Source organism: Mucilaginibacter gotjawali (assembly GCF_002355435.1).
Lineage (GTDB): Bacteria > Bacteroidota > Bacteroidia > Sphingobacteriales > Sphingobacteriaceae > Mucilaginibacter > Mucilaginibacter gotjawali.
Window position 1 is genome coordinate 2,877,537 of record NZ_AP017313.1, and the last position, 461,373, is coordinate 3,338,909.

Annotated in this window: 392 protein-coding genes, 3 tRNA genes, 1 other RNA gene, 5 pseudogenes and 2 riboswitches (1 of these 403 cut by a window edge); of the genes and pseudogenes, 210 read left to right on the forward strand and 191 right to left on the reverse strand. The window is 42.6% G+C overall.

Features of this window, described 5'->3' with window-relative positions:
• Window positions 1-657: the 5' portion of an amidohydrolase gene (locus MgSA37_RS12815; RefSeq protein WP_096352414.1), read on the reverse strand. Its footprint begins 123 nt before the window's first position; 657 of the gene's 780 nt are visible here — the first part of the coding sequence; it begins with the start codon at window positions 655-657; its stop codon lies off the left edge, out of view.
• Window positions 658-784: 127 nt separating this feature from the next.
• A complete protein-coding gene (locus MgSA37_RS12820) occupies window positions 785-1,930 on the reverse strand; it encodes a methionine aminotransferase (RefSeq protein WP_096352415.1) in 1,146 nt (381 codons plus the stop codon).
• Window positions 1,931-2,041: 111 nt separating this feature from the next.
• On the opposite strand from MgSA37_RS12820, the gene MgSA37_RS12825 reads away from it, so the two are divergent.
• The 4 genes from MgSA37_RS12825 to MgSA37_RS12840 all read left to right on the forward strand — a co-directional run bounded on the left by MgSA37_RS12825 (window position 2,042) and on the right by MgSA37_RS12840 (window position 6,190).
• Window positions 2,042-3,013 carry an ABC transporter substrate-binding protein gene (locus tag MgSA37_RS12825; protein ID WP_232010853.1) on the forward strand — a complete coding sequence of 324 codons (972 nt, stop codon included), beginning with the start codon at window positions 2,042-2,044 and terminating at the stop codon, window positions 3,011-3,013.
• Complete coding sequence (locus MgSA37_RS12830; protein WP_096352417.1) at window positions 3,013-3,882, forward strand: ABC transporter permease; 870 nt, start codon at window positions 3,013-3,015, stop codon at window positions 3,880-3,882. Before MgSA37_RS12825 ends, MgSA37_RS12830 begins: the two co-directional genes overlap by 1 nt.
• Before the next feature lie 36 nt (window positions 3,883-3,918).
• Window positions 3,919-4,668 (forward strand): ABC transporter ATP-binding protein, encoded by a 750-nt coding sequence (locus MgSA37_RS12835; RefSeq protein WP_096352418.1) that lies wholly within the window; start codon window positions 3,919-3,921, stop codon window positions 4,666-4,668.
• Window positions 4,669-5,002: 334 nt separating this feature from the next.
• Complete coding sequence (locus MgSA37_RS12840) at window positions 5,003-6,190, forward strand: L-lactate MFS transporter (protein WP_096352420.1); 1,188 nt, start codon at window positions 5,003-5,005, stop codon at window positions 6,188-6,190.
• A gap of 37 nt (window positions 6,191-6,227) precedes the next feature.
• Here the strand turns inward: MgSA37_RS12840 and MgSA37_RS12845 are convergent, their stop codons facing one another.
• The 3 genes from MgSA37_RS12845 to MgSA37_RS12855 all read right to left on the reverse strand — a co-directional run bounded on the left by MgSA37_RS12845 (window position 6,228) and on the right by MgSA37_RS12855 (window position 10,952).
• A complete protein-coding gene (locus MgSA37_RS12845) occupies window positions 6,228-7,451 on the reverse strand; it encodes a DUF4249 domain-containing protein (protein ID WP_096352421.1) in 1,224 nt (407 codons plus the stop codon).
• Between the two features lie 1,025 nt (window positions 7,452-8,476).
• On the reverse strand, window positions 8,477-9,313 hold the full coding sequence (locus tag MgSA37_RS12850) for a DNA/RNA non-specific endonuclease (protein ID WP_096352423.1): 837 nt from the start codon (window positions 9,311-9,313) through the stop codon (window positions 8,477-8,479).
• A 682-nt stretch (window positions 9,314-9,995) separates the two neighbouring features.
• Window positions 9,996-10,952: a protein-glutamine glutaminase family protein gene (locus MgSA37_RS12855; protein ID WP_096352425.1), complete on the reverse strand. Its 957-nt coding sequence runs from the start codon at window positions 10,950-10,952 to the stop codon at window positions 9,996-9,998.
• 250 nt (window positions 10,953-11,202) lie between these two features.
• On the opposite strand from MgSA37_RS12855, the gene MgSA37_RS12860 reads away from it, so the two are divergent.
• Window positions 11,203-12,948 (forward strand): hypothetical protein, encoded by a 1,746-nt coding sequence (locus MgSA37_RS12860; RefSeq protein WP_096352426.1) that lies wholly within the window; start codon window positions 11,203-11,205, stop codon window positions 12,946-12,948.
• A gap of 183 nt (window positions 12,949-13,131) precedes the next feature.
• Window positions 13,132-14,064 (forward strand): sugar phosphate isomerase/epimerase family protein, encoded by a 933-nt coding sequence (locus tag MgSA37_RS12865; RefSeq protein ID WP_197706131.1) that lies wholly within the window; start codon window positions 13,132-13,134, stop codon window positions 14,062-14,064.
• Window positions 14,065-14,181: 117 nt separating this feature from the next.
• On the opposite strand, the gene MgSA37_RS12870 is transcribed toward MgSA37_RS12865, so the two are convergent.
• Both MgSA37_RS12870 and MgSA37_RS12875 read right to left on the reverse strand, forming a co-directional pair.
• Entirely contained in the window at window positions 14,182-14,541 is a 360-nt protein-coding gene (locus MgSA37_RS12870) for a hypothetical protein (protein ID WP_096352429.1), read from the reverse strand.
• A gap of 20 nt (window positions 14,542-14,561) precedes the next feature.
• Window positions 14,562-14,843, reverse strand: a complete 282-nt coding sequence (locus MgSA37_RS12875) for an RNA-binding protein (RefSeq protein WP_096352430.1) — start codon at window positions 14,841-14,843, stop codon at window positions 14,562-14,564.
• 351 nt (window positions 14,844-15,194) lie between these two features.
• Here MgSA37_RS12875 and eat point away from each other — a divergent pair, with 351 nt between their 5' ends.
• Genes eat through eutC form a run of 3 tightly spaced genes read left to right on the forward strand, consistent with a single transcriptional unit; the run spans window position 15,195 to window position 18,684 of the window.
• Window positions 15,195-16,550 carry an ethanolamine permease gene (eat, locus tag MgSA37_RS12885; RefSeq protein ID WP_096352433.1) on the forward strand — a complete coding sequence of 452 codons (1,356 nt, stop codon included), beginning with the start codon at window positions 15,195-15,197 and terminating at the stop codon, window positions 16,548-16,550.
• Window positions 16,547-17,923, forward strand: coding sequence for an ethanolamine ammonia-lyase subunit EutB (locus tag MgSA37_RS12890; protein WP_096352435.1), 1,377 nt, complete (start codon window positions 16,547-16,549; stop codon window positions 17,921-17,923). The genes eat and MgSA37_RS12890 overlap by 4 nt, the downstream gene beginning before the upstream one ends.
• Before the next feature lie 2 nt (window positions 17,924-17,925).
• Complete coding sequence (gene eutC / locus MgSA37_RS12895; protein WP_232010854.1) at window positions 17,926-18,684, forward strand: ethanolamine ammonia-lyase subunit EutC; 759 nt, start codon at window positions 17,926-17,928, stop codon at window positions 18,682-18,684.
• A gap of 43 nt (window positions 18,685-18,727) precedes the next feature.
• Here eutC and MgSA37_RS12900 read toward each other — a convergent pair whose 3' ends face one another.
• Window positions 18,728-19,234 carry a DUF4251 domain-containing protein gene (locus tag MgSA37_RS12900; protein WP_096352438.1) on the reverse strand — a complete coding sequence of 169 codons (507 nt, stop codon included), beginning with the start codon at window positions 19,232-19,234 and terminating at the stop codon, window positions 18,728-18,730.
• A gap of 320 nt (window positions 19,235-19,554) precedes the next feature.
• On the opposite strand from MgSA37_RS12900, the gene MgSA37_RS12905 reads away from it, so the two are divergent.
• Entirely contained in the window at window positions 19,555-20,700 is a 1,146-nt protein-coding gene (locus MgSA37_RS12905; protein ID WP_096352439.1) for an IS481 family transposase, read from the forward strand.
• Between the two features lie 97 nt (window positions 20,701-20,797).
• Here the strand turns inward: MgSA37_RS12905 and htpG are convergent, their stop codons facing one another.
• The 4 genes from htpG to MgSA37_RS12925 all read right to left on the reverse strand — a co-directional run bounded on the left by htpG (window position 20,798) and on the right by MgSA37_RS12925 (window position 26,708).
• A complete protein-coding gene (htpG, locus tag MgSA37_RS12910; protein WP_096352441.1) occupies window positions 20,798-22,684 on the reverse strand; it encodes a molecular chaperone HtpG in 1,887 nt (628 codons plus the stop codon).
• A 137-nt stretch (window positions 22,685-22,821) separates the two neighbouring features.
• Window positions 22,822-23,352 (reverse strand): NADPH-dependent FMN reductase, encoded by a 531-nt coding sequence (locus MgSA37_RS12915; RefSeq protein ID WP_096352442.1) that lies wholly within the window; start codon window positions 23,350-23,352, stop codon window positions 22,822-22,824.
• 649 nt (window positions 23,353-24,001) lie between these two features.
• On the reverse strand, window positions 24,002-25,366 hold the full coding sequence (locus MgSA37_RS12920; RefSeq protein WP_096352444.1) for a sensor histidine kinase: 1,365 nt from the start codon (window positions 25,364-25,366) through the stop codon (window positions 24,002-24,004).
• Window positions 25,356-26,708 (reverse strand): sigma-54-dependent transcriptional regulator, encoded by a 1,353-nt coding sequence (locus MgSA37_RS12925; RefSeq protein ID WP_096352445.1) that lies wholly within the window; start codon window positions 26,706-26,708, stop codon window positions 25,356-25,358. The genes MgSA37_RS12920 and MgSA37_RS12925 overlap by 11 nt, the downstream gene beginning before the upstream one ends.
• A 458-nt stretch (window positions 26,709-27,166) precedes the next feature.
• Between MgSA37_RS12925 and MgSA37_RS12930 the strand changes: the two genes are divergently transcribed.
• The 9 genes from MgSA37_RS12930 to MgSA37_RS12970 all read left to right on the forward strand — a co-directional run bounded on the left by MgSA37_RS12930 (window position 27,167) and on the right by MgSA37_RS12970 (window position 46,862).
• Window positions 27,167-28,426 carry an efflux RND transporter periplasmic adaptor subunit gene (locus tag MgSA37_RS12930; RefSeq protein ID WP_096352447.1) on the forward strand — a complete coding sequence of 420 codons (1,260 nt, stop codon included), beginning with the start codon at window positions 27,167-27,169 and terminating at the stop codon, window positions 28,424-28,426.
• A gap of 126 nt (window positions 28,427-28,552) precedes the next feature.
• Window positions 28,553-29,230 carry an ABC transporter ATP-binding protein gene (locus tag MgSA37_RS12935; RefSeq protein ID WP_096357463.1) on the forward strand — a complete coding sequence of 226 codons (678 nt, stop codon included), beginning with the start codon at window positions 28,553-28,555 and terminating at the stop codon, window positions 29,228-29,230.
• A 287-nt stretch (window positions 29,231-29,517) separates the two neighbouring features.
• A complete protein-coding gene (locus tag MgSA37_RS12940) occupies window positions 29,518-31,911 on the forward strand; it encodes an ABC transporter permease (protein ID WP_096357465.1) in 2,394 nt (797 codons plus the stop codon).
• Window positions 31,912-32,022: 111 nt separating this feature from the next.
• On the forward strand, window positions 32,023-34,401 hold the full coding sequence (locus MgSA37_RS12945; protein WP_096352448.1) for an ABC transporter permease: 2,379 nt from the start codon (window positions 32,023-32,025) through the stop codon (window positions 34,399-34,401).
• 92 nt (window positions 34,402-34,493) lie between these two features.
• The gene (locus tag MgSA37_RS12950) at window positions 34,494-36,893 is read left to right on the forward strand and encodes an ABC transporter permease (RefSeq protein ID WP_096352450.1); all 2,400 of its coding nucleotides are present in this window, start codon (window positions 34,494-34,496) and stop codon (window positions 36,891-36,893) included.
• A gap of 157 nt (window positions 36,894-37,050) precedes the next feature.
• Entirely contained in the window at window positions 37,051-39,417 is a 2,367-nt protein-coding gene (locus tag MgSA37_RS12955; RefSeq protein ID WP_096352451.1) for an ABC transporter permease, read from the forward strand.
• Window positions 39,418-39,522: 105 nt separating this feature from the next.
• The gene (locus MgSA37_RS12960; protein WP_096352453.1) at window positions 39,523-41,907 is read left to right on the forward strand and encodes an ABC transporter permease; all 2,385 of its coding nucleotides are present in this window, start codon (window positions 39,523-39,525) and stop codon (window positions 41,905-41,907) included.
• A 127-nt stretch (window positions 41,908-42,034) separates the two neighbouring features.
• On the forward strand, window positions 42,035-44,404 hold the full coding sequence (locus MgSA37_RS12965; protein ID WP_096352454.1) for an ABC transporter permease: 2,370 nt from the start codon (window positions 42,035-42,037) through the stop codon (window positions 44,402-44,404).
• 82 nt (window positions 44,405-44,486) lie between these two features.
• The gene (locus tag MgSA37_RS12970) at window positions 44,487-46,862 is read left to right on the forward strand and encodes an ABC transporter permease (RefSeq protein WP_096352456.1); all 2,376 of its coding nucleotides are present in this window, start codon (window positions 44,487-44,489) and stop codon (window positions 46,860-46,862) included.
• Between the two features lie 111 nt (window positions 46,863-46,973).
• Here the strand turns inward: MgSA37_RS12970 and MgSA37_RS12975 are convergent, their stop codons facing one another.
• The gene (locus tag MgSA37_RS12975; protein WP_096352457.1) at window positions 46,974-48,059 is read right to left on the reverse strand and encodes a mannose-1-phosphate guanylyltransferase; all 1,086 of its coding nucleotides are present in this window, start codon (window positions 48,057-48,059) and stop codon (window positions 46,974-46,976) included.
• 324 nt (window positions 48,060-48,383) lie between these two features.
• On the opposite strand from MgSA37_RS12975, the gene recQ reads away from it, so the two are divergent.
• On the forward strand, window positions 48,384-50,579 hold the full coding sequence (recQ, locus tag MgSA37_RS12980; protein WP_096352459.1) for a DNA helicase RecQ: 2,196 nt from the start codon (window positions 48,384-48,386) through the stop codon (window positions 50,577-50,579).
• 83 nt (window positions 50,580-50,662) lie between these two features.
• Here the strand turns inward: recQ and MgSA37_RS12985 are convergent, their stop codons facing one another.
• The 5 genes from MgSA37_RS12985 to MgSA37_RS13005 form a co-directional block, all read right to left on the reverse strand.
• Window positions 50,663-51,097, reverse strand: a complete 435-nt coding sequence (locus tag MgSA37_RS12985) for a VOC family protein (protein ID WP_096352460.1) — start codon at window positions 51,095-51,097, stop codon at window positions 50,663-50,665.
• A gap of 100 nt (window positions 51,098-51,197) precedes the next feature.
• Window positions 51,198-53,924, reverse strand: a complete 2,727-nt coding sequence (locus MgSA37_RS12990) for a carboxypeptidase-like regulatory domain-containing protein (RefSeq protein WP_096352462.1) — start codon at window positions 53,922-53,924, stop codon at window positions 51,198-51,200.
• A gap of 106 nt (window positions 53,925-54,030) precedes the next feature.
• Window positions 54,031-55,287, reverse strand: coding sequence for an aspartate kinase (locus MgSA37_RS12995; RefSeq protein ID WP_096352463.1), 1,257 nt, complete (start codon window positions 55,285-55,287; stop codon window positions 54,031-54,033).
• 23 nt (window positions 55,288-55,310) lie between these two features.
• The gene (locus MgSA37_RS13000; protein WP_096352465.1) at window positions 55,311-55,784 is read right to left on the reverse strand and encodes a GNAT family N-acetyltransferase; all 474 of its coding nucleotides are present in this window, start codon (window positions 55,782-55,784) and stop codon (window positions 55,311-55,313) included.
• Between the two features lie 105 nt (window positions 55,785-55,889).
• Entirely contained in the window at window positions 55,890-56,579 is a 690-nt protein-coding gene (locus MgSA37_RS13005) for a YggS family pyridoxal phosphate-dependent enzyme (RefSeq protein ID WP_096352466.1), read from the reverse strand.
• 42 nt (window positions 56,580-56,621) lie between these two features.
• Between MgSA37_RS13005 and MgSA37_RS13010 the strand changes: the two genes are divergently transcribed.
• The 3 genes from MgSA37_RS13010 to MgSA37_RS13020 are packed head-to-tail and all read left to right on the forward strand — an operon-like array spanning window position 56,622 to window position 60,460.
• Window positions 56,622-57,002: a DUF4296 domain-containing protein gene (locus tag MgSA37_RS13010; protein WP_096352468.1), complete on the forward strand. Its 381-nt coding sequence runs from the start codon at window positions 56,622-56,624 to the stop codon at window positions 57,000-57,002.
• Complete coding sequence (locus tag MgSA37_RS13015) at window positions 56,983-59,343, forward strand: endonuclease MutS2 (protein ID WP_096352469.1); 2,361 nt, start codon at window positions 56,983-56,985, stop codon at window positions 59,341-59,343. Before MgSA37_RS13010 ends, MgSA37_RS13015 begins: the two co-directional genes overlap by 20 nt.
• 40 nt (window positions 59,344-59,383) lie before the next feature.
• Complete coding sequence (locus MgSA37_RS13020) at window positions 59,384-60,460, forward strand: SGNH/GDSL hydrolase family protein (RefSeq protein WP_096352471.1); 1,077 nt, start codon at window positions 59,384-59,386, stop codon at window positions 60,458-60,460.
• 39 nt (window positions 60,461-60,499) lie between these two features.
• Here MgSA37_RS13020 and MgSA37_RS13025 read toward each other — a convergent pair whose 3' ends face one another.
• Both MgSA37_RS13025 and MgSA37_RS13030 read right to left on the reverse strand, forming a co-directional pair.
• Window positions 60,500-61,945 (reverse strand): arginine deiminase family protein, encoded by a 1,446-nt coding sequence (locus MgSA37_RS13025; RefSeq protein WP_096352472.1) that lies wholly within the window; start codon window positions 61,943-61,945, stop codon window positions 60,500-60,502.
• A gap of 190 nt (window positions 61,946-62,135) precedes the next feature.
• Window positions 62,136-62,777 (reverse strand): hypothetical protein, encoded by a 642-nt coding sequence (locus tag MgSA37_RS13030; RefSeq protein ID WP_096352474.1) that lies wholly within the window; start codon window positions 62,775-62,777, stop codon window positions 62,136-62,138.
• A gap of 220 nt (window positions 62,778-62,997) precedes the next feature.
• On the opposite strand from MgSA37_RS13030, the gene argS reads away from it, so the two are divergent.
• Window positions 62,998-64,767 carry an arginine--tRNA ligase gene (argS, locus tag MgSA37_RS13035; RefSeq protein ID WP_096352475.1) on the forward strand — a complete coding sequence of 590 codons (1,770 nt, stop codon included), beginning with the start codon at window positions 62,998-63,000 and terminating at the stop codon, window positions 64,765-64,767.
• Window positions 64,768-64,862: 95 nt separating this feature from the next.
• On the opposite strand, the gene MgSA37_RS13040 is transcribed toward argS, so the two are convergent.
• From MgSA37_RS13040 to MgSA37_RS13065, 6 genes are all read right to left on the reverse strand, one after another.
• The gene (locus MgSA37_RS13040; RefSeq protein ID WP_096352477.1) at window positions 64,863-65,156 is read right to left on the reverse strand and encodes a YXWGXW repeat-containing protein; all 294 of its coding nucleotides are present in this window, start codon (window positions 65,154-65,156) and stop codon (window positions 64,863-64,865) included.
• A gap of 81 nt (window positions 65,157-65,237) precedes the next feature.
• Complete coding sequence (locus MgSA37_RS13045; RefSeq protein WP_096352478.1) at window positions 65,238-66,131, reverse strand: 3-hydroxyacyl-CoA dehydrogenase family protein; 894 nt, start codon at window positions 66,129-66,131, stop codon at window positions 65,238-65,240.
• Between the two features lie 84 nt (window positions 66,132-66,215).
• Window positions 66,216-66,833 carry a dethiobiotin synthase gene (gene bioD, locus MgSA37_RS13050; protein WP_096352480.1) on the reverse strand — a complete coding sequence of 206 codons (618 nt, stop codon included), beginning with the start codon at window positions 66,831-66,833 and terminating at the stop codon, window positions 66,216-66,218.
• Window positions 66,826-67,950: an aminotransferase class I/II-fold pyridoxal phosphate-dependent enzyme gene (locus tag MgSA37_RS13055; protein ID WP_232010855.1), complete on the reverse strand. Its 1,125-nt coding sequence runs from the start codon at window positions 67,948-67,950 to the stop codon at window positions 66,826-66,828. Before MgSA37_RS13055 ends, bioD begins: the two co-directional genes overlap by 8 nt.
• Window positions 67,951-68,026: 76 nt before the next feature.
• A complete protein-coding gene (locus MgSA37_RS13060) occupies window positions 68,027-68,401 on the reverse strand; it encodes a hypothetical protein (protein WP_096352481.1) in 375 nt (124 codons plus the stop codon).
• A gap of 193 nt (window positions 68,402-68,594) precedes the next feature.
• A complete protein-coding gene (locus MgSA37_RS13065) occupies window positions 68,595-69,365 on the reverse strand; it encodes a LexA family transcriptional regulator (protein WP_096357469.1) in 771 nt (256 codons plus the stop codon).
• Between the two features lie 86 nt (window positions 69,366-69,451).
• Here MgSA37_RS13065 and MgSA37_RS13070 point away from each other — a divergent pair, with 86 nt between their 5' ends.
• Window positions 69,452-69,808, forward strand: coding sequence for a GIY-YIG nuclease family protein (locus tag MgSA37_RS13070; RefSeq protein WP_096352483.1), 357 nt, complete (start codon window positions 69,452-69,454; stop codon window positions 69,806-69,808).
• On the opposite strand, the gene msrB is transcribed toward MgSA37_RS13070, so the two are convergent.
• The 4 genes from msrB to MgSA37_RS13090 all read right to left on the reverse strand — a co-directional run bounded on the left by msrB (window position 69,798) and on the right by MgSA37_RS13090 (window position 76,790).
• Complete coding sequence (gene msrB / locus MgSA37_RS13075; RefSeq protein ID WP_096352484.1) at window positions 69,798-70,289, reverse strand: peptide-methionine (R)-S-oxide reductase MsrB; 492 nt, start codon at window positions 70,287-70,289, stop codon at window positions 69,798-69,800. The genes MgSA37_RS13070 and msrB overlap by 11 nt on opposite strands.
• Before the next feature lie 97 nt (window positions 70,290-70,386).
• Window positions 70,387-70,983 (reverse strand): fasciclin domain-containing protein, encoded by a 597-nt coding sequence (locus MgSA37_RS13080; RefSeq protein ID WP_157750557.1) that lies wholly within the window; start codon window positions 70,981-70,983, stop codon window positions 70,387-70,389.
• 129 nt (window positions 70,984-71,112) lie between these two features.
• Window positions 71,113-74,304 carry a DPP IV N-terminal domain-containing protein gene (locus MgSA37_RS13085; RefSeq protein WP_096352488.1) on the reverse strand — a complete coding sequence of 1,064 codons (3,192 nt, stop codon included), beginning with the start codon at window positions 74,302-74,304 and terminating at the stop codon, window positions 71,113-71,115.
• A gap of 191 nt (window positions 74,305-74,495) precedes the next feature.
• Complete coding sequence (locus MgSA37_RS13090; RefSeq protein ID WP_096352489.1) at window positions 74,496-76,790, reverse strand: penicillin-binding protein 1A; 2,295 nt, start codon at window positions 76,788-76,790, stop codon at window positions 74,496-74,498.
• Between the two features lie 112 nt (window positions 76,791-76,902).
• Here MgSA37_RS13090 and MgSA37_RS13095 point away from each other — a divergent pair, with 112 nt between their 5' ends.
• Window positions 76,903-77,781, forward strand: coding sequence for a polyphosphate kinase 2 family protein (locus MgSA37_RS13095; RefSeq protein ID WP_096352491.1), 879 nt, complete (start codon window positions 76,903-76,905; stop codon window positions 77,779-77,781).
• Between the two features lie 34 nt (window positions 77,782-77,815).
• On the opposite strand, the gene MgSA37_RS13100 is transcribed toward MgSA37_RS13095, so the two are convergent.
• Complete coding sequence (locus MgSA37_RS13100; RefSeq protein ID WP_096352492.1) at window positions 77,816-78,349, reverse strand: hypothetical protein; 534 nt, start codon at window positions 78,347-78,349, stop codon at window positions 77,816-77,818.
• 123 nt (window positions 78,350-78,472) lie between these two features.
• Between MgSA37_RS13100 and MgSA37_RS13105 the strand changes: the two genes are divergently transcribed.
• On the forward strand, window positions 78,473-79,723 hold the full coding sequence (locus MgSA37_RS13105; RefSeq protein ID WP_096352494.1) for a vanadium-dependent haloperoxidase: 1,251 nt from the start codon (window positions 78,473-78,475) through the stop codon (window positions 79,721-79,723).
• A gap of 61 nt (window positions 79,724-79,784) precedes the next feature.
• On the opposite strand, the gene MgSA37_RS13110 is transcribed toward MgSA37_RS13105, so the two are convergent.
• Window positions 79,785-80,651: an MBL fold metallo-hydrolase gene (locus MgSA37_RS13110; protein WP_232010856.1), complete on the reverse strand. Its 867-nt coding sequence runs from the start codon at window positions 80,649-80,651 to the stop codon at window positions 79,785-79,787.
• Window positions 80,652-81,039: 388 nt separating this feature from the next.
• On the opposite strand from MgSA37_RS13110, the gene MgSA37_RS13115 reads away from it, so the two are divergent.
• Window positions 81,040-82,398, forward strand: a complete 1,359-nt coding sequence (locus tag MgSA37_RS13115) for a GH1 family beta-glucosidase (protein WP_096352496.1) — start codon at window positions 81,040-81,042, stop codon at window positions 82,396-82,398.
• On the opposite strand, the gene MgSA37_RS13120 is transcribed toward MgSA37_RS13115, so the two are convergent.
• Both MgSA37_RS13120 and MgSA37_RS13125 read right to left on the reverse strand, forming a co-directional pair.
• Window positions 82,355-84,496 (reverse strand): tetratricopeptide repeat-containing sensor histidine kinase, encoded by a 2,142-nt coding sequence (locus MgSA37_RS13120; RefSeq protein ID WP_096352497.1) that lies wholly within the window; start codon window positions 84,494-84,496, stop codon window positions 82,355-82,357. The genes MgSA37_RS13115 and MgSA37_RS13120 overlap by 44 nt on opposite strands.
• Before the next feature lie 70 nt (window positions 84,497-84,566).
• Entirely contained in the window at window positions 84,567-85,748 is a 1,182-nt protein-coding gene (locus MgSA37_RS13125; RefSeq protein WP_096352498.1) for an acyl-CoA dehydrogenase family protein, read from the reverse strand.
• A gap of 228 nt (window positions 85,749-85,976) precedes the next feature.
• Between MgSA37_RS13125 and folB the strand changes: the two genes are divergently transcribed.
• The 4 genes from folB (at window position 85,977) to MgSA37_RS13145 (ending at window position 90,515) form a co-directional block, all read left to right on the forward strand.
• Window positions 85,977-86,327, forward strand: a complete 351-nt coding sequence (gene folB / locus MgSA37_RS13130) for a dihydroneopterin aldolase (RefSeq protein WP_096352499.1) — start codon at window positions 85,977-85,979, stop codon at window positions 86,325-86,327.
• 16 nt (window positions 86,328-86,343) lie between these two features.
• Window positions 86,344-87,741, forward strand: coding sequence for an FAD-binding oxidoreductase (locus MgSA37_RS13135; protein WP_096352501.1), 1,398 nt, complete (start codon window positions 86,344-86,346; stop codon window positions 87,739-87,741).
• Between the two features lie 113 nt (window positions 87,742-87,854).
• The gene (locus tag MgSA37_RS13140) at window positions 87,855-88,475 is read left to right on the forward strand and encodes an MgtC/SapB family protein (RefSeq protein WP_172885322.1); all 621 of its coding nucleotides are present in this window, start codon (window positions 87,855-87,857) and stop codon (window positions 88,473-88,475) included.
• 12 nt (window positions 88,476-88,487) lie between these two features.
• Window positions 88,488-90,515: an FAD-dependent oxidoreductase gene (locus MgSA37_RS13145; RefSeq protein ID WP_096352504.1), complete on the forward strand. Its 2,028-nt coding sequence runs from the start codon at window positions 88,488-88,490 to the stop codon at window positions 90,513-90,515.
• Between the two features lie 72 nt (window positions 90,516-90,587).
• Here the strand turns inward: MgSA37_RS13145 and MgSA37_RS13150 are convergent, their stop codons facing one another.
• The gene (locus MgSA37_RS13150) at window positions 90,588-91,034 is read right to left on the reverse strand and encodes an acyl-CoA thioesterase (RefSeq protein WP_096352505.1); all 447 of its coding nucleotides are present in this window, start codon (window positions 91,032-91,034) and stop codon (window positions 90,588-90,590) included.
• Between the two features lie 136 nt (window positions 91,035-91,170).
• Here MgSA37_RS13150 and MgSA37_RS13155 point away from each other — a divergent pair, with 136 nt between their 5' ends.
• Window positions 91,171-91,611: an Hsp20/alpha crystallin family protein gene (locus MgSA37_RS13155; RefSeq protein WP_096352507.1), complete on the forward strand. Its 441-nt coding sequence runs from the start codon at window positions 91,171-91,173 to the stop codon at window positions 91,609-91,611.
• A gap of 286 nt (window positions 91,612-91,897) precedes the next feature.
• Window positions 91,898-92,464, forward strand: coding sequence for a hypothetical protein (locus MgSA37_RS13160; protein ID WP_096352508.1), 567 nt, complete (start codon window positions 91,898-91,900; stop codon window positions 92,462-92,464).
• 115 nt (window positions 92,465-92,579) lie between these two features.
• Here MgSA37_RS13160 and MgSA37_RS13165 read toward each other — a convergent pair whose 3' ends face one another.
• Window positions 92,580-93,071 carry a YajQ family cyclic di-GMP-binding protein gene (locus MgSA37_RS13165; protein WP_096352510.1) on the reverse strand — a complete coding sequence of 164 codons (492 nt, stop codon included), beginning with the start codon at window positions 93,069-93,071 and terminating at the stop codon, window positions 92,580-92,582.
• 293 nt (window positions 93,072-93,364) lie between these two features.
• Between MgSA37_RS13165 and ppk1 the strand changes: the two genes are divergently transcribed.
• The 7 genes from ppk1 (at window position 93,365) to MgSA37_RS13200 (ending at window position 100,866) form a co-directional block, all read left to right on the forward strand.
• Window positions 93,365-95,413 (forward strand): polyphosphate kinase 1, encoded by a 2,049-nt coding sequence (ppk1, locus tag MgSA37_RS13170; RefSeq protein ID WP_096352511.1) that lies wholly within the window; start codon window positions 93,365-93,367, stop codon window positions 95,411-95,413.
• Window positions 95,414-95,416: 3 nt separating this feature from the next.
• Entirely contained in the window at window positions 95,417-96,304 is an 888-nt protein-coding gene (locus tag MgSA37_RS13175) for a Ppx/GppA phosphatase family protein (protein ID WP_096352513.1), read from the forward strand.
• 149 nt (window positions 96,305-96,453) lie between these two features.
• On the forward strand, window positions 96,454-97,026 hold the full coding sequence (locus MgSA37_RS13180) for a UbiX family flavin prenyltransferase (RefSeq protein WP_096352514.1): 573 nt from the start codon (window positions 96,454-96,456) through the stop codon (window positions 97,024-97,026).
• Window positions 97,027-97,125: 99 nt separating this feature from the next.
• Window positions 97,126-98,445, forward strand: coding sequence for a tRNA (N(6)-L-threonylcarbamoyladenosine(37)-C(2))-methylthiotransferase MtaB (gene mtaB / locus MgSA37_RS13185; protein WP_096352516.1), 1,320 nt, complete (start codon window positions 97,126-97,128; stop codon window positions 98,443-98,445).
• 28 nt (window positions 98,446-98,473) lie between these two features.
• Complete coding sequence (locus MgSA37_RS13190) at window positions 98,474-99,631, forward strand: prolipoprotein diacylglyceryl transferase (protein ID WP_096352517.1); 1,158 nt, start codon at window positions 98,474-98,476, stop codon at window positions 99,629-99,631.
• Entirely contained in the window at window positions 99,624-100,109 is a 486-nt protein-coding gene (locus MgSA37_RS13195) for a GtrA family protein (protein ID WP_096352519.1), read from the forward strand. Before MgSA37_RS13190 ends, MgSA37_RS13195 begins: the two co-directional genes overlap by 8 nt.
• A complete protein-coding gene (locus MgSA37_RS13200; RefSeq protein WP_096352520.1) occupies window positions 100,075-100,866 on the forward strand; it encodes an inositol monophosphatase family protein in 792 nt (263 codons plus the stop codon). The genes MgSA37_RS13195 and MgSA37_RS13200 overlap by 35 nt, the downstream gene beginning before the upstream one ends.
• 160 nt (window positions 100,867-101,026) lie before the next feature.
• Here the strand turns inward: MgSA37_RS13200 and MgSA37_RS13205 are convergent, their stop codons facing one another.
• Window positions 101,027-101,575, reverse strand: a complete 549-nt coding sequence (locus tag MgSA37_RS13205) for a NifU family protein (RefSeq protein ID WP_096352522.1) — start codon at window positions 101,573-101,575, stop codon at window positions 101,027-101,029.
• A gap of 149 nt (window positions 101,576-101,724) precedes the next feature.
• Entirely contained in the window at window positions 101,725-103,068 is a 1,344-nt protein-coding gene (gene purB, locus MgSA37_RS13210) for an adenylosuccinate lyase (protein ID WP_096352523.1), read from the reverse strand.
• Window positions 103,069-103,329: 261 nt separating this feature from the next.
• Between purB and MgSA37_RS28230 the strand changes: the two genes are divergently transcribed.
• From MgSA37_RS28230 to MgSA37_RS13240, 7 genes are all read left to right on the forward strand, one after another.
• Window positions 103,330-103,479 carry a TetR family transcriptional regulator gene (locus tag MgSA37_RS28230; RefSeq protein ID WP_157750558.1) on the forward strand — a complete coding sequence of 50 codons (150 nt, stop codon included), beginning with the start codon at window positions 103,330-103,332 and terminating at the stop codon, window positions 103,477-103,479.
• Entirely contained in the window at window positions 103,476-103,940 is a 465-nt protein-coding gene (locus MgSA37_RS13215) for a TetR family transcriptional regulator (RefSeq protein ID WP_096352525.1), read from the forward strand. Before MgSA37_RS28230 ends, MgSA37_RS13215 begins: the two co-directional genes overlap by 4 nt.
• Window positions 103,941-104,037: 97 nt before the next feature.
• Entirely contained in the window at window positions 104,038-105,336 is a 1,299-nt protein-coding gene (locus MgSA37_RS13220; RefSeq protein ID WP_096352526.1) for a TolC family protein, read from the forward strand.
• On the forward strand, window positions 105,279-105,464 hold the full coding sequence (locus MgSA37_RS29395) for a TolC family protein (protein ID WP_096352528.1): 186 nt from the start codon (window positions 105,279-105,281) through the stop codon (window positions 105,462-105,464). The genes MgSA37_RS13220 and MgSA37_RS29395 overlap by 58 nt, the downstream gene beginning before the upstream one ends.
• 33 nt (window positions 105,465-105,497) lie before the next feature.
• Window positions 105,498-106,601 carry an efflux RND transporter periplasmic adaptor subunit gene (locus tag MgSA37_RS13230; RefSeq protein WP_096352529.1) on the forward strand — a complete coding sequence of 368 codons (1,104 nt, stop codon included), beginning with the start codon at window positions 105,498-105,500 and terminating at the stop codon, window positions 106,599-106,601.
• A gap of 17 nt (window positions 106,602-106,618) precedes the next feature.
• Complete coding sequence (locus MgSA37_RS13235) at window positions 106,619-110,053, forward strand: efflux RND transporter permease subunit (protein ID WP_096352531.1); 3,435 nt, start codon at window positions 106,619-106,621, stop codon at window positions 110,051-110,053.
• 171 nt (window positions 110,054-110,224) lie between these two features.
• The gene (locus tag MgSA37_RS13240; RefSeq protein WP_096352532.1) at window positions 110,225-110,851 is read left to right on the forward strand and encodes a TetR/AcrR family transcriptional regulator; all 627 of its coding nucleotides are present in this window, start codon (window positions 110,225-110,227) and stop codon (window positions 110,849-110,851) included.
• A 202-nt stretch (window positions 110,852-111,053) separates the two neighbouring features.
• On the opposite strand, the gene MgSA37_RS13245 is transcribed toward MgSA37_RS13240, so the two are convergent.
• Together MgSA37_RS13245 and MgSA37_RS13250 are read right to left on the reverse strand one after the other, a co-directional pair.
• A complete protein-coding gene (locus MgSA37_RS13245; RefSeq protein ID WP_096352534.1) occupies window positions 111,054-111,467 on the reverse strand; it encodes a cupredoxin domain-containing protein in 414 nt (137 codons plus the stop codon).
• Between the two features lie 100 nt (window positions 111,468-111,567).
• Entirely contained in the window at window positions 111,568-112,806 is a 1,239-nt protein-coding gene (locus tag MgSA37_RS13250; protein WP_096352535.1) for a nucleoside recognition domain-containing protein, read from the reverse strand.
• Between the two features lie 93 nt (window positions 112,807-112,899).
• Here MgSA37_RS13250 and MgSA37_RS13255 point away from each other — a divergent pair, with 93 nt between their 5' ends.
• The 11 genes from MgSA37_RS13255 (at window position 112,900) to MgSA37_RS13310 (ending at window position 120,375) form a co-directional block, all read left to right on the forward strand.
• On the forward strand, window positions 112,900-113,343 hold the full coding sequence (locus MgSA37_RS13255) for a DinB family protein (protein ID WP_096352537.1): 444 nt from the start codon (window positions 112,900-112,902) through the stop codon (window positions 113,341-113,343).
• A gap of 2 nt (window positions 113,344-113,345) precedes the next feature.
• Entirely contained in the window at window positions 113,346-113,801 is a 456-nt protein-coding gene (locus tag MgSA37_RS13260) for a DinB family protein (RefSeq protein WP_096352538.1), read from the forward strand.
• Window positions 113,786-114,223, forward strand: a complete 438-nt coding sequence (locus MgSA37_RS13265; protein WP_232010857.1) for a DUF3052 family protein — start codon at window positions 113,786-113,788, stop codon at window positions 114,221-114,223. Before MgSA37_RS13260 ends, MgSA37_RS13265 begins: the two co-directional genes overlap by 16 nt.
• Before the next feature lie 137 nt (window positions 114,224-114,360).
• Entirely contained in the window at window positions 114,361-114,810 is a 450-nt protein-coding gene (locus MgSA37_RS13270; protein ID WP_096352541.1) for an OsmC family protein, read from the forward strand.
• An 843-nt stretch (window positions 114,811-115,653) separates the two neighbouring features.
• Window positions 115,654-115,884 (forward strand): hypothetical protein, encoded by a 231-nt coding sequence (locus MgSA37_RS13280; RefSeq protein WP_096352544.1) that lies wholly within the window; start codon window positions 115,654-115,656, stop codon window positions 115,882-115,884.
• On the forward strand, window positions 115,865-116,203 hold the full coding sequence (locus tag MgSA37_RS13285) for a putative toxin-antitoxin system toxin component, PIN family (RefSeq protein ID WP_096352546.1): 339 nt from the start codon (window positions 115,865-115,867) through the stop codon (window positions 116,201-116,203). The genes MgSA37_RS13280 and MgSA37_RS13285 overlap by 20 nt, the downstream gene beginning before the upstream one ends.
• A gap of 143 nt (window positions 116,204-116,346) precedes the next feature.
• Entirely contained in the window at window positions 116,347-117,141 is a 795-nt protein-coding gene (locus MgSA37_RS13290; protein WP_096352547.1) for an SDR family NAD(P)-dependent oxidoreductase, read from the forward strand.
• 110 nt (window positions 117,142-117,251) lie between these two features.
• A complete protein-coding gene (locus MgSA37_RS13295; RefSeq protein ID WP_096352550.1) occupies window positions 117,252-117,743 on the forward strand; it encodes a DUF4442 domain-containing protein in 492 nt (163 codons plus the stop codon).
• A gap of 35 nt (window positions 117,744-117,778) precedes the next feature.
• A complete protein-coding gene (locus MgSA37_RS13300) occupies window positions 117,779-118,249 on the forward strand; it encodes a GNAT family N-acetyltransferase (protein WP_197706132.1) in 471 nt (156 codons plus the stop codon).
• 3 nt (window positions 118,250-118,252) lie between these two features.
• Complete coding sequence (locus MgSA37_RS13305; protein WP_096352551.1) at window positions 118,253-118,876, forward strand: AlbA family DNA-binding domain-containing protein; 624 nt, start codon at window positions 118,253-118,255, stop codon at window positions 118,874-118,876.
• A gap of 119 nt (window positions 118,877-118,995) precedes the next feature.
• Window positions 118,996-120,375, forward strand: coding sequence for an MATE family efflux transporter (locus MgSA37_RS13310; RefSeq protein ID WP_096352553.1), 1,380 nt, complete (start codon window positions 118,996-118,998; stop codon window positions 120,373-120,375).
• Here the strand turns inward: MgSA37_RS13310 and MgSA37_RS13315 are convergent.
• The 5 genes from MgSA37_RS13315 to MgSA37_RS13335 form a co-directional block, all read right to left on the reverse strand.
• The gene (locus MgSA37_RS13315) at window positions 120,372-121,274 is read right to left on the reverse strand and encodes a histone deacetylase family protein (RefSeq protein WP_096352554.1); all 903 of its coding nucleotides are present in this window, start codon (window positions 121,272-121,274) and stop codon (window positions 120,372-120,374) included. The two genes, MgSA37_RS13310 and MgSA37_RS13315, sit on opposite strands and share 4 nt — an antisense overlap.
• A gap of 97 nt (window positions 121,275-121,371) precedes the next feature.
• Window positions 121,372-122,646 carry a kynureninase gene (gene kynU / locus MgSA37_RS13320; RefSeq protein ID WP_096352556.1) on the reverse strand — a complete coding sequence of 425 codons (1,275 nt, stop codon included), beginning with the start codon at window positions 122,644-122,646 and terminating at the stop codon, window positions 121,372-121,374.
• A 125-nt stretch (window positions 122,647-122,771) separates the two neighbouring features.
• Window positions 122,772-123,374, reverse strand: coding sequence for a DNA-3-methyladenine glycosylase (locus MgSA37_RS13325; protein ID WP_096352558.1), 603 nt, complete (start codon window positions 123,372-123,374; stop codon window positions 122,772-122,774).
• Window positions 123,371-124,018: an alpha/beta hydrolase gene (locus tag MgSA37_RS13330; protein ID WP_096352560.1), complete on the reverse strand. Its 648-nt coding sequence runs from the start codon at window positions 124,016-124,018 to the stop codon at window positions 123,371-123,373. The genes MgSA37_RS13325 and MgSA37_RS13330 overlap by 4 nt, the downstream gene beginning before the upstream one ends.
• Window positions 124,011-124,493: a GAF domain-containing protein gene (locus MgSA37_RS13335; RefSeq protein WP_096357473.1), complete on the reverse strand. Its 483-nt coding sequence runs from the start codon at window positions 124,491-124,493 to the stop codon at window positions 124,011-124,013. Before MgSA37_RS13335 ends, MgSA37_RS13330 begins: the two co-directional genes overlap by 8 nt.
• A 74-nt stretch (window positions 124,494-124,567) precedes the next feature.
• On the opposite strand from MgSA37_RS13335, the gene MgSA37_RS13340 reads away from it, so the two are divergent.
• Together MgSA37_RS13340 and MgSA37_RS13345 are read left to right on the forward strand one after the other, a co-directional pair.
• Window positions 124,568-125,155 (forward strand): hypothetical protein, encoded by a 588-nt coding sequence (locus MgSA37_RS13340; protein ID WP_157750560.1) that lies wholly within the window; start codon window positions 124,568-124,570, stop codon window positions 125,153-125,155.
• 23 nt (window positions 125,156-125,178) lie between these two features.
• Window positions 125,179-125,427 (forward strand): hypothetical protein, encoded by a 249-nt coding sequence (locus MgSA37_RS13345; RefSeq protein WP_096352564.1) that lies wholly within the window; start codon window positions 125,179-125,181, stop codon window positions 125,425-125,427.
• A gap of 230 nt (window positions 125,428-125,657) precedes the next feature.
• On the opposite strand, the gene MgSA37_RS13350 is transcribed toward MgSA37_RS13345, so the two are convergent.
• The 4 genes from MgSA37_RS13350 to MgSA37_RS13365 all read right to left on the reverse strand — a co-directional run bounded on the left by MgSA37_RS13350 (window position 125,658) and on the right by MgSA37_RS13365 (window position 129,865).
• Window positions 125,658-126,386 carry a Dph6-related ATP pyrophosphatase gene (locus MgSA37_RS13350; protein WP_096352566.1) on the reverse strand — a complete coding sequence of 243 codons (729 nt, stop codon included), beginning with the start codon at window positions 126,384-126,386 and terminating at the stop codon, window positions 125,658-125,660.
• A 117-nt stretch (window positions 126,387-126,503) separates the two neighbouring features.
• Window positions 126,504-127,196, reverse strand: a complete 693-nt coding sequence (locus tag MgSA37_RS13355; protein ID WP_096352568.1) for an SIR2 family NAD-dependent protein deacylase — start codon at window positions 127,194-127,196, stop codon at window positions 126,504-126,506.
• A 120-nt stretch (window positions 127,197-127,316) separates the two neighbouring features.
• Window positions 127,317-127,892 (reverse strand): DUF6580 family putative transport protein, encoded by a 576-nt coding sequence (locus MgSA37_RS13360; RefSeq protein ID WP_096352569.1) that lies wholly within the window; start codon window positions 127,890-127,892, stop codon window positions 127,317-127,319.
• Window positions 127,893-127,942: 50 nt separating this feature from the next.
• Window positions 127,943-129,865, reverse strand: a complete 1,923-nt coding sequence (locus MgSA37_RS13365) for a TonB-dependent receptor plug domain-containing protein (protein ID WP_096352571.1) — start codon at window positions 129,863-129,865, stop codon at window positions 127,943-127,945.
• Between the two features lie 94 nt (window positions 129,866-129,959).
• A riboswitch (cobalamin riboswitch) is annotated at window positions 129,960-130,160 on the reverse strand.
• Window positions 130,161-130,275: 115 nt separating this feature from the next.
• Here MgSA37_RS13365 and MgSA37_RS13370 point away from each other — a divergent pair.
• Together MgSA37_RS13370 and MgSA37_RS13375 are read left to right on the forward strand one after the other, a co-directional pair.
• On the forward strand, window positions 130,276-131,523 hold the full coding sequence (locus tag MgSA37_RS13370) for a serine hydrolase (protein ID WP_096352572.1): 1,248 nt from the start codon (window positions 130,276-130,278) through the stop codon (window positions 131,521-131,523).
• A gap of 160 nt (window positions 131,524-131,683) precedes the next feature.
• Window positions 131,684-132,400 (forward strand): SRPBCC family protein, encoded by a 717-nt coding sequence (locus MgSA37_RS13375; RefSeq protein ID WP_096352574.1) that lies wholly within the window; start codon window positions 131,684-131,686, stop codon window positions 132,398-132,400.
• A 79-nt stretch (window positions 132,401-132,479) separates the two neighbouring features.
• Here MgSA37_RS13375 and xerD read toward each other — a convergent pair whose 3' ends face one another.
• Window positions 132,480-133,379 carry a site-specific tyrosine recombinase XerD gene (gene xerD, locus MgSA37_RS13380; protein WP_096352575.1) on the reverse strand — a complete coding sequence of 300 codons (900 nt, stop codon included), beginning with the start codon at window positions 133,377-133,379 and terminating at the stop codon, window positions 132,480-132,482.
• A gap of 37 nt (window positions 133,380-133,416) precedes the next feature.
• On the opposite strand from xerD, the gene aroQ reads away from it, so the two are divergent.
• The gene (gene aroQ / locus MgSA37_RS13385; RefSeq protein ID WP_096357475.1) at window positions 133,417-133,839 is read left to right on the forward strand and encodes a type II 3-dehydroquinate dehydratase; all 423 of its coding nucleotides are present in this window, start codon (window positions 133,417-133,419) and stop codon (window positions 133,837-133,839) included.
• A gap of 51 nt (window positions 133,840-133,890) precedes the next feature.
• On the forward strand, window positions 133,891-136,440 hold the full coding sequence (locus MgSA37_RS13390; protein ID WP_096352577.1) for a mechanosensitive ion channel family protein: 2,550 nt from the start codon (window positions 133,891-133,893) through the stop codon (window positions 136,438-136,440).
• On the opposite strand, the gene MgSA37_RS13395 is transcribed toward MgSA37_RS13390, so the two are convergent.
• Both MgSA37_RS13395 and MgSA37_RS13400 read right to left on the reverse strand, forming a co-directional pair.
• The gene (locus MgSA37_RS13395; RefSeq protein WP_096352578.1) at window positions 136,409-137,467 is read right to left on the reverse strand and encodes a glycosyltransferase family 2 protein; all 1,059 of its coding nucleotides are present in this window, start codon (window positions 137,465-137,467) and stop codon (window positions 136,409-136,411) included. The genes MgSA37_RS13390 and MgSA37_RS13395 overlap by 32 nt on opposite strands.
• 169 nt (window positions 137,468-137,636) lie before the next feature.
• On the reverse strand, window positions 137,637-138,518 hold the full coding sequence (locus MgSA37_RS13400; RefSeq protein WP_096352580.1) for a lysophospholipid acyltransferase family protein: 882 nt from the start codon (window positions 138,516-138,518) through the stop codon (window positions 137,637-137,639).
• 36 nt (window positions 138,519-138,554) lie between these two features.
• On the opposite strand from MgSA37_RS13400, the gene MgSA37_RS13405 reads away from it, so the two are divergent.
• The 19 genes from MgSA37_RS13405 (at window position 138,555) to MgSA37_RS13490 (ending at window position 165,419) form a co-directional block, all read left to right on the forward strand.
• Window positions 138,555-139,166 carry a WbqC family protein gene (locus MgSA37_RS13405; RefSeq protein WP_096352581.1) on the forward strand — a complete coding sequence of 204 codons (612 nt, stop codon included), beginning with the start codon at window positions 138,555-138,557 and terminating at the stop codon, window positions 139,164-139,166.
• A 174-nt stretch (window positions 139,167-139,340) separates the two neighbouring features.
• Entirely contained in the window at window positions 139,341-139,712 is a 372-nt protein-coding gene (locus MgSA37_RS13410; protein WP_096352583.1) for a hypothetical protein, read from the forward strand.
• Window positions 139,713-139,858: 146 nt separating this feature from the next.
• Complete coding sequence (locus MgSA37_RS13415; RefSeq protein WP_096352584.1) at window positions 139,859-140,356, forward strand: PepSY-like domain-containing protein; 498 nt, start codon at window positions 139,859-139,861, stop codon at window positions 140,354-140,356.
• Window positions 140,357-140,604: 248 nt separating this feature from the next.
• Window positions 140,605-140,976 (forward strand): hypothetical protein, encoded by a 372-nt coding sequence (locus tag MgSA37_RS13420; protein ID WP_096352586.1) that lies wholly within the window; start codon window positions 140,605-140,607, stop codon window positions 140,974-140,976.
• 98 nt (window positions 140,977-141,074) lie between these two features.
• Window positions 141,075-142,460: a TolC family protein gene (locus MgSA37_RS13425; RefSeq protein ID WP_096352587.1), complete on the forward strand. Its 1,386-nt coding sequence runs from the start codon at window positions 141,075-141,077 to the stop codon at window positions 142,458-142,460.
• A gap of 2 nt (window positions 142,461-142,462) precedes the next feature.
• Entirely contained in the window at window positions 142,463-142,606 is a 144-nt protein-coding gene (locus tag MgSA37_RS28235; RefSeq protein ID WP_157750561.1) for a hypothetical protein, read from the forward strand.
• A 7-nt stretch (window positions 142,607-142,613) separates the two neighbouring features.
• Complete coding sequence (locus tag MgSA37_RS13430) at window positions 142,614-145,868, forward strand: efflux RND transporter permease subunit (protein ID WP_172885323.1); 3,255 nt, start codon at window positions 142,614-142,616, stop codon at window positions 145,866-145,868.
• Window positions 145,858-146,943, forward strand: a complete 1,086-nt coding sequence (locus tag MgSA37_RS13435) for an efflux RND transporter periplasmic adaptor subunit (protein ID WP_096352589.1) — start codon at window positions 145,858-145,860, stop codon at window positions 146,941-146,943. Before MgSA37_RS13430 ends, MgSA37_RS13435 begins: the two co-directional genes overlap by 11 nt.
• 429 nt (window positions 146,944-147,372) lie before the next feature.
• Window positions 147,373-148,515, forward strand: a complete 1,143-nt coding sequence (locus MgSA37_RS13440; RefSeq protein WP_157750562.1) for a porin — start codon at window positions 147,373-147,375, stop codon at window positions 148,513-148,515.
• A 10-nt stretch (window positions 148,516-148,525) separates the two neighbouring features.
• Window positions 148,526-149,497, forward strand: a complete 972-nt coding sequence (locus MgSA37_RS13445; RefSeq protein ID WP_096352592.1) for a PstS family phosphate ABC transporter substrate-binding protein — start codon at window positions 148,526-148,528, stop codon at window positions 149,495-149,497.
• A gap of 113 nt (window positions 149,498-149,610) precedes the next feature.
• Window positions 149,611-150,507: a phosphate ABC transporter permease subunit PstC gene (gene pstC / locus MgSA37_RS13450; protein ID WP_096352594.1), complete on the forward strand. Its 897-nt coding sequence runs from the start codon at window positions 149,611-149,613 to the stop codon at window positions 150,505-150,507.
• A complete protein-coding gene (gene pstA, locus MgSA37_RS13455; RefSeq protein WP_096352595.1) occupies window positions 150,504-151,349 on the forward strand; it encodes a phosphate ABC transporter permease PstA in 846 nt (281 codons plus the stop codon). Before pstC ends, pstA begins: the two co-directional genes overlap by 4 nt.
• Entirely contained in the window at window positions 151,349-152,110 is a 762-nt protein-coding gene (locus MgSA37_RS13460; protein WP_096352597.1) for a phosphate ABC transporter ATP-binding protein, read from the forward strand. The genes pstA and MgSA37_RS13460 overlap by 1 nt, the downstream gene beginning before the upstream one ends.
• A gap of 198 nt (window positions 152,111-152,308) precedes the next feature.
• A complete protein-coding gene (gene proB / locus MgSA37_RS13465) occupies window positions 152,309-153,388 on the forward strand; it encodes a glutamate 5-kinase (RefSeq protein WP_096352598.1) in 1,080 nt (359 codons plus the stop codon).
• A gap of 33 nt (window positions 153,389-153,421) precedes the next feature.
• Window positions 153,422-154,678: a glutamate-5-semialdehyde dehydrogenase gene (locus MgSA37_RS13470; RefSeq protein WP_096352600.1), complete on the forward strand. Its 1,257-nt coding sequence runs from the start codon at window positions 153,422-153,424 to the stop codon at window positions 154,676-154,678.
• A gap of 731 nt (window positions 154,679-155,409) precedes the next feature.
• On the forward strand, window positions 155,410-156,498 hold the full coding sequence (mnmA, locus tag MgSA37_RS13475; protein WP_096352601.1) for a tRNA 2-thiouridine(34) synthase MnmA: 1,089 nt from the start codon (window positions 155,410-155,412) through the stop codon (window positions 156,496-156,498).
• A 289-nt stretch (window positions 156,499-156,787) separates the two neighbouring features.
• Window positions 156,788-159,127 (forward strand): type I DNA topoisomerase, encoded by a 2,340-nt coding sequence (gene topA / locus MgSA37_RS13480; RefSeq protein ID WP_096352603.1) that lies wholly within the window; start codon window positions 156,788-156,790, stop codon window positions 159,125-159,127.
• A 100-nt stretch (window positions 159,128-159,227) separates the two neighbouring features.
• Window positions 159,228-159,632 carry a hypothetical protein gene (locus tag MgSA37_RS13485; protein WP_096352604.1) on the forward strand — a complete coding sequence of 135 codons (405 nt, stop codon included), beginning with the start codon at window positions 159,228-159,230 and terminating at the stop codon, window positions 159,630-159,632.
• A gap of 180 nt (window positions 159,633-159,812) precedes the next feature.
• The gene (locus MgSA37_RS13490; RefSeq protein WP_096352606.1) at window positions 159,813-165,419 is read left to right on the forward strand and encodes an alpha-2-macroglobulin family protein; all 5,607 of its coding nucleotides are present in this window, start codon (window positions 159,813-159,815) and stop codon (window positions 165,417-165,419) included.
• Window positions 165,420-165,495: 76 nt separating this feature from the next.
• Here MgSA37_RS13490 and MgSA37_RS13495 read toward each other — a convergent pair whose 3' ends face one another.
• Window positions 165,496-166,221, reverse strand: a complete 726-nt coding sequence (locus MgSA37_RS13495) for a glycosyltransferase family 2 protein (RefSeq protein WP_096352607.1) — start codon at window positions 166,219-166,221, stop codon at window positions 165,496-165,498.
• A gap of 9 nt (window positions 166,222-166,230) precedes the next feature.
• Between MgSA37_RS13495 and pbpC the strand changes: the two genes are divergently transcribed.
• From pbpC to MgSA37_RS13565, 15 genes are all read left to right on the forward strand, one after another.
• Window positions 166,231-168,621: a penicillin-binding protein 1C gene (gene pbpC / locus MgSA37_RS13500; RefSeq protein ID WP_096352609.1), complete on the forward strand. Its 2,391-nt coding sequence runs from the start codon at window positions 166,231-166,233 to the stop codon at window positions 168,619-168,621.
• Window positions 168,622-168,748: 127 nt separating this feature from the next.
• A complete protein-coding gene (locus tag MgSA37_RS13505) occupies window positions 168,749-169,459 on the forward strand; it encodes a 3'-5' exonuclease (RefSeq protein WP_096352610.1) in 711 nt (236 codons plus the stop codon).
• A 1-nt stretch (window position 169,460) separates the two neighbouring features.
• Entirely contained in the window at window positions 169,461-171,170 is a 1,710-nt protein-coding gene (locus tag MgSA37_RS13510; RefSeq protein ID WP_096352612.1) for an ABC transporter ATP-binding protein, read from the forward strand.
• Between the two features lie 81 nt (window positions 171,171-171,251).
• On the forward strand, window positions 171,252-171,491 hold the full coding sequence (locus MgSA37_RS13515; RefSeq protein ID WP_096352613.1) for a hypothetical protein: 240 nt from the start codon (window positions 171,252-171,254) through the stop codon (window positions 171,489-171,491).
• On the forward strand, window positions 171,473-171,853 hold the full coding sequence (locus MgSA37_RS13520) for a type II toxin-antitoxin system VapC family toxin (protein WP_096352615.1): 381 nt from the start codon (window positions 171,473-171,475) through the stop codon (window positions 171,851-171,853). Before MgSA37_RS13515 ends, MgSA37_RS13520 begins: the two co-directional genes overlap by 19 nt.
• 86 nt (window positions 171,854-171,939) lie before the next feature.
• Entirely contained in the window at window positions 171,940-174,072 is a 2,133-nt protein-coding gene (gene rnr / locus MgSA37_RS13525) for a ribonuclease R (protein WP_096352616.1), read from the forward strand.
• Between the two features lie 100 nt (window positions 174,073-174,172).
• Entirely contained in the window at window positions 174,173-175,147 is a 975-nt protein-coding gene (locus MgSA37_RS13530; protein ID WP_096357479.1) for a polyprenyl synthetase family protein, read from the forward strand.
• Between the two features lie 12 nt (window positions 175,148-175,159).
• Window positions 175,160-175,585 (forward strand): energy transducer TonB, encoded by a 426-nt coding sequence (locus MgSA37_RS13535; protein ID WP_096352618.1) that lies wholly within the window; start codon window positions 175,160-175,162, stop codon window positions 175,583-175,585.
• A 4-nt stretch (window positions 175,586-175,589) separates the two neighbouring features.
• A complete protein-coding gene (locus tag MgSA37_RS13540; protein ID WP_096352619.1) occupies window positions 175,590-176,027 on the forward strand; it encodes an energy transducer TonB in 438 nt (145 codons plus the stop codon).
• 10 nt (window positions 176,028-176,037) lie between these two features.
• Complete coding sequence (locus MgSA37_RS13545) at window positions 176,038-176,856, forward strand: TonB family protein (RefSeq protein ID WP_172885324.1); 819 nt, start codon at window positions 176,038-176,040, stop codon at window positions 176,854-176,856.
• A gap of 99 nt (window positions 176,857-176,955) precedes the next feature.
• A complete protein-coding gene (locus MgSA37_RS13550; RefSeq protein ID WP_096352622.1) occupies window positions 176,956-177,387 on the forward strand; it encodes an energy transducer TonB in 432 nt (143 codons plus the stop codon).
• A 25-nt stretch (window positions 177,388-177,412) separates the two neighbouring features.
• Window positions 177,413-179,008 carry a M1 family metallopeptidase gene (locus tag MgSA37_RS13555; RefSeq protein WP_157750563.1) on the forward strand — a complete coding sequence of 532 codons (1,596 nt, stop codon included), beginning with the start codon at window positions 177,413-177,415 and terminating at the stop codon, window positions 179,006-179,008.
• Between the two features lie 36 nt (window positions 179,009-179,044).
• Window positions 179,045-179,491, forward strand: a complete 447-nt coding sequence (locus tag MgSA37_RS13560; protein WP_096352626.1) for a DUF6934 family protein — start codon at window positions 179,045-179,047, stop codon at window positions 179,489-179,491.
• A gap of 31 nt (window positions 179,492-179,522) precedes the next feature.
• Complete coding sequence (locus tag MgSA37_RS28240) at window positions 179,523-179,678, forward strand: hypothetical protein (protein WP_157750564.1); 156 nt, start codon at window positions 179,523-179,525, stop codon at window positions 179,676-179,678.
• Window positions 179,679-179,813: 135 nt separating this feature from the next.
• Window positions 179,814-180,230 carry an energy transducer TonB gene (locus MgSA37_RS13565; RefSeq protein ID WP_096352627.1) on the forward strand — a complete coding sequence of 139 codons (417 nt, stop codon included), beginning with the start codon at window positions 179,814-179,816 and terminating at the stop codon, window positions 180,228-180,230.
• A gap of 74 nt (window positions 180,231-180,304) precedes the next feature.
• Here the strand turns inward: MgSA37_RS13565 and rpmA are convergent, their stop codons facing one another.
• The 8 genes from rpmA to MgSA37_RS13605 form a co-directional block, all read right to left on the reverse strand.
• Window positions 180,305-180,760 carry a 50S ribosomal protein L27 gene (gene rpmA, locus MgSA37_RS13570; RefSeq protein WP_096352629.1) on the reverse strand — a complete coding sequence of 152 codons (456 nt, stop codon included), beginning with the start codon at window positions 180,758-180,760 and terminating at the stop codon, window positions 180,305-180,307.
• A 50-nt stretch (window positions 180,761-180,810) separates the two neighbouring features.
• Window positions 180,811-181,119 carry a 50S ribosomal protein L21 gene (gene rplU / locus MgSA37_RS13575; protein ID WP_096352630.1) on the reverse strand — a complete coding sequence of 103 codons (309 nt, stop codon included), beginning with the start codon at window positions 181,117-181,119 and terminating at the stop codon, window positions 180,811-180,813.
• 72 nt (window positions 181,120-181,191) lie between these two features.
• Entirely contained in the window at window positions 181,192-181,701 is a 510-nt protein-coding gene (locus tag MgSA37_RS13580; RefSeq protein WP_096352632.1) for a hypothetical protein, read from the reverse strand.
• Window positions 181,702-181,797: 96 nt separating this feature from the next.
• Window positions 181,798-182,196, reverse strand: a complete 399-nt coding sequence (locus tag MgSA37_RS13585) for a four helix bundle protein (protein ID WP_311732873.1) — start codon at window positions 182,194-182,196, stop codon at window positions 181,798-181,800.
• Between the two features lie 76 nt (window positions 182,197-182,272).
• Window positions 182,273-183,652: a dicarboxylate/amino acid:cation symporter gene (locus MgSA37_RS13590; RefSeq protein ID WP_096352635.1), complete on the reverse strand. Its 1,380-nt coding sequence runs from the start codon at window positions 183,650-183,652 to the stop codon at window positions 182,273-182,275.
• 132 nt (window positions 183,653-183,784) lie between these two features.
• A complete protein-coding gene (locus MgSA37_RS13595; protein WP_096352636.1) occupies window positions 183,785-184,258 on the reverse strand; it encodes a Dps family protein in 474 nt (157 codons plus the stop codon).
• 200 nt (window positions 184,259-184,458) lie between these two features.
• Window positions 184,459-184,779 carry a YbjQ family protein gene (locus MgSA37_RS13600; protein ID WP_096352638.1) on the reverse strand — a complete coding sequence of 107 codons (321 nt, stop codon included), beginning with the start codon at window positions 184,777-184,779 and terminating at the stop codon, window positions 184,459-184,461.
• A 139-nt stretch (window positions 184,780-184,918) separates the two neighbouring features.
• Window positions 184,919-186,640, reverse strand: coding sequence for a GMC oxidoreductase (locus MgSA37_RS13605; protein WP_096352639.1), 1,722 nt, complete (start codon window positions 186,638-186,640; stop codon window positions 184,919-184,921).
• Window positions 186,641-186,820: 180 nt separating this feature from the next.
• On the opposite strand from MgSA37_RS13605, the gene MgSA37_RS13610 reads away from it, so the two are divergent.
• The 6 genes from MgSA37_RS13610 to MgSA37_RS13635 all read left to right on the forward strand — a co-directional run bounded on the left by MgSA37_RS13610 (window position 186,821) and on the right by MgSA37_RS13635 (window position 192,913).
• Window positions 186,821-187,681, forward strand: a complete 861-nt coding sequence (locus MgSA37_RS13610) for an MOSC domain-containing protein (protein WP_096352641.1) — start codon at window positions 186,821-186,823, stop codon at window positions 187,679-187,681.
• A 125-nt stretch (window positions 187,682-187,806) separates the two neighbouring features.
• Window positions 187,807-188,244 carry an RrF2 family transcriptional regulator gene (locus MgSA37_RS13615; RefSeq protein WP_096352643.1) on the forward strand — a complete coding sequence of 146 codons (438 nt, stop codon included), beginning with the start codon at window positions 187,807-187,809 and terminating at the stop codon, window positions 188,242-188,244.
• 368 nt (window positions 188,245-188,612) lie between these two features.
• Window positions 188,613-190,706 (forward strand): nitrite reductase, encoded by a 2,094-nt coding sequence (locus MgSA37_RS13620; protein ID WP_096352644.1) that lies wholly within the window; start codon window positions 188,613-188,615, stop codon window positions 190,704-190,706.
• 2 nt (window positions 190,707-190,708) lie between these two features.
• Entirely contained in the window at window positions 190,709-191,491 is a 783-nt protein-coding gene (gene cobA, locus MgSA37_RS13625; RefSeq protein WP_394365399.1) for a uroporphyrinogen-III C-methyltransferase, read from the forward strand.
• Window positions 191,469-192,128 carry a precorrin-2 dehydrogenase/sirohydrochlorin ferrochelatase family protein gene (locus tag MgSA37_RS13630; RefSeq protein WP_096352647.1) on the forward strand — a complete coding sequence of 220 codons (660 nt, stop codon included), beginning with the start codon at window positions 191,469-191,471 and terminating at the stop codon, window positions 192,126-192,128. Before cobA ends, MgSA37_RS13630 begins: the two co-directional genes overlap by 23 nt.
• Before the next feature lie 50 nt (window positions 192,129-192,178).
• A complete protein-coding gene (locus MgSA37_RS13635; protein ID WP_096352649.1) occupies window positions 192,179-192,913 on the forward strand; it encodes a phosphoadenylyl-sulfate reductase in 735 nt (244 codons plus the stop codon).
• Between the two features lie 224 nt (window positions 192,914-193,137).
• Here MgSA37_RS13635 and rlmB read toward each other — a convergent pair whose 3' ends face one another.
• The gene (gene rlmB / locus MgSA37_RS13640; RefSeq protein WP_232010859.1) at window positions 193,138-193,905 is read right to left on the reverse strand and encodes a 23S rRNA (guanosine(2251)-2'-O)-methyltransferase RlmB; all 768 of its coding nucleotides are present in this window, start codon (window positions 193,903-193,905) and stop codon (window positions 193,138-193,140) included.
• Between the two features lie 300 nt (window positions 193,906-194,205).
• On the opposite strand from rlmB, the gene dnaB reads away from it, so the two are divergent.
• On the forward strand, window positions 194,206-195,768 hold the full coding sequence (gene dnaB, locus MgSA37_RS13645; protein ID WP_096352650.1) for a replicative DNA helicase: 1,563 nt from the start codon (window positions 194,206-194,208) through the stop codon (window positions 195,766-195,768).
• Between the two features lie 148 nt (window positions 195,769-195,916).
• Here dnaB and MgSA37_RS13650 read toward each other — a convergent pair whose 3' ends face one another.
• The 5 genes from MgSA37_RS13650 to MgSA37_RS13670 form a co-directional block, all read right to left on the reverse strand.
• The gene (locus MgSA37_RS13650; RefSeq protein ID WP_096352652.1) at window positions 195,917-198,454 is read right to left on the reverse strand and encodes a DUF3857 domain-containing protein; all 2,538 of its coding nucleotides are present in this window, start codon (window positions 198,452-198,454) and stop codon (window positions 195,917-195,919) included.
• A gap of 504 nt (window positions 198,455-198,958) precedes the next feature.
• Window positions 198,959-199,393, reverse strand: coding sequence for an SRPBCC family protein (locus MgSA37_RS13655; protein ID WP_096352653.1), 435 nt, complete (start codon window positions 199,391-199,393; stop codon window positions 198,959-198,961).
• Between the two features lie 70 nt (window positions 199,394-199,463).
• Window positions 199,464-200,159 carry an SRPBCC family protein gene (locus MgSA37_RS13660; protein WP_096352655.1) on the reverse strand — a complete coding sequence of 232 codons (696 nt, stop codon included), beginning with the start codon at window positions 200,157-200,159 and terminating at the stop codon, window positions 199,464-199,466.
• A 16-nt stretch (window positions 200,160-200,175) separates the two neighbouring features.
• Window positions 200,176-200,685, reverse strand: a complete 510-nt coding sequence (locus tag MgSA37_RS13665) for an SRPBCC family protein (protein WP_096352657.1) — start codon at window positions 200,683-200,685, stop codon at window positions 200,176-200,178.
• A 73-nt stretch (window positions 200,686-200,758) separates the two neighbouring features.
• The gene (locus tag MgSA37_RS13670) at window positions 200,759-201,661 is read right to left on the reverse strand and encodes a helix-turn-helix transcriptional regulator (RefSeq protein WP_096352658.1); all 903 of its coding nucleotides are present in this window, start codon (window positions 201,659-201,661) and stop codon (window positions 200,759-200,761) included.
• Between the two features lie 158 nt (window positions 201,662-201,819).
• On the opposite strand from MgSA37_RS13670, the gene MgSA37_RS13675 reads away from it, so the two are divergent.
• Window positions 201,820-202,452 (forward strand): tetratricopeptide repeat protein, encoded by a 633-nt coding sequence (locus MgSA37_RS13675; protein WP_096352660.1) that lies wholly within the window; start codon window positions 201,820-201,822, stop codon window positions 202,450-202,452.
• 82 nt (window positions 202,453-202,534) lie between these two features.
• Here the strand turns inward: MgSA37_RS13675 and MgSA37_RS13680 are convergent.
• The 4 genes from MgSA37_RS13680 to kdsA form a co-directional block, all read right to left on the reverse strand.
• Window positions 202,535-202,616 (reverse strand) — tRNA-Leu (locus MgSA37_RS13680).
• A 144-nt stretch (window positions 202,617-202,760) separates the two neighbouring features.
• On the reverse strand, window positions 202,761-203,552 hold the full coding sequence (locus MgSA37_RS13685; protein WP_096352661.1) for an ABC transporter substrate-binding protein: 792 nt from the start codon (window positions 203,550-203,552) through the stop codon (window positions 202,761-202,763).
• A gap of 92 nt (window positions 203,553-203,644) precedes the next feature.
• Window positions 203,645-204,580 carry a KpsF/GutQ family sugar-phosphate isomerase gene (locus tag MgSA37_RS13690; protein WP_096352663.1) on the reverse strand — a complete coding sequence of 312 codons (936 nt, stop codon included), beginning with the start codon at window positions 204,578-204,580 and terminating at the stop codon, window positions 203,645-203,647.
• Window positions 204,581-204,708: 128 nt separating this feature from the next.
• Entirely contained in the window at window positions 204,709-205,482 is a 774-nt protein-coding gene (gene kdsA, locus MgSA37_RS13695; protein WP_096352664.1) for a 3-deoxy-8-phosphooctulonate synthase, read from the reverse strand.
• Between the two features lie 180 nt (window positions 205,483-205,662).
• On the opposite strand from kdsA, the gene hscB reads away from it, so the two are divergent.
• The 4 genes from hscB (at window position 205,663) to MgSA37_RS13715 (ending at window position 207,751) form a co-directional block, all read left to right on the forward strand.
• Complete coding sequence (gene hscB / locus MgSA37_RS13700; protein ID WP_096352666.1) at window positions 205,663-206,187, forward strand: Fe-S protein assembly co-chaperone HscB; 525 nt, start codon at window positions 205,663-205,665, stop codon at window positions 206,185-206,187.
• Between the two features lie 27 nt (window positions 206,188-206,214).
• A tRNA-Leu gene (locus MgSA37_RS13705) sits at window positions 206,215-206,298 on the forward strand.
• 315 nt (window positions 206,299-206,613) lie between these two features.
• Complete coding sequence (locus MgSA37_RS13710; RefSeq protein ID WP_157750565.1) at window positions 206,614-207,039, forward strand: hypothetical protein; 426 nt, start codon at window positions 206,614-206,616, stop codon at window positions 207,037-207,039.
• A gap of 109 nt (window positions 207,040-207,148) precedes the next feature.
• Window positions 207,149-207,751 (forward strand): hypothetical protein, encoded by a 603-nt coding sequence (locus MgSA37_RS13715; RefSeq protein ID WP_157750566.1) that lies wholly within the window; start codon window positions 207,149-207,151, stop codon window positions 207,749-207,751.
• A 45-nt stretch (window positions 207,752-207,796) separates the two neighbouring features.
• Here MgSA37_RS13715 and MgSA37_RS13720 read toward each other — a convergent pair whose 3' ends face one another.
• A complete protein-coding gene (locus MgSA37_RS13720; protein ID WP_096352670.1) occupies window positions 207,797-208,066 on the reverse strand; it encodes a helix-turn-helix domain-containing protein in 270 nt (89 codons plus the stop codon).
• A gap of 129 nt (window positions 208,067-208,195) precedes the next feature.
• Here MgSA37_RS13720 and MgSA37_RS13725 point away from each other — a divergent pair, with 129 nt between their 5' ends.
• Together MgSA37_RS13725 and MgSA37_RS28245 are read left to right on the forward strand one after the other, a co-directional pair.
• Window positions 208,196-208,594 carry a hypothetical protein gene (locus MgSA37_RS13725; protein WP_157750567.1) on the forward strand — a complete coding sequence of 133 codons (399 nt, stop codon included), beginning with the start codon at window positions 208,196-208,198 and terminating at the stop codon, window positions 208,592-208,594.
• Window positions 208,595-208,687: 93 nt separating this feature from the next.
• Entirely contained in the window at window positions 208,688-208,837 is a 150-nt protein-coding gene (locus MgSA37_RS28245) for a hypothetical protein (RefSeq protein WP_157750568.1), read from the forward strand.
• Between the two features lie 7 nt (window positions 208,838-208,844).
• On the opposite strand, the gene MgSA37_RS13730 is transcribed toward MgSA37_RS28245, so the two are convergent.
• The 11 genes from MgSA37_RS13730 to MgSA37_RS13780 form a co-directional block, all read right to left on the reverse strand.
• A complete protein-coding gene (locus tag MgSA37_RS13730) occupies window positions 208,845-209,159 on the reverse strand; it encodes a hypothetical protein (RefSeq protein WP_157750569.1) in 315 nt (104 codons plus the stop codon).
• On the reverse strand, window positions 209,146-210,510 hold the full coding sequence (locus MgSA37_RS13735; protein ID WP_096352675.1) for a hypothetical protein: 1,365 nt from the start codon (window positions 210,508-210,510) through the stop codon (window positions 209,146-209,148). Before MgSA37_RS13735 ends, MgSA37_RS13730 begins: the two co-directional genes overlap by 14 nt.
• Window positions 210,511-210,683: 173 nt before the next feature.
• Window positions 210,684-212,786: a hypothetical protein gene (locus tag MgSA37_RS13740; RefSeq protein ID WP_096352677.1), complete on the reverse strand. Its 2,103-nt coding sequence runs from the start codon at window positions 212,784-212,786 to the stop codon at window positions 210,684-210,686.
• A 31-nt stretch (window positions 212,787-212,817) separates the two neighbouring features.
• A complete protein-coding gene (locus MgSA37_RS13745) occupies window positions 212,818-213,519 on the reverse strand; it encodes a hypothetical protein (protein WP_096352678.1) in 702 nt (233 codons plus the stop codon).
• Between the two features lie 11 nt (window positions 213,520-213,530).
• Window positions 213,531-214,418 (reverse strand): hypothetical protein, encoded by an 888-nt coding sequence (locus MgSA37_RS13750; RefSeq protein ID WP_096352680.1) that lies wholly within the window; start codon window positions 214,416-214,418, stop codon window positions 213,531-213,533.
• Window positions 214,419-214,484: 66 nt separating this feature from the next.
• The gene (locus MgSA37_RS13755) at window positions 214,485-214,787 is read right to left on the reverse strand and encodes a helix-turn-helix domain-containing protein (protein ID WP_096352681.1); all 303 of its coding nucleotides are present in this window, start codon (window positions 214,785-214,787) and stop codon (window positions 214,485-214,487) included.
• Window positions 214,788-214,996: 209 nt separating this feature from the next.
• Window positions 214,997-216,025 (reverse strand): site-specific integrase, encoded by a 1,029-nt coding sequence (locus MgSA37_RS13760; RefSeq protein ID WP_172885325.1) that lies wholly within the window; start codon window positions 216,023-216,025, stop codon window positions 214,997-214,999.
• Window positions 216,026-216,557: 532 nt separating this feature from the next.
• On the reverse strand, window positions 216,558-216,959 hold the full coding sequence (locus tag MgSA37_RS13765; RefSeq protein ID WP_157750570.1) for a type II toxin-antitoxin system VapC family toxin: 402 nt from the start codon (window positions 216,957-216,959) through the stop codon (window positions 216,558-216,560).
• Entirely contained in the window at window positions 216,941-217,159 is a 219-nt protein-coding gene (locus MgSA37_RS13770; RefSeq protein ID WP_096352686.1) for a hypothetical protein, read from the reverse strand. The genes MgSA37_RS13765 and MgSA37_RS13770 overlap by 19 nt, the downstream gene beginning before the upstream one ends.
• A gap of 321 nt (window positions 217,160-217,480) precedes the next feature.
• Window positions 217,481-218,626 carry a metallophosphoesterase gene (locus MgSA37_RS13775; RefSeq protein ID WP_232010861.1) on the reverse strand — a complete coding sequence of 382 codons (1,146 nt, stop codon included), beginning with the start codon at window positions 218,624-218,626 and terminating at the stop codon, window positions 217,481-217,483.
• A 197-nt stretch (window positions 218,627-218,823) separates the two neighbouring features.
• Window positions 218,824-219,819 (reverse strand): 3-keto-disaccharide hydrolase, encoded by a 996-nt coding sequence (locus tag MgSA37_RS13780; RefSeq protein WP_197706133.1) that lies wholly within the window; start codon window positions 219,817-219,819, stop codon window positions 218,824-218,826.
• 184 nt (window positions 219,820-220,003) lie between these two features.
• On the opposite strand from MgSA37_RS13780, the gene MgSA37_RS13785 reads away from it, so the two are divergent.
• Complete coding sequence (locus MgSA37_RS13785; protein ID WP_096352687.1) at window positions 220,004-221,482, forward strand: gluconokinase; 1,479 nt, start codon at window positions 220,004-220,006, stop codon at window positions 221,480-221,482.
• Window positions 221,483-221,529: 47 nt separating this feature from the next.
• Here MgSA37_RS13785 and MgSA37_RS13790 read toward each other — a convergent pair whose 3' ends face one another.
• The 3 genes from MgSA37_RS13790 to MgSA37_RS13800 form a co-directional block, all read right to left on the reverse strand.
• The gene (locus MgSA37_RS13790; protein ID WP_157750571.1) at window positions 221,530-222,192 is read right to left on the reverse strand and encodes an endonuclease/exonuclease/phosphatase family protein; all 663 of its coding nucleotides are present in this window, start codon (window positions 222,190-222,192) and stop codon (window positions 221,530-221,532) included.
• A gap of 252 nt (window positions 222,193-222,444) precedes the next feature.
• Window positions 222,445-222,930 (reverse strand): GNAT family N-acetyltransferase, encoded by a 486-nt coding sequence (locus MgSA37_RS13795; protein WP_096352690.1) that lies wholly within the window; start codon window positions 222,928-222,930, stop codon window positions 222,445-222,447.
• 25 nt (window positions 222,931-222,955) lie between these two features.
• On the reverse strand, window positions 222,956-224,668 hold the full coding sequence (locus MgSA37_RS13800) for a gliding motility-associated C-terminal domain-containing protein (protein ID WP_096352692.1): 1,713 nt from the start codon (window positions 224,666-224,668) through the stop codon (window positions 222,956-222,958).
• A gap of 198 nt (window positions 224,669-224,866) precedes the next feature.
• Here MgSA37_RS13800 and MgSA37_RS13805 point away from each other — a divergent pair, with 198 nt between their 5' ends.
• From MgSA37_RS13805 to MgSA37_RS13820, 4 genes and pseudogenes are all read left to right on the forward strand, one after another.
• Complete coding sequence (locus MgSA37_RS13805; RefSeq protein ID WP_232010862.1) at window positions 224,867-225,892, forward strand: phytanoyl-CoA dioxygenase family protein; 1,026 nt, start codon at window positions 224,867-224,869, stop codon at window positions 225,890-225,892.
• Window positions 225,893-226,044: 152 nt separating this feature from the next.
• Window positions 226,045-226,797 carry a C1 family peptidase gene (locus MgSA37_RS13810; RefSeq protein WP_096352693.1) on the forward strand — a complete coding sequence of 251 codons (753 nt, stop codon included), beginning with the start codon at window positions 226,045-226,047 and terminating at the stop codon, window positions 226,795-226,797.
• Between the two features lie 18 nt (window positions 226,798-226,815).
• A pseudogene (locus MgSA37_RS13815) lies at window positions 226,816-228,984 on the forward strand (TonB-dependent receptor); the annotation flags it as partial.
• Between the two features lie 11 nt (window positions 228,985-228,995).
• Window positions 228,996-229,793, forward strand: a complete 798-nt coding sequence (locus MgSA37_RS13820; protein ID WP_096352696.1) for a DUF4249 domain-containing protein — start codon at window positions 228,996-228,998, stop codon at window positions 229,791-229,793.
• 17 nt (window positions 229,794-229,810) lie between these two features.
• Here the strand turns inward: MgSA37_RS13820 and MgSA37_RS13825 are convergent, their stop codons facing one another.
• From MgSA37_RS13825 to MgSA37_RS13840, 4 genes are all read right to left on the reverse strand, one after another.
• Window positions 229,811-230,248, reverse strand: coding sequence for a universal stress protein (locus MgSA37_RS13825; RefSeq protein WP_096352697.1), 438 nt, complete (start codon window positions 230,246-230,248; stop codon window positions 229,811-229,813).
• Between the two features lies 1 nt (window position 230,249).
• A complete protein-coding gene (gene crcB / locus MgSA37_RS13830; RefSeq protein ID WP_096352699.1) occupies window positions 230,250-230,630 on the reverse strand; it encodes a fluoride efflux transporter CrcB in 381 nt (126 codons plus the stop codon).
• Window positions 230,631-230,767: 137 nt separating this feature from the next.
• Window positions 230,768-231,481, reverse strand: a complete 714-nt coding sequence (locus MgSA37_RS13835; protein WP_096352700.1) for a ThuA domain-containing protein — start codon at window positions 231,479-231,481, stop codon at window positions 230,768-230,770.
• Window positions 231,482-231,620: 139 nt separating this feature from the next.
• Window positions 231,621-233,345, reverse strand: coding sequence for a GMC oxidoreductase (locus MgSA37_RS13840; RefSeq protein WP_096352702.1), 1,725 nt, complete (start codon window positions 233,343-233,345; stop codon window positions 231,621-231,623).
• Window positions 233,346-233,560: 215 nt separating this feature from the next.
• Between MgSA37_RS13840 and MgSA37_RS13845 the strand changes: the two genes are divergently transcribed.
• The 5 genes from MgSA37_RS13845 to MgSA37_RS29750 all read left to right on the forward strand — a co-directional run bounded on the left by MgSA37_RS13845 (window position 233,561) and on the right by MgSA37_RS29750 (window position 236,301).
• Window positions 233,561-234,088 (forward strand): hypothetical protein, encoded by a 528-nt coding sequence (locus tag MgSA37_RS13845; protein WP_096352703.1) that lies wholly within the window; start codon window positions 233,561-233,563, stop codon window positions 234,086-234,088.
• A gap of 44 nt (window positions 234,089-234,132) precedes the next feature.
• Window positions 234,133-234,630 (forward strand): RNA polymerase sigma factor, encoded by a 498-nt coding sequence (locus tag MgSA37_RS13850; RefSeq protein WP_096352705.1) that lies wholly within the window; start codon window positions 234,133-234,135, stop codon window positions 234,628-234,630.
• Complete coding sequence (locus MgSA37_RS13855) at window positions 234,617-235,207, forward strand: hypothetical protein (RefSeq protein WP_096352706.1); 591 nt, start codon at window positions 234,617-234,619, stop codon at window positions 235,205-235,207. The genes MgSA37_RS13850 and MgSA37_RS13855 overlap by 14 nt, the downstream gene beginning before the upstream one ends.
• Window positions 235,208-235,296: 89 nt before the next feature.
• On the forward strand, window positions 235,297-235,812 hold the full coding sequence (locus tag MgSA37_RS13860) for a GNAT family N-acetyltransferase (protein ID WP_096352708.1): 516 nt from the start codon (window positions 235,297-235,299) through the stop codon (window positions 235,810-235,812).
• A 63-nt stretch (window positions 235,813-235,875) separates the two neighbouring features.
• Window positions 235,876-236,301, forward strand: a complete 426-nt coding sequence (locus MgSA37_RS29750) for a lipocalin family protein (protein WP_096352709.1) — start codon at window positions 235,876-235,878, stop codon at window positions 236,299-236,301.
• A gap of 96 nt (window positions 236,302-236,397) precedes the next feature.
• Here the strand turns inward: MgSA37_RS29750 and dinB are convergent, their stop codons facing one another.
• Window positions 236,398-237,582, reverse strand: a complete 1,185-nt coding sequence (gene dinB / locus MgSA37_RS13870) for a DNA polymerase IV (protein WP_096352711.1) — start codon at window positions 237,580-237,582, stop codon at window positions 236,398-236,400.
• Window positions 237,583-237,654: 72 nt separating this feature from the next.
• Between dinB and MgSA37_RS13875 the strand changes: the two genes are divergently transcribed.
• The 9 genes from MgSA37_RS13875 (at window position 237,655) to MgSA37_RS13915 (ending at window position 244,803) form a co-directional block, all read left to right on the forward strand.
• Window positions 237,655-238,281, forward strand: a complete 627-nt coding sequence (locus tag MgSA37_RS13875) for a 2'-5' RNA ligase family protein (protein ID WP_157750572.1) — start codon at window positions 237,655-237,657, stop codon at window positions 238,279-238,281.
• A 129-nt stretch (window positions 238,282-238,410) separates the two neighbouring features.
• Window positions 238,411-238,863 (forward strand): DinB family protein, encoded by a 453-nt coding sequence (locus tag MgSA37_RS13880; protein WP_096352715.1) that lies wholly within the window; start codon window positions 238,411-238,413, stop codon window positions 238,861-238,863.
• 50 nt (window positions 238,864-238,913) lie between these two features.
• Window positions 238,914-239,324 carry a hypothetical protein gene (locus MgSA37_RS13885; protein WP_096352716.1) on the forward strand — a complete coding sequence of 137 codons (411 nt, stop codon included), beginning with the start codon at window positions 238,914-238,916 and terminating at the stop codon, window positions 239,322-239,324.
• The gene (locus MgSA37_RS13890; protein ID WP_096352718.1) at window positions 239,321-239,980 is read left to right on the forward strand and encodes an SCO family protein; all 660 of its coding nucleotides are present in this window, start codon (window positions 239,321-239,323) and stop codon (window positions 239,978-239,980) included. The genes MgSA37_RS13885 and MgSA37_RS13890 overlap by 4 nt, the downstream gene beginning before the upstream one ends.
• Window positions 239,977-240,393, forward strand: a complete 417-nt coding sequence (locus tag MgSA37_RS13895; RefSeq protein ID WP_096352719.1) for a c-type cytochrome — start codon at window positions 239,977-239,979, stop codon at window positions 240,391-240,393. Before MgSA37_RS13890 ends, MgSA37_RS13895 begins: the two co-directional genes overlap by 4 nt.
• A 109-nt stretch (window positions 240,394-240,502) precedes the next feature.
• An RNA gene (gene rnpB, locus MgSA37_RS13900) (RNase P RNA component class A) lies at window positions 240,503-240,900 on the forward strand.
• Between the two features lie 372 nt (window positions 240,901-241,272).
• On the forward strand, window positions 241,273-242,649 hold the full coding sequence (locus MgSA37_RS13905; RefSeq protein WP_096352721.1) for a sigma-54-dependent transcriptional regulator: 1,377 nt from the start codon (window positions 241,273-241,275) through the stop codon (window positions 242,647-242,649).
• A 220-nt stretch (window positions 242,650-242,869) separates the two neighbouring features.
• Window positions 242,870-243,478, forward strand: coding sequence for a DUF2238 domain-containing protein (locus MgSA37_RS13910; protein ID WP_096352722.1), 609 nt, complete (start codon window positions 242,870-242,872; stop codon window positions 243,476-243,478).
• 164 nt (window positions 243,479-243,642) lie between these two features.
• A complete protein-coding gene (locus MgSA37_RS13915) occupies window positions 243,643-244,803 on the forward strand; it encodes an acyltransferase family protein (RefSeq protein ID WP_096352724.1) in 1,161 nt (386 codons plus the stop codon).
• 59 nt (window positions 244,804-244,862) lie between these two features.
• On the opposite strand, the gene MgSA37_RS13920 is transcribed toward MgSA37_RS13915, so the two are convergent.
• The gene (locus MgSA37_RS13920) at window positions 244,863-245,336 is read right to left on the reverse strand and encodes a pyrophosphohydrolase domain-containing protein (RefSeq protein ID WP_197706134.1); all 474 of its coding nucleotides are present in this window, start codon (window positions 245,334-245,336) and stop codon (window positions 244,863-244,865) included.
• Window positions 245,337-245,485: 149 nt separating this feature from the next.
• On the opposite strand from MgSA37_RS13920, the gene MgSA37_RS28250 reads away from it, so the two are divergent.
• The 7 genes from MgSA37_RS28250 to MgSA37_RS13970 all read left to right on the forward strand — a co-directional run bounded on the left by MgSA37_RS28250 (window position 245,486) and on the right by MgSA37_RS13970 (window position 252,372).
• A complete protein-coding gene (locus MgSA37_RS28250) occupies window positions 245,486-246,694 on the forward strand; it encodes a DUF6515 family protein (RefSeq protein ID WP_157750573.1) in 1,209 nt (402 codons plus the stop codon).
• Between the two features lie 137 nt (window positions 246,695-246,831).
• Window positions 246,832-247,854 carry a sensor histidine kinase gene (locus MgSA37_RS13945; protein WP_096352730.1) on the forward strand — a complete coding sequence of 341 codons (1,023 nt, stop codon included), beginning with the start codon at window positions 246,832-246,834 and terminating at the stop codon, window positions 247,852-247,854.
• Window positions 247,851-248,630, forward strand: coding sequence for a LytR/AlgR family response regulator transcription factor (locus MgSA37_RS13950; RefSeq protein ID WP_096352732.1), 780 nt, complete (start codon window positions 247,851-247,853; stop codon window positions 248,628-248,630). Before MgSA37_RS13945 ends, MgSA37_RS13950 begins: the two co-directional genes overlap by 4 nt.
• 121 nt (window positions 248,631-248,751) lie before the next feature.
• Complete coding sequence (locus MgSA37_RS13955; RefSeq protein ID WP_096352733.1) at window positions 248,752-249,525, forward strand: sterol desaturase family protein; 774 nt, start codon at window positions 248,752-248,754, stop codon at window positions 249,523-249,525.
• A gap of 103 nt (window positions 249,526-249,628) precedes the next feature.
• Window positions 249,629-250,363 (forward strand): hypothetical protein, encoded by a 735-nt coding sequence (locus tag MgSA37_RS13960; RefSeq protein WP_096352735.1) that lies wholly within the window; start codon window positions 249,629-249,631, stop codon window positions 250,361-250,363.
• Window positions 250,364-250,375: 12 nt separating this feature from the next.
• Complete coding sequence (locus MgSA37_RS13965) at window positions 250,376-250,753, forward strand: hypothetical protein (protein WP_096352736.1); 378 nt, start codon at window positions 250,376-250,378, stop codon at window positions 250,751-250,753.
• A 221-nt stretch (window positions 250,754-250,974) separates the two neighbouring features.
• On the forward strand, window positions 250,975-252,372 hold the full coding sequence (locus MgSA37_RS13970) for a zinc dependent phospholipase C family protein (RefSeq protein WP_096352738.1): 1,398 nt from the start codon (window positions 250,975-250,977) through the stop codon (window positions 252,370-252,372).
• Between the two features lie 27 nt (window positions 252,373-252,399).
• Here the strand turns inward: MgSA37_RS13970 and MgSA37_RS13975 are convergent, their stop codons facing one another.
• From MgSA37_RS13975 to MgSA37_RS13990, 4 genes are all read right to left on the reverse strand, one after another.
• Window positions 252,400-254,388, reverse strand: coding sequence for a S9 family peptidase (locus tag MgSA37_RS13975; protein ID WP_096352740.1), 1,989 nt, complete (start codon window positions 254,386-254,388; stop codon window positions 252,400-252,402).
• A gap of 144 nt (window positions 254,389-254,532) precedes the next feature.
• The gene (locus tag MgSA37_RS13980) at window positions 254,533-255,915 is read right to left on the reverse strand and encodes a RagB/SusD family nutrient uptake outer membrane protein (protein ID WP_172885326.1); all 1,383 of its coding nucleotides are present in this window, start codon (window positions 255,913-255,915) and stop codon (window positions 254,533-254,535) included.
• A 10-nt stretch (window positions 255,916-255,925) separates the two neighbouring features.
• On the reverse strand, window positions 255,926-259,018 hold the full coding sequence (locus tag MgSA37_RS13985; RefSeq protein ID WP_096352743.1) for a SusC/RagA family TonB-linked outer membrane protein: 3,093 nt from the start codon (window positions 259,016-259,018) through the stop codon (window positions 255,926-255,928).
• 276 nt (window positions 259,019-259,294) lie between these two features.
• A complete protein-coding gene (locus MgSA37_RS13990; protein ID WP_096352745.1) occupies window positions 259,295-259,777 on the reverse strand; it encodes a DUF4395 domain-containing protein in 483 nt (160 codons plus the stop codon).
• A 136-nt stretch (window positions 259,778-259,913) separates the two neighbouring features.
• Between MgSA37_RS13990 and MgSA37_RS13995 the strand changes: the two genes are divergently transcribed.
• Complete coding sequence (locus MgSA37_RS13995) at window positions 259,914-260,720, forward strand: SDR family oxidoreductase (RefSeq protein ID WP_096352746.1); 807 nt, start codon at window positions 259,914-259,916, stop codon at window positions 260,718-260,720.
• A 77-nt stretch (window positions 260,721-260,797) separates the two neighbouring features.
• Here MgSA37_RS13995 and MgSA37_RS14000 read toward each other — a convergent pair whose 3' ends face one another.
• Together MgSA37_RS14000 and MgSA37_RS14005 are read right to left on the reverse strand one after the other, a co-directional pair.
• The gene (locus MgSA37_RS14000; RefSeq protein ID WP_197706135.1) at window positions 260,798-263,257 is read right to left on the reverse strand and encodes a hypothetical protein; all 2,460 of its coding nucleotides are present in this window, start codon (window positions 263,255-263,257) and stop codon (window positions 260,798-260,800) included.
• A gap of 281 nt (window positions 263,258-263,538) precedes the next feature.
• The gene (locus MgSA37_RS14005) at window positions 263,539-264,009 is read right to left on the reverse strand and encodes a hypothetical protein (protein ID WP_157750574.1); all 471 of its coding nucleotides are present in this window, start codon (window positions 264,007-264,009) and stop codon (window positions 263,539-263,541) included.
• Between the two features lie 157 nt (window positions 264,010-264,166).
• On the opposite strand from MgSA37_RS14005, the gene MgSA37_RS14010 reads away from it, so the two are divergent.
• Window positions 264,167-265,168 carry a 2-hydroxyacid dehydrogenase gene (locus MgSA37_RS14010; RefSeq protein ID WP_096357491.1) on the forward strand — a complete coding sequence of 334 codons (1,002 nt, stop codon included), beginning with the start codon at window positions 264,167-264,169 and terminating at the stop codon, window positions 265,166-265,168.
• Window positions 265,169-265,287: 119 nt separating this feature from the next.
• Here the strand turns inward: MgSA37_RS14010 and MgSA37_RS14015 are convergent, their stop codons facing one another.
• From MgSA37_RS14015 to MgSA37_RS14045, 5 genes are all read right to left on the reverse strand, one after another.
• Window positions 265,288-266,775 carry a hypothetical protein gene (locus MgSA37_RS14015; RefSeq protein ID WP_157750575.1) on the reverse strand — a complete coding sequence of 496 codons (1,488 nt, stop codon included), beginning with the start codon at window positions 266,773-266,775 and terminating at the stop codon, window positions 265,288-265,290.
• 343 nt (window positions 266,776-267,118) lie between these two features.
• Complete coding sequence (locus MgSA37_RS14020; protein ID WP_096352751.1) at window positions 267,119-268,186, reverse strand: SDR family oxidoreductase; 1,068 nt, start codon at window positions 268,184-268,186, stop codon at window positions 267,119-267,121.
• The gene (locus tag MgSA37_RS14025; protein WP_096352752.1) at window positions 268,183-268,476 is read right to left on the reverse strand and encodes a hypothetical protein; all 294 of its coding nucleotides are present in this window, start codon (window positions 268,474-268,476) and stop codon (window positions 268,183-268,185) included. Before MgSA37_RS14025 ends, MgSA37_RS14020 begins: the two co-directional genes overlap by 4 nt.
• A 390-nt stretch (window positions 268,477-268,866) precedes the next feature.
• Window positions 268,867-270,660, reverse strand: a complete 1,794-nt coding sequence (locus MgSA37_RS29110) for a DUF892 family protein (RefSeq protein WP_232010863.1) — start codon at window positions 270,658-270,660, stop codon at window positions 268,867-268,869.
• Window positions 270,611-271,546: a manganese catalase family protein gene (locus tag MgSA37_RS14045; protein WP_096352754.1), complete on the reverse strand. Its 936-nt coding sequence runs from the start codon at window positions 271,544-271,546 to the stop codon at window positions 270,611-270,613. Before MgSA37_RS14045 ends, MgSA37_RS29110 begins: the two co-directional genes overlap by 50 nt.
• A 192-nt stretch (window positions 271,547-271,738) precedes the next feature.
• On the opposite strand from MgSA37_RS14045, the gene MgSA37_RS14050 reads away from it, so the two are divergent.
• Window positions 271,739-272,296 carry a YciE/YciF ferroxidase family protein gene (locus MgSA37_RS14050; RefSeq protein WP_096352755.1) on the forward strand — a complete coding sequence of 186 codons (558 nt, stop codon included), beginning with the start codon at window positions 271,739-271,741 and terminating at the stop codon, window positions 272,294-272,296.
• A gap of 331 nt (window positions 272,297-272,627) precedes the next feature.
• Here MgSA37_RS14050 and mnmE read toward each other — a convergent pair whose 3' ends face one another.
• Window positions 272,628-274,001, reverse strand: a complete 1,374-nt coding sequence (gene mnmE / locus MgSA37_RS14060; RefSeq protein WP_096352758.1) for a tRNA uridine-5-carboxymethylaminomethyl(34) synthesis GTPase MnmE — start codon at window positions 273,999-274,001, stop codon at window positions 272,628-272,630.
• A gap of 180 nt (window positions 274,002-274,181) precedes the next feature.
• Here mnmE and MgSA37_RS14065 point away from each other — a divergent pair, with 180 nt between their 5' ends.
• Window positions 274,182-275,240: a nucleoid-associated protein gene (locus MgSA37_RS14065; protein WP_096352760.1), complete on the forward strand. Its 1,059-nt coding sequence runs from the start codon at window positions 274,182-274,184 to the stop codon at window positions 275,238-275,240.
• 392 nt (window positions 275,241-275,632) lie between these two features.
• A complete protein-coding gene (locus MgSA37_RS14070; RefSeq protein WP_096352761.1) occupies window positions 275,633-277,039 on the forward strand; it encodes a serine hydrolase domain-containing protein in 1,407 nt (468 codons plus the stop codon).
• 326 nt (window positions 277,040-277,365) lie between these two features.
• Here MgSA37_RS14070 and MgSA37_RS14075 read toward each other — a convergent pair whose 3' ends face one another.
• The 3 genes from MgSA37_RS14075 to proS all read right to left on the reverse strand — a co-directional run bounded on the left by MgSA37_RS14075 (window position 277,366) and on the right by proS (window position 280,880).
• Window positions 277,366-278,139: a TIGR02757 family protein gene (locus tag MgSA37_RS14075; protein ID WP_096352763.1), complete on the reverse strand. Its 774-nt coding sequence runs from the start codon at window positions 278,137-278,139 to the stop codon at window positions 277,366-277,368.
• Window positions 278,140-278,197: 58 nt separating this feature from the next.
• Window positions 278,198-279,337, reverse strand: coding sequence for a cystathionine gamma-synthase (locus MgSA37_RS14080; protein WP_096357495.1), 1,140 nt, complete (start codon window positions 279,335-279,337; stop codon window positions 278,198-278,200).
• 70 nt (window positions 279,338-279,407) lie between these two features.
• Window positions 279,408-280,880, reverse strand: coding sequence for a proline--tRNA ligase (gene proS, locus MgSA37_RS14085; RefSeq protein ID WP_096357497.1), 1,473 nt, complete (start codon window positions 280,878-280,880; stop codon window positions 279,408-279,410).
• 70 nt (window positions 280,881-280,950) lie between these two features.
• Here proS and MgSA37_RS14090 point away from each other — a divergent pair, with 70 nt between their 5' ends.
• From MgSA37_RS14090 to MgSA37_RS14110, 5 genes are all read left to right on the forward strand, one after another.
• Entirely contained in the window at window positions 280,951-281,970 is a 1,020-nt protein-coding gene (locus MgSA37_RS14090) for a hypothetical protein (protein ID WP_096352764.1), read from the forward strand.
• A gap of 62 nt (window positions 281,971-282,032) precedes the next feature.
• Complete coding sequence (locus MgSA37_RS14095) at window positions 282,033-282,806, forward strand: DUF4905 domain-containing protein (RefSeq protein ID WP_096352766.1); 774 nt, start codon at window positions 282,033-282,035, stop codon at window positions 282,804-282,806.
• Between the two features lie 21 nt (window positions 282,807-282,827).
• Window positions 282,828-283,280 (forward strand): LysM peptidoglycan-binding domain-containing protein, encoded by a 453-nt coding sequence (locus MgSA37_RS14100; RefSeq protein ID WP_096352767.1) that lies wholly within the window; start codon window positions 282,828-282,830, stop codon window positions 283,278-283,280.
• Window positions 283,280-283,903 carry a LysM peptidoglycan-binding domain-containing protein gene (locus MgSA37_RS14105; protein ID WP_096352769.1) on the forward strand — a complete coding sequence of 208 codons (624 nt, stop codon included), beginning with the start codon at window positions 283,280-283,282 and terminating at the stop codon, window positions 283,901-283,903. Before MgSA37_RS14100 ends, MgSA37_RS14105 begins: the two co-directional genes overlap by 1 nt.
• On the forward strand, window positions 283,896-284,531 hold the full coding sequence (locus MgSA37_RS14110) for a uridine kinase family protein (protein WP_096352770.1): 636 nt from the start codon (window positions 283,896-283,898) through the stop codon (window positions 284,529-284,531). Before MgSA37_RS14105 ends, MgSA37_RS14110 begins: the two co-directional genes overlap by 8 nt.
• Before the next feature lie 77 nt (window positions 284,532-284,608).
• Here MgSA37_RS14110 and MgSA37_RS14115 read toward each other — a convergent pair whose 3' ends face one another.
• Both MgSA37_RS14115 and MgSA37_RS14120 read right to left on the reverse strand, forming a co-directional pair.
• On the reverse strand, window positions 284,609-285,265 hold the full coding sequence (locus MgSA37_RS14115; RefSeq protein ID WP_096352772.1) for a CoA transferase subunit B: 657 nt from the start codon (window positions 285,263-285,265) through the stop codon (window positions 284,609-284,611).
• A gap of 2 nt (window positions 285,266-285,267) precedes the next feature.
• Window positions 285,268-285,963, reverse strand: coding sequence for a CoA transferase subunit A (locus tag MgSA37_RS14120; RefSeq protein ID WP_096352773.1), 696 nt, complete (start codon window positions 285,961-285,963; stop codon window positions 285,268-285,270).
• Between the two features lie 107 nt (window positions 285,964-286,070).
• On the opposite strand from MgSA37_RS14120, the gene ctlX reads away from it, so the two are divergent.
• Together ctlX and MgSA37_RS14130 are read left to right on the forward strand one after the other, a co-directional pair.
• Window positions 286,071-286,997, forward strand: a complete 927-nt coding sequence (gene ctlX, locus MgSA37_RS14125; RefSeq protein WP_232010864.1) for a citrulline utilization hydrolase CtlX — start codon at window positions 286,071-286,073, stop codon at window positions 286,995-286,997.
• A gap of 185 nt (window positions 286,998-287,182) precedes the next feature.
• Window positions 287,183-288,577 (forward strand): arginine decarboxylase, encoded by a 1,395-nt coding sequence (locus tag MgSA37_RS14130; RefSeq protein ID WP_096352776.1) that lies wholly within the window; start codon window positions 287,183-287,185, stop codon window positions 288,575-288,577.
• Between the two features lie 26 nt (window positions 288,578-288,603).
• On the opposite strand, the gene proC is transcribed toward MgSA37_RS14130, so the two are convergent.
• Together proC and argB are read right to left on the reverse strand one after the other, a co-directional pair.
• Entirely contained in the window at window positions 288,604-289,422 is an 819-nt protein-coding gene (gene proC, locus MgSA37_RS14135; protein WP_096352778.1) for a pyrroline-5-carboxylate reductase, read from the reverse strand.
• Window positions 289,419-290,266, reverse strand: a pseudogene (gene argB, locus MgSA37_RS14140) (acetylglutamate kinase). The gene proC and the pseudogene argB overlap by 4 nt, the downstream one beginning before the upstream one ends.
• 306 nt (window positions 290,267-290,572) lie before the next feature.
• Between argB and MgSA37_RS14145 the strand changes: the two are divergent.
• Together MgSA37_RS14145 and MgSA37_RS14150 are read left to right on the forward strand one after the other, a co-directional pair.
• On the forward strand, window positions 290,573-291,886 hold the full coding sequence (locus tag MgSA37_RS14145) for an NAD(P)/FAD-dependent oxidoreductase (RefSeq protein WP_096352779.1): 1,314 nt from the start codon (window positions 290,573-290,575) through the stop codon (window positions 291,884-291,886).
• 70 nt (window positions 291,887-291,956) lie between these two features.
• The gene (locus MgSA37_RS14150) at window positions 291,957-293,207 is read left to right on the forward strand and encodes a cation:proton antiporter (RefSeq protein WP_096352781.1); all 1,251 of its coding nucleotides are present in this window, start codon (window positions 291,957-291,959) and stop codon (window positions 293,205-293,207) included.
• A gap of 18 nt (window positions 293,208-293,225) precedes the next feature.
• Here the strand turns inward: MgSA37_RS14150 and MgSA37_RS14155 are convergent, their stop codons facing one another.
• The 13 genes and pseudogenes from MgSA37_RS14155 to gpmA all read right to left on the reverse strand — a co-directional run bounded on the left by MgSA37_RS14155 (window position 293,226) and on the right by gpmA (window position 304,494).
• Entirely contained in the window at window positions 293,226-293,843 is a 618-nt protein-coding gene (locus MgSA37_RS14155) for an FMN-binding negative transcriptional regulator (RefSeq protein ID WP_096352782.1), read from the reverse strand.
• An 11-nt stretch (window positions 293,844-293,854) separates the two neighbouring features.
• Window positions 293,855-294,154 carry a hypothetical protein gene (locus MgSA37_RS14160; RefSeq protein ID WP_096352784.1) on the reverse strand — a complete coding sequence of 100 codons (300 nt, stop codon included), beginning with the start codon at window positions 294,152-294,154 and terminating at the stop codon, window positions 293,855-293,857.
• 11 nt (window positions 294,155-294,165) lie between these two features.
• Complete coding sequence (locus tag MgSA37_RS14165) at window positions 294,166-295,113, reverse strand: Rossmann-fold NAD(P)-binding domain-containing protein (RefSeq protein WP_096352785.1); 948 nt, start codon at window positions 295,111-295,113, stop codon at window positions 294,166-294,168.
• 39 nt (window positions 295,114-295,152) lie between these two features.
• Window positions 295,153-296,277: an aspartate aminotransferase family protein gene (locus tag MgSA37_RS14170; RefSeq protein WP_096352787.1), complete on the reverse strand. Its 1,125-nt coding sequence runs from the start codon at window positions 296,275-296,277 to the stop codon at window positions 295,153-295,155.
• An 18-nt stretch (window positions 296,278-296,295) separates the two neighbouring features.
• Window positions 296,296-297,669 (reverse strand): Fic family protein, encoded by a 1,374-nt coding sequence (locus MgSA37_RS14175; RefSeq protein ID WP_096352788.1) that lies wholly within the window; start codon window positions 297,667-297,669, stop codon window positions 296,296-296,298.
• Window positions 297,670-297,725: 56 nt separating this feature from the next.
• Window positions 297,726-298,769, reverse strand: a complete 1,044-nt coding sequence (argC, locus tag MgSA37_RS14180) for an N-acetyl-gamma-glutamyl-phosphate reductase (protein WP_096352790.1) — start codon at window positions 298,767-298,769, stop codon at window positions 297,726-297,728.
• An 18-nt stretch (window positions 298,770-298,787) separates the two neighbouring features.
• Window positions 298,788-299,999: an argininosuccinate synthase gene (gene argG / locus MgSA37_RS14185; RefSeq protein ID WP_096352791.1), complete on the reverse strand. Its 1,212-nt coding sequence runs from the start codon at window positions 299,997-299,999 to the stop codon at window positions 298,788-298,790.
• Window positions 300,000-300,049: 50 nt separating this feature from the next.
• The gene (locus MgSA37_RS14190; protein ID WP_096352793.1) at window positions 300,050-300,700 is read right to left on the reverse strand and encodes an N-acetyltransferase; all 651 of its coding nucleotides are present in this window, start codon (window positions 300,698-300,700) and stop codon (window positions 300,050-300,052) included.
• A 438-nt stretch (window positions 300,701-301,138) separates the two neighbouring features.
• Window positions 301,139-302,103 (reverse strand): annotated as a pseudogene (locus tag MgSA37_RS29755) (YpdA family putative bacillithiol disulfide reductase).
• Window positions 302,104-302,158: 55 nt separating this feature from the next.
• Window positions 302,159-302,671, reverse strand: coding sequence for an STM3941 family protein (locus MgSA37_RS14200; RefSeq protein WP_096352794.1), 513 nt, complete (start codon window positions 302,669-302,671; stop codon window positions 302,159-302,161).
• Between the two features lie 21 nt (window positions 302,672-302,692).
• Window positions 302,693-303,013, reverse strand: coding sequence for a hypothetical protein (locus MgSA37_RS14205; protein ID WP_157750576.1), 321 nt, complete (start codon window positions 303,011-303,013; stop codon window positions 302,693-302,695).
• Between the two features lie 196 nt (window positions 303,014-303,209).
• On the reverse strand, window positions 303,210-303,725 hold the full coding sequence (locus tag MgSA37_RS14210; RefSeq protein ID WP_096352797.1) for a hypothetical protein: 516 nt from the start codon (window positions 303,723-303,725) through the stop codon (window positions 303,210-303,212).
• Window positions 303,726-303,804: 79 nt separating this feature from the next.
• Complete coding sequence (gene gpmA / locus MgSA37_RS14215; protein WP_096352799.1) at window positions 303,805-304,494, reverse strand: 2,3-diphosphoglycerate-dependent phosphoglycerate mutase; 690 nt, start codon at window positions 304,492-304,494, stop codon at window positions 303,805-303,807.
• 180 nt (window positions 304,495-304,674) lie between these two features.
• On the opposite strand from gpmA, the pseudogene MgSA37_RS14220 reads away from it, so the two are divergent.
• Both MgSA37_RS14220 and MgSA37_RS14225 read left to right on the forward strand, forming a co-directional pair.
• Window positions 304,675-305,177, forward strand: a pseudogene (locus MgSA37_RS14220) (acetate uptake transporter).
• A gap of 113 nt (window positions 305,178-305,290) precedes the next feature.
• Entirely contained in the window at window positions 305,291-305,677 is a 387-nt protein-coding gene (locus MgSA37_RS14225; RefSeq protein ID WP_096352800.1) for an SRPBCC domain-containing protein, read from the forward strand.
• A 126-nt stretch (window positions 305,678-305,803) separates the two neighbouring features.
• On the opposite strand, the gene MgSA37_RS14230 is transcribed toward MgSA37_RS14225, so the two are convergent.
• The 10 genes from MgSA37_RS14230 to MgSA37_RS14275 form a co-directional block, all read right to left on the reverse strand.
• Complete coding sequence (locus MgSA37_RS14230; protein WP_096352802.1) at window positions 305,804-307,183, reverse strand: OmpA family protein; 1,380 nt, start codon at window positions 307,181-307,183, stop codon at window positions 305,804-305,806.
• Window positions 307,184-307,517: 334 nt separating this feature from the next.
• The gene (locus tag MgSA37_RS14235) at window positions 307,518-308,903 is read right to left on the reverse strand and encodes an OmpA family protein (protein ID WP_096352803.1); all 1,386 of its coding nucleotides are present in this window, start codon (window positions 308,901-308,903) and stop codon (window positions 307,518-307,520) included.
• A gap of 372 nt (window positions 308,904-309,275) precedes the next feature.
• A complete protein-coding gene (locus MgSA37_RS14240) occupies window positions 309,276-310,598 on the reverse strand; it encodes a tetratricopeptide repeat protein (RefSeq protein WP_096352804.1) in 1,323 nt (440 codons plus the stop codon).
• 9 nt (window positions 310,599-310,607) lie between these two features.
• Window positions 310,608-311,825, reverse strand: coding sequence for a tetratricopeptide repeat protein (locus MgSA37_RS14245; protein ID WP_157750577.1), 1,218 nt, complete (start codon window positions 311,823-311,825; stop codon window positions 310,608-310,610).
• Window positions 311,731-314,286 carry a DNA gyrase subunit A gene (gyrA, locus tag MgSA37_RS14250; RefSeq protein WP_096352807.1) on the reverse strand — a complete coding sequence of 852 codons (2,556 nt, stop codon included), beginning with the start codon at window positions 314,284-314,286 and terminating at the stop codon, window positions 311,731-311,733. The genes MgSA37_RS14245 and gyrA overlap by 95 nt, the downstream gene beginning before the upstream one ends.
• A 269-nt stretch (window positions 314,287-314,555) precedes the next feature.
• The gene (locus MgSA37_RS14255) at window positions 314,556-314,969 is read right to left on the reverse strand and encodes a hypothetical protein (RefSeq protein WP_096352809.1); all 414 of its coding nucleotides are present in this window, start codon (window positions 314,967-314,969) and stop codon (window positions 314,556-314,558) included.
• 2 nt (window positions 314,970-314,971) lie between these two features.
• A complete protein-coding gene (hemF, locus tag MgSA37_RS14260; protein WP_096352810.1) occupies window positions 314,972-315,886 on the reverse strand; it encodes an oxygen-dependent coproporphyrinogen oxidase in 915 nt (304 codons plus the stop codon).
• Between the two features lie 112 nt (window positions 315,887-315,998).
• Window positions 315,999-317,114: an MFS transporter gene (locus tag MgSA37_RS14265; protein WP_317046562.1), complete on the reverse strand. Its 1,116-nt coding sequence runs from the start codon at window positions 317,112-317,114 to the stop codon at window positions 315,999-316,001.
• Window positions 317,115-317,408: 294 nt separating this feature from the next.
• The gene (locus MgSA37_RS14270; protein ID WP_096352812.1) at window positions 317,409-317,606 is read right to left on the reverse strand and encodes a cold-shock protein; all 198 of its coding nucleotides are present in this window, start codon (window positions 317,604-317,606) and stop codon (window positions 317,409-317,411) included.
• 142 nt (window positions 317,607-317,748) lie between these two features.
• Window positions 317,749-318,384, reverse strand: coding sequence for a peroxiredoxin (locus MgSA37_RS14275; RefSeq protein WP_096352813.1), 636 nt, complete (start codon window positions 318,382-318,384; stop codon window positions 317,749-317,751).
• Window positions 318,385-318,694: 310 nt separating this feature from the next.
• Between MgSA37_RS14275 and MgSA37_RS14285 the strand changes: the two genes are divergently transcribed.
• Window positions 318,695-320,479 (forward strand): glycoside hydrolase family 15 protein, encoded by a 1,785-nt coding sequence (locus MgSA37_RS14285; protein ID WP_096352816.1) that lies wholly within the window; start codon window positions 318,695-318,697, stop codon window positions 320,477-320,479.
• Between the two features lie 73 nt (window positions 320,480-320,552).
• On the opposite strand, the gene MgSA37_RS14290 is transcribed toward MgSA37_RS14285, so the two are convergent.
• From MgSA37_RS14290 to MgSA37_RS14310, 5 genes are all read right to left on the reverse strand, one after another.
• Complete coding sequence (locus MgSA37_RS14290; protein WP_096352818.1) at window positions 320,553-322,754, reverse strand: bifunctional alpha,alpha-trehalose-phosphate synthase (UDP-forming)/trehalose-phosphatase; 2,202 nt, start codon at window positions 322,752-322,754, stop codon at window positions 320,553-320,555.
• Window positions 322,755-322,896: 142 nt separating this feature from the next.
• The gene (locus MgSA37_RS14295; RefSeq protein ID WP_096352820.1) at window positions 322,897-323,379 is read right to left on the reverse strand and encodes a hypothetical protein; all 483 of its coding nucleotides are present in this window, start codon (window positions 323,377-323,379) and stop codon (window positions 322,897-322,899) included.
• Between the two features lie 350 nt (window positions 323,380-323,729).
• Window positions 323,730-324,536 (reverse strand): SDR family oxidoreductase, encoded by an 807-nt coding sequence (locus tag MgSA37_RS14300; protein WP_096352822.1) that lies wholly within the window; start codon window positions 324,534-324,536, stop codon window positions 323,730-323,732.
• A 156-nt stretch (window positions 324,537-324,692) separates the two neighbouring features.
• A complete protein-coding gene (locus tag MgSA37_RS14305) occupies window positions 324,693-325,205 on the reverse strand; it encodes a hypothetical protein (RefSeq protein ID WP_096352824.1) in 513 nt (170 codons plus the stop codon).
• 179 nt (window positions 325,206-325,384) lie between these two features.
• Window positions 325,385-326,278, reverse strand: coding sequence for a DnaJ domain-containing protein (locus MgSA37_RS14310; RefSeq protein ID WP_096352825.1), 894 nt, complete (start codon window positions 326,276-326,278; stop codon window positions 325,385-325,387).
• Between the two features lie 123 nt (window positions 326,279-326,401).
• Here MgSA37_RS14310 and MgSA37_RS14315 point away from each other — a divergent pair, with 123 nt between their 5' ends.
• Entirely contained in the window at window positions 326,402-326,899 is a 498-nt protein-coding gene (locus MgSA37_RS14315) for an STM3941 family protein (protein ID WP_096352827.1), read from the forward strand.
• Here the strand turns inward: MgSA37_RS14315 and MgSA37_RS14320 are convergent.
• The 6 genes from MgSA37_RS14320 to ribD all read right to left on the reverse strand — a co-directional run bounded on the left by MgSA37_RS14320 (window position 326,896) and on the right by ribD (window position 332,323).
• Window positions 326,896-327,639 (reverse strand): menaquinone biosynthetic enzyme MqnA/MqnD family protein, encoded by a 744-nt coding sequence (locus tag MgSA37_RS14320; RefSeq protein ID WP_096352829.1) that lies wholly within the window; start codon window positions 327,637-327,639, stop codon window positions 326,896-326,898. The genes MgSA37_RS14315 and MgSA37_RS14320 overlap by 4 nt on opposite strands.
• An 8-nt stretch (window positions 327,640-327,647) precedes the next feature.
• Window positions 327,648-328,265, reverse strand: a complete 618-nt coding sequence (locus MgSA37_RS14325; protein WP_096352830.1) for a histidine phosphatase family protein — start codon at window positions 328,263-328,265, stop codon at window positions 327,648-327,650.
• Window positions 328,266-328,449: 184 nt separating this feature from the next.
• Window positions 328,450-329,643, reverse strand: a complete 1,194-nt coding sequence (gene mqnE / locus MgSA37_RS14330; protein ID WP_096352832.1) for an aminofutalosine synthase MqnE — start codon at window positions 329,641-329,643, stop codon at window positions 328,450-328,452.
• A 70-nt stretch (window positions 329,644-329,713) separates the two neighbouring features.
• Window positions 329,714-330,328, reverse strand: coding sequence for an IMPACT family protein (locus MgSA37_RS14335; RefSeq protein WP_096352834.1), 615 nt, complete (start codon window positions 330,326-330,328; stop codon window positions 329,714-329,716).
• A 7-nt stretch (window positions 330,329-330,335) separates the two neighbouring features.
• Window positions 330,336-331,193 carry a transporter gene (locus tag MgSA37_RS14340; RefSeq protein ID WP_096352836.1) on the reverse strand — a complete coding sequence of 286 codons (858 nt, stop codon included), beginning with the start codon at window positions 331,191-331,193 and terminating at the stop codon, window positions 330,336-330,338.
• A gap of 77 nt (window positions 331,194-331,270) precedes the next feature.
• Entirely contained in the window at window positions 331,271-332,323 is a 1,053-nt protein-coding gene (gene ribD, locus MgSA37_RS14345; RefSeq protein ID WP_096352837.1) for a bifunctional diaminohydroxyphosphoribosylaminopyrimidine deaminase/5-amino-6-(5-phosphoribosylamino)uracil reductase RibD, read from the reverse strand.
• Window positions 332,324-332,498: 175 nt separating this feature from the next.
• Here ribD and prmC point away from each other — a divergent pair, with 175 nt between their 5' ends.
• On the forward strand, window positions 332,499-333,377 hold the full coding sequence (prmC, locus tag MgSA37_RS14350) for a peptide chain release factor N(5)-glutamine methyltransferase (RefSeq protein ID WP_096352839.1): 879 nt from the start codon (window positions 332,499-332,501) through the stop codon (window positions 333,375-333,377).
• Between the two features lie 182 nt (window positions 333,378-333,559).
• Here the strand turns inward: prmC and rplT are convergent, their stop codons facing one another.
• The 5 genes from rplT to MgSA37_RS14375 all read right to left on the reverse strand — a co-directional run bounded on the left by rplT (window position 333,560) and on the right by MgSA37_RS14375 (window position 337,617).
• A complete protein-coding gene (gene rplT, locus MgSA37_RS14355) occupies window positions 333,560-333,904 on the reverse strand; it encodes a 50S ribosomal protein L20 (RefSeq protein ID WP_096352840.1) in 345 nt (114 codons plus the stop codon).
• A gap of 78 nt (window positions 333,905-333,982) precedes the next feature.
• Window positions 333,983-334,183, reverse strand: a complete 201-nt coding sequence (gene rpmI / locus MgSA37_RS14360) for a 50S ribosomal protein L35 (protein ID WP_096352842.1) — start codon at window positions 334,181-334,183, stop codon at window positions 333,983-333,985.
• 202 nt (window positions 334,184-334,385) lie between these two features.
• Window positions 334,386-334,952 (reverse strand): translation initiation factor IF-3, encoded by a 567-nt coding sequence (infC, locus tag MgSA37_RS14365; protein WP_096352843.1) that lies wholly within the window; start codon window positions 334,950-334,952, stop codon window positions 334,386-334,388.
• A 1-nt stretch (window position 334,953) separates the two neighbouring features.
• A complete protein-coding gene (gene thrS, locus MgSA37_RS14370; protein WP_096352845.1) occupies window positions 334,954-336,879 on the reverse strand; it encodes a threonine--tRNA ligase in 1,926 nt (641 codons plus the stop codon).
• A 426-nt stretch (window positions 336,880-337,305) separates the two neighbouring features.
• Window positions 337,306-337,617 (reverse strand): hypothetical protein, encoded by a 312-nt coding sequence (locus MgSA37_RS14375; RefSeq protein ID WP_096352847.1) that lies wholly within the window; start codon window positions 337,615-337,617, stop codon window positions 337,306-337,308.
• 811 nt (window positions 337,618-338,428) lie between these two features.
• Here MgSA37_RS14375 and MgSA37_RS14380 point away from each other — a divergent pair.
• Complete coding sequence (locus tag MgSA37_RS14380) at window positions 338,429-338,701, forward strand: hypothetical protein (protein WP_172885327.1); 273 nt, start codon at window positions 338,429-338,431, stop codon at window positions 338,699-338,701.
• A gap of 520 nt (window positions 338,702-339,221) precedes the next feature.
• A complete protein-coding gene (gene adhE / locus MgSA37_RS14385; RefSeq protein ID WP_096352850.1) occupies window positions 339,222-341,879 on the forward strand; it encodes a bifunctional acetaldehyde-CoA/alcohol dehydrogenase in 2,658 nt (885 codons plus the stop codon).
• Window positions 341,880-342,233: 354 nt separating this feature from the next.
• Here adhE and MgSA37_RS14390 read toward each other — a convergent pair whose 3' ends face one another.
• Both MgSA37_RS14390 and MgSA37_RS14395 read right to left on the reverse strand, forming a co-directional pair.
• Window positions 342,234-342,737, reverse strand: coding sequence for a threonine/serine exporter family protein (locus tag MgSA37_RS14390; protein ID WP_096352851.1), 504 nt, complete (start codon window positions 342,735-342,737; stop codon window positions 342,234-342,236).
• 1 nt (window position 342,738) lies between these two features.
• On the reverse strand, window positions 342,739-343,512 hold the full coding sequence (locus tag MgSA37_RS14395) for a threonine/serine exporter family protein (protein ID WP_096357499.1): 774 nt from the start codon (window positions 343,510-343,512) through the stop codon (window positions 342,739-342,741).
• A gap of 407 nt (window positions 343,513-343,919) precedes the next feature.
• On the opposite strand from MgSA37_RS14395, the gene MgSA37_RS14400 reads away from it, so the two are divergent.
• Both MgSA37_RS14400 and MgSA37_RS14405 read left to right on the forward strand, forming a co-directional pair.
• Window positions 343,920-346,025, forward strand: a complete 2,106-nt coding sequence (locus tag MgSA37_RS14400) for a hypothetical protein (RefSeq protein WP_096352853.1) — start codon at window positions 343,920-343,922, stop codon at window positions 346,023-346,025.
• A gap of 198 nt (window positions 346,026-346,223) precedes the next feature.
• Window positions 346,224-346,802: a hypothetical protein gene (locus MgSA37_RS14405; protein ID WP_157750578.1), complete on the forward strand. Its 579-nt coding sequence runs from the start codon at window positions 346,224-346,226 to the stop codon at window positions 346,800-346,802.
• A 275-nt stretch (window positions 346,803-347,077) separates the two neighbouring features.
• On the opposite strand, the gene MgSA37_RS14410 is transcribed toward MgSA37_RS14405, so the two are convergent.
• Both MgSA37_RS14410 and MgSA37_RS14415 read right to left on the reverse strand, forming a co-directional pair.
• On the reverse strand, window positions 347,078-347,515 hold the full coding sequence (locus MgSA37_RS14410) for a hypothetical protein (RefSeq protein WP_096352856.1): 438 nt from the start codon (window positions 347,513-347,515) through the stop codon (window positions 347,078-347,080).
• Window positions 347,516-347,671: 156 nt separating this feature from the next.
• Window positions 347,672-348,433 carry a hypothetical protein gene (locus tag MgSA37_RS14415; protein ID WP_096352857.1) on the reverse strand — a complete coding sequence of 254 codons (762 nt, stop codon included), beginning with the start codon at window positions 348,431-348,433 and terminating at the stop codon, window positions 347,672-347,674.
• A gap of 190 nt (window positions 348,434-348,623) precedes the next feature.
• Here MgSA37_RS14415 and MgSA37_RS14425 point away from each other — a divergent pair, with 190 nt between their 5' ends.
• Complete coding sequence (locus MgSA37_RS14425) at window positions 348,624-349,247, forward strand: 7-carboxy-7-deazaguanine synthase QueE (protein ID WP_096352860.1); 624 nt, start codon at window positions 348,624-348,626, stop codon at window positions 349,245-349,247.
• 148 nt (window positions 349,248-349,395) lie between these two features.
• On the forward strand, window positions 349,396-351,300 hold the full coding sequence (locus MgSA37_RS14430; protein WP_096352862.1) for an OmpA family protein: 1,905 nt from the start codon (window positions 349,396-349,398) through the stop codon (window positions 351,298-351,300).
• Between the two features lie 171 nt (window positions 351,301-351,471).
• Here the strand turns inward: MgSA37_RS14430 and bioB are convergent, their stop codons facing one another.
• Together bioB and mgtE are read right to left on the reverse strand one after the other, a co-directional pair.
• The gene (gene bioB / locus MgSA37_RS14435; RefSeq protein WP_096352863.1) at window positions 351,472-352,464 is read right to left on the reverse strand and encodes a biotin synthase BioB; all 993 of its coding nucleotides are present in this window, start codon (window positions 352,462-352,464) and stop codon (window positions 351,472-351,474) included.
• Window positions 352,465-352,506: 42 nt separating this feature from the next.
• Entirely contained in the window at window positions 352,507-353,883 is a 1,377-nt protein-coding gene (gene mgtE, locus MgSA37_RS14440; RefSeq protein WP_096352865.1) for a magnesium transporter, read from the reverse strand.
• Between the two features lie 248 nt (window positions 353,884-354,131).
• On the opposite strand from mgtE, the gene MgSA37_RS14445 reads away from it, so the two are divergent.
• From MgSA37_RS14445 to MgSA37_RS14460, 4 genes and pseudogenes are all read left to right on the forward strand, one after another.
• A complete protein-coding gene (locus tag MgSA37_RS14445) occupies window positions 354,132-354,335 on the forward strand; it encodes a hypothetical protein (RefSeq protein ID WP_157750579.1) in 204 nt (67 codons plus the stop codon).
• Window positions 354,336-354,510: 175 nt separating this feature from the next.
• On the forward strand, window positions 354,511-357,225 hold the full coding sequence (mgtA, locus tag MgSA37_RS14450) for a magnesium-translocating P-type ATPase (RefSeq protein WP_096352868.1): 2,715 nt from the start codon (window positions 354,511-354,513) through the stop codon (window positions 357,223-357,225).
• Between the two features lie 64 nt (window positions 357,226-357,289).
• A complete protein-coding gene (locus MgSA37_RS14455; RefSeq protein ID WP_096352870.1) occupies window positions 357,290-358,405 on the forward strand; it encodes a trans-sulfuration enzyme family protein in 1,116 nt (371 codons plus the stop codon).
• A gap of 370 nt (window positions 358,406-358,775) precedes the next feature.
• Window positions 358,776-359,717: pseudogene (locus MgSA37_RS14460) on the forward strand (IS256 family transposase, variant Zn-binding type); the annotation flags it as partial.
• Window positions 359,718-359,884: 167 nt separating this feature from the next.
• Here the strand turns inward: MgSA37_RS14460 and MgSA37_RS14465 are convergent.
• The 3 genes from MgSA37_RS14465 to MgSA37_RS14475 all read right to left on the reverse strand — a co-directional run bounded on the left by MgSA37_RS14465 (window position 359,885) and on the right by MgSA37_RS14475 (window position 361,725).
• Window positions 359,885-360,517, reverse strand: coding sequence for a hypothetical protein (locus MgSA37_RS14465; RefSeq protein WP_096352871.1), 633 nt, complete (start codon window positions 360,515-360,517; stop codon window positions 359,885-359,887).
• 125 nt (window positions 360,518-360,642) lie between these two features.
• Window positions 360,643-361,128, reverse strand: coding sequence for a DinB family protein (locus MgSA37_RS14470; RefSeq protein WP_096352873.1), 486 nt, complete (start codon window positions 361,126-361,128; stop codon window positions 360,643-360,645).
• Between the two features lie 90 nt (window positions 361,129-361,218).
• Window positions 361,219-361,725: a DinB family protein gene (locus MgSA37_RS14475; RefSeq protein ID WP_096352874.1), complete on the reverse strand. Its 507-nt coding sequence runs from the start codon at window positions 361,723-361,725 to the stop codon at window positions 361,219-361,221.
• Between the two features lie 307 nt (window positions 361,726-362,032).
• Window positions 362,033-362,139, forward strand: a riboswitch (SAM riboswitch).
• A gap of 243 nt (window positions 362,140-362,382) precedes the next feature.
• Here MgSA37_RS14475 and MgSA37_RS14480 point away from each other — a divergent pair.
• The 6 genes from MgSA37_RS14480 (at window position 362,383) to MgSA37_RS14505 (ending at window position 371,590) form a co-directional block, all read left to right on the forward strand.
• Window positions 362,383-363,690 (forward strand): O-acetylhomoserine aminocarboxypropyltransferase/cysteine synthase family protein, encoded by a 1,308-nt coding sequence (locus MgSA37_RS14480; RefSeq protein WP_096352876.1) that lies wholly within the window; start codon window positions 362,383-362,385, stop codon window positions 363,688-363,690.
• Window positions 363,691-363,790: 100 nt separating this feature from the next.
• On the forward strand, window positions 363,791-364,846 hold the full coding sequence (locus MgSA37_RS14485) for a homoserine O-acetyltransferase family protein (RefSeq protein ID WP_096352877.1): 1,056 nt from the start codon (window positions 363,791-363,793) through the stop codon (window positions 364,844-364,846).
• Entirely contained in the window at window positions 364,846-366,081 is a 1,236-nt protein-coding gene (locus MgSA37_RS14490; protein WP_096352879.1) for a homoserine dehydrogenase, read from the forward strand. The genes MgSA37_RS14485 and MgSA37_RS14490 overlap by 1 nt, the downstream gene beginning before the upstream one ends.
• A gap of 166 nt (window positions 366,082-366,247) precedes the next feature.
• Window positions 366,248-368,230, forward strand: a complete 1,983-nt coding sequence (locus MgSA37_RS28820; RefSeq protein WP_096352880.1) for a tetratricopeptide repeat-containing sensor histidine kinase — start codon at window positions 366,248-366,250, stop codon at window positions 368,228-368,230.
• Entirely contained in the window at window positions 368,227-370,356 is a 2,130-nt protein-coding gene (locus MgSA37_RS14500; protein ID WP_096352881.1) for an ATP-binding protein, read from the forward strand. The genes MgSA37_RS28820 and MgSA37_RS14500 overlap by 4 nt, the downstream gene beginning before the upstream one ends.
• Before the next feature lie 55 nt (window positions 370,357-370,411).
• Window positions 370,412-371,590, forward strand: coding sequence for a glycosyltransferase family 87 protein (locus tag MgSA37_RS14505; RefSeq protein ID WP_096352883.1), 1,179 nt, complete (start codon window positions 370,412-370,414; stop codon window positions 371,588-371,590).
• 268 nt (window positions 371,591-371,858) lie between these two features.
• Here the strand turns inward: MgSA37_RS14505 and MgSA37_RS14510 are convergent, their stop codons facing one another.
• Genes MgSA37_RS14510 through MgSA37_RS14520 form a run of 3 tightly spaced genes read right to left on the reverse strand, consistent with a single transcriptional unit; the run spans window position 371,859 to window position 377,585 of the window.
• Window positions 371,859-373,571 carry a dihydrolipoamide acetyltransferase family protein gene (locus tag MgSA37_RS14510; RefSeq protein WP_096352884.1) on the reverse strand — a complete coding sequence of 571 codons (1,713 nt, stop codon included), beginning with the start codon at window positions 373,569-373,571 and terminating at the stop codon, window positions 371,859-371,861.
• 37 nt (window positions 373,572-373,608) lie between these two features.
• The gene (locus tag MgSA37_RS14515; RefSeq protein ID WP_096352886.1) at window positions 373,609-374,871 is read right to left on the reverse strand and encodes a competence/damage-inducible protein A; all 1,263 of its coding nucleotides are present in this window, start codon (window positions 374,869-374,871) and stop codon (window positions 373,609-373,611) included.
• On the reverse strand, window positions 374,871-377,585 hold the full coding sequence (locus tag MgSA37_RS14520) for a putative LPS assembly protein LptD (protein ID WP_096352887.1): 2,715 nt from the start codon (window positions 377,583-377,585) through the stop codon (window positions 374,871-374,873). Before MgSA37_RS14520 ends, MgSA37_RS14515 begins: the two co-directional genes overlap by 1 nt.
• 52 nt (window positions 377,586-377,637) lie before the next feature.
• On the opposite strand from MgSA37_RS14520, the gene MgSA37_RS14525 reads away from it, so the two are divergent.
• Both MgSA37_RS14525 and MgSA37_RS14530 read left to right on the forward strand, forming a co-directional pair.
• On the forward strand, window positions 377,638-378,546 hold the full coding sequence (locus MgSA37_RS14525) for an N-acetylmuramoyl-L-alanine amidase family protein (protein ID WP_096352889.1): 909 nt from the start codon (window positions 377,638-377,640) through the stop codon (window positions 378,544-378,546).
• A gap of 155 nt (window positions 378,547-378,701) precedes the next feature.
• Window positions 378,702-379,643, forward strand: coding sequence for an MlaD family protein (locus tag MgSA37_RS14530; protein WP_096352890.1), 942 nt, complete (start codon window positions 378,702-378,704; stop codon window positions 379,641-379,643).
• A 227-nt stretch (window positions 379,644-379,870) separates the two neighbouring features.
• Here the strand turns inward: MgSA37_RS14530 and MgSA37_RS14535 are convergent, their stop codons facing one another.
• From MgSA37_RS14535 to MgSA37_RS14550, 4 genes are all read right to left on the reverse strand, one after another.
• Window positions 379,871-380,785: a ribonuclease Z gene (locus tag MgSA37_RS14535; RefSeq protein ID WP_096352892.1), complete on the reverse strand. Its 915-nt coding sequence runs from the start codon at window positions 380,783-380,785 to the stop codon at window positions 379,871-379,873.
• 22 nt (window positions 380,786-380,807) lie between these two features.
• Window positions 380,808-381,185, reverse strand: coding sequence for an STAS domain-containing protein (locus MgSA37_RS14540; protein ID WP_096352894.1), 378 nt, complete (start codon window positions 381,183-381,185; stop codon window positions 380,808-380,810).
• 55 nt (window positions 381,186-381,240) lie between these two features.
• Window positions 381,241-382,185 (reverse strand): phosphoribosylaminoimidazolesuccinocarboxamide synthase, encoded by a 945-nt coding sequence (locus MgSA37_RS14545; RefSeq protein WP_096352895.1) that lies wholly within the window; start codon window positions 382,183-382,185, stop codon window positions 381,241-381,243.
• An 81-nt stretch (window positions 382,186-382,266) separates the two neighbouring features.
• The gene (locus MgSA37_RS14550) at window positions 382,267-383,226 is read right to left on the reverse strand and encodes a PhoH family protein (RefSeq protein ID WP_096352896.1); all 960 of its coding nucleotides are present in this window, start codon (window positions 383,224-383,226) and stop codon (window positions 382,267-382,269) included.
• Window positions 383,227-383,416: 190 nt separating this feature from the next.
• On the opposite strand from MgSA37_RS14550, the gene MgSA37_RS14555 reads away from it, so the two are divergent.
• The 8 genes from MgSA37_RS14555 to MgSA37_RS14590 all read left to right on the forward strand — a co-directional run bounded on the left by MgSA37_RS14555 (window position 383,417) and on the right by MgSA37_RS14590 (window position 393,249).
• The gene (locus MgSA37_RS14555; RefSeq protein ID WP_096352898.1) at window positions 383,417-384,199 is read left to right on the forward strand and encodes an SAM hydrolase/SAM-dependent halogenase family protein; all 783 of its coding nucleotides are present in this window, start codon (window positions 383,417-383,419) and stop codon (window positions 384,197-384,199) included.
• 96 nt (window positions 384,200-384,295) lie between these two features.
• The gene (locus tag MgSA37_RS14560) at window positions 384,296-384,820 is read left to right on the forward strand and encodes a hypothetical protein (protein WP_096352899.1); all 525 of its coding nucleotides are present in this window, start codon (window positions 384,296-384,298) and stop codon (window positions 384,818-384,820) included.
• Window positions 384,821-384,921: 101 nt separating this feature from the next.
• The gene (locus MgSA37_RS14565) at window positions 384,922-386,751 is read left to right on the forward strand and encodes an ABC transporter ATP-binding protein (RefSeq protein WP_096352901.1); all 1,830 of its coding nucleotides are present in this window, start codon (window positions 384,922-384,924) and stop codon (window positions 386,749-386,751) included.
• Between the two features lie 516 nt (window positions 386,752-387,267).
• A complete protein-coding gene (locus MgSA37_RS14570; protein WP_096352902.1) occupies window positions 387,268-388,938 on the forward strand; it encodes a hypothetical protein in 1,671 nt (556 codons plus the stop codon).
• 123 nt (window positions 388,939-389,061) lie between these two features.
• Window positions 389,062-389,604, forward strand: a complete 543-nt coding sequence (locus MgSA37_RS14575) for a hypothetical protein (protein ID WP_096352904.1) — start codon at window positions 389,062-389,064, stop codon at window positions 389,602-389,604.
• Window positions 389,605-389,608: 4 nt separating this feature from the next.
• Window positions 389,609-390,367, forward strand: a complete 759-nt coding sequence (locus tag MgSA37_RS14580) for a CPBP family intramembrane glutamic endopeptidase (RefSeq protein WP_096352905.1) — start codon at window positions 389,609-389,611, stop codon at window positions 390,365-390,367.
• A 122-nt stretch (window positions 390,368-390,489) separates the two neighbouring features.
• Window positions 390,490-392,277 carry a translation elongation factor 4 gene (gene lepA / locus MgSA37_RS14585; RefSeq protein WP_096352907.1) on the forward strand — a complete coding sequence of 596 codons (1,788 nt, stop codon included), beginning with the start codon at window positions 390,490-390,492 and terminating at the stop codon, window positions 392,275-392,277.
• Window positions 392,278-392,367: 90 nt separating this feature from the next.
• On the forward strand, window positions 392,368-393,249 hold the full coding sequence (locus MgSA37_RS14590; protein WP_096352908.1) for a bifunctional 5,10-methylenetetrahydrofolate dehydrogenase/5,10-methenyltetrahydrofolate cyclohydrolase: 882 nt from the start codon (window positions 392,368-392,370) through the stop codon (window positions 393,247-393,249).
• An 84-nt stretch (window positions 393,250-393,333) separates the two neighbouring features.
• Here MgSA37_RS14590 and MgSA37_RS14595 read toward each other — a convergent pair whose 3' ends face one another.
• On the reverse strand, window positions 393,334-393,882 hold the full coding sequence (locus tag MgSA37_RS14595) for a DUF4337 domain-containing protein (protein ID WP_096352910.1): 549 nt from the start codon (window positions 393,880-393,882) through the stop codon (window positions 393,334-393,336).
• Between the two features lie 51 nt (window positions 393,883-393,933).
• Window positions 393,934-394,218: a hypothetical protein gene (locus tag MgSA37_RS14600; RefSeq protein ID WP_096352911.1), complete on the reverse strand. Its 285-nt coding sequence runs from the start codon at window positions 394,216-394,218 to the stop codon at window positions 393,934-393,936.
• Window positions 394,219-394,458: 240 nt separating this feature from the next.
• Here MgSA37_RS14600 and MgSA37_RS14605 point away from each other — a divergent pair, with 240 nt between their 5' ends.
• Window positions 394,459-395,853, forward strand: coding sequence for an MBL fold metallo-hydrolase RNA specificity domain-containing protein (locus MgSA37_RS14605; RefSeq protein ID WP_096352913.1), 1,395 nt, complete (start codon window positions 394,459-394,461; stop codon window positions 395,851-395,853).
• 88 nt (window positions 395,854-395,941) lie between these two features.
• On the opposite strand, the gene MgSA37_RS14610 is transcribed toward MgSA37_RS14605, so the two are convergent.
• The 8 genes from MgSA37_RS14610 to MgSA37_RS14640 all read right to left on the reverse strand — a co-directional run bounded on the left by MgSA37_RS14610 (window position 395,942) and on the right by MgSA37_RS14640 (window position 405,059).
• Window positions 395,942-396,892 carry a D-2-hydroxyacid dehydrogenase gene (locus MgSA37_RS14610; protein WP_172885328.1) on the reverse strand — a complete coding sequence of 317 codons (951 nt, stop codon included), beginning with the start codon at window positions 396,890-396,892 and terminating at the stop codon, window positions 395,942-395,944.
• Between the two features lie 91 nt (window positions 396,893-396,983).
• Complete coding sequence (serC, locus tag MgSA37_RS14615; RefSeq protein WP_096352914.1) at window positions 396,984-398,051, reverse strand: 3-phosphoserine/phosphohydroxythreonine transaminase; 1,068 nt, start codon at window positions 398,049-398,051, stop codon at window positions 396,984-396,986.
• A gap of 269 nt (window positions 398,052-398,320) precedes the next feature.
• Window positions 398,321-398,989 (reverse strand): ribulose-phosphate 3-epimerase, encoded by a 669-nt coding sequence (rpe, locus tag MgSA37_RS14620; protein ID WP_096352916.1) that lies wholly within the window; start codon window positions 398,987-398,989, stop codon window positions 398,321-398,323.
• A gap of 206 nt (window positions 398,990-399,195) precedes the next feature.
• Window positions 399,196-399,471, reverse strand: coding sequence for a hypothetical protein (locus MgSA37_RS14625; RefSeq protein ID WP_096352917.1), 276 nt, complete (start codon window positions 399,469-399,471; stop codon window positions 399,196-399,198).
• Between the two features lie 263 nt (window positions 399,472-399,734).
• Window positions 399,735-401,861: a polyribonucleotide nucleotidyltransferase gene (pnp, locus tag MgSA37_RS14630; RefSeq protein WP_096352919.1), complete on the reverse strand. Its 2,127-nt coding sequence runs from the start codon at window positions 401,859-401,861 to the stop codon at window positions 399,735-399,737.
• Window positions 401,862-401,992: 131 nt separating this feature from the next.
• Window positions 401,993-402,271 carry a 30S ribosomal protein S15 gene (gene rpsO, locus MgSA37_RS14635; RefSeq protein ID WP_096352920.1) on the reverse strand — a complete coding sequence of 93 codons (279 nt, stop codon included), beginning with the start codon at window positions 402,269-402,271 and terminating at the stop codon, window positions 401,993-401,995.
• A gap of 224 nt (window positions 402,272-402,495) precedes the next feature.
• Window positions 402,496-402,582, reverse strand: a tRNA-Leu gene (locus tag MgSA37_RS28255).
• 215 nt (window positions 402,583-402,797) lie between these two features.
• Window positions 402,798-405,059 (reverse strand): S41 family peptidase, encoded by a 2,262-nt coding sequence (locus tag MgSA37_RS14640; RefSeq protein WP_096352922.1) that lies wholly within the window; start codon window positions 405,057-405,059, stop codon window positions 402,798-402,800.
• A gap of 79 nt (window positions 405,060-405,138) precedes the next feature.
• Between MgSA37_RS14640 and MgSA37_RS14645 the strand changes: the two genes are divergently transcribed.
• Entirely contained in the window at window positions 405,139-405,561 is a 423-nt protein-coding gene (locus tag MgSA37_RS14645) for an acyl-CoA thioesterase (protein WP_096352923.1), read from the forward strand.
• 120 nt (window positions 405,562-405,681) lie between these two features.
• Here the strand turns inward: MgSA37_RS14645 and MgSA37_RS14650 are convergent, their stop codons facing one another.
• From MgSA37_RS14650 to MgSA37_RS14675, 6 genes are all read right to left on the reverse strand, one after another.
• Window positions 405,682-406,482 carry a helix-turn-helix domain-containing protein gene (locus tag MgSA37_RS14650; RefSeq protein ID WP_096352925.1) on the reverse strand — a complete coding sequence of 267 codons (801 nt, stop codon included), beginning with the start codon at window positions 406,480-406,482 and terminating at the stop codon, window positions 405,682-405,684.
• 108 nt (window positions 406,483-406,590) lie between these two features.
• Window positions 406,591-407,478, reverse strand: coding sequence for an oxidoreductase (locus tag MgSA37_RS14655; protein WP_096357503.1), 888 nt, complete (start codon window positions 407,476-407,478; stop codon window positions 406,591-406,593).
• 439 nt (window positions 407,479-407,917) lie between these two features.
• Window positions 407,918-408,418, reverse strand: coding sequence for a hypothetical protein (locus MgSA37_RS14660; RefSeq protein ID WP_096352926.1), 501 nt, complete (start codon window positions 408,416-408,418; stop codon window positions 407,918-407,920).
• 334 nt (window positions 408,419-408,752) lie between these two features.
• Window positions 408,753-409,253, reverse strand: coding sequence for a hypothetical protein (locus MgSA37_RS14665; RefSeq protein ID WP_096352928.1), 501 nt, complete (start codon window positions 409,251-409,253; stop codon window positions 408,753-408,755).
• Window positions 409,254-409,506: 253 nt separating this feature from the next.
• Window positions 409,507-410,007, reverse strand: coding sequence for a hypothetical protein (locus MgSA37_RS14670; RefSeq protein WP_096352929.1), 501 nt, complete (start codon window positions 410,005-410,007; stop codon window positions 409,507-409,509).
• A 352-nt stretch (window positions 410,008-410,359) separates the two neighbouring features.
• Complete coding sequence (locus MgSA37_RS14675) at window positions 410,360-410,857, reverse strand: hypothetical protein (protein WP_096352931.1); 498 nt, start codon at window positions 410,855-410,857, stop codon at window positions 410,360-410,362.
• 218 nt (window positions 410,858-411,075) lie between these two features.
• Between MgSA37_RS14675 and MgSA37_RS14680 the strand changes: the two genes are divergently transcribed.
• Window positions 411,076-413,418, forward strand: a complete 2,343-nt coding sequence (locus tag MgSA37_RS14680) for a S9 family peptidase (protein ID WP_096352933.1) — start codon at window positions 411,076-411,078, stop codon at window positions 413,416-413,418.
• A gap of 86 nt (window positions 413,419-413,504) precedes the next feature.
• Here MgSA37_RS14680 and MgSA37_RS14685 read toward each other — a convergent pair whose 3' ends face one another.
• Window positions 413,505-413,981 carry a hypothetical protein gene (locus MgSA37_RS14685; RefSeq protein WP_096352934.1) on the reverse strand — a complete coding sequence of 159 codons (477 nt, stop codon included), beginning with the start codon at window positions 413,979-413,981 and terminating at the stop codon, window positions 413,505-413,507.
• Window positions 413,982-414,237: 256 nt separating this feature from the next.
• The gene (locus tag MgSA37_RS14690) at window positions 414,238-415,101 is read right to left on the reverse strand and encodes an OmpA/MotB family protein (protein WP_096352936.1); all 864 of its coding nucleotides are present in this window, start codon (window positions 415,099-415,101) and stop codon (window positions 414,238-414,240) included.
• 379 nt (window positions 415,102-415,480) lie between these two features.
• Between MgSA37_RS14690 and MgSA37_RS14695 the strand changes: the two genes are divergently transcribed.
• On the forward strand, window positions 415,481-417,733 hold the full coding sequence (locus MgSA37_RS14695) for a tetratricopeptide repeat-containing hybrid sensor histidine kinase/response regulator (RefSeq protein ID WP_096352937.1): 2,253 nt from the start codon (window positions 415,481-415,483) through the stop codon (window positions 417,731-417,733).
• On the opposite strand, the gene MgSA37_RS14700 is transcribed toward MgSA37_RS14695, so the two are convergent.
• From MgSA37_RS14700 to MgSA37_RS14710, 3 genes are all read right to left on the reverse strand, one after another.
• Window positions 417,719-418,885, reverse strand: coding sequence for a DUF4249 domain-containing protein (locus MgSA37_RS14700; protein WP_096352939.1), 1,167 nt, complete (start codon window positions 418,883-418,885; stop codon window positions 417,719-417,721). The two genes, MgSA37_RS14695 and MgSA37_RS14700, sit on opposite strands and share 15 nt — an antisense overlap.
• 107 nt (window positions 418,886-418,992) lie before the next feature.
• The gene (locus tag MgSA37_RS14705; RefSeq protein ID WP_096352940.1) at window positions 418,993-420,159 is read right to left on the reverse strand and encodes a DUF4249 domain-containing protein; all 1,167 of its coding nucleotides are present in this window, start codon (window positions 420,157-420,159) and stop codon (window positions 418,993-418,995) included.
• A gap of 156 nt (window positions 420,160-420,315) precedes the next feature.
• The gene (locus tag MgSA37_RS14710) at window positions 420,316-421,305 is read right to left on the reverse strand and encodes a D-alanine--D-alanine ligase (protein WP_096352942.1); all 990 of its coding nucleotides are present in this window, start codon (window positions 421,303-421,305) and stop codon (window positions 420,316-420,318) included.
• Between the two features lie 264 nt (window positions 421,306-421,569).
• On the opposite strand from MgSA37_RS14710, the gene MgSA37_RS14715 reads away from it, so the two are divergent.
• From MgSA37_RS14715 to MgSA37_RS14735, 5 genes are read left to right on the forward strand one after another with little or no spacing between them, the layout of a single operon-like run.
• Entirely contained in the window at window positions 421,570-422,358 is a 789-nt protein-coding gene (locus tag MgSA37_RS14715) for a PASTA domain-containing protein (RefSeq protein ID WP_096352944.1), read from the forward strand.
• Window positions 422,342-422,644, forward strand: coding sequence for a rhodanese-like domain-containing protein (locus MgSA37_RS14720; RefSeq protein WP_096352945.1), 303 nt, complete (start codon window positions 422,342-422,344; stop codon window positions 422,642-422,644). The genes MgSA37_RS14715 and MgSA37_RS14720 overlap by 17 nt, the downstream gene beginning before the upstream one ends.
• 19 nt (window positions 422,645-422,663) lie before the next feature.
• Complete coding sequence (mltG, locus tag MgSA37_RS14725) at window positions 422,664-423,719, forward strand: endolytic transglycosylase MltG (RefSeq protein ID WP_096352947.1); 1,056 nt, start codon at window positions 422,664-422,666, stop codon at window positions 423,717-423,719.
• On the forward strand, window positions 423,719-424,126 hold the full coding sequence (locus MgSA37_RS14730) for an acyl-CoA thioesterase (protein ID WP_096352949.1): 408 nt from the start codon (window positions 423,719-423,721) through the stop codon (window positions 424,124-424,126). The genes mltG and MgSA37_RS14730 overlap by 1 nt, the downstream gene beginning before the upstream one ends.
• 11 nt (window positions 424,127-424,137) lie before the next feature.
• Window positions 424,138-425,100 (forward strand): YihY/virulence factor BrkB family protein, encoded by a 963-nt coding sequence (locus tag MgSA37_RS14735; protein ID WP_096352950.1) that lies wholly within the window; start codon window positions 424,138-424,140, stop codon window positions 425,098-425,100.
• Between the two features lie 55 nt (window positions 425,101-425,155).
• Here MgSA37_RS14735 and MgSA37_RS14740 read toward each other — a convergent pair whose 3' ends face one another.
• On the reverse strand, window positions 425,156-425,584 hold the full coding sequence (locus MgSA37_RS14740) for a DUF1810 domain-containing protein (RefSeq protein ID WP_096357505.1): 429 nt from the start codon (window positions 425,582-425,584) through the stop codon (window positions 425,156-425,158).
• Between the two features lie 144 nt (window positions 425,585-425,728).
• Here MgSA37_RS14740 and MgSA37_RS14745 point away from each other — a divergent pair, with 144 nt between their 5' ends.
• The 11 genes from MgSA37_RS14745 (at window position 425,729) to MgSA37_RS14795 (ending at window position 437,610) form a co-directional block, all read left to right on the forward strand.
• The gene (locus MgSA37_RS14745) at window positions 425,729-426,352 is read left to right on the forward strand and encodes a TNT domain-containing protein (RefSeq protein ID WP_096352952.1); all 624 of its coding nucleotides are present in this window, start codon (window positions 425,729-425,731) and stop codon (window positions 426,350-426,352) included.
• A 207-nt stretch (window positions 426,353-426,559) separates the two neighbouring features.
• On the forward strand, window positions 426,560-427,339 hold the full coding sequence (locus tag MgSA37_RS14750; RefSeq protein ID WP_096352954.1) for a phosphatase PAP2 family protein: 780 nt from the start codon (window positions 426,560-426,562) through the stop codon (window positions 427,337-427,339).
• Between the two features lie 133 nt (window positions 427,340-427,472).
• Window positions 427,473-427,793, forward strand: a complete 321-nt coding sequence (locus tag MgSA37_RS14755) for an ArsR/SmtB family transcription factor (protein ID WP_096352956.1) — start codon at window positions 427,473-427,475, stop codon at window positions 427,791-427,793.
• A gap of 1 nt (window position 427,794) precedes the next feature.
• Window positions 427,795-428,265 (forward strand): SRPBCC family protein, encoded by a 471-nt coding sequence (locus tag MgSA37_RS14760; RefSeq protein ID WP_096352958.1) that lies wholly within the window; start codon window positions 427,795-427,797, stop codon window positions 428,263-428,265.
• Between the two features lie 7 nt (window positions 428,266-428,272).
• Complete coding sequence (locus MgSA37_RS14765) at window positions 428,273-428,653, forward strand: DoxX family protein (protein ID WP_096352960.1); 381 nt, start codon at window positions 428,273-428,275, stop codon at window positions 428,651-428,653.
• Between the two features lie 80 nt (window positions 428,654-428,733).
• Window positions 428,734-429,219, forward strand: coding sequence for a DUF4256 domain-containing protein (locus MgSA37_RS14770; protein WP_311732895.1), 486 nt, complete (start codon window positions 428,734-428,736; stop codon window positions 429,217-429,219).
• Window positions 429,220-429,246: 27 nt separating this feature from the next.
• A complete protein-coding gene (locus MgSA37_RS14775; protein ID WP_096352962.1) occupies window positions 429,247-429,834 on the forward strand; it encodes a YdeI/OmpD-associated family protein in 588 nt (195 codons plus the stop codon).
• A 242-nt stretch (window positions 429,835-430,076) separates the two neighbouring features.
• Window positions 430,077-430,631, forward strand: a complete 555-nt coding sequence (locus MgSA37_RS14780) for an RNA polymerase sigma factor (protein ID WP_096352964.1) — start codon at window positions 430,077-430,079, stop codon at window positions 430,629-430,631.
• Between the two features lie 235 nt (window positions 430,632-430,866).
• Window positions 430,867-432,018, forward strand: coding sequence for a FecR family protein (locus MgSA37_RS14785; RefSeq protein ID WP_096352966.1), 1,152 nt, complete (start codon window positions 430,867-430,869; stop codon window positions 432,016-432,018).
• 157 nt (window positions 432,019-432,175) lie between these two features.
• Complete coding sequence (locus MgSA37_RS14790) at window positions 432,176-435,931, forward strand: SusC/RagA family TonB-linked outer membrane protein (protein WP_096352968.1); 3,756 nt, start codon at window positions 432,176-432,178, stop codon at window positions 435,929-435,931.
• Between the two features lie 32 nt (window positions 435,932-435,963).
• Complete coding sequence (locus tag MgSA37_RS14795; protein ID WP_096352970.1) at window positions 435,964-437,610, forward strand: SusD/RagB family nutrient-binding outer membrane lipoprotein; 1,647 nt, start codon at window positions 435,964-435,966, stop codon at window positions 437,608-437,610.
• A gap of 301 nt (window positions 437,611-437,911) precedes the next feature.
• Here the strand turns inward: MgSA37_RS14795 and MgSA37_RS14800 are convergent, their stop codons facing one another.
• Window positions 437,912-438,685 (reverse strand): SDR family oxidoreductase, encoded by a 774-nt coding sequence (locus tag MgSA37_RS14800; protein ID WP_096352971.1) that lies wholly within the window; start codon window positions 438,683-438,685, stop codon window positions 437,912-437,914.
• Window positions 438,686-438,897: 212 nt separating this feature from the next.
• On the opposite strand from MgSA37_RS14800, the gene MgSA37_RS14805 reads away from it, so the two are divergent.
• The 3 genes from MgSA37_RS14805 to MgSA37_RS14820 all read left to right on the forward strand — a co-directional run bounded on the left by MgSA37_RS14805 (window position 438,898) and on the right by MgSA37_RS14820 (window position 443,172).
• On the forward strand, window positions 438,898-439,839 hold the full coding sequence (locus MgSA37_RS14805; RefSeq protein ID WP_096357507.1) for a helix-turn-helix domain-containing protein: 942 nt from the start codon (window positions 438,898-438,900) through the stop codon (window positions 439,837-439,839).
• 938 nt (window positions 439,840-440,777) lie between these two features.
• A complete protein-coding gene (locus tag MgSA37_RS14810) occupies window positions 440,778-441,836 on the forward strand; it encodes an AAA family ATPase (RefSeq protein ID WP_096352973.1) in 1,059 nt (352 codons plus the stop codon).
• Between the two features lie 274 nt (window positions 441,837-442,110).
• Window positions 442,111-443,172: a DUF6371 domain-containing protein gene (locus MgSA37_RS14820; protein ID WP_262497441.1), complete on the forward strand. Its 1,062-nt coding sequence runs from the start codon at window positions 442,111-442,113 to the stop codon at window positions 443,170-443,172.
• 23 nt (window positions 443,173-443,195) lie between these two features.
• Here the strand turns inward: MgSA37_RS14820 and MgSA37_RS14825 are convergent, their stop codons facing one another.
• Together MgSA37_RS14825 and MgSA37_RS14830 are read right to left on the reverse strand one after the other, a co-directional pair.
• On the reverse strand, window positions 443,196-443,438 hold the full coding sequence (locus tag MgSA37_RS14825; RefSeq protein WP_096352977.1) for a hypothetical protein: 243 nt from the start codon (window positions 443,436-443,438) through the stop codon (window positions 443,196-443,198).
• Window positions 443,439-443,529: 91 nt separating this feature from the next.
• The gene (locus MgSA37_RS14830) at window positions 443,530-444,045 is read right to left on the reverse strand and encodes a DUF3237 domain-containing protein (RefSeq protein ID WP_096352979.1); all 516 of its coding nucleotides are present in this window, start codon (window positions 444,043-444,045) and stop codon (window positions 443,530-443,532) included.
• Window positions 444,046-444,461: 416 nt separating this feature from the next.
• On the opposite strand from MgSA37_RS14830, the gene MgSA37_RS14840 reads away from it, so the two are divergent.
• From MgSA37_RS14840 to MgSA37_RS14850, 3 genes are all read left to right on the forward strand, one after another.
• Complete coding sequence (locus tag MgSA37_RS14840; protein ID WP_096352982.1) at window positions 444,462-451,946, forward strand: SpvB/TcaC N-terminal domain-containing protein; 7,485 nt, start codon at window positions 444,462-444,464, stop codon at window positions 451,944-451,946.
• Window positions 451,947-452,022: 76 nt separating this feature from the next.
• Window positions 452,023-454,287: a hypothetical protein gene (locus MgSA37_RS14845; protein WP_096352983.1), complete on the forward strand. Its 2,265-nt coding sequence runs from the start codon at window positions 452,023-452,025 to the stop codon at window positions 454,285-454,287.
• A gap of 86 nt (window positions 454,288-454,373) precedes the next feature.
• A complete protein-coding gene (locus MgSA37_RS14850; RefSeq protein WP_096352985.1) occupies window positions 454,374-461,354 on the forward strand; it encodes a Tc toxin subunit A-related protein in 6,981 nt (2,326 codons plus the stop codon).
• Window positions 461,355-461,373 lie beyond the last annotated feature (19 nt).

Below are 461,373 nucleotides of genomic sequence, written 5' to 3' on the forward strand. Positions count from 1 at the left end.
TACATTGCCCATAGGGTCTATACAGGTCGAGTCGCCCGAGTGATATACTTCATTGCCATCATGCCCTACGCGGTTAACGCCAATCACATAAGCCTGGTTTTCAATCGCCCTTGCGTTGATCAAGGTGCGCCAGTGCGCAATCCTTTTTTCTGGCCAGTTAGCCGTAATGATCAGCAGATCATACTCAGCACCTGCATTTCTTAACCAAACCGGGAAACGAAGATCGTAGCAAATCATCGGGCAAATATTCCAGCCTTTTAGCTCAACAATAAGCCTTTTATTACCGGGGGTGTAGGTCATGTGTTCTTTACCCAGGGCAAACAGGTGGCGCTTGTCATAATATTCATAGGTGCCGTCGGGGCGCATCCAAATAAGGCGGTTATAGTATTTTTCGTTTTCTTTTATAATAATGGTGCCGGTTAAAACGCAATCGTATTCTTTAGCAATTTTATACATCCACTTCATCGTTTTACCACCCATGGCTTCAGCCAGTTTTTCTGCTTCCATAGAAAATCCCGTGCTGAACATTTCCGGTAAAATAATCAGGTTGGTTTTTTCGCGGATGTTGGATAAGCGCGTAGTAATATTCTGCAGGTTTTTATCGATGTTTTCCCAGTATAGATATCCCTGGAAGGTGGTTACTTTTAAATTTTCCATTCGTTAGAGTTAAGTCCATGGACGATAGACCATTGTCCATGGCAAAAGTTCATTATGTAAAAATTATCATAGTTTAATCCAAAATGGCTATGGACCATCGACCATCGACCATCGTCCATCAACCAAATTAAATCTTCAACAATCTTTCAACGGCTTTATCGAGTGTTTCTTGCCTTTTGGCGAAACAAAAACGCAAAACATGATGATCAGTGCCCTTGGTATAAAATGCAGAAGTAGGTATAGCCGCCACACCAAATTCCTTTGTTAACCGTAATGAAAAATCGCTATCTTTCTCATTTGTAATGTCGTCAAAGGTTACCGATTGAAAATAGGATCCGGAACACGGCAATAATTTAAATTTCGTTTGCTCTAATCCTTTCCGGAAATAATCCCGTTTTTTTTCAAAAAATTCCGGGAGGCTTAAATAAGTATTTTCATCTTTCAAGTACGCTGCAATGGCATATTGCAGCGGTGCATTTACGCTGAAAACCAAAAATTGATGTATTTTTCTGAACTCGCTCATTAAAAATGCAGGCGCCATACAATATCCAACTTTCCAGCCGGTGGCATGGAAAGGTTTGCCAAATGACGCCACTATAAAGCTTCGTTGCTGCAACTCCGGGTACCGGGCCATACTGTGATGCGTTTCGCCATCGTAAATTAAATGTTCGTAAACCTCATCACTCAGAATTAGGATATCCTGGTTTTTTACGAGAGCGCTTAATTCATCAATATCTTCTTTGTGCAGAATAGTGGCCGTAGGGTTATGCGGGCTGTTCAGGATGATCATCCTGGTTTTGCTGTTGATAAGCCTTTTCACCATATCCCAGGGGATGCGATAATCGGGCGGTTCCAGTTCCAACGATTTTACAATGCCCCCCATCAGTTTAATAGCAGGCGCGTAACAATCAAATGCCGGCTCAAAAATAATCACCTCATCATTGGGGTTAATTACAGCTGTGATCGCGGTAAATATGGCTTGCGTTCCGCCCGCGGTAATAGTGATCTCCGTATCCGGGTTATAAACGGCCCCGTACAGTTTTTCGGTCTTTTCTGCTATACGTTCGCGCAGTGACTGTACACCGGGCATTGGGGCGTATTGGTTATGCCCTTTTTTCATTGCTGTATTTACCAGTTTGATCAATTCAGGAGAAGTATCAAAATCCGGGAAACCCTGTGACAAATTTATAGCGCCCACCTCGTTTGCCAGGGCCGACATTACAGTAAATATAGTAGTCCCCGTTTGGGGTAATTTTGAAATGATAGGTGTCATGCAGGCGTAAAAATACTCAAAAAAGCTAAAAGCGTAAGGTTAAAAGCAAAAAGCTTTCTGCTTTCGCCTTTTAGCTTTTAGCATTTCAGCTGATTTATATAACTTAGTACCATGAAGCTATTGACATACTTTTCGCTGATTTTGCTTACCGCTCTTGTTTGTTCGTGCCACTCAGGCGACAAAAAAACTGTTCCTGTTGTAGGTTTTGTGGATGCTTTTGAAGATGCCTCCATTGCCCCGGCGCGTACCGGCTTTGTGGATGCCTTAAAGAAAAATGGATTTAGCGAAGACCAGAAAAATATTAAAATAGAATATAGCAACGCGCAGGGAAGTATCCCTACGCTCACACAGATCGTTAACCAGTTTGTTTCCGAAAAAGTCGATCTCATGGCCACCTGTACTACATTATCGTCAATAACTGCCGCGCAGAAAACCAAAGCTATACCGATTTTTATGATGGTTTCGCCTGTGGTGAAACTGATGAAACTGGAAGGCGCAGACGGCAAGGCCCCCGCTAACCTGTTCGGCGCGGTGGAGGACTTGAATTATATTGATACTTCGTTTTCCAACATTCCCAAATTTCTGAAACCGAAGGCCGGTAAACTGGTCATCGGGATGATTTATAATCAGTCGGAACCGCAATCAGTTGACGCTAAAAACAGGATTCAGTCATTGGCAGATAAAATGAATATTACATTAATCGCCCTGCCTTTAAATTCTTCGGCGGATGCACAATTGGTAACGCAGGCTTTATTGAATAAAAATATCGACGCCTTTTTTGCTAATCCTGATAATACCGTATTCAGCGCTTTTGAAACGATATTAAAAAGCTGTAATCAAAAAAATGTGCCGATTTTTACCAGTGAAGCGGGGTTGGTGCAGCGTGGCGCGGTTGCAGCATTTGGTGCTGACATTTACCAATGGGGCTACCAGGCTGGGGAACAGGCCGCACAATTCTTAAAAACGCACTCAACCGGGGGATTGCAACCGGAAATGGTAAAAGTCAGAACGAGAGTTTATAACCCTGCCGCCGCAAAAAAATACAACATCACTGTTCCTTCAAATTTCGAAGCTGTTAAATAATGGATTTTTACCTCACCGCATTACTGCAGGGTTTGTGTTATTCGGGGTTGGCTCTCGGGATTTATATCTCCATGAAGATATTTAATATTCCTGATATCACAACTGACGGCAGTTATACACTGGGCGCAGTTGTTACCGCCATACTTTTAACACATCATCAGTCAATCTACATCACATTGCCGATCGTTGCCATTGCAGGTGCCACGGCAGGGGCTTTAACCGGGCTAATTCATGCCAAATTAAAGATTCATGCGCTGTTAGCCGGAATTCTGGTTATGACTGCCCTTTACTCTGTCTACCTTGCATTGATGGGGCGATCTAATTTGCCGTTAATCAATGTTTCGACCTTGTTCAATTTAATTAATATCAGCGCCGATCCTAATCATAACACTTTTTGGATATTATTGATCTTTGTAATTATCATCACCCTTTTTATAGGCTATCTTCTTAAAACTGATTTCGGACTGGCTATGCGCGCAACAGGCAATAGCGAAACAATGATCCGTTCCCTTGGCGTTAACACCGACAGGATGAAGATCATCGGGCTTGCGCTTGCAAATGCATTAACTGCAATAAGTGGGTACCTGATCAGTCAGCAACAAGGGTATGCAGACGTCAGTATGGGTATTGGTGTTGTAATTATTGGACTTGGCTCCGTTATTATAGCTGAAACGTTTATCAATTGGCTGCGCCTTACATCAATATGGCTAAGTTTATTATTTGTGTTGGGTGGTGCAATTATATTTCAGTTTGTACTGGCGTTTACGCTGGATATTGGCGTTAACCCAATTTACCTGAAGGCAGTAACAGCAGTTTTTGTATTGTTAATAGTGAGTTTACCAAGGATTAATTTTAGAACCGTAAAATAATTCAACAATCGAAATTCCGAATTCCGAAATAAAAACATGATCGACATCAACAACATACACAAAACATTCAACACCGGCAGATCAAACCAGGTAAATGCCGTTAATGGCATTGATCTGCATATCAAATCGGGTGAGTTTGTGGTGATTGTTGGTTCGAATGGTTCAGGTAAAACCACTTTGCTTGATATGGTTGCCGGTAGTGTTTTTCCAAACCAGGGAAATATTGTTATTAATGGCGGGGATGTAACAAAACTACCGGATTACAGGCGCAGCCAGTGGATTGCCCGTGTTTTTCAAAACCCCGTAAGCGGTACGGCATCAGACCTGAGCATTATTGATAATTTCAGGTTAGCAGCCATACGTACCCGGCCAAAAGGTTTAACCATTGGCATTAACGATACCTTTAAAAATCAGGTAAGGGAAAAGATCTCGACCCTTGGCCTTGGCCTGGAAAATAAAATTGAGCAACCCATGGGCACCTTGTCAGGCGGGCAACGGCAGGCATTGACTTTACTGATGAGCGTAATGGACAGCTGCAAAGTGCTGCTTTTGGATGAACCAACCGCAGCGCTTGATCCGCGTTCGGCGCAGGTGGTAATGAAAACTGCTGAAGAACTGATCAGAGATTACCGGCTCACCGCTATCCTGATCACCCATAATTTAAAAGATGCCTACACTTATGGCAACCGTTTGATTTTAATGGGAGAGGGGCTGGTAATGAAAGATCTTGATGCCCAACAGAAAACCGCCTTAAAGCAAAATGATCTGTTTGATTGGTTTGGGTAAGGTGATTTCACCGACGTGCTGACGACCGCACCGCTTCTTTTTTTAAAATCGGTGCGTGGACGCTAAAATTCAGCACAATCATTAAAAACTCTGTTTTTTAAATTGTGGTGTACACAACGGGTACACTAATAATTTCCATAATCTCCTGGGTTTATAAAGAAAAATCATTTATGAATTTAGGAGTCATCCATTATCGAGACTTGTTCTGGTAACATCCTCTTACCTCTGTAAATTAATCGGTATAATTTATAACCAAGGTCAGGTCAATTAATGACCGCCATCAATTTTTGAAATTCACCGCTGTGTACATTCGCGCAGATTTAGGTGATAGAAAATGGAAACAAAAAACAAATGGCTGATGGCCATTGCCGGAATGACCCTGCAACTTTGCATAGGCTCTATATACGCCTACAGTGTTTGGATAAAACCGATACAAACCTTGAATGGCTGGGATGCCCACCAATTGAAGACAGCTTTTAGCCTGGCTATTTGCTTTTTAGGTTTAACGGCGGCCTTTATGGGTAAATTTGTGCAAAAAATAGGTCCTGTAAAAAGCGGCTTGCTGGCAGCTTTGCTATTTTGTACCGGGCTGGCAGGTGCCGGTTTCGCCAACAGCATAGGCTCCCTGCCTTTATTTTTTCTTTTTTACGGGGTGATCGCCGGTATCGGGCTTGGCTTTGGCTATATCACACCGGTTTCGATAGTGGTCAAATGGTTTCCTGATAAACCCGGGTTAGCTTCGGGTTTGGTAATCATGTCCTTCGCAGCAGGTTCGATTCTTGCAGCGCAGCTGATCTCTCCTTTAACCATCCATTTTGGCGTGCCTGTAACTTTTTACCTCCTTGCCGTAGCTTACGCTATATTTATGGTGCTGGCTTCGCTATACCTGGCGGCACCGAAACAAGTTTCATCGGTAGAAGATTACCATAGCGGCGGCGCCAATGTGCCGATAAAAGAAATTATAGGCGATGTCAGGTATTACGCCTTATTCCTGATGTTGTTTTTAAATACTACCTGCGGAATAGCGTTAATTGCGGTTGCCGCGCCAATGGCAAAGGCTGTATTGCATATGAGCGAAGTTGCCGCTATCGCCTTTGTAAGCATGATTGGTTTATTTAACGGTTTAGGCAGGTTATTTTGGTCGTCTATTTCTGATAAAATAGGACGCTGGAATACGTTTATGACCTTTTATGTGGTAGGGGCCATATGCTTTTTGGTGATCGCCCAAACGCCTGGGGCAATGGTTTTTCAAATCATGGTCTTTTTGATCATCAGTTGCTATGGCGGCGCTTTTGCCACTATGCCTGCTTTTATAAAAGACATTTATGGCGCAGATAAAGTGGGCCCCGTATTTGGTTATGTACTGCTGGCATGGTCGGCAGCCGCATTTGCGGGCCCATGGCTGATATCCCGCACCAGCAACTACCAGCTCATATTTTATATTTTTGCAGGTATATTAGCATTTACAGGCGTACTATTGGTTTTATTGAAAGGTAAACTAAGGGGCAATCCGTCGCTTTGACTACCCCTGAAGATTGAATAATTAGGGCATCATGGTATTAATATTTCCAGAATGCCGGCTTTTTGTTTGTTCCTCTCAAAGTGCAATCGGCACATTGCCTGAATGCCGCCGTATAACCAATCGGCGGGTGCCCGGGTACCGCTATGGCATCAATCGGGATCAAAGGGTTCGGATCGCCGCCAACTAAATAATTAATGTAAGCATTAACCTGGTTTGGGGGGCCGGGGGGCCAAACATAATAACAGCATTTTGTGTTCGGGTCGTTTGGCTGGTTAAAGGCGAGTTGGCAATCTGTATAATAGGGGATGGTCTTCCAGGCGGGCAATTGCTGGTTGTGGATATAGATCCGTACACTTGAGCTGCTACCAACCCCAACATAGCCAATTACCGGCTCCGATGGGTTGTTAACTGAATGGATGTTACCGATCAGCTGCGAAGGTTGCGCATCGAAAATACTGCCTAATTGCTCGGTATTCTTTTTCAGGTTGGTATAAAAATTATAGGCATCCGCAGTTAGGGCATACTGCTTCACCAGGATGCTGTATTCATCTTCCACCTTCTCACTGGTAGAGGCGATAGAAGTTAATGGCTGCTGAAAAATAACGTTTTTTGATAATTTGGCCGATGAGCCCAACAAAATTGAACTCGATGTATCCGTTTGCCAGCAGGAGTAAATGTTATCGTTAAGCATGTCCCGACCTAGTACGGTGTCGCCGTTCGATTTAAAAAGGGATTCAAAATTGGCATGAAATAGCCAGGTTTCCTGGTAATCCCAGCGGTAGTAAACTACTTTGTTGGTGGCATCATGGGTATTTACATAAACATTTACGCCGGGGGTAAATACAGTGCCTTTAGTGTCATAGTTAACACTGTCAATAGGCGGCGCATTTAGTATCGCCATATAATCGGTAACATATTGTTTGTTTTCAGCAGTTTTAATGTTCAAACGGTATTTGTACGCGTTATTCAGGTTTAAACCTGCGCAGGCATACATTCCATTACCTTTTTCGGTTAATGGGTAGGTGGTATTCTGATCGCCCTCCACTGTTAAAACAGCATTCAGCACCGGGTTCAAGGTAACTTTGCTGGCAACATTAACCGTATGGCTCACTTTTATAAAAGTTGAATCAGCGCCGCTGTTGATGGTACCTTCAACCACCAGGTAACCATTAGTATCGCTTACCGGCGGCGGATTGTATGGTTTGCGGCAAGCCGCAACCATCGCTACCAGTATAAACAACAGGTAATTAACTCTTTTCATCTGATTTTGTATGCAATTTCCAATACGTAGTACTTTGCCTGGAAACGGATATTGGCTTTCGTTGGTTTATTTAAGCGCTAATTTAAGATAATTTGAGAAATATGGTAGGCTAAATGCGTTTTGGGTACCACATTTTTGGCCATTTCCGAAGGCTAAATGCGTTTCGGGTACCAGATTTTTTGACGATTCCGGAGGCTAAATGTGTTTTGGGTACCACATTTTTGGCCAATTCCGAAGGCTAAACGCGTTTTGGGTACCAATCAAAATCATACTTTTTATTTATTAATAAACTTATGGTCAGTTATTTATAAAAATAGGTCAAAGAAAGAGCGTCGAAAATTGGAGAAAAAATATTAAAAATATTTTTTGCAGAAATTTCAACTCACTTATGTCATGGTGAGCCTGCCGAAACATTGCCGGGCTATTGGGATTGAATCAAATATACCGATTTTTTTTGGATAAACTATAAATCATATGGGTGCCAGCCAGCTTATTTGGGCTAAGGCCTCCTCATCCCTTAGTTTGCTTACCCGTCCCTTAAAGCTACCGTGTACCCACATCGTTAAACATAACCATCCGGCCAATCTGACCCGGAGGGCCTACCATTTAGTGCCGCATAGCGGCTACCCTTATACAATAATGCCTGTGGTGTACCCACATCGTTAAACATAACCATCCGGCCAATCTGACCCGGAGGGTCTACCTCTTTGTAGAAATAAAACAAGGCAATAATTTAGTGCCGCATAGCGGCTACCCTTATACAATAATGCCTGTAGCCTTGTTTGCGAAGGGCAGCACCTGCGGATCTGTCCATTTAATATTTCTACAAACAGGTAGCACGACGGCGCATAATAAATGGGGACAAGGTGAAAGGGGGACAATGAATTGCACGCTACTTTACTTTCATTGCCGTCGGTTTTAACCGACGGGTAAAGAATCATCAAAGCGCGGCTTTAGTCAGATCTTGCAGATTGACTAAGCTTTTTCAGCCGCGGGAATCGGTAAGCGTTAAACAACACGCCTTTTTAATTACCGCCTTTAAATGTTTTATTCTCAAGGGAAGTTCTTACTGCCGGCGGCAAAGAGGTTAAAAGTTGGTAACCCGTTGCATTTTCAATAGTTTTAATGCTGCATAAATAGTCCATCCAGTTATTGCTGACATCATTATCATTAGGTGTGTCTATAGCGATAACCTGGGTGCTTTCATCCATCCGCTGCAAATCATCGTCGCCATCCGGGATAATGACCACCACTTTCCATATGTGCGCCGGTACATTGATCCTGCCGTCTGCTATAGTTGTTTTATACCCATTCCGGCCGTTGCCGCCGCTGCCATAGTTACCCATGATCACGTAAACTTCGTTGCCGGTTTTTACTTTGTTGCGGCAATAACTTCCCAGGTGCTCCCAAACATGTTCGTTATTTTTAGGGGCCTGCGGGATGATGTTGTCCATTAAAAACGTAGCTGAATTAGCATCTGGAGAACTTGTGCGGTCGCCGCTGGGGCAGTTATGCCCTTTATCAAAACCTGATCGCCTGTACGCGGTATTATCGGCCTCGTACCATCCGGGAGGCAGGTTGGTATCCGGCCTGAAATCATTTAATCTGTCGGTACTCCCCAAATCTTTGGCAGCAATATGCCAGCTTACCCAATTAGGTTCGGCTTTACTGTTGTTATAGCTTTCAATATAATATTTATGATCAATAAGGTAATTATCCGGGCTTAACCTGTTGTACTGCGCATTGCTTGGGTTTCCCAATGCCATATTTCCATCATCTGTTTGCTGGTGAGTATGTTGATTACAGGCCGATATAACCACTAATATAGTGCAGGCAACAAACAGGGATAGCTTTTTGTACATTTTTTGATGCAGATATTAAATACCAATGGCCATAACCGGCGCGGCGAAAATAAATATTTTTTCGCGGTTGGTATTTTTAAATTGGAGGTTGTTGTCTCTGTTAAGCCTGGGCAGTGAATAATAACTACAATATATTGTATTCATTGCCGTCGGTTTCAACCGACGGGTAAAAGAAGTATTAAAGTACGGCTTTAGCCAAATTCCGCAGGGTATTGCGTTCCTCCTTTTTCTGGCGCGAGAATCCGCGTAAAGGCCTGCCGCGTCGACCTTCTCGTGCCCGGCTGCCAGGTAGCAAACTATTCGGTCATTGTACCAAAGGCTCAATCAAACCAGGCAAGCCGTATAATGCAAATCGTACAAGCCTTTATGGTGGCGACCTGTCAGCGGGGCACGAGAAGTCCACCTCTTTAGGCCTTTACGCGGATTCTCGCGCCAGAATTGGGGAAATCATATTGGCGCCAACCAGCTTGTTTTGGCTAAAGCCCCCGGCGCTTTGTTTACCCATCCGCCCCTTAAAAGGGACGGCAATGATTAATGTGCTATTTTACTTTCATTGCCGTTGGTTTTAACAGACGGGTAAAGAGGTAATCAATTAAGGCTTTAGCCAAATTTTGCGGGTTGTTTCCGTTTTTTCTGCGAACTACTGTCATAAAAAGCATGTGTTTTTTCAAATATCCAGCGATCAATTTGACAAAAGGGTAGTTGTAATCCTTGCCCAATAGCTTACACGGTTGGTAAATAGCGCTTTAGCATCTATCATAATATCGCTATAAGTTGTCATGACGAAACGGTTTGAAGTATTGTTAGATCTGCCACTGCTATTTTGAGAAAATAAAAAATCTAACGCAGTAGCGTTTCCGAATATAGCTTTAAGATCATTAAGTTTTTGTATGTCTGCTTGGGAGTGGGAATGAGTAAGTGGTTTAATATATTTTTTATTGATGATGACAGCCATGTCATTAATCGCTAGTCCCTTTTCCAGCGTTAAATTGTCTTTCACGGGATTGCTGAAATTATAAAAATAGCCATTTATAACGTTAGAAAGACTCCCGTCTTTATTGAGTTGGACATTAAAAAAATATAAATCCGATTGCAAAAAAGTAAACTTACTAATGTTGCTGTTTCCAATAAGCTTCAGCCATGTTGAAAAACTGACTGCCTTATCGCGACAAATCGATGGGTCAATTACGACGGTATCAATCCGGTTGTTTTGCTTAACTAAAACTACCGGAGCTACGTGATAGTTCCATGAAATGGTATTATTGGGAGATAATTCATTTTTATCATTAACAAATAGAGTTTGGTTGTCGTTGAAATTGAGATCAATAGGTGCGAATAACCAGATTTTTGCATGTTGTATATTGAATTTTTTTGTTAAAAACATAGACATTATTTGAGCCCTTTGTTGACATCCCCCTTGTGGATAATTAAATTCAATATTTAGGTGATAGGATATACTGTCAAAAACCTTTGTGACGGTCGCTAAGTCATAAACTTTTATTTCTTTCAAATCGATGGTTGGGTGGTAGTTCGCTCCGCAGGTATTACAAGGGAAGTTTTTTTCAATATCAAAATATTCTGGCTGAGCTTTCGCAAATAATACCAAAAAGGAAAAAACAAATAGAAGAAAAGCTTTCATAACGGTTGGGTTAGGTTAGTGATTGATAATCATATATTTAAAATAGAAAGATATATGTTATTTTTTGGTTATTCAAAAAACAATATCGATAATAAGGTCTCCTCAGGCGCGAATCTGCGTAAAGACCTGTCAGCGGGGCCTGAGAAATCAAGATCTTTGGGACTTTACGCGGATTCTCGCGCCAGAATTGGGGGAGTAGGTTTTTATTTATAAATTGTAAACTATTTCATCGACAAATACATAGGGTCTAATGAACAAAATAATTTATACATGGATCATCTTCGCAGTAAAAAATGGCTTCATTTTAATCTTTGTTGCGCTTTTCATTCTTTTTGAGAAAGTACGAACAGGATTTATACCAGATTATCTTGATTTAGAAGCAATTACACCGCATGATTTATTTGGCCTAATGATCAGTTCAATTGCCTCTATTATAGGCATCGTAATAGCCGTGATTTTGCTGGCCTTTGATATTACGAAACGTGAATTTATCAGGAGCAAAGAGGATATTTTAAGTAATACAACAGTAAAATGGATTGTATCACTGTTTACATTTATTTTACTGTGTTCTGTGCTTTCGTTCATCCAAATTAAAAGCTTTAATGAAGTAAGCACGCTTACTATAGGCTATTATTTAATTTTCCTTTATTTCGCTTTCATAGCTGGGTTGTTCCCGGCGATTAGGAATATTTTGGCGATTACCGATTCTTTTAAGCGAACATTTAATGAGATCAACGCTTTATCCATAGAAAATATTCATGAAGTATTACGCCTACAGTTTGAGAACTTTTCATTCAACGATAGTAATAAAAGGTTAATAAGAATCCGCCAGCAACTCATCATTTTTATAAGAGAGCACGATTATGAATCCTATACAAATATTTTACTTGCATTAAATGAAAAAGCAATCGAATTGATAAATAAAGGTGCCAGCAGAAGGCGCACGCACAATGTAGTCGATGCGCTCTGCTTTTTGTGGGAATCAGCGCATAACGAAGCACTACGGGTCCAAAACATACAATATTTCAATACAGTATGGGAATGTGTTGAGCAATTATATGAATATGCTGCTACTAAAGCAATTCCACTTATGTATTTTCAAGAACTTGATTTTTATGTAAGCAACTATATAAGCTTTTTGAAGCGGAATAATTTAAATGAGCCATTGTATAAAGGGGTTTATGTTTTATCTAAAAGCTTTGAACGCAATTTGACACTTAATTGTCCTACACAAGATAAAATAAATGATTTGTATTGGCTATACGAAAACAATGATAACATGCCACATTTTGTTGATGAGAGTATTCAATGGGATCACATAACAGGTTTCATCATGGACCTTTTTAGCATCCAATCAGATTCCATCGACTTAGCCGACAGAGAACTATTTAGCTCGTGCAGTTCGGAACTCCGACACTTAAAGTCAACCATCATCAATGGTGAATACAAGCACTTAGGGCCATACCAAGAAGCATATTTACTCGAACACATTTTGCGGACACGAATAGAAAATGAAGAAAAGGCCTTGAAGCAAAATAAATTCGAAATGCTCTTATCATCCTTTGATATGGAATCTGCTGACATGGCCAAATTTGCAAGGGGCGAGAAACTGTATTTACAAAACATAATGACAATGTTTAGTGACTTCACTATAAAGCTTCAATATAAAGAACTCTTATTCCCCGAAACATTGAATGTTTGGGCAGCAATTGCCAGACACTTGTCCGAAAGCTATTTTGAAAACGCGGTATGTAAACGCACTTTTGATTATGTGGTCGAAACAATGATTTTTTTAAAATCTTATATAGAACAACATCAATTATCGTCAAGTCAGCGCATTTACAACGAAATACATAATCAAATACAATCTTTGAAAAGATACCTTGATAAAGATCATCCGAAAAAACGAATGCCGATTAAGGCTAAAATTACTGTGGTATTAAAAAATTTCACGCCACTACCAGGCCATCCTATGCGCGACGTTGTAAAGTGGTGAAATTTTCACCCCGTGCTCTGTGTCCCCACAGACAACCATGATAGCAGCCTGTTGGGACATTGACTGCGGGGGATATAAAAGACAATGTATTTTTTCCTTATTGTGTCAATTCAACACAATAAAATTTCCAATTCTCAATCCAATCAATTAGTTTTACGGTAAACCAACTAAAACTAAACAAACATGATGAATTTAAACAGGCGCAAATTTTTGCAGAGTGCGGGCACGCTGGCATTAGGCAGTATGGCATTATCAGGCAAAGCCTCTTCCTTACTCAATTTCAGGCCGCCGCACGCGGTAGGGCTGCAGCTTTTTACCTTTTTCGGTATTATTGACGATGATGTTAAAGGCACCTTAACCAAAATTGCCGCAATCGGCTATAAAGAAATGGAATCGGCATTCAGTAAAAAAGGCGGCTATTATGGTTTGAAACCGCAGGAGTTTAAAGCCATGGTAAACGACCTGGGCATGACATGGCAATCGCACCACGTCATCGGCGCGCCGTTTAAGCTGCCAAAAGGCTATAAAATGCCGGTAGGGGCAGATGGCAAACCTATGGTAATGCCAACCATGCTTAACCTTAAAGACAATATGCAGCAGCTGGTGGACGATGCCGCAGCAGGTGGTGTAGCTTACCTGGTTTGCGCTAACTCGCCAACAGCTACGCTGGAAGAAACTAAAGCAACCATCGAGGTTTTAAATAAAACCGGCGAAGCGGCTAAAAAAGCCGGTATGCAGTTTTGCTACCATAACCACGATATGGAATTTGTTGCAGTTGATGGCAAAGCGCCTTATGATTTGCTTTTGACCGAAACTGACCCTAATAATGTAAAAATGGAGCTTGATCTGTGCTGGGTTACCAAGGCCGGAAAAGATCCGGTTGAATTATTTAAAGCCAATCCGGGCAGGTTCCCGCTATGGCATGTCAAGGACCTGGATGCTGCGAAGGCAGGGCCTGCACCTGTTGGCAGTGGTATTGTTGATTTTAAAAGGATTTTTGAGAACCAGCAAATTGCAGGCATGCAGCACTTTTTTGTAGAACATGATATGCCTAAAGACGCCTATGCCAGTATAAAAAGCAGTTATGATTATATTACCGGTACGCTGAAGGCGTAGGTGAAAGGTGAAAGGTGAAAGGATGGGTAAAAAGTTAAAAGCTGTAAGTTTACTAACTTGCAGCAAAATTGCTGAAAGCCAAAAACCTTTAGCCTTTAACCTTTCGCCTCTTCTATATCAGTTTTTCAAAAACGAAGCCGAAGGTTTGATCGCCATACGGATAGTTTTTACACGGTTTTTTACCCAGGTATAGATGGAAGAATATTCCAAATAATTCCGGATCGTGTCATCATTGCGGATGGCAGTTACCATATCCCTCAGGATATTCCTTTCAGGCGAGTTTTTGCTTACGCTGGTTACAATTTCTTCAAGGTGATCGGCATAAATAACCGCTTCGTCTTCGTTATCAAATTGCAGTACGGTTTCTTTTTTACCACGTTCTTTAATGCCTTTTGATGGAATAGGCAAGCGGTATTTCCTGAAATCAGCGAAGGTTACACGGGTTGGGCCGGTTGGAGGTAGATTGATGCGTAACATAATTTTTAAAAATTTATCATTTATTTACTTTGATAGCTCTGTACAAATTCATCGTTCCATATAGCAACAATAATATCATTTATTGACAAATATTGCGTAGTCGTTTTGTCATTTAATTCATTTGCCAGGTTTTCCAGTTGCGTTGCATAAACAACCGCTTCTTCCTCGTCCTCAAACTTCAGGATCAGGTTGTTATTGATCTCGGCATCGGCGCCGCTAACCGGTGCCGGTATGTCATAACTTTCAAATAAGGAGAAAGTTAGTTTTGATGGGCCATCCGATGGAACTGTTATATAAAGCATGTTGTTTATAATAAATTAACCTGTTTTTACTATAGTGTTAACACCAAAACGGCAAAGGTGTTTTATTAATTTATTGTACGAAATTTACGACTATTATGTAACATCTGGCGATTTTTTTTTAACATTTGTGAAAACACCCTATAATTTTTTAAATACTGATAATAAAGGTTTTAATTGCAAGCAACCGGTTTTAATAAATGAAATTGTTAAGAAGTCGGGTTCCCAAACTATGGTTGCTAACTCTTTTACGTACCGGCATTACGGGTTGTTGCTGTTTTTTAAATTTTTTGCTTTGAATTAAGGCTTCCTTTGGCTATTTTAAAGCGGCCTTAAAACGTTTAAAAAGCATACATGGCAAATACCAAAACTGAGCAATTAAAAAGAGTGTTAAAACCCGTCCATTTGTGGGCAATTGCAGTAGGTTTGGTAATATCCGGCGAATATTTTGGCTGGAACTTTGGCTGGAAGGTTTCAGGCACCATTGGTTTTTTGATTGCTACGGTTGTCATCACCATCATGTACATCACCTTTATTTTTAGCTATACCGAACTTACTGCCGCCATCCCGCACGCTGGGGGCGCATTTGCTTATGCATACCGCGCGATGGGCCCATTTGGCGGGCTAATTGCCGGTTATGCCACATTGATAGATTTTTTGTTTGCAACCCCTGCAATAGCCATTGCATTGGGTACTTACCTCAATTTTTTATGGCCGTTTATTCCGCCCTTATACTCGGCGTTGTTTTTTAATGTCGTATTTATCGTCATCAATTACCTTGGGGTAAAAGAATCGGCCATATTCTCGGTTTTTGTAACGGTTTTGGCGGTTGCTGAATTGTTGCTGTTTATGGGCATCGTTTCGCCGCACTTTAAAATGGCTAATTTTATGAGCCATCCCATGCCTTTTGGCTGGTCGGGTGTTTTTGCAGCACTGCCATACGCCGTTTGGTTTTACCTGGCCATAGAAGGCGTGGCTATGGTAGCCGAGGAGGTAAAAGAGCCCGAAAAAAATATTCCCAAAGGCTATATTTCGGCATTGGGCACACTGATCGTCCTTGCTTTTGGGGTAATGATCCTCACCGGCGGCATCACCGACTGGCACAAACTGAGCGATGTCTCTGACCCGCTGCCCGAGGCCATACGTTTTGCACTGGGTAATCAAAGCAATTTAACCCGCATATTTGCCGGTATAGGTTTGTTTGGTTTGATCGCATCTTTCCATGGCACCATACTGGCATCCTCCAGGCAGGTTTTTGCAATGGCGCGAAGCGGATATATGCCGCGTTTTCTTTCACGCCTCAGTCATCGCTTTAAAACACCTCATTGGGCGCTGGTAGCCGGCGGCCTGATCAGCTTTATAGCGCTTTTTACTGGCAAAGCCGACCAGATTGTGTATATATCAGTAATGGGTGCCGTACTGATGTATATGCTGAGTATGGTGAGCCTTTTTATCCTTCGCAAAAAAGAAGCCGGTTTAGAGCGCCCTTTCAAAGCGCCTGTGTACCCTTTATTCCCCGCTATCGCTTTAATTATATGTGCCGTTACCTTTTTTGCCATGATTTGGTTTTATCCTGTATTGGCCCTTGGTTTTTTTGCCGGCCTGGTGGTAGTAATTGCTATATTTATGCTGATGGGTAAGCATAAAATAAAAATAATTGATGATGTGCTGCTTGAAACAGCCGAAGTGATCACATCCGCCGCAAAATGAGCTATAGCTTTAAAGTAAGGAACATAAATTACCGCTTCGCCGACCTGAAAACCGTCATGGCAAAAGCATCACCCTATCGTACAGGGGATGTGCTTGCGGGTATTTGTGCCGATAGTTACGAAGAACGCGTTGCAGCACAGATCGCCCTGGCAGATGTGCCCCTGCAAGCATTTTTAAACGAAGCGGTCATTCCCTATGAAAGCGATGAGATAACCCGGTTAATTATTGATAGTCATGATGTTACAGCATTTAATACAATCGGTAGTTTAACGATTGGCGAATTCCGCGATTGGCTGCTGAGTGATGAAGTAGATACAGCGGTTTTAAAGAGTATTGAAGCAGGTATTACTCCAGAAATGGCGGCCGCAGTATCCAAACTGATGCGGAACCAGGATTTGATTGCGGTAGCAAAAAAATGTGAAGTGGTTACTCGGTTTCGCAATACCATTGGTTTGAAGGGGCATTTCTCCACCCGTTTGCAACCTAACCACCCGACAGATGATCTTAAGGGCGTAGCTGCCAGCATGATTGACGGCTTGCTTTACGGCAGCGGTGATGCGGTGATCGGCATTAACCCCGCGACGGATAGCCCCGCAGCGGTATTGAACCTGTTAAAGCTGGTCGACACGGTACGGCAGCAGTTTGAAATCCCGACACAGTCATGCGTTTTAAGCCATCTCACTACCACGCTGCAGTTAATTAATAGCGGTGCGCCTGTTGATCTCTGTTTTCAATCTATCGGAGGGACGGAACTTTGTAATTCCAGCTTCGGCATTAACCTGGCACTCATTGATGAAGCTTACCGGGCAACGCTTTCTTTGAACCGTGGCACCATCGGCCAAAACGTGATGTATTTTGAAACCGGCCAGGGCAGCGAACTGTCAGCCAATGCCCATCTTGGCGTTGATCAGCAAACCGTTGAGGCGCGCGCATATGCTGTTGCCAGAAAATATAAACCACTGTTGGTCAATACAGTAGTAGGCTTCATCGGGCCTGAATATTTATATGATGGGAAGCAAATTATCCGGGCCGCACTGGAAGATCATTTCTGCGGAAAACTGCTGGGTTTACCCATGGGCGTTGATATTTGCTACACCAACCATGCCGAAGCCGACCAGGACGATATGGATAACCTGCTCACGCTTTTGGGCGTCGCGGGTTGTAATTTTATTATGGGTATCCCCGGTTCAGACGATATTATGCTTAATTACCAGTCCACGTCCTTTCACGATGCCTTATATTTGAGGAAGGTTTTAGGATATCGTCCTGCGCCCGAATTTGAACAATGGCTTTTTAAGCAAGGTATAGTAGATGACAGTGGGCAGCTATTGAAGGTAAACCCATCTCATAAATTGTTATCAGGTATTTTATAAAAGTGAGTAAGAAAATAGTTGTACCCGATCCATTAACGCCTTTAAAGCAGTTCACCGCTGCCCGAATCGCCATTGGCAGGGCCGGCACCAGCATCCCCATAAAGGAAACGCTGCAATTTAAGCTGGCTCACGCCCATGCCCGCGATGCTGTTTATTCGGTATTAGATACTGAGGGACTGGTTAGTAGTTTTAAAACTCTTAATTTACCCGTATTACACCTTCACAGTAAAGCGTTAAGCCGTCATAAATATTTAAAAAGGCCGGATCATGGCCGGCAATTAGATGAAGTGTCGGAACAGCAGTTAAAAGACCACAACCAGGAGTATGATATTGCCATCGTCATTGCGGACGGTCTTTCCGCCGAAGCCGTAAATGAAAACGCAGTCGATCTGTTAAAGATCCTGGTACCTAAAATTCAATCGGCTAAATTAAAAATAGCGCCATTGTGCCTGGTTGAACAGGGCAGGGTAGCTGTTGGCGATGATATAGGATTTGGGCTGAATGCGAAACTTTTGCTCATACTGATTGGCGAACGCCCCGGATTAAGTGCTGCGGATAGTATGGGCGCTTATTTAACCTACGGCCCCAGGCCAGGTTTAACGGATGAATCCCGCAATTGCATTTCAAATATCCGGCCGCAGGGCCTAAAAGCCAAACCTGCGGCCGAAAAAATATTTTACCTGGTAATGGAAGCCTTCAAACGGAAGTTTTCAGGGATAGCACTGAAGGATGATTTAATCATTGGAGCTATTGGTCATTAATCAATGTTCCACTTTCAAACTTTCCCGACTCTCGGACTAATTTCTACTCTTTTGCAATGATATTGCCCTGGAAGGAGATCGGGTCGCGGTTGGTACTGATGACCGATAAGGTGGCATAACCATCGGGCGAAATATTGAGTATCATTTGCTGTACATCGCGCCAGTTGGAAATGTCGTGGTCTTTCGGTTTGATGATAATTTCCCAACCGCCTTTTTTACCCGGGTTTACTTTATAGCTAAAATTAGTAGATATAAACTTGATGCCGCCTTCTGTGGTACCAGGATCGGGCGCCATATAAGCTTGCCCGTAATATGGCAAAAAAGCATTAATGCTGTCTTTAGTTATCTTTACATCATAAATTGACGTTAGATTTTTCATACCACCCCGTTGCGGCAGAGCATATTCCGCATTAAAATAAAACCTGATACTGTCAACCATATTTTTGATGGCTGCCTGCCTGGCTGCTTTTTTGGGGTTTTGTCCGAAGCTTAAATTGAAACTGCCCGAAACAATTGCAAGCAGCACCAATATGTTGAGTAACCGTTTCATAACTAAAGGTTTGTTTTAATAAAACGTTTTTAGTATGGTGAATATTATTAGTTGACCCGATAGTTATCGGGTAGGTTGATTGAGTTATTGTTACTCAAATTTAATTATACTAATTCAACTTAAACAAGCTAAATTCTTTAAATAAAAGAGGTTGATTAAGTTAAATTGGGGCGAATAAATTGATTCGCTTAAAAGAATATGCTGTTTTCACGTGCAAACAACAAAGCTCTTTAAATGATAATTGGGTTAATTAAGTTGAAATAGTCAAAACTTAATCTGACAGTTACGAAAAATTAAAACACGTAACTGAGATTAGTATTATGACAACACAAGCGAAGATCATCAAAAACAAGTTGGGCATATTGGAGCTTGCCCAGCATTTAGGAAACGTATCACAGGCCTGCAAAGTAATGGGCTACTCACGGGATAGTTTCTATCGTTTCAAAGAACTTTACGACCAGGGCGGAGAATTGGCCCTTCAGGAAATCAGCCGCAGGAAGCCAGTATTAAAGAATCGTGTGGAAGAACACGTTGAAAAAGCCGTTGTTGAGATGGCGATTGAGCAACCTGCTTTAGGCCAGTTAAGGGTTTCCAACGAGTTAAAAAAACAAGGCATATCAGTGTCTCCCGGTGGCGTAAGAAGTATCTGGTTACGCCACGATTTGCATACCTTTAAACTTCGTTTAAAAGCGCTGGAAGCCAAGTCAGCACAAGAAGGATTAGTATTGACAGAAGCGCAGGTTATTGCTTTAGAGAAAGCCAAAGAAGAAAAGAAAGCTCATGGTGAAATAGAAACACATCATCCCGGTTACTTAGGTGCTCAGGATACCTACTACGTCGGCAACATTAAAGGTGTCGGCCATATTTACCAACAGACATTTATTGATACCTACGCTAAAGTAGCCTTTACCAAACTGTATGACCGTAAAAATGCACTGGTTGCGGCAGAAATGCTTAATGATAAAGTTGTGCCTTTTTATGAGCAACACGAACTCCGTTTATTGAGGGTACTGACCGATAGAGGGACCGAATATTGCGGTGCAAGGGAACAACATGAGTATCAGTTATACCTGGCAATCGAAGACATCGACCATACCAAAACTAAAGCCAAAAGCCCGCAGACCAATGGTATTTGCGAACGGTTCCACCGGACCATTCAGGATGAGTTTTATGCAATTGCGTTTCGCAAAAAAATATACAGAAGCATAGCTGAATTGCAAGCTGATCTGGACAGGTGGATGTATAACTACAACAATGAAAGGACTCACAGTGGCAAGTACTGCTTCGGTAAAACACCGATGCAAACTTTCACCAGCAGTATTCCGATGGCCCAGGAAAAGTTATTGGAGAGACTCGCCGAAGACCAGATTCTTCAGAGCCCTCACAAAAAGGGCTCAGAAGAATCTGAGTCAATGCATTTAGACGAGAAAATATTATATTCACAAATTCCATCTGACAATCTTTAAAACCACCCGACTGTCAGATCAAGTTGTGGCTATTACAATTAAGTTGAAACTCCAACTTAATCAACCCAATCAACTTAGTCAACTCAATCAACTAAAATCAGTCAATCAAATTAACACTGCGGGTAACAAACTCTGTCAGTTCCGCGCCGGTTAACAAGCCTTGTGAAAGGAGTGCAAGATCAAAAGCTTGTTTTGAAAGCTGGGTTTGCAACTCTTCGTTTTCCTCGTTAGCAATCCGGCTGATCAGTTTATGATTTCCGTTGATGATCACTTTATAATTATCGGGCATGCTGCCATAAAAGCTCATGCCGCCGCCCATTGCTGCCATTTCCTTCATCCGGCGCATAAACTCATCCATGGTTACAGTTACAGGCATTTCCTCGGGGTTTAAACTCTCCAGCTGCACTTTATAAGCCGCCCTGTTGATCGCCTTTTCAAATACAGCCTTCACTTTGGTTGATTGCTCTTCGGTAAGGATATGCTCGGGTGCATCTTCTTTGGCAATCAGTTTATCAGCAACATCAGCATCTACCCGCTTAAAGGATGTATTTTCCAGCTTATGCTCTATATGGCCAATAAAGTGATTGTCAATAGGGGAGTTCATCAGCAATACATCATAACCCTTTTTATTTGCCGATTGTATAAACGCATCCTGTTTGTCAGGATCATTGGTATAAATGTAAACCAGCTTGCCATCTTTATCAGTTTGCTCAGGGGCCACTTTTTCCTTATATTCTGGAAGGGTAAAATTTTCCTTTTTGGTATTGGTCAGCAAGACAAAATCTTTAGCCTTATCATAAAACTTATCGTCGCTGATGGCGCCATATTTAACAAAAAGGCCAATATCGCTCCATTTATCTTCAAACGCTTTACGGTCGTTTTTAAACAGGTCTGCCAATTTTTCAGCTACCTTTTTGGTGATATAGCTGTTGATCTTCTTTACGTTACTGTCGGCTTGTAAAAAACTCCGCGATACGTTCAGCGGGATATCCGGTGAATCGATCACCCCATGCAGCAGCATCAAAAATTCCGGAACAATGTCTTTTACCTCGTCAGTAATAAATACCTGGCGCGAGTAAAGCTTTATCTTGTTACGCTGCATTTCAAAATCGTTTTTTAATTTCGGGAAATACAGAACGCCGGTAAGATTAAACGGATAATCCACATTCAGGTGGATCCAGAATAACGGGTCCTCAGAAAAAGGGTAAAGCTGCTTGTAAAAATTCAGGTAGTCCTCGTCTTTTAACTCCGCAGGCGCTTTAGTCCATATCGGGTTGGTATCGTTGATGATGTTATCAGTTTCAACCGATTTGTATTTGGTTTTACCTTCTTCATCCACGCCATCTTCTTCTTCCTGGGTTGTTGTGCCGAATTTAATAGGCACCGGCAAAAATTTGCAATATTTATCCAGGATCTCCTGCAGGCGGTGTTTACTTAAAAATTCTTCGCCATCTTTATTAATGTGCAGCGTAATTTCCGTACCGCGTTCGGCCAGGCTGCCTTCGGTTATTTCAAATTCGGTACTGCCATCGCATGTCCAATGGGCAGGTGTTGCGCCTTCCTGGTACGACAAGGTTTCAATCTCTACCTGGTCGGCCACCATAAACGCCGAATAAAAACCTAAGCCAAAACGGCCTATAATTTCATTTGCATCCTTTGAGTCTTTAAACTTCTCAACAAACTCGGCAGCGCCTGAAAAAGCGATCTGGTTGATATATTTTTTGATCTCTTCGGCCGTCATTCCCAAACCATTATCGGATATAGTAATGGTTTTTTTGTCCTCATCAAAAGCTACTTCAACACGCAGGTCGCCCAATTCGCCGGTATACTGGCCCGAAAGTGCAAGGCGTTTGATCTTTTGTGTCGCATCAACAGCGTTAGATACCAGCTCACGCAAAAATATCTCGTGATCTGAATACAGGAATTTTTTAATGATTGGAAAAATGTTTTCGGTATGAATCGAAATTGTGCCTTTTTCTTGCATAATCTATAAAGTTATTAGTTTATTGTTTTTGTGATAATCCCATCTATCAATGGGCGTTCCAAAAGACGTTGGGTTGACAAATTGGCAGGGGATAGGTTGGAATGGTTGAAAAAGTTGGAATGGTTGAAAAGGTATAATTACAACTGATTTAAAAGAGCAGTAAATGCTGTCTTTAGCTTATTGGCTGTTTCCACATCTGTTATATTCCCGTCACCATCCATTTTCGACCTGATAAAAGAAATCAGCAACGTAGCATCCTCCAACACATTTGCAGACAATGCGCCCAATGTCAATAGCAGGGAAGCATGCGCATTTTTCCCGCCGGTTGAGGCAGTGATAAGCGCCAATGGTTTACCCACGAGTGAGCCGCTGCTAACCATCCAGTCGAGAGCGTTTTTTAAGGATCCGGGCACGCCAAAGGCATATTCAGGTGTGCAAATCACTACGCCATCAGCTTCAGTTAATAATTTGCGAAGAGCCGTTACGGTTTCCGGCGGATCGTCATGATCCAAACCAGGGTCAAAATGGGGTAATTGGCTTAAGCCATCGTAAATAGCATAGTTAACATTTGCCGGCGCCAATTTACCCAGGAAACGCAGAATACCATGGTTGGATGAACCGGCACGGAGGCTGCCCGAAATAGCGATGATATTTTTTGTTGGTTTCAATGCAAACGATAAAATGCAATTTTACAGTTTATAAACCTTGAAAAGCAGCCCGATCAGAAAAATGATCAAATACTGACGGTTTTCAAAAAACACCGGTAGTTATTTGTTTTTTAATTAATAGTGCTTCTTAGTTTTAGTTGAGCCTTCTGTCCCTTATCATTGAAATACTTGTTCTGATGATAAAAAATATTGGAGCCGTTGTAGCTACGATACCGATAATGTTAAGAATGTTCATATCCATAAATTTCTTTAGCGTTGTTGCTTACCGGGAAATGCAATAATTATTCCAGCTTATCAATTCTGGCAATTAATGAAACTTCTGCAGGGAAAAAGATGTGATAAAAAGCCACAAGCGAAATAAAAAAGCCTCTTTGTGGCTAAAAACGCCTGTTTTTCAATTTTATCATAACCCATAAACACCATTTGTTAAAAAATATATTTTTCCGTAATATGGAATCGCGATCCAAAAAATACACAATGTGGGGTGTGGTTGGGGTTTGGGAACTGCTTGTAAACCAAACCGATGTTTGATTTATAACAGATTATTTATAATATCCGAAGTTGCCGGGATGGTCAAGGTTTTTCAAAAGAAACAAGTAGCCTTTTAATCCTACAATCCTCTCATCTTAAAAATCATAGTTCAGACATTTCATCCGCCCACCTGCGCAAACGACAATATAAACGCCGCCCCCATGCCCTCGGTTGATTGCACCTGGATATTACCCTTGTGCAAGAGCATGATCTGTTTACAAAGACTGAGCCCTATGCCGCTGCCGCTTTTGCGTGTACTAAAGAAAGGGATAAATATTTTATCAAGCAATTCCGGCGGCATACCCATGCCGTTATCGGCAATCTTTACCAGGGTTTTGTTATTGCTGGTAATTTCGGCAGATAGGGTAATCCTTGGGTTTTCACGCTCCTTTACAGCTTCCACCGCGTTTACCAGCAGGTTAATCATTACTTGTTCCAATAGGTTATGGTCGGCCTCAATCGCAAGGGTTGGGTCGCGAAGAATGATCTCCAGCTCAATATGTTTTTTTTCAAGCGATGGCCGCATCAGGCTGTTCAGGTTCTCAAAAAGGTTGCGCACCAGTATTTTAGTCAGATCCAGTTTGGTGATCTTGTTAAGGCTTCGGTAACTTTCGGTAAATTTAAGCAGACCCTCGCTGCGGCGTTTAATGGTATCAATACCCAGTTCAAGGTCCTCCAGTTCGCTGCTTACCGGGCTGTTTTTAATTTCGGGGCTTTGCAGCCGGTTCTTCATCGTATCGGCCAGCGACGATATGGGCGCTACCGAGTTCATGATCTCGTGCGTCATTACACTCAATAGTTTTTGCCAGGCTTTTGATTCCGTTTCATCCAGTGCTTCGCTTACATTCTGGAATGCGATCAGTTTATATACTTTATCATCGCTGCGCAGCATACTGGCGGTCACCAGTATTTTTACCAATTGCTGGTTGCGGGTAATGGTGATGATTTTAGCGTCGCCGGTTTTTAGTTTGATCAGCTCGGCATACAAAGCAGGTTCACGTTTTTCAAGCGAGTGGATGGTTTTAAGATAGGGGACACCCAGCAGGTTTTTAAACGACTCGTTGATCCAGCCGGTTTCGCCGGTTTCCTGTTCGTAGGATAAGATACCCGTATCCACCAGTTCCAATATTTTTTGCAGGTAATGGTATTGCGTTTCGCGTTCGCGGCTGATCAGTTTAAAGGTGGTGTTGATCTCGTTAAAACCCTTACGAAGCGGTTTTAGCTCATTTGGCGCCTTGCGCACATCAAAATGCCTCGAAAAATCGCGGTAATGGATAGATTCAACAAACTGGGTTACTTCGTCCTGCGCCTTTTTTTGAAAGCGGATCAGGTCTATCACCTCATAAACTACCAGCGGCAGGGTAATCACTAAAAAGATGTAAAAGCCGGAGCCTTTTTCCACCAGCACCGAAGTTATGGTGAGGGTAATAAACATAATGATCACCCGCAGCACCAGCCGCCATTCATATCGCTTAAATATCATATTTGCTCAGTCTGCGGTAAAGTGCGGTACGGGTTAAGCCAAGTTCTTTGGCCGCCCGGGTAATATTGCCGTTATGTTTATCAATCACCCTAAGAATCGCATTTTTTTCCATAATGCTCAACGGAATGTTATCGTCATCAACTACCACATCCGGCTGGGTTTCAAGTATGGAGAAGATGAGGTCATCTGGCCGCAGGATGTGGTCGTCCGCCATAATAACCGCCCGCTCAATAGTGTATTGCAGCTCCCGTACGTTGCCGGGGTAATTATATCCCTTGAGCTTTATCAGCGCGGCGGCATCAAAATCAACCGAAGGCTTCAGGTATTTGCTTGCATAAACTTTAGCAAAGTGCCGGGCCAGTATCACTATATCCTCGTTACGTTTGCGCAAAGGCGGCATGTTGATCTCAACCGTATTGATCCGGTAAATTAAATCCTTTCTGAAACGGTTTTCGTTAGCCAGTTCATACAATGGCAGGTTGGTAGCGCATATCAAACGGATATCAATATCAACCGCTTTATTGGTGCCAAGGCGGGTTACCTGCCGGTTTTGCAGCACCGTTAATAATTTGGCTTGTTGCTGCAGGGAAATATTGCCTATTTCATCCAAAAATAAGGTGCCGCCCTCAGCATCTTCAAACCGGCCGGCACGATCCTCGCGGGCATCGGTATAAGCACCTTTTTTATGGCCGAATAGTTCGCTTTCAAATAATGAATCCGTAAGTGCGCCAACGTCAACCTTTACAAAAGGTTTATCGGCGCGCAGCGAACGTTCGTGAATAGCCTTGGCCATCAGGTCCTTGCCGGTGCCGTTTTCGCCCAGTATCAAAATGTTGGCATCGGTTGGGGCTATTTTGTTTACTTTAAAAAAAATATCCTGCATCACATCCGATTCACCCAGGATCGATGTCTGGCTTCCGCTCTTTGAGGTAGTTTTTAAAGGTTTAGTGCCTTCTTTTTTATCCAGCAGTTCTTTTATTGTATCAATCAACTTCTCATTGTGCCAGGGTTTTACGATAAAGTCATTGGCGCCTTCCTTTAAGCTGCGTACGGCCAGGTCAATATCGCCATAAGCGGTGATCATGATCACGCAAACATTCGGCTTCCATTCTTTAACTTTCCGCAGCCAGTACAATCCTTCGTTTCCGGTATTAATGGCGCTGTTAAAGTTCATATCGAGCAAAACAAGATCAACCTGGTTACGCTGTAGCAGCCAGTTTAAATTTTCGGGATTTTTTTCAGTGATCACCTCTCCGGCTTCCGTTTTCAGCAATAGCTTAACTGCGGTAAGCACATCCGGGTCATCGTCAACAATTAAAACTGTAGCTTTTTTTAGTATCATCTTTTAGTTAGTCATTGGGTCATCAGGTCATTGCGTCATTTTTATCACAGGTACAGAAAAAGTGCATAATAATTATGGGATGTAAATTTGTAAATTTACTTAATTCAACGTGCCTGATAAACTGTTTAACTATGAACCGCTATATTAAATACTGCAATTTTTATGCTAATTGCCGTAAGTGCGTTAAATATGAACAATAAAATTTTATTATCCACAATTGCCTAATAACTATTAACCTGTATACCAATCAGCAAATGACAAATTCTTCATAATCATCGTCCAATGACCTAATGACTTAATGACCAAATGACTCAATAGTCATTGTATCATAACCGTACACTTGCTGTAACAGAAGCGTACGCTTTAATCTTATAAATAAGGCTTAAATGGCTGAAATACAGTAAATTAATTTGTGGCATATCTTTTTATAACCATTCATCAAAATATAACATAATACAGTGGACAGAAAAATTGAAAAAAAGACCTGGAATACCAAACGAATTCTGATGATTACCGGAATAGCCGCCGGTGTGATATTGCTTACCTGGATGATTTTAACAACCGTAGGAGGCAAAAGTAAACTCGATGTAGATACAGACAGATTAACGATCAGCGAAATAAAAAAAGGGCCGTTCCAGGAGTTTATACCGATCAACGGAACCGTGTTGCCGCTTACTACTATTTACCTTGATGCTTCAGATGGGGGGCGTGTGGAAGAAAAATATGTTGAAGACGGCGCGATCCTGAAAAAAGGGCAACCCATTTTAAGACTATCTGATCCCGACCTGGAGCTTCAGTTGGCGGGCCAGCAAACTAATGTAACGGGCCAGCAGATCCAGATGCAGATAGCGCAAAACCAGGCGCAGCAAAATACCATCACCAAGCTACAAAATATGGCCGATGTGGAAAGTTCATTTAAAGAGGCGGAAAGATTATATAAACTGGATAAAGAACTTTATGCAAAGAAAGCCATTGGCTTGCAGGATTACCAGATCGCCAAAAATGCTTATGATTATCAAACCGAAAAAAGAAGGCTGACAAAGCAGATATTAAGCCAGGATACGATGCTGGTAAAACAATCGGTATCGCAGGCAAAACAGCAGATAGCCCAAATGAAGCAGGCATTAACCGTAATGCAGGAAAAAGTTGCCGACCTTACCGTAAGGGCGCCGGTTGATGGCCAGTTAACCTCCCTTGATGCCGAAGTAGGACAAAGTAAAACAAAAGGGGAACATCTGGCACAAATCGACGTCTTATCAGGGTTTAAGGTGCAGGCGCAGGTTGAAGAGCACTATATTTCCCGTGTTATTCCCGGATTGACCGCTTACTATGTGGATAATGATAACAACACCTTTAAACTGGTTGTTAAAAAGGTGTACACACAGGTAACCAATGGACAGTTTAATGTGGACATGCTGTTTGTGGGTGCAGTACCCAAAGGAATAAGAAAAGGACAGACCTTACAGATCAGGCTTGTATTTAGCGACCCGGTTCCGGCACTTTTGCTACCAAAAGGTGGTTTCTTTCAGCAAACGGGCGGCAACTGGATATTTAAACTGGCGGCGGATGGTAAAACAGCCTATAAAGTAGATATCCAGATAAACAGGCAAAGCCCTGATTATTATGAATTGACATCAGGTTTAAAGGAGGGTGATAAAGTGATTACCTCAAGTTACGAGACCTATGGTACTAATGAAGTGCTGGTATTGAAAAAGTAGCGGGTTAGCGATTAGTAATTGGAAATTAGAAAAGAAAAGTTTTATAAATAAATAAAGAATAATTAATTAAAAACTATAAATAACATTCTTCACTCAAAAAAGGAGGTAAGGATTATGGAGGCACCAATGATAAAAATTACAGATCTTGAGAAATTTTACCGCACAGAAGAGGTAGAAACGATTGCTTTAAACAAGCTGTCGATCGAAGTTAAAACCGGTGAGTTTGTTGCCATCATGGGCCCGTCGGGCTGCGGCAAATCAACCTTGCTTAATATTTTGGGCATGCTCGACGACCCGGATGAGGGCAGCTATGTTTTTAACGGCATCGAAGTGGCCCATTTTACGGAGCGCAAACGCGCCGACCTGCGCAAGCATAATATCGGTTTTGTGTTCCAAAGCTTTAACCTGATTGATGAACTCACCGTATTTGAAAACGTCGAGTTACCGTTGATCTACACCGGCGTGCCATCAGCCGAGAGGGTTAAAAGAGTAGAGGAGGTGCTGGATAAAATGCAGATCATGCACCGCCGTAACCACTATCCGCAGCAATTATCGGGTGGTCAGCAACAGCGTGTGGCTATTGCCAGGGCCGTTGTAAACAAACCCAAACTGATACTGGCGGATGAGCCCACCGGTAATTTGGATAGCAGCAACGGTAACGATGTAATGGAATTGCTTACTGACTTAAACGAACAGGGCACCACAATTATCATGGTTACCCACTCAGAACACGACGCCCGTTACAGCCATCGTATTATCCGCCTGCTTGACGGGCAAACCGTGGTTGAGAATATTATGATTTAAGTCCTAAGCCTCAAGTCCTGAGTCAAATTCGGCTTCAGACTAAAGACTCCGGACTGCCGACTTCAATAATAGTTTATATAAGTTAATAAGTGCCTCCGCTAATCTCCTCCATTTTGGAGGGGTTAGCTTGAGTGTTGCCTTTATTTTTTGAGTCCGGATGCCCGAAAATCCGCCTGGGGGGCTGGCTGGATCAGTAAAGTCCGAAAGAAAAATATGTACTTCATTAGTTACTAAACAGTGGCTTAATTAGACGAAGTAAATAATTAATGATCAATGACTATTATCCTATGATACGCAATTATTTAAAGATCACTTTTCGAAACTTATGGAGGAATAAGACAGCCTCTTTTATTAATACGTTCGGTCTTTCCATCGGGCTGACGTGTTGCCTCCTTATAGGAATCTATATCCGGCACGAATTGAATTACGACCGGTTTCAGAAAAACGGCGACCGGATTGCAAGGGTGATCATGGAATATAAGTTTAATGGGGGAGATGAATTTAAAAAAGGGAATTTCACCAGTGTACGGGTGGCACCGGTTTTTAAGCAAACTTTCCCTGAAATTGAGTCGGGCGTGCGAATGGTTGAGTATAACGAAGTTGTTCAGTACCAAAATAAGCTGATCGATGAAAAAGCTTTTATGTATGCAGACGCTGCATTTTTTCAAATTTTTTCTTTCAAGGTTGTACAAGGCGATCCGGCCGCTCTGTTAAATGCCCCGCATAAAGTCGTGCTTACCGAATCAACGGCAAAAAGATACTTTGGCAGCGACAACCCGGTAGGAAAATCATTGAAATTAGCTGCCGATAGTGTTTTATACCAGGTTACCGGCGTTATGCAGGATTGCCCGTCAAATTCGCAGATTAAATTTGATTTCCTGGCATCGTTCTCCTCCTTAGGCCTAGCCGGGCAGGAGAAAACTTATTGGGATGCCAACTATACTACCTATTTTCTTTTAAGGGATAAATCATTTATCAATACGCTGCAGTCAAAAATTACCCCTTTTATGCAAAAGGAAATGGCCGGGCAGGGGGCTACGGTCGATTTCTTTCTCGAACCATTTACAAGCATCCACCTGCATTCTGAGTTTGACGGGTTTGAACCCAATAACAATATCAAATACATTTATATATTGGAGGCAGTAGCTTTACTGATCCTTTTTATTGCCTGCTTTACTTATATCAACCTGAATACAGCGCGGTCTGTTGAGCGGGCCAGGGAGGTTGGCGTGCGAAAAGTAATAGGCGCCGGTAAAATGCAGCTTTTCTGGCAGTTTATGGGCGAATCGGCAATTCTTTGCGCCATTTCAACGGTTATCAGCCTCATTGCCGCAGTCATATTGCTGCCTGAATTTAACCAGCTTACCGAAAAACAGCTTACCATACAATCTATTTTTTCGGCGCAGTTTATAGGCGGCTTAATCCTGGTTACTATTCTGGTAAGTTTCCTCGCCGGCATTTACCCTGCGTTGATATTATCGAATTTTCAGCCGGTAAAAGTTTTAAAAGGCTCCTTTAAAAATACAGTGAGCGGGCAATGGGTAAGAAAATCGCTTATCGTTTTCCAGTTTTCCATATCGGTATTGCTGATTGTATCCACCTTCATCATACAAAAGCAATTAAGCTTCATCCGCAACAAAAACCTTGGCTACAACCGCGATCATGTACTTGTATTGCCAATGTCTGAAAAAATGCGGGACAATATTGCTGTTATTAAACAGGAATTTAAAACAGATCCCCATATACAAAATATTTCCGCTTGCGTAAGTACCCCGGTAAGCATTGGCGGGGGTTATAATATGCGGTCATCTGTGATGCCCGAAAGTCAGCAGATAGCAGTAACAGCCAATCCTATAGACGATGACTTTATAAAAACAACCGGCCTGCATATTATTGCCGGGGCTGACCTTAATCAACAGGATATAAAAGACGTTTCGAACAAAGATGGAAGCCAGAACACCTATCATTTTATTATAAATGAGTCGGCCGCAAAAGAACTGGGCTGGACACCTGAGCGGGCCATAGGCCAAAAAATGTTCCTTGACGCCTCACGACCGGGTTATGTAAAGGCGGTTGTAAAGGACTTTAATTTCGAATCCCTTCATAACCCGATAAAACCCCTGGTACTGTTTCCCGAAAACAGGAGCCGCCAACTGCTCATAAAAATAAGCGGCGATCATATCCGGCAAACCATATCATTTCTCGGATCAAAATGGAAAACACTTGTACCCGACAGGCCATTTGAATTCCATTTTCTTGATGAAGATTTTAATAAACTCTATAATTCTGAAATGCGGCTGGGTGCAGTGTTAAATATATTTTCTGGCGTAGCCATTGCCCTGGCTTGCCTGGGCCTGTTTGGCTTATCGGCTTACGCTGCTAAACAACGAGTGAAAGAAATAGGTATTCGTAAGGTATTAGGTGCCGGTGTGAACAATATTGCAGCCACATTATCCGCTGATTTTGTAAAGCTGGTATTTGCTTCCGTTGTTGTCTCAACCCCGTTAGCCTGGTGGCTTATGAACAAATGGCTGCAGGATTTTGCCTACCGGATAACCATTAACGCCTGGGTTTTTATTTTAGCGGGTGTTATTGTAATACTAATTGCTGTGCTGACGGTAAGCATCCAAACGATAAAAGCTGCAATGGCAAACCCGGTTAAAAGCCTGAGAAGTGAGTAGGTTAGTTTATCGGAGATTGGAGACCGCAGATTAGGAAAAAAAGACTTGATAACCCTATGCCGCGAGACAAAATTACTTTTGAATAATTCAATAATTCACTAATTAGCTGTCATGATAAAAAACTATTTAAAATCCGCATTTATCAATATGTACAGGAACAAAACCTATACATTGATAAACATATTTGGGCTGAGCATTGGCCTGGCCTGTGTTATGCTGATTACGCTGTACATAAAAGACGAAGTCAGTTTCGACCGCTTTAATACCAATGGAGCCTCTATTTACCGGGTTGTTCAGGACGGGCGCTCGCCGGATGGCGCCACTTATAAAAACGGATTTACAGGAGGTGTAGAAGGCATAACCTTTAAACAGGAAATACCCGAAATAAATGAGTTTTGCCGGATTAACGGTGGCGGAAGTGTTCTGGTAAAAAAAGGCGGCAACGTGATTAGCGAGCCAATTTTATATGCTGATAAAAGTATCTTTAAAATATTTTCATTTCCGCTGATCAGTGGAAAATCGGGATCGGTATTAAATGACCCCAATGATTTGGTAATTACTGAAGCAATAGCAAAAAAATATTTTGGCAGTACTGATGCTGTTGGTAAAACATTACAGATAAACGTTAGTGGCAAGTTCTCACCTTTTATTATCACCGGGGTCGCAAAAAACGTCCCGCAAAATTCAACAGTACATTTTAGTTTGCTGATGCCGATCGAACCCTCCTTACCCAAATCGTATACAACGGATGATTGGTTCAGTATGTTTTTAAACACGTTTGTGTATGTAAGGCCAGGGGTTAACCCACGGGACGTTGAGCGAAAAATGAATGTTATTTTCAACCAGGATGCGGGCAAAAAATTGGCCGAATACAAAAAGCAATTCGGGCAGAAATTAAGTGTCCGATTTAATTTGGAACCATATTACAAAGTGCATTTAGGTGAATACGGTACCGGAAACGGCCTGAGGCCGTCAAACAAGGTTGATTATTCGCTTATTTTAGGTGGCATAGCTGCCTTTATCCTGTTTATCGCCTGTATCAATTTTATTAATTTAACGCTCTCGCGTTCGTTACGCCGTGCTAAAGAGATAGGCATACGTAAGGTTAACGGCAGTTCGCGCGCGCAGCTCATCGTTCAATTTATGGGCGAGTCGTTCCTGCTAACCTTGATTGCATCATTAATTTCACTGGTAATATTGGTGATTTGTTTGCCCGAATTTAATGAACTGGCCAATAAAAATCTGCAGGCCGGCTATCTTTTAACCTGGCAATCGGCAGTTATTTTTGTCGCACTGATACTTGTTAATACCTTTTTAGCAGGCTTTTACCCGGCAATGGTTCTATCAGGCTTTAATCCGGTACAAACACTTTACGGGAAATTAAAGATCAATGGCCACAATTATTTTGGAAAAAGCCTGGTGGTTGTGCAATTTATAATTGCTGTTTTTTTAGCCATCGGCACCATCGTGATGCTGAAACAATTTAATTACCTGGTAAACTCCGACCTTGGTTATAAGCCACAGGATATTGTTGACCTGCAGTTGCCTCATGATTTTCCCGCCTTTAAAAGCGATTTGTCTAAATATCCGTTTATAAAAAGTATTTCGGGGCAGATGGCGTCATTTACTTCAGTTTATGCAGATCTTTTTGAAGTTGGCGATAAAAAACTAACCAGTACGTCATTTTTGGGTATTGACAATGAGTTTTTAAACGAATTGAATATCCCTGTAATACAGGGGCATGGTTTTTACAATATGGCTGGCGATACTACCGAAGTTTTAGTTAATCAAGCGTTTGTAAAGGCAGCCGGCTGGCAGGATAGTCCTTTGGGCAAGACGATAAAACAAGGTAAACAGGAACTTACAGTCATCGGGCTCGTTCATGATTTTCACAGCGCATCGCTAAATTCCAAAATAAACCCGCTGGTGATCGAGCAACTCCCAAAACCAACTTATGGCGATGTGCTGGTTAAAATCGACCCCAATCAAAAAGTTAAAGCAATTGAGGCTATACAGCATGAATACAAAAAACTGATAGCCGATGCTCCGATTCAATACAACTTTTTAACAGATGAACTGGCAGATCAATATGATAGTGTAAATAAATGGAAACAGATCATCACGATAGCTGCGGCCATCTCCATACTTATTTCCTGTCTGGGCTTATTCGGGCTGGCCACATTATCTATTGAACAACGGGTAAAGGAAATCGGCGTGCGCAAGGTATTGGGAGCCAGTATTGCTAATATTAGTGTTGTTTTAATGACGAATTTTTTAAAGCTTGTGTTCATCGCCATTGTTATCGCCTCGCCGCTAGCATGGTATGCGATGAACAAATGGCTCGAGGATTACCCTTACCGCATTAGCATGGGCTGGTGGGTGCTTGTTTCTGCCGGACTGGGTGCATTAATCATCGCCTGCGCAACTATTGTGTTTCAATCTGTAAAAGCAGCACTTGCTAACCCGGTGAAAAGCCTCCGTTCCGAGTGATTAGAGAATAGAGACAAGAGATTATGAAAAAAGCAATGACCAAATGATAGATACCAATGAACCAATGAACAATTGAACCAATAAACCAAACCATGATATTCAACTACCTGAAAATCGCCTGGCGAAACCTGACCAAGCAAAAGTTATTTAGCCTGATCAATATTACTGGCCTCGGAGTCGGGCTGGCAGTTTGTATGATGATTATGATGTATGTTGCCCACGAAATGAGCTATGATCGTTTTCATAAAAATGCTGACCTGATATATATGCCGCAGGGCCAAATAAAACAAGGCAGCACTATCATGAATATGCAGTACATGAGTTACGCTGCCGGGCCGCTTATCCAGCAATCACAGCCCACGGTAAAAGCTTATATGCGCACGCTTGCTTATTTCAACCAAAATCCTGTGGTGGTGAATGATCCGTCTTCGCCCGGCAAAAAGTTCATTGAGGATAAACTTTTGTTTACTGATCCTGGTTTTTTTAACTTTTTCTCCTTTAAGCTGTTATCTGGTTCGGTTAACGATGTACTTAAACGACCATTCACTGTAGTTTTATCAAGGGATATCGCCAAAAAGTATTTTGGCGGCGGAAACCCGGTTGGCAAAACCATTATGATAAAAACTGATAGCACTTATACCTATCAGGTTACCGGCGTAGCAGAAAACGCCCCATCAAACTCATCGATTGATTTTAATTTTGTAGCCAGTAACGCCAGTTTACTTGCGATGAAAGAAGCGTCAAGGTATACCGGCGATAAGCATATCAGCTACGGTGCATTTGGCCTCTACCTACTGCTTAAAAATGCTGCAGATACCGCCAAGCTGGCCCGGGGGATGGACAGGTTGGCTAAAAAGGAAAAAGACTTCGATAATATAAAGTTCTCGTTCAACGCCTTGGTTGATTCTCATTTAAAAAACAACTTCGGTGATCAATCGAATATCAGGTACCTTAAAATATTCCCATTAGTGGCTGTGCTCATCTTATTGCTGGCGCTGGTAAATTATATGAGCCTTTCAACAGCACGGGCGACATTAAGGGCAAAGGAAGTTGGCGTGCGTAAAGTGTCCGGTGCAAGCCGCAAAACCATTGCCACCCAATTTTATGTGGAGTCGGCTGTATTTACCTGTATATCGTTTGTACTCGGGTACCTTTTATGCTATTTAATTACTCCGTGGTTTTTAAGCATCATTCAGTTAAAAATCGATAACTCGTTTTTATACAGCCCTACGGTGCTCATTCTTTTGTTTAGTTTATTGATTATAACTATTTTAATAGCAGGGTTTTACCCGTCAATGGTACTCTCTGCATTTAAACCTGTTATTACCCTTAAGGGGAAAATGAGCAAACAGGCAGGTGGTGTTACGGTGCGTAAGGTATTTACCACCCTGCAATTTGCCATATCCATCGGGCTTATTGTTTGCGGGATAGTTATTGACCGACAGGTATCTTATTTCAGGCATGCCGATACTGGTATAAATAAAGATAATGTGGTGATGATTCCTATAGGCAATAGCGTTGGAAAAAAGTACAGTACGTTAAAACAGGAAATTCAATCATTAGCCGGGGTAAGCAATGTGGCTACTTCAAATTATGCCATGTTTAAGAGCTACAACATGAATTTTTTTGATGGAAAAACCAAAGGGGAGAGCGTGGGCGCTGCGGCTATTGTTGCGGACGAAAACTTTATGGCAGCTCTCGGTTTAAAATGGAAGTATCCCCCGGCCCCAAATGCGGAGCTGGCCAGCCGTAATAAAACTATTATTAACGAAGAAACAATTGCGGAGTTACACCTTCCGGCTAACCCGGTAGGCAGTGTTCTTAAATCAGGCGATCAAAAAATAACAGTTAGCGGCGTATTAAAAAACTTCAACTTTACCACAATGGCTTATGCTGTAAAGCCTTTGTCGCTGGTTGTTTTAAAGGATACCGATAGCTATTTCATGAAATTTGGCTGTAACCTGTTCGCCAGGATCAGTCCCCATACTAATCTTCCAACCCTGTTGGGTAAAATGCAGGCCATCTATAAAAAATACGACCAGGATACACCTTTTGATTATACTTTTATGGATGATGCTTTTAACGCCCAATACAAAGCAGAAGACCGGCTGGCATCTATCTTCGGGGTATTTACTTATGTCACTATCATTTTAGCTGCCCTGGGTTTGTTTGGCCTCGCGGCGTTTACTATTGAGCAGCGCACAAAAGAAATTGGTATCCGCAAAGTATTGGGCGCCAGTGTAAACTCCATTAATAGTTTGTTGTCGAAAGATTTTTTAAAGCTGGTTTTCCTCGCCATCGCGATAGCTTCGCCAATTGCCTGGTGGGCCATGCGTAACTGGCTGCAAAATTTTGCCTATCGTATTTCCATATCGTGGTGGATGTTTGCCGCGGCCGGTTTTGTGGCAATTTTAACGGCGGTAGTAACGGTTAGCTATCATGCTGTAAGGGCAGCGATGGCAAATCCGGTGGATAGTTTGAGGAGCGAGTGATGCCCCCTAACCCGGTAGCTTTTAAACAAGGTTAAAAGTCCTTCTGCTTTACAGATGGATTTATTATGAGGCGAATATTTTTAAGATTCTGTGCAACTGTTTTGCATAAAAAGTGGTCTATAGATTTAAATAGGAAATTGCTTTAAATCGGAATATCATGCTGAAAAACTACCTAAAGATCGCTTGGCGGAACCTAGGTAAGAACCGTCTTTACAGTATCATTAACATCGGTGGCCTGGCTATAGGTATGGCAGTGAGTTTTATACTGCTCATTTATGTTTACAATGAGTTTAGTTTCGACAAATTTAATACCAATTCTGATCGCCTTTACCGGGTCATGCGCAATCAGCCCAGCAATGGCGAGATACTAACCGGTGATGCTACACCTGTTCCGCTGGCGCCGGCCATGATAAAGGATTTTCCCGAAATAGATAGAATTACGCGTGCAACCTGGCCCTATGACAGGCTGGTAAATTACAAAAACCAGGGTCTCAAAGTAAATACAATGGCGGCCGACCCTTCATTTTTGCAAATGTTTACGGTGGATTTTATTTATGGCAATAAAAAAGACGCGCTGTCCGATCTTTCATCCATTGTACTGACAGAATCGGCGGCTAAAGCAATCTTCGGCAATATCAACCCTGTAGGGCAGGTGGTTAAATTAGATCAAAAGTTTCCTTTAAGAGTTAGCGGTGTTATTAAAGATAACCCGGCAAATTCATCGTTTAACTTTAAGGCACTTATTAATTGGGACCAGATCTCAGCTGAGCAAAATTGGATAAAAACCTCCGGATGGGGTAACTATTCATTTAAAACGTTTGTGATGTTAAAGCCAGGCACTTCAGCTATGAATGTTGATAGTAAGCTAAAAAATATAATTGCCCGTTACAACCCCGATAACAAGGAGAATACTATTTTTCTTTATCCGTTTGCCAAATTTCACCTTTATGGTGATTTCAAAAACGGTGTAAATGCCGGTGGTCGGGTGGGATCTGTGGAGCTGTTTTTATGGCTCGCTATCGGTATATTAATAATCGCCTGTATTAATTTCATGAACCTTTCAACGGCCCGCTCCGAACGTAGGGCAAGGGAGGTTGGAGTCCGCAAAGCGATCGGTGCTGCTCGCTTTTCACTGATAGCGCAATTCATGGGGGAATCGTTATTGATGGCCTTTATTTCATTTTTGTTCTCCCTTTTGTTCATCTGGCTGCTGATTCCGGTTTTCGGCAACTTCATAAATATTAAACTTCAGGTACCTTACGGTAATTTGTATGCATGGCTCTCCGCCCTGGGTGTAACTGCGTTTACCGGTTTGGTTGCGGGCAGTTACCCTGCGTTATTTCTCTCATCGTTTAGCCCGGTTTTGGTGCTTAAGGGACAATTGAGTAATTCAAAGTCGACTGTAACGCCGCGCAAAATATTGGTGATATTGCAGTTTACTTTTGCAATATGCCTTATTTTATCAAGTATATTCATCTACAAGCAGATCAACTATATAAAAGATGAGCCGATTGGATATGATCGTTTTGGCTTGGTTGATATGCCTGTCGAAGGGGCAATGGATACCCGATTTGAAGATTTTCGTCGCGAGGCGATCAGTGCCGGCGCCATAACCGACGGTGCGCTTACATCAATGAGTATTGTAAATAACGGCAGTAGTTCATGGGGCATTACATGGCAAGGGCAACTGCCGGGTGAGGATAAGATCCCGATTGACCAGATGGCGGTTACTTATCATTTTGTGAAAACCTATGGCGTAAAGTTAACTGAAGGGCGCGATTTCTCGCCCGAATACCCCTCTGATACAGCCGCTATTATACTCAACGAGGCCGCTGTAAAAATGATGCGTTTTAAAGAACCATTGGGCCAGCTGGTAAAATACCAGGATCATAACTGCAAAGTAGTTGGCGTGATAGAGAATTTTGTATGGGGTTCGCCTTATGACCCGGTTAAACCAGCCATAATCGGCTTTATAAAAGGATGGACAGGTAATATCAGCCTAAGGCTAAATCCAGCAAAACCAGTATCCGCGAGTCTCGATATTATAAGGAGTATCTACAAAAAATACAACCCTGATTATCCTTTCGAATACCACTTTACCGACGAGAAATATAATAACAAGTTTAATAATGAAAGGCTATTAGGCAATATGTCAATTTGTTTTACCTGCCTTGCTATTGTCATATCCTGTTTGGGGCTTTTCGGCCTCGCCTCATTCTCGGCGGAGCAGCGTAAAAAAGAGATCGGAATCCGGAAGGTATTAGGCGCTACAACAGGCAACCTGTGGTTTAATCTTTCGCGGGAGTTTGTTTGGTTAATTGGTGTTTCATTTGCCATAGGCTCTGTTTTAACCATGTTTTATATTCACCATTGGATGACTCAGTTTACCTATCACACCACTATCAGCCTTTGGGTATTTGTAGTCACCCTTATTTTAAGTTTAACTATTTGCCTCATCACTGTTAGCTGGCAGGCCCTTAAGGCTGCGCTAAGCAACCCTGTTACAAGTTTAAGGAGCGAGTGATGGGTAGGTCATTGAGTCATTGTTGCGGCGTCCGAGCCCCAACAACAAGTGACCCCATGAGCAATTCACTAATTCAATAATTCACTAATTCAATAATTAGTCACCATGATAAAAAACTATTTCAAAATCGCCTGGCGTAACCTGAAGAAAAACAGGTTATATGCGTTTATCAACATCATTGGCTTAACCGCGGGGATCGTTAGCTGCCTGTTGATCGGTGTTTATATCAAACACGAATTAAGTTACGATCGATTTAACCAGAACGCTGATAAAATAGTGCGGGTTACAATGGATTATAATTTCGGCGGCGAATCGCAGAAAGTTGCTATGACGGGCACCAAGGTTGGCCCTCAATTTAAACGCGAGTTCCCGCAGGTGGTTGATTTTGTGAGGATCTTTAAAAGAACAAGGATAATTGGCTATAAAAATCAATTATTCGAGGAAAAGAACTTCCTGTATGCTGAGCCATCTTTGTTTAAGCTCTTTTCTTTTAAGCTGCTCAATGGCGATCCGGTTACCGCGTTAAATACAAATGAAAAAATAATTATCACCCAAACGGCGGCGCAAAAATATTTTGGGCCGGAGAATCCTATCGGGAAGATCTTAAAAGTGGGGGATAAAAATTATGTCGTTTCGGCGCTTGCTGCTGATTCGCCCTCAAATTCACAGATCCGGTTTGATTTTGTTGTCCCGTTTAGTGTTTTGGATGCCGCTAAGACCGAAGCATATGACAGCGCTAATTATTTAACCTACCTGCTGCTCAAAAGCAAAGACGATATCGCACCCCTGCAAAAGCAAATTACAGCATATATGCAAAAGGTTGACAGGGACGAGTTAAAAGTAACCGGTAGCCAGCATTTAACCTTTAGTATCGAGCCGCTCACCAGCGTTCATCTACACTCCAACATTCCAGATGGGCTGGAACCCGGGGGCAGTATGATGTATATTTACATCCTGGTGGTGGTGGCTGTGCTTATCCTGGTTATTGCCGGCGTAAACTATGTAAACCTGTCCATCGCGCAATCAGCAGGCCGCGGGGCTGAAATTGGCATCCGCAAAGTGCTGGGCGCAGCCAAACAACAGCTTTTTAAGCAATTTATTGGCGAGTCGATGCTGGTAACTGCCATTGCGCTGCTGTTTGCAATAGGGGTATCTTTCCTCCTGTTGCCATTTTTTAACCAGATCTCTGGTAAGCAGTTTAATTTTACTGCCTTGCTTGATCCCGCGATACTGGTTTGCCTTGCTATATTAGGGATCGTTATTGGTTTTTTGGCCGGCGCGTATCCTGCCTTATTATTATCAAATATAAAACTGGCAAAAATATTAAAATCGGGTTTTTCATTTACGTCAGGTCAGGGGGTACGCCGCTCGCTCATTATTTTCCAGTTTGTTATTTCCATCTTCCTGGTCATTACTACGGTGGTCATCTTACAACAACTATCCTATATCCGCACCAAAGACCTGGGTTACAATAAAAGTAACGTAATAGTTTTGCCGGTCGATTATAAAACGGTTCCACAAGTTGATGCGATAAAAAAAGTGATCGGTAATATCCCTGGTGTAGAAAGTGTCGCGGCAGCAAACAACGAACCGGTTGATGTGCAGTGGGGGGATGCTATACACACCAAGGACGGTAAAAATTTAACTGTGAATGCACTGCCTATGGACGAGGATTTTATAAAAACCATGCAGCTGAAGATTGTTGCCGGAACCGATTTTAACCGTACTGATCTGCTGCAAATGGATACCGCCAATAAGTACAAAAACTATCGCTATTCATTTATGCTGAATGAATCGGCTGCACGGGCGTTAGGCTGGACCCCGGAGCAGGCCATAGGGAAAGAGATTTCGAAGAACTTCCCCGGGAGAATTAAGGCTGTTGTTAAAGATTTTAATTTTAAATCGTTCCATGATGCCATAGGCCCCTTACTGATTTTTTTGGATCATGAACAAACACAGGCCATGTTTGTAAGGGTTGCCGGAAATAATACACCTTCTGCACTGCAGGCTATACAAAAAATATGGAAAGACCGCGTTCCATACCGCCCTTTTGAATATAAGTTTTTGGACGAAGATTACGATGCCCTCTACCGCAGCGAACAACGCACAGCCAGGGTGTTTACAACCTTCTCAATAATAGCTATTTTGCTGGCCTGCCTGGGTTTGTTCGCTGTTACTGCCTATGCCGTTTTGCAACGCACTAAAGAGATCGGCATCCGCAAAGTCCTTGGCGCAAACGTGTCCACCATCATCATGCTGCTCTCCAAAGATTTTTTGTGGATGGTGATGCTGGCTGCTGTTATTTCATCACCAATTGCCTGGTATATGTCGTACAAATGGCTACAGGACTTCGCCTATCGCATTTCTATCCATTGGTGGGTCTTTATTGCGGCAGGTGCAGCATCGTTAATTGTAGCCTGGATAACAGTGGGCATCCAGGCCCTGAAAGCAGCTTTGATGAACCCGGTGAAGAGTTTAAGAAGCGAGTAAGGGGAAAGTCATTGGGTCATTGGTTGCAGCATCCGTACACAATGACTAATGACCCAATGTCGCACAGCTAATGACCCAACGACCAAATCATTAATTCACTAAATCGCTAATCCAATAATTAGTTAACATGATAAAAAACTACTTGAAAATAGCCTGGCGAAACTTATGGAAAAATAAGTTTTTTTCGACCATTAACATACTTGGCCTGGCCCTTGGGATGGCCTGTAGTATCCTTATTTTATTGTGGGTGCAAAATGAGTTGAACGTTGATGCATTTCATGCCAACGGCCCATCTTTATACACCGTATTTGAAAGGCAGTACTACGACGGGAAAGTAGTTGGGCAATATAGTGTTCCAGGGGTGTTGGCCAATGAAATGAAAAAAGTTATCCCCGAAATAAAATATGCCACCAACTACGGTTTTAATGGCGATAATACTTTCAGGGTAGGCAATAAGATATTGAAACTGAAAGGGAATGCGGCTGATTCTGACTTTTTTAAGATGTTTAGCTATCCTTTGTTAGAAGGCAATGCGAAAACGGCTTTAAACAGTCCGGCCGGCGTAGCCATCTCCAGGAAAATGGCCGGTGAATTTTTCGGAAGCCCGCATGATGCTATCGGCAAAATCATCAGGTATAACAATAAAACAAATTTTACGGTAACGGCTGTATTTGAAGATCTGCCCGAAAATTCGTCACTCAAATTCGAATACCTGGTAAATTGGGATAGTTTTTTAAAAGAGAACGACTGGGCAAAACAGTGGGGCAACAACGGCCCGGGGGCCTATATCATGCTGAGGGCTGATGCAAATCCGGCATTGGTTGACAAAAAAATATCCCGATTCCTGGATAAATATAATAAAGAACAAAGTAAAGCTTTCCGGGAAGAGCTGGGCATGCAAAAATTCAGCGATGTGTATCTCTATAGCCATTTCACCAACGGAAAACCCGACGGTGGCCGTATTGAGTATGTACATCTTTTCAGCATAGTAGCGGCCTTTATCATCCTGATCGCCTGTATCAATTTCATGAACTTAACTACGGCACGTTCAGTAAAAAGGGCCAGGGAGATTGGTGTTCGTAAAGTGGTAGGCGCGGTCCGGGGAGTTTTGATAAGGCAATTTATGGGCGAAGCGATCTTGTTGACTTTTCTGGCCGTAGTTATATCCATCGCCCTTGTCATCATCCTGCTGCCGGTTTTTAATTCAGTTACACAAAAACAAATTTCATATCCTTTTGGTCACCTTACCTTTTGGTTGTGGTTGTTCGGGCTAACGTTTATAACAGGATTCATATCAGGGAGTTACCCTGCTTTGTTTTTATCATCATTTAACCCGGTTACCGTTCTTAAAGGCGCAGCAAAGCTTAGTACGGGTTCGGCCCTGTTTCGCAAAGTTTTGGTTGTGGTACAGTTTGGTCTTTCGGTTTTCCTGATCATCGGCACTATCGTTGTTTCAAAGCAGGTAAATTATATCCAGACTAAAGATCTTGGTTACGACCGCGAGAACCTCATTTATATCCCCCTGGAAGGGGACCTTACTGCCAAATACAAAATTTTCAAGAATGAGGCGTTGAAAATGCCCGGTATTCAACAGGTAACACGTATGAGTATGACGCCCACTAATTTCGGTTCCAGCACGGGCGGGGTGCAGTGGGACGGTAAGGACCCAAACCTGAATGTTGAATTTACACAGGTATCGGTAGGATATGATTTTGTATCGGCACTCAAGCTCAAAATGACCGATGGGAGGGATTACTCGCGCGATTATGTAACTGATACCTCCAACTACCTGATCAACGAAGCCGCCTTAAGCCGGATTGGGTACAAAAATCCTGTTGGAAAGCCCTTAACCATGTGGGGGAAAAAAGGCAAAATAGTAGGCATATTAAAAGATTTTCATTTTAACTCTCTCCACGAGCCCATTTACCCGCTGATAGTAAGACTGCGTGAGAACGAGGATTACGGAAATATTTTGGTACGTACCCACCCCGGGCAAACCAAACAAGCATTAGCCAGTATTGAAAAGCTTTGTAAAGAGTTAAATCCTGATTTTACTTTTACGTACGCCTTTTCTGACGAGGAATACCAAAAGTTATATAATAATGAGCAGGTTGTCGGCAGGTTATCCAATGTTTTTGCATTCATCGCGATATTTATTTCTTGCCTGGGTTTATTAGGCTTAGCCATGTTCACTGCGGAACAGCGTGTTAAAGAAATTGGCATCCGTAAAGTGCTTGGCGCCAGTGCTGCTTCCCTGTTCACCCTGTTATCAAGAGAATTTTTGATATTGGTGTTCATCGCGCTTTTGATTGCTACACCGATAGCCTGGTACGCCATGTATAAATGGCTGCAGGCCTATACATACCGTACCAGCATTGAATGGTGGGTGTTCGCCCTTTCCGGAGTCATGGCGATTGCCATAGCGTTATTGACGGTAAGCTTTCAGTCCGCCAAAGCGGTGCTGGTAAACCCGGTAAAGAGCCTAAGGAGCGAGTAGGCAGTAGCAGTTTGCAGTAAAATAAATAGCATAGATGAATGTATATCAATTCAATAAATCACTAATTCCATAATTAGTCAACATGATAAAAAACTATTTTAAAACCGCCTGGCGTAATATTTTAAACAACAAATTTTACTCCGCTATCAACATCACAGGCCTTACATTAGGGCTCACTGTTGGCTTGCTTATCCTTTTGTGGGTAAATGATGAGCTAAGTTTTGACAGGTTCAATACCCGTGCGGAACACCTTTACCAGATGGATGCCCAGATTGGTACGGGGAGCAGCAAACAATTATGGGCCGGCGTGCAAGGCCCGGTAGCTACCTACGCGCTTAAGGAAGTGCCGGGAGTGAAAAATGCAGTAAGGATTATATACAATTTTAATTATTCGGTATTCAGATACAAGGAAAGGCTGTTAAGTACAGGCGAGAATGGCAATTGGTATGTCGACCCTTCTTTTTTTAAGGTGTTCGATTTTAAACTATTAAAAGGGAATATTAATGCACCTTTCCCGAACGATAAATCAATTATCATAACAGAAAGCACCGCAAAACGTTTTTTTGGTGATGCCGACCCGATGGGCAAAGCTTTGTTGGGCGACAATAAAGATAATTACATTGTTGCCGGTTTAATGGCTGATCCGCCCGAAAATTCCTCTATCAAGTTCGATATGCTTTTTTCTATCGATGTTAGAAAAAAACAATACAGCCGTACTGATTACTGGAAATCAATGGATGAAGATTGGGGCAATTATTACACCAGCACTTTTTTATTGCTTCAACCCGGTACCTCCACGCAGGCAGTGGCTGATAAATTAACAAAAATACATGTGCGGCATCAGCCAGGTCCTGATGCCGCCAAGGTTAAATACCAGATGCAGCCTTTTACGCAAATCCATTTGTACAATCCGGATGGTAGTGCCTCGGGCATGCAAACCGTAAGGATATTTTTGATTGTGGCAGTATTTATATTGCTGATAGCCTGTATCAATTATGTAAACCTGTCAACGGCCCGTGCCATGCTGCGTTCAAAAGAAGTAAGCATCCGCAAAATAATCGGCGCGGAAAAAAAGCAACTTTTTGCACAGTTTGTTATCGAAACGGTCTTGTTTTTTTCAATGGCCCTGGTATTGGCATTTGCGGCCATTGAAATCCTGATGCCGTTATACAATACTGTTTCGGGCAAACAAATGCAGTTTAACTTATTTGATGCCGGCGTATGGAAAGTTATAGGGCTTACTGTTTTAGCAACATTAACCGCTTCAAGTATTTATCCTGCTTTACTATTGTCATCATTTAAACCCATCAGCGCCTTAAAGGGCAAAATATCATTAGGGGTTGGTAATGTAGCTTTCCGGAAAATACTGGTGGTTACCCAATTTATCTTTTCCATCGGCTTGATCATCGGTACTATCATCATCAACAGCCAATTAAAATACATCAGGGAAAAGGAATTGGGGTATGATAAATCTTATGTATTTTCATTCGGGATGCGTGATATGCAAAAGAATTATGAGGGTGTACGCACTGAATTGCTTAACCGGCCAGGGGTATATGGGGTCACCAGTTCCAGTGATAATATCGTAAATATTGGCAATAATACGGGCGATACAGATTGGGATGGCAAGGACCCTAATTCGTTATTCCTGATCCATCCGATGTATATCGATAAATACTACCTGGATGTTTTTAAAGTGAAGATGGCTGCCGGAAAAGGGTTTGCCGGGTATAAAACAGATTCGGCACACTTTATTTTAAACGAAACCGCCGTACGCGCCACGGGGATAACAAACCCGGTTGGTAAACGATTTAAACTGCATGACATTAACGGGACAATAATAGGGGTGGTGCGCGATTTTCATTTTGCTTCATTGAAACAAAAGATTGAGCCGGCCATCTTTGCTTATCAACCCGGCAACAACTGGCGGATATCTATCCGCACAACAGGTAAAGACGCTTCTAAAGCCATTGCTGCCGCCGCAAAAATTTGGAAACAATATAACCCGGCCTTCCCGTTTGAATATAAGTTTTTGGATGATGATTATAACAACCTTTACAAAACCGACCAGCGCTCCGGAACGCTTTTCAGCGCCTTTGCGGCTATTGCCATATTGATCTCTTGCCTTGGTTTATTTGGCCTTGCAACGTATACAGCCCAGGTAAAAATTAAGGAAATAGGTATTCGCAAGGTGCTTGGCGCTAGTGTTTCCAATATAACAGCAATGCTCTCAAAAGACTTCCTGATCCTGGTAGTAATCTCATTGATCATAGCTACCCCGGTCGCCTGGTTTGCCATGTATAAATGGCTTCAGGATTACGCATACCGCATCACTATACAATGGTGGGTGTTTGCAATTGCCGGAGTAACAGCAATAACCATCGCTTTTATAACCATGAGTTTTCAGGCGATAAAAGCAGCTTTGGCCAACCCGGTTAAAAGTTTACGGAGCGAATAGGGTAGTGATCAGAGGTTGGAGATTAGAGATTAGAGATTAGAGATTAGAGATTAGAAAAATTAACCGAATTATTTCGGCCTAATCTCCAATCTCTAGTCTCTGATCTCTAACCTAAATATACTTTGTTCCGAACTGTTGTTTTACGTCGGCAACCACTTTTTTAACATTTTGTTCCTGGTCGCGGGGGCAAATCAGCAGCGTATTGTTGGCTTCAACCACAATAAAATCATGCAGGCCCTGTAAAATAACCAACTTTTCGCCAGGTACATTCACCATACAATTGGATGAATCGTACATGATTACCTTTTCAGCAGGGATAACTGCGTTTCCGACATAATCTTTTTCTGCCAGATCATAAATGGATGCCCAGGTACCCAGGTCGCTCCAGCCAAATTCCGAAGGCAGAACATAAACATTGTTGGCCTTTTCCATTATGCCATAGTCAATGGATATGTTGGTGCATTGCTGGTAGGTTTTGTGAATATGATTTCTTTCCTCGGGGGTGTTGTAAACCGGCCGTGAATCCGCAAATATTTCGTGCATATCGGGCAGGTATTGGTTAAATGCATGTACAATAGCCCTGGCCGACCATACAAATATACCAGCATTCCAAAGGAAATCGCCGCTTTGCAAAAAGGTTTTGGCTATTTCCAGCGTGGGCTTTTCGGTAAAGGTCTTTACCTTGTAAAAATCATTTTCGAGGCTGTTATCGGTATATTGAATGTACCCGTACCCGGTGTCTGGCCTTGAAGGTTTAATACCCAGCGTTATCAGGCAATTGTTTTCAGTAGCTACCTTAAGGGATTTTTCGATGGCGCTTACAAAAGCGGCTTCGTCTAAAATCAAATGATCTGAGGGGGCTACGACAATTGCTGCGTCAGGATTCATGCTTTCAATTCTAAAGGATCCATAGGCGATGCAAGGCGCTGTATTACGCATTACCGGTTCTGTCAGGATCTGGTCGTCGCCCATATCAGGCAATTGTTTTTTTACCAGGTCCGTATAAATTTCATTGGTAACAACGTAAATATTTTCTTTGGGGCATATTTTTAAAAAACGATCATAGGTGTTTTGTATTAATGTTTTCCCGGTTCCTAAAATATCAATAAATTGTTTGGGGTGAGAAGTGCGGCTGATGGGCCAGAAGCGGCTCCCGATTCCGCCTGCCATGATAATGGCGTAGTAGTTTTTATTCATAAGTTGTTAAACAGTTTTCATTATTAAAAAATATGGTAACAATAATGAAGCTATACCGAGCTTTTTTCCCGACTTTTTTACGGCTCCAGGCTCCAGATAGTTTATTTGGTAAATGTGCGGCAAAAATGTATAATAATTTGTAATATCAGTATTAAATAAAATTAAATAAACAAAAAGCCAAAACTCTGTTGTTTAAATGTATAAATAAACAAATTGTTTTTATTCCCTTAATCATTTTTTTATAAAATTTTAAAGTAATTCCATCGTTTATTGATAAATTTTTGTTACTTTAAACTTTTAAAATAATTCAAGAATAAGTAAAGAATGCTAGAAACTAAGAAGTCTCTTTTTGATAACCTCCAGAATTTTTTTGGGTTCGATAATTTTAAGGGAGAGCAGGAAGCGATAATAACCAATATACTGGCGGGTAACGATACATTTGTGATAATGCCCACCGGTGGCGGCAAGTCCATGTGCTATCAATTGCCTGCCCTGATGAGTGAAGGTACTGCCATAGTGATCTCGCCCCTGATCGCTTTAATGAAAAACCAGGTTGACCAGTTAAGAGCCTTCGGCGGCTCAGATAGTATTGCCCATTTTTTAAATTCATCATTAACAAAAGCTGATATTACAAAAGTAAAGGAAGATGTGCTGGGAGGTAAAACCAAATTATTATATGTTGCGCCAGAGTCATTAACCAAACAGGAAAATATTGATTTTTTACGATTGAACAATGTTTCATTCGTTGCAGTTGATGAAGCGCATTGTATTTCGGAGTGGGGGCATGATTTCAGGCCCGAATACAGGAAGATACGACAAGTGATCAGTAACATTGGCGACAATATTCCAATCATCGCTTTAACAGCTACGGCAACACCCAAAGTTCAGCAGGATATTCAAAAAAACCTGCAGATGAACAATGCCACCATCTTTAAATCTTCGTTTAACCGCTCCAACCTTTTTTACGAGGTAAGGGCAAAACGTAACGTGATCAAAGAGATCGTTAAGTTTGTTAAACAGAATACAGGCAAATCCGGCATTATTTATTGCCTTAGCCGTAAAAAGGTAGAAGAAGTTGCCCAGGTACTATCACTTAACGGTGTAAAAGCTTTGCCTTATCATGCAGGCCTCGACCCAAAAGTACGTGCCGATACGCAGGATAAGTTTTTGATGGAGGATGTAGACGTTATTGTGGCTACCATTGCCTTCGGTATGGGTATTGATAAACCCGATGTACGCTATGTAATTCATCATGACGTGCCCAAGAGCATGGAAGGCTATTACCAGGAAACCGGGCGCTCCGGCCGTGATGGCGGAGAAGGGGTTTGTGTGGCCTTTTATTCTGAAAAGGATATTGATAAGCTCCAGAAATTTATGAAGGATAAACCGGTTTCAGAACGTGAGATCGGTACCCAGATATTGAAAGAAGTTATCGACTATGCCGAGTCAAGTGTGTGCCGGCGTAAACAGCTGCTGCATTATTTTGGCGAAAACTTTAACGAAGCAGGCTGCAATAACATGTGCGACAATTGCTGCGCCCATAAGGAACATTTTGACGGCGAACTGCACCTGCACAAGGCATTAAGCCTGATCAAACAGATTGGTGAGAAATTTGACGATCTGTATATCATCAGCATTTTGCTGGGTGAAGACAATGCCCAGATAAAAAGCTACGGGCACGACCAGCTGGAATATTTTGGCTCGGGTAAAGAAGATGGCCGCAATTTGTGGAATTCGCTGTTGAGGCAGGCACTCCTGAATAACTTTTTATCAAAGGATATTGACCAGTATGGTCTGCTGCGTTTAACTAAAACGGGCAATTCGTTTATAGAGAACCCATACAGCATTCGTTTTGTATTAAACAGGCCGATTGAAGCTGCCGATGATGATGACAGCGAGGACGGCCCAAAACAAGGCGGTGGTGCTTTAGATACTGAGTTATTGCAGATGCTGAAAGATCTGCGTAAAAAACTGGCTAAGCAAAAAGGATTGCCGCCGTTTGTTATCTTCCAGGATCCGTCATTGGAAGAAATGTGTACGCATTACCCGATTACTACCGATGAACTGAAACAGATCTCGGGCGTAGGGGCAGGGAAGGCTCTCAAATTTGGCAAGCCGTTTACCGACCTGATCCAGAAATATGTGGAGGATAATGACATTGACCGCCCAATAGATATGGTGATCAAGAGCGCTGCCAACAAATCGGCGTTAAAAGTATTTATCATCCAAAACATCGACAGGCATTTGAACCTGGATGACATTGCGGCCTCAAAAGGCCTTACCTACGATGAGATTTTAAAGGAAGTGGAGACCATTGTCAATTCAGGTACAAAATTGAACCTGAACTATTATATCGACGAAGTGATTGACGAGGATAAGCAGGACGAAATATTTGATTATTTCCGTACCGCGGAAGTAGATTCGATTGACGATGCCCTTGCAGAATTGGGCAACGAAGATTATAGCCGTGAAGAAGTACAACTGATGCGCATTAAATTCCTGTCCGAAATGGGTAATTGATAAGAGTCGAAAGTCTCAAGTCAAAAATGTTTTTTAGAAGCCTTTGGATTAAGTTCCGGAGGCTTTTTTGCGGGAATCTATTGTTAAGTTGTTGCAAACAGCTGCCCTAAATCCTTAAAAGATTTAAATTCAAGCGCATTGCCAGATGGGTCCAGGAAAAACATGGTTGCCTGTTCTCCGGGCAAGCCTTTAAAGCGGATATAGGGTTCAATTACAAATTTTACATGGTGCCGGCGCAGCCGTATTTCCAGTTCCTTATATTCATCCCACTCCAATACCACACCATAATGCGGAACCGGTACATCGTGGCCATCAACAGGGTTAAAATGGTGTTCAGTTTTTTCAGCAGGGCGGGGTTTTAAATGGATCACAAACTGGTGGCCGAATAGGTTAAAATCTGTCCACATATCCGAACTGCGGCCTTCGCTGCAACCCAAAACTTCCCTGTAAAATTTTCTGGCTTCATCAAGATCGTAAACTGGTACAGCAACATGAAAAGGTGTTAATGGGGGTTTCATACAGGGATGTTTTAATGTTTTATAATTACCGGGTTAAAATCAATATTTAAGGCGTAGTTATATCGCTAAAACTTTTACACCCGTTCAATTTTACAGCAAATTATTTCACCACATAACGGTAAACCGCCCGCCCAATATTTCCATCCTGGTCTAATCCTTCTACCGTAACGCGGTATGTTCCTTTTCCATCAGCATTAAAATATTCAAGGTCCGCATTCCCGGTTTTATCTGTAACTATATTCGGGTTCCAGTAAATCGTGCTGCGTGTATCAATTTGCGCCGGCTGGTTTGTACGCGGCCCGGTATATCTGGGCAGGTAAAAGGTTTTAACCGGCTCATATCCCTTGGGTAAAAGGGTCAATTCATTTCTGCTGCCTATCAGTTGCTTAAGATCCTGGAAGCTTATTTTCTGTGTTTCCACTTTGCGCAAGTTAACTACAATGGCGCCATTAGAATTATAGGCGCTGTTTACAAGGCCCATTTCGTCTTTTGTAAATATTTCTATCGATTCAACGGTTTTAGGGTCAACACTCTGCAGGTAGGACGCATCAACAGGCATTCCTCTCACAAATACCTGTGTGGGCACTTTTTTGCCCTGTGAATAATCTCTGAAAACATAAAAGTTTTCATTTTCAAAGGTCATGCCCGCGGCAAGTGTTTTAATACATTCAAGCAGCGAATTGCATCCTTCCAGTTGGTCTGCTTTTATAACATGATCAGGCTGGTCGCTAAGGCTTGCTAAATTCCCATAGTCTTTATGACTTACGGTTTTTACAATCCTTTTATCTTTTATAACTACCTCTTTTAAAATATGTAAATTGTTGAATTGTATCTTGCTGTTTTTTAAATACGGGCTAAGCACACTATCAATATTGGTTATGGCATCGGGCTCGGCAAAGTTAATCGGGATGGATTGCCGTGGTTCGCCGTCTACCGTAAGTACAAGGTCGCTGGCGCGAACATTATCACGGGCGCTTAACATCACTTTTGCAGAATCGGGAAATACCAGGTTAGGGAATATAAATCGCCCATCCGCATTAGTTATCGTATTGGCGAAATAATTTTTATCAGGGATGGATATGTGCACATTTCCCCTGTTAACGGGTATGCCGCTTGACGACCGTAATGTGCCAATAATATCGATGCCTTTTTCAACGCCAAAAACCAAGGGCCTTTGCTTGTTATTGATAATATCATCATAAGAGTACCTGCGGTAGCCCTGTGTTTGCAGTAATATGTCAAGATCGGCCGCTGTTTTTTGATCGGAATGATTAAAGTAATAATTCGGCTTCTCTATATAACCGCTGATATCCGAAGTTAAAAGCAGGTTGGTTAATATGGTGGTTTCAGCATCTTCATCAAATGGGACCTTCGATTCATCGATTACAGAAACAGAAAAATTACCTTCATCCGGCTGGCCGCTATTTTTTGCCGTTACTTTTAACTTTGCCAACTGCCTGGTCTCATAACCGGGGTGGTCGCTGTTTACTGTAAGATTTAACTGATCATTGTGTTGAATAAATGCAATGCGTTCGCTAACAGGCTCACCGTCTTCGGTAAAAAGCGTTAATTGAACAATACCTGTAGGGAATTTACTTTTTGGAATAGATGCATTATAAATAGCGTCCAATAGCTGCAATTTAGCTGCAAAGGCAATTGCGCCGCTTGATTTTGCGATAATAAAGAAAGTTTTGCCTTTGAAATCTTTCAAAAAAGCTTCATCCGCCTGTAATTTAATATTTAAATTATCAGCACTGCTATTGTCAACACTCAAGGCGATCCCGTCACTTCCTACTTTCGGGAAAACCGGGTTAGCTGTTGTTCCATCTGCGTAAGTTACGTGGGCCGTATAAGTTTTTCCGTCTTCGGGCGCTAAAATAAAAGCACCCATGCCCAGGTGAGTAGAAGAAAATTCGTTGACGACATTGTTGTTATTGTCGGTAATTGTGCCTTTCACATCAATGCCTAAGCCATCAGGTTTAATAGCTTTAAAAGCTATTTTTGTGCGTACACCGGTTATCAACTGGCCCCCTTCCGGGAAAAACTGGATATCGTTTGGCCGCGATATGGGTTTTAACGAAAATGAATTCGTTATCATTTTTTGCTGCCTGTTTTCTATTTGAGTAACAAGGTTAGCGGAATCAAGGCTTAAATTTTTGGTGTTAACAAAGCTGATATCAATAAAACCATTTTTATCTGTTACACCTTTTCCTTTGGCGATGGATTCGTCATCTCTTTCCACTGACCAACTAACTCTCTTTTCTGAAATCGGTACTCCTTCGTTATCCTTATAAAGAATACCGGCAGATATTTTATTGGATTTACCCGAAGCTGAAGTCTTTAATGATACCTGGGCAGACAGTGGGTTATTAATAGCATCACCCAACGTTATACTTTTATTAAAAAAATAGGCCACTCCCAAATTATTCATATAATTAGTGTAGGCTACTATCCGGTAATTACCTTTTTTATATGAATTTTGACTTAACGCGATATGCCCCCAGGTAACACCGTTTTTTACCTGTAATTTTAACGATTGTACCAGTGAATCGTGTGGCGCCAAAAAATGGACATATACAATTTTGCTGATCAATGATGGTTGGTGTATGCCGGTAGTTACATAAGCTTTAAACCAAATAGTATCACCAACAGCGTAATAGGGTTTGTCAAAGTGGAGGTAAACCTTTTCTATCGGCAGGTCGGTATAAGCCTTTGCTGATTTGGCCAGCAGCTGGTTTAAAACCTCGCTATTGTTTTGTGCTGAAACAGGTAAATAAAATAGGCTAAGAAATAATGATAAAATAAAAACGAATCTGAAAAACCTCATAAAATAGAATTTAACCTGCTATGCCCGGCTAATATAGCCCATTGCCTGTTAAAAATGATAAATTCACGGTACTTTAACATTTTTATTGCAAAATTTAACAATTGGCCTATTTAACAGCCATCTGAATGGTATTTCTGCTCAATTGCTCCAGCAATATTGTTTTACCGGCTTTTAGCTCATTTAACCAATCTGCACTGTAATGCCTTACTGTAATTAATGTAAGGTTGTTATTGTATTTAACTTTAAATCCTGCGCTTAATTCATCAAAAAGCTTTTTAAAACGATCTTCTTTATAATCAAAACAAACAGAAAAGCTTAATGCGGATGTTTGCATCATATTTACTTTTACCTGGTTTTGGGCAAACATTCTAAAAATGTTACTTAAATGATCTTCTGAAATAAAGGAGTAGTCTTTAGCCGAGAGCGAAAGCAATACCTGGTTATGTTTTAGTATAATTACCGGCTTGATGAAAATGTTTGCGCTGTTTTCGTGGATGATCGTACCGGGTGCTTCCGGGTCATTAAATGGCTTCACCAGCAGCGGTATTTTAGCATTTTGCAGCGGTTTGATAGTTTTAGGGTGAATCACACTGGCGCCATAGTAGGTCATCTCAATCGCTTCTGTATAGGATAGTTCATCAAATTTAACGGTATCCTCAAAAAACTTGGGGTCGGCATTGAGTACCCCCGGCACATCTTTCCAGGTAGTTACAGATTCGGCCCCTAAACACGATGCAAATATGGAAGCCGTATAATCCGAGCCCTCGCGGCCCAGCGTGGTGGTGAAGTTCTCGGAGGTGCCCCCTAAAAAGCCTTGCGTTACCACAATGCCTTTCTGCAATAATACGGGGATGTCTTTTTGAATAGCAGCGCAGGTTTTGTCCCATTGTACCGTTCCCTCGCGGTAAGTATTATCTGTTTGAACATAGCCGCGCACATCCAGCCAGGCGCTTTTTAAGCCAACTTCATTTAAATAAGCGTTAACGATACGCGTTGAAACCAATTCGCCAATAGATACGATCTGGTCGTAAATAAAATCAAAATCGTCGTGCGGTTCATCTTCTATCGCCCAGTCTATTTCCACAAAAGTATTGGCTACCTCGTCAAAAACAGGATTGGTGGGTTCGAACAATTGTTCCATTATGGTGTAATGGTAATTTTTGAGATCTTCAAAGATACTATGCAGTGTATCATCTCCATCAAAGTAGGCTTTGGTTAACTTTTCAAGCGCATTTGTTGTTTTGCCCATGGCCGATACCACGATGAGCAACTCCTGCCCCTCAAATTTTTTAATCACATTGGCCAGGTTAACCACGCCATCGGCATCTTTTACAGAAGCCCCACCGAATTTAAAAACAAGCATTATTTACAATAAGTATTTTAAAATTACAACTCAAAACTCAACAACTGTTCCTTTGATAAAGATCCGTTTAACCAGCCTGCTTCTATACCGGCTTCATATTTTTTATAGAATTTTATAGCAGGCTCGTTCCAGTCGAGCACCTGCCAGGCCATTCCGTTAAAGCCCATTTCTTTTGCCTCAACGATCAGCCTGTCGAATAATAATTTACCGACGCCTTTACCGCGCATTGCTTCGGTAACGATCAGGTCCTCCAAATACATTCTGCAACCCTTCCAGGTAGAGTAACGGATATAGTATACGGCGAATGCTACAATCGAGCCATCAACTTCGGCAACAAACGCCTTCCAAACGGGCTTTTCGCCAAAGCCGGCATCTTCAAACTCCTGCAGGGTAACGGTAACCTCTTCCGGTGCCCTTTCAAAAAGCGCAAGTTCATTAACCAGTTCCAATAACCGGGGGCAATCTTCTTTTTTTGCTATTCGTATTTTTACGTTCATTAGTTCAATCGTTCATTAGTTCATTGGTAGAATGTTGGGTTAAATAATTGCACATCGATCTTTTATTTCGAAAAGAATCCGAAATCGAACATCCGAATTCCGAAATCAATTGTTCTTCCAGTGCTTGATCACCCTTTGGCCAAAAATAGTGCTGCCAAGCCTGATCATATTACTGCCCTGTTCAATAGCGACTTTATAATCTGATGACATGCCCATTGACAAGGTGTCAAATGTAGGCTCTTTCCTGAAGAAGCTTTGTTTGATGCCGTCAAAAAATGTTTTTAGCTCATAAAACTCGTCTTTAATCTGTTTTTGATTATCGGTATTGGTAGCTATTCCCATTAATCCCCTGATCCTGATATGTTTTAAGGCCGCAAATTCTTCGGAGCGCAGCAGTTCTATCGCCTCGTCAAAACCTAAACCAAACTTGGTTTCTTCATCGGCTATGTAAACCTCTAACAGGCAATCGATGATCCGGTTGTTTTTGGTTGCATGTTTATCAATCTCCTGCAGCAGTTTTAAACTGTCGACAGATTGGATCATGCTGATAAATGGCGCTATGTATTTTACTTTATTGGTTTGTAAATGGCCGATAAGGTGCCACTCAATATCCTGTGGTAAATGTTCGTGCTTTTCAACGAGTTCCTGTACCTGGTTTTCGCCAAACAAACGCTGCCCGGCGTTATATGCCTCCAGCACTTCTTCGTTTGATTTTGTTTTTGATACGGCTAAAAGGGTTACGTTTATTGGGCCGGTTTCGTTTTTTAAGCTTTTTATATTATCTGCAATGCTCATTTATCCGTAATTTTGTTCAGTAATAAGCCGCTAAATTACAGAATGCATAAATATATCACCTTGTTTTTTTCAGTAAGCTTACTTTTATTTGCTTGCACGGCCGGTAAAAGTAACGGCAAAATTATAGAACATGACCAGATGGTCAGGCTATTAACAGATATTCATATACTCGATGGCAGTTTGTACAATGCTGTTTCGCAAAGCCCGGATACCTTGTATAAATACGGTACGGCCAGGTATCTTACCTTATTTAAAAAATATCATGTTGATTCAATTGAGTTCAGGCGGAGCCTGAAATATTATACTACACAGCCGATTGAGTTCCAGGCGATGTACGATAAAATACTGGTCGACCTGCAAGCCAAAACTGATTCCATTAATAAGAAACTACTTAAAACTACTAATGCCCCACACCCGAAATAATACCGATAAACTGGGTTTTGCCGAGGTAAAGGAATTAATTAAAGCACATTGCCTTAGCGAAATGGGCCGGCAAATGGTCGACAAGATCCAGGTGATGCATAATTTCGACCAGATCAGTAAGTTTCTGGGCCAGGCTAACGAGTTCAAAAATATTTTGCAGAATGATGATGCGTTGCCCATTCACCACTTTTTTGATATAAAAACGCTTGCCAATAAAACCAGGATTGAAGGCGTTTTTTTAAGTGAAGAAGAATTTTACCAGGTACATGCGTCATTAACAACCGTATTTGCCGTAATTGCCTATTTTAACGAGCGGGAAGGTTTATATCCCAACCTGGAAGCCCTGTTTGAACATTTACCCATTGAAAAAGCGATCATTAAAAAGATCGATATGGTTATTGACCAGAAAGGGAAGATCAGGCCAAACGCATCGCGCGACTTACAGGAGATTACCTCGGGCATTGCACGTGCCGAACAGGAAGCCCGCAAAAAGATAGACCAGGTGTTTAAAAATGCCGGCAGCAATGGCTGGACGGCCGATGGCTCGTTAACCATACGTGACGGCCGCCTGTGTATCCCCTTACTGGCAGAAAATAAGCGAAAATTAAAAGGCTTTATTCATGATGAATCTGCATCCGGCCAAACGGTTTACATGGAACCGGAAGAAGTTTTTACCTTAAACAACCGCATCCGCGATCTTGAATTTGACCGCAGGCGCGAGATCATCAAAATACTAACGGCTTTAACTGATGAGCTAAGGCCTTATGTGCCTTTGCTGTTATCGTACCACAGCCTGTTAACCAAACTTGATTTTGTAAGGGCAAAAGCACTTTTCGCAATTGATATCGAAGCAGAAATGCCACAGCTGGTAAACGAAGCCAGTATAAAGCTAACCAATGCCAGGCACCCGCTTTTATTGCTGAATTTTAAAAAGGAGCATAAAACAGTAGTGCCGCTGAACGTGCAGATTGATGAGCATACCCGGATTGTAGTGGTATCCGGGCCAAATGCTGGTGGTAAGTCGGTTTGCATGAAAACGGTTGGCCTATTGCAAACCATGGTGCAGGCAGGCTTGCTGATCTCCGCATCCGAAGCGAGCGTTGTTGGGGTGTTTAAACAGTTGTTTGTGGATATAGGCGATGATCAGTCGCTTGAGAGTGATTTGAGTACCTATAGCGCCCATCTTTCGAAAATGAAAGAGTTTGTTGAACAGGCCAACGGGAGAACACTGGTTTTGATTGATGAATTTGGAACAGGAACTGATCCCCAATTTGGTGGGCCCATTGCCGAGGCAGTGCTGGAATCATTAAATCATAAAAAGGTAAAAGGTATGGTGACCACCCATTACTCGAACCTGAAAATTTTTGCCAGCCATACCGAAGGGATAGAGAACGCATCGATGCTGTTTGATAACAAGGAAATGAAGCCACTTTATATGCTTGAAGTGGGTAAACCCGGCAGTTCATATGCGTTTGAGATCGCTCAAAAAATTGGCTTGCCTCAAAATGTGCTTAACCTGGCCAAAAATAAGATCAGCGCGGGGCAGAAGAAGGTAGACACCCTGTTGGTTGACCTGGAACGTGAGAAAAAGGAAATCTACGATACCCGGATAGCGCTTGAAAAACAGCAGCGACAGGTAAACGCCCTGCTTGCCGAAAATGAAACGCTGAAAAGTTACCTGGAAGAAAATAAAAAGGCGCTGATAAGGGATGCCAAAGATCAGGCAAAAAATATCATCTTAAATGCCAATAAACTGGTTGAAAATACCATCTCCGAAATTAAAAGCAGCAATGCGGATAAGGAGAAAACCCGCGTTTTGAGGGAAAACCTGAACGCCGAACTTCAAAAAAACACAATTAAGCCGATTGTTGCTAAACCATTACCTGCAGACGAAGAGATAAAACCCGGCGATTGGGTTAAATTAGCCGACAGCGAAACAACAGGACAGGTGATAGAGATCATTAAAGATAACGTGGTAATTGCCATTGGCGATTTACGTACGGTGGCTAAAAAGAAACGGATTATTAAAGTTGCTAAATCAACGGTACCAAAAGAGATCAGGCGGAATTACAACAGCCAAACCGGAGATATGGCCAGTTTTAACCCCGAAATTGATGTTAGGGGCATGCGCACAGAAGATGCCCTTAGTAATATTGAAAGGCTGTTTGACCGCGCACTAATGATGGGTTTTGGCAATTTAAAGATCATTCATGGTAAAGGCGATGGTATTTTACGCAAGATGATCAGGCAATACCTAAAAAAATACGACCAGGTTGACCGCATGGAAGATGAACATGCCGATAGGGGCGGGGATGGTATTACCTACGTATATTTTAAATAAAAAAATGCAAACAGTTTTTAGGTTGATCAAAATTTAAGTCATGAATTTAAAAATAAGTTTTTTCGTTATTGCCATTGCCGCCGGTTTACAATGCGGCGCTCAAACGATTGTTAAATGTACTAACTCTCATATCCGTTATTCGGGACGCATAGCGATGACAGACAGTACTGCTGAATTATCGTGGTCGGCCAGTTCAATAACTGTTAATTTCAGCGGAACGGGGATAAGCGCCGTACTGAAAGACGAACGCTCCGATAATAATTATAATGTGATTGTGGATGGTAGGGTTACCAGCATTATCCATCCCGAATTAACCAAAAAAACTTATCAATTAGCCACTGGATTACCGGCCGGGAAACATACCCTTGAATTGTTTAAGCGCACCGAATGGGCCATGGGTAAAACCTGGTTTTACCAGTTCGAGCTTAATAAAGGTGATAAAATTTTATCACCACCAACAGCTCAAAAACGCAAAATAGAGTTTTTCGGTAATTCAATTACCTGTGGCTATGCCGACGAAGATACCACTGGTAAAGACCGCGGCACCAGCCCGTATGAAAATGGCTACCTGAGCTATGCGGCCATAACTGCCCGCCATTTTAATGCCGAAATGCATAATACTTCCAAAAGCGGCATCGGCATAACAGTAAGCTGGTTTCCGCTTATCATGTCAGAGATGTATGATCGCCTTGATGCCACCGACCCTAACAGCAAATGGGACTTTTCAAAATACACACCGCAGGTGGTAGTTATCAACTTATTTCAAAATGATTCCTGGATCGTTAAGTTGCCGGATAATGAGCAATTTAAAGCGCGGTTCGGCACAACGCCACCTACGCCTGAGTTTATAATCAACGCCTATCAAAGCTTTGTCAAAACTGTGCGTGCCAAATATCCGGATGCAAAGATCATTTGCATATTGGGCAGCATGGATGCTACCAGGGCTGGTTCGCCATGGCCGGGATATATTGATAAAGCAGTAGCCGGTCTGAATGATAAAAATATCTACACTCACTTTATCCCTTATAAGAACACCAACGGGCACCCAAGCGTTAAAGAACAACAAACAATGGCCGATGACCTGATAGGCTTTATGGAGAAAAGTATTACATGGTAATATTTTTCTCCATAAAGAACGGGAGATGTATTTAGCAAACTATAAAACCTTATCCCGTAAAAGCGGCATACTCATGCAATGGAAACCGCCCCGCGCCCTTGAAAGCTCCGCCGAAGGCATTAAGATCAGCGTATCTGTCATAGTCTCGGGGTTAAGTTCATCATTTTCAAATTTTTGAAGCAGGTCCTTTACTTTTATCACTTTAAAACCTTTTTGTTTAAAAGCCTCTACCGTTTTATCATTGCGGTCATATCCCAAAACAACACCTTCTTTAAGGGCAAGCAGGTTACATGAATCTGTCCATTGCTCCCGGGCATCATAAGGGAAAGTATCGCCGCCTGAATAGATGAAAACGGTACTTTCAGCGCTTCCCAGGTCGTTTTTACTTACATCGTTGAGCAGATCTTCCAAACGCTTAAAGGTTTTTGGCTTTTTCCCTTTTTCAAACTGAACAATTTCAGTTTTATCTTTATTCTTTTTGTCCGCAAACCAGCCTAACGGTTCATCAATCTCGCCTGCGCCATCAGGTACGGCCAAACTTCTTAGCAGAACCCATGTATTCCGCTTTACCTGGGTGAAAACGGTGTCAATATGCATGTAATCGCGCTTATGCGGAATTTTTACAATGGTTACTTTTTTAACCACGTCATTTTGAAACAATAGCTTTATGGCTTCGTTGGCGCCGCTTACTGAAGTACGTTCGCTGCAGCCGATGATCAGGTGCTGCGGACTCACCATCATCACGTCACCGCCTTCCAGCGTTGTTTTTTGCTCATTATCTTCGCCGGGGCGCAAAAAATGCTGCACGGTTTCGGGGATTTCCAAAATATTATCGCGGTAGCCGGCAAAAAGCGGGTGATTGAAGAAGATATACCTTACCAGTAAAGTTTCGCGGGCCCGGGCCTTTTTAGCGGGTTTGTTCAGCAGCATAAAATTGTTTACCGCTATGCCAATATCCCTCGAAAAAATAAGGTTCGGGATAGGAGCGAAGATCATTTCATGTTTATTCAACGATCCCGAAATAATGATTTTTGCAAGCTCGGCCGGTGGGGTATCAATCAATTTTAATTGCAAACGATAATTGCAGTTTTCGATAGCACACACCGATGCAACCAGCTTTTTGCGGATATCGTCTTCCTGCAAAATATCTTCAAGCAAGGTTTGAATCTCGATTACCTTGTTTGAACAGTGGAAATCCTTGTTATCAGGTTTGTAAAAAACGCGGTTTGATTCTTTTGCGTCTATTTCCTTTAGCTTGCCTTTGATCCTAGCAGGATCGAGAAAATACATCAACAATTTGACATAGAAATCATATTCGTTTTTACGCATCGTTTCCAGGTGCACAATGTCTTCAAAAAGCCAGTCCTGGGCTTTTGAAGGCACTACTTTTCCAAGTCCGTTATCAGGGCTATGGATCAATAAGGCACGAAGGTTACCAATTTCGGAGGTTACATCTAATTTAAAATTGTTGTTGCTGAGCTTCATAAATTTTTTGCAGAAGGCAAATCTAATGATTTCGGAATTCGGATTTTCGATTTCGGAATTAAATTCTTGTTTGAAATGTTGATCGTTACCAACAGCTGCGAAATCAGTTAAATTGGTGCAGTTTTGTTTTTAAGGTTTCCTCTAAAAATATCAAGAGATCTTTCAGTATTTGTGTAAATAATATCGATTCTTATTTAAAAGAATCCATAAATGGGGCAAATTCCTTAGAATTAATTATTCTTTTTGATATTTCAAATATGTCGCCAATCTTTGTGTATTTCAGTTGACCACTATCCCTTTTGTACAGTAATATGTTTCCAACTAATGCGGGATAATCACTCCTGGAAACTAAAAGGCTTGCAGTTTTTATATTCTCTTGGGAATTGATTTTTAGATTGTAATCTCCATCGTAATTTTCGGGGAGGTTTGCACTTGCTCTGGCAATCATTTTTTCAAATGACAATTCGCCCATCCCAATAAACATCTTGTTGCCATTGGGCAAACGAATAAAAACTGAATCTTTTCCAAAATTATTTTTAACAGCAATAGCATTGTCGGCTTGTTTCATTTTTGCTTTAACTGAATCCAGTAACTGTTTAACAGTCCAATCTTTAGTGTTATTACTTTGCGCTATTGATATCATGTAGGTTCCGATGATTGCAGCGTCAGTATTACGTATATAACCACTTTTAATCAATGTATTTATGTCTGTCGCATTCAAACTATCAACTTTTTTTAACAATATAGCGTCAGTTTTTGATTGTGATCGACAGCTTGAAGACGCAAACAAGGTAAGTAATAAAAGGAGAACTGAAAGCTTTGAAAGGTTCATTGTCGTAAATATCGTTAAATATACGAAATCAACAATACTCTTTTCTGAAGCCCTAAACCTTCTGCAACATAATCATGAAATTCCTCTTGGTTCTCAAGTAACGAGGCCCGTGGCTATTTACAGTATTGGCAGCTTAGGTTTCGCACTAAATTTCCATTCAACGACAAATCCGACTTCCGGACTTTCCCGACTTTCGGACTTAAATCACTATTTTTGCGCGATGGATTTTATTGTTGCAGCTACACTTAAAGCGATTAGTCATTTATATCATACTGATATTACTGCCGGTGATATCAACCTGCAGGAAACCCGTAAGGAATTTGAAGGCCAGGTAACCATTGTTACTTTCCCTTTTACCCGGTTCTCTAAAAAGTCACCTGAGCAAACCGGGAATGAGATTGGCGCCTACCTGCAAAACGAACTGAGCGAAGTTGCCGGGTTTAATGTAATCAAGGGTTTTTTGAATATTTCTTTTGCCGACGATTATTGGCTGAACCAGTTATATACGGAAATTCTGCCCGATGATTTTGCCGTTTTTAAGCCAAATGGCCAAAAAGTAATGGTTGAATATTCATCTCCCAATACCAATAAACCTTTGCACTTAGGGCATGTGCGCAATAATTTATTGGGCTTTTCGGTTGCGGAGATCCTTGCTGCGGCCGGGTACGAAGTTATTAAAACCAACCTGGTGAATGACCGTGGCATCCATATCTGCAAATCAATGCTGGCCTGGCAAAAGTGGGGCGATGGCGAAACGCCGGCGTCATCCGGGATGAAAGGCGACCATTTGGCCGGTAAATATTATGTGCTTTTTGACAGGGAGTACAAAATTCAGATTGAGGCCTTAATAGCCGAAGGGCAAACTGAGGATGAAGCCAAAAAGAACGCCCCATTGATTAAAGAGGCCCAGCAGATGCTTCAACAATGGGAGGCCGGGGATAAAAAAGTGAAAGCGCTTTGGCAAACGATGAACACCTGGGTGTACACCGGTTTTGCCGAAACCTATAAAAAGCTGGGGGTTAGTTTTGATAAATTTTATTACGAATCGGATACTTATATTTTAGGTAAGGATATTATTGAAGAGGGCCTTGAAAAAGGCGTGTTTTTTAGGAAAGAAGACAATTCGGTGTGGATCGACCTGACGGCCGACGGGCTTGATGAAAAATTGGTTTTAAGGTCGGACGGTACTTCGGTGTATATGACACAGGATCTTGGCACCGCCCAATTAAAATACAATGATTTCCGTATGGATAAGTCCTTGTATGTGGTAGGTAACGAGCAGGACTATCATTTTAAAGTATTGTTCCTCATCCTGCAAAAAATGGGTAAAACCTGGGCGCGGGGTTTATTTCATTTATCGTATGGTATGGTTGACCTTCCATCCGGCAAAATGAAATCGCGTGAAGGAACCGTTGTTGATGCCGATGACCTGATGGCCGAAATGGAACAAACTGCCAAAGAACAGGCGCTCGCCAAAGGGAAAATTGACGCGTTTAGCGAAGACGAAAAGCTGCATTTATACCACATTATAGGTATGGGCGCTTTAAAATACTTCCTGCTGAAAGTCGACCCTAAAAAACGATTATTATTTGACCCGAATGAGTCGGTTGAATTAGAGGGCCATACCGGGCCATTTATACAGTATACCCACGCGCGTATAAAATCGGTGTTAAAAAAAGCAGGCGCGTTAGAAAAAAGCAAGGCGGCAGCCTATCAAAACTTAGCCGGCGAAGAACGTGATCTTATTGTTGCCCTTACCCGTTTCCCCGAAATTATCAAACTGGCAGCCGAGGCTTACAGCCCGGCGCTGATCGCCAATTATATTTACGAACTGGCTAAAAACTACAATAAGTTTTATCATGAAAACCCCATCCTGCAGGCGGAGGACGACCCTACAAAACAATTCCGTCTCCAGCTTTCATTAGCATCGGGAAAAGTAATCAGCAAAGGGATGAAATTGCTTGGTATTGAAGTTCCTGAGCGGATGTAAAAGCCCTCTAACCCCCTAAAGGGGAACAAAAAAAGTCTGACGAAAAAAACGCCAGACTTTTTGTTTTTAAACACCCCCTTTAGGGGGCCGGGGGCTTACCTCCAATAACCTCTATGCCATCTGTATCCTCGTGGGCCACGTTCCCAGGCGCCGCGCATCCATACCCGGCCGGGTCTTGGCCTGTCCCAGTGGCCACGGAAATAAACGTACCTGCCGCCTTGCCACACCCAATCACCTTCAATCCAAATTGCACCGGGATATGGAGCCACCGGTCTTACATAAACCGGTTCTGCAGGCCTTTCATAAACATAGTAACTTCCTGCGCAAGAAGCCAGGAAAAGGGAACCAGCTAAAGCAAGCATCATCCCCAATTTTGATATTGTTTTCATTGGTCTTATTTTTAATATTTAAATATATCAATAATTATAAGACAAGTAATCAAATCAAAAGTTTAAAAAATATTTTAAACTTTAACGTACTATAAATTTATCCGCCACTACCAGCTCTTTATTGCCGCTTACATATTTATAAAAACCGGCACCCGATTTTACACCTTTGTGCCCGGCATTAACCATGTTAACCAATAATGGACACGGCGCATATTTCTGATTGCCAAAACCATTGTATAGTACGTTTAGTATGGCAAGGCACACATCAAGGCCTATAAAATCAGCCAGTTGCAACGGACCCATAGGGTGCGCCATGCCTAGTTTCATCACGGTATCAATTTCTTCAACGCCTGCCACTCCTTCATATAAGGTACAAATGGCTTCGTTGATCATCGGCATTAATATCCTGTTGGCTACAAAGCCCGGGTAGTCATTAACCTCCACGGGTACTTTATCCAGTTGTTTGGCCAAATCCATTATCTTGTTGGTGACTTCATCGGTAGTGGCAAAACCCCTGATCACTTCAACGAGTTTCATCAACGGCACAGGGTTCATAAAATGCATGCCAATTACATTACCTGGTTTTTTGGTTACCGCGGCAATTTCCGTAATGGATATGGAGGAGGTATTTGAAGCCAGGATCACCCCCTCCCTGCAAAGGTTACTCAGTTGTTTAAATAAATTTAATTTGATCTCCTTGTTTTCAGTTGCGGCTTCCACAACAAGGTCTGCATTGGATACTGCAGTTTCAAGTTCAGTAAAAACGGCTATCCTGTTAAGGGTTGCTGCTTTAAGTTGTTCGTCAATGGCGCCTTTTTTTAGCTGCCTGTCAAGGTTGGCGGTTATGGTGATTATTGCGCGGTCAAGTGCTTCTTTACTGATATCAAATAATGCCACTTCAAAGCCATGCATTGCAAAGGTATGCGCAATCCCGTTACCCATGGTGCCGGAACCTATTACTGTTATATGTTTCATTTAATTATAAGTTCTTTTTTTAAATCCCAAAGATTTTATCCGGAAACATCAATTGCAGCTTCTTTCGGACTTTCGGTCTAATCACTATAAACCATTAATAAAAAGGCCGGCATCAATAATTGCTTTTTTGTCTAAAATGTCATAAGCGGGAATATGGCCCAGTAACTCAAACCCGGTATTTTCAAGGATAAAATCCTTTGAATAAATATCTTTAACACCGTTAAAAATGATTCCCCGTACCGGGATATTTTCCTTTTTTAAGGCATAAGCCGATAATAAAGTATGATTAATACTCCCCAAATAATTTTGCGATACCAAAATAACGGCAGCGCCTAATTGCCTTATCAGGTCGATCATTAAAAAGTCGGTGTTCAGGGGCACCATTAAACCGCCGGCTCCTTCAATAACAAGAGTATTACTTGTTGCCGGTAATCCTATATTTTCAGGTTTTATGCTTATCCCATCAATAGCGGCAGATTTATGCGGAGAAAACGGCTGGGTTAACCGGTACGCTTCCTCAAAAAAAACGGTCTTTGAATTTGAAATCAGATTTTTTACGGTGATGGTATCGCTGTTTTCGAGGTCGCCTGATTGAACCGGCTTCCAGTAGTCGGCCTTCAGTTTTTCCACCAGGGCAGCCGAAACAATAGTTTTACCAATTCCTGTTCCTATCCCCGTAACAAATATTGGCCTGTTATTCATTTATAAAATAGTTAATAATATCTGTGAGCAAAGTTATTTCATTTTTAGTATTAAACGAATGCAAACAGATCCTGATCCGCTCACTTCCCCCCGGTACTGTAGGGCTAAGTATTGCCCTTACATCCAACCCATTGTTTTGGAGGCGTTCTGCCAATAATTTTGCTTTTTCATTACTTTTTAACACGATACATTGAATTGCGCTGTCGCTTTTGATGAGGGGATAGGGGGTATTATGCTTAATGTTTTGTTTAAAGTGTAAAATATTTTGCCGAAGTATTTCAGCCTGGCCGGATGAATCCGCTAAAAGCCGGTAGGCCATTTTTACCGATGCCAATTGATGAAGAGGAGCAGCCGTAGTATAAATAAACGAGCGGGCAAAGTTTATCAGGTATTCCTTCAGTAGTGTACTTCCAATGATAACGGCCCCATGGCACCCGAGCGCTTTCCCGAAAGTAACGACCCTGGCAAATACCCGGTCAGTCAGAGATTCGTCCACCAGTCCCAATCCGTACAAACCAACGGCATGGGCTTCATCTACAATTAAATGCGCGTTATATTTATCTGCCAGGTTCAATATTTCAGCAATAGGCGGGGTGTCGCCATCCATGGAGTAAACACTCTCAATAGCCACATAGCAGTTTCCCTTTGCCTGTCGCAGTTTATCTTCCAGGGCCTGCAGGTCGTTATGCTTAAAAGTATAGCGATTGGCATAACTTAACCTTGCGCCATCTATGATGGATGCGTGTATCAGTTCATCTGTAATTATCGTATCCCCGCGCTGCGGCAGCGACGAAAACAAGCCCAGGTTGGCATCATAACCCGAATTAAACAATAAGCTGGCTTCGGTTTGGTGCAGGCTCGCAATATTTTCTTCCAATCGTAATGCATAATCTGAATTTCCCGAAAGCAGGCGTGAACCTGTTGAACCATTTGAAACTGATTCAATATTTTTCATTTCTGCTTCAGTGCTGTTTTTTAAAGCTAAAGAACGCGCAAACCCAAGGTAATCATTTGAGCAAAAATCGACCAGGGTATTTGTTGATCTTAAAAAACGGAAATTACCGGCCATGCGCCTTTCATCCAGTTTCTTTTTTATAAATAATTCCGAAGGCGTCAAAATAAAATTTTTGGTAAAATTAAGAAAGCGCCCCGTATCGGGGCGCTTTCTTGAAAATTTAATTGGAGAACGGGGGTTAATTACCGCCGCCGCCCCCACCGCCGCCTTGTTGCATACGGGCGCGGTTTTCTTCCTGCATTTTTTGATAAGCTGCAGCCTGCTCAGGGGTTAATAATGCTTTGATCTGGGCATTTGATGCCTGCATTAAAGGCATCATTGCGGCCCGCATGGCATCTCTGTCGCCATTTGAAGCAGTTCTGATGCTATCCCTTTTGGTTGCCTGGGTTTTATATATAGCCAAAACCTTGGCAGTCTGATCGTCAGTTAGTTTTAGTTGGGTTTGCAGGTTTTTAGCCCTGTCTTCCGGGGTCATCCTTTGGCCGCCACCTTGTGCACGGCTTACCGCTGTAATTCCAAGCAGGATACAGCACATCAACAAAAATTTTCTCATCGCTTTTCAGTTTTTAATGTTTTAGATAAAGGTAAGTCGTATTAGTTTAAAAAAAAGGATGTAACTTAATTGTTGCCTTGCGGGAATTAGTTGATTGGTTGATTAAGTAAGTAGTTGATTGAGTTACCGGGGGCCAACCTCCTTACAGCCATATAACAAACCATTCACTTAATCAACCTAATCAACCAATCAACTAATTAGACTGCAAATTCGAAATAGAGCGCTGCATCTGGGCCATCATGCTGGTAAGGCTTTCCAATGTCGGCTCCGGTGCAGGTAACGGGAAATGGGTTGATATATAAGCTTTAGCCTTCCAGATCTCCAACACATCCTCGCCGGTTATTTCGTAGGGCTCATATACCGGGTTGTCGGATATCAATTTCAGTGGTTTGTTTTCTTTAAATTTATTGCCGATACGTTTGTATACTATACCATCATTTTTAGAAATGACCACATATGTTTCCGCAGGTTTTACATCTGCCCAGTTTTCCACATATTCGCCGATAATGATGGTTCCGGAAACCAGTGGCAGCATCGAATCACCCTTTATTTCAAAAGCCCTGTGCGTGCCTTGTTTAAACATAGGCAGGTAGAATTTTGGCAGTTCGGCCACATATTCAGGATCAGCATAGCCATTCAGGTAACCTGCACTGGCTTTTAAAGGTACCAGTTCGATGTTTTCATTATCATCCTTATCAACAGAAATGCTTAATACGCGCAGGTTGGCAGGGTTACCTTTGGGCTTAGGGGCCCACTTTTCGTTAATGGTTTCGTTAATAAAGTCATCAATCGACACGTCAAAAAATAATGCTATTTTTTTTAGCAGATCGTATTTCGGATCGGCCCGTTCTTCTTCATATGCGCCTACAAGCGACCTTTTTATGCCTACTGCGTCAGCAAACTGCTGCTGTGTAAGCCCTTTCTTTTTTCGAAGAAATTTAATATTTGAAGGAATTTTTGACATAAAATTTGGAATTGCTAAAATAATTAGTATTTTTATGCTCATAAAATTAGTAATTATTTTTAAATCAGCAAAATTTATTTATCAATATGAAACGCTTCATCTATATCATCACCGACAGAAACCGCAATAACTTACACGTAGGCCTATGTTCAGACCTGTTGAAAACCCTGGAATTTTACCGCCAGATGCCTACTTTGTTTTTTGATAATGCCAATCAGCTTAACCGTTTGGTTTATTTTGAAGAGATAAATACAGAAGAACAGGCAATGGAGCGATTTAAAACAGTAAGCACTTTTACCAGGCCCCAAAAAGAAAAAATGATCAGACCTGTAAACCCCGACTGGGTGGATCTGACCATTGGATTAAATTACGAAAGCGGAGTTAGAGTACGCCCCCAGCTCCGCCCGTCGATAGGTTCAAGCCGCAGAGCGCTTACTTTTTAATAAACTTTAAAGCGCCCGAGTTCATGCAATATCTTTTGCCACCGCGATCTTGCGGTCCGTCATCAAAAACATGGCCGAGGTGCAGGCCCGTACTGCGCTCAATTACTTCATCGCGCACCATGCCGTCGCTATTGTCCGTAACGATCTCTATTTTTTTAGGATCTACAGGTTTTACAAAACTTGGCCAACCCGTACCGCTGTCATATTTATCATCCGACGAAAATAATACTTCGCCGGTTGCCGCGCTTACATAAACGCCTTTTTCATGGTTGTTAAAATAAGCATTCTGATAGGGTGGTTCCGTGCCGCTTTCAACCATAATGTAATACTGGTTAGATGTGAGCGTTTTTTTCCATTCAGCAGGAGCTTTGCTCATTTTACGTTTCGGGTCGAATTTTTTTAACTGCTGGCCACTACTGGGCTGGCAACCCAATGCCGCGATCATACTCACCAGCAGCAGTGCTAAAATTGATTTCTTCATTATTTAATCTTTTTAAATTAGACGATAGGGGTTTTATTTCCTTACAAAAATAATTACGAAAAAAATTAACAATAGGTTTGTCAGCTCCGGGTCTGATTTATATTGCTTTTGGTTTGGGAACCAGCACTGAGGTTACAATATGCAATATTCCATTGCTTTGCTGGATATCAAACTTACTGATGATGCTCTGGCCGCCATTTTCATCAATCAAAACAATATTGCGGTTTTCGTCAATTTTTGCGGTTAGCTTAGTGCCTGCCAATGTAGTGAAAGTAGCCTCCCCGTTATTTGTATTGATTTTCTTCTCAATATCATGGGCAGTTACCCGTCCGGCAATTGCATGATAGGTAATCAGGTAACTCAAATCATATTTATGATTCGGTTTTATAAGTGTATCCAATTGCCCGGCAGGCAATTTTTCAAATGCCTTGTTAGTGGGTGCAAAAACAGTTATCGGCCCTTTGCTTTTAAATGTTTGGGTTAACCCGGCGTCTTCAATTACCGTGACTAAAGTAGTGTACTCCTGCGATTGTGTTATATTTTCAATGATGTCATTAGATGAGGTCATTTTAGTCCCGTCAACAATTTTTACCTTGCCCCATTTCGATTTCACTGTATCATTTACCGGGTTTGTAATTATTGTGGTTTGAGAAAACACGAAAGCACAATGCAAACCCAGTATGATAACTCCCATCCATTTTTTCATCCGGCAAAACTACTATTAATCATTTAACACTAATGACAAAAAAAAAGGCTAATGGTTTATTTGAAGTCAAATTTTTGTAACAATTAATGCTAACCTAATAATCGTCCGCTTAAATACCTACCAGCCGGGCGTAAATCCTAATCCAAATACAGGTCTGCTGATATCTGTACGGTTAAACGGATAGGCAAAATAGGGTTCCAAAACAAATGCGCCAAAAACATTTACCCTAAGTGAAATGCCCGCACTTAAGGCTGGCACGCGCTGATTTGCATTATATACCGGCAGCAGCACCGGCTTGCCGTTTACCAGGATCTCTTGGCCACTGGCATCTAATTCGGGTGTGGTGCCAATTTGGTCAGGCCCCATCTGAAACTTAACCTGGTTGCCCGCGTTCCAGGCTAAACCAGCATCGAAAAACAGGTTGAGCTCGGTAAACAGGAATTTTGATTTAAATTGTGAAAGCCTTTCCGGCCCGGTTAAAGGCATCCGGACCTCAAAGTTAGCGACGGCGATACGGTTACCCGACAATTGGTCGATAGTGAACCCGTTTGTTGGTGTTTTACTGGATGTGCTGTAAAATGTTTGCGCTTCGTACCCGCGGATGAGGAATGGATAGCCGACGTACATCTGGTACAGGTTGCCCGTATTGCCAAATCGACCGTAACCGTAAAGCCTGGCAGCAAAGGTAACCGGCGCTACCCGCACATATTCTCTCAGGTCGATCGTTGGCGCAAAATACTGGTAGGTACCAAAATCATACTCGGCCTGCAGCCTGTAACGATACCCTTTTAACGGAGATGCCACCCCGAAGTATGAATTGTCGCCCACCAGGGCCGTATTTACGTTGTAGGTGGTAAAAGGGATCAGCTGTATTCCGTTATTAGTGGTCTCGGCATTATAGGTTGAATTTGATATATGCGTATGGGTATTACTCAGTACGGCGCCCGAAGTATCATAGAAAGTACTATACCTGTCAACGCGGTAGTAATAGGCGGCAGCACCCGTTCCAAATTCAATGCGCGTTTTTTTGGTGATCGGGTAGGAGGTAAATAAGGAAATCTGGTCCTCGAAAATACGGATCAGGTCGAATCTTTCTTCATTTGCGGGAATCGTAGTGGTAGCATTTACCTGGTAGTTTGTAGGTACCACGCTATAATTTGCAGTCTGAAACGGGATATGCGATACGCTTGCACCAAAATTCCACCGACCCGTTTGATTAACATAGGTAAATTGCCCGCCAATATCATATACCTCACCATTTACGGCAACACCTGCGTAGATTTGGTTTCTTCCCAAAATATCACTAAAAACGCCTTGTATACCACTTGATAAACCGGTGCCGTACTGGCTTACAGATGCGCCAACACCCGTGCTGGCGAGGTAGTCCATTTTAAACTGTGGTTTATAGGGGATATTTTTAATTGAGTCGACGGGAATTTTTGGATACGCCAGGTAATTATTCAGGTTTGAGTTGACCAGGTCGACACCCACAGCACGGGTAGGGGGCAGCATGGCCATGGTTGAATTTAACTCCCGGGCGTCAACAGCTTTCGCGGTAAAATCCGTTTCCTTTGCATTATAAACCGAGTACTTTTGAGCCCTGTAATAGGAATAAACAATATCGTTATTGACTGAAATGCTCAATGCCGGCGAATATTCTGTAATCCCGCAAATGCCTGTAAACAGGTCTGTCATTTGTTCAACTTTTGCCGTAGCAGGTGTATACCGGTACATGTTGCGAAACCCGTCGCGGTTTGACAGGAAATAAATCCGGCTTCCGTCCGAAGAATACTGCGGGTTTAAGTTATTGGCCCCGTTAAAAACGTTTATATCGGTAATTTTCCCGGTTGCCAGGTCCAATTCAGCAAGATTAAAAGTAATCGCCTGGCTTAATGAATGGTCGTACGTAGTCCGGTCGCTCGAAAAAACGATCTTTTTACCATCCCTTGAAAAGGCCGGCTGGAAATCGGAGTATTTATCATTTGTGAGCTGCTTCACCTGCCGGGTGTTAAAATTATATAAATACAGATCGCTTTGCCCTTCGGCCAATCCCTGGAATACAATGCTGCTGCCATCCGGCGACCAGGAAAGGTTGCTGAACTGTGCGGCTTTGCCCATGGAAACATCTTCAATTGTGTTTCCCGATGCTACATCAACCACCAGCATCCGGTTCCGCCCTTTATTAAAAACACTAAATGCAAAGCGTTTGCTATCAGGCGACCAAGTTCCGGCTGATTCGATGAAATTAAATTCGTCGATATGCGTGTTGGATATTTTTCTGGTAAGCTTTCGCAGTATATGCCCGGTTTTTGCATCTGCCAAAAAAAGGTCCACCGTAAAAAGATTCTTTTCAGATAAAAATGCCAGGTATTTTCCATCCGGACTTATTGCTGGCGCCAGGTTCATTTTACCGGAGTTTTTATCATCTATAACCCTTTGTCCTACAGGTACTTGTAAAGTATCTTTTAAATAAGGCTTATAAGTAGTTTCGATCGAATTTTTCCAGAGATTTGAAAGTGTTTTATCGTCATACCCGAAAGTTCTTTTGATGCCATAACCTAAACCAAATCGTGCCGTGTTTTTAAAGAATGGTACAATAACGGTATCTCCATAAGTTGAGCCTATGAACGACCAAAATGCTTCGCCATACCGGTATGGGAAATACTTATTACTTACGGTAAGGTCGCGTACGGTTGGGATATCATGGTTAAGGTAGGCATCGCGCATCCACATTGCCGTATAAGCATCTTTTTTACCGAGCGAAAGATATTCAGCCATACCCTCTATCATCCATAGCGGCAAGTTGTTGATATTTTCGAACGAAGCAGAATCTTTCCCTAACAGCAAATGGTATTGAAACGCATGCACCAGCTCGTGCCCGATCACATGGCGGGTCATTTCGTTGGTTTCCATAACCGGCATTACCACCCGGTTTTTAAGGCCTTCGGTAACACCGCCGGTGCCTATATCTATGTCGCCATCAATGGCAGTGGTTTGCTGGAAATCAGGATGGTTGGCATAGAGTATGATCGGGTTAGGCTTCTTAAACGTATCCCTGAAAATTTGTTGGTGCAATGTATACCAAAGCTCGCCTTCCTGGGCAAAACGCTTGATCATACTATCATTTTTTAAATAATAATAGATCTCGAAATGTGGTGTTTTGTAAACTTTGAATTTGAGGTTTTTATACCGCACCTTATTTTGCCCGAAGTATTGCGCTTTGGATGGCAGGCTTAGTAATAAAAATAAAAAGGTTAAAACAAACAGCAATAAATGCTTTATCTGGTAGCGATGGAGATTTTTATTCATATTGTAAAATCAAATAGAATACGCGCTAAACTTACTAATCGTTGCCTTCTTGGTTAGTTAAGAGGCTTGTAGAAGTTGTAATGTCAAGAATAACTAATATATTGAAGCTCTTGCAGTCTCCAAAATTCTTGCAACTTTTACAATAATTCCAACCCTTGCAACTTATTCTAACCTGTTACAACCCTTACAACTCAACCACCCCCTGCAGTATCGGCCTTAATTTTATTGGTATCGACAGGCATCGTCACGCTGTCATTAGTTAAGGAATCCGTATCAATATGCGGCGACGGGCAATCATATTCTTTGGTGATTTTTACCCATGGCTTCGGAAAAGGCCCGTAGGTGTACCCTAACTTAGGGTCGGCATAAACCTTTTCCATAAACGCGCCAAATATTGGCAAAGCCGTATGCGAACCTTCGCCGGTTTCCGAACTGTTAAAATGTACGCTGCGGTCATCGGCGCCTACCCATATACCTGTAACCAGGTCTTTTGTAACACCCATATACCAGCCATCAACATAACCGGATGAGGTGCCGGTTTTTCCGCCAATCTGGTTATTTTTTTTCCATAAGCCGGGGTATTCCCATAAAGCCTGTGATGTGCCTCCCGGCTCTTCCATACCACCCCTGAACATGTACAGCATTAACCAGGCTGTTTCCGGGCTTATTACCTGTTCGCTCTTCAAATCAAATTCCGCAAGCACATCACCATCCTGGTTGGTTATTCTTGTAACCAGCAATGGGTCTATCTTTTTCCCTTTATTTAAAAAAGTACTGTAAGCCCTAACCATTTCATACACCGATACATCGTTTGATCCCAATGATACCGATGGTACCGACTTTAAAGGACTTTCAATGCCAACTTTATGAGCATACTCAACAATTTTATCCCAGCCAACCTTTTCGGTTAACTGTGCCGTAATGGAGTTTACAGATGCGCCCATTGCCCAGCGTAAAGACATTTCCTGTCCTGTAAATTTAAATGAAGCATTTTTGGGTTCCCAAACCTGTTGCCTGCCCTCATCGGTGTATTTTATGGAAACAAACTGGTCGGTAAATTTATCGCAAGGCGTAAAACCGTTATCAAGCGCTGTTAAATAAGCAAATGGTTTAAATGTTGAACCGGCTTGCCGTTTTGACTGGTTTACGTGGTCATAATTAAAGTATTTAAAATTTATGCCCCCAACCCAGTCCTTTATTTTGCCTGTTGACGGCTCAATGGTCATCATCCCCGTATTTAACAGGCGGGCATAATATTTAATAGAATCAACGCTTGAAAAGGTTGTGTCGCGCTCACCTTTCCAGGTAAATACCTTCATCTTCCTGGGCGTTTCAAAATATTTTTTTATTGGCACCGTGTCATTATGATACTTTTTTTGAAGCAGCGCATAGATCGGCAAATGCTCTTCAGCCTTCTTTACAAAATCAACTATTTCTTTGCCATCCAGGTCACGCCATGGATTCTTTTTGCCCCAAAGATCATTAAAACGCTTTTGCAGCATTTTCATTTTTTCGGCCACAGCTTCTTCGGCATACTGCTGCATTTTGGGGTCTATCGTGGTGTAAATTTTCAGGCCGTCGTTGTAAAGGTCATAATCATTATCGTGGCACCATTTTTTTAACCACCGCTCCACCGCTTCCCGCAGGTACGAATCACCCTGGCCTTCATTGCCTGTATAACTCAGGTCAAGGTTGATAGGTGTTTGCACATTTTCATCATATTCTGCCTTGGTCAGTTTACCATATTTTAACATTTTAGCCAATACAGTATTGCGCCGTTCAAGCGAACGCTTCGGATTGCTGATTGGATTGTAAGTAGAAGTGGCCTTTAACATCCCTACAAGCGTGGCAGCCTCAGCGGGCGTTAGCTGATCAGGCGTTTTATTGAAAAATTTCAATGTGGCGGTTTTTATACCAAAGGAGTTGCTGCCGAAAGGAACCGTATTTAAATAGAGTGTTAAAATCTCCTCTTTACTGTAAACGTGTTCAATTTTAAATGCTGTTAGCCATTCCTTGCATTTATAAACAATGGTATTTATCAAAGGCACATGTTTGATAATGCCCTGCGATTTGCGCTTCCGGGTTTCGAAAAGGTTTTTCGCTAATTGCTGGGTAATTGTACTGCCACCGCGTTTATCTCCTTTGGCCGTTGAAAGCATACTGGTGAAAAAGGAATAAAAGTCAACCCCGTGATGACTATAAAACCGAACATCCTCAGTTGATACCAGGGCATTAATGATGTAGGGTGAGATCTCTTTATATTCAACCGGCGAACGGTTTTCTTTAAAATACCGCCCTATCAGGGTACCATCAGCATAATAAACTTCGGAAGACAAGGACATGGAGGGGTTTTTAATGTCCTGCATGTCAGGCGAGTAACCAAACAGCCAAAGAAAGTTTAATTCAATGGAACAGAAAAAAATAATGATAAAATAAATAAAGATGACAAGATATCTTAGAAATCGGTTTTTTATACGCCTGAACATGCGGTAAAGATGTAAAATTATGGGCCTAAATCATAGCCTGATCAACAAATATTAACAACGTAATTTTGGCAAGTTAATTTTACGCTAACTTAGCAAGAATCTAATTTGTTTTATGAAGAGCATAATTAATAAATTTAAAATAATTGACGGCGAAAAATTTTCCCTGGAGGATATGCCTACTGATTTTTCCGGCGACTATAAAAAAGAAGATACGGAAGCGCTTTTAGCGAGCATGATCAAAGAAACGGCCGCCATGCAGGATGCTTTATATGCTGATAACAGGTATGCGCTGCTCATCATTTTCCAGGCGATGGATGCCGCCGGAAAGGATGGCGCTATATCTCATACATTATCAGGCTTAAACCCCGAGGGATGCGAAGTATTTAGTTTTAAACAGCCCAGTACTGAAGAACTCGATCACGACTTCTTATGGCGTCATTATAAGGCCCTGCCTGAATTTGGACGGATAGGGGTACATAACCGCTCGCATTACGAAAATGTGCTGATCACAAAGGTGCATCCCGAATTATTATTGCAGGAAAAGCTGCCGGGCATAAAAGATGTGAAAGACGTTGATAAAAAGTTCTGGAAACACCGTTATGAAAGTATCCGTGCATTTGAAAAACATTTATCCGAAAATGGCACGGTGATCATCAAATTTTTCTTAAACGTATCCAAGGCGGAACAAAAACAGCGCTTTTTACAGCGAATAGAAGACCCTGAAAAGAACTGGAAATTCTCTGCAGCTGACGTTTACGAGCGGGAGTTTTGGGAAGATTATATGAAGGCATATGAAAAGGCCATTCAAGAAACGTCAACCGAAAGCAGCCCCTGGTATGTGCTGCCCGCTGATAAAAAGTGGTTTACCCGTATAGCCATATCCACCATTATCCTGGATACTTTAAAAGGGTTAAAACTGAAATACCCGGTTTTGCCAAAAGAGGAGAAGGCGAAGCTGGAGGACGCGAAGAAAAAGTTGATGGGAGAATAAATACGAGCCGACATCAGAAGTTAGGCCACTGTGATCAAAAAACCGCCTCTGGGTCTTTTCCCTCGTCAACTTTTTCCCGTATCTGGCCAATCTGCCTGGTTTTATTGTAGCCAATATCAAATAAAAAAGAGATTGAAAAACCAGATGCCCAGATTAATAAAAATGATGCCTGATAATTAGCAGCGAGTATTATGGCAATAATCAGGAAGGTAGTCCCCGTAACCAGATAATAATTGGCCTGCCGCTTTTTCAACGCAAAACCCGTGTATCTGCAAAAATCCGAATATGCCCGGTGTTTAATAATAGGTATTACCAACGTGTAATTACCCACTTTATGAAAGATATTAAGGTCGACGAAATGATTATTAATTACTGTCTGATCGGGTTTATAGGCCAAAACCGATACATAGCTCTTAATTTCGGCTTCAGCCACATTTCTTTTTTTAAGCTCTTCCAGCGCAACGGAAACAGCCAGTTCTGTATAGTCCGACTTGTTTGAAGTTATTTCAAGCAAATCGTCGGTAGCCATAGTGGCATATTTTTCCTTAAGACTTCCCCTGTCGATCATATAGCTAGATTAGTGTTTTAAAAATAGATAAAAATCAGCGTTATAACTTATTTATATAATCCTACTTTTTCGATAGGAATAATACTATATATTTTTATATTTGACGGATCAATTATTAAAATCATGAAACGTACCTCACTGTTCACAATTATTCCTGCTCTGATTTTATCGGGCATTCACCCGGTTTATGCGCTTAAAAAGAAAACCTTATCCGGAGATGTGGTTATTCAATGGAACCAGGTTAGTTTAAAAGCGGCGAAAATCGCCAAACAAAACACTAACGAAGCCAGCCGTACTGTAGCAATAGAAGCAATTGCCGTTTATGATGCTGTAAATTCAATCAAGGGCATCGGCAAACCTTATCATTACTTTGTAAAGCCAGGCGGCGGCGCATCAGCAGTAGCCGCGGCAGCACAGGCTGCGCACGATGTGCTGGTTAACTATTTCCCCGCGCAAAAAGCCCAGCTCGATTCCGTTTTAACGGTAAGTTTACAAGGGGCTACCGACGGCCCGGTTGATAAGGGCCAAAAAGTAGGCGCGGCTGCGGCTGCCGACATCATAGCCCTGCGTGCAAATGATGGGGCGGCACCAAACGTCACTTATCCCGGGCCTGCAAAACCAGGAATAGGGGAGTACCGGCCAACCCCATCCGGCTTTTTACCGGGTATTAACCAGCAATGGGGAAAGATAAAGCCGTTTTTATTAACAAGCGGCGATCAGTTCAGGCCGGCAGCGCCGCCAGCGCCGGGAACAGACGACTTTAAAAAAGCATTAGCGGAAGTGGCCGATATCGGGTCAGCGAAAAGCACAACACGTACTGTTGATCAAACCCATATAGCGCAGTTTTATAAGCAGGATGCCGAATTAACAGTAAATGAGGCCGCCAGGATCCTCGCCAAACAACATGGATCATCATTGGAAGAAAGCGCGCTTGTCTTCCTGTTGACCGATCTGGCAGAAGCTGATGCGCGGATCGCACTTTTCGACGCTAAATATAACTACCTGTTCTGGCGGCCCGTAACAGCGTTGAATGCGGATGCTGATGGCTTGGTTACCAATAACTATGCTACCTGGCTGCCCTTATTAACAACCCCGCCGCACCCATCATATCCATGCGGACACTGCGGTACAGTGGCGGCAGGTTTTGAAGTGCTTAAAAAGTTTTATGGCGACAAAAATACCATCGAACTGCATACCACAACGGCGGGCGAACCCTCACGGGTAATCGGGTCGCTAACAGAGGGCGAACAGGAGAATGACCTGAGTAGATTATACGGCGGAATTCATTATCGTTTTGATATAGATGCCGCCCAACAACTGGGGCTTAAAATAGCAGCATACGTGCTGGCAAATGGCCCCAAAGCCAATAAATAGTTCATTGATTAAATAAGTTTTGTTGATTTTTTTAAGGGGCGCGGTATTCCGCGCCCTTTTTTTATAATTCGATGGCGGCTCCCTGTTCGGGGAATATGAGGTTGATTTTAAAGCTGTTCTCCGCCTTTAGCTCAACTTTTATTTTTTCTATATTATCCTGGGGCGGTTTTACATGGGTGATAATCAAATTAAATCCGTTTAACGCTTGATTTCCTGTTAATGAGGCCAGATCGACCATCTCTTTCATCAGCCAGCGGGGCGTAAGGTGCCCAAACAAGGTTTTATCCGGCTGTTCATCCGGGAATGACGTTTCGATCATGATTCCCTTGAGCTTTTTACTTTTAACCAGCGGAGCGATGGCCTGCCAGAGGCTTTGCAGGTTATTGCTTTTCTCCACCTCATCTGGCCCGGTGTCGCCAAGGTATAACAGGTAAGCGTCGTTACTCCTGATCAAAAATGCCGCACTGGTTAAATTGGAATGACTTAAGGGGAACGCCTGCACCGTCATTGTGGTGTTTTGAATTGCCGTAATGCTATCTGGTTTCAGCACCTGGTAGTGGTACTTGTTCAATGCAGGTTTATCGCCTTCATTGGCAAAATTGGCCCAGCTTTCCCAGCTAAAATAATGCGTTTTTATCGTTTCAATGCAGTTGGCCAACGCATAAATATTTTTAGCGGTATCATCCGGAGAGTTAATGATGAGGCCCGAAATGTGATCAAGGTGTGCATGAGAAATGAAATATCCTTTAATATATCTCCGCAACACCTGTTCAGCCGGGATGGAAAATACTTTTTTGGCGATAGCTTTATCGATACCATAGTGCAGTGTGCCGGCATCCAGGCAAATATAATTATCAGTACCCCCGGCGCCAACCATATAGGCTGATAAGTTGCTTTCATCAATTCCACCTTTTACCCCGAGCGGCACGATTTTAAAGTTTTGTGAGAAAACCCGGAAGGAGTAGCTAAGGATAAAAAAAAATATTAAAAACTGACCAATTTTGGGACAATATTTCATCTGCCAAAAATAAAAACTAATTACACATTAAAACAAACCGGGCCTGTTTTCTATTGTCACTTAACAATATGATAATATTATTAACATCATAAGCTCACACGTGTATATTACTTTTATAATCAACAATAAATAAGTTTGTTATGAAATTTATCATGAACATTACAAAGCTTTTTAAAGCCTTCCGTGAAAGAATGATCCTCAGGAGCATGCGCTCGTCATTCATTCACTAATTTAATTGGTAATAATTTTGTTTTATAAAATTGTAATATACAATTTGGGCTTCTGTTAACACAATTTAATGGAACCTGGTATTCGGCATTCGCATTTTAATAAAAAACTTTTTGGAGATAATTTTGCCTGGGGCGTTTCAACTGCCGCATTCCAGGTAGAAGGTGCTCATGATGCCCATGGCAAAGGCGAATCCATTTGGGATGTTTTTACGGGTAAAAAGGACAAGATCCTGGATGGCCATCATGCGCAAATAGCCTGCGACTTCTATAATCAATATGAAAATGATATTGATCTCATCAAACAATTAAATATTCCCAATTTCAGGTTCTCTATTTCATGGACAAGGATTTTGCCCAACGGTACCGGAGCTACTAACCAGGAGGGAATAGCCTATTACAACCGCGTTATTGATTACTGCCTGCAAAAAGGTATTGAACCATGGGTGACACTTTATCATTGGGACCTGCCGCATGAACTGGAGCTAAAGGGCGGCTGGACGAATCGCGATATCGTTGATTGGTTTACCGCCTATGTAAAAATATGCGCGGAGCATTTTGGCGACAGGGTTAAATATTGGATGATCATGAACGAGCCTGCTGTATTTACCGGTGCAGGGTATTTTTTGGGTATTCACGCTCCGGGGCGCACAGGTTTAAAAAGTTTCTTGCCGGCCATTCACCATACGGTTTTAAGTATAGCGGCAGGGGCGAATGCCTTACGTGCCATACTTCCGTCAGCCCAGATCGGGACAACATTTTCCTGTTCATTTATCGAACCATATTCCGGTAAAGCAAGAGATATTAATGCCGCAAAACGTGTGGACGCGATCATCAACAGGCTGTTTATTGAACCTGTTTTAGGGCTGGGGTACCCTATTGATGATGCTCCGATTTTAAAAAATATAAAGAAATATTTTCTTCCGGGGGATGAGGAACAGTTAAGCTTTGACTTTGATTTTATAGGGATACAGAATTATACAAGGGAGATAGTTAAATATTCAGTTTTTACACCTTACATAAGCGCTTCGCTGGTAAAAGCGGAAAACAGAAAGGTGCCCTTAACCCAAATGAAATGGGAAGTGTACCCGCCGGCTATTTACCAGATGATAAAAAAATTTAACGCCTATCCCGGGATAAAAAAATTGCTGATCACCGAGAATGGCGCCGCCTTTCCTGATGTAGTTGCTGACGGTAAAATTAATGATGTATTACGTATTGAATACCTGGAAACCCACCTGGCACAGGTGTTAAAAGCAAAGAGCGATGGCTATAAGGCAGACGGGTATTTTGTTTGGACTTTGACGGATAATTTTGAATGGGCTGAAGGTTACCACCCTCGTTTTGGACTGATTTATGTGGACTTTGATACGCAGCAACGTATAGTTAAGTCATCAGGACATTGGTATGCTCGGTTTTTAAAGGGGTAGTTTTGCCCGGAGCGGGTTTCGGCAGGTTGATGAAAAATGTTGTTCCTTCACCTGGTTTACTTTCAAACCATATTTTTCCGCCATGGCTTTCAATAATTTGCTTACAGATAGAAAGGCCGAGCCCAAACGATTTTTCGCCGGCTGTTCCTGATCGTTTGGCTTCGGTAAACATGTTAAATATCATAGGCTTCATCTTGTCAGGAATGCCAATTCCGTGATCCCTGATAGCAATTTCAACATCCTTTTCGAGGTCGCCTGCGCGTATGTATATGACACTGTTTTTACGGCTGAACTTTATCGCGTTGCTAATCAGGTTGCTGATTACCCGCCATATCTTTTCGCGGTTTATGAATATCTCTTCCGGGTTTTTAAGTAATTCCAGTTCAATATGCTGTTCTTTTTCAGCGGCTTTAAAACGAAGCAGTTCAACGCTTTTTGACAGCAGGGAATTTATGTCAACTAATTCTTTTTTAAACTTTGTTGTCCCGTTATCGGTAACTTCGAGTATCTCATTGATCAGTTCGAGCGAATTATTTGAAGTTTCTTTGATCAGGCTGATCAACTCCTTTTGTTCGGGCGTAAAGTCATCATCTTCCATCGCCAGCGTTAGCGATGCGATACCTCCTATAGGGTTTCGGAGGTCATGTGCTACTGTGCGTAAAATACGGTCTTTTTCAAGGCTGCTGCCTTTAAGGTCCTCTAATGTTTTTTCAAGGTTAGCCTTTTGCAGGTTTACCTGCTTGTTTAAATCGTTTACTATTTCCACATCATGTTTCGACCGCCGCCAATTCCTGAAAACAAGGAAAATGATCATAAAAGCCATCAATACACAAACGATTGCGGCGTAAAGCAAAGCCCCCTGGATCTTATTATTATTTTTAAGATTGTCTATCTGGTACTGTTTCTCGAAGTTGGCAAGTTGCTCGTTTACGTTGCTTTCTTTCAGCAAATTCAGCTTCCTGGTATTTGAATCATTTAGATTTGTATAGGTTTGCAGGTATGCAAGGGATTTGGGGAAATCATTCTTACGCTGATAGTATTTACTCATCAGCCGGTTCCATTCGGCTTTAGCTTCGTCATTTTTAACGCTATCAAACTGCATCTGAAGAGCCTTTAACAATGGAAACAGCTCATCCATCTGATTATGATCGAAATAAAGCTGGGCCAATTTAATTTCAGCCAACTCGGCATCACTGTTGTCATTTCCTTTTTGAAGATTTATAGCAATGCTTTTTCGAAGCAGGTCCGTAGCTTCTTTATTTCTGCCCTGCAATATCAGTACTTCGGCTTTATTTCCGTATATAACCCCTTTGGCAACCTCTATCAATCCTATCCTGTTCTTAAACCGGTCAGTATTTTTAGTAATATAATCGAGCGCTTTATCAAAATACAAATCTGCACTGTCAGGTTCGTTATTGTGCTTAAAACTTAAGCCAATATTATCCAGTACTTCCTGCTGACGGTAAAAATCGGCGAATGGATCATTCGTTGGTGTACACAATTTATAACTCTCCTTAAAATATCCGGCGGCCAGTTTATAATGACCCATTTTATACAGGATCATGCCCATGCGATAAGAGTAGTCTGACAGCGCCCTGTTATCAAGATTGTTTTTGCCCACCCTGAAGCCTTCAAAATAATGATGATAAGCTTTGTCGAATTGCTGCATAGAAAAACAGGCATCGCCGATAGCCATGTTGGCTTCAACATAATTGGATACGTATTGCTTTTGGGTAACGCTTTTATTTGCCAGCATCAGCATAGTGTCGGCGTATAGCAGCGCCTTTTTAGCGTCTCCTTTTGTTTTCTTCCAATAAACATAATGAAAACTTAAAGCGCGGAACTTATCATCTATGTTTGGTGAAGAGATCCGGCTCATGCATGAATCAAGGTACCGGAGCCCCTGTTCAGTCCTGTTGGTGGTAAATTCAGCGGTAACTTTATCAAACACAGGCTTAAAAGCGTCAGAATAACCTGATGCTTCTTTTTTTGTATTCCGGCACGAAAAAATAAGAGGTAAAAACAGGAAAAAAAGCATCCCACGTACGCCAAAATTATGGCGACTGAAAAAATCAGGGAAGGCATTTATTTTAAGCATAAAACGGTCTTTCAACTTCGTTCAATAAGCCTTTTACGAAAAAAAATAATATTTGTTTTAACAGGCAAATTTATTTAAAAGCATCTTCGCCGGTGATGTCCATACCCGTAATAAGGAGATGAATATCATGCGTCCCCTCGTAGGTTATCACCGATTCAAGATTCATCATATGGCGCATTATAGGATATTCACCGGTTATACCCATGCCACCCAGCATCTGCCTGGCTTCACGCGCGATATGAATAGCAACGTCAACACTATTACGTTTTCCCATTGATATTTGAGCCGGAGTGGCCCTGTTTTCATTTTTTAACTGGCCAAGCCTCCAAACAAGCAACTGCCCTTTGGTAATTTCGGTGATCATTTCGGCCAGTTTCTTTTGCTGTAACTGAAACCCGGCAATTGGTTTGCCAAATTGTTTCCGTTCTTTGGTGTATCTTAAAGCGGTATCGTAACAATCCATCGCCGCACCGAGCGCTCCCCAGGCAATACCGTAGCGGGCCTGGTTAAGGCAGCCGAGCGGCCCTTTAAGCCCGGAAGCATTGGGCAGCAGGTTTTCTTTAGGAACCTTAACGTTATCAAAAACCAGTTCGCCGGTAGCCGACGCCCTTAATGACCATTTGCCATGTGTTTCGGGTGTGGTAAAACCTTCCATACCGCGTTCAACGATCAGGCCGCGGATCTTCCCGTTCTCATCTTTCGCCCATACTACAGCAATATCTGCAAAAGGCGAATTGGAGATCCACATTTTAGCACCGTTAAGCAGGTAATGGTCGCCTTTGTCTTTAAAATTTGTTTCCATACCTCCCGGATCAGAACCATGATCTGGTTCTGTTAAACCGAAACAGCCCATTAATTCGCCGGTAGCCAGTTTGGGCAGGTATTTTATCCTTTGCTCCTCTGAACCATAAGCGTATATCGGGTACATTACCAGTGAACCCTGTACAGAAGCCGTCGACCTAATGCCGGAATCACCACGTTCAATTTCCTGCATAATAATGCCGTAGGACATATAGTCCAGGCCCGCGCCGCCATATTCAACCGGAATAGTTGGACCGAACGCACCGATCTCACCCAGACCTTTTATCAGGTGTTTTGGAAAAGCTGCCCTCTGAGAATAATCTTCAATAACAGGACTTACTTCTTTTTTAACCCAGTCCCTCACAGACGCACGTATCAATTTATGTTCATCGGTTAAAAGTTCGTCAATCAGGTAGTAATCGGGCGATTCAAAAAGATCTTTTTTGGACATAGTGTATTGAATTGGTGCGCAAAGATAGGATTTTTGATTTCGGATTTTTCGCAGTTGTATGTTTTTTTAGTGCTCAAGATGGCTGCTCCGTTTCGGAATTTCGATTTCGGAATTTTAAATGTCGTTTTTTTAATGACGACACCAGTCGTTCAAAATAAACTAAATTCGAAATCGAAATTCCGAAATCCGAAGTAGGGATATTCCGAAATCAAAAACTACATTTGAACCATGATAACCATTGCCATACAGGGTGCCGAGTTTTTTGCGTTCCATGGTTTTTATGCTGAAGAGCAAAAACTGGGAACTAAATTTATTGTGGATGTTGAAGTGAATTTTATGCCATTGAATGACATAAGAGCTGACAAAATAAGTAATACGGTAGATTATGAGAAGGTTTATAACATGATTGCGGAACAAATGAAACATACGCGTAAACTCATCGAAACCGTTGCACAGTCAATTGCGGATGATATAAAACATCATTATCCCTTTGTTGACAGCATCCGTGTTTCTATGAAAAAATTAAACCCTCCCCTCGGCGGTAAAGTGGATTATTCAGCTATAACCATTATTCTTTGATCAGGACAAAGCAAATATGATTTACAATAAAATCACTTCCGGTATCCTTTCTTCCATCAAATTAATTGTTGGTGATGACGCCGTTATTACCAGCCATACCGATCTTGAAAAATACAGCCACGATGAAACAGAAGACCTGCATTATTACCCGGAAGTTGTTGTAAAGCCAAAAACACCCCAGGAAATAGCGGCACTGATGCGGCTTTGTAATGAAAACCTGATCCCTGTAACGCCAAGAGGAGCAGGGACCGGCTTAAGTGGCGGTGCGTTAGCCGTTATGGGCGGTTTATTGATCTCAATGGAACGCTTTAATAAGGTGTTGGGTATAGATGAGCAAAACCTGCAGGCAACTGTTGAGCCCGGTGTGGTAACTGAAGAGTTTATGAACCAGGTTGCCGCAAAAGGATTACTTTACCCCGTTGACCCGGCGAGTAAGGGAAGTTGTTTTATCGGGGGTAATGTTTCGCATGGCTCTGGCGGCCCCAGGGTGGTGAAGTACGGTACCATCAGGGAGTATATCCTTAACCTGGAGGTGGTGCTGCCATCAGGCGATATTATCTGGACAGGTGCCAATACCTTAAAATATGCTTCCGGCTATAATTTAACCCAGTTGATGATCGGCGCTGAAGGCACGCTGGGCATTATAACCAAAATTGTAGTTAAGTTGATTCCCGGGCCAACGCACGACGCTTTGCTTTTGGCTTCCTTCAGTACAAATGAGAATGCCTGTTCGGCTGTTTCAGCAATCTTCAGGGCCGGCATTGTTCCGTCTGCGCTGGAGTTTATGGAACGGAGAGGGGTGGAATGGGTAAAAGAACATGACGGTATCGCCTTTGACCTGAAGGATGAGATAGAAGCATTTTTGTTGATTGAAGTTGACGGCACCAACCAGGATGTTATCTTCGCGGACTGCGAAAAAATAAACGAGGTACTGGAAGAGTTTGATTGTAAAGACGTATTATTTGCCGACACATCGGCTCAAAAAGAAGAGCTTTGGCGCATGCGCCGGACGATGGCGGTATCGGTGAAATCAAATTCAATTTATAAAGAGGAAGATACCGTGGTGCCGCGTGCCAGCTTGCCGCAATTGATTAAAGGAATAAAAGAAATAGGAAATAAATACGGCTTTGAATCAATATGTTATGGACATGCAGGCGATGGGAATGTGCATACCAATATCATTAAAGGCCTGATGAGCGATGATGATTGGAACAACAAGTTAAAAGATGGAATTCGTGAAATTTTTGAACTAACAGTTTCCCTTGGTGGCACCATCTCCGGCGAGCACGGCATTGGCATGGTTCAAAAAGATTATATGTCCATTAAATTTGCAGAAGTTCATTTTGAAATATGGCGGGGCATCAAAAAGGTTTTTGATAAAAACGGCATCTTAAACCCGGGGAAGATATTTTAATTGGTTGATTGGGTTGGATTAAGTTGATTAATTGATCGGTTGTACGGGAAATCATCCGATATTTGATTTAAAAGTATTAAATTTAAAATTCACTAATTCAATAATTGAACACCTTGCTCCATATTTCTGACGCCGACCTCATTAAAGTGGGGCTGGCGGTTTTATGCGGCGGGCTGCTTGGGCTCGAACGTCAATACAAAAATAAAATCGCTGGTTTCCGCACCATTATCCTGATCTGTCTTGGTTCAACCTTGTTTACGATCGTTGCGCAAACGTCAGGCAATTTGGCTGCTATGAATATCGTAACCGGCGTAGGTTTTATTGGCGCCGGGGTTATTTTTAAGGACAATGTAGGCATTAGCGGCTTAACCACTGCGGCGGTAATATGGGTATCCGCTGGCATCGGGATGGTGATCGGTTCTGAACACTATATTTTAGGCGTAGTTTCGACTATCGTAGTTTTGATGGTATTGGTGACCTTTAGCTTACTGGAAGGATATATCGACAAAATTCACCGCGACAAATTATTTGTGATCGAATTCACCAATGGAGATTTTGAAAATGTCGAACATATCCGGAAGCTGATTGCCGCCAACGGTTTAAAGTTTAATACAGTCAACATTTCCAAAAAAGACGGCTGCCTGCAAGCCGCAATCTGGGTGACTGGCCATAAAATGGACCTGTCAAAGCTGGCTGAGATTCTTTTACAAATGCCGGAGATCAAGTCGTTTTAATTTTTTGAACGCATGAAGAAAACATATTCGTTCGGTGCCCTGTTGCTCATCTTATTGAGCTTTAATTTGTCATTTGCTCAATCCAAACTAAACGGGATTACCTCCCATTTTGATATTATAGTTTATGGTGGCACAGCTTCGGGTGTAATTGCTGCGTATACCGCCAAACAAATGGGTAAATCGGTATTGCTGATCGAACCCGGTGAGCGCATTGGCGGCTTAACCACTGGTGGGTTAGGTTATACAGATATCGGCAACAAGTACGCTATTAAAGGGTTATCACTCGATTTTTACAGAAAGATTGGCCAACATTACGGCGCTTTTGAGCAATGGATTTTTGAGCCGCACGTTGCCGAAAATATCCTCCTTGCCTACTTAAAAAAAGCTGGTGTGCTTGTTTTATATGATCACCGGGTATCATCTGCCAACAAAATAAACGGCAAGGTCACTTCAATCTCTCTTGAAAATTCCCTTCGCCCTTCCAAAAAAACGAACAAAACCATTGGCGGTAAAGAATTCATCGATTGCAGTTACGAAGGCGACCTGATGGCTAAAGCAGGCGTATCTTATACGGTAGGCCGCGAAGACAATAAGCAGTATAATGAAACCTATAACGGCGTTCAACTAAGGGAAAAGCACCAGTTTCCAGATGGTATCGATCCCTATAAAATTCCAGGAAAGCCGGAAAGCGGCCTGCTTTGGGGCATCAGTAATAGTACTTTATTGCCTGATGGTACCGGGAACAAAATGGTTCAAACCTATAATATCAGGGTTTGTTTAAGTAAAGATCCAGCTAATAGCATCCAGATTACCCAACCTGATGACTACAAGCCCGAACGCTACGAATTATTGCTCCGCCTGATGGAGAAAAAGCCCATTAAGCATATCGAGGACATTATGACGACCAGCGAGATGCCCAATCATAAAACGGATATTAATAATAATGGGCCATTTTCAACAGACCTGATTGGCGCGAGCTGGAAATATCCCGAAGCAAATTATCAGGAAAGGGGTGCCATTTTTAAATCGCATGCAAACTACACCAAAGGCTTTTTTTATTTTGTGGGACACGATCCCCGTATTCCCTTAAACCTTCGGAACGAAATGCTGCAATATGGTTATCCAAAAGATGAATATCAAAATTCCGGTCATTTTACCACCCAAATGTATGTGCGTGAAGCAAAGCGGATGCTTGGAGAATACGTGATGACCCAGGCCAATTGCCAGGGCCGGGAAACAGTAAACGATGGTATTGCCCTGGCTGCCTATACCATGGATTCGCATAACGCAGAGCGGTTGGTGGTAAACGGGATGGTAAAAAATGAAGGCGATGTGCAAATAGGAGGGTTCGGGCCATATCCAATCTCCTATCGCAGCCTGGTTCCCAAAAAGGAGGAGTGCAGCAATTTATTGGTACCGGTTTGTTTATCAGCCTCGCATATTGCCTACGGTTCCATCAGGATGGAGCCGGTGTTTATGATGTTGGGACAGTCCGCAGCTGTCGCGGCCTGCATGGCAATTGACAAAAACTGCCCGGTACAACTGGTAGATGTGCAAAAACTGCAATCCGAACTAAAAAACAACCCGCTTGCGGACGGCAGTACGCCCGAAATATTGGTAGATGATAACGATACAACAGCGGTCGCCGTAAAAGGCGACTGGAAACGAATGCCCAACTTTGAAGGCTGTTATGGCCCATCCCTGCTTGAAAATGCATTGCCAAAGGCCGGCGACCTGGTAAAATTTACCCCATCAATAAAAAAAGAAGGGAATTATAAGCTTTATGTTTATGTGGTTAAATCCAACGGAAACTCAAGCAAAATCACCCTGCTAATCAGCAATGGAAAAACAGCAGCTGAAAAGAAGATCGACCTTAACCACCTTGATGTAAAGGGCCAAACAGAAGGGGAATGGGTCCCCTTGGGACAATATCATTTCGAAGAAGGAAATATTGGATTTGCCGAAATTATATGCAAAGATCAAGGCGCACCGATGTTAGCTGATGCAATATTATTCGTCCCGTCGGGAATTGGTGAGTAGAGTTGATTACGTGAATGTTTTTTGAGAGATTTTACAACGCTTTATATCAATAAAACAAGCTAATCAACCTATTTAATTCGTATTCAAAATCAGGCCAGGTTCATCATATTCAATCATCTTTTGTCTTTCGATGGCAGGGATAGGGATTGACTTATTTGCCTTATAATCATAACTTACACAAACCGTTTTTCCGGTAGTGCATATTTCATGACCGTTAGGGGTTATTTTAACCAAAATATGCATTACATCAAAACTGCTGTTGCCAATACGGGTAGTGCGGATATAACATTCAACTTCATCGTGAAGCAAAATAGGTTTTAAATAATTGACCTCCGAACGGCCCACTATTACCCCTTTTTCGCTCATATCCCACTGAACTATATCCCGCCAGTACTTAATGCGAGCCTCTTCAAAATATGTTAAATAAACCGCGTTATTCACATGTCCCACTGCGTCGATATCCGAAAAACGGATAGCAATGGGGGTTTTATATTTGTAATCTGATAGTTTTTCAGCCATTATGAGCCATTTTGTCGTTATAAAAAAATATCAACGGACATTCTGTCTGTAATATTGCCCGTTTTAAGCATTGGTACAACACTTGACGAATCTGCTGCGAAGATAAATAAAAGAAAAACCTTAGGAGGATTTAAAAATGACTTTAGTAAAATTTGCAAACGGACAAAAAAATCACGCAGTTAACCCATTCTTTAGCGATGTGTTTGACTCCATCTTAAACGACTCGTTTTTAAGCGATAAATTAGCCACCCGCGTGCCCGCTGTTAACATTTCAGAAACTGAAACGCAGTTTCATATTGAGCTGGCCGCACCAGGCTTAAAGAAAGAAGACTTTAAGATCAGCCTTGATAAAAACGTACTGAGCGTTTCAGCCGATAAGAAAACTGAAAACGTTGAAGAAGGCAAAAAATTCAGCAAACGTGAATACAGCTACAACTCATTTACCCGCTCATTCACTTTGCCCGAAGCTGCCGATCAAAACAAAATTGAAGCTGAATATACCGATGGCATATTAAAACTTTACGTAGCTAAAAAAGAAGAAGCAAAAATTCAGACAAGAGAAATTGCTGTAAAGTAATTTTGTCTGAACCATGATTCGTAGGATTAAAGGATTACCGCGATTAAAATCCTAAAATCATTTGAATCTTACGAATCTTAGTCGAAAATTATAAAAAATTGTTTTCATAATAAGTTGGTTTAGTTAGATGGCCGCTCCTTCAGGGGCGGTCTTCTTTATTATAAAAGTTGGCGTAAAATATATTTTCAGTCTTACTCAAATGTGTTAAAGGTGGTTGTTATATTTGAAAACGGCGGCATAAGGGCAACTGGGGCTGCATTTTAAAAAACAAGCTCATTTATTTATCATGAACAAATACAAATTAATTTTACGCCGGATAAGTCTGCTTTTAGCCGTTTTTGGAATAACATTTATCATCTTAAGTTGTCGCAACGGCGCCCCGCAAAAGCATATTGAAATAAGAAAAGGTACTGATACCAATGGTGTGATTGTTGATACTGATAAATTTAGCATAGCGCTTCCGGCCGGTTGGAAACATTTTGTTAAAGAATCTCAGGGCTTCAAAATATTATTTTTGATGTCACCTCCGGTTGATAATTTCTCACCAAACCTCAATATACTTACAGAAGATGCTCATGGAGCATCAATGGAAGAATATATGACCGCAAGCGATGAAAATATGAAAAGTGGCGGTATGGTCAAAGACGGCTCAGGTGATTTTGAAGTAAATGGTTTTAGTGGAAAATATTCGACAAATGTATTCAATTACCAGGGCCGCAATATTGCGCTTAAAACTTATGTTTTTATTAAAAATGGCCTCGCTTATGTTATAACCGGATCGTGTCTTACAACACAGAAAGACAGCTATCGCCCTATTTTTGATAAAGCAGTTAAAACTTTCAAGATCAAATAACATTCAATCCTGAATTCTCCATCTCTTAGTCCGCATTTAAAATCCTAAATCGCACATAAAAAACGGCGAAGTTATCTTGAGCGCCAAAAAATTAACAACGGTGAACAATCCGAAATCAATCCCGCATATTAATATACTGCAACGGCTGCCCGAAATTGTCTTTGCGGCATAAAGCGATAACAGCCTGCAGGTCGTCAATTTTTTTACCTTGTACCCGCACCTGGTCGTCCATAATAGAAGCCTGCACCTTCAGGCCGCTGTCTTTGATTGCTTTCACTATCTTTTTAGCAGCTTCCTTATCAATTCCCTCTTTTATCTTTATTTCCTTGCGGATCATATTGCCTGATGCATATTGTTCTTTGCCAAAATCAAGGGCGTTAGGATCCAGGTGTTGTTTAACCATTCTGCCGATGATGGAATCCTGGATGGCTTTCAGGCGCATATCATTTTCAGTCACTACTGTTAATGTATTGGTTTTTTTGTCCAGGTCGATAGTGCTTTTACTGTCGTGGAAATCGTAACGGTTCAATATTTCCTTTTTTGCGGTGTTAACGGCATTATCAAGCGTTTGGCCGTCGATTTTGCTTACTATATCAAAAGTTGGCATGTTTAGTTTATTTGGTGGGTGCAAATTTAGTGATAGTTCATGGTTCACAGTTCATGGTTCATGATAAAAAGTTCATAGTTGATAGTTCATCGTTCATGGTTTTTTTTGCCCGTTCGCCGTTTAATCTATTGACTTTTACCGTGAACCATGAGCTGTGAACCATGAACTATGAACCATCAACGATGAACTACTACACAATAACATTAAAAATACGTTAATATACTAATGAGTTAATATTAAGTTAACAATTAAATAAGCAGATTTGTAAATCGGGCCGAAAGGCTGCTCTTTATATGGATAATAAGAACGTACCTATCATTAATCGCGAAATAAGCTGGTTATATTTCAACGACAGGGTTTTGCAGGAGGCTGCCGATCCAACCGTCCCGCTAATCGACCGTATAAAGTTTTTAGCTATTTTTTCATCAAACCTTGATGAGTTTTACCGTGTCAGGGTGGCTACTTTAAGCCGCCTGGCCAACCTGAATGAAAAGGCAAAAGAGATTTTAGGTTATAACCCAAAAAAGATCCTCAACCAAATAAAAAACATTGTTGTAAGGCAGGAGCGTAAGTTCAACAACCTGTACGAAAACATTATTGTTAAGCAACTTGCCGAAGAAAAGATCTTTATTCTGAATGACAAGCAATTGAATGTTAGCCGCGGTGAATTCGTGAAGCATTATTTCAGGGAAAAGTTACTGGCGACTTTAGTGCCCATAATGTTAAACGACGATCTCCCGTTGCCGGAGTTGAGGGACAGGGCTATCTATTTTTTTGTAAAACTCACTAAAAACAAAAAAACGAGGCTGGCATTAATTGAATTCCCCGATTCTTTATCCCGGTTTATCGTTTTGCCCGAAACTAATAACCTGAAGTTTATTATCCTGCTGGATGATGTGATCCGCTATAGCCTTGAAGATATATTCTTCATTTTTGAACATGATAAAATAGAAGCGTTTTCAATCCAGCTTACCCGAGATGCGGAACTCGACCTTGACAAAGAGGTGAGCGAGAAATTTATAGATTCCCTTGCAAAAAGCCTGCAAAAGCGGAAGAAGGGTAAGCCGATGCGTTTGCTATACGACTCAGAAATGCCGCTGGATATGCTCAAATACCTGGTTAGCAAAATGGGCCTCAACGGCGAAAGCCTGATTCCCGGCAACCGCTATCATAATTTTAAAAACTTCATCTCTTTTCCCAATGTCGGAAGGCATGAACTGGAATACGAGAAAAATATTCCATTACCGGTTGATGGCCTGTCATTCGGTAAAAGCCTGATGGGAATGGTATCCAAAAAAGATTATATGATCAGTACGCCATACCAGTCGTATGATTATGTGATCCACTTTTTGCGTGAGGCTGCCATTGACCCAAAAGTTAAGGAGATCAGCATTGCAGTTTACAGGCTTGCAGAGAATTCAAGGGTTATCCATGCATTGATCAATGCTGCCAAAAATGGTAAAAAAGTTACCTGCCTGGTTGAACTAAGGGCAAGGTTTGATGAGCAAAACAACATAGGATGGAGCCGGAGGCTTGAAGAGGAAGGTGTAAATGTACTCTACGGTATTGATGGTTATAAAGTACACTCCAAAATTTGCCTGATCGGCAGGCTCGAAAAGGGAAAAATTGAGTATTACGCCTGTTTATCAACGGGTAATTTTAACGAAAAAACGGCGCAGATTTATGCTGACCATACCTTGCTTACCGTTAATAAAAGCATCACCGCCGACCTGGTAAATATATTTAAGGCCTTAAATAAAAGCACTTTACCCAGGGGCTTGAAAAGCCTGATCGTATCTCCCATTGATGCACGCCCCGCCATTTATAAACTGATAGACAATGAGATAAAAAATGCTAAAGCCGGCAAAGAAGCTTACATGATCCTGAAAATGAACAGCCTGGCCGACGAGCAAATTATCGCTAAACTATATGAAGCCAGTAACGCCGGTGTTAAAATCAAAATGATCATCAGGGGGATGTGCTGCCTTATTGCGGGGATGAAAGGCTATAGCGAAAATATTGAAGTGCTGAGTATTGTTGACAAGTACCTCGAACATTCACGCGTGCATATTTATTGTAACGGCGGTAACGAGCTGATTTATTTAACCTCGGCAGATTTTATGACACGGAACATTGATACCCGCGTTGAAGTAGGCTTTCCGGTACTGGATCCAGAATTGAGAAAAGAAATCAGGGATATGATCAACCTGCAACTGGAGGATAACACCAAATCACGCGAGATCAATAGCCACAATACTAACAAATACCATAAAAATAATTCGGGCATCCCACAGCGGGCCCAGGTTGATATTTACAATTACCTTAAATTTAAAAACAAATAACACTTGAGATACGCCGCCATTGACATAGGTTCAAACGCAGTAAGGTTACTTATTGCAGATATTACGGAAAACAACACTTCAGTTTCCTTCAAAAAAAACACGCTTGTACGGGTGCCTTTACGATTGGGAGATGACGCGTTCCTCGATCATTCCCTTTCTGAAAGAAAATCAACCGACCTGCTTAAAACCATGGTGGCTTTCCGTAACCTGATGGATGTTTACAAAGTTGCCGATTATATGGCTTTTGCCACTTCGGCAATGCGCGAAGCGAAAAATGGGAGTGAAATAGCCGACCAAATAAAAACATCGGCCAATATCGACCTGGAGATCATCAACGGGCAGAAAGAAGCAAAAATTATCTACTCCAGCCATATTGAGCAAAATATCGATAAAAGCAAAAACTACCTGTACATTGATGTTGGCGGCGGCAGTACCGAATTGTCTCTTTTTTCGGGGGGAGAACTTTGGGCATCCAAATCCTTTAATATTGGCACCATCAGGATGCTGGATAACCAGGATACCGAAGAAAGCTGGAACGATATGAGAGATTTTTTGCGTGAAAATACACGCCCTTTTAAGGTAATATCAGGCATTGGCACCGGCGGCAATATTAACAAACTTTACAAAATGGCTGATGAAAAAGACAAGGCGCCATTGAGTTTCGGCAAATTAAAATCCCTTTATAATTATTTAACCTCGTTTTCATTAAAAGACCGCATAAATGTGCTTGGCCTGAACCAGGATAGGGCAGACGTAATTATACCGGCATGTGAGATCTATATGACCGTAATGAAAGTTGCAAACATCAAAAATATGTATGTACCAACAGTTGGTTTGGTGGATGGAATTATCCAAACGCTTATAGAAAAGAATTTTTCAAAAGAGAGTTAAATTATTTTCAATAAATTGTAAAAAAATTAAAAAACTGTTATTATATTTGTGACGCCCTTTCAATGGGCATGTTTTTCATAGGTAGATGTAGGGTCGAGTACTTGTTATTCGACCCTTTTTTATGCGGTAAATTTTAGCTGGCGAGGTTTATGAGTACGGACGTAAAGAAAAAAATAGTTATTGCAGTTTGCGGAGCCAGCGGTTCAATTTACGCGAAGCTTTTGCTTGATAAATTGGCACAATTAAATGAACAGGTAAAGGATGTTGCCGTTGTAATGTCAGACAATGCCAAAGACATCTGGAAGTTTGAACTGGATAATGAAACCTATGCGGACTACCCTTTTAAGTTTTACGCCAAAAATGACTTTATGGCGCCCTTCGCATCAGGATCGGCTAAGTATGATACCATGGTGATTATCCCTTGTTCAATGGGCGTATTGGGAAGAATAGCGGGTGGCATATCGGATGACCTGATCACACGATCTGCCGATGTTATTTTAAAGGAGCGGCGAAGATTGATATTGGTACCCAGGGATATGCCCTTCAGCCTGATTCACATCCGCAATATGCAAACCATTACCGAAGCCGGGGGCATTATTTGCCCGGCCATACCTTCGTACTATAGCAAGCCCCAAACCATTGAGGATCTCGCCATGACGGTGGTAAACAGGGTGATAGATCTGATCGGGCTGGAAAATGAGACTTACCGGTGGAGCGAATAATGAATTCATGGCTTTTTTTCTTTAGATATTCTTAACTTAAATCTAATCTCCAATCTATATTCAACTAATCTCTAAATTCCTTACCTTTGCGCCTTCAAAATGAACAAAAAGGTTGCATTTTATACATTAGGTTGTAAACTGAATTATTCGGAAACCTCTTCTATTGGCCGGCTTTTTATCAAAGCAGGCTATGATACGGTTGACTTTACCGATACACCCGATGTATATGTGATCAATACCTGCTCAGTTACGGATAACGCGGATAAAAAGTGTAAAAAGGTAGTAAAGGAAGCGCTGAAAATATCCCCGGCGGCTTATGTCACTATTGTTGGCTGCTATGCCCAGTTAAAACCAAAAGAAATTGCCGAAATACCGGGAGTAGATATGGTTTTGGGAGCGGCTGAGAAATTCCAGATCGTTGATTATATCACTGATCTTACTAAAAATCCTAAAGCATTAATTTATAACCAGCCGGTATCCGAAGCAAAAGAGTTTATCAGCGGCTATTCCTTTGGCGACAGAACCCGCACCTTTTTAAAAGTTCAGGATGGCTGCGATTATTCCTGTTCCTTTTGTACTATACCCCTGGCCAGGGGCAGCAGCCGCAGCGATACCATTGCGCATGTGATTGAACAGGCCGAACAAATTGCAGCTTCCGGTGTAAAGGAGATTGTTTTAACAGGGGTGAACTTGGGTGATTTCGGGATAAGGGATGGTAAACGCCACGATAAATTCTTTGATTTGGTAAAAGCACTGGATGAAGTTGAGGGGATTAACCGGATACGCATATCTTCTATCGAACCCAATTTATTAACGGACGAGATCATTGAATTTGTGGCTGCCTCAAAGCGTTTTGTTCCGCACTTTCATGTCCCGCTCCAGTCAGGTTCTGACAAAATATTGGGTTTGATGCGCCGCAGGTACAAGAGAGATTTATACGTAAACAGGGTTGCCAAAATTAAACAGCTGATGCCCGACTGCTGCATCGGCGTGGATGTGATCGTTGGCTTCCCCGGCGAAACACGGGAAGATTTTATCGACACCTATAATTTTTTAAATGAATTGAACGTTTCGTACCTGCATGTATTTACTTACTCAGAACGTGAAAATACACTGGCAAGCGAAATGGGAGAGGTGGTGCCGGGTTCAACCCGTGCCGACAGGAGTAAGATGCTGCACATCTTATCGGATAAAAAACGCAGGGCATTTTATGAGAGCCAGTTAAATAAAAACGAAGAAGTGTTGTTTGAGGGCGATATTAAAGACGGTTTTATGCACGGTTTTACCCGTAATTATGTGAAAGTTAAAACCAAATATGATCCGGTATTGGTTAACGAATTAAAGAGAGTTTTATTAACACAAATATCATCAGACGGTGATGTTGAAATAACCGAAAGCGAAGAAATATTTGCACATTAACCTTATATTGCGCCCAAAACATTAACCTATGTTCCCCACTATTTCTTCGCTGATTCAATATTTTACCGGAATAAACATACCGCTTCCTATACAATCGTTCGGTTTTTTTGTGGCGATTGCTTTTATAGCGGCTTATTGGGCGTTTGCACAGGAGTTTAAACGAAAAGAAAAACTGGGTTACATCCATCCCTTCCAAAAAACGGTAACTGTTGGTCAACCTGCTACCTTAGGTGAATTGGCCGGCAATGGTTTTTTTGGTTTTATCCTGGGTTTTAAATTGGTTGACGCTATCCTGAATTACCATACGCTGCTTGACGATACACAAGGTTTTATTTTATCGGCCAGAGGCAATTGGGTTGGAGGCATTATAGGTGCAGCAGCGTTTGCTTACTGGGCCTATTATGAAAGTAAAAAACAGGAACTGCCAACCCCTAAAACACAGGTAGTAACCGTACACCCCTATGAGTTGATGGGAAGTATTTTACTTTGGGCGGCAGTATGCGGCTTTGCCGGGGCAAAAGTTTTTAACGCTTTGGAAAACTGGGGCGAGTTTATGAAAGACCCTGTCGGGATGTTAATAGGTTTCAGCGGGCTCACCTTTTATGGCGGTTTAATCTGTGGCGGAGCCGTGGTACTATATATCGCCTGGAAACATGGCATCAAATGGATGGATATGCTTGATATTGGCGGCCCTGGTATGATGTTGGCTTACGGCATTGGCCGTGTTGGCTGCCAGATGTCAGGCGACGGTGATTGGGGAATAAATAACCTTGCGCCAAAACCACATTGGCTAAGCTGGGCGCCAGATTGGATGTGGGCATTTAAATTCCCTCATAATGTAAATAATGAAGGCGTAGCAATTCCGGGTTGTGTAGGTAAGTTTTGCAGCGAGCTGCCTGTTCCGGTGTTCCCCACCTCATTTTACGAATCGGTAATTTGTATCCTCCTCTTCTTTTTTCTCTGGAGCATCCGCAGTAAAATAAAAGCTTCGGGCGTATTATTTGGAATCTACATGATCCTGGCGGGTGTTGAGCGTTTTTTTATAGAATTGATAAGGGTAAATACAAAATACAACGTAGCCGGGATGAGTTTTACGCAAGCCGAGATGATCTCTATATTTATGGTATTGGGCGGTTTAGTACTATGGTTTACCCAAATGAACAAGAAAAAAGCTAAACATGGCTAACCAAAACCTGGGCAATAAATTATTAAAAAACCAGGTTGTCAGGTTTGTCTTTTCGGCGGGAGTGGGGTTTTTAGTTGACGTTTCTGCTTTTTACCTGTTTTATCATAACTTGCTGGTTCAAAAAACCTATCACATCGTTTACTTCACGGTGCGTAATTATACACTTTCATTTTCTATATCTTTTTTTCTGGGGGTGCTGGTTAACTTTTTAATCACCAGGTATTTAGTTTTTTCCGAGTCAAAGCTACCTCCATATAAACAGTTCTTCAGGTTTGTGTCTGTTGCTTTTGTTGGCTATTTTGCCAATCTGGCGGTATTAAAATTGTTTATCCAGAGTTTCCAGATGGATCCTATTGTAGCCCGCCCCTCTGCAGCGTTAAGTCTGTTTTTTTTAAGTTTTTTTGTCCATAAGTTTTTTTCATTCAGCCTATCATTAAGACACCATGCATCTGAAAGAAGTAACGCACAAAGTAATTGAAGTAGCCAAAGAAGCGGGTGCCTTTATCCGCGAACAACGGAAAACTTTCAGCGCTGACAAAATCGAATTCAAAGGACTAAACGACCTGGTTTCCTATGTGGACAAAACTGCTGAAAAAATTATTGTATCGGCTTTAAAAAGTGTATTGCCCGAAGCAGGCTTTATCACCGAAGAAAAAACCATTAACCGGCTGGGCGAAAAATATAATTGGATCATCGACCCGTTGGACGGTACCACCAACTTTATTCATGGTTTGCCGGTTTTTTCGGTAAGTATTGCGTTACAGGAAGATGATGAACTGGTTATGGGCGTTGTTTATGAAATTAACCAGGATGAGTGCTTTTACGCATGGAAAGATTCGCCGGCCTATTTAAATGGTAATGAGATCAGCGTATCCCCAACGCCAACAGTTGACCAATGCTTACTGGCGACAGGGTTTCCCTATTACGATTTTGAAAAGCAGGCTGCTTATATTGAATTATTTGCAGATCTGATGCGCAGTTGCCACGGCCTTCGCCGTTTAGGCTCAGCTGCAGTCGATCTGGCATACACCGCCTGCGGCCGGTTCGATGCCTTTTACGAATATAATTTGAATACCTGGGATGTTGCTGCCGGAATTGTCATAGTGCGGCAGGCCGGTGGCGAAGTTGTAAACTTTAAAGGCGGAAATGAAGTTTTAAATACCAGGGAAGTGCTGGCGACGAATAGAAAGATAACAGGGGAGATGCTGGGGGTGATCCAAAAATATTTTATTTGACAAGAATTTCACGAATGTGTTCGAATGGACACAAATGAAAAGGCCGAATTTTCATCCTGTTATTAGTGAAAATTCGGCCTTATTCGTGAAATTCGTGTCAAATAAAATTCGCCCGGTATTTGTGTCCATTCGAACACATTCGTGAAATTCGTGTCTATTTTTATAATGCTTCAGAAACCACTTCAGTAACTTCCGGAACCATTCTTTTCAACAGGTTTTCAATGCCTGCTTTAAGGGTAACGGTTGATGAAGGGCACCCGCTGCATGATCCGCGCAATTCAACAGTTACAACGCCGGCGTCAAATGATTTATAGGCAATAGCGCCGCCGTCCTGTTCAACAGCAGGGCGTACATAGTCGTTTAATATCTGCTGGATCTTTACTTCGGTGTCAGTACCTTCAAAATCGGCTTCAACGTGCTCTTCTTCTTTGATCACCAATTCTGCTTCTACGGCACCTTTTACAAACTCTTTCAGTATGGGTAGCAAATCGTCCCAGTTATCTCCTTCAAACTTGGTTACTGTTACAAAGTTACTGGCAAAGAAAACCCCGTTAACAAAGGAAAACTTATATAACTCCCTGGCAAATGGCGAAACTTCGGCGCTTTCTTTTGTGGGAAAATCCAAACTGCCATTAATCAGCAACTTGTTCACAATGAACTTCATGGTTGCCGGGTTAGGAGTCGATTCGGTATATACGTTGATATTCATTTTATTTTATAGCTAATATAGATGAACAAAGTTAAACAGCTTTTTGATTTATGTACCTGTATTTATTTGTTATGACCTGTTGGTGACTTAGAGATTAGAGACTGGAGGTTAGAGATTAGGCGAAGACAAAATTAACTATCCACTAATCACTAAATCCCTGTATAATTCGCCGGTGTTATCCGTTTAATTTCTTCTTTTATCGAATCGTCAACATTTAACCCATCCACAAAAACAGCAATCGTTTCGGCATTTACCTGCTGGTTGGTGCGGGTTAGTTCTTTTAAGGCCTCGTAAGGGTTAGGATATCCCTCGCGGCGCAAAATTGTTTGAATCGCTTCGGCCACTACAGCCCAATTGGCTTCGAGGTGCGCGTTAATGGCATCTGTATTCAATAACAATTTATTTAATCCCTTTACGGTTGATTTAATAGCAATCAATGTATGTGCTACCGGAACACCAATGTTTCGCAATACGGTTGAGTCTGTCAAGTCACGCTGAAGCCTTGAAATAGGCAATTTGGCGGCAAAGTGTTCAAACAAAGCATTGGCAATGCCCAGGTTACCTTCTGAATTTTCAAAATCAATAGGATTAACCTTATGTGGCATAGCCGATGAACCAATTTCACCAGCTTTGATGAGCTGTTTAAAATAGTTCATGGAGATGTATTGCCAAATATCCCTGTCAAGGTCGATCAGGATATTGTTTATCCTTTTCAGCGCGTCACACTGGGCCGCAAAATTATCATAGTGCTCAATCTGGGTAGTAAACTGCGAGCGGCTTAATCCTAAAATATCATTTACAAAATGATTACCAAAGGCTTTCCATTCGATAGCCGGGTAACCAATATGGTGTGCGTTAAAATTGCCGGTAGCGCCTCCAAATTTGGCGGAATAGGGAACGGCTTTTAAAAGGTTCAGCTGGTTTTCCAGTCGCTCAACAAAAACGTTTATTTCTTTACCTAACCGGCTTGGAGAGGCCGGCTGACCGTGCGTATGTGCCAGCATCGGGATTTGAGCCCAATCGGCAGCATATTTTTTTAAAATATCTACCAGTTCATTTATAGCAGGATAATACGATTCGGTAAGTGCTAACTTAAATGAATAGGGGATAGCTGTATTGTTGATATCCTGGGATGTTAAGCCGAAGTGAATAAACTCCTTGTAGGCTTCAAGGCCTAAATTATCAAATTGTTTTTTGATAAAATATTCCACCGCTTTAACATCATGATTGGTTATTTTTTCAATTTCTTTAATACTTTGAGCATCCGCTTCGTTAAAATTTTTATAAATGGCACGTAACTTTTCTGTTGCATTTTTATCAAAGTTTTGTAACTGGGGCAACGGATGTTCGCACAGGGCGATGAAATATTCAATTTCAACAAACACCCTGTATTTAATTAAAGCGTACTCCGAAAAATAATCCGCAAGCGCTGCGGTAGTGTTGCGGTAACGGCCGTCAATAGGAGAAATTGCTGAAAGTGGAGTAAGCGTCATAAAAGGATTTTAATTTTTTGCAAAGGTAATGTTTTAAATAGCAGTTTTAAATAGTGGGCAGTAGCAGGTTTTAACAGCAGCAGGGGGTTGGCGTGATTCGCCCTTCATATTGTCGTTATTTCCACCTGTTAGTGCTCGTCGTTTGAAATAAATTTGTTTTTTAACTGAACTGCTGCTAAACAATGTTTGTCAGAAGAAGGTAATAAACTTTGGAAACTTTGTAATCTAAAAATGTTTCCATAGTTTTGACTTCCAAAGTCAATGAGTCAAACAGAAAGAATAATACTGGGGAGCGAAGAACTGTTTTTAATAGCAGGTATCAAGAGCGTAACGATGGATGATATTGCCAGGCACCTGGGTATGTCAAAAAAACCATCTACCAGTTTTTCAAAGATAAAAATGAACTGGTGATTGCCTTGGTTCAGAAAAAATTGAAAGAGGATGAAGAGCAAATGAACGATATTATCAATCGTTCGGGAAATGTGATTGAGGAGATGATCAATATGATGAAATGCTCTGAAGAAATATTTTCCAGGATAAACCCGATCGTCATCCACGAACTACAGAAGTTTCATCCGGAAGCATGGAAACAATTCCAGGAGTTTAAAAACAAAGTTATTACCCAAAAGATGGAACAGCTTTTAACCAAGGGTATTACGCAGGGGTATATAAGGCCACAGATAGATGTTAAAATTATTGCAAGGATGCATGTTAATATGGTAGAAATGGGGTTTAATAATGCCATCTTCCCCCTGGCGGAATTTAATACATGGAAAGTTCAGCAACAATTTCTGGAACATTTTAACTACGGTATTTGTACACTTAAAGGATATAAGTTGCTGAACCAGTATAAAAACATAATAGAAGAATAAACTGCTGACATAGGGTTGTCACAGATCAGAACTTACTTTGTGGCAGCTGTCCAAATCAGCTTATATTAATTGTAATACGAACAACACAACAATAAAAATGAAACATATAGTATTAATATTATCTTTAATATGCGCCGTTGCCCTAAATGGTTTCGCGCAGCAGGCCCCGCCTGACAGTCAGAAATATAACTTCACCGTTGCTGATTGCGTCAACTATGCTTATGAGCACCAGCATGATGTAAAAAACGCAAACCTTGATGTTGAAAGTGCAGGATACCATGTAAAGGAAACTATTGGACAGGGTTTACCACAAATCAGCGGAGCAGCCAGCTTTCAGGATTATTTAAAGACTCCATCCATTATCTTTCCCGACTTTATATCCGGCCCGGTTTACGGGATATTGAACAAGCAACACGTAGTGGATAGTGCAACCAACAAGGTGATATCCGGTACGCCGCCGGCAAGCAACGGAAAAGCAAACACAGTCAGTTTTCAGCAGAACTACAATACCAATATCGGTTTTACAATAAATCAAATATTGTTCGACCCCAACTACATTGTGGGGTTACAAGCGAGTAAAACCTATAAAGAGTTGTATACAAGGAGTTACACGCGCTCCAAAATTGAAGTGAATGTTAACATTACTAAAGCTTATTATCAGGTATTGGTTAGCGCGGAGCAGTTAAAGTTACTTGAAGCAAATGTTAATGAACTTAAACAGCAAGTGGACGAAACGACAGCTCGCAATAAACAGGGGTTTGTTGAAAAAATTGATGTGGATAGAATTACCGTTCAATATAACTCATTGGTTACCAACTGGGAAAACACAAAAAGGCTGATTGTATTAAACTATGAGTTGTTAAAATTCCAAATGGGTATGCCGGTTAATAAGGAGCTTACGTTAAAAGATAAACTTGAAGATATAAAACTGGAGGCAAGCATAGCTGATGCTGTGAATGACACAAGTATTTATCACAATAGGATTGAATACAACCTGCTGGAGACCCAGAAGAAATTGAATGAATACGACTTAAAAAGTAAAAGAGGACAGTTTTTACCAAAATTGACCGCTGTTGCCAACTATTCCATCGCCAATCAAAACAATAGTTTTGGACAATTATTCAGTAGCAATTATCCATCAAGCTATGTGGGGCTTAATCTAAGTATTCCGCTTTTTACAGGATGGCAGCACCTAAACCAGGTAAAGCAGTCTAAAATAACCGTTTTAAAATCACAGAATGACCTTGATGATATGAAAAATACGGTAAACCTTCAGGTAGACCAGGCCCGTATTTCATACATCAATGGATTGCAAACATTGAATGATCAGAAAAAAACATGGCATTGGCTGCGGAAGTGCTTCGTGTTGCCAAAATCAAATATGAGCAGGGCGTAGGCTCAAGCATTGAAGTTACCCAGGCGCAAACAGATCTTCAGCAGGCCGATAACACCTATATCCAGGGCCTTTATGATGCCCTTGTAAGCAAAGTTGATCTTGATAAAGCATACGGACGAATTAAATAATTGAACCTTGTACAATAAATATATAATAAAGACATGAAAAAACTACTCTACATACCCGCCTTTCTTTTACTGGCAGCTTGTAACAAACCAAAAGACAAGGCCGCTGAATTGGCCGATCTTAAAAAACAGGAAGCTGATATAAGCGCAAAGATCACAAAGCTATCAGCCGAAATTGGTAAAAAGGATTCTGTTAAATCTACAGATGTTAGCACTTATACGGTAACAACAGGCAGTTTTACCAACTATGTTCAAATCCAGGGCAGGATAGATGCACAGGATAATGTGACTGCTTATTCACAGTCGCCCGGCGTAATCACGGCCCTTTATGTAAAACCGGGGCAGCATGTTAACAAAGGCCAGGTATTGGTTCAGTTGGATAACAGCGTATTGAACCAGAACATTGCACAGGCGCAAACCCAGGTAGATTTAAACCGCACTTTATTTCAGCGTCAAAAAAATCTCTGGGATCAGAAAATTGGTACCGAGGTTCAATTTTTACAGGCACAAACTGCATTGCAAAGCTCACTGAAGCAAGTCGCTTCCTTAAAGCAACAGGCCGATATGTACAGGATTACATCGCCAATTACCGGCAGCGTTGACCAGATGGATCTTAAACTTGGACAGGTTATTCAACCGGGCCAAAACGGGATCAGGATCGTAAATGCTGATAACCTTAAAGTAAAGGCGGATGTGCCTGAATCGTATGCACAAAGTGTAAACCAGGGAGATAAAGTAATGATCCTTTTCCCCGATGCAAATGATTCCCTAAAAACTACTGTCACTTTTGCTGCCAAGGTAATTGACCCTTCGTCCCGTAGTTTTGCTGTTGAAATAAAATTACCGCTTAAAAAAGGCTTGCGCCCCAACATGACGGCTATAATTAAGATTGCTGATTATTCAAAAATCAATTCATTGGTAATTCCTATTAAAGCAATTCAGCGATCGGAAAATGGTGATTATGTATTTGTAAATGAGAATGGCATTGCAAAAAAGAAAATTATTAAAGCAGGCGCTACTTACGGCGGCAAATCAGAGATTTTATCGGGCTTACAATCAGGCGATCAACTGATAACTGAAGGTGCGAGTGAAGTTGAAGATGGGGATAAAATAAAAGTATTGACATCATCCGGTAATTAATTATATAATTATTAAAAATGAAAGACCAGGAAAAAGAATTCGGACCCTCAAGCTGGGCCATTGATAATAAAAGGGCAGTATATGTGCTTATATTTTTAATTGCGTTGCTTGGCTTTTGGTCCTATAATAAGCTGCCTAAGGAAAACTTCCCGGATATTACCATATCCAAAGTGTATATAACTACTATTTACCAGGGCCAATCGCCGCAAAATATTGAATTGCTGGTGACCAAACCTTTGGAAAAACAGTTAAAATCGCTTAAAGGGTTAAAAAAAGTAACGTCAAACACCCAGCAAAATGTTTCAGTAATTACTGCGGAGTTTAATGCAAATGTAAACATCAGGGATGCCAAGCAGGACGTAAAAGACGCGGTTGACAAAGCCAAACAGGATTTGCCGCAGGGTGATAACCAATTAAAGCAATCCGATGTATCTGATATAGATGTTGCCGATCAGCCGATATTAAATATCAACGTTTCAGGCAATTATGACCTCAAGAAGTTAAAGGAATATGCCGATAATTTAAAGGATGATATTGAATCGATGAAGCAGATCTCTAAAGTGGTAGAGGTGGGCGCATTAGAACCAAATATCCAGATCAATGTTGATATCAATAAAATGACTGCCGCGCAGGTGAGTTATGACGATATTACCCGGGCTATCGGCAACGAAAATATCATTTCAACAGCCGGTACGATAAAGGCTGATGGCGTACAGCGAGCCATTGATGTTAAGGAAGATTTTAAAAGTGCCGACGAGGTAAACGCAATGGTGATCAGGAACCCACAGGGCAAGGCTGTTTACCTGCGCGATATTGCTGAAGTTAAAGATGGCTTCCAGGATCAGATAAGTTACGCCCGTTTGAAAACGCCTGAAGGCCATGATTTTAAAAACGTAATTACCTTAAACGTAAGTAAAAGAGCCGGTGAAAACCTGATCGAGGCGTCTGACGATATTTATAAGCTTATCAAGCAAAAACAAAGTACAGTTTTCCCAAAAGGATTAAACGTTACCGTTACCGGTGATCAGTCCGATAAAACAAGGTCAACTTTAAATGACCTTATTAATACCATCGTCATAGGTTTTATACTGGTAACCATCATCCTGATGTTTTTTATGGGTACTACCAACGCCATATTTGTGGCCTTGTCTGTCCCGCTATCCTGTTTCATCGCGTTTTTATTAATGCCTGCAATAGGTTTTACTTTAAACATGATCGTGCTTTTCTCATTCCTGCTGGCCCTGGGTATAGTGGTGGATGACGCGATTGTGGTGATTGAAAACACGCACCGGATTTTTAACAATGGGGCGGTTCCTATCACAAAAGCTGCAAAAATAGCTGCCGGCGAAGTATTTATGCCTGTTTTTTCAGGGACGATGACTACGCTGGCGCCATTTGTTCCTCTTGCTTTCTGGAATAGCCTGATTGGTCATTTTATGTTTTTTCTCCCGATTACGCTAATCATTACGCTATTAGCTTCGTTGGTAGTGGCTTATATCATGAACCCGGTTTTCGCGGTTGACTTTATGAAACCGCATTTTAAAGGGGAGCATGACCATCAAAAATTCGACCGCAAAAGAAAACGTACTACAATCATCCTGGCAGGTATAGCCATTTTTTGCTATCTGCTGGCTGCCGTTGGCGCTTTAAGTATAGGCATAGGCAATTTTGTAGTGCTGCTGATTGTTTTGTACCTGTTCGATCATTTTATATTATTAAAGTGGATAGACAAGTTTCAAACAAATGCCTGGCCTAAATTCCAGGCCTGGTATGCCCGCTTGCTTGAAAAAGCCGTTAGAGTCCCCTGGTGGATACTTGGGGGTACCGTTATGTTATTCATTTTAACAATTGGATTTTCGATAGTAAGTAACCTGAAAGTTGAACAATTTCCGTCAGGTGATCCAAACTTTGTTTATGTATATGTTACTTTGCCTATTGGTACTGACCAGGCTTACACCAACGGAGTAGTACAAACCCTGGAAAAAAGGGTGGCACAAGTGGTGGCGCCGGATAAAGACATTGTTTCCTCTATCATTTCAAATGTATCAGTCGGCGTTACCGATCCTTCTGATGAAGACCAGGGAACTTATTACAATAAAGGAAAAATAACCGTGGCCTTTGTGGAATTTAGCAAGCGGCACGGTAAAGACACCAAAAGTATCCTGGCAAAGATCCGCAACACTGTACAGGGTTTGCCCGGTGCAAAAATAGCTGTCGCCCAGGAAGCCAGCGGGCCACCAACCCAGAAAGATATTAGTTTGGAAATGGCCGGCGATAACCTGGATACACTGGTAGCAACTGCAGCCCGGCTTAAAAAGTTTATTGGCCAACAGGGGATAGCCGGTATAGAAGAGTTAATACCCGACGTGGTGAGCGACAAACCTGAAATAGTTTTTGATGTTGACCGTGAAAGGGCAAACAGGGAAGGAATAAACACCTCTCAAATAAACCTGGCGCTATTTACTTCAATTTACGGTTATAAAGCGGGCGATTTTAGAAATACCAGTGAAGATAAATACGAAATAGATGTACGGGCGCAGCAAAACCAGCGGAATGATATCGACGCCTTACGAAACATGAAGATTACCTACCGGGATTTGGCATCAGGTGGGGCCATCAGGCAGGTACCTATTTCAGCGTTTACAGATATCCGTTACACCAATACCTACAATAATATCAAGCACAAACAACAACGGCGTGTAATTACATTGGGGTCAAGCGTTATAAAACCATTTAATGCTACGGAGGTTAACTCTCAGATTTCGCAGGCGCTTAAAAACTTTAAATTGCCTGCAAACGTTTCCATCAGGATGGGCGGAGCGCAGGATGATCAGATAGAGACCGCTAATTTCCTCGGCACTGCTTTATTGATCTCATTTGGGATGATCCTTATTATTCTGATGGCTTTGTTTAATTCTATTGGTAAAACGCTGATCATTTTAAGTGAAATATTCTTCAGTATCATCGGCGTATTCCTTGGATTAAGCATATTTCATATGACATTCTCGATAGTAATGTCGGGTGTAGGTATTATAGCGCTTGCCGGCGTTGTAGTTCGAAACGGTATTTTGCTGGTTGAGTTTACAGATATGTTAATTGAACAGGGCGAAAACCTGCATGATGCAGTTGTAGAAGCCGCCAAAACACGTATGACGCCGGTTTTGTTAACAGCAAGTGCAGCCATTTTGGGGTTAATACCTTTGGCTGTAGGTTTTAATATTGATTTTGCGAGCCTGTTTACTACAGGTAATCCGCATATCTTTTTCGGTGGTGATAACGTTGCCTTCTGGGGGCCGTTATCATGGACAATGATATTTGGTTTGGGATTTGCAACTATTATCACTTTAATCCTGGTACCATGTATGTACATCATCCGTATGAGAATGAAAAACAGGTTAAGCGGCGGAAAGAGTAAAGTTAAAGATGCTGAATTAACTGTTGCGGAAGCGTAATTGTAAATACTATATATGGCAGGCGGCGCGTTTTAAAAAAAGACGCGCCGCCTTTTTTTGACAAAATTTAAAAAAACTTATATTTATAAAATTTGATAAATTTGTTAAAAAAGTCAGGATTAAAACTTTTAGCGTAAATTAACACACCGATTATTCCACATACAGTATTACATGATTGCCACTAACGAAATACAGGACCTGAAAAAAGAGAAAATCCTGGAAGCAGCGCACCAGCGCTTTTTGCATTACGGTTACTCAAAAACTACCATGAACGAGATAGCCGGCGATCTTTGTATGTCAAAGGCTTTGTTATATTATTATTTTCCGGATAAAAGCCAGTTGTATGCTGACGTTATGCGCCGGGTGGCCGATGAGTACCTTGAAATTTTAAAAAGAAGGGTGAATACGTTCTGCGACCTGAAAGAAGCTTTTGAATTTCAGATCAATTCGCAACATGAATTTATCCTGAAGAATTATAATTTCTTCGATTTTTTCAGGCTGAATGAACAGAACTTACCGGGCATGATATGGGACATAGTGACAAAGGTTCATCAAACGGAAAAAGAAATGCTGGTAAATGCTATCCAGGCTGAGTGTATCAAAGGAAAAATTAAGGCCGTGGATAACCCGGAGGAAATTGTGGAGCTGCTTTTGGATGCATTGCATGGCGTTAGGATGAGCGCCCTTTCAAACAAAAAGAACATGTTTCCCGATATGGAGCATATGGATGAGATCCGCAAAAAACGCCTTTTAATGAGCGAAATATTTATCAAAGGGCTGATGTATCAGGTAGAATAATTTTAGCATCATCAAGTGTCACCACCCGGTAAAAAGAGCGCTTTTAATTATTTGGAAAAAATATAATGATTAAATTTGACTAATAAATTAAAAAAGTCAATAATTAAGATTTCATATTAATTATTCAAGATACTTCTTATTTAGAGGTGATTGTTTTAGAGTGATTGAAGCGGGCCTGGAGAAATTTTGGCCCGCTGCTTTTTTAATGTTCTTCCAGCTTAACTAATGTCCAGTTATGCTGATCAGCAGATGAACCGCCATTATATTTCAATGTGACCGTAAATTCAGTTTTAACTTCTTCGCCGCTTATATTCCTCGTGTCAAAATGCGATGTGATGGTGTAAACGGAGTCTGAGTTTTTACTGAATTCGTAATCTTTATCAGGAAATTCAACATCAGCGGATTTTATTGTAGGCTGAATATAGTCTTTGGCAATTTCATAAGCATCTTTTCCGGTGGGCATTAATGGAAAAAAGCCCTCATTGGTACCAGAACGGATCGCAAGCCGTACAATGATTCCAATAAAAATGATGATGAATATAAGGAGCACAATTATGCCCGTAACGGTGGTCTTCGCTTTCTCCTGCTTTTCTTTTAAATAATCCTTTTGAGGCATAAACCGTAAAAATCATTTACCAGTAGTCCTTTACAGTGATTATTACGAATTTAGCAGAAGTTTTGTTTCCAATTAAATTAATTTAACCGGAGTTAAATGCTTAACCAAAAAATAAATAGGCAACAAAAATTGCGGCGATGATTCCTGCAAAATCGGCAAATAAGCCTGCGGGGATGGCATACCTTGACTTTTTGATGCCAACTGAGCCAAAATATAGCGCGACGATATAAAAGGTAGTGTCCGAAGACCCGTTAAATACGCAGCCCAGACGCCCGGCAAAACTATCCGGCTTAAATGTTTTCATCACATCTATCATCATCCCTTTTGACCCTGAGCCGCTAAGCGGTTTCAAATAAGCAACCGGCATTGCGTCAACAAAACGGGTGTCCAGTCCTAGTTCATTGCAAACCCATCTTAGTCCGTCATTCATATAGTCCAGCGCGCCACATGCCCGAAACACAGCGATACCCACCAGCATGGCAACCAGGTAGGGGATAACCTTAACAGAAGTTTCAAAGCCTCGTTTAGCACCATCAATAAAGGCCTCAAAAATATTTACCTTTTTTGCAAGTCCGCCTATAATAAACACTACAGGCACCAAAAATAAAAGCAGGTTACTAGCCACTTTTGAAAATAGACTAATTTGTTCCTTTGATAAATGCGTGGTAAAAAACCAAACCATCGTGGCAAGGAAAAGTGTTATGCCACCAAGCCATCCTACAATCACCGGATCAAATAATTTTAGTTTTTGTTTGATGCCGACCAATAGCATACCTGCTACGGCCGACACATAGGTGGCAATCATGCAAGGTATAAGAACATCTGTAGGATCATGTGCATTAAGAATGGCGCGTTGTGCGATGATGGTAACGGGTATAATTTGTAACCCGGATGTGAGCAAAACCAGGTACATGATCTGGGCATTGGATGCGGTTTCTTTATCCGGGTTCAGCTCCTGCAAGCCATCTATTGCTTTTAGACCGAGCGGGGTGGCTGCATTGTCAAGCCCCATCATATTTGCCGAAAAACTCATTAAAACCTGGCCGGTGGCCGGGTGGTTTTTTGGAATCTCAGGAAATAGTTTACTAAAAAACGGTCCAACCAGGCGCGACAGAAAATTAATAGCGCCTGCTTTCTCACCAATGTTCATGATACCCAGCCAGAGCGCCATATTGCCCACCAGGGGCAAGGCTATATCCATTACAGATGATTTGGATGAGTTGAACATCCCCGAAACCAGGTGTGCAAAAATTTCTGTATCGCCAAAAAACACCAGCCTGATCAATGCTATTACAAATGCGATCAAAAAAAATGCAATCCAGATATAATTAAGCGCCATATGATAATTCCCGCTTTGAAGATAAAGTTTTTTTAGTTAAAGTTGTAAAGTAAGGAACGCCGTACCACTAAAAAGGGGTAAAGCAGGTTTAAAATGAAAGAGATTACCGCGCAATTAAACAAAGCAATTGAACATTTTTTAACATCAGATATTCAAAATGTTAATTGGGAAATCAGGCCCGGGCCGGGAAAATGGTCGGCGAAGGAGGTTGTCGGTCACTTGATCGATAGTGCCCAGGTTAATCTGCAACGCTTTGTGCGTTGTACTTACCAGGAGAACTTTAAACTGGTATATGACCAGGTAGAGTGGGTGCGGGCACAACATTACCAGGAATGCCAACTTGACGAACTATTGAGCTTATGGCGGCTTTTGAACAGGCAGATTATCCGTGTTTTAGAAAATTATCCTGCTGACAGGCTACAGGCACGATGTGATAACAGCAAAACGGAGCAATGCTTGCATACTGTTGAATGGCTGGCACAGGATTATGTTGACCATCTGAAACATCATTTAGATCAGATCATAAATCGAAAATAAAGATGAATTTTTTAACTGAAACCTGGCAAATTCACAATAATATTAACCTGTACCTGCTTGAAAGTATCAATGAAGAAAATTTAAAAGACCTCGCCGCATCAAAGGGCAGACCGGTAGGGGAGCAGTTTGCACATATGCATGGCGTAAGGATGATGTGGCTTAAGGTAGCCGATCCGGCTTTGCTGGAAGGCCTGGAAAAGATTGATAAACAAAACATCACTAAAACACATTTAGCCGAAAACCTGCAGCAGAGCGGTAAGGCCATTGAGCAATTATTTGAAAAAACATTACCAGGTGGCAAAATAAAAGGATTTAAGCCACTTGCAACCGGGTTTTTAGGCTACCTGATCTCGCATGAATCGCACCATCGCGGGCAAATTATGCTTGCTTTAAAGCAGTCAGGCCATATGGTGCCGCAAAAAATTCAATATGGTATTTGGGAATGGGGGGTAAGGTGATGGTTGAAGTAGCTGGTTATTCGGGAACTCCGCTCGCAAAAAAGCTGGGGTTGAAAGCGGGATTTCATATCAAACTAGTTAACGCGCCCGAATATTATTTCAGCCTTTTTACTGATTTACCAGCTGACATTCATATTCAGGATGATGATCTTTCAAGCCTGGTTTTTATCCACCTTTTTACAAATATTGAAGAGGAGTATTTTAATAAATTGCCCGACCTGAAAAAACAACTGAAGCATGACGGAATGATATGGGCATCATGGCCCAAAAAATCGTCAAAAATAGTTACCGGTATTACTGAAGACAAGATCAGGAACTACGCCATAAAAATTGGCCTGGTTGATATTAAAGTTTGTGCGATTGACGAAACCTGGTCGGGCCTAAAACTGGTAATCCCGGTAAAAGACAGGATTAAAAAGTGAAGATATTCACCTGGATTAAATTCGCGGATGAAGTGCAACAACGCACTTTTCACTACTCACCATTCACTATTTTACAATTGCGTTAAACATTCCTGAACTAAAAATCATAATTTAGTATTCTAAAATATAAAAAGATCATGCCTAAAATAGAACTTGCCCGGGTTAGCGGAGATTTCGGCTTTGTAGCTACAGACGAAAATGGACATAGTATACAAATGGATAGCAGCCCTGAAAGCGGCGGGCAGGATTTTGGCGTACGCCCCATGCAGGTGTTGCTGATGGGCCTTGCAGGATGTTCGGCCATTGACGTGATTGCTATTTTGAAAAAACAACGCCAGGAAGTGAAAGATTATAAAATGGTGGTTAACGGCGAACGGGAAAAAGGAAAAGAACCTTCGTTGTGGCAAAACATTGATGTTGAGTTTCATTTGTATGGTGATATAGATGAGGATAAGGCAGCAAAAGCCGTTGAGTTATCCATGGGGAAATATTGTTCTGTTTCAGCTACGCTTGAAAAAGCCGGCGCAAACATCAAATGGAAAGTTTTTGTTCATGCTGCAGAAAATGAAGGGGTAGATTTCATTTAATATCTATTCAAGATTATTTCTTTATACAATTAGCCGTTAATAATTGTTAGCGGCTATACAAAAGGGTTTACATTGGGTTTACACAAATTGCAAATACAATGGCATTTGTAATTAATAATCAATTAGTTATAAAAACACCGGGTTTACACAAAAAAAGCATTTTTTTTGATAAATAAGGATTTGTTTTACCATGCAGATTGTCGGACTGTATAAAAAGATAACGAGACCATCGCCGCCGGATAACCTAAACCCATACAATACTTCGTATCGGCTCAATTTAACGGCAATTTGCAACGCGCCCAGTTTTACATACAAGGATATTATCTGAAAGAAAAAGGAGAAGGGAGTGAATTCATTACATATTACTTAACATAATGTTAATTATGAGAAATAAGAAATTCATTTGAATAAGTAAGACGTTATCAAGAAAATAATTCGAATGGCTTTAGACTGGTAACCCGTTACCGTTGCTTTGTAACCCTACATGTCTACATGTATTACTAATTTCCATGGGATGAATCTGTAGTGAATTCCGGAAGACTTTTGTCGGTTTAATTCTCTTTTCATTCGGTCTATTCCGTTTGACGATAATCGAATGTTCTTGTTTAATCCGGCCATTTTGGGTTTGGCTTTCTGATAGGATAAAAAGGAAAAAGTGCTGCTAAGGCGGCTACGATGACAGTTGCAATAGCAAGTCTTTTTTGCCATTTAAGTTTTCTCTAATTGCCATGTTTAGTTCCAAATTTGATTCGATTAGCTAACCTTTTGACGAGCTAAACCACAACACCCCATTGTTTAATTTTTAACCCATTATTTGTATATTTGATTAAATACTAAGGAATCATGCCCACATTAAACGTCTCTATTTCTGAAATTGAGTACAATAAATTCGGCATAAAAAACGATCAGTTGACTTTTACGGAGTTTATCGACATTGTTAGCAAGGAGTTGTCGCGGCAAAACTTAAACAAATGTGTCGAGCTTGCTGATAAGTATGGTCTTTCGAAAATGACTATGGAGGAAATAACTGATGAAGTAAAAGCCGTGAGAAGAAATGCAAAGAATCGTAATTGACACAAACTGTATCTCGGACGATCTGATGGCTGAATATTATGAGGTTTTATCGCGACCAAAATTTGCAAAATTTCATGACTTTTTCTCCCGGGCCGAAGCTTTGCTTGTCGACATAGAAAACAAAGCAACAAAATTTGTACCTGCTATAAAACTTGACCTTATTTCTGATGCAGACGATAATATGATTTTGGAACTTGCAGACGAATGTTCGGCCAACTTTATTATTACAGGCAACACTAACGATTTCACCTTTCCAACTTACGAGCAAACAAAAATTGTGACACCAAAGGAATTTTGGGATGCGTATCAGGCAGACTAAAATAGCTAAATTCCCCTCTTCTCACTTTTAGGCTCTGATTCTATGTCAAATGTCAGCTTCATCCCATCTTTTATGAATTATCTAATGGATTATTAAAACATCATTAAACTTGTCTTTGTAGTAAGAACATAAAGCGAATTATCATGGATCTTAAAATAAAAAATAAAATAGCATTAGTTACAGGTTCAACAGCCGGTATCGGATTTGCCATTGCAAAAGCTTTGGCAAATGAAGGCGCGCACGTTGTTGTTAATGGTAGAACTGCTGACAGAGTTAACCACGCCGTTGAACAATTAAGAAATGATACCGGCAATGAAAATATAAAAGGAATTATTGCCGATTTTGCCGACAAAGCCCAGGTGCAAAATTTAATAGATCAATTACCGGAAGTTGATATCCTGGTAAACAATGTGGGTATTTTTGAACCTAAACAATTTACAGACATCCCGGACGAAGACTGGTTTAAGTTTTTCGACGTAAATGTAATGAGCGGCATCCGGCTGTCAAGGGCGTACTTTGATAAAATGCTGCAAAAAAACTGGGGCCGCATTTTGTTTATTTCGAGTGAATCGGCCATCCAGATCCCTGAAGAAATGATTCACTATGGGATGACTAAAACCGCACAAATCTCAGTTGCGCGCGGACTGGCTGAGTTAACAAAAGGCACAAGGGTAACTGTGAACACTGTATTACCGGGCCCCACGTTTTCTGAAGGTGCCGGCACTTTTTTAAAGGATATGGCCAAAGCGAATAATAAAACTGTAAAGGAAATTGAAGCTGATTTTTTTAAGCATACACGCCCGACATCTATTTTACAACGATTTATTGAGCCCGATGAAATTGCAAGTTTGGTGGCTTACCTGGCCAGCGACTTGTCTATAGCTACCAACGGTGCAGCCGTACGCGCAGACGGCGGTGTCGTTAAAAGCGCATTTTAGGTTATTGAAGTGTTGTAAAGATTTTAAGAGTTGCAAAAGTGGATTTAGTAATCGTAATATTTTAAATCAGGTACCCTATTTTATACTAATTTTTCGGATATTTAGCAGGTATGTTAGTTTCCGAAGGTGTATTAAAATGGACCTTGCGCTTCTACCCTCCCCTGTTTTTTCAACGTATTTGGATAACCAGGTTTTATAAAGGGTTTAGGGGTGTTGAGGTAAAAATTGGGAGGAGTATTTTAAACAAAAACTATCACAAATCTATTTTTGGCGGGACCATATACGCTGCGGCTGACCCATTCCATCCTTTGCTGTTTAACAATATCATGTCGCTGAAAGGGTATAATGTGCGGGCCTGGACAAGGTCGTCCGCAATCCGGTATCATAAACCGGCGCACTCAAATCTTCATTTTAAAATTACGATAAGCGACAGGGAAATAGCTGTTTGTGAACATGAACTAAAGCTGAATGGCAGGTTCAGGAAGTCATATCTTACAGAAATTTTTGATAAAGACAATAAACTGTGCGCATCGGTGATCAATGAAATTTACATGAGGGATCTGAATCATCCCGGGAATAAAGGAGCCGCAGATCAAACCTGAATGTATAAAAGAAAATAAAAAATATTCCGACGAAAATGTACGTTTTTATGAATGCCGATACTTTCTTAAAAAAAGGATATCTGATTTCGACAGATAAAAGTTTACTTGATTTTAATAGCATTTACCAATACCTGAGCGAAGAGTCATACTGGGCAAAAGGCCTGCCTGCAGAAAGGCTTGCGATGGCCATAGAAAACTCGATGTGCTTTGGCATTTTTAAAGAAAACCGGCAGGCGGGATTCGCCAGGGTAGTTACCGATAAGGCTACGTTTGCGTACATTTGCGATGTTTTTGTACTTCCCGGTTACCGGGGAATTGGACTGTCAAAGTGGTTGATTCAAAGTATTACAGAGCATCCGGAATTACAGGGGTTAAGGCGCTGGTCGCTCGCCACAGCTGATGCACACGGCTTGTACAGCCAGTTTGGATTTACACAGCTAAGCCGCCCTGAAAACTGGATGGAAAAATTTAAACCCTACCAGGTGATAAACAAAGAGGAACAATAAACCATGAATGTTAAAAAGCTGATCTTTGAAGGCGAAGGTGTTTCTCTCGACTTTAAGAAAACGATTACCAGTTGCGAAAAAATCGCCCGGACGATGGTTTCCTTTGCGAATAACAGAGGCGGCAGGCTTTTAATAGGCGTGGCCGATGATGGCACGATAAAAGGTGTAAAATCAGAGGATGAAGAACGTTATATGATCACCAGGGCCGCTCATTTATTCGCAAGGCCCGCCATTGAGCCTGTATTTGAAGAAGTTTATATTGATGATAAAATTGTGCTGGTAGTTGATATTCCGGAAACCAATTTTAAACCTTATGCTGCTTTGGCCGAAGACGGTAAATGGTGGGTGTACGTAAGGGTAAAGGATAAAAGCATACTTGCCAGTAAAATAGTAGTGGATGTACTAAAACGCAAGTCAGGAACCGAAGGCGTATTGATAGCGTATTCTTCGAACGAAAAGACATTATTGGAATACCTTGAAAAGACCGCACGGATTACCGTAGCAGAATGCTGCGACCTGTTAAAAGTCGGCCGGCGTAAGGCACAGCGCATACTGGTGGATCTGATCCTGTCAGGCATCATCAGGATCAATACTACTGAAAAAGAAGAGTTTTATACTGCCGTATAAGGTCGAAAGTTCGGAGACCTGCCGGCAGGCAGGGTCAGTAAAGACAGGGAGAAGGAAGATGCAGTACCGGCAACATTTCAACATTCCAACCTTACAACGTTCCAACAAAAAACATCCACATGAAATCCATCTACCATAAATATAAACCACACTATAACGAAAACCTGAACCTGGCGATCCCGGTGGTGATCTCGCAGTTGGGGCATACACTGGTGCAAACGTCGGATACCATAATAGTAGGCCATTTTGCAGGAACAATTTCACTGGCAGCAGTTTCTTTAGCCAATAGTATTTTCATCATTACCCTCGTAATCGGTATCGGGATTTCTTATGGCATCACCCCGCTTATTGCGCAGCATAATGGCCGTAATAATTACGTGGAATGCGGGCGCCTGCTGTCAAACAGCCTTTTCATAAATGTAATTACAGGCATTATTCTTTTCGTATTTACGTTGTTCGGCTCTATATACTTATTAGATCATCTGCATCAAACGCCAGCCGTGGTAAAGGAAGCAAGGCCTTTTTTGTTGTTGCTCGGCTTGTCAATGATCCCGATGCTGGTGTTTAATACCTTTAAACAATTTGCCGAAGGGCTTGGTTTTACAAGGCAGGCCATGTCCATTTCTGTATGGGGCAATCTGTTTAATATTTGTTTGGGCATTGTACTGGTAAAAGGTATGTTCGGTATTAGCCCGATGGGCGTTCGCGGCGTAGGTTACAGTACACTGGCCGACCGGTGTATTATGGCGACAGTAATGGGCCTCTATGTTTTCAAATCCGCTAATTTTAAAATGTACCTCAGAACGTTCGCGCTTAAAAATATCGATCGCTTGCGATGTATCCAATTACTCCGTATCGGCGGCCCGGTTGCGTTACAATACACTTTTGAAATCAGCGCTTTTAGTGCGGCTGCGATTGTTATCGGTACTATTGGCTATCACGAGCAGGCCGCACACCAGGTTGCCATAAATCTTGCTTCTATGACTTATATGATGGCAAGCGGTTTGTCTGCGGCTGCTGCCATAAAATCGGGCAATTATTTCGGCAGCAACGAACATGAAAAACTCCGGCATTCTGCAATTTCAAGTTATCATATTGTTTTGGCGTTTATGTGTATAACGGCTGCTGTATTCACTATTTTTAATCATCTTTTACCATGGATATTTACTTCAGATAGTATCGTTATAGATATTGCTGCACAGTTGATTATCATTGCTGCATTCTTCCAGTTGTTTGATGGCGCCCAGGTAGTGGGCCTCGGCATTTTACGGGGTATGGGCGACGTAAATATCCCTACCATTATCACCTTCCTGGCGTATTGGGTGGTGGGTTTGCCTGTTGGGTATCTATTGGGCCTGAAATTGAATTTAGGCGTAAAGGGAGTATGGTACGGATTGGTGCTGGGATTGATGGTATCGGCCATCCTGCTTTTTTTCCGGTTTCAGTTTATCAGCAAGAAGCACCGGGATAAAACGGTTTTAATCAAAGCGCAGGATTAAAAATATAATTCATTTGCCACCCGGTAAGTATTACAATGAGCTTCAACTATATCTTTAATATCGGGCGAGTACCCCCCTCCCATACTCACCTGCACCGGTATTTTATTTATTATACATTGTTCAAATACAAATTGATCGCGTTGTTTACATGCAGCTTTACTTAAGGCCATTTTCCCCAATTTATCCGAGGCTAAAACATCAACCCCTGACAGGTAAAAAATAAAATCTGGTTGCTGCTGTGCAATCAATTGCGGAAGGATGGTTCTTAACAGGCTGAGGTATTCCTCATCCCCGTTGTCATCAGGCAGTGCAATGTCATAGTCGGATTTCTCTTTGCGAAAAGGGAAATTATTTGCACCATGCATCGAAAATGTAAATACCGACGCGTTATTTTCAAATATTTGCGCCGTCCCGTTTCCCTGGTGCACATCTAAATCTATAATTAATATGGATGATGCTAAACCATTATGCAATAAATAATTAGCTGCGATAGATTGGTCATTTAATAAGCAAAAACCTTCACCCCAATTAGTGCCGGCATGATGCGTTCCGCCGGCCACATTAAACGCCACACCATTATCAATGGCGTATTGACATCCTTCAATTGTACCTTGTGCAATCCGTTTTTCGCGATCGACCAGTTGTCCGGATAAAGGAAACCCGGTTCGGCGCTGGTCTTTTAGGGGCAAGGTTAAATCGCGTAATTGTTGCCAGTAGGCTTCCTCATGTGTCCATAATATAACTTCTTCGGGCAGCTCTCCTGGTGAAAAAAGGCTCTCCTCGCTAATCAATCCCTCATACAGGAGCTGCGCCGGAATCAACTCGTACTTCAGCATCGGAAAACGATGCCCTGCCGGCAACGGGTGTATGTAGATCGGATCGTAAGCTATTTTAAGCATGTTTTCCTTGTTGAGACGTTGGGATGTTGGAATTTGTAATGGTTCGGATTTGTCTTTTTCCTTATTGATTGAATTTAACGCCCTGTAATCGATTTTCTTAGGTCGAAGCGGCCAATATCAGCCCAGTCTCAAAAACTTGCTTAAAGCTGTTATAAAGCGGTACAGGGCTTAATCTGATCACGTTTGGTTCGCGCCAATCGCCGATTACACCGTTTTCTGTTAGTTTGTCAAATGTTGGTTTACCATTTTGCTTGCAAACTATAGATAATTGGCAGCCGCGGTCGGCCTTGTAGCCGGGCGTGATGACTTTAAACAGCTCATCACCATGTTTTTCATTAATCCCGTTAATCAAAAATTCCAGGTAGCCGGTAAGCAGTTCGCTTTTTGCCCGCAACGGTGCAATGCCGCCCGCTGCTTCAAAAATATCCAGCGAAGCTTTGTGCAAGGCCAGCAATATAGCCGGGCTGGTACTTAGTTGCCAGGCTGCGGCCCCCTTTTCTCCTTCAAATACCGACGGCATTAAAAAGCGTTTATCTTCGCGGAAGCCCCACCAGCCTTCAAACCGGTTGAGTTTTTTATTATTGAAATGCTTTTCGTTTACAAATGCGCCGCTGATTCCTCCCGGGCCCGAATTCATGTATTTATATGAACACCAGGTGGCAAAATCAACGCCCCATTCATGAAGTTGTAACGGGACATTCCCGGCCGCATGAGCCAGGTCGAAACCCGCGAAAGCTCCGGCGCCATGAGCTGCGGTCGTTATCGCCGGCATATCAAACAGCTGTCCTGTGTAGTAGTTTACTCCGCTAAAAAGCACCAATGCAAGGTCGTCGGCATGTTCATTTATCTTCCGGATGATGTCTTCCGTTCTCAAAGTAAATTCACACTCCCGCGGAAACAGTTCAATTATCGCATCTTTCGGATCATAGCCGTGGAATCTTGCCTGGCTGGCAATCGCATATTGATCCGATGGAAACGCCCCTCCTTCCATCATTATTTTAAACCTGTTACCGGTTGGCTTATAAAAACTTACCATCAGTAAATGAAGATTTACTGTAAGTGAATTCATGATGGTTATTTCGTCCCGGTTCGCGCCAAGTATCTGTGAAAGCGTATAAGTAAGCCTTTTGTGAAAATCAAGCCAGGGCTCATCGCCTGTGAAGAATCCTTCTATGGCACGTTCCTGCCAGTTCTTTAAAATCTGGTCAACTTCGGACTGGGCGGTTACGGGCTGAAGCCCGAGAGAATTGCCGCAAAGGTAGATCACGTCCTTCCCGTTATGTTTTGGCGTAAGAAATTTGGATTGAAAACCCTTTAACGAATCCTGCTCATCAAGCTGGGTGGCGAATGCTAAGGTGTTTTGGTAGATCATTGATTCTTTTAATTGTAGAGACGCAATACTTTGCGTCTCTGGAAATATTGCGTCTCTGAAATATTGCGTCTCTGGAAATATGCCCGGAGACACAAGGTGTTGCGCCTCTGCACTAACAAAATTAACTATTTATTCGGTTTGCTTACATAAGGGTTGCCTTTGACATAAAAACGGTAAGGCAATAATGCATCCTCGGCGGCGTAGGACACGCCTATTCTTGGAACTGAAGCGATTATTTCATCAGGAAAGGTTAATCCATCATCTTCCAGCCAGATCTCGTTGCTTTGAAGACTAAATGCATTGATCTTTCTGGATATTCCCAGGGCCTTTGCAACGGAACCCGGGCCTGAAGTAATGTTTGGCTTAACAGTTAGCATATTGCGCCGATGAAGCATTATGTCTACCCCTTCGGTGGGATTTATAGCCCTGATCAGTATCGCGTGAGGTTGGCCCTCGGCCGAAGTTACGATGTTAAACATTTCGTGGATGCCATAGCATAGATAAACGTAAGCAATGCCACCCGGCATAAACATGGTTTGGGTACGGGGTGTTTTCCGGTTTCCGTAGGCATGAGAAGCTTTGTCGACAATGCCATTATAGGCTTCTGTTTCAACAATATATCCGCCTGTTTTTAAACCATCAATACAGGTATAAATATATTTACCCAACAGGTCTTTGCTTAGGCCGGCAACATCGTCACTATGATAATAGGATTCGGGTAACTTCATTTTTTTAAGATGCGCTTTAATATTTTGGTTACTTCCTTTGCGCGTTCAAATATCATAATGTGTGTGCCGCCCTTCACAATGATCGCGCCGTTCATCCTTTTATATGAAAATACAAGGTCTTTATCCCCTATAATTTGCACAACATTTTTAGGGATCACTTTATTATCCCATTTCAGCGTTGCATCCATCGCCCACTTTAAGAATACAGGCGATGATTTTTTAAGCATGTCTACGAACAGCCAGTTGTCTGCCTCGTTCATGTGGCCAAAAAATGGTTTGATCAAAAACTCCATCCGTGTAAATACTTTTCCGGGGACTGGTTTGTAAAAAGGGATTACCCGCAATAAACTAAAGTACCAGGGCGCTTCATCAATCGTTTTGATGCTTGAGATTTGAATAACCTTTGCCACCGGGATTATTTTGGCTATTTCTATAGCTATCATTCCACCAAGAGAGTTGCCAATTACAATTGAATTTGGTTTTATATTATATTGATAAATAAGTTTTTGTGCATAGGTAATTAAAGTATCTGTTTTATGCGGCTCTATCCAGTCCACGCAGGTAACGTCGTGATCATGAAAGTTGATGTTGTTGTATATCCGGCAGTCAGCGCCCAACCCGGGGATCAGGTAGATGTTACTCATTGAAGTTTACCAGTGTTATAATTTGCTCCAGGTAGTAAGCATCTGTTTCGTTAAATTGATCCAAAGCTTCACTGTCAACATCCAGCACGGCGACAACCTTACCGTTTTTAAATAAAGGAATAACAATCTCCGACTTCGATAGGGAACTACAGGCAATGTGCCCGGGGAAAGCATCTACATCCGGTACGATCAGTGTCTTGCCCTGCTGCCAGGCGGCGCCGCAAACACCTTTGCCCAAACCGATGCGGGTGCAGGCAACCGGCCCCTGGAACGGGCCCAAAACCAGCTCATTATCCTTCACCATATAAAAACCAACCCAAAACCATTTGAATTGTTCTTTTAATGCGGCGCAAATATTGCCCAGGTTAGCGATAAGATCGGGCTCGCCCTGAAGCAAGGCCTCAATCTGCGGAATTAACGACTGGTATAACTCAGCTTTGTCTGTTGATGATATGACGTTTAGATCTTCTGCCATGAATTTAAATTTAATTTCTAATTTGGTGCAAAAATACAGCAATGTCAGTGATACTTAATCAACGAAATCTATTTGTGACCAAAAGATTTGAAATAACTGATCAATCTTTAAAATTTGCGTTTAAAAGTCCACTTGCTTATTTTGAAGATGAATTTACGTTTGAAGAAATAACTAAGAAATATACGCGGAAGAAATCTCATTATCTATTAACATTAATTCCCGGTGTACTTTGTTTTATTGGAGTAATTATCACTGTATTTTCTCATTTATATGAAAGAAATGGCAGTTCTGTAGACGACATATTACTTTATTGTGTTTTAAGTTCTATTTTGCTTATCCTTTCTGCTTTATTGTTTGAAAACGTTGTAATTGCAATGATGACAAGTGGAAAAGCCATTACATTCTATGCTAATTCGCCGAGCCGGGATGAAGTAGATGGCTTTATAGCATTGCTAATAGCTGAACAAAAACAATATTTACTGAATAGATATGCAAAAGCAGATCTTTATGTGTCAACTGAACAGCTTTCGGCCAATTTAAAATGGCTCCGAGACCGAAACATGATTGATGATGTAGAGTTAGACGAACTACGGATTAAAATCTTACCTAAACCGGGGGGTAATTCTTCAGTTGGCTTTAAAATAACTCCCGGTTCTAATTGACAAGTTCATAAGCCAAAAACACTATGAGAATCATTGCCGAATTACCCCATCCCGAATTTAAGATCTCCATCCTTAATATGAACAGTAAATACATTGTGAAGATTGAGCAGGGGAGTTTTGAGCAAACCTACAAAATCGCAGAGATCGACCTGCTTGACGGGGTGAACAGCATTTTCGAAATTATGGATGAGGCGTTTTTAAAGACCGTTTCAGCCCGCTTTGCAGAAATGCGAAAGGATTTTAAAGAAACCTATCAACGCTATAACTATTGATTCCGGTTGTCTTTGTAAATTATTGAAATATAGTTATTTATACACTCGGAAAATAGAATTCAAAATATTATTTGGTTTTTCAAGGTTAAAACAACCCCTTTTTATAGCTTTAATTCAACCTGTTTAATCTGTATTTATAATTAAATAGCTGAAATATAACCATTTATACCGACTTAAAATTCTTTGCCAAATTATATTCTGAGGCCATAAAGTGCCAAATAAATGGGAAGTCAGGCGGAAATAAGGTCGCAATACCAAAAACCGGATAGTTTTTTATTTGTGTCAGAAACGCAGGAATCATCTGCATTTTGCGGCGCCTTATATTCCTTGAAAACCTTCACGCCTGTTTTGTATCTGATCTCCGATGAGAAGATCGGGCCCATAAAAGCGAACGTGTGAAACTCGCCGTTCTCGCCGCAAACATCCACATCATCCGGTAATGAAAGTATGAGTTCAGGAGTGATCTCCTTACCCACTATTCGTTCCAGGCGTTCCTGGGTGCAGGCGATCACGGTGCCAAAGCCAAGGTCTAAAAACTCGTTGATCAGTTCATGGGTATCCCTTTTCCATAAAGGGTAAATGCCGGCCATGCCAATTTCGGCAAGCCGGTCATCGCGGTACTTTTTAAGGTCCTCTAAAAATATATCTCCGAAAATGGAATGGGTAATACCCTCGCTTTTAAAATGCTCCAGGTGATACCGCATAACATTGTCATAGGCTTCCATACCCGGCATTTCCGGCAACCGGATCTGGTATAAAGGTATGCCGATACTTTCCGCCTGTTTAATTAAAAGCTCCGTACGAACGCCGTGCATCGAGATCCTGTCGACGGCATCGTTAATGGTAGTGACAAGGTACTTAATATCCAGCTCTGGATTTTGGAGGCAATGATAAAGCGCCAGCGCACTGTCCTTGCCACCGCTCCAGTTGAAGATGCATTTCTTTATGGATGATTTCACTGATTATGTTTTTGATTACACCGATTATTTTGTCTGAACACGATTTACAGGATTGAAAGGATTTTTGAGATAAAAATGGTTAGCCGTCGGAAATAAATCCAGAAGATCAAAAAAATCTTATGAATCGTGTTCAGACAATTCACTAACTAACGCAGGCACTCCTACCGTCGCTTTCTCTTCAATTTTTATAAAATGATCCTGGCGGCTAAGGTATGGAATGTTTGGGTCGACGATATATTTGGGAACATTTGGCCGGACATAGTTTACCAGTCCGGCGGCCGGGTAAACGGCCAGCGATGATCCAACCAAAATAAACAAATCAGCTTCTGAACATATTTGGGCTGCCTTAGTTATCATGGGGACATCTTCGCCAAACCAAACTACGTGGGCGCGTAATTGTGACCCCAGTTCGCATAACTCCCCCATTTTTATTTCCCATCCGTCAATGGGATAGGTAAGGTTTGGGTTTAAGCTCGATTGGGAACGGGTAATAATACCATGCAGATGCACCACCTTGGTTGAACCTGCCCTTTCGTGCAGGTCGTCAATGTTTTGGGTGATGATGGTAACATCATATTTTTCTTCAAGTTTGGCCAGGGCAAAATGCGCCGCATTAGGTTTGGCTTCCAGTACCGTTTTGCGACGCTCGTTATAAAATTCCTGTACCAAAACAGGATTTCTGCGCCAGGCTTCCGGCGTCGCTACGTCCTCAATATTATATCCCTCCCACAGGCCGTCACTGTCCCTGAAGGTTTTTAAACCACTCTCGGCGCTAATGCCGGCGCCGGTTAATACTACTATCTTTTTCATTATTGAATATTTTGTAGAGTCGCGATGCATCGCGACTCTACGACGTTTTTATAAAAAATAAATCTCATAAAAAAAGCGGCTCGTTTATATTGAACCGCTTTTTTAATAAAATTTATTATGTTAAATAGCCGGTTCTTTTTGGATGCGTAAAAAAGTGTATTTACGCTGCGCCAGTTCAAATCCACCAAACAGAATGGCACAAAAAACGATATCACCCAAAACCATATTACGTTCAAATGGAATAGCCGCAATAAGCGATTGGCCATATCCAACTAAATTGTGTGGATAAAGCGATCCGTATAACCATGGCATATCAATAATTAACCAGTGAACCGCAACGGACGCTAAAGAGGCGATAGCTATGTTGCCAACATTCGCTTTTTTGATCAGGCTACCAATAAATACCATAATGGCAAAAGTTAAATAAACCCAAAACGAGCCGCCATACCACAACACCCATTTAGCGGTGTATAAGTAATTAATCAGGATATCACTGGCAAACAGGGTAAGCAACACCACCAGGTATGCCTTCCACTTATCAGTAAAATAGGCGCCGCCAAACAGGGCAATTGCCCCAACAGGCGTAAAGTTGCTTAATATATAAGGGAACTTAAAGCTGAGCAACCGCATGGCCGCGGCCGCAACAATCATTAATATAAGTACGATTGTCCGGGTGTTGATCTTTTGTAATGACATAGTTGAATTTATGGAGTAAAATTAGTGATAATCCTTTCAAATAAAAATTCTTAATTGATTTGGTATTTTATACCCTCCATAAAATTAAACCTGCTGGTATTATACCCTGTCCAGTCGGTATATTTTTGATCGAGAATATTTTTAAAATCAGCAAACAGGCTGAAGTGTTTATTGATGACATACTGCAAATGAGCATCCAATAAACCATATGGTTTTAAAGTAATAACGGAAACCGAATAGTCCGGATTAAATTTTTCGTCCTTTCTGTCGCCAGTGTATTTATAATTTAAACCTGCAGAAAAACCGTTACTCACCTGGTAGTATACGTTTGCTCCGAAAGTGAATTTCGGCCTGCGGTAAAGATTGCCGGTGTTAACTCCGTTTTCATCAGTTAAAGTTCCGGTAACGTAAGCCAGGTATGCCGACGCTGTTAGTTTTTTCATGGTTAGCTTTAACTCACTTTCATAGCCTTTATCTTTTTGCTGGTCGCCATTTTGGTATTTACCATAGGGTGCTGTTGCTTCCGAAAGAAAGTATAGTACATCTTTGGTGTTATTTCTGTAAAAAACGGTGTTAAATGAAAGTGTGTTTTGAATCAGCTCCCAGTCAAATCCCGCTTCGAAAGAACTAGTAGTTTCCGGCTTCAGGTCAGTATTGCCGTAGATAGAAAAAAGCTGGTATAATGACGGCGTTTTATAAGCGGATGCCGCTGTAACAAATATTTTTAGCTGATGAAACAATAATACGGATGGATTTATGGTATAGGTACCATTGCTGCCGTATTTGTTATTATGGTTATAACGGCCACCCAGCTCCATGTGAAATATGCCGGATTTATAAAAAAGGGACGTGTATACGCTTGCTATGCTGTTGTTTACTTTCTGAATGGTATCGTAGGTGCTGTATTGCCTGGTGTTGCTGTACTTAAAATCGGCACCGCTGGTTAAATCCAGGTGGTTACCAATACTATAATTTAAAATAGCTTCGGCATCTGTAATATGACCTGTATTTTTTTGGTAAGATGGAAAATCGAAGTTCACCGCACTTGCCGCATCATTATAATTGTTTTTGACGTCAGTTTGATTGATGTTGAATTTCAGGTCGCCTTTGTCAAGCTTTAGTTTAGCGCCTAAGCCGCCGAATATAAATGTGTTGGCATAAGTATAGTTCTGGTCATCCTGGAAAGCGCCATAAGGTAGGTTTCCGGTATTATAGCTGGTTTGCAGGTTGCCGTTAAGCACCAATTTATCTGAAACATGCTGATTTAAATTTATACTAGCCGAGCGTTGATGAAAGCCATCATTCCTAAAGCCTGCTTTGCCGGTAGTATCTGTGGCTGCAGGGAATCCTTTTGAATCTGTGTTGGAAAGGTTTAGGGCAATATCCGTATTTTTCACAGTGCCAATCAATCCCGCTGATTCTTTAAACGTATTATAACTACCGCCACTCAGTTGCACGTTGCTTTTTAGCCCCTGCCCTGTTGAATGTCTGGTGATGATGTTGATCACCCCGGCAACTGCATCTGATCCATATAATGTCGAGCCGCTCCCTTTCAGGATTTCAATATGGTCGATCTGGTCGAGCGGGAAAGCGTTCAGGTCATAAGCCCCTTCAATGGTCGAAGCATTATTCACCGGGAAACCATCAATCAAAATCAGGGTGTTACCTGTTGAAGCACCTCTAAGGAAAACAGATGAACTGATCCCCGGCGCGTTGTTTGCTCCTGAAAAAGTAATGCCCGGAACAGTGTTCAATAATTCAGGCAGCGTTTTGCCTTGTGAGCGGCTGATCTCTGCGGCAGTGATCACGGTTACCACCCGGCCAATTTCTGATAATTTTTTTGGTGAACGTGTGGCGGTAACCACTACATCATTGAGTACCCGGGATGTGTCCTGGGCGTGCGCTGGCGTACTCAGCAGCGCAAGTTGTACAAGCCCCAGGCCTGCAGCAACAAATGCATAATTTTTTTTCATGTTGTTGTGAGTTTAAACCCACAGCATACAGAAATGAAAAGAATGGAAACGACGGATGAGTTTCACATTCAAGCTTCAATCCCCGAAAGCTATGAATAATATTTATGCTGAGGCAGGTCTTCTGACTTACTCCCCTCCTGCCCGGCCTTCCCGCCCCGAAAATATCGGAACAGTGGCATTTGATTGGGCATTGGTTTTGGAGCTTACAGCTGCGGGACAGTTACGGATTTACACCGTATTCCCTTTTAATCATCCGTTAAATATTAGCGGATGAACCAAAGCGATGCAAAAGTAGGATAAGATTTTTATTTCACAACAGAGTTTGTATTTTAGTTGATTAAGTGAGCGGTTGATTATGTTTAGATGCGGGACAATTAATTACTCATCATTTGCATAAATAATTATTCCTCATGAAGCGATATTTTTATTTCCTTGTATTATTTATGTTAAGTCTATCGGCTTCCGCACAACAAATTGACACTATCTTCCTAAAAAATTTACTCGAATCCCATCCTGAACTTTTCAGCCATATCCTCAACCACCCTACCCATAACGAAGTACAAATTTTGTATACCCGAATTGACCGGGATGAAAATAACGTACCTCATTTTACATCTTACAGTTATCGTTTAAATCCCAATCATTATTTCTACCCGGCAAGTACGGTGAAGCTGCCAGCAGCCATTTTTGCTTTAGAGAAATTAAATGAATTGAAAATCCCCCGCCTGTCTATTAAATCGGCAATGAAAACAGATAGTTCTTTTGCAGGAGAAACAAAAATGCTTAAAGACTCCCTGGCAAAAAACGGCCTGCCAAGCATTGAACAATACATTAAGGAAATCTTGCTGGTAAGCGACAATTTTGCCTATAACCGGCTTTATGAATTTGTTGGCCGGGCGGAGATTAATGATAAACTAAAGAAATACGGCCTCAATAATACCCGCATCATTGGCCGGCTGGCCATAGGCGATGCAGGTGAAGGCGCCAAACATACCAACGCCATCAACTTTTACAATGGCAACAAACTCGTCTATCACCAGCCAGTGCAATACGATGCGCGCGAATACCCCATGCACCTCTGCAACATGGTCGTGGGTAAGGGTTATATGGATAGAAACGACAAATTGGTGATGAAGCCTTTCGATTTCAGCGATAAAAACGTTTATACCATTGCCGACCAGCAATCGGTATTAAAGCGACTGCTCTTCCCCGAAGTTTACCCTGAAAATGACCGTTTTAATCTAACCCCTGATCAATATAAATTCATTTACCATTATATGAGCATGTTCCCTACAGAGAGTAAATATCCAACTTACAAACAGCCTGAATATTTCCCGGCGTATTGCAAATGGCTGTTTTATGGTGGAGACAGCACAGCGGTTATTGAACCGCACATCCGGATCTTTGACAAGATCGGCGACTCCTATGGCTTTGATATTGACAACGCCTATATCGTTGACTTTAAAAATAAGGTAGAATTTATCATCACTGCAGTTGTGCAATCTAACGACGACGAGATTTACAACGACAATAAATACGAATACAAAACCGTTTGCCTCCCCTTTATGAAAAACCTGGGCCGCCTGATCTATCAATATGAGCTAAGCCGCCCTAAAAAGTATTTGCCCGATCTGAGCAAGTTTAAGTTCAGGTATTAGTTGGTTGATAAGGTTGATTAAGTTGGATTAAGTTGATTAGGTTTAACAATCGGTGTAATCACAAATAGGTAATCGGTGAAATCCCAAAATCAATGAAATCATAATAATCAAAACTAATCTGTGATCAGGATTGTTATGGTGTTACACCTATTTAAATACTATGTCAACAACAACAATAGTGCGGATGAACGGTTACAATACCACCGCCGAAGAAAAAATAAACCTGAACTGGCCCGAACGCTATATTTCAATTGCAGCGGGCGTAAAGCTCGGTTTTTCAGGGTTGCGTCACTTATTTAAAAGCCCTTTTACCAGCCTTTTAAAACTGGGCGCCGGCGGGTACCTCATGAACAGGGGCATAACCGGGCATTGCGAATTATATTCGCAGATGGGCAAAGACACTACAGAGCCGGTTAATATCAATATCAGATATTCCTTCACGGTAACTAAGCCCAGGTCAGCAGTTTACAGTTTCTGGCGTAAACTGGATAATTTGCCCTTATTTATGAGCCACCTGGAAAGTGTCGATGTGTTGGATAACGAACGCTCGCATTGGGTGCTCAAACTGCCTGCTGGTGTAGCTAACGTTAGCTGGGATGCCCAAATTGTGATGGATGTGCCCGGTGAGTTTATTGGATGGAGTTCTTTGCCCGGCTCAATAATTGATAATGCGGGTAAGGTTAGGTTCCGTGATACCCCGGATGGTGGCACATTGATCGATCTGCTTATTACCTACCAGCCACCCGCGGGCGGCATCGGTGCAAGTGTAGCGCATATATTAAACCCTGTATTTAAAAATATGGTGGATACTGATGTTCAGAATTTCCGACAGTATATGGATATGGCTGATTTGGAAGAAGTGGTGATTATTGTCTGAACCGGGATGAAACGAATTTCAGGATTTCTGTGATTAGGAAATCCTGAAATTCTTCTTTTTTAAATTCCGAAATCCGAAATTAACTTCTCGGATGATACTGAATGATTGTTCCCTTTAAATACTCCCGGTCAAGGTGCGTATAAATTTCGGTGGTGGTAATGCTTTCGTGGCCCAGCATTTCCTGTACGGCGCGAAGGTCTGCACCGCCTTCCACCAAATGGGTAGCAAATGAGTGCCTGAAGGTGTGAGGGCTGATGGTTTTATTGATACCGGTAAGTTGAGCAAGCTGCTTGATCACCATAAATATATAAACGCGGCTCAACCTTGATCCCCTGCGGTTTAAAAAAACCAGGTCCTCCTCCCCTTTTTTTACCGGTATGTGTACGCGGATGTTTTCTATCCATATTTTTAAAGCCTTTACCGCCGAACCACCGATGGGCACCAGCCTTTCTTTACTTCCTTTGCCCGTTACTTTTATAAATTCAATATCGAGGTACAGGTTAGATAATTTTAATTCCGTTAATTCCGACACCCGCAGCCCGCAACCATACAATACCTCCAGGATAGCTCTATTACGCCCGCCTTCAGGTTTTGAAACATCAATGGAATCGATCATTTTGTTAATGTCTTCATAACTTAAAGTATCCGGCAGCTTTCGTTGAATTTTGGGCGATTCGAGCAACTCAGATGGGTCACTTTTGATGATATCCTCCATCAAAAGGTATTTGTAGAAGGATTTTATGCCAGATAATATCCTTGCCTGCGAGGAAGGGATCATGCCCAATTCATTTACCCAAACAATAAAAAGCCTTAAACTGGTTAATGTAATTGTTTCGGGATAAAGCTTAACAGGTTGACTATCAGAAAACTGGTATAATTTTTCAATATCCCTGCTGTATGCTTCTATAGAGTTATCAGAAAGCGATCTTTCCAATTTCAAATATGCCTGAAAGCCTTTTATAGATGATCGCCAATCCAATTGATTTTTTTTAATGTTTTTAGTTAAGTTTGAACTGATGAAGATACAAATTATTAATGGCCCGAATTTAAACCTGCTGGGCGTCCGTGAAAAATCTATTTACGGCGACAGTAATTTTGAAACCTACCTGGAAGAGCTGCGCAAACGCTACCCGGATATTTCAATCAGCTACTATCAAAGTAATGTTGAGGGCGAAATTATCAATAAAATTCATGAAGTTGGTTTTAGTTTTGACGGTATTATTTTAAATGCCGGAGCCTATACACACACCTCTATAGCGATAGCCGATGCTATCGCTGCTATAAAAACGCCGGTTATTGAGGTGCATATATCCAATGTTTACAAACGCGAAGAATTCAGGCACCACTCCATGCTGGCGGCCAGTTGCAAAGGTGTTATAGCAGGTTTTGGTATGGACTCATACCGTTTAGCCATAGAAAGCGTTTTATCAGGAAAATAACTTGATTTTCCTGCCACCTTTTTGGTGACTTATTTAATCATATAAAATTAAATGTTTAAAATAACTAAAATAACCAGCCTGATTATTGTTGCAATAGCGCTTTTCTCGTCCGTCGAAGGCTATTCGCAAACAAAAGAAAAAGACAAAGATAAAAAAGCAGTTGTTTCCAAAAGGGAAGCTGCCAGGCGCGGTTTGCACAAACGCGACTCGCTAATGCGTTCACTTAACCGGTCCGATACGTCTATAAATAGCCTTCTGCAGCGGATTGAGCAGTATACCACCACATTTAACCAGATTAAAAACAACCTTGCAGAAGGTCTGGACACCGCAGACGTTAGCGAACAATTACCCCAGGTTGCAAAAAGGCTGGATAAAATAGCGAAGATTACTGATTCCCATAAAGCAAGTACTTTGCGCTATCTTTTTGTAATTAGGGACAATCTCGACCGTATACAGGATAGACTTGAAGAATCGCAGTCGGACCTTGACGATATCAATACAAAGTTGGTGCAAAACCAAAAGGATCTGATCAAGTTTGCTAAGGACACCACGTTGAAAACGGTCCCTTATGACAGCCTGGCAAGAAGAACTTTTTTTACCCAACTCAAAACAGTAAAAATATTATGGCATAGAATTGATTCTGTTAACCGCGTTGCACTATTAAAAGTTAACCTGCTTCAGGATAAGGCATCCGTGTCATACACAAAAGCGCTGGATGAAGATGACCAGATAGACGCTAAAATCAGCGGATTCGCTACAAAAGCCCTCTCGGGAGAAACTAGTTATATATGGTCTCCGGATCGCCAGTATAATGACTTTAGTTCGGCCTTCAACAGCACAGTCAGGCTTAATAATTTACTGCTCGGCTACTTTATAAAAAGCCAGCCGGCAACGCATTTTATAGGGATCATATTCCTGGTATTAGTTTTTATCTGGATCATCTATACACGTTCCAAAGCATTAAAAAATCATGAAGACAGCGAAAAACTGTTTAATGAGGCAAATTACATTTGTAAAAGGCCTGTTATATCGTCCCTGCTTATGGTAACGGTCATAGTTCCTTATTTCTATAACCATCCGCCAACCGTTTTACTTGAAGGCTTCTTTCTGCTTTCAATGGTGCTCGCTTTAATACTGATCAGGAAAGAAATTCCTAAAGACAGTTTTAACTTCCTGATTGGGTTATTCGCGCTTGCTTTTGGATACAGTATCAGCAACTTGTTTATTGAAATTTCAAACGTTGACAGGTATCTGGTTTTTGCGTTAAGTATTTTATCTATTGCCCTCGCGTTTTCATTATATAAAAAATATAAAAAATCTCCGGAACAACACTTGCCAAATACAGGGCTTGCATTACAGGTTTTTATTGCGCTGCAGGGATTGTCGCTTATTTTAAATATAACCGGCAGGTTTAGCCTCGCTAAAATAGCAGGCGTTACAGCTGTTTTTAATTTGTGGCTGGTGGTTACACTTTTCCTGGTGATCAGGATAATTATACAGGGCCTTTACCTTCAATTTCAAATTAAACGCAGCCCGAATAGTATCATCAATTGGATAGATTATAACCTGGTACAAAAAAAGTTCAAAAAGACATTGATTTTAATAGGCTCGTTATTATGGTTGTTCTTCCTTCTTCAGAATTTAAATATTGACGATTGGGCTTCGGATAATTTACACGATATCTTTACCCAAAAACAAGCCGTCGGTGATTCTTCATTTACCCTTGGCGGCTTTATTGTTTTCATTTTTGTGATCTGGCTTTCTTCAATAGTTTCAAAAGTGATCAGTTACCTGTTTGATATTTCGGCACAACGCGTGACAGACCTTTCGGTATTGAAAAGAAAAAACCGAACCTCGGCACTTATTATCCGCATCGGTGTTTTTTCGGTTGGTTTTTTGCTGGCGGTTGCAGCATCGGGTTTCCCTATTGATAAACTAACTATCATTATCAGCGCATTTGGCGTAGGCATTGGTTTTGGTTTGCAGAACATTGTAAATAACCTGGTTTCGGGTTTGATTATGGCCTTTGAAAAACCGATCAATATAGGCGACGTTATCCAGGTAGACGGGCATATGGGCACCATGCGTGAAATTGGCATCCGTGCCAGCAAGGTAGTTACAGGTGACGGATCGGAAGTGATTATCCCTAACGGGGATTTTATTTCGCACCAGGTAATCAACTGGACTTTAAGTAACAGTAACCGGCAGATTGATTTAAGGATAATAACCGCCTATGGTGTGGATATAGCAAAAGTAAAAGACCTGCTAAAAAACCTGCTTATTAACCACGACGATATTATGACCACACCTGCGCCGGCTGTGTTAGTAAATAATGTAAGCGAAAGCGCCATTGAATTTAAGGTGCTTTTTTGGGTGGCCGATATCAATAAAACAGGCGAAATAAAAAGCAAGATACTGGCTGAAATTTACAGCACCATTGATCGGGAGCAGATCCCGCTTCCTTCTACTCAAAAAGATATTAAATTATTTTTACCTGACGGAACGCCGGTTGATAACCAGTTTTTAAATCCAGGAAGTGAGGGAACAAAATCTGGAAGTAAAAAAGGTTTTAAAGAAAATCCGCCGGATCCAGGTCAGTAAAATGCCTTTTCTTTTTAACAAAGAAGGCCCATACCAGGCTGCCATTGTAAATACCTTTTACCGGGTACCGCTTGGCCCGTAGTTTTCTATTTGCTTTTTGCAGTGCCGATACTTTGCGGTGATCTCCCTTTAGCAGGCGCCATACAAAATTTTGATGAGCACGGCTTACTGCCCATGCGTCTTTGCGTTTACCTTCACTCAAAAAGCGGAGCAGGGCTAAAAAGTCCATCCAGATCCTTGCGATAATGATAAAAACTGCGTGCCAGAAAGGAAGGTTATTTTGCAGGAGCAGTAAATTGTTTCTGAAATTCAAAAAGGTTTTAAATGGATTTTCAACATTCAATGTACCACCACCTAAATGGAACACTTCCGATTCCGCACAGTACATTACTTTGTAACCCATATTTTTTAAGCGCCAGCAAAGGTCAATTTCTTCCATATGTGCAAAAAAGCGGTCGTCGAAGCCTCCAGCTTCATCCCAGCAATGCTTTTTGATAAATAAGGCTGCACCCGTGGCCCAAAAAACCTCGTGCGATTGCTGGTATTGCCCTTTGTCTTCTTCAATCTCGTAAAACATCCTTCCCTGGCAAAAAGGATAACCGTATTTATCAATATATCCGCCTGCCGCTCCGGCGTGTTCAAAATAATCTTTTTGGTTAAATGCCAATATTTTAGGTGCTGCTGCCGCAATAATCGGGTCGCTTTCCATTAAAGTGATAACCGGTGTTATCCATCCCGGGGAAACCTCCACATCCGAATTCAGCAAAATATAATAATCAGCATCCACTTTTTCCAGTATCTTGTTATAACCACCAGTGAAGCCGTAATTCTGATCGTTTTGTATAATGCCGACTGTCGGGAATTCTTTCCGGATAAACTCAACCGATCCATCCGTAGAGCCATTGTCACCTACGATGATCTCCAGGTTAGGGTAAACAGAGCTTAATACCGATGGAAGAAACTGGCTCAGGTGTTTGATGCCGTTCCAGTTTAAAATAACAATGGCAACTTTAGGTGTTTGGTTCATTGGTTCACTGGTTTATTAGTTCATTGGTATTTGACGGTGAACCTGTATAGTTGCGATTATTTATAAAAGTCGAGAGCATTAATTTTTTATTGGGCGAATATATTAATTATCAAATACGAAATTTAAATCATTTACAAACGATATACTATTGAACCAGTGAACCAATGAACTAATGAACATCCTCCGGTTTAATTTTCCATCTCCGGTGCGACCATAGCCAGTATTCAGGTTTTTCCCTGATCAATGATTCCAGGTATTTTACATGTATTTCTGTAATTTCGTATGGTTTGGTGTTTTTTGGTTCTTCAACCAATGGCACAAGGGTGTAAGTGTAGTATCCTCTTTTTACCAGTTCAATCTTATAAAAAATAACCACACAATTCATCACCCTGGTTAACTTCTCGACTCCGAGGAATACAGCAGTTGGCTGGTTGAGAAAGGTGGTGAAATATTTGGCATCCTCGCGGGTGGGCGTTTGGTCTGACGCTAACACCGTAAAAGTGAGTTCATTTTTGTATTCAATCAATTTCCGCAACGTTTGCCTCATGGGTACCAATGTTGCCCCAAACCGTGAGCGGGTACGATTAAAAAACTCGGTAAACACCTCATTTGATTGCGGCTTGTAGATCACCATCCGGCGGTTATTGGTTAAGAAGCCAAAGTCTAAACAAGCCATTTCCCAGTTGCAATAGTGCCCTGCGGCAGCTAGTATACTTTTTCCCTGGCTAAAATAATGTTCCATTAACTGGGGGTTGGTGCAAACCATGCGCCGCTTAACTTCTTTTGCCGACATACTTACCGATTTGATGGTTTCTACCATCAGGTCGGCCATATATTTAAAGTATTTTCTTTCTATCAGTTTACGCTCTGTTTCCGTTTTTTCGGGGAATGAGTTTCGCAGGTTTTCCTGCACAACCTTGCGCCGGTAGTGCACGATATGGTACAGAATGACGAATAAAACATCGGATACACCATATAGAAACCAAAGAGGCAATAGCGATATCAAGTACAAAAAGTATGTACCCAAACGTGAAAGCCCTTTTTTTATCATTATTTTCGTCCGATTTTTGCTGCAAACATAAAATATATGATTGAAAAAGGCGCTGTTTTACCTATGTTTTATCTTCCGCCCGTTGAATATTTTGTAAAACTTAACATTTACAAGCCCGATATCCTTATTGAAAGCGAAGAGCATTTCCCAAAACAAACTTTTCGTAACCGCGCCAATATTTATTCTCCGGACGGGATACTGGCCTTAACGGTGCCGGTGGTAAGGGGGGCAAAAAATCACACCAAAATAAAAGAGGTAAGGATAAGTTATGATTTTGAATGGCAGCGCCTCCATTGGCTCAGCCTGCAGGCTTGTTACCGCCGTTCAGCTTATTTTGAATATTATGAGGATGAGCTGGCACCCTTTTACGAAAAGAAGTTTGACTTTCTTTTTGACTATAACCAGCAAATGCTGCAATTTATCCTGAAAGCCGTTAAAATGAAGGTGGAGTTAAACTACACGCCCACTTATGAAGCTGACTACCCTTCAATGGCCGACTTCAGGCAGTCTATCCACCCCAAAAAAGAAAACTATTTTAACCAAAAACCCTACGTGCAGGTTTTTGATGAACGGCGGGGCTTTCAAAAAAACCTGAGTATCGCCGACCTGCTGTTTAACCAGGGGCCGCACTCTATTAATTATCTTTAATTTAGAGAGGGAGATTTTCTTTATGAAAAGAATTATTTTGACTTGAACATTTCCTCAAAACATTGATGTTATTAAAATGTTGATTTGCAACATTCATGTTACCTTTGCACTTCAAACCAAATTGTCATCAACTTTGTATGATATTTGTAATAGAAAATACGTTGAAATAAAACGATGCATCAGTTCAAAATAGTTAAAATATTATTTTTCCTTGCGGTATTGTTTTTTGTTGCAAAGCCATTTTTGGGGTTTTGTATGTTCAGCCGTTTAAATCCCCCGTCTACGGTTAGTATTTTTGTAAAAGCTTTTACCAAACGGAAACAGGAGTATGTTAAAGACAGCAAGTTTGACATTCAAACTATACAGCAAAAATTAGCCGACCCGGCTAATCAATTGCTTTTGGGTTTCGCTTTTCTTTTAAGTATTCTTTTTCCTTTAATTTCTTCAGATCGTGTTACTATTGGTAACCGCTATCTGCAAAGGCTTAAGTTTAGTTTATCCTCTTCCCCCGATACCTGGCTGCTCAATAGCCAGTTCCTGATCTGATTTTTTACCGGTCAATCACTGTACACAGTGTTTTGACTTTCGTCCGCAGGCAATAGATTTCTTATTGCATTTAGTTTATTCCCAATACTTCGGTAAAGCTTTTAAACAGGCAAGTATTTAAGGTAATTATCAAGATCAAAAAAAAAATGAAAAGTATTAAAACATATACTGCGTTAACCATTATGGCAATGGTTTTTTGCACCTCCCTTATTTTTGCGCAGGCAAATAACAAAAACGAAGTTCCTGCAAATGTACAAGCTGCATTTACAGCCAAATACCCCAATGCTCAGGTTAAAGACTGGGAAGCAGTTAACGAACAGTTTACTGCAAAGGCAAAAGAAGCCGGTCACAAGTATTTCGCCACTTTTGATAAAAATGGCAACTGGGTTAATACCGTCACCAAATACAATTGGCCGGGCCACCTAAGCCCACCGGTAAAGGAAGCTTTCAAAAAAAGTGAATACAGCGGCTGGCATATCTACGCTATTAATATTGTTGAATCTCCTGCCGGTCAGGTTTACCAGGTGATGGTTGATGATGCTAACCACAAGATTAACGCCAACCACCAGGAACTGTTCACTGTAAACCACACCATTGAGTTTAAACAGGATGGTAACCAGGTAAAACAAAACATCATTAACTAACTTTAAAATCGTTCATTTCATAGCCCTAACCCATCATAAAATCTCTGCGCTTCTTTGCGCCTTTCTTAGCGGCCTCTGCGGTAAAGTTTACCACTGAGGGCACTGAGGAGGCACAAAGGCCACAGGGTAATACTTTTGGTGGGGGTATTAAAAGAAACACTTTTAATAATTTGAAACATTTGTTTAACGATTGATTCAGTTAAGATCCATAAGGGGCCGTCATCTGAATTATCCGGTTTTTAACGTATATGAAAAAGCTCCGCGCAGCTAAAATATATCTGTTTCTTGCAGCGCTGCTGTTCGTGGCAAAGCCCTTTTTAGGTTTTGAGATGTTCAGCAAATTGCATCCTCCTGCCGAAGAAAGTATTTTTATTAAAGCCTTTTCAAAAAGCAGGCCCGAATTTTCAGAAGACAACAACTTTAATCTCTTCGAAGTTCAAAAAAAAGCGCTCACTCCTCCTCCCCAGCTATTTTTGGGTATTTCTTTTTTATTAAGTATTCTTTTCCCCGTTGTTTTTGCTGCCGGGGTTAAAATAAACCAGCACCATTTGCGCAATATGCAGCTGGCTGTTTTCAAACCTGTGGATACCTGGCTGCTTAATGGTCATCTGCTCATCTGATAAAGTGCTTTTGTCGCGTCGGTGCGATCTTTTTTAAGGTTTTGGCAGTACCGCATCTGCCTATCCACAAAATATTTCTTAATTAATCTTTAAAACAAATGTTTATTATAAAACGATGCTTGTTTATGTGGTTATGGCTGGTAATAGCAATAACCACATATGCACAGCAACCTTCACCGTTAACATTAAAAGAGTTACTGAGCAAAGTTGACCAAAAAGCGCCCGCTTTGTTAACCGACTCCGCCGCTATCCTTATAAGGCTTGCCCAGGCAAATGAAGTGCACAACAACTGGCTGCCTAACTTAAAACTGAATTACCAGGCCGACATCGGCACAAGTAATAATACCACCGGACCGTATTTCGGCTTTGGTATTATCCCCTCCAGTTCGGGCGGAATTCATAATACCAGTGTAACCACGGCCTTGTCTGATAACCTCGGTATTGCCGCCCTTGATTGGGAAGTTTACAATTTTGGTAAATACGGCGCCCAAAACCGGGTGGCCAATTCCGATGTAACCGTCGAGCAAAATCAATATGCCGAATCAAAGTACGACCTGCGTGCCTTTACCATTGGCAATTATTTGCAATTGCTGCGGTTGCAGGATTTTATGGGTATTCAGTATCGCGACATCCAGCGTACACAGGAGATCCTGCGCTCCATTATGTCCCTTGCCAAAAGCGGCGTAAGGCCCGGTGTGGACACGAGTATAGCCCAGGCGGAACTTTCAAAGGCCCGGCTTAATTATATCGAGGTGAATAACCAGCTAAAGCAGGTACAATTACAGCTATCTGCCGTAAGCGGCTATCCGTACCAATCCATCGTGCCGGATACAACGATTGAAATGACGCTGATCGGCCAGCCATCAGCCTACCTGTTTCCGGCAGATACCGCCAACCACCCGCTGATTAACTTTTACAGGTCGGTTTACCAGAATAACCTCGACAGGGAAAAGTTGATAAAAAAAATGTATAACCCAGCGATCTCGGTAGAAGCTGCGGCCTGGGACCGCGGCTCAAGCGTGGACGCCAACGGGCAGTACAACAACCTTTCAAGCGGTTATGGTTTTCAGCGTGGCAATTATTTAGTTGGTGTAGGTATATCCTATAACCTGTTCGACCTACGCAGGCGGCAACTCAAACTGCGCACCCAAAAAGCAAGTACGGATTATGCCTATAAAAAACTGCAGGAACAGCAGCAATTGCTGAATATCAGCGCCAGCCAGGCTGATGTTGAAATGGAGACGGCTTTAAACCGATTAAAAGAGATCCCCAACCAGCTAAAAGCGGCCAACGATGGCTACCGCCAAAAGCTTTCGCTTTACAGGAATGGCCTTACGGATATTGTGGAACTGGATGCAGCGCTCAATATCCTCTACCGCGCCGAAACGGACTATATGCAGGCCAAGTATGATTACTCGAACGCGCTGTTCCGGAAGGCGATAACAGAGAACCAGGTAAATTCAATTTTAAATCTCTTAAAATAAAAATGAGTTTAGTAAAAGCAATAGTTGCCTCACCCCAGCCCTCTCCAAAGGAGAGGGAGAAAAAAAGCTTTCCTTTTAAAGTCCTCTCCTTTGGAGAGGATTTAGGTGAGGCTTCAAACATCTCAATTTTAAATCTCTTAAAATAATAAAATTATGTCAATGGTCACCTCCGCACTCAAAAGGCCCATCACGGTAATTGTAATTACCATGAGTCTTTTAATATTTGCAGTGCTCAGTGCAATCAATATACCGATAGATATTTTCCCGAAGCTCAACCTGCCCACTATTTATGTAATTGAATCGTATGGCGGCATGTCTGCCCGGCAAATGGAAGGCTTTTTTGCCACAGGCTTACAAAACCAGTTTTTGTATGTAGATGGCGTAAAAAATATTACCAGTAAAAGCATCCAGGGATTAACCATCATCAAAATATCTTTTTACGAAACCACCAACATGGCCGAAGCTTCGGCCCAGGTGGCCCTGCAGGTTAACCGCGCGCAAAGCTTTTTTCCGCCGGGTGCACTACCGCCGCAGGTGGTAAGGTATGATGCCTCGTCGCTGCCGGTTGGAGAACTGGTGATGGATAGTAAAAACGAAAGCCTGAAAGACATTTATGACCTGGCGGCTACCCGCATCAGGCCCATGTTTTCAACCATTCCGGGTTTGTCGGCACCGCCTCCGTTTGGTTCAAATGCGCGTACCATCGTTTTTAATATCGATCCGAACAAACTGCGCAGCTTTAGCCTTACGCCAGATGAGGTGGTCGAAGCCCTTTCAAAATACAACGTAATGTCGCCGTCCGGCAACCTGAGGATAGGTAACACCATGTATTTAACCACCATGAACTCGCTGGTAAATAAAGCAGCAAACTTTGGCGAAATCCCGGTGATTACCAAAAATGGCGTGCCTGTTTATATTAAAGACATTGCAAGGGTAAGCGATGGCGCCGATATAACGGTAGATTATGCCCTCATTAATGGCAAACGCTCCGTTTATATCCCGATAGTAAAAACGGCATCCGCTTCCACCTGGACCGTAGTGCAGGACCTTAAAAGCAGGCTTCCCGAAATGCAAAGCCTGTTGCCGAATGACGTAAAAATATCCTATGAGTTTGACCAATCGGTTTTCGTGGTCAATGCAGTTAAAAGTTTAATGACCGAAGGCGGCCTTGGCGCCCTGCTTACCGGCTTGATGGTATTGCTTTTCCTGCGGGACCTGCGCAGCAGTTTGATCGTGGTAATCACCATTCCCGTATCCATATTAATAGGTGTATTACTGCTTAGTCTTTTCGGCCAAACCATCAATATCATGACGTTGAGCGGGCTGGCGCTGGCCATAGGTATCCTCGTCGACCAGGCCACGGTTACTATCGAAAACATCCATCAGCACCTGGAAATGGGCAAAAACAAAAAACTGGCGATATACGACGCCTGCGAAGAGATCTCTTTTCCTTTATTACTGATATTATTATGTATCCTGGCGGTATTCGCACCGTCATTTATGATGAACGGCGTGCCAAAGGCAATGTTTCTGCCGCTATCCATGGCCATCGGTTTAACCATGATCGTATCCTATGTGCTGGCGCAAACTTTAGTTCCGATATTAAGCAACTGGATGATCAAAGCAGAACGTTACCAGGTGTATCACCATGACCGGGTTCATGCCCATGCGGGTGAAGCGCTTAACCGGAATGAAGAAATACAGGTAAACAGGCACCGCGATGAAGAGCTTGCACATCCCGAACAAAATGATTTCTTTGAAAAAGTAAAATCGCGATTTATCGGCGTCCTCACCCGGTTGATGCCCCGGAAAAAACTCATCGTGCCCATTTACCTGGTAGTGGTTATTGTGATGGCAGGTGTTGGATTTGTGGTGATTGGCAAGGATATGATGCCAAAACTAAATAATGGCCAGTTCCAGATCCGGCTGAAAGAGCCACAGGGTACCCGCCTTGAACGCACCGAAGATAAGTTTAAACAGGTGCTGCAAATTATTAACCAAACGGTAAACAACCATGTAAAAATCACTTCAGGGTATATCGGCCTGGTGCCCAGCAGCTTTGGCAGCAGTAACCTGTATGTATTTAATACCGGCACGCATGAAGCAGTTTTGCAGGTAAACCTTGATGAGGATTACAAAATAAACCTTGATGAGCTGAAAGATGCCTTGCGCAGAAATATTAAACAGGCCATACCCGAAATGAGCATCACTTTTGAACCCATTGACATGACCGAGAAGATCATGAGCCAGGGCGCCAACACCCCTATCGAGGTGCAGGTAGCCGGTAAAAATATGCAGCAGATCAAAGCGTATGCCGGCAAGGTTTTAACCAGGTTGAAACAAATACCTTACCTGCGGGATGTGCAGATTAACCAACCGCTGGATTACCCGGTGATCGCCATCACGCTCGACCGGTTGAAGATCTCGCAACTGGGTTTAAATGTGAGCGATATAGCCCGCTCTGTAACTGCGGGTACCTCGTCCAGCCGTTTTACGCTGAAAAACTTATGGCTGGATACCGCCAACTCCTATACCTACCAGGTACAGGCACAGATCCCCGAATATGTGATGAACTCCATGGATGAATTAAAGGAAATCCCGTTAGTAAAAGGCCAGAGCAGCCCTACCCTTGCGGATGTGGCCACATTTAAACAAAGTACCGCCCCGGGCGAGTATGACCGGACCGGACCGCGCCGTTTCATTACCGTTAGCGCGAATATTTATAAAACGGACCTCGGAACGGCCACCACAGCAGTTCAAAAAGCAGTAAAATCAGTTGGTGAACCTCCCAAAGGGTTAATTGCAACCTTAGGCGGCATGTCCGACCTGTTAACGGAAACGCTCAGTAGCTTGCAAAACGGGTTAATGTTTGCAGTACTGGTGATATTTTTATTGCTGGCGGCAAATTACCAGTCGTTTAAAGTATCGCTTTCCGTATTATCTACCATTCCGGCGGTGATTTTAGGTTCAATTATCGCGTTACTGGTAACCGGCTCCACGCTCAACCTGCAATCTTACATGGGGATGATCATGTCCACGGGTGTATCGGTGGCTAATGCGATCCTGATCGTCACCAATGCCGAAAAACTGCGGCTCGAATACAGGAATGCGACTAAAGCATCCATTACCAGCGCCTCTATCCGTTTGCGGCCAATCCTGATGACCAGCTTCGCGATGATTGCGGGGATGATCCCAATGGCATCCGGTATGGGCGAGGCCGGTGAACAATCAGCCCCTCTTGGCCGCGCAGTAATAGGCGGTTTAGCCGCCTCAACCCTCGCCGCCTTATTTATACTGCCGATGGTATTTGCATGGGTTCAGGGTAAAACAACCTTTGATGAACCATCGTTAATGCCCGCCGAATCAACTGAATTACTTCACTTAAATATTAAAGAAAATGAAATATAGACCATATTTGTTCATAGCAATAGCTGTTTCTTTTGCGGGATGTACCGGCAATAATAAACCGGTTGACCTGACGGCCCAGGCAAAAGAGCACGTCAATAAATACCAGTTTGCAAGCGTAGCTGAAAAAGCGCTTTCCTCTTCTGCCCGCCTTCCGGGCCAATTAATTCCTTTTAACGAGGTGAACATTTTCCCGAAAGTAAATGGCTTTGTAAAGGAGCTTTTTGTCGATAGGGGTTCCATTGTTAAAAAAGGACAGCTGTTGGTAATCCTTGAAGCGCCCGAAATGGAATCGCAGCTGGAAGCCGCCAACTCACAATATATCCAGGCCCAGGCCGATGCCCAGGCAAGCAAGGAAAAATACGACCGTTTAAAAGAAGCGGCGAAGGAGCCAGGTTCAGTGTCACCACTAGATCTTGATAATGCTAGTTCGCAAATGAAAGCCGGTGAGGCCAAAGCCCAGGCGCAACGCTCAAACGTGGAAGCAGTGCGAACGATGTTGGGATATTTACGGATTTATGCGCCATTTGACGGCATGATCATTCAGCGCAATGTTTCTCCCGGCGCACTGGTTGCACCCGGGAAAACAGGTGACCAACCCATCCTGGTGTTACAGGATATCCATAAAATGCGCCTCACCGTGAGTATTCCTGAAGATTATGTGGATAAGGTCGACCTGAACCAACCTGTTAGCTTCACTTTTAACGCCATGCCCGGCGAAAGCCAGACCGCAAAGATCAGCCGTTCGGCCAATTCACTGGGAAGCATGCAGCAGGAAGCTATCGAAATTGACGTACAGAACAAAAACGGACAACTCAAACCAGGCATGTATGCCGAAGTAAGAATCCCGATGCTTTCCGGGGCAAAATCGCTGTTGGTGCCGAACGGCGCTATCATTCGTTCAACAGAGCGCGAGTATATAATTAAAGACAGCAGCGGGAAAGCTGACATCGTTAACATTAAAGAAGGATTGGTTGGTAATGATTCTACCGAAGTTTTCGGCAACCTGAAAGCTAACGATAAAATATTGCTGCATGCTTCAGATGAAGTTAAGCAGGGAGATGATCTGCAACAATAAAATTTGAGGATGTTTTATTGTTTTTGCTGCCGGCAGACCTTATAAAGCTGCCGGCTTTTTTATTTTCTAATTCCACTTTTTTTAAATAATACATTAAATAGCGTAACGGCAGATAATATATTATTGCTTAATATCCCCTATCTGTTTAATTCTTCTTAAATCCCGGGAAAATATTTTTCGAAAATATTGCAAATAAAAAATATTTACATACTTTTACGCCTATCAAAATAATAGGAATTGTGGATGTAGTAGGCACAGTAGATGAAATGGGAGCAATAGAATAATAATAAAATGAAAAGTAATGAAAACAGACCATATCTATATCGCATTTAAACCCAGCTGTTGTTAATGACACTTCAGCTTTACTATAGCAATCCCCTACGCAACACTTTAAACAAGTTAAAATCCTTAAATATTAAACTCAACAAAATGAAACAACGTTACCTAACCAGAACATTACTCCTATTGAGTATATTATTCACTTCGATTTTTGCAAAAGCACAGCAAAATGACGATATGATCAATATACTCCTTAAAAAACACGTGATCAGCCAGCAGGAAGCCGACTCGATCCGTTCAGATGAAGCGATCAAAGCGCAAGCTAAAAAAGACAAAGAGCATGTGATTTCTGTTGGTACCAAAGCATTGCAGATCAGCGGCCTTTTACAGGAACGTTACCAGGCTTTTCAGCAGGTAAGTTCAAACAATGGCTTCGACCTTCATCGCATCCGTTTGATCGTATCAGGTAATGTAACTGACAACTGGTCATACTATACTCAAACAGAGCTAAGCGGCTCCGGTGTAAAACTGGTAGATGCCTATACAGCCTATAAATTTGGCGACTATTTAAAAGTTTCGGCAGGCCAATTTAAGATCCCCTTTTCACTTGAAAGCCTGACATCAGATGCACAGCTTGAATTTATTGACCGTTCGCAGGTTGTTGAAGCGCTGGTAGGACGCTCCAAAGACGTGATTTCGGTTACTCCAGGTAACCAGCAGGGACGTGATATCGGCCTTCAGATCAATGGAAGCTTTGCCAAAATAGACAATAACTACCTGTTCGATTATACCTTCGGCGTATTTAACGGCGCGGGTTACGATGTAACAGGTGATAACAACTACAATAAAGATATTGCCGGCAGGCTAAGTATTCACCCGGTGACCGGACTGATCGTTTCGGGCGATTTTTATAATGGCGTTGCTAACTATGGTACCCCTGCCAAAAACCAAAAACGCAACCGGGGTGGCTTTGATGCACGCTATGTGATCGGGCCCCTGTCAGTACAGGCTGAATATGATAAAGGAACAGATGGCTCCATCAAAAGAGACGGTTACTTTGCGCAGGCGGCCTATTTTATCGTCCCTAAAAAATTACAGCTTGCAGCAAAATATGATAACTACGATCCCAATAAAGCGATAAAAACAGACCGGGCCAAGATTTATACCGGTGGTGTAAATTACTTCTTTAACAATTGGGCAAAACTTACCGTTGATTACCTGAACCGCCGCGAAGAAGCAGCAGTCCAGGTGAAAAACGACATCCTTGAAGTACAATTACAATTAGCTTTTTAAATAAAAAACCATGAGAAAGATATTATTAAAATGGCAATTGGTGCCTGTATTGATCGTTGCTGCTTTATTAGTTTCTTCGTTTGTTAAGCCGGTTCCCCCTAAACCAGTGTCAGATGACCTTGAAGGAACAATAAGCATATCAGGAGCGTTTGCCCTGTATCCCATTACAGTTAAGTGGGCCGACGAATTTAAAAAGCTGCACCCTAAGGTAACCTTTAATATTTCTGCCGGTGGAGCAGGAAAAGGAATTACTGATGCATTATCCGGATTAGTTGATATTGGATTAGCGTCCCGCGATATTGATCCGGCCGAAGTAAAAAAAGGCGCTTACACCATTTATGTAACAAAAGATGCCGTGGTGCCAACATTCAACACCGCTAACCCCAATGCTGCGGCTATTTTGGCGAAAGGTGTTAAAAAAGGGCAATTCAGCGACATTTTTGTAAGCGGCAACATTAAAAACTGGAAACAGGTTGCAGGCAAAGTAGATGTACCAATACATGTCTATACCCGCTCTGATGCTGCGGGTGCGGCTGAAACCTGGGCTAAATATTTCGGCAAAAAGCAGGAGGACCTATTGGGTGTCGGCGTATACGGTGACCCCGGCCTGGCGCAAGCCGTTAAAAAGGATGTTACGGCGATAGGTTATAATAACCTTGCCTACCTGTACGACCTCAAAACCCGTAAACAGGTGGCCGGCGTGCATGCCTTGCCGATCGATGTAAACGGCAACGGGAAAATTGACGCTGACGAAAATTTTTACGATACTATTGATCAGTTGACAGATGCTATTGGCGCCGGGAAATACCCCTCTCCCCCGGCCCGCAACCTGGGATTCCTGTTTAAAGGAAGACCAAAGAAAAAAGAACTGATCGAGTTCGTCAAGTTCGTGTTAACCACCGGGCAAAAAGATGTGGATGAAAGTGGTTACATCGCACTCTCAAAAGCAAAAATCCAGGAGGAGCTGAAAAAGGTGGAGTAAAAGGTTCATAGTTCATGGTTCATTGTTCACGGAAAAACATTTTGAGGATTAAATGAATTAGCCGGCTAAACTGAGTATGAACCATGAACTATGAGCTATGAACCAAAAACAACATGTATAAACTAAGACTATTCAAAGATAAATTCATGTCGAAACTGATGCTGGTGTTAACACTGGTATCAGTTTCTGTATTATTCGTGATCGGAGTAGGGTTATATTACCACTCCATACCCATTCTGCGCAAGTTACCGCTTTCGGATCTTTTAACTACCAGCGTATGGAAGCCCCTCAAAGGTTTATTCGGGTTTTACCCTTTCATTATGGGGACTTTGTGGGTCACGGCTATTTCTATTATTATAGCGTTGCCGCTTTGCCTGCTTACAGCATTATATATTAATGAATATGCCCCGGCGAGGATCAGGAAAATACTCACCCCTTTTGTAAACTTACTGTCGGGCATTCCGCCGGTAATTTTTGGTGTTTGGGGGGTACTTTTCATTATCCCCCTCATCCAGGATCACATTGCGCCGCATTTTGTAGCTTTCTCAACAGGCTATAGCGTTTTGGCGGGCGGTATTGTGCTGGCGGTAATGATCTTCCCGTTAATTGTGAGCATTATTACTGAAGTACTGCGCACCATCCCTCAGGATCTTAGAGATGCCTCTTTGTCACTTGGCGCTACCAAATGGGAAACAACCCGCAAAGTAATATTGCGAAAAGCGCTACCGGGCATCATTGCTGCACTGGTACTGGCAATATCACGGGCGTTTGGCGAGACAATAGCGGTGCTGATGGTTTGCGGTAATAATGCCGCTGTACCACATTCTGTATTCGACCCCGGGTATCCGCTTCCTGCATTGATCGCTAACAACTACGGCGAGATGCTTTCCATCCCGATGTATGATTCAGCGCTGATGTTTGCAGCATTGCTGCTTTTTGTTATTATCCTGCTGTTCAATTTAATATCCAGGGTTATTCTGGCCCGCCTTGAAAGGAAACTTGCCTCATGAAACGTAGAAAATTTGAAGAATTGTTTTTCAGGGTATTGATGGTGTTGGCAACGGTATTTGTTGCGGGCAGCTTTTTCCTGATAGTTGGCACCATATTTTATAAAGGTGCACCCTATATGAACCTCGATATGATCACCAAAACACCGGGTGGCGGATTTTATATCGGTAAAGAAGGTGGTATCTTAAATGCCATTGTCGGCTCCATGTATATCGCCGGCGGAGCCACTATATTGGGCTTATTGATTAGTATACCAGTTGCCATTTACATCAATATGTATATGAACGGCAAAACATTTTTAGCCAATACCCTGCGTATGGCGTTTGATGTATTGTTCGGCATTCCCTCTATTGTATATGGGGCTTTCGGCTTTTTAATTATGGTATATTTTGGGTTAAGGGCATCACTTTTGGGTGGCATCATTGCCGTTACGCTGCTGGTAATCCCAATTTTAGTCCGTACGCTTGACGAGGTGATCCGCACCGTACCCTTCGAACTGCGCGATGCTGCACTATCTCTCGGCGCTACCCGCTGGGAAATGGCTAAAGTAGTGTTAAGGCAGATCAGGCCGGGAATATTTACCGCCATATTGTTGTCATTCGGCAGGGCTATTGGCGACGTGGCATCCGTGCTGTTTACCGCCGGCTTTAGCGATAATATCCCAACATCGCTGCATGAACCCGCTGCTACCCTGCCCCTGGCTATTTTTTTCCAGTTAAGCAGCCCGGTTGAAGAAGTACAGGGGCGCGGTTATGCCTCGGCCCTGGTGCTCACCATCGTCGTTTTAATAATCACCGTTTTATCGGAAGCATTGATCAAGAATTTTTTTAAACATAAAATCTAATGGACAACAAATCCCTTATAAGTGTTCAGCAATTAAATGTCCATATTGGCAACCAGCATATTTTAAAGGATATTAATATTGATATTCCTGATAAAAAAGTCACCTCCATTATCGGTCCTTCAGGCTGCGGAAAAACTACATTACTCAAAACATTCAACCGCTTACTTGATAATTCAGCCGATGTAAAGATCACCGGCAAAGTATTGGTGGATGGCGAAAATATTTACGACCCAGATGTGGAGGTAACCCACATCCGTCAAAAAATGGGGCTGCTTTCCCAGCGCCCTTATCCCCTGCCGATGTCAATTTATGATAATGTGGCTTACGGGCCGCGCATTCACGGCATCCGCAAAAAGCACGACCTGGATGAATTGGTCGAAAAACAGCTGAAAGCAACGGGTTTATGGGAAGAAGTAAAAGACAGATTACATGCTTCGGCTACGCGTTTATCTATCGGCCAGCAACAACGGTTATGCCTGGCACGTGGTTTGGCAGTGGGCCCCGAAATTATTCTGGGTGATGAATCCACCTCGGCGCTCGACCCTGTATCTACCCATATTATTGAAGATCTGTTTGTGCAATTAAAAGAAAAATACACCATCGTGCTCGTAACACATATCCTTCGCCAGGCGGCAAGAATTTCTGACCATATTATCTTTGTGTATATGGGTAAGATCATTGAAGCAGGCCCGACCAACGAGATTTTACAAAACCCGAAAGAAGAATTGACCAAACAATATGTAAAAGGGTTTATCACCTAAATTGGAGTATTTATACCATTTTTTGGATAAAAAAATATATAAAAGGTGCAATTTAAATCAAAATTGCGCCTTTTTTAATTAAAATAACCCGTTATCGATTGTTTTTTGTGGCTTTGTGGATGTATTTTTATCTTTTTAACCATATAATTAATAACATTTTATATTTTTTCGCCGTATATTGCACCATTTACTAAATAAATGGCGTACAATTACCAGCGTATAATTATTAAGATCGGCTCGAATGTTCTGACCCAAAAAGACGGACTGCCTGATTTAAAGCGCATCAGCCACCTGGTTGAACAGATGGCTGCCATAAAACGACGGGGAGTTGAAGTGGTGTTGGTTTCCTCTGGCGCTGTTGCTTCCGGGCGCAGTTTGATCTCTATTTCCGAAAAATACGACTCCGTTGCCACCAGGCAATTGTTTGCTTCAATCGGCCAGGTAAAATTGATCAATACTTACGCGCACGAATTCGAAAAATTCAATATCCTTTGTTCGCAGGTGCTGGTAACCAAAGAAGATTTCAGGGATAGGTTGCATTACCTCAACATGAAAAACTGCCTTAAAATTTTATTACAGCACCATGTAATACCGGTAGTAAACGAAAATGATGTGGTCTCAGTCACTGAACTGATGTTTACCGATAACGACGAACTGGCCGGTCTCATAGCTTCCATGTTGAATGCCCAGGCGCTTATTGTGTTAACCAATGTAGACGGGATATATGACGGCGACCCGAATAGCGAGAATACCAGGGTTATTGAAGAGGTAAGTGGTAATACGATCGATTTTTCCGCATTCGTGAGTTCCGGGAGTTCACAATTTGGCCGCGGGGGGATGATTACCAAATCAACCATGGCACAAAAAGTGGCGCAACTGGGTATAGCGGTGCACATAGCGAATGGCACAAAAGAAAATATTTTGGTGGATGTTTTAGAAAACACGGCACCCCACACCTATTTTATCCCCAGCAAGTCTTCCTCCGGGAAAAAAAAGTGGATCGCTCATGCCGGTAACTATGCCAAAGGTATTGTACAGGTAAACGAAGGAGCAAAAGCTGCGCTAACATCGGCCAAGGCTTCAAGCCTGTTACCTGTGGGCGTTATTAATATTATATCGGATTTTAAAAAGGGCGAAATCATTAAGCTGGTTGACGAAAACAACAAGTCTATCGGCTTAGGCATAGCGCAATATGGTTCGGATAAAGCGGCCGAAATGGCGGGGAAAAAAAATCAGAAACCCCTTGTACATTATGATTACCTTTATTTAGAAAACTAAAGGATATCCCTTTACTAATATAACCTGATTACAATGCCCACTAAGCAGAAAAGTTATACCGCGTATTTTGAAAATGCCCGGATTGCGTCACGGAAAACCATCGATCCTTCAAAAATTAATATTGTATTGAAGGAACTTGCTAAAGCAACTATTGCTCAAAGCGAATATTTATTAAAAGAAAATAAAAAGGATCTGGATCGCATGGATCCGACAGACCCCAAATTCGATCGTTTAAAGCTCACTGCCGAACGAATAAAAGATATTGCGACAGAAATTGTAAATGTGGCAAAACTAAGAAGCCCGCTGGGGCATATCCTTTCGCGTAAGCAGATGCATAATGGATTGGAAATAAAACGGATAAGCGTGCCGCTGGGTATTGTTGGTGTAATATACGAGGCCCGTCCAAATGTAACTTTCGACGTATTTGCACTTTGTTTTAAAACAGGTAACACTTGCATATTAAAAGGTGGCAGCGACGCCGAATTTTCAAATCAGGCGATCATTTCAATTATCCGCCGGGTTTTGGCAGATCATGACATTGATGAAAATATTGCGACGCTGTTGCCGCCTGAACGCGAAGCCACTGACGCCCTGCTGAGTGCTATTGGGTATGTAGACGTCTTAATTCCCCGCGGGAGCCAGCAATTGATAGATCATGTGCGAAATAATAGCAAAGTGCCGGTTATTGAAACAGGCGCCGGCATTGTGCACACTTATTTTGATGAATTTGGCGATCTTGAAAAAGGACGCGCTATTATTTTAAATGCAAAAACCCGCCGTGTGAGCGTTTGCAATGCGCTTGATTGCCTTATAGTTCATTATACCAGACTAAGGGATCTGCCAAAGTTGCTTACGCCGTTAGTGGAAAAGAAAGTGGTATTGTATGCCGATGAAACAGCATTTATGATCTTAAAGGGGCATTATCCGGATGCCCTGCTGGCCCATGCGAAACCGGAACATTTCGGAACAGAGTTTTTATCCTTAAAAATGGCAGTTAAGGTGGTTGAAAGCTTTGAGGACGCGCTTGATCATATTGCTGAGTACGGTTCAAAACATAGCGAGGCCATTATATCTGAGGATCCTGCGCGCTGCGAAGCATTTTTAAACCAGGTGGATGCCGCCGCCGTTTATGTGAATGCTTCAACAGCTTTTACAGACGGGGCTCAGTTTGGGTTGGGCGCCGAGATTGGTATCAGCACCCAAAAACTCCATGCCCGGGGCCCGATGGGGCTAAAAGAATTGACCAGCTATAAATGGATAGTGAGAGGTAGCGGACAAACCCGCGCTTAAATCTTTTCTGCACAAAAAAGGTGTACATCCCGTGATGTACACCCTTTCACAACTTCAAATTTGTTTCTTACTTTATAAGGTAATCTGCTACGGCAACGAAACAAATAATAGCCAAAATTACAGCCTGTAATTTTTGTTCTAAAGTTAAACGGGTAATCATTATTTATTATTAATTAGAGTTTTTAAATGTATATTGTAATTTTTGGGTTACAAAGTTTTTTGTAATTTTTACGAAATTTTTAATGAAAAGATTTGAATATTTTATAATAGTCAACCCTACATTTATTATTTTATCAAATTATCAGTAAAGATCGTTTTTTTATAATTTTCATTTGGCTGAAAGTGGTTAAAAATAGAGGTTTAAACCATTTGAAAGCTGATTTTCTTCTCGCAGGGAGCTAAATGCTGGTTTTCTGTTTTTGCGTCATTCTCTGCCATTTTTCGAAAAATTTCAACAATAACGCTGCTGATACAAATAAATTATCCTGAACGTATATTAAATTAAAGTCGATGGATCTTTTTTACAATAGCATTAAATTTTATAATTTAAACAGTTGTTTGAATTGGGAACGGAAAACCAAATACTTGCCTTTTAGTTAAATTCAAAAGCGTGTTAGTGTGAAATTTACATTATCTTAACCCAAAGTACCTGGTTATCTTTCAAAACAATTTACCTTGCCCTGACTCAGGAAGCTCGCCATAAAAATCAAAAACGGTATCTTTGCGGCAAAATGAGTAAGCACGGGAGGATATTAGTAGCGATGAGCGGCGGGGTTGACAGCTCCGTGGCAGCTGTTATGCTGCATGAGCAGGGTTATGAAGTGATAGGGCTTACCATGAAAACCTGGGATTATGCCTCATCCGGCGGAAGCTCAAAAGAAACCGGCTGCTGCAGCCTTGATAGTATTAACGATGCCCGCGCATTAGCTGTAGGCTATGGCTTTCCGCACTATATATTAGATATTCGCAGTGAGTTTGGCGATTTTGTGATCGATAATTTTGTAGACGAATATTTGGCCGGGCGCACCCCCAATCCCTGCGTTTTATGCAATACCCATATTAAATGGGAAGCATTGTTAAAACGTGCCGACAAACTGGATTGTGAATTTATTGCAACTGGCCATTACGCCAACATCCGTTTACAGGATAACGGCCGCTATGTGATCTCGAAAGGTAAAGACGAAAATAAAGACCAGTCCTATGTATTGTGGGGGGTATCGCAAAAAAACCTTTCACGTACCAAATTTCCATTGGGCAGTTTTTCAAAACCCGAGATCAGGCAGATGGCTATGGATATGGGCCAGGTAGAGCTGGCCGGCAAAAGTGAAAGTTATGAGATCTGCTTTGTGCCTGATAACGACTATCGGGCCTTTTTAAGACATAAAGTAGAAGACCTTGAGGAACGTGTTGCCGGTGGTAACTTTGTTTTAACTGACGGCACCGTAGTAGGCAAACACCAGGGCTACCCTTTTTATACCATTGGCCAGCGCAAAGGTTTGGGTATTGCGCTTGGTCACCCTATGTTTGTTACCAGCATCAACCCACAAACCAATACCGTTGTTTTGGGAACCGTTGACGAACTGGAACGCAAAGAAGCCTGGGTTAAAAATTTAAACCTCGTTAAATACGAAAGCATCCGCGAGCCAATTGAAGCCATTACTAAAATAAGGTACAAAGATGCCGGTACCCAAAGCACCATTGTGCAAATGGGCGAACATATGAAAGTTGATTTTCACCATTCGGTATCAGGCATTGCGCCGGGCCAGTCGGCTGTGTTTTATGAGGGGAATGATTTGCTGGGTGGCGGTTTTTTAATATAACAGGTTGTTGAAAGGTTGGAATGTTGCAAAGTTGAAATGTTATTTTTCGCGGGGTTTTGAAATAAAAATACAACCTATTTAATGGTCGATCACAACGCTGTAATTTGGGCATCGAAAGTCTCCAAATCCCGGCATTGAAACTTTTGTTCATTAAACATTTTCTCTCAACATTTCAACCTTAAAACCTTCCAACTTTACAACAAAATGCCCCTTCCAACGCAACCTCATTTCAATTTTCTTCTTGTGTTTCGCTTTCTTTATGTTTTATTTGCAAAAAAAAATCGCTTAAATGGCAAAAAATCTTCTTATAGTTGAATCTCCGGCGAAAGCTAAAACCATAGAGGGATACCTTGGCAAAGACTTTACGGTTAAGTCGAGTTATGGTCATATCCGCGACCTGGTGAAGTCTGACGACGCCATTGATATTGCCAATGATTTCAAACAAAAATACGAGGTGCCGGCTGATAAAAAACAGATAGTCAGTGAATTAAAGAAACTATCCAAAGAAGCTGATATGGTTTGGCTGGCATCGGACGAGGACCGTGAGGGAGAGGCCATATCATGGCACCTTTTTGATACTTTAGGGCTTAAAGACGCAACCACCAAGCGGATTGTTTTCCACGAGATCACCAAGCCTGCTATTTTACGCGCCATTGAAAATCCACGCAAAATTGACTATAACCTGGTAAATGCACAGCAGGCCCGCCGTGTTTTAGACAGGCTGGTAGGCTTTGAGCTTTCGCCCGTTTTATGGAAAAAAGTTAAGCCCTCTCTTTCAGCGGGTCGCGTACAGTCAGTAGCGGTCAGACTAATCGTAGACAGGGAACGCGAAATCAATAAATTTAAGTCCGAAGCGGCATTTAAAATTGTTGCGCTGTTTGATAAAGGAAAAAGCGCTTTTAAAGCTGAATTACCCGAACGTTTTGCAAAACAGGATGATGCTGAAAAATTCCTGCAGGATTGTACCGGCGCCGGCTTCGAGATAAAATCATTGGATACAAGGCCCGCCAAGCGTTCACCAGCGGCGCCGTTTACTACCTCTACCCTGCAACAGGAAGCCAGCCGGAAATTAGGTTTTTCAGTTTCGCGTACTATGCAGGTGGCGCAAAAGCTGTATGAATCCGGGCATATTACCTATATGCGTACAGATTCGGTTAATTTATCCGACCATGCCTTAAATGCTGCTGAACAGGAAATTGTATCGGCATACGGCAGTAAATATCATCAGCTTAGAAAATATAAGACCAAAAACGCAAGCGCACAGGAAGCGCACGAAGCCATACGCCCCACCTATTTTAACCAGCATACCATCAGCAGCGATTCAAGCGAAATGCGCTTGTACGACCTGATCTGGAAAAGGGCGATCGCTTCGCAAATGAGCGAAGCGCAATTTGAAAAAACCACGGCTAAAATCAGTATCACCACCCGCAAAGAAGAATTGGTAGCCAATGGTGAGGTAATGAAGTTTGACGGCTTCCTGAAGGTTTACCTCGAATCGAGTGATGAAGAGGAAGATAACCTGCAGGATGGTGAAAATACGATATTGCCGCCTTTAAGCAAAGGCCAGCAGCTGGAATTGCAGGAAATGACCGCGACGGAGCGTTTTTCACGTCCGCCGGCAAGATATACCGAAGCCAGCTTGGTTAAAAAACTGGAAGAACTGGGTATCGGCCGGCCATCTACCTATGCCCCTACTATCTCTACCATACAAAACCGTGGTTATGTGGTAAAAGAGGAACGTGAAGGCAGACCGCGTACATTCCGTGTGTTAACGCTGAAAGCTGAAAAGATTGTAAAAGACGAAAAAACCGAAAATACCGGCGCCGAAAAAGGAAAGCTCTTCCCTACTGATATTGGTTCGGTTGTAAATGACTTCCTGGTACAATATTTTAAAGATATTGTTGATTTTCACTTTACTGCAACGGTTGAAAAGCAGTTTGACGAGATTGCCCAGGGTTTAACGGAATGGACGGATATGATCCGCGGTTTTTACTCCCCTTTCCATAAGGAAGTTGAAAGCACGCTGGAAACGGCCGATAAAGCCACCGGCGAACGCGACCTCGGGGCACACCCGGTAAGTGGTAAAAAAGTTTCTGTACGTATTGGCCGCTATGGCCCCTTTGTGCAGGTGGGTGAAACAAACACTGATGGCGAAAATGGTGAAAAACCACTTTACGCAAGTTTACGCAATGGGCAGAGCATTGAAACCATATCCATGGAAGATGCGCTTGAGTTGTTTAAACTCCCTAAAAAGGTAGGCGTTTTTGAAGATAAGGACATGACCGTCGCTATCGGCAAGTTTGGCCCTTATATAAGGCATAACAGCGCTTTCTTTTCACTACCAAAGGGACTTGACCCGCATGACGTGACCGAAGAAATGGCGATTGAACTGATTATTGAAAAACGCAAAAAAGACGCTGAAAAACTGATCAAATCTTTTGATGAAGACCCAACGGTTAAAGTTTTAAATGGCCGCTTCGGCCCTTATATTGAATTTGGCAAACTGAACGTTAAGATCCCCAAAGGAAAAGAACCGCAATCCCTCACTTTTGAGGAATGTAAGGAACTGGCAGCAATTGCCGAGAAAGAACCCAAAAAAGCAGGAAAGAAGTTTGCGAAGAAAAAATAAGTTAGTTGAATGAGTTGATTAAGTTGAATGAGTTGACTAAGTTAAGGCGAATTCCCACTCAATCAACTTAATCTAACTCAATCCAACTTAATCAACCAATATGATCAAAGATCTCCCCGAAAATAAGGTAAAGGACATTGCCATTGCCGTTGCTTTGGAAAAGGAAAGCGCGGAGAGTAAAATATGGTATGTCTACCTCATTAACCTCAAAAATGAACCGATTGAGAATGTGCTCATCACATCGCGCGGCTATGGGGAAAAGGATGGCAAGCCAGTAAAAACATCAACCTTAAGGCATATGTTCCCGGTAGTGGGCCAGCGTGCCTTTAAAGTAATAGAACCTATTGATGAGCAAACCTTCGGTCTAAATAATGAATACTGGCTCAGCTATTATATAGGTAAAAATATTTATGATAAAAAATTCATATTCCTCCCGGAAAGCATCGTCGATGTTAATTTTATACGATTGCCGGTAGTGAATAAAGTTGGTGTGATGATTTTGTGATTATGTCCAATAAAATACGTTTCCGGGGCGTTTATTTGTAAAGTACAAGTTCAAAATTTACAGTCTTCATTCGGCATGAGTGCCTGTTTTGCCAATAATCATCGGCTAAAAATAATTTTTTCAAAATATTATTTTATGTCAAAAATTATTTAACTTTCGGTTCTTAATCCAGTCATTTCCATGAACACTTTTCAAGGCCTCTCCAATAGTCGGAGGGGATTAATTACCATCGGCGTCACGTTTACGCTCGCAATTCTTATTGCTTTTATTATTTTTCACCATCACAAAAAACAAGAAATTGACCCGGCATTCAGCAAGTACATCGAGTCGTATACCACCGGCGTAATTTCTAAAGAAAGCCCTATCCGCATTAAACTTGCGGGTGATGTACAAACCAGCCACGAACAAAATGCAGCACTCAGCGACCAGGTTTTTGAGTTTTCCCCATCCATAAAAGGCAAAGCTTATTGGGTGGATGCCCGTACAATTGAGTTCAGGCCGGCAGAGAAGCTTGACCCCGATAAAAGTTATACCGCCGACTTTAAGTTGAACAAAATCCTCAACGTTCCTGATCATTTTAATGAATTTAAATTCGGCTTTCAAACCATTAAACCCGATTTTACCGTAGGCTTTAATGGTTTGCAAACCGCCACCAATACTTCTATCGATAAAATGAAGCTGACCGGCTTTGTTCAGACGGCGGATAATGAAGATTTTGCCGGTATCGAGAAAATGCTCAATACCAGTTTCCCATTCCCGGTACAGGTAACCTGGCAACATAATGGCATCACCAAAACGCACCAGTTTACCATAACGCAATTGAAGCGTGAAAAAAACAAGGTGAATAACTTAACGGTAACCTGGGATGGCAGCGGCCTTGGGATCGATAAAAAAGGCAGCCAGGAGTTTGTGATCCCGGCGATAGGCGATTTTAAAGTGCTGGATATTAAAGCCGTGCAGGACCAGGATCAATATGTATTGATCCAGTTTTCGGATGCGATAAAAGTTGGCCAGGAACTCAATGGATTGATCGGTCTCGAAAATGTAACCGACCCGGCCTATACCATTGAAGGCAGTACCGTAAAAGTTTATGCCCCCATGCAACTGGAGGGGAATTACAATGCATTTGTAAATGAGGGTGTTGAAAATATCTCCCATCAAAAAATAAAAAAAGCCTACACCGCAAATGTATTCTTCGAAAACCGGATGCCATCGGTAACCATTCCAGGCAAAGGCGTTATCCTGCCTGATTCAGGCAAACTGATGATGCCCTTTGAAGCAGTTAACCTGAACTCAGTTGATGTGAGCATCATTAAAATTTATGCTGATAACGTTCCGCAGTATTTTCAGAACAACGGATTTAACGGCGGGGATGAGTTACGGCACGTGGGCCGACCTGTGGTTCAAAAAACCATCAGGCTGGACGCCGACAAAAGCCTAAACCTGAATAAAAAGAACCGTTTTATGCTGGATCTGGATCAGCTGATGCGCACCGAACCAGGCGCTATTTACAGGGTGATTATCGGTTTCAGGAAAGAATACTCGCTTTTTAATTGCTCATTGGGCAGTCCTAAAATTGGAAAAAGCGATAACGGTGATGAATACGAAGGCGATGGCGAAGGTGGCAACAGCGATAGCAATACCGCAAAAGTGAGTGATGAAGACGATGATTTTTGGTCGAGGTATGATAATTATTATCCCGAAGGCTTCGACTGGCAGCAAAAAGATGATCCCTGCACCAATTCCTACTTTACCAAGGACCGCTGGGCAACACGAAATATCATCGCCTCAAACATTGGCCTGATTGCCAAACGCGGCAGCGATAATAACATGATTGTGGCCGTAACCAATATTTTAACAGCCAAACCGATGCCGGGCGTCGACCTGGAGTTATTGGACTACCAGAAACAGGTATTGTACAAAGGCACCTCAGATGGCGACGGCTTTGCCAAATTCGAACTGAAGCGTAAACCTTATTTGCTGGTGGCCAAAAACGGCGCCGAGCGAGGTTATTTAAAGGTAGATGACGGCAGTTCGCTGCCACTCTCCCGTTTTAATGTGGGCGGCGACCAGGTACAAAAAGGATTGAAAGGATTTCTATATGGCGAGCGCGGCGTGTGGCGTCCGGGTGACTCTATTTTTATGTCGTTTATTCTTGAAGATAAATTGAAGACCTTACCCCCCGATCACCCGGTTGAGTTTGAGCTGTACGATCCGAATGGTAAATTGTACCGGCGGATTACGCAAACGGCCTCTGTCGATGGCTTTTATAGCTTCCACACAGCAACGGAAACTTCATCCCCTACCGGCAACTGGAGTGCTAAAGTAAAAGTTGGCGGTGCCATATTTGAGAAGAATGTGAAGATTGAAACCATTATGCCAAACCGGCTGAAGCTGAATCTTACTTTTGGCGGAGCAACGGAGTTAACAAAAGGAGCCGATAATAAAGGTACGCTTTCGGCACAATGGCTGTTTGGCGGCACGGCGCAAAATTTGAAGGCTAAAATCGATGCTTTTCTCACCCCCAAAACAACCAGCTTTAAAAATTACGAGGGTTATGATTTTGACGACCCAACACTCGGCTTCACCACCCAAACCGCCACGATGTTTGACGGTCGCCTGGATGCCAACGGCAACGCGCGGGTAAATCCGGACATCAATGTTGAGAAACAGGCGCCGGGGCAGCTGTCCGCTAATTTCCTCATTAAGGTATTTGAACCGGGAGGTAATTTCAGCATACAGTCCATGAGTATGCCTTATAATGTATACCCAGGTTATGTTGGACTAAGAACACCTAAAGGCAGCGACCTCTCGGGGATGTTGTACACTGATAAGGACAACCTGATTGATATTGCCGATGTTGATACGAAAGGCAAACCATTTGAAGGCAGCCGTACGGTTGAACTGGAGCTTTATAAGATACAGTGGCGCTGGTGGTGGGACGAAAGCGGCAATGAACTGAGCAATTTTACCCAGGATAAATACAACAAACTGATTAAAGCGGAGAACGTTCGTGTAGAAAACGGCCATGCACAATGGAACATGCATGTTAAACAGGCGGACTGGGGCCGTTACCTTTTGCGCATAAAAGATCCGCAAACCGGCCACTCTACCGGTAAGATCATTTATGTAGACTGGCCAAATTGGTCGGCACGCCTGCAGGAAACTAATCCTACCGAAGCATCCATGTTATCATTCACTTCGGATAAAACCAATTACAAGGTTGGTGAAGAAGCGACATTGACGATTCCTACCATGTCCGACGGGCATGCCTTGATCAGCCTTGAAAATGGCAGCAAGGTGATTAAAACAAACTGGATAGACACCAAAAAAGGCCAAACCCGTTATACTTTTAAAATTGAGCCGGGCATGGCGCCAAATATTTTTGTGAACGTAACGCTGCTGCAAAGGCATTCACAAACGAAAAATGATTTACCTATCAGGATGTACGGTGCGATACCGTTAGCTGTTGAGGATCCGGAAACTGTGTTGAAACCGGTGATCAGCATGCCGGATAAGATCAGGCCGGAAACGCAATCCTCGGTTACCGTATCTGAAGCCTCCGGAAAGGAAATGACCTACACCATTGCAATAGTAGATGAAGGTTTGCTGGATATCACCAATTACAAAACGCCGCAGCCGCATGAAACCTTTTATGCCCGCGAAGCGCTGGGCGTAAAAACATGGGATTTGTTTGACTATGTAATAGGCGCCTACGGAACAGGGCTGGAACGTATTTTAAGCATCGGTGGCGATGGCACGGCCGGGGCAAACCACAATGTTGCGGTAAATCGCTTTAAGCCGGTGGTGAAGTTCTTAGGGCCATTTAAGCTGGCCGCAGGCGAAAAACAAACCCATGCCTTTACTTTGCCGCAATATGTAGGCATGGTAAAAGTAATGGTGATTGCCGGACACGACGGCGCTTACGGGCAAACCGATAAATATGTCGCGGTTAAAAAGCCGTTAATGATCCTTGCTACTTTACCGCGCGTTTTGGGGCCGTCCGAAAAAATCCAGTTGCCGGTAACTGTTTTCGCCATGGAGAATAGTGTTAAAACGGTAAACCTGCAGGTACAATCGAATATGTTCAGCAACCTCAGCGGGAACAATCAAAAAACAATCACCTTTACCAAAACAGGCGACCAGCTGGTGACCTTCGATTTGGATGTAAGGGATTTTGTGGGTGTTGGCAGGGTGAGGATAACGGCAAAGAGCGGTAAGGAGACTTCTTCCTATGATGTGGAGATGAATGTTCGCAATCCCAACCCACCTGTTACCAAGATCCAGGAAAAAGAATTGCAACCAGGCGAAAGCTGGAGCGCGGCATATAACGCAGTCGGCATTACCGGAACCAATAAGGCTACGCTGATGGTGGCGTCTATCCCGCCATTAAACCTCGCTAAGCGATTGAATTATCTGATCGAGTATCCGTATGGCTGCGTGGAGCAAACTACCTCATCGGCCTTCCCGCAGCTCTACTTAGACCAGTTGCTTGATCTTAGTCCAAGGCAAAAAGCCGAAACCGAACGGAATATCAAAATAACCATTAACCGGTTGAACGGCTTCCAGCTCACAGACGGTGGTTTAAGCTACTGGCCGGGTGTTGGCGATGCCGACGAATGGGGAACCAATTACGCCGGGCATTTTATGATGGCCGCGCAGGACAAAGGCTACAGCCTGCCCATAGGCTTTTTGGAACACTGGAAAATGTATGAGAGACAAAAAGCGCAAACCTGGGCCCCGGATAGCCGCAGCTTTTACGGTTCGGACCTGATCCAGGCTTACCGTTTATACCTTTTGGCTTTAGCCAGGGCACCGGAAATGGGCGCGATGAACAGGTTGCGGGAATTCCCATACCTGAGTATCGAAGCAAAATGGCGCTTGGCAGCCGCCTATAAACTGGCGGGGCAACCAGAAACAGGGATGCAACTGATCAACGGCTTGCCATTAACCATCAAGCCTTACTACTCGCTTTATGGCACCTACGGCTCAGATTTAAGAGACGATGCTATGATCCTGGAAACACTTACCCTGCTGGGCAGACCGCAGGCCTCGGCGCAATTGCGCACAGTTGCGGCACGACTATCAGAAGATGATTGGTACAGTACACAAACTACTGCCTATTCGCTCATTGCGATAGCGGAATATTGCGGAAAAAATAAAACGTCGGCCAAACTGATGTTTAATTACAAGACGGGGTCGACGAGCGCAAATGTTAACTCATCTTCCTACTTGTGGCAAAATGCAGTAGCAGCAAACGGAGGCAATGTATCTGTTAAAAACAACGGCAAAAATAAATTGTATATCAGGTTAATCCAGTCGGGTCAACCTGCTGCCGCCCAGGATGTAGCATCCATCATCAACCCGGACGTTTTGGACCTGCGCATCAGTTATACTACGCTTGACGGCCATATCCTCGATCCTGCCAAATTAAAACAGGGAACCGATTTTGTAGCGCAGGTAGTGGTTAAAAACCCCGGGCATAAAGGCTTTTACCAGAATATGGCGTTGACGCAGATCTTCCCTTCGGGCTGGGAAATACTGAATTCAAGGCTCACGGGTACAGAAGACGCGTTTGCATCTTCAGATTACGACTACCTCGATATCAGGGATGACCGGGTTTACACCTATTTTGGCATCCCGGAAGGTAAGGAACTGAAGTATAACGTCATGCTGAATGCGGCCTATGCAGGTAAATACTACCTGCCGGCAACTTTGTGCGAAGCGATGTACAACAAATCCATCAGCGCGTTATTGAAAGGGCAATGGGTAGAAGTAGTTAGGTAAGTTGAATTGTTGATTGGGTTGATTAGGTTAGTATCCGGAAAAGCTAACCTAATCAACTTAATCCAACTCAATCAACCTAATCAACTCTAAAAAGTCCATACTTCAAAATACAATAAATCGCCCTGACGCCATCTTTCCAGCCGATCTTTTTGCCATCATCGTAAGTACGGCCGTAATAGGAAATACCAACTTCGTAAATACGGATCCTGGGTACGCGGGCAATTTTTTGGGTAACCTCCGGCTCAAAGCCAAAGCGTTGCTCAGTTAATTTGATGGATTGGATGAGTTTGGTATCAAAAAGCTTGTAGCAGGTTTCCATATCCGTCAGGTTCAGGTTACTGAACATGTTGGAGGCGAAAGTAAGCCAGCGGTTACCGATGGTATGCCAGAAGAATAAAATACGGTGCGGGTTGCTGCCCATAAAACGCGAGCCGTAAACCACATCGGCAAAGCCGTTGCAAACAGGTTTCAGCAAGTCGTTGTATTCTTCGGGGTCATATTCCAAGTCGGCATCCTGGATGATCAGGTATTCGCCCGTTGCTTTGGAGATACCCGTATGGATGGCGGCACCTTTGCCCTTGTTGGTCTCGTGCTTAAAGTAACTGATCCCGAGGTCCGGGTTTTCTGATTTATAAGCGCTAACAGCTTCTTCGGTATGGTCGCTGGAGCAATCGTTAACAATAATGAGTTCTTTTTGAATATTATCGATCAGGTTTACGGCTTTAATTTTGTTTAAAATCAAATGGATCGTATTTCCTTCGTTGTATGCAGGGATAACAATGGATAACTTATGTATCTTCATCCTAATTAAATGAAACTGAGTTTAAGTGGTGTAAAAGCCTTTTTGAAAAGGCCAAAAATAATAATAATACTTTCGTTTTTAGGTGTGTCGGGCCTGCTGTTTTGGTTTTGCCTGCCAAATCCGCTTTTCAAAAGCTCAACCTCCTACGTTATTGACGATGCCAACGGTAATTTGCTCGGCGCTGCTATTGCCTCCGATGGCCAATGGCGCTTCCCGCCAAATGCCGAAGTGCCCGAAAAGTTTAAGCAATGTATCATCACCTTTGAGGATAAGCGCTTTATGCACCACCCCGGTTTTGATGTACTGGCTTTGGGCAGGGCCTTTAAACAAAACTTTGGTTCGGGAAAAGTTGAAAGCGGCGGTAGTACTATTTCTATGCAGGTGATCAGGCTTGCAACGAAAGATAGACGTACTTATCTGAATAAGCTAAAAGAGATTTTTATGGCCATGCGGCTGGAATGCGGCTATAAAAAAAGTGAAATATTATCATTGTATGCCAGCAATGCACCTTTTGGCAGTAATGTGGTTGGATTGGACGCCGCTTCCTGGCGTTATTTCGGGCGCAGTCCTGATAAATTATCATGGGGAGAGATGGCCGCGATGGCGGTGCTGCCCAATGCGCCATCCCTTGTCAATCCTGGCAAAAACCGGGCGACATTGTTAAAGAAACGAAACATGCTGCTGGATAAACTGGTAAAGCAGGGAATTATTGATGCCGCCACCGCATCACTTGCCAAGCTGGAGTCTGTTCCTGATCTGCCCCTGCCCCTGCCGCAGCTTGCCCCTCACCTGCTGGAACGGTTTAAGGTGGATAGCCAGGCCAAACGTTTTGGTGATACCCGGTTGAAGACAACCATCCAAACTAACCTGCAGCGCCAGGTAAACCAGATACTGGAGCGGCATCACCAGCAATTAAAAGCCAATGATATCAACAACATAGCGGCTGTGGTGCTGGATGTGGAAACGGGAGCTACTTTAGCCTATGCGGGCAATATTTCGCACCCGGAAGATTCGACGATGCAAAGCGACGTAGATGTAGTAAATGCGCCGCGAAGCCCCGGAAGTACTTTAAAACCATTGTTGTATGCCTCCGCTATGCATGATGGGTTGATCCTGCCAAATAGTTTATTGCCCGATATTCCAACTCAAATACTAAGCTTTCACCCTAAAAACTTCGATTTGGTTTATGATGGGGCGGTACCGGCCTCACAGGCATTGTCGCGGTCGTTAAATGTTCCGGCAGTAAGGCTGCTGCAACAATATAAAAGCGACAGGTTTTACGACCAGTTGCACAAAATTGGCATGACGACCCTGAATAAACCTGCCAGCCACTATGGTTTGTCGCTGATACTGGGCGGAGGCGAAAATACGCTTTGGGAATTGGCTGGATCATACGCCGATATGGCCCGTGTGCTCAATCATTACAACAAATACAACGGCAAATACGATCCCGCCGATTACCATAACCCGGTTTATACCATCGCGCCGGCAAAAAAGCCCGACCTGCAAAAAACAGGCCTGCTGGATGCCGGATCTATTTACTACACCCTACAGGCCATGGAAGAAGTAATGCGCCCCGGTGAGGAAATGCTTTGGAACAGGTTCAGTTCTACCCAGCGCATCGCCTGGAAAACAGGCACCAGCTTTGGTTTCCGGGATGGCTGGGCCATTGGCATCACCCCCAAATATGTCGTCGCGGTTTGGGTCGGTAATACCGATGGCGAAGGAAGGCCCGGATTAACGGGCATTAACACCGCCGCCCCGGCCATGTTTGAGATCTTCCGCCTGCTGCCCGTTACACGCCAGTGGTTTGATATGCCGGTTGGCGAAATGGTCAAAATAAAAGTTTGCAAACAAAGCGGTTTTCGCGCCGGCGAGTATTGCGAGGATACTTATGATGAATATGTCCCCAAAGGAGGCCTGAACGCGCCGGTATGCCCCTGGCACCAGCTGGTGCACTTAAGCGCCGATGGCAAATGGCAGGTAACAGGCAATTGCGTACCGCCCGACCAGATCATCAACAAAAAATGGTTTGTGCTGCCACCATCTATGGAATATTATTACAAAAGCAGGAGCTATCAGTACCATGTACTGCCTCCGTTCAGGCCAGATTGCGCGCAGGGCGAACGTAGTAACCCTATGGAGATCATTTACCCCAAAGAAGGCGCAAAAATATACGTTCCGCTGGAGGCAGATGGCAGTCGCGGCCGTGTAGTGTTTGATGCCGCGCACCGGCAAAACGGCGTTAAAATATTCTGGCACCTGGATGATGAGTATGTGGGCGAAACGCAGGATTTTCACCAATTGGCTTTAAACCCGCCGCCCGGGAAACATACTTTAACTTTGGTTGATGGGAATGGGAATATGGTGCATGTGGGGTTTGAGGTGCTGGAGAAATGAAGCCTCACCCAACCCTCTCCAAAGGAGAGGGCTAAAAAAGAGTGCAGCTAAAGTCCTCTCCTTTGGAGAGGATTTAGGTGAGGCGTTTCCGGCATATTCCTTATATTTGGATTGTAACAAACAAAAAATGCTTGAACAATACGACCTTCATAACCTGATGGTGCTTGATATTGAAACCGTTCCGCAATACAGCAGTTTTGCCGATGTGCCGGATCATTTTCAAAAACTATGGGATTTGAAGACGCAATACCAGCGGAAAGAAGAAACCGCGGAAGAATTCTATGAACGCGCCGGCATCTGGGCCGAATTTGGCAAGATCATTTGTATCTCGGTAGGCATCTTCATCAATGGGAGAAATACCGGACTCAGGGTTAAATCTTTTTTCTCGCATGACGAAAAAGAGCTTCTCGAAAAATTTGCCGCTTTGTTGGTTAGCCAGCCGCCAAGTTTGATATTGTGCGCGCACAACGGAAAGGAGTTTGATTTCCCGTACATCTGCCGCAGGATGCTGATCAATGGCGTAAAGATTCCATCCCAGCTGGAAATTTCCGGTAAAAAGCCATGGGAAATTAACCACCTGGATACCATGGAGCTATGGAAGTTTGGCGATTATAAAAACTATACTTCGTTAGCATTGTTGACCGCTATTTTTAACATCCCTACCCCAAAAGATGATATTGACGGCAGTATGGTTGGGCGTGTTTACTGGGTAGAGAACCAGCTGGAAAGAATAGCGACTTACTGCCAGAAAGATGTAGTTGCAACGGCTCAGTTGCTAAGGCGATACCGGGGCGAAGAATTGATCCCGGATGAATCTATAACTCTCGTGGGCTTTTAAAATGCTGAAAGTAACCGACCTGAACATTAAGTTTAAAACACAAAGCGGCTATTTTGAGGCGGTTAAAGGCATTTCCTTCCACTTAAATAAAGGCGAGACGATTGGCATTGTGGGCGAATCTGGTTCAGGAAAGTCGGTTACTTCGCTTGCCCTGATGCGCCTGCTGGATGAAAAGCAAGCGGTAATCAGCGGGCAGGTATTGCTGAATGATAAAAGCTTGTGCAAAATCCCCGAGACGGAAATGCGGACGATCAGGGGCCACCAGATCGCCATGATCTTCCAGGAACCCATGACCTCCCTCAACCCGGTTTTAACCTGCGGTTTTCAAATTACAGAAGCGATACAATTACATCTTGCCATAAACAAAGCAGAAGCGAAGGCCAAAACCATCGCTTTATTTAAAGAAGTACAACTGCCACGCCCTGAGGCTATTTTCGACAGTTACCCGCACCAGATCTCCGGTGGACAAAAACAAAGGGTGATGATCGCGATGGCGCTTTCCTGCAACCCGGAAATATTGATTGCCGATGAACCCACCACCGCGCTGGATGTTACCGTTCAAAAAACGATTATCGAATTATTACACAAGCTGAAAGCTGAACGGAACATGAGCCTGATCTTTATTTCGCACGATCTGGCAGTGATCAGCGAAATTGCCGACCGGGTTATGGTGATGTATAAGGGCGAGGTTGTGGAAGAGGCCCCGGTTAAAACTCTGTTCGCTCATCCCAAACACCCTTATACTAAAGGATTGCTGGCTTGCCGCCCCTCGCCTGCCTGGCGTTTGAAAAAGCTGCCTGTTGTATCAGATTTCCTGGATAGTGAAAATAAGAAAGCCGCCAGCATCGAAAAAATAAGGGAAGGCTATTTGTATCAACCTGGAGAAATAAAGGAAAGAGAGCGGAAATTATACGAACAGGAACCCTTACTCAAGATAAGTCACTTAAATACGTGGTTTCCAACTGTTCATAATGTATTTGGCAAGTCGAAGGGTTTGGTAAAAGCGGTTAATGAGGTTAGTTTCAACGTATATCCCGGCGAAACCCTTGGACTTGTGGGCGAATCAGGCTGCGGAAAAACTACTTTGGGCCGCAGTATTTTAAGGTTGATAGAACCCACTTCCGGCAGCATCAATTTTGAGAATACCGACCTGCGCAGCCTTAAAAAGAATGAATTAAGGGAGATCAGGCGCAATATCCAGATCATTTTCCAAGATCCCTACTCCTCTCTAAACCCGCGCCTCACCGTGGGTGATTCCTTGATGGAACCCTTACAGGTTCACCGGTTTTATGCCAATGACACCAAGCGAAAACGCAAAGTTTTGGAGCTGCTGGAACGCGTAAACCTGCCGCCGGAGCACTTTAACCGCTACCCGCATGAATTTTCGGGCGGACAAAGGCAGCGCATCGTCATTGCCCGGGCATTGGCCCTGCAGCCAAAATTTATCATTTGCGATGAATCTGTTTCGGCGCTGGATGTATCTGTACAGGCCCAGGTGCTTAACCTGATCCGGGAACTGCAGCAGGAATTTAACCTCACCTATATCTTTATTTCACATGATCTGGCCGTGATCAAACACATTTCTGACCGGATGATGGTGATGAATAAAGGCGAAATTGTTGAAATGGGCGATCCTGATGAGATTTATTATCATCCTAAGGAAGAGTATACGAAGCGGTTAATTGCCTCGATACCCGGTGCTGTAGCATGATGTTCTTTCCGAAGGCGTAAAATTGTTATTTATAATGTGTAAATTTGTGTATAAATGAATTAATCTATCCGCTAAAATAAAATGATACGTACCTTAATAACCCCGGAAAAACAGGATGTGTCGATTCATATACCTGAAAATTACGTAGGCAAACAGATAGAGGTTCTTCTTTATGCTGTTGACGAAATAAATAAAGAAAGTAAACCCGAAAAGAAGAAACCATCGGATTTTAGAGGAGCTTTAAACTTAACGAATGAGCAGTATGAAGATTTTCAAAATCATCTAAAGGATATTCGTAACGAATGGAACAACGATATTTAACAGATACGAATACCATTATTGATTATCTCGAAAATAAACTGCCGGTTTCGTCAATTAGATTATTAGACAATATTCCCATTCAACTCTCAGTAATTTCGCGGATTGAACTACTCGGGTGGCAAAAAGCTTCCGATCAGCAAATTAAGATCTTAACTGGTTTCATAGCTGCTTCAACGGTTTTCAATTTGGAAGAAGACATAATTTTGCAATCAATAGAAATCAGGAAACGTTACCGGGTGAAGCTTCCTGACGCTATAATAGCAGCCACCGCGCTAACCAATAAGCTTAATTTACTTACAAGGAACATAAAGGATTTTGAAAAGATTGACGGACTCATTTGCACTGACCCTTATCTTTTATAGAAATAAATTTATCAGGATTTATTTTCTACTTCAGTCCGCTCGCAATCTGCTTTCAAAACTTCTGTATCTTTGCACAAATAATACCCATGTCTAAAAAGAAAAACAACTCTTCCATCAACCAGGTGCTTACGCAAATGGTACTGGATATATTCGAACAAAACGGCAATACGCCATTAAATTATAAACAAGTTTCTGCCAAACTCAACGTCCGCGACCCGGAAGCACGCGAAATCATCTTTGATATTCTGAAAGATGAATCAAAAAAAGGGGGTTTAAAGGAACTTACTCCCGGGAAATTCCAGCTGCTGGTGCTCAAAACCTTTATCGAAGGCGTGGTCGATATGACCAACGACGGCTCAGCATTTATCGTCACCAATGATGAGTTTGAGAACGATATTTTTGTAGCGCCACGCAAACTGCGCAATGCCCTTAACGGCGATAAAGTAAAAGTTTACGTTTATGCCAAAAGCAAAGGCAAAAATAAAGAAGGTGAAGTAATTGAGATCATCGAACGCGCTAAAATGGAGTTTACGGGTATCGTAAAACTCTCAGAGCGGTTCGCATTCTTCATCCCGGACGACCGGAAGATGATGCACGATATTTTTATCCCTCTAAGCGACCTTAACGGCGCTAAAAACGGGATAAAGGCAATCGCCGAGATCACCGACTGGCCGGCTGAAGCTAAAAACCCTATTGGCCGTATCAAGCAGATCCTGGGTGTACAGGGTGAGAATGATACCGAAATGAATGCCATTCTGGCTGAATACGGTTTCCCATTGTCGTTCCCTGCCGAAGTTGAACATGAATCCGAAGAGATTTCTGATATGATTACCAAAGAAGAGATCGCCAAAAGGCGGGATTTCAGAAATACAACCACTTTCACCATCGACCCATTTGATGCCAAGGATTTTGACGATGCACTTTCCTTTAAACAACTGGAAAATGGCAATTACGAGGTCGGGGTGCATATTGCTGATGTATCGCATTATATTAAACCTGATTCAGCACTGGATAAAGAGGCCGACGAACGCGGAACATCGGTTTACCTGGTTGACAGGGTGATCCCGATGCTTCCTGAACGCCTTTCGAACGGTTTATGCTCTTTGCGCCCAAAAGAGGATAAGCTTTGCTTTTCGGCGGTATTCGAAATGAATGAAGAGGCGCATATCATTACCGAATGGTTTGGAAAAACCATCATCCATTCAGACAGGCGTTTTGCTTACGAAGAAGTGCAGGAAGTGATAGAAACCAAAACCGGCGACTTTACTTATGAAATACTCAAACTAAATGCCCTGGCCCACAAACTGCGCGACCGAAAGTTCAAAAATGGCGCCATCAGTTTTGAAACCACTGAGGTTAAGTTCAAACTGGATGAGACAGGCAAGCCTGTCGGCGTATATGTTAAAGAACGTAAGGATGCCCATAAATTGATTGAGGATTTTATGTTGCTCGCCAATAAAAAAGTAGCCGAGTATGTAAGCAAAATGGGTAAAGGCAAGCATAAATATACCTTTGTTTACCGCGTTCATGATACGCCAAAACCTGAAGCGCTGGCCAATTTTGCCCAGTTTGCGGCGAGGTTTGGGTATAAGATCAACACCAAATCGGATAAAGAAACAGCAAAATCCCTGAATTATTTAATGGAGGATGTGGAAGGCAAAAAGGAACAGAATGTGTTGACCCAACTCGCTATCCGCTCTATGGCCAAAGCCATTTATACTACCAAAAGCAGCAGCCATTATGGACTGGCTTTTGACCATTATACCCACTTTACCTCTCCGATCCGCCGTTACCCGGATGTGATGGTGCACCGCTTGCTATTCCATTATCTGAATGGCGGACAAAGCGCTAATGCCGAGCATTACGAAAAGCTTTGCCAGCACAGTTCGCAAATGGAAAAGAAGGCCTCTGATGCTGAACGCGCCTCTATCAAATACAAACAGGCCGAATTTTTAAAAGACCAGGTGGGCAATGTTTACAGTGGTGTGATCTCGGGCGTTACCGAATGGGGTATGTATGTTGAAATTATTGAAAATAAATGCGAAGGAATGATTCGCCTGCGCGATATATCCGACGACTTTTATACTTTAGACGAAAAAAACTACGCCATCATCGGCCAGCGTAAAAAGAAGGTTTACCAGCTGGGCGATGAGGTGAAAATCCGTGTGAAAAATGTGGATCTGACGAAGAAGCAGATTGACTTTTCGCTGGTGAGTTAGTGAGTAGTTTATTGGGTTGATTAAGTTTATTTAGTTGGATTAAGTTGCGATGCCCCCAACCACTCACTTAATCAACCTAATCAACCCAATCAACCAAAAAATGAAACACCTGAAAGAACTACAATCCATCATAGGCGAAGCCGTAAACAAACTGGACCTTCCTGCCAATCCAGATACTTTATACGAACCTGTTAGTTATATCCTATCCCTCGGCGGTAAGAGGATGCGCCCTGCCCTGCTGTTAATGGCCTGCGAATTGTTTGGCGGCGATGTTAATGCTGCTAGTTCTCCTGCCCTTGCTATTGAGGTATTCCATAACTTCACGCTGATGCATGATGATATAATGGATAATGCTCCACTCCGTCGTGGAAAAATAACCGTACACGAACGCTGGGGACATAATACGGGCATATTATCCGGTGATGCCATGCTGGTATTAAGTTACCAGTTGATGATGAAGGTGGAAGATCATTTGCTGCGCGAAGTGCTGGATGTTTTTAACAAAACCGCTTTAGGTGTCTGCGAAGGCCAGCAACTGGATATGGATTTTGAGCAACGCACAGAAGTACATGTGGATGAATACCTGGAAATGATCCGCCTGAAAACTTCGGTATTATTGGGCGGGGCGTTAAAAATAGGCGCTTTAATTGGCGGAGCAGAAATGCAGGATGCAGAATTACTCTATAATTTCGGCGAGTACCTGGGTATTGCTTTCCAGCTGCAGGACGATATCCTGGATGTGTATGGCGATCCGGATAAATTCGGCAAACAGGTGGGCGGCGATATTATCTCCAACAAAAAAACCTGGTTGCTCATCAGGGCGCTGGAACTGGCCGTCGGTTCACAAAAAACAGAGCTGGATAACTGGATAGCTTTGAAGGAGTTTGATAACACCGAAAAGGTTGCCGCCGTCACTAAAATATACGACGAACTGAACATAAGGCAATTTGCTGAGCAAGCTATGGAAGCGTTTGCTGACAAAGCCTTCATGGCCCTGGATGCCATTAACCTGCTGGAGGCCCATAAACAATACCTCCGCAATTTTGCAGATGGCTTATTGGTGAGGGAGAATTAGTATATTTAGGGTATGAAATGGCTGTACCTAACCCTTGTTTTCTTCACACCTTTTATCACAGCAAAGGGGCAAAATAAAAAGTCCTTTAATAGGGCAAAAAACAACGTAATAATAACCGACCTGAGGTCGCTTGATAGAAGTCCGGAGTTTCCTGGTGGTGACGAGGCATTTTACAAATTCTTAAGTAAGAACTTAAGGTGGCCGGTCCGCGGAGACATTGATATCGAAGGGCGTGTTGTAATAAGTTTTATTGTCGAAAAAGACGGTAGTTTAACTAATTTTAAGGTGGAGAAAAAGTTGTGGCCCGACATGGACGCAGAAGCCCTTAGGGTTTTAAAGAAATCACCAAAATGGATTCCCGGTAAACAGCACGGAAAACTTGTCAGGGTGAAATATATGGTGCCCATAAATTTTACATTAAGCGACTCAAGCGAATAAAATCATGAAAACATTCTTAATTACAACGCTCTTGTTTTTATCATTTATCGGCGTGAAAGCGCAAACAACGCTACCGCCTCCTCCTCCAACGCCGCCTGACGTTGATATACAGGAAAAGGCGGATACGTCAAAACAAGCCTGGGGTGAATATCCTCCCGAATTTCCCGGTGGCATTGATAAATTCTTTTCGTTCCTTAAAAAGAAGATCAGGTTGCCTTATTTGGACGATAATCTCAGGGGTAGGGTGATCGCCTCTTTCGTAATAGAAAAGGACGGGAGCCTTACGCAAATCAAAATTGCCAGGGGGCTAAGGCAGGATATTGATGATGCCGTAATAAAAGTGCTTAGTTTAAGCCCGAAGTGGAAACCAGGGATGCAAAACGGCAAACCAGTAAGGGTCGCTTATAGTATTCCGGTTCCGATCCCTTTCAATGACTTTTAAGAATCAACAAATGAAGAAACTAGTGTTTTTAATCGCAATAGTTCATCTGTCCTCAAAAATAAACGCGCAAACTTTTACTACACGGGAGGATATCGGCCCTGCCTTTAACAAGGTCGACACCGACCCTGTATATCCGGGTGGTTTCGGGGCTTTTGACAACTATATTGATTTAAATGCTGCCAAAATATTAAAACCGGATCACGCTTTGGGAATGGTTGCCGTAAAATTCCTTGTCGAAAAAAATGGCAAGGTGACCAATGCAGAAGTGATAAAAGGACTAACACCTGAAACAGACTCCGCAGCTGTTTATTTGATAAAAAACAGCCTGCTTTGGAAGCCTGGTATAAAAAATGGCGTAGCGGTACCAACATTGGTAAAGATTGGCGTGAAATTTCGTGCTCCTCGTTATGCGCAAATAGTTCACGTTCAGGATGTGCAGCTATCAAAGGGTAACAACGCCGATATAACTATTGACGAGCCCATAGAAAGCCCTATAGTTACTGAGGAAGTTGACCCCAACCATATATTCACTTCGGTTGAAAAAATCCCCGAATTCCCTGGCGGCATAGCAAAATTCCTCCAGTTTATTAAGGATCATCAAAAATTAAAAATCGGTTTAAATGGTAAGGGCGGAAGAGTGATTGTGTTATTCGTTGTGGAAAAGGATGGATCTTTGAGTGATATTAAGATCGCAAGAGGGTTTTCCCCTGAATACGATGCCGAAGCATTACGGTTGTTGAAATTGATGCCTAAATGGATTCCGGGCATTCAAAACGGCAGGCGGGTAAGGGTTCAATACCCTGTTGCCATAAACCTCGGATTAAATTGATATGCAGTTAATGCGTTGATACCGAATCCTAAATCTCTGCTAAAGAAAGATAATACGATAAGGTTTATACTGGCCAATGGGAATTATTATATTTAAAGCATGAAATACGGTTTACTTTTTCCTTTCGCATTCCTATGTCTTAGCGTTATCGCTTATCCAAAAACAAAAACAACAAAACCGCGGCAGCCTGCCGGCCCTGTTGTAATGCAACAGACTTTAACACCTCCGGAATTTCCTGGTGGCCAGTCTGCACTTTTTTCCTATGTGATGAACAACCTGAAATGGCCAAAAAATAAAAACGCAGACTCGCTGCAAGAGGTTGTTTTAACTTTTTATGTGGAGAAAGACGGTAGTTTAACTAATTTTAAAGTGGTAAAAAGCCTTACCCCATCGTTTGATGCTTCAGTGATTCAATTGTTGAAAAAATCACCGAAGTGGATTCCGGCTAAGCGCGGCAACCAACCCATCAAATCAAAATATGATTTTCCGATAAGGTATCATTCTGAATCGGAAACAAACGATGCCAATTGATTTTAATCGCTTAAATAAATCATCCATGCGCAAAATCTTGATCATCCTGTTAGCTGTATCTATAGCTCAAGGACTACACGCCCAGCAAACCCTCACGTCCGGCGGCAAACTAAAACCCGAGCAAGCCATTATGGACATCCGCCACTATACCATAGCCCTGGATGTCGATTTTAACCAGCGGTCCATCGACGGCTACACCACTATTGATGTCATTATGGCGCAGCCCACCCATGTGCTGCTGTTTGACTTGCTGGATTCGCTGAACGTGAAAGAGGTGCTGGTTAATAATAAAAAACGGCCCTTTGAATACAAAAACAACCTGATCAGGATAAACACAGCCAACGAACTGCCTGCAGGCCGGGCCAGTGTAAAAGTTGTGTATGGCGGTAAACCGCATGTAGCCCGCCGGCCGCCCTGGGATGATGGGTTCATCTGGACAAGGGATTCCACCGGCCACCAGTGGATGGCGATTACCGCCGAAGGCACCGGCGGCAAATTATATTTCCCCTGCAAAGATCATCCTTCTGATGAACCTAATGAAGGCGTTGATCTGATCATCACCGTTCCGAAGGACCTGGTAGTTGCAGGTCCCGGTATATTACAAAAAGTCACTAAAACAGCTGATAAGGTCACCTATCACTGGAAAACAAATTATACCATCAATAATTATAGCATTCTTTTTAACGCCGGCGACTATAAGGTGGTCAGCAGGCCGTATACCACTGTAAATGGCACCAATGTCCCCATCCAGTTTTATGTACTGAATGAACACGCTGATAAAGCTGAACACCTGATGGATATTTTTGTAAAGACGATCCACGAACAGGAAAAATATTTCGGCGAATATCCCTGGGCAAAGGAAAAGATCGGGCTGGTGGAAACACCGCACCTGGGTATGGAGCACCAAAGCATGGTGGCCTACGGCAATAAATTCAGGTACGCCAAAGTGGCCGGCGAAGACTATGACTGGCTGCTGCACCACGAATTCGGGCATGAATGGTGGGGCAACAAGGTAACCGCCAAAGACTGGGCCGACTACTGGATCCACGAAGGGATCTGCACCTTTGGCGATGAGCTTTATGTGCGGGAATTTGCAGGCGAGCAGGCCTATATCGACCAGTTTAAAGCCATGTCGCCTCGCTTTGGCAACAAAATACCCATTGTAATGGGTAAGGATATTGATGAGGAAGCGGCTTACAATAGTGATATTTATGGTAAGGGCGCGTTTTTTATGCACACCATCTGCTATATCATGGGCGATAGCACCTTTTTTCCGGCGATAAAAAAGTTTGTCACTTCGCCGCAATACACGTATGATAACCTGGTGAATACGGATGATGTGGAACAGTTTTTCAGCAAAGAATCGGGTATAAACCTGAAGCCTCTGTTCGACCTGTACCTGCGCTCGGCCGATAAACTGGAAGTGCATGTACAAACCATGGGTAACGACAAGTACATGGTAACCCTGCCGAATATGAGTATCCCGCTGCCGATGGATATTACTACCGAAAACGGACCAACGCGGGTAATTATTGGCAATAAAGGTTTATTGGTGACCAGTAAGACCCTCCCGGTGATTGATGCGGATGATTACTATATTAAGAAAGTGATCATTGAATAATCGAATGAATGATCTAAGCAACCGTCAAAATACAACATGAAAGAAGAAAGCTATTCTTTTAAAAAAGAACCGGGTATTTTTTATTATGAGTTTTTTAGTGAAGGACCAAAAGGGAGGATCAGGAAGGTAGTGCAGTTTCACCAGATTACTTCCACTGATAATATTTACAATCTTGGTTTTGGAGATTTTAACGAAGAACTTGGCGATATCGACGACTTATCAGTATCAAACAATCAAGACACTCAAAAAGTATTAACGACAGTTGCACAAACTGTCATTGATTTTATGTTGCAACATCCTCATGCAACTGTTTTAGCAAAAGGCAGTACCCCATCACGAACAAGGCTTTATCAAATGGGAATATCTCAATTTTGGGATGAGATAGGTATGATGTTCGAGATAAAGGGGTTTATAGACAATGGCTGGCAACCCTACGAGAGAGGAAAAAACTTTGAAGCATTCGTTATTGTAAAAAGTAAATAGTTAATTTTGTATAGTAAAAGGGAAATATACCATGAGCACTTTAAAAAACGACAAAAAAAAGTCTTTTGATCAACTGTCCTCACAAGAAAGACAGGCTGTGTATAACGCGTCCCCGTATTTTAAAAAGAAAAATGAAGAGGCTGCCGCTTTTTTAAAAAAGCATCCGATACCTAAAGAAATTAAATAGTACGCAAGCCGCAATTGCTCGTCTTTTAAGGCATATTCTATAAAATTATCCATCTATAAAATTATTGTGGTAACCGATTTTGTTTTTTGTAGCATTGAACTCCTTTAGCCGCTATAAATTCAGCATTCGAAAAGCATGAAAAAAACCTTATCCACCTTAATTGCTGTATTATTTATTTTATCAGTAAAAGGCCAAAAGTACGATTCGTTAAAAAAGCCAGATGCCAATATACTTTTGTATACGGATCACGAGGTGCACCCTGAATTTCCAGGTGGAATTGATGGTTTTTTAAAATTCATCGAAAAGCACATTCGTTACCCTGCGGATGCCAGGAAAATTAAAAAGCAAGGAAAAGTGGTTCTGCAGTTTATTATCGAAAGGGATGGCCGTGTTACGCATGTTACGGTGATGAGGTCTGTGTTCGCTTCACTGGATCAGGAAGCTGTGAGGGTTGTGAGCAACTCACCAAAATGGAAACCAGATATTCGAAATGGAAAAGCTGTAAGCGTTCGTTACTACGTCCCTATTAATTTTACGCTTACAAAGCAATAAAGACTGCTTTCACATCCAATAAAAAAGCCCGGATTTTCAAAAATCCGGGCTTTTTCAATATGATGAATGGCTGATTACTCAGCTTTTTCTTCAGCGTCAGCAGCTTTCTTTTTGGGAGCGGCTTTCTTTTTTGGTGCTTCAGCAGCTGGTGCCTCTTCAGCCACAGCAGGTGCAGCGTCAGCTACAGGAGCTTCGGCAACTGGTGCTTTTACTTCAACAACTTTCTTTTCAGCTTTTGCAACGGGTGCAGGCGCTGCAACTTCAATAACATCTTCAGCAAAAGGCAATACCGAAACATATGAACGGTTATCAGCTTTCTTTTTGAAGGTTACGATACCTTCAGCCAAAGCAAATAAGGTATGATCTCTGCCGATACCTACATTCAGGCCCGGATTGTGTTTGGTTCCACGCTGGCGAACGATGATGTTACCTGCGATTGCCGGCTGACCACCGAAAATTTTGATACCTAAACGTTTGCTATGCGACTCGCGGCCGTTCCGTGAACTACCGGCCCCTTTTTTATGTGCCATTTTTTAATATCTTTTATGATCCGACATCAGCCGGTTCGATTAAACTTTAATTATAATGTTATACCGGTGATCTCTATCTTGGTAAACTGTTGACGGTGACCGTTTTTCTTTTTGTAACCTTTTCTACGTTTCTTTTTGAAAATGATCACTTTATCACCTTTTAAATGAGACACTATCTTAGCTGATACTTTAGCGCTTTTTAAATCAGAACCTAATTTAAATTTACCTTCGTTTTCTGCTAACAATACATTGTCAAATTCAATACTAGCGCCTTCATCCCCCTGTAGCCTGTGTACAAAGAGCTGCTGGTCTTTTGCAACTTTAAATTGCTGTCCTGCTATACTTACTATTGCGTACATTGTTTGTTAATTATTGTTTTAAAATTCGAGGTGCAAATATAGAACTTTATTTGATAAAAAGCAATGTGCATTCTATTTTCTTTGACGGTCCTCCGCGTCGGCCAAAACATGCGTAATTTCCTTGATCAACTGTGCATTGGCATCCCTTAACCTGATATCGCCGTTAAACGATTCATCAAATAAAACCTTTTTGCTTTTGCGCTTATAATTAAATTCAATGTAATAGCGCGGCGGTTTTACTTTACTATAATGCGTCGTATCAGTATTCAACTCCTTTTCAGGGAAATCCCAAAAACCCAGGTCTGCAGCTTTGCGGTGCAGATACAGCAGATCGTTGGTTGTTAAATTCAAATGGGTTTTAACCAGCGAATCTTTTTTATTGATATAGTCATACTCGCCCGTTGCCGAATTATAAGTATTGATCAGGCTATCACCCGGGCCATATTTAAAAACGATGGATTTAAATTCTGTGAATTTATAAGGCGCTTTATTAAAAACACCAACGTAATAGATGACGCTATAAATAACAAATGAACCAATGATGGTACCAAGGAGGAATATTTTTTTTGATTTATCAGTCATGGACTAATTGTTGAATTAGTGAGTTAGTGAATTAGTGAATTAGTGAATTATTAAGTCAAATTGTTTAATTAAAGAATGGGTTATTTAGTAGCCATACTAATATTTCTTTGCGGAAACTGTTTTTCGGGATGCTGCTGCAATTTTTAGGATCTGGTTAGCTTCATCACTTAAATAATCTAATTCGTTTGGTTTTACGACTTCAGCCTCTACCAATATTTCCATCCAAAAAACTGATTCGTCCGCCTCTTCTACTACAATTGATAATTTAGCATGAAACTCAGCCTGTGATCTTGCTCTGCAGGCAGCTCTATAATTAGCGCCCACTGATGACGATGATCTAAGCAATTGCCTCCCTATAATCTTTGCTTCCTCTGTTTTCGGCAAAGTTCTGAAAAATTTTATGTTATCAACTACAAACTTCTTTGTCCTCTTTCGAAATGCTTCAGCAAATTCCGTTTTTGAATTGTTTTCTATGATTTTATATTGATTTAAAATTTGTCAAAAACGATTTGCAACAAAGACACACAACAATTCATCAGTTTTTCCATTCATTCACTAACTCACTAACTCACTAATTAAGTTCCCTCTCCCACTTACTAACGACCGCCGTGGCCATGGCATTACCAAGCACATTTGTTGCCGAACGTCCCATATCCATCAGCGGGTCAATACCGATCAGCAGCCCTAAACCAGCTTCGGGGATGTTAAACATGGCCATGGTACCGGCTATAACTACCAAAGCAGCACGGGGAACACCTGCGACACCCTTACTGGTAAGCATTAACACCAGCAGCATGGTGATCTGCTGACCTAAACTTAAATGCATGTTATAGGCTTGTGCCAGAAACAGCGAGCCAAAGGTTAAATACATCATTGACCCCACCAGGTTAAAGGAGTAACCAAGGGGCAATACAAAGCTTACGATCTTATTGTTGCAGCCAAATCGTTCCAGTTCTATCAATACTTTCGGGTAAGCAGCCTCGCTTGTCGAGGTGCTGAAAGCGATCAGCACGGCGTCCTTAATATTGTCCAACAGGGTAAATGTGCGCCTTCGCAATACAAAAAATACGCCTAGAACAATCAATGTCCAAAGAATGAGCAGCGATAAATAAAACTCACCGAGGAAAAATGCATAGGTAGATAATATCCCCATCCCCTCTTTTGCAACAACAGCCGTTATCGCCCCAAAAACCGCGAAGGGGGCAAATTTCATTACATAACCCGTAACTTTTAATATCACATGCGCAATGGAATCCAGCAGCTCAATTACGATTTTGCCTTTTTCACCGATGGCGGCCGTACCTATGCCAAAAAACAGGGAAAACACAACGATCTGTAAAATTTTATTTTCAGCCATCGCTTCGGTAAAGCTTTTCGGGAAAACTTCGTTGATAAATTCTTTCAACGAGAGGGCCGATTTATTAATATCGGTGCTCAGGCTGCTATCAGGCAAGGACAAGTGCATCGCACTGCCGGGTTCAAAAAGATTCACCAGCAGCATCCCCAGGCCCAGCGACACAAAGGTAGCCGCGATAAATAAGAGCATGGTTTTACCACCAATCCTTCCTACGGCTTTGATATCGCCAACTCTGGCAACCCCAACCACCAGCGTGGTAAACACCAGCGGGCCTACGATCATTTTGATCAGCCTTAAAAAAATATCGCTCAACAAGGTAAAACCTTCCAGTTTATTGTCCCTAAGGCTTTGATTTGCCTTTATATGCCCTGCCAGTTTCGCCTTTTGGGCAACCAGCATTTTATAGTCGATAGTTGTGGTATCCTTATAACCGGATAAACTAGCATTAACGCTTTTAACAGCGGTCTCGGCAGTAGTAATACGGGTATTGATCGCGTTGATCACGTATACATTGTACAAATAACCCGCTATCACCCCTAAAATTAAGGCGATAAAAATATAGAGTGTCAGTTTACTTTTTGCATAGCCGCGCATGAAGCGGCAAAAGTACGTTTTTTGGTTGGAATGAAGTTGGAAGGGCTATAAGAATTGAAAGGGGTTGTAAAGGTTGAAAGCCGACTTTCTTTTTCCAACCTTTACAACCCCTTTCAACCTTTACAACTTTTATTAACTAAGGTGCGCCCTCAGCATCCAGGCCATTTTTTCGTGGTCTTCCATAAGGCCGGTGATATAATCGCTGGTGCCGTAATCGTGATATTTGGAGGCAAAAGGCTCTATATTTCCCCTGATAAACTCAATAATGCTTTGATGATCTTCCAGCAATTCTTTGATAAAAGACGGGCTGTCGTTTTTATCATGCGTTTTTTCGGTGAGGTGGGTCAGTTGCAAAAAGCTTTTTAACGTAGCCGGTGCATAATGGCCCAATGTACGGATGCGTTCGGCAACGCCGTCCATGATATCGTCCAGTTGTTCGTACTGGCTTTCAAAAAACAAGTGCATTGCATGAAAATCATTTCCCTCCACATTCCAGTGCGCATTGCGGGTTTTGGCGTATAAGGTAAATTCGTCGGCTAATAATTTCGACAGTTCAAAAGCAACAGCTTTCCTGTTCTCTTCGGATATTCCAATAATTGTTGACATGGTATATGTTTTTTCTACAAAATTCTCTTTTTGTATTTAACATTAACCATTGAATTTGCTTTTTGATTTTGAGATGATGAATTAGTCCGAAAGTCGGAAAGTCCGGAAGTCCGAAAGATGCCGGGGCTAGTTTAATTAAAGCAGTATCATTAAAAATACCCTAATAAATCTTTCGGACTTTACCGACTTTCGGACTCTCCTTAAATTTTCTCTACCACCACCGCGGTGCCGTAGGCCAAAACTTCGGTTACGCCCTGGATCACTTCATTGGCATCATACCTCATATTGATTACGGCGTTAGCGCCGTGTTGTTGTGCATGCTGCATCATCAGTTCGTAAGCTTCTTCGCGGGCTGTTTCGCAAAGCTCGGTATAAATACTGTTGCGGCCGCCGAAAACGGTTTGCAGGCCGCCAACAAAGCTGCCGCCTATGCCCCTGGAGCGTACAGTTATTCCTCTTATGATCCCCAAATGCTGGGTAATTTTGTATCCTTCCAAATGTGTGCTGGTTGTAACTAACATGGGTGAATTATTGAATTAGTGATTTAGTGAATTATTGAACTTTAAATTGCTGATTCTGCATTTTATATAATAGGATTTTAATGTGTACTTAATTGTTACAGGGATAAATGCAATTAAGTTTTCCTCCTCACACCCGGCGCTATAAATTCCCCTTCTTAAACTCGTCAATCGCATGGGCGGCTGCTCTTGCGGTTAACGCCATAAAAGTTAGCGACGGATTCTGCACACCGGTTGAGGTCATGCAGGCGCCATCGGTAACAAATACATTCGTGCAGTTGTGGAACTGGTTCCATTTGTTCAGCAGGGAAGTTTTGGGGTCTTTACCCATTCGTACACCGCCTACCTCGTGGATATCCAGGCCCGGGTTCCAGTGGTTATCGCCTGGGCTGATATTCTTGCATCCAGCTTTTTCAAGCATCTCAGCGCCTTGTTTTAAAAAGTCATCTTTTAGCTTTTCATCGTTCTCGTCGTAATCAACCGAAACAGTAAGCAGCGGCACGCCCCAGTCATCCTTTTGGTCTTTGCTCAAAAACACGTGGTTGGTTTCCTTCGGGATGGTTTCGCCCTGCATCATCATATAAATATCCCAGCCTCCGGGTTCTGATACGGCATCCTTATAGGCTGCTCCTATCTGCGCCCCCCCGGTCTCGTGTCCCCAGCCAGCGCGCGTCGCGGTATAAAAAACCATATATCCCCGTTTAAAATCAGTTTCCTGTTGATGCACATTGCGAAAATTGGGCATCATTACTGCGGTGGGCCTTCGTCCGTAATAGTATTTATCTTCAGGGCCATCAAAGGTGGCATTGATATAGCCCCTGTAATTCTGAAAGGCGATAAACTTGCCCAGCAGGCCGTTGTCATTGCCTAAACCGTTAGGGAACCTTGCCGATTTTGAATTGAGCAGGATCAAATTTGTATTTAAAGCCGCCGCATTTACAAAAATTATGCGCGCATAATATTCAGTTGCTTGTTTTGTTTCGGCATCGATCACTTTTACACCGGTCGCTTTTCCCTTTTGGTCGTCATAAATAATAGAATGGACAACGGAGTTGGGGATGATGGTTAAGTTACCCGTTTTATTTGCGGTTGGCAGCGTAGATGAATTGGAACTGAAATATCCCCCGAACGGACAGCCGCGCTGGCATAAATTGCGAGCCTGGCACTGGCCCCTGCCCTGCTCTAAATGGATCTCTTTGGGTTGGGTAAGGTGGGCACAGCGGCCAATGATCACATTACGATCCTTATAATTGGCCATGATGCGTTCTTTGATGGTTTTCTCAACAGCATTCATTTCCCAGGGCGGTAAAAATTCTCCATCGGGCAATGTTTCCAGGCCATCGTGGTTGCCGGATATACCCGCAAATGTCTCCACGTGGCTGTACCATGGCGCCAGGTCGTCATAACGGATGGGCCAGTCAACCGCGTAGTTGTCGCGTGCCGGCCCCTCAAAATCAAACCTGCTCCATCGCTGGGTTTGCCTGGCCCAAAGCAATGATTTACCCCCCACCTGGTACCCGCGAATCCAGTCGAATGGTTTTTCCTGGATGTACGGGTGCTGTTTATCCTTTACAAAAAAATGGTGGGTACTTTCGTCAAAGGCGTAGCATTTACTTACTACCGGGTTTTCCTCTTCAATTTTTAACGTATTGTAGCCATGGTGTTCAAACTCCCATGGATTTTTGGTAGCTGTTGGATAATCCTTTAAATGCACTACATTTTTCCCGCGTTCTAATACCAGCGTTTTGAGCCCGCCTTCACAAAGTTCTTTAGCAGCCCATCCGCCACTGATCCCTGAACCGATAACAATTGCATCATAAGTGTGATCCTTATTGGCTGTATAGTTAAATTCGCCGTTCGACATATTATTCTGGTGTTATAAATTGGAAAGCTAATATAGGGATTAGTTGATTAGGTTGAAATAAGTCGTGTCAGTTGTAAACGTAACAAAATGCCGGGTTAAACTAGTTATTAGCTGCTTCATTTTTCTATCCTTATAAATTGCCGGTGATTTTCTATTTTTGCCTTTAATGTACTTTATTCTATGTTGAAAATAAGCGAATTATACATCTATCCTATCAAATCATTGCCCGGTATATCTGTTAAACAGGCGCTGGTTACAAAAACAGGGTTTGAACACGACAGGCGCTGGATGCTGGTGGACAAAAATAACCTGTTTATTTCACAACGCGAAGCGCCGCAAATGACACAATTACTGGCAGCAATTGAGAATAACGGGCTAAAGATCACCCATAAAATTAACGGTGAATCATTCCGGGTGCCGTTTTATCCTCCTCCTGCAGGGGGCCGGGGGGCTCGTGCGGAGGTTGTTGTTTGGGATGATACCTGTGAAGCTGAATTTGTAAGTGATGAGGCAGATGCCTGGTTCAGCAAAATGCTCGGCATGAAATGCAGGCTGGTTTACATGCCGGATGATACGCGGCGAATGGTCGACCAAACCTATGCCCCGGGCGACGTAATTACTTCATTTTCGGATGGATATCCTTTCCTCTTGATCGGCCAGGCGTCTTTGAGTGATCTCAACAGCCGCCTTGCTATTCAATTGCCGATGGATAGGTTCAGGCCGAATATTGTTTTTACCGGCGGCAAGCCTTTTGCAGAGGACCTGATGGGAAATTTTACTATTGGAGGCATCGATTTCCAGGGCGTTAAACTATGCGCCCGTTGCCCTATCCCCACGATTAACCAGCAGGATGGTTCACGTGGGAAAGAGCCGATTAAAACGCTGGCTTCCTATCGCCAAAAAAATAATAAAATTTTGTTCGGCCAAAATCTTGTTCACAACGGAGAAGGGGTTATAAAAGTTGGAGATAACCTGAAGGTTTTAAGTTACAACGACGACGAAAGATTTATGGTAAATATTCCTGCCGAAAAGATTTCATAAATATTTGGTATAATTGTTCTTTAAGTTGATTAGGTTGATTAAGTGAGTGGTTGATTAAGTTAAAGCGCATTTAAGCTGACTTAATCAACTCAATCCAACTTAATCAACTCAAAACCAATCAAAATATGCTCTCAAAAAAAACAAAGTATGCGATAAAGGCCCTGGTGATATTAGGGAAGAATGCTGATAAACCACCGATGCAAATTCAGAAAATAGCAGAAGAGGAACGCATACCGAAAAAATTTCTCGAACAGATCTTATTGGATTTGCGCAATGCGGGCTACCTGTACAGTAAAAAAGGTGCCGGAGGCGGTTACAGTTTGAATAAGGATCCAAAGGAAATATTCCTGGTTCATATACTACGCATTACCGGCGGGCCGATAGCCATGGTACCCTGTGCAAGCCTTAATTTTTTCCATAAATGCGAAGAGTGCCAGCAGGAAACCACTTGCGGTATTCGCGATGTGTTTATTAAAGTAAGGGATGAAACTTTAAAAATATTATCAGAAACCAGCATTGCTGATATTATTGAAAAAGAAGAAAGCCTGACACTTAATTTGTAAACCAGGGCCCCGGCACTATTACCGGTCATATCTCATATCGACATTCGGAAAAATAGCCCTGCCATTATTCACAATTGGTGCCTTACCGGTATCTATAAACATGTTTAACTGTCGTTAAAATGTGCTTTTAATTGTAATTAAAAGGTAAAAAACAGTTTTTTTTAATAAAATACTACCAATTCCCTATACTATCTATATCTTTGTGATTAAGTATATGAAAACAACAATAAATTATATCAAAACTGCCATGATGTGTTGCTGCCACAATAGCATCAGGTAAGGGCTTTATATTAAACAATACCAAAAATGTAAGCCTCTTTAGCCACAGCCGAAGGGGCTTTTTTATAACACAAAACTAAACAACGCTTATGCAAAGCTTCAGAACAGAACTGGAGAATCCGATAGTTGAACAGGATATTATCGACCTTGAAAAAAAGATCAGGGCTTTTCGTGAAGGAAAGATCCATGATGAAAAATTCAGGAGCCTGCGCCTGGCCAGGGGGGTTTACGGACAACGCCAGCCCGGCGTACAAATGGTGCGTATCAAACTGCCATTTGGCAAGGTTACCTTTAAGCAGTTATTAAAAATTGCAGATATTGCCGATGAATACGGAAGCGGCAACCTGCACTTAACCACCCGCCAGGACGTCCAGATCCATTACGTAAGCCTTGACCGTACCCCGCAATTATGGGCGGAATTAGAACAGGATGATATTACCCTGCGCGAAGCCTGCGGTAACACCGTTAGGAATGTAACCTCCTCTCCCACTTCGGGCATCGATCCCAAAGAACCATTTGATGTATCGCCATATGCACAGGCAACATTCGAATACTTTTTGCGGAACCCAATTTGCCAGGAAATGGGCCGTAAGTTCAAAATCTCTTTTTCGTCTGCTGATGATGATACGGCGTTTTCCTATATCCACGATATAGGCGTGATCCCAAAAATCAACGACAAAGGCGAACGTGGTTTTAAAGTAGGTTTGGCCGGTGGCCTTGGCGCCCAGCCGTTTATGGCCAGCATTGTTGAGGAGTTTTTGCCGGAAGATCAGTTGATCCCTTATATCGAGGCCATTATTCGTGTATTCGACCGCCATGGCGAACGAAATAACCGCAACAAGGCCCGTTTAAAATACCTGGTACAAAAAATCGGGCTTGCGGAAGTTTTACAGCTTGCTGAAAATGAAAGAAAAGCACTTAAGGTAAAAACATATTCCATCAACCGGGATACCGTACCACCGCCTGCCCTTCCTGCGGAAATTGCTTATCCTGAAGTAACCATAGATAACCCTTTACGTTATGAGCAATGGCTTATCACCAATGTTTTTGAACAAAAGCAGACGGGTTTTTATGGCGTGTATGTAAAAGTTCCTGTAGGCGATATCCCAACAGCAACAGCCCGCAAACTCGTTGATGCCATAAAACCTTATGTAGCTGATGAAATCAGAATCACTCAAAACCAGGGTTTGTTACTTAAATATGTTAAAAAAGAAGCTTTACCGGCTTTATATAACGGTTTAACCAAATTGGATTTATCGGCCCCGGGCTTTGACAGCCCTGCGGACGTAACCACCTGCCCCGGCACAGATACCTGCAACCTAGGCATCTCCAACAGCATGACCCTTTCGCGTGTGCTGGAAGATTTGATCTATAATGAATATGAAGAGTTTATTTTCAACCGCGAAATCAAAATAAAGATCAGCGGGTGCATGAATTCATGCGGTCAGCACGGGTTGGCGCACATAGGTTTTCATGGAAGTTCGCTAAAATCAGGCACCCGGGTATTACCATCGGTGCAGGTATTATTAGGCGGCGGAACGGTTGGCGATGGCATTGGCCGCGCAGCCGAAAAAGTGATAAAAGTTCCGGCAAAACGTGCTACCCATGTATTAAGGGCCGTGTTGAACGATTATAAAGAGAATTCGATCGCGGATGAAACTTTCCATAACTATTACGACCGCCTTGGCAAAGATTACTTTTATCAGTTATTAAAACCCCTTGCTGATTTAACTACCCTTACCGATGATGAATTTGTTGATTGGGGCCACCAGGAAACATTTGCTACCGCGATTGGTGTTGGCGAATGTGCCGGCGTAGTGATCGACCTGGTTGCTACATTGCTTTATGAATCGGATGAAAAGTTTGGCTGGGCAAACGACGCCTTTGCCGGCCGAAGATGGTCTGATGCCATTTATCACGCTTATAACACCTTCATCAGTTCGGCAAAAGCATTGTTGCTGGATAAAAACATCAACAGCAGTACACAGTCGGGTATTATCCGCGAGTTTGACAATCATTATGTAAGCACCGGCGAAATAAGCTTACCAACCAGCTTTAACGACCTGGTATTGCAGATCAATAAAAACGAACCATCTGAAAGCTTTGCAGCGGCTTATATTAAAGAAGCAGCTGAATTTTTAGAAACAGTGAAAGCTAAAAGAGAGGAATTGGTGCAATCATGACAGTGACCACTGAAAAAAATATTAAAGAACCACGTATAACCCTTTTAGGTGCAGGCCCCGGCGACCCTGACCTGATTACCTTAAAAGGAGTAAAAGCATTAAAAACGGCTGATGTTGTTTTATATGATGCACTGGTAAACGAAGAATTGCTTGAATTTGCACCCGAAAATGCGGTAAAAGTTTACGTAGGCAAACGTTCCGGCGACCATACCCATTCGCAGGAATCAATAAATAAATTAATGGTCGATTATGCGCTTAATTACGGTCATGTTGTTCGCTTAAAGGGTGGCGACCCTTTTGTATTTGGCCGTGGTTTTGAAGAATTGGATTTTGCGGCTTCTTACAGCATCCCGGCCGTTGTGATCCCTGGGATCTCCAGTTCAATTGGTGTTCCGGGCATGCAAAATATTCCGGTTACACATCGTGGTTTAAGCGAAAGCTTTTGGGTGATAACAGGTACTACAGCCAGTGGCAAAATATCCAATGATGTTTACGAGGCTGCACGCACAAAGGCCACTGTAGTGGTTTTGATGGGCATCCATAAATTGGCTGAGATTGTCGAAATATTTAAAAAAGAAGGTAAAAATAAATTGCCGGTAGCCGTTATTCAAAGCGGTACTACCCATAATGAAAAAGTAGCGGTGGGTATTGTGGATACTATTGTTGAGATTGCAGAAGAAAATAAGATCACCTCACCAGCGCTGATTGTTTTTGGCGAAGTGGTTTCATTGCATCCTAAATTTCAACCCATTAAGGAATTTTATGACATCATTGCCGGAGAATAATCAATCAAAAACAGGTAAAACCGGCCAGCCGCAAGGCAACCCGTTATTTCCTGTTTTTTTAAAGCTTAACCAACTGCATACGGTGTTGATTGGTGCAGGTAATATCGGCCTCGAAAAACTGGCCGCCATCCTGCAAAACAGCCCGGAAGCAAAAGTTACGGTGATAGCTTTAACGATTATTCCAGAAGTATATGCATTGGCTACAGAATCTGAAGCTGTAAGTATTGTACAGAAGTCATTTGCAGATACTGACCTTGATGAGGCAGATATAGTGGTAGCAGCCACCAATAACCCGGAATTGAATGATTTTATCAGGGCATCGGCGCGAAGCCGCAGGTTACTGGTAAACATTGCAGACAAACCCGACCTGTGCGATTTTTATTTAGGATCGATTGTACAGAAAGGCGATTTAAAGATTGCCATATCTACCAACGGCAAATCACCTACCATAGCCAAACGGCTGAAAGAGGTATTAAATGAGGCATTGCCTGACGAACTGGATACCACGCTGCAGCAAATGAGCCGGTTGAGAGATACGCTGAGCGGTAATTTTGCAGACAAAGTAAAAGCATTAAATGAGATCACTTCGGTATTGGTAAGTGGCCAGGTAACAAAAAATGATAATAACGGTGATTAATCTATCAAAAGAATGATCACACATTTTTAATAAGATATTAGTTTTTAAAGATGATTGATATAGCAGAAGAACTGAAACAACAAACTGAAGGGTTAGGGCCGGTTGAAACTTTAGCTTACCTTGCAGATGCTTTCCAGGGTAAAATCATATTCTCCACCAGCTTTGGCTGGGAAGACCAGGTGGTTACCCATATGATATTTGACAACAACCTGCCTATCAAGGTTTTCACCCTTGAAACCGGCAGACTTTTCCCTGAGACCTATTATGTTTGGAACCGCACCATGGAAATTTTCGGACAGCCCATCCATGCCTATTACCCGCGGCAGGACCTGCTGGAACAAATGGTAACCAAAAAAGGCCCTAATAGCTTCTATGAATCGGTAGAAAACCGCAAGGAATGCTGCAATATCCGAAAGGTAGAACCATTGAAACGCGCGCTTTCAGGTAACGATATTTGGATTACAGGTATCCGCGCCGAACAATCTCCTGTACGAGGTTCGATGGAAAATATTGAATGGGACGACCAAAACAAATTAGTAAAGTTTCACCCTATTTACCATTGGTCAATTGACGAGGTAAAAGATTATATCAAATTATATAACATCCCTTACAATACACTGCACGACAGGGGCTTCCCAAGCATAGGGTGTGCCCCATGTACCCGCGCCGTACAGCCCGGCGAGGATTTCCGTGCCGGAAGATGGTGGTGGGAAGATCAATCCAAAAAAGAATGCGGCTTGCATGATACGTCGGCCGTTGCGCATGAGGAAGTGTTTAGAGCGTAAATTAGTCCGAAAGTCGGGAAAGTCAGTAAAGTCCGAAAGATGAATAGTTCGTTTATCAAACCATGAAGTGATATTACTTCTTGAAACTGTAAGATGTTATGCGTTCCCTTTTTTTTCAAACAAAAGGAAAGAACAGCTGATTTTGCTCTTTTGGGTGGCATTCTCAGCGAATGAAATCCATTGCTTTTTTCTTCCGGACTTTACTGACTTTCCCGACTTTCGGACTACACAACCAACCTCTGCCTTATCGCTTCATACACAATAATCCCTGTAGCAACAGAAACATTCAGCGATTCAATTTCGCCATACATGGGTATTTTGGCTAAATAATCAGATAATCTGATAATCTCATTCCTAACGCCGTCTTCTTCTGATCCCATGATGATGGCAGTTGGAGCAGTATAATCGGGCGTATAAATATCCTCCTTCGTCTTTTCTGTACAACAAACCAGCTGTAAGCCCGATTCCTGCAAAAATTTTACGGTTTGTACCAAATTATCATGCCGGCAAACCGGGATTTTGTATAAAGCACCTGCGGAAGTTTTAATGGCATCGGGGTTGATCTGTGCCGAACCTTTGGATGGAATAACAATGGCATGTACCCCTGCGCACTCAGCGGTACGGGCTATGGCCCCCATGTTGCGGACGTCTGTAATCGAATCCAACACCAGGATTAGCGGTACCTGGCCGTTTTCAAATATCTGGGGGATAATATTTTCTATCTTCTCGTAAACTATCGGCGAAATAAAAGCAACCGCACCCTGGTGGTTCTTTTGTGTCAGCCGGTTGAGCTTTTCGATGGGTACCTGCTGGGCGGTAATGCCATACTCTTGCGATAACTCTTTCAGCTCGGTAAGCAATCCGCCGCCGGCTCCCCTTTGCAGGTACAAGGCCTCAATTTCTTTCCCCGACCGGATGGCTTCAATAACCGCGCGGATCCCGAATACCATCTGATTATTTTCGCGTTTTTCTCTTTGTTGATTGTATAGCATTAGTAATTAATAGCTTGCAAAAATAGGTATACTATTTTACTTTATAATGGTAATAATTCAAGTAGCTTCAAATAAGAATTTCATTGCAATTTCGAATATAAAAGTTATCAACAAGGCTGTATATTATTGATTTTAAATCAGATGCAGCATGTTAAAAAATTTACTAACATTATGGTGTTAATTAAAAAATCATAATTCACGGAGATTTTGACTGTTTAACGAATCTTGTTAAAAAGATTTAAAAACTTAATTAGTTGGCGTATTTTTAGTATACTTTTGTTGCGAAGATTATTGATAAGGATGATTACTGAAAACGAAAACCAATATAACAAGCCGAACGCTACCGACCGTAAAAGCAGGATCACCAACCCCACACCTTACAGTGGTTTGGGTAAACTTCCTCCCCAGGCAATTGACCTTGAAGAGGCCGTTTTAGGCGCTTTAATGCTTGAGAAAGATGCCCTTTCTTCCGTAATAGATATTTTAAAACCTGATGTATTTTATAAAGATAACCATCAGAAAATTTTCCAGGCTATCCGGACATTATTCGAAAAATCATCCCCGGTAGATATCCTTACTGTTACCTCACAACTGCGCTCACAGGGTGAACTGGAGATGATCGGTGGCGCCTATTATATTACCGAGCTCACCAATCGCGTTGCATCGGCTGCCAACATCGAGTTTCACTCACGGATCATTATTCAGAAATTCATCCAGCGTGAACTGATCAGGATCTCGACAGAGGTGATCCAGAGCGCGTATGAAGACACTACTGACGTACTCGACCTGCTGGATAAGGCGGAAAAAAACCTCTTCGAGATCGCCCAGAATAACCTCCGGCGCGATTCACGCAAAATGGACGACCTGATGCATGAAGCGTTGAAGGAAATTGAAGCGTTGAAAGATAAAAAGGACGGCTTAACAGGTGTAGCCTCCGGCTTTACCGACCTTGACCGGATGACCTCAGGCTGGCAAAAATCCGACCTGGTAATTATTGCGGCCCGCCCTGCAATGGGTAAAACAGCCTTCGTTTTAAGCTGTGCCCGTAATGCCGCGGTTGATTTTAATAAACCCGTGGTCGTGTTCTCGCTCGAAATGTCCTCGGTTCAACTGGTTAACCGTTTAATATCGGGCGAAACCCAGATTGAACAGGAAAAGATCCGTAAGGGTAACCTGGAAGAATGGGAATGGGCGCAGATCCACTCCAAGATCGGCAGGCTGGAACAGGCGCCTTTGATCATTGACGATACTCCCGCGCTGAATATCTTTGAATTCAGGGCCAAATGTCGTCGTTTAAAATCGCAGCATGATATCCAGCTGATCGTAATTGACTACCTGCAGCTGATGCATGGCAAGGGCGCAGATGGTAAAGGCGGCGGTAACCGCGAGCAGGAAATCGGTAGTATCTCAAGGGCGCTCAAATCTGTAGCCAAAGAGTTAAATGTTCCGGTGATTGCCTTGTCGCAGTTAAGCCGCGCGGTTGAAAGCCGCCCCGGTGGTTCCAAGAGGCCAATGCTTTCGGACTTACGTGAGTCTGGCTCCATCGAGCAGGATGCGGATATGGTATTATTCCTTTACCGTCCGGAATATTATGGTTTGGAAGTAGATGAAGATAACATGCCTACAGCAGGTGTGGGTGAGGTAATCATAGCCAAGCACCGTAACGGCGAAACCGGCCGCGTGCGCCTGAAATTTGTGGGTAAATACGTTAAATTTACCGACCTTGATACAGGCATGGATGGTTCGTTTACGGCTACAAATGCGTTCTCGGGCCTTGCCCCTTCGCAGGATTTTGAGAAACCAAACAACTTTATTATACGTCCGTCGCGAATGGATGATTTAGACGATGAACAACCGTTTTAGCACACTGGCCCCCTAAAGGATGGATTTCAAAATGAGAAACTAATATTGAATGACCAATGTTGAATAATGAAGTAAACTTCGGCGTTTGACATTCAAAATTCATTATCGATATTGAAATTAACAACATACATGTTTGGTTATTAATTATCTAATGCGGATAAGGTACTATGAACGTTGATTTAACGCGCTCAGAAATATTCAAATAATAAGTCCAGATAGCAGCCATAATTACCGCCTGGATTATTTGTTCATCATCATAGTTTGAAAGTTGAGCCTTAAAAAAAGCATTTAACAGGTAGTCGCAAAAAATAAATAACACGCTAAACAGCAATAGTCTTTTTATAAAGTAAGGTGCAATATCTCTTTTTTTGACGATCAGCAAAAGGCAGAAACAGCAAAAGCTGGCCAGCCCCACATTGCCGATCATTTCAAAAATCAACAGCAGTCGGTATACCAGGCTTTTTTGGCCGTTTGTATAAAGGTCCCATTTGCTCATGCCGAAATATCCATCTTCAACTAAATGATATGTCATTCTGAATGCGGATGCAAAGATCACCAACAACAATACGATGAGCCAGCCACCTATAGCCGGAGCCGAATAAACCCTGTTTGCAAATATTTCTTCCCTTGTTTCAGTCTTATAGTACTTTGTTGCCAAAAATGCAAACAAAATAATAACAACGATACTGAGTAAAAACATGATCCTGTTTAATTTAAATGGTAGCTTTTTGATATCCGGGATATAATAAAAGCTGTAAGAAAGCTGATCATCTTTGAGGTCTTTTATGTCCTGTTTAAATTCAGGCAACTTATCCAGCGGAACATAGTCATTCAAATAAGTAAACTGGTAATGCAGTGCCAGGTCATCCCCCTTTACTTTTTTATCTGTCGCAAATTTGTAGGTACTGCGATTGAGTTCATATTTTTCGTCTGTGATATTATCCCAGCCGCCCGCCATAAATACATGAATGGTATAATCTAAATTGTACGGGTAGTTTACCAGTACCGGGGTATGTACCTCGCCGTCTACATCAGGTAGTTGATGCCGTACAAAATCAGCATAAAAGTCGGCAGTATATTTCCCGCTAACAGCATCATGCTTAAAAAAGTCGCGGATTTTATAACTTTCGATGGTTGTAAGTTCATTTTTTGCCCTGTTATCTTTAATAATAAGAGAGTCGCCCGCCTCTATTTTGCTGAAAGTTTTCGAGTAATAGTCCAGGTAGTTCTTTTCTGTTTGCGCTATTCCGGTGGTGGCAATATGGTCGCGCGTATCATCGGCCTCATCGCGTGTATAAGTGGTAACCACGCTAAGTTTTACCGGCGTAAATTCGTCGTGGACATCAAAGTTTTCAACACAGTTTATAGATCCTGTTTTTGTTTCGTTGATCTTCGTCAACCCGGTGTTTCCGGCGCTTAAAATCAATCCTTCGCGATAAGGCGGAAAATAAAGGTCGGTTCCCTTACCCCCCTGGTTTGCCATTGTAGCATCGGCCCAAACTTTTTCACCGTTTACTGCAGCAACAACAACAGCATGGTTAAATAATATCGGCGAGGGCATAAAGCTTTCAACTTTATCTTCAAGATCGGTGTTTATTAACGCTAAATGCGCTTCAATTCCATTTGCGTTTAGTATGGAAGCCAATAACAGCGATTTATCTTTGCAATCACCGTATCGCTGCTTAAATACGTTTTCCGGCATATTGGCTTTATGTGAATATGGCCCGGTTTCTATCCCCATATATCTTATGCCGTCCTGAACCAGCGTAACTGCCGCTCTGAAATACTTTGCCTGGTCACCTCCCGACTGCCTCTTCAGCTTCGCGATAGTGTCGGCCAGTTCTCCTTTAAATGTTGTTTGAAGAGGGTTTGTTTTAAGCCCCCAATTAACAACTTCTTTCCAGCTGCCAAATTCACTTACCTGCACCCTGGCATACTGGTTAAACCAATCAGGTTGAATTTTATTTGTGGATATACCCGGCACCTTAAAATCTTCCCATTCAAACCTTTTTATACCGGCGCTAACTGAGATTTTAGGTTGCGAACGCAGGTTGAACGACTTGAGGTTTAATTTTCTGCCGGCTGCAAACAATAATGTCGTGTATTGGTGTTCAATGCGGTTGGCTCCCTGCAGGTAAATGCTTCTGCAAAATTTATTGTCGAAAACCGGGTTAAAACCGGTAATGGTATATGAATATTCAAGCCTGTCGCCCTTGCGGATATCACTCAGAATGTACTTTGCTGAATAAGTGCCATTATATATGAATTTTTCAATTTCACTTTCGTCCGGCAGCACCTTAAACTCACCCACATTCAACCGCGACTGTGGTTTGTTATTCCGCCATACGGTTATTTCGTGAAAATCAAGCCTTTCGTAGGCCGGGTTAAAGCTAACCGATATATCTGAATTATTTTGCACACCCGATTGGGATACAATTTGCGTGATGATGTGGTTATAAGTTGCTTTTTGTTCAACATTAACCTGCTCTTCGATAAGCTCATCGTATGCACCGTTGTTAACATCACGGGCCGATGGCGGCTGGTTATATCTTTTACTTGGTAATATCCATGATGGTTTGGGGGATAAATGAACTATAGGTGTAAACGCATACGCCTTATCTATACTAAAATTGGTGATGACAACGCTAAATAGGACAAAAAGTAACAGGTTTAAATTCTTTTGCATTTGGCTATGAAAATAAAAAAAGATGATGAGAATAAAAATTATAATATCTCATCATATATTTAGCCTCAAAGCTTATTTTATAATGTAAACAAAAAAAATGGCCAAACTGAACCGGGTTGAAATGGTTGTAACTCAGCGATCGTCTGAAAATAACGTGCATTTCCGATAGTAATTGGCGTCAGCAACCCGGACCCCATAAATTGACTGCTACCGCCTTCAGCCTGAAAATTACTTGCCAATTAAGCAGCAGTTTTGGCCAAAGCGCAAATTCAAAACACCTGAGATGCAAATAAATTGCCCGGAATCAGAAAAAACCGCTGACAGGATTTTGTCAGTGACAAAATCTTGTCAGCAGTTAACTTTTTAATTGTCAGTTGTGTAGCGCTTTGTAGCAGGTGTAGCAGGTGTAGCGCTACGCTACACATTTCTATTGATAAACGTTGGCTTATGGCAATTTGTGCTGAATCGTTTTTAGACTTCTAAGATGCGACACAAACATCTTTGTTATTCCGGCGCGCCCACATGTTCTGTCAACAGTTTAAAAAAGCTTTCCCTGAAGTGGTGGTTCCAGCCTGCTTCGCACATGCCGTAACATTCAACGCCCGGTACCAGACCGATATGCGTCAGGGTTACCTGTGTTTCATCGCCCAATGCAGAAATTTCAAACGCGACCGAAGTGCCGTTCCATTCTGTTTTGTCGTTCAGCCAGGGCAAGTAGCAGTCTGTCACCTGCCAAACAACTTTTTTATCGGGGATAAACTCAGCTATTTTAAAAGCAACCCAAGTATCGCCGAAACGGACGGTAAAAACATCGTTTAGCTTTTCAGCGCTGCCTTCAATTTTTTTAGCCCACCATTCGTTAACATGGTTCACGGCTTCAAACGCCTCATGCGGCGTAACGTCTGCAGCAATGCTGCAATGGTAATTTTGCTGATTCATTGTCGTAGTTTTTTAATATATGTTAGCGGGTTTTATCATTAACTTACTTATTTTATGATAATTGATGGCCTTAATTAACGACTTCATTAAGATCGCTTAGCAATGTACCGCCCGGGCTTTGCAGCAACATATAATAGTTCCCCCTGATGTTGTGGATATCAAAATCATCATCGAGGATATGCGCTGAATAAGCGGATACCACATGCTCAACCGCGGTTTCCTTTACGTCGATCAGGATAGTATCACCGGATACTGGAGGCGCCGGCTGGTCTTTTGAAAATAAAATGCCTGAGTATGTTTTGCCGCCCACGCTAATAGTAGCCATGATGCCGCTTCCCGGCAGCCCTTTTTGGTTTTCGAGGAAATTAAACAGGCTCTCTTTAACATAAAAATCCCAGCCTTTATTGCAATCCTCAAAACATTCCAGTCCGGGTAACAGGCCGGCATGCGTCATCTGGATCTCTGTTTTGCCACCGGCATCTGTCAGTTCCCAGATGATTTTGGTGTTTTTCCACTCTTCCGGGTTTTTGAGCAGATCTAAATGACAGTCGATGGTATGCCATGCTATTTTTCTTCCCGGAATAAATTCACTTATGTTAAATGTAGACCATGTTTTACCAAAATGAACGGAGAACTGGTCGTTTAACCGATGTGATGGACCTTTAACTTCATTGGCCCACCACGAAGAAACCTGGCTGATGCCGGCGAATGCTTCAAGTAAAGGCCGGTTAACCAAGATGCTGCATTGATAGCTCTGCTGTTCCATGATATTTTATTTATTGTTAATGAGTGATCACATTCTTAATGTCCTCGTTACGGTTACGCAAATCAAGGCCGCCTTCCAGTACGGATTTCAGGTTGGTGAGGTAGAATATCCAGCCTTTGGAGTCGCCCACATAATGCCGCCTGATGGTCTCTTCGTCGGTGGGCAGGTTGCTCTCGATCAGCTCCACGATGGTTTCGTTTTGTTCCGAATAAATGGTGATGGTAACCGGGCAGCCTTTGGAAAAGGTAAAGCTGAAAACATCTTTTCCATTTACTTTTAATATTTTCCCGGTGATGAGCACCAAACCAGGTTTATTCGCTGAATAGCAAGTGTAGCTGTCATTTACCTGCGCCGGTGAATCATCGGGGCGTTGGGCGCCGTTTTCATCGGTAAACACAAGGCCGCCTAAAAACCAGGCTTTAAGCCCCGCGGCGGTTGTCCAGGCGCGGTAAGCGTTTTCAATACTTGTTTTAATGTTCACCCGAAGTTTGAATTGACTAAAATCGGTTTCTGTTAATTGTGCCATTGTCGTAATTGTTTGATTTATAAGACAAAGGTATACTAACCTTAAAGCCGGGATTTATCGAAAATGGAGAATTTTATTCGCCTTTTCGGTAATAAGAGGGTGCGGTACCAAAACGGTTCTTAAAAAGTACACTGAAGGAAAAAACGCTTTCAAAACCGATGGTTTGGCAAACATCATTAATGGGCATTGGGGTAGTTTCCAGCAGTTCTTTTGCTTTTTTAAGTTTCAGGTCAATGAGGAATTGGTGCGGGGTGATCATGTACACCTGTTTAAACATCCTCAAAAAATGCTGGCTGTTCATCGCAGCTATGGATGAGATATCCTCAAGCGTGATGTCGGTTTGATAGTTTTGCTCCATCCAGTCTTTTGCCGAAGCCACGCGTTTAAAAATTTCGAGCCGGGTGGATGCCTTCACCGCCTGGATGTTTTGCGAACGTTTGTAAGCGTCCTGGTTTTTCAGCAGCAACGCTTCAAACAGGTTACGGATCGTCATATCCGCCGTTAGCGAGGCAAATGACGAGCAGCTGGCACCCAGGTCAATCAGCGATAAAATGGTCTGGTGCAAATTATCGTCGGCGTGGATCCTTTCCAGGTACGAGAAATCGTAGGGTAAATTATCAAAAGGTTTCTCCAGCATTACCTCATCGCCAAACTCCAGGCTATACTGTACCAGGTCGGGCAGCCGGGAGTTGAAAAATAAAAGCACCGGCGCTGATTCGCTTTCTGTCGCTCTTACCGCCAATGTACTGCCACGGTTGATAAAAAACACTTTATTGGCATCCACCTGGTTCTTCGCGCTGTTTACGTAGTAATTACATTTCCCTTTGCCGGTCATCAGTAACCCTATGCCTGATGTGTGTTCATCACATTCATAGGGCCTGTGTAAATTTTCGGCAAACAGAAAATGATCTCCATAAACCGGCGGCAAGATGCCGTTATCAAAATTAAACGACGGTGGCAGCGGGCGGATGAGCATGCTGGGTGCTTTTATAGGCTAAGATAAGGTTTTTGGGATAATAGGCGTTTTAGCATCGCGATTTCAAAACATAAAATTGTTATTGCATTTAACCATCGAAATTCTTAACTTTTTTGCAAAAGATGTTTAAACTATATTATGATTGATAAGTTTACAATATGGTAGATTGGTATAGGCAAAAAAGTTGGTCAAAAGAAGACGAAGAATATTTTTTTAAAAGGCTTGAGCGTGCGAGAAAAGACGGGAGAGCCCAATATTTAAAAATACAAGCGATAGAATTGGTTGAAACTAAGAACGCGTTCCTTCTGGATGTTGCCGAATCATTAATTGCTAAATTATTTTCTGAATATCCTGATGACCAATTTAATCGGCCAGGGGCATTATTTGCATTAGGTAATATTTATCAACTTAGAAATGATTATGACAAGGCAATCGAGTTTTATAAACATGCCATTGATTTTGAGGTGATATTCCCGCGAGTACAAACACAGGCTTACATTTATTACGCTGAACTAGTAGTTAAAACAGCGAAAACTCATTTTTATGACGCTGTCGAAAAGATTCTTCTTGAAAAAATGCCCGGTGTTTTGTTCCCTATTGAAAAATACAAAGGATATTCAATTCTATGCATTATAAACAAATACAAGTGCAATACAGAACGGGCGGCACATTTTGAAATTTTAGCTGAAGAAAACGCTAGCAAAGAAACTTCGACCCTTAGGTATCATAAGTACTTAGGAATTGTAAAAGACCGTGATAGCTGGTTAGATAAATTAGTTCGAAAAAAATAATTTAACAAACTGAATTCTAAAATAATCATCCGATTGAACCTCAACAAAAAACCCGGCCAAAATGACCGGGTTTAAATCGCTGTGCGGAAGAAGGGACTCGAACCCCCACGCCTCGCGGCGCCAGATCCTAAGTCTGGTGCGGCTACCAATTACGCCACTTCCGCGTTTTTGATTTTTAAGAGGCTGCAAAGATAGGTTTTATTGCGAAATAAAGAAATATATTTTTAGTTGATTAGGTGAGGAGTTGATTAAGTTTCTTGCAAAGCGTTAATTGACTGTCAATTTAAGTATCTTCTAACTCAATCAACTTAATCCAACTTAGTCAACCAATCAACCAAATCTTTGAAATAAGCCCCGGCGTGCGACAATCGGCTTCCATACCAGGAGAACATTTCGCCGTCAACAAGCCTGATGATAGCCTTGGGCACAATTGCTCTTAGTTCATCTATATGTTTGTCTTTAAAAGGATAAGGTTCGGAGGATAATAAGATGACATCAGGATTTGTCGCTATCAGTGTTTTAGCATCAATTTCGGGATACCGGTCCTCGTCAAAAGCGTTTACCAGCCCACAGCGCAGCAGCATATCGTCAATAAAAGTATTTTTTCCGGCAATCATATAAGGTTTTCGCCAGATAAAATAAGCGGTTTTAAGATTTGATTGCTGAATTGTTTTTTGGTTGAATTGTTGGGCTATTTGGCTTGAAAGGATTTTAGCTTCCGGTCCCTTTCCGGTGAGCGCTCCTACCCTTTCAATCATATCAAGCGCGTCGTCAAAACTATAAATATCGCTGATCCAAACCGGGCAAAAATTTATAAGTTCTTCAACTTGGTTTTGCTCGTTTTCTTCTTTGTTGGCAATAATCAGGTCGGGCTTCAGCGCTTTTATCTTTTCGATATCAAGCTGCTTGGTACCTCCAACTTTTTCAACGCTTCCAACCTTATCAGCCGGGTGGATACAAAACTTCGTGATGCCCACAATTTTTTCATCCAATCCCAAATAAAACAACAATTCGGTTTGTGAGGGTACAATGGAGATGATCCGTTTGGGGACGGATGGCAGGTTTATTTCACGGTTTAGCTGGTCGTGGTATCCTAGCATTTTTCCTTGTTTGTTGAAAGGTTGTAATGTTGGAAAGTTGAAAGGTTAGCTCTCCAAATAAAAAAATGACGTAATGACACAATGACCAATCCTTACTGATTATAGATCTGGTAAATCCCCGACACGCTCCTAGCCGATTCTGATCCCACCACCACCGCGGTGATCTTCTTATCGATCATCAGTTGCTCGGCGTTGTGAATAAACTCATTTTCATTCACAAATATCGGCGTTTTGGTCATCATTTCTGTGACAGTGAGCGATGTTGTATCCGGGTGGCGTATCAGAGCGCGGCGAAGGTCGCCGTCAGTAACAATGCCTTTTACATGGCCAGGATCGCCAACAATCACCATCCCCAGCCTGCCTTCTGACATACGGAGCAATAGCTCAGTAAACGTAGCTTCTTCATTGATAAAAGGCAAATTATCGGTGCGCATGAGGTCTTTTACTTTTACCAGCAGTTTACGGCCTAAGCTGCCGCCAGGATGAAAACGCGCAAAATCTTCATGCTGAAATCCACGCGATTCCATTAATGCCACCGCCAGCGCATCGCCCATAACAAGTGCCGCCGTGGTAGATGAAGTTGGCGCCAGCGCGAGCGGACAGGCCTCCTGCTGAATGGCAATATTCAAATGGTAATGGCTGTTTTTAGCCACGGTTGAATTTGGGTTGCCTGTGATACCGATGATCTCATTTTTATTCCACTGTAAAAAGGGGATCAGTTTAAGCACCTCATCTGTTTCACCCGAGTAAGAGATCAGGATTACCATATCATCGCTACCCACCATGCCCAGGTCGCCATGAAAAGCTTCGCCGGGGTGAAGGAAAAAGCTGGGTGTACCTGTACTTGCAAAAGTGGCCGCTATTTTTTTACCAATGAGACCCGATTTACCTATACCAATGACAATCACCTTACCGTCTGTATTTAAAATAGCTTCCACCACTTTGGTAAACTGCTCGTCAATCGCATCCGCTACAGCATGTAACGATTCAATTTCAATATCAAAAACCCTTTTTGCAATTTCTTTCATGTTTGTCTGAATCAGAATTTTCAGAATTTAATAATTAACAGAATATTGGGGAGTTAGTGCTTCAATAATTAAACATAATAGCCAGAATTGATGAATTCTGAAAATTCAAAAATTCTGAAAATTCTGATTCAGACAAGTGGCTCCATTACTTTTTCCAGCTCATGCAACCTCACCATATTCGGGCCGTCGCTTAAGGCATGGTCAGGATCGGGGTGTGTTTCCATAAAGTAACCGCTTGCCCCAAAGGCTTTTGCTGCCAGCGCCATCATCGGTACAAATGTACGGTCGCCGCCGGTTTTGCCACCTGCTCCGCCCGGCCGCTGCACCGAATGGGTGCAATCCATACAAATGGGGTGCCCGAAAGCTTTCATATCATAAATATTTCTGAAATCAACGGCCAGGTTATTATAACCGTACATATTGCCGCGCTCGGTTAATATTACCTGCTCATTGCCGGCCTCCAGCACCTTTTGCGCCGGGTAAAACATATCCTGCCCCGAAAGAAACTGTGCTTTTTTGATGTTTACAATTTTACCGGTTTTAGCAGCAGCAACGAGCAAATCAGTTTGCCGGCATAAAAACGCAGGAATTTGTAAGATATCCACCACCTCGCCAACAAGGGCCGCCTGGTAGCTTTCGTGTATATCTGTAGTTAAAGGCAGCCCGAAACGTTCTTTAACTTTCAGCAGCATTTCCATGCCTTTTTCAAGCCCAGGGCCACGGTAGGAATGGATAGAAGTTCGGTTGGCCTTGTCAAACGAGGCTTTAAAGATCACCGGCACATTAAACTTTTGGCCCAGTTCGGCCACTTTTTCGGCAACGGTGTAAAGCAGTTCCTGGTTTTCCATTACACATGGACCCAATATAAAAAACGGCTTTTGCCGCATCTGTTCAAATAGCATATAATGTGAAATAATGTGTAAATATGAGAATATTTTTCACAAGTCCGAAAGTCCGGAAAGTCCGAAAGTCGGAAAGTAGCTGCGGCTGTCGTGTTTTTCATTTTCGTCACAATCTACTTGTAAACCATTTTTCTTCTTCCGGGCTTTCGGACTTTCCGACTTTCGGACTAACTTTACCACATGAATTATTTTGATTTTTACGGCATAAAGGAATCTTTTACCCCTGACGCTGCTTTGCTGAAGAAGAAATTTTACGAACTCAGTAAAAAGTATCACCCCGATTTTTATGCCAACGAAGATGATGAAAAACAGCAGGAAATACTGGAGTTGTCTACGCTTAATAATAAAGCATGGCAAACGCTTTCTGACCCTTTTAAGCGGCTTGAATACATTTTAAAGTGCCATGAATTGCTGCAGGAAGGTGCAAAACCACAATTACCTGCAGATTTTTTAATGGAAATGATGGACATTAATGAGCGCCTGATGGAAGTGGATGATGCAGGCCAATTGGGCCACATCACTGCGGAAGTACTTGCTATTGAGGAAGATATTGAGCAGTACCTGCAGCAGGCAATGCTGGGTTACGAGCAGTTGAATGACACCGCGAAAGAAGAAAGATTAAATAAAATAGCAGATTGTTATTATAGACAAAAATATCTGTTGCGGATTAAAGAGAGTTTAAATACATTTGCATCCCGATTCTGAACGAATTAATCCACCGTTCGAGAAGAGGCCCAGATGGCGGAATCGGTAGACGCGCTGGTCTCAAACACCTGTGGTCGCAAGGCCGTGCCGGTTCGACCCCGGCTCTGGGTACATACCGAAAAGTAAAAAAGCTGTAAGTCAAGTACTTACGGCTTTTTTTATTCACCTACATACGGTATCACATACACAATATCATCTATTTTGTTAAACTGGTTCGGCTTAAGTTTCTTTTCACCGCCAGGTAGTAAGTAATCTAAATAAATAAAGTCATTGCCGTTAATTTAATCTACATTACGCCCTGATCTATTCTAAAACACTAATCAAAAATCACAAAATGAAAAAATTACTACTAATTACAACGTGCTTATTTATCTCAAACTTTCTTTTTCTCAAAATGACTGTAAGTTCAAATTAATTTCCAACCCGGTGACAGGCAAGGAAATTAACGCAATAAGTATAAGTACAAATTCGATGGGTAAATGTATCTTATCAAAAAAAGACACCGCAATTCTAATGATTTATAAAACTACTTCCTTTGTTGCTATAATGGAGGCAAAAACAGACGATATTAGAATTGAACTTGATAGTGTTGAAATAACATTTGACGGCGACATTGATAAAAAAACAATTTGTAAAATAAGAGGAAATGCTACAGCTGAAAATAGGTCTGTTTTAAAACCAATAATAGAAAGCCCTTCCTTCGAACTAATATTAACACGCAAATTACTTGAACTTTTCATGAATAGTGACGCGGTTCATTTAAAATTATTTGGTGAAAGGGGGACTGAAGGCTCCGCCTATTTTACTAAAGGCGATCTGAAAAAAATAAAAAAAACCCTTCAATGTTTTTAATTTGGTTAAATCTTCAATGTAATAGGCTGAAAAGGAGTGTTTAATTTCTCCTTAGGAACAAATATTATCCAAAAATTAAGTATTTTTATGCAACCATAAAAGTATGATCATGGCAGAAACCAAAAATACAGGGCGGGGCATCCCCAAAACGCGTTTAGACTATAACGACCCAATGCTATTACTTGAAGTTGAAGGGTTAGCCAGAGACGGTTATGATGATCAGCAGATAGCGGAGATATTGAATGTCGCGCCGGAAACCTTCAGTAAGAATAAAAACAAGAAGCAAGCGGACGGCAGCAAAAGTCTTTTAAGTATTTCATTGACCAAAGGCAGAAGGCCGTTAAGTGTTTTAGTGGAAAATTCGCTTTATAAACGGGCCATAGGTCAAAAGGTTGTAACAACTAAGGTTGTAACCAAAAGGGAATATAACGACCAATTGGGCCGCTATGAAACAAATATTTACGATGAAATAACCGAAACTGAATTACCGGGTGACGTAAACGCCCAAATACAGTGGCTTAAATGTCATAAACCCGACATTTACAACGTACAACCGATTAAAGTTGATGTTACCAGCGCGGGCAATGAATTAAAGGAAACTCCGCGTATCGGCAGAATTGAGCACGTTGTTATTGCAGCCGACCAGGTTAAAACGTCAAGCGGTGAAGATGATTTTATCCAGCCCGCCCCCGCACGTACGCGCGTAGCATAGCTTAGACGGCGTTGTGGCTTTATTTATGTATATTGATGTATTAACTTACTTCTTTAGCCAGTCAGCCAGCTCCGACTTTTTGAATAAAAGGCGCTTTCCTTTTCGATGCACCGGCAACTCGTTATTCATGTTCAATTTATACATTGTTGACCTGGATAATTTTAAATATTCGCAAGCTTGTTTGAAATTTATAAAACCTTCATCATCTGTAGCGGCTATTTGGTTTTGTTCATTATTTATCACCGACTGCACAGCTTCTTTGATTAACGAACTAAGCTCTTCTATACTAAGAGTTGTCTTAAAAACTTTTTTCATAAAGCAAATATAATGCACATTATAAGTACCAAAAACACTTAAATGAAAATAAATGAAATATAATTTGCATTTATTGTATTTTGTTGTACTTTTGAAATGCGAAACAATACCAGTACAAAAATTACAACTATGACGTTGCTAAAATCAGACATTCAATTATCTTTACGATCTACCGGGGCAAGGTTTTGGAAACCTAATTCTCAAATAGTATGTAATGTACAAGTGACTGTTTCGCAGGCCCCGGTTATTTTAAAAAATACAATGCGAAACAGTTTATCAAACTCAACTGCCAGCCCTATTGGTGCGGGTACATTGACGCTTAATGCACGAAACGCATCACCCCCACAAAGAATATCACAAATGAATGTTGGTGAACTAAGCAAAATCATTAACAACCCTTTAGAAGATAAAAATTTAATTGCAGAATGCCTAAAAATTAGAGATTCAATAAGCGAAAGATTTTTTGCAAAAATTAATAAAAAATTATTTAAAGCTTACGGCTGGGTACCTAAAAAAAGCGACTGGTAAAAAGAAGTTGATTATTTAAAGCAAATTACCAAAGTAAGCCGGTCGAGTTCAACGACCGGCTTTGTTTTGAGAAAAATTATTTAAATTAACAGAATGAAAGTAGTTTATAAAAAGGGGGATATAATTCAGCCTGAACCTATAAAAAAAGAAACATTTAAAGACAGAGTTAAGCGCCGTGCCGATCTGCTTAATTACAACTTTGATAAGAACGCTATAAGGCATTTTAAACCGAAAATTAATTAATACTCACTTATGGTTCCTTTAATTGATCAAGTATTAACTTTTCCATTTGTTGAAGTTCCGTTAACAGGCTCTCCCTTTTTTGTGTAGGTTCATCGTTAATTTTAGCGTTTTTAATTGATATTTCAAGATTAGCCAACGATGCATAAATATCGGAAAGATGCAGTATTAGGTTTTTGCCGATACAGATGTCAGCGAAAATATTTAATAGCAAATTTATTGTTTGATCTGTGGGTTGTTGGTTTTCCATAGTAATAGTTTGTAAATTAAAATCAGCCGGATAGTTTTCGCCGGTTGATTTAAGTTGGAATTTAAGCATAGCCATAATGTCCGGCCGCTCTTAGTTCAGTCGCCGCACTACTACCGGTATTTGCAACGATTTTGTTAAGGGTGTCAATTAGGCCGTTTGTATTGTCGGCTGTTTTGCCGGTGTTCACTACGGTTTGAAGCGCTGCATTTAATTGGGCCTGTGCAAGGTTGGCGATTTGGCCCAGGCTTAACAGTTGGCTTTGTAGTATGCCGTTTGCCCTCAAAGTATTTAATTGTATGCCAGCCATTGAACCGGCCAAAATATCGGCCGTATTTTGTGTTATTGATTGACCAATGGCACCCGACAAAGTGGAAGAGGCCCCGGCACCTGTTGGGGCAAACAATGTAAGCCCTGAAGCGGTACCGGCCGTTTTCGCCGCTGTCAATCCGTCATCGAATAATTTAACCAGCGGCCCGGCTGTTTTAAAGAAATCGGTCACATCTTTTGTAATATCTGCAGATGAACCGCCCGCCGCTACTGTATCTTTTAATTTCTGATTTAAATCATTGAATTTTGAGCCAAAAATATCCTCAAACAAAAATTGCTGAATCATGTTGCTGATCACAGCGCTAACACTATCACCAAATGCCTTTGCTGCACTTGTTCCGTTTTCAAATGCGGTTACCAGGGCATTATCTAAATCGGTACCTAAATTACCTACAACTGCCTTTAAAGCGTCCTGAATTTGAGCGATTGCGGCAAGCCTTTCGTCGTTTAAATCAATCGCGCTTTGTAGTAAAATCTTTGTCGATGCTGTCACCTGGTTATTGGCAATCAGGGCCTTTGCTTGTACTTCATTAAGAGTTGCAACGCCATCTTTATATTGTATCAAATCCGGGTATTGCTGTAAAAGTGGCGTTAAAACATTTTTGCTTTTTGTGCCAAATAAACCAACTATTGCGCCGCCAACAGCACCAATAACTCCACCTACAGCCGCGCCAATGGGGCCGCCAGCAATTGCACCAATCGCCGCGCCAGCCATCGCGCCATTACCCGCTGCCTTTGCTACGTTAGCGCCGCTTATAACATCCTTTTGCCCTACAATTGCCTGACCTTTTGATAATGAAGATAAGGCTGCAGCGCTTTCGGCATTGGCAGAGCTTAACGCTTTTGAAGCATCTTTAAGCTGTGCCATGTAATCAGGAAAAAATATATTTCCGTCCGTTTGATACTGGATTTGTTGCTGCTGAATCAGGGCCAAATTATATTGATCTTGATATGCAATAACAGAGTTATAATAATCAATAGCCGCCTGTTTACGGGCCGCCGCCGCTGAAGTAAGCGTGCCTATCAGCCCAATCAATCCCTGTATGCCGTCTGAAATGATTTGAACCTCATTTTTAGACATATCCTCTGCAAGTTTCATTATACTGGATATGCTCGACATTGCAGAGCCAGCCGCCGAAACTAACGCGCCAAAGTTTTCATTTGTCTGTGAAATTTCACTGCCAATTGAGGAAAGGTTTTGCCCGATCTCCGATAAGCTTTTTGCAAGTAAATTTGATTTTATTAAATTATTTGCATCGCTTATGGCCTTCGCTATCTTATTGTAGGTATCAATTGAAATTTGTCCGTGTGCTTTCTCTGATTCATTTTAGCGTTTGCGGCATCAAGCGTAATTTTAGCTTGTTCTTTGGTTTCATTTATAATTGTTTCAGTTAGCTTTTTTGCTGCTTCTACCTTTTGTTCCTGACCTATATCCTCTACCTTTAATTGAGCTGTAAGGGCCGTATAAATAACCCCGGCCTGATCAACATAGCCAGCCTTTAAAGCCGTCACAAGTTCGTCGTTTGCCTTTTCAATTAGCTGTTTCCTTCGGGCTTCGTAAGTTTCGTTTTGCTCTAAAAGCGTAGCTAAATTCTTTTGGTTTTGTACTGTTTCAGATATGCTTGCTGAAGCTGTCAAAGGAGTTAAAAAGTCTTTTGTTTTGGATGCGGTCGCCTTTATGGTCGGGTCAGTTGAATTTAATTGCGCTTCGGTAGGCTGTAAACTTTTAAGGTATGCCAAATAGGTTTTAAACCCGCCCAATTCATTACCGTAAAGCTTATCAGCTGTTTCGGTACCAACTTTTAATTTGAATGCCTGATATTCATTAAAAAGGGATTTCATTTGCTCTACCTGCGGCTTAAGTTTTTCAACCGCCTGTGAACCGGCCAAATCAGATAAAGCATTTGCCTGGATAGGGTCTAATGTTGAAGGGTCGATATATTTTGCACCGATCTTGTCAGCATAAGCCGCGCCGCCACCGCCCGCATGCGCTTTATTGTAGTTCCTTATAAACTTATCACGAGCCTCATTTAATTTAATCAGGCTATCAGTTTCAAGCTTGAATTTTGCTTTTATTGCGTCGATCTCCTGCTGATCTTTGGTTTTTTCCTTAGAGGCATATTCTTGCTTAAGGGCATCAAGTTTTTCAAAGGCTGTTTTATAGGACGCAACCAATGTTTCCCCTGCTTTTACCGAAGGGTCTGTTTTAACTTTTGGTGTTTTTACAGGGTCTTGAGTGCCGTCGAAAAAATCTATTCCGGTAGCCTTCGCTAAATCCGCCGCCGCCTGTTGTGATTTTTTAGCAATTGCGCTGAATTTGTTTGCCTGGTCGTTAAGGTCTGAAATCTTTTGCTTTTCTGCATCAGCTTGACCTTTATTTAAATCGGCATAATACTTTTTAATTGCAGCGGGCGCATTACCCTGAAAACTTCCGTTATTGTTCTTTCCACCAAATGGAGTAGGTGGATTAGCTGCAATTAATTGCGCTTCATAGGTTTTCTTTGCAGCATCGGAAAGGGCCAGCTGCGCGACAGCCTTTAAAAGAGTGATCTTAATAAAGGCATTCCCGTTTTTTACAATATCTTGTTCAGCCTGGTTTAAATTGTCGGCATATCCGATACTTGAACCTAACGTAGTATTGTACTCTTTTAAAACTTTCGTCTTGTCCAAAAAGCCTTTTTTAGCAAGGTCAATATTAATTGTAAGCTCATTAATATTCTTTATTGCAGTGGTATAGTCAGACGATGCGTAGGCTTTATTAAGCTCTTCAAGTGCTAATTTAGCCTCTGAAGCAAGCGGGTTGAAAATTCTTAAATTTTCAACCCATTTAGCAAGGGCCTCAATTGCTTTTGCGCCTATCGTTACAGATAACATACCAACGCCAAGGCCGATTATTTGGCGGCTAAACATAGATACAACCCTTGCCCCTATAACCTGAACATCCGTAGCCCTATTGATTGCATTTTGAAATTTACCCACCTTTTGCGTAACCGCTTCAACTTCTACCTCTACCTCTTTTATTTGGGGGACTACCGCGGCAACTGCTGGTGCAATTTTTTCAATGGCGTTACCCATACTATCAAAACCCTCTTTTCCGGCGCGCCCTAACTTTTGTATTTGGATTTGTAAGTCCTGAATCTTTTGATTATAAAGTATAAGCCGCGCCGGGTCGGTTGATTTTTCCGCAATCGCCTGGTATGACTGCAATTGTATTTTTAATTGCATTATAGATTTTACTTGCATATCGGACGCGGTTACCGATGCTTTACCCGTTGCAAGTATATTTGTTTCGATTGTCTTAAGCCGGGTGTTTAGGTCTGTATCATCAATGCTTGCGGTATAATTCAAGCCCCCTTCATTTACGTTTACACTCATAATATTATCGTTTATAATTGGCTCTTATTAGTTAATTGACATTCAATCTATTTGATCGAGCGGCTGTATAGTCAGAATTGTAATTTATTACAAACGCTGTAGCATCGGTTTTAACTTCCACGGCTTTTGTTAGCTCATTTTCTGACAAAAGATTTTGTAATTTTTCCATGTCGAAATATGGTTTATACCCTGTTTCTTTAAAGCTTTCGAGCAATGAATTATAAGCACTTGCTAAATTTTGAAGCTTATTATATACCTCATGCTCAATATCAGTTTCGATGTATGTACGGCAAAAATCTTCTTTGATTTTTTCATATCCGCTATCTGTTACAACAGGCACCCCGTTAACAATAGAAATAACATTGATCGGGAAAGCGTCACCGGATGCGTTTGCCCTGCCCGAGACTTTAAGAGCGCTTAATGCTGTTTTTAAGGCTATCAGATAAGTTTCTGTATTTGATAGCAAGTTGGCCCGGATTTGTTTATTGATGGCACCTATTGCATTCAACGAGGCGTGTAAGCCGTCATTGTATAACTTCTCTGTTTTACCGGTGCCGAATGTTATAAACTCGTTAAATACTTCATCGTCAAAAGCCTGGCTTAATTCAAGATTTTCGTAAGCCTCTTTAAGTTTAATAACGTTTTTTTGGATTTCAGGTAAATTTGTAAGGATGCTTTTAAAAATAGCTTCGTCCTGGAAAATTAGCTTGCGTTCTTGTGGTTTTTTTTTCATTTTTATTATGATTAAGAGTTAACTATTTTTAATTGGTAGGCGGCGTTCATTTTCTCTGCCAATCCTTCGATATTGCTTTTTAGCGGGTCGCTGGCTTTTGGATTTTCTTGAACCTCTATAAAATGGGTAATTTCCTCATTGTCGAATTTCCGTCTTAAACTTTCGGCTTGTTCGATTAATACCAGTGCTTTGCTTTTTGGTTCGGTTTTTGCAAACTGATTATTTTTCAAAGGATAAAAACCGGCATAATTGCTACCAATAGCATTTTCAATGATCTGCTTTGCATTTTCGGGATTGTTGGCGCTGTCTTTTTTTAGCTTATTGTATGCAATCAGCGTGCTATCGTAACTTTTGTAATTTTCGCGCCGTTCTTTTTTAAATTTAAGCCAGGTATTAAAAGCTTCAGAATAATCAGGCTCAATAAAATCTAATTCAATAAAAGCTTTTTGTTTTATAGGTTTTACTGTTTTATTATTTACTGTTTTATTAATGTGCGCACTGGACACTGTATTGGTAACCGGATTGCTAACAGCACAGCTATCTACATTGGTAACTGAACCGCTAACCGTATTGCCAGTCGGTTTTCCGTGTAGCACTTTTAATGAAATCTTAGCCCTGGCCCATTGATTCATACCCTTTTCGTAACTGTCAAATAGTCCTTTTTCATTAAAAAAGTCCATTGCCCTACGGTAAGTATCTTTGTCAACCCTTGATAATTGGATGATGTATTGAAAATCAACATCGAATACAATTGACCAATAAGTAGAATTGTTTATTGATAGTAGGGCGAAATAAACCGATCTGTAATTACCTGTTAAGCCCGATAATTCAGTTACACACAAATAATCAAATTCCTTTACTTGCTTAAAATAGTCTATTCTACTATCGGTGAGGCTCATTGAATACTTTCCTTCCAATTGAACCTAACAAAGTGTAAAAAAGCCTTACCATGCCTTTGATTGGGATTAAGCATGTTTTAACCCTTTCCGATTACTTGCTAAAGCAGCGTCAACTTCTGATTTTTTGAAGTAAATAGTTCGGCCAGTTTGATAAAAAGGAAATACGCCGCGTTTCTTATAAACGCAGATTGTTTGTGGGGTACACCCCAGGTAATCAGACAGGCCCTTGCTGTCAAAGCGCTGATCTTGACTTGCAATTAGATTTTCGGAAGGTAACTGATTTTCTAATTTGAGGTTTTGGATTGTCAAATTAACTACGTTTTGAACGAGTTCTTTAACGTCCTGATGCGACATTGTGATAACTTGCATAGATTGATAATTAATGTAAATTGATCGGCCCGTGCGCGAACCTTTTTTACATTTATTACCCTTGCTATTCACCGAATCAAAACCCTTTAAGTGCGCGGCCCTAAAGTTTTATGTTCGTCTAATGAAATCAAGTTTACATCATGTTTGAATCAAATGTATGAAATAAAATTAACTATAAAGAAATAATTATATTATTTCATGAAAATAGGCTATAGTCCTAACTTTTGCAACGCCTCTGATAGCAACTTTGCTTTATCATCATTTGTAGCTCTTATATACTTCAAAAAGCTGGTTTCCGTCTTATGGCCGGTTGCACTCATTATAAGCATCGGGGGGATGCCAGCTTTAAACATGTTGGTCGCATAGCTGCGGCGGCAGCAATGGCTTGTGACTAAGCTATAAAGAGGCTTGATGCTCTCATTATCGGTATTGCCTTTTGTGTTTTTTACTGTTATTAGTTCAGTCAAGCCCGCTAATTCTGAAACATATTTAATGTAGTCGTTAAATTTTTGATTAGACATAGTAGGCAACTCACCTGGGTATTTATTTAACACGGGGTGTAGGCGGCTCATGATCGGAATGGTTACCCGGCCCCCTGTTTTAATTTGCTTGATATTGATAAAATTTCCGTTAATATTTGAAGGCTCCAACGTGCTATAATCACTGAATCGCAGCCCTGTATATGAACCAATTAAAAACAAATCCCTGACTTTATCTAAAACAGAGTAGTTAATATTTACAACTTCTTTCCCTTTTACAGCTTTAAAGAATTTCGTTTTATCTGATAAATCTAAAGCAGATATTTTGTTTATCTGATCGGCGTTTAAATACAAAGTGTCAGCTTCATACGAAGGCATCACAAAGTCTTTAGTATTGAACCCTGTAGTATTGCTTTCGCTCATTACGGTTTTAATATCTTTGATATAGCCAGCAAATGTTGATTTCTCTTTTTGCTCGACCGAATAACAATAAAATCTAAAATCTTCATAAAAATCTTTGTTTATATCTTCAAAGTTCAAGGCGTTAATTTTCGAATATTTCATGTACCGCTGAAGCGCCGATAAAGCTATGCCGTAGTTTTTAATGGAATTTCGGGAATACCTACTACCCTTGTTTTTGCCGGTTGAAATTAGCCGTTTACCGCTTTTGCTATCTTCGATGATTTTATCAAAAAATGTAATTACGTCATGTTTAAAATCAGGTTTGGCTTCAGGTTTTGGCTTAAAAATAAAATCCAACTGTTCACGAAGATATTGTACTGTGAGTTTGTCGCCTTTGGCCGTAGATGCAATTGTTACCGCGTTGGCTGCAATGTCTGCAAGTTTATTATTATCCTGATCGGAATAGGGTGCAGTGTTCCTGATGGGCTTTATGGTATTACTGCTGTTGCATTCGGGCCGAAAGTATTTTATATCAATTCTTATCCCGGTATAGTACTGTAGTCGTTTACCTGACCCGATGGAATAAAACATATTTATTGCTTGCTTGCCGTTTGGGGTTGATCGGGGTTCAAGATAGAATTTCGGCTTTGCCATTTGTGTATGTAAATTGTATTGAAACATTCAAATATACATACACTTTTTGTCTTAATCAAACTTCATCGGTCATAATCTATCATAATAAAAAGCCTTTTTTATGACCTATAATAAGGGTTTTCATTCATAAATCATCACTTAGCCCAATTAATCAGTACAATAATTGTACACCGGCTCTGGGTACCGAAAAGCCCCCGAGAAATCGGGGGCTTTGCTATTATACCCCAATAAATTATTATGCTTGCTTAGCCGGTAAATCCCATGGGTTTAGTAATTTCAGACCATTTATTCCTTTAAAATCAGAAATATTCCGGGTTATCAACGTGATGTCATTTACGAACGCGGTTGCCGCGATAATGGCATCAGGTAGTTTAATTTTACGTGATTTACAAATAGAAATGGTGTTATCGACAACAATCCCGTTCAAATCAAGGATTATGCTTTCGCTTACAAAATCCTGAAGAATCCTATAGGATTCAGGTGTTGTATTAAATCTCAAAACCTCAATTTTAGTAATTACAGAAATTTTAGGGATGTCATCAATTATGGAATGCATTATTTCCATTCCGTCTGGCGGTAATTTGCTGTCCAAATAACCGATAACAACATTGGAGTCTATTAAATATCCCTGTCCCACTCGTTTCTGCTATCAGCTATGGATTTTTGAAAATTATTGTACTCCTCATCCGAAAGTTTCAGTGACCCAGAAAACCGATCGGATAGTTTTCCTTTGGTGGGCGAACTTTTTTTTAATACTTTAACTATATTTAAAGCTTCCAGATCTTCAATCAGTTTGTAAGCTTTATTATTATTGATCTGTAACAAAACTGTTTCCATCCTTATCAAATATCTTGTTTAACAAAGATACAAAACTTATCTATTCAAATTACCGAGAATTAACTAAGTTCCGGGTGTAGCAAAGCCCACAATAAATGAGGGCACTGAAAAAGTGACTATTCATCAAAAGAGGGCTGTTTTCAATAATGAAAACAGCCCTCTTTTTCTTTGACTTGTTTGGGAAGGTGGTGGAGCTCACTTTCATGCAGACGATTCTCAGAGCCTCCATTTTAGTTGTAAAACTACCTATTTAACTTTAAAGGACTTTTTCAGTGCCCTCCAATAAATCGGGGGGCTTTGTTATTTAATATGAATTCCTGATTAACCTTTCTTTAAAGTGATCACCGTAATTTCCGGCCAGATACCCAGCCTGCCTTTAAACCCTAAAAAGCCAAAGCCTCGGTTTACATAAAGGTATTTGCCCTTCTTTTCGTAAAGACCGGCCCATTGCGGGTAAACGTATTTCACCGGGCTCCATTGAAAGCCAAACAGCTCGATACCGAACTGCATGCCGTGTGTATGCCCGGCCAGCGACAGGTTGATGTGTTTATCATGTTCAAGGGTCTTTGCTTCCCAATGCGAAGGATCATGCGACATCAGGATCTTAAATTCATCATCAGTAACATTTGCAGCAGCTTTGGTTAAACTACCATATTTGTGGAATCCACCTTTCCCCCAGTTCTCTACTCCTATCAACGCAATTGAACCGCCATCTTTTTTTACCTGTACCGCATCATTCAGCAAAAGCTTAAAGCCAATCTCTTTGTGTACTTTTTTCAGGCGAACCAGGTTGGCGGCTTGTGCAGCTTCGCTTTCCCAGCGGGTATAGTCGCCGTAATCATGGTTACCTAAAACTGAATATTTGCCGAAAGGTGCTTTCAGTTTAGCGAAGGTATCTATCCATGGATCCATTTCGCTGGCCACATTGTTAACCAGGTCGCCGGTAAATAATATCAGGTCGCTGTTTTGCTCGTTAACAAGGGATACGCCTTTTTCAACACCCTTTTTGCTGGTAAAACTGCCTGCATGGATGTCTGATAATTGGGTTATTGTAAAGCCATCAAACGCGTTCGGAAGGTCAGGGAATTTTAGCGTAAGCCGGTGTACTTTATAGCGGTGCCGCCCGCCCGTCATACCGTAAAGTAAACTTAAAAACACGAAAGCGGTAATTAATACGGCCAGTTCACTAACCCAGATACTATGGGGCGGAAAGTGCCGGAACGCCCTGATAATATCCTCCAGCAATAATAAAGGCGAGGCGAAAATTTTAGGAACAAAAACCAGCAAGGTTAGAGCCATTAACCATGCAATTGAATTTCCCGGCGGCCGGTTAGTCCTGCGCTGCCTGATCACTACAGCAAATCCTAAGGCGATCAGCAGATCAAACAGCCAGTATCCCCATAAAATAAATTGATTACTCGTTAAGGTAGCAATAGCGTGAAAAAATAAATATCGGCAAGTATCCAAGCCAGTAATACAAAAGGAAGGCGTTGTTTCATTTTTACAAAAGTACGTTAAGCCGCTAATTGTTTAGTAAGGCTTTTTTAGAGAGACGATTGAATTCCGAAAACATTTTAAACTAATAACCGGCCTTTGTCCTGGCAGCAAAAAGCCCCCGAATTTTCGGAGGCTTTAGTATTATAATCGGTTTTAATTAAAAATCCCTATTTCGCCGGCGTAATCACAATATTCCTGAAATCAATCGGCCCGTGGTCACCCTGGATCAATATCGGGCCTGGCTCGCCTTCCCTGCTGTTGATGGCTCCGCCGGTAATGCCTGGTATTTCGGCATTGCATATTACGGTAGTTCCATTAGCAACTACGGTTACCAACCTGCCCACCAGGGTAATATCATAGCTTTGCCATTGACCGGGATCTTTCGCCATCATTTTGTTGGGCGGCAAAAAGCCGTATATCGAACTAAATTGGTTATTGATCGGTTCGGGGTTGCCACTCTTGGTGTCGATGATCTGGCACTCGTATCTGCCGCGCAGGTAAATGCCGCTATTGCTGCCCTGCGGGTACCTGAATTCGATATGCAATTTAAAATCACTAAAAGTTCTATCGGTGATCAGGTTGGCGCCTGAATGCGGGCTTCTTAAAACACCGTTTTGAGCAATCCATTGGTTATCACCGTCAGTATGCCACCCTTTGGTGTTCTTACCGTTGAATAATTTGACAGGTGTGCCCCAAACAGGCGCTTTTTCCCTTGCCATTTTTGGGGCCCTTACTCCTGTCCAGTTATACGAAACGCCATCGGTATAAACCATGGTGCCCTTGATCTGGTCGCCGTTGACTTCAAATTCAAAATCCATATTCCTGTTTCCTTCTTCCCATTGCGGCGGGATAGAAAAACTAAATTTATTACCGCTGGGCTTAACCTCGGAAATAGGCCGTGCGCTGCCAAATGCATAGGTAAAACGGCCAATGAGCGTATGGGTGCCAGATCTCTGCACCTCAAGCCACGAAGGGATGCTTTTACCGCCTTTGTCCATCGTAATATCCCATCGTCCAACCACGTCGGGGTCCTTTGCCAGTCCTGATGATATATGGGCTTGCCCCAATGCGGTGAATGCTGAAAAAACAGCCATTAATAAAATGATTTGTACCCTTAAAAAACGGGGAACCGGCAATACGCCGCTTACAGGTAAGTTTTTCATGCTTTTTTTGATATTTTAAAATTTGGGTTTACGATCCCAAATTAAGTAAAAATTCAGATCAGCAGGCAATTTAATTGACAGATAATTCAATTGGATATCAAAGGATGCGCTGGATTTAAGGGCATTTAAGATTTGATGGTTGCAATTTTCCCGAAATTCCTACCTTGCGGCTACAATCATTGGTATGGAATACGTTTTAGGTATTGATATAGGTACGGGCAGTGTAAAAGCTGTAGCAGTTGATCCGGATGGTAAATCTTTTACCGAACGCCAGCAGCATTACGGATTCAATTCGCCCAACCCCGGCTATCATGAACAAGATCCAGGCGATATCTGGAAGGCTTTTAAAGAGGTCGTTGGCGAGATCATCCTTAAAACCGGCGCACAGCCCCTGGCCGTTGGCCTAAGCAGCGCCATGCACAGTTTGATAGCGGTGGATGAAGACTGCAATGCCCTTGCGCCTATGATCACCTGGGCGGATAACAGGAGTTCAGTCATCGCCCAAAGGCTAAGGGCAACGCCTGAGGGGATGGCGATTTATACAGCTACGGGCACCCCGCTACATGCCATGTCGCCGCTTTGTAAGCTCATTTGGTTAAGAGAAAATAACCCGGACATCTACAGTAAGGCTCAAAAATTTATTGGTATTAAAGAATTTATCTGGCACAAGCTTTTTAACGAATTTGTTATTGACTATTCCATCGCATCAAGTACCGGTTTATTTGATATTGTGAACTTTGAATGGTACCCTGATGCACTTAAAATGGCCGGGATTAACGACAAATTGCTTTCACGCCCCGTGCCCGCCAATTATACTGAAAAATACAAGGTCAGTTTGCCCGATACAGGTTTGTTTATGCCCGGTACACCGGTAACCATAGCGGCAAGCGACGGCTGTTGTGCTAACCTGGGCAGTATGGCCGATAAGCCAGGAGTAGCTGCAATCACTATCGGTACCAGCGGTGCTGTAAGGGTGGCCAGCAATAAGCCCCTACCCAACGAGGCTGCCATGACCTTCAGTTATATTCTCGACGACCAAACCTATATCTGCGGCGGCCCTATTAATAATGGCGGCATAGCCATACAATGGTGGCTCAAAAACTTTTCAGGCCCAGACCTTTCTACTGCTGAATACGAGGTGGCTTTTGAACAGATTGCTGCAATACCCGCCGGAGCCAATGGATTAATATTTTTACCCTACCTTACCGGAGAACGTGCCCCGATATGGGATAGCGAGAGCTGCGGCGTATTTTTCGGTGTAAAATTGCAACATACCAAAGATCACTTTTCCAGAGCTGTGTTGGAGGGCATCTGCTTTGCACTGAAAGACGTACTGGACGCTGTTCAGCAAAATTCAGAACCAATCATACAGGTAAATATCAGCGGCGGCTTTGTTAAAAGCGAAGTTTGGGTAAAGCTGCTGGCGGATATTACATGGAAAAACCTGGCCATTGTGCAATCTGATGATGCCTCGGCCGTTGGCGCCGCTTTTATTGCCATGAAAGCTTGCGGGTTATCTCAAAATTATCCAGCGCCCCTCCTGTCTCAGATGCGGTTCGTCAAACCAGATCCTGAAAATGCGGCGGTATATGCAAAACAATTTGAAATATACCGGCAGCTATACCATGATTTAAAGCCGACCATGCATCAGGTTCATCAATAAAACAATTTATTCATAAACTGACTCTTAGCCAATATGATCTGATGCTATTAAAATGTATAGGCCACCGAATAATGATCTGACATAATTGGCCCCTGTACGAAGCCGACAACCACAGCCCCGTTAATTTTAACTGCATAATCTATCCTTTTATTGGGGTTATTTACACTATAGGTATCGGCATCAGGCGGGCAAATTGTAAATGCAGTGGCTACGGTTGCCGGCTCACGGTTAAAATCACCTGCTGCTTCCCAGGTTTGACCAGGGTTGCCTGCAACAGCATTTATTGCATTTAACAAACCCACCACATCTGGTCCTCCGGGGCTAATGGCGTGCAAACTGAAAATAAAATGGGTGGCGTTATACTGAAAACCTAAAGCGGGCCGCCATATAGGCGCTGCCCCAGGGTATACGATTGTGCCTGAAACGGGTTCTGTACGCGACACAATAGCTAAATTGCAGCGATTGCCGTTTGGGTCTGCCGGGTAAAATAAGATGTATTTTAAGGCGCGTTCTGCACCCCATGTCCAATACTGCAAATTGGCAATACCACAATAGTTTTGATAAACAATTAAAGCCGACTGCGGCACTGCACCACATTCCTGCAGGCAGCAAACATCGGCGCCATTCGAAAAAAAATTCATCACGCCTGTATTCCACTTATTTTCAGTGCTGTGATTTGAGCCTTGCATGTTCCACGTAACTAATTTCATGAGCGTTGTTTTTGATGATAAAATATTTAGGTTGTTATTGTAATTCAGGTTAGCCATGGGCAATTTAAAAAAAGCCGCCGGTGCATCACCCGGTAAAATTCGATGAATTAAACCGGGGCAATAGTTTTTTGCTGATCGAAAGTCTTTAAGTAGATCTGTTGGTAAACATCTGTAAAAAGGTTAAGGTTAATGAGATGCAATTTAACAATATCCGAAAACTTTTTAAGGAATTTATTATTTTATTTTATGCTATCAGTCTATCGGGCGAAACATGATATAGGCATCCACATACCCAAATTCCTGGTGATTAAACCCGCCAGGAATTGTGCCGATTATGTTAAAGCCGCATTTTCTCCAAAGTTTTACTGCTTTTAAATTAGTGCTTACTACCAGGTTATATTGCATCCCTTTGTACCCAAGCGCTTTTGCTATTCCTATTGAATGTGTGCACATTTGGCCTGCTATGCCTTTGCCCCTGTCTACCGGGTCAACCATATAACCGCAGTTAGCAATGTGTGAACCCAAGCCCGGCTGATTGGGTTTGATAAAATACGATCCGGTTATTTTTCCGTTCTCTTCAGCAACAAAAGTGTTCATGCCGGGTGCAAACCATATTTTTTGCATCTCTGCAATACCTGTATCAGGGGCAAATGCAAAAGTATCGCCGGATTGAACAACTAGTTTAAAAATTTCCCAGATTGCGTCGACATCATTTTCAGTGGCTTGCCTTATGCTCATTTTTTTTAAGTTAAACAAGAGACGATTACCTTAGCAAGGTAATAAATCCTGACTCGGTTACTTTGGTATTATAATAGGTGTTTGTTCCCTCAAATATCCAATAATAGGTTCCGGTTGCAGCGGGTAGCCCCCTGAATTTTCCATCCCATAAAATATCCTGTGATTTTGATTCGAAAGTAAGCTGGCCGTAGCGGTTGTAAATCCTTACCGAACCAAATGAGCCAAAACCAGTTATGGTTAATGAAAAGTAGTCGTTAATACCGTCATTATTTGGTGTAAAAGTATTTGCGGCCTTCACCACCGGCGGCGGTGGCGGAAACACAGTAACGTTTACCGGTTTTATAGTAATACACCCCGATTTATTTGTCCCTTTAATATAATAGGTACCGCTATGGGCTATGTGCTGGTAATCTGCAACTATATTCGTTGCGGCCGCATCTTTAAAATATTCGTAAACCGCGTTATTCTGGCGGGTAAAAGTTGAGGAAAGATCCACGGTAACCGGGTAAGTTACAGACGGTGGATCAACAACAGTTATAACCGGGTTAGCAACCACTACATTAACAGGCTGCACGCTGATACAGCCTTCGCGGTTTACTGCTTTGATATAATAGGTGCCGCTGGTTAATATTTTTTGTGGTTTGTACAGGTAATTCAAGCCGTACATATCCGTAAAATAACTTAACTGCAGATCGCTGCTGCTGCCGGCCGTAACAGATGGCAGCGTTAGGTCAACGCCGGTTTTTTCACACCCCCATAAAGTATCGGCCGTTTTAAAAATAAAAGCCGCCTTGTTTTCGCTTACAGTGGTATATAAGGTTTCCCTGCAACCGTAGCCCTCAAACGGCTCCATAATAACGGCATATTTGGTGCCATCTTCAGGCGGCGGCGAAATGCTATACACCTGGCCTACGTGTACTAGTTGCGACAGGTCAGGAGTGTACCACTTATAATTGCCATAGCCTCCGGGTGCGGTTAAAGCCATGGATGTTTGCGTACTGCAATAGGAATTCCCGACAATTGGCGAAGAGCAATCTTCTGCTACATCAAGGTAAGCATACCCAAAGTGACCTCCGAGAGTGCAGTCATTCGTCGCAAACTCCAGCTTCACCTGTTTACCTGCACAACCCTGAAGGTTTATAGTAGCCGGAGCCCAGTCTTTATAATATACCGTTGCCGGTCTTCGCTTGTTTAAAACGGTATCGGAGTGCTTAAAGCCGGACTGCGATAAGGTATCAGAGGCAATAAAATCAAAAGAAGAACAGGTAATGAAAGTATTATCAGTAAGGTTATATGTTTTTACAGTAAACCTGGGTTGCTGAAAGTTAAGGTGCGGTGGGTTTTGTATTACTACAGCATAGTAAAAAGTGATACTATATTTATTGGCACCTTCGGGCACCGTAAATGTATATGAAATGCTTTCGGCCCTTTTACTGGTATCCTGGTTACCCAATTTAATGGAGTGACTGCCGCCGTAAGGGCACAAAGTAGGGAATTTGCCAAACGGATCAATTTGCGGGTAATAATTAGCATCAATTATCGTTTGCCGTCCTGGTGCAGGCTGGCATGAAATAAGCGATAAGTGTCCTAATGAATCAACCCTCCCTGTATCGCAGCTCCATCCATTGAAGGTACCGCTTTCAAAACCAATATTCGGTGGCGGGCAAAAGGTCCCTTGTGCATTTGTTGTTATGCAGCAAAAACAAAGTAAGACAAGCGCGAGGAAAAATACTTTCATTAACTGATAAATATAGTACAATTCAAATCAATAAATTACCTGCACAAACCGCGCTTGTTTTAATCTGAAAAAAACGACAGCAAACATAAAATTTATTGCCCCTTTTTTTATTGACATTATTTCAAATGCCGCTCGTCCAATTTTTAAAATTACAGATAGTTTTATTTATTTTTATGCCCATCATTAAACCTTCTTAAAGTGCAACCAACGGATTTACCTATTACCCCATCAACCGAAACCGGGAAACTAAATGTAATGCATTTAAAGCGTTACTGGAATAAATCCATTTTAAAAAGAGAAGGCAAACTGCCGCAAGGCTCATTTCATGATGAATGGACAATAGATACTACTTTATTGAAAATACTTGGGCTGGGGCTTGAGCAAACAATGACGTTCGTTTTTCGTGAAAGCCCTTCATTTGAACAGTTTGAAAACTGGATAACCACGGTTAGCGGTAACCCCGACGCGGAAAAAATAAAGCAGTTTAACCAGCTGATTATCGGCAGTAATATCGCAAAAAACGAATATGAAACTGAAAATGGTGTACTAACTGCTGACGAACTGGCTTTTTGGGACAAAAATGGCTATGTAATTATCAGGGAAGCCATAAGCAAAGCGGATAGCGACGCGGCTGTAAATGTAATTTGCCGGCATCTTGATATTGACAGATACGATTCAAATACATGGTATAAGGTTCATCCTTCAAAACAGGGGATAATGATACAGCTTTTTCAACACCCCTTGCTTGATAAGAATCGCAATTCGCCAAAGATCCGGAGGGCTTATGAACAATTATGGAATAGGACCGACCTTTGGGTAAATACCGACAGGGTTGGTTTTAATCCGCCCGAGAACGAATATTACCATTTCCCCGGGCCGCGGCTCCATTGGGATTCGAGTATCAAGCAACCTATGCCATTTGGGACACAGGGAATTTTGTACCTGGCTGATACGGCAGCCAACCAGGGAGCGTTTACATTGGTGCCGGGTTTTCAGAACGTGATTGGCGACTGGTTAAATAAGCTGCCCCAGGGAGCAGATCCGCGTAAGCAGGACCTTTACGCTTTAGGGCCGATGCCAATTGCAGCAAACGCGGGTGACTTTATCCTGTGGCACCATGCGCTGCCCCATGGAAGCAGCCCAAATACTTCGTCACTCCCGCGGTTTGTGCAATATATTAACTATGAGCCGTTCGGTCATAAAGAAACCGCTGAATGGCTCTGATTGAAATTTAAACGACCTTATATATTACGTAAAAACCGTTTCAAAATACCGTTTAACTACGCTTGCCATCCGTGGCATTCTTTACTTACTTTTATTTAAAAAACGGCGTTCCCTTAAGCGCCATCATATTAACCTTTTAACCTTATTAAATCATGAAACACAAAAAAGGATGGATAAAAGACAAACCCGATAGCAGGGATTTTAAATATGGGGCTGTTAACCAGACGATAAATGTTTTGCCAACCAAAGTGGACTTACGGCCGCACTGCCCGCCGGTTTATAACCAGGGGCAATACAACTCTTGTACAGGTAACGCCATAGGCGGGGCTTTTGAATACGAAATGATTAAACAGGGTATTACCGACTTTACGCCGGCAAGATTGTTTATTTATTATAATGAACGTGTTGAAGAGGGCGATGTTACCGCAGATAGCGGGGCACAAATACGAACCGGGATGAAAATTGTAAATACGCTGGGCGTGTGTAATGAAACACTATGGCCCTATGATGCTAACGATCTGAAAACGAAGCCAACAGATGAATGCTACCAGGATGCCTTAAATAATGTCGTGACCCAATATTTGTCATTAAGTAACGATTTAGCGCAGTTAAAAACCTGTTTATATAACGGCAGCCCATTTGTGATGGGGATTATCCTGCATTCAAGCTTTGATAACGGGATGGTAGCACAAACAGGCTATGCTTCGGTGCCGGCGCCAGGCGAACCGGTTGTAGGTGGACATGCTGTGCTGGCCGTTGGCTATAATGATAAAGAACAGTACTTTATTGTCCGTAACAGCTGGGGACCCGATTGGGGCGACGCCGGCTACTTTTATTTGCCTTATGGTTATGTAGCAAATAGTAGCCTTGCAAGTGACTTTTGGGCGATACAAGTGGTTAAATAGCTAATGATGGCATAAATAACAATAACCAATTCGTATGGTTTTTATTCCATATCTGTTCCGGCAGGGAATTACACCCTTGTATTCACTTATATTGGATATAACGCCATAGAGCAACTAGTAACCCTTAACCAGAGCCGGGTATATAACGTTAGCCTGCATTCAAAAAGCGAACTGAATGAAGTAGTGATCCGGTCGAACAAGCCGAACAACGACAATGTTACTTCGCCGCAAATGGGCCAGGAAAAGCTAAATATGGCACAGGTAAATAATGTGCCTGTATTATTAGGCGAAAAAGATATCTTAAAAACAATATCACTGCTGCCGGGTATTAAATCGGCAGGTGAAGGAAACACGGGCTTTTATGTGCGCGGCGGGGCCAGCGACCAAAATCTGATACTGCTGGATGAGGCCACCGTATATAATGCATCGCATTTTTTTGGATTTTTCTCAACGTTCAATTCAGATGCTATTAAAGATGTCAGTATCTATAAAGGCGGCATGCCGGCGGAATACGGCGGTCGTTTATCATCGGTACTGGATATAAAAATGAACGATGGGAATAACAAGGATTATACTGTTCAGGGCGGCCTGGGGCTTATATCTTCAAGAATAAAGCTGGAAGGGCCGATCGTTAAAAACAAAGGGTCATTTATGATAAGCGCACGCCGAACATATATCGACTTTTTTTTGCACGCCTCGTCCGACTCCACATTGAAAGGGAGTTCTCTTTATTTTTATGATCTGAACGCGAAAGCCAATTATCATTTCGATGATAAAAACGCCATCTATATTTCAGGGTATTTTGGTAAAGACGTGCTGTTGCTTAAAAATACTTTTGGCACCAACTGGGGCAATTCAACAGGTACCATCCGTTTTAATCATTTATTTAACAATCGCCTTTTTTCAAATACTTCTGTGGTATTCAGCAATTACAACTATACCATCCAGGATTTCCAGAGCAGTAATTATTTTAAAGCCACCTCGCAAATTACGGATGTAAATTTTAAAGAGGACCTGCAATACTCAATGACCTCTGATCATACGCTTAAATTCGGGTTAAATATATTACATCATAACATTGCCCCGGGTAGTATTACCACCAACTCAAACTCAAACTTTAACAATGAAAGCGTTGAGCAAAGGTATGGCTATGAGAATGCTGCCTACCTTAGTGATGAATGGCGTTTAAATAATAAATTGACCTTACTTTATGGAGTGCGGCTAAGCGGATTATTTTTACTGGGTCCCGGTACGTTTAAAACTTATGATGCGGCAGGCAATAGTTTAACATCCCAGACTTATGCTTCGGGGAACACTGTGAAAAGTTATTTAAACCTCGAGCCGCGTTTTACCGCAAGTTATTTATTAAGCGAAAATAGCTCGGTTAAATTCTCTTATAACCGCAACACCCAAAATATTCACCTGTTAAGCAATTCAACCAGCAGCACGCCAACTGACCTGTACGTTTTGAGCAGTAATAATATCAAGCCCGAAATAGCTGACCAGGCAGCAACCGGTTATTTTACCAATTTTGATGAAAATAACTACGAGTTTTCTGCAGAGGTGTATTATAAATGGATGCAAAACCAGATTGATTATAAAGATGGGGCCCAATTGATCGTTAATCCTGATGTTGAATCCTTGTTAACTTATGGCAGCGGCAGGGCATACGGTATCGAGCTTTTTTTAAAGAAAAAGTTTGGCCGGTTCAACGGGTGGGTAGGTTATACGTTATCACGTACCGAACTGAAATTCGCGGCCATCAATAATGGCCGGTATTTTCCGGCAAGGCAGGACCGCACGCATGATCTTTCTGTCGTAGGGATTTACCAGTTAAATAAACGATGGACCTTTTCAAGCGATTTTGTATACGGAACCGGCAACGCGGTTAGCTTTCCTACGGGCAAATACCAGATCGGCGGTTTAACCACGTTTTCCTATTCTTCGCGTAACGGTTACCGCATGCCATCAGCCAACCGGCTGGATATAGGCGCCACTTTGGAAGGGAAAGAGCATAAAAAATACCATTCGAGCTGGACTTTTGGGATTTATAATGTTTATGCGCACCGCGATCCTTATATTATTACTTTTCGCGATAGCAAGACAAACCCAAACACCACCGAAGCTGTGGAGACCAGTATCTTTGCTACAAGGATACCTTCAATTACCTGGAATTTTAAATTTTGAACGGGATGAGGATGAAGAACATTAAGATATATATAGCTACCCTGGTTATTGCAGCAGTAAGCATTTCGTGTAATAAGGTGATCGATTTGAAGCTGGCAAACAATAGCGGAAAATTGGTTATTGAGGGCAATATCACCAATGTTTCAGGTCCGCAATTTATTACCCTTAGCCGCAATGTGCCTTTTACTTCTACAAATACCTACCCGCCCGTTTCGGGTGCAATAGTCACTGTTAGTGATGACGAAGGGCACACTTACCCGTTTTCCGAGGATCCGAATGGCACATACACCACACCACAAATGGCCGGGATAGCAGGCAGGACATATAAAATGACCGTGGTGACAGGTGGAGTAACTTATACCGCAACTTCTGTAATGCCTGCCACGGTTCCAATTGATTCCGTCACTTCAAAAAACAATGATTTCGACCCCAAAAAAAATCGGAAAGAAGTCACCATCCACTTGCAGGATCCTTCGGATGTTGCAAACCAGTACCGGTTTGTACTTTGGGTAAACAGCGTTCAGGTTGATGCGATTTTTGCTTTTGACGACGAATTTACCAACGGCAGATATGTAAACGGCGACCTAGTTGAAAATGCAACTGATATTTATCCCGGTGATTCGGTAAGGGTTGAAATGCAATGCATAGATAAGCCGATTTTTACTTACTGGGTTACCCTGATGAATCAGCAATTGGGTGGGCCCGGTGGCGGCGTCGCACCTTCAAACCCGCCATCAAATATAAGCCCGGCATGCCTGGGTTATTTCAGCGCGCATACCACGCAAACGGTAAGTATAGTAGTGAAATAGGACAAGCAATACAATCGTCAATAAGCCGCAGGGACTACAATAACCGGTATTTTTGAGTGATGGATGATTGACTGCGATATACTCCCCTTAAATAAAAGACTTAACCCTGTACGTCCATGAGTACCGGAAACGATAAGATAAGTTCCCCGTTGAACAGCAATTTTAGTGACTGAAGAAAGGATATCTCCTACCGGCGTTAACACTTCGGTTTCAATACCTGCTCCATGCTTCTCTTTCATTTCAACCAGGAAAGTCTCCACCTCTGCCTTTGCGGCCATCAAAGCATCATCCGGAAATATACCCGCGTCAGGATTTCCAAGGAAATCGATGGGGTCGATTACACTTAACAGAATAACTTCTGCTGAAAGGTCCCTCGCTAAATTGAAACCAAATTGTATCGCCTTAACCGAAGGGGCGCTGTCATCCGCAACAATTAATATTTTACCGGTTTTCATTCTAAAAATTTTTAGCGAGTAAAATTCCGGAGTAAGTTGCTAAAAAACCGAGCGCTAAACTCCCGCAGGTATAGGCCATGAAGGTAAGTAGCTGATTATTTGTCAGCAGCAGAATATTTTCTGAAGAAAATGAAGAAAACGTTGTATAACCACCGCAAATACCCGTAATCAAAAAGATCCGCCAGGGCAATGATGCTGCTCCAAATCGCGTTTCGGAAAAATAGAAGATAAAAAAACCGATCAGGAAACAGCCGGTTACGTTAACAATGAAAGTGCCATAAGGAAATGCCGAAACAATACTTCTGTTGACTACCCTGCTAACAATATAGCGCAACAGGCTACCAATACCACCCCCGATAAAAATCAATAGCCAGGTTTTCATGTTAGTTGTTGAAAAGTTGTAATGTTGTAATGTTGAAAGGTTAAAAATAGGCAATTACGGCTGATAGTAGAATATTTCTCAAAATTCAGTTGTGTAAAACAAAACTTTGCAACATTTCAACCTTCCAACAAGCTCCACTACTTTACCCCCATTGCGTATTTAATGCCACCTAAAAGATGACCTAAATAAAGCGGGTCTGAGTAAGATTCATCGGTATGGCCAAGTTCTGTATAAAACGCCCTGCCCCCGTCATATTCATGATACCAGCTCATGGGGTGATTGTCGCCGTTGGCACCGCCCGTATAGCTTTTTTCGTCAATCGTGATCAGCACATGCAAATTAGGCGCTATCCACTTATAGTTGTACCATTCATCAAAGCGTTTCCACTCATCAGGTAAGTTTTTGGTGGCCACAAAGTTATGGTCGATAATATGAAGTGTAGCCATTTGCTGGGCCGGATGGCTTTTAAAATATGCCCCCACAAGATTGCCGTACCAGGCCCAATCGTACTCGGTGTCGGTAGCGGCATGTACACCAACAAAACCGCCGCCTGCACGGATGTATTTTTCAAATTCAGCCTGTTGGGCATCATTCAAAACATCACCGGTTGTACTCAAAAATATCACTGCTGCGTACTGTTTCAGATTATCATAAGTGAATTTCTTTGAATCGGTTGTGGTATCTACATCAAAGTTGTTCTCCTTACCGAGCTTCATAATTGCAGTGACACCAACAGCAATTGAAGCATGGTGAAACCCCATGGTTTTACTGAAAACAAGCACTTTTGGTTTAGCAAAAGCACTTAAGCTGATGAGTAATAATATGTTTATTATTAATATTTTATGTTTCATTTTGTTAGTTTATTAAGTTTATAATGTTAATTGGTTGATTAAGTTATTTAAGGCGAGTAGTTTCTGTTTTATTATGTTGATTCAAACCTGCATCTGAAGATTGTTCCAACACAATCAACAACTCAACTGTCCAACTTAATCAACCTAAATTCCCCTTCTTCAATTCATCTGCCGCAAAATTAGCTGCGCGGGCAGTTAAAGCCATATAAGTTAACGACGGATTTTGGCAAGCGGATGAAACCATACAGGAGCCATCAGTAACAAATACGTTTTTGGCATCCCAAACCTGGTTGTGTTCGTTTAGTACTGAGGTTTTCGGGTCGCGGCCCATGCGGGCTGTACCCATCTCGTGGATGCCATCGCCTACGTTATGCCCGTGATCCCAGGTTTGCACGTTTTTAACGCCGGAGATCTCCAGCATTTCTTTAGCCTCAGCAACAATATCTACCCGCATTTTTTTCTCATTATCCTTAATTTCTGCATCCATGGCTAAAATAGGTAAACCCCATTTATCTTTTCGGTTTGGGTCGAGGGTTATTTTATTTTCATGATATGGCAGTAATTCGCCAAAGCCACCTATGCCGATCGACCATTGCCCGGGCTCAGTTATCGCTTCTTTAAATGCTGCGCCAACGTTCAACTCCGCAACATTCCTGCTCCAGCCCTCGCGGCTTGCCCCGCCCTGGTAACCAAAGCCGCGCATAAAATCACGTTTTTTATTGTCGCCCGGCAAATTGGCAAACCTTACTACGTAAACCCCATTTGGTCGCCTGCCGAAGTAATATTTATCCTCGAAACCCTCAACCGTTCCGGATGCACCCAAATTATAATGATGATCCATAATATTATGCCCAAGTTCGCCGCTGCTGCTACCCAGGCCGCCTTCCCAAACGTCCGTTGCAGAATTCATTAATACCCAGGCGCTGTTTAACGTTGATGCGTTTACGAAGACTATTTTGGCATGATATTCATAGGTTTGGTGTGTTTCGGCATCCACAATCTCCACTCCTGTGGCTTTCTGTGTATTTTTATCGTATATGATTTTGGTTACTATAGAGAAAGGCCGAACGGTTAAATTGCCGGTGGCTACAGCGGCGGGCAACGTAGATGATTGTGTGCTGAAATATCCTCCAAAAGGGCAGCCTTCCCAGCAGCGGTTACGGAAATGGCAGGCTGTACGTCCCGGGATGGCTTCCGTAAGGTTGGCGCTCCGGCCTATGATCATGTGCCGGTTGTTATTATAGTGCTGTTTAATGCGCGCGGCTACATCTTTCTCCACCACATTTAAATCCATCGGTTTTAAAAAATGACCATCAGGCAATTGTGGCAGCCCTTCGATGGAACCGTTTACGCCGGCAAACCTCTCTACGTGATCATACCACGGTGCAAGATCCTTATAACGAATCGGCCAGTCAATCGCCCAGCTATCTTTTAAATTTGCTTCAAAATCAAAGTCGCTCCATCGGTAACTCTGACGTCCCCATAAAATAGAACGCCCGCCCAGTTGGTAAGCACGCCACCAGTTAAATGGTTTTACCTCTGTATAGGGTGCATCCTGCTCGTTGGCCCAATAGTCCATAATAGGTTCGGTGGCGCCCCATCCGCGCGAAATTACCGGGCGGACTTTGCGTTGCTCCTGTGTAACGCTGCCCCTGTGCTCAAACTCCCAGGGATCTTTTGCGGCGGTTTTATAGTCTTTTAAATGTTCAAAATTACGACCGCGCTCCAGCATAATTGTTTTTAAGCCGCGGCCGGTTAACTCTTTTGCGGCCCATCCCCCGCTGATGCCTGATCCGATTACAATTGCATCATAAGTATATTGGGCCTTTGCTTTGCCATTAATATTAACAGTATCTGCTGACATTGTTTATTGATTGTTTTGAACGTGAAAATTTGACTAATTGGTTATACAATAATATCGATTAGGATTTAAATATCAAGAATTTTAATTGTTCTGAAAACAATTATATCAATATTGATACTTGTGTAGCAATTAAGAAGCACCAGCATGCTTATCAGGTTTGATATTTAAGCCCGGATACTTTAAAATTCGTAATTTGCACAATTCCATTACAAATAATGAGCATCAGCGATTTTGGCTTACAGGATATAAAAAAAGAATTGCAGCATTTGTCGTCCATACAAACAGCTGAATTGATCCTGCGCCTTGCCCGTTATAAAAAGGAAAATAAAGAACTGCTGGCTTACCTGCTGTTTGAAGCGAGCAACGAACAGGCATTTATCGAAAAAGTTAAAGCTGAAGTGGGTTTTATGTACAGCCAGTTACCTGTGCAAAGTTATAATGCAGCCAAATACCTGCGTAAAACATTAAGGCTGATCGGAAAGTACACTAAATTTGTCGGCTCCAAACAAGCCGAAATAGACCTGCTGCTTAATTTTTGTACTAATTATATTGAATATACTGACAGGAAGACATCCTATAAACCTATGCGCCTGATCCTGGTAAGGCAAATCATCAAGATACGGACACTAATAGGCAAATTGCATGAGGACCTCCAGTTTGATTACAACGAAAATTATAACAGCTTGCTGAATGAAGCTGAAAAAAGATTTCCCTGGTTTTACAAGAATGAACATACGCTGTAACATTTACAGGGCGGTAACATCTAATCAATAAAAATTAACTGATAGTGGCAGATAAAGAGGCAGCTTTTAAGAAGATTTACGAAGCCAATTCAAAAAAGATCTACCATTTGTGCTACGGCTATACGGGGGATGATGATGCTGCGAGCGACCTTTTACAGGAAACCTTTTTAAAAGTCTGGCAAAATCTTGAAAAATTCCGCAACCAGGCAATGATCTCTACCTGGATTTACCGCATTGCCGTAAATACCTGTCTTACCTACCTGCGTTCAGAAAAACGCCAGGCAAAAGACGAGTTGACACCATTTATTTCGGAAAACAAAAAAGAAGAACTATCTGAAAAAAACGAACAGGTGGCGCTGCTTTATAAATGTATATCGAAGCTGGAAGAATCAGAAAGAATAATTATAACGATGGTGCTTGACGAAGTGCCATACCCAGAAATTGCGGAAGTTTCGGGCATATCAGAAGGGAATTTGAGGGTGAAAATACATCGCATAAAACAAAAATTAACAGAATTGTATAACCACTATGAAAGAGTTTGAGCATTTGATGTCGGTTTGGCAGGGACAGCCAAAACCCGACAAGCTTTCGGTGGATGAAGCGCTGAAGCAGGTTAAGAAAGGGATCCGCGGCATCACCAGCAGGTTATACTGGGGTATTGTTGCGATGGTGGCCCTGGTGGTTTGCGCTTTTATCATTACCTTCTTTTTCGCTTTTAGGTCGCCCGCCACTACTACCGGCATCCTTATCATTTTGGTGGCCATGCTGATGTATTTGTCCCTTATAGTACGTCATTACCACATTCTTAACAAACACGACCTCACCCAAAATCCAACTGAATACTTAAACACCCTTAAAGAATACCAAAAAAACCGCAGCAAAGTTATCGGCTGGTTTTATTATGTATTTATGCTGCTGATAAGTACGGGTCTTGCTTTATATTTTATTGAGGTACTGGAGAATGCGCCGCTTTACTTTAAGCTGATCACCTATGGCTCAACCATTATATGGTTCCTGTTCATCACCTTTTATCTAAAGCCCCGGATGTTTAAAAACGAAGAGGAAAAGCTGAATTTAATGATCGACCGCTTAATTCGCTTGCAGGAGCAGTTTGATTAATTGGAAAATGTGTTAATTTGAATATTTGAAAATGAAGTTTGATCTTAATCATCTTCAAATTTTCAAATCGTCAAATTTTCAAATTAAAAATGGTTACAATACAACGCGTACAACATTCTGAAGCCGATACCTTGCTTGCTTTTAGCAAAAAAACATTTTATGAATTCTTCGACCATCTGAACGAACCTGCCAATATGGAGGCTTATTCGTCAGTTGCATTTACGCCGCAAAGGATTCGGTCCGAACTATCAAACCCGAATTCCGAATTTTATTTTGCCATGCTGGATAATGAAGTTGTAGGCTATCTGAAGCTAAATTTTAATGATGCCCAAACCGAATTTAAGGATACAAACGCAATTGAGGTTGAGCGAATTTATGTATCCGGCGAACATCATGGCAAACGTATCGGTAAACAACTGATGGATTTTGCGCTTGATATCGCCCGCGCTAAACAACTTGAATATGTGTGGCTGGGCGTTTGGGAACATAATGACAAAGCTATGGGTTTTTATGAACGCTATGGCTTTGAAATATGCGGGAGCCATGAATTTATGTTGGGGGATGATCTGCAAACGGATTTGTTGATGAAGAAGATGCTTGTCTGAACTAAGATTCGTAGGATTTGTGGATTATAGGATTTTGACGATCAGATATGCTTAACTTAGGGCATGAAATTGTTGTTTCTGCTTTTCACATTATTTCCGGCCATTGGTTTTTGCCAGCTTTCAAATAATAAGATCGTGGGCAAGTGGCGTGGCGTTTATTTCTCCAATATTGCCTATGATGTGCATACTGGAAAACCTAAAGATTCTGCGGTATTATCTGACCCTGACACGTGCATTTTCATTTTCAACAAAAACAATACGACGAGTATAAACTATACCGGTAACTCCAGGAATATGGAATTTAAAGGGCCACTTAAATTCACGTACAAAATATTGCCTGGTTCAATTATACGGTTTAATGAAAAAGATTCAAAAACTTTAAGCACGTTCCGGATTAGCAGCGATACTTTGTATTTTCGACCTTACCCACCAAAACTTCGAGAATCAATTGAATTATTTTATTTGATGAAATTCGTTAGATGCAACTGAGAAATGCATTCCCATCCCCAAATCTAACAAATCCTACGAACAGCGCAGCTATCTTGAGTTCCATTGAAGAATAAATTACTGACAAAAAATCTTAATCTATCCACGCATAAACGGATTAAAATTCCTCGTCCCTATTTCCATCCCCGCGGCGCGGCAAACCGTTTTTTCGCCGAACTTAAAGTTGATCTTATCCATAGCCTGGTAAAGTTTTATCCGTTCTTCGTTATCTTCAAACAGGTTGATTTGGTAAAGCCCGCTGCACAGGTTGCTTAACCTCACCCCTATTAATCTAATCGGACGGTTGCTGTTCCATGCGCTGGTTAACAGGTTTTTTACACCTGGGATCAGTATATGCTCTGCAGCCGTTAGTGCGATCTTTTCCTGCTGGGTATGCGTCTCAAAATTAGCATAGCGCACTTTTATTGCAAGACAAGAGGCGAGTTTGTTTTCGCGGCGGAGTTTCGAGGCCAGTTCCTCCGTCATGGATACCAGTATGGTCTCAATCTTTTGCCGGTCGGAGATATTGGCATGAAAGGTATGTTCTGTTGAGATTGATTTGCGCTCACTGGCTGATACCACTTCACCTTCGTCAATACCGTTCGCCTTATCCCACAAAAACCTGCCATATTTGCCTAAAATGGTTTCTAAAAACTTCAGGTTAGTGCGCTGCAGGTCGCCTATTTTTTCGATGCCATACGGGTATAATTTTGCAGCGGTACTCTCGCCAAGCCCGGGGATCTTATTGATGTTAAGCGGGGCCAAAAATGCTTTTTCTTTGCCGTGCGGTATATACAGTTGCCCGTTTGGCTTTGCCTGGTTGGTGGCCATTTTAGCCACCGTTTTGCCCGATGACATGCCGAACGAAATAGGCAGGCCGGTTTCCCTGATTACCCTTTGCCGAACTTCGCTGGCATGTTGGTAGCAGTTATGGAAGCGGTCCATCCCAGTATAATCAATATAAAACTCATCCACGGAGGTTTTTTGATACAGTGGTACCGATTGCCGGATGATCTCGGTAACCTCTGCACTGGCTTCTGAATACCGGCCGTGAGCTCCTCTTACGATAATGGCATGAGGGCAAAGGCGCATGGCCTGTTTCATGGGCATGGCCGAGTGGATGCCGAACTTGCGGGCCTCGTAACTGCATGATGCTACTACGCCCCTGTCGGCCGCCCCACCGATGAGTACCGGCTTGCCGATCAGCGACGGATCGAACTTACGCTCCACCGAAACGAAGAAAGAATCAAGGTCGATATGCATGATGATCCGTTTGGCGCTCATAGCACAAATGTAAAAAAAAGTTTGGTATTTGCTAAAAATATTAGTAAAATTGTTTTATTAAATCAATGCAAAATGACAGGTTATCACGACTACCTAATATTGCTAACGCCACCAGCCAGCATCATTAATAACGTTAAGAAATTGAAAGAACAGAGTTTTTCAATGATAGGCGAATATGAGAGCCGCCACTCAAAGGCGCACATTACCGTTCAACCTTGGCCACGAAAACGCCCAGTTTGGATTGAGCCGCTGCTGCCCAAGTTGGAGCGCGACCTGCAAACCTTGCCGCCCCTGGTAATGGATATTAATGGTTTTGATTTTTTCGACCAGCAGGAATTCCAAACCATCTACGCCAAATTAACAAGCACCCCGGCAACAAAGCTTTGGTTTAAGCTGCTGCGCCGATTTTTTAATACATCGCCGTTTGAGCCGCATATTACTATAACCCGCAATATACCGCACCATAATTTCAAACAGCTTTGGCCCCGGTTTAAGACCTTGCCATGGAACGAGCGTTTCAGCATTGATAAATTGACGATCCTACGCCGGGAAACCATTGGGTACGACAAAACTTTTAAACCATATAATGAGATATCTTTTAATAAAAAGCTGGATTTTTTTGAATTTACCAATTTTAAACTCAAGCAGCCTGCAATGTCTTCAGCTAAAAATGATGGCAAACAATTTAGCCTGTTTTGAAAAAGTCCGGAAGTCAGTAAAGTCCGAAAGAAGCTGCAACAGATCCTTCGGCAGAAAAAACCTAAATTATATAGAGGATTTTTTACTTTACACGGATATTAGTTTGTTTTAACGGAATAACTTTGCTTTATGAAAGATTATTTTCTCAACCTTTTTAACTATGACAGGTTTGCCAATGAACTGATAACCGAAACTATCATCAAAGGAAACAATCCCGAAAAGCCAGTAAAATTAATGGCGCATTTATTTGCAGCCCAGCAAATATGGCTCAGTCGCTGCGCTGATTTTCCGGGCGCGCCCGGTACCACCTGGCCCGACTGGCAGGCAGATGCTTTTGCCGGTATTATGGAAACCAACAACGCCCGCTGGCTTCGATTCCTCGAAGGGCTTGAGCCTGCAGATTTTGACCGTATCATCAGCTATAAAACCCTAAAGGGCGATAGTTACCAAAATAAACTAGTCGATATTTTAACGCATGTCATTAATCATGGCACCCACCACAGAGCGCAGGCCGGCCAACATTTAATTGCCGCCGGGTTTGAAACATTGCCTCCTACAGATTATATATTTTTCGTCAGGTAAAATTTTAGCGCTTTCTATTTTTATCTTTGACGCAGTTTTAATTTCGCCTGATGAAAAAAATAATCCTGCCAATAATTGCCGCTTTTATTATCTCCGGATGTGCCGATAATAAAGCACAGGAAAAAGCCGCTTTGGATAGCGTGCTCGCTATACACGAAAAAGTAATGGGAAGTGATGAGTCGCTGCTGAAAAACAAGACGCTTTTGGACAGTTTATTAAAAAAAGACACAACAGCTTTGTTAAAAGATTCTGTGACCAGGCATTTAAGCGAGGTGATCAACGCCGACAGTGCCATGGATAACTGGATGCATAATTTTGATGCGGATTTGACCGGTAAGTTGCCTGTTGAAAGGATGATTTACCTGCGTTCGCAAAAAAAGATGATCACAAAGGTCGACTCCCAGATCAACGCCGCGTTGTTGGCATCTGACAGGTATCTTAAAAATATGAAAATGAAATGAGAAAACTGATTTTAGCTGTTGCCGCCATCCTGCTATGGAGCGCCTGTAAATTCAATAGTAAATCCGGCAACACTTTACCCATTTACGGAAACCGGCAGGCGGTTACCAGGATAGTGAATGGACAAACCGTCACTGATACCCTTTATCAAACCATTCCGCCTTTTAAACTGGTGAACCAATACGGCGATAGCATCTGTAATAGTGATCTTAACGGTAAAATATATGTCGCTGATTTCTTTTTTACCAGTTGCCCATCTATTTGCCCTGTAATGCAGCGCAATATGCTTAATGTGTACAACGCCTATAAAAATACTGCTGATGTAAAGATCCTCTCTTACACCATCGATCCTAAATACGATAGCGTAAAAGTTTTAAAAAAATATGCTGATAAATTGGGAGTTACCGGCAATATGTGGTGGTTTATACAAGGCAAAAAGGATGATACCTACCGCCTCGCCGAAAAAAGTTACCTGGTGGCGGTAAGCCAGGATACAACAGTACCCGGCGGCTATGTGCACCAGGGTTATTTTGTGCTGGTGGATAAACAAAAACGGGTACGCGGCTCGTATGATGGCACAAATCCGCAGCAGGTAAGTCAGCTGATAGATGATATTAAAATACTAAAAGCAGAGCCTGCGCCTGTAGCCAACCCATGAAATTTAAAGTAATTATTGGAGTTTTGTGCCTGTTGTTTATACTGGCAGTTTCCTGCCAGAGCCCGCAAAGTATTGAATTTGCCCGTTACTATTCATCAGGAAGCCTGCTCTACCAAAGCCATTGCCAAAATTGCCATGGTGCAAAGGGCGAAGGTTTGAATGCATTGATCCCTCCGCTGACCGATACCGTATTTATAAAGAATAATATCCACCAGCTGCCCTGCCTGGTAAAAAACGGTTTAAGAGGAAAATTAACCATCGACAAAAGAGATTTTACGGAGAAAATGCCGCCTAACGACCTTGCTCCTATTGAAATCGCCAACGTGCTCACGTATGTTGCCAATTCTTTCGGTAATAAGCGCGGTACTATAGATGTTGCACAGGTTGGAACAGACCTGAGTAATTGTAAATAATGCCCTTAATTACCCTTGGAGGCGCAAAGTATTGCGCCGCTACGTCCGGTAATCAATCTTTCGGACTTTACTGACTTTCGGACTTTCCCGACTTATTTCCTACCTTTACAGTGCAAAACGTTCTATCGCTCCCGGCGCTTTGTTTGGGAGAGGAAAGTCCGGGCAACACAGAGCATCCTGCTTCCTAACGGGAAGGCGCCGGCAGCCGGCGACAGCAAGTGCCACAGAAAATATACCGCCCTGCAGTAATGACGGGTAAGGGTGAAAACGTGAGGTAAGAGCTCACGGCTTTTCCGGGCGACCGGGATCGCGGTAAACCTCAGGAGTTGAAAAACCAAATAGGTCCCGGAAGCGGAGCTGCTCGTTTCCGTATCCGCCAACAGGCGGATCGCCGGGATGGGTAGGTTGCTTGAACCTGTCAGCAATGGCAGGGCCAGATTAATGATAGAAACCACGCCCCTTAAAAAGGCGTGGAACAGAACCCGGCTTACAGGTTTGCAGCTGCAAACAAATGCCCTTCCCGGTAAAACGGGGAGGGTTATTTTGTGAAGGGCGAACAGTGAATTATCTGTATCGGGTGGTTCATAGCTTATTGCTCACCGTTCAATGCCGCTTACTTCAGACAGATCCCTTTTTTACCAACCGGCATTTCACTGCAAATCCGCTTAACCCGGCAGGTCTTGCTGGCTTAATGCCTCGTATAACCAAAAGCCATGTGGATCGCTAAACGGCATTGATTCATCATTCACCGCTCAGTATTCACTGCTCAGTATTTTTCTCAATTTATTTTCAAACAATATCTTCCTAAAAGTGTTTACTTTTCTATACAATTAACTAAATTAGCAATTCAAATATTTAAAGCGTTCAGGCAAACTAAAAATGGCGAAAATTTTAATCATTGATGACGAGCGGGCAATCCGGAATACATTACGTGAAATACTGGAGTACGAAGACTATACCGTTGAAGATATTGATAACGGCGTTGACGGGTTAGAACTCATACAAAAAAATGATTATGACCTGGTATTATGCGATATAAAAATGAACCGGGTAGATGGTATGGAGGTACTCACCGAGGGCCTTGCAATGAAGCCCGATCTGCCTTTTATCATGATATCGGGCCATGGCACCGTTGAAACCGCTATAGAGGCCAGCAAAAAAGGCGCATTTGACTTCATATCCAAACCACCTGACCTGAACAGGCTCCTCATCACCGTACGAAATGCACTCGACAGGGGAAGCCTGGTAACGGAAACAAAGGTTTTAAAGCGCAGGGTGGCTAAAGTCCGCACCATGCTGGGCGATTCACAGTCGATCTCCAAAATAAAGGAAACTATTGACAGGGTGGCACCTACTGATGCCAGGGTATTGATCACGGGGGCTAACGGCAGCGGTAAGGAGCTGGTAGCCCGCTGGTTACACGAAAAGTCACATCGTTCATCGTCGCCTTTGATTGAAGTAAACTGCGCGGCTATCCCTTCAGAATTGATTGAGAGTGAATTATTCGGGCACGAAAAAGGTTCATTTACTTCTGCCATCAAACAACGCATCGGCAAATTTGAAGCGGCTAACGGCGGAACGCTCTTTTTGGATGAGATCGGAGACATGAGCGCTTCAACCCAGGCCAAAGTGCTGCGCGCGCTGCAGGAAAATAAAATAACCCGCGTCGGCGGCGAAAAAGAAATCGATGTGGATGTACGTGTGGTTGCAGCAACCAACAAGGACTTGCTAAAGGAAATAGATGCTGGAAATTTCCGCCTTGACCTTTACCATCGCTTAAGCGTTATCCTTATCCACGTACCCCCTCTGACTGACCGTAAAGACGATATTCCATTACTGGCGCAAAACTTTTTGGACGAGATCTGTAATGACTATGGCATGCCTGTTAAAAAAATCTCAGATGCTGCTATGGAGGCATTAAAAGCTTTGCCGTGGACCGGGAATATCCGTGAATTAAGGAATATGATTGAACGTTTGATCATCCTTAGTGATAAAATTATAACAGACAATGACGTAAAGATCTTTGCAAACCCATCTTCGCCGGTTGAAGTTACCAATAGCAATAACGGGCATCAAACAGATTTTGACCGTTTCAATAACTTCCAGGAATATAAAGATTACGCCGAGCGCGAGTATATTAAATTCAAACTGGAAAAAAACAACTGGAACGTATCGAAAACTGCTGATGATATTGATATCCAGCGCAGTCATTTATACAGTAAAATAGAAAAATTTGGGCTAAAAAGAGGGGAATAAGTAGGGTTGATTGGGTTGGATTAAGTTGATCGAGTAAAATAGCTAGCAGGTACGCTTCGATAATTGAATTTATTTAGCGTTATCCTGCTATTTTTATTTTTATACGCTGATGTTAAGTAGACTGAGTTGGACCCGGTTGAATGAGTTGATTGGGTAAGTCCCGGTATTTTGCTATTAAAATAATAATTGGCTTATTCGTCTATTTTCATACCTTGATGGGATGAAAAAGTATGTCCTCCTTGTATGCCTGTTTTTTACGGGATTAATTATTTCTGCCATTAATCCGCATGATTATTTTACCTGGATTTTGGAAATTTTTCCAGCTATTATAGGTCTTTTTATACTCGTATTTACTTTCCGGCACTTTCAATTCACCATGTTAACTTATGTGATGATATTGTTGCATTGCTACGTGTTATTTATAGGCGGTCATTACACCTATGCCCTGGTTCCTGCTTTTGACTGGGTGCGCGATGTTTTCCACCAAAGCCGCAATAATTATGACAAGGTCGGGCACTTTTTCCAGGGCTTTGTACCGGCAATGATCGTTCGCGAAATATTTATCAGAAAAGAAATCATCAACAGGGAAAACTGGATCCCCTTTTTAACCATAAGTGTATGCGGGCTGATAAGCTTGCTGTATGAATTGCTGGAGTGGCTGGTTTCAGTATCCTCAGGGTCTGCAGGCAACTCTTTCCTTGGCACGCAGGGAGATGTATGGGATACGCAATCAGATATGCTTTTTGCTATTATTGGCGCCTCGTGTATGCTCATCACGCTATCAGGATTGCAGAACAAGGTGATCGCCGGAAAGTTGCAAAGGTTGTAATGGTTAAAAGTTGCAAGTGTTAAAATTAATACAAGGAGATTGAGTTATCAATCTGCCGAAATTTCTTCCGGACTTTCGGACTTTTCCGACTTCCGGACTCATCTTTGTAAATCAATTTAAAAAGTTCTACCTTTCGGGTATCAATTAAATCTCAAAACATTAAGATGGCTCAAACCTCAACAGTTCAGGCGGCGGATGATTTCGATTCCACCCCTACCCGCTTGTTTTCATTGGATGCTCTTCGCGGCTTCGATATGTTCTGGATCATGGGAGCAGATGAAATAATGCATGCGCTCCGCGATTCCACTAAATCCAACTTCTGGACAGTGATCGGTAACCAGTTTGAACACCCGGACTGGAATGGGTTTCACGCTTACGATATGATCTTTCCGCTCTTCCTGTTTATGGCAGGCGTTTCTACCCCATTTTCAGTAGGCCGCGAGTTGGAGAAAGGCAAAAGCCGCGAACAACTGATGCTAAGGGTTATTAAGCGGGCCTTTATTTTGGTGCTATTAGGGCTGTTGGTAAACAACGGGCTAAAAATTCAACCCATTGCGGATATCAGGTTCCCAAGTGTACTGGGGCGTATCGGTATCGCTTATATGTTTGCCAATATCATTTACCTGTACGCAAAAGAACTTTGGCAAATGATCTGGTTCTGGATATTTATCGTGGGTTATTACCTGCTGCTTAAATTTACAGCCGCGCCGGGCTTTCACCCCGGCGATCTTACCCCGCAGGGTAATTTTGCTTCGTATGTTGACCGCACCATATTGCCCGGCCATTTATATGTGCCATACCCCGGTACAAAAATAAACATGCACGATCCGGAAGGCTTGTTCTCTACTATCCCCGCTATCAGCACCGGTATTTTAGGAATTTTAACCGGAACGCTGTTAAAAAGGAAGGATATTACGGCGAATTTGAAGGCTTTGCTGATGGCTCTTTTCGGCTTTGCTTTTATATTCGTTTCACTGATCTGGAATTTAGACTTTCCGATCAACAAAAACCTGTGGTCAAGTTCATTCGTGATGCTGGTTGGTGGGATCAGTTTAATACTGATGTCAGTTTTTTATTACATCATTGATGTTTTAGGGTATAAAAAATGGGCCTTCTTTTTCAAAGTCATCGGTATGAACTCTATTTTGATCTATATCTCGGGGCATTTTATCAAATGGAGCTATGCCAATAACGGGTTCTTCCAATGGCTGGGGCAGCTGGTGGGTAACCCATATAACGCAGTAGTAATGGCGATAACTTTGGTGCTGGTAAAATGGCTATTCCTGCGTTATCTGTACGAAAAGAAAACGTTTTTGCGGGTATAGATGGTAAGCTTACCATTTAAAAGGATAAGCCCGCCATGAAAAAAAATGGCGGGCTTATTTTATTTTGATAATATTTCGCCAAGACCAGCGGGCGAATAGTTGATAGATTTTAACGTCTTATTGTCAGCTGTACGGTACACTAAAAACAAACCGTCTATTTCTTTATGATAAGAATCGGTATTGGCAGTGTTTTTGTAATGTTCGATTGTAAGGTGAGCCTCTTCAACGGTTTTACAGGCTTTGCTCATATTGGAGCGGTGTACCTCGTCAAATAGTTCTTTAAATTTTTCGCCAAGGCCAAATTCTAAAATAGCACCTGCAAGTACATATTGCAAATCGCATAAGGCATCAGCAACTTCTGTTAAATCGTTATCTTCTACTGCCTGCTGCAATTCTTTTAGTTCTTCAGCCAGCAGCGAAACGCGGAGTTCACATCGTTCTTTTGATGGGATCGCTGGGTTTGTTACAATAGGGTGTTTGAAGGTATGATGGAATTCGGCTACCTGGTTTAATGCATTTGTGTCTTTTATCATAATCATTTTTTTCGGCTGCCGGCAGCTATATCCCGGCCCCATTTGTCATTATGCTGCAAGTATAAATAAAAAATAAAGTGCAATTAAACCCTTAGCGATAAAATCCGTCTATTAAATAAACAGCAGAAAAAAGTTTAAAAAAAACAATCATGAAAAGTGCATATAAATATTTATTATCAATTGGCTTAAGTGGGCTGATGTGCCTGTTTTTAGCTATGCCGGCCAGCGCCCAACATAACAGAGGTGGTGGTGGTGGTGGCAATCACGGTGGTGGCGGCGGCGGCGGTTTTGCCCGGGGCGGCGGCGGTGGCGGTGGTGCCCGGTTTAATGGCGGTGGTGGCGCCCGTTTCAATGGCGGCGGTGCTGCAGTTGCCCGAGGTGGATTTGGCGGCGGCCGGTCGTTCCAGGCCCCTCAAAGGCAGGGCAATTTCCAAAGGGGCTTTGCTCCTCAACGTGGTAATGCCGGGTTCAGAGGTAATAACTTTGCCGGAAGACCAGGCTTTAACGCAAGAGGCAATAATTTTGCCGGAAGACCCGGAGTAAACGCAAGAGGCTATAACGGAAATCGTTATGCTTACAATGGCAGGGTAAATGCCTACAGAGGCGGCTATCGTGGTGCTTATGGTTACCGTGGTGCCTACGGTTACAGAGGTGGTTATGGCTGGAGAGGTGGTTATGGCTGGAGAGGCGGTTATTACGGCCCTAGTTATTGGGGTGCCCGCGGATGGTGGGGTGGCCGTGGCGGCTACTGGTGGAACGGTGGCTTATATGCCAGCTTATACTGGCCACGTATTGGTTTCAGTGTAGGGGTTTTACCTTACGGATATTATCCTTTCTATTGGGACAACCAGCCATACTATTACAGCAATGGGTTTTATTACCAACAGAATAACGATCAATATACTGTAGTAGAGCCACCATTGGGTGCTGAAATTACACAGCTTCCGGCCGGTGCAAAAGAGATTACCATTGACGGACAGCAATATTATGAATTGAACGGTGTATATTATCAACCGGTTACCAAGGATGATGGTACTAACGTTTATGTGATAGCAGGTAAAGATGGCAAGTTAGACACCGCCAACAGCGGAACTGATAACGGCGGTTATAACACCCCGGCTCCTGACAATGGCGGCTATAACAGTGCGCCCCCTCAAGGCGGTGTAAACAATGTTCCGGAACCACAAAAAGGTGATATCTATGAGACTTTGCCACAAGATACCCGCAGGATAAAACTTAACGGTGAAACTTTCTTTGTGTCTCCTGATGATTATTATTACCAGGAAACGATTGACACCAGGGGTAACAAGGCCTATAAAGTAGTAGGTACACCATCTGATGAACCGCAGGAAAATTAATCCAATAACTCCCGATATATTTTTAAAGGCGGCCTGTTTTTTCAGGGCGCCTTTTTTATTAACCGCTTCACCCCTATTTTTTTCAGCTTCGGCGCCCATATTTATAAATTGCAACGCCAAGCAATTACCTTTACGTGATGGACAAAACCGAAAAGCGGATCTCCTTGTATAGTTCATTACTCATTGGGTTACTGATGTGCAGCCCAAAGTTTATGGCATTTCGCGGGCAGGGCATCATTGCTCATTTCTGGCATTTTAACCTTGCGGAACTTATCTTACAGGTTGCCTTTAATGTGGGTTTTTGTTATTTCCTGTTTTATTTAAATCTGCGGGATGCTAATGCCGGACTAACTGTCGAATCTGCAAAAACACAAGCAGGGCGGTACCTTTTTAATGCTATACTCCTGCTGGTAAGTTGTTTGTTATGCGGTGTAATTCAACGGCAGCTTTTTATGAGTGACCAGCCCAGGGGCATTTACTGGACAGGATACCTGAGCCGCTTTTTTTTGAGCGCCTTATTTGCAGGTATCCTCATCAAAATCATATTGCTGATGCGCCAAAGCAAACAAAAGGATAAGGAAAATAACCTGTTAAAAACGGCGTATCTTGAAGCGGAGCTGGGATTGCTTAAAGAACAGCTTAACCCGCATTTTTTGTTCAACTCGCTTAGCAGTTTATCTGGTATTGTGCGCGAGGATCCCCAAATGGCGCAGCATTTTATCAACCACCTTTCAAAAATATTCAGGTATGCGCTGGCCGGGCAAAATGATCACCTGGTTGTTGTTGCCGAAGAATTAACGATGATAAAATCGTACGAACAGCTGTTGAAAATGCGTTTTGAAAAAGCTTTCCGGCTGGAAACGAATATCGAAAAACATTACCTTAATTATACCCTTCCGCATCTGACGTTGCAGCCACTGCTTGAAAATGCAGCCAAACACAACTCAGCATCAATAACAAAACCGTTAAAGGTTTATATTTATACTGAAGGGGATTATATGGTGGTAAAAAACAACCTGCAGGAGATTGCCGAACCTGAAAACAGCACGGGAATTGGGCTCGCCAATTTAAACAGCCGTTTCCGTATCCTGATGCATAAAGAAATTGAAATAGAAAAAACGAAAGACAGTTTCATTGTTAAATTACCGCTGAAAAAATGAGTTCATTACGTGTAGTCATTATTGAAGACGAACCTGTAAGCGCGCGCAACCTTGCGCACCTGTTAAATAAATTAGATGATTCCATCGCTATAAAAACAATACTGGGCAGTGTGGAGGAATCCGTTAAATGGTTCAATAATGCCGAGAACAATTTCGACCTTGTTTTTATGGATATAAGGCTTGCGGACGGCTTGTCATTTGATATTTTCAAACTGGCAAATGTTTCAAAACCGGTAATATTTGTAACCGCGTACAACGATTATGCCATACAGGCTTTTAAAAACAATGGCATCGATTACATTTTAAAGCCTTTTGACGATGAAGAAGTGGAACAGGCGCTACGTAAATTTAACAACCTTACCTCAATGCCTGTTAAATCCGGGGGCAATTTAAACTATGAGCAACTGATCAACCAGCTTAACGAAAATGCAAGGCCTTATAAAAAATCATTCCTGGTGCATTTTCGCGATAAATTGATCCCGCTTGAAACGGAAAAAATAGCCTGGTTTTATACAGCTAACGAACTGGTTTATGCCCATACCATTGACAGCAGGCAGTATATCGTTGATTTCACCATGGAACAACTGGAGCAACAACTGGATATGAACCGGTTCTTCAGGGCAAACCGTCAATTTATTGTTAACCGGAAAGAAATAACCGAAGTCGCTTTTTATTTTAACGGTCGTTTAGTTGTAAAAATAAAACCGGAGCCGCCTGAAAATATTATCATCAGCAAAGCCCGCTCGCCCGAATTTAAAAGCTGGATGAACAAGTAAAGTCATTTCACCCGGCTTATCATCAGCTTCGCTCCAAAAGCAGTAACCAACCTTGATTTTTTAAGTCAATTTTATAGTCGCCGGTTAACGGTGGTATTTTAATTACTTAAAAAATAAAAAAATGAGACAATATGCAGGGCCATACAAGTTATGGATATTAGCATTTTTATTGGTGCTGGTTTTAGCCGAGATCGCCTGGAGCTGGAAAAACGATAAGAAGGTTTATGATATAAAAGAAACGTTTTCGAATTTATCCGTTTTTGCGGGATTCCAGCTTTCTAAGATTTTATTTACCGGCTACCAGTTAGCGGTCCTCGGATTTTTCACCCGGATAGCGCCATTTAGCTTACCACGGAATTCCTGGGTATTTTTGCTGACATTTATCACAGCCGATTTTTTGTACTATTGGTTTCACAGAATCTCACATTCCTGGAAACCGCTATGGGCATTTCACCAGGTACACCATTCGGCCATGCACATGAACTTAACATCGGCATACCGGTTAAACTGGCTATCGGCCGTTATAAGCCCGATATTTTTTATCCCGGCCGCTTTGTCAGGCATGCCGGCTGATTTTATTGTGATTTCCTACGTCCTCAACCTTGCTTATCAGTTTTTTCTGCATACCGAGGTAGTCGGTAAAATGGGGATCATGGAAAAAATTATCGATACGCCTTCTTCACACAGGGTACACCATGGCAGCAATCCAATTTACATTGATAAAAATTTTGGCGGGGTGCTCATCATTTGGGACAGGCTTTTTAAAACCTATCAACCCGAAACCGAAAAACCAAATTATGGGCTCACCACGGGGTTTATGAGTTACAACCCATTTGTGCTCGTTTTTAAAGGCTTTGTGGAATTGTTTTCGGGTAAAATGAAACTCAAAAGTTAATTCACCCCCGTTTTTAGCCGGTTCACCCATTACGGGTAAACCCAACACCCTTGATATTAGTTTAATATGTTAAAATTACATCAGTCAATTAATTACAAAATTTATGAAAATCAAATTTAACACGTCAAAAATTCTGTTGGTAACGGTAGTTACCGCCGGAATAGCATTTATGGTAACATCATGTCATAAAGATGCATCAACCACATCAACAAATGCAACGGTTACCGAAGCCGACGCAGTACAATTAACCACTGATGCGGTGTCGCCCTCAACAGGTGGTATGGTATTACAATTAAACAGTTCTGTAAATACTTATGCAACCGTTAATTTTTCATGCGGTGTGCAAAAGGACTCAAGTTATGTTATTGCAAGTTCAACCGGCGCCAGTCCTTCATACAATTATAGTTTTCAGTGGAACGATATGCTCACCTGTAATGGCACAGCGCCGAGCCAGCTTACTTTCAATTTTACCGGCACAGGGAGTTATACTGGACCGCTGATGTCATCAACTGATAATAGTACCGGTGGTTTTGTTTTAACGGGGCTTGGCGCAGGCTCGCAATATTTATTTAACACAACCTATAGCCGTACCGGAACTACTACCTCAAAAGTGTTAAGGCAACTTACATTCCACAGTGTGATTACGATAACCGGTACCGATATCGCTATTGATAAAACAACTAAGATGATTGCTTCGGGTACTGCAGCGGTAAGTATTAGTGCCACGTCAACTTCAGGCAGCACGTTTACGTTTAACGGTAAAATCACTTTCCGTGGTAACAAAAAAGCAAACCTGGTATTAAACAGTGGAGTTACCTATGTTATTCAATGGAATTAAATATATTGCATAATGAAATTTATCAATAAATTACTGGCTGTTTTATTATTAGCATCAGCTGTTGTATGTTCTGTAAATGCACAGGCCAATCTTCAGAAATTAAAAAACGAAACACCCGAACAAAGGGCAGCATTTCAAACTAAATTAATGAAAGAAAAGCTGAATCTTAACGATATGCAGTTGACCAAAGTATCCACAATTAACTTGAAATACGCGGAAAAATTTGAGCCGATAATAAAAAGTGACGACAACCGATTTTTGAGGATGCGGCAGGCTAAAGCATTGATGGAACAAAAAGATAAAGAGTTGCAGGCGGTATTTACCAAAACCCAATATAACGAATATCTTGCTGTTGAAAATGAAATTAGAAAAAAATCAGGTCGCAAATGAATTGACCGGTAAGCAGTTAATTTTTACTGTAAATTGGTTTATTTTGATCATCCCCTTGCGAGCGCCCGCTGTGTTTTTACACTTCGGGCGCTTCGCGTTGTTGCGTGTAATACATCATCATTAACACTTAAAAAGAGCCGGGCCTGTTCGATATTTTGGCTGATGTAAAACAATTTTAGGTTTTATTTCATTTATGTTATTAAAACCTCGCAATTCCAATCATGCCGAAGAAAAAAATACCCCTCAGATACATATTGATCCTGTTTATATTTGTATCATTTATGCCAAAGCCTGCGAAGGCGTACTCTGTATTAACCCATGAGGCATTGATTGATGCCAGCTGGAAGAAAAGCATTTTACCTTTATTGAAACAGAAATTTCCGGCGGCGGCCGATAGCGACCTTGTAAAGGCCCATGCATATGCTTATGGTGGCGCGTTGATCGCAGATATGGGCTATTTCCCTTTTGGTAGTGTTTATTTTACCAACCTTGCACATTACGTACGCAGCGGCGACTTCGTTGAAAACCTTTTATCTGAATCGCAAAACCTTAATGAATATGCATTTGCGTTGGGTTCCTTATGCCACTATATGGCGGATAAATATGGGCACTCACTGGCAACCAACCATGTTGTGCCTATTGTTTACCCCGAAATGAAAGAAAGATTTGGCCCGGTAGTAACCTATGATGAGGATCATACTTCGCATAGCCGGGTTGAAATAGCATTTGATGTACTTGAAACTGCCCGGGGTAATTATGCATCACAAAACTACCATGATTTTATTGGTTTTGAAGTTGCAAAACCCGTGCTTGAACGGGCGTTTTTAAAAACCTATGGGCAGGATATCAATACGATTTTTGGAAACCTTGATCTTACTATATCAACTTTCCGGTGGTCTGTAAAAAGTTTGTTGCCCATGGTAACACGCACGGCCTGGCTGTTAAAGAAAAACGAAATAAAAAAATCTAACCCAAGCGCTAACGAAAGGACTTTTCATTACCACATGAAAAGAAAAGCGTATTACAAGGAGTTTGGCTCCTCAAGACAAAAGCCAAAATTTAAAGAAAGGGTATTAGCGTTTATTATTCGCTTTTTGCCTAAAATAGGCCCCCTTAAAGCTTTGAAATTTAAACCGGTTGGGCCGGAAGGTGAAAAATTATTTATCCGCAGTTTTGATACGGTAATTACCCAATATGACGATGTATTGAACAAGTTGCAAAACAGAACAGTAGATTTAAAGGACATGGATTATGACACGGGCCAACCCACCATGCCCGGAGAATATGGCCTGGCTGACAAGACCTATGTTGAACTGCTTGATAAACTGCAGGACAATAAATTTATGGAAATGACCCAGCCCCTGCAGCAAAATTTACTCAATTTTTATAACAAAGCCGATACCGTTCAATTGGCCCTTAAGTACCCCTCGGAATGGAAGAAAACTTCGTTGGCATTACAGGAACTTAAGGCCGCCACACCAATTCAAATGGACAGTTTGAAAAATATTAAAGGCGTATATTATAAATTAAATGAACCAGCGGTGCAGCCTGTTAATGTAAACGACGGCAAAATAAAATCGAAACCTATACCGGCATCCGAACAGCCAAAAGTAAATTGATGTATGTTTAATTGTTAAAAAGTTTAGCTATTTCAAATATTTATTATACCAGCCGATGTAGCGTTTTAAACGATCCACCTGGTAGCTCGGAACAGTAAACTCATGGTATTGATTTGGATAAAGAATGAGCTCTGCAGGGATGTTCTGTTGTTTCAATGCCATATACATCTGCTCACTGCCTGCAGTTGGTACATTAAAATCTTTCAACCCCGACATAAACAATACAGGTGTTTTGATCCTGTCGGCATGGAAGAATGGATACGATAAACTAATCCATTTTTCCTGGCTTTTCCATGGCGGGCCAAGTTCGTTATCATATTGCAATACATATTCATCGCTGCCGTACATCGTAGTTTGCAAGGCGCTCCCCGCTCCTGCTACCGCTGCTTTAAAACGCGTGTCGGTCGCAATGGTGTAATCTGTTGAAATACTGCCATAACTCCAGCCGCCAATGCCTAAATGATCAGGATCGGCCACGCCTTCTTTAACCAGTTCGTCAACAGCGCCCAGGAGGTCAATAACTTCCTTATGCCCCCAGTCGGCATAAATGGCTTTACAATAATCAAGCCCCCTGCCATTGCTGCCCCTGTAATTTACCGCCGCAACTGCGTAACCTTCGCAGGCCAGGGTTTGACGGATATCATCAAAAGTATAATCGTCCTGCGCTACCGGCCCACCATGGATATAAAGTATAAAGGGAAGTTTTTTCGACTTTGTACTATCCAAAGTATAGAGTAAACCCGACACCTTTGTGCCATCTTTGCTTGTCGAACTAAACCCTTCAACATGAGCCAGTTTAATGTTATTTAACCAATCCTGGTGATGGGTAAGCCTTTTTAATTTGCCGCCTTCAGCAGCATAAAGTTCAGTCGGCAGGTACGGCGTACTCATTTCAACCACCCAGTTTGTTGCATTAACCGGATTTTCTGTGGCAATACCATAATCGCCAATGTTGAGTGTGCTTATTTTTTTATTTACAAGGCTATACTGTGCCAGGTAAGTCTTTCGGTCGTCAGTTACAGTAAACGCAATCGTTTTACCATCTTTGCTCCAGGCGGGGGTTGCTACCGGGCGATCCATTTCAAGTGTCAGCGTCTTACTGTTTTTCCCGTCGGCGTCCATCATACACAGCATATCCTGGTCGTACATCATATAAGCTGCATCGCTTGTTGAGCGCAGGTAAGCAATAAACTTGCCATCAGGACTCCATTTGGGGTTAATATCGTGCCCTTTCCAGGTGGTAAGCTGTGTGATCTGCCCTTTTGCCCTGGCTTCAATCGTAAATATGTCCGAATTATCGTTCTTTTCCGGGTCGGCTGTGCGATTGCTTACAAAAGCGATCAGTTTACTATCCGGCGACCATTCCGGGGTTTGCTCATCGGTATTTCCTTTGGTAAGGGTATCCAGCTTCTTCGTATCCAAATCAAAAAGATACAAATGCGTATGCAGGTGATGCAGGTACCCTTCCATATCCTGTTTAAAATGGTAACTATCAATACGGATAGGCAAAGGTGTTTTTTCATCATCTTTGTCTTTGTCCTTGTCTTTATCCTTATCTTCTGCATCCTTGATAACCAAAAGCAGTTTTTTTGCATCAGGGGACCATTCATAGCCATTCAGATCACCTTTAACCGCAGTTAGTTTGGTGGCTTCGCCTCCGCGTCGGTCCATCAGCCAGATTTGTGAGCCATTTTTTGATTCCCTCTCAGAAAGGAATGAAATATACTTACCATCAGGACTCCATTGCGGTGACGTAGCTGACTCAAAACCGTAGGTCAGCTGGATGGACTCGTTACCGGTTAAACTTTGCATCCAAAGGTGGGTTATGCTTTTATCTTTTGCAGTATCCACTTCTGATAGACTATAAACCACCCATTTGTTATCAGTTGATACCCTGGAATCGCTAAGGGTCTTTTCCTTTAAAATATCCGCAGGACTAAAGGGCTTTTTAATTTGCTGCGAAAAAGCATAAAGTGCGCCTGAACAAAGAAGGATAATGGCTAAAAGTTTCTTCATAAATCAATAATTGATGGTGTAATTTACAAATAGTAATTAAAAATACCAGCGGGTTATAAGGTTGCCATTTAAGGATAAAACAAAAAATCATCAAACCATATCAATTAATATATGGTTTGATGATTTGAAATTGATTCAAGTTAATCAATACCCCGGGTTTTGTTTCAGATTTGGATTGGCATTAATATCCTGCAATGGTATCGGGAATACAAGTTTATCTGAGTTAAAAGGTAGCGTCCCGATGGTTTGGCCCAGCCTTTTTGCATCATGGAAAAAGAAACCGCCTTCAAAAGCCAGCTCCCTCACCCTTTCGTTCAGCACATCGTTAACAGTAACTGTGGCAGGTGTGGTTAAACCGGCCCTGCCCCTGATCACTTTTATATCATTAACCGGTGAGTCACCTGTTGGAGTGCCGCCTTTTCGTAAATTAGCTTCGGCCCTGATGAGGTATAACTCTGCCAGCCGGATAATGTGGACGTTGCCATCCACGTTATCAAATTTATGGCACCTTAGGGTTGAGGTAGGATCCGTAGGGTCATCATACTGAAACATTCCAGCCCGGGCATCGCCACTCTCAAAATTACTCAGAAAGCTCGGTACGACGTGTACATCTCCACGGCCACCGTCATTGGATGAAGCGAAGTAGGTATTTAATCCATTTACACCCTGTTGGGAAGTTACCTGTATGGCAAATACATCTTCGGATGTGTTATCAACGTGCACTGCGGTTTGGTTTGGATAGGGAAATTCAGCGGCATAAGTTTTGTTAAGGGAATAGTTACCCGAACTTATTACTTTGGTTGCCTCTGTTGCCGCGTTTGCATAATCACCTTTTTGCAGGTACAAACGGGCAAGTATTGCTGCAGCGGAAAAGCTGCTTGCAGAATAACTGTTATCAGCCGGTAGTTTTGCTTCTGCAGTAGTAAGATCAGTAATGGCCTGCTGGTAAACCTGCGAAACCGATGACCGTGCCACATAGGAAGATGTGCTTATTACTGTTGTAGGTGTGGTCACGATAGGCACACCCGGATTTACGGTTGGATCGCCATCATTCCATGTTTTGCCGAAAATCCGGGCAAGATCAAAATAGGTCAGGCCACGTAAAAATTTAGCCTCTCCTTCCACCCTTTCTTTATCGCCGGCTGCCACTTTATCCAGGTTGGCTATTACATTATTAGCCTGGTTAATCACCTCATAAGCATCAAGCCACAGGCTGTTTACAAAACTATTATCATTTGGTATTTGCTGGTTGGTCATTTGGGTTAATTGCTGGAAGGTGCCGTGCCAGTCAATGGTGGTTTGCGTGGCCATGAGGTCGGGATAAAAGAATACGCCGCCGCCATAAAGGTCCGATAATCCGGCACGGTTATAGGCCCCCACAAGGGTGATCTGTACATCCTGGGCGGTAAGTATTGCCTGGCTCTGGTCAAGTTGCTGGTAGGGTTTAAGATTCAGATCTTTGTTGCAGGCACTAAATACCAATAGCATGCCTAAAACCCCAATATATAATTTGTTAAGTTTTTTCATCGTTTTAGTTTTAAAATCCAACATTCAATCCAAAAGTAACCGTACGTGGTTGCGGCACCGAATAAAAATCATCGCCAAGATTAATATTGCTGGCTAAAAAGTCAGTATTCACTTCCGGATCCCAACCGGTATATTTTGTAATTAAAAACAGGTTATAAGCATTCACAAATATCCGGAGGCGGTCTACTTTGATCTTCGCCAGCATATCCTTAGGGAAAGTGTAGCCTAAGGTCAATGTTTTTAACCTGACATAGGAGCCGCTCGACAAGTACCTGCTAGAAGGGTTGGTACCATTGGCGTAAAACTCCCGAGGTTCAGGTACATTGGTAATGTCGCCCGGCTTGTTCCAGTATTTCATCTGGTCAATGGTTTGGTTATCAAGCCCATTGCCAGCAGCAGTACTCATGTATTGCCCGGCTGCATTGTATATTTTGTTGCCAAATGAACCATAAATAGTAAACGACAGATCAACCCCCTGGTAGGAGAATGTGTTGGTAATACCGCCTGTAATATTGGGCGTTGGATTACCCAATACCACATTTTGCGCAGCGTTATAGTCGTTTGTAGTACTCTTGTTCAGCGAGCCGTCGCTATTTTTAGTATTCAAATAGTACAACGCATCACCATTTGCGGGGTTTACCCCCGCATATTCGCGTCCGTAGAACACGCCGATCTGCTGCCCTTCAATAACACGGTTCAGGTCGGCGCCGTCGCTAATTATCTGGCCCCTTACATTTGTTACCACGTTTTTATTGTAGGATATATTGAAATTGGTGTTCCATTTGAATTTACCAACAAAATTATCTGAGCTTAACGAAAGTTCATATCCCTGGTTGTACATGGTGCCAAGGTTTTGGGTTTGTGTGGCGATACCTAGTGTTTCGGGCACATTTACATTCAGTAACAGGTCACGGGTATTTTTCCGGTAATAGTCAAAAGTTCCGGAAAGACGGTTGTTAAAAAATCCAAAGTCGAAACCTAAGTCGAGTTGCAGTGTTTTTTCCCATTTTAAATTAGGATTGGCCAGTTGCGAAAAACGCTGGCCGCCCGTGCCGTCATAGCCGGCATCCCCCGTAAATAAACCAAGAGAAGGATAATCGCCAATTTCGGCATTTCCTGTTAAACCGTAGCTGGCCCTCAGCTTAAGTTCGCTAAGTGAGCGGCTATCTTTCAAAAAGTCTTCCTGGCTCAATATCCATCCCACAGATCCGGCCGGGAAGGTTCCGTACCGGTTATTTGCACCAAACCTCGATGATGCATCCGTGCGCACGCTTCCCGATAATAGGTATTTGCCTTTGTAAGCATAGTTAGCCCTTGTAAAATAGGATACAAAACTATATTCCGATTGCGAAGAAGAACCTGCGGATATTAATGCTGCTGAAGCTATTTCTTTATAAGCATCCGAAGGGAAATTTTTACCGGATACCGAGTTAGCCATCAAATGGCTGTATTCATAACTTGTACCGGCCGTTAGTTCCAGCGAATGATCTTTTGCGAATAAATTTTTATAGGTAAAGTAGTTATTTACGGTGTAATGGATAATACTTGTAGTTTGATCGTTGCCCAATCCGTCTGGTGTGCCTGTATCCCTTGCAGTAAGGCTGTTAGCATAGCTGTCTTCTGTTTGGTTGGTTTGATCCATGCCAAATTCTGAACGGAAAGTCAAATGATTAATGATATCCCAGTTTGCATAAATATTGCCAAGCGTGCGATTAACATTAGCATGATAATAGGCATTGTTAACACTAATCAGCGGATCATAATACAAAGGAAAATCGCCGTTAGGATCGCCGGGAGGCGTACCGCTAACCAAATGGGTACGCGGATCAATTACCGGTGTAATTGGCGATAAGGCTACAATTTCCAGTGGCGTATTAAACTGATCGTCGTTACTAACGCGCTGGTTATAGGAATGCGTAAAGTCCAGCTTCATACCCACATCAAAGTTACTGAAGATCTTTGAATCAATATTCACCCGTCCTGAATACCGCTGAAAAGCATTTGCCTTGATGATACCGGTCTGGTTGAGGGCCTGTCCGCCAAAATAATAGGTGGTTTTATCATTCCCGCCCGAAAAATTAAGGTCATATTGCTGTTGAGGCGCACTCTGAAATGCCTGTTTTTCCCAATCGGTATTGTATTTATCCCATTTGGTATTTCCCGCAGCAAGCGTTGTAAAGGTACTGTTCAAACTTTCGTTGGCCAGCGCCTCAGCCAGCGTACTGGCATAACCGTTTAAAACATCCTGGTTAGCAGCACCAAGTACGGAACGCTGCTCAATCTGCAGCCATTGCTGCGAGTTTAAAAACTGCCGGTGGCGTGATGGCTCGCTAAACCCGAATTGCGCATCAAATCCAATTTTCGCTGTTCCGGCCTTACCTTTTTTCGTGGTGATGATGATGACGCCATTTGAAGCGCGGGCGCCGTAGATTGCTGATGCAGATGCATCTTTCAAAACTTCATACGACTCAATATCATTAAAATCGATATCAGCAAGCGGGTTTGTAGCCGCGCCATTACTGGAAAGGTTTGTTTGGTTAATTATAATTCCATCGACCACGACAAGTGGCTGGGTACCGGCAGATACAGAGGCAACACCCCTTATGCTGATTTTAACCCCCTGGCCAAGTTTGCCACCGTCTGCCTGGATGTTTACACCAGAGGTTTTACCCTGTAAAGCCTGCTCGAAGGTGGTTACAGGGGTATTTTCTACCTCTTTACCGGATATGGAGGTAATAGCCCCGGTTACATTAGCCCGTTTTTGCGTACCATATCCAACTGTTATGATCACTTCATTTAGTTGTTTTGCATCAATTTCCAGTTGAACATTCAGGGTATTGCCTGAAATGGGCAGGTCAGCTTCTTTATACCCGATGTACCTGAATATAAGTGTGCGGGCATCTTTTGGTAAGGACAAAGTGTACAAACCATTTAAATCTGTTTGCGTTCCCACAGAAGGTGAGCCTTTTACGATCACGCTTACCCCGGGCAAGGGTGATCCGTCTTTTTGATCTGTTACTTTACCACTGATCACCCTGTTTTGAGCATAAATACAGGAAAAAGATGAAAGTAAGAGAAAAAAGGAGAGTAATTTTTTCTTCATAAGCTATATTTTTAAGAGTTAAGGGGATTGTAATTTCCCAATAAAAATCTACAAATACAACGAGATGATTAAAAATATTTACTTTCTATTAAGGATATCGTACAAGAATAGATAAAATGATATAAATATAGCTATTGCAACATAGTTGTTGGTTGCTTAAAACGAAACGTAAATACGGTGAAAAGTGATTATAATGCAGCCAATTGGCGGCTAAAATACCCGGAACAAACCTAAATGGATAAAATAGAGTTAAAAGGCAATAGACAACGTTACCTTTTATTTTATGCCCTGATCGGAAAATTTAAAACGATTGATCAACGTATAAACATGGCATCCGGCACAAAAGCCTGCAAAACTCTCTAATGACGCAAAAATGATCATTATACCGGCAATAACTTTTGAGAGCACGATGAAATTTGATAAGAAGCTGATCAACACCAGAAATAAAAAAGCAACGCCCATAAATGAGGCGAACCTTTTAGGCGCACGGTCAACCGGTTTTGGTTTCAGGCTTAATTGTTTAACTACTGCCCCGCTTATAATAGCAAGCGGGCTATAAGCATTTAAATTGAACGCCCTGAGCAGGAAATCAGCCAGCAACAAGCCAATGGATACAGGGTTTCCATTAATTACATAAAACAAAACAAACAGCACTACAAAAAAAGCTACTACCCTTATCCTGTTTTCATCCACTTTTACAAAATCCACCGGGCAGTCTAAAGTATTTTGTTTTTTATATTGTATTTCTGACTCGATCATTTTAATAATTAAATATATTGTCTATGGAATTTATAGACAATGCAAAAGTAATACTATTTATGTTATTTTAAAGCAATTTGTAAAATGGTACCGATTTCTTTTACAATTTTGACCCATAAGAAACAAATTAGAAAAAATGGTGGTTAGTATTTTAGGCTGCGGCTGGTATGGTAAGGCGCTGGCGGCTGATCTTTTAAAAACAGGCACAATTGTTAACGGTTCTGCAACTTCACCTGAAAAACTGGAAACCCTCGGTAATTCAGGTATCCTGCCCTATTTGGTAAAGTTTGATAATGAGCAAAAAGCATTTGACCCCACTTTTTTTAAGTGTGAGGTAATGGTGATCAGTATTCCGCCCAGGCTTAAGGCGGGTGAAGGCAGCGGGTACCTCTCAAAAATTCAGCAGATCATCAACGCCTGTATTGAATACCATGTTAAAAAAATTATTTATATCAGTTCAACCGGGGTTTATGGAGAATATAATCGTGAAGTAAATGAACTTGACGACCCCAGGCCCGATACCGCTTCGGGTTTGATATTGTGGGAAGCTGAGCAGCTTTTTCGAAAAGAAACTTCTTTTAAAACTTCGGTAATCCGCTTCGGCGGGCTCATCGGTCCGGGGCGTCATCCGGGGCGTTTTTTTGCGGGTAAAACCAATATCCCCAATGGGCTGGCACCCGTTAATCTTATTCATCAATCAGATTGTGTAGGAATAACAATGGCTGTGATAGATCAGGATGCTTTTAGCTATTTGTACAATGCCTGTTCACCCGATCATCCTGCGAAAGCAGCTTATTATGCCGAATTGACTTCAAAAGCAAATATGCCCGCCCCCGGATTTATAAATGAATTGAAAAGTTGGAAGGTGGTCAATAGTGTTAACCTAAAAGCGGAGCTGAAATATGAATTCAAGTTCAAGAAGTTGAATGATTATACATTTTGACGCAAAAGTATATATCAAGGCCTGCGTCTTTGTGCAGGCCATTCAGCCGTATAAAAAACAAAATTGTATACCTGCACCTACTTATGGTAGTCCGGATCCATTTCAGGTTTACGCAAACCAGCTACTTCATCTGCCATTAAGATAAAAACATTCCAGCACAAACCTTTTGTAGATGGCCACCAGCTATCGGTTGTATCCCATTTTGTCGGGGTGAATTCCTTGCTGAAAGGCCATTTCGGATTCAGATAGATCTCGGCCCACACCCTGTTTTCCATTAAGGGCCTGGCTTTTTTCCAGCCATGCTTTAACCCCACAACATAAGCACAATATTCAGGCCTGAACCAGCTGCCGCCGTTATAATAAAAGCCGTCGGTTTTTCCATCACTGTAATTTTCTTCGCCAAATTTTCCAAAAGGCTGGTAATCGCCACTCAGATAGGCCCAGCCCTTTGCATCCCTGGTCAGCCTGATCAGTATAGGTGCCGTAGTGCCATATTCAGGGTGCGGTGAATTAGCAACTTTATTCAGTATAGGGATCTGTTCCAGTTCATTTTGCACCATTTCATCTGTTAGTATCGGCTTTTTAAATAACCACAGCGAAAAAAATTCCGGCTCCAGGTCCGTAAGCGATATCATATCCGGGAAATTCCTGTCAAATAACAGGTGTTTCCTTTTTACGTCATAAAAATTGCGGTATTCGTTCTCCGCCTTTTGGATATAGGCATCTGATATGGAAAAGCCTAACTCTTTAATTGCTTTTAAAGCGATCACCAGCATTCCCTGATTAACCGCCAGGCGGTCGGTTTTGGGGTTGTAATCAATGATATCCAGTTGGTTCATTGGAAAATGCGATCTGCATTTTCCGGTCCTGCCGGGATCAAACTCATTCAATACATAATTAACCGCTTTCTCAATTTTTTCATGCGGAAGCTGTACACCAAAGCGGCGTTTATTCAGCATTGCCCATATCAGCCATTCAATAGTGGCTTCGTTGTCTTTTGCCTCAACAGAACCCATTAACGGTGTAATGATGGTACCGATAGAGCCTTTGGATGTTTGCGTTTTGCCCCACTCCTCCCAAATGGATAAGTTCAACTCTTTGTTGTAAGTTGAAACAGTTGAGAAAAAAGAGTCGCGGTTGTACATATCCGGCGCATAGTTCATATTGGGCACATTAAAGGGCTTAAAATTGTCAACGTCGGTGATCCAGGTGAGCATATTAAAATTGGCATACAACATTTTTTCAATCGCCGAACCTTTAAAGCCCTTTCCTTCGGCCAAACGTGTCTGTGCTGAAATCATAAATTGCTGGTGCGATTTCCATGGCTCAACGAAAATGTACGTGGTTTTTTCCGCTCTTTCGCCTATCTGAAGTACATTGTAAGGTTCTTTTCGCGGATGATTTTCAATGATCTTAAGTTCTTTTATGTCAAACTGAGCTTCCTTACCTGATTCCGAGCCGATGAACATCGATACGCTGTCTTTTTGAATGTAAGGCACCAGGATACTTCTTTTAAAATAAGTCCATTTTTTTTCGTCTATCGGCAGGTTATCGATGTATTTCATTCCATCTTCAAGCTCTACGGTTTTTTGTCCATTTTTAAGCCTGAAAAGTTTTAATGCCAACGCCGCGTTCCCTTTATACCAAAAAGAGACCGTGTAAATCTTTTGATCTTTAAACGGCGTTATAAAATTAATGCCCGATTGGGTTCCCCTATGGCAGGTTACGGAAATATGCCCTTCGCTGCGGCTAAGTTCCGCATTCTCTGCTTTTTGGTCTGCAGGATCAATGGTTAATAAGGTACTGTCGCCTGCATCAAGGTTGTACATTTCGCCAAAGGTTTGGCGGATATAATCATCATTTTTTGCCCTTTCCGATTGCTCAGCAACAGAAAATAAATCCGGATCGGCCAGGCGGCGCAAACCGGTAAAGCCCTGATCACGCCCGCTAAAACGACGTCGTGTATTCCTGGTGTACTGATTTTTATAACCGGCATCAGTTAAAAAACCAACAACATTATTGTCAGGGGTTATAAAGCCTGCTGCCGGGAACATCTCATGGGCAAAGCCCCCCGGGAAATTATCCTCCTCAAAAGTTACATAACGCTGTGGCTTATTTGCCGGCCTGGCTGTTTCCTTTAATATATAATACATCGCCGGCATAGATGGCTGGAACAATTGGATGGTTTTTTTGACAAGATTTGAGTTAACCACCTGGTAGGTTACCGTTATTGACAGATCAGCATCAAATTCGGACAGGTAAAGATTGCTTGATAACATAATCATGTTTTCGTTCCCGGTCCATTTTTGGCCTTTTAAATGATCCAGATTGGCTACGGTGGTTAAATCATGATTAAATAATTGCATGGAGAATTCCTCTGTATTGGTAACCACTAATTGCCGGCCGTTATAAATATCAACATGATACCCATTTTGGGCGTCGCCGGCAGCTTTAAGCGTAAGCTGCTGAGCGAAGGCGCTGAAACCTGCTAACAGGCAAACAAACAATAAAGATAACCCAACCTTAAACTGTACCATAAATAAAGTGTTAAATCAACCTGAAACCGTTATTCATCTTTATAACTCATCTTTTTAATAAACAACAATAAAAAGCGGCCAGTAAAAAAGGCCCCAAATAACATGCTGTTTTTAAAATATTTGAAAGATATATTTGGTTATTGAGTTGCAATACTAATTAAAAAAACCGGTTTTGCAAACAGCTAAAGGTATTTTTTAAAAGCAATTGAATTAACGGGAAGATTACTCATCGCGGCAACTTGTGCTTTATTTACGGAAGTATGGTTATTATTAAATTTAGATTATAAGTCGATTTTATCTTTTGCGATTTCGTAGCCGACAACCAGTAATATAACCAATGTACCCGCTAATACGTCTAATACAGACGCGCCGAAATTTTCTTTTACCTTTTTGGAGAGGTTTACGCCGTCGTTTTTATAACTGATGATGCGGTTTGCGGAATCAATATGAAACTTAATACTTGCTGTATGCAGGGCAACGATTTTGTTTGTTAAAGAATCCTTTATTGGAACGATCCTTGAATTACTGAGGGTGTCCGATTGATTTAACGTTGATAAAGTATCCCGGTAATACACCCATTCCTCAAAACCCGGATAGGGAGTCTTTTTATCCGGTTCCCCTAATTCTTTTACCAGGTCCGCTTTGGTATGCAGGTGATCCACCACTTCCCGGGTATAAACCATTTTACTGCATCCGCTTAAAAACAGCAAAATAAAAAGATAGTATTTACCGGATAAGCGATTCGTTTTCAATGGATTCACACTCAAATATATTTCATTATGATGAAATATAAAAAATATTATCAATACGAACCAACCTTTAGCGTGCCTTATGATAGCTACCGTTGATATAAATTACAAATGTTGGGTGTATTGCATTAAATTTGCCGCTATACATCAGCACCTGTTTATGAAAATACTTTTCTTTTCGGCAAAGCCTTATGATATTATTACGTTTAACCAGCATAATGCCACCTATGGTTTTGAACTGGAATACCTGGAAACCCACCTTGGGCCGCATATTGTTAACGCCGTAGATGAGGGCACCTATGCCGTTTGTGTATTTGTAAATGATAACCTGACCGGAGAAGTGATTGATGTGCTTGCGGCTAAAGGCGTAAAGGTAATTGCGTTGCGCTGCGCCGGGTTTAATAACATTGACCTGGCTGCGGCCAAAAAACACGGTATTACCGTATGCCGCGTACCCGCGTATTCGCCCGAGGCCGTTGCGGAACATGCCGTGGCGATGCTGTTAACCCTTAACCGCAAAACCCATAAAGCTTACAATCGGGTAAGGGAACAAAATTTTTCGTTAAACGGCCTGTTAGGTTTTAATATGCACGGCAAAACGGTTGGCGTGATTGCTACCGGACGGATCGGTAAGGCTTTTTGTAAGATTATGCTTGGTTTCGGGTGCAAAGTGCTGGCGTTTGACCTTTATAAAGATCAGGAGTTGATTGCTGCCGGAGTTGATTACATTTCTTTTGAGGAAGTGCTGCAACAGGCAGATATTATCTCCCTGCATTGCCCGCTCACCCCCGAAAGTCACCACCTCATCAACAAGGAGACGCTTGGCTTGATGAAACACGGCGCCACACTGATCAATACCAGCCGCGGGGCTTTGATAGATACACACGCTGTTATTGCAGCCCTTAAAACCGGCCGCCTGGCCTACCTGGGTATTGATGTTTACGAACAGGAGGATCGCTTGTTTTTTAAAGACCTGTCAGGAAGTATTATTGAAGATGATACTATACAGCGGCTGATGAGCTTCCCAAATGTGCTGGTTACCGGCCACCAGGCATTTTTTACTGAAGATGCACTTGCGCAGATCGCTGAAACTACGCTAAATAACATCAGGCAGTTAAGTGAGGGGATTGCGCCGGATGCGGCGGTGGTTGTAAAGGTATAAAGTGCTTGTAACAGAACGAACAGGCTCAATTTTTGAGCTGCAGCATTTCATCAGCTCCTGTATCCTTTGGGATTTTTGAACTAAACATCGTCGAACTCATTACAGGTAACACCCAACACTTAAAACGAGTACCGGAACAGATCGATATCATATTTACCCGAAAAAATTCCGGGTGACCAGTTGGAAGGGACTACAAATGAATTAGTAAACCAGATGACGTGTGCATCAGCAACATATTGTTCGCCGCCCTTTAGCAGTACCATATTTAACCACTTTCCGGTCGATAGATCAAGTTCACCATAGGCTGGAAATCTTTCTGTGTTTTCACCCTCGTTGTTGCTGATTATTTTTAACGTGTTTTCATTAACCGCAAAGCACGAAGTTGCCGGCCCCTTGCCGTCATAATATACGGGCAATAACTGTTGAAATTGTTGTTTAAGGTTTTGGTCATAACCATTGATGATGAGTGCTTTTTCGAAATAGGAAGAAACAACAGTATAGCCCACTCCAACAGGGCCGAGTTGGGCTACAGTGATCATTTTTTTTTCGACATAAAATTCAGACGCAGCCACAATTAACCGGCCGTTATGTTCCTGGAAAAACCTTACGGTTATATCCTTTTTTTGTGAACCGATATTCGGTTTTTCAAATTGCGGACTCACCTGAACAAAGCTATTTTCCATCGCCCTGATGTGTTTGCCGGTAAATACCTCATTGGCAGATTGCGCTGTGTTTGTTGTGAAATCAAACTTACCCATATAAAGCTCCCTGTCATTATTATGATTATCATGGGCAAGCGCGAGGTAAAGTATATTTCTGTCTTCGTGCGAGGGGGTGATGGCATTAGATGCGATTTCCAGGTCATATCCATTTAGGGTATCACAGTTTAGTGTTATAGGTTTCGAAGGCTCTGTACTGCCATTTTCATATCGCCGGGCAAGTAAAGCGGTGCCACCAGGGGCAGTTAACATAAAGAGATCTCCATGCCCGTTACCTGTCATAGCGATAAAAGTTTCATCGGGGAATTTTGGCTTCAAGTAAACCGGTTCAAGCTTATCGTTCAGGCTTACAACCGTCAAATCTTCCGTGCTATCCCTTAAATGACCATAAAATAGGCTCTGTGTTTTTATATCTGCCAGCCTAACAATTAAACTAAAATCCGAACCATCATTCCGAAACAATGAAGAAGTTCTTTCCTCATGTTTAGCATGCTGCCTGAAGATCTCTTTTTGCAAAACAATTTTCCCGGATTGCGGATCAATTAAAAAAGCGCGAAAAGTATGATCTGTCTCGTGTTTTGAATAATAAGCAGAATCGGCTATTGCCAGGACTGCCCCCTTAAACATTCCGGCGGCCACACCATATCCTTTAAATTGGTTTCTCCATAAAACCTGCATTTTGTTATCCAATCCAATGAGTCCGAAAGTGCTATCGGTAAGCCTTACATGGAGTACTGCCCTGTTTTCGTCTATTTTAAAGGAAGATGTTACGCCCAAAGTCTTTTTAGCAAGGTTTTTATACACCATTGAGTCACGTTGCGCAATTGCAAAAAACGACCACAATAAAAGCAACAGGCTGACAAAATAGCTACGACGGGAAAATCTCATTTATTTTTTAATTTAGGTTGAAAGGTAAATATAGATATACTATACTTTAATCAAACAAAAGGCTTTAAATAATTGTGATTTTTTTTGTGAGTTCCCGGCGATGCAATAAGGATTAAGGCTGGTTTATCTGTTGTTTGGTTGTCGGATATTTTATATGCCCGTTTGCCGATCCGGAAAGTACTGATATACTGAAAATAAAGAAGGTATAGAATTTTTGATCATGGTATGCGGATTCAGAGGTATCGGCGGGTTTTACCGATGATTACCATGCCGCTGCCAGGAAGATTATGGTGCATGCCCGGAGCCGGGACACCGGCCAGTTCCATACGCAAAGTTCTTTATTTCAGGGGATCAATCGGGACGTCCTCAATTGTTCAATCAAATCATAAAAACTTTCCTCGGTATCCTGGTAAGCAGTAAAGCCCAACTTGCGGCTTTTGGACATATCGGTCATGACCTCAATGGGTCTGCCCAGATCCAGGTCGGTATGCCAGGGGCTGGCCAGGCGGGTGAGTTTAGCTTCTTTCAATTCATATTTTTCAGCGATCTGTTGCCAAATCTGACCGTCGTTCGCCATAGTTTGTTCCAATGGATGGATAGTGCCGTCGAAACCCGCAGCCTCTACGCCAAAATACGCAGCGATCCGGTTCCATAAGCGGCTCCATCTAAAAACGTCGCCGTTTACAATATTGAAAGCCTGGTTACGGGCAGCAACAGTTGTCGAAGCCCATAATAATTGAGCGGCCAAAACCCGGGCATCTGTAACATCGGATAAGCCGTTCCATTGCGCTGCTGAACCAGGAAAGATAAAGGGTCTGCCTGTTTCCTTGCAGATCGAAGCATAGACAGCTAAGGTCGTGCCTAAGTTCATGGCATTGCCAACGGCCTGGCCAATCACGGTGTGCGGGCGGTGGACGCTCCAGCTAAAGCCGTCGCGTTCGGCGGCAGCATAAATTTCGTCCTCCTGGGCATAATAAAAGTTCTCCATATTTAGGCGCGGGTGCTCTTCGCGTAAGGGGGTCTCGGGTAAAAAACCTTCCCTGGCATAAGCCTCAAACGGGCCAAGATAATGCTTAAGCCCTGTAACCAAAGCAACATGCTGAACCGACTTTTTCGGAGATAGCACATCGAGCAGGTTACGGATCATCAGGCCATTCACCCGGATATTCTCCGCTTCGGTAGCATTCCGCATCCAGGTGGTGATATAGATATGCGTCGGCGAAATATCAGCTAAGGCGATCTGCAATTTTCTTTTATCTAAAAGATCTGCTGTCACAGGATTTAAGCCGCTGATCTCATCAGTCGGATTCCGTGCCAGGCCATAAGTTTCCCATCCTTCGGTCAGAAGTTGTTTGGCAAGGTTACTGCCGGTGATGCCGCTGGCGCCCACTACCAGGGCGATGTTACTCATGATGCCTGCTGTTCCAGGAAACTGATCAGGTGCTCCTCAAGTAAATCCGTGTTATAATCACTCTCACCAGCCAAAACGATGACGGTCAATTCATCTTCCGTCACGGTTATATTCAGCGCCGGTCCCGCGATCACTTCGGGGAACGATAAATTGATCTCATCAAATACGTGAGCGTATTCGATGGCGAGATTAGATCCCAGTTTTTGATTGATATAAGCTGCGAAATCTGTTTTTAATACGTCAAACAGCTTTTCTGCGCTGAGTGGCTGAATATTTCTGATAGTTGCCATAGGCTTACATAAGCAATACAACCTATTTAAGTTTTATACCTGAGCAACTATATATTTAAAACGATAATACAGGTTCAAAACCTAATTTAATGGCCAGCCCGAAACCCTCCCGCTGATAACCGCATCAGCAAACAAATGATTGAAGGTAACTTTTTCTAAAGGACCTGCCAGTTCATGATATTGATGTGGGGGTAAGATTACCATAGAATGGGTATTTTTGATTATGGTGCGAAACTTAGATAAAATATCCAATTGATTGTTACGAGGCCAGTTGCCGGGGTTACAATACCAAATTGCCGACTACGTATATTATTATCAATGTAGGTTAAGCAGAAAAGCCGCTTAACGCGGCTCTTCTTATCCTCTCACAATTCATTCCTCATATTCAATTTAATCAGCCGTTTCTGTACTGGCTTCGTAGTTCACATGGTTCTCAGCTATCTGTGTTAAAAGCGCATCAGCCGTTTTTTCTTCATCAATGGTTAAAACCAATAATTCGGCGATCTCGTAATAACCCAGTGTTTTAGCCAGGCTGATCATACCGCCATAAGAGGCAATTTCGTAATGCTCAGCTTTCTGGCCGGCGAAAATCAAACCGACATCGCGTTGAGCGGAGCCTTCATCCGTATGACTGATGACCTCATCGCCTTCATCGACGATACCCGACATCGCGTCGCATTTAGTGGTTTCCGGTTCCAGGCCAAGGATGCCAAATATTTGCTCTAAACGGCTCACATGAACCTCGGTTTCTGCCAGATGATTGATAAAGGCCGTTTTTAGCTCCTGCGACGTTGCCGCTTCGGCCATATCCGGTAAGGTATCTACCAATTTTCTTTCGGCCCAAAGCAAGTCTTTTAATTCGTCAACAAAGAATTCCATCAATTTGGAGTTGCCCGATGAAGGGACTTGTTCTTCCTGCCATTCTTCCCCATGTTCAATGCTTCCAGGTTCCGGTGCATAACCGGCAGCCTGCTGGTACTCGCCTGCTGCGCCATCAAAAGAGGGTTCTGCAACCGGCGCTTCGCCGTCGAACAAAGTTTCGCCGGTATCCCCGTTGTTCATATTTAATTCCTGATACACAGGTTGATCATTTTGACCTTCCGTGTCATCTGTTTCAACCTGGTCACGTAAAGATTTGATCAGGTTATGACCTTCAGTAATTCCCTGTTGCTGGAGCTGCAAGACTTGAACCAGTTCCGGACTAAGTTCGTTTTGCGGGTACAGCGCGTCACGGTAAGCGGCTTTGGCAGCGTCTTCGCCGCGTTCGCATTCATTCAATACCGCTAACAAATCATTACCGGTAAACGTGGCCTTTATATCAATCCAGGCGCGGTGCAGGTCGCCAGAAGTGCTGGTGCCTTCGGCCGCTTCCCCGCCATATTGCTGGACGATATCGGTCAGTTCGACCACATATTGCTGGCTTTCTCCGGCCAGTTTGTTAAACACGGCGATCAAGCCATTGTCGTCGCCTTCCAGGTCGGTGCCTGCTTTTTCAAAACCCGCTACGCGGTCATTATTGATCTTGATCAGGTCGTTGATCACATCAAGCGCTTTTTCAGAGATTTCCATAGGTAAATAGTTATTAATTAGTTTTTGGTTATTTTGTAGTTCGCCGGCATGATCGAGCCTGGCTACGATTCGGCGGGCACGTTCTGCGCGGGCTTCTGTTACTTCGGCAGGCGCTGCAGAAATATCCGTAGTATCGTAAAGCCTGTCTTCGTTAAAATGCGCATGCGCATAAAATTGAGGGTGTTCATAGGGTGCATGACCATGCCCCTCCAACAGATTCCGTATCGACATCTCAACATCCGGTGCCAGCCTTGATACGCCTTCATAGGCCGGTAAAGCGGCAATTTGACCGTCACTTACCTCCGGTAGAATGATTGTCAGGTCAGCTGGCCGGCTCTTTGCCAGGCCAACAGGTACTACTATGCGTTTTGCATGATAATCAGCATTCTCCCTCAACGCAATGATGAGATAACGTACACTGGCATCATGTTCGTCAAATAGTAGACCTGCGATTTCGCCGATCACCTGCCCGCGCTGATCCAATACAGACCAGCCGGTAATATCCGTGGTACCCGGCACCACCATAAAACTGCTGTCCGCCAGTTCCCGTAATCCGGTATCGAAATTATTTTCCATCATAGCTACTCCATTGCGCCACTCCTTCCGGTTCAGCATTTTTCACTTCGGCGCTTTTGATTTCGCTCATTTCTTTGTCCAATTTTTCGGTACTTTTCAGTTCCTTGCTGAAATTTTCCGGCAGTTTGGTCTGCCCCCGGGTTTGCTGTACCTGCTCCAGCGGTTTTTCGATATAAATAAATTCCTTGCCCATCCCTTTGATCTCGCCTTCGTTCCAGGGGCCGCGAACGGTACCTTCGGAAAGGTTATAGACATTTTGCAGGTACCGGGGATCAGCAGCCAGGACGCCCGGCGGGAAATTCGGCTGGATACTGTCTAAAGCTGCTTCAAACATTTTATAATGCGTTACTTCACGGGTCATTAAAAATGACAGCGTTTCATGGATATACGGATCATCGGTAAACTTCATCAAATGTTCGTACACCAATTTGGCCCTTGACTCCGATGCCAGATTTGTACGCAAATCAACCGTTAGGTCACCATTGGAGTTAATATAGGACGCGCACCAGGGGATGCCCTGGCTGTTACGCGGTGTAGGACCGCCGCCGGTAATGATCGGGAATTGCGGATTGGCCGATAAGGCAGCATGAATGACGCTTTCCTTAGCAGCTTTGCCATTCATGGCGACCATAATTTCGCTTTGTTCAGCGGCATCTTTCAGCGCACCGTTGACCCCTTTTAACAACATCTGTATAGTAGCGCCGACAATTTCGAGGTGACTGAATTCCTCGGTCGCGATATCCATCAGCATATCGTATTTATCGGGATGCGGCACTTTCGCGCCAAATGCCTGGGTGAAATATTGCATGGCTGCGGCAAGTTCCCCGTTCTCTCCGCCGAATTGCTCCAATAACAGGTTAGCAAAACGCGGATCAGGGCGGGAAACCCTGGCATTGAATTGTAGAGATTTTACGTGGTGAAACATAAGCAGTAGTTTTTAAATAGTGAACTGCTGCAGATGCAAATTTGAGACCAAAATAATCTTTCTAATTAAAAAAATATTTTTTTAAGAAAATAATAAGGATGACGTTTTTTGGTACAGGAATTGCATTTCGCATTCCCGATAATCAATGCAGCAGATTAACTAAGTATTAACACACACAAAAAAATTAAAACCATGCCTACAAAAACAACAAAAAAGGCGATTGCAGCAGCTGCAAGCCGCACACCAGAAGCCGAGAGCGCTTTAAAGGAATTATTCATTGACGAATTAAAAGACATTTACTGGGCCGAAAAACATTTAGCGGCAGCTTTGCCAAAAATGATCAAGGGCGCCACCTCGGGGGACCTGAAACAAACGATCACCAATCACCTGGAAGAAACCAAAAATCAGATCACACGTTTGGAGCTGGTATTTGACTCCGTAGGTGAAAAATCCACTGCTAAAAAATGTTTGGCGATGGAAGGTTTATTGAAAGAAGCTACCGAATTACTTTCAGATACTGACAAAGGCACCGAAGTGCGTGATGTAGCTATCATTTCAGCTGCGCAAAAAGTAGAACATTACGAAATTGCCTCTTATGGCACCTTACGCACTTTAGCCGGTACATTGGGCTTTAGCGAGGCTCAAAATTTATTAGACGAAACCTTAGCGGAAGAAAAAAACGCGGATTCGCTGTTAACACAGGTCGCAGAAAATTATGTAAACGAAGCCGCTGCCGCTGAAGTAGAATAAGCGATAATCACAAGGTATCAATAATTTTTTATGGAAGGGTTGCTAAGGCAGCCCTTCTTTTTTCATTTAATAGCCAAAAGAAACCTTAAACAGCAAGTTGAGTCATGCCGTCCACGGCACCCCTTGTATCTCGCCAATAAAATAAGGGTGTTTGCCCTTTTTTTAAAGCGCCTGACATTTATCAAAAAGAAGGTTGTATGGAATATCCCGATGTTATTGAATTACTACAATGCCAATTATCCAGGAGTATGGCTGGCAAAAAAAACGTAACTTATTAAATATAATTTATTTACATATTGTAATTGTCGTTATTTTGAGGTTTTTGCCTGCATCATTTACCGATACAAAACTTACTAAAAATATTTTCCAGCAAATCATCCGTGGTAACCGCCCCGGTAATTTCGCCCAGGTAATGCAGCGCCTGCTTGATATCCATGGAAAGGAAATCGGAAGTAATGGTATCCATACCGTCCAACACTCTTGCCAGGGCTTCTTCGGTTTTTTGCAGGGCTTCCAGGTGACGGATGTTAGTTACCAATGTTTCATCCCCGGTTAACTTGTCCTTGATAGCGGCACTGTAGATCTGCTGTTTAAGGTCATCGATATGAAGTTTTTCTTTGGCGGAGATGGGGAGGAAGTCCGAAAGTCCGGAAGTCCGAAAGTCCGGAAGTGGATTGGTTTGGGTTGTCAGCAAGTCGATTTTGTTGGCTACGGCAAGCATAGTTATTCCCGGTTTTTGCAGGCTTTCCAGGTCGCTTTTGAGTTCTTCGGCAGTAATTTGGCTGGCGTCGAACAAATAAACCAGCACGGCCGACTGGTTGATCTTTTCCATGGTGCGCGCCACGCCTATTTGCTCAATAGCGTCGGTAGCTTCCCTGATGCCGGCGGTATCGATCAGCCTGAAATTAATGCCGTTAATATTAAGTACCTCTTCAATGGTATCACGCGTGGTGCCGGGGATATGGCTCACTATCGCACGTTCCTCATTGAGCAAAGCATTCAGTAAAGTTGATTTGCCTGCATTTGGCCTGCCTGCAATAACTGTGTTTACGCCCAGCTTTATTGCGTTACCTAATTCAAAAGAGCTTATCAAACTGCGAATTACACGGTTTATCTGAAGTATAAGTTTTTTGAGCTGGTCGCGGTTGGCAAACTCTACATCTTCTTCGGCAAAGTCGAGTTCCAGTTCAATTAACGAGGCAAATTGTACCAACTGGTCGCGCAGCGATTGCAACTGGCTGCTGAAACCGCCGCGCAATTGCTGCAGGGCAACCTGTTGCGATGCTTTGGAATTGGAGGCGATGAGGTCGGCAACGGCTTCGGCCTGGGAAAGATCGAGTTGACCATTCAGGAACGCCCTTAGCGTAAACTCCCCCGCTTTGGCTGATCTTGCTCCTTTTTTGATGAGCAGTTTGATGATCGATTCAATAATATACGCCGAGCCATGGCAGGAAATCTCCACCACGTTTTCCCTCGTGTATGAACGCGGGGCAATAAATAAGGAAACCAAAACTTCGTCTAAAATAATATCCCCGTCAACAATGCTTCCGAAATGAATGGTGTGTGAAGGCTGTTTGGTGAGGTCCTTGCCTTTAAATACGCTTGCCGCGATAGTAATAGCATCCGGCCCGGAAAGCCGGATAATACCAATGGCTCCGGTTCCGTTTGGTGTTGCAAGGGCGACGATTGTTTCGTTGTTGGTCATTGGGTCATTGGGTCATTGAGTCATTGATTTTCGGACAATGATTTAGACCCTTGCGCAAAAGTCGCTATTTAAGCGCAATGTTCCTAAAGTCTCTTTTCAACGCAAAACATATTCAACTATCCAATGACTTAATGACGCAATGACCTAATGACTAAATTAACTAACTTGCGGCCATAAATTATGGTAACTTTTTTTGAAGCTTCGCTCGATACGATCTCTGTGCACCATGTGGGTAACCAGGCGCTTAGTGAAATGTATGCTCTGTCCGATCATCCATTGGAACTGAAGGACGAGATCATCCCCAACCTGTTGATGCAATATTTTTTAAAACCTTTTGAAAAGGCTAACGAAGTTTATCACCTTACCCATAGCAGCGGCAACCTGAGCCTGAATGAAGTTCATCATTTTGCAGCACAGGTTTTTGACGATAAGGAGTACTTTCACAGTGCATCCGAAGGTTTGGCAAAACACCTCTATAAGGTTGCAAATCACCCTAATATAAAAGGCGGGGAGTTATATGTGGTCTACTTTAACAAAGTGCAGATAGAGGGTAACCCGCTGGATGCCATCGGGATCTTTAAATCGGAAAACAAAGAAACTTACCTGAAAGTGTACCCGGATAAAGGCGGTTTCCAGGTGGATTATGAAGAGAATGCCATCAATATCAATAAGCTGGACAAGGGTGTTTTGATATTTAATATCGAAAAGGAAAACGGCTACAAGGTGGTGGTGATTGATAAAACCAATGGCGGCCAGGAAGCTGCGGTGTATTGGAAAGACCAGTTTTTACAGCTAAAGATCCGTAACGACAGCTTTAACCAAACCAGCAATACGCTGGGCATCTACAAAAACTTTGTGACCCAAAAGCTGGATGACGAGTTTGAAATGAGCAAAGCCGATAAGATCGACCTGCTGAACCGCTCCATGAAGTATTTTAAAGAGAAAGATACTTTTGATATGGACGAGTTTACCGGCGAAGTGATTGGCAACCCGCAGGCTATTGAATCTTTTAAAAATTTTAAAAGCCAGTACGAACAGGAATTCGACAGCCCGATATCGGATACTTTTGAGATCTCGGACAATGCGGTTAAAAAACAGGCCCGCGTTTATAAAAGCGTGTTAAAACTGGACAAGAATTTCCACATCTACATCCACGGCGATAAGGAACTTATTGAAAAAGGCTTTGATGACGACAAGCACATGAACTATTATAAGGTTTATTTTAAGGAGGAGAATTAGGTTGGTTGATTAGGTTGAATGAGTTGATTAAGTGGGTGGTTGGTTGGAACAACGTAGATCAAGTTCCGGGCTATGGGTTTCCCATCAATAAAATCCTGCTTTGTTTTTACTAACGAGGCTATTTCAGCTTCTCTGAAAACTTATTCCTCATTAGCGTCAACAGAATATGATAGACCAAACCGATCTAATATTTCCCTCCAAACAGAAAGGTCTTTTTTATTTTGTATGTTGACGGTAAGTGTTGCCATACCCAAATTTACCAAAGATAAATTCAAAATACAATTGTATCATTGTCAAACCGTTGCTGATGCCCCAAAAAAAAACAATATCTTTTTGCCGAAAAATTCGCTAAACTATCATAACCTCCTACCCTTTTTAACCCGTACCATCCTATGAAAAAGTTCTTTATAGTTGCACTACTTATTTTCACCACTTCTGTTTTATCGGCTCAAAAACATTATGCAGTCACTTATGAGCAGTTGAAGGAATATGAAGGCGTTTACGAATATTTTAACCACGCCGTTATAAAAATAGCGGCTTCGCCGGTGGATACTATTTTATATGGCATCATCAATCAGAGCAGTTATGCCCTGCGGCCGGTCGACAAAGATGTTGTGGTAAATAATTTGGGGCAGCGCACCAGGTTTTTACGTAATAGTATGCATGTGATTACGGGCTATGTTACCGGGAAAGATTCGTTTAAGCTGATCACAAAAAATATTTCCTTTCCACAACAGATGTGGTATCCCAGGAGCCCTGCCGATTTGGTAAATTATCACTACAAATATACCATACCACCGGCGTTGAATGACGGCTTACCCACAGGGGATGCTGCAAAGGCAGGCCTTGACACCGCCTTATTAGCCGCCATGATGGACAAAATAGTGACGGCAAAGTACCTGAATGTTCATAGTGTGCTGATCATAAAAGACGGTAAACTGGTGTTTGAGGAATATTTTTATAACTACGGCCGGGATAGTTTACAGGAGCAGCGGTCGGCCACCAAAAGCGCAATTTCGGCATTAACTGGCATAGCCATTCACCAGGGATATATTAAAAGTGTGAATGAAAGGGTGCTGGCTTATTTCCCCGAATATCACTTGAATAATAACTCCGAATTAAAACAAAAGATCACGGTAAAAGACCTGCTGAGCAATCAAAGCGGGCTTAACTATGACGAGGCATACGATAAAGCGGTTGGTAATGAAAATACCATGAGCTATACGGACGATTGGGTAAAATATACCTTAGACCTGCCGATGCTGGATACGCCCGGCACCAGGGGCCGTTACGCATCGGGCAACCCCATTACGATGGCGCGTATTATCGAAAAAGCTACCCATATGCCGCTGCACGACTTTGCGCTGAAAAACCTTTACAGGCCAATGGGCATTACTAACTTTAAATGGAATTTTACGCCTGACAAGCGCGGCGCCGAAAACTATGGCGAGGTATTTTTACGTCCGAGAGATATGGCCAAGTTCGGGCTGTTATATTTAAATAACGGCGTTTGGGACAAGCAACAATTGGTGCCGGCTGAATGGGTTAAGGAGTCGACCAGTAAACAGTCCGTGGTGCAGGGTGTGGATTATGGTTATTTGTGGTGGCTGAAATACCTTGATGCTGATGGCGGGGTAAGGTATAACAGCTTTGCCGCCCAGGGTAACGGCGGCCAGAAAATTTACGTTTTTAAACAGCAGCAACTGGTTGTAGTGATAACCGGCGGAAACTACAATACGCAATCGCCGTCAAACGAATTGGTTAAAAAGTATATTTTACCGGCATTTAATAAACACTGATTTTTTTTTCGGGGATTTCACCGATTTTAAACGCATGATTTCACCGATTTTTAGTTGTGATTGGATTGTTTTTATGTGATTTTAACCGGTTTTTTGATGTTTTTATTGAATGTTCAAATTGTTAAAAAGCCGCAAGTGGTTAATGATGAGATGTATACAAAATAAGCCCAAATGCATACAAAGTGTTCATTTTTGTTTATTTCGAGTTAATAAACTTATTTACAATGATTTACATATAATTTAGTGTTCCCTACTGTTCACCGGTGTTCTTACTGTTCAGGGGTGAACAGTCGGGCAAGCAATTTAACAGGCGCAGTCATCAGCACTTAAAAATGCTCCTCAATCCCCAACGCAAATAGTGCAAAATCGTATTTTACGGGGTCCAGCGGGTCGAATTCCCTGAGCCGTTCGGTGAGCTCAACTGCCGTTTGCCAGTCGGTTTGTTTGCGGGTGATCAGGTTAAGCTTGCGGGCCACCCGGTCAACGTGCAGGTCGCAGGGGATGATGAGTTCAGCCGGTTTAATGTGGTTCCAGATACCGAAATCAACGCCGCAATCGTCTTTGCGTACCATCCAGCGTAAAAACATATTCAGCCTTTTGCAGGTGGACTTTTGTGATGGGGAGGAGATGTGTTTTTTGGTACGGTGAGGGAAATCAGACAGGGAAAAGAAGTACGAACGGAAGTAATTAAGCGATTGTTCAACCGCAAGCTCCCCCTTTAGGGGGCCGGGGGGCATGAAGGCAGCCTCCAGTGATTCATACTTTGAATAATGGTGCCTGAAAAACGAGATGAAATAGAGTGTATCGGTATCATTAAACGTTCGGTGCTTAAATTCCAGTAGCTTTTTAAGGTCGGGTTCTTCGTGATTCATGATGAAATCATAAGGCGCGCCATCCATCAGCTTGATTAATTCGTGGCATTTATTGATGATGGTAACCCGCTGCCCCCAGGCCAGCACGGCTGCCCATAGGCCCATGATCTCTATATCCTGTTGTTTGGTAAACAGGTGCGGGATGGAAACGGGGTCGTTTGGAATAAAGTCAGGCCTGTTATATTGAATGACTTTTGAGTCGAGAAAAGCTTTTATGTTTTCGATCATGTTATAAAAAGTGGCAGTTATTGTCGAAATTGATCGCTACTGCCACTGAAGACTGCTACTATCCTAGTGCCTGTGCTAAATCTTCCAGCAAATCCTCCACATCCTCCACTCCTACGCTTAAACGCAATAGGTTATCTACCACGCCTACTTTTTCACGCTCTTCCTTTGGAATAGATCCATGCGTCATGCTCACCGGGTGATTGATCAGCGATTCTACGCCGCCTAATGACTCGGCAAGGGCAAATACTTTAAATGAAGATGCGATACGATAAGTTTCCTTTAAATCAGCGCCTTTAAGAGTGATGGAGATCATCCCGCCGAAGTCGCGCATTTGTTTTTTGGCTATTTCGTGGTTAGGGTGATCGGTAAATCCCGGCCAGTAGATCTTACCCACTTTGGGGTGCGTCTTCAGGTATTCGGCTATGATGCGGCCGTTTTCACAATGGGCCTTCATGCGCAGGTGGAGGGTTTTGATACCGCGAAGCACTAAAAAGCTGTCCATAGGGCCGGGCGTAGCGCCGCAGGCATTGTAAATGAACCATAACCTTTTATAAATATCCTCGTCATTCAGCATTAAGGCGCCCATTACCACGTCGCTGTGCCCGCCAATATACTTGGTTACCGAGTGCATTACAATATCGGCCCCCAAATCAATCGGGTTTTGCAGATATGGCGAAGCGAAGGTATTATCAACTGCCAGAAGAATATTCTTCTCCTTGCTGATCTTTGCAATCGCTTCAATATCCACAATTTGCATGGTAGGATTGGTCGGCGTTTCTATCCAGATCAGTCTGGTGTTTTCATTGGTGTATTCCCTGATGATCTCCGGATCAGACAGGTTCAGAAAATGAAATTTGATCCCATAATTGGCAAATATTTTGGTGAAGATGCGGTATGATCCTCCGTAAAGATCGTTGCCGGTGATCACCTCATCGCCCGGCTGCAGTAATTTCATCACCGCGTCGGTAGCGCCCATACCACTGGAGAACGCAAGCCCGTATTTCGCATTTTCCAATGCAGCCAGGCAGTTTTCCAACGCGTGGCGGGTTGGGTTGGTACCCCGCGAATATTCGTACCCTTTATTATCCCCGGGCGATTTTTGCCAGTAAGTAGAAGTCTGGTAGATCGGTGTCATCACCGCTCCGGTGGTTGGGTCGGGCTCTTGGCCGGCGTGTATAGCTTTTGTTGCGAATTTCATGGTTGGTTCATAGTTCATGGTTCATAGTTCACGGTTTTTTGAACCATTTTCTATGAACGAGTAATCAAAATTAATAAGCACGAGCGAAAATGACACGCTGCGACGATGGTTTCCCGGTAAGTATACATTTACCATCTTCCTGTTTATTATCCAAAGGTATGCATCTTATTGTCGCCTTGGTTTCATCTTTTATCTGTTGTTCAGTTTCGGGAGTGCCATCCCAGTGCGCCGATAAAAAGCCGGGTTGTTCATCCAGCAAGCGTTTAAATTCATCATAGGTATCTACTTCGGTGGTATTCTCTGTTTTGAATTTTAATGCTTTCTGGTAGATATTTTGCTGAATCTCTTCCAATAATGACTCGATCTTTGCAGACAATCCTTCCTGGGCTACCGTTTCTTTGGTTTTGGTATCACGGCGGGCCAGTTCAACGGTTCCGTTTTGCATATCGCGGCTGCCTATAGCAACACGCAAAGGCACTCCCTTTAACTCATACTCGGCAAATTTAGCGCCGGGGCGATGGGTATCCCTTTTATCAAACTTAACCGAAATATTTTTTGCTTTCAGTTCAGCGGTTAAGCCCTTTACAAAGGCTGCAATATTTTCAAGCTCTTCCTCGTGCTTATAGATAGGCACCACTACCACCTGTATTGGCGCCAGTTTTGGTGGCAATACCAGACCGGCATCATCAGAATGCGCCATGATCAACGCACCGATCAGCCTGGTGGATACACCCCAGGAGGTTGCCCACACATAATCCAGTTTATTTTCTTTGTTGGTGAATTTAACTTCAAATGCTTTCGCAAAATTCTGCCCTAAGAAGTGCGACGTACCCGCCTGCAGGGCTTTACCGTCCTGCATTAATGCTTCTATGCAATAAGTGTCTAAAGCGCCGGCAAAACGTTCATTAGCGGTTTTTTTACCGCGGATTACCGGCAATGCAAGCCAGTTCTCTACAAAATCAGCATAGACATTCAGCATTTGCTCGGTTTCCTCAATGGCTTCTTCGGCGGTTGCATGGGCGGTATGGCCTTCCTGCCATAAAAACTCGGTGGTACGCAAAAATAGACGGGTGCGCATTTCCCAGCGGACTACGTTGGCCCATTGGTTAACCAAAATAGGCAAGTCCCGGTAGGACTGGATCCAGCCTTTATACGTATTCCAAATGATGGTTTCAGATGTTGGCCTTACGATCAGTTCTTCTTCCAGTTTGGCATCTGGGTCCACTATAATATTGCCTTCACCATCATTTTTTAAGCGATAATGGGTTACTACTGCGCATTCCTTTGCGAATCCTTCTACGTGAGCAGCTTCCTTTGAAAGAAATGATTTTGGTATAAATAACGGGAAATAAGCATTCACATGCCCTGTTTCTTTAAACATTACATCCAATACGGCCTGCATTTTTTCCCAAATGGAATAGCCATAAGGTTTAATGATCATACAGCCTTTAACCGGTGAGTATTCGGCCATATCAGCCTTGATCACCAGGTCGTTATACCATTGTGAATAATCTTCGTCTTTACTTACAACCCCTTTGCTCATATAATAATTAATGCTGTTTTTTTGATACCAGCCGCCAAATTTATACATTTAGGCTGTAAGGAGTGTAACTATGTCGGCTAAATTTAAATTAATGTGTTGGTTTTTGCTTAGCGCCTGGTTCGCTACAACAAGAGCTCAAACCACCAAACAGCCAATTGCATCCCCGCGGCTATTAATAATTGGCTCATATTATGCCGCTGATTCCGGAGGAGAGTATGAGGTACTTCGTGCCTTTATTATCAATTATTCCGATGATACATTGAGGTTTTGGGGCTCAAACTGCCAACCAAGTGAGTTTTTTAAAATAACAATTAATGGTTATATGCATTTAGTTGATGAGGAATGCAAAAAGTCAGTTTTTCAGCAAATAGCTATACCCCCACATAGGTCTTTGCTGATTCCTTTAAAGTTAACAGTTTCAAAACAGCCTCATGAATTAATTCAAATAAAAGTGAGCATGAGTTTTTACAAGTGTTACGCATCAAATCATTTTACTGAAGATAGAAAAAATCACAGACCCGAAATATTGACCGATACAATAACACTGAACTATAATAAGGATGGCAATCCCTTTTATGGAAAATCAGATTGGGAAGAACTGAAACAAAAAGAAAAAATAAACCTCCCAACAACGAAACTTTATCTTCTTACTGCAGATGACCTAAAACATTATACGGTAACAGCTGATGTAACTAAAATTACCAAGGCAGATGAAGATGAATACAGTTATACTAAAGAAAAGGTTTTCCAAATACCGGTTACTGTTCATAACAATAGCGATAAGACATTGAGATACTATTCTATGAGTTGTTCGTGGCAGGAGTTTTATCATATTGACAATAAAAATTTGGAGATCGTGGAACCGCCTTGTGACAATAACGTCCCAAAGGAAGTTATCGTTCCTGCTCATTCGGCCCGCACTGATATTGTGCCTTTTATTTACAAAAAAAGCCAAAAAATCAAGCAACGTTTTCGAGTTGGGCTCAATATTAATAAAAATGTGGAAGAGGACCTGTTTGAAGGCTATGATGACGAATTAAGGATATACAACGTCGTTTGGAGCAATGAAGTAACATTCGTCAGCAAATAATTGATGTCCTCGCTCCGATCAGTTGTCGCTTACGGTCCATAATTCACATCTTTGCAATCAACATGGCTATTGCATCTCTAATCAGCGAACAATTTGACGGCGTTATCTGGCGGATGGAAATTGATGAACTAAGTGACACTCTTTTTGTCGAGATCAGGAATGAAGAAGAACGGAAAGTAAGTTTCGCGGCGGTTAGTTTATCAGATGGCACTGTTTTATTTAAAAACATTGCAGCACCAGAAAAATGGCTCACAGGTATTGAAGCTGCATTTGACGGTGTTTTACTATTGCACTTTTATCAATCAGAATCCGGGCCGGCACATAAGGGATTAATGGCTATTGAGGCAGGCTCAGCTAAAATACTATGGAGCAACTACACTTATACGTTTGATTATTTAACCGAAAAAGGCCCTGTTGTTTATGATGTGCGGATCCATCCCAGAAAGTTATTTCTGCTTGATATCAAAACCGGTGCAACAGAACGCCTTTACCAACCGTCTTTGTATAAGGACTTGCAAAATAGTATTGTGCTACCCCATATAGTTTCACCGGAAGAGTTGCCTGTTAAATTAATTTCAGTACATCCGTTTGGAAATAGCACGCATTATCTTGAATACAATAATTTCAGAATTGTATCTTTGCACGCGCTAAAGGGAGGGGAATTAAATCAGGTGCTTTTAGTATTTGACCAGACCATTCCCGGCAGCAATACGATAGTTTATGAAGATTTATTAAATGCCGGCATACAAAAGATGCAGCCAGAGGCGTTTATTATCCATAAAAACAGGTTAATATATATCAAAAACAAGTGCGAACTTAAGGTCTTACCCCTATAAAATATTGATTCAATTTTAATTATGAAATTTAAGCTTTTATTGATCACCGCTTTATCCCTTATCATTTCTACATCTCTTTTTGCCAAACCAGTAATAGATTCAGTTGGCGTAAAAAATAACGATGGCAAGAAGATGATCCTTTTTAAAGTTAAAGCAAAAGATACTTACTACTCTATCGGCAAGCGCTACGGCATTAAACCGGAAGCTTTGATGAAGTTTAACGGCAAAAAGAAAGCTGTTTTGTCAATTGGGACGATTATTGAAATTCCGACAGAGATTCCGTTTAAGAAGACGAGCAAAACAAAGGAAACAGCCGAGGCCCCAAAAAAGGAAACAAAAAAGAAAAGAAGGAAAGGCTTGCCAGGGAGGCGAAAGAAGCCCGCGAAGAAAAAAAACATAAACATTCACCGGACAACAACACGGATGAAACGCCAACAGCGGTTGTTGAGCAACCAGCAAGCCCTGAGCGTGTAGTGCAACAGCCCGTTCAGCAACCTGTTCAGCAATCGATCCAGCAAAACAATACACCTCCTGTACAGTATAAAGTTTCAGCTGGCGAAACGCTTTATGCCATCAGCAAACGGTTTAATACCACAGTTGATGACATCACCAAATTGAATAATTTAACTTCCACAAACCTGGCACCAGGCCAGGTATTGTTGGTGCATACGGGTACGCAAGCAGCGCCGCCACCCACACCACCCGTAATGATTAGGGATACCCAGATAGCCAAACGTGATTCAACTACTGTTGTGCAGGTGAACCAGGATAGCCTTAACAGCGAGCGGCATTTAAATGCAAACCGCTACGGCTTATTCGAAAAGAACGAGAAAGGCGTTGCAACCTGGATGGACGACCCTGGGCTCGACCCCAATAAAAAGCTGGTATTGCACCGCTCAGCTCCAATCGGCACGGTAATAAAACTCACTAACCCAATGACTAACCGCACCACTTTTGCAAAAGTGGTTGGCCGCTTTACCGATAATGAGTCGACAAAAGATGTGATCATTGTGATGACCAAAAGCGTAGCGGATGCGCTTGGGGCATTGGACAAACGTTTTCATGTGGACATCAGCTACGGCAGCCCGAATGAATAAACCGTTTATTATAGGGATAGCCGGTGGCAGCGGCTCTGGTAAAACTTTTTTTTTAAAGTGTTTTCGTGAGCATTTTACCGAAGCGGAGGTTTCCCTCGTTTCGCAGGATGATTATTATATCCCTGTGGCCCATACCATGACCAAAGAGGAAAACATGTTCTACAATTTTGATTTGCCCTCGACTGTCGATCATGAACATTTTAATGATGATATCAATCGCCTTGTAAGAGGCGAAACAATCTTAAAAAAGGAATATACCTTTAATAATCCCGATGTTGAACCAAGGATGCTGGAAATTAAACCGGCGCCTATTTTGATCGTCGAAGGCTTATTTATACTGCATTTCAGGGAGATCGCGTCATCACTCGACCTCAAGATCTTTATCGAGGCTGATGATCATATCGCGCTGCAGCGCCGTGTTAAGCGCGACCTTGTTGAACGCGGTTATTCGCGTGAGGATGTGATGTACAGATGGGTTAACCACGTGGTGCCGGCCTATAATGCATATTTATTACCTTATAAAGGCGAATGCGACCAGGTGATTACCAATAACTCGCACGAAGCGGACGATATTATTTGTGTAACAGAGGAGATTTCGAAAGAATTGAGAAAAAAGATTTTAATTTGAAGATTTGAAAATGTGCCAATTTGAAAATTAAAAACAGAGAGCCCATCTTCAAATTTTCAAATTACCAAATCTTCAAATCAAAAAACCATTTCCGGTATTTCTCCTTCGATAATCAATTTACCCGCTGTAGCCGCTTTTATTTCTTCAACACTTACGCCGGGTGCACGCTCAAGCAGTTTAAAACCACCTTCGGGCAGCACATCCAGCACCGCCAGTTCAGTCACTATTTTTTTGACGCATTTTACGCCTGTTAGCGGCAGGGTACATGCCGGCAATAGCTTTGATTCGCCCGCCTTGTTTACGTGCTGCATGGCCACGATAATGTTGTCTGCGGAGGCCACCAGGTCCATCGCCCCTCCCATTCCTTTCACCATTTTTCCGGGGATCTTCCAGTTGGCGATATCGCCATTTTCAGATACTTCCATCGCACCCAATATGGTAAGGTTCACCTTTTTTGCCCTGATCATCCCAAAGCTCATCGCCGAATCAAATACCGCCGAGCCAGGCAGCATGGTAATGGTTTGTTTGCCGGCGTTGATGATATCAGCATCCTCTTCCCCTTCAAACGGGAACGGCCCCATGCCCAGCAAGCCGTTTTCGGATTGCAGGATCACGTCTACATTTTCAGGTATGTAATTGGCAACAAGGGTCGGTATACCGATACCGAGGTTTACGTAGTAACCGTCTTTTATTTCGCGTGCAATACGCTTCGCAATATCTTCTTTAGTGAGCATGGTTATCTTTTTCTTACCGTACGTTGTTCAATTCGTTTCTCGTAATTCTCTCCCTGGAAAATCCGGTGCACGTAAATGCCCGGGGTATGGATATGATCCGGGTCAAGTTCACCCGGTTCAACCAGTTCTTCCACTTCGGCGATGGTAACTTTACCTGCCATAGCCATCACTGCGTTAAAATTGCGTGCGGTTGCACGGTAAACCAGGTTGCCAAGTCTATCACCTTTCCATGCTTTTACAATGGCAAAATCAGCTTCAAAAGCCATTTCCATTAAATAAGCCTTGCCGTTAAAATTCCGTATTTCTTTGCCTACGGCCACTTCGGTACCAATGCCTGCCGGGGTGAAAATTGCAGGCATGCCATAGCCCGCCGCCATACAGCGGGTGGCTAACGTTCCCTGGGGTATCAGCTCAACTTCCAGTTCGCCGCTGAGTAATTGCCTTTCAAATTCAGCGTTCTCCCCTACATAAGACGAGATCATTTTTTTTACCTGCCGTTGTTTGAGCATCAGGCCGATACCAAAATCATCCACGCCAGCATTGTTGGAAATGCAGGTGAGGTTTTTTGTCCCCTTTTTCACCAGGGCGGCTATGCATTTTTCGGGCAGGCCACACATTCCGAAGCCACCCAGCATTAAGGTCATGCCATCTCCTATATCGTGGATAGCTTCATCAGCGCCATTAACTACTTTGTTCATTTTTGATAATTGGTTGCGGTAAAGTTAGGTGTTTTGATGCAAGGATGATAGTTATGGTTTATTGTTTTAATTATGCAAATTTGCCCCGATTTATAATTATTGATATCATGGTCAATCAACAATCTACATCTCACATCTTAATGATCCGGCCGGTAAATTTTGGCTTTAATGAAGAGACTGCCGGAAGCAATGCTTTTCAGAAACGAAATACCGATAAAAACAGCGCAAATGAACAGGCGCAATGGGAGTTTGATGGAATGGTGAATATACTCCGCGAAAATGGTGTGGATGTTACCGTTGTTGACGATACGCCTGATCCATACACCCCGGATTCTATATTTCCCAACAACTGGATCTCCTTTCATCACGATGGCGATATATTTTTATACCCGATGCAGGCTGAAAACCGCAGGCTTGAACGACGGGAAGACATCATTGCACAACTGGAAGATGTATTTGAGGTTAAACATATTACTGACCTGAGTGGCTTTGAACAGGAAAGCAAATTCCTGGAGGGAACCGGCAGTATGGTGCTCGACAGGGTTAGTAAAATTGCCTATGCCTGCATATCACCAAGAACCGACCGGGAAGTGCTGGCTTTATTTTGTGAACAGGCCGGCTATAAAGAAGTGAGTTTTCATGCCTACGATGAGTACCATATGGCCATTTATCACACCAACGTGTTAATGTGTATCGGCAGCGGATTTGCGGTTATTTGCCTGGACAGCATTACGGATAGCGATGAAAAGAATGCAGTAACCTCTATCCTTAAACTAACACACAAAGAGATTATCAGCATCAGTTTTGAACAAATGAACCAGTTTGCCGGCAATATGCTCGAAGTTAAAAACAAGGATGGCGAAACCTTGATCGTGATGTCGCAAAACGCATTTAATGCCCTGGATGACGAACAAAAAGGAGCGCTTGAAAAATATGGAAAATTGGTTTATGCCGATATCAACACCATTGAGACGAATGGCGGAGGAAGTGCACGATGTATGATGGCGGAAGTGCATTTACCCGAAAGTCGATAGTCGATGGTCGATAGTCGATGGTCGATAGTCCATTGTTTAACGCTGGTTTAAATCTAACAATATCTGCCATGGTCTATGGTCCATTGCCTATGGACAAAAATAAATTACATTCAGGCTAAAAATTTCTCCTAACAAATAGCCCATATTTCCATTTAAAAATTACATTTTTGGCAAAATTTTAAAAAATGCAGAGCTACGAAGAATTTCTTGACCTGAGTGTAGGTTTCCCGCAGGAAGGTTTTGAGATCATAGAAGATGAATTATACTTTCACGACCTCAATTTAATGGAAATGATTGAAACGTATGGCACTCCCCTGCGCTTCACTTATGTGCCTATTATTACCAAAAAAATCCAACAGGCTAAATTGCTTTTTCAACAGGCAATCATAAAAAACAATTATCGCGGCAGTTATAAATATTGTTATTGTACTAAAAGTTCGCATTTTAAACACGTTGTTGAAGAAGCGCTTAAAAACGAGATTCACCTCGAAACATCGTCGGCTTTTGATATGCCGATGATCGATATCCTTGAGAAAAAAGGCGCGGTTAATAAAGATGTAACAGTTATTTGTAACGGTTTTAAAACTTTTCAGTACAAAACCTATATTATTGATATGCTGCATGATGGCTTCAAAAACATCATCCCGGTACTGGATAATAAAGAGGAGTTTAACCTGTATGATGACGAGATAGAAATGGATACCCCATGTAATCTCGGTATCCGGATCGCCGCCGAAGAGCAACCCGATTCGCAGTTTTATACGTCGCGTTTAGGGGTACGTATGGAAGATATTATCGATTTCTATTATAATAAGATTGAGTCGAATCCTAATTTCCGTGTTAAGCTGCTGCATTTCTTTATCAATTCAGGGATTTCGGACACTCCTTATTACTGGAACGAGCTGGAGAAATATGTCACCCTTTATTGTAAATTTAAAAAGATAAACCCGCACCTGGATACGCTTGATATTGGCGGTGGTATGCCTTTTAAAGATTCACTGGTTTTTGATTTTGATTATGAGTATATGATCAACGAAATTGTGAGCCGGATAAAAGAGATCTGCGCTGACAATGATACCGAAGAACCTGATATCATTACTGAGTTTGGTAAATACACCGTTGCCGAAGCATCGGGTATTCTATATAAAGTATTGGGCCGTAAACAGCAAAATGACCGTGAAAAATGGCTGATGCTGGATGGTTCATTCATTACCAACCTGCCTGATGTATGGGCACTTAACCAGAAATATATTTTATTGCCAATAAACAACTGGGACTCCGAATATGAGCGGGTTAACCTTGGCGGCATCACCTGCGACGGCCAGGATTATTATAACCAGGAAGCCCATATGAATAGCGTGTTTATGCCTAAAACGCGTAAGGTGCAGTACATCGGCTTTTTTAATACCGGCGCTTACCAGGAAGTTTTAAGCGGGTATGGCGGGATCCATCATTGCCTGCTGCCTTCACCAAAACATGTGATCATCCGTCGTAACCGTGATGAGACATTCAACTTTGAAGTTTTTGGCGAGGAGCAAAACAGTAAACAAGTAATGAAATTGCTGGGATACACAACGTAGAGATTAAACTAATCTCTACGCTCAATTCATTGTTCTTTATGATAAAGGTCGCCTGCTTTGGCTGCCGATAATTTAATGCCTTTTATCATAGCAGAGCTGAAGCCATTATGTTCCATTTCATTTAAACCTGCAATGGTACATCCGCTTGGCGAGGTTACTTTATCTATTTCCTGTTCAGGGTGCGAGGAAAGCTGCAACAGCAGATCGGCAGCGCCTTTGGCAGTTTGAGCAGCCATCTTTAAAGCATCGTGTGCATGGAACCCAATTTCGGTGCCGCCTTGCGAAGCCGCACGGATTGACCGTAAAAAGAACGCTATGCCACAGGCGCAAAGCGCGGTTGCTGATGTCATCAGTTCCTCGTTGATCTGGATAGTTACGCCAACTGTTTCAAAAAACGAACGTGCAAAATTGATATTTTTAGGTGTGCCGTTATCGGTAGCAATACAGGTCATGGATTGCCCGATAGCGATGGCCGTATTGGGCATTGCCCTGATTACCTGCACATTCAGATCCAGCTGCTGGCGGATATCCGCGCAGCTAACGCCAGAAACTACAGAAATTAAAAGTTGTTTCTCCGGCCTGATGGAAGGACGGATCTCATCCAGCAGTTTATTCAATTGCTGCGGCAATACGGCCAGTACCACATAGTCGGCCTTTCTAACGGCTTTCAAATTGTTATCTGTGGTGTGGTAACCCATTTCAGCATAGGCAGACAATGCGCCAACGTTTCTGCGGGTAAGGGTAATTTGCTGGGGTTTACAAATTCCGGCTTTAACAAGGCCTTTAGCCAACGACAAGCCGATGTTACCGCTGCCCAGTATGGCAATATGCTGTTGTGAATTCATAAATAATGTTCGATTAAATTTGTACCAAATGGTTGATGTTCTTTTATGTTTCCCAGGTCGTTTGAATGGCCAATGATCACCTTTTTTACACCGCGTGCTATCGCGGTAAAAGCATTATCAAGCTTGGGCAGCATTCCGCTATGTATTACCTGTTGTTCTTTTAATTCTTCGTAATATTGGGGATCTATTTCTCTGATCAGCGATTCTTCGTCATTTATATCTTTCAATACCCCTTTCTTCTCAAAACAATAGATCAGGGTGGTATGGTAATATTTCGCCAATGCTACGGCAAGCGCAGATGCAATGGTATCGGCATTGGTGTTTAGCAACTGCCCGGCACCATCATGGGTGAGCGCACAAAAAACAGGCGTAAAACCAGCATCCATAAGGCTGATGAGATTTTGTGGCTTGATAGAATTTTCGTCGAGATCGCCAACAAAACCGTAATCAATTTTTTTTACAGGACGTTTTTTTGCCCGGATAAAATCCCCGTCGGCACCGGTAAGGCCAATGGCGTTGTTACCAAACCGCTGCAATTGAGCAACAATATTTTTGTTGATCAGACCTCCGTACACCATCGTTACCACTCTCAGGGTTTCTATATCTGTTATCCTGCGGCCATCTACCATTTTAGCCTCCACTCCTAATGTTTCCGAAAGTTGCGTTGCTACTTTGCCTCCGCCATGTACTAGTATTTTAAACCCCGGCAGTGCGGTAAAATCCTTTAAAAACGATAAAGGTTTTCCGAATTATCAATAACATTTCCACCAATTTTTATAATATACAGGTATCTATCACCTTTATTTTGCTGCTGCTTTGTCAAAACCTGGTCGATTTTATTCATATTAACCGCTTGGCAGGCAAATAAAACTGAAAAACATACGATTATATACCTGTTGCGGCTAAAAATACTAAAAAAACAGGCAAATCTTATTAAAAAATGTTAAAAACTTATAGAATTTATGATCTAATTGTTTATTTGATATTAACGCATCATCAAAAACAGGAAATCTAAAAACTGTTGTTAATCAAAATTTAATATGGGGGTCAAACTCAACGCCTTTAAAAATGTTGTCGTGTATGGATAAAGCATAAGTTTACATTTTGATTAATGAAAGTTTATGTAATATTGATTTTTTTATAAATACACATGTTTACAATTTCCCAGGATCATAAAAAAAGTCAAAAACCACGCGTAGTCATCATAGGTGGAGGATTTGGAGGGTTGACCTTAGCAAAGGCCCTAAAAAAAGCCCCTGTGGACATATTAATGCTCGACAGGCACAATTACCATACATTCCAGCCATTACTTTACCAGGTGGCTATGGGCTCACTGGAGGCAGATTCTATTGGTTTCCCTATCCGGAGGATCTTTATCAGGCAGGATAATTTTACCTTTAATATGGCTGACGTTGAAAAGATCAACCCGGAGTCAAATACACTGACTACTAACATTGGTGAGATCTGTTACGATTACCTGGTAATTGCCACCGGGTCAAACACTAACTTTTTCGGAAATAAGGAAATCGAGCACTATGCCATGCCGATGAAAAACATCCCGGAAGCTTTGAATCTGCGCAGCCTCATCCTCCAGAACCTGGAAACTGCATTGGTTACCACGGATATGAGGGAAAAGTTTGCCCTGATGACCTTTGTTGTTGTTGGCGGCGGCCCTACAGGGGTGGAACTTTGCGGCGCATTGGCCGAGATGAAGCATTTGATTTTAATGAAAGACTACCATGGCCTGAGCAAATATGATATGCGTGTTTACCTGGTAGAAGGTAAAGACAGGTTACTTGCTGCCATGTCGCCAAAGGCATCAGCAAAAGCCAAGGCGTTTCTGGAAAAAGACGGCGTAATTATTTATAACAGCGCGCATGTGCAGAGTTACGATGGCTTTTACCTTACGATAGATAACGGCAAAACCATAAAAACGCGGAATGTACTATGGGCGGCGGGTGTAAAAGGCGAAATGCCCGGGGGAATCCCGGCAGAAACGGTCTCCAAAGGGAACCGTATTTATGTGGATGAGATTAACCGCGTAAAAGGTTATGAAAATATATTTGCTATTGGTGACGTTGCTGCTATGATCAGTGCGGAATTCCCTAACGGGCATCCGGGTGTAGCCCCGGCTGCTATTCAGCAGGGTAATACACTTGCTAAAAACATTGCGCATTTGGTAAAAGGCGAAACCACTGAGCCATTTATATACTTTGATAAAGGTTCACTAGCCACCATTGGCCGCAATAAAGCTGTGGCCGACCTGGGGAAATTCCATATCCAGGGATTTTTTGCATGGGTCATCTGGAGCCTGGTACATATCCTGTCGCTGGTGGGGTTTGCCAACAAGGGAATTGTATTATTGAGGTGGGCGATTAATTATTTCACAAAAAATAGCGATAACAGGCTAATTGTCAGATATTTTAATACCGAAACCAGGATGCCGGAAGTACTGTCAAAATAACGACAAGTAATTATTAAAACAATCCCCGATTTATGCCATTACATTAACATCCTGATGTAAATAACAGCCTATGGATCTTTTTTTAATAATAGCGTTGCTGGTTGTTACCAGCGCAACTTATTCATATATCAACGCGCGGTTTATTAAACTGCCGGGCACTATTGGCATCGTTACAATCGCCATCCTGGTTTCTGTCGCCACCATTACAATCGATAAATTAGACCCGGATATTGCACATTACCTTACCATTTTAGCAAAGAATATTGATTTTTCCGGCACGGTATTGGATATCATGCTGGGTTTTTTGCTTTTTGCGGGCTCTTTTAATTCAGATTCAAAGAGATTAAGAAAGGAATTGCGCCCGGTTTTTGCCCTAAGTACCATAAGTGTTATCCTGTCTGCAGTAATTTTTGGCGCTTTATTTTTTGGCGCCGCGATGCTATTTCATATAAAAATACCATTCATCTACTGCCTTTTGTTTGGTGCGCTCATTTCGCCGACTGATCCTGTTGCGGTTGGAGCCATTATCAAAAGCTCCAGTTTGCCTCAAAACCTGGCTACGATCATTTCAGGTGAGTCGTTATTTAATGATGGCGTGGGGCTGGTGCTTTTTATTTCAATACTCGAGGTGATCAAATCAGGGGTTGATCATTTCGTATTTGCACAAACTGCATTATTATTTGTAAGGGAGGTTTTTGGCGGTCTGACGCTAGGATTAGTCTTGGGGTTCATCGCTTTTCGTTTAATGAAATCTGTTACTGATTTTCAAACCATTGTACTCATTTCCATATCGCTGGTGATGACAATTTCTGTCGTCGCGGCGTATCTGCATTTGTCAATACCCCTTGCAGCAGTTTCAGCAGGTTTATTTACCGGAAACAGAACCATAAATGCCGATGAAAAGATGCATTCGCAGGAAGCATTAGAGCGGTTTTGGCGTTTGATAGATGAAATGCTCAACACGATTTTGTTTGTGATGATCGGGTTACAGATGGTTAACCTGCCGTATATTACAAATTATTGGCTCACTGGCGGAATTGCCATCCTTTTGATATTGCCGGCCCGCTGGGTCAGCATTTTTGTTCCGGTAACCTTCCTGCACCGCACATTACATGTTAATTTTAGTAATATCAATATCCTTACCTGGGCAGGTGTCCGGGGTGGGATCTCCATTGCCCTGGCATTGTCGCTGCCATTTAGCCCATACCGGCATATTATCCTATGCGGCAGTTATTTTATCGTTATATTTTCAATCATCATCCAGGGCTTAACCCTCAATAGTTTGATTAGAAGGTCATCAAAAGCCGTGGTTACAAAATAAGAGATCGGGTTTTATAGGTCAGGGCTTTGTACCCAATGAAGCCATATAAGTGGCTACGTCCTTCTCACTGGTATTTTCTGACCGGCCTAATTCGCCGATAATGTTTTCCCGTTCAGTTTCACTCCGGTTCTGGCTTAGTTTCGCTTTGGCCTGCAGGTCGTCCACCACAATTTCAAAGGCAACGATCCCTTTCATCATGTTTTGCTTATACTTGTCAGGCAAACTTTCCCATTGCTTTAAGTATTCAGCCTCAAAATTTCGTATAGTCGCTTTCAGCAACGCGGCTTTATGCTCTTCACCCTCCAGTAATTTAAATTTCCCATAAGCGTGTACCGCTAAATAGTTCCAGGTAGGTACACTTTCAACTTTTTCGTAATGTTTTGGTGAGATGTACGCATGGGGTTCGGTAAAAATCACCAGCACTTTTGTATCTATGCTCTCTGCCGCCTGCGGGTTTGCCTTTGCAAAATGAGAACGCAGCGTTGCAATCCCATCTTTTTCTTCAACCAAAAACGGCAGATGAGTTGCAACAGGCAAACCATCTTTCACAGTTACAATCGTTGCAAAACTGTAACGCTGCATAAAAGCAATGGCTTCCTGTTGGTTTTCGAATTTATTGAAAGGGGGAATATACATTAACCGTGGTTTTAAATCAAATTACAAAAACTTTCAATTTCCTCTTTCAGTGTTGGAGGAATATCTATCCAAACCGTTTTGTCTGTAATTACTAAATGACAATTTGCTTCCTGCACTACTTTGATGATATGCTTATACCAGTCAAAATACGACCATTCCCTTGGCTTAGGAGAAAAAAGGAATAATCCTTTGTCATCCCAATGAACTTCTGTTGCAGACCTCCAGATCATTGAGAATCTTTCTTTTTCAGGAAAGATACATAGCCTTCCGGATTCGTCAATTTTTATTTCTTTTATATGATCGGTTTTCATTAAAACCGTTATTACAAACCCTCAAGCATTCGTTTTATAACCGCCTGTGCCGCCCAAACCCTGTTGCCAGCCTCATGCACAACAATGGAGCTTTCACCATCCAATATTTCTGATGATAGTTCCAAATCGCGCCTTACGGGCAGGCAGTGCATTACTTTAGCCTTGTTAGTGATCTTCAGCCTGTCGTTCGTGAGCATCCAGTCTTCGTTGCCCGGTAAAATCTGGCCATAAGGCTCGTAAGCCGACCAGTTTTTTACGTAGATAAAATCGGCATCCGCTAAAGCTTCATCCTGGTTGTGGGTAATAGTTGCGCCCTGTGTAAAATCGGCACATAGCTCATAGCCTTTTGGATGGGCTATGGTGAAATCGACATCTCCCCTGCACATCCATTCGGCAAATGAGTTGGGTACTGCTTGCGGCAATGGTTTAATGTGCGGCGCCCAGGTTAAAACAACTTTCGGGCGGGCTTTGGTTTTTAATTCTTCAATAGTGATCAGGTCGGCCAAACTTTGCAGGGGATGGCGCGTGGCCGATTCAAGGCTAACCACGGGCACCCCGCAAAATTGCACAAACTTATTGAAGATCATTTCGCTGTAATCCTCTTCCCTGTCCTTTAAGCCGGGGAATGAGCGAACACCAATGATGTCCGCATATTCGCCCATAACGGCTGCCGCTTCACGGATATGCTCAACAGTAGTGCCATTCATGATCACGTTATCGCGCAGCTCCAGGGCCCATCCCTCCTTGTCCATATTCAGCACCATTACGTTCATGCCCAGGTTAAGGGCCGCTTTTTGTGTGCTCATACGCGTACGCAGGCTTGGATTAAGGAATACAAGCGCCATTGTTTTGTTTTCGCCCAAAGCTTTAAAAGCATAAGGGAATTCTTTCAGATGCAAAGCTTCTTTTACCAGCGCTTTAACATCAGGAACATCGTGAACAGAGGAAAATAGTTTCATAGGCCCCAAACCCCTAAAGGGGCTTTAAAAATTTATATTTTATTTTACTAAAGTAGCAAATGCTTCTAAAAATCTGTCGGCATGCGCTTTGGTTAAATTCAGTGCCGGTAAAAGCCTTACCACGTTTGGTTTTGCCTCGCCGGTAAAAATATGATGCGTAAATAGTAATTCCTTACGTACATGCGCTAACTCGGCCGGTAATTCAATACCTATCATCAGGCCGCGTCCCCTCACCTCTTTTACCTTTTCGAATTTTTTAAGCTCTGTTATTAAATAGCCGCCTACTTCAGCAGCATTTTTCATTAGATTGTCCCGATCCATCACTTCCAAAACAGCTAAACCGGCAGCACAAGCCAGGTGATTTCCCCCAAAAGTGGTGCCCAGCATACCATAAGCCGGCAGGATTTTAGGCGATATAATGATCCCTCCAACCGGGAAACCATTGCCCATACCTTTCGCCATGGTATAAATATCGGCATTTACGCCTGCAAAGTCATGCGAAAAGAATTTACCGGTGCGCCCATACCCGCATTGTACCGAATCAGCTATAAAAACAGCATTATTGGCATCGCATAACGACCTTATTTTTTGCAGGAAACCTTCCGGCGCAACCTGGATCCCCCCAACGCCTTGTATGCCTTCAATGATCACAGATGAAATTTCATTTGCGGCGAATGCCTGTTCCAAAGCAAGCTCATCATTCCAGGATACAAAGATCACATTGTCTGTTTCATTTACAGGCGCAACGATCTTTGGGTTATCAGTAACTGCCACCGCTAATGAGGTGCGGCCATGAAATGCCCCGCTGAAAGCGATCACTTTCTTTTTGCCGTTATAAAATGATGCCAGTTTTAGGGCATTCTCATTTGCCTCAGCTCCTGAATTGCAAAGAAATAACTGGTAATCCTCTTTGCCGGAAACATGGCCCAGCTTCTCAGCCAGTTGTTTTTGCAAGGGGATCTCGATGGAGTTTGAATAAAACCCAATCTGGTGCAGTTGGTCTTCAAGTCGTTTAACGTAGTGCGGATTGGTGTGACCGATGGAAATAACCGCGTGGCCGCCGTAAAGGTCAAGGTACTCGGTACCTGCAGAATCATAAACAAGGCTACCAATACCTTGTATTATGTTTATTGGATTTATGGGATATACGTCGAATAGTTTCATGTATTTGGGGTAGATATTTTAATTGACCTTCTCTTTAATAAATTCGATAAGATGTTTTTTTAAGGCATGAGTTATTTCATCTATTTCTGTAGCTAAGAAAACGTCTTTATAGGCTTTAACAGTTTCATATATTATGGAACTGTATATTTTCAATTGAATCGTATAGTTGTGGTTATTGAAGTTTGCTTCTAAGCGTATTCTTAAATCAATTGGTGTTTCTGCCCCTTGCAAAGCATACATAATATGCTCCCAACTAATGGTATAAATATCCCATGTGTAAACGTCGTGACCAAAAATTTTAGTTTTTTTAGGTTCATCAGATATTTCTGTCCGCCCCAGTATGCCTTTTAATTCAAAGTTTGAAACATACCTTGTTTCAAATTGTTCATCAAGATTGTTTACACTATGAATATTTTTAGTTTCATTAAAAAGTGTATCAAAATATGTTAAAGTATTTAATACGGTATTCCAAAGTTTGGTATCTATTAGTTTAAAAGTATTGTAAACTATACCCGGCGACTTAGGTATATTTTTAGAAGAGGCTTTTCGTTTTATTAATTCTATTTCTTTTACAAAATCGTCTTCATCTTCTAATGACTCTCCCCTGGCGGCTTTAATTGCGGTTTTTAAAGACCAAACTACTTGTTCGGCTACGTAATTAATTAAAGGTCCGTAATCACCTATATCTGCAAGGTGTAACGCACGTAGGTAATTGTTCTTATCTGATGATTTGATTATTACCGGCGGATAATTATTCTTTAATAAAACATAATTCATTAACAGCCTGGATAGCCGGCCATTACCATCATCAAATGGATGAATCCGTACAAATTTATAGTGAAGTATTGTTGCCAAAGTTACCGGATGCAATGCGTGTTCTTCGTCGCGAAACCAATTTATCAGCTCTTGCATCAGTATTGGTGTTTCTACAGGCGACGCATATTCGAAAATTTCACCATTTTGCAAACGTACAGAATTCGGATATTCCTTATAATTTCCAACTTTTATCTCTCTGCGGGTGTTTTGACCGTCGGGCGTTAGGGCATCTTTCCAGTATGGGCGTACAAGAATAACTTCATTTAAGTTTTTAATTATCTGCTCTGTCAAAGGGCGTTCAATATCTTTAGCCAATTCTTCAACAAAACGGAAGGCTATATCATGCGCTTTCGTTTCTTCGTATTCGCGCATACTATGATTGCCAATTGTATCATCAAACAATAACAACAACTCTGTTTCACCATAAGTCAAAGTATTTCCCTCTATATGATTGGAATTATAGTTAAATTCTAACCTGAATTTTTTATCAAGACGACTTTTATCTTCCGGCTCTAAAGGCTGAAGAGTATTCAATGTAGCGTAAAGTTCATCTACAATGTCAAGATTGTGTTTCATATAAAGTTTAAATTACAATAATAAACAGTCAAATACTATTTATTGGCTAACCTCCTTTAAAATGCTGTGGCTTTAAGCTTTAATCCGGCATCTTCTTTTATTCCAAACATTAAGTTCATATTTTGAACCGCTTGTCCCGATGCACCTTTCAACAGATTATCTATAATGCTGACGATAAATATCTTGTTTCCATGCTTCTTTACCTGGATAAAACATTTATTCGTGTTAACTACTTGTTTTAAATTAATATCATTATGAGTTACATGAGTGAAGGGGTGCTCCTCATAATAAAAATGATATAGCTTTAACACCTCTGCTTCTGTAAGCTTATCACATTCAATATACATAGAAGCAATTATCCCTCTGGTGAAATCTCCGCGATATGGAATAAAATTAATTTCCCCCATTTTTATCTGTTTTTGCTTTTGTTGTAACGACTGACCAATTTCGTTCAGATGCTGGTGCTCAAAAGCTTTATAAACGGAGAGATTATCATTACGCCATGTGAAGTGCGTGGTTGGCGACAGGCTTTGGCCAGCCCCCGTTGACCCCGTTGTGGCAGTAATGTGTATATCATTGTTTAACAGACCACAACTTGCTAATGGCAATAAGCCCAATTGCAGGCAGGTAGCAAAACAGCCCGGATTGGCAATATTGTTGGCTTCTTTAATGGCACCGCGGTTTAATTCGGGCAGGCCGTAAACAAAGCTTTTGGTTTTATGCTTAGCATTTTGACTTAAGCGAAAATCCTGGCTTAAATCAATGATCCTGATATGATCAGGGATCGGGTTGGCATCTAAAAACTTTTTAGCATCGCCATGTCCTACACATAAAAACAATACGTCAATATTATAAGCCAGTTCAGCTGCGAATTTAAGGTCGGTGTCACCAAAAAGATCGGCATGCACTTCGTAAACATGCTTGCCTGCACTGCTGGTGCTGTGCACAAATGCCAGGTTAACATCCGGATGGTTGATCAGGATCCTTAACATTTCGCCACCGGTATAACCGGCGCCACCAACAATCCCTGCCTGTATCTTAGCCCCCCGGCCCCCTAAAGGGGGAGTTTTTTCAGCAATAATTTTATTTAAAGTATCCATCGGTTTCCGTTTGCGTTGTTAAACTCCCCCTTTAGGGGGTTGGGGGGTATTTACCTTATGGTAGATCATCACCTGGTTGCCAAATATTTTCGAGAAACCTTTAACGTCATCGCCTGACCACGTGTTATTCATTTCGCCGTAGCTGCCAAATTTGTTCGACATCAGGTCATGTGACGATTCGATACCAACCACCTGGAAACGATATGGGTTCAATTGAACAAATACTTTGCCGCTTACGGTGTGCTGGGTATCGGTTAAAAATGCTTCGATATTGCGCATAATCGGGTCGTGGAATTGCCCCTCATGAAGCCAGTTGCCGTAAAAGCTGGAAAGCTGGTCTTTCCATGATAACTGCCATTTGGTTAAAACGTGTTTTTCTAAGGTATGATGTGCCTTAATGATGATCAGCGGCGCTGCTGCTTCAAAACCAACGCGACCTTTAATGCCTATAATAGTATCGCCTACGTGGATATCCCTGCCAATACCATAAGGCTGTGCTATGGCCTGCAAAGCCTGGATTGCTTTAGTAGGGTGACTGAATATTTCACCGTCGATGCCGATCAGTTCGCCTTTTTCAAAAACCAGCTCGAGGTTCCGGGTAGCTGTTGAGGTAACCTGGGTTGGCCATGCCTCTTCAGGTAAACCTAAATTAGATGTCAGCGTTTCTTTACCGCCTACGGATGTACCCCATATGCCCTTATTGATTGAATATTTAGCTTTTTCGAAGTTCATATCCACACCATGTTCCTTTAAATACTGGATCTCAGCTTCGCGGCTTAATTTAAGGTCGCGGATCGGTGTGATGATCTGTACATCAGGTACCAGGATATTAAAGATCATATCAAACCGCACCTGGTCGTTTCCGGCGCCCGTGCTGCCGTGGGCAACAAATTCAGCGCCGATCTCTTTGGCATAATTGGCAATAGCCGTAGCCTGGCTTACCCGCTCGGCGCTTACTGATAATGGATAGGTATTGTTTTTAAGTACGTTACCGTAAATAAGGTAGCGGACACAGGTATTGTAAAAGTTCTCCGTTTCGTCAACCACATGGTGCGATGTTACGCCCATTTTATAGGCGCGTTCCTCAACGTTTTTTAGTTCTTCTTCGCTAAAACCGCCTGTATTTACGATGACAGAATGAACTTCGTACCCTAAATCCCGGGTTAAGTAGATGCAGCAAAATGATGTATCCAATCCACCGCTATAGGCTAAAACAACCTTTTTTTTCATTTTATTTTTTATTTATCAAGGGACGTGAAGCATCACGTCTCTACGTTCATTTAATATATTTTTAATTCCTGGCTGAAGCTTTTTATCGCGTTTTCAATCCGCTGAAACAAGGTTGCCTTGCGCGACATGTCTTTTGATTTTTCTTCCAGTTGTTTTGCTTTTTCAACAGGATCGAACAACATGGCGGTACACATACAGTTTTTACGGCCCTTGCTCATCAGGATATCATAATTCACACAGCTTTTGCAGCCGGCCCAAAAATCCTCGTCCTGGGTAAGTTCCGAATAAGTTACAGGTTCATATCCGAGTTCCGAGTTGATTTTCATTACGGCGAGCCCGGTAGTTAATCCGAAGATCTTGGCATCCGGGTATTTTTTCCTGGAGAGTTTGAAAATATTCTCTTTGATGGCCTTGGCAAGGCCTGCCTTCCTGAACTGGGGGTTTACGATCAGCCCCGAATTGGCCACGAAATCACCGTGGCTCCAGGTTTCAATGTAGCAGAAACCGGCCCAGGTACCATCCTTGTGAAAAGCGATCACTGCTTTTCCTTCCAGCATTTTATTTGCCACGTACTCCGGCGAACGCTGGGCTATACCAGTGCCGCGCGCCTTTGCCGACTCGGCCATTTCATCACAGATCTGCTGGGCATAATCAACGTGTTGTCCGCTTGCAACCTGTATATCAAAATCTTGTATGGTCATTGAAATAGAAAAATTACCGTTAAATCATTTGCCGTAACCGGCGTTAATAAACTGATGATCTTTTGTTTGGAGTATAAACGCAAAATAACACGGTTATACATAGGGTTGACGATAAGAATAAATCAAGCCCGGGGCATGTAGGGCCTTCGTCGTGAAGGAGAAAATATAGCAACTGTTAAAACCCAGGCAGCAGCAACCGGGGCGAATATTACCCTGGTAATTGGCTTATTTAAGCTTTGCTGGTTCATTTTAGCGGTGTTATTGTTGTTTTTTAAATTTTGTGCAAAGTATCACATTAATTTTTACTTATGCAAGGGAAATATGAATTGTTTGGATTGTTGTTAGGTTGATAGGTTGGAAAGTTGCAATGTTATGATTTATCGTTGTTGAAGGTTGTTTATCGTTCTAACATTAAAACAACATTACAACCTTTCAACATTACAACTTTTCAACCTTCCCTACTATATCCCCAATAATCATATCGGCATGGATGCGTGAGTTTTCAATGAACCATAAATGGGTGTCCATCCCTCCCACCACCACACCTGCGAGGTATAAGCCGGCTACGTTTGTTTCCATGGTTGTATGATTGTATTCAGGGACGAACCGATCTTCGGATAATTTGATCCCTATCTTCTTCAAAAATTCAAAGTTTGGCTGGTAGCCGGTCATCGCCATTACAAAATCGTTGGGAATAGTTACTAAACCTTCCGGCGTTTCAATATCGACCTCATATTGCCTGATGGCCTTTAAATTGGATTTGAAATAGGCTTTGATGCTGCCTTCTTTGATTCGGTTCATGATATCGGGCCTGATCCAGTATTTAACACGTTCACCTACATCCGCCCCGCGGATCACCAGGGTAACTTCGGCGCCTTTGCGGTAAGTTTCCAATGCTACATCAATAGCTGAATTGCTTGACCCTACAACCACCACCTTTTGCAGGGCATAATAATTCGGATCCTGGTAGTAGTGTTTTACTTTTGGCAGGTCTTCGCCCGGAATGTTCAGTTTTACAGGGATATCATAAAAACCTGTAGATATGATCACGTTTTTAGCCCGGTAGCTTGCCTTTGCAGTGGTAATAATAAAACTACCATCTTCTTTTTTACCCCCGTAACTTCCTCAAAAAGGTTGACAGGCAAATGGTTTGAAGTGGCTACCCTGCGGTAATATTCCAGCGCTTCGGCGCGCACCGGCTTATAACTGTTGGTAACAAAAGGGACGCCGCCGATCTCCAGTTTTTCCGAAGTGGAAAAAAAAGTCATGGTGGAAGGGTAATTGTAGAGTGAATTGACGAGGCAGCCTTTTTCAACAATAACAAAACTAAGGCCTGCCTTTTGTGCTGCAAGTCCGCAAGCAATACCAATTGGGCCGCCGCCTATGATGAGAATATCAAGCATTATTTACAGTAAAAGATGTATCAGCGAAGATAGGCAGATTTTGGGGGATCTGAGGTCAGGGATTTGTTATAATAGATGCGTTTCCGGATGTTATTAATGCTTGATTACTATATTCATCAAGAATATCCAAAAGTACATCTCCATTTACCCTGATCATATCTACATTGATTTTAAAGGGTTCGCTCATTAGCTTTTTTATAAACCTTTTTAAAGGGTTCTGAATATTCGCAAGGTATTCCTTTGGGTTACCAACTTTGATATACAGGTAGGCATTTGCTTCGTCGATTGATATGATGTCTTTCCACAGGTATTTAATATTGTCAGCCAGGTCATAAATACCGGATTCGTTAACAACCAGGATAGGCTTGCGAAAAATTACAAAATTGAAGTATTTGCGATAATTCAGCAAACGTGTAAAACCGATCGCCAGCCAAATAAGATAGATGTAACGAAAACCAGCGTAGCGGAAGTCGCCGTAAAAAGAACAATAAAACGCCATCACAAATGCGAAACCAATAAAGAACATATTCATTACAAAAATGCTGCTGATGCGTGTATCAAATTCCATCTTTTATTATTGTTTCGTTACTTAATTAAGATTTTCTATGCCTTCCGCTTTGATGCTGTAGTCATTTAGTGCATCCACAAATTGATCGTATTTATCCCATCCAAAGTTAACCATACTCAGATCGATAAAATAGGAATCGTTCGGCTTTGGCTTTCTTTTAATGATCGATTGTAAAAACTTCTCAATAGGGGTTGTAATAGTTCGGGGGTATATTTTAGGTTCGTACAAGTAGATTTGCAGGAGATCACGTGGCCCGGTTGCAACTATGTCTTCAATATCCGTCCAATAATATTTTCTGTCATTAAAATGGTCAAAAATGTAAGATTCATTAATTGTTAGCATGGGTTTGTTGATAACATAATAGGCAATATGCTTGACCAGGAAAGGCCCGATAAAAAACAACAACAAAAACAAGTTTAAACAAATTGCTATTATATCGTTTTTCTGATGCCGAAAAAACCGATCTGAATAAACAAATGAGTTTAAAATAAAAAAAACAAGATATAGTAAAACTTATTACCGAATTTGAAGTGATAGGTCATCGTTTTAGAGATAAGGTATTTTCTGAATCTTCTGCATCAATGCTAAAATCATCCATAACCTCTAACAAGTTGTTAAGATTTGCCTTTATAAAGTTTGCATTAATTTTAAAAATATTATTTTTATCATAAGGTTTTCTCAGCAACTTGCTAAAAAAATTATCTCTTTTACTCACCGCGTGATCGACATATTTTATTGGATCGAACAGCGTTATGCGCAAATACCCTTTTTCTTCACGTATACCTTCTATGTCCTTCCAATAAAACTTTATATCTGAAACAAAATCATATACATATTCGTCATTAACGATGAGAATTGGCTTATTAATAAATACCGATAAAAAAATCCTATAATTCATCGAACAGACCAGAAGAGTCAGGATTGCGAATAAAACAATTAGGAAATAATAATCCTGATGGCTTAAGACGGCATTGAAATATAAAGGTATCATCAAAATTGCAGGCCAAAGCAGCCTATGCAAGATAAAGTATAAAATGCTAGCCTTAAATTCCATTTGGTGACAGGTTTACCAAAACTAATTAATTAGCCGGGTAAATGCAAATGACTAACGGCTAATGGCAAAACTCAATTTATTACTCCAAATAATAATGCCTGATCCTTTCCAACCCTTCATCCAGTTCGTAAATTAAAGGTGTTCCTGTCGGGATGTCGAGCTTAGTAACTTCTTCATCTGTTAGGTGATCAATGTATTGCACCAAGGCCCTCAGGCTGTTGCCATGCGCGCAAACAATTACTTTTTGGTTTTTACGGATAGCCGGCACAATAAATTCATTCCAGAAAGGCAGCACTCTTTCCATGGTCTCTTTCAGGTTCTCCGTTAATGGCAGTTCCCTTTCGGTAAGGTGTTTGTAACGGGCATCTTTACCCGGGTACCTGTCATCTTTTTTGGTTACCGCCGGGGGGAGTTCATGCGGGTCGCGGCGCCATTTTTGTACCAGGTCTGCGCCATATTTGGCAGCAGTTTCGGCTTTGTTCAATCCTTGTAAGGCCCCATAAAACCGCTCATTCAGTCGCCACGATTTTTGAACAGGGATCCACAATTCATCCAGTTCTTCCAATACGATATCAAGCGTTTTAATCGCTCTTTTTAATACGGAGGTATAGCCTGCATCAAAACTATAGCCGTGTGCTTTTAAAAGCTGACCTGCTTTATGGGCCTGTTCTATACCCGCTTCAGAAAGGTCAACATCTGTCCAGCCTGTAAACCTGTTTTCTTTATTCCAGATGCTCTCGCCGTGGCGCAGCAATACTAATTTTTGCATAGTGCAGTATGTTTCTGCTAATCTACTGAACGCTTTACAAAAAATTTGGTAAATGTGCCGATAACAATTAAATTGCGTTAAAAACCAATTAACCCTTTAAAAATCATGATTCCAACTACTCCTGTTCCCGCAAAGGATGGCATTGCCAACCCTGCGCCGCTCGGCCTTTGCGCCTTCGGTATGACCACTGTTTTACTGAACCTGCACAATGCCGGTTTCTTTGAATTGAACACCATGATCCTTGCCATGGGCATTTTTTATGGCGGCCTGGCCCAGGTAATTGCCGGTGTTATTGAATCAAAAAAAACAACACATTTGGGCTCACCGCTTTTACCTCCTACGGTTTTTTCTGGCTCTCTCTTGCCGGCCTCATCCTGATGGGCAAGTGGGGCTGGTTTACAGCACCGTCTGACGGGGCTATGGCCGCTTACCTTGGCATATGGGGGCTTTTTACGTTAGGTCTTTTCTTTGGCACGTTAAAATTAACCCGGGCTTTACAAATCGTTTTTGGTACGCTGGTGATCCTGTTCTTTTTATTGGCGGCGGAGCATGCTACCGGTAATGAAAGTATTGGTAAATTTGCGGGATACGAAGGCTTGGTTTGCGGTTTCTCAGCCATTTATGCCGGCATCGCCACTGTTTTGAATGATGTTTACGGAAAAACCGTACTTCCTTTAGGTTAGAAAAACTGCCCGGACACGATTTTTAGGATTTTTATGCTGATTATGGTAATAGTTTATCATGTTTGCACAAATTTTAAGATTTTTTAATTCGTTAAAATCCTACAAATCGTGTTATGAGAGATTTTAAAAAATATTACCACATTACCGCCCCGCCGGAGGAAGTTTATATTGCTTTAACCAACCCGTTTACTATTGAGCTGTGGACCGGGGAGCCTGCAGAAATGTCAACGGAGCCTGGTTCGGAGTTTTCCATGTGGGAAGGCAGTATCGTAGGCAAAAACCTTGAATTTGAAGAAGGAAAAAAGCTGGTGCAGCAATGGTATTTTGACGGGCAGCCCGAACCATCAATCGTCACCATAAAATTACATCCTGAGAAAGGCGGTACCTCCGTCGAGCTGAAGCACACCAATATCCCCGATATTGAATACAAAGGCTTTGCCGAAGGCTGGGACAATAGCTATTTCGCTTCTCTTGCAGAGTTTTTTGATGAGAAGGATTAGTGTTGGAGATTAGAGATATGTGATTAGAGATTAGGAAGAAATAAAAAACACGAAGCTTATTTCACTTCGTGTTTTTTTGTGGTTTTGTTTATAATCGGCTAACCATATAGGCCAACGGTATTAAAACTAATACAAGGAAAACTCAACCCTGCGGTTTTGCTGACGTCCGGCAGCAGTTTTGTTGGTAGCGATAGGATTCGCTTTTCCGTGGCCCTCTGCCTGTATTTTTCCGGCATCTGCACCTTTGCTTACCAAATAAGTTTTAATAGCTTCAGCACGATCATGTGAAAGCCTGAGGTTATACGCTACCGAACCCACATTGTCGGTATAGCCGGCTAATTTTAAATTAAAACCTTTATTCTTTAACAACTCAGCCAACTGATCTAAACTCGCAAACGAATGTTCGCGGATAGTTGCTTTGTTAAAATCAAATTCAAGATTTCTTACAGCCTCATTCACTACCCTTTTGTCCTCTTCAGTCACGTACACTTTGGTTTCTGATTTTACAACAGGCAGCGCACAGCCTGATCCGTCAACTTTTGTTCCGGCCGGCGTGTTGGGGCATTTATCAAAGGCATCCGGTACACCATCGCCATCACTGTCTTGAGTTAATTTGGCCAGGTTAGCATTGGTAGCATTTAAATCATTTCTTAACTGTTCGTTTTTAGCTTTTTCTGCGTCAATCTGGCTTTGTAATTGATTTTTGGTTTGTTCATTTTCCCACATATACTCGTGCCTCATGGATGAAACCGGGTTATGCGTTGCTAATTGTGGTTTTGAGCGATGCCCCAGGGCAAACTCCAGGCCAATATGTGCATAGGAAAATCTATCATTTGTGGATCCGTAATTGTTGCCATCAACATTATCTGAATAAACAAAATTTACCTGGTAACCCAAATCGATATTTACACCCGGCGATACGTTAAATTTTAACCCTGCACCTACTGGTAAATAAAGTTCACTTATTGAACCATTATTGTCTGTCTTAAAATTCGATACCGAACCATCAGTATAAGTTAAAACGGGTTTATATCCCATGGTACCTACCCCCACTGTAAAATAAGGCTGGATAGCTGTTTTTTTATAATGCCAGTTGATATTCGCAAGCGTATAATTCGCGCTTAAACTTGCGGCATATTGAATTTTTGTATCATAACTTTTAAAGCCTGGACTATTGGGGTTCGGGTGATCTGCAGAAAGTTTGCCGGCAAAAAAATCAGCCTGTATGCCAAAAGATGGTAATATTTGTTTTTTGATGTAGGCGCCGTAACCTAATTCTGCGTTCGGCGATGTAAAATCCTGTTTACGGTTCGAGCCGAAAATGGTGTAAGGTGTTAGTACCCCGCCCGAAACACCGATAGACCAGGTACGGAAGGCGTTGTCGCCCGAAAAAGGTTTAACATAGTCTGTTGATACATGTGAAGTGTCGGTAGATTGAGCGAATAGCTTACCGCCCATCAATATCCCTGTAAATAAGAGGGAAGCTTTTTTTAAATTTGATTTCATAGTTGAACTTTTAAGAGTATGTTTCGTTTAAAACACACCCCCGGAAGTCAACTTTGATGCCATACAGGCAATAAACTGCAATTAATTGTCAGCGTTGCACTATATGAATAGGTTTATTCAGCCTAATTTCTCCCTTAAACAGCTGATAAACAATACCCACGACTTACCCCCGGGGATTGCCGTGCTGATATTAGCGCTATCCATAAATACGCCGGAAACCAAGTGGCTTAAATGGTCTTAAAAATATACAGTTTACCATTATTGTGCATTAAAAAGGTGAATGATAATTAGTACCATTCACCATTTTTAATATTATCGTTAGCTGTAACTGTGCTTAATATAGTGAAAACTCCACCCGCCGGTTTAACTTGCGGCCTGTGGCTGTTTTATTTGAAGCGATAGGATTTGCTTTTCCATAACCTTCCGTCTGGATCGATGCGGGATCAGCTCCTTTGCTCACAAGGTACATCTTGATCGCCTCGGCCCTGTCTTTTGAAAGTTTAAGATTTAATGCAGCTGATCCCGTGGCATCCGTATACCCGGCCAGTTTTAAATGATATTTCTTGTCTTTCAGCAGTTTTGCTAACTTATCCAAACTTTGGTATGAAGCATCGCTCAGCATCGAAGTGCCCGAGGCAAACTGCAGGTTCTGGATTGCTTCATTAACTACGCTTTTGTCGGCTTCAGTAATAATTATCTTTTCTTCAGGTTTAACTACCGGCAACGGGCAACCTGCCCCGTCAACTTTTATACCGGCAGGTGTATTGGGGCATTTATCATAAAAATCAGGCACACCGTCTCCATCACTATCTGTTGTAAGTTGTGTAAGTTTTGTATTTTGGGCAAGCACCTGTTGCTGCAAAGCCTGGTTCCGGTTTTTTTCCGAATCTATCAGCGCTTTAAACTCATCCCTTGCATTTTGTATCCCCGACAAATATTCCTGTCGCATAGATGAAACCGGATTGTGGGCTGCAAGCTGCGGTTTTGACTTTTTACCGATTGCAAATTCAAGCCCTATGTGTGCGTAGGAGAATTTGTCGTTTGTATTACCATATTTGTAGCCGTCGAAATTACCTGAATAAACAAAATTTACCTGGTAAGCAAGTTCCAGGTTAATACCTTTGGCGATATCAAATTTAAACCCGGCCCCTATGGGAACATATAATTCATTGAGGTTTGGTTTGTTTTTATTGAAATCAACTACCACACCTGCACTTGTTGTTAATACCGGTTTATAGTTCATTAAACCTACGCCGGCGGTAATAAATGGCTGTACTGTGCTTTTAACAACGTGCCAATTGATGTTAGCCAATGTAAAATTTGTACTTAAACTACCCGCATAATTAATGGCGGTTGTAAAACTTTTATAGGGTGAAATTCCTGCTGGGTTAAGCTGGGCATTATCGCCATTTAATTTTCCCATCATGAAATCGGCCTGCAAACCGAATGATGGTAATAGTTGTTTTTTGATATACCCACCATAACCATATTGAACATTTGCAACCGTAAACCCAAGTTGGCTGTTGGAAGAGGTAATTACCGAAGTACTCATTAGTCCTGCATGAATCCCGACAGACCAGCTACGAAATGCAGCGCCACCGGAAAATGGCCGGATATAATCGGTATTTAAGGCTAATGAATCTGTATTTTGGGCGAATAGCCCAGCGAAGTTTAATGTAAAAATCAGCAGTAATAGTGTTCTTTTTAAATTTATAGCCATGTGGTTAACCGTTTATGAATCAGGATTTAATAGGCAATATTTAAACTATTAATTGCCCGGAAATAGCAACTATTTCCATGTCTAATTTATCAGTTTATAAAAGTAATATTTTAATGATTATTAACAATGACTTTCCCTTATTAACGTAATTAAAATGTAATTCTCAAATCGAAATTGCCTGTTATTTCAGATTTTACGCTCGTTTAAACTTTTGGAGCTTGGGTTATACAGTTAAAAAAACAATTGGTATCGTCAATTGATCGTGCCTTTTGGGGTAAGAAATCATGCCGGCTCAGGTAAAAGTAGTACAGTGAAGATGAAATAAAAAGGGGGCAACCAGGCCCCCTTTTATTTTTTATTTATTCCTTTTTATTAATTTTTTGACGGAAGGGCGTCAATTTGTTTTTTTATGTCAGCAGCTTTGGCTTTGTTTTCCGCAGCATGGGCTTTGTCATACTTACCCCTGTAGTAATTCCACAAATTTGTTAAAGCTGCATTTGATTTTGAATCAAGATCAACAGCTTTCTGTAAATACGGCAGGGCAAGGTCAAATTGCACGTCTGCTTTCGCCCTTAGCTCATCATATTGTTTTTGAGTGGCATTTGAAGGCAAGCTATTAGCAGCGTTATAAAAATCAATTGCCGGCTTCATCATTACCTCGCCTAAATTCAGATTTGCATCCAGGTAGTTAGGGTCAATTGCGATCGCTTTTTTGTAATAATCAGCAGCTTTTGAATAATAATCAAGGGCAGCTTTGTTGTCCGCTGCTTTAGCTGCAGCATCTTTGGCTTTAGCGGCTTTGGCTGCGCTTGCATCGCCAACACGGGTAAACGAAAGGCCTGCATAGAAACAAAGTTCCTTATTTTTAGGGTCGGCGGCAACTGCGCTCTCCAGTTTACCTATTATTTCGCTGTCCTTACCGGCCATTAAATAGAATTTAATTTCCTGCCCGCGTAAATCTGCATTTGCAGGAAATTTAGCCACACCTTCACTAATTACTTTTAAAGCACTGGCCGTATCCTTGTTTATTATATACAAAGTTGCCTGGTAGCCGTATATTTTAGCGTTCTGCGAATAATTGGTGCTTAATAATTTATTGTAATTACTGATAGCGTATGGATAAAATTTAGGGTTTGTGTTCCCTGCATTTGATGCTGCAAGCGCCGCATAATAGGTAGCTGTTGTATCGCCTGTAGCCTGGCTCCAATTATCAAATGATTGATAGGCCAGTTCAAATTTGCCGCCCTGGTACTGTTTTACCCCCTGTGCCTGAAAATAGATGGCTAAATTAGTACCCGCATCGGCTATTAATTTTGTACATTTTGATTTTATATCGGCATCCTTTTCAGTTCCAACTGCATCTTTAGCTTTTTTAATTGCTTCCTGCGCAGTAGTAATTAAAGCAGCGGTTGCAGGAGAAGCAGTAGTATCCAATGCGGCTGTAGCTGAATAAATTGCACCAATCAAAGCGTATGTTTGCGGTAACGTAGCTGTTTTATCGTTAGTTGAAGCTTTATCAATAGAGGTTTTGGCATCAGCTATGTCCTGTTTGGCCTTTGCCGCTAAAATTTTCTGAGAATTTTCAACCGTATATTTATCGTAACTTTCCTGTGCGTCTCTCAACACCCCTTTTTGTGCAAAGGCGGTTACTGTACTTAAACCTAAAAGGCCTATCATCAAAAACTTTATTTTCATGATCTATTATTAATTGGTTAACTGTTTTAGTTTATTATTTACCTTATTTATTTGATTTTGATTTCCTTCCTGCTCATAAACTAACTTTAATACCTGGAGGCAATCAACTTCGTTTGGAGATATTTCATTTGCTCTTTCCAGCCATTGTGCGGCCCTGGTTTCATCCTGCGATTTATCTTTATCCCTTGGTAGTTTGCTTTGTTTAAAATACAATAATCCTAAATTAAATATAGGGTCATAAGCGGAGCTATTTAACTCAATAGAGCGTAAATAAAGCGACTCAGCTTTATTATATTGGCCTAAATGATCATAACAATTGGCTGCTACGAACGCAATATCCGCGTTATTTGTATTAATATCAAGCAAAGCCGGCAATAAATTCACTAACTGGTTGTAATCTTTACGGTTAGTATAAATATTTGCTTCATCCAATAAAAGCGACTTGTCACCCGGTAAAACTTTGCGGGCTTTTTTTAACACATTCAACGCTGATAAGGTGTCGCCAAATGATTTATAGATGCCGGCTGCAGCTTCTGCATACTCCGCTTTAGTGCTGTCGCCACCAACCATACTCTCATAATACCTGGCTGCCGCATGTAAATTGCCAAGTTTATTATTGGTAAAAGCAATGTAAGCGGCCAGTTGTTTAAAATCAGGTGCATATTTTTTTGCGGCTTCAAACAACTGCAGGGCGGCTACAAAATCTGACATATTCAGCGCAACAAAACCTTTGCGGATATAAACGTTGGCCAGGCAGCGTTTCGAATAATCGAGTTCAACCTGGTATTTATAGCTTTTGCGCTTTGCTTGCAACCTGTCAATCAGGTCAGCAGTTTGCTGAAACATTTGTACAGGCTGTTTTAAACTGTTTAATGAATCGATATATAAGATGCTTGAATATACAACGGCCTTATAAACATTCCTTTCCAGCTCCAGAGAATCCGGCGAGGCCTTTATCAAACTATCTACAGAGTTTTTGGCGCTACCGAGATATTTAAGTTCCTTTTTTTGTTTATAAAAGGCAAGGCTATTTACAACACCTTTCAGCACTTCTGACTGGCAAAAGGCTGAAGGTGCAATAAACAGCATTATTAAAAGCGGTAATACAATTTTACGGCCCTGCATTGTTTTTTTATTCTTGTGTTTCACCTGCATCATCCGCAGCAGGTTCAGTGCTATTATTTTCGGAGTTGTTTTCTGTTCCGTTTTCTTCTTCCTCTTCTTCACGCTCAATTTTAGCAACCGAAGCTATCTCGTCATTCTCTTTCAGGGTAATTAAACGTACACCCTGGGTAGCCCGTCCCATTGTCCTAAGTTCGCTAACAGCAATCCTGATAATGATGCCCGATTTGTTGATGATCATCAAATCTTCTTTATCAGTAACACCTTTTATGGCAACAAGTTTTCCTGTTTTATCAGTAATGTTTAAAGTTTTAACGCCCTTACCACCACGGTTGGTTACCCTATAGTCATCAATATCAGTTCGCTTGCCGTATCCTTTTTCAGAAACTACCAAAACTGTAGTTTCAGGATCGTCAATACTGATCATACCTACTACTTCATCATTCTCGTCCTCAAGCGAAATGCCGCGCACGCCGGTAGCTGTACGGCCCATTGGCCTTACTGTCGATTCGTTAAAACGGATAGCACGACCCGATTTCAAGGCCATTACAATCTCGCTGCTTCCGCTGGTAAGGCTTGCCTCCAGCAACGAATCTCCCTCGTTGATATTGATGGCATTTATACCATTTGCACGCGGACGTGAATAAGCCTCGAGCGAAGTCTTTTTGATGGTACCTTTTTTGGTACACATAATGATAAAGTTATTTTCGAGATATTCTTTATCTTTCAGACTGAGAAGCTTGATGTAAGCCTTAATATTCTCTTCCTTAGGAATATTAATGATGTTTTGGATGGCCCGTCCTTTAGAGGTACGCGAACCTTCGGGGATCTCAAATACACGAAGCCAGAAACATTGCCCTGATTCGGTAAAGAACAACATGTAATTATGGTTGGATGCGATCAGTAAATGCTCAATAAAGTCGGCATCACGGCTGTTACTTCCCAGCGAGCCTTTACCCCCCCTGCCCTGCCTGCGGTATTCAGTTAAAGGCGTACGCTTGATATAACCTTCGCGCGAGATAGTGATCACCACATCTTCATCTTCAATGAAATCCTCAGTATTCATTTCGGCAGATGAATGCACCATTTCGGTTTTACGTTCATCGCCATATTTATCACGAATTTCTATCAGTTCGTCTTTTATGATCTGCATTCTCAAACCTTCGTCAGCAAGTACTGAGTTCAAGTAATCGATCAGTTTCATTAAGCCTTCATACTCATCTTTAATCTTGTCACGTTCAAGACCTGTCAACCTCCTTAAGGTCATGTCAAGTATGGCACGTGCCTGGATATCGCTAAGGGCAAACTGTGCCATTAAACCTTCCCTGGCATCTTCAGGTGTATTTGAACCCCGGATCAGTTTGATCACTTCATCCAGGTGATCTAAAGCGATCAGTAAACCCTCCAATATATGCGCTCTTTTTTGCGCCTCGGAAAGCTCAAATTTGGTACGGCGGATAACCACTTCGTGCCTGTGTTCAACAAAGTGATGGATCAGGTCCTTCAGGTTAAGCAACATTGGCCTGCCATGCACCAGCGCTATGTTATTTATGCTGAATGATGTTTGCAGCGCGGTATATTTATAAAGGTTGTTTAACACGATAGCCGCGTTGGCATCCCGTTTTATTTCATAAACAACACGGATACCTTCCCTGTTCGATTCATCCCTGATAGCGGATATCCCCTCTATTTTTTTCTCATTTACCAGTTCGGCTGTACGCTCAATCATCAGCGCCTTGTTTACCTGGTAAGGAACTTCACTAACAATGATCCGTTCACGATCGTTATTATAGGTTTCTATCTCGGCCCGCGACCTGATCACGATTCTGCCCCTGCCTGTTTCGAATGCCTGGCGGGCGCCTTCATATCCATAAATGATAGCCCCGGTCGGGAAATCCGGCCCTTTAATGTGGGTCATCAATTCAGCGATATCAATGTCGCGGTTATCAATTAAAGCCAAAGTTGCATTCACCACTTCCGTTAAGTTGTGAGGCGCCATATTGGTAGCCATACCCACCGCGATACCCGAGGCACCATTTACCAGCAAGTTTGGGAACTTGGCAGGCAAAACCGTAGGTTCTTCCAGCGAATCGTCAAAATTCAACTGAAAATCAATGGTGTCTTTGTTGATGTCGGCCAGCATTTCTTCAGCAATCTTTTCAAGCCTTGCTTCGGTATACCTCATTGCCGCAGGCTGGTCACCGTCGATAGATCCGTAGTTTCCCTGTCCTTCAACAAAGGGATAACGTAAGCTCCAATCCTGCGCCATACGCACCATGGCATCATATACAGAGGTATCGCCATGCGGGTGGTACTTACCCAGCACTTCACCCACAATACGGGCAGATTTTTTATAAGGTTTGTTGTTGTTTAAACCCAGATCGAGCATGCCGTAAAGCACACGCCTGTGCACCGGCTTTAAACCGTCGCGAACGTCGGGCAATGCCCGTGATACGATAACTGACATTGAATAATCAATGTAAGCTGATCGCATTTCTTCATCAATATTTATCGAAATTATTCTGTCTTCTGGGGGTGTATTTCCGTTTCCTGTTTCTTCGGCCATTTTTATTTCTGATGTAGATTCTTCTCTAAAGCTGTGTGTTTAAAAAGGGTTTTTAAACGACCTGCGAAGTTAAGAAAATTAATGGTTCCGGCATACCATTTTTATTAACAATTCTGTTGCAAGGAGAGCCAGAAAGGCAGGAAAGAGAGAAAAGACCAAAAGCAGGAAATTGTCCTGTTGATAAGTGCTTATTAGGTTTTACCAGATTGGACTAAGAGCATAATTTCCGAATCACTCCTTTTTCAAATCTTCAGATTCCGGGTATCCCCTTATTTCATTTTCCGCCAGTATTCTTCTACCTTCATCCCGGTCGGCAGGGTGCCTTTTAGCGTAAGCGTATCATTTTTTAAGGTGTAAATGTAGTGGATGGGTATGTTGGTTATTTTTGATGGCTGGGCCGAAAAGGTCTCGGTATCAACGCAGGTGTCGCCCTTAAAAACATAATTGCCTGCTTCATATTTTTGCGTTTTATACCCTTTTTCAATGGCGAAGGCTTCGTAGCCAGTTATGTTGTATTTACGATGTAAGGCATATTCAGTTGGCGCACCTTCTTTCTTACCGTTGTAAATCCCTCCAACAAATTCCCAGGTACCTTTAAGGGACGGTTGGTTTTGAAATGAACAAAAAAGAAATCCTCCCAAAAGAATCCCTACTTGTTTAATTGATGGCATTTTTATTTTCATCGTTATACCCAGCTGATTCCCTTTTTTAAAAGCGACAACGTTTTTTCCTCCTCACTCCCGGGCACAGGCTGATAGTTATAAAACCATTTGGCCGCAGGCGGCAGGCTCATTAATATAGATTCAATACGGCCGTTTGTCTCCAGCCCGAATTTGGTGCCGGCATCGTAAACCAGGTTAAACTCAGCATAGCGGCTGCGGCGCTGGTATTGCCATTCCTGCTGCTCAGGAGTAAACACCTTATCCCTGTTTTTGTTAACAAGTTCAGTGTAAATCGGTATAAACGATCTTCCCAGTGCTTTTGAAAACTCAAAAATTTCATCCCAGGTTAAGTCGTCGCCGGCAGTCAGCCGGTCATAAAATATCCCGCCGATTCCCCTTGTTTCATGGCGATGTTTGATAAAGAAATAATCATCGGCCCAAAGTTTAAAACGGCGATAAAAATCATGATGGCAAGCATCGCAAACAGATTTAAGATACCTGTGAAAGTAACGGGCATCGTCTTCAAAAACATAATGAGGGGTAAGGTCGATGCCACCGCCAAACCAGCGCAGTGGCTCCTTCCCCGAACCGAACGAGGATGGCATTTCAAAATACCTGATGTTCATATGAATAATAGGCACCATCGGGTGGTTTGGATGGATCACAATAGACACACCTGTTGCAAAAAAGTCGTCCTGGTCAACCTTTAAGGCTCTTTTTAACGTATCGGGCAAATGGCCGTGAACCGCTGAAAAGTTAACGCCGCCTTTTTCCAGGATATTCCCGTTTTGAATTACGCGCGTACGGCCACCGCCGCCGCCATCCCGCTCCCATAATTCCTCTTCAAAAACAGCTTTGCCGTCTGTCAGTTCCAGGGCAGCACAAATTTCATCCTGAATTTGCTTGTAATCTTCGGCTATTTGTTCTTTATTGATCATCGGGGCAAAGATAGTTGATTAGATATTGGTTAATTAGCGATTAGGGAAAATAGTGTTAATCGGAATTTGCAACATTAACGTCGTACTTTTAATTACCCAATCTCCACCCCTGTTACAGCGGTTCTGCATAATTCAAATCTTTGCCAAATGTTTCCTTCAACTGGCTCAATGCAAGCAGGGCAAGTACTGTAAGGATGGCCATCATGATATAGGCGCTGACAATCATGCTGTCAGGGCTTTTTTGCGCATCAAAATGGCCTTTTAGCGCAACAAATGCTAAATTGATCAGGATAAGGGAGCCGCGTACAAAATTTGGCACAGTTGTAGCCACCGTTGAGCGGATATTTGTCCCAAATTGTTCTGCTGCTATCGTCACGAATAAAGTCCAGTAGCCTACCCCAAAACCCATAAAGAAACAAAGCCATAAAAAACGCCTGCTATCAAGCCCGGTTGAATTTAAATAAACTACAACACTCACCGCCGATAATAACAGGAATATCATCATGATCAGTTTTCTTGATTTTGTAATTTGCGACAATAACCCGGAAACAATACCGCCTAAAGCTATGGCTATGTAGGCATATTGAATACCGTCGCCAGCGTTTAATTTTTGGGTTGAATGGAGGGCATTGCCAAACTCAGGCTGCAATGAAATTAACACACCAACTACATACCAAAGCGGTGCGCCTATCAGAATACAGCAGAGGTATTTTTTAAACCTGACCCAATTGGTAAATAACAGGAAGAAATTACCTTTTGATACTTTGGCTTGCTCGATATTTTTAAACATCCCGGATTCAAATGTGCCTATCCGCATGAATAACAGCAGCACCCCCAGGCCCCCGCCAACTTTGTAGGCATCCTGCCATCCGTATTTCGAGATCCAGTTAGCCGCCACCGCGCCAAAGAGTCCAACAGCAGCCACAATCATGGTTCCGTATCCACGTTTTTCCTTGCTTAATGTTTCGCTAACCAGGGTAATACCTGCACCAAGTTCGCCGGCGAGTCCTATGCCTGCAACAAAGCGGATTAACTCGTACATGCCAGGCGAACTAACATACGCGTTCGCGAAATTCGCAATTGAATAAAGGGTAATGGAACCAAAAAGTACCTTTATACGCCCCAGTTTGTCGCCCAATGTTCCCCATACAACTCCTCCAAGCAGCAGCCCGAACATTTGCCAGTTTATAATACTAGTGCCTACAGCAAGCACGTCGGCGGGTTTCACGCCGATATCGGTAAGGCTTTTTTTCTAACGATCAGGAAAATCAGGAGATCATAAATGTCAACAAAATAGCCTAGTGAGGCTACAATCACTAATAGAACAACGTTCCGGGTTAGTTTAGCCGAGGTATCAGCAGTCATAATTGCAATAATTGGTTGTTTGAGCGCAGCATTTTGCGCCGGGTATCTATTAAATTGGTTTATCAGGCTCCCACTTTATGAAGCTTTGCTATGAAAATTTTCTGAACAAAAAAACCCCTGTTAGCGCAGAGGTTTTTGAAGAAATCAATCTTTAAAATTATGCCTTTTTTACATTTACTGCCTGTAATCCTTTTCTGCCTTCTTCCACATCGTATGTAACGCTGTCGTTATCTTTGATGGCGTTTACGCCGCCCTGTACATCCTTAAAGTGTACAAAAAGATCTTTACCATCCTCAGTAACGATAAAACCATAACCTTTTTGTGTGTTAAACCATTTTACTTTTCCAGTTTTCATAAATAATAATAATTGTTGTATAAATAATTGTTTTCCCGATTAAAATTCTATGCCAAAACTGAATAAAAATAATTTATTATCAGAAAGGATATAGCACAGCCAATCTGTTCAAATATATAAAATTATTAACAACCAAATAAAATTATTTATTTGGTTGCGGCGTAAGGCGTAAATAGGGTTTAACCAGGGTAAAACCTTTAGGAAATTTCGCCGGGATATCCTCAGTTTTAATCGCCGGAACTACCACAACGTCCTCTCCTTCTTTCCAATCAGCAGGGGTGGCAACGCTGTAATTGGCTGTTAATTGCAAAGAATCGATCACCCTTAAAATCTCCTGGAAGTTTCTCCCTGTTGACGCTGGGTAAGTAATGATCAGTTTAATAGTTTTATCAGGTGCAATTACAAATAACGACCGTACGGTAGCAGTTAATGATGCATTGGGATGGATCATGTCATAAGCCAAAGCAATTTCACGGTTCTCATCGCCAATGATGGGAAAATTAACCTCAACCCCCTGGGTTTCATTGATGTCTTTTATCCAGCCTTCGTGCGACTCAACTGAATCAACGCTCAGCGCAACAACTTTAACATTTCTTTTGTCAAATTCGCTTTTTAAGGAAGCGGTTTTACCTAATTCGGTTGTACACACGGGTGTATAATCTGCCGGGTGTGAAAATAAAACGCCCCAGCTATCGCCAAGAAATTCATAAAAATCAATGTCGCCCTGTGATGTTTTCGCTGTAAAGTTTGGAGCTTTATCTCCTAATCGTAAACTCATAATTTTTTAATTTTATTGCTTAAATAATAGTACTAAGGTAAAGCGTTTTTTGATTAAACCATATTAAATTAAAAAAAAGCTATTACTTATATAGACTTTATATAATAAAATTACAATTGACTTAAAGTGGAGAATCCGGTTTGCCAATTTCGGAATAGAATATCCTCATATTTCTGAAGAAGTTTAATTAAATCAAAACCACCCTCTGCATTTGCCATTTTGCGGTCAGCATTGAAAACCCAAAATTCTCTCTGAACATTCTTTAAAAAAAATTGTTGCACTGTTTTAACACGGTACAAATAATTGATAAATGGAACGACATACCTATCAAACCGGGATCATCGGTAACTGTGCATATCTTGCTCATATTAATAAAAATACAAATATTGACTGGCTTTGCTGGCCACGCTTTGACAGCACCTTTGTTTTTGGCGGATTGTTAGACAAGAAAAAAGGCGGTGAGTTTTCTATTTTGCCGCTTGAAGCATATACTTCACACCAGTATTATCTAGAAAATACCAATGTACTGATCACAGAGATCACCGTAGCAAGCGGAAACAGTTACAGAATAACTGATTTTGCTCCGCGTTTTAATGAACACCAGCGCTATTACAAACCGCTGATGCTGATCCGCAAAATTGAACCATTGCAGGGATCGCCACGGATAGTGGTTAAATGCGAACCGGTATCCGATTACGGCAATGTGAAGCTCCATGTGAACCGGGGCAGCAATCATATTCAATTTCTTGGCGGCGATGAAACCATGCGCTTAACAACCAACATCCCTGTGAGTTATGTTTTTGATGAGCAGGCATTTGTGTTGAATGACGTCCGCTACCTGGTACTCACCTACGGTGAGCCGCTGGAGGCTGCCCTGATTCCTACTGCTGAACGTTTTTTGCGGGAAACCACGCAATACTGGCGTACATGGATCAAACATTCATCTATCGCAACCTATTTCCAACCCTTCGTTATCAGATCGGCCCTGGCGCTTAAAATACACCAGTTTGAAGATACGGGCGCCATTATAGCTGCCAGTACCACCAGCTTACCTGAATCGCCGGGGAGCGGACGAAATTGGGATTACCGCTATTGCTGGTTGCGGGATACCTTTTATGTCATCACAGCGCTTAACCACATCGGTCATTTTGAGGAGATGGAAAAGTATTTTGGTTACGTAACCGATATTTCATTTAGCGAAGATGAGCGCTATCGGCCGCTCTATGGTATCACCGGAAAGAAAGACCTTACCGAAGAGATACTGTCCGGTCTTGAGGGTTATATGGGCAACCAGCCTGTCCGGATAGGGAACCAGGCTAATGAGCACATCCAGAATGATATTTACGGGCAGGTAATGATATCACTGCTTCCACTGTATACCGACCACCGTTTCATTTTTTCTGAAAGAAAAGACTCGGTACGCTGGATAGAATTTTTGTTGAGTAAAATAGCAGCAACCATCGACGAAAAGGATGCAGGCATATGGGAGTTCAGGAATATGGCAAATATACATTGTTATAGTAACCTTTTCCAATGGGCGGGTGCCGCCGCTGCCGAAAAGATGGCGCTAACAATTGATAATAAAGAGTTGGTTGATAAAGCCCGTTCGTTAAAAGACCGCGCGGCGGCCCATATTGAAAGCTGTTATGACTCGGTAAGGAAAGTTTACACCAATTCGGCCGGTAGCCCAAACCTTGATGCCAGTACGCTGCAACTCATTATGATGAATTACCTCGACCCGGCATCCGACCGCGCAAAAGATCATTTAATTGCATTAGAGAAGGAATTAAGGACACCAAATGGTTTGTTTTACAGGTATTTATATAAAGATGATTTCGGCCGCCCAAAAACAACTTTCCTTATCTGCGCTTTTTGGTATGTGGAAGCGCTGGCCTGCGTGGGTCGCCTGGATGATGCAATGCATGAATTTGAAAACCTGCTGCAATTCAGCAACCACCTGCTTTTATTCAGCGAAGATGTTGACGAAGAAGATGGCAGCCAATGGGGTAATTTTCCCCAGGCTTACAGCCATGTTGGCTTAATGAATGCGGCCTACCGGATAGCCATGAAACTGGACAGGCCAATATTTTTGTAATTTCAGGTTAATGGCAAAAGGTGAAGGGTAAAAGCAAGAAATGAGCAACCCTTTCGCCTCTCGCCTTTTACCTTTAGCCTTTCACCTCCAAAGCCCCCGTTTCCGTAAAACTCAGCAGCAATTTTCTTACTTCTGCAGGGTTTCTGAGGTAGAATTTAGCCGTGGATACGTTGCTGCCAACTTTTATGGTAACGGCATTATCAGGCAACGCCTTAAAAATATCTTCATCCGTATAGTCATCACCAAAAGCAATTATAAAATCATAATTATCTTTTTCAACCAAAAGCAGGGCCGCTTTTCCTTTATTGATCTCCACATTTTTTACTTCCAGCACCTTATCACCGGGTAAAAGCTGTAATCCTTTATCACTTGCCAGGTATTTTAAATTATTCATCAGTTCGTTGGCGCGCAATTCACCCAGGCCTTTTTGTGCATTGCGGTAATGCCAAACCAGCGAGTAGGTCTTCTCTTCTATGAAGGATCCCGGGGTCCTGTCAACATAGGTCTCCAATACGGGTAAAATATCCTGTTTCCAGTTGTCGGATAACCCGGAAATCTTATGCCAGGATTTATTTTGTTCTTTAAACCAGGCCCCATGTTCTGCTATAAGGTAAACGTTTTTATCGCCAAACCATTCACCCAGATTTTTGTGCTTCCTCCCGCTGATCATAACTACTTCATTGGCAGTGTCTTCTGTTAATTTATCAATAATTGCAAACAGTTCCCTATCCGGGTTAGCCTGTAAAATATTGGGCTTAAAGCCAACCAGGGTACCGTCATAATCTAAAAATATGATCCGTTTTTTTGTTTTTGAATACCGCTTCACAATAGATTGTTCGGTACCAAAACTCACATGCCGGGTTTGCATTGAACGCTGCATCTGCTTAACTTCTTTAAGCTTGTCCATAAATATTTTAACCCAATGCAGGATATTGAACTTTGTTACCAGCGCCCGCATTTGCTGCATGCGCTCTTTTTGTTCATCATGGGGCATATTCAGGGCTGTAATAATTGCCTCGCATACTTCGTTGATATTGTTTGGGTTAACAATAAGTGCATCAATCAATTCTTTTGAGGCACCTGCCATTTCACTTAGTACCAAAACGCCATCATCGTTTATCCTGCTTGCAACATATTCTTTGCTCACCAGGTTCATACCATCGCGCATAGGTGTAACCAGGCAAACATCCGCTGAGGCATATAAGGCGGAAAGCATTTCAATCGGGAATGACCGGTAGTAGTAATGTATGGGCGTCCAGTCCATTTTGCGGTAAAGCGCATTGATATTGCCAACTCTTTTATCAATTTCATCACGTAATTGGGCATATTGCGGCACTGTATCCCTTGACGGCACCACGATCATATACATGGTGATCTTTTCTGCGTACTCGGGGTGCTTTTGCAACAACTGTTCAAAAGCCTGCAAACGTTGTAGTATGCCTTTACTATAATCAAGCCTGTCAATTGAAAGTATTAGTTTGGAATTCTTAAAGGCTTCTTTTATAGCGCTGATATGATCCTTTACATTTTTCTTTAAGGGCAATGTAGCATATTTATTTACATCAATACCCATGGCGAACGATTCAACCACCAGCGATCGTTCACCGGTGGTAATGATATTGGCAGATACCGTAACCGGCAAAATACGCGATACAGACCCGGTAAAATGCCGCACGTCATCAAATGTGTGCAACCCGATCAGGTCGGCGCCCATTAACCCTTCCAGTAATTCATAACGCCAGGGGATATTCCTGAACATTTCGTGTGAAGGAAACGGGATATGGAGGAAAAACCCGATAGATACATCAGCCAGCTCAGCCCTTACCAGCGATGGTAAAAGTAAAAGCTGGTAATCATGTATCCAGATTACATCTCCAGGCTCGGCGATCTTCAGGATTTCGTCTCTAAACTTCCGGTTAACAATATTATAATATTCCCAGTACGATTGCTTGTAAACGGTATAAGTTGAAATATAATAATGAAATACTGGCCACAACACATCATTGCTAAACCCCTCGTAATACTGGTTGATCTCCTCCTGCTCTAAAAAAACAGGTACAAGACTCATCTCATCAAGTTGATGCCTGATGTTTTCACGGTCGTGCTGCCCCGTAACCTCTATGCCTGGCCAGCCGATCCATTTGTTATTACCATGTTTATAAACCGAGCCAAGGCCGGTGGCTAAACCGCCTTCGCTGGAGGAGAAAACATATCCATCATCTGTTTTTGATATTTTTACAGGAAGCCTGTTAGATACAATTATAGTTTTGGGCATAAAAACCTTTTATGATAAAAGGTTTCTATATCGAAGTTGTTTTAAAAAAAACCGCAAAACAGCCTATTGCAAGCATATTTTTACATAAAAAAGCCGCCTGCACAAGTGCAGGCGGCTACAAAAGATTAAATTACGCGATAACTTATTTTACTTGTTTAAAGAAGTCAAGGTTACCTGAACCTGTTACCCTAACCAACACTTCGTGGTTATCATTCTTCAAATCAACGAAGTATGATGTAGCGTCGATATCGTTGTTGATAGCTTCATTCGCCTGGTAAACGATCACGCTAACAGGAGTATATTCCTTGTATTGTTCAGCGATCAGTTTTTGCGATTTTGCAGGGATAGCTTTGTAGCTGACAGTTTGGGTAGTGCCCAGGAAATCACCGCTAAGGTTGTAAAATGCAGTTTTCTTGGTACCGTCGATCAAAAATTCAGCTTTTTGAACGTTTTTGTTAATGGTCCAAACTACGCTGGTTGCACCGGCAAAGTCAGCGTTAAACTCTTGTTGAACATAGTATGATGCTGTAGCAGTGTTTTCATTAGCTTTTTTACCGCCGTCAGCAGCAAATACAGTTACACTAAATAAAGCAGCAGTTGCGATTGTTAAAAATATTTTTTTCATGGTTGTTTTTAATTTTAAATCCGCAACAAATATAGAGTTATTTTAACAAATACATCATTAATATTTCACTTTTATGATAATTTCATAATTATAGGGCTTTATTGGTGAAATTTTTAGATTTTCATAATTCACTTAGTGTATTTTTTACAATATGTCAATCAAAAAAGTGGCTAAAAACGTGTTAATTTTAATTATAACGCCTTTTTTACATAAATTTAACTGAAAAATGTCATTTAAATGTCACGTGAACAATTATTGGTTAATGAAGTTGAATTAAGTTGATTGAGTTAGATAATTTTTTATTCGAAAACCAATCAACTTAATCAACCCAATCAACCACTCACTAACGTTCAACCATTATCAGCAAAGCCGGGATATAAGGTCATGCCGCCATCCATAAAGATAGTGGTACCGGTGATATAATCAGCTTCATCGGAGGCGAGCCAGGTGGCAAGTTTGCCAATGTCCCCAGGTTCGCCGATGCGGTTGTAAGGGATCAGGGTTAATAATTTATTCAGCGCAGCGGGGGTATCCCACGCACTTTTGTTTATCGGGGTTTGTATCGCGCCCGGGCCGATGGCTACCACGCGGATTTTATGCGGGGCCAACTCCTGGGCGATGCTTTTCATAAACATACTGATGCCGCCTTTGCTAGTGGCATAATTTACATGCCCCGCCCAGGGGATCACTTCATGCACACTGCTCATACAGATTATTTTACCTGCCGCCCTGCTCCGGCCTTCCACCACTCCCCGTTTGATAAATTCTTTGGCTGCTTCCCGTGCACACAGAAACTGACCGGTTAGGTTAATACCGATAACAGTATTCCATTGTTCCAGCGTCATATCTACAAAACGGGAATCACGTTGCAGGCCGGCATTATTTACCAGGATATCAATGGTGCCATAGTGCCGGTACATTTCGGCAAACATCGCTTTTACTTCATCTTCGTTGCTGATATCCGCGTGAATAGCAAAGGCATTACCCCCTGCAGCTGTTATTTCATCTACGGTTTGTTCGGCTACTTCGTGAGCATCCACATGGTTGATGATCACATTGGCGCCGGCTGCGGCCATGGCCAATGCCACTCCTTTGCCGATCCCGCTGTCCGCACCTGTTATTAATGCTGATTGTCCTTGTAATGCTGCTGAATTCATGGTTTTATGTTTTTTTTTAGTTTCAGAGTGTAGTATTACAAAATCAAAACCTTTTTATGTAGGATTTTTCCGTTAAATTTCAATAAAAAGGCCGGCAAAACCGGCCTCTTTAAAAATAAAAATTAATTATTAGGAAATAATAAAATTTAGGGGGAATTATTTTCCTTTTAATGAAAAGTTATATCCTACACGAAGTGCGAACATACTGATCACATCGCCTTCGGTATAATATCGTAAACTGAGGTCAAACCCATTAGTCACATAACCCACATTTAAACTGCCTGCAAAGTTGGTTTGCGAGAAGGAAAAACCAGGCCCTTTGGTAGTTAAATCCCCAACGCCAATTTGCGGCTCGCCATAAAACCCATTACTGGTGTTATAACGATACCCGGCCAGAATGGGAACGAGGCTCAGCGTTTGTCCGGCAAAAATAGTTCCTGATTTACTGCTAAAAGTAGAATAGCCCCCAGTTAATGTAATTTGCCCGGACTGGCCAACGCCAAAAAGGCCCTTAAGATTTCCTCCGAACCCTACGTTATAGGCAGAACTGTAAGATCCTAAAAGGAAGTTCCCTTCGGCGCCTATACCAACCTGGTTAGCGCCGGTTTGGCCGTGGCAATAAATAGTTGTTCCCAAAAAAACAACCAGAATAATAAAAATTTTTCTCATAAATTTTATTTTTTAATAATATTATTAGGTTAATTATTAACAAGTTAAAATAAAATCATTAGAAAATAAAAATTTATTTTTGGTTTAAATAACAGGGCTAACGGTAATTTCCCATTGGTTAAATAACAGGCTTACCTTTTAATCGCTATTTATATTTGAGGTTAAAAAACAACTACGGACTACTTGTTCTGTAACGACCATTTAGGAACGTAACCCACCACATTATTATAAGACACCCGGTAATAAGTATTCCCCTTTGCAATAACTACAACCTTTGAATTGGCAGGAATAGTTTGAACAATTGCAGCGCCATAACTGTCAAATTCGCGCATGTTTACCACACCTGTGGGATTTGCTTTTACATAAGTCATGTATGACGAGTTAATTTGCAAACCTTCATTTTTACTGGGTGCGGAAATAGTTTGTTTGGCATTAAAAACCGGAATTGACTTTTTTACCTGAGTAACCGCAGGTTCAATATTAGCGGCAGTGGTTTGCTTATTGTTTTCAAATGTGGTTTGTTTGATCCGGTAAACTGGTTTAATAGGTTTCTTATAGGTAATAGCTATATCAACTTTAGATGAATCTGCAGCGATCTTATTTTTATGCTTTTTTTTATGATGTTTTAGTGTTTTGGCGACGGCTACCTTGCTTGCAGGATTTGATTGAATATTAATGATTTTTTTTGGCGGATTGAATGTCCGCACCAGGTAATCGCCTAAAATAAGGGCGATCAATATAAAAACAATCGTCATACCAACGCCGGGACCTTTTCTTTTGGTTGGAGTTGGTGAAGAGGGCCGGTGCGCTTGCTGGCTATAATAATATCGTTGTTTGGGCGGTTCCTGCTGATGTGATTTTACTTTATTGATAGCCTGGTCGTACTGAATACGTTTAACAGGATCGCGCAGTGTTTCCCATGCTTCTTTTATTTCCCTGAACTTATTTTCAAAGTATTTATCGCCCTGGTTCAGGTCGGGGTGCAGCTTTTTCGAAAGTTTCCGGTATGCTTCCTTTATATCATCTAAAGTGCAATCCGGTTCCACCCCCAGAATATAATAGAAATCCTTCATTATTGAATACTACCGCTATAACACTTTGAATAACTGTTTGATTCAATTTTTATGATTTAGTTTAACGGGCTAACAAGAAATTGTGACTTTACCGGAAATATGAAATTATAAGTATAATTGTTGATGGAAGCCAAAACCCAATTTAAATTCAATCCTTTTTTTGTCATTTTGCTTAGTTTGCTGACATTCTTCTTCCTATATAAGAGTTTTGCTAATCTGCCGCAGCCATTGGTTAGCTGGGCCAGTTTTTTCATCTGCCTGCCTTCTCTTTTAATAGCTTACTTTATCCTGCCGATGACTTTTAAAATGATCTTTAATATCCCTTCAATTATATTAACTGACGATTGTTTGAATAGCAATATAGGGGGATATTCAATCGAGTGGACGGATATAGCAAGCATAGAACTTTATAATGGTGGATATAGAAGCTTTGCTAAATTGGCAATCAATTTAAAAGACCCTGATAAATATTTTAACACCCCGCTTAAAAAGTTCCTTTATAAAACCAAACAGCTTGTTGTTGTCAACGACAAATCAATATTCCTGGATTTTGTATCCGGGCAAAATGAAGAAATTTTTGCGCTAATAAAAGCCTATTGGACAAAGGAAGTCGAGGATTAAAGCTCCTTGACATAATCCAAAAACAAATACAAGGCCTTTTTTTTATCTTCTGTCAAATCAAAATCAAGTTTGTGCATCAGGTAGTCCTCCAAATCAAAATCTGGCATGGTAGGTAATTCTTTTAGCAGGTCATCCCGATGATCGAGCCCGAATTTAAGCGCCCGGTTAAATTCGGCCATAAATTCCTTCGGGATGGGCTTGTTTGCTATCCACGCGGCGAAAACAAAGGGCAGGCCCGTGAATTTCTGCCATTCTTCGGCAAGGTCATAAACAAAAGCATATTTTTCCTTTTTGCCAAAGGTACGGTCGCCTATTTGAACAAAGGCGGTGGCTGCATCTGCGGATGCTGAATAGTCATCCGCATTAGTCACCAAGTCAGGCGCTGTTTTCCAGAAGTTTTTTAGCAATACTTTCGCCAGGTTATTGGATGAGCGTGACTGTGGATCGAGCTGCAAGATCGTTACGTCGTGTATATCGCAGTTGCTGAAGATAAACACCGAATTAACTGCCCCAACCGCGCCGATACAATAATCGGCTACAATTTCCCATACCGGGAGGCTTAACGTTGCTGCTACCGGGATAAGCCCGATATCCACTACATCATCAATCAGTTTTTGGGCGCAATCCGTAGGGTTATCAAGGCTCAGCTCAATTCTTTCGGGGATGCCCGAATGCTGCAGGCCGTATATAAATGGTTTGGTATTGGTATAGCTAACTGCTGATATTCTGATCTTATCCACAAAAAATATTAAATGTTTTTTAAATGTTCGGCATTATTAAAATCTACGATCTCGTAATTTTCGCCGTCAAAAGTAACTTTATATAACACCAGGTTTTGGTGAGGGAATGAATCCATCTCCGTAAGCGGCTTATTGGTTAACAGGCATAAAATAAGCCTGAGTGCACGGCCATGCATGCAGATCAGCACGGTTTCTTCCTCCGGGTGGCTCATGATCACCTTTAAAGCTTCCAGCTGCCTGGCTTTTACTTCGTTGGGGCTTTCCCCGCCTTCAAATTTGGCGTCCAGGTTGCCGTCTACCCATTCGCGCATGATCTTTAAAAAATCACCGCGATTTTCAGGTGTTGCGGGTTGTCCTTCGTGGATTCCCCAGCCCAACTCGTCAAGCCCGGCCAGTTTTTCATAGGGAATACCCAAATCAATAAAATGCTGGATGCTTTGCTGCGTACGTTTTAGTTCGGAGATATAAACTTTATCAAAGGGGACGGATTTATAGGCATTAAAAAAAGCAAGTGCCTGTTTGCGGCCCTCGTCATTTAAATCCGTATTCATGCCCCGGCCCTGGATGATGCCCTGTTTGTTTAAATCAGTTTGCCCGTGCCGGACGATGTATAGGGTTTTGTTCATTAGTTCATTGGTTCATTAGTTCATTGGTTTCAAGGCGATGAACTATCGAAGGGGAAGGTTTTTATGATTAATAAATATGGTACATTAAGTTGTTAAATTATAAAGCTTGATTGTTAGTACACTCAAATTTGTCCACTTTATCAAATCATCCACTAATGAACTAATGAACCAGTGAACCAATAAACTAATTTATTACCGGTAATTTATAATACGATGGTTTTACCTCGTCCGGGAATTTAAAATCGGTGTAATCTGTAACTACGTTGTATAAAGTGTCGCGCTCTATCGGCTGACGGCCCACCTGTTTGATCAGTTCAACCAGCTGTTTGGTGCTCATGGACGGGTGTTGTTCTTCAGCACCTGCCATGGAGTAAATTTTAGTGGTATCATCCAGTGTGCCATCTATATCATCCACGCCAAAGTTTAGCGATAATTGCGCGGTTGTGCGGCTGATCATCGCCCAGTAAGCTTTGATGTGGTCGAAATTATCCAGGTAGATACGGGATATGGCATAATTGCGCAGATCCTCGATAACGGATACTTCAGGCACGTGCGACATCTGGTTATCCTGGTTGCGGAATTTTAACGGGATAAACGTTTGGAACCCGCCGGTTTTATCCTGTAAAGCCCGAAGCCTTTCCATATGATCAACCCGGTGCCAGAATTTCTCGATATGGCCGTATAGCATAGTGGCATTTGACCTGGCGCCCAGTTTATGCCATTCTTCGTGGATGGCCAGCCATTGTTCGGCGTTACATTTATCTTTGGCGATCTGTTCCCTTATTTCAGGATGGAAGATCTCGGCCCCGCCGCCGGGTATCGATTGTAAACCCGCATCATACATCAGGCGCATGCCGGTTGCATAATCAATTTTTGCTTTCTTGAAGATATAATGATATTCAACCGGCGTAAGCGCCTTGATATGCAGTTCAGGCCTGTGCGCCCTGATCCTGCTGAACAATTCGCTGTAAAAAGCAACATCATACTGTGGTAAAACCCCGCCCACGATATGTACTTCGGTAACCGGCTCGTTATCGTATTTTTTTACGATATCAAACATCTCGTCCATGGTGTACTCCCACCCTTCCGAACGTTGTTTGATCAACACCGAATAAGAGCAGAATTTACAATCGTAAACACACAAATTGGTGGGTTCGATATGGAAGTTACGGTTAAAATAAGTTTTGTTGCCGTGACGTTTTTCGCGGATATAGTTAGCCAAAACGCCCAGGTAGCCTAATTCGCCTTTTTCAAAAAGCAAAACACCTTCATCAAAAGTGATGCGTTCTGCATGAAGTACTTTTTCAGCAATATGTTTCAGATCAGCCGGAAGATCCGGGTTTTGGAGTAAGAGCAGGAGGTTATTTTCAGTTTCCATTCAAAAAACTTTGTGCAAAAATAGCAAATGTTAATGTAATGACGGTGTAAGATTATTGTTTAAACAGGCATCAAAGGCTATAATCGTATTTAACCTTAATACCGCTTAGATTATTAACCTTACCCAGCACCTGGTTTACCTGGGTTTGCCGGATGGATAATTGTATACGGCATTCAGTATCAAAATTTTGGCTGATGATCTGCAGGTTGTCATCTTTAATTATCCGCATTACATCATTCATTTGCAGGTAGTCAAAATGGACGGTATAAAAATCGTTAACCGTCTTCTCTATAACCACAGCGTTATTAAGGGCTTCCTCCGTGGCAGTTTTATAGGCGTTGATGAGGCCCGGTACGCCAAGTAAGGTTCCTCCAAAATAACGAACAACCACTACAGCAATATTTGTCAGATCGCGGGATAATAATGTATTCAATATTGGCCTGCCGGCTGTACCCGATGGCTCGCCATCATCATTGATCCGGAAAACGGAGCGGTCAATCCCTAATCGCAACGCTGAACAATGATGGTTTGCTTTTGGATGTTCGGATTTTAGCTTTGCAATGATGGGTTTCAGTTCTTGTTCTGAACTTATGGGGTAAGCCAAGCCTAAAAATTTGCTGCCACGATCACGAAACAAGCCCTCAGCGGGTTTTTCAATAGTACGGTAAGTATCTTCAAAAAGCATTCAACAATCAGGATATGGACAAAATTACAACGGCAATGATAGCGATAAGGATGCCCGCTTTATTGAGCAGGCTTAACTTTTCTTTAAAAATAATCAATCCAATTAAAGCCCCAAACACGATGACACCGATATTCATCGCTGAAAAAACGGTGGATGGCTTGTCGGCCAAAGCTTTATGCGCTTTGATGTAAAACAGGATATTGCCAAAATTGGCAATGCCCAATACCCAGCCAATGAGGATATGCGGCCAGGAGAACTTCATTTTTTTGGCTGCCACCTGGTATACCAAACCAGCCAGCGAAAAAGCAAACGCCAATACAAAAACAATAAAAAGCGAGGTACCGTAAGTAACCGCTTTAAAGGCGGCTATCTGTTTAAATAAAACATCTATCAGGCCCATGCCCACAAAAACCATTAACAGGTACAGCCATGCATTGGCCCCAACTTTACCAACAACACCACTCGTTTTCCAGGGGATGGTACATAAAATGGCCGCAAAGCCTGTTAATATGCCGACTGATTTTAATAAACTGTTATGCTCGCCAAAAAGCAGGAAAGCCGCTATGATGGGGATCAGTAAAGAAAGGCGCTGCGCTATATCCGTACGTACAATCCCCGATTGCTTAATTGAGATGCCAATTACAATAAAAAGCGAAGGCAGCAACAGGCCCAGCAATGCATAATTAACGATGGGCGCGCCAGACAGGTGAACCAGTTTGGGTTTTAAGAAAAGCCAGCTTAAAAAAACAGCCATCGAATAATTCCAAACCACTGCCTGGTAAACGTCAATATGGTAACGCTTAGCCAGTTTCAGCATTACGGAAACAATTATACTGCAACAGATGCTTAGTAAGATATAGAGCATTTTTGGGGTTGGTTAATTGGTGAGTGGTCAGCGGTCAGTGATGAGTGTTCCGGCAGGTTGAGCTTCTTACTCACTATTCACCGCTCACCATTCACTAATATTAATAATTTATCATCGCCGATAGCCTTTTCGCCTGCTATCGCTCCTTTAATTTCCGGTGATTTGATGCCTTGTTTTAAGTCGGCGGGGCCGGTAAAAATCCGGGCCTCGTCCCACAATCCCGCTTCAATAAAGCTATTTATCGTGTGTGCACCGCCTTCAATTATCACCGATTGAATATCCTGCAGGTATAGCTGGTATAAAATATACTGGGGCACATACCTGTCAAAGTCTTCCAGGGCAATATACTTTATTTTGCCGACGGTATGAGTTTTAACTTCATTAAAAACCAATGTTTCAACAGACTGGTCGAATATATTTAAGGTATTGTTCAGTTCCAGTTTCCGGTCTATCACAATCCTTTTGGGGTGTATGCCTTCCGCATAACGTACATTGAGCTGAGGGTTATCAATGGCGGCGGTGTGCTTGCCTATCAAAATGGCATCTTCCTCCGATCGCCATTGGTGCACCAGCTTGCGCGATTCGGCTCCGGTTATCCAATACTGCGAATTATCGTCGGGGGCAAAATAGCCATCCCGGGTTTGGGCCCATTTTAGTATTACATAAGGCCGGTGTTTTTGTACCAGGGTAAAAAATCGGCGGTTAAGCCACTGGCATTCTTTTTCTAAAACACCAACTGTTACATCAACACCAGCGGCCAGTAATTTCTCAATTCCTTTACCGTTTACGGCATCAAACGGGTCGCGGCAGCCAATAACTACTTTTGGGATGCGGTGTTTGATGATGAGATCGGCACAGGGCGGCGTTTTGCCGTAATGAGCACAGGGTTCCAGCGAAACGTATAGGGTGGATTGATCCAGTATGTCGGCCGCATCCGAAAAATTAGCGAACACCTGGTTAATCGCATTTACCTCAGCATGGGCTTCGCCATATTTATGGTGATAACCTTCGCCGATAATAATGGTATCCATTACGATAACTGCGCCTACCATCGGGTTCGGGCTCACATTGCCCATCCCCAACGCGGCAAGCTCAAGGCAGCGCTGCATATATTTTTCATCTTCTACCATGCTGCAAATATAGCATGAACAGTTGTCTGAACCCGAATTTTTCACGAAGTGCTGATTTTCATCGGTGTTGAAGATGGCTGCGCCGTTTATAGAATTAATGAATTAACAGCATTTTAATTCGATAAATTCTAAAATTCGATGAATTCGAGTTTAGACTTTTATGTTACTTTGTTCCATGAAAACCATAAAGGATGTTTTTGATGACTATAAGACCGGGCTCCGTAGGCTATATGACGCGCATGAGGCTGAGGCCATTACCCTGCTGGCTGTCACCGAAATAACCGGCTTTTCAAAGGCTAAGGTAAAAGCGTTTCCTGAACAGGAATTGACAGTACAACAAACAAATACATTTGACGATGTGATAACACAGCTAAAAACCGGCAAGCCCATCCAATACATTTTAGGGGTAACGGAGTTTTATGGCTTGCCCTTTAAAGTTAATCCATCAGTGCTTATCCCGCGGCCAGAGACAGAGGAATTGGTGGAATGGGTGATTTCTTCAGTTGGCAGTGAGCAGTTGGAAACCGGCAGTATTTTAGATATCGGGACAGGTAGCGGCTGCATCGCGATCAGTTTGAAAAAAAATCTGCCTCAGTTTAAAGTATTCGCTATCGATATTTCAGACACTGCTTTACAAACTGCGAAAGAAAATGCGGAGTTGAATAACGTTGATATTGAATTTATTAATGAGGATATTTTGCACCCAAAAAAACCTTTCAGCTTTCACTTTTCAGCTTTCACCTCAAAAATAGAAATCATCATCAGCAACCCTCCCTACGTTACCCTGCATGATAAAACCCGGATGCATACCAATGTAACGGATTTTGAGCCCCATACAGCGCTTTTTGTTCCGGAGGATGACCCGTTGGTGTTCTACAAAGCTATTGCTGATTTTGCGGCAGATAATCTTACCCCGGGTGGATTGTTGTTTTTTGAGATCAATGAAAGTTATGGCGAGGAAGTAGTTCAACTATTGAATGATAAGCCATTCAAAAATATTGAATTAAGGAAGGATATGAGCGGCAGGGACAGGATGGTAATGTCTGAACTATGATTCGTAGGATTAGACGGATTTTAGGATTATATAGTACTTAAATCCTATCATCCGTCTAATCCTACAAACGGCGAAGCCCTCTTGATTTCCATTGAAAAACAAATTGCTAACGAAAAATCTTAGTGCAGACAAACAAAAAAACCCGCACAAGGCGGGTTTTCTTCATATAAATCTTTTAGGATTTATTTCACTGCATCAACTACGGCTTTGAAAGCGTCTGGATGGTTCATTGCTAAGTCAGCTAATACCTTACGGTTTAGGCCGATCTCTTTAGCAATTAACTTACCCATTAATTGTGAGTAAGAAATACCATGCTGACGGGCGCCTGCGTTGATCCTCTGGATCCATAAAGCCCTGAATTCTCTTTTCTTGGTCTTACGGTCACGATAAGCGTACTGTAAGCCTTTTTCTACTGTGTTTTTAGCAACGGTATACACCTTGCTGCGTGAACCCCAATAACCTTTGGCGAGGTTCATGATTTTTTTCCGGCGTCTTCTCGACGCGACTGCGTTAACTGAACGTGGCATGTTGTTGTTTTTTGGTAGTGAGTGACCGGTTTACCCGATGCTTAATGAACTCTAATACCTGGTTAATTAATTTGTTAATTACTTACCTATGCAAAGCATACGTTTCACATTACCCATATCTGCATCAGATACAAGGCTGGTGTGGGTAAGGTTGCGCTTACGTTTAGTCGACATCTTGGTTAAGATGTGGCTTTTGAAAGCGTTCTTCCTGGTGATTTTACCGGTTCCAGTAATGCTAAAGCGTTTTTTAGCGCTGGAATTGGTTTTCATTTTTGGCATGTCAGATATATATTTATTGTTAAGATGTGAGATTTGAGATGTGAGATTTGAGATAAGAAACAGGCTTCCTATGCCGTTACTCTTAAATTTTCAAATCCTGTATCTATCTCACACCAGTTTGTTACTTGTTTATCGTTCGAATCCGAGATGCTATATTTTCTGTCTCACATCTCATATCTCACATCTCAAATCTTCTTCAAATCTATTTCTTAGCCGCTTTTGGCGTAACGGTTAAAAACATCCGTTTTCCTTCCAGCTTTGGCAATTGCTCCACTTTACCTACTTCTTCAAGTGCCTGGGCAAAGCGTAACAATAAAATCTCACCCTGTTCCTTGTAAACAATGGCCCGGCCTTTAAAATGCACATATGCCCTCACCTTTTCGCCGGCTTCCAAAAATTTGATCGCGTGTTTCAGCTTAAATTCAAAGTCGTGGTCGTCAGTATTCGGCCCGAAGCGTATTTCTTTGATAACCGTTTGCTTGGCGTTGCTTTTTATTTCTTTCAGCTTTTTCTTCTGCTCGTAAATGAACTTGTTATAGTCCGTTACTTTACAAACCGGAGGTACCGCATTTGGCGAAATTTCAACAAGATCCAATTCCTGTTCTTCGGCAATGGCCAGCGCATCCCTCAACGAAAAAATGCCTTGCTCCACGTTGTCGCCTACAAGGCGGACTTCGGTGGCCCTTATAAATTGATTAATGTTGTGTTCGGCTTCCTTTTTCTTAAATGGTAGCCTGGGTCCTCTGTTGAAAGGTTTATTTAAAGCCAAGTTATACTGTTATTTCTTTAATTATCTGTTGTTTAAAATCTTCAATGCTCATGCTTCCCAAATCGCCCTGACCATGTTTACGAACTGAAACCAACCCTTCAGCTGTTTCTTTTTCGCCGACGATCAGCATATACGGGATTTTTTTCACTTCAGCGTCACGAATCTTACGCCCTATTTTTTCATCCCTGAAATCAATAAGCCCGCAAATATCGGAATCTTTTAATGATTCTGAAAGTTTTTTTGCATAATCTTCATATTTTTCCGAGATCGGCAAAATGATAAATTGCTCCGGCGATAACCATAACGGGAAATTACCTGCGCAATGTTCAATCAAAACCGCAATAAACCTTTCCAATGAGCCAAAAGGTGCACGGTGGATCATTACAGGGCGGTGTTTCTGGTTATCGCTGCCGGTATACTCCAGTTCAAAGCGTTCAGGCAGGTTATAATCCACCTGGATAGTGCCTAACTGCCATTTACGGCCAAGGGCGTCCTTCACCATAAAATCAAGCTTAGGGCCATAAAAAGCCGCTTCGCCTAATTCAACTACGGTTTTTAAGCCCTTTTCTTCAGCCGCTTCAATGATCGCTGCTTCGGCCAGCGCCCAGTTTTCGTCGCTGCCGATGTATTTAGCCTTGTTTTCCGGATCTCTTAATGATACCTGTGCGGTATAATTATCAAAACCTAAAGCGGTAAACACATACAATACCAGGTCAATTACTTTTTTAAATTCATCCTTTACCTGGTCGGGGCGGCAAAATAAATGCGCATCGTCCTGTGTAAAGCCGCGCACACGGGTTAAACCGTGCAACTCGCCGCTTTGTTCGTAACGGTAAACAGTACCAAACTCCGCGTAACGAACCGGAAGATCCTTATAGCTGCGCGGTTTGGTTTTATACATTTCGCAATGGTGCGGGCAGTTCATCGGTTTTAAAAAGAACTCCTCGCCTTCCTGCGGTGTTTTTATAGGTTGAAATGAATCAGCGCCATATTTTTCGTAATGACCCGATGTTACGTATAAATTTTTATGCCCGATATGCGGCGAAACCACCTGCTCGTACCCTGCCTTTACCTGTGCTTTGGTCATAAAGTCAACCAGGCGCTGGCGCAATGCCGCGCCCTTAGGTAACCATAAAGGTAAACCCATGCCCACTTTTTCAGAGAAGGCAAATAATTCCATTTCCTTGCCCAGTTTACGGTGGTCGCGTTTTTTGGCTTCCTCCAGCATGTGCAGGTATTCAGTCAGTTCGCTTTGTTTCGGGAAAGTAACCCCGTAGATGCGGGTAAGCTGTTTGCGGCTTTCATCACCGCGCCAGTAGGCCCCCGCAACGCTCATCAGCTTTACGGATTTGATAAAACCGGTGTTGGGGATATGCGGCCCGCGGCACAGGTCGGTAAAATTGCCCTGGGTATAAAAAGTGATGGAGCCATCAGGCAGGTCCTTGATCAGGTCCAGCTTGTACTCATCGCCTTTTTCGGTAAAATAGTCTATTGCATCGGCCTTGCTCACCGGTTTGCGGATAAATTCCTCCTTGGTTTTGGCAAGTTCAATGATCTTGTCTTCAATCTGTTTGAATTCATCTGAAGAAAACTCGCGGTCACCAAAGTCGACATCATAATAAAAGCCGGTTTCAATGGCCGGGCCGATACCAAACTTGGTGCCGGGGTATAAAGCTTCCAATGCTTCGGCCATTAAGTGGGCCGATGAATGCCAGAAGGTAGCTTTACCCTGCAGGTCGTTCCAGGTTAATAATTTTACGTGTGCATCTTTTTCGATTGGGCGGCTGGCATCCCAAACCTGTCCGTCAACTTCGGCAGCCAGTACGTTTCGTGCCAAACCTTCGGAGATCGACATTGCGATCTGCATGGAACTGATTCCCTTATCGTACTCACGAACGGAACCATCAGGAAGTGTAATATTAATCATCTACAACTATGATTTTTGACCGTTACCGGTCGGTTATAAAATAAATTTTTTAGAAAATCACGTACGGGGTGATTTATTTTTTATGGGGCAAATATAGGGAAATTGTGACACAAACGACATGGATGACACAAATATGTGCCGGATTTGTCTCGATTATGGGACAAAAAAATGCCATTTTATTCAACAACTCAAAACTTTCGACTTCAGACTTAGAACTTGATTAGGGCGTTGCCTGCGGCCCGCGCTGTACACTCATACCCTGCAGGTCTTAGGCGCAATGGCTGGTATCCGTTTCCATCGCTAACGCGGAGTAAGGTTTATTGCCAAGATTAAATAAGAGCGATAATCACGCTTTTTTAAACCAAATTAAAGGGAAATTCTTATCTTTTATTTTTAAGTCTTTCCTGATTGATTTAACAATATCGGTCAGATAACGATCATGTAAATCGTTAGATTTCCCGACAGCTTCGCTTTCGTATAATAATATTTTTTGACTACTTCTTCGCTTGCTATTATAAAGAGTTTGTCTCTTGCAAATACATATTTTGCAGTGGACTCTTTGTTTTTATTTTCAGACATGAGCCCATGAAGCGCTTCAATATAAGAAACATAATGGTCTTCTTTTAATTTCCTGGTTTGTAAAACGATATTATTCCGGCTCGCATAAAAAGCCGCGACAAGCGATACTGCTATGGCGGAAATCGCCCCTATTACTGATATTAACAAGTTTGTAGACATTACGTCAAACTTACATAAAAGATGACGTATTGATGCACCGCTAACCCGAAAACTGATGTGAATAAGTCGCGTTATTGGCCCTTGCGCTGCATGCTCACGACTGGCCTGGGAGCGATGATTCCGTCCTCGCAGGGTCTCTCGCAGAGGACCCTGCGTTGTATCTCCGGACGAAGAAATTGCTTATTTTTAACGCATCACTATCCGCACACAGCACGAAATAAATGAGGAAACATGGTTTGTTACTTTTACATGCCATAACTGGATGCCACTATTTGAACTAACAAACTGCGGAGATGGAATGATTACAGCAATTATTAGTTCGGATGATTACGGATCGATGGGAATCCATCGCAGGGTCCTCTGCGAGAGACCCTGCGGAGACGGAAAAATCCCAGCAACGTTATATTGGGAAATTTCGATTTTTAATTATATTTAAACAGTTTAATCACGTCAATAACCATATCGCAAATAAATGATATTTGTAAGCACGCGCAGTAAGCTTCTCAAATCCGAAGTAATTTATGATCAATGTCCTAATTGTCGAAAATATAATTGCGTGAGGATTTTGATTTATCAATTATATGGTTGCATTTTTTGGATCCCTTTTATCCCGAGCAATAAAATAGGCCTTTCGGAATGCAGTAATTGTGGTCAGTCCCTAAAATTACATCAAATGCCAGAGTCGTTCAGGCAGAACTATGATAATTTAAAAAGACACACGCACGCGCCTATTTGGAATTTTACCGGCCTTTTTATTGCCGCAATTTTAGCTTTCGTATTTGTTATTGCGTTTGCGCAAAACGAAAAAAAAATGACAGGATTCATATTAGCCCCGCAAAAAAATGACGTTTACGAGCTGAACTTAAAAGACGATGTATACACCTTGTATAAAATAAAAAAAATAGTAAGTGACACGATTTATTTTTGGCCCAGTAAATTTCAAACAGATCAGGCAAGCGGGCTAAGCGATATTGCCGATAAAGGCGACAAAGGATTTGATGAGTCGATAACTGTTGGTTTCCCAAAGGTAAAACTCCTTGAAATGCACAAAACAGGAGCTATTATAGCAGTTGACAGGAAATAAATAGACTGTTATTGTACACCGTGCGGAAAAATGGAACACTAAAGACGCAAGCCCGCCGTCCCGGGTTTAAAAATTGGTGCTGCCATATGCACCTAACCTGCAACATACTGCAGCTAATTCTCAACAAAATTGAACCAGCCCGGCAAAATAACAAACGGCGAAAAGCAGGATGTATGCATCCTGTCAAAAGGTAATTTTAAAGGCGTTGCTGTTTATAACAATATGCCATTATCCTGTATTATGTTGGGTTTGTAAAAATAAGGCGCCCGGGCAATCCTGTTTTATCAAATTTTCATCAAAAAAGCATTTAAATTATAATTTTATTACCATAATGGTATTTTGTTGTGATATTATTCAACTATATAGCCATATAATTGAAAATTAATAAAAAAAAGTGTTTAATATCACATCCGCTGTTGACCTGCGTCACGGCATTTGATTTCAGAAGCCTCAATTTTACATCGAAAAAATCAACCAACCCCCCATAGTTGATTCGATCAGCACAAACAACCGCCGCGCCATGCGGCATAAAAAATCAAACACAATGAAATCAACAAACGCAGAAAAATTAGTTCAGCAAATTGAAAGGATTCGCGAAGCTCAAAGGCAATACGCGTTATTTACACAGGAGCAGGTAGACGACATTTTCAGGAAGGCCGCTATCGCAGCAAATAACGCGCGGATACAACTGGCCAAACTCGCTGTCGAGGAAACAGGAATGGGCCAGGTTGAAGATAAAGTAATCAAAAATCATTTTGCATCGGAGAATATTTACAATCAATATAAAAATGAAAAAACTTGCGGCGTAATTGAGGTGGACGAAGCTTTTGGTATTGTAAAAATTGCCGAACCTATCGGTGTAATTGCAGCTATTGTACCTACTACCAATCCAACTTCAACCGCTATATTTAAGGCGCTGATCGCCTTAAAAACCCGTAACGGCATCATTTTTTCACCTCACCCCAGGGCTAAAAAATCAACCATCGCGGCAGCAAAAATTATTTTGGACGCTGCCGTACAAGCGGGCGCTCCGGCAAATATCATCGGCTGGATAGACGAGCCCACTGTGGAGCTTTCACAGATTGTAATGGCGGAAGCCGACCTGATCCTGGCCACAGGTGGTCCGGGTATGGTTAAAGCGGCTTACTCTTCAGGCAAACCGGCCATCGGCGTAGGCGCAGGCAATACCCCTGCCATTATTGATGAAACCGCGCACATCAAAATGGCTGTAAACTCCATATTGCTTTCTAAAACATTTGACAATGGCATGATCTGCGCTTCTGAACAGAGCGTAATTGTAATTGACAAAGTTTACGATGAAGTTAAACAGGAATTTTTAGACCGCGGCGCTTACATCTTAAACAAAGAAGAAACCAGCAAAGTGGGCGCAGTACTATTGATCAACGGCATCCTTAATTCCAATATCGTCGGACAGTCTGCATTTAAAATTGCGGCGCTTGCCGGGGTTACCGTTCCCGAAGAAACAAAAATATTGATCGGCGAAGTGGAATCAACCGAATTGGAAGAACCATTCTCTCATGAAAAACTGTCACCGGTATTGGCTATGTACAAGGCCCACACCTTTGAGTCAGCCCTGCACAAAGCGGTGCGTTTGGTAAAACTTGGCGGCTTCGGGCATACCTCCGTATTGTATACCGATGCTGTTAAGAGCCAGGAGCGCATCCAAAAATTCAGTGCCGCTATGAAAACCGGCCGTACCATCATCAATATGCCTTCATCACAAGGCGCTATCGGCGATATCTTCAACTTTAAATTATCACCTTCATTAACCCTGGGCTGCGGTAGCTGGGGCGGAAATTCAGTATCAGAAAACGTGGGCGTAAAACACTTATTAAATATTAAAACCGTAGCCAAAAGGCGCGAAAACATGTTATGGTTCAGGGTACCTGAAAAAATATACTTTAAATACGGATGCCTTCCGTTGGCTTTGCGGGAGTTAAAAGAACTTGGTAAAAAACGGGTATTTATTGTAACTGATAAAGTACTGGCAGCCATGGGCTTTACCGAACGTATCACCCACGTGCTGGATGAACTGGGGCTTGAACATACTGTATTCTCAGATGTGGACCCCGATCCTACCCTGCGCACCGCTAAAAAAGGCGCAGCTGAAATGATCGCTTTTCAACCGGACGCCATTATCGCCCTGGGCGGCGGTTCACCCATGGATGCAGCCAAGATCATGTGGGTTTTATACGAACATCCGCAGGAAAAATTTGAGGACCTTGCTATGCGCTTTATGGACATCCGCAAAAGGGTGTGCGCTTTCCCGGTTATGGGTCAAAAAGCCATGTTTGTAGCGGTGCCAACCTCTGCAGGCACAGGTTCAGAAGTTACACCGTTTGCGGTAATAACCGACGAGGAAACACAGATCAAATACCCGCTGGCCGATTATGAACTAACACCGGATATGGCCATTGTTGACGCAGAACTGATGATGAATATGCCGAAAGGCTTAACCTGCGCGTCAGGCATCGATGCTTTGACCCACTGCCTTGAGGCTTATGTATCAGTACTGGCATCTGAGTTTACCAATGGTTTGGCGCTTGAAGGCATCAGGCTGATATTTAAATACCTGCCTGATGCTTATAACGAAGGCACTACCAATATAAAAGCCCGCGAGAAAATGGCGCATGCTTCTGCTATGGCCGGTATGGCCTTTGCCAACGCGTTTTTGGGTGTTTGCCACTCCTGCGCGCACAAACTGGGGGCTATGCACCATGTACCGCACGGCATTGCCAATGCGATGCTGATTAACGAGGTGATCCGTTTTAACGCAGTTGATAACCCGCGCAAGCAGGCGTCATTCCCTCAATATAAATACCCTAACGCCAAGTGGAGATATGCAAGGATTGCAGATTATCTTAACCTGGGCGGGAATGATGAAAACGAGAAAGTAGAGTTACTGATGAAAGCCATTGACGGCCTGAAAGAGAAGATAGGCATCCCTACATCCATTAAAAACTTTGGTGTAAGCGAAACCGCCTTTTATTCAAGTTTGGACAGTATGTCTGAACAGGCATTTGACGACCAGTGCACAGGCGCCAACCCGCGGTACCCGTCAATTGCAGAGCTTAAACAGATCTACATCAAGGCTTATGAGGGCGAACAACCGGCAGTAGTTGTTGCCGAAGCGGAAAACCTTGAAGTTGTTATTTAAATCCTGAATTACTGTTGAGTTGATTAGTTGGGTGGCGTTAGCTTTAACGCCGCCCTTTTTTATGGAACACCGGGACCTGGCTTGAAAGTCTCAGGTCAGCAATAAACAGCGGCAATATTACTCCCTACCCGGCAATCTCATCAGGTTAACGTATTACCTATAAGAAAACCCCTTGCCCCATCGGGCATTGTCATTAGGTTAAGGGAAAATAAGAGGATTTAATATGGCATGATGTACCGGCAGGCAGGTTTTGAATGTCGAATTCCGAAGTGTCTTACTTCATTACCAGCCTGCCGGCAGGTTCAATGTTCGGCATTGGTTCGATATTAAAATCCTTAAATAAACGGCATTACCTTACCCGGTTACTTTGCGGTTCCTTTTAAAGCGGAGGTCTTTGGCGGAATCCTTCCGGGTAATTAGCATGGGCAGGCCCACGCCTGTGGCCAGTCCCATCAGGATAAACATTACTTTTAAGCCGTTATTGGTAGTTTCGGACATGATACGGGTATACGCGGTATTGTCAATCTTGCCGGCCAGGCTGATGAGGCCGATCATCATGCGATAGGCAAAAATACCCGGCACCATCGGGATCACTGCCGGAATGGCAAATATCGGCGGCGGGGCGTGTTTTTCATGTGCGAAAAATATGCTTATAAAGCCGATGAGCGTTGCGCCTGCAAATGAGGCTCCAATCACGTTGATCTCATAATGGAGCATGATGGCTTTGGTAAGTCCACCGAAGGCGCCCATTATAAATATGGGTGCCAGCGTGCGGGTAGGCACGTTAAACAGCACAGCGAAACCCATAGCGGCCAGTCCAAACCAGATTCCTTTTTCAAATATCAGTAACCACTCCATATTAAATATGTAAAATAGCCATCGAGGTTAGTAAACCCAATGCTATGGTGAAAGAAATGATAAAACCATTGATGCCCCTGATCAACCCGTTGTTGAGGTTGCCGTCGATCAGGTCAGAAAATGCATTGATCAAAGGCACGCCCGGAATCAGGAACAGTACCGAAGTGGCAAAGGCAGGTTCGTGTATTTTGGCAACGTCCAGCTTTATGAATCCGGCGGCGATCATTGAGGCCGTAAAAGCGGCAAAATAAATGCACAGGTAAGGGTTAAAGTTGAGTTTTGTAGTTTCCTGCCTGATAAAAAGGCCTATGGTTGACGCGATAAACACCACCCCCATTTCTAAAGGGCCGCCACCGGCCAGCCTGCAAAAGGCCGCACCGGCCAGCCCGGTAAGCACCAGCGTAACCAGGCGCGGATAGTGTGCCAGTTGTTTTACCCTGGCCAGTTCCTCTTTGATCTTGCCGATCCCCCAGTCTTCATTTACCACAAACCAGCTTAAACGGCTGATGCCCGAGATCATGGTAAAATTGACGTGGTGCGGGGGAGTGCGTTTTAAGCCGTTGAAGACACAATCATTGTCGCCATCGTACATATTAAGCAAAATGGTGCGCTGGCTGATGAGGATATAGGTATTGAAGGAAAAATTAGCCGAGATCCGTTCAACCGTCGTCCTAACCCGGCCGGTGCTGGCGCCCGATACCAATAGGTACATGGCAATCTCCAGCAGCGTGTCGCCAATATCCTTAATTTCCTGTTTTTCCAGATTTTCCGCCATAAATTCCGTTTGGCGGCAAAGGTAAAACACTGCAAGGCATAAAAAATGATATGCGACAAAATAATAAAAATATTGGTTGGGATATTTAGTTTGCCGGTCGGTGTAGTTAGAGACTGCACCGCCTGTTTTATTCGTACACAAAGGCTGCTAAAGCGGGGATTTTGTAGCGTGTGCAACACGTGCCCCCCTGCAACAAAGCGCTACAAAACTGTATATCAATATTTTAACTGCTGGCAAAATTTTGTCTAATTTTATTGATTTGTTAAATTGTTAAAAAACTGATAGTGAGCGTATTTCACAACGTCCAAGGTGTTAACCGTGGAAAAATGGAACGCTAAAATACTGAAAGCATGGCGTCCGGGGCTTAAAAAAACGATCTTCCGTTAAAATATCATTATCTTACGGTGATGAAATACCAATATACTTTCCGCCTCAAACCCCTGCTGTTGTTATTGATTTTTATTTGCCCGTTTTTGGCTGAAGGGCAAAACCTGCCTGTCCGGCTAAAATTTGAAGACGGACAGGTCAAAGGATATTTTAACAGCAAGGGTGGCGAAAGGCAATTTACCCTGGATGCCTTTTTGGCTTCAACAGATGGGGGCATTAAAACGCAATTGTTGTCGCAGGATAGTACGGGCATTATTACCAAAAAATACATCAGGTATTTTGATCATGCCTGCGAGATCACCAGTGTAGTAAAGAAAACGGCCTACGGGCTGCAATGGGATATTTACATTAAGGGGGACGGCAGCGACTGGACGGCGCCTGTGGAAACCAGCCTGCAATGGGCCGATGCCGGCGCCCTCCGGTTTTGGACCTCCTGGGCCGATAACCAACAACAGCCTGCTTCGGATAAATGGCAGGATCCGTTTTTGCCTGCCCCTTTCAACAACCTGGCCCTGGTGTACGGCGGCGAAAACCACCTTTCGCGGGAAGCCTTTGTAACCCCTATCGCCAGCAGTTTTTTAAAGAGCGACAACCTGGGGCTGAGTTTTATACAATCATTAAAGGACACGATCCTTGACCTTGAATTACATACGACGGCCGATGGGAAGATCGCCTACCGGCACCTTAACCACCGGATAGGCAACGGGCATACCGTCCATATTTGCCACCAGCTGGTGCTGCATGAAGCGGACTGGCGGGCGGGCATGGCCTGGATGATAGCCAGCTACCCGGCTTATTTTTTGCCGGGCGAGCCACTAGTGAACAAAATAGCCGGCTGCGGCGCCTATTCCTCGTATGAAGGCGAACTGGACACCGCCAAATACCGCGAAATGGGCTTTAGCCTGAACTGGAAAGCCTCGCTCGATTTTCCATACATGGGCCTTTTTATCCCCCCGGTAAAAAGTGATGATGAACTTTGGACAAAATACAGGCAACGGGGCGAAAAGGTGGGTGACGGCCTGGCCTCCATTAACCGGCTGAGCGCCTACTCAACCCATTTGGCGCAAATGGGCTTCAACACCATCAGCTATTTTAACGTAGCCGAATTTGGCAACGGGATGGTATACCCTTATAAAGGCAACCAGGTACGGGATAGTGATTTGTGGAAAAACCCGAACGACTTTGTTTATAATAAGCTGAAGCAGGCGTTGCTAAAGCCGGCGGGGGTTTTACCCGACTGGGACGAGCGGCCGCTTTTCTCCAACTGGGAGGATTGCGTGGTGCTTGACCCGGGCGACACTGCCTACCGGGCTTTTTTGCTGGAACAGGCACGGCTGCATATTGCTAAGATCCCCTCCTCCTCAGGCATTTGTATTGATCGTATGGACTGGCAGCGTTTTTACAACAGCAATGCTGACGACGGGATCAGTATGGTGCAGCAGCAAAAAACGCGGGCAATGGTAACCTCATGGAAGGAAATAATGGGGCAACTGGGTCCCGTGATGCACGCGGCGCATAAAGTTATATTTTGCAACCCGCTTGACAGGCGGATTGACCTGATGGAACAGGTTGACGGTATTTATGATGAGTTTGGTTACCTGCCATCAAGCCTTAACCTTTGCGCGCAGATGGCGCTGCTAAAACCTATCATCGCCTGGACGGCATCAAAAGAAAACCTGGCGCCAGATCCCGACGCCTATTTTCAACGCCACCTGTACCTGGGCGCATTCTTAACGGTTCCCTACCCCGGCAACGACCATTGCATTACGCCCGACGCCGCTGCAGAGCGGTATTATACAGATTATGGCAGGCTGTTGCAAGCCATAAAAGGCCGCGAATGGGTGATGTACGCCCATGTGGTGGATGTAGAAAACGGAACAGCAAAGGCCAATATATTTAAGGCTAAGGGTAAAATTATTGTACCGGTAGTGTTAGGCGGCAGCAGCGCACAGGCTTCGGTGATCGTCAGGTTACCATTTGCTGCGCTGGGAAAACAAAACCTTGTGATAAAAGTGCTGTATCCCGGCGAAAAGGATTGGCATACCATCAAAACTATAAAATTTGCGAAGGAGATCAGGCTGGCTGTCCCCTTAAAAAGAGGCTGCGCACTGGTTAGCATAGGCTAACAAACCAGTTGTAACCGGCCATCTTTTTTTCGCCTCCTGTAACATCGTTTGATAGCTTAACTTGCATAGCGTGCAGGCAACGCATCAAACTAAAGAAAATTATATAAAATAATAAATTATAATACACTGGTTTAAAGCACTATAAAAAATATATAAAACTTATGTTACAACTATATGTAGTGTATGCAAACAAACAAGATGAAAAAAATAATTTTTACAGCAGTTTTAGCAATTAGTTGCCTGTCAATCAAATTTGCCGACGCCCAGGTGAGCGTTGGTGTAGGTTTAAACATTAGCAGTCAGCCCGATTGGGGGCCAACCGGATATAATAACGCGGGCTATTATTATATCCCGGATATTGGCGCTTATTATGATGTAAACGCGCATGAATATATTTACATGGAACACAATGCATGGGTTCACCGTGGTTATTTACCTCCAAGATACCGTAATTACAACCTGTATGGCGGATACAAAGTAGTAATTAACGACCGCGATCCGTGGTTACGTGATAACGATTACCGCGGCAGGTATGCTTCCTACAGGGGCCGTCATGACCAGGCGATGATCCGCAACAGCCGCGATGCAAGGTACAGAAACCACTGGATGGGTGTTAGAAACGAAAGAATGCGTAACCAGAATATCAGGGCGCGCCGTGAAAACATGAGGGAACGTAACATGAACCGCAGGGACCGCAATATGAACCAGAGAATGCGCCAGCAAAATCAAAGGATGCGCGAGGATAACCGCAGGGATAAACATGACGACAAACACTAAAAGCAAATAAGCATATTGTTAAAACAAAAGCAAATGGCCGGCCGAAATGACCGGCCATTTGCTTTTAGCCTTTTTTTTTTTACAACTATTGCATTTTTTATTTGATATAATGCCCAAACAAAAAAATACTGCAAAAACAAATACAATCTTAATGCTTTTTACCTTATTTGCAAATGCTCCAAATGTTCCGCGGGTAAAATTATTTCATGCAGGTTAACACAACAAAGGGATATACCGGTTGGGAACTATAGCAGAGCCGGTTTAGTCAATATTGATCAGCTGTTCATCAAGTCTACGGGAACCCTGTAATTAGCGCTCTCGTCGTTCCAGGCCATAGAGGTGATCCGCCAAAGGTCATCCACCTGGATAAACTGGATGTAGTTGACTCCCCTTGGCAGGTTATCAATTTCGTAATAGGCAAAACTATATTCGTAAACACTAACGCGCTGGGCCACCCGCCCAAATATCTCTGTTTTTGAATAAAGTTCACGCTGCATAAATTGAGTTAGCTGCCCGTCTTCAATAGAATCTTCTATTGACCGGGTGAATGATTCAACCGTGTAAGTGATGGGTTTGCCAAAACTGAGGTTAAAAAGTGCGCCATCTTCAAAAAACAAGTCCCTTACCGTATCCAGGTCAGGCATTTCACCGTCCATAAAGCTCAGGCTCTCGTAAAAATCTTCGGTTATGTAATCTATAGCTCTGTTATTCATGTATTCAATGCAATTTTTAGCCGATCCCAAAAGAAATGGACGCCAATATAAATAAATTGACCTTCAATGTTAACAGGATATTATATGATTTTGGATTTATTTTGCCGGATGTCGTCTGAATTACTTCAATCATTCCGGTTCTTGCATTCGGGTTAATCAAAAATCGATCTTTAAATTCATCAATGTTGGGTTTTTCATCACCTCATCCATATTAGTTACCAGGGTTACCCGTTTACGGTCGGCGGATACAATGGCCCTGGGATTGTTGATTTTTTTTATGGGTTTTGCAAAATTCAGCACCAGCTTATAAGGGGTCTCAATCAACATTGCTTTTGCCATAGCAAAGGCCGACTGTGTTTTCTTTAAAAATGTATTAAATTTCGCCCTGTCAATAATCCTGTAAAACTTATGGGGGCTTATTTCATACGAGTAATAATCTTCGCCGGCAATCAGTTGCTGGGCGTCAAAGCCACTGTTGGTTTTGGTATTGGTTGCAGCTTTTAACTGGCCATCCAAAGATATTTTTGACAGGTGCTTTAAATAATACTCCAGGTCGGCAGCATTTTTAGCGGCATGGTTGATCCCTACCCTCATGATACTTTTCTTAAGGTCCATTTTAACTGAAAGATTACTGCTTTTGGCCATATTAGCCTCATCAAAAGTCATTTTCTGTTGTGTACTATCCGGCAGTGCCGAATAAAAATTAAGGGTAGTATCTTTTACGAGGGAGAATTGAGGGGTTTGTTTTACCGAATCTGACATCAGGTTCATCAATACCGAAACTGCGCGGCCCATGTCAAAATTATACTGCACATTGCATGATCCGTCGGTTTTAAAATCGTAGCGCTCCTCGATGTCGAAACAAGAAGAAAAGCACAGCAATACGAAAAAGAGCAGGGGATAGTATATTTTTTTCATAAAGCAAATTTGAAGTAATAATAGTGAAAAATGGTGAAAGGTAAAAGAAGAAAATTAGTCCGGAAGTCGGAAAAGTCAGTAAAGTCCGAAAGAAAGCGCATTGCCTTTGGTAATGCAATTGTAAGTAAACCGCGTTTTGCCTCTATCCTTTCGCCTTTTACCTTAAAAAAAGGTAATTTTGCCACTTATTATGGCACATCAAATTCCGGAAGATGGTACACAGCTTCCTTTAATGGAAGAGTTTTACACGATACAGGGCGAGGGATTTCATACCGGCAAAGCTGCCTATTTTATACGCCTTGGCGGTTGCGATGTAGGCTGCCACTGGTGCGATGTTAAGGAAAGCTGGAATGCTGAGCTGCACGCGCTAACCTACGCCGACCAGATCGTTGAAAATGCATCTAAATACCCGTCAAAGGCGGTTGTTGTGACCGGCGGCGAGCCGCTGATCTATAACCTTGATTATTTAACCGCCGGCCTGCAGGGGCGTGGCATTAAAACTTTCATTGAAACCTCCGGCGCTTACCCCCTTTCGGGCCATTGGGACTGGATCTGCCTGTCGCCTAAAAAATTTAAAGCGCCAACCAAAAATGTGGCAGATCATGCTGACGAACTAAAAGTGATCATTTTCAACAAGTCGGATTTTGCTTTTGCTGAAGAAAACGCCAAACTGGTTTCGCCCGGTTGCAAACTGTACCTGCAGCCTGAATGGTCAAAATCCAAAGAAATGACGCCGCTGATCGTTGATTATGTGATGAATAACCCCCACTGGGAGATCTCCCTGCAAACACATAAATATTTGAATATCCCGTAGGTTAGTTGATTGAGTTGGATTGAGTTGATTAGGTTATAGCTGCTGTAAGCAGTTGGAATAGTTGTAAAACTATCCCATGACCAATGACAAATCTCCTTGATTCATATATTTAATGTAACTTAGAGATCAAAATACCGTATCAAAAGGAATGAGGTTTTTAACCATTACATTACTGATCTTTATTTTATCCGTTTTTTCTTCGTTTGCACAGGAAAGACAATACAGCACAACCAATAAGGAAGCGATAAAAGACTATGCATTGGCGAGCCAAAGCCTGGATGAAAACCTGTATAACGAGGCCCTGGAATTATTACAAAAAGCCTTACTGGCTGATAATAATTTTGTAGAGGCGCATGCGCAACTGGCTGATCTGTACAGGATGATGAGGAAACATGCGGAAGCCATTTCGGAATACCACAAAATAATAGCTTTAAACCCTGAATTCAACCGGTCTGTTTACCTGAAAGCCGGCGAGGAGGAAATTACTGTGGCCCTGTACCAGGACGCGCTAAACCATTTGGAAAAATACCTGACCTACCAAAATCTGACGACACAAAATAATGCCAGGGCGCTAAAGCTGCTGGCTGATTGCAAATTCAGCTTAGAAGCAGTGCAACACCCGGTGCCGTTTAAGCCTGTTAATATGGGCCCGGAAATAAACACAGCCGACGACGAATACATGCCCGTAGCTACAGCAGATGAAAGTATGCTGATATTTACGCGAAAAATTAACAACAACGAGGATTTTTATAAAAGTGTTAAAGTTGACGGTAAGTGGCAAACAGCTACCTACCTGAGCGACAGGATCAATACGCCGGAATACAATGAAGGGGCACAATCCATCACCCAGGATGGTAAGTTCCTGTTTTTTACAGGTTGCAACCGCCCGGATGGGCTTGGGCACTGCGACATTTATATCGCACAAAAAAAAGGCGACGATTGGGGCAAACCTTTTGACCTTAGTCCGCCCGTTAACACTTCTGGCTGGGAAGCACAACCCTCTGTCAGCGCCGACGGAAAAACATTGTTTTTTGTAAGTAACCGGAAGGGTGGTTACGGTGGCTATGATATCTGGAAATCTACCTTAACAGACAAAGGCTGGGGCGAGCCGCAAAACCTGGGCCCCAACATTAATACAGCCTATAATGAACAATCACCATTTATACACCCCGACGACAGTACCCTTTATTTCTCGTCGGACGGCTGGCCTGGCCTTGGCGGAAGGGATCTTTTTGTAAGCCGCCTCGGCAAGGACGGACAGTGGCAAAAGCCGGTAAATATGGGCTATCCTATTAATACCAGCGGCGATGAAAACGGCTTGACAATAACCGCCGAAGGTACCAACGCTTTTTTTTCATCAAATAATCTGGATGGATTTGGCGGGTATGACATTTATACTTTTGAGCTTCCGGAAAACCTGAGGCCAAACCTGGTAACTTATGTAAAAGGAAAAGTTAATGATGCCAAAGACCTGCGCCCGCTGGAAGCCGATGTTGAAATTATAGATCTGCAAAAAAACGAACCTGTATATGAAGATAATAGTGATGCTGCCAATGGCTCGTTTTTAGCCACGCTGAAATCAGGTAAAAACTATGGACTAAATATTTCCAAAAGCGGTTACCTTTTTTATTCACAAAATTTTTCACTGGTAGGGCACCAGGATAAAAACCCCTATCATATCGCCGTTTTATTGGAGCCCATTGAAATAGGCAACAAAGTAATTTTGAATAATATCTTTTTTGACACCAATAGCTTTGAGCTGAAAACAGAGTCGCTTTCTGAACTGGATAAATTAGTTGATTTTATGTCGCTGAATCCAACGTTAAAGATAGAAATATCCGGGCATACTGATAATGTGGGAAACGACCAGGCAAACCAGGTTCTATCAGAAAACAGGGCAAAATCTGTATATCAATACCTGGTAACTAATAAAGTTAATGCTGCCCGCCTGGTGTATAAAGGCTACGGTGAAACCCAGCCCATTGCCCCGAATACTACAGATGAAGGCCGCCAAAAAAACCGGAGAACAGAATTTAAAATCATTTCGAAATAGTCCGAAAACCGGCAATTATCGGATACGCATGCGTTGCGTATCCGATATTACTATTGTCAATATTTTAAGGATGTTTTAAAAAAATTCCGGAGACGTAAATGTTTCCTTCTTTTATAATCGGACCGGCTTTTTGTAACGTCCGTAACAAAGCATTTTTAGTGTAGAGGTGATTTAAACCTCCGCAACCTCTTTTACCAGCCTCCCATTCTTAAATGCTTTTCGCGGCTTTAGCCCCAGTAATTCAAACATTGCCATATCGGTATCAAAAGACGGATTTGGCGTTGTCAGCAGTTTTTCACCGGCAAAAATTGAGTTGGCGCCTGCCATAAAGCAAAAGGCTTGTTCAACCAAACTCATTTCAGTACGGCCGGCCGAAAGGCGCACCACTGTTTTCGGCATAATAATTCGCGTTGTGGCAATCATTCGTACCATGTCCCAAACAGAAACTCTTGGCTGATCAGCCAGGGGCGTTCCCTGCACAGGCACTAAGGCATTTATCGGTACCGATTCCGGGTGCCTGGGTAAATTGGATAAGGTTTTGAGCATGGATATGCGGTCTTCAACAGTTTCGCCAAGGCCGATAATGCCTCCGCTGCAAACGGTGATCTTTGCTTTACGTACATGTTCCAATGTTTTTAAACGATCGTCATAATTGCGGGTGGTGATAATACGTTTATAATCTTCTTCGGAAGTATCCAGGTTATGGTTATAAGCATACAAACCGGCATCAGCTAACCGTTGTGCCTGGCTTTCAGTAAGCATGCCCAACGTACAGCAAACTTCCATATCCAGCGCATTAACGGCCTGTACCATTTCAATCACTTTGTCAAAGTCGCGGTTATCGCGCACTTCACGCCAGGCGGCCCCCATGCATAACCGTGAAGCGCCGCCTGCTTTAGCTTTTTCGGCTGCCGCAATCACTTCGTCCTTTGGCATGATAGCGTGCACATCCACACCCGTATTGTAGCGGGCTGCCTGCGGGCAATAAGCACAATCTTCCGGGCATCCACCTGTTTTAATCGAGATCAGTGAGCTGATCTGCACTTCTGCATAATCCTTGTTTTCACGATGCACCGTTGCAGCCTCATAAACCAGGTCTAACAGCGGGCGGTGATAAATTTCAGCAATTTCTTCTTTTGTCCAATTGTATCGTACTTCGGTCATTCTATTTCTATGTAGGTATTTTTATATTTAATATTGAATTAATCAATGATGAATTAAATGATGATGGCTGTCTAACAATAATTTTGATGCAAACCACAATGGCAAAAAGAAACCGGCACAATCTGTAAACGTGGTAATAATGATAGACGAAGCGACGGCGGGATCGATGCCCACTCTTTTTAAAATTAATGGGATGGAAGCCCCGGTAAGGCCGGCTACAACGAGGTTACCCGTCATCGCCAAAAATAAAACCAGGCCAAGCATCGGGTCCGAGTCATAAAACCACGCTATAAAAAAAACGATCAGGCCATTTGCCGCCCCGTTTAGCAACCCAACCAAAAACTCTTTTAAAACTGCATTATATGATTGTTTGTCGGTAAGGTCATTTAAAGATATACGCCTTACGGTCACCGCCAGGGCCTGGGTAGCAGCGTTACCGCCCATACCGGCAATGATGGTCATATAAGCCGCAATTGGCGCGATCAAAGTTACCGTACTATCAAAATGCCGGATAACCGAAGCCGCCAGGTATGCAGTGGCCAGGTTGATGACCAACCACGGAAGCCTGCTTTTTACTGCATCTTTCCAGTTACCGCTCAACTCTTCATCTTCCGAAACCCCCGAAAACTTTAAAATATCTTCGGTGCTTTCCTGTTCCATTACGTCGATGATGTCATCAACGGTGACCCGCCCAAGCAGCTTCATATTATCGTCGACAACAGGTATCGTTGTTAAATTATACTGAGAGATCAACCCCGCAACATCTTCCTGGTCCATCTCGGCTTTTACAAAAACAAAATCTGTATTAACCAATTCGCGTACATGGGCATCGGCTTTTGCCTTCAGGATATTTTTGATGGATAATATTCCCTGCAAAATATCGTGATCATCGACAACGTAAACAGTGTAAAACTCCTCCATCTCTTCCGACTGCCGAATGATCTCATCTAACGCATCTTTCTTTTCAAGATTGATATTCACCTTTACAATTTCGGAGTTCATGATACCACCGGCAGTATCTTCGGGGTATTTCATCAGGGCGCGGATACTTTCCGCATCTTCTTCGTCCAGGTCCTCTAAAATCTCCTGCTGCTCATCTTCATCCAACTGGGAAATAATGTCAGTAGCATCGTCATAATCGAGCTCCTCAACTATTTCCTGCCTTTTTTCAGGATCGAGATTGATAAGCAACTCACCGGGACGGTGTTCTTCATCCATTTCCGAAATTACCTCCGAAGCAATGTCAGTGGGAAGAATATTTATGATACGTTCTTTAGCTTCCTGGGGAAGTCTTTCAAACAACAAGGCAATCTCCGAAGCATGATATTCCTTCAGAACACTCTCAAGTTCAGCATCATTACCTTGCAGCGCAGTTTCGATGCGCAGCAGGTCGGTTTTATCTATTTCAAATGATTGCATTTGCGACTAAAATACACTTTTCTAATCAATTTGAAGATTTGAAGATTCGTTAATTTGAAGATGAACAACAAAGAATTTTCAAATTTTCAAATTGCCAAATTTTCAAATTATTTCCGTTATCAAATCTTCAAATTGTCAAATTAAAAACATACTTTTGCGCGAATTTAACGGCGGCTTTTCGCTGCCTTAATAAAAACAATTAAAAATGGACGCAGGCCCGAGTTGTAGCTATCAGCATGATGTTAAAAATGCCCTCCCGCTTAAAATGGAAGGCAAACAGACGTGTATGGTATACGCCTACACCCTTCTGCTTTGTACTTCCGGCAGCTAAATCAAATATAGCTGGCTGGAAAGCACATGCCATTTATTTCTTTAAATCCCTGTCTTTTAATCAATTTATTTTCACCCATACCGGGTATTATCTGCATTGCGCCATCAGCGGCCCTGGCTGAATGTATACTCATTATAACAATCACCGGCAATAACTTAATATAATGTTAATGTTAAAAGTCAATAACACATTATATTATTGCAGGTAAAGCCTGTGATTGGGTAAAATATCAGAAAAATTGAATACTAATTGCGCTTAGCCTAAGTGCAGCTTTAACATGATGAGGGGGAGCTAATATGGCAACTGCTATAAAAGAAAAAATAAAAAAATACAGTTTCATTCAGCGAAACAAAAAAACCAATCCACAGGAATTTGATACTGCGTCAATAGCCAAACTAAAAAGCGTGGCTGTTTGTGCCAATGGAAAATCGCTCACCCTGCTGGAAAGCAGAATTACCGGACTTTCCGCAGAGGAGGTACATGACCGCCTGGAAGTGTTTGGATTAAACGAAATAGTAAACGAAAAGGCCCCGGCCTGGTACATTCAATTATTACAGGCTTTTATTGATCCGTTTATCGGCGTATTATTTATCCTGGCGGTGGTTTCGCTGATTACCGATGTGATCATCCAAAAGCCCGGCGAACGGGATTATACCACAGTAGCAGTGATCAGTACGATGGTGCTGATCAGCGTTTTGTTGCGTTTTGTACAAGAGTTCAGGAGCAATCAGGCAGCCGAAAAGCTAAAATCAATGGTAAAAACCACTGCTACAGTACTAAGAGCCGAAGGGAAAGAAGAAATAGACATCAAGGAATTAGTGCCGGGTGATATCATCCAGCTTTCTGCCGGGGATATGATTCCTTCGGATATACGTATTCTGCAATCAAAAGATTTATTTGTAAGCCAGTCGATGCTTACGGGTGAGGCTATCCCGGTTGAAAAAACAGGAGATGCCGTACCCGGCGCCGCAAAACAATCCCCACTGGAACTGAATAATGTTTGTTTTATGGGCACCAACGTGGTTAGTGGTACGGCCATAGCTACAGTAGTTAATACCGGCGAGGAAACTTATTTTGGTTCGCTATCAAAATCATTGGTGGGTAAACGGGCCGAAACAAGTTTTGATAAAGGCGTTAACAGCGTAAGCTACCTTCTCATCCGTTTTATGCTGGTGATGGTACCGCTGGTTTTTGTGATCAACGGTATTACCAAACACAATTGGCTGGAGGCTTTCCTGTTTGGTATTTCTATCGCCGTGGGTTTAACTCCGGCGATGCTGCCCATGATTGTTACCGCCAACCTGGCCAAAGGCGCTGTAAATATGTCGAAAAGAAAAGTTGTGGTGAAACGACTGAATGCTATCCAGAATATTGGCGCCATGGATATCCTGTGTACCGATAAAACGGGTACGCTCACCATGGACAAAATTGTTTTGGAAAGACACCTCAACGTTTACGGGTTTGAAGATAACGAAGTGATGAAATGGGCATACCTCAACAGCTTCCATCAAACCGGGCTTAAAAACCTGCTGGATGTGGCTGTTTTGGAGCACGTCGATATCCACTCCTGCTTAAAAGAAGGCGAGTCCTATGAAAAAATCGATGAGATCCCTTTTGATTTTCAGCGGAGGCGGATGTCAGTGATCCTTGAAGGGAAAAACCATAAACACCTGCTGATTTGCAAAGGCGCCGTAGAAGAAGTGCTCGATCTGTGTACACATGCCTTTGATCCCGGCGAGGATGACAGCCTGCAAATTGAAAAGGATGATGTGATCCCGATGGATGACAAAATGCGGAAAATTGTGCTGGAGAAAACACAACAACTGAACGAAGAGGGTCTGAGGGTACTTTTGGTTGCCGTAAAGGAATACGAGGAACGCCCGCTAAATTACAGCAAAGCTGATGAAAGCAATATGATCCTCACTGGCTTTATCGGCTTTTTAGATCCCGCAAAACCATCTGCCGGGCTGGCCATTAAAGCCCTGCATAAATTGGGGATAACTGTTAAAGTACTTACCGGGGACAATGAAATTGTCGCCAAAAAAATATGTAAGGACGTAGGCATCCCTTTTTCGCATATTTTATTGGGCCGCGACCTGGAAACCATGACCGACGAAGAACTTACCAGCCAGATTGATGATGTAAGTATCCTGGCAAAATTAAGCCCGATCCAAAAATCAAGGGTGGTAAAGGTATTGCAGGCAAAAGGCCATACAGTTGGTTTTATGGGCGATGGCATAAACGATGCGGCAGCCCTGCGGGATGCGGACGTCGGGATCTCAGTTGATACTGCCGTGGATATTGCAAAAGAAAGCGCCGATATTATTTTATTGGAAAAGGACCTGATGGTTTTGCGCAAAGGGGTTATTTATGGGCGCAGAACGTTTGGCAATATCATTAAATATATTAAAATGACGGCCAGCAGTAATTTTGGCAATATGTTTAGTATGCTGGGCGCCAGCGCCTTGCTGCCGTTTTTACCCATGCTGCCGATACAGATCCTGATTAATAATTTATTGTATGATATTTCCCAGATCTCGATACCATGGGATACGATGGATGACGACTATATCGTTACCCCGCGTAAATGGGATGCCAGCGGTATAGGCAAGTTTATGCTTTATGTAGGGCCCATCAGCTCGATATTTGATTACGCTACGTTTGCTGTTTTGTGGTTTGTATTTAAAGCTAATTCGCCGCAACACGCACAATTTTTCCAAACGGGCTGGTTTATTGAAAGTTTATTGTCGCAAACCCTTATTATTCACATGATCCGAACCCGCAAAATACCGTTTATACAAAGCAGGGCCACGTTTCCTGTTATAGCGCTAACAGCGGCTATTATGGCTATCGGGATTTATCTGCCGTTTTCGCCGCTGGCAGGTGCATTTAAACTGCAGGCAATGCCATTTTTATTTTTCCCGTTATTGGTGGCCATTTTATTAGGCTATTGCTTTTTAACGCAGCTGATAAAAGGCTGGTTTATCCGGAAATTTGACCAGTGGCTGTAATATTTATATAAATCAACATTATTTGATGGACTGATGGTTTCGATTTTTAATATGTTTGCATATTATGAAGATCGAAACCATCGCCATTCATGCAGGCAATCACGTTGATGCCTCCTCAAAAGCAGTAATTCAGCCCATTGTATTATCAACCACCTTCGAAAGGGCTGTAGACGGCACTTTCCCGGGCGGTCATATTTACAGCAGGGCCAGCAACCCTAATCGTGCGCTGCTTGAAAATCTGCTCGCAAAACTGGAGAGCGGTGCTGATGCGGCTTCATTTTCATCGGGTAATGCGGCAGGAATGTCGGTTTTCCAATCGCTGGAGCCGGGCACGCACATCATAGCGCCCGACGATATGTACCATGGCCTGCGCAACCAGCTTAAAAACCTGTTTGCCGGTATTTTGGAATTTGATTTTGTCGATATAAACAACAGCGATGTGCTACAGCAGCACATTATGCCGCATACCGGGCTGATCTGGATTGAAACCCCATCAAACCCTTTGCTCAAAATCACCGACATCAAAAAAGTGGTAAATATCGCAAAAACACATGGCATAAAAGTAGCTTGCGACAACACTTTTGCAACACCAGTGTGCCAGCGGCCTTTGGAATTGGGCGCCGATTTGGTGATGCACTCCTGCACCAAGTATTTTGGCGGCCACAGCGACCTGATGGGAGGCGCCCTTATCACCAAAGAAAAAAGTGATTGGTGGGCCAAAATCCGCCAGGTGCAGGAATATGGCGGCGCTATCCCCGCGCCCATGGATTGTTATATGCTGGTGCGCAGTATGAAAACACTACCCTATCGTATGCGTGGCCATGTACACAACGCGCAGTTACTGGCCGAATATTTGGAGAAACATCCAAAAGTTGAACAGGTGATGTATCCGGGTTTACCATCGCACCCGCAGCATGAAATTGCAAAAGCGCAAATGGATAGCTTTGGCGGGATGCTGTCATTCTGTTTAAATGGCGGCGAAGAAGAAGCCCGGCGCGTTATCAACAGCCTTAAAATATTTACAAGAGCCACCAGCCTGGGCGGCGTGGAAAGTTTAATTGAGCATAGGGCTACAATGGAGGGCCCTGATACCAAAACGCCATTCAATTTACTGAGGGTTTCGGTTGGGCTGGAGCACATTGATGATTTGGTGGCCGATATGGCGAAGGCGCTTGGGTAAAAGGTTTTTTTGACAATCTAATGCCTATTTTCTACTAAACTGTTTACTAAATCCCTAGCATTTTCTGTTATTACCAAATCAGCACTCATTGTTGGCACTACGGGTAACTCATGGAATATTATTCTTATCCTATTTTCCAGCCTATCTTTGTGTTCGATAAAACGATTTTTGTTCTGATAATAATATTCTATTGCCGACAACCTGGTAGCCGGGTTCTTACTATATAAAAGTAGATAATGTGGTCAAAAATGGTTGGTAAAATCATTGTAACTAACAGGCTATCAAATAAATACATTGAGTTAATTGAAAATGGTTTCAATTGACTTTTTTCGTTTATGAAAAGTGTTAAAAAAACGCGTGTTGGGCCTGCGGTAGCCTGACAGTTATTGGCTGGGGTAAACGCAATGACAGGCAGCGGTTTAAGTGCAAATCCTGCGGCATGATGTTTACCCGATCGAACTCCGGGGTCGCTTACAGCAATCAATTTATTTGGTTTGAGAAGTGGGTCAGCGAGCGGCAGGTTTATAAATACCTGGTTCGTGACAGTGGATTATCGCAAAGCAGCATACAGCGCTTGTTCCATTATTACCTGGAGCAGGCACCTGAAGTACGGATTAAAAGCAAGGTAAAGGCACACCTGCTGATTGATGCAACTTACTTTCCAAACGATCTTTGTCTTGTGCTTTACTACGATCATGATATCCGTTATACCCAGCTTTACCGGATGACTGATCAGGAGCGCTATGAACAAATGCAGGAGGATCTGGAGAATCTAAAGAAGCTTGGTGTTAATATAGCTAGTATCACCTGCGACGGGCACAAAGCACTATTAAAAGCTATCCGTAAAGTCTATCCAAATGTATTGATCCAGCGATGCCTGGTACACATTAAACGCCAAAGCCAAACCTGGCTTACAAAGAATCCTAAGGCTCCGGTTGCACAGCAACTGTTATACTTATCCAAACAAATCACTTATTTAAGGACCTATGAACAAAGCAATCAATGGCTGGCAGATATTTACCACTGGTATGAAAGAAGTAAGTTCTATGTTAATGAGAAAGCATTTAACCCGGATACCGGCAGATATTGGTACAGGCATAAGATGCTGCGTCAAACGGCAAGCCTGATTATTAAAGCGATACCCAATATGTTTCACTACCTGGATGATCCGCAAATTCCTTATACTACCAATCGCCTTGAATCATTCTTCGGACATCTGAAAGAAAAGCTCGACGTTCATCGCGGCCTGCGGCCAAAAGCCAAACGAAACTTCATCAAATGGTATCTGCATTTTAAGAATAACGGTAAATGAGTTTTCTTAGCCATTGGAGGAACCAGCCAATAAAAAAAGCCGGTCCGATGCTTCGGAGCGGCTCTGGCTTTATTCCTGTAAATCATATTGCTGACAAGTTGCCCTCCGGCAGCGCCTGTTTCCTCTTCTGATCTACAAGGCCTATTTAATACTTTTTCTGCAAATTATCACCAACCATTTTTGACCACATTACCTAAAAGTAACTCACATATTTGTGGTGTGATGCGTTTTTTTATTTTCAGATAATTAACTCGATTTTGAAGCGCTGAAATTGGGTCTCCGCCGTTGTCTCCATACATTATACCAGAATACGGTGTCATAAAAAACCGAATATCACCGTCCGCGAAAAATGCTCCTGAAAACCCATTAATGGGTTTGCTCATCTCTTTATACCCAAAGTACAAAGGTTCAGGTAAATGATCTTTATTAATATTAAATAGTTGACTATAAAATCTAGCATACCTAACTATTAATCTTGCATCCCCTGGCATTTGGGGATCAAGCTTAAAACTAACAACTTCGTTTTTATAATAAACAAACTGATAAAATACACTTACATAACCCTTTCCGTTGCTTCCACTTATTAAATAGTAATCGAATCCAAGTTTCTCTCGTTTGTTCCCCTGATACGATAATATTTGTGTTAATTTTAGAGGATTTTCTTTATAAATTTTCGCAAGATTTTGAATAAAAACAGAATCCTCTTTAACCCATTGCTTTTCTATGGGTTCTGATTGACCTTTCGTTTTTATTACAATGCAAAAAAGTATTATAGAAAGAATGGTTGAACGTACTTTCATAAAAAAGTTGAGGTGTGTTAGATTTTATCCGTATTACTAATGTAAACATTAATGATGTTTTTTATTAACTATATCAAATAAAAAAGATAAAAGGCATAAATCTTAAACTTCCGACTTTCGCCTGCTCAACGATATTTCATCGCCTCCTTACCCAAAGCCCTCCGTAAAATCCCTATCTGGCCAATGGTATACGCCTGGTGATGATTGATGAATGTCCACAAACTTTCCGTTGTCTTAAAAGCAGGCAAGGGAAATTCGATTGGGCTATTTAAGGCTTCTTCGGGCATTTGTTCCAGCCCTTCGCGGATCGGTCCGGTATATTTATTCCATTCCGCTTTAATTTCTTCCAGCGAGGGCATTTTAATTGAGGCACTTACAGGTTCGGTTAGCTGTGTATTAAAATGATCGGTCCATGGAATATCTACCTGTACATTGCCCATCCTTGCCAAACCCAACTGCCCCCACACCAAATGCCCCGCAAGCCATTTGACATGATTGATCCCTGGTGCAAGCCTCACCTCAGCTTCTTCTTCATTTATATCCACTAAAACATTGTTAAACAACGTAGTATGTAAATCATACTGAATGAGTAATTGATCTTTCGCTGACATATATTTTCGTTTTTTTAGTAAAACATGTAGCCCAACAAATACACTATTAAATCGTATTGCCGAAGCTACTATGAACCATCAACTATGAACTCAAGAATATTTCATAGCATCCTTATTCAAGCCCCTTCTTAAAATACCGATCTGGCCGATGGTATAAGCCTGGTGGTGATTTATAAACGCCCACAAACCGCCGAGCGTATTATCAAAGGGAAATATAGGATGTGGTATGTTGATTACCGTATCCAGCGCAGCATCCGGAAGGTTTTCTAACCCGTTTCTTATCACCGGCCCCATTTCGTTCCATTTGTCTTTGATCTGTTGTAAAGCTGGCAATTCACTTGGCGTTGCGTCCAGGTCCTGCGGCGTTGCGCCTTGTTTGGTATGAAAATGATCGCGCCATGCAAAGTCGACCGGAACGCCCCCTATATTGCCCAAATTAAGCTGGGCCCAGGCCAGGTGGCCGGCAAGCCACTTAACACAGTTCATCGGGTCGGCGATGCATTTGCCTGACTCTGCATCTGTAATATCTGCCAAAACATTGTTATATAATACGTTATGCAGATCGTACTGGTCAAGTAATACTTTTTTTGCTGACATGGTTTTTTAAATTGATTACCCAAATGTAGCAGAATATTACAACACCTGTTAGGTGTAAATACGCCAATGTAAGGGGCTTTTTGCGACAGGGTGATTGTTGGAAAGTTGGAATGTTGAAAAGTTGTAATGTTGAAAATAGATAAAGTGATCAGTGAGGTTAGGTGCCTTTTTTCTTTCGGACTTCCGGACTTTTCCGTCTTTTCGGACTCAAAAATGAAATTTAATTTGGAATATTAACAAATACTACCTTATCTTTGAAACAATATTTGGTAGCAGTACCATGATCATTACCTCTCACACAGGTTTTGATTTATAAAGAAGCGGCGAGAGATCAGGCTCAATGACCCGCTGGCAACCCTCAAAAAGAGAAGGTGCCAATTCCTGGCCCGGTAAATATCCCGGGGAATATAAATTAATAACCATGAAAAGTCTGATTTACAACATTATTCAAACCATTTTTAGGGGCCAACAGGTAATCCAACCCGTATATATTTATAGTTATGCCTATAACTGTAATATGTGCATGTGTTGCTGTTGCTGATCCTTAACACGTTTTCATTTTCTCTTTCCCGAAAAAATACGTGTTTTCACAAAAGGATTTATAATCCTTTGTGAACAAGTCTGTAAACAAATCATTCACCATTAAATTTAAAAATCATGTCTGCTGAAAACTTAAAATTCGAAACACTTCAATTACATGCCGGCCAGGAGGCCGATCCAACTACAGGTTCACGCGCCGTACCGCTTTATCAAACTACGTCCTACGTATTTAAAAATGCCGAGCATGGCGCCAATCTTTTTGCATTAAAAGAATTTGGAAATATTTACACCCGACTGATGAACCCCACCACGGATGTTTTCGAGAAACGCATCGCTGCTTTGGAAGGCGGTGTGGCGGCTTTAGCAACAGCCTCAGGCCAGGCGGCACAGTTCATAGCTTTAAATAATATATTGCAGGTTGGCGATAATTTTGTTACCTCCCCATTCCTTTACGGCGGAACATACAACCAGTTTAAAGTAGCCTTTAAACGCTTAGGCATCGACGCACGCTTTGCGAAAGATGATACTGCGGAGAACCTTGAAAAATTGATTGACGATAAAACCAGGGCCATCTACCTGGAAACCATAGGTAACCCGGGCTTCAATATCGCTGATTTTGACAAGGTTGCTGAGCTTGCCAGGAAATACGACCTGCCGCTGATCGTTGACAATACCTTTGGTGCAGGTGGTTATTTATTCCGCCCGCTGGAGCACGGCGCCAATGTAGTGGTTGAGTCGACTACGAAATGGATTGGCGGACACGGAACAAGCATAGGCGGAGCAATTATTGACGGCGGTAATTATAATTGGGGTAATGGCAAATTCCCGCAATTTACCGAACCTTCTGAAGGGTATCATGGCCTGGTATTCGCTGATGTATTTGGCATCGGTGGCCCTTTTGGCAATATTCAGTTCATTATCCGGGCGCGTGTTGAGGGTTTGCGTGATTTCGGGCCATCTCAATCGCCATTTAATGCATGGTTGAATATACAGGGACTGGAAACGCTATCCCTGCGTGTTCAGCGTCACGTGGACAATACCCTTGAGTTGGCCAAATGGCTAGACCAGCACCCCGCAGTTGAAAGTGTAAACTATCCCGGCTTGCCGTCTTCACCGCACCATGCCCTTGGCAAAAAATACCTAAAAAATGGCTTTGGCGCGGTATTAACTTTCCAGGTAAAAGGAGATAAAGAAAATGCGGGTACAGTAATTGACAATTTGAAGTTGGTTAGCCATCTTGCTAACGTGGGCGATGCAAAAACGCTGATCATACAGCCATCAGCAACCACCCACCAGCAACTTTCAGACGAAGAACAATTATCGGCAGGTGTTTTACCAAACCAGCTACGCGTAGCTGTCGGGCTTGAACATATTGATGATATTAAAGCAGACTTTGAACAGGCATTTGGGAGATTAGTTGAGTAGAGATTAGGCACTGGAGATTAGATGCAAGTAGATGGGCGTTAGTCAAACTAATCTCTAGTCTCCGGTCTCTAATCACTAAAGGCCAATGACAAAATAAAAAATGAATACAGAAATATTTAAATACAATAAGTCATTCAAACTGGAGTCGGGCAAGCAATTGCCTGAACTCCAGATTGGATTTAATACCTACGGAACTTTAAATAAAAACCGCGACAACGTTGTTTGGGTTTGCCATGCACTTACCGCAAACTCGGATGTTTTTGACTGGTGGAAAGGGCTTTTTGGTGAACACGACCATTTTAACCCCGCTGAATATTTTATTGTTTGTGCCAACATCATCGGCTCTGCTTATGGCAGTACTAATCCGCTGAGCATCAACCCGGTTACAGGTCACCCGTTTTATCTGGCATTTCCTCAATTTACAGTTAGGGATATGGTGAAAGCCCATCAGCTGTTAGCTGATCATTTGCAGATCGATCATATCGAAATACTTTTAGGCGGATCATTAGGAGGACAACAGGCCGCTGAATGGGCCATCAGTGAACCTGATCGCATTAAAAACCTGATCCTTATAGCCACAAACGCTAAACATTCAGCCTGGGGCATCGCCTTTAATGAGTCGCAGCGCCTTGCCATCAGCGCTGACCGTACATTTTATTCCAATACACCGGATGGCGGCAAAAAGGGATTGAAAGCGGCGCGGAGCATTGCACTGCTATCCTATCGCAATTATAAAACATACGGTATTACCCAGCAGGAAGAAAAAGACAGCCTTGTTGATGGTTATAAAGCATCCTCGTACCAGAATTACCAGGGCGAAAAATTGGTAAACAGGTTCAATGCATACAGCTACTGGTACCTGTCCAAAAGTATGGATTCGCACAACGTAGGCCGTGGCCGGCGTGGGGTTGAAAAGGCGTTGAGCCTGATCAAAGCACGCACACTGGTTATCGGCATTAAATCAGATGTACTATTCCCTATTGAAGAACAACAATACCTGTTCAGGCATATCTCAAAATCAGCCTTTGCCGAATTGGATTCCTTTTACGGGCATGATGGATTTTTAATTGAAACAGAAGCATTAACTAACATAATCACCTCCTTTTTTAAGACAGACGTAAAAGGGAAAATAATTGAATTGCAACGTACCGCGTAATGAGTAAAAAATTAAATATAGGGCTATTTGGCTTTGGCGTAGTTGGCCAGGGCTTGTATGACATTATTAAAACCAAAAATCTAAACCTGGAGATCAAAAAAATCGCCATAAAAGATCCGCATAAGGAACGCTCTCTTCCCTCCCATTTATTTACAACCGAAAGGGACGAGTTGTTAAACCACCCTGAGATCAACACCATTGTTGAATTGATTAATGATACCGAAGCTGCATTTGAAATTGTATCGAGGGCATTGAGTTCGGGTAAAAATGTAGTATCGGCCAGCAAAAAAATGATCGCCCTGCATTTGGATGAATTGATCGCATTGCAGCACAAATACGGCACTTCGCTATTATACGAAGGTGCGGTTTGCGGCAGTATCCCCATCATCCGCAACCTGGAAGAATATTATGACAATGAATTACTGCATTCCATCAGCGGGATATTCAACGGATCATCCAACTATATCCTTTCAAAAGGCTTTCTTGAAAACCTGGATTATGATTCAGCGCTAAAACAGGCCCAGGATCTTGGATTTGCTGAAACCGACCCAACGAGCGATGTTGGCGGATATGATGCCAAATACAAACTGGTGATTGCGGCTGCCCATGCCTATGGTGTAATTGTACAACCCGACGACGTATTTAATTTAGGCATCCAAAACCTGAGCGCTTACGACCTGCAATATGCGCGCGAAAAAAACCTTAAAATAAAGCTGGTACCAGTAGCTAAAGAATTGGATGACCGGCATGTAGCCTTGTTTGTATTACCAAAATTTGTAAACGATAAGGAGTTTTTATACAATGTGGAATACGAATATAACGGCGTAATTGTACAGGCTGCTTTTGCCGATCAGCAATTCTTTTTTGGTAAGGGCGCGGGCGGCCACCCAACCGGCTCCGCGGTATTGTCAGATATAGCAGCTTTACGGTACGATTACCAGTATGAATACAAAAAAGCGAAGGAACGTAAAGACTTGAATTTCACCAATAATATAGAACTGAACATTTACCTGCGCTATGAAGATGAGAAATTGGTTGAATTGCTAAATTTTTCCCATATCCACGAACGCTATTATTCAGGCACTTATAAATATGTGATCGGTAAGATCAACCTGCAAAGCCTGATCGATAACCAGCAGGTGATAGCTGAAAACAAAGCCTTCGTCGCTTTTGCTGATCAGCTTGCAGGGGTTAACCTGGCTGCAGAAGTAAAGCAAACTGCTGAAGTACTCTGATATTTTTGTGTTTATTTAGTTTTTAAAAAAGGCTCCTTATGGGGCCTTTTTTTATATATGGCCATACAAGCATCCTATTGAAAGGTAGGTTTATAAGCAAATATTATTTGTTTATAAATTGATAAAAGTATTACCTTAAAGCAATTTATTGCGATCCCCTGATTTTATGAGAAGAAACCTATTGCTAGTATTGTTATTTACAATGGTATGGAGCGTTGCCTCCGCGCAAAAAAACAATGTTGACAGTTTAACAAAAGCCTATCGAAAAAACAGGCAGGATACCACGCTGGTACAACTCCTTAATAACAAAGCCTCCTACGTTTTCCTTACAACCAATTCTGATTCGGGGATGAACTGTCTGACAAAAGGACTGGCGCTCTCCCGAAAAATTCATTATAAGGATGGAGAAGTTCGCTCACAATTGGGTATCGCAACAATCCTGAGCAGAAGAGGCGACCTGCCACAATCGTTTAAGATCATTTTTGATCTGCTACCCCAGGCCATTGCCATCAATGATCAGCGGGCCGTAGCCCAGTGTTACAACAATCTTGGCCAGGACTATGGCATACTAAAGGATTACAAAAAGGCCCTGGCTTACCAATTTATGTTTAAAGCCGCTGCAGAAAAAGCATATTTAACTGATCTGATGCAGGTGGCGTACAACAATATTGCCAGGCAATACCTTGATCAGCGGATGGCGGACTCAGCAGAATATTATACAAAAAAGGGTTACAATATAGATAAGCATAGCGCTAATGATGGCTACCTGATCCGCAATTTTGGGGCTGTGCAGATGCTGAGAAAAAACTATGTAAAGGCAATTGCCTTTTTCAGAAAAAGTGTATTGGGCATCCCCAAAATGGACGATCACTACTTATTGAGCGAGGACTACCGAAGGATGGCAGAGGCGTACGAGCAATTGTTGCGCCGCGACTCATGCATCTACTTTGCTAAAAAGGCTGTGGACGAAGCCAACCTGAATAAAAACCCCGACCTGGTAATGAAGGCAAGCATGCTATTGAAGGATCAGTACCGATTAGTTAACGACTATAAAAATGCATTTGATTACCAGCAGATCATGCTGAAAGCACAGGACAGTTTATTCAGTCAGCGAAAAACGCTGCAGATACAAACCCTGACGCTAAACCAGGAGCAGCAAAAGCGCGATGCCGAAGCGGCCCAACAAGCCTACCAAAACAAAGTACAGCGATATACCCTATTAGGTATTATAACTGTTTTTGTGTTGATCGCCGGCATACTTTTATTTGCCAATGGCCAGCGTAAAAAGGCAAATAAAGCGCTTGAGCAGCGTAACGGGCAAATTGAAGCGCAACACAAGGCCCTCGAAAAAACAGTGTCTGATCTGAAAAACACCCAAACCCAATTAATCCAGTCCGAGAAAATGGCATCACTTGGCGAACTTACCGCAGGTATCGCCCACGAGATCCAAAACCCGCTCAATTTTGTCAATAATTTTTCAGAAGTAAATACCGAACTTATTGATGAAATGGAGCAGGAAATTTCCAAAGGCGATATGGAGGAAGTAAAGGCCATCGCGCAAAACATCAAAGAAAACCAGCAAAAGATCAGCCAGCATGGCAAACGGGCTGATTTTATTGTGAAAGGCATGCTGCAGCATTCACGCAACCATAGCGGCGAAAGGCAGTTTACCAATATCAATATTTTGGCTGATGAGTTTTTAAAACTTTCCTACCACGGTTTGCGAGCCAAAGACAAAAGCTTTAACGCCGAAATGACGACACATTTTGACGAAAATATACCCGTTATCAGTATTGTGCAGCAAGACATTGGCCGCGTTTTGCTCAACCTGTTTAACAATGCTTTTTATGCGGTTAACCAGAAATCGAAAACCGCCGGAACAGGTTACAAGCCGGAAGTAACTGTTTCTACAACCGTTGAAAACAGCCGGGTGGTTATCAAAGTAAAGGATAACGGTATCGGCATACCAGAAGCGATAAAAGAGAAGATCATGCAGCCATTTTTCACCACAAAGCCTACCGGTGAAGGTACGGGGTTGGGCCTTTCATTAACATATGATATGGTGGTGAAAGGACACGGCGGTTTAATAACCGTTGAAAGTAATGAAAACATATTTACAGAGATTACGGTTTCGATACCTTTAATATGAAATTATATAAAATTTGGCTATTGTCTGCCGTTTTACTTTTGGCAAACGGAAATCTTTCGTTTGCGCAAACTGCGGGGAAACATATATTTCAGCTCAGTAAGCTTTCAGCGGTTGATACAGTGCTGAATGGTTGGCTGTTTAAAACGGGCGATAAACCGCAATATGCCCTACCCGCATATAACGACGACGAGTGGACACAATTTGACCCGGGTGCCGAACTTTACACTTTTAAGTACCCCGGGCAAACTTGCTGGCTAAGGCTCCATCTTAATATAGATACTGCCCTGCAAACAAATGAGTTTGCACTGATGGCCAATCAAAATGTAGCATCGCAGGTATATGTGGACGGAAAGTTGTTTAAAAGCTATGGTACTGTTTCTGCCTCCCCGGTAGCCTATAATCCACTTAATTATCCTGAAAACATTCAACTATCGGCAGGGCCGCATGTAATTGCCGTTAAGTTTATCCTGCCCGGGGAATACATGCACCTGCACACGACTGTTTATAGCAGCAATATTTTAATTTTCAGTATTAATAAATACACTAATGCGATAAAAAACTACCAGGAGGAAGAAGTTCAAATAGACCGCGTTAACGGCGAAAACCTGTGGCTGATGGGGATTTTCTTTATCCTTACCATTACGCATATCATTTTATACCTTTACCACCGCAGTCAGAAAGCGCATCTTTATTACAGCGGTATAACTTTCGTTTTACTGTGCGATACATGGCTCAACGTCACGCTGCAAACGCAGCATTCACTGGTTGCCGCATACTGGCTAAATAACCTGGGCAACTTAACCTTCGCAGGTTTTATTTTTCTGCCGCTAACTATCTATGCCATTTTCGGTTACCGCAATCGCGTCGTCCTTAAACTTATCCTGGCTATCTCATGCATTTGCCTGCTTACAATGTTTTTTAACAATGAATATGAAGCCATCTTGTTTTTTTACTTTATACCCATATGCAATGCAATAGAGTGTATCCGGGTGGCCATATTGGCAAGGAAAAATAAGCAGCGCGGCGCCATATTCATTATTACAGGCAGTTCATTGTTCCTTGTACTGCTTGGTTTGCAAAACAGTGTTCCCGGTTTTGCGGGGGAGGTGCTATTTGTCCTTACCTTACTCAGCCTGCCCATTGGGATGACTATCTTTTTGGCTATACAAACTGCCATGACTTACAGCGCACTGGAAATTAACCTGGCCGAGGTGCAGGCGCTTTCCGACAAAAACCTGCAATACCAACTGGAAAAACAGCAACTATTAGCCGATCAGAATGAAACGCTGGAACGACAGGTCGCAGAGCGCACTGCCGAACTAAGCACCACATTAGATAACCTGAAAGCCACGCAGCAACAACTCATCCAGGCAGAAAAAATGGCGTCCCTGGGCGAACTTACAGCAGGTATCGCCCACGAGATACAGAACCCGCTCAACTTCGTCAACAACTTCTCGGAAGTAAGTATTGAACTGCTGGACGAACTGAAACAGGAAGCTGAAACCGGCAACAAGGAAGAGGTAATTGCAATTGCAGGTGACCTTACCCAAAATCTCGAAAAAATAAACCATCATGGCCGGCGTGCCGATGCCATTGTAAAAGGCATGCTGCAGCACAGCCAGTCGGGTAGCGGAACGAAAGAACCGACTAATATCAATACGCTTTCAAACGAGTATTTACGCCTCTCGTACCATGGTTTGCGTTCAAAAGATAAGTCATTCAATGCGGAAACAATAACGCATTTTGATGAAGAACTCCCTCTAATAAAAGTGGTACCCCAGGATATCGGGCGTGTACTGCTCAATATTTTCAACAACGCCTTCTATGCCGTTAACAAAAAGCAAAAAACCGCTGGTGAAGGCTATAAAGCTGAAGTTTCGGTAACTACCTGCCTCGAAAACGGGCAGTTAAACATCTGGGTAAAAGATAATGGAGTGGGCATTCCCGCAGGCATTAAAGGGAAAATTATGCAGCCATTTTTCACAACCAAACCAACGGGTGAGGGCACCGGCCTGGGTTTATCCTTAACTTATGATATTGTGGTTAATGGGCATGGTGGAAGTATAACCGTTAATAGTGTTGAAGGCGAAGGATCGGAGTTTATTATTCAATTGCCGATAGTTTAAACACCTTATAAAGTGGTTTACTATATTTGCAGGCAAACCCGGTTAATCATCACTGATGTCGAAACTCGCCAAACTTGTTTATAACAGACCTTTTGTATTAACCCTTTATTTTGGACTGAGTTTATTCGCTGTAGTAAAAAGCGTTATTGTCCACCATATACATAACAATTATTTTGTTTATAAATACGGCTTTATCAATACCATACACCTGCATACAGTGTTTGGCCCCCAGCCGGAGCATTATAACGACCTTTATCATTACGGCCCTGTATTCGCCCTTTTGATGGCACCCTTTGCCCTGTTGCCCGATAGTTTTGGGGTAATACTTTGGGTAATGTTTAATGCATGGGCCTTGTACATTGCTATCAAATTACTCCCCTTAAAAAACCGGTATTACCTGCCTGTTTTGCTTATTTGCGCACATGAATTAATGACCTCTACGGCCAACGTCGAGATTAACCCATTAATCGGGGCTTTAATCATTCTGAGTTTTGTATTTATACGGGATAAAAAGGATTTTTGGGCAGCACTGATGATCTGCCTCGGCATATTCATCAAACTTTACGGCATAGTTGGGCTGGCTTTCTTCTTCTTTTCGGACAACAAACTCAAATTTATATTGAGCATGATATTTTGGTCGGTTGTTTTGTTTTTATTACCCATGCTGATATCATCGCCTGCTTATATTATTAAAACTTACCATGACTGGTACGGCGACCTGGTTAAAAAGAATTTAAGCAATATCGGGCCAAGCCTGCAGGATATTTCGGCGATGGGGCTTATCCGTAATATCTTTAACTACCGGCAACTCTCAAACATTACTGTTATCGTGCCCGGCATTATCCTTTTTGGTGCCTGGTATGCCCGGATAAAATATTACAGGGTTATTCCCTACCAGTTGTTGTTACTGGCTTCTACACTTATTTTTGTGATCATCTTTAGCAGTTCGTCCGAATCGCCCACCTATATCATTGCCTTTGCAGGTGTTGCCATATGGTTTATGAACCTTGACCGGCCGGTTAACCGGCTTGAGCTGTTTTTATTTATTTTCGCGCTGTTATTAACAAGCCTTTCGCCGTCAGACCTGTTTCCCCGTTACATCCGGGTAAATTATGTGACCCCCTATAAACTCAAGGCGCTGCCATGCGTATTGATCTGGCTCAAGATCATTTACGAAACCATTTTCCGTAAATTCGATACGAAAACTGAAGGTAAACAAGCACCAGCGCTTTAAAATACTTTTGCTGTAAAAACGCTTAAATAACCGATACCACGATAGCCGAATTATAACACTAAAGGATAGGCGTGATGTTTTAATAAGGATTTCCATTTATTATCTGTTTATTTCAGGCAAATAAACAGCGTAAAGGCCACGTCAAACCATAGCCTGTGCGTATTTGAACAGGTTGCTACAAAACGACGTGGACGGGTAAAAACAAAAAAGCTATTTATGTTAGTCATAAATAGCCTTCTGTATTGCAGTAAATCAGCTGATAAGATAATTAAATCTCTCTTCCCGGATCCCAGTTTTCAAGGTAATCAGCCACCCTCCTAACGAAGGATCCGCCAAGGGCACCATCTACTACCCTATGGTCATAGGATAAAGATAAAAACATCATGTGCCTGATGCCGATCATGTCGCCCTGCAGGGTTTCAATTACCGCCGGTTTCTTTTTTATCGCGCCGACAGCCAAAATAGCCACCTGTGGCTGGTTAATAATAGGCGTACCCATCACGTTGCCGAAGGACCCCACATTGGTTATGGTAAAAGTACCGCCCTGTACGTCATCGGGTTTCAATTTTCCGGTGCGCGCACGGTTGGCCAGGTCGTTAACAGACTTTGTAAGCCCGATCAGGTTTAATTCATCTGCCCTTTTTATAACCGGCACAATAAGGTTTCCACTTGGTAAAGCGGTGGCCATACTTATATTGATGTCTTTCTTTTTAATGATCTGGGTACCATTAACCTGAATATTGATCATCGGCATATCCTTTATCGCCCTTACTACTGCTTCAATAAATATAGGTGTAAAGGTGATCTTCTCTCCTTCGCGTTTTTCAAATGCGTTTTTTATTTTCTCGCGCCATAAAACCAGGTTGGTAACATCGGCTTCCACAAATGAAGTTACATGGGGCGAAGTATGCTTGCTCATTACCATGTGATCGGCAATCAGCCGGCGCATCCTGTCCATCTCAATGATCTCGTCATTGCCGGACATTGATACCGACGATTTAACCGCGCTTTCCGCAGCTTGCTGACTTACTGCTTCAGCTTTAGGTTGTTCAAAAATGTGTTCTGGTTTTGGCGCTTCAAAAACAGGCGCTGGTTTGGGGGCCTCAATAACCGGTTCAGGTTTCGGAGCCTCAAATACAGGCGCTACCGGAGGAGCTTCAAAAACCGGTTCTGTAACAGGAGCCTTTGTAACCGGCTCAGGTACCGTCGGCGCGGCAACCGGTTCCGGCCCATTTGTATCGGTTCCGGTTGGTGTTGCTTCAACGGGCGCACCAGTAGTTGGCGAAGTTATTGTATACCTGTTCCCGATATAATTTAACAGATCATCTTTTGTTAAACGTCCTTCTGCACCTGTACCCGGGATCTTATCGAGTTCGGCGTTGCTGATGCCTTCCTGGGCCGCTATATTCTTAACTAAAGGAGAATAAAACCTTAAACCATTTTTAAGGCCATCTTCCGGTTTCGGCCCGCCATTGCTATCAAGATTTTCGGTATACGGTACAGGCGGTGTCAATTCTTCCCGCTGTTCGGCAAATACAGGTTGCTTCAATTCTTCAGCAGGCTTTGCTTCAGGTTGCGGCGCCTGGTACACCGGCGGAGGTACTTCTGCCACCGGGGCAGCTTGCTGAACTTCAGCCACCGGGGCGGCAATTTGAACTTCAGGTACAGGAGGTGTTGCTTGTGTGGCTTCGATCACCGGGGCATTTACTGTTACCTTTTGTGTAACAATCTCCTCCGGGTCGGCGGTTTCAATGATCGCGATCACCGCGCCAACCTGCACCACATCGTTATCTTTATAAAACCGTTCGAGCAATTTACCTGAAACTGGTGATGGTACTTCAGAATCAACTTTATCAGTAGCGATCTCCATTACTGTATCGTCTGCTTCCACATGATCCCCCGGATTTTTGGTCCATCTGATCACAGTTGCTTCCGCAACACTTTCCCCCATTTTAGGCAATAACAGTTTGTATTGGGCCATAGACAGTAATTATCGTAGAGCCCAAAATTAGCTGTTTTTATCCTAATTTTCCACTATCGTGAAGTAAAGTATTCAACATATTTAAGGCCGAAATTGCGCTTCTTTCAATGTTTTGGCGGCGTTTGTTACCAAATGTTAATTTCTTTACTATGGTTTTGTTAACATTTGCCACGGCGATATAAACAGTGCCGACAGGCTTTTCAGCGGTACCACCATCCGGCCCGGCAATGCCTGTAACTGCAATAGCATAACCCGACTTAAAATTTCGCAATGCACCCTCAACCATCTCCGTTGCAACTTCTTTGCTTACCGCCCCAAATTGTGCAAGAGTATCTTTTTTTACCCCTAAAATTATCTCTTTCAGCTCGTTTGAATAGGTAACCCCGCCGCCAAAAAAAACCCTGGAAGCGCCCGGGTGTTGCGTAAACAATTGCGAGATATAACCGCCTGTGCAGCTTTCGGCAATGGATAAAGTAAGCCCCTTTCCATCCATATAATCCAGGATAGCTTTCTCTATAGGGATATCTTCTTCAGCGGCTACCACATTGGCAACCCGCTCAATTATTTTTTGCGCATATTCATTTACCTCCTGCTTCAGCAAGGCTTCATTTTCGCCATATCCGCTCAGGCGGAGCCTTACCTGGCCCAGCTTAGGTAAATAAGCAAGTTTTATATGGGCCGGAAGCGAATCCTCAATATCTGCTATCCGTTCTGCAAGATATGATTCCCCCTCTCCCACGGTTAAAATCGTTTTGTGGATAATGACCGGCAGCACCAAAGACGACTTCAGTTTTGGGATCACATCGTCTTCCATCATATACATCATCTCATGAGGGACGCCGGGCATCGAAACAAATATTTTCCCTTTTTCATTAAACCACATCCCCGGCGCTGTGCCATTTTTATTTTGTATAACCACGCAGTTTTGGGGTACCAGTGCCTGCTGTTTATTTACTTCCAGCAGCCCGGTTAACGTCCCCCTTAACCTTTGGAAAATATTTTGCACATTATCCAGGGCCTCCTGGTTCAACACCATACCAACGCCAAAATATTCGCAAAGTGTTTTTTTGGTGATGTCGTCTTTGGTTGGCCCAAGGCCCCCGGTAATTAAAATAACGTCGGCCCTGCCTGCTGCCTCATCAAGGGCAGTAAGGATATGTTGCCTGTCGTCAGATACCGAGGAGATTTGTTTGATACGGATACCTATATTATTCAGCTCATGAGCCATCCAGGCTGAATTGGTATCCACAATCTGGCCGATCAATATTTCGTCGCCAATGGTAATTATTTCTGCTAACATTATTGCGTAAAGCTTTGATTACTGGTATAGTCGCTTCTTTTGCTTAGTTTCAAATCCTGCAAAATGGAAGCCTTTACCTTTAAAGTAATATTATATGATTTATAAAGCCCGAAGGGCACCCATTGTATATTAAGGTCCCAGCAGTGAAGATCACGGTAAATGGCAAATGACGTAACCGCAAGTTTGCGCGCCCTTATGTCATAGTTGGTATTGTACTGAACTTTCCATTTGGATGTTAAGTTGACATCGCCGCTTAACATGATGGTATTGGTGGTATTGGTACTGGTAATATTATTATTATAGCTAAAACTATAATTAAACGATACGTTCCAGGGCACATTAAAGTCGACATAAGCGCTTGGGTCGCTGTTGATAACCGCCAGCCTTTGTGCCTGCTGCGGATTGATAGTTTGCAATGTACTGCCTGGTTGTACCGGCGTTTTTGGATTAAATGTAGTTGAGTTTAAGCTGCCGCTCATTGAAAAGCTAAATGATGTAAGCGTTGGGAACTTACCATGCTGCCAGGTAAACTGGTTTATTTCGTGTGTATATTTTAATATTTGCCCATTTGAAATTGAATCGAGCACCTGGTTTACATAAGGATTTAATGAACCAAAGAAACTGAGATTTACCTTTTGATTAAAGATGGCTGAATGCGCAGAAAAAGATATCGGCGATAACCTGAGCGAATCCTGTGCGAAATTATAGAACGTTGAAAACGTTAATCCCTGCAAAATGGCAACCTTTTTTGGCTTTCCGGAAGTATCGGTTGCTTTCGGTTTAAATTTTGCCTCAATAGTGTTATCCAGGCTTAGCCCTATGCCCGCCTGTTTGCCTGCGGAGGGAAAACCATCTTCAAAAATTGAATAGGTTTGACTTGAATATGGGTATGGAATGACAGCGTTGCTTACCGCTGTTTTATAATACCCAAAACTTGATTGCGAAAAATCAGGGTTATAATTAAAGCTGACCGAAGGCGTCATCACATGCCGTATTGCTATCAGGTTGCCTTTTTTAAAGCTGATGGTACTGTATACCTTTGTGGAAAGGCTGGTACTTAAATTATAAATCCCCGCCCTTTTAAAACCGTTTAAAGTATCTGTTACCATTGAATCGAGGCCAGAGATGCTTCCCCTGGCAAAACTTTTACGGATGGTTTGCAGGTACCAGTGTTCGGTGTAGTTTACGTTGGAGCTAAATTGAAAATATTTAAAAACATTTAAACTTAAGCCGATGGGAATATTATGGGTGATACTGGTTTGCAGGTTTTTAATGAGTGTATTGCCCTTAAAAAGTTCAGCTTCGGGCAAATTATTTATGGAATTGTTTGCCTGCAAGCTATAACTGATGGTTAATTTTTGATACCATTTTGGATCTCCGACCCTTTCCTTTGAATCAAAAGGGCTAAGTGAGGCCATTGAAAAGCTCAAAGTTGGTAATTGCAGCGAAATTGTTTTATTGGTAAGGTCCTGGCTGTGGCCAAGGCCAAGGCTCATATTAAAAAGCGAGCCCCAGGTTTTACTATAGTTTATGGTTGACCGCAGGTTATTTTGCGTAAGTGCCTGGATGTTATAGTTACTGTACGAGGGGTTGTTTGAATAAAAAGTTGAGGTACCTGCGTTTACTGAAGCGCTGAACGTGCTTCCGGGGTGTGCATTTGGGTCCTGGCTATGAGACCAGGTGACGTTAAAGTCTTTGGTTGCAGGGTCTCCCTGGAGCCCGTAGTTATGAGAGCCGTAGCTTAAGGATAAATCGCCCGAATATTTATACCTTTTTAAATAGTGCATCGTACTATTTAACTCGTACGCACCTTTTGAATATACGGTGCCGGTGGTGGTAAGGTCCATGTAATCACTTATGGCGAAGTAATAGCCAAAATTGCGGAGATAGAAACCAAGTTTCTGATCTTCACCAAAGGTAGGAATGATAATACCTGAGGTTTTGGTATCCGGCTTGGGGAAAAAGCCAAAAGGAATAGCTAAAGGGAGAGGGATCCCTTCAATTTCAAGGTAGGCCGGGCCGGCAATTATCCGGTTTTTTTCGGCAATGCCCCGCGTAATTACTATACCGAAATGTGTATCAGGATATGGCAGATCGCAGGTACTGAAAATTACGTTACGGTAAGCAACTTCTGTCGAATCTAATTTTTTTGCAACACCGCCCGACAGGAAGTTACCATCCTGGTCGGATGCCGGGTTATAGAGTTTCCCTTTTTTTGTTTTATAATTAAACAATAACGAGTCCGACAATAATGGTTTATCTTTTCCTTGCTTGGAAATTGGCCTGCCAACATACCGGTGAGTTACCGGATCAATGCGCCCTTTGGCAAAAAGCAGGTGATTTTTTTGGTCGACGCGGATATAATCAGCATCCAATTCAAAATCCTCATAAGTTACCCTGGCGTTGCCATACAAATAGGTAATCTGGTGTTCCTGGTCAACAAGGGTTGAATCATCGGCATGGGATTTTACTTCTGATTTAAGGCTGCTGTTATTTTTTGTGGTGTCTGCTACGCCTCCGGATTTTTTTATTGGCGTAGTTGACTTAGATTTTTTATCTTTAAGCAGTTTACTGTCCCTGACGGAATCCATTTTTATGATAGTATCTGCCAACGGCTTATACATAAATGTACCGGAATTCCGTTCATGTGAATAGGCAGTCACATTGGCTATTAAAATAATTGCAAGCAGAAAAAGTAAGCTGATGAATTTCAAAATAGATAATGAATAGTATTTTTGCAGATATTGTTAACAGCGTTCAAAAATAATGAAAAATAAGGCATTGAAAAGATTGATTTACGGTTTATCGTTATTACTAACATTTACACCTGTATTTTCTTTTGCATTAACCACTCATACTAAACAAGATACGGTTACAACCACCGGTTACAAACTGCGAACAATTATCGTAGATCCCGGGCATGGCGGCAAACCATCGGGCACTACCGGTACTTATTCTCACGGCGCGTCCGGCTCCTATTCGTTAGAGAGAAATGTAACGCTTGCCCTGGCATTTAAATTGCAAAAAGAGTTAGAAAAAGAATTGCCCAGTGTGAAAGTTGTATTGACCCGTAGTACGGACGATGATGTTTCATTGCAAAGGCGGGCACAAATAGCCAATGAAAATAAAGGAGACCTTTTTATATCATTACACTGCAATTCGCTGCCTGACAGGCATGTACGTGAATTAGTGGGCCATAAACATCATAAAGCTATTTACCGCACTGTTGATATACCTGACCACTCGGGCAGAGGCGTTTTAATGCTTGTTTACGGTTTTTGGCGAAGCAGGGAAGGCGAGAATGCCATCAAGCAAAACCTGATAGAGGGCGGTGATTCGGAATTGAACGACAACCCCGATCCTAATGACCCTGAGGCAATGATCCTGATGAACGAGTATAAACGCAAATACCGTCAGCGAAGCATTCATCTTGCGGAATTGATTGATCACGAACTTGTTGATACAGATGGAAGACATAATGAGGGAATCAGGGAACAGGGCGTGCATGTATTATGCCACAGCGCTATGCCGGCAGTACTGGTTGAAACTGGTTACATAGATAACGCCGATGATGAAGCTTATTTAAATTCTGAAAAAGGCCAGGATGAAATTGTGGCCTCAATTGTTCGGGCAATCGAAAGTTATAAAGATGAAGTTGAACAGGTTTCACCCTGATTATTTTTGAAACTTATTGCCGCAATTTTGGTTAAATAACCTGTAAACACCCTGATTTATCATAATTATTAATAACATATGAGATTTATATGTCAGAATTGTGAATTGGCATAGCTATTTTTGCCGCCTGAGCTTCTGCCATCTCAATATTGAAAATGAAAATAACAAACGAAACAAAAATCGGCATATTAACCGTTATCGGAATTACCATACTTATTTTAGGCTATAGTTTTTTAAGGGGGGATGATGTTTTTTCGGGGACCAATAAATTTTACGCTGTTTATAGCAGTGTTGATGGCCTGTCGATATCAAAACCCGTCCTTGTAAATGGTTTCCAAATCGGCAGGATCTCAAAAATGAAATTGCAGCCTAACGGCAGTACTGTAGTTGAGTTAAGTGTTGACCACCAATATGTAGTCCCCAAAAACACGCTTGCAAAACTGGTTAGCACCGATCTGTTGGGAAGCAAGGCTATTGTATTTGTGTATGGCAACAGCAATTTGCCCGCACAGGACAAAGACACTTTGAGGGCAGACATACAGGGCAGCTTAGCTGAAAGTTTACAGCCGATTCAAATGAAAGCCGAAAAACTAATTAGCAAATTAGACTCCTCACTGGCAGCGATAAACAAAATACTGAATCCGAATTTCCAAAAAAATGTTGACCGGAGTTTCGCCAGCATCGCCAATTCGCTGCAAACACTCGAAGGCACCACTAAAAAAATTGACAACCTGGTAGGCACGCAAACCGTGCACATTAATTCCATTATGTCAAACACCGAAACGGTAACCTCCAATTTAAAAACCAGCTCGGCAAATTTAAATGGCATTACTGCTAATTTTGAAAAAGTAAGCAATGATGTGGCCAATTCAAACATCAAGCAAACCCTTGATAACGCCAATAAAGCCATGGCAGATCTGCAGGCAACCATCAGTAAAATTAACACCAATAACGGAACTTTGGGGATGCTGCTAAATGACAGGCAGGTTTACGATAACTTGCAAAATGCAACAAACAACCTCAACAGCCTGTTTATTGACATCAAGGCGAATCCTAAAAAATACGTAAGCTTTTCAGTATTTGGAGGGAAGAAGTAAGGATAGTGATTAGAGGTCAGAGGTTAGTTTTTAAATATACTTCCGATCAATACGCTTCTCCTTAGTCCTTCTCTTTACTGCTATCAGGTCGTGAATAAATGCATAGCCCAATTGTAGTATTTAATATACCAGCAAAGACACTTTAAAATGATTGTTCGGTGAAAACTGATAAAGTTACCTTCCACTTTATCCAATCCTCAATCACTATTATCTGATTGACTAACGCCCTACTCGATTTCAAAAACCCTGCCTTCAATAGCGAGTTCGGTACCGGGGAAAACGCTCCTGGCTTCATCCAGTAATTCATTCAACGTTTTGTAGCGTGCAGAAAAATGACCTATAATAAGTTTTTTTGCATTTGATTTAACCGCAATTTCCGCGGCCTGCAGGGCCGTAGTATGATGTGTTTCGATAGCCCGTTCAAGCATGTTGTTCAAAAAGGTAGCTTCGTGATACAGCAGGGTAGCATTCTTTATCTGGTCAATATACCAATCCCCCGGCAACGTATCCGAGCAATACACGTACGTCTTAGGCTCGCTTGAATCTATGGTCAGCGTGTCATTTTTATATAGCTTACCGTTGGGTGCAGTGTAATCAGCACCTTTTTTTAGTGCAGAAAAGTATTCAACAGGTATCTTTAATTCTTCAACTTTTTCTTTAATCAGTTTACGCATCCGCTTTTTCTCCCTGAATAAAAATCCGGTGCAGGCCATCCGGTGATCGAGCGGAATGGTCTCAACCGTCACATCGGCGTTATCAAGGATAACTTCAGCAGCGGCTGCATTGGTAAACTTATAGTTCACCTCGTATTCCAGCGTCGTTTCTGAAAATTTCAGCTGGATATCGATGATCTCCTTCAGGTTGGCGGGGCAAAAAATATTTAGCGGTTTGTCCCGGCCATTTAGCTGCATTGATGAAAGCAAACCAATAAGGCCAAGATAATGGTCGCCGTGAAGATGACTGATAAAAATATGGTCAATACGCCTGGCTTTAATGTCAAATTTTAACATTTGCTGCTGGGTGCCTTCACCACAATCTACAAGGTAAAGACGCTCGTTAATGTTGAGCGCCTGCGCGGAGGGATTTCTATTAAAAATGGGAGTTGCCGAACTGCTGCCAAGTATTGTAACTTCAAATTTCATACCTGGTAAACAATCAGGTTGTTTATTTTGCTTCTTTTTTTAATTCTTTTTCAATTTCTTCCATAAACACCAGGTCGATTGCTTCTTCAGGTGTAGGAACAATGGTTAGCACATTATCGAGCTGGGAAATTGTTACCAACCTTGCCACTGCATCATTTAACCCGGTTAATATAAAAGTACCTGAAGCATTTTTGCATAAACGATGACCGACAAGTAAACTGCTCAATCCAGAAGAATCGGCAAATTTAACCTGTGAAAGATCAAAAACTATATTCCGCTGGCCTTCTGTGTTCATCAAAATCAACTCAGATTTCAGTTGCGGAGATATCAATGAGTTTAATTTGGATTCATTTAGCTTTAACAGAATATACTTTTCGTGTTTATCAACCGTAAATTTCATTTTTTAGTCTAATTAAAAAGCTAAGATAATATTATTTTGTGTACAAATATAAAAATTACAAACTACTAAGCGCATTCTTTATCGCATTTTCTACCCTGCTCAATACATTGTCTTCAGCGGGCTTAACAAAAGCTTCGCCGGTTATTTGTTCATAAAGCTCAATATAGCGTTCGGAGATGGATTTAACGATCTCTTTGGTCATCAATGGCACTACTTGTCCGTCCTTTCCCTGGAAACCATTTTCTATCAGCCATTTCCTTACAAACTCTTTGGAAAGCTGTTTTTGCGGCTCTCCTGTTGCCTGCCGTTCTGCATACCCGTCACTATAGAAATACCGTGAAGAATCGGGCGTGTGAATTTCATCGATCAGGTATATTTTGCCATCGGCTTTACCAAATTCATATTTGGTATCCACCAATATTAAACCTTGTTTTCCTGCTATTTCGGTACCGCGCTGGTACAAGGCCCTGGTATACTTTTCAAGCTGTTCATAATCCTCAGCCGTAACAATCCCCCTTGCCAATATTTCTTCCCTTGAAATATCTTCATCATGCCCTACGGCTGCTTTGGTAGTTGGCGTGATGATCGGCTGGGGTAGTTTATCATTTTCTTTTAATCCTTCGGGCAAACTTACCCCGCAAACCTGTCTCCTCCCTGCGCTGTACTCGCGTGCGGCATGCCCGGCAAGGTAACCGCGGATCACCATTTCCACTTTAAAAGGCTCGCAAATGCGACCAATGGTAACACTCGGATCGGGTACGGTAACTACCCAGTTGGGCACGATATCAGCCGTGGCCTGCAAAAATTTAGCCGCTATCTGGTTCAGTACCTGCCCTTTGTAGGGTATGGGCTCGGGCAATACCACATCAAAAGCCGAGATCCTGTCGGTAACCACCATTACGAGGTATTTATCATTAATGGTATAAACATCCCTTACCTTGCCCTTGTAAAAAGCGGTCTGGCCGGGAAAATTAAAATGAGTTTCTTTTATTGAGTCCATGTTATTTAGTCTTGAGTCCTGAGTCTTGAGTCTCGAGTCTAAATTTTTCTGACTTTAGACTAAAGACTCCCGACTTGGGACTTATTGGATATCCCCGTATGCCGCTAAAATTTTTCTTACCAGTTTATGTCTTACCACATCTTCGCCGCTCAGGTAAACAATTTCTATTCCGCCAATATCGGTTAGTATGCGTAATGCTGTATGCAAACCTGATTGCTGTTTTTTTGGTAAATCTATCTGGGTTACGTCGCCGGTAACGATAAATTTTGCTGATGGCCCCATACGGGTCAAAAACATTTTCAGCTGCATGTCAGTCGCATTCTGCGCTTCATCCAAAATCACAAAACAGTTATCTAAAGTACGGCCGCGCATAAATGCAAGCGGTGCAATTTCAATGGTCCTGTTTTCCAGGTAGAACTTTAATTTCTCCGCCGGGATCATATCATCCAGCGCATCATAAAGCGGACGCAGGTATGGGTCGATCTTTTCTTTCAGGTCGCCGGGTAAAAACCCGAGGTTCTCCCCTGCTTCAACAGCGGGCCTGGTTAAAATGATCCGTTTAATATCTTTGTTTTTCAGCGCCCTCACGGCAAGGGCAACTGCTGTATAAGTTTTTCCGGTACCGGCAGGGCCGATAGCAAAAAGGATATCGCTTTTATTGATGCATTCAACCATACGGCGCTGATTGGCGGTACGGGCCTTTACCATCACACCATTAGGCCCGAATACGATCACCTCGCCGCTGGCAAATTTGTCTGCCGAATTATCGGGCAACGGTATATCCGAAGCTTTGTGTCCCAAAATCCGTTCCAGATCGGTAATATTCAGGTTCTCGTACTTTTCTACATGCTGCAGCAAATGCAAAAATTTCTCTTTGAAAATATTGATCTCGTGGTCGTCCCCCAGTACCTTAACTTCGTTGCCCCTGGCCACTATTTTAAGTTTTGGATATTGCTTTTTAATAATCTCGAAATGATCATTATTTGGCCCCCATAAAACGGCGGGGTTTATTTGTTCAATTGATAATTTAAGTTCGTTCAATACAAATTGATTTTTAGTTACAGATTTTTATGAATTAAAAATTGAATATTTGTAGCGTTTTAGAAATGGAGATTTGAGATTTGAGATATGAGATTTGAGACCAATTTACCTCACATCTCATATCTCATATCTCACATCCCATATCTCAAAAATGCTTGCACAAGATTAGTGATAAATATTTAAAAAATTAATGGCAATAATAACTTTAACTACTGATTTGGGCGATAAAGATATTTATCAGGCTGCCCTTAAAGGAAGTATCCTTAAATTATTGCCCACGGTAAACATTGTTGACATTACCAACAGTGTTGCCGCCTACAATATTCAGCAGGCAGCGTTCATTTTAAAAAACAGTTATTACTACTTCCCCGAGGATACCGTACACCTGATCGGTATCGATACGGTATATAACGAAGAAACCCGCTACCTGGCTATCAGGTACAAAAACCATTATTTTGTGGGCGCCGATAATGGCATATTCTCGCTGATGTTTGATACCGAACCGGAGGAAATATTTGAATTAAACATTATGCAGGACCTTAAATTCCTGCATTTTCCGCTGGCTGATATCTTCGTGAAAGCTGCCTGCCACCTGGCCAATAATGGTAAACTTTCAGAAATTGGCCTTCGGGTAGATGAGATCGAGAAAAAAATGAACCTGCAGCCGGTTATCGAAAAAAACCTGATAAAAGGCGCCGTTATTTATATCGATTCCTTCCAGAATGTGATCACCAATATTACGAAAGACTTTTTTACTTCTGTACAACAGGGGCGGCGGTTCCTGCTTTCTTTTAAACGTAACGAAACGATCAATCACCTGAGCTGGCATTATAATGAAGTGCCCGAAGGTGAAAAACTTTGCCTGTTCGGGATCAGCGACCACCTTGAGATCGCTATTAATAAGGGTAATGCCAGCGGGCTGCTTGGCCTTAACCTTGGCGACACGGTAGTTATTGATTTCCAGGATCAATAACAGCTATTTTGCCCGACCATTTTCACCAGCATACAAATTCGTGCTAAATTCACAAAACCAATGCTTTCCAATCGTGTTAATCAACTACTATACAGCATGGGAAAATATATTTTTTTTATCATTTTTATTTTATTGACGGTTGGCGCCCGCGCCCAACAAAAAAGCGATTCGCTTGCGTACCAGTTGCAACGGACAAAAATTAACGGTATGCTGGCGCAACGAACACAAAAATTTGGGCAGTACAGCGAGAGTTTGGCAATGCATACCGGCATTTTTGGTCTTCAGACGAAAAAGGATATTCGCCGGTCGAATGATATTTTGATCGATATTATCAAAACAGATAATGATATTTATAAGCAATTAAAGATCCTGCTTGATTTCCGCGCGTTTCAGCAAACCCAGGTACAAACCCACTCATCAGAAGTTGAAGAAAGCAAAATCGGTTATATGACCACGATCAACAAGTTACGAAACGAGGTTGACCAGCTTAAAACAGCAGCACAAAAACAGGAAGCGGATGAAGAAAAAACAATCCGTGCTTTTATTCTGGCGCTGGCTGCGATGCTGGTTTTGGTTTTATTCCTTTCAACACGGCCACGAAAAGTAAAAGAGAAAGTTTGAAACAATAATAAACACCTTCGGGAACAAAACCCGCCTGATTAAAATGTTTATAGCCGTTAATCGTCCTATCTTTATAACAAAAGAAAATTTAAAACGATTCAATGGCCCGAGGACGACTAAACAGCAGTAATAAACCCGAAGCTGAACTACCCAAAGCGAAATTAAACAAGGAAACTTTAACCAAGGTAAAACGCCTGTTGGCCTATATCCGGCCCTACAGGGGCATGTTTATAGCCGCTTTGTTTTTTTTGTTATTATCAAGTCTGGTAGGCCTGGCATTTCCCTCATTTATAGGTGCATTGATTGATACAGCTGGCGGCAAGCGAATTAAACCCGGTATTTTACCCGGCACCATCAGTGGTATCTTAAGTTTGGCGCTGTTGGTATTGTTTTGCCAGGCCATTGTTTCCTTTTTCAGGATCTTATGGTTTGTAAACGTTGCCGAACGGTCACTGGCCGATATCCGGAGGGATACTTATTTTAAGCTGATCACCCTGCCGATGAATTTTTTCTCCAACCGCAGGGTTGGTGAATTGAACAGCCGCATTTCGGCCGATCTTTCGCAGATCCAGGATACATTGACGACCACAATTGCCGAAATGATCAGGCAAACGGTTTTATTAATAGGCGGTGTGGTTTTTATGGCTGTCGTTTCCATTAAACTAGCCATTGCGTTATTGGTACTATTGCCACCTCTAATTGTATTCGCTATATTCTTCGGGCGTTTTATCCGAAAAATATCCAAACAGGCCCAGGATAAACTGGCCGATTCAAATACCATTATTGAAGAAACATTACAGGGTATAGCCAATGTTAAAGCTTTTGTAAATGAAGCATTTGAGGCCGGCCGCTACGGTAAAAACATCAGGGAAGTTGCTGATATCGCCATCAAAGGCGCTAAATACCGGGGCGTATTTGTATCATTCATTGTTTTTTTCCTGTTTGGTGCTATTGTATCGATAGTTGGTTACGGTTGTATCCTGGTAAGCCATCATGAACTAAAAGTAGGCGAATTACTTCAGTTTGCCCTTTATGCAATGTACGTGGGCAGCGCAATGGGCAGCTTCCCCGATTTATATGCCAACATGCAAAAAGCAGTTGGGGCCAGCGAGCGCGTGCTGGAAATACTGGAGGAAACAGGCGAAGAAGTCTCGATCCGCGAAACAGATAATGTGATCAAACAAAAAATCGAAGGAAATCTTGCCTTTGATAACGTAATATTTGCATATCCATCGCGCCCGGAAATTACAGTACTGAAAGGAATTTCATTTAAAGCCGATGCCGGGCAAAAGGTTGCCATCGTTGGCCCCAGCGGTTCCGGTAAATCAACCATGGCAGCTTTGATATTGCAATTTTATCATCCGCAAAGCGGGTTTATTTCCTTTGATGGCAAACCATCCTATCAGTATTCACTTACCGATATCCGTAACCAGGTGGCCATCGTACCTCAGGATGTGCTATTGTTTGGCGGATCGATACTGGAGAATATCGCTTACGGCAAATTAAGTGCCACTAAAGAGGAGATCATCCAGGCAGCCCAAAAGGCCAATGCGCACCAGTTTATTGATTCATTTCCCGAAAAATACGATACGATTGTGGGTGAACGCGGCGTAAAACTATCCGGCGGGCAGCGGCAGCGGATCGCAATAGCCCGCGCGCTGCTTAAAAATCCATCTATCCTTATCCTTGATGAAGCCACTTCCTCGCTCGACTCTGAATCAGAACGTTTGGTACAGGAGGCGCTGGAAGAATTGATGAAAGACCGTACTTCCATTATCATCGCCCACAGGCTTTCCACTATCCGCGAAGCGGATAAGATCATCGTGCTTGAAAAAGGAAAGATCATTGAATCAGGCAACCACGCAGAACTGATCAGCAATGAATCCGGCTTATACCGCTATTTAAGCGGGCTGCAGTTTGAAATCGGGTAAGGTGTGGACACGATTTTTAAGATTGGAACGATTAAACAGGATGTAAGTTATATCGATCCTATAAATCTTTAAAATCCGGAAATTAAGATTATACCGGTATTTGAGCGGGGCAGTTTGAAATCAGCTGAGATTGTTACTACATAACTTTTAAGATTGGAACGATTAATTGAACCTGGTGTCATGTCAATCAAAAATCGACGTTCAGGCGCTATCAAAACAGCTTAAAATTACCGGGAGGGGGGTATGTAAAATAGTGTAAACCCCATTTTCTTGAAAAAACATCTAAAATTCTCATTATTAGATATTTATAAAATGTAAATTTTAAAATGTGTAAACCCGATGTAAACCATTTTAATGCTTTTTTGCGTTAATTAAACTTGCAGATTGACGATTGGTCAATTTATGGTTGACACGACACCAGGTTGTATCTATCTTATAAATCTTTAAAATCCGGAAATCGTGTTCAGACAATAACTCTTGATATATCTTCCCGTATAAATGCTCATATTTATACCTATGATATTTCGCCTGAAAACTGCTTTAACCATTTCAGCCATTGTATTCCTTTGCAATTGCAATAACGAAAACTCCGAAGCTGACAGCATCGCCGTAAAAAATATCACGGCCGCGGTTACGCCCGATACCAACAAAATTAACCCGATCAACCAGCCCCAGCTCAATTACGTACGCCCCGGCACACCTGTTCCGTTAAAAAATATGTTTGGTATAAACGCTTACGAATGGAATTTTGAAGAGAATCCGGGTAGCCCTAATGACCGTAAACATATTTATGAGGATAATATGGCGCTGATCAAAACTTTCAGCGCGGTACGGCATTACCTTAACTGGAACCGGATGGAAGGCGGTAATAAAGGTGATTATTCTTTTAACCCGGCATTAAGCGGCGGCTGGGACTATGACGTTATTTATGAACGTTGCAAACAGGATGGCATTTTAGTTTTGGCCGATCTGAAAAACATTCCGCAGTGGATGATCAACACCTACCCTGCCATCTCTAAGGATAATGACAATGCCCCGGTAATTTATGGCAAAAGCCTGGAAGATCCGGCATCTTATATCGACCAGGCTAAAATGGCTTTTCAATTTGCGGCAAGGTATGGCTACAATAAAAACGTAGACAAGGCGCAAGTTAGGGTAGTTACCAAAAAACGATGGAACGATGATATTCCGAATCAGCCAAATATTGGCATGGGCCTGGTTAAATACATAGAGTGCGGCAATGAGCGTGACAGATGGTGGGGCGGCGATGAAACCCACCAGAACGCGGAACAGTATGCCGCTAACATGTCGGCTTTTTACGATGGCAATATGGGCAAACTGGGCCCGGATGCCGGGGTAAAAACAGCCGACCCTAATATGCAGGTGGTAATGGGCGGTTTGGCGTCAGCAGACATCAAATATGTGCAAAGGATGATCAACTGGTGCAAAATTCACCGGGGGTACAAAAAAGACGGCAGCATTAACCTTTGTTTTGATGTGATCAACTATCACTTGTACTCCAACAATGGGGACGTAAGGACGCACAAACGCGCCACAACGGGCATTGCGCCCGAATTATCGAACGACGGCAGCATCGCCAACGATTTTGTAAAACTGGCCAGCAGCCTGCCCCAGCACCCGGAAGTGTGGCTGACAGAAACCGGCTACGATATTAACCAGGAAAGTTACCAAAAGGCTGAGTCCATTGGCAGCAAAACGATATTGCAGGACCAGGCGGACTGGATCTTAAGGACGTCATTGCTGTACATCCGCTACGGTATCAAACGCGTATTTTTTTACCAGTTGTTTGACGATCATGCCGGCGGCACATCCCAGTATGCCACTTCCGGCCTGAATGAAGGTATTAAGCGGCGCCCCGCAGCTGACTATATTTTGCAAACCACCAAACTAATGGGCGATTACAGCTATGTAAAAACCATCAGCAAGGACCCATTGGTTGACCAGTATACTTTGGGCAAAAAAACCATGTATGTACTTACGATCCCTGATGAAACCGGCAGAAAGGGCATCTATACCCTTGACCTTGGCAAAGCCAAATCCGCCAATATTTATCACCCGAAAGCGGGTGCTGATGTGATGGAGAAAAGCCAGGTAAACACCATTAACGGTAAATTAAAAATTGACGTTACGGAGACGCCGGTGTTTGTGGAAGGGGCTTTGAAATAAATCAAAAACGCGTCTCAGAGAAGCCATGCATAGCGTCTCTATATTATTTTAATCTAATTTTTTGTAGAAAGCCAATTTCTATAATTACATTAGTAATCGATTAAAACCTTAAACAATTTATCAATGGAAAACCCGGCAACCTTACCCTCTCCATCGGTTGAACGATGCTATGCCTGTGCTAAAGAAGTGGCAAATGCCGATGTTTACTGCAACAATTGCGGCTATCCTTTAAAAGGAACAGAATGGGATCAAAAAAAATTTATCGGGAAGCAGAATGAGGTTGATATTAACCTTCCGGAATTTCAAAAACGGCTAACACATGCTGCCAACTCGTTTTATTACCTTGCAGGGGCGTTTATTGTTTACGGGCTTTTCTATTTCTTCATAAAAATGGATGATCCCGGCGTACTCAGTTTTGTGTTGCCCAATTTCATTTTGGCCATTGTATTTTTAGTACTTGGCGCTTATAGCAAAATAAAACCGCTTGCGTGTATCGTTTCCGGTTTGTGCTTATATATCATCGTGCTGGTTTTAAACGCTGTTGGCAATCCGGCATCAATAGCATCGGGGATAATTCTTAAAATAATAATCATCGGCTATTTGGTAAAAGGCATAAAATCTGCGCTTGAAATAGAAAAAATCAAAAAAGAAAACAACATATCCTGATCCTTTGCTACCGCTTGACGATGATCTTCCGGGAAAAAAGCCGTGTATCCAATGTGGTACGCTCATCGCTTTGGACGGGAAATTTTGCAACCAATGCGGCGCCAGGCAATCGGCACAAAACGCAAACGCACCGGTAAACAGCTGGGGGCTGCTTCAGCAAGCCGGGTTGTTTTTTGGGATAGATATTATAGTTTGTGTTTTGGGGCAATTTGTTGAGGCACTGAAGACATTTTCGTTTTTCCTCTTTTCTGACATCGTAATGGCCATCAGTGCTGTTTTATTTTTTAGTTTAAACTGGAAAGAAAACAAAAGCCTTTTAAAGTGGCATAACTTTTCATGGCAAAAATTAGCAGCTTACTGTGCAATAGCGATGGCCGCGCAGGTATTGGTGCATTATTCGGTCGATTGGCTCAACCTGGTCGTTTATTCAAAAGATGAAGATTACGTTCAACATTTAAACGGGAGCTTTGCAGGCGGACTTTTAGTGGTATTCTTTACCGCCATTGCACCTGCTATTTTTGAAGAGTTGGGTTACCGGGGATACCTTTTACAAACTTTATTAAAAATTGCCGATAAAGAACAGGCGGTTTACATCACCTCTTTCCTTTTTGCTATCATTCACATGAGTTTTCTTTCACTTTTCTGGCTCATCCCCTTCGCGCTTTTCCTGGGCTTTGTGCGGATAAAAGAAAACACCCTGTGGTACGGCGTATTTTTTCACTTCTGTTTTAATTTAACAGCCTGCATATTTGAGTTGCTTTAAAAGTGTTTATTTCCGCGTTTTTTGCATGATTTTGCAAAATTCGGTGTAATCAACACAACAAATCGGTGTAATCATAATTACTAATCGGTGAAATCCCCTTAAAATGCTATTTTTGCGGATCAATGGAACACATTCGTAATTTTTGTATCATAGCGCATATCGACCACGGCAAAAGTACCCTTGCCGACCGCTTGCTTGAATATACCCATACTATTACCCAGCGCGAGTCGCAGGCCCAGTTACTGGATGACATGGACCTGGAGCGCGAACGCGGCATCACCATAAAAAGCCATGCCATCCAAATGGATTATGAGCTGGATGGGCAGAAATACATTTTAAACCTGATAGATACACCGGGGCACGTGGATTTTTCCTACGAGGTTTCGCGCTCCATTGCCGCCTGCGAAGGCGCGTTGCTGATCGTTGACGCTGCGCAAGGGATACAGGCGCAAACCATCTCCAATCTTTATTTGGCTTTAGAAAACGATTTAGAGATCATCCCGATCCTCAATAAAATGGACCTTCCGGGCGCTATGCCCGAAGAGGTGAAAGACCAGATTGTTGAGCTGATCGGCTGCAAAAGGGAAGAAATACTTGCTGCATCCGGCAAAACCGGCATGGGTGTGCACGAAATATTGAAGGCAATTGTTCACCGCGTACCCCACCCTGTCGGCGATCCGAAAGCACCGTTGCAGGCTTTGATCTTTGACTCGGTTTTCAATTCTTTCCGAGGGATCGTTGCCTACTTTAAAGTAGTAAACGGGGAGATCCGCAAAGGTGACAAGGTAAAATTCTTCGCTACCGAGAAGCAGTATAATGCCGACGAAGTAGGCACCTTAAAATTAAAGCAATCGCCCCGGGATGTGATCAAAACCGGCGACGTAGGTTATATCATCTCAGGAATCAAAGAAGCACGGGAAGTAAAAGTTGGGGATACCATCACCCACGTTGATCGCCCCTGTGAAGCGGGGATCCAGGGTTTTGAAGAAGTGAAACCAATGGTATTCGCGGGCATCTACCCTGTTGATACCGATGACTTTGAAGAACTGCGTGATTCGATGGGCAAACTGCAGCTGAATGACGCTGCCCTGGTTTTTGAGCCGGAATCATCAGCAGCTTTGGGATTTGGTTTCCGTTGCGGGTTCCTGGGTATGCTGCACATGGAGATCATCCAGGAGCGGCTTGAACGCGAGTTTGACATGACGGTGATCACCACGGTACCCAACGTATCATACATCGCCTATACCACCAAGGGCGAGCCTATCACTGTAAATAACCCATCGGACCTGCCCGACCCTAGCAGGATCGACTACGTGGAAGAACCTTATATCAAGGCGACGATCATTACCAAATCGGAATTTGTGGGTCCGGTAATGTCACTATGTATCCAAAAACGCGGTTTTATTAAAAATCAGTCGTATTTAACGTCCGATAGGGTTGAACTGATATTTGAAATGCCGATGGGCGAAATTGTTTTTGATTTTTATGATAAGCTGAAAACCATTTCCAAAGGCTACGCCTCATTCGATTACCACCAAATTGGTTACCGCAGATCGGATCTGGTTCGTTTGGATATCCGCTTAAATGCGGAGCCTGTTGATGCGTTGTCATCCCTGATCTTCCGTGGAAACTCTTACGATTTCGGCAAAAAGATCTGCGAAAAATTAAGGGAGCTGATTCCGCGCCAGCAATTTGAAATTATTATACAGGCATCGATTGGTGCCAAAATCATAGCGCGCGAAACCGTTAAGGCTTTGCGTAAAGACGTAACCGCCAAATGTTACGGCGGTGATATCTCGCGTAAGCGAAAATTGCTTGAAAAGCAGAAAAAAGGCAAAAAACGCATGCGGCAGGTAGGCAACGTGGAGATTCCGCAGAGCGCGTTTATGGCGGTACTGAAACTGGATTAGACGTGAGATATGAGATTTGAGATATGAGACAAAACGCTATATCAAAAATCTCACATCTCACATCTCACATCTCACATCTCACATCTAAAAATGGAATTACTCGACGGAAAATACGTATCAGAAAAAGTTAAGGTTGAAATAGCGGCCGAGGCTGCTAAAATACTGGCAAGAACCGGCCGCAAACCTCATCTGGTGGCTGTACTGGTTGGCCACGATGGCGGCAGTGAAACTTATGTGGCCAGCAAAATGAAAAACTGCGAAGCTGTCGGCTTTAAATCATCTTTGGTGCGATATGAAGGTGATGTTAGCGAAGAGGAACTATTGAACAAAGTAGCCGAACTGAATGCGGATGCTGATATCGACGGCATCATTGTGCAATTACCCCTCCCAAAACATATCGACCCGGAAAAAGTAACGGAGAAAATTGATCACCGCAAAGATGTCGATGGCTTCCACCCTATTAATTTAGGCCGGATGCAGCGTAATTTGCCTTCTTTTATCCCCGCCACACCTTACGGCATCACCCTGATGTTGAAGGAATATAATATTGAAACCTCGGGCAAACACTGCGTGGTGGTGGGCCGCAGCAATATCGTTGGCTCGCCGATGAGCATTTTAATGGCGCGTAATACCTACCCGGGCAATTGCACCGTTACCGTTTGCCATAGCCGCACGCCTGATATCAAAAAATTCACGCTTGATGCCGACATCTTGATCGTTGCCATCGGTAAAAAGAACTTTATAACCGCAGATATGGTAAAAGAAGGCGTTGTTGTTATAGATGTCGGAATGAACCGCGAAACCTCCACCCTCACCAAATCAGGTTTTAAACTTTTTGGTGACGTTGATTTTGAAGGAGTATCCCAAAAAGCTTCCTGGATAACCCCGGTACCAGGTGGTGTAGGGTTGATGACCATTATTGGTTTGCTGAAAAACACCCTTGCATCCGCGAATAAACAGGTTTACCCGTGAAGAATTTAACTATTAATGCTCTCCTATCGGGCGCTGTTTATGGTTTCGTTCAGAACACTCCAGGGTTTCGGCATGTAGAATCCCTTAAAACAGCGTACCCTGTAACAAAAAGAAGATCCCGATGGCGGCGAAACCCATGCTGCCGATCCACAGCGCCTTTCGTTTGGTGATGATAGAAATTGCGCCTATCGCTATCGCTACCTGGAAGAGGGTTACGCCACGTGCCAGGATCTTATGCTTGGCGACATGCTCGTCTGATTCCTTTTGCAGGGCTTTTGCTTCTTCACTGATTTTGGCCTGTTCGCGTTTATTGGCGCTTACTTTGGCGGTATCTTTAGCAGCCGGGGTTTTACCCATGGCGATGAGCAGGTTATTGGACGCGGCCAGCACCTCTGATTTAATGCCCTTCGCCTGGTAATAGGCCCACTGGTCGGATGATTTGATCTGCGCCAGCATAGCTTCGTCAGAATGGTCGCCCGCTAAAAGCCCGGTTATAGCGGCCAGCACGGCTATGACCGCAGTAGTTAAAGCCACATACAGCACCCAGCGCTCTTTACCCTCCGAAAGGATGTGGTGCGCGTGCTCATTACTTTGTTCGTGGATATTTTCTGAATAGTTCTCTATTTCGCTCATAAAATATTTTTATTTTGCTATTAAACCGGTATTAATTGAATTGTTGGGTAGCTATTGAAGAAGATCGGGGTCGGCCCCTTCAGGATCTTTGTAATATTTAATAAACTCGGCAACCTCTGCGGCTTCTTCATAGGTGAGTTCGCCGATACCGTCATAGGTCCATTCGCTCATATCCTCGTTAAAGGAAATATCCCCCATCCCTACTACGCCATCGCTTAACTTGTAAACACCAGTTGAATAGTAAACATCCCCCGGCAAAAGTTGGTTTACCGGAATAATTGTAAGGTGCACCGGACCATCCAGTGTATTAATATCATAACCTACCTGGTTTATCATGGCTTAATTGTTTAATGCAAAATGAGGTTTAATTTATCTGTTGTTTTGACGGATAAAGCTAAGAAATCTTAGTCAAAATTTTCAATTTATACCGAATCTAACAACAATAATAATAAGTTTGCAGTTGGTTCATTAGTTCATTGGTTCATTAGTTTATTGGTGGTTTGTTTATTAGAAATTAATACTTACCCTTTTCACACTAATGAACCAATGAACAATTGAACTAATGAACTAAAAAGAATGAAATTAACCATACACGGGGCAGCCCGACAGGTTACCGGGAGCATGCATTTGCTGCAGGTGGGCCAATATAAAATATTAGTGGATTGCGGACTTGATTACGAAAAAGACCGCAGCATTCAATCCAACGAAAACTTTCCTTTTGATCCTGCCGAAATTGATGTAGTTGTTTTAACACATGCACATATTGATCATTCAGGCAATTTACCAACACTGGTGCGCATGGGTTTCGAGGGGCAGATTTTGTGCACCCCTCCTACTGCCGATCTGACAGAACTACTGCTGCTTGATTCGGTAAGCCTGTTTATGCGGAAAGCACAAAGCGGACGTAAAAATCGCAGGGGTAAGTTTAATAGCGGCTCGCAACCCTTATATCTTCAAAAGCACGTAATGGATACGGTGGAACGGTTTGTCACCATAGGCTTTAACCGTCCGTTTAAAGTAAACGGAGATATTGAACTAACCTTTATCCCCATTGGTCACTTACTGGGCGCCGCTTCGGCGGTATTTAAGGTGACGGAAGATGGTATCGAAAAATCCATTGCCTTTACCGGTGATGTCGGCCGTAAAAACTACCCCGTACTTGACGATCCCTCAGAACTTCCTGATGTGGATTACCTGGTAACAGAATCTACTTATGGCGGCAGGTACCACACTAAAGATAAAAGTGTTGAACAAACCCTGATGGAGACTATCGAGAAAGCCTGTATTAAAGAACAGGGCAGGTTGATCATCCCGGCGTTCAGTATTGGGAGGACGCAATCGTTGGTTTATTCCCTCAACAAAATATTCAGCAGCGGGTTGCTACCTCCTGTTAAGGTTTTCGTGGATAGTCCGCTGGCAATGCGGTCAACAGAAGTGTTCAGGAAGTACCATTACCTGGTTAATGCCGAGGCGCAGGATTTTTATAACCGCAGGGGTGATGAATTTGAGTTTGATAACCTTACTTATGTGGAAACACTGAAAGATAGCAGGCAGGTTTCAAATTACTACGAGCCCTGTGTCATCATCTCATCAGCAGGAATGCTGGATGGCGGCCGGATCCAGGATCACCTTTTTTATAATATCCAGAATTATTATTGCACCATCCTGTTTATCGGTTACTGCGCCAAAGGCACTTTAGGCCACCGCTTATTGCGCGGGGACCCTATCGTCCATATCAAAGACCGAGACTTGTCTGTTTATGCCACTATCAAACAAACAGACGTGTTAAGCGCCCATGGCGATCATGACGACCTGATGAACACGGTAAAGCAATTGGATAAAGGAAAACTGAAAAACGTATTCCTGGTACATGGGGAAATGCAAAGCATGCAGGCTTTTGCAGATGCATTAACGGAGGATGGATACCCGGTAGTAATCCCCGAAAATGGTGTTACTTACTTGTTAAATTAATCAACATACTCCCCCTAAAATAATTACACGAATGAAAAACTAATTCCATTCGTGTAATTCGCTATAATTCGTGAAGATTCGTGTCAAATTATTTTTTGAAATGCTGGATGATCAAACTCGCCAGTTCAATACCTATCCGCTCCTGCGCTTCGTTTGTAGCAGCGCCGATATGCGGGGTTAAGGATATTTTCGGATGGCTCAGAATGTCCTGCCTTGGGGTTGGTTCGTTGGTATAAACATCCAAACCTGCAAAGGCAATTTTTCCGCTGTTTAAAGCCTCAAGCAAAGCATCTTCGTCTATCAGGCCGCCACGTGAGCAGTTTACTACAGCAGCGCCTTTTTTCATTTTTTCAAATTCAGCCGTACCGATTAAAGGTTTATCCACAAACGGAGTGTGCAGGGTGATAAAATCAGCTTTCGTAAGGATCTCATCCAAAGTTGCAGTAGTAACGCTTACTTTCACTTTTGTACCGCCGCCTAAAGTCAGTTCAACTTCGGGGTTAAAAGGGTATACGTCGAAAGCTAAAACATCCATACCGATACCGATAGCCATTTTAGCAACTTCGCGGCCGATACGACCGAAGCCTACGATGCCCAGCGTTTTACCGCCCAACTCGATGCCTTTAGCATAAGCTTTTTTCAGATCGTTGAATTTTGTTGCGCCTTCAACCGGCATTTTGCGGTTACTGTCCTGTAAAAAACGAACGCCTGTAAATAAGTGTCCGAATACCAGTTCAGCAACAGATAATGAAGACGAGGCAGGTGTATTATAAACGCCGACACCTTTTTCTTTGGCATAATCAACATCTATATTATCAACACCAACGCCTCCCCTGCCTATCAGTTTCAGGTTAGGGCAGGCATCTATCAAAGCCTTGCGTACTTTAGTGGCGCTGCGAACGGTTATCGCATCGTAATTTTGTAATTTAACAGGCAATTCGTCCTGTGGAATGTTATTGGTATCGATAATAAAACCGGCTTCTTCTAAAAGTTGTTTTCCTGCCGGATCGATGCCGTCATTGGCTAATATCTTTATCATAGTTAAGTTGATTAAGTTGGATTGAGTTGATTTGGTTGATTAAGTTGAACCGAGTAACCACTCACTAAATCAACTTAATCAACCAATCAACCTATTTATTCTTTTCTGCGAATTCCTGCATGGCGTCAATCAGCACATAAACGCTGGTAATTGGCAATGCGTTGTAAATAGATGCCCTGAAACCACCAACACTACGGTGGCCTTTGATGCCTACGATACCCTTTTCTTCAGCCAGTTTCAAAAATGGTTTTTCGTGTTCAGGATTTTCCATCACAAAACAAACGTTCATGTGCGAGCGGTCCTCAACAGCACAAACCCCTTTAAATAATGGGTTACGGTCTATTTCGCCATAAAGTACTTTGGCTTTTGCAATATTTTCTGCTTCAATTGCTGCTACGCCGCCTTTTGATTTTAACCAGTTTAAGGTTAACATCGAAACATAAATAGCAAAGCAAGGAGGCGTATTGTACATCGATCCACCTTCAATCTGTACCTGGTAGTTAAACATGGCCGGTATTTTACGGCCGCTTTTGCCTAAAATATCATCTTTTACAATTACAAGTGTAGTACCGGCGGGACCCATGTTTTTTTGAGCACCGGCATAGATCAAACCGAAATCAGCAACGTTGATCTTGCGGCTGAAAATATCAGACGACATATCGCAAACTACCGGAACAGGTGATTTCGGGAAACTTTGCGACTGCGTACCATAAATAGTATTGTTTGAGGTAATATGAAAATAAGCAGCATCAGCCGGGATCACAAAATCCTTAGGGATATACGTAAAGTTGCTTTCCTTCGAGGAGGCAACTACCTGTACTTCGCCGAAGAATTTGGCTTCTTTCATAGCTTTATTTGCCCAAACACCTGTTTCCAGGTAAGCTGCTTTGCCACCTTCGGGTAAAAGGTTATAAGGAGCTAATGCAAATTGTGTGCTCGCGCCACCCTGAAGAAACAATACTGAATAACCTTCGGGAACTTCAAGCAACTCTTTAACCAGTTTTACTGCCTCATCCAGGATAGCTTCAAACTCAGCCGAACGGTGGGATATTTCCAAAATGGAAAGCCCGATCCCGTTAAGATCTAGAACTCCTGCTGCGGCCTGTTTTAAAACTTCGTGAGGTAAAATACCTGGTCCTGCGCCAAAATTATGTTTCATTGTATTTAATTGATTTTTCTATTTAGATAAAGCACTTATGAGCAATATAAGTATTGATGCAGCTCATAAAGGGTTTCATACTGGTTTACAAATTGGTGTTTGAAGAATCCTAATTAACAACTTCATATTAAGATGGGCCGAAGTTAGTTAATTTGACAATAATAATAGAGAATATTTGCTTTTTTTTTAAAATGATACAATTCAAAGACATTCGTTGCCTATAATTTTAAATATTAAAAAAATCATGGGCTTTTATTGAAATGCTTATATCAAGATCGCGATAAACCATTCAAAATTTTCAAACCGGCAATTGCTGCAGTTGGGTCCGTCGCCGAAAAAACAGAGTTGCCTGCAACTAAAACATTAGCGCCGGCCTCAATCAGCCTGGCTGCATTATGCTCATCAACGCCACCGTCAATTTCAATTAAAAGACCGGGATTCCTGGCCGCGCTTAAAGCTTTCAGGTCTTTTATTTTTTTATAGGTATTGGCAATAAATTTTTGTCCGCCAAAACCGGGGTTTACCGACATGATCAACACCTGGTCCAGGTCCTCAATAATATCGTCCAGCAAGGCAACAGGTGTATGTGGGTTTAAAACCACCGAAGCTTTGCAGCCCAACTCCTTAATGTATTGAACTGTACGGTGCAAATTAGGGCAAACCTCGTAATGAACCGAGATAATTGCAGCCCCTGCTGCAGCAAATTCTTTTAAATAGCGATCCGGGTCAACGATCATTAAATGAACATCCAGCGGCTTTTTTGCATGCTTTTTAACCGCCTTTATCACCGGGAATCCAAATGAAATATTCGGAACAAATACACCATCCATCACATCTACATGTATCCAATCTGCCTCGCTGGCATTAATCATTTCAATATCCCGCTGCAGGTTAGCAAAATCGGCCGCTAAAATTGATGGCGCTATCAGGTGGTTCATGGGGCAAAGGTAGTTTTTTTAGTCGGGAAAGTCCGGAAAGTCAGTAAAGTCCGAAAGAAAAATTGCACGAAGAATGAGATCAGTAGTGAAATCTGAAATAGATTTTTGGGATGGCTACTTAATATTATCTATAGAAAATTGGCTATATTTTTTTCAGCTTATCCATCTTTCGGACTTTACTGACTTTTCGGACTTTCGGACTAACATTAATCACAGTTCTGCAGCAAAGCGTAATACTTTTCCATTAAAACAACATCATAGTTTACCAGGGAGTTATAAGCTTCGGTAACCAGCTCATTGAGGATTGAGGAGCCGAGCTGGCCTGCACCATCGGGAATGGCATCGTAGTACTTTATTAATTCTTTTACACGGACGATCTCATTCAGTAATAATTTAACCAAATCAGGTGGAATACCATCCGGCAGCTCACCGGAACTGTTATTAATAAAATCTAAAGGATCATCTGTATTATCTTCGGCCATTTTCTATCAAAATCAATTGAGACAAGGATCCCCCAAGGTTGAGACATACATATTTAACTACGTTAAACATTGCCCAATTGAGTTTTGTTTTAATTATCTTCACAAAAGTAAAAAATCAATATTAACAGAAGAAAACCCTCCGTAAGAGGGTTTTCTTCTGTTAATATTAGTATTGGTTAGCGGGCGGGGCTGTTATAAATTAAACAAGTTTAAATCAATCAGCTCAATCCAACCTACCCGATGGCTATCGGGTTAACCAACAATTAGCCTTTATTCTCAGGCTTAGGCAAAAGCGCTTTTCTTGAAAGCTTCAATTTACCTTGTTTATCAATATCAAGCAATTTAACGCGCACTTCGTCGCCTACTTCAAAAATACCATCCATGGTTTCAAACCGTTTGTGGTCAATTTCCGAAATATGCAATAAACCGTCTTTGCCCGGCATAATTTCAATAAATGCACCGAAAGGCATTATTGATTTTACTTTTCCTTCGTATATCTCACCAACTTCAGGCCTTGCAGCAATGGCTTTAATACGGCTTACAGCCTTATCAATCGCTTCTTTATTGTCAGCAAAAATCTGTACTACACCCTGGTTGCCAACTTCTTCAATTGAAATAGTAGCACCGGTTTCGCGTTGCATTTCCTGGATGATCTTTCCTCCCGGGCCAATTACCGCGCCGATATATTCTTTATCAATACGGATGGTAATGATGCGCGGTGCATGTGGTTTGTAATCTTCACGTGGTTTTTCGATGGTCTTCTTCATTTCACCAAGGATATGCAAACGGCCGTCTTTAGCCTGGTGCAATGCCTTGCCTAAAACTTCGTACGACAGACCGTTTATCTTTAAGTCCATCTGTACAGCAACAATACCTTTTTCGGTACCGGTTACTTTAAAGTCCATATCGCCTAAGTGATCTTCGTCGCCTAAAATGTCAGACAGGATAGCATATTTGGTACCCATTTCGTTGGTGATCAAACCCATCGCGATACCTGATACCGGCGATTTGATTTTAACACCGGCATCCATCAGCGCCAATGTACCGGCGCAAACTGTTGCCATTGATGACGAACCGTTTGATTCAAGGATATCAGAAACGATACGGATAGTGTATGGATTTTCATCATCAGATGGTAACACCTGTTTTAGTGAACGCATTGCAAGGTTACCGTGACCGATCTCGCGGCGGCCTGCTCCCCTGTTCGGGCGAACTTCTCCGGTTGAAAAACCAGGGAAATTGTAGTGTAACAGGAATTTTTGGTAGCCATTGATAAACGCACCGTCAATCATTTGCTCATCATCTTTAGCACCTAAAGTAACGGTGGTTAGCGATTGTGTTTCGCCGCGGGTAAACACCGCCGAACCATGTGCAGATGGCAGGTAATTTACTTCGCTCCATATCGGGCGGATCTGGGTAGTGGTACGGCCGTCAAGGCGTTTGCCTTCGTCCAATACCAGGTTACGGATCGCGTCGTACTCCACATCATGGTAATATTTCTTAGCCAGGAATTTGGTAACGTCGTCAATCTCGCCTAAAGTGTCGATATAAGCGTCTCTAACCGCTTTAAATTTAGTAGCACGCTCGTCTTTTGCAGAAGCTGATGCAGCAATGGCGTAAACCTGCTCATAAGTAGCAGCGTATATTGCTTTCTTCAACTCTTCATTGCTGTTTTCATGGCAATAAACGCGTTTTTCGGTTTTGCCAACTGCAATAGCAAGTTCTTTTTGAATAAAACACTGGTGTTTGATAGCGGTATGCGCAAATTTAATTGCTTCAACCAGCTCATCTTCCTGGATCTCCTTTGATTCACCTTCAACCATGTTCACGTCATGCTCTGATCCGGCAACGATAAATTCTAAAGTTGCAGTCTGTAACTGGGTTAAAGTTGGGTTAATGATCAATTGACCATCCACCTTAGCTACACGCACTTCAGAAATCGGCCCGTTAAAAGGGATATCCGAAACAGCCAAAGCTGCTGATGCTGCCAAACCGGCAAGGCAATCAGGCATAATATCTTTATCAGCGCTGATCAGGGAGATCATCACCTGTGTATCGGCATGATAATCTTCAGGGAACATCGGGCGCAGCGCACGGTCAACCAAACGCGAGATCAAAACCTCATAGTCTGATAAACGTGCCTCGCGGCGTAAAAACCCACCAGGGATCCGGCCGGTAGCGGCATATTTCTCCTGGTAATCAACAGATAGTGGTAAAAAATCTGTTCCTTCTTTTGCTTCGGGTGATGAAACTACGGTAGCCAATAACATGGTATCACCCATTTTAATCACTACAGAGCCATCGGCTTGTTTGGCCAGCTTACCGGTTTCGATCTCAATGGTGCGGCCGTCACCTAAATCAATAACCTTCTTAATTACGTTTAAACTCATCTTTTTTTTGTTGTGGTACGCTTTTCATCTTTCGGAGCGCACCGGTTTTTTTATGTTTGTGTATATTGTTTTTCAATGTAAAAAGCCACCCCCTGAATTTGGGATGGCTTTTTTAAAAATAGGTGAAAGTTTTACTTGATGATATCCCTTAGCTGTAAAGCTTTGATGATGGCACGGTATCTTCCAATATCTTTTTTGAACAGGTATGCCAGCAATGCGCGGCGTTTACCTACTAATTTTTGCAGCGATAATTGGGTTGAAAAATCATGTTTGTTTTTTTTCAAGTGCCCGGTTAAATGCGCAATGCGGTAAGTGAATAATGCTACCTGACCTTCGGCTGAACCAGTGTCAGTTGCTGCCTTACCATGTTTTGCAAAGATCTCTGCCTTTGCTTCTGAACTTAAATACATTACCTGAATAATATTAAAGCGTAAATAATTTGATTAATTGTGGGTGCAAAGGTAAGTTTATTATTAATGAATTGCAAGTGTTTTATTGTTCATGGTTGATGGTTCATAGTTCATGGTAAGACGTCCAGGAAAATTATAGTCTATCAGTTTATTTTCGAAAATCCGAAAGGCCCCTGCAAATAGTTTTAATAATACTATTTGCAGGGGCCTAACTTTGTTAAAAGCGGAGGGAGAGGGAATCGAACCCGTCGTTACCTTTTAAAGTAAAACCGTTTTTAAGACAGTCGCAATAGACCAATTCTACCATCCCCGGCAATCTATAATTCACGGGGATGCACAGACAAATATAAGCGATGTTCTTAATTAACATCAGCAGCTAATTAATAATTTGGGCATTCCCGCTGATAGAAGCGGGTCGCGCTATCCGCTCATACTGCACAGGCCTTAGCCACGGCGCCTGCACTGAGCCCGCCGAAGTGGCCGGTATCCGCTCCTATCGCTAATGCTTTCAATTTCCTTTTGACTTTTAACGTTGCGCTCCACCTAAAATAATCGCTTTCGCTTTTTCCAGCAATTCATCCCGGCCGGCTTTTATACCTTCAATTGTTGGATTTATTACCACATTGATTTTTACGCCTTTGCGTTGTGTTTCCGTACCGTCAGGGTAATAGACACCTAGCCCGGATATCATGGTTGAAATTCCTCCAGGCAATTGAATAGCAGACACATCGCCGTCCGCACCCGCCGTCTGACTGCCAATGACGGTAACATTTGGCGAACTTTGCAATGCCATGGTCGTGTATTCCGCCTGGCTTTGGGTGGTGGAATTTACAATGACCACCACTTTGCCCTTGTATAATTTCAGCGATGGACTTGTCTCGGTCTCCTTAAATACAAACAAACCAGGATCGTCAGCGCTGCCTTTGGTAAACTTTACAAAACTGGATTCATCGGCTTTGATAAAAGGCACAAAGGTAAATGGCATAAAATCAGACGGATAGCAACGCATATCAATGATAATTCCTTTTGTTTTAGCAAACAAGTCTTCAATCTTTGGAAGATCCGTGTTTTTATAACGCCCGGGAAACACATAGCCAATTTGTTCATTAATCAAATAATAGCCGGGTACATTGGGAGTGGGATCAAGATCAAGACTATATTTTATAACGCCATATCCGATCCCGTTCATCAAAATATTGTATTTTTTACCATCTCTTAAAATTTCTAAATCAAAAGTTTTGGTATTATTTCGCAATAAAAACTGGCTGGGCAAATCTCTTAACTGTGTATTATAATTTGATGCAGGGGTGTATGGTAAATATTTTTTTATCAATTCGTTTATTTGTTGTCCGTTTATCTTTTCAATAACATCGCCAGGTTTTACTAACTGTTTAACATTAAGTGTATCGTTGTAATACCCGGTAACAACCAGTTTACCGCTTAAAAATTTCGCCTGGAAGGGCACCGCATATTTACCTTTATATTCAGAAAGGGCGGTATTATTACTCCACATATTGGCATGGGTATCATGTACCCGCGCTATCAGCGCAAGCGTATTTAAAACATAATCGGTGGTGTTGGCCGACCTTATGAATTTGGGGATACAATCCGGCAGCACATTATTCCAATCCTCGCCTATCGCATATTTATACGGGTAAAAATAATTGATCATATTCCAATACCTGAACAAGCAAAGCAAGCGGTAGCCCTCATCAGGATAGGTCATTTTGCGGTAATTGCTTTCATGTATAAAATCAGGATTGCCAACAGCAAGCATATCAATATAATAACCTCCGCCGATATTGCGGTTATTAAGAATCCAGCTGAGTTTATGGGTCAGTGAAGCAGATAACACCGTTCGGTTAAATAAAATACCATAATCAGGCAACAGTTTAGTGTCCGCGCCATTTACCATTGTGGCGCAACCTTTGCAAACAGGTGGCACCCCGAGGCCGTCAACCCATTTTTCAAGCACCTTACTAAGCTCCCTGTTGTTTTTTGTTTTGATCACCATCGGCATGATCCTGAAAAGTTCTGCATCCCAATTGTAGTTACCATGGGCAATTGCCGGGTGATGGTATTTTAAAAAGCCCCAAAGTTGCCCCAGGGCAGTTAAGTTGACAATTTGCTGTTTATTAATGGCGATGGTATCCATTCGCGAGCCGTTTTTAAATGTGGTATCTTTTTCGGGCTTTGATAACGATGGCGTTATTACCGGCACGTTTTCAATCGGCTGGCCGTCAATAAACAATTTAAAATTGTCGGCCCAAAGTTTTCCATCACCAATAAGCAACGCGCCGGCATTAATATTGATGGCCGCCGACGAATCATAATCAAGGTCGATGGTATATTCTTTCCAATCCGTGTTGCCTTTAACTCCCCGGTCATGCATATTGTCAAATGCAATGATTTTATCAGTGCCATCTATTCGAAGCCATAAACCTGCATAGCCCGAATTAACATTTTCAGTTTTTAAAAATCCGCGAAGCTGAATCTTTTGGCCTTTAAATGTTTTTGGAATAATATAATCGATAACACCAAACCCGCTGTCGTCGCTAACTTTTTCAATGGACAAAGAATATTTTCCGTGTTGTTTTATTACACTATCGACCTTAACGGGGTAAGCGATTAACTGCCCTGGCTGAAAATGGGTCGTCCAGCCTGTTGCTTTTGTTTTATCGGCGCTAAGGAACTCCATATCACCGTTAAAGGTAGTTGATTGAGGCAAAGCCTGGCAGCTTGTAATAAATAGAACTATTGCGACAAGTAAAGGTTTATTTTTAGGCATACTGATAAACGAACCCGTTGTACTATAAATTATAAAATGGCGGATAATTTATTTGATACCAAATCCTCATATTTGTAGCATGACGGATACTCCCATCTACACCACCTTCGAAACTGAACTCCGCGTCCGTCCGGATGATATTGATATGTTTCAGCATGTGCATAACAGCAAATATTTCGACTATGTGCTGGCGGCCCGTTACGAGCAGATGGAGCGCTGCTACGGCATGGCTATGGAGAAATTTATGGAGCGCGGTTTTGGCTGGGTAGTGCGCACCGCCTACGTAGACTATAAACGGGCCTTAACCATGGGCGATTATTTCATCGTAACAACCGGCATCGAAACCATCGACGATAAAGGCTGCCGCGTAAAATTCAGCATTAAAAATAAAGCCACCAACAAAATCTGCTGCGACGGCTGGTTTGATTATACCATGATTGATATGGCTACCGGACGCGGGACAAAGGTGCCGCAGGATGTTATTGAACTTTATACGATATAATGCGGATGTGCGGATGTGCAAATATGCGGATGTACAAATGACTCCTAATCTTATAATCTGCACATCTGAAATCTGCACATCCGAAATCTGCACATCTGAAATCTGCATATCCGCACATTTTCAAATCCTGCTCGGCGCCAGGCCATAAAGCTTTTTAAATGCGAACGAGAAGTGCGACAAATCTTCAAACCCTACATCCATGTAAACATCTGATGGTGCTTTGCCTTTTTCTTTTATCAGGTAATGCGCTTCCTGCAACCGCCGGTGCTGCAGCCAGCGGCCCGGCGTAGTGCTGAACAGTTTTTCAAAATCGCGTTTGAAAGTAGCGAGGCTGCGGCCTGTTAAATAAGCAAAGCGGTTCAGCTCCACATTAAAATGGAAGTTTTTATTCATAAAGGCCTCCAGGTCTATTTTGCCCGGTTCGCTAAAATCAAACAAAACATCCTGCAGTTCGGGGTTTACTTTTAGCAACAGCAATATCGCTTCCTTTTGTTTATTGGCCACCAGGTCTTCGTTACCCTCCTGCTCTATTTGCAGATAAGGCTGCAGCGAATCCATGAAACATTTATAAAGCGGATCGTGCTTTAACCGCAAAATAGCTTCGCCATTAACATGCTTTTCGGCCTTACATCCAAATTCAATGCTGAAATTGCGCAGCGTTTGCTGGTCGAGGGATACCGATAACGACTTAAATGCCCCTCCTTCCGGCGGAAACTTTAAAAACTTCATCAGGTGATTGCGCCTGCTGAACCTGAAATCGCCTTCGTTAAACGCATATTCACGGCTTCCGTCATTGGTAGTCATCGTCCCGGCAACCTGGTAACTAAACCGGTGCTCCGGTACAAACTGCTCCCCTTCCCTGCTGCGGGTAAAGTAGCAGGAATAAGCTATAGGCGACTTTTTATCTCTTTGTGGCAACATGCTCCAAATTTAATGCTTCTGCATGAATCTCCGTGCCCTGCTCTGTGTCTCTGACAGTAAAAAACAATACACCGCCGGGCACGAAGATTCATACAGAAATACTCAATTTTATTTTTTCGCCCCAAAAAATGATTTCCCCATTTCAGTTTTGGTCAAATCTTCTGCATCACCGGCATTTGTCGAAAAACTTACCGGCATCCATTTTTCCATTTCTTCATTTCTTAAGGCGTTCGCCTGTTTGATCATCCCGATAGCTTCGCTTCCCAATACCAGGTGTACGGGTGGCTCAGGGTCCTGCACCAATGCTATCATTGCCTGCGCAGCCTTATCCGGGTCGCCCATCGGCATAAATTTACCGCCGGTAAACAACTCTCTGCGCACGCCTACTGTTGTTTCATAACCTTCAACCTCGGGCACGTCATACATAGCGGAAGTCGTCACCCAATCTGTACGGAAACCGCCTGGTTCAACACTGGTAACTTTAATCCCCAGCGGGGCCACTTCCTTAGCCAGTGCCTCGCTAAAACCACCCAGGCCAAATTTAGCTGCCTGGTATATGGTCAAGCCCGCATTACCAACCCGGCCGCCGACAGAACTGATCTGCAAAATGCGCCCGGAGCGTTGTTTGCGCATATAAGGCAATACCGCGCGGGTAATCGCTATCGGGGCATATAAGTTCGTTTCCAACTGGCTGCGCACCTGTTCGTCAGTATAAGCTTCGGTGGCGCCAATGATGCCAAAGCCGGCATTATTCACCAGCACATCTATCCTGCCGAATTTCATGACCGTATTTTCAACTGCGGCTAATATTTGCGCCTTACTTGTCACATCCAGTTGCAAAGGATAAACCTGCTCCGGGTATTTTTCCAGTAAATCTTTTAATTGTTCAGGGTTGCGCGCTGTTGCAGCAACGCTATCACCACCGGCCAGAACCGCTTCAGTAAGGCTGCGTCCCAATCCTCGGGAGCTGCCTGTTATAAACCAAACTTTCGACATAATTTTCATTTTTAATTTTTGTCAAAGTTAGATTTAACATGGGCCCGTAGTTTTGTTGAAACGTTCAAATTACTTTGCTCAAAGGCTCATTAATATTTCACTGATGCAGAAGAAATGATCTGTACGAGCACGTTAGGGACACGTTTAATTATACGGGTTTATTGCATAGAAAAAGCAAATTCCCACAGCCAGGCTATGGAAGAAACCAACATAAAGCGGCCACATAGCTGCGGCTTTTCAATTTCAATTTACCTGGGAATAACTATCGGCTGCACGTCGTCAACCACATCCGATTTTCCAGATTGCTTAAAAAGTTCAAGGGCAATCTAAAACAAAACAATACCTGTTTGTGAGGAAAAAATATTATTTAACCCCTCATCTTTGCCGGAGGAGGGGTTAAATAACTAACAGTGCTCACTATCAATTGATATTACGGTAATTATTCGGCACTTTCGGTTACCCGTTCAATTTCTTCTACCTGTTCCTCTTCTACCCTTGCCAACACCAATTCCTTACCGTCCTTTAAATTAACCACCCAAATACTGCGGGCGTTTTGGGCAATATGTATCGCATTCAATAATTTATAATCATGAAATTTTTTACTAACCAGGTACTTGATGTTTTTTGGCAGTTTTTCAGGGTCGTTCAGATAACTGATATGGTAAACAAGGCTACCCTTTTTATCATATAAAGCCTTGTTCTTTTGATCTTTGGTAATAAAATTAACCAGGTAATTTTTATCCAATTTGTACCAGCGCGGGCCAACGGCATCTTTAAAGGTCCTGGAAAATGCGTCCTGAACTTTTGGGGCCACGGGTGTTGTACTTCTGATGGTCACCTCCCGCAGCGTGTCGATCTTAATAATCTGGGCATAAGAATGTTGGAAAGAAAAGAGTACCAGCAAAACAGTGGCAATCCTGAAAATGAATCTCGTCTTCATAGCTTTAAGTTTTAATAGATGTGAATAGATAGGACTAATCTCGCTGATTTAAAGGACTTTGGAAATGACACTGGTCATATAAAAACCTGATCGTGGAAACAAAAATATTTAGGTCGGGCTACTGCCGTGCTGCGTTGTTTGTGGCAGTTTACAGGGTAAATAAACGCTTCTGCAGTAATTTAATGGAGGAACATGTCATTTTTCTATTCAACATACTGCCTGCAGCTCTTCCCACATAAATTAAAAGCCCTCTCCTGTTTTTGAAATACATTCTTACAGGAGAGGGGGTTAATGTGTTCTATCTGTTATCTGCAGTCGTTTTTTTTAATGCGGCCTATTTGGAAACATCATTAACGCGTTCAATTTCTTCAACTTGTTCTTCTTCAACGCGTGCCAGTATTAACTCATCATCGGCTTTCAAGTTTACAACCCAGATGCTCCGGGCGTCCTGGTCAACATGGATCGCGGTTAATATCTTACAATTGGGGTATTTGCCGTTTATCAAGCCACGGATATTCTTTGGCAAACCAAATGAATTAAACAGGTAACTGACATGATAGATCAGGTTTCCTTTTTTGTTATACAGCGCATGATTTTTCTGGTCTTTTGTTAAAAATTTGACCAGGTAATTTTGATCCATCTTATACCATCGTGGGCCGATGGCATCTTTAAAGTCTTTACTAAACGCGCTGGTTACCTTAGGGCTCACCAGCGAAGTGCTCCTGATGATAATTTCGCGTAACGTATCCACTTTAATAATCTGCGCAAAAGAGCTTTGGAAAGAAAAAAACAACAATAAAGTCGCCGTCATCCTGAAAATAGATTTCGCTTTCATAATTTTAGTTTTTAATAGATATTAACAGATAGGACAAATTTCGCTGATAATCAACGCATTGAAAATGACAGCAATCACCTAAAAACCTGATCTTTGAAACAAAATCATTCAATTGGCCGGAAGAAATAAGCAAAGCGTTTGTTTGCGAAGGAATCTAATCAAACAAAGTCCGGCACATTATTAAAATCCCTCCCCTGCGTTAAAAGCACGATTGCGCAGGAGAGGGATTTCGGAGGATTTCTTGTTTACACGACTACAAAGAGATATCAGTAATGCGTTGTATTTCCTCAACCTGTTCTTCTTCAACACGCGCCAGCACGAGGTGCGCACCTTCTTTTAAATTTACTATCCAAATACTGCGGGCATCCTGGCTCACGTGAATCGCTGTGAGGATCTTGCTGTCAGGATATTTTTCATTTACAAATCCGCGAATGTCATTTGGCATGCTAACTGTGTTAACCAGATAGCCAATATGATAAATCAGGTTACCTTTTTTGTTATACAACGCGCTATTTCTCTGTTCTACGGTCATAAACTTAACCACGTAATTCTGATCCATCTTATACCAGCGCGGGCTTAAAGCATTTTTAAAGTCGGTTGTAAAGGCTTTGGCCACAGCCTTATTAACAAGTGAATTACTGCGGATAACAACTTCGTTCAAAGTATCAACTTTTGTTACCTGCCCAAAGGAATTTTGAATAAAAAAGAACACTAACATCGCTGTAGTGGCCCGGAAAATGATTTTACTTTTCATATCTATGATTTTTAATAAATTGGTCGAATATCGGGGGCAATTGTATCACAGTAAATGATGCCGGTCACATAAAAAACTGATCCCTGATATTATAGTGTAATATTTACACTTCATCGTGAAACCCTGGCTTGCCAGCTTCCGGTGGTATTTGTAAAATATCAATTTTTAGCAATGGAGCTAAACTTTCCATAAAATGAATAAATGCGCCCTTTCAGCCGTTTCTTCGATAATAACGTTGAGTTTGTATCATTAAAAATCCCCCTCTGCCTGTCGTTTCCGACTTTTAATAGGGGGATTTAAAATCAGGTTTTACAACCGGATGAACAAACTTTCCGGGTATTGCCAGTTTTTTTTATTCAAGCGTATCGGTCAACCGTTGTACTTCATCCACCTGTTCGTCTTCAACTCTCGCCAGCACCCATTCATTTCCTGATTTCAAGTTCACCACCCAAATATCCCTCGAATCCTGTTCAACATGGATTGCAGTCAACACCATTTCATCGTTATACTTTTTGTTTACAAGTCCCCTTATTTCGGCAGGCAGGTCATGTCCCCTCATATAAGTAATATGATAAAGCTGAACGCCTTTTTTATCATAAAGTGTATTGTTTTTTTGGTTTCCGGAAAGAAACTTCACCAGGAAATTTTTGTCCAGCCTATACCAGCGCGGGCCTACCGCGTCCCTGAAATCTTTTGTAAAGGCATTGGTAACGGTTGCATTCACCAGGGAATTACTCCGGATAACTACTTCTTTTAAAGTATCAACCTTCATGTTTTGTGCAAAAGTAAATTGCATAGAAAAGAATACCACCATGCTGGTGATAATCCCGAAAATAGATTTCGATTTCATTTTTGTTAGATTTTATTGGATATTTATTAGAATAGGCAAATTTCGCCAGTAACCGCCCCCCGCCAAATGATTATAGTCACTTAAAAATCTGATCTTTGATACACAAAAACCATATGCGGGTGTATCAATCAATTTGTCACAAGCCCGTTACTTTCCTCATTTGTAAAACACCATTTATTTGTTGTTATTTGGAATGGAATTGACCCCATTATTATTATATGAATAGATATTTACTTACAGGCTGCTGTTTTGCGGCAGCATTGCGTGTTTCTGCCCAGCAGGGCCCGGTTTTAACTGCGAGCGATTACGCCCATGCCGAAAGCTTTTTAAGTTATAATACCGAACCGCTTATTGACCATGGGCCGGTACGCCCTAACTGGCTACCCGGCGACAGGTTCTGGTTCCGCGACCTCAATGCGAAGGGAAGTGAGTTTATTTTGGTAGATCCGGTAAAAAAAACCATTTCGGGCGTTTTTGACCAGGGGAAATTAGCAGCCGCCCTATCCACAGCAACCGGCAAATCATACAGCGGCTTTATGTTGCCTTTTCAAACTTTCAGTTATTCCGCTGATAATAAAGCAATCATTTTCAGGGCCGATGGCAAACTATGGAAATGCGATTTACAAAGCTACCAGGTAAGCCCCGACACAGGAAAGATGAGTGAAGCTGTTGCAGGCTTTGCTGCAGGCCGGCGCGTAAGGGGAAACCAGGGCACAGAGATCGCTTCTCCCGACGGAAAAAAAATAGCTTTTTTGCGCGACTATAACTTATGGGTACGTGATGCAGCCACCAAAAAGGAAACCCAGCTTACTACCGATGGCATTAAAGATTTTGGCTATGCTACCGATAATGCCGGCTGGAAAATGGGCGACGGGCCTATCCTGCTATGGTCGCCCGATTCAAAAAAAATAGCAACGTTTAAACAGGATCAGCGCGACGTAAGCGATATGTACCTGGTGACCACCAACGTGGGTAAACCTACCCTAAAAGCATGGAAATACCCGCTTCCGGGCGATAAAAATATCGCTACTATTCAACGGGTGATCATCGATGCTGACAATGCAAAGGTGATCAATATCCAGGTTCCGCCCGATGCGCACAGGGCCACCTTGAGTGATGATATTGCCAGCAGCGGAACCTTTGATGATGTAAACTGGAGCGACGATGCCACACAACTGGCCTTTGTTTCAACCAGCCGCGACCATAAGGACGAAAAATTCCGAATTGCTGATGCCAACAGCGGCGCTGTGCGTGAAATTTTTGAAGAAACCGTACCAACCCAATATGAATCGGGCTGGGGAACCATTAACTGGAAGTACCTGCAAAAAACAAATGAGATCATCTGGTTCTCTGAAAGGGATAACTGGGGACATCTTTATTTATATGATGCGCTTACCGGCAAATTAAAAAACCAGGTTACAAAAGGCAATTTTGTGGTAACCAGCCTGGTAAAAGTTGATGAGAAAAACCGGGTATTATATTTTATGGCAGATGGCAAAGAGGCGGAAAATCCTTATTTCAGCCAGTTATATAAAATCGGGTTTGACGGCAAACACCTCAGCTGCCTTACACCCGAAGATGGAAATCATGAGATCACCTTATCCCCCTCAAAAAACTATTTCGTCGACAATTTTTCAAAACCCGATGTCCCGCCGGTGACGGTTTTCAGGGATATGAATGGCAAATTGCTGGTTAATGTGGAGAAAACCAATATTTCACGCTTGCAGGCCGCCGGCTGGAAACCGGCTACCCCCATCACATTAAAGGCGCATGACGGTACAACCGATATTTATGGCCTTATGTTTTCTCCTGCCAACCTCGACCCAAACAAAAAATACCCGATTATTGATTATATCTATCCGGGTCCACAGGGCGGCAGTGTTGGCAGTTGGTCATTTGCGGCATCAAGAGGCGACAACCAGGCTTTGGCTGAATTGGGTTTTATTGTGGTGGCAATTGAAGGCACGAGCAATCCCCTGCGTTCAAAAAGCTTCCATGATATGAGCTATGGCAATATGGCCGAAAATACACTTCCTGATCAAATAGCCGGGATCAGGCAACTGGCTCAAAAATATAGCTATATGGATACCACGCGCGTGGGTATCTGGGGGCATTCAGGCGGTGGCTTCGCAACTGCTGCGGCGATGTTCCGCTACCCTGATTTCTTTAAAGTGGGTATTTCCGAATCGGGCAATCATGACAACCGTAATTATGAGGACGACTGGGGCGAACGCTACGATGGATTAGCTGCAAACTCAAATTATGATGCGCAGGCAAATGAAAATTATGCTAAAAACCTAAAAGGGAAACTAATGCTTGCACATGGTTTAATGGATAATAACGTTCCGCCGCAGAACACCTTGTTGGTTGTTGAAGCGCTTGAGAAAGCCAACAAGGATTATGACCTGGTGATCTTCCCCAACAGTGCGCATGGCTACGGCGGTTTTTCTCCTTATATGATGCGACGTCGCTGGGATTATTTTGTAAAGAATCTGGCTGGTGGGGAAACGCCAAAAGAATATGAAATTAAAATAAAACCCGACCCCAGGAACAGCAAATAAAAGATATAAAAAAAAACAAGTGACAAACAAAAAAGCGGGTAATAATTTATCCGCTTTTTGTTTATATTATAAAATGAATGACTAGTTTATTTACGCAATACAAATCCGGCAACTTGCTCAAAATTATACCCCTCAAAGCCGCGGCCCAATTCTCTTCTGTCCGTAGTATAAAAATGATCGTTCGCTTCAGCGTTATAATACCTGAATAACGGAATACTTCCAGGCACGTGGAAATTGTAAATATAACAGGCAACACCTTCAAAATTATAGCCCGCATCGCCCATACCCAATTCATGCAATTTCATGGTATAAAAATGATCACCGGTTTTTGGGCTGTAATACCTGAACAGTTCCTTTATCGGTTGATTTGGACGCGGCTCTGCAAAAACCCTGCAGGTAACACCTTCAAAAGCCCATTCCCTTGTGCCATTGCCATACTCATTAAAATTTGTGGTATAATAATGTTTGTTTTGTTTTGGATTATAATACCTGAACAATGGCCGTTGGGCAAATACGACGCCCGATATTAAAATAAGCAATCCTAAGGTTAAAATCTTTTTCATTATGATGATATTAAATATATGTTTAAGACCTTTTGCAAAAGCAAAAGTTTAATGCACAATTTTAATAAAAATAAAGATCAAACCCCTCTAAAACGGACATCAAATAACAAATTATATTAGTTACAAATAAGCAAACCCGCGTTCTATTTTAAAGTCATAAAACCAGGTTAGTTTTTAATCCAATGATAATTGAATTAAAAAAACAACAAAAGCCGTTCAAACTAAACGGCTTTTGTTATTAATAGTACCATAAATTTTATTGTCCGCTGGTTGGCGCGGGTTTGCCTATAAGGGTCATAAACTGGTCTAATTTGGGCGTAATAATAATCTCGGTGCGGCGATTTTGCGATTTACCCATGTCGCTGCTATTGTCAGCCACTGGGTTATATTCGCCTCGTCCGCCCGCTGTTAAACGTTTGGGATCAACATTGTAGGTGTTTTGCAGTGCCTGCACTACCGAAGACGCCCGCAGTGCACTCAAATCCCAGTTGTTGCGGATATTGGTTTGTGCTATCGGTACATTGTCGGTATTACCTTCAATCAGCACATCATAAGTAGCATAATCATTAATGATCTTGGCGATTTTACCGAGCGTTGCCCCAGCCTTATCTGATATTTGGTAACTACCTGATTTATAGAGCATATTATCTGAAAGGGATATATACACAACTCCTTTCAATACTTTAACGTTGACGTCCCTCATTTCATCTGAAGTTAATGAGCGGGTAAGATTCGTAGTCAGGATCTGGTTAAGCGAATCACTTTTATTTTTGAGGTTAACAAGGTGCTGGATGTATTTATCAGAAGCGGTAATCTGGTCAGCAAGTTTAGCGATGTTTACATTACCCTGGTTACTTCCTGCCAAACATTTATTTAACGCATCCTGTAAACCTGCCGCGTTGGCTTTTGCCTGGTCAATTTGCTGCTGCAAGCTTTCCACCTGGGTTCTTGAAACCGCAAGCTCCTGCTGCGTAGTTTGCCAGCTTTGTTTTAATTTGCTGTTGGTATCCAACGAGCGATTGTAATTTGTTTGTAATTCAGCATACTTTTTATTGCTTACGCATCCCTGGCTAATTGCTGCTGCAAGCAATACCAGTGGTAACAAAAATTTAAGTTTCATGACATTTATAATTTATCAGCCAATCATAACCATTTATGAGCTGCATGCTGGTATTAACAAAAAAGGAGGGCTAAAGTTTCGGCCCCTGAACTGTCAGTGAAAACGTTTGCATAAAAATGTAACATTTCATCGTCAACATCGGGCTTTATAACGACCAAAAACTTAACCCATAATTTAATATTTAACTTTGGATATTAAGCACCTAGCAAATCAGCCTGTCACAAGAAATACAACACTAAATAATAGTTAATATCTGTATAAAAACAGGGTTATTATATAATATAACTATTTATTTTTTTGCTTAAACAATTATAAAAATTCATATATAACGGCAACAACTGTTATAATAACACGTATAAACGCCCGAACCAACATTACAATGAATTCAACTTTTACTATGGCGCCTGAAATTGAGGAAAGCAGGTTACCAATTATATCACTCCTCAACGAGGCTTATGCCTGCCGCACCAATAATTTAAAGCGAAGTATTGAATATGCGCAAAAAGCGCTTTCAATGAGCCGCCATTTAACAGACACAGGGCTTATGGCACAAAGCCTCAGCCGTTTGTCACTTTTCTCAATGATTATGGGTGAATATGATAACGCCCTGCGCTTGGCCCAGGCGGCGATTAAACATTTTGCGGAACTAAATGATGAAAGAGGCATAGCCGATGCAAAATATAATATTGCAGGGGTGCATTATAAAACCAATAATTTTCATTTGGGGCTGGCTAACCTGGTAGATTGTATCACCATATACAGAAAATTTAATGATCATCACAACCTGTCAAGGGCACACAAGTCGCTTGGTACGATTTATGAATATTTTGGTGACGAAAAAAACGCAGTTAGCGCTTACGAAGAAGCTATAAGAGCGGGCCGGAAAGCCGGTGATTTAAACCTGGAATCAAATGCCTACAATAATCTTTCGGGAATTTATATTAAACGCAACAATATTGAAAAAGCAGCTGTCCTTATTGAACGCGCCATCGATATAAAAAGAAAAACAGGCGATATCAGGGGCCTGGCTTTTAGTTTGTATGGCAGGGGAAAAGTTAACATGGCCCGAAAAAATTATCAACAGGCCGAAGTTGATTTTAAAGCGGCAATGGATATCCACCTGGACATGGGCGAGACACTTGGGCAGGGAATGGCCTTTCATAAACTCGCTCATCTTTACCTTCAAACGGGGCATTTACAAAAAGCTAAAGAAGTTTTAACCAAAGGGCTTGATTTCAGCACAACCCATAACATCGTAATGGTAAAATACAAATGCTGTTTTTTGTTCTACCAGTTATTTAAATTGGAGTGCGACCCGGTGAACGCCCTTCATTACCTGGAGCTTTACCATAAAGAAAAAGACAGCGTAATTAATACCCAAACCCTAAAGATCATTGAAAACTACGAGCTGATAACTCAAATGGCTAACAATGAAAAGGAAGTGCAGCTTGAAAAAGCAGAGATCATTAAGAAAAAAGATATTGCTGAACAAACAGCGCGTGTAAAACAGGATTTCCTGTCGACCATGAGCCACGAGATCAGGACGCCATTAAACGCGGTAATTACAATTGCCTCGTTATTAGGCGACAAAGTAAAAAACGAACAAAAAGAACTTGTTGATACCCTTAAATTTTCATCCAACAATTTACTGCTGATCATCAATGATTTCCTTGATTTTACCAAACTGGATGCCGGCAAGGCACAACTAGAATTGCGACAGGCAGATTTGAAAAAACTGTTGGGAAACATAAAAAACACTTACATGGGGTTGGCCGTTGAAAAAGGAAATCAATTGCTCCTGAACATAGATCAGGAGGTTTGTGATCATTACGAACTGGATGAAACCAAAGCCTCCCAAATAATAGGAAACCTGGTAACCAATGCCATCAAATTTACTGAACGCGGATTGATAACCATCTCGGTTAAAAAGTTAAGTACTGACGGTTGCTTTGATCACTTACTTTTTGAGGTTAGCGACAACGGAACAGGGATTGAAAGCCAACACCTGGAGAATATTTTTGATAGCTTTTTTCAACCCCAAACCATTACCACCCGCAAACAAGGGGGCACAGGGCTTGGACTGGCAATTGTTAAAAAACTGGTAGAATTACACGGCGGCACCATACATGTAAGCAGCCAAACCGGCAAAGGATCTGTTTTTTATTTTGATCTGAAATTAACAAGGGCTACTGCCCCAATAAAAGCAATTGAAAAACGGCTCGATTTATTAGCCGGAAAAACTGTTTTGCTTGCTGAAGACAATATGATCAACGCTATGCTGATCCGGAAGTTACTTTCAAACTGGAAAATGAACTCGGAGCATGCCAAAAATGGCGTAGAAGCAGTTGAAAAATCTAAACTAAAGGTGTATGATTTTGTTTTAATGGATATACACATGCCCGAAATGGATGGATATGAAGCAAGCTGGAATATTCAACAAAAAGGGAACGTGAACAGTAACACCCCAATATTTGCTTTAACCGCTGACGTTACCGCCGAAACAAAAGAGGAACACGTTAGCCTGTTCAATAGTTTTTTACACAAGCCTATTGAAATTGATAAAATGCAGGAAGCGTTTATAAAATATACAGGAGGGCAGGAAAGACGTGCGGCCTCCTCATTTCCAAAATGACGGCACCTTAGTTGTACCCCGTAAAGTACAATCCATGCAAACCGGCGTACTGTACTTATAGGCAATAATCCCTCCACCGGGCGCACTTACGGGCGTTGTAGCCTCGTATGAATAAGGTGGGTTGATCAGCGTATTCTGTACATCGTTAAAGCCTTGCTTATTTGCATAATAGGCAGTATCCTCCTCACAGTCATAGGGATAAGTGGCGGATATTCCCTTTGGCAATGATGAGTTTGCTATGAATATCCTTTTTGATTGAATACTTGCTACCGTTATATAACCGATCACCGGTTCACCGGAATTGGTAGTACAATGTATGTTGCCCACAAGCTGCGAGGGCTCTGCATCAAAAATACTCCCCAGTTGCTCCGTGTTTTTTTTCAGGTTTTGATAAAAGGCATATGCTTTTGGTGATAATGCATACTGCTTTACCAATATGGAATATTTAGATTCCAATTTTTCAGAAGTTAGCGGAATTTTAGTCAGTGGACTTTGATATACCACATCCTGGCTCAGTTTTGTAGTGGAATTCAGAATAATGTTCGACGACTTCTGGTTACCGAAACAATAATAAACCATTTGATCGGGCGTACGGTATTCAATGGTGTGCTTAATCGTATCAAGCCTGCTCACCGACAGATATTTTGCATGGAAGATCCAGGTTTCATCATAATCCCAGCGGTAATAATGTGTACTATTGGAAGGATCATGGGCATTTATATACAGCTGCAGCCCGTCATTTTCAACTAAATAACCTATGCTGTCTATCGGCGGGGTTATTTTCACACTTTCAAAATCCGATAAATACTGGCTCCCGCTGGCTATGCTTATTCGTAACCTGTATTGTTGTGAAGCTGGCAGGTTTAGCGCTGTAGAAAAATAACTCCCATTGCCATCATCAATAAGGGGCCAGGTATTGCCTTGGTTGTTTTCCACTGTAACAGTTGCACCGGTTATTGGGTTTAAGGTAATGCCAGCATTAAGGGTAACTGTTTTACTTAATTTGATAATGGTAGAATCGCTGCCCGGGTTGATCACGCCCTCCACGACAAGGTAGCTGTTTGCTGTAGACGAAGCCGGAGGATTGTATGGTTTCTTACAACAAAACAACGACGCTAAAATCAGGAAGCATGTGCTGCGAAATTTAACCATATTGCCCGGGATCAGGATTTTAATTGTTACGTAACAAAAAACACTAATGTAACAATAACCAACTATTTTTAAATATACCGATTAATTAATTAGATACGAAAAGCTTACTATCGCCAAAATGAAGGTGCTTTAGTTGTCCCCCTGAGCGTACAATCGGTACAATCAGGGGTGCTGTACAAGAAACCATAAATAACTCCTGTTGGCGTAAACAACGCCCTGGTAGGCAGATCGGTAACCGGCTGGTTTATTAAAATGTTTTGTACATCATTGTAACCTTGCTTGTTACGGTAAAGGGCGGTATCCTGTTCGCAATCATAGGGGTAATTTGTTGTGGTATTTATGGGGACAATCGCGCTGGTTAAAAATATCCTTTTGGACTGAACATTAGTAATGGATATATAACCAATTACAGGCTCAGCGGCATCTGCAACATTATGGATATTGCCTTGCAGCTGCGATGGCTGAGCGTCAAAAATGCTTCCCAGCTGTTCCGTGTTTTTCTGGATGTTAAGATAAAATTGATAAGCATCGCCGGTTAAGGCGTATTGCCTTACAAGTACAGAATAGGTAACTTCCAGTTTTTCGGAACTGAAAGGAATAGTTGTTAACGGGCTTTGATATACTTCATCCTTGCTCAGTTTAGCGGTTGAATTAAGAAGAATATTGGAAGATGCGTCATTCGCATAACAATAATAAACCCCTTTGTCTGAAGGGCGGGGTACAATATTGTTAGTAGAAGGGTCAACCATAAAATGAGATTCATATTTGGAATGAAACAACCATGTTTCATTATAATCCCAGCGGTAATAATGGGTATTGTTGGCCGGGTCGTGCGAATTTACATAAAGCTCAATACCCTTATTTTTGACCGTATATCCTATACTATCAATTGGCGGTGTAGGTTTCACGATGATAAAGTCCGATAAATACTGCCTCCCATCTGCCGTTTTTATGCTCAGCCGGTATTTACCGGTTGCCGGCAGATTTAGGCCAGGGGCAACATAATTTCCGTTATTATCACCAGTTAAGCCCCATGAAACGCTTTGATCACTTTCCACCGTAACAGTGGCTCCGGGCAACGGATTTAAAGTAACCTGTGCATTTAAATTGACCGTTTTACTTAATTTGATAATAGTAGAGTCGTTGCCGGAATTAATTACCCCTTCAACTACCAGGTAACTGCTGGCCGAAGTTATCACTGGGGGATTATAAGGCTTTTTGCAGCAAAATAAGAACAGAACCAGCAAACAGCAGCCACTTGTAATTTTCTTCATAAACACACTGGAACCTATTGATTAAGGCCTACGGATAAATAATTGATTTGGCGCCAAAAATCAAATATAACAGATGAAAAACAAATTACACTATGAGTTTAAAAATTTAACAAACAGAGTTAAAAAACTCACTCTTCTCATACAGATGACCATTGGTTAATGACGTATGGCCCCCTCCACAAGTTCCCCATAAAATTCCATCAGGTCCATCCCGGCAGCCCGCACTTGCTGCGGAATCAGGCTGGCTGCAGATTGACCAGGTGTGGTATTCACTTCTATAAAATAAAAATCCTCAGTGCTTTCCAATAAAATAAAATCTATCCGCACCATTCCTTTACAATTCAGCCTGAGATAAACTTCGGTAACTATCCCGGCAATCTGATCGATTTTTTCAGCAGGCAGATTTGCCGGGGTGATCTCTTCAGTAACGCCCGGCGAATATTTGGCCTCATAATCAAAAAAGTCCTTTGAACTGATGATCTCCGTAGCCGGCAAAACCGTAATCTTTCCATTTAACCTGGCTACGCCTATGCTAAATTCGCGGCCTTTGATAAACTCCTCCACCAGGATCTGGTCATCTTCATGAAATGCTTTTTGCAAAGCTTCGGGCAACCCGGCTACATTATAAACCTTGCTCATCCCAACACTGCTGCCCCCATTGTTGGGTTTGATAAATAAAGGGAAATGAAGAGATGCCGCTACTATAGCCACATCATGCATATCGCGCTGAAAAAGCCGCAGGGAACGCGCAGTATGTAAACCATGGATACCCTCAACAATGGCTTTGGTATATGCCTTATTCATGGTGATAGCCGAGGTAGTGGCATCGCAGGTATTATAAGGGATCCCCAGCATATCAAAATACCCCTGTAATTTACCATCCTCGCCGGGCGTGCCATGGATGGTAATAAACGCGAAATCAAATTTCACCTTCTCCCCTTTCAGCTCCAGGCTAAAATCATTTTTATCAATATCGCTGCCCATGTTGCCATCCTCATAAAACCAACGGTCGCGGTTAATCAAAATAGTATAAACCTTATACTTACCGGGATTTAAGTTAGCCGCAATATTTTTTGCACTGTTGATAGAAACTTCATATTCGCCGGTAAAACCTCCGGCTATAAGGGCAATGTTTTTCGTTATCATGATTGATCAAAGATAAATTTAGATTTCGGATGTCGGATGGTTGGTTTCGGATTTTTTTTTCGGTGTCACAACAACAAAATTTCTTACGACTCACGTTTTTTAAAATATCAAACGATTTTCTAATCTAGTTCCTGGATCAGGTAGTCTGTTTGCAAAATTATCTAAAACCGGAAATTTCATAAATCCGAAATCGAAAATCCGAAATCCGAAATTTTTCCGGTATGTTTGGCCTTAAATTTAATTCGAAGCGATCTATCATCCCAAATGAATAAATTCTGGATTTATTTAAAAACAAAGCAGTTTCGCAATACCCTGCTGCTCATAGTCGGTTCTGTTTTTGCATTGGTGCTCATAATGTTTTTCAGCCTGGGCGCTTATACGCGCCACGGCACCGGCGTTCCTGTACCCCATTTAAAGGGGATGGATGTTGACAAAGCAATTCAACTATTAAAAGACCAGGGATTCGACTATAAAATTGATTCGGTTTATGTACTTGATAAACCGCCGGGCGCAGTAATTGAACAGGATCCCGATCCCGGAACTAACGTTAAAGAAAACAGAACCATATACCTTACCGTTGTTACCCGGCTTGCACCACCTGTTGCCATGCCCGACCTGACCCCCTATACTTACCGCGAAGCGGTTGCCACACTTGCCAATTACGGCCTGAAGGTTGGAGATACTACTTACAAATCGGACATTGCCCGCGACCGTGTACTCGAAATGCGTTTTGCAGGACAGCCGCTGCTGCCGAATTCAAAAATACCCAAAGGATCGCGAATCGACCTGGTTTTAGGAAACGGCGCCGGCGCCAGCCAGGTAGATATCCCTGAATTGGTTAACCTTGCACTTGATGAGGGAAAATTCGCAATCAGGCACAGCGGTCTTACCCTGGGCACTATTACTTACCAGGGGCCGATCACTGATTCGGCTAATTTGGTTATTGTTGCACAATCACCCATGAAAACCGATTCAATATCCAAAACGGCTAATGGTACCCCGGTAAACCTGACTGTTACCCAAGGTAAAAAATCAGATGCACAGCCCAATTGAAGCAAATGAACTTTTACACCGGATGAATGCAGGTGAAAGCTTAAATTTGCTTGACGTTCGCGGGGTAATTGAATTTCACACCTATAACATTGGTGGTAACAACATCCCTTTACCTGTATTAGCAAAAACCGCTGATAGCACTGGTTATAACAAAAAGGATGAAATAATAGTTATATGTAAAGTAGGTTTAAGAAGTGAAACCGCATCCCGTATATTAAAAGACGCGGGCTTTGAAAACGTAAGAAACTTAACAGGGGGGCTTATCGCCCTTCAAAAATTAAAATAAAAGAAATTACTTATTTGGTATGACGCAGAAAAAAAGCCCGCAGGGCGGCACGTTTAAAAAATTTATAGTTGTTATGGTGATCATACTCATCATAGCGCTTGGCTTTACAGGCCTGAATTATTATTTAAAATATTTCGGCCCCAATGTTACCGGTAAACAGGAATACTTGTACATACACACCGGCGCCAGCTTTAACGATGTATTTAAAACCATTAAAGATGAAGGCATTGTAAAAGACAGTACCACTTTTTATTGGTCGGCGCAAAACATGAACTATGTAAACAGGGTAAAACCGGGCCGTTACCATTTGCACGAAGGGATGAGCAACCGCAAACTGATCAATATGCTGGCTTCGGGCACGCAGGAGCCGGTTACCCTGTCCTTTCACGACCTGAGGCAAAAGGAGCAATTTGCCGGCTTTGTAGCGAAAAAAATAGAGCCTGATTCAGCGTCTATTATCCATTTGCTTGATTCTGCAGCCTATTTGCAGCAATATGGCTTTACACCCGACAATGTGTATACCATGTTTTTGCCTAACAGTTACCAGCTATACTGGAACACAACGCCCGAAAAGTTTTTTAAGCGGATGTATGCCAATTACGAAAAATTCTGGACACCGGCACGCAAAGCAAAAGCCGCCGCTATTAACCTCGACCCGATAAAAGTTTCAATACTGGCATCTTTGGTTGACGCGGAAGCATTGCACGATGATGAAATGCCAACCATTGCCGGCCTTTACCTTAACCGCCTGAACAAAGGCATGAAACTGGAATCGGACCCGACGGTGATCTTCGCCGAAAATGATTTTACCATCCACCGGGTACTCACCAGGTACTTGTCCATCAATTCGCCATATAACACCTACCTGCATACAGGGTTGCCACCCGGGCCGATAATGATGCCATCGGTTAATGCTGTTAATGCAGTGCTCGACTACCAGAAGAACGATTACATTTATATGTGCGCCAAAGAAGATTTTTCGGGGTATCATAATTTTGCCACCAACATAGCAGATCACCTTGCCAATGCCCACAAGTACCAGCAGGCGCTTAACGAAAGAAATATAAAACGCTGATGTTTGAGCACGCTACCAAAATAAGGGTGCGCTATGGCGAAACCGACCAGATGGGCTATATGTACTATGGAAACTATGCCGAATTTTATGAAGTTGGCCGTGTTGAAATGTTGCGCAGCCTTGGCCTCACCTATAGTGGCATGGAAGAATCGGGTATTAAGATGCCTGTGCTTGAACTGCATTGCAAATACCTTAAACCCGCCCTTTACGATGAAGAGATCACGGTAAACGTTATTATGGATAAAATGCCGGGCATCCGCATCCATTTCCGTTACGAGCTTTTTAATGAAAAACAGGAGCTCATTAATACCGGCGAAACCCTGCTGGTTTTTATCAATATGAAAACCAACCGCCCATGCCTGCCTTCGCAAGAATTTTTAGATAAATTAAAGCCCTTTTTTGAGTAAATTTGGCTTAAATGAAGTGGACGCATCGTTTTTTACTCCGTTTTGGGTTCTACAGAAGATTTATCCATTGGTCGAAAATCTACATTCTGCCGGGTTTCGACCCGCTGCCCTTGTATGATGTAATGGCCTTTTTTGCGGCGGAAGTACAGGAACGCACCCTGCTGAACCGCGCCTCGTCGCTGGCTTTTAATTTTATGCTGGCTTTTTTCCCCGGCACCATCTTTTTATTTACGCTGATCCCATTCATTCCTATCAATCATTTCCAGCAACATTTGCTTAGCCTGCTCTCTACGGTTTTGCCTTACAATGCGTATATGACTTTTGAGTCGACGATTGAATATATTGTAAATATCCATAACGTAAGGTTACTGTCTTTTGGCTTTTTGGCGGCGTTATACTTTGCCACAAATGGTATTATCAATTTAATGCGGGCCTTTAACCGTTCGTCCCTGGTAGTTGAAAAACGGCCATGGTGGACAAGGCGTTTTATTGCCATCGCGCTTACCCTGGTGATCAGTTTCGCGCTGCTCACCGCCATATCCGTAATGATAGCCGGCGAAACCATTATCAGTTACCTTAAATCGCATCTCGACAGCAAGGCCCATTTCTGGTTCTATCTCATCGCTTTTTCGCGGTGGATCATCGTGATCGCTATCTTCCTGGTTTCCATATCATTGTTGTACCGTTACGGCCCGGCCAATAAAGTAAAATGGAAGTTTTTAAGCACGGGCTCTATACTGGCAACAGCACTTGCGGTGATGACTTCAATGGGCTTTAACTATTATATCAATAACTTTTCAAGCTATAATAAATTTTACGGTTCGTTAGGCACGCTCATCATCCTCATGTTGTGGCTATATTTAAACTCCCTTATCCTCCTTATCGGCTTTGAGTTGAATGCCAGTATTGATTTCTCCAAAAGGAATATTAAGGTGGTTAAGCCAATGTTTAACTCGTTCAGGCAGAAGGTGTGAGGCCGACCGAAAGACCGAAAGTCAGGAAAACACAATTAAGGTACCCCGACTTCCTTCAAATTTTATTTAAAAGTTCAAGGGTTCTACCCTCCCCTATCCCTCCAAAAAACTTCATTAGCACCGCCTCAAACACGGGGTGAGTATTGGGCAATGCAGCAAACAAAGTCATGCTTGATCGCAGCTTTAAATCATCCGGGCTGCCAAATATGGAATTGGCGTTACCGGTGGGTAGCTTTAAAAGTTCGTTACTTATATTGATCAATCTTTCGCCCAAAACAGAATGATTCAAATATGCAACAGCTTCCTCCCGGTTGTTTATTGCATAAAACCTTGATGTTTGACTAAAGCCCAGGCCCTGGATCTGCGGAAAAATATACCACATCCAATGGCTTCGTTTGCGGCCGTTTTTTATTTCAGCCAGGGCGGTATCATAAACGGTGCGCTGGGCATCCATAAACCTATTCAAAGTAACTTCATTCGTCATTATATAAATATAAAAATGATGCTTCATATACAATCAAAAAATGGACAAATTCCGACTTTATTTTTCACAAAAACTCTCCTGTTTTTTTTGAAATAGATTCCATATAGTTAACTTTACTCCAGTATCACCCTATAACCTTATCAAATGAAAACATTAAAAATTTTCGTATTAGCGGCCATGCTTTTGCCTTTTGCCGCAAAACCGCAAACACTGCAGGCTCAAAAACACCATCCGGGAGATTCCATTGTGCGGGGTGTTAGTTATAAAGCATTCCAGGCATCTGTTACCGCATTTCTGGACAGCACCAAAAAGCCCCTCCTTGATTCGTCATGGAACCTATGGAAGGCCGAAAAATGGGCAGCGCTGGAACATCTTTTTACCGTTGATAGTCTGAATGGCGGCTGGCCCCCCAATTCGGGCGCTATATCATTGAGGATCGTTAAACTTGATTCGGGGGTATTGATCGATCGTTACGGCGGGTACTATGTTATGGACAGCGTAAAGCATGATAGCGTGTTTCACGACAGGGGGAAATTTGTTTGTTTTAAAGGCGTACCATTCCCTAAACGTGCTTTACCGCAGAGTGCGCTTAAATCGCCCTACCGCCTTTACCGGGTCATAAAAGTTATTGCAGATATAAAAAGGGGTGGAATAATTCCTTGGTTCAATGAACCCGGCCTGGGCGTGCAGTTTGAAATGCCGGTAAATATTGATGCACTGAAACAAGGCGGGTATATTGTGGAAGTAAGCAGCAAACCACCAAATTGATACCCCTAAAGGTTAATACAAAACAGGTATTCGAAAAAAACAGCCCATAAGGCTTATCTAATGCTGCGCAGTCCGAGTAAATCTGCATGGGTATTTGTGTCCGGCATCATCATTTATTGTAAGCCAAATCATTTTATAAAGGCGTCATCCACGGTATTTTTATTAATTGATATTAAACGAATATTTAATTGACCAAAAATTACCGCCGTGAAAAAGTCATACCTTTTTTTTCTGCTGATCACGTTTATTTTTATGGTAACAACGGCAGACGCACAATTTGCAGATAGTGTAAAAAAGGACACTGCACCCACCGCTGTTAAAATTAAATACTCCCTACACAAACCTGGCACTTACCTTCCGCCTGTAATCCTGGTAAGTTATGGCGTGTTATCGTTTGTAGTAACCCCTATAAGGCACGTCGATTACTATTTTAAGGAACGTATACAGCGAAGTGACCCTGATTACAGTTCAAAAATCGATGACTACCTACAGATTGCCCCCGGTGTTTTGGTATATGGTTTGAACCTGGTGGGTATTGAAGGTAAAAACAGGTTTGTTGACCGCACCGCGTTGTTAGCTTTGTCAGCCGGGATATTGACGATCACCGACGGCACAAAATACATCGCCCATCGAAAAAGACCGTATGGTACCGACCCGCTCTCGTTTCCGTCGGGCCACACCGGGGCCGCGTTCGTTGCCGCAGAGTTCCTGGCACAGGAATATGCTGAAAAATCGCCATGGTATGGTGTACTTGGATACACTATAGCCAGTACAACCGGCGTTTTGAGGTTATACGGAAAGGCCCATTGGTTTAGCGATTGTGTGGCAGGCGCAGGCCTTGGCATACTTTCCACCAAATTGGCGTACGTTGTTTATCCTTATATCCGCAGTAAACTAACACATAAGGATAAATATGGAAGAAGCACGATGATTATGCCCACTTACCAGGATGGTACCCCCGGCTTATCATTTGCGATGCAGCTGTAAACCCGGGATTCTTGAGCTGACCATCGTTTAGATTTTATAACCAAAGGCACATAAAATCTCCCTATTAAAAAAATCGTAAAAAACTTGCGTAGTTAAATAACTACATATAAATTTGTAGCCAAATAACTACGCAATGAATTTAAGACGAGACGTATTTCAAGCCATAGCCGACCCTACCCGCAGGGCTATATTGCTGTTGGTTGCATCACAATCACTTACTGCAGGGGTGATCGCCTCGAAATTTGATACCGCCAGGCCCACCGTTTCAAAACACCTGCAAATACTTACTGAATGCGAATTGCTTGAACAGGAACAAAACGGCAGGGAAATCTTCTACCACATCAATGCAAAAAAAATGAAAGAAGTAGCTGACTTTATTGAGCCATTCCGCAAAATGTGGGATGACCGGTTCAACGTACTGGAAACAATAATGAAAAACTATAAAAAAGAATGATATGGAACTTAAAACAAAAATCAACGCTGAAGATGGCAAACAGGACCTCGTGATCACCAGGGAATTTGATTTGCCTTTAGCATTACTTTTTAAAGCATTTGCGGAACCCAAACTTGTTGCACAATGGATGGGCACAAAAGTGCTGAAACTGGAAAGTAAAAAGCACGGCAGTTACCAGTTTGAAACCATTGATGGCAAGGGCAACGTAGTATTTAAAGCCAATGGTGTTATCCACGAGTTTATCCAGGACAGGAAGATCACCAGGACATTTGAAATGGACAATTCGCCATTTTACGGCGTTCAACTGGAAGTTTGTGAATTTGAACCGCTTACGGACACTACCTGCAAACTGCATATGCATGTGATCTACGAATCTGGCGCACAACGTGACCAGGTACTAAAGTTACCCTTTGCGCAGGGGATCAACTGGGCGCACAACCGGTTAGAAGATTTAATGAAAACATTAAAATAATTGGAAAATGGAAAAGAGAAAGCTAATTTGGTTTTGGATAATTACGGGAATATTGTCCATTTGCATTTTTACCGGCGGATTATTCCAGGCCCTGCAAATGAAACAAACTATACAGGGGTTTAAGCCCCTTGGGTATCCCACTTACTTTATTTCGCTGATAGGCGTTTGGAAAGTATTGGGCATAATTGCGATATTGATCCCAGGATTTAAATTACTTAAGGAATGGGCATATGCAGGTATATTTTTTACCATGAGCGGAGCAGTGATCTCACATATTGCAAGCAATGATGTTTCCTTACAAATAATTGCCCCGGTTTTACTGGCTGTTTTTACGGTGTTATCCTGGTATTTGAGGCCTGCCAACAGGAAGATTGTTAACGCCGGATAAAAAAGCATATGATGACGGAACTACCAGCTGAACAACATTCCCAACTCATACTTTTACTCAAAACGCGTTTTGAGTAAAACATGAACCGCCACAAAGAATTGGCTTGGGCTGACGTACAGGCAAAGCTGGAAATTAGTCCGGAAAAACTATGGTCGCTTAACGAAATGGAAATTACCGGAGGTGATCCTGACGTTGTTGGTTATGATAAAAGCACCGGGGAATACATTTTTTTTGACTGTGCTGCCGAGAGCCCCAAAGGCAGACGGAGCCTGTGTTATGATCGCGAAGCACTGGACAAACGGAAGGAGTTTAAACCGGCAAACAGCATTATGGATATGGCCGCTGAAATGGGCATTGAAGTTTTAAATGAAGAACAATACCGGGAATTACAGCAACTTGGACAATTTGATACCAAAACATCGAGCTGGATAATAACACCTGCTGATATCAGGAGACACGGCGGAGCGCTTTTTTGTGATCGCCGCTACGGCGCAGTCTTTGTTTATCATAACGGAGCCGACTCCTACTATGCCGCCAGGGGTTTCAGGGGTGCGCTTTGGGTGTGAATTCCTTACAAATAATAAAACATGACAATGAGTGAAAAGAATCCAAAAGTTGACTGGTTTTTTACCAAAGACAGCCATTGGCAGGAAGCATATAAAAAATTAAGGCAAATTGCGATTGATTGCGGGCTGATTGAAGAATTAAAGTGGGGCTGCCCCTGCTATACCCTAAACAAACAAAACATTGTTTTAATACATGGCTTTAAAGAATACTGTGCTTATTTATTTTTTAAAGGCGCTTTGTTAAATGATCCCGGCGGCATCCTCATCCGGCAAACAAAAGATGTACAGTCAGCACGGCAGATCAGGTTCACCAATATGGTGGAAATTGCGGAGCTGGAACCCATCCTCAAAGCCTATATTTTTGAAGCGATTGAAGCTGAAAAGGCCGGGTTGAAGGTAGAACTTAAAACAACGGCCGAATTTACTATGCCGGATGAGTTTCAAACTAAATTAAACCACATGCCTGCCTTAAAAACCGCCTTTGAGGCATTAACACCCGGCAGGCAACGGGGATACCTGCTCTATTTTTCTTCTGCCAAACAATCCAAAACACGCCAGGACAGGGTTGAAAAATACATCCCGCAAATTTTAGCGGGAAAGGGCTTGGAAGATTAGGAAATGATGAGCAAACCAATTCTTGATCCTTTACATGTACCTATAAAAATAGCAGCTCAATTTAACGTTTCAAACACATTAAGCCTAACCACCTTTTTCGGTATTATAAAACAAGTGACATCGAAGTATGAAATATTACCAACCGCTTCATACATTAAACATTAAGAGGTTTATTTTACAACGTAAATTTGAATATGAGACTTTTTTTTATATATCTTTAAAGTCCAGATTTGAGACCATCAATGTCATACAATACTCTTACCGATTGTGAATTGGCTGACCTCCTTAATGAAGGCGATGAAGAGGCATTTAATCATATTTATAAGCGTTTTTGGAAAAAGATATATAACGAAACCTATAAACGATTAAAGGACACCGAAATAGCGGGAGACATTGTACAAGACGTTTTTGCTGACCTCTGGATTAAACGACACAGCAGGAAAATTGAAAACCTAAACGCTTACCTTATTACCGCAGCCCGCTACCAGGTGTTTATGCAATATAAAAAGGCCTCCGTTAAATCATTTTTTGAACAACCGCTGGAGCTATTAAACCATCCATCCCTGTTTGCTGATTCTATTCAGGAAGTAAAAGAACTGAAAGACTGCATAAATGAATGGATGAGCTTACAGCCAGAGAAAAGACGGGAAGTGTTCCGGCTAAAATTTATTGAAGATAAGTCAACCCGTGAAATTAGTGAAGTGCTGAATATTTCACAAAAAACAGTCCAAAACCAGTTTACTATTTCGCTTCATAGTTTGCGGTCAACGCTAAGTAAACTGTTATTATTTTTTTAGTTATTACCCGTAAATAAATAATACTTCAAAACATCTTCATTCCTGTATAAAAATCGGTATACCCTTCGTTATTTTTTTACAGACAGGCTGATTAACTATTTGTAACAAAACGCTCCCGTTAAAATAGCATGGGTATCAGGTGTTACATTAAACTGACGCTTTTTAATAAATATTTTTGGGGGGATGGGATATATAACAAGCTTTATATACTGTAGATATATAGCCTGATAAATCTATGTCGACCCCAATTATAAAAGAATTCCTAAAATTAAAGGAAAAGTATTTGAATGGAACGGCCACGCCTGCTGATATTCAATTACTTGAACAATATTACGACCTGTTTGCTGAAGAACCGGATATCATCGGTCAGTTAGCCCAATCAGAAATAGAAGTACTGGAAAACCGCTTGAAAGACGGGATAACCAATAAAATCAACCTAAAAGAAAACAAAACCATACCCTTTTACAAAGGCTCCATGATGCGTGCTGCCGCAATACTCATCTTTATTTTAGCGGGCACTTATTTCGTTTACAACCGGTATCACAAACAGCCAATACAGGTAGCCCAAAATAAATCCTATAAAACTGATATAGCGCCAGGTGGCAATAAGGCGATTTTAACATTGGCCAACGGTTCAAAACTGATTTTAAATAATGCCAAAAATGGCAATATTTCAACGCAGGGCGGGGCAAATATCATTAAGCAGGACAGCCTGATCTCCTATAAAGCTATAGCAGCCGGCAGTAGCGGGGTATCCTATAATACAATCACCATTCCAAATGGGGGGCAATACCAACTGATATTGGCAGATGGCACAAAGGTATGGCTGAATGCAGCCTCGTCGTTACGATTCCCAACCGCTTTTACAGGTAACAACAGAACCGTTGAACTAACCGGGGAAGCCTATTTTGAAGTAGCTAAAAATAAAGAAAAACCATTTAATGTAAAAACAGCAACCCAAACGGTACAGGTGCTGGGTACACACTTTAATGTTAATGCCTATAATAATGAAGCCTATGTAAAAACCACCTTGCTGGAAGGTAGTGTTAAGGTTTACTCGGCCAACGTTAGTGTAACGATTAGCCCGGGTCAGCAGTCTGTGTTAAAAAGCAACGGCTCCTTTGAAATAAAACATGACCTTGACATGGACGAGGCTGTTGCGTGGAAAAATGGCATGTTCCAGTTTAACGAGGCTGATATACAAACGGTTATGCGGCAAATCTCCAGGTGGTATGACATTGATGTCGAATTCAAAGGGAAACTACCTGCGGACCTTTACAGGGGGAAAATATCAAGGAACGTGAATGTGTCGCAGGTGTTGAAAATATTAGAATTAAGCGGTATTAACTTTACGATAGAAGGGAGAAAAATTATAGTAAGATCATGAGGCACCCCCTTTTTAGGTTGAGCGGCCAGGTTGCTTAACTGATGCCAATAAAAAAGCCGGAAAGTGTTGCGAGCACCTCCGGCCAAATGGCTGGGCTAAACGAAAAATGTAAATAACCTTATTTAATTAATTATCAACCCAAAAACCAAACAAAAGTATGGAATTTTCTACTCTTTATGAGCCGCGAAATGAATACAGGCGGCTCAATAAAATCTTATTGGTTATGAAGCTGACCACCATTATTCTACTCACCGTTTGTTTGCACATTAGTGCGGCAAGTTTCAGTCAAAACATAACGATTTCGGAAAAAAATGCATCCCTTGAATCGGTATTTAATAAAATTGAAAAGCAAAGCGGGTATACCTTCTGGTATAAAATCGAACTGATCAAATATTCACCCAAAATTTCACTGAATGTAAAAAATGCTACTTTAGATCAAACCTTAAACTTATGCTTTAAAAATCTGCCCTTGACTTATGTTATAGTACAAAACACCATTGTATTAAAGTTAAAGCCAGAAAATGATGCGGTTAATACCAGCGAGGCGCCCCTTCCGATAAAAATAACGGGAAAGGTTGTTGACGAGAAAGGCGAGGCTTTAACCGGAGCATCTGTAAAAGTAAAAGGGACAAATGCAGGTACAACTACCGATATCAATGGCGTTTTCAGCATTGAAGTACCGGAAAATGGTATTTTAATTGTAAGTTTTATCGGCTATAAAACCCAGGAAGTACCGGTAAACGGCAGTAAATCCTTAACCATAAGGCTGGCGCCTTCAGATGGCTTGAACGAAGTTGTAGTAACTGCTTTAGGTATAAAGCGCGAAGCAAGATCGTTAGGCTATTCGGCGCAGGCAGTCTCGGGTGCTGATATGAATAAAGTAAACCCACCCGATATTGCGACAGGGTTAATGGGAAAGATATCGGGTTTAAATGTTACCCAGCCCAACGGGGTTGAAGGGGCCTCTACCCGTATCGTGATCAGGGGTAATAATAACCTGCTTGGAAATAACCAGGCGCTGATAGTTATTGATAACGTTATCATTAATAACGAACCAGTACAACCCAAAGGAGTTGTCCAATCTTTCGCTGATGCAACAAATGGGGGAAATACGGATGTTTCGCAGCCGCCTATAGATAATGGCTCGTTTTTAAACAGCTTAAACCCTGATGATATTGAAAGCATTGATGTATTAAAGGGCCCAACCGCAGCAGCTTTGTACGGAGCACGCGGAGCAAATGGTGTTATACTTATTGTTACCAAAAAAGGCGGCAAAAAGTCTGGATTTGGTGTTGATTATAACTATACCTATCGTGTTAACGACCCGTACAGGTTTATTAAAACCCAAAACGAATACGGTAATGGTATGACAGAAGATCTTTATTCTGCCAACGCCCAATTTTATAAGGATGCCAATGGCAATAACAGGGAGGAACAAATTGGCGGCGACCCGTATGGTTCCCTGGGAAACATACCGGGAGCCTATGTAAGCCCGGGAGTTACCAGCGCTGCAGGCGGCCCGTTCTATAACTACATTGGTTTTCCGGGAGACGGTGCATCATGGGGTCCTAAAATGTCGGGCCAACCATTAGTTTGGTGGGATGGACAAACCAGGCCATACACCGGTAATTCCAATATATTCCAAAGCTTTTACCGGAAGGGCAATACACAAACTCAAAACATATCCGTTTCAGGCGGCGGCGAACTGGGTACGCTGCGCGTATCCTATACCAGGATGACAAACGATGCGATAACCTATAACAGCAATAACGCCACCAATACCTTTAATGTAGGTGCATCTATTAACGTTAGCCCGAAGGTAAAGATTGATGCTACAGCCAGTTATATTAATTTGAAAAAATTCAATCCGCCAAATATATACGGCGAAAGCGGATCTTCAGGAAACATTGGTGTTGGCTATATGACGGTTTACAACTTACCGGCTGATTACAAGCCCATTGAAAGAGGCCTGAGCACATTACCGGATGGCTCGCAGAATCCTATACTAAAACAGTCGCCGGCTGAATACGGGCAACAATATTACTGGTGGAATACCTTCAATGATAACACCACGCTTACACAAAATCAATTTGTAGGCTCACTTTCGCTTAATGCCGAAATTACGCCCTGGCTAAAGGCTATTGGCAACGTCGGCCTGGATTACTATACTAACGAGTATATAACTGAAAATTACCCCACAGATGCAGCAGGGTTGCAGGGTTCATACGGCTATGACCTGGCAAGGACATCTACCAATAACCTGGATGGCCGTTTTGTTTTTCATAAAGACAAGTTGTTAAAAGACTTTAATGCCAGTCTTTCAGTGGGCGCAAGGCATTATTATACCAATATGTATGATATCGCCTCAAATAATCCGGGGCCATTTAATTATCCGTTCCTTTTTAACCTGAGCAATTATAATGGCAGCTCCCCAACTTCGCTTAATCCAACAGAGAACAGGTATGTGCAGGAAATAAACTCGGTATATAGTTTATTAAACCTTTCCTATAAAAATTACCTGTTTTTAGATCTGTCAGGAACCAATGACTGGTCGTCGACGCTTCGCCCAACAAACTGGAGTTACTTTTACCCTTCGGCAAGTTTGAGCTTTGTATTTACAGACGCATTTGACATGAAGTCGGTAAAAGACTGGCTGAGCTATGGCAAATTGCGACTCGGCGAAGCAGAAAGTGCCAACGCATATTTACCCTATCAAAACGGGCTTACTTACAGCCCTACTACTACAACCGGTTTTAAAACAGGGTTAAATTTACCAGGCTTATATCCAACAGACTTACAGCCGCAGCGTTCAAGATCATTTGAGATCGGGACTGACCTGGGCTTTTTTAACGACCGTTTAGATGTAAACTTTACCTATTACAACACCTATTCGGATCATCAGGAGATACAGGTCCCTACCGAAACTGCATCAGGCGTGAACTACGTATTGATTAACTCGGGTGCTTTACGTAACAGGGGTATTGAATTAACCATAAAGGGGAAAATACTTCAGACCAAGGATTTCTCGTGGGATATGACTATTAACGCGGCGCATAATCAAAATACCGTTGTAGCATTGGAACCTGGCATTAATTCATTGCAATTAGGCTCATGGTTTGGCAGCAATGGCGTGCTGATGAAAGTTGATGTAGGCAGTGATTACGGCAGTATTTACGGGCGTGACTACAAATATGCCCCTAATGGCCAAAAAATAGTGAACCTGATATATGCCGATGGTACAAATACCGGCAACGGGCCCGTGCTTGGCTCGCAATATGCCACCACTGATGACATGGTTAAAATAGGTGATGCCACGCCAAAAATAACAGGTGGTATTTCACAGAGCTTCCGCTACAAAAACTTTAGCGTATACATTTTGACTGATTTTAAAATTGGGGGCCAGATCTGGTCGGGCGATTACGCAACTATTATGGGCCAGGGCCTTGCACCTGAAACAGCTTACGAAAGGGATGGCCATGGATTGCCATATACCTACCCCGACGGAACTAAAGCTAATGTCGGCGTGATTTTACCGGGTGTTGTATCAACCGCCGGAGGCGGATATACGGCAAATACCAATGTGGTAAATCCATGGTGGAAATATGCCGGTAATTATCAATCATGGGATAATGACCCTATAGTACGCACCAACTCTATTTTTAATGATTCATGGGGAAAATTGCGTGAGTTATCAATTACTTACAATTTGCCAAAGGAGTTTATACAAAAATCCAGGGTGTTCCAATCTATGTCGCTCTCATTAATCGGGCGCGATTTGTTTTACCTGTTTACCACCTTACCGGATAGGATAAACCCCGAAAGTCTTGTCAGCAGCGGAAATGTTCAGGGCATCCAATTTGGCGGCTTACCTGGTGTACGTTCTTACGGTATTTCTGTAAAAGCGGGATTTTAATAGGATTATTAAAAACTTAAAAAGCAAACGTTATGTTAAAGTATCATCATATAAAACAACATACAGCCATAGTAATTGCTACGGTCTTCATTACAGCAATTCTTGCGTCCTGTACCAAGAATTTTCAAAAAGAAAATGCTACTTATAGTGGCCCCGCATCAGCAACACTGTCACAGCTTTATACTGGCATTGGGGCTAACTTAGATCGCGCGGCTGACATAGGCGACAACGCCGAGGCAAGATGGCTATACCCTATTACACAATTAGGCGCGGTATATGCCGTATCTGATTTTGGCTTCGAAGAGAACCAAAACTGGCAATTATTCTACGCAAACTTGCCTGCCATGAATCAAATGCTCAGTACAATGCAATCAAGCCCTGATTCTGCCTCCTATATCAACGCCGAAGGCATGGTAAAGGTGCTTAGGGCGTACCAGGCGCTGGAGTTATCAAATACTTATGGCGACATGCCTTATTTCAAAGCCGGCCGGGCATTCTCCGGTTCTACTGCTGATCTTAAAGTACCTTTTGATAAACAACAGGCCATCTATTTATCCTGTTTAAGCGACCTGGCATGGGCTGTTAACCATTTTAATACCACCAGCACTACCCAGTTTACGTTTGGTTCCGAGTTTCTTTTAGGGAATAATATTGCGCAATGGAAAGCATTTGCTAATTCGCTGCGTTTACGTTACGCACTTACCATGTACGACAAAGACAATACGGATGCCGGCCCAATAATAGCCGACGCACTCACCAAACCCTTATTAACTGACCCGGTTGCAGATGTAGTTGGCCTCAGCCAGGCAAATGTTCCTGATATATCCTTTGATATAGACGGGGCCGGCAGAGCTTTCTTTTTTCGCCAGGAGAGCCGTGCAAGGATGGGGAGTACCCTTTGGAACTTATTGAGCGACGATAACACCGATAGCGGAATATTCGATCTGAGGGCAACCATATATTTCGAAAAAAACGGAAACGGTGAATGGGCGCCGTATCCGCAAAACCCGGTTACCCCGATATCTGATGGCGGCGATCCATATAATACCAAGAGAGATCCTGCCAACGATGGTTGGGGGGCGCCGGCCTACAAGGCAGGCAATTTATATTCAGATTATAACTATTACTGGGGACGTGATGGAAATATCTCCGGATCAACCGGCGCATGCCCTGAAATATTTATGTCGGCAGCGGAAACCTACTTTTTGAAAGCTGAGGCCTATGCCAGAGGTGCTGGCGTTGCGCAAAATAGCGCTGCGGCAAAAAGCGCATACATATCAGGAGTAACAGCATCGCTTACTTTTTGGAAAAATATGGCTTTTAATTCCTCAGTTTGGGTAGAAAATAAACCCGCATCGGCTACGCCAACCAGTACTGAAATCAGCGCGGTGTTAACCAATCCTAAAGCTGCCTGGGATGCTAACAATGCACTTAACCTGATCTACGCGCAGGAATGGATAGACCTGTTTCGCCAGCCTTGGGTAGCCTGGGCATTATTGAGGAGAACAGGTGGAGCTACACCTATGGATCAGAGCAATCCGGCAGGATATAAACAAAACTATGGCAGCCTGCAACGCTACCAATATCCGTCCGATGAACAACTTTTAAATAATGCCAACTGGAAGATAGCCACAGGAGGCTCAGATCTTACAAGCACCAAAATATGGATAGCGAAATAAAGTATTCGTCAATCTGCAGGTGTATTTGTTAATACATTAACTGATCATACGCAAACCAATAAGCCCGGAAATTTTCCGGGCTTATTTTGTTTTGGAAGGATTTTTACTTTTAGGTAGATAGAAAGCAGATATTAAAGCGTCCGTCCGAAAGTTGCCTAAGGCTGATGTGGACATGCGGACGCAAAAAAATTGAATATCGAACACCCAATGCCCAATTTTGAATAACGAAGTAAGCATTTCGACATTCGGCGTTGGACATTCCTTATCCGATATTCAAATCAATCCAAACTTAATCCCCTGTTTATACCATCTCCTCTGCCCCTACCTTGCTCATTTGCTTTAATAAAAACCCCGGCGCCAGCCTGCTCATCACCCTGATGATGCGTGCCATGCCGGGATAGATCTCATAAGTATCGTTTTGCAGGCCTTTTATGGCTACATCAATCAGCTTTACCGGATCCATCAGCATTTTATCGTCAAAATCATTCAGGCCTTTAAATTTATCATTTAACGGTGTGCCTGAACCGGGTGCTATCAACTCGAATACTTTTATCCCGGTATTTTTTAGCTGTACCCTTAATGATTTGGTGTACGACCGCAAACCCGATTTGGTGGCCCCGTAAACCGGCGAAATAGGGAATGGCGCCAAAGCTATGCCCGAGGTAACATTTAAAATAGCCGCGTTTTTTTGTTTTTTAAGATGCGGCAAAAAGGCCTGCACCATACGGATGGGGCCCATCAGGTTGATCTCCACCTCGCGGGTAATATCATTAAGGCCGATAGGCGGATCCTGCAGGTTGATCTTGCGCATTTCGCCGGCATTGTTGATGAGGATATTCAACGCAGGGAATTGTTGGATAACCTCCTTAAAAAGGGCTGCTATGGCTTCCGGGTCGCTTACGTCGCTTTTAAAGGTGTGGATGCCTGGTAATTTCTTCCGGGTTTCCTCCAGTTTTGCCTGGTTACGGCCGGTAATGATAACCGTATTGCCCAATGCCAGCAGGCGGTTGGCAAATTCGAACCCGAAGCCGCTGGTGCCGCCGGTAATGAGTATAGTGTTATTGCTGAGTTCCATTGTTTTTTATCTTAAAATTTGATGATGTAAAGGTATGGGCAGCTTAAGCCAGCCGGTTTGCACAATTCAATCCATTGTTTATCATATTCAAATATGACCTTGGTTTAACAGGCGGATGCAGTATATTTGATTGGTTGCTTATGATGGTCAGTAAATCTGAATGTTTATCAAATTCAATTATCGTCGGAAGTAACCTCCTTAATCATCACCCTATGCAAACCATCTCTGTCGACGAATTTTATAAAGAAATAGCTGTTAAAACCAACGGCACTATTGAATCACTTTTACCTGACGGGATAAACAGGGAGATCGGCCATTTTAATATTTTCAACTTTGAGGATATTATCCCAAAGATAAAAGCCGACCCCAACCACATGCCCTATAACCGCCGGGCCTATTATAAAATAAGCCTGGTACGCGGCCGCAACGTGGCCGAATATGCCGACAAGACCATTTATATTGAAAAGAATGCCCTGGTATTTGCCACACCCAAAATCCCCTATAACTGGGTACCGCAGGATGATAACCAGAAGGGCTGCTTTTGCATATTTACCGGCGATTTTTTGCTGCCCTCAAAAAGCGGCGCTATTTTGGATGAGTTGCCGATCTTTCGCCCCGGTGGTGTGCCTGTTTTCCAGGTGAGCGACGAGGTGGCCGATGAGGCACTGCTGCTGTTTAAAAAGATGCAGACCGAAATTGCCTCTAACTACCTGTACAAGTACGACCTGATCCGCAATTACGTAATGGAGCTGATCCACTACGGCCAGAAGCTGGAGCCTATTACCACCTATAATACCGCCCACAATGCTTCGGCAAGGGTGTCGTCGCTGTTTATTGAACTGCTTGAGCGGCAGTTCCCCATCGCATCGCCGGGGCAAAAGGTTACCCTGCGCACCGCCAGCGATTATGCCGACCGCTTAGCCGTACACAGCAACCACCTCAACAAAGTTTTAAAAGATACCACCGGCAAAACCACTACCGAACACATCAGCAGCCGCCTGGTACAGGAAGCCAGGATCCTGTTAAAGCAAACCGACTGGAACATCTCCGAAATTGCCTACAGCCTGGGCTTTGAACAGCTCTCGCATTTCTCCAATTTCTTTAAAAAGCAAACCAGCCTGTCGCCGGGCGAAGTGCGAAGTTTAGCGGGGTGATGGGGTATCAGGTTGTCTGAACTATGATTCGTAGGATTAATGGATTGGTAGGATGACTGTCAGCAGGTGAAATAGTATGTGATATAAGCGTGGTTCCGCATCCCGGTTTGTGGGTGACAATATCAACATAGGTACAAAATATTCAAGTCAGGTTTCTCGCCCTTGTTGGTGTTGTCACCAACAAGTACCGATATCTGGGGAGGTAAGTGTAGTACAGCATCCCCGTTTGTTGGTGACAACACCAACAAAGGCGCAAAACAAATCACCAAAGAATATTGAATTAAATATTAATAGCCCGTTTTTTCATTGCCGTTGGCTGAAGCCAACGGATAAAGAGTAAATAGCTTTTTTGGCTTTAGCCGAACAATTATTGCGCTAAAGCCCGGTTATGTTAGCTAACTGTTCCGTCAGCTAAAGCAGACGGCAATGAACCGTTTCGCCCTTGTTGGTGTTGTCACCAACAAGTACCGATATCTGAGGAGTTAAATGTAGTACAGCATCCCCGTATGAAGGGTTGGGTGTTTATGGATTAGCATCCGTCCGTCCACTCCTCCCCAACCCCACCCATGGACACGCGGACGATAAACCCCTCTTCCATCCTATCCCCAAAAAACAAAAGTACTGACAAAACAGTGTCAGCACTTTATTCAAAATGGTGCTGTATCTTTGTATTATACATAACCTCCCCGGCTGGGTACAGCCACAAAAAACTGTCCGCACGTCCACAGCAACCTTAAGCCGGAAGTGGACGGACAGCTAAACAGATCAAAATGATCATACCAGGATGGCCATGCAGGTGGCTGTTCAAAACCTCTCTGTTAAAGAGGTTAAAGGGAGCGTATTTTCAAAAAAAACGCCATTTTTTTATCAGTAAATCAAGCTGTTAAGGCCTGATAAATTGCAATGGCCGCCATCGTAACCATTTAAATTAATATACTATGTTACAAAACAACCAACCACAAACCGGGGATAATTCCCTTACCGAACATTTTGAACTGATCAGCGATGAATTAACTGCTGATATGGTGGACCCTGCTGAACTTTTAATCCTCAGTTCGGCCAATAACACCATGGTTAATTCGAGTAAACTGGATGTACCAAAAATGCTTTTTGATAAATTCTGGTTCGAGGGTGAGCTATGCATTCTTTTTGCGGATAGCAATCTTGGTAAATCCATTTTATCAACCCAAATAGCTAACAGCATAAGCAAAGGCGTAGCCATTAGCCCCTTTGCACTGGAAGCCGCAGCACAAACCGTAATTTACTTTGATTTTGAGCTGAGCGCCAAGCAGTTTGAATGCCGCTACTCCAACAATTACCAGGATCATTACAAGTTTAACGACAACCTGTACCGTGCCGAACTGAACTACGACGCCGAATTGCCCGCCAGCTTTAAAACCTTTGATGATTACCTGATAGCCAGCCTGGAGTTTTGCATTACCGATATCAATGCCAGAATATTAATTATTGATAACCTTACCTACCTGCGATCAGACACCGAACAGGCCAAGGATGCAGCGCCGCTAATGAAACAACTGAAAGCCTTAAAGAAAAAATACGATTTATCCTTACTGGTACTGGCCCATACCCCTAAACGCGACCTCACCCAGCCTATCACCCTTAACGATTTATCAGGCAGTAAAATGCTGATGAATTTTTGCGACAGCGCCTTTACCATTGGCGAAAGCAACATGGATAAAAGCCTGCGTTACCTTAAACAAATTAAACAGCGCAATACCGACCGCGTGTACGATTTCAGCAATGTATGCCTTTGCCGCATCAGCAAGCCGCATAATTTTTTAAAGTACGATTTTGTGGGTTATGGCAATGAGTTGGATCACATTAAAAAACATGGTGAGGCGTTGCGCAACGACGACATTGATACTGCGGTAAACCACCGGCTGCAGGGCTTGAGTTTAAGGGATATCGGCAAGGAAATGGGCATCTCGTTCCAAAAAGTTGACAGGCTGATAAAAGCTGCCGAAAAACGCGGATAAAAGCTTGCCGTCCGTCCTATTCCGGGGGGAAACTACTCCGGACGTGAGGACGGGGTTAGTTCATTAGTTCATTGGTTTAGTGGTCTGCTTCACCAGGTATATTCATTATTTATCGGACACCCCAAAAGATCTATTAAACCATACAAAATCCCATCGGTAAATAATCCGCCACCTACCAATAAACTAATGAACCAGTGAACCAATGAACCAGTGAACCAATGAACCACACCCGATACACCCTCGAACCCTATAAAGGCCCTGCCAGCCGGTACCGGTGCCCCGGCTGCCTGCACCGGCAAAAACATTTACCAGATACATGGATACCGAAACCAATGAATACCTGGCCGACGATGTTGGCCGCTGTAACCGGCAGGAAAAATGCGGTTACCACGTTACACCGCGGCAGTATTTTGCCGCTCACCCGGATAAACGCAAAGCATTTAAAGGAACAAATGACCAGGTTATCCGGTTTAATACCGTGCCTTTTTCGCTAATGCAAAGCACTTTAAAAGGGTATCAAAACAACCATTTTACCCAATTTTTAGTAAAGCTGTTTGGCGAAGCCGTTACGGCCGGCCTTATTGAAAGGTACCGCATAGGCACATCAAAACACTGGCCCGGTGCAACCATTTTTTGGCAGACAGACGCGCAGGACCGGGTGCGTACAGGTAAAATTATGCTGTACGATAAAAACACCGGCAAACGCGTTAAACAGCCTTATAACCATATTGCATGGGTACACGGTTTGCTGCACAAGTCCGAAAGTCAGGAAAGTCGGAAAAGTCCGGAAGCAGCTGCAAATACAAATGCCCCGAATGTATCTCCAAAACATCTTTCAAACTTCCTTCTCCGGCAATGCTTCTTCGGCGAACACCTGCTGGCGCTGGATCCTTTTAGTACTGTGGCGATTACCGAAAGCGAGAAAACCGCTATTATAGCCAGCTATTACTACCCCAAGTTCACCTGGCTGGCAGCAGGCAGCCTGGAAGGTTTAAGCCTTGGCAAATGCAGGGTGCTGAAGAATCGCCATGTAGTGTTGTTCCCGGATATTAACGGCTATGCAAAATGGCATATCAAAGCACTGGAGCTGATCCGCGATATAGGTTCGGCAACGTTCAGGATAGATAAGCAACTGCTCCGCAGCGCCACCGCTGAAGATCGTAAAAACGGCATCGACATAGCCGACCTGCTTATCGACCCAAAACGAAACGAATGGGATTGGACGGAGGACAAAAACGTCCGCCCCTGTTCTGCCCCTGGGAGCCGGTGCAGGACGGACGCTATACCTGAACCAGGTATGATGACCTTAAGTGAGGTTGCTGAGGGCTGGGTTTAACCTACGCGGGCTATTTACACCCATCATTTACTATGCGCTTTCAGCAATTCATCAAATAAGCGTTCGTGCACCAGGTAAAAGCCTTCAACAGAATACGTTTTGGGGGGCTTGTTAACGTCCCACATCTTTACCGATTTATCTTTTTGATCTAAAAGAATACCGGCATAATCCTTATCCTTATAGGCAACTGCCGACTTGATTGCAGGCTCAATTACCTGCTTGTTGGTACAAATAAAATACACCTTACGGAAACAATACTTTGGCATAGCGCCAAATTTATGCTAAAATTATTAGTAAATCAAAAGGTTTTTTTTAACAAATAAAATGCGCCTTACAGGCTTAGCCAGCAGCCTTTTGTTACAAAACCCGCCAAACCCTGATAATAGCCGCACCGGGCACTTTTTCGGCATTGCATACAAACAGGGCCTTGTTCAGCCAGTCGTATTTACCCAGCGGGGCCTCAAAGGTTAATACCGTTCTGAAATAATATTCGCTTGCCGGTACGGCCTCCCCTTTTGCAAGTTTAGCGGCAACTTCAGCGCTGGCCACCCTGATGCCGGTATTTTTGATATAGATAAGCGTGCCATCATCCGTTTTAACTGCATAGCGGGCATCAATTTCGGCCACACCGTCTTTGCGAATGATTTGCCAGTCGGCGCCGCCGTCAATAATCTCGCCTTTAATAGCCGGCCCTGTTACGGTGCCGCCTGTTATGGGGATGATGCGGCGGATGCCATGGGGCGTTTCGCCGGGTACCAATGCCGGGTTTAGTTTTACATTCAGCTCGCATACAAACTCCATTTTGGGGGCCTCCTGGCAATAAGCAAGGCTGAAGCTTAGCAGCAGCGCCGCCAGGGTAAGGTATCTTTTCATAATTGGTTATACAATCAACGATAATACAAATTATTGTGCCTCAAAACAAGTTGCAGCCCGCCAGCCATTTTTTTAATAAGCAGCAGCAACACGTACCCCTGCTTGCCGCAGGCATTATTTATGTTTTCAGTAAAAACAGTCCGCAGGCGTTCTCCATTGTCCTATCCCCCGGTGGACGAACAGCACCGTATAGCTTATATATGATAAAAGCCTTTTAATACGCATTTTACCATATTATAATTACGTAAAAATACTTACCTACTTTGCGTAAGACCCCTATAGCACCTGCTAACAACTCTGTCTAATTTTAACGGTAAATAAAACAGGGGATTAAGTAACAGTTAAACGTTAGTATACCCCCGTCCTTATCAGAATCTTTCATCAGGTACAGGTTAAACACGCTAATAAAGGAGAAAATGGCTTTTTCACCGATCAATGAAAACAAGAAAGAGAAACCGGGCGACAGCCAGCGGGATAATGCAGCCTTTTTAAACAACCCGCAAAATAATACGGCGCAGGCAAAGCCAAACCTCATCCAGGCGCCCTCCATCACCTTGCCTAAAGGCGGCGGGGCAATAAAAAGCATTGATGATAAATTCCAGGTAAATGCGGTTAACGGTACAGCGGGTTATACCATCCCATTGCCGCTTTCGCCGGGGCGCAATGGCTTTACACCTTCATTATCATTATCTTATAACTCCGGATCCGGAAACAGTATATTTGGCATTGGCTGGGGTATTGAGGTTCCGGCTATCCACCGGAAGACCGAAAAGGAGCTGCCGCAATACCAGGACGCTATTGAATCGGACACCTTTGTTTTTCCGGGCGTTGAAGATCTTGTACCTCAATTATTGCCGGGGCCCAATAATACCTGGGTAAAAAATTCGGTAACCAACAATAATATAACGGTAACCCGCTACAGCCCGCGCATTGAAGGGGGTTTTGCCAAAATTGAAAAGATAGAAGACAGCGGCAACGTGTACTGGAAAGTAACGACCAAAGAAAACATTGTCTCTGTTTTCGGTAAAAGCAATACGGCTAAACTCAGCAGCCCGGTGCCCGGCGAGTCGGACAGGATATTTAAATGGTGCCTTGAATATAGTTATGACGATAAAGGGAACTTTACCAGTTATTATTATAAAACTGAAAATACAGATAATATAGCACCATCGTTATTTGAAAAGAACCGGCTGAATAACATTGCGCCCTGTACAAATATCTACCTCAAGGGTATAAAATACGGCAATACTGTGGCGTGGTACGAGGGGGATGCCCTTCCGGCTGCTTTTATGTTTGAAATGGTTTTGGATTATGGCGAGCACGATGCCGAAAAACCAACCCTTGCCGAAGTAAATAAATGGGATGCAAGGTTGGATGCATTTTCGGATTTTAAGCCAGGTTTTGAACTGCGCACCCATCGCCTGTGCAAACGGGTGCTGATGTTTCATCATTTTGCGGCCGAATTTGGCTGGAGCGACTACCTGGTAAAATCGCTGGACATCGTTTATGACGAGCAGCCCTGGATCACTTACCTCAATTCGGTTACCGAAACGGGCTATATCTGGAATACGGACGGCACGCTCAAATCGTCAAAAGCACTGCCTCCCGTTGAATTCTCCTATGCCATACCCGGATATTCGAGAGACGTTCAGGAGATCTCGCCGGCAAATGCAGCCAATGCCCCTGCCGGGCTGAGTGCACCCTACCAATGGACAGATCTGTACAGCGAAGGGATCTCGGGCATATTAAGTGAGCAGGCCGATGGCTGGTTTTACAAAGAAAATTGGGGAAACGGGCAATTCAGCCCGGCAAAACTGGTTAATCCGAGGCCGTCTTTTAACGGCCTTTCGGATGGTACCATAGCTCTCCAGGACCTTGAAGCCGATGGAATAAAATATGCTGTTTACAATAGCCCTGCGTTGAAAGGATATTTTGAAATGGAGCCCGAAGGCGGCTGGGGCGAATTTAATACCTTCCCATCATACCCAAACATCAATTTAAAAGATCCAAACCTTAAGTTTTTAGACCTGAACGGCGACGGGATGCCGGATATGCTGATCTCGCTGGAGCAGGAATATGTCTGGTATCAGGCGGAGGGCAAATGCGGGTTTGATAATTACCATCTGCATACCAAAGCAAATGATGACGAACTGGGCCCCCGGGTAGTTTTTGCCGACCAGGACGAACGTTTAATGATAGCCGTTGCCGATATGACGGGCGACGGGCTATCGGACATTGTGCTAATCACCTACGGCGCTGTATCCTATTACCCCAACCTCGGTTTCGGCCGTTTTGGGGCAAAAGTAAATATGCAGATGAGCAGTATTTTTGATAGCGCCGACGATTTTAATCACCGGATGATCCACTTTGCCGATGTGGACGGCACCGGGACCACCGACATTATTTACACAGGCGGCGACGAGATACAGGTTTATTTTAACCAGTGCGGCAATAGCTTTAGCCAACCATCGGCGTTTTTTAATCCCTTCGCAGGCTGGGACGATCAAAGCCAGTTTTCTGTTATCGATTTGCTGGGCAAAGGCACCTCCTGTTTGGTGTGGTCATCGCCCCTGCCCTCAAATGCTTCGGCACCTTTGCGGTATATCGATATCATGAACGGCCAGAAACCGCATATCATGACGGGCTATAAAAATAACATGGGCAAGGAAGTAACTTTTGAATACCAATCGTCTACCGGGTTTTATCTTAACGATAAACTTAAAGGGGCAAACTGGGTAACAAAGCTGCCATTCCCGGTTCAATGTGTTAATAAAGTGGTAAGTATTGACCGCGTATCGCAAACCCGCTTTACCAGCCAGTATAGTTATCACCATGGTTATTATGACGCGGCTGAGCGTGAGTTCAGGGGGTTTGCAATGGTTGTACAAACCGATACGGAAGAATTTGATAATTATGTACTGCAAACTACCGGTGCAGGGGCAGTCAATTCAATTGAAAAGGACCTGTACCAGCCTGCGGTGATCACTAAATCATGGTTCCATACCGGCGCCTACCTCAGGATGCAGCAAATGTATCACCAGCTTTCGGCCGAATATTATCCGAATGCCCAGTTAGCAGCCGGCGAAATTACCGATCCGGGCCTGGCGGCACAGCTGCAAAAATATACCCTGGCGGATGCTCCCCTGCCGAACGGGCTGGCTGCCGGTGAAGTAAGCGAATGCTTCCGCGCCCTGAAAGGGTTACCGTTACGGCAGGAGGTTTACAGCGACGAAGGCGACCCATCGGTACAAATTCACCCGTACTCGGTAACCCAATACAATTATGATACACAGCGCCTGCAGCCAAAGGATAGGCAGAAATACAGCGTATTTCTGCCGCACGAAAAGCAAAGGCTCACTTTACATTTCGAGCGTAATCCGGCGGACCCGCGAATCGAGCATGCGATAAATGTTCAGATAGACCCTTATGGAAATGTATTGCAGTCGGCCTCGATAGTTTATGGCAGGGTAAACGCCGATATGACCTTGCCAACCGCGAACGATAGGGCAAAGCAAACCCGGCAATGGGTAGTCTATGTGCAAAATGGGTTTACTCCCCTTATAGACAGCGCCCTGGCCTACCGGCTCCCGGTGCTATATGAGACCCAGCAATGGGAGCTGAATGCTGGATTACCGCAAGCGCAATTTTTTACGGATACCGAGATCGGTGGCCTGTACAATACAGCAAACATCAAACTTTACGACCAAACTACAACAACCGGCGACAAGCGAAAAATAGCGCATTCACGCACCTATTTTTTAAAAGATAACCTGAGCGGGCCGATGCCATTTGGCACAATCGATACGCTGGCCTTGCCTTATCAGAATTACCAGCTGGCATTTACGCCGACACTTTTGGCCAGTATTTACGGTGCAAAAGTGAATGATGCACTGATGCGTAACAAGGGAAACTACGTGCGTACGGAGGGAGACAGCAATTACTGGATCCCATCGGGCACCGTTTATAATTACCCGGATCTGAGTGCCACGCCCGATGCAACCAGCATCCCCCCGCCAACAGCAGCCGATATAACTTTTGCAAAAGGCAATTTTTACATGCCTGTAGCTTACCAGGACAACTTTGGCAACCTGACTAAGGTTTTTTACGACCCATACGGGCTATTTATGGTAAAAACGGTTGACGCCGTTAAAAATGAAGCCAATGCAGAGGCATTTAATTACCGTGCAATGGGCCCCTTACGTTTGCGCGATGCCAATGATAACCGGATAGGTGTCAGGTATGATGAACTGGGGCGGGTGGTTAATACTTTCGTAATGGGCAAGGAAACCGAGTTTAAAGGTGACCCGATGGACCTCAACTCCGCCGAGGCATCGCCGCTTGATCAACCCAGTTCCGTATTAACCTATGATTTCCGGTATTATACTACCAGTGGGGCCTTGCCAAACCGCGTAACCATAACTGTAAGGGAACAGCATTATTATGCTGAACCTGAGCCCGAAACACAAAGCGCTATCGTTAGCTGGTTATCCAATTTATTTGGCGGCGGGGCCAATAATAACCAGCCGCAAATACAAACAAATGTTACCTGGCAAACCAGTTATTCGTATTCGGATGGCTCGGGGCACGAGGTGTTGAAGAAAGTACAGGCGGCGCCGGGCAAGGCGCCCCAAAGAGATGCGCAGGGCAAACTTGTTTTGGATGGCAATGGCAATGTGGCGCAAATGAACACGACACCCGATCTGCGGTGGATTGGTAACGGACGTACCATTGTGAACAACAAAGGAAAGGCCGTTAAACAGTATGCGCCATTTTTTGATAGTTCGCCGGAATACACCAAGGAGAGTGAACTTGTTGAGATAGGATTTACCAAACTGATGTATTACGATGCATTAGGCCGGTTGATCAGGGCAGAAAACCCGGATGGCACATTTTCGAAGGTTGAATTTGATGCCTGGATGCAGCAAACGTGGGATGAAAATGACACTGTTATTGACAGCCAATGGTACGCGGACCGTATTAATGGTGGCATTACTGAAGCGGACCAGGAAGCAGCGCAGAAAACAGCCGTACATTACAATACACCTTCGGTTGTTTATTTCGATTCGCTTGCACGTCCGTTTTTAGCGATCGTCAATAATAAAACCCAGCGAACCAATGAAGTAGTTACCCAGGAGTTTTATTATACCCGCACCGAATTGGATATCCAGGGATTTGCATTAAGTACCACGGACACGCGCAGCAACGTAGTCATGCAGTGGCAATACAATATGCTTGGGCATATCGGCTATCAAACCAGCATGGATGCCGGCGAAAGGTGGATGATAGCTGACGTGATGGGGAAAACCCTGAACCTTTGGGATAGCCGGCAGCAAATATTTACCTATGAATACGATGCTTTGCGCCGCCCGCTTAATTTGCTGGTTAATACCGGCGACGGATACGGGAATTATACCTACGGGCAATTTGTTTACGGCGAAAATGTAGCCAATGCCAAAACCCTTAACCTGCTGGGTAAAATGTACCAGAATTATGATACTGCCGGAGTAATTACCAATAATGGCTGCGATTTTAAAGGAAATATTTTAAGCAATACGCGCGCGCTGTTAGCAGATTATAAGAAAATGCCCGATTGGAAAATTGCGCAGAGTTTAGACGCCGCCACCTACACCAATGATACGGTTTTTGATGCACTGAACCGCCCGATAGTACTCACAAGCCCCGATGGCAGCATATTTATACCCGGCTATGATGAATCGAATTTACTGAAGAGCATGGATGTGAAGCTGCAGGGGGCAGCCACCGCTACTAATTTTATAAGCAGCATTGGCTACAATGCCAAAGGCCAGCGCGAAAGTATTAAATATGGGAACAATACGGCCTGCAACTACGATTACGATTTGAAGACCTACCGGCTTACCCGTTTGTTGTGTACCGCTAACAACGGCAACAATATTTTACAGGACCTGCATTACACCTTTGACCCGGTGGGCAACATTACGCGCCAGTTTGACAATGCTCAAAAAACTGTTTTTTATGGCGGGCAACAGGTTGAAGCTCAAAATGATTATATCTACGATGCCGTTTACCGCCTGGTGCAAGGTAACGGAAGGGAGCATATCGGGCAGGTTACTTTTAATAACCAGGATAACTTTAACGATAACTGGTGCAATCTTCCACTGCAGCCAAATTCAGCTGTGCAGATACGCAACTATATTGAAAAATATTTTTACGACGGTGTTGGAAATATTCTAAAAATGGTGCACACTGCCGGGAGTTCCGCTACTCCCCACGGCAGCTGGACCCGAACCTATCAATACAACGCCTCAAACAACCAATTGACAAAGACCGGTGTTGGGGGCCACAACTATAACTATACCTATAATGAGCATGGCAGTATGCTCAACATGCCGCAACTGCAGGTAATCGACTGGAACTTTAAAGAGGAAATGCAGCATGCCAATTTGGGCGGCGGTGGTGATGCTTATTATGTATACGATAGTAGCGGGCAACGAACCCGCAAAGTGATTGAGCGACTTGATGGCACTATAGTCGAACGGATTTACCTGGGCCCGTATGAGATTTACCGGGAAAGAACGACCACTAAAATTACACTGCAAAGGGATACACTGCATATTATGGATGGTAAAAGCCGCATTGCGATGGTGGAAACCCGAATTTCAGGGAACGACGGATCGGCACTGCAGTTGATCAGGTACCAGTACAGCAATCATTTGGGCTCTGCTTGCCTGGAGCTCGACGATCACGGGAAAATTATCAGCTACGAGGAATATCATCCTTTCGGTACATCGGCATACCGCGCTACAGATGCCAGCAGGCAGGTACCGGCAAGGCGGTATCGGTTTACCGGCGCGGAAAGAGATGACGAAACCGGATTAAATTATCATTCGCGCCGTTATTATGTGCCCTGGCTGGGCAGGTGGACGGCAGCCGACCCTATTGGAATTGGGGACGGGTTGGATTTATATGCTTACGCACAAAACAATCCTATGCATTTAGTCGACCCGAAGGGGACCGAAGCCAAACCCAAGCACAAAACTAAATCAAAGGTGGAGACAAAACCTGACGAAAGTGGTATCGGGACTATTCCTGCCCGACCGATCTGGGAGTTTTTTCAAACGCCGGAATGGAAGGCTACTATGAAGAAGGCACTTGCATACGATCCTTTTTTACACGATCAATCGCCCAAGGAAGATCCAAAAGATAAAAACCAAAAGGATGATAAGAAGCCTGATGAAAAGAAACCCGATCCTAAACCGGAAAAAAAGCCGGAGCCGCCCAAGGATACGAATCCTATCGCTGCGAGCACCGCTGATGATGCCAAAGGCGATTTAGATCCGCAAATACAAGCCGGGGGCGCTACTCAATCGAACCCTGGACAGGGAGGTGTAGCCGTTCAAGTGGCTTTGCAGGAACCCAACCCCCTGTATAGCCCGATTTGGGACTCACGGAAACGATTATTCCATTTCCAGGTGGGGCTGCTGCAGCCTACCACAACCATTCAGTATGTGCACCTCTGGGTACCGGGAGCACCTAAGCCGTCGATATTAGCACCGCCGGATCCACTTCCGCCACCGGACGCTTTTCAATTAAGCCAAACAGTCAGCCCTGTTGCTTTTATATTCGGTAACCCCAAAGGGCATAGAGTTACGCTCACCTTGCCCGTAGGGATTGCAGGAGCAGTAGCGACCGACCTCGCCGGGCAAACTACGGCGAACCAGAAGAGTGGAACGCACTTGCAAATTCTCGGCCTTGCGGGAGCCCAGGTAGATATTACGCTTAGCAACAGGTGGTCGCTAACACTCGCAGGCGGATATCAGGGAGGTAGAGATTACAATACTGATACGCATACCTGGCAGAAAAATGAAGCAGTAACAGGAACGGGATTGTTTACTTATCATTTCAAGGGGCAATATGAATAGTAAAACTTAAAAGTCAACAATTCATCTAATACGGATAACAACTAATAATTGAAAATCAATAAAAATACAACGTATCATGGCAACACCTAAGCTTAGTACCAACCAGGTAAAACGTTTGGATACAATTAAAAAAGTAATTGGAGATAAAGAAATCAGCGCTAAAATAGAAAGTTCGTACGCCGGGGCTAAAGGTAACTGGGCGGCCGTATTGGACAACCTGAAAACCAGCGGGATAGATGAAACCACGCTGGGCAAAGTCGATCTGGCGCATTCGCTTGCCGAAGTTACCGGCAACCATGCCGAATTGGTTAAAGCCCTGGCCAGCCAGCCCAATGTGGTTTCTATGCGCGATGTTGCTTTGAATAATGACGCCTCATCCATAGCCGCTTTAATCAAGCCGAAGCAGGTTCCGGCGGGAACTCCCGGTGATACGGCGCAGGAAAAGGCGGATAATTTTGCCGCTTCGGTACATGATAAGATCTTTTTCACGCAAACCTCTGCGGTATTGCAGCGCATGGCCACAACGGCGGCTTTGCCGATAGCCGACGCCGGAATCAGGACCCATGTTGCTGCTTTTTTTAATAATCAGCCTGATTTTAATATCCGCAAAACCTCCATCTATAACGCCATTACCCAGCCGGATGCATTTAAAAATATTCCCGAAGAAGCGCAACAGCCGGTTATCAGCCAGTTAAAAACACTGCAGCGGGTGCAGGCCATAAGCCCTACGCCCGCTGCAGTTGTGGAATTAATGAAGGCAAATATTTCGACAGCCCAGCAGGTGGCCGAAATGACGCAAAAAGATTTTCAGGCGAAATTCGGTGCTGCACTGGGAGCCGATACCGCTGCGATGGTTCATAATAACGCGCTTAATATTAAAATCAGAAATGAACATGCCCTAATGGCCATAAAGGACTCGGTACAGGGAACAGGCATAGCCGCAATAGACGGTACAACAACCAAAGCAGGCAGAGTGCAATTATTTGACAATTTGGCGGCACAAAACAAAGTGCCCGTTAACTGGGAGAGCCTGTTTGGCAGTGTCGACCTGTGCGAATGTGAAGATTGTAATTCGGTTTACGGCCCTGCATCCTACTTTGTTGAATTGCTGAACTACCTGCGGAACAATAACCTCGACCCCGAGAATGCAAATTCAGGCGTAGCGGGGATTGCCGGTACGCCGCTTGAGATCTTATTCAGGCGGCGGCCCGACCTGGAATGCCTTGAGCTTACCTGTGCCAACGCCAACACGGTAATGCCGTATATCGACATCGTAAATGAAATTATGGAAAGCTTCATTATGCATGAAGCACAATATGATGCAGATACCAACACACCCCCGCAATTGACGCTGGATGTATGGAATGTGGAGGAAGAATCTTCGGCTGATCTGCTGGCTACGCCTCAGCATACCAACTACAATGCTTACTGCGTGCTAAAAAACGCGGTTTATCCGTTTACGTTGCCTTATCACCAGCCTATCGATGCCATCAGGATATTCCTGAATTTCCTGAACTCGAGCCGGTATGAGTTGTTGAAGACTTTTAAATCGGTTAACGAAGCCGATATAAATAACGGCCTGCCCGCGCCGGGCAACCCGCCGGGCCCCAACGACCCGGAGTTAGAGACCTTGATAAAAACGGCAATTCACCGTGGTATCGACGCAGAGTTTTTAGGGCTTACCCAGGAAGAATATGTCATCCTTACCAAAGAGGCCTTCTGGCAAAAGCATTATTTTGAACTGACCTGCAACCAAACATTAACCGACCAACAGTATCAGGACAAAATAAAAGTATACCCTACTTACCAATATTATGGCTACAACGCTGAAGATGAAATGACCAGCCAGGATGAGTCGCTTGAATTGGGGCTTACCTTCGTTAAAAAGCAATTTCTTCCGCGTACGGGTATCCTTTATACCGACCTGGTGAGCTTGCTGGAAACACAATACATCAACCCTTACATGCCGCAAGGGCAGGCGCTGGATATAATGGATAGCCTGACTTTCAGCTATCGGTTTTTACAGACCTTGGTGACAACACCCGCCAGTGACCCCAACCGCTACGCCAAGCTGATCACCTATTTGCAGAACGCACAGTTATTGGTGCCCGGTTTGCAGGCCCTGCTTCACCCGGATCCATGCCACCAAAATTGCACCTGCGATACTATCAGTTGCGAAGACCTGGCTTGTTGGGTAAAATGTTATTTTGAAAACGTAGGCAAGCTGATCGTGCTTGACTCAGGCGATAGGCCAACCCTGCCATTTTCGGGAACCATTGGAGGACGCGACAGGTTTAGGAATAATGAACAAAAAATAAAAATACAGACGACTGGGAATTAGACAAATACGGCCAGATCTACCTGAATAACATACTTACGGGAAGTGTTACCGCTACTGGTAACGTTATTGGAACCGACGGCAAACCATTGCCTGATCCAAATGATCCGGCTTCATTATTCCAGGGATTTGTGTACGATTCGGGCGGCCGCATGGTAGGTGGATTCCAGGATGCGGTCCTTTATGATATAAGGGCCGCAAGCTTAGACGGAAATTCTCTTCCGCCGGTGGTACAATGGCTGCCGACCGGCGATTCCTGCGACATCAGCAGGGTAAGGCTGATCCATCTGGATGGCAGCAGCGTTACTTCGGCAGAGTATGATAAAATGCAGCGTTTTTTACGCCTTTGGAAAAAAATGGGCTGGACCATGGACGAAACAGACAAGGCAACCATGGGCTTGGGAGCGCCGCCTGTTGTGCCCCCTGGCCAGCATGCGCCTGTTGCCGCAAAGGATTGTTTCAATGAGTTTACCGATGATTGCAGCAAAGGAACCACAAGCGATTGCGGCTGCGGCACAACAGAAGAATGCGGTTGCACCAGCAATTATGCCGATGGCCTTTTAAGCTGCGATATTACCCCGGCATATCTGCATCAGTTGGTATATGTGAATAAATTGCTTGACAGTACGGGCCTCGACCTGATAACATTGCTTACTTTTTGGACGGACATCAGCACCGTTGGGGATGATTCGCAGTATAAAAGACTTTTCCTTACTTATAATTTACTGGCCGTTGATACAGTTTTCCAGGCAGATAAATATGGCAATTACCTTACCACCGCCGCAAAGATCACTGATCATATCCCCGTGATCATGGCAGCCTTTAACCTGAAAGCTGCGGATATCGCCAATATTATGCAGTATGAAAACATCGCCGACTCACTTACGCTGGCTAACATCTCCTTGATATACCGGTACAGCTTGCTGATGCGCCTGTTGAATATAAAAAGCAGTACGTTACAGGACGTGAAAACCATTTTTGGTGATCCGTTTGCAGATGCACAGCATACCGAAAAATTTATGGAGAACTGGGGTAAAATGGAAGACTATGGTTTTACTTTTGCGCAGCTGAATTACATTTTAAACAATGTTGATGATCCAAACAGGCCAATCAAACCGACATTTATTTCCTTTTTAAAGCTGGCCAAAACTTTTTATGATGGACTTAACGCCATTATCGCGGCTAACCCGGACGTAAATACACCCGACGATGCCGTACCCACAGCTACAGTTCCTGTGGTAGCTACCGCCGAACTGGCGACTGCATCAATCGCATTGTTGTTTACCCCGGCGGTAACTGCCCAAGTTATGGCTTTGCTGCAGGGTACCACTGTTTACAGTACCAATGCGCCGGTAAACCTGGTAGCAACTGCTGCTGATTTTACAGCTTTGCTGACAGGTACACTTATTCAAAAAATTAAGTATGACTATGTAAATGGCGGGGTACAGGTTACCGGTATTTTAACCACTGCGGAAACAGCAGCAGCAAAGGCATTGTTCAGCGCCAATACTTTTTGGGCCGCGGCTATTGACCGGTTGAATTTGCAGCCTACGGAATTTTTTAATGATGTATTATACGGCATTATTACAGATGCTGCCGACAGGGCAATCCTGTTGGAAGGCGACTATAACGTCCCCGCATCACAACAGGCGGATCCGGACAACCCGGCACCTGATACCGCACCGGCAAAACTCTTTTGCTTTATGAAAGTATTTATGCCTTTCCTGCGCGAGCGTTTGATGCATACGTTTATCGTCAGCACTTTAGCTACCCAAACCGGCCTTAGCCAGGATGTAACCGATATGCTGATTTCGAATACTTTGGTAAGCGGAACGCCGGCCCAGCCGATAGTGGAGGTTTTTAAGAGTATCACCAACGCTTATCAGCCTGCAGCCGGATCGTGGAGTGGTTACCTCATCCCTACAAGTACTGATGTTTATACATTTGCACTCACTGTTCAAACCAATACGCTTAATGCGGCGATCAGCGTGAACGGCCAGGCGCTTAACTTTACCCAGCAGGCCGATCCGAATAATGTTTACCTGAGCGATCCGGTGAAACTGCAGGCCGGCAGGGCTTATAAATTTTGGGTTACAGGGCTTGATATTAACCTTACTGGTTTGGCCTGGAAAACGCCAACCACGCCAAAAAGCACCATCCCGGCGTCGGCAATGCTGGTGGACGACCTGACAGAGAGTGTTACCACCGCTTATGTACAATTGCAAAAAGCAGGTATCGTTGCATCGATATTTAACCTCACCGATGCCGAAATAAATTACCTGCAGCAAAATGGCGCGGATTTTAGCAACCTGGACTTTAATGCCATCACGTTCCAAAGCTGGCTGCGCCTGGGTGCTTATACTCAACTGCGCAGGTCGCTGCCCCCAACTAACTTAAGCCTGATCCAGTTTTTTGCGTGGGCCAAACAAACTACCGATACCACCAACCTGGGCGCACAGATAGCAGCGGTGACCAACTGGCTGCAAAGCGATGTAGATAAATTATTGGCAGCCGGGCACTTTAACCTGCTGGACAATGGCCAGTTTGTTAATGAAAAGAAGCTGCTTAAACTACAGCAGGCCCTTTACGTTGCCGCAAATATCGCTATTGACATCAACCTGCTTTTTGATTGGGCAAAACCAGTATCCAAATTCTGGGTATGCCATGATATTGCCGAAAGTATCCGTAAATCCATAAAGGCACGTTACAAGGAAACTGACTGGGAACAGGTGGTTAAGCCACTAAACGACCAGTTGCGCGAACACCAGCGTGATGCACTGATCAGCTATTTACTGGTTCAGCCCGATTTGAAAGATTGGGGAGTAATAGATGCCAACAGCTTGTTTGAATTTTTCCTGATTGATGTGCAGATGGATTCGTGCATGGAAACATCCAGGATAAAACAAGGAACATTATCGATACAGCTATTTGTGCAACGCTGCTTTTTGGGCCTTGAAGAGCCTTATATCGGCAACGATGTTTTGGATGCCGCCCGCTGGAAGTGGATGCAATACAACAATGTTTGGGTAGCCAACCGGAAAGTTTTCCTGTATCCCGAAAACTGGATAGTTGAATCGCTGCGCGATGATAAGAGTGACTTTTACAAAGCGCTGGAATCGCAACTGCTTCAAAAAGACATCAACCCCCAAAATGTACAGGATGCATTGAACAGTTACCTGTTCCAGGTGGACGATGTAGCCAATATGCTAGCAGTGGGTATTTTTGTGGAGGAAGGGACAGTAAAGGGTGCAACTGTACCCGTTAAATACCATATTTTTTCGCGAACACGCAATGCCCCCTACTTCTTTTACTACCGCTACTTTGATGTGATAGAAAGTAACTGGTACCCATGGGAACAGGTGCAGGTTGATATCACCAGTTATGATATTGAAGGCCCTACAACAGGCCAGGTATTTGGCAATGGCGCCTTCCTGACGCCGGTAGTTTGGAACGGCAGGCTGTTGATCTTCTTTCCGCAGATGACTAAAAAGGTGATGCCGCCGTCAAGCACCGGGGCAAGTTATAATTCTAATTCAGCCAGCGGACAAGTGCCTATTATTCAATGGGAGATTAAAATGGCCTGGAGCGAATACCGCAATGGAAAATGGACGCAAAAACAGGTTTCAACGGACGCCATTTATGATAATGGAAACTATACGGCAACCACTTTACCCAAAATAAGCTTTTATAGTTTTGTTGCCTATGTAGATAACGCCAATCAGAACGTTCAGATCATCCCCTGCTGGTCGGACGGATTGGTCGATCCTTCAAACGTGTTTATGTTTCAGGGAAGTACGATCAGTGTGGCGGCCGGTACTTCGCATTTTAATCCGTCAGCATCACCTAATGATTTTAACTTTATGCGGTTTCAATCAGTGGAATCTTCGGGTACGTATACCACCTACCCGCTGCAATATAACGGTACCAACGAACCTTACCTGGCCGCATCCGAACCTTACATATACGACAATACCAGCGCGGTCAATATAGAAACGCCCTCGGATTACGCCGAATTTTATCAGCCATTTTCGCACCAGTTACTGGGTTTGCTGGCGTCGGACACTTCAGGCGACCTAACCGATTTTTTCAGCAGTAATCTTACCCTGCCCAGCAATACAGATGAAGCATTCGGTTCCTATTTTGACAGTTCGCTGCAGGTAACCAGTTACAGTGAACTAAAAACACCCTATGCCATCTATAACTGGGAGTTGTTTTTCCATACTCCGGCAACTATTGCGGGCAAATTAAGCAGCGCGCAGCAATTTCAGGCGGCAAAACAATGGTACGAGTATATTTTTAACCCTGCCGCCCCGGGGTCTACCCCACAGCGGGCTTGGCAGTTTTATCCTTTTACGCAAATAAATGCCGATAACTACCTGGAGTATTTGTTTAATATGCTGCAATCCAATACGGCTAATGATGATATCAATGCCTGGAGATCTAATCCTTTCGAACCGCACCTGATTGCCCGCGGGCGGCCGGTAGCCTATATGAAATGGATAGTGATGCAGTACATGGACAATTTAATTGCCTGGGGCGATTATTTGTTCACACAACATACGCTGGAAACAATTAACCAGGCTACCCAATTGTACATTTTGGCCTACCATATTATGGGTCCGCGCCCACAACTTATTCCAAAAAGAGGTAAAATATTGCCCGAAACCTATAACTCGCTGCTAAATAAGTGGGATGCATTTGGCAATGCCATGGTGGAGTTGGAGCTGGCTTTTCCGTTCAGCAATCAAATCAATACGCCAATGGGTATTGGTAAAGGCGACATCGGTTTTGCCAACATCTTTGGGTTTGCTACCAGCTTGTATTTCTGCCTGCCCAGCAACCCCGAGTTGACCGCTTACTGGGATACACTGGATGACCGGCTGGGCAAAATAAGGGCCTGCGAGAATATTGAGGGCGTGTTTGGTTTGCCGCCGCTCTGGGATCCGCCAATTGACCCTGCTTTGCTGGTGCAAGCCGCCGCACAGGGCCTTAGCATATCAAGCGTGCTGAACGACCTGGATTCACCAGTGCCCAATTACAGGTTTAATTACCTGGTGCAAAAAGCGCTGGAATTGTGTAACGAACTAAAATCGCTGGGCGGCAACCTGCTCTCTGCCTTTGAAAAAGGGGACGGCGAAACCCTCGCCAGCATGCGTGCCAGCCAGGAAAGCACTATGCAAAACCTGGTAATGCAGGTGAAACAATTGCAGCTGAACGAGGCAAATGCTGCGCTGGATGGTTTACACCAAAACCGCGAAACGCCGGCATACCGTATGCAGCATTATTTAGACCTGATTGGGCAGGATGCCAGCAAAATACCGGGCGCTGATGCAGACTTTACCGCACTGGCCGGTCCACCGCAATCTTTGGTGACGGATAGTGAGCTGATCCTTACTTCGTACGAAAAGCAGGAGATGGACAAAGCAAGCGATGCGAAGGACCTGCAGGAAGGCGTAGGAATAGTGGAAACACTTGCCGGCGTATTACATTTATTGCCCTTGCTGGCTGCGGATGTAAAACCGATAGGTGTTGGCGCTGGCTTATGCTTTGGCGGCGATCAATTGGGCAGTGCCCTTGGTGCAGTAGCGCGTGGTATGCAGGTTGCAGTAGGTAACCTGAATGCTGAATCGGCCGCTGCCCGCAGCAAGGGTGGTTACCTGCGCCAATTGCAGGACAGGGTGTTACAGGCAAATTTAGCCGGTTTCGAGATCAAGCAGATCGATAAGCAGATATTGAGCCAGCAGATCCGGATCAGTATTACCAACCAGGAAATCACCAATCAACAAAAGGCTATTGATAATGCTGCGCAAACGCTTGATTTTTTGACCAACAAGTACACCAACCAGCAGCTGTACTCGTGGATGAAGGATACGTTAAAAACCCTTTACTACCAGGTTTACACATTGGCCTACGGCCTTGCCCAAAAAGCCGAGAAAGTTTACCGTTTTGAACGAGGGCTTTCGAGCTCCAACTTTATCCAGTTTGGCTATTGGGATGCCTCGCATGATGGCTTGTTAGCGGGCGAAAACCTGTTCGTCGGCCTTAAACAACTGGAGGCTGCGTATCAGCAGAATAGGGGCTATGACTTTGAGATTAGTAAAAACATTTCATTGCGCCAGATAGACCCTATCGCTTTATTAACCTTACGGACTACCGGAACGTGCCAGTTTGAACTGCCGGAAGTTTTATTTGATATGGATTTTCCCGGGCACTATATGCGCAGGATCAAATCGGTTGCCTTATCGGTGCCGTGCATCGCCGGGCCTTATACGGGGATCAACGCCACACTCCGCATGACGCAAAATACCTTCAGGCAAAATACCATGCCGGGCAGCGCCTATCCGCAGGATACCACAAAGAACGATCCGCGGTTTATGACGGTGAATGTGCCCATCACCTCCGTTGCGGTAAGCCACGGCCAAAGTGACAGCGGTGTTTTTGAGCTCAATTTTAAGGATGAACGGTATATGCCCTTTGAAGGAGCCGGGGTAATAAGCCAATGGAGTCTTTCGTTGCCGGATTTTAAACAGATCGATTATAACACTATTACAGATGTAATCATGACGGTAAGGTACACTTCGATAGACGGTGGTGACAAACAAAAGAAGGCTGCAACCACCTATCTTAATACCTTTGTTAAAAATGTGCAGAACTTGAGCCAGAACGAAGGTTTGTTTGCGATATTCGATTTGAAAAATGATTTGCCAAACGAGTGGTATAAAGCGACCCAGTTACCGCCCGCAGCCGATGGCAGGGAGATATCGTTAACAAACATTGTTGATCGCCTGCCTGTTTACACCAAAACTTCGGCACCGGATAAGATCATCGCCCAGGATGTTTACGTATTGACCGAGGCAGGTATCGCATCAGGCGATATTTTAATCAACCAGGGCACGAACGCACAAAATGTCGTTTCGCACGGTTTTGGTAGTGGTGTCGACTTTAAACCGATGCATGTTTTCACAGCGCCGGGTATTAACATCAATATGCAAAACTGGACCTTAGCTATCAGCAATACTGCTATACCGCTAAATAATATGTGGATGGTGGTGAGGTACACTTTAAATTGATATGTAGAACCGTCCAAAA

Excerpts from the sequence above, each read along its gene's own strand:
- MgSA37_RS12820 (WP_096352415.1), bottom strand. The coding sequence starts at position 1,930 with ATGACACCTATCATTTCAAAATTACCCCAAACGGGGACTACTATATTT.
- MgSA37_RS12825 (WP_232010853.1), top strand. The coding sequence starts at position 2,042 with ATGAAGCTATTGACATACTTTTCGCTGATTTTGCTTACCGCTCTTGTT.
- MgSA37_RS12830 (WP_096352417.1), top strand. The coding sequence starts at position 3,013 with ATGGATTTTTACCTCACCGCATTACTGCAGGGTTTGTGTTATTCGGGG.
- MgSA37_RS12835 (WP_096352418.1), top strand. The coding sequence starts at position 3,919 with ATGATCGACATCAACAACATACACAAAACATTCAACACCGGCAGATCA.
- MgSA37_RS12840 (WP_096352420.1), top strand. The coding sequence starts at position 5,003 with ATGGAAACAAAAAACAAATGGCTGATGGCCATTGCCGGAATGACCCTG.
- MgSA37_RS12845 (WP_096352421.1), bottom strand. The coding sequence starts at position 7,451 with ATGAAAAGAGTTAATTACCTGTTGTTTATACTGGTAGCGATGGTTGCG.
- MgSA37_RS12850 (WP_096352423.1), bottom strand. The coding sequence starts at position 9,313 with ATGTACAAAAAGCTATCCCTGTTTGTTGCCTGCACTATATTAGTGGTT.
- MgSA37_RS12855 (WP_096352425.1), bottom strand. The coding sequence starts at position 10,952 with ATGAAAGCTTTTCTTCTATTTGTTTTTTCCTTTTTGGTATTATTTGCG.
- MgSA37_RS12860 (WP_096352426.1), top strand. The coding sequence starts at position 11,203 with ATGAACAAAATAATTTATACATGGATCATCTTCGCAGTAAAAAATGGC.
- MgSA37_RS12865 (WP_197706131.1), top strand. The coding sequence starts at position 13,132 with ATGATGAATTTAAACAGGCGCAAATTTTTGCAGAGTGCGGGCACGCTG.
- MgSA37_RS12870 (WP_096352429.1), bottom strand. The coding sequence starts at position 14,541 with ATGTTACGCATCAATCTACCTCCAACCGGCCCAACCCGTGTAACCTTC.
- MgSA37_RS12875 (WP_096352430.1), bottom strand. The coding sequence starts at position 14,843 with ATGCTTTATATAACAGTTCCATCGGATGGCCCATCAAAACTAACTTTC.
- eat (WP_096352433.1), top strand. The coding sequence starts at position 15,195 with ATGGCAAATACCAAAACTGAGCAATTAAAAAGAGTGTTAAAACCCGTC.
- MgSA37_RS12890 (WP_096352435.1), top strand. The coding sequence starts at position 16,547 with ATGAGCTATAGCTTTAAAGTAAGGAACATAAATTACCGCTTCGCCGAC.
- MgSA37_RS12900 (WP_096352438.1), bottom strand. The coding sequence starts at position 19,234 with ATGAAACGGTTACTCAACATATTGGTGCTGCTTGCAATTGTTTCGGGC.
- MgSA37_RS12905 (WP_096352439.1), top strand. The coding sequence starts at position 19,555 with ATGACAACACAAGCGAAGATCATCAAAAACAAGTTGGGCATATTGGAG.
- htpG (WP_096352441.1), bottom strand. The coding sequence starts at position 22,684 with ATGCAAGAAAAAGGCACAATTTCGATTCATACCGAAAACATTTTTCCA.
- MgSA37_RS12920 (WP_096352444.1), bottom strand. The coding sequence starts at position 25,366 with ATGATATTTAAGCGATATGAATGGCGGCTGGTGCTGCGGGTGATCATT.
- MgSA37_RS12925 (WP_096352445.1), bottom strand. The coding sequence starts at position 26,708 with ATGATACTAAAAAAAGCTACAGTTTTAATTGTTGACGATGACCCGGAT.
- MgSA37_RS12935 (WP_096357463.1), top strand. The coding sequence starts at position 28,553 with ATGATAAAAATTACAGATCTTGAGAAATTTTACCGCACAGAAGAGGTA.
- MgSA37_RS12940 (WP_096357465.1), top strand. The coding sequence starts at position 29,518 with ATGATACGCAATTATTTAAAGATCACTTTTCGAAACTTATGGAGGAAT.
- MgSA37_RS12945 (WP_096352448.1), top strand. The coding sequence starts at position 32,023 with ATGATAAAAAACTATTTAAAATCCGCATTTATCAATATGTACAGGAAC.
- MgSA37_RS12950 (WP_096352450.1), top strand. The coding sequence starts at position 34,494 with ATGATATTCAACTACCTGAAAATCGCCTGGCGAAACCTGACCAAGCAA.
- MgSA37_RS12955 (WP_096352451.1), top strand. The coding sequence starts at position 37,051 with ATGCTGAAAAACTACCTAAAGATCGCTTGGCGGAACCTAGGTAAGAAC.
- MgSA37_RS12960 (WP_096352453.1), top strand. The coding sequence starts at position 39,523 with ATGATAAAAAACTATTTCAAAATCGCCTGGCGTAACCTGAAGAAAAAC.
- MgSA37_RS12965 (WP_096352454.1), top strand. The coding sequence starts at position 42,035 with ATGATAAAAAACTACTTGAAAATAGCCTGGCGAAACTTATGGAAAAAT.
- MgSA37_RS12970 (WP_096352456.1), top strand. The coding sequence starts at position 44,487 with ATGATAAAAAACTATTTTAAAACCGCCTGGCGTAATATTTTAAACAAC.
- MgSA37_RS12975 (WP_096352457.1), bottom strand. The coding sequence starts at position 48,059 with ATGAATAAAAACTACTACGCCATTATCATGGCAGGCGGAATCGGGAGC.
- recQ (WP_096352459.1), top strand. The coding sequence starts at position 48,384 with ATGCTAGAAACTAAGAAGTCTCTTTTTGATAACCTCCAGAATTTTTTT.
- MgSA37_RS12985 (WP_096352460.1), bottom strand. The coding sequence starts at position 51,097 with ATGAAACCCCCATTAACACCTTTTCATGTTGCTGTACCAGTTTACGAT.
- MgSA37_RS12990 (WP_096352462.1), bottom strand. The coding sequence starts at position 53,924 with ATGAGGTTTTTCAGATTCGTTTTTATTTTATCATTATTTCTTAGCCTA.
- MgSA37_RS12995 (WP_096352463.1), bottom strand. The coding sequence starts at position 55,287 with ATGCTTGTTTTTAAATTCGGTGGGGCTTCTGTAAAAGATGCCGATGGC.
- MgSA37_RS13000 (WP_096352465.1), bottom strand. The coding sequence starts at position 55,784 with ATGAACGTAAAAATACGAATAGCAAAAAAAGAAGATTGCCCCCGGTTA.
- MgSA37_RS13005 (WP_096352466.1), bottom strand. The coding sequence starts at position 56,579 with ATGAGCATTGCAGATAATATAAAAAGCTTAAAAAACGAAACCGGCCCA.
- MgSA37_RS13010 (WP_096352468.1), top strand. The coding sequence starts at position 56,622 with ATGCATAAATATATCACCTTGTTTTTTTCAGTAAGCTTACTTTTATTT.
- MgSA37_RS13015 (WP_096352469.1), top strand. The coding sequence starts at position 56,983 with ATGCCCCACACCCGAAATAATACCGATAAACTGGGTTTTGCCGAGGTA.
- MgSA37_RS13020 (WP_096352471.1), top strand. The coding sequence starts at position 59,384 with ATGAATTTAAAAATAAGTTTTTTCGTTATTGCCATTGCCGCCGGTTTA.
- MgSA37_RS13025 (WP_096352472.1), bottom strand. The coding sequence starts at position 61,945 with ATGAAGCTCAGCAACAACAATTTTAAATTAGATGTAACCTCCGAAATT.
- MgSA37_RS13030 (WP_096352474.1), bottom strand. The coding sequence starts at position 62,777 with ATGAACCTTTCAAAGCTTTCAGTTCTCCTTTTATTACTTACCTTGTTT.
- argS (WP_096352475.1), top strand. The coding sequence starts at position 62,998 with ATGGATTTTATTGTTGCAGCTACACTTAAAGCGATTAGTCATTTATAT.
- MgSA37_RS13040 (WP_096352477.1), bottom strand. The coding sequence starts at position 65,156 with ATGAAAACAATATCAAAATTGGGGATGATGCTTGCTTTAGCTGGTTCC.
- MgSA37_RS13045 (WP_096352478.1), bottom strand. The coding sequence starts at position 66,131 with ATGAAACATATAACAGTAATAGGTTCCGGCACCATGGGTAACGGGATT.
- bioD (WP_096352480.1), bottom strand. The coding sequence starts at position 66,833 with ATGAATAACAGGCCAATATTTGTTACGGGGATAGGAACAGGAATTGGT.
- MgSA37_RS13060 (WP_096352481.1), bottom strand. The coding sequence starts at position 68,401 with ATGAGAAAATTTTTGTTGATGTGCTGTATCCTGCTTGGAATTACAGCG.
- MgSA37_RS13065 (WP_096357469.1), bottom strand. The coding sequence starts at position 69,365 with ATGTCAAAAATTCCTTCAAATATTAAATTTCTTCGAAAAAAGAAAGGG.
- MgSA37_RS13070 (WP_096352483.1), top strand. The coding sequence starts at position 69,452 with ATGAAACGCTTCATCTATATCATCACCGACAGAAACCGCAATAACTTA.
- msrB (WP_096352484.1), bottom strand. The coding sequence starts at position 70,289 with ATGAAGAAATCAATTTTAGCACTGCTGCTGGTGAGTATGATCGCGGCA.
- MgSA37_RS13080 (WP_157750557.1), bottom strand. The coding sequence starts at position 70,983 with ATGGGAGTTATCATACTGGGTTTGCATTGTGCTTTCGTGTTTTCTCAA.
- MgSA37_RS13085 (WP_096352488.1), bottom strand. The coding sequence starts at position 74,304 with ATGAATAAAAATCTCCATCGCTACCAGATAAAGCATTTATTGCTGTTT.
- MgSA37_RS13090 (WP_096352489.1), bottom strand. The coding sequence starts at position 76,790 with ATGTTCAGGCGTATAAAAAACCGATTTCTAAGATATCTTGTCATCTTT.
- MgSA37_RS13095 (WP_096352491.1), top strand. The coding sequence starts at position 76,903 with ATGAAGAGCATAATTAATAAATTTAAAATAATTGACGGCGAAAAATTT.
- MgSA37_RS13100 (WP_096352492.1), bottom strand. The coding sequence starts at position 78,349 with ATGATCGACAGGGGAAGTCTTAAGGAAAAATATGCCACTATGGCTACC.
- MgSA37_RS13105 (WP_096352494.1), top strand. The coding sequence starts at position 78,473 with ATGAAACGTACCTCACTGTTCACAATTATTCCTGCTCTGATTTTATCG.
- MgSA37_RS13115 (WP_096352496.1), top strand. The coding sequence starts at position 81,040 with ATGGAACCTGGTATTCGGCATTCGCATTTTAATAAAAAACTTTTTGGA.
- MgSA37_RS13120 (WP_096352497.1), bottom strand. The coding sequence starts at position 84,496 with ATGCTTAAAATAAATGCCTTCCCTGATTTTTTCAGTCGCCATAATTTT.
- MgSA37_RS13125 (WP_096352498.1), bottom strand. The coding sequence starts at position 85,748 with ATGTCCAAAAAAGATCTTTTTGAATCGCCCGATTACTACCTGATTGAC.
- folB (WP_096352499.1), top strand. The coding sequence starts at position 85,977 with ATGATAACCATTGCCATACAGGGTGCCGAGTTTTTTGCGTTCCATGGT.
- MgSA37_RS13135 (WP_096352501.1), top strand. The coding sequence starts at position 86,344 with ATGATTTACAATAAAATCACTTCCGGTATCCTTTCTTCCATCAAATTA.
- MgSA37_RS13145 (WP_096352504.1), top strand. The coding sequence starts at position 88,488 with ATGAAGAAAACATATTCGTTCGGTGCCCTGTTGCTCATCTTATTGAGC.
- MgSA37_RS13150 (WP_096352505.1), bottom strand. The coding sequence starts at position 91,034 with ATGGCTGAAAAACTATCAGATTACAAATATAAAACCCCCATTGCTATC.
- MgSA37_RS13155 (WP_096352507.1), top strand. The coding sequence starts at position 91,171 with ATGACTTTAGTAAAATTTGCAAACGGACAAAAAAATCACGCAGTTAAC.
- MgSA37_RS13160 (WP_096352508.1), top strand. The coding sequence starts at position 91,898 with ATGAACAAATACAAATTAATTTTACGCCGGATAAGTCTGCTTTTAGCC.
- MgSA37_RS13165 (WP_096352510.1), bottom strand. The coding sequence starts at position 93,071 with ATGCCAACTTTTGATATAGTAAGCAAAATCGACGGCCAAACGCTTGAT.
- ppk1 (WP_096352511.1), top strand. The coding sequence starts at position 93,365 with ATGGATAATAAGAACGTACCTATCATTAATCGCGAAATAAGCTGGTTA.
- MgSA37_RS13180 (WP_096352514.1), top strand. The coding sequence starts at position 96,454 with ATGAGTACGGACGTAAAGAAAAAAATAGTTATTGCAGTTTGCGGAGCC.
- mtaB (WP_096352516.1), top strand. The coding sequence starts at position 97,126 with ATGAACAAAAAGGTTGCATTTTATACATTAGGTTGTAAACTGAATTAT.
- MgSA37_RS13190 (WP_096352517.1), top strand. The coding sequence starts at position 98,474 with ATGTTCCCCACTATTTCTTCGCTGATTCAATATTTTACCGGAATAAAC.
- MgSA37_RS13195 (WP_096352519.1), top strand. The coding sequence starts at position 99,624 with ATGGCTAACCAAAACCTGGGCAATAAATTATTAAAAAACCAGGTTGTC.
- MgSA37_RS13200 (WP_096352520.1), top strand. The coding sequence starts at position 100,075 with ATGCATCTGAAAGAAGTAACGCACAAAGTAATTGAAGTAGCCAAAGAA.
- MgSA37_RS13205 (WP_096352522.1), bottom strand. The coding sequence starts at position 101,575 with ATGAATATCAACGTATATACCGAATCGACTCCTAACCCGGCAACCATG.
- purB (WP_096352523.1), bottom strand. The coding sequence starts at position 103,068 with ATGACGCTTACTCCACTTTCAGCAATTTCTCCTATTGACGGCCGTTAC.
- MgSA37_RS28230 (WP_157750558.1), top strand. The coding sequence starts at position 103,330 with ATGAGTCAAACAGAAAGAATAATACTGGGGAGCGAAGAACTGTTTTTA.
- MgSA37_RS13220 (WP_096352526.1), top strand. The coding sequence starts at position 104,038 with ATGAAACATATAGTATTAATATTATCTTTAATATGCGCCGTTGCCCTA.
- MgSA37_RS29395 (WP_096352528.1), top strand. The coding sequence starts at position 105,279 with ATGGCATTGGCTGCGGAAGTGCTTCGTGTTGCCAAAATCAAATATGAG.
- MgSA37_RS13230 (WP_096352529.1), top strand. The coding sequence starts at position 105,498 with ATGAAAAAACTACTCTACATACCCGCCTTTCTTTTACTGGCAGCTTGT.
- MgSA37_RS13235 (WP_096352531.1), top strand. The coding sequence starts at position 106,619 with ATGAAAGACCAGGAAAAAGAATTCGGACCCTCAAGCTGGGCCATTGAT.
- MgSA37_RS13240 (WP_096352532.1), top strand. The coding sequence starts at position 110,225 with ATGATTGCCACTAACGAAATACAGGACCTGAAAAAAGAGAAAATCCTG.
- MgSA37_RS13245 (WP_096352534.1), bottom strand. The coding sequence starts at position 111,467 with ATGCCTCAAAAGGATTATTTAAAAGAAAAGCAGGAGAAAGCGAAGACC.
- MgSA37_RS13250 (WP_096352535.1), bottom strand. The coding sequence starts at position 112,806 with ATGGCGCTTAATTATATCTGGATTGCATTTTTTTTGATCGCATTTGTA.
- MgSA37_RS13255 (WP_096352537.1), top strand. The coding sequence starts at position 112,900 with ATGAAAGAGATTACCGCGCAATTAAACAAAGCAATTGAACATTTTTTA.
- MgSA37_RS13260 (WP_096352538.1), top strand. The coding sequence starts at position 113,346 with ATGAATTTTTTAACTGAAACCTGGCAAATTCACAATAATATTAACCTG.
- MgSA37_RS13265 (WP_232010857.1), top strand. The coding sequence starts at position 113,786 with ATGGGGGGTAAGGTGATGGTTGAAGTAGCTGGTTATTCGGGAACTCCG.
- MgSA37_RS13270 (WP_096352541.1), top strand. The coding sequence starts at position 114,361 with ATGCCTAAAATAGAACTTGCCCGGGTTAGCGGAGATTTCGGCTTTGTA.
- MgSA37_RS13280 (WP_096352544.1), top strand. The coding sequence starts at position 115,654 with ATGCCCACATTAAACGTCTCTATTTCTGAAATTGAGTACAATAAATTC.
- MgSA37_RS13285 (WP_096352546.1), top strand. The coding sequence starts at position 115,865 with ATGCAAAGAATCGTAATTGACACAAACTGTATCTCGGACGATCTGATG.
- MgSA37_RS13290 (WP_096352547.1), top strand. The coding sequence starts at position 116,347 with ATGGATCTTAAAATAAAAAATAAAATAGCATTAGTTACAGGTTCAACA.
- MgSA37_RS13295 (WP_096352550.1), top strand. The coding sequence starts at position 117,252 with ATGTTAGTTTCCGAAGGTGTATTAAAATGGACCTTGCGCTTCTACCCT.
- MgSA37_RS13300 (WP_197706132.1), top strand. The coding sequence starts at position 117,779 with ATGTACGTTTTTATGAATGCCGATACTTTCTTAAAAAAAGGATATCTG.
- MgSA37_RS13305 (WP_096352551.1), top strand. The coding sequence starts at position 118,253 with ATGAATGTTAAAAAGCTGATCTTTGAAGGCGAAGGTGTTTCTCTCGAC.
- MgSA37_RS13310 (WP_096352553.1), top strand. The coding sequence starts at position 118,996 with ATGAAATCCATCTACCATAAATATAAACCACACTATAACGAAAACCTG.
- MgSA37_RS13315 (WP_096352554.1), bottom strand. The coding sequence starts at position 121,274 with ATGCTTAAAATAGCTTACGATCCGATCTACATACACCCGTTGCCGGCA.
- kynU (WP_096352556.1), bottom strand. The coding sequence starts at position 122,646 with ATGATCTACCAAAACACCTTAGCATTCGCCACCCAGCTTGATGAGCAG.
- MgSA37_RS13325 (WP_096352558.1), bottom strand. The coding sequence starts at position 123,374 with ATGAAGTTACCCGAATCCTATTATCATAGTGACGATGTTGCCGGCCTA.
- MgSA37_RS13330 (WP_096352560.1), bottom strand. The coding sequence starts at position 124,018 with ATGAGTAACATCTACCTGATCCCCGGGTTGGGCGCTGACTGCCGGATA.
- MgSA37_RS13335 (WP_096357473.1), bottom strand. The coding sequence starts at position 124,493 with ATGGCAGAAGATCTAAACGTCATATCATCAACAGACAAAGCTGAGTTA.
- MgSA37_RS13345 (WP_096352564.1), top strand. The coding sequence starts at position 125,179 with ATGAGAATCATTGCCGAATTACCCCATCCCGAATTTAAGATCTCCATC.
- MgSA37_RS13355 (WP_096352568.1), bottom strand. The coding sequence starts at position 127,196 with ATGAAAAAGATAGTAGTATTAACCGGCGCCGGCATTAGCGCCGAGAGT.
- MgSA37_RS13360 (WP_096352569.1), bottom strand. The coding sequence starts at position 127,892 with ATGTCATTACAAAAGATCAACACCCGGACAATCGTACTTATATTAATG.
- MgSA37_RS13365 (WP_096352571.1), bottom strand. The coding sequence starts at position 129,865 with ATGAAAAAAAATTATGCATTTGTTGCTGCAGGCCTGGGGCTTGTACAA.
- MgSA37_RS13370 (WP_096352572.1), top strand. The coding sequence starts at position 130,276 with ATGAAGCGATATTTTTATTTCCTTGTATTATTTATGTTAAGTCTATCG.
- MgSA37_RS13375 (WP_096352574.1), top strand. The coding sequence starts at position 131,684 with ATGTCAACAACAACAATAGTGCGGATGAACGGTTACAATACCACCGCC.
- aroQ (WP_096357475.1), top strand. The coding sequence starts at position 133,417 with ATGAAGATACAAATTATTAATGGCCCGAATTTAAACCTGCTGGGCGTC.
- MgSA37_RS13390 (WP_096352577.1), top strand. The coding sequence starts at position 133,891 with ATGTTTAAAATAACTAAAATAACCAGCCTGATTATTGTTGCAATAGCG.
- MgSA37_RS13395 (WP_096352578.1), bottom strand. The coding sequence starts at position 137,467 with ATGAACCAAACACCTAAAGTTGCCATTGTTATTTTAAACTGGAACGGC.
- MgSA37_RS13400 (WP_096352580.1), bottom strand. The coding sequence starts at position 138,518 with ATGATAAAAAAAGGGCTTTCACGTTTGGGTACATACTTTTTGTACTTG.
- MgSA37_RS13405 (WP_096352581.1), top strand. The coding sequence starts at position 138,555 with ATGATTGAAAAAGGCGCTGTTTTACCTATGTTTTATCTTCCGCCCGTT.
- MgSA37_RS13410 (WP_096352583.1), top strand. The coding sequence starts at position 139,341 with ATGCATCAGTTCAAAATAGTTAAAATATTATTTTTCCTTGCGGTATTG.
- MgSA37_RS13415 (WP_096352584.1), top strand. The coding sequence starts at position 139,859 with ATGAAAAGTATTAAAACATATACTGCGTTAACCATTATGGCAATGGTT.
- MgSA37_RS13420 (WP_096352586.1), top strand. The coding sequence starts at position 140,605 with ATGAAAAAGCTCCGCGCAGCTAAAATATATCTGTTTCTTGCAGCGCTG.
- MgSA37_RS13425 (WP_096352587.1), top strand. The coding sequence starts at position 141,075 with ATGTTTATTATAAAACGATGCTTGTTTATGTGGTTATGGCTGGTAATA.
- MgSA37_RS28235 (WP_157750561.1), top strand. The coding sequence starts at position 142,463 with ATGAGTTTAGTAAAAGCAATAGTTGCCTCACCCCAGCCCTCTCCAAAG.
- MgSA37_RS13430 (WP_172885323.1), top strand. The coding sequence starts at position 142,614 with ATGTCAATGGTCACCTCCGCACTCAAAAGGCCCATCACGGTAATTGTA.
- MgSA37_RS13435 (WP_096352589.1), top strand. The coding sequence starts at position 145,858 with ATGAAATATAGACCATATTTGTTCATAGCAATAGCTGTTTCTTTTGCG.
- MgSA37_RS13440 (WP_157750562.1), top strand. The coding sequence starts at position 147,373 with ATGAAACAACGTTACCTAACCAGAACATTACTCCTATTGAGTATATTA.
- MgSA37_RS13445 (WP_096352592.1), top strand. The coding sequence starts at position 148,526 with ATGAGAAAGATATTATTAAAATGGCAATTGGTGCCTGTATTGATCGTT.
- pstC (WP_096352594.1), top strand. The coding sequence starts at position 149,611 with ATGTATAAACTAAGACTATTCAAAGATAAATTCATGTCGAAACTGATG.
- pstA (WP_096352595.1), top strand. The coding sequence starts at position 150,504 with ATGAAACGTAGAAAATTTGAAGAATTGTTTTTCAGGGTATTGATGGTG.
- MgSA37_RS13460 (WP_096352597.1), top strand. The coding sequence starts at position 151,349 with ATGGACAACAAATCCCTTATAAGTGTTCAGCAATTAAATGTCCATATT.
- proB (WP_096352598.1), top strand. The coding sequence starts at position 152,309 with ATGGCGTACAATTACCAGCGTATAATTATTAAGATCGGCTCGAATGTT.
- MgSA37_RS13470 (WP_096352600.1), top strand. The coding sequence starts at position 153,422 with ATGCCCACTAAGCAGAAAAGTTATACCGCGTATTTTGAAAATGCCCGG.
- mnmA (WP_096352601.1), top strand. The coding sequence starts at position 155,410 with ATGAGTAAGCACGGGAGGATATTAGTAGCGATGAGCGGCGGGGTTGAC.
- topA (WP_096352603.1), top strand. The coding sequence starts at position 156,788 with ATGGCAAAAAATCTTCTTATAGTTGAATCTCCGGCGAAAGCTAAAACC.
- MgSA37_RS13485 (WP_096352604.1), top strand. The coding sequence starts at position 159,228 with ATGATCAAAGATCTCCCCGAAAATAAGGTAAAGGACATTGCCATTGCC.
- MgSA37_RS13490 (WP_096352606.1), top strand. The coding sequence starts at position 159,813 with ATGAACACTTTTCAAGGCCTCTCCAATAGTCGGAGGGGATTAATTACC.
- MgSA37_RS13495 (WP_096352607.1), bottom strand. The coding sequence starts at position 166,221 with ATGAAGATACATAAGTTATCCATTGTTATCCCTGCATACAACGAAGGA.
- pbpC (WP_096352609.1), top strand. The coding sequence starts at position 166,231 with ATGAAACTGAGTTTAAGTGGTGTAAAAGCCTTTTTGAAAAGGCCAAAA.
- MgSA37_RS13505 (WP_096352610.1), top strand. The coding sequence starts at position 168,749 with ATGCTTGAACAATACGACCTTCATAACCTGATGGTGCTTGATATTGAA.
- MgSA37_RS13510 (WP_096352612.1), top strand. The coding sequence starts at position 169,461 with ATGCTGAAAGTAACCGACCTGAACATTAAGTTTAAAACACAAAGCGGC.
- MgSA37_RS13515 (WP_096352613.1), top strand. The coding sequence starts at position 171,252 with ATGATACGTACCTTAATAACCCCGGAAAAACAGGATGTGTCGATTCAT.
- MgSA37_RS13520 (WP_096352615.1), top strand. The coding sequence starts at position 171,473 with ATGGAACAACGATATTTAACAGATACGAATACCATTATTGATTATCTC.
- rnr (WP_096352616.1), top strand. The coding sequence starts at position 171,940 with ATGTCTAAAAAGAAAAACAACTCTTCCATCAACCAGGTGCTTACGCAA.
- MgSA37_RS13530 (WP_096357479.1), top strand. The coding sequence starts at position 174,173 with ATGAAACACCTGAAAGAACTACAATCCATCATAGGCGAAGCCGTAAAC.
- MgSA37_RS13535 (WP_096352618.1), top strand. The coding sequence starts at position 175,160 with ATGAAATGGCTGTACCTAACCCTTGTTTTCTTCACACCTTTTATCACA.
- MgSA37_RS13540 (WP_096352619.1), top strand. The coding sequence starts at position 175,590 with ATGAAAACATTCTTAATTACAACGCTCTTGTTTTTATCATTTATCGGC.
- MgSA37_RS13545 (WP_172885324.1), top strand. The coding sequence starts at position 176,038 with ATGAAGAAACTAGTGTTTTTAATCGCAATAGTTCATCTGTCCTCAAAA.
- MgSA37_RS13550 (WP_096352622.1), top strand. The coding sequence starts at position 176,956 with ATGAAATACGGTTTACTTTTTCCTTTCGCATTCCTATGTCTTAGCGTT.
- MgSA37_RS13555 (WP_157750563.1), top strand. The coding sequence starts at position 177,413 with ATGCGCAAAATCTTGATCATCCTGTTAGCTGTATCTATAGCTCAAGGA.
- MgSA37_RS13560 (WP_096352626.1), top strand. The coding sequence starts at position 179,045 with ATGAAAGAAGAAAGCTATTCTTTTAAAAAAGAACCGGGTATTTTTTAT.
- MgSA37_RS28240 (WP_157750564.1), top strand. The coding sequence starts at position 179,523 with ATGAGCACTTTAAAAAACGACAAAAAAAAGTCTTTTGATCAACTGTCC.
- MgSA37_RS13565 (WP_096352627.1), top strand. The coding sequence starts at position 179,814 with ATGAAAAAAACCTTATCCACCTTAATTGCTGTATTATTTATTTTATCA.
- rpmA (WP_096352629.1), bottom strand. The coding sequence starts at position 180,760 with ATGGCACATAAAAAAGGGGCCGGTAGTTCACGGAACGGCCGCGAGTCG.
- rplU (WP_096352630.1), bottom strand. The coding sequence starts at position 181,119 with ATGTACGCAATAGTAAGTATAGCAGGACAGCAATTTAAAGTTGCAAAA.
- MgSA37_RS13580 (WP_096352632.1), bottom strand. The coding sequence starts at position 181,701 with ATGACTGATAAATCAAAAAAAATATTCCTCCTTGGTACCATCATTGGT.
- MgSA37_RS13590 (WP_096352635.1), bottom strand. The coding sequence starts at position 183,652 with ATGCGCGGCTATGCAAAAAGTAAACTGACACTCTATATTTTTATCGCC.
- MgSA37_RS13595 (WP_096352636.1), bottom strand. The coding sequence starts at position 184,258 with ATGTCAACAATTATTGGAATATCCGAAGAGAACAGGAAAGCTGTTGCT.
- MgSA37_RS13600 (WP_096352638.1), bottom strand. The coding sequence starts at position 184,779 with ATGTTAGTTACAACCAGCACACATTTGGAAGGATACAAAATTACCCAG.
- MgSA37_RS13605 (WP_096352639.1), bottom strand. The coding sequence starts at position 186,640 with ATGTCGAACGGCGAATTTAACTATACAGCCAATAAGGATCACACTTAT.
- MgSA37_RS13610 (WP_096352641.1), top strand. The coding sequence starts at position 186,821 with ATGTTGAAAATAAGCGAATTATACATCTATCCTATCAAATCATTGCCC.
- MgSA37_RS13615 (WP_096352643.1), top strand. The coding sequence starts at position 187,807 with ATGCTCTCAAAAAAAACAAAGTATGCGATAAAGGCCCTGGTGATATTA.
- MgSA37_RS13620 (WP_096352644.1), top strand. The coding sequence starts at position 188,613 with ATGCAAAGCTTCAGAACAGAACTGGAGAATCCGATAGTTGAACAGGAT.
- MgSA37_RS13630 (WP_096352647.1), top strand. The coding sequence starts at position 191,469 with ATGACATCATTGCCGGAGAATAATCAATCAAAAACAGGTAAAACCGGC.
- MgSA37_RS13635 (WP_096352649.1), top strand. The coding sequence starts at position 192,179 with ATGATTGATATAGCAGAAGAACTGAAACAACAAACTGAAGGGTTAGGG.
- rlmB (WP_232010859.1), bottom strand. The coding sequence starts at position 193,905 with ATGCTATACAATCAACAAAGAGAAAAACGCGAAAATAATCAGATGGTA.
- dnaB (WP_096352650.1), top strand. The coding sequence starts at position 194,206 with ATGATTACTGAAAACGAAAACCAATATAACAAGCCGAACGCTACCGAC.
- MgSA37_RS13650 (WP_096352652.1), bottom strand. The coding sequence starts at position 198,454 with ATGCAAAAGAATTTAAACCTGTTACTTTTTGTCCTATTTAGCGTTGTC.
- MgSA37_RS13655 (WP_096352653.1), bottom strand. The coding sequence starts at position 199,393 with ATGAATCAGCAAAATTACCATTGCAGCATTGCTGCAGACGTTACGCCG.
- MgSA37_RS13660 (WP_096352655.1), bottom strand. The coding sequence starts at position 200,159 with ATGGAACAGCAGAGCTATCAATGCAGCATCTTGGTTAACCGGCCTTTA.
- MgSA37_RS13665 (WP_096352657.1), bottom strand. The coding sequence starts at position 200,685 with ATGGCACAATTAACAGAAACCGATTTTAGTCAATTCAAACTTCGGGTG.
- MgSA37_RS13670 (WP_096352658.1), bottom strand. The coding sequence starts at position 201,661 with ATGCTCATCCGCCCGCTGCCACCGTCGTTTAATTTTGATAACGGCATC.
- MgSA37_RS13675 (WP_096352660.1), top strand. The coding sequence starts at position 201,820 with ATGGTAGATTGGTATAGGCAAAAAAGTTGGTCAAAAGAAGACGAAGAA.
- MgSA37_RS13685 (WP_096352661.1), bottom strand. The coding sequence starts at position 203,552 with ATGCTAGGATACCACGACCAGCTAAACCGTGAAATAAACCTGCCATCC.
- MgSA37_RS13690 (WP_096352663.1), bottom strand. The coding sequence starts at position 204,580 with ATGAAAGAAATTGCAAAAAGGGTTTTTGATATTGAAATTGAATCGTTA.
- kdsA (WP_096352664.1), bottom strand. The coding sequence starts at position 205,482 with ATGCTATTTGAACAGATGCGGCAAAAGCCGTTTTTTATATTGGGTCCA.
- hscB (WP_096352666.1), top strand. The coding sequence starts at position 205,663 with ATGAATTATTTTGATTTTTACGGCATAAAGGAATCTTTTACCCCTGAC.
- MgSA37_RS13715 (WP_157750566.1), top strand. The coding sequence starts at position 207,149 with ATGGCAGAAACCAAAAATACAGGGCGGGGCATCCCCAAAACGCGTTTA.
- MgSA37_RS13720 (WP_096352670.1), bottom strand. The coding sequence starts at position 208,066 with ATGAAAAAAGTTTTTAAGACAACTCTTAGTATAGAAGAGCTTAGTTCG.
- MgSA37_RS13725 (WP_157750567.1), top strand. The coding sequence starts at position 208,196 with ATGACGTTGCTAAAATCAGACATTCAATTATCTTTACGATCTACCGGG.
- MgSA37_RS28245 (WP_157750568.1), top strand. The coding sequence starts at position 208,688 with ATGAAAGTAGTTTATAAAAAGGGGGATATAATTCAGCCTGAACCTATA.
- MgSA37_RS13730 (WP_157750569.1), bottom strand. The coding sequence starts at position 209,159 with ATGGCTATGCTTAAATTCCAACTTAAATCAACCGGCGAAAACTATCCG.
- MgSA37_RS13735 (WP_096352675.1), bottom strand. The coding sequence starts at position 210,510 with ATGAAACTTGCAGAGGATATGTCTAAAAATGAGGTTCAAATCATTTCA.
- MgSA37_RS13740 (WP_096352677.1), bottom strand. The coding sequence starts at position 212,786 with ATGAGTGTAAACGTAAATGAAGGGGGCTTGAATTATACCGCAAGCATT.
- MgSA37_RS13745 (WP_096352678.1), bottom strand. The coding sequence starts at position 213,519 with ATGAAAAAAAAACCACAAGAACGCAAGCTAATTTTCCAGGACGAAGCT.
- MgSA37_RS13750 (WP_096352680.1), bottom strand. The coding sequence starts at position 214,418 with ATGAGCCTCACCGATAGTAGAATAGACTATTTTAAGCAAGTAAAGGAA.
- MgSA37_RS13755 (WP_096352681.1), bottom strand. The coding sequence starts at position 214,787 with ATGCAAGTTATCACAATGTCGCATCAGGACGTTAAAGAACTCGTTCAA.
- MgSA37_RS13770 (WP_096352686.1), bottom strand. The coding sequence starts at position 217,159 with ATGGAAACAGTTTTGTTACAGATCAATAATAATAAAGCTTACAAACTG.
- MgSA37_RS13780 (WP_197706133.1), bottom strand. The coding sequence starts at position 219,819 with ATGAAAAACTTACCTGTAAGCGGCGTATTGCCGGTTCCCCGTTTTTTA.
- MgSA37_RS13785 (WP_096352687.1), top strand. The coding sequence starts at position 220,004 with ATGGAATACGTTTTAGGTATTGATATAGGTACGGGCAGTGTAAAAGCT.
- MgSA37_RS13790 (WP_157750571.1), bottom strand. The coding sequence starts at position 222,192 with ATGAAATTAGTTACGTGGAACATGCAAGGCTCAAATCACAGCACTGAA.
- MgSA37_RS13795 (WP_096352690.1), bottom strand. The coding sequence starts at position 222,930 with ATGAGCATAAGGCAAGCCACTGAAAATGATGTCGACGCAATCTGGGAA.
- MgSA37_RS13800 (WP_096352692.1), bottom strand. The coding sequence starts at position 224,668 with ATGAAAGTATTTTTCCTCGCGCTTGTCTTACTTTGTTTTTGCTGCATA.
- MgSA37_RS13810 (WP_096352693.1), top strand. The coding sequence starts at position 226,045 with ATGAAACACAAAAAAGGATGGATAAAAGACAAACCCGATAGCAGGGAT.
- MgSA37_RS13820 (WP_096352696.1), top strand. The coding sequence starts at position 228,996 with ATGAAGAACATTAAGATATATATAGCTACCCTGGTTATTGCAGCAGTA.
- MgSA37_RS13825 (WP_096352697.1), bottom strand. The coding sequence starts at position 230,248 with ATGAAAACCGGTAAAATATTAATTGTTGCGGATGACAGCGCCCCTTCG.
- crcB (WP_096352699.1), bottom strand. The coding sequence starts at position 230,630 with ATGAAAACCTGGCTATTGATTTTTATCGGGGGTGGTATTGGTAGCCTG.
- MgSA37_RS13835 (WP_096352700.1), bottom strand. The coding sequence starts at position 231,481 with ATGAAACATAAAATATTAATAATAAACATATTATTACTCATCAGCTTA.
- MgSA37_RS13840 (WP_096352702.1), bottom strand. The coding sequence starts at position 233,345 with ATGTCAGCAGATACTGTTAATATTAATGGCAAAGCAAAGGCCCAATAT.
- MgSA37_RS13845 (WP_096352703.1), top strand. The coding sequence starts at position 233,561 with ATGAGCATCAGCGATTTTGGCTTACAGGATATAAAAAAAGAATTGCAG.
- MgSA37_RS13855 (WP_096352706.1), top strand. The coding sequence starts at position 234,617 with ATGAAAGAGTTTGAGCATTTGATGTCGGTTTGGCAGGGACAGCCAAAA.
- MgSA37_RS13860 (WP_096352708.1), top strand. The coding sequence starts at position 235,297 with ATGGTTACAATACAACGCGTACAACATTCTGAAGCCGATACCTTGCTT.
- MgSA37_RS29750 (WP_096352709.1), top strand. The coding sequence starts at position 235,876 with ATGAAATTGTTGTTTCTGCTTTTCACATTATTTCCGGCCATTGGTTTT.
- dinB (WP_096352711.1), bottom strand. The coding sequence starts at position 237,582 with ATGAGCGCCAAACGGATCATCATGCATATCGACCTTGATTCTTTCTTC.
- MgSA37_RS13875 (WP_157750572.1), top strand. The coding sequence starts at position 237,655 with ATGACAGGTTATCACGACTACCTAATATTGCTAACGCCACCAGCCAGC.
- MgSA37_RS13880 (WP_096352715.1), top strand. The coding sequence starts at position 238,411 with ATGAAAGATTATTTTCTCAACCTTTTTAACTATGACAGGTTTGCCAAT.
- MgSA37_RS13885 (WP_096352716.1), top strand. The coding sequence starts at position 238,914 with ATGAAAAAAATAATCCTGCCAATAATTGCCGCTTTTATTATCTCCGGA.
- MgSA37_RS13890 (WP_096352718.1), top strand. The coding sequence starts at position 239,321 with ATGAGAAAACTGATTTTAGCTGTTGCCGCCATCCTGCTATGGAGCGCC.
- MgSA37_RS13895 (WP_096352719.1), top strand. The coding sequence starts at position 239,977 with ATGAAATTTAAAGTAATTATTGGAGTTTTGTGCCTGTTGTTTATACTG.
- MgSA37_RS13905 (WP_096352721.1), top strand. The coding sequence starts at position 241,273 with ATGGCGAAAATTTTAATCATTGATGACGAGCGGGCAATCCGGAATACA.
- MgSA37_RS13910 (WP_096352722.1), top strand. The coding sequence starts at position 242,870 with ATGAAAAAGTATGTCCTCCTTGTATGCCTGTTTTTTACGGGATTAATT.
- MgSA37_RS13915 (WP_096352724.1), top strand. The coding sequence starts at position 243,643 with ATGGCTCAAACCTCAACAGTTCAGGCGGCGGATGATTTCGATTCCACC.
- MgSA37_RS13920 (WP_197706134.1), bottom strand. The coding sequence starts at position 245,336 with ATGATAAAAGACACAAATGCATTAAACCAGGTAGCCGAATTCCATCAT.
- MgSA37_RS28250 (WP_157750573.1), top strand. The coding sequence starts at position 245,486 with ATGAAAAGTGCATATAAATATTTATTATCAATTGGCTTAAGTGGGCTG.
- MgSA37_RS13945 (WP_096352730.1), top strand. The coding sequence starts at position 246,832 with ATGGACAAAACCGAAAAGCGGATCTCCTTGTATAGTTCATTACTCATT.
- MgSA37_RS13950 (WP_096352732.1), top strand. The coding sequence starts at position 247,851 with ATGAGTTCATTACGTGTAGTCATTATTGAAGACGAACCTGTAAGCGCG.
- MgSA37_RS13955 (WP_096352733.1), top strand. The coding sequence starts at position 248,752 with ATGAGACAATATGCAGGGCCATACAAGTTATGGATATTAGCATTTTTA.
- MgSA37_RS13960 (WP_096352735.1), top strand. The coding sequence starts at position 249,629 with ATGAAAATCAAATTTAACACGTCAAAAATTCTGTTGGTAACGGTAGTT.
- MgSA37_RS13965 (WP_096352736.1), top strand. The coding sequence starts at position 250,376 with ATGAAATTTATCAATAAATTACTGGCTGTTTTATTATTAGCATCAGCT.
- MgSA37_RS13970 (WP_096352738.1), top strand. The coding sequence starts at position 250,975 with ATGCCGAAGAAAAAAATACCCCTCAGATACATATTGATCCTGTTTATA.
- MgSA37_RS13975 (WP_096352740.1), bottom strand. The coding sequence starts at position 254,388 with ATGAAGAAACTTTTAGCCATTATCCTTCTTTGTTCAGGCGCACTTTAT.
- MgSA37_RS13980 (WP_172885326.1), bottom strand. The coding sequence starts at position 255,915 with ATGAAAAAACTTAACAAATTATATATTGGGGTTTTAGGCATGCTATTG.
- MgSA37_RS13985 (WP_096352743.1), bottom strand. The coding sequence starts at position 259,018 with ATGAAGAAAAAATTACTCTCCTTTTTTCTCTTACTTTCATCTTTTTCC.
- MgSA37_RS13990 (WP_096352745.1), bottom strand. The coding sequence starts at position 259,777 with ATGATCGAGTCAGAAATACAATATAAAAAACAAAATACTTTAGACTGC.
- MgSA37_RS13995 (WP_096352746.1), top strand. The coding sequence starts at position 259,914 with ATGGTGGTTAGTATTTTAGGCTGCGGCTGGTATGGTAAGGCGCTGGCG.
- MgSA37_RS14000 (WP_197706135.1), bottom strand. The coding sequence starts at position 263,257 with ATGGTACAGTTTAAGGTTGGGTTATCTTTATTGTTTGTTTGCCTGTTA.
- MgSA37_RS14010 (WP_096357491.1), top strand. The coding sequence starts at position 264,167 with ATGAAAATACTTTTCTTTTCGGCAAAGCCTTATGATATTATTACGTTT.
- MgSA37_RS14015 (WP_157750575.1), bottom strand. The coding sequence starts at position 266,775 with ATGAGATTTTCCCGTCGTAGCTATTTTGTCAGCCTGTTGCTTTTATTG.
- MgSA37_RS14020 (WP_096352751.1), bottom strand. The coding sequence starts at position 268,186 with ATGAGTAACATCGCCCTGGTAGTGGGCGCCAGCGGCATCACCGGCAGT.
- MgSA37_RS14025 (WP_096352752.1), bottom strand. The coding sequence starts at position 268,476 with ATGGCAACTATCAGAAATATTCAGCCACTCAGCGCAGAAAAGCTGTTT.
- MgSA37_RS29110 (WP_232010863.1), bottom strand. The coding sequence starts at position 270,660 with ATGCTGAACCGGAAGGAGTGGCGCAATGGAGTAGCTATGATGGAAAAT.
- MgSA37_RS14045 (WP_096352754.1), bottom strand. The coding sequence starts at position 271,546 with ATGTTTCACCACGTAAAATCTCTACAATTCAATGCCAGGGTTTCCCGC.
- MgSA37_RS14050 (WP_096352755.1), top strand. The coding sequence starts at position 271,739 with ATGCCTACAAAAACAACAAAAAAGGCGATTGCAGCAGCTGCAAGCCGC.
- mnmE (WP_096352758.1), bottom strand. The coding sequence starts at position 274,001 with ATGACCAACAACGAAACAATCGTCGCCCTTGCAACACCAAACGGAACC.
- MgSA37_RS14065 (WP_096352760.1), top strand. The coding sequence starts at position 274,182 with ATGGTAACTTTTTTTGAAGCTTCGCTCGATACGATCTCTGTGCACCAT.
- MgSA37_RS14070 (WP_096352761.1), top strand. The coding sequence starts at position 275,633 with ATGAAAAAGTTCTTTATAGTTGCACTACTTATTTTCACCACTTCTGTT.
- MgSA37_RS14075 (WP_096352763.1), bottom strand. The coding sequence starts at position 278,139 with ATGATCGAAAACATAAAAGCTTTTCTCGACTCAAAAGTCATTCAATAT.
- MgSA37_RS14080 (WP_096357495.1), bottom strand. The coding sequence starts at position 279,337 with ATGAAATTCGCAACAAAAGCTATACACGCCGGCCAAGAGCCCGACCCA.
- proS (WP_096357497.1), bottom strand. The coding sequence starts at position 280,880 with ATGAGCAAAGGGGTTGTAAGTAAAGACGAAGATTATTCACAATGGTAT.
- MgSA37_RS14090 (WP_096352764.1), top strand. The coding sequence starts at position 280,951 with ATGTCGGCTAAATTTAAATTAATGTGTTGGTTTTTGCTTAGCGCCTGG.
- MgSA37_RS14095 (WP_096352766.1), top strand. The coding sequence starts at position 282,033 with ATGGCTATTGCATCTCTAATCAGCGAACAATTTGACGGCGTTATCTGG.
- MgSA37_RS14100 (WP_096352767.1), top strand. The coding sequence starts at position 282,828 with ATGAAATTTAAGCTTTTATTGATCACCGCTTTATCCCTTATCATTTCT.
- MgSA37_RS14110 (WP_096352770.1), top strand. The coding sequence starts at position 283,896 with ATGAATAAACCGTTTATTATAGGGATAGCCGGTGGCAGCGGCTCTGGT.
- MgSA37_RS14115 (WP_096352772.1), bottom strand. The coding sequence starts at position 285,265 with ATGCTCACTAAAGAAGATATTGCGAAGCGTATTGCACGCGAAATAAAA.
- MgSA37_RS14120 (WP_096352773.1), bottom strand. The coding sequence starts at position 285,963 with ATGAACAAAGTAGTTAATGGCGCTGATGAAGCTATCCACGATATAGGA.
- ctlX (WP_232010864.1), top strand. The coding sequence starts at position 286,071 with ATGGTCAATCAACAATCTACATCTCACATCTTAATGATCCGGCCGGTA.
- MgSA37_RS14130 (WP_096352776.1), top strand. The coding sequence starts at position 287,183 with ATGCAGAGCTACGAAGAATTTCTTGACCTGAGTGTAGGTTTCCCGCAG.
- proC (WP_096352778.1), bottom strand. The coding sequence starts at position 289,422 with ATGAATTCACAACAGCATATTGCCATACTGGGCAGCGGTAACATCGGC.
- MgSA37_RS14145 (WP_096352779.1), top strand. The coding sequence starts at position 290,573 with ATGTTTACAATTTCCCAGGATCATAAAAAAAGTCAAAAACCACGCGTA.
- MgSA37_RS14150 (WP_096352781.1), top strand. The coding sequence starts at position 291,957 with ATGGATCTTTTTTTAATAATAGCGTTGCTGGTTGTTACCAGCGCAACT.
- MgSA37_RS14155 (WP_096352782.1), bottom strand. The coding sequence starts at position 293,843 with ATGTATATTCCCCCTTTCAATAAATTCGAAAACCAACAGGAAGCCATT.
- MgSA37_RS14160 (WP_096352784.1), bottom strand. The coding sequence starts at position 294,154 with ATGAAAACCGATCATATAAAAGAAATAAAAATTGACGAATCCGGAAGG.
- MgSA37_RS14165 (WP_096352785.1), bottom strand. The coding sequence starts at position 295,113 with ATGAAACTATTTTCCTCTGTTCACGATGTTCCTGATGTTAAAGCGCTG.
- MgSA37_RS14170 (WP_096352787.1), bottom strand. The coding sequence starts at position 296,277 with ATGAAACTATTCGACGTATATCCCATAAATCCAATAAACATAATACAA.
- MgSA37_RS14175 (WP_096352788.1), bottom strand. The coding sequence starts at position 297,669 with ATGAAACACAATCTTGACATTGTAGATGAACTTTACGCTACATTGAAT.
- argC (WP_096352790.1), bottom strand. The coding sequence starts at position 298,769 with ATGGATACTTTAAATAAAATTATTGCTGAAAAAACTCCCCCTTTAGGG.
- argG (WP_096352791.1), bottom strand. The coding sequence starts at position 299,999 with ATGAAAAAAAAGGTTGTTTTAGCCTATAGCGGTGGATTGGATACATCA.
- MgSA37_RS14190 (WP_096352793.1), bottom strand. The coding sequence starts at position 300,700 with ATGACCATACAAGATTTTGATATACAGGTTGCAAGCGGACAACACGTT.
- MgSA37_RS14200 (WP_096352794.1), bottom strand. The coding sequence starts at position 302,671 with ATGGAATTTGATACACGCATCAGCAGCATTTTTGTAATGAATATGTTC.
- MgSA37_RS14205 (WP_157750576.1), bottom strand. The coding sequence starts at position 303,013 with ATGCTAACAATTAATGAATCTTACATTTTTGACCATTTTAATGACAGA.
- MgSA37_RS14210 (WP_096352797.1), bottom strand. The coding sequence starts at position 303,725 with ATGGAATTTAAGGCTAGCATTTTATACTTTATCTTGCATAGGCTGCTT.
- gpmA (WP_096352799.1), bottom strand. The coding sequence starts at position 304,494 with ATGCAAAAATTAGTATTGCTGCGCCACGGCGAGAGCATCTGGAATAAA.
- MgSA37_RS14225 (WP_096352800.1), top strand. The coding sequence starts at position 305,291 with ATGAGAGATTTTAAAAAATATTACCACATTACCGCCCCGCCGGAGGAA.
- MgSA37_RS14230 (WP_096352802.1), bottom strand. The coding sequence starts at position 307,183 with ATGAAATCAAATTTAAAAAAAGCTTCCCTCTTATTTACAGGGATATTG.
- MgSA37_RS14235 (WP_096352803.1), bottom strand. The coding sequence starts at position 308,903 with ATGGCTATAAATTTAAAAAGAACACTATTACTGCTGATTTTTACATTA.
- MgSA37_RS14240 (WP_096352804.1), bottom strand. The coding sequence starts at position 310,598 with ATGAAAATAAAGTTTTTGATGATAGGCCTTTTAGGTTTAAGTACAGTA.
- gyrA (WP_096352807.1), bottom strand. The coding sequence starts at position 314,286 with ATGGCCGAAGAAACAGGAAACGGAAATACACCCCCAGAAGACAGAATA.
- MgSA37_RS14255 (WP_096352809.1), bottom strand. The coding sequence starts at position 314,969 with ATGAAAATAAAAATGCCATCAATTAAACAAGTAGGGATTCTTTTGGGA.
- hemF (WP_096352810.1), bottom strand. The coding sequence starts at position 315,886 with ATGATCAATAAAGAACAAATAGCCGAAGATTACAAGCAAATTCAGGAT.
- MgSA37_RS14270 (WP_096352812.1), bottom strand. The coding sequence starts at position 317,606 with ATGAAAACTGGAAAAGTAAAATGGTTTAACACACAAAAAGGTTATGGT.
- MgSA37_RS14275 (WP_096352813.1), bottom strand. The coding sequence starts at position 318,384 with ATGAGTTTACGATTAGGAGATAAAGCTCCAAACTTTACAGCGAAAACA.
- MgSA37_RS14285 (WP_096352816.1), top strand. The coding sequence starts at position 318,695 with ATGGAACGACATACCTATCAAACCGGGATCATCGGTAACTGTGCATAT.
- MgSA37_RS14290 (WP_096352818.1), bottom strand. The coding sequence starts at position 322,754 with ATGCCCAAAACTATAATTGTATCTAACAGGCTTCCTGTAAAAATATCA.
- MgSA37_RS14295 (WP_096352820.1), bottom strand. The coding sequence starts at position 323,379 with ATGAAAAAAATATTTTTAACAATCGCAACTGCTGCTTTATTTAGTGTA.
- MgSA37_RS14300 (WP_096352822.1), bottom strand. The coding sequence starts at position 324,536 with ATGAATTCAGCAGCATTACAAGGACAATCAGCATTAATAACAGGTGCG.
- MgSA37_RS14305 (WP_096352824.1), bottom strand. The coding sequence starts at position 325,205 with ATGAGAAAAATTTTTATTATTCTGGTTGTTTTTTTGGGAACAACTATT.
- MgSA37_RS14310 (WP_096352825.1), bottom strand. The coding sequence starts at position 326,278 with ATGAAGGATTTCTATTATATTCTGGGGGTGGAACCGGATTGCACTTTA.
- MgSA37_RS14315 (WP_096352827.1), top strand. The coding sequence starts at position 326,402 with ATGGAAGCCAAAACCCAATTTAAATTCAATCCTTTTTTTGTCATTTTG.
- MgSA37_RS14325 (WP_096352830.1), bottom strand. The coding sequence starts at position 328,265 with ATGAACAAAACCCTATACATCGTCCGGCACGGGCAAACTGATTTAAAC.
- mqnE (WP_096352832.1), bottom strand. The coding sequence starts at position 329,643 with ATGGAAACTGAAAATAACCTCCTGCTCTTACTCCAAAACCCGGATCTT.
- MgSA37_RS14335 (WP_096352834.1), bottom strand. The coding sequence starts at position 330,328 with ATGCTTTTTGAAGATACTTACCGTACTATTGAAAAACCCGCTGAGGGC.
- MgSA37_RS14340 (WP_096352836.1), bottom strand. The coding sequence starts at position 331,193 with ATGCTCTATATCTTACTAAGCATCTGTTGCAGTATAATTGTTTCCGTA.
- ribD (WP_096352837.1), bottom strand. The coding sequence starts at position 332,323 with ATGGTAGAAGATGAAAAATATATGCAGCGCTGCCTTGAGCTTGCCGCG.
- prmC (WP_096352839.1), top strand. The coding sequence starts at position 332,499 with ATGAAAACCATAAAGGATGTTTTTGATGACTATAAGACCGGGCTCCGT.
- rplT (WP_096352840.1), bottom strand. The coding sequence starts at position 333,904 with ATGCCACGTTCAGTTAACGCAGTCGCGTCGAGAAGACGCCGGAAAAAA.
- rpmI (WP_096352842.1), bottom strand. The coding sequence starts at position 334,183 with ATGCCAAAAATGAAAACCAATTCCAGCGCTAAAAAACGCTTTAGCATT.
- thrS (WP_096352845.1), bottom strand. The coding sequence starts at position 336,879 with ATGATTAATATTACACTTCCTGATGGTTCCGTTCGTGAGTACGATAAG.
- MgSA37_RS14375 (WP_096352847.1), bottom strand. The coding sequence starts at position 337,617 with ATGTCTACAAACTTGTTAATATCAGTAATAGGGGCGATTTCCGCCATA.
- MgSA37_RS14380 (WP_172885327.1), top strand. The coding sequence starts at position 338,429 with ATGACAGGATTCATATTAGCCCCGCAAAAAAATGACGTTTACGAGCTG.
- adhE (WP_096352850.1), top strand. The coding sequence starts at position 339,222 with ATGCGGCATAAAAAATCAAACACAATGAAATCAACAAACGCAGAAAAA.
- MgSA37_RS14390 (WP_096352851.1), bottom strand. The coding sequence starts at position 342,737 with ATGGAGTGGTTACTGATATTTGAAAAAGGAATCTGGTTTGGACTGGCC.
- MgSA37_RS14395 (WP_096357499.1), bottom strand. The coding sequence starts at position 343,512 with ATGGCGGAAAATCTGGAAAAACAGGAAATTAAGGATATTGGCGACACG.
- MgSA37_RS14400 (WP_096352853.1), top strand. The coding sequence starts at position 343,920 with ATGAAATACCAATATACTTTCCGCCTCAAACCCCTGCTGTTGTTATTG.
- MgSA37_RS14405 (WP_157750578.1), top strand. The coding sequence starts at position 346,224 with ATGAAAAAAATAATTTTTACAGCAGTTTTAGCAATTAGTTGCCTGTCA.
- MgSA37_RS14410 (WP_096352856.1), bottom strand. The coding sequence starts at position 347,515 with ATGAATAACAGAGCTATAGATTACATAACCGAAGATTTTTACGAGAGC.
- MgSA37_RS14415 (WP_096352857.1), bottom strand. The coding sequence starts at position 348,433 with ATGAAAAAAATATACTATCCCCTGCTCTTTTTCGTATTGCTGTGCTTT.
- MgSA37_RS14425 (WP_096352860.1), top strand. The coding sequence starts at position 348,624 with ATGGCACATCAAATTCCGGAAGATGGTACACAGCTTCCTTTAATGGAA.
- MgSA37_RS14430 (WP_096352862.1), top strand. The coding sequence starts at position 349,396 with ATGAGGTTTTTAACCATTACATTACTGATCTTTATTTTATCCGTTTTT.
- bioB (WP_096352863.1), bottom strand. The coding sequence starts at position 352,464 with ATGACCGAAGTACGATACAATTGGACAAAAGAAGAAATTGCTGAAATT.
- mgtE (WP_096352865.1), bottom strand. The coding sequence starts at position 353,883 with ATGCAATCATTTGAAATAGATAAAACCGACCTGCTGCGCATCGAAACT.
- MgSA37_RS14445 (WP_157750579.1), top strand. The coding sequence starts at position 354,132 with ATGCCCTCCCGCTTAAAATGGAAGGCAAACAGACGTGTATGGTATACG.
- mgtA (WP_096352868.1), top strand. The coding sequence starts at position 354,511 with ATGGCAACTGCTATAAAAGAAAAAATAAAAAAATACAGTTTCATTCAG.
- MgSA37_RS14455 (WP_096352870.1), top strand. The coding sequence starts at position 357,290 with ATGAAGATCGAAACCATCGCCATTCATGCAGGCAATCACGTTGATGCC.
- MgSA37_RS14465 (WP_096352871.1), bottom strand. The coding sequence starts at position 360,517 with ATGAAAGTACGTTCAACCATTCTTTCTATAATACTTTTTTGCATTGTA.
- MgSA37_RS14470 (WP_096352873.1), bottom strand. The coding sequence starts at position 361,128 with ATGTCAGCGAAAGATCAATTACTCATTCAGTATGATTTACATACTACG.
- MgSA37_RS14475 (WP_096352874.1), bottom strand. The coding sequence starts at position 361,725 with ATGTCAGCAAAAAAAGTATTACTTGACCAGTACGATCTGCATAACGTA.
- MgSA37_RS14480 (WP_096352876.1), top strand. The coding sequence starts at position 362,383 with ATGTCTGCTGAAAACTTAAAATTCGAAACACTTCAATTACATGCCGGC.
- MgSA37_RS14485 (WP_096352877.1), top strand. The coding sequence starts at position 363,791 with ATGAATACAGAAATATTTAAATACAATAAGTCATTCAAACTGGAGTCG.
- MgSA37_RS14490 (WP_096352879.1), top strand. The coding sequence starts at position 364,846 with ATGAGTAAAAAATTAAATATAGGGCTATTTGGCTTTGGCGTAGTTGGC.
- MgSA37_RS28820 (WP_096352880.1), top strand. The coding sequence starts at position 366,248 with ATGAGAAGAAACCTATTGCTAGTATTGTTATTTACAATGGTATGGAGC.
- MgSA37_RS14500 (WP_096352881.1), top strand. The coding sequence starts at position 368,227 with ATGAAATTATATAAAATTTGGCTATTGTCTGCCGTTTTACTTTTGGCA.
- MgSA37_RS14505 (WP_096352883.1), top strand. The coding sequence starts at position 370,412 with ATGTCGAAACTCGCCAAACTTGTTTATAACAGACCTTTTGTATTAACC.
- MgSA37_RS14510 (WP_096352884.1), bottom strand. The coding sequence starts at position 373,571 with ATGGCCCAATACAAACTGTTATTGCCTAAAATGGGGGAAAGTGTTGCG.
- MgSA37_RS14515 (WP_096352886.1), bottom strand. The coding sequence starts at position 374,871 with ATGTTAGCAGAAATAATTACCATTGGCGACGAAATATTGATCGGCCAG.
- MgSA37_RS14525 (WP_096352889.1), top strand. The coding sequence starts at position 377,638 with ATGAAAAATAAGGCATTGAAAAGATTGATTTACGGTTTATCGTTATTA.
- MgSA37_RS14530 (WP_096352890.1), top strand. The coding sequence starts at position 378,702 with ATGAAAATAACAAACGAAACAAAAATCGGCATATTAACCGTTATCGGA.
- MgSA37_RS14535 (WP_096352892.1), bottom strand. The coding sequence starts at position 380,785 with ATGAAATTTGAAGTTACAATACTTGGCAGCAGTTCGGCAACTCCCATT.
- MgSA37_RS14540 (WP_096352894.1), bottom strand. The coding sequence starts at position 381,185 with ATGAAATTTACGGTTGATAAACACGAAAAGTATATTCTGTTAAAGCTA.
- MgSA37_RS14545 (WP_096352895.1), bottom strand. The coding sequence starts at position 382,185 with ATGGACTCAATAAAAGAAACTCATTTTAATTTTCCCGGCCAGACCGCT.
- MgSA37_RS14555 (WP_096352898.1), top strand. The coding sequence starts at position 383,417 with ATGGCAATAATAACTTTAACTACTGATTTGGGCGATAAAGATATTTAT.
- MgSA37_RS14560 (WP_096352899.1), top strand. The coding sequence starts at position 384,296 with ATGGGAAAATATATTTTTTTTATCATTTTTATTTTATTGACGGTTGGC.
- MgSA37_RS14565 (WP_096352901.1), top strand. The coding sequence starts at position 384,922 with ATGGCCCGAGGACGACTAAACAGCAGTAATAAACCCGAAGCTGAACTA.
- MgSA37_RS14570 (WP_096352902.1), top strand. The coding sequence starts at position 387,268 with ATGATATTTCGCCTGAAAACTGCTTTAACCATTTCAGCCATTGTATTC.
- MgSA37_RS14575 (WP_096352904.1), top strand. The coding sequence starts at position 389,062 with ATGGAAAACCCGGCAACCTTACCCTCTCCATCGGTTGAACGATGCTAT.
- lepA (WP_096352907.1), top strand. The coding sequence starts at position 390,490 with ATGGAACACATTCGTAATTTTTGTATCATAGCGCATATCGACCACGGC.
- MgSA37_RS14590 (WP_096352908.1), top strand. The coding sequence starts at position 392,368 with ATGGAATTACTCGACGGAAAATACGTATCAGAAAAAGTTAAGGTTGAA.
- MgSA37_RS14595 (WP_096352910.1), bottom strand. The coding sequence starts at position 393,882 with ATGAGCGAAATAGAGAACTATTCAGAAAATATCCACGAACAAAGTAAT.
- MgSA37_RS14600 (WP_096352911.1), bottom strand. The coding sequence starts at position 394,218 with ATGATAAACCAGGTAGGTTATGATATTAATACACTGGATGGTCCGGTG.
- MgSA37_RS14605 (WP_096352913.1), top strand. The coding sequence starts at position 394,459 with ATGAAATTAACCATACACGGGGCAGCCCGACAGGTTACCGGGAGCATG.
- MgSA37_RS14610 (WP_172885328.1), bottom strand. The coding sequence starts at position 396,892 with ATGATAAAGATATTAGCCAATGACGGCATCGATCCGGCAGGAAAACAA.
- serC (WP_096352914.1), bottom strand. The coding sequence starts at position 398,051 with ATGAAACATAATTTTGGCGCAGGACCAGGTATTTTACCTCACGAAGTT.
- rpe (WP_096352916.1), bottom strand. The coding sequence starts at position 398,989 with ATGAACCACCTGATAGCGCCATCAATTTTAGCGGCCGATTTTGCTAAC.
- MgSA37_RS14625 (WP_096352917.1), bottom strand. The coding sequence starts at position 399,471 with ATGGCCGAAGATAATACAGATGATCCTTTAGATTTTATTAATAACAGT.
- pnp (WP_096352919.1), bottom strand. The coding sequence starts at position 401,861 with ATGAGTTTAAACGTAATTAAGAAGGTTATTGATTTAGGTGACGGCCGC.
- rpsO (WP_096352920.1), bottom strand. The coding sequence starts at position 402,271 with ATGTATTTAAGTTCAGAAGCAAAGGCAGAGATCTTTGCAAAACATGGT.
- MgSA37_RS14640 (WP_096352922.1), bottom strand. The coding sequence starts at position 405,059 with ATGCCTAAAAATAAACCTTTACTTGTCGCAATAGTTCTATTTATTACA.
- MgSA37_RS14645 (WP_096352923.1), top strand. The coding sequence starts at position 405,139 with ATGACGGATACTCCCATCTACACCACCTTCGAAACTGAACTCCGCGTC.
- MgSA37_RS14650 (WP_096352925.1), bottom strand. The coding sequence starts at position 406,482 with ATGTTGCCACAAAGAGATAAAAAGTCGCCTATAGCTTATTCCTGCTAC.
- MgSA37_RS14655 (WP_096357503.1), bottom strand. The coding sequence starts at position 407,478 with ATGTCGAAAGTTTGGTTTATAACAGGCAGCTCCCGAGGATTGGGACGC.
- MgSA37_RS14660 (WP_096352926.1), bottom strand. The coding sequence starts at position 408,418 with ATGAAGACGAGATTCATTTTCAGGATTGCCACTGTTTTGCTGGTACTC.
- MgSA37_RS14665 (WP_096352928.1), bottom strand. The coding sequence starts at position 409,253 with ATGAAAGCGAAATCTATTTTCAGGATGACGGCGACTTTATTGTTGTTT.
- MgSA37_RS14670 (WP_096352929.1), bottom strand. The coding sequence starts at position 410,007 with ATGAAAAGTAAAATCATTTTCCGGGCCACTACAGCGATGTTAGTGTTC.
- MgSA37_RS14675 (WP_096352931.1), bottom strand. The coding sequence starts at position 410,857 with ATGAAATCGAAATCTATTTTCGGGATTATCACCAGCATGGTGGTATTC.
- MgSA37_RS14680 (WP_096352933.1), top strand. The coding sequence starts at position 411,076 with ATGAATAGATATTTACTTACAGGCTGCTGTTTTGCGGCAGCATTGCGT.
- MgSA37_RS14685 (WP_096352934.1), bottom strand. The coding sequence starts at position 413,981 with ATGAAAAAGATTTTAACCTTAGGATTGCTTATTTTAATATCGGGCGTC.
- MgSA37_RS14690 (WP_096352936.1), bottom strand. The coding sequence starts at position 415,101 with ATGAAACTTAAATTTTTGTTACCACTGGTATTGCTTGCAGCAGCAATT.
- MgSA37_RS14695 (WP_096352937.1), top strand. The coding sequence starts at position 415,481 with ATGAATTCAACTTTTACTATGGCGCCTGAAATTGAGGAAAGCAGGTTA.
- MgSA37_RS14700 (WP_096352939.1), bottom strand. The coding sequence starts at position 418,885 with ATGGTTAAATTTCGCAGCACATGCTTCCTGATTTTAGCGTCGTTGTTT.
- MgSA37_RS14705 (WP_096352940.1), bottom strand. The coding sequence starts at position 420,159 with ATGAAGAAAATTACAAGTGGCTGCTGTTTGCTGGTTCTGTTCTTATTT.
- MgSA37_RS14710 (WP_096352942.1), bottom strand. The coding sequence starts at position 421,305 with ATGATAACGAAAAACATTGCCCTTATAGCCGGAGGTTTTACCGGCGAA.
- MgSA37_RS14715 (WP_096352944.1), top strand. The coding sequence starts at position 421,570 with ATGAATAAATTCTGGATTTATTTAAAAACAAAGCAGTTTCGCAATACC.
- MgSA37_RS14720 (WP_096352945.1), top strand. The coding sequence starts at position 422,342 with ATGCACAGCCCAATTGAAGCAAATGAACTTTTACACCGGATGAATGCA.
- mltG (WP_096352947.1), top strand. The coding sequence starts at position 422,664 with ATGACGCAGAAAAAAAGCCCGCAGGGCGGCACGTTTAAAAAATTTATA.
- MgSA37_RS14730 (WP_096352949.1), top strand. The coding sequence starts at position 423,719 with ATGTTTGAGCACGCTACCAAAATAAGGGTGCGCTATGGCGAAACCGAC.
- MgSA37_RS14735 (WP_096352950.1), top strand. The coding sequence starts at position 424,138 with ATGAAGTGGACGCATCGTTTTTTACTCCGTTTTGGGTTCTACAGAAGA.
- MgSA37_RS14740 (WP_096357505.1), bottom strand. The coding sequence starts at position 425,584 with ATGACGAATGAAGTTACTTTGAATAGGTTTATGGATGCCCAGCGCACC.
- MgSA37_RS14745 (WP_096352952.1), top strand. The coding sequence starts at position 425,729 with ATGAAAACATTAAAAATTTTCGTATTAGCGGCCATGCTTTTGCCTTTT.
- MgSA37_RS14755 (WP_096352956.1), top strand. The coding sequence starts at position 427,473 with ATGAATTTAAGACGAGACGTATTTCAAGCCATAGCCGACCCTACCCGC.
- MgSA37_RS14760 (WP_096352958.1), top strand. The coding sequence starts at position 427,795 with ATGGAACTTAAAACAAAAATCAACGCTGAAGATGGCAAACAGGACCTC.
- MgSA37_RS14765 (WP_096352960.1), top strand. The coding sequence starts at position 428,273 with ATGGAAAAGAGAAAGCTAATTTGGTTTTGGATAATTACGGGAATATTG.
- MgSA37_RS14770 (WP_311732895.1), top strand. The coding sequence starts at position 428,734 with ATGAACCGCCACAAAGAATTGGCTTGGGCTGACGTACAGGCAAAGCTG.
- MgSA37_RS14775 (WP_096352962.1), top strand. The coding sequence starts at position 429,247 with ATGAGTGAAAAGAATCCAAAAGTTGACTGGTTTTTTACCAAAGACAGC.
- MgSA37_RS14780 (WP_096352964.1), top strand. The coding sequence starts at position 430,077 with ATGTCATACAATACTCTTACCGATTGTGAATTGGCTGACCTCCTTAAT.
- MgSA37_RS14785 (WP_096352966.1), top strand. The coding sequence starts at position 430,867 with ATGTCGACCCCAATTATAAAAGAATTCCTAAAATTAAAGGAAAAGTAT.
- MgSA37_RS14790 (WP_096352968.1), top strand. The coding sequence starts at position 432,176 with ATGGAATTTTCTACTCTTTATGAGCCGCGAAATGAATACAGGCGGCTC.
- MgSA37_RS14795 (WP_096352970.1), top strand. The coding sequence starts at position 435,964 with ATGTTAAAGTATCATCATATAAAACAACATACAGCCATAGTAATTGCT.
- MgSA37_RS14800 (WP_096352971.1), bottom strand. The coding sequence starts at position 438,685 with ATGGAACTCAGCAATAACACTATACTCATTACCGGCGGCACCAGCGGC.
- MgSA37_RS14805 (WP_096357507.1), top strand. The coding sequence starts at position 438,898 with ATGCAAACCATCTCTGTCGACGAATTTTATAAAGAAATAGCTGTTAAA.
- MgSA37_RS14810 (WP_096352973.1), top strand. The coding sequence starts at position 440,778 with ATGTTACAAAACAACCAACCACAAACCGGGGATAATTCCCTTACCGAA.
- MgSA37_RS14825 (WP_096352977.1), bottom strand. The coding sequence starts at position 443,438 with ATGCCAAAGTATTGTTTCCGTAAGGTGTATTTTATTTGTACCAACAAG.
- MgSA37_RS14830 (WP_096352979.1), bottom strand. The coding sequence starts at position 444,045 with ATGAAAAGATACCTTACCCTGGCGGCGCTGCTGCTAAGCTTCAGCCTT.
- MgSA37_RS14840 (WP_096352982.1), top strand. The coding sequence starts at position 444,462 with ATGGCTTTTTCACCGATCAATGAAAACAAGAAAGAGAAACCGGGCGAC.
- MgSA37_RS14845 (WP_096352983.1), top strand. The coding sequence starts at position 452,023 with ATGGCAACACCTAAGCTTAGTACCAACCAGGTAAAACGTTTGGATACA.